This is a genomic window from Bradyrhizobium sp. USDA 4354 (assembly GCF_054060315.1).
This window is the reverse complement of sequence record NZ_JBSSDC010000001.1, coordinates 5513350-5959710: the sequence shown is the minus strand read 5'-3', so window position 1 is coordinate 5959710 and position 446361 is coordinate 5513350. Positions and strand designations below refer to the sequence as shown.

Below are 446361 nucleotides of genomic sequence, written 5' to 3'. Positions count from 1 at the left end.
CGCCGCAATGTGCCGTTTCTTGGCAAGCTGCGCGTCGTCCAGCGGCATCTCGGGCGTTTCGAAATAGGCGCAGCTATATTGCTTGTCGGCATCGAGAAAGAGCGAATAGAGCCGGCCGTCGAGATCGTAGTGATGAGCAACGTTGTGACGGGAACGGGTGCGGGGATTGAACTGCTTCAAGTGCCGCGTCAGGTAGCGCAGGTGCCACCACGGTTTAGCCCACTGCGGCAATAGGTCGGGTTGATCGAGCAGTATCGCGAGGGCATCAGCTATGGTACCGCGCTCGACCACGAACTCGCCGTCCATATAGGCCTCGCCAAGTCCCAGCTCGGGATTGATGAGGATCTTTCGCTCCGCGTCCGCGGTGACGAAGCGCACCGCGACCGGCTCGCCGGAGCCGTCGCCGACGGTGAACTTCGATCCGCTCGCGCCGGTCACCGTCATCGACCCGCGGCGGATGAATTGAGACAGGAATCTGCGCAACAAACGGTCCATCGGCACTTCCTCTCGAGCGAACCCGAAAGATGCGACTAACCCGGCCTTCAGATCTGACGCCCAGGCGCCGCAGCGGTTCCTATGCGTTTGCATCCAAATCTAGCGAGGCGGTTCCGGTTGCGCTATTGCACTGTATTCAAAGCCGATATTCGAAAACCGCTTAATCACATCCTTGCGCGTGGAGCCTGCTTCCATTCGCGGCCCAATCGGCTAAAAGGTGACCGCCGCCGCGCCGGATGCCGGCTGCATTCGCGTAAATTCAACGGAGATAATGGGAATGTCGAGCCGAGCGCTCAGCCTCGCGACGGTATTGCTTCTGATCGGCTTCGGTGCGGCCAATTCCGTTCTTGCGCAGGCGACGAACCTCGAGGCCGGCAAGACCCCGTCCCAGCTATTCGCGCAGACCTGCAATGCCTGCCACAAGAGCCCGCGCGGACTTTTGAAATCCGTGGCGCCGGGTTCGTTGCCGGGCTTCCTGCGCCAGCACTACACCACGAGCTCGGACATGGCGGGCATCCTCGCCTCCTACCTGGTCTCGAACGGAGCCATCGACACCCGCTATCAGGCCAAGGACGGCAAGAAGGACGGCGCCAAAGAGAAGGAAGCGAGCACCGCTCCGGGCCAGTCGCCTGAGCATCAGGGCCGCCGCCAGCGCTCGCAAGAGGCCGTCAGGCCTGAGGGCGAGGGCTCCGCTCCGGCCGCCGAGGGCGCGCGCCAGAAGCGTGCTGCGCGGCCGGCCGAGGACGGCGCGAAGCCGGAGGGACAGGCAGCGCCCGAGGCACGCAAAGGCAAGCGGCGCGCTAAGCCCGGGACTGAGGAAGCCCCGAAGGTCGATGCCGCCGCGCCGGCTATCGAAGACAAGAAGAGCGAGCCAAAGCTTGAGACCGCCAAGCCTGACAGCGCCAAGCCTGACAGCGCCAAGCCTGACACCGCCAAGCCTGACACCGCCAAGGCCGAGCCCGATGGCAGCAAGGCATCCGAGAAGCCCGTCGAGACCAAGCCTGATAGCGCGAAGGTCGAGCCGCACGGCGGCGATACCCCGGCATTACGATCCGACCCCGTTCCGCAGGTGACGCCGCCTGCAGCTGCCGCTGCGAAGCCCGCCGAGCCGGCGGCGCCCAAGCCGGCGGAAGAGGCTGCTTCCAAGTCGGCCGCTCCTGCGACCAGCTCCGAACCGGCGGCCAAGCCGCAGCGGGAGCCGGCACCCCCCGCGGCCGCTGCTGCAGCCCCGCCCGCGGCGCCGGCCGAGTCATCCGGTCCCCCGGCACCGCCGATCTCGCGCTAATTCCGCCACTTAGACCGACATGCGGAGGCCGCCTTCATCGCGGTCTCCGCATCGTATTGACCAAATCTAGAGTGATACTCTAGAGTAGTGCTCTAGGAGGCTATCGATGGCGACGAGCGTGCGAGACGATCTGTTGGCAGCCGGGCTGATGGTGTTCGACCGCGTCGGCTTCGAAGCCGCGACGGTAGCCGCGATCCGCACCCGGGCGCGCGCCTCCAATGGCAGCTTCTTTCACGTCTTCGGCTCGAAGAAGGAGCTCGCCGGTGCGCTGTTTCTGGAGGTCTTGCGACACTATCACGCCGCGGTGCTGGCCGCGCTCGATCCCGTCCCCGACGCGGAGCAGGGCATCGACCGCCTGGTCCGGGCGCATCTCGACTGGGTCGTCACCAGCCGGCGCGAGGCGCGCTACCTCTTCGAAATCTCGCGCAGCGAATGGGGCGATGACGTGCGCGACGCCCAGCGCGCACAGAATGCGCGGCTTGCCGAAGGCATTGAACGCTGGCGCGCACCGCTGGTCGCAAGCGGCGAACTTCTGCCGATGGCGCCGGTGATGTTCGTCAGCCAACTGATCGGTCCGGCGCAGATCTTCTGCCGCGCCTTCCTGTCGGGACGCGACCGCACCGATCCGCGAATTGAGGCCGACACGCTGATCGCCTGCGCCAATCGTGCGCTAAGGCCATGCGACCGCATCAACAAGCAATAAGGAGAGGACTGCATGCGAGCCGAAGCTGATCCGGAATTCGCGCCAATTGCCGAGCGCATCCACACCAATGTCGGCCGGCAGGGTTTTATGAACCTGGTCGGCGCCGAGCTGTCCGAATTGTCGCGCGGCACCTGCACCATCGCCGTGGAGCGCCGGCCGGAGCTCTTACAGCAGCACGGCTTCTTTCATGGCGGCGTGACCGCCTTCCTGGTCGACAATGCCACGACGATCGCAGCCGCAACCTCGCGCGGCCAGCCGGCCCTGACCGCGGAATACAAGCTCAATCTGTTGTCGCCTGCGGTCGGCGAGAAGCTGATCTGCCGTGCCAGGGTGATCAAGCCGGGCCGTCAGGTGTCCGTGGTCGCGGCCGACGTGTTCTGCGTCAGCGACGGTGTCGAGAAGCATACGGCAACCGCGCTGGCCTCGATCGCGATGCTGAGCGAGGATGTCGCCGCTAAAACGAAAAGCCCGGCCGCCTGAGGCGGCCGGGCAGATCTAGATCTCGTCATTCCGGGATGGCGCGCAAGCGCCAGACCCGGAATCTCAAGGTCCGGGCTCGATGCTTCGCATCGCCCCGGAATGACAAACAGATTTGCTTACTTCTCTTCCGCAGCCGGGGCCGGTGCGACCTCGTCGTGCTGGGCTTCCGGATCGAAGAACTCGCCGGCGGCGGCGATCGCCTCGGCGGCCGCATCGCGATCCTCGTTGCGGGTCGAGATGTCCTCGCCGCGGTTGATGCGCTCGGCCTCGTCCTGGCTGCGCGCAACCGTGACGGTGATCTCGACCTCGACCTCGGGATGAACGGCAACGGTGACCGTGTGCTTGCCGATGGTCTTGATCGGCGCGTCGAGCTGCACCTGCGGGCGATCGAGGTGGACGCCGTCGGCCTCGAACGCCATGACGATGTCGCGCACCGTGACCGAGCCGAACAGCTGGCCGGCTTCGGAGGCCTGGCGGATCACGATGATGTTCTTGCCCTCGATCTTCTCGGCAACCTTGGACGCTTCGCCCTTGGCCTGGAGATTGCGGGCTTCGAGCTCGGCCTTCATGCCGTCAAACTTGGCGCGGTTGTCGGCGGTGGCGCGCAGCGCCTTGCCGCGCTTGAGCAGGAAATTGCGGGCGTAGCCGTCGCGAACCTTCACGACTTCGCCCATCTGGCCGAGCTTGTTGACGCGTTCCAGCAAAATGACTTCCATATTCGTTCTCCTTTTGAAGTGCTCTGTAGGTTTCAGTTTCGGGTGACTTAAGGGGTTGGCAGTGGTGGCGGCTGCCGACTGCGCAGGAAGCGCTCGCGGAAGCCGAACACGGCATCCGCAAGGCCGAGGATCACCATCGCGATCACGGGCCATCCGAACACGACGACGATGGCGTAGGTCGAGCCGAGCCAGAACGTGCGGCTCTTCAGCGCGAGCGTGAGCGTATGCAGCACGGCGAAACCGGTCAGCGCATAGCCCATCATCAGCGCGGCCGTGGCGATCTGCGCGACGATGGCGAGCAGCCCGCCAGTGAAGCAGAAGGCGAGGGCGATGCAGAGCACCACCAGCGTCATCGGCGGCAGCTCCGCCGTCCTCATGTCCGGCCAGGGTCGGCGCAGCCGGCCTGACGTCGCGGTCACCTTGGCGCTGAGCCAGAGGTTGAGAGTGAGCGTCATCATCGCGACGATGGTGGCGGCGGCTGGCGCGATGCGCACCAGCGCGTCGACGAACTGACTGGCTTCGCCCGAGGTTTGCGGGTCGGTGGCGCGGAGGAGGCGCATCAGGCCGCGCCGCAGCGTGCCGGTGATGGTTTCGGCGTCGGTGCCGAGCGTGAGCAGCGCGGCGATCGTGGTCAGCACGGCAAAGCCTGCGATCCAGAGCAGGATGCGGCCGACCGGATACCACTCGATCTCGGGCTCGGCCGGCGGTTCGGCGGCGTCCGGCGCGACACTTCCCACCTGCCGGCCGAGCAGGACGAGATGGCCGAGCCACCAGGCCGGTAACGCGACGGTGACGGCGAAGGCGATGCAGTAGGGCAGGCCGAACAGGGCGCCGAGCCCGATCGCGGCGGCAATGCCGCCAAGGCTCGCGCAAAGCGGTCCCCAGCCGATCGCGGCGACCATCAGCGGCAGCGGTGCGAGATAGAACAGGACGAGCGAGATCAGCGCGCCCGAAACGATCGAGGCGAACATCAGGGCCGACGCAGCGCCGGCGATCAGGGCTATCAGTCCAAAGGCCATCATCAGCTGTCCCGCTCCCTTCGAGCGGTTAGAGGCATTTCGCCCCAACCATCGGCCACCGGACGACCCGGAAGCCTTATGAGTTCAGAAAGTGACGACCGGCGGCGCTGCGGCCGCCGGTCGAATTGGTCGTATCAGCGAATGACGTAGGGCAAGAGGCCCAGGAAGCGCGCGCGCTTGATGGCGCGGGCGAGCTCACGCTGCTTCTTCGCGGACACCGCGGTGATGCGGCTCGGCACGATCTTGCCGCGCTCGGAGACGTAACGCATCAGGAGCTTGGAGTCCTTGTAGTCGATCTTCGGAGCGTTGGCGCCCGTGAACGGGCAGCTCTTGCGACGACGGAAAAACGGGCGACGTGCACCAGCTTCAGCCATTGGTCTTACTCCCCTTCCGTGGTTTCAGCTTCATCGCGCGGACGGCGCGGACCGCGATCACCGCGGAAACCGCCCTCGCGGTCGCCGCGGAAGCCGCCTTCACGCTCGCCGCGGAAGCCACCGCCGCGGTCGTCACGTTCGCGATCACGGTCGGCCTTGCGCATCATCGCGGACGGGCCTTCCTCGAGCTCCTCGACGCGGACGCTGAGATAGCGGATCACGTCCTCGCTGATGCGCTCCTGGCGCTCGATCTCGGCGATCGCCGCGGACGGCGCGTCGATGTTGAGCAGCACGAAGTGCGCCTTGCGGTTCTTGTTCATGCGGTAGGTGAGGGAGCGCACGCCCCAATTCTCGGTCTTGGTGATCTTGCCGCCGAGACCTTCGACGATACCGGTCATCTGCGCAGTCAGCTCTTCGACCTGCTGCGGGCTCGCGTCCTGACGCGCGAGAAAAACATGCTCGTAAAGAGGCATGGACGTCCTTTCCTCATGTTGGCGCATCGCCCGGCGTCAAACCCTTAAGAGACCTTCGGAAAGGACTCTGGGATCAAGCTCAGAAGGCGGAAACACGGGACGACGGGTCGACTGGCCCTGCCACACCAAAATCACGAATGATTTGCTGAGACCGTCCGTTCAGCTCCCGGCCGGGGTCTGCGGATGCGCGCCTTATACGGATTTTGACCGGCTTTGCAAGGTTGGAGGGGCATTTTCGACCAGCATCCTCCCGTCGCGACGAGGCCTGACCCATCCTTCCCCATGCCACTTCCGGCTTGATCTATTTGTTTGTATGACATACAAATAAGCCAACGAAGAGGATTCCCATGGCGGAAACGTCGGCCGATGCGCCGCTCGAGGTGGTAGGCGACCCCAAGCACGCCGCGCGCGCGACGCGTTCGGCCGGCCGCAAGATGCGGTCGCTGCTCTTGGATGCTGCGAGCCCGCTGTTTCGGGAGCGGGGGCTGTCTGGCACGGCGATCACCGACATCGCGGCCGCCGCGGACGCGTTCCCGAGCCAGATCACCTATTACTTCCGCACCAAGGAGGCGCTGTTCGTCGAATGCGCCTGCCGCGATCTCTTGTACCTGGCACGCGCCACCGAGCAGGCGGCGCTGAAGGCGCGCACGCCCCGGGAATACACCCGCGCACTGGCCGAGACCGTGACGGCAAGCGATTCGGTCGCCTTCTTCGCCGAAGCGCTGACATTGACGCGTCGTCGCCAGGATCTCGCACCGCTGGTCGAACGTACCATCGAGCGCCTGCACGGCGAAGGCGCGCGCGCCTATGCGGCTCAGGTCGAGCGGCACGGCTGGCGCTCGCTGCGCGCGCCCGACGAAAGCTCGCGGCGCTTCTGGGCCGTCGCCATCGGCGTCATCCTCGAAGGCTATGCGATGGGCCGCTCGCCCGAGGAGCTCTGCGCCGAGATGCTGCGCGTGCTGGGCGAGCAGGCGAAATCCACTGAAGACACCGGGCGCCTGCGTCTCGTCGAGGCGCGCGACGCACCCGACAATTCGAATGAGGAAGGGTAGGCCATGACCGCGCTTCGCATGCGTGCCCGCGATTTCCTGACCGATGATCAATTGGCCGACGTGCGCCAGCGCGTGACGTGGAAAGGCGCTGCGCTGATAGCGCACGCCTGGGCGCTGATCATTGCAGCCATCGCTCTGGTCGCGTGGTGGCCCAATCCGCTCACCTATATCTTCGCCGTCGCCATCATCGGCTCACGCCAGCTCGGCCTTGCGATCCTGATGCATGACGGTGCACATGGCTGCCTGTCTGCTGACGAGAAAACCAATCTGGCGCTGAGCCAGTGGTTCTGCGCCTATCCGCTGTTTGCGGAGACGCGCAGCTACCGGCGCTACCACCTTCAGCATCATGCGCGCACCCAGCAGGAGGACGATCCCGATCTCGTGCTGTCGGCGCCGTTTCCGATCACCAAGCGGAGCTATCGCCGCAAGTTCATTCGCGACATCACCGGGCAGACCGGCTACCAGCAGCGCAAGGCGCAGTTGCTCAACGCGCTCGGGCCAAAGGACTGGTCATGGCGGCGGCGTGCGGCGCATTTCTGGGAGAAGCTTGGCCCGCAATGTGCGGTCAATGCGATTATGTTTGTGGCGCTCGCCGCGGCCGGCGTGTGGTGGGCCTATCCGCTGCTCTGGCTGGTGCCGCTGCTGACCTGGATGATGGTCATCACCCGCATCCGCAACATCGCCGAGCACGCCGTTGTCCCCGATAGCAATGACCCCTTGCGCAACACCCGCACCACCCATGCCAATTTTCTCGAGCGCCTGTTCATCGCGCCGTACTACGTGAACTATCACCTCGAGCATCATCTCTTGTTCTACGTGCCTTGCTACAATCTGCCCAAGGTGCATCGCCTGCTGAGCGCCAGCCGGTACGCCGGCCGCATGGAAGTGCAGCCGAATTACGCGGCGGTGCTGCGGCTGGCCACGGCAAAGCCGAACCGCGAGGATCGGCCGGGGCAACTTGTCAACAGTGCGCGCCGCGCGCAGGCCGGTGCGGACGTCGATGCCAACCAGACTGCCGGCGGGTTCTAACGGCGCCTTCCCCGTTGAATGCTGGTCCAAGTTCCCGTCTCGGCTTGACAGTGCGGGCCCGGACGGTGTCTACGGCCCCCTTTGGAGCATGATCCGGAACCATGGCCCAAGGCCGTGCGTAATCGGCTGCCGGTTCTCGAGAGGGATCATGCCTGACAAGCAGGGAGCGCCGATGACGGCTGCATTCACATTTCCTGGGCAGGGTTCCCAGGCGGTCGGCATGGGCAAGGCCTTGGCTGACGCCTTTCCGGTGGCGCGCGCCGTGTTCGACGAGGTCGATGCCGCGCTTTCCGAGAAGCTGACGGCCACCATCTGGGAAGGTCCGGCCGAAACCCTCCAGCTCACCGAGAACGCCCAGCCGGCGCTGATGGCGGTGTCTATCGCCACCCTGCGCGTGCTCGAGGCCGAGGCTGGCTTTTCCGTGGGGCGAGACGCGGCCTTCGTTGCCGGTCACTCGCTTGGTGAATATTCGGCTTTGGCCGCGGCCGGCAGCCTGACGGTTTCGGATACCGCCCGTCTGCTTCGCACGCGCGGTCTCGCAATGCAAAAGGCCGTGCCGGTCGGCGCCGGCGCGATGGCCGCGCTGCTCGGTCTCGACTATGAGGCTGCCATGGAGGTCGCTGGCGAGGCGGCGCAGGGGCAGGTCTGCCAGGCCGCCAACGACAATGGCGGCGGGCAGGTGGTTGTTTCAGGCGACAAGGCTGCGGTCGATCGCGCCGTCGAGATTGCCAAGGCCAAGGGCGCCAAGCGCGCGATGCTGCTGCCGGTATCCGCGCCGTTCCATTGCAAGCTGATGCAGCCGGCCGCTGATGCCATGGCGGAGGCGCTCTCGAAGGTCACGATCAAGGCGCCGACGGCGCCGCTGGTGTCGAACGTGCTGGCGAGCGCCATCACCGATCCCGACGAGATCCGCCGCCGCCTGGTCGAGCAAGTCACCGGCACGGTGCGCTGGCGCGAGTCGGTCGCCTATATGGCGGGGCAGGGCGTCACCCGCTTCTTCGAGATCGGCGCCGGCAAGGTGCTGACGGGCCTCGTCAAGCGCATTGCGGACGGTGCTGTCGGCGTTGCGGTCGGCGGTCCCGGCGATATTGCCGCCGCCAAGGATGCACTGGCCGCTGCGAAGCAGGCCTAGAGGAGTACTCAATGTTCGATCTGACTGGCAAAAAGGCGCTCGTCACAGGCGCGACCGGAGGCATCGGCGGCGCGATCGCGCAGGCGCTGCACGCGCAGGGCGCCACCGTCGCGATATCGGGGACGCGGAAGGAGGTGCTGGACGAGCTTGCGGGCAAGCTCGGAGAGCGCGCCCATGTGCTGCCGTGCAATCTTTCCAAGGCCGATGAGGTCGAGGCGCTGGTGCCGGCTGCGGAAGCGGCGATGGGCCAGGTCGACATTCTCATCGCTAATGCCGGCATCACGCGCGACAATCTCTTTGTGCAACTCCGTGACGAGGACTGGGACGAGGTCATCAACGTCAATCTGACCGCGACCTTCCGCTTGGCGCGCGCCGCGACCAAGCTGATGATGCGCAAGCGCTTCGGCCGCATCATCGCCATTACCTCTGTGGTCGGTGTCACCGGCAATCCGGGGCAGGGCAACTATACTGCGTCGAAGGCGGGCCTGATCGGCATGATCAAGACGCTTGGCGCCGAATACGCCAAGCGTGGCGTCACCGCGAACTGCATCGCGCCCGGCTTCATCAATACCCCGATGACGGATGCGCTCAACGACAAGCAGCGCGAAACGATTCTGACCAAGGTTCCGGCCGCCCGCCTGGGGACGCCCGAGGACATCGCAGCGGCCGCCGTCTACCTGAGCTCGAACGAAGCATCCTATGTCACTGGGCAAACCATCCACGTCAACGGCGGCATGGCCATGATCTGACGCCTCGTGCCGCGGCGCCCGTCAGGGCGGTCCGGCATGCGGCAAACGGCCGTTTCCGGAGCGAAATGAGGCTTGTAGTCAAGGCAGTTGAAGTATGATAACCGGACCTTCAACGGATGGGCAAAGAACGCCATTGCAGGTTTTTGAAACCCTGTATATTGGCGATGCGGAGCCTTTGGCCGTCGTTCGCCGGGGCCTGCATCGGTTAGGATGGGCCAAATCAAAGTTCGTAAGCGAAGGCAGTCAAACGACCACGACGGCTCGTATCGTCCCGGGGGGTCGGGTCTACAGGGAACAACACGAGGTTAAGCAATGAGTGACATTGGCGAGCGGGTTAAGAAGATCGTGGTCGAACACCTTGGTGTTGAACCCGAGAAGGTTGTCGACAACGCGAGCTTCATCGACGACCTCGGCGCCGACAGTCTGGACACCGTCGAGCTGGTGATGGCGTTCGAAGAGGAATTCGGTTGCGAGATTCCGGACGACGCTGCGGAAACGATTCTCACCGTCGGCGACGCCACGAAGTTTCTCGAGAAGAACGCGAAGAGCTAAGGCTCTTCATTTTCGCGGGGATAACATTGAAACCGGACGGGCCGCTTCGCAGCGGTCAGCCGGTTTCTTGTTATTGGCCGTGAGTCTTTCGATGCGGAGTTTTCGGACATGAGGCGGGTTGTCGTCACTGGTCTCGGCATGGTCTCGCCGCTCGGCTGCGGCGTCGAACCGACCTGGAAACGCATCCTCAAGGGCGAAAGCGGCGCGCGCCGGATCGAGAGCTTCGACGTCTCCGATCTTCAGACAAAATACGCCTGCACCGTCGTGCGCGGCGACGGCACCAACGACACCTTCAATCCCGACAAGTGGATGGAGCCGAAAGACCAGCGCAAGGTCGACGACTTCATCATCTTCGGCATGGCTGCAGCCGGCCAGGCGCTCGACGATGCCAACTGGCATCCCGAGACTGAAGAGGACAAGTGTGCGACCGGCACCATGATAGGCTCCGGCATCGGCGGCCTCAACGGAATCGCCGAGACCGCGATCCTCTTGAAGGAGCGCGGACCGCGCCGGGTGTCACCGTTCTTCATTCCGGGCCGCCTGATCAATCTCGCCTCCGGCTACGTCTCGATCGCGCACGGGCTGAAGGGGCCGAACCATTCAGTGGTCACGGCCTGCTCGACCGGCGCGCATGCGGTCGGCGATGCCGCCCGCCTGATCGCGCTCGGCGATGCCGACGTGATGGTCGCAGGCGGCGCCGAGTCGCCGATCAGCCGCATCGGCATTGCCGGCTTCAACGCCGCGCGTGCGCTCTCGACCGGCTTCAACGAGACGCCCGAGAAGGCCTCGCGTCCCTATGACAAGGACCGCGACGGCTTCGTGATGGGCGAGGGCGCCGGCGTCCTCGTGCTGGAAGAGCTCGAGCACGCCAGGCGTCGCGGCACCAGGATCTATGCCGAGGTGATCGGCTACGGCCTCTCCGGCGACGCCTACCACATCACCTCGCCGTCGCCCGACGGCGATGGCGGTTTCCGCAGCATGTCGGCGGCGCTGAAGCGCGCCGGCCTTACGCCGTCCGATCTCGACTACATCAACGCGCACGGCACCTCGACGCCGCTCGGCGACGAGATCGAGCTCGGTGCGGTCGAGCGTCTGCTCGGCAATGCCGCCTCCAAGGTTGCGATGTCCTCGACCAAGTCGTCGACCGGCCATCTCCTCGGCGCGGCCGGTGCGATCGAAGCGATCTTCGCCATTCTCGCGATTCGCGATAATGTCGTGCCGCCGACGATCAATCTCGACAATCCGTCGGTCGAGACCGCGATCGATCTCGTGCCGCACAAGGCGAAGCAGCGTGAGGTCAACGTCGCATTGTCGAACTCTTTTGGTTTTGGCGGTACCAATGCGTCGGTGATCGTCCGGCGCCTGGCCAGTTAGTTTGTGTTTGAGACGAATCCACCGTTTTGCCGTATTCGGCGATAGTCATGGACGTGGGCGCGTGCAGTTTGGCAGGGCGAGCGATTGTCAGGCCGCGATTGAACCGGCAGGATTCAGGTTGTTTCGATGAGTGAAAGGCCGCCCATTTCACCCCGGAGTCCGCGGGCAGCGCTTGAGCCCGAGCAGCTCCCGCCGCCGCCCAAGCGATCGGACCGCGCGCGCCACCCCTTCGTGGTCGTCGGCAACGCCATTATCACCCTTCTGCTGATCGCCATGCTCGGCGCCGGCGGCGTGTATTATTACGGCCGGCAGGTGTTGGAAGCACCCGGGCCGCTTAGGGAAGACAAGATCGTCAACATCCCGCAGCGTGCGGGCAAGCGCGACATCGCCGAGACGCTGAACCGGGAAGGCGTGACCGACGTCAATCCCTGGGTGTTCATCGCCAGCGTCGCCGCGTTGAAGGCGAGCTCGGACCTCAAGCCGGGTGAGTATTCCTTCCAGAAGAACGCGTCGCTGCGTGACGTCATCGCCACCATCGTCGAGGGCAAGGTGGTGCAGCACGCGGTCACGATTCCGGAAGGCCTGACCTCCGAGCAGATCGTGGCGCGGCTGTCCGACAACGACATCTTCACCGGCAGCGTGCGCGAGTTGCCGCGCGAAGGTACGCTGTTGCCGGAGACCTACAAATTCCCGCGCGGTACCCTGCGCGAGCAGGTGGTCCAGCGCATGCAGCAGGCGCACAAGCGCGTGCTGGCCGAGATCTGGGAACGCCGCAATCAGGACATTCCGGTCAAGACGCCGGAGCAGCTGGTGACGCTGGCGTCCATCGTCGAGAAGGAAACCGGTAAGCCCGATGAGCGCAGCCGCGTCGCCGCGGTGTTCGTCAACCGCCTGAAGCAGAGGATCAAGCTGCAGTCCGATCCCACGATCATCTACGGCCTCGTCGGCGGCAAGGGCACGTTGGGCCGGCCGATCAAGCGCAGCGAGATCACGCAGCCCTCGCCCTACAACACCTACGTGATCGAGGGCCTGCCGCCGGGCCCGATCTCCAATCCGGGCCGCGCCTCGCTCGAGGCCGCCGCCAACCCGGCCCGCACCCGCGACCTCTATTTCGTCGCGGACGGCACCGGCGGGCACGCCTTCACCGAGACCTACGACGCGCACCAGAAGAACGTCGCGAAACTGCGCGCCATGGAAAAGCAGATCCAGAACGATACGGTCGAGCCGGCCGAGGACGCGCAGCCGCCGGCCGCCGCCGCGCCCGGACCTGCCGACACGCCGACTGCGACCACGCCGGCACGGCCCAATCAGCAGAAGAAGCCGCCGGCCGCGCGCCCGGCCAATCCCGCGCCGGCCCGGCAGGGCGCGGCGCAGTCCTCGCCGCCGGTGGTCCAGCGCTAGGTCCGCGCGCAGACCTGCCTGCGGACATTGCGGATTCCACTTTCCGGCAAAATAGTCTTAAGATTCGCGTGGCTTGATAGCCTCGCGAATCCCGTGTTCCTGGAGAATCTGAACTGATGGCGCTGTCGTCCATGACCGGCTTTGCCCGAAGCCACGGCGCGAGCGGGCCGTACACGTTCGAATGGGAATTGAAGTCGGTCAACGCCAAGGGCTTTGACCTCAGGGTGCGGCTGCCGCAGGGGTTTGACGAGCTCGAGGCCCATGCCAAGAAGCGCGCCGGCGAGCTGCTCTCGCGCGGCACCGTCTACGCCAATCTCAACGTCAAGCGTACTAACGCCGCCGCCACGGTGCGCATCAACGAGGACGTGCTCAACGCGGTGCTGAAGGCCGCCGCGCTGATTTCCGGCAAGGTCGACGCGGTGGCACCGAGCATCGACGGCCTGCTCGCCATCAAGGGCGTCGTCGAGGTCGCCGAGCCCGAGGGCGACGAGGAGGAGGACAAGGCCGCGCGCGCCGCTGCGGCCGAGGCCTTCGACAAGGCGCTCGCCGACCTCGTCGCGATGCGCAAGCGCGAGGGCACCTCGCTCGGCCAGATCCTGACCCAGCGCGTCGACGAGATCGAGCAGCTGTCGAAAAAGGCGGAAGCTGCGCCCGGCCGCAAGCCGGAGGCGATCAAGGCGAGGCTCACCGAGCAGATCGCAACCCTGCTCGACACCTCCGATCGTTTCGATTCCGACCGCCTGATGCAGGAGGCGATTCTGATCGCGACCAAGGCCGACATCCGCGAGGAGCTCGACCGCATCGCCTCGCATATCGCGCAGGCGCGCGAACTGATCGGCAAGGGCGGCCCGATCGGGCGCAAGCTCGATTTTCTGGCGCAGGAGTTTCACCGCGAGGTCAACACCTGCTGCTCGAAGTCGAACGACATCGAGCTGACCAACACGGGGCTGGCCATGAAGAACGTGGTCGAGCAATTCCGCGAGCAGGTCCAGAATCTGGAGTGATCGATGACGACGGGCGGTCACGGAACGGACGGTGTCGAGCGGCGCGGATTGATGTTCGTGCTGTCCTCGCCTTCGGGCGCGGGTAAGACGACGCTCTCGCGGATGTTGCTCGAGCGGGAGCCTGGCCTGAAGATGTCGGTGTCGGCGACCACGCGTGCGATGCGGCCGGGAGAGGTCGAGGGGCGCGACTATTTCTTCGTCAGCAAACGCAGATTCGAGACGATGGTGGAGCAGGGCGAACTGCTCGAATGGGCCACCGTGTTCGACAATCTCTACGGCACGCCGCGCGCTCCGGTGGAGGCGGCGCTGTCGGCCGGGCAGGACGTGCTGTTCGACATCGACTGGCAGGGCACGCAGCAACTGCACCAGAAGGCGAGCGTCGACGTGGTTCGCGTCTTCATCCTGCCGCCCTCGGCGGCCGATCTCGAGAAGCGCCTGCACTCGCGCGCGCAGGATTCCGACGAGGTCATCCGCAAGCGCATGAGCCGCGCCAGCCACGAGATGAGCCACTGGGCCGAGTACGACTACATCGTCATCAACCACGATGTAGGCCAGGCCTTCGCCGAGGTGCAGTCGATCCTGAAGGCCGAACGCCTCAAGCGCGAGCGGCGGATTGGCCTCGTAGGCTTTGTGCGAAGTTTGCAAGGTCAGCTTCAAGGTTAGGCCGCGACAGGCGGGGCCCTTCCTTCAGCAGCTGTTCCAGCACCGTCGTGATCCGTTCGATGTCGGCGGCATCGGCGTCACGACCTGCCGGCGCGTCATCGCGATCCTCGCCGATCTCGTTGGCGGCGAGCAGGGGCGCAGCAGCGACGGTCTCGAATTTCTTCTCGACCATCTTGATCCCGACCTTGTCGCTTCTGCTCTCGACAGGTTCTGCGGCCGGCGTGGCGGCACGTCGCCTGCGCGTGTCGATCAGATCGATCTCGCGGCCGATCGCGGCAAGTTTCGTCACTTGTCTTGTCGGTTGCAGACGTGCCGCATCGAAGTCGACGGGGCGCGGCGGCCGGGCGTCAGCCGGCTTTGAATCGAGCCAGGGCGCCCGGCTTCCGACCTGATTCTGCATCTCCCGATCGCCCCAATGTGCGTGACGGTCGGTGGACTGGCGGCGGACGCGCGCGCCGGCGAAGCGGTAGATGAGGCTGGCGAGGATTCCGGCGAGCGCGAGCGCGCCGCCGATCACGAGCAGCAGCATCTGGAACGAGCCGGTCGGCTTGTCAGTCGTGCTGTTGTCTGCCGCGGCGAGCGCCACGGGCGACGGGGATTTTGACGGCTTTGCGCTCGGCTGCGCGGCTGTCGCGACAGCGGTCGGTGCCGGCGGCGGCGCGGGTGGAGCGGACGCTGTGGAGACATCGGGCCAGGGCGCGGCGCCAGCGGGTTGCTGCGCGTTGCCGTCAGCGGCCTGGTCCCCGGATTGTTGTACCGGTGTCGCGGCGGCGGCTTGCGCAGGAGCGTTCGGCGTATTGGGGGCGGCGCCGCTCCGCGGCGTCAGATATTCGGCGCGCGCGTCCTGCACCGCGTGCTGCTGCGGCGCCGGCGCATCTGCGGTCGGTGTATCGCTCGCGGTCTGCGCGGTCTTCGCGCTGTCCTTGTCGCCGGCGGCGCGCAGATACCAGCATTTCCGCTTGGTCGTGCGATCGAGGCGGTAGTACCAGTGCTGCCCCTGCGGCGCGGCATCCTTCGGCGCTGCAAGGCAGTCGGGGGCCGCGGTGGCCGTGCTCGATGCGGTTGGCGCGTTCTGCGACACCGCGGCCAATGGCACGCCGGCAATGATGCTGGCGACGAGGGTCGAAATGAACTTTGCGGCGCGGTTGCCCATCCTGGTCTCCCGGTTACGCATGACGCAACTCTTAACCGCCCCTTTGTCATCAAAGACTTGGGTGGCAATGAGCCGCAAATCCGGAGAGGATGTGGCTTGAATCGGGCCTGCGCGGCGTTCGTTCCGCCGCCGGAGGGGACTCTTCAACGCCACGATCAAAGTTCCACGCCGCGACCTCAGCTGGTTGACACGATAATTAGTTTATACTAATCATTAGTCATAACTTATTATAGGCGAACAGGCTCGCATAGTGGCCATGGCTAAAGACAGCGCACAACTGGCTGCTCTCGGCGATCCGACCCGCAGGCGGATATTCGAGCTTGTGGGTGCACGGCCACGCACCGTCGCTGAGATCACGCGACAGCTGCCCGTGTCCCAGTCGGCCGTCTCACAGCATCTCAAGGTGCTGCGCGAATCTCGCCTGGTTCGTGCAGAGCCGAAGGGCGCCAGCAACGTCTATCACATCGACCCGGCGGGGCTCGGCCAGATGCGCGCGTGGCTCGACCGCTTCTGGAGCAACACGCTGGCAGCTTACAAATTAGCCGTCGAAAAACCACCGGAGGGATCCAAATGAACACACGTGTATCGGCTGCGCCCGTCAAACATTCCATCGTCGTCGAGGCGCCGATCGAGCGCGCGTTCAAGGTCTTCACCGAAGACTTCGGCAGCTTCAAGCCGCGCGAGCACAATTTGCTCGCCGTTCCCATCGCAGAGACCGTATTCGAGCCTCGGGTGGGCGGAAGCATCTACGATCGGGGGATCGACGGCAGCGAATGCCGCTGGGCGCGCGTGTTGGCGTTCGAACCGCCCAATCGAGTCCTCTTGAGCTGGGACATCAGCCCGCGCTGGCAAATCGAAACCGATCCCGCCAAGACGAGTGAATGGGAGGTCCGGTTCATTGCGGAGACACCAGGCCGGACCCGCTTGGAGTTGGAGCACCGTCACCTCGATCGGCATGGCGAGGGTTGGGAAGCCGTCCGCAGCGGCGTCGACAGTGATCAGGGTTGGCCGCTCTATCTGCGGCAGTTCGCCGAGCTGATTGCCGGCAAGGGTTGACGCGCTCTCTTCCAATGCCGCGCTCATGATGAGCTGCAGAGGCCCTGTCGAGCCTTGCTCCGATAGGGCCTGGAAACTTCTCACCTCCACAGCCGTTATCTCGCGGCTGAGGAGACGTCATGCCGGTCAAGGATCAGATCAAGAACTTCGCCAAGAAGCTGGTGGAGGACCAGCCCGATGCGGCAACGCTGCGGGCGCTGGTGCGGGCCCGCAAGCCGACTACCATGCACTTTCGCGACGATGGGATCGTGCCGAACAATCCGCGCTTCCCGGCGCTGCTCTATCGCGGGGCGGTGAAGCTGAACGGTCGGCGCTTTCCGCCCGAGGTCGTCATCGACACGCTGTTCGACACGAATGGCTGGGGCCGATCGTGGCGCGACACCGTGTACGACTTCGTCCACTATCACTCGCAGATCCATGAAGTGATGGGTGTGGTGCGCGGTGCGGCGAGGATCGAGTGCGGCGGGATCAAGGGCCGCATCCTGAACGTGAAAGCCGGCGATGTTCTGGTCCTGCCCGCGGGCACCGGCCACCGGCTGATCGAGTCCAGCCGGGACTTTCTGGTCGTCGGAGCCTACCCGCAGGACGGCACCTATGACGAGTGCACCGACACGCGCCAGCGTCCCGACGCGGTCAAGCGCATCGCCAAGGTCCGCAAGCCCAAGACGGATCCCGTGCTGGGGAGCGACGGGCCGCTGCTCGACGCGTGGCGGACAAAACCATCAAGGGCAGGGTAGCGCATCGTGCGCCCCGGCCAGATCGCACGTTCACGGTGAACGACGATAGGGAGGTGATGGGTTTCGCAAGGGCTCAACCCACCTACGGGACATGGGTGTCAATCTCCATGACCCCACGAGCCGCGAGCTTACCAGCGGTAACGCAGCGTGCCGGTGCCGCCATAGGTCTGCGTGCGATCGGCGAATGCGCCGTCGAATTTGGCCGACAGGGTGATGCCGCGGGCGAGGTGCAGATCGGCGCCGGTGGAGACGAGCGCGGTGTCTTTCGCGGGCGCCGCGCCGTTGACGACGAAGCTCGCCGCCGGCAGCGCCTGGAACACCGCTGACAGCGCGGGATCGCTGACGCAGTCATGCGCGAAGGCGAGGCGGCCGCGCAGCGTCAACGCGGTGCCGGGTGCAACCAGCATGGCGCGGTCGAAGCGGGCGCCGACTTCGCCGCGCGTGTCGGTCGCGCTGCGGGCGTTGTAGGCGAGACCAAAGCCGCCGCCGGTGAGATCGGTCTCGCTATAGGCCGGTGTGCGGAAGCTTTGCGCCTGCAGCGCCGCGTAAGGCGTGATGGCGACGAGTGGCGTCACGACGCGATAGCCGCCTTCGATGCGTCCGCCATAGCTCTGTGCATTGAAGCTGGCGGTGAGATGGTCGCCGAAGGCGGCGAAGCGGTCGGTCGACATCCAGTGGTTGGCCGCCGCCAGCGAGCCCGCGACATAGGCCGGCCCGGAGCGCACGGCCGCATAGACGCCGCCCTGGAAGGCGTCGCTCCTGCCGCCGCCGAGGCCTTGCGCGAGATCCCACCGGGTGCCGCCGCCGGCGAGTGCAAAGCCGATCACGGCATCGCGGGCCAGGTGGTAGTCGAGCCCCGCAGCGCCACCCGCGATTCGCGCGGTGAGATCGTTGCTGCCGATAGCTGCATCGCCACCGGTCTTGCTGGTGCCGCCGAAGCCGCTGGCCCACACGCTCCAGCGCGGCTCGAACGCGGGCTGAGCTTTGTCGAGCGGCGTCTTCGTCGCCCTGGCATAGGCGAGGGCGATGTCGTCCGGCAAGGTTGCGCGCTCCGGGGCGAAGCCGAACGCCTGATCTCCGGCGCCGCCCGCGACGTCGCGCCCGCCGCCGGATGGGTCGAGCATCAAGTCCAGGAACTGGCCCACGAACTGGAATGCGCCCTGCTGCGCGCCGGTCGCGGGTTCGCCGGACAGCTGCGACAGCGCGGTGCGCAGAGTGCTGCCCGTGAGGCCGAAGATTGCGGCGAAATTCGCCGGCAGCGCGCCACCATTGTTGAAGGCGTTGTTGAGCGCATCGGCGACGTTCTGCTGGTTCACGTTCAGTCCGGTGCCGGCGCCGAGCGCGGCCGAGAGATCGAGCAGGACGTCGGTCGGCGTGTAGCTCAGGCTGGCGGCGAAGTTCGTCGCGCTGACGCTTGCAAAGGTGGTGCCGCCGAGACCGCCGGTCGCGTGCAGGATGGTGGACTGCTTTGCGACCGTGCCGCCCGGAGCAACCGTCACCTGCACGCCGGCGCCGATGAGCGTCGCCGTGCCCGAGACATTGGCGTGCGTGGCCGACGCCGAGCCGACCTGCACGAGATAGAGCGCCCCTGACTGCATGGCGAGGCTGCCGGAAATGGTCAGCGCCGAGCCGGCCACGCTAGAGCCGGGCCTGAGCATGCCGCCGCTGTTCACGGTCACCGATCCGACCGTGCCGGTGCCGGACAGCGTGCCGCCACTGTTCACTGTGGGGCTCGACACGATCGAGCCGTTCACCGCAAGCGTGCCGCCGTTGATTGTGGTCGCGCCGGTGTAGGTGCTGGCGGCGGTGAGAATGGTGGTGCCCGCCTCGACAATGACTGAGCCCGTGTTGCCGAAGGTGCTCGAAATAACCGGCGCAAAGACGTAGTTCGAGGAGGTGTGATTGAACACGATGCTGCTGCCGATGCCGGCCCTGAACCTGACCTGCGCCGTGTTCAGCGTGCCGGGCGCAACAGCGGTCTGGCCGGACGCGGCGCCGATATTCAGCGTTCCCTTGGACAGGGGCCAATAGCCAACCGTCACGTTGGAAGCCGAGACGACGGCGCCATTGGCGATCGTCAGCACGCCGGTGCCGTCTTGGCCGACATCGAGATTGAGGGAGTTGGTCCAGGATGATCCGGCGCCGGTGACCGTTACTGTGCCGGTCGTGAAGAAATCGGCGCCGATAAGCCCGATCAAGCTGCTCACCGCGCCACCGCCCGAGATCGTCAGCGTGCCGGTGCCGGTCTGGCCGACATAGAGGATGCTGGAATTGGTCCAGGACGAACCGGCGTCGCTAATCGTCACGGTGCCGGTTGCGCCGGCATTGGCGCCGATAGCTCCGATTGCGTTGCTCACGACGCCACCGCTCGCGATCGTCAGTGTGCCAGTGCCGTCCTGGCCGACGGTCAGGTTGCCGGCATTGGTCCATGACGAGCCGGCACCGGTGACGGCCACGGTGCCGGTCGCGCCGGCATTGGTGCCGATCACCGCGCTCGTATTGCTGACCATGCCGCCATTGGCGACCGTCAGCGTGCCGGTGCCGGATTTGCCGACCGCAACCGTGCCGGCATGGGTCCAGGACGAGCCTGTGCCGGTGACGGTCACCGTGCCGGTCGCGCCGGAGTTGACGCCGATATATCCGTCGACACCGTTGCTCACGGTGCCCCCGTTGCTGACCATCAGCGTGCCGATGCCGGACTGGCCGACAAAGAGATTGCCGGCATCGGCCCAGGACGAACCGGCGCCGTCGACCGTCACGCTGCCGGTGGCGCCGGAATTGACGCCGATGAATCCGTCGGCGCCGTTGCTCACGATGCCGCCGTTCTGGACGGTCAGCGTCCCCGTGCCGGAATTGCCGACCCAGAGCGCGATGTGATTGGTCCAGGACGAGCCCGCGCCATCGACCGTCACGGTGCCGCTCGAGCCGGCACCGCGGCCGATATAGCCGGACTGGTCGCTCACCGCGCCGCCGTTCTGGATCGTCAGCGTGCCGGTGCCGGAATAGCCGACCGAGAGGTCGGCGGAGTTGCTCCAGGACGAGCCCGCGCCGTCAACCGTGACAGTGCCGGTCGAGCCGAGAAAGCGGCCGAGAGCACCGCCCGCATTGGACAGCGTTCCCCCGCTCCGGATGGTCAGGGCTCCCGTCGCGGACAAGCCGATGATGGCGCTCTGCGCGTGGGCGTTGCCGGACGAGATGATGGCGGCATTGGGCGAGGTGGCGTCGATGAACGCGTTGGTGGCGTTGGTCGGGACGCCGCTGGGGGTCCAGTTGCCGGCGGTGAACCAGTCCGGTGTTGCGCCGTTCCAGCTCTGCGCCTCCACTTGTGTCGTTGCCGCCCATGTCAATGTCGCGAGGGACAGCGCGAGCGCGGCCAATGACGGGATACTGCTTCGACCGCGTTTCGCGCTCCAGCTCAGAACCCACGCTCCTTGCGACATTCCCAGTGCCCCTCTTGGCCGGGCACCGAGCGTCGCAGACGACATCTCAACCAGCCTTCCACGGACGCGAAGCAATGCGGGCGGCTAGTCAGCCCGGTTGCGTCCCCCTCTCAGCAATGGAACCACCATCACTGCGGGTTGGAACTTGTCAATGATTCCTGCGGTAGCCGCCGGGAAATTTGGCTGACCAGGTCATGGAAGACGTGGCGCGATCTTGCCGTATCGCCTGGCGCGAGATGCTACGGAGGGGAACAACTCTCTTGCGGGCACGTCATTCATGAGACGAGGGAGATGCCCATGAAAGTGCTCACGCGGCGATCGCGCTTGCAGCGATTTCCGGTCCCGTCATCGCGCAGAATACCGGACCGGCTCCGCAGTCCGGCATGGAGAGGCCGGAGAACACGAACGGTGCCACCGAGAAAGGGAAGATGGATACCACTGGCATGAATGCTCCTCAGGCCGATCGGCCCGGCAGCAAGGATGCCTCCAAAACCGAGCGCGGGACCGGCGGCAAGAAAAAATGAGTGCGGCCGGGCACGCAACGGCGTCAGTTGCGCGCGCAGCGATCGCCGAAGGCCATCATCCAGGGCTCGCTTCACGTCCGGCGGCGGCATTGCCCTTCGCCGCAGCCGCGCGGTAAGCGTCGATCGCTCTGTTGGCAAGCATCAACTGCCGGCGTTCACCGGCTCGGAGTTGGGCTTCGATCGAGTCGAGCAGGAAATTCGCGCTCTCGTCGGGCGGGCCGAGCTCGCCGCTCTTCTCCAGGCAGCTCCAGGCGATGAAGAATGCGCTTTCGACGGTGCAACGGATCGACATGCGCTGCCAACGCGGCGCGGCCGTAGGCGTTCCGTGCGGCGGGCGGGACTTGCGTCGGACCCGCCGCCGGAGTGGGTCAGTTCTTCAGCACAATGCGGCCGACGACCTTGCCGGCGCGCAATTCGTCGATCCATTTCTGCACGTCGCCCATCGGCTCCTCGCGCATCGGCGTCGGCTTGATCTTGCCGGCGCGCGCCAGCGCCATCAGCTCGTGGGCCTCAGCCAGTGTGCCGACCATGAAACCTTCGATGGTCATGCGCTTGTAGACCCATTGCACCATCGGCAGCGTGAACTGGCCGCCCATCAGGCCGGAGACCACGATCTTGCCGCCGCGCGCGGCGACCGCGACCGCGAACGCCATCGACTTCTCGTTGCCGGCGAAATCCACGATCTCGTCGAAGCCGCCCTCGGTCTCCTTGAGGATGCGCTTGATGACATCGGGCTCGGCCGGATCGTAGGCGAAGGCGGCGCCGTTCTTGAGCGCGGTCTCGCGTGCGGCCGGTGAGAGGTCGGCGACGGTGATCGGCTGCTTGAACATCGCCTGCGCGAACGACAGGCCCATCATGCCGACGCCGCCGAGGCCGATCAGCAAGAGGTTGCGCTGGCGCGGACGGTCGACCAGGCGCTTGAGCGCGCCATAGGCGGTGACGCCGGAGCACATCAGCGTCGCGGCCTGATTGACGGGAAGGGGATCGTAGTCGAGCAAATATTTCGCGTCGGGCACCAGCACGTGGGTGGCGAAGCCGCCGTCGATGGAGACGCCGAGGAAGCGCTGCTTGACGCAGAGGTTCTCGTCGCCATTGGCGCAGTCGCGGCACTGGCCGCAGCCGATCCACGGGAAGACAGCTTTTTTCGCGCCGACGAGGCTGGCTTCTACGTCGGGGCCGACTTCGTCGACGACGCCCGCGATCTCGTGGCCGAGCGTGAAGGGCAGCGTCATGCCGCGCGTCGTGTCGAGCTTCTTGCCGCCGCCGAGATCGGCATAGCCGTCCTGGATGTGCAGGTCGGAATGGCAGAGGCCGCAGCGCTCGATGCGGACGAGGACCTCACGGCCTTGCGGCTTGGGCGTGTCGACGATGGTCTCGCACAAGGGCGCATCGAACTTGACCAGGGACTGCCTGCGCATCAAGGCCATATTCCTTCCTCCGAAATTCCGATTATTCAGCTTCGCTTCGTATATCCGCCAATTCACGCGCCATGGCAACAAAGCCGGAAATGGGAATGGTCTCGGCGCGCCGCGTCGCATCGACGCCGGCGGCGCTCGCGAGCCGCGCGGGATCGACGCCCAGCGACTTCAGGCTTTGCCGCAGCATCTTACGGCGCTGGCCGAACGCGGCGGCGGCGACCTGCTCGAGCAGCCTGCGATCGCAGGGCAACGGTTCTTCGCGCGGCTTAAGGCGCACGACGGAGGAGGTGACCTTCGGCGGCGGCACGAAGGCGGACGGGGCAATGTCGAACAGGATCTTGGTCTCACAGCGCCAGTTGGCGAGCACGCCGAGACGGCCATAGGCCTCCTCGTCCTCGCGCGCCACGATGCGCTCGCCGACCTCGCGCTGGAACATCAAGACCATCATCTCGTACCAGGGCGGCCAGGGCTCGATGGTGAGCCAGTTGATCAGGAGCTGGGTCGCGATGTTGTAGGGCAGGTTGGCGACGATCTTTGCGCGTTCGCCTGAAAGCCGCGGGCGCGGATCGAAGGTCATGGCATCGCCATGCACGATCTCGAGCCTATCAGGATAGCGTGCCGAAATATCCTGCAAGGCCGGAATTGCGCGCTCGTCATGCTCGATGGCAATGACGCGCCGCGCGCCCAGCGCGAGCAGCGCCCGCGTCAGCCCGCCCGGGCCGGGGCCGATCTCGACAATGGTGGCGTCCTCGAGCGGCGCGGCCGCGCGCGCGATGCGCGCGGTGAGATTGAGATCGAGCAGGAAATTCTGGCCGAGCGATTTCCTGGCCGACAGCGCGTGCTGGCGAATGACCTCGCGCAGCGGCGGGAGGTCGTCGATCGCGCCCATCAGGTTTGGGAAGCGGCCATGCGGCTCGCAAGCTTGAGCGCCGCGATCAGGCTCGCCGGATTGGCCTTGCCCGTCCCGGCGATGTCGAAGGCGGTGCCGTGATCGGGCGAGGTGCGGATGAAGGGCAGGCCGAGCGTGACGTTGACGGCGTCGTCAAAGGCGACGGTCTTGATCGGGATCAGCGCCTGGTCGTGATACATGCAGACCGCGCAGTCATAGGTCTGTCGCGCGGCCTCGTGGAACATGGTGTCGGCGGGCAGCGGGCCCCTGGCCTCGATGCCGTCGTTGCGCAGCACTTTCAGCGCCGGGGCGATGACGGTCTGCTCCTCATGGCCGAGCGATCCCTCCTCGCCGGCATGCGGATTGAGCCCGGAGATCGCGATGCGCGGCTTTGCGATGCCGAAGCGGGACCTCAGTTCGGTGGCGACGATGCGTACGGTCGAGACGATCAGCTCGCCGGTGAGCTGGGCCAGCGCATCGCGCATCGAGACGTGGATGGTCACGGGCACCACGGCGAGCTGTGGCGACCACAGCATCATCACCGGCTGCGGCACGCGGCCGTTCTCCGCGGCAAGCTCGGCGAGGAATTCGGTATGGCCGGGATGGCGGAAGCCGGCGCGGTAGAGCACGCTCTTGGCGATCGGATTGGTGACGACGGCGCCGGCGCGACCCGCGCGCACGTCGAGGACCGCCTGACGGATCGAGGCGAGCGCGGCCGGCGCGCTCGATGCGTCGGGCTTGCCGGGCTCTGCGCTCGCGCGCTCGCCGGTCGCGACAACGGGCAGGGCATCGGTGAAGGCGGACGCGGCCTCGCCGGGGCCGACCGCAGCGATCCTGATGTCGGCGCCGAGCGCTTTGGCGCGACGCGCGATCAGCGCCTCGTCGCCGAGCAGGTAGAAAGCGGGCAGGTTCAGCTCGCGGCGCCTGAGCCAGGCTGCGATCGTGATGTCGGGGCCGATGCCGGCGGGCTCTCCCAGGGTGAGGGCGAGGGATTTTGCCGGGCGCGCTGCGGAAGGCTTGGCCATCAGCGGTTGCGATATTCGATCATCGCCGCCTTGCGGAGCTCGTCGAGATAGGCCTTCTGGGTCTTCTCGTACTTCTCCTGGTACATCTTCTCGCGGACCTCGCGCTTCTTCGGCGTGTCGATCATGGTCGGCTTGCGCGAGCACAGCACCACCATCTCGATGCCGGCCTTGGTCACCTCAGGCGCGGTCAAGTGACCGATCGGCGTGTCGTCGAGCACCTTGCGCAGCGGCTCGGGCAGCTCCGCGGTGGTCTTGGTGACGCTGTCGCGGATGGTGGCGTTCGGCGTCGAGCGGAACAGCGAGTTGGCTTCCTCGCAGCTGCCGACGCGGGCGCGATAGGTCTCGGCTTCCTTCTTCCGGGTTTCCAGGAACGCCGCCGACGAGCCGCGCGGCACGATCAGCACGATCGGCTGCATCTTGTATTCGGTGCCCTCGATCTGGAGCTTGTCGCCGGTCTGGGCCTGCACGGCCTGCGCGACGTCGCGCTCGCCGACCAGCAGCTTCTCCTTGAAGCGGCCGCGCACGAGGCTGGTCCAGACCATCTCGGCCTTCATGCGGCCCTTCAGCGTCTCGGGGCGGACGCCCTTGGATTCGAGCGACTTGGTGAGCTGATCCGGCGAGATGCGCATGCGCTGCGCCATGCCCTCGTAGGACTGGTTGACGTCGGAGACGCCGGGATCGACCCCGTACTTCTTGCCTTCCTTGAGCTTCACCTTGTCGTCGATCAGCTCGTTGATGACCTCCTGCCGGCTCGGGCTCTTCTGCGTCGTCAGCTGGTCGAGCTTGGAGCGCTGCTCGATGTCGAAATCGGTGATCGGATCGCCATTGACCATGACGACGATGTTCTGCGCGCGTGACGGCGAGGGCAGGGCGATCAGCATCAGCCCGGCACCGATGGCGAAAAGGAGGCGGAAGACAGGCAATGGGGTCGTCATGATGTCGCTCGCATGTCAGCCGCGTCGTGATGGAGCAGGCGCGGCCGGCACTTCAATCCCGTTCACTGGAGGCCGGCGGAACTGCTGCTCGTCGACGAGGTCGCCAACGTACGCAGGCCGATTTGGAACATGAACGCGTGGCTCAGCGTGGGCGGTGCGGTGCCCGCCGAATAGCTATACGAAGTTACATAGTTCGCCGCCAGCACGAAGCAATCGTCGACATAGCCGGCACCGAGCACATACTGGTTGATCTTGTTGGCCTCGAGGTCCCAGCGCGCCGAGCCCGATACCACCCAGTTGCTCGCGATCTTGATCGAGCCCGAAGTCAGGATGCCCTCGCGGCGGGTCAGATAGCCGAGCTCCGGCTGCGGCGCGTAATTGCCGTACAGCACGGCGACCGACCAGCGATTGAAGTTGGCGCGGCCCTCCGCCTCGAAGCGCTGCACGTTCCAGGTCTGCTCGTCCATGCGGGAGCGGACGCTGAACGTGTAGGTGCTGTTAGGCGAGTAGCTGGCGCTCGCGACGTAGTCGGACCGCGGCTTGTCGAGGCCGGAATCCAGGCCGGTGTTGATGGTGTCCTGGACCGCGAAGGAGTTCAGGCCGAACAGGTGGTAGGATTGGCCGAACAGCACCTTGACCGCGCCGCCCCTGTCGAACTGCGTGGTGGACTGCACGCCGACATTGGCGCGGCCGCCGCCCTCGACGCGGTCGTAGCCGGAGAACTTGTCGACGCTGAACAGGTTCGAGGCGTCGAACACCATGCTCTGGGCGTCCTCGTTCGGCAGCTTGCCGGCATAGGTCTCGTTCGGCCGGATGATGATCTGCGCGATCGGCTCGACGGTGGTCGAGCCCCAGGGCTGGACGTTGATGAACGGATAGCGGTACTCCAGGCCAACGGTCGGCATCAGGCGGAACGCCTGGGTGTCGCCGACCGGCAGGTAGTTCGACACGCCGGGCTGGTTGGAGACCGAGGAGTTGATCGCGTCGGCGCGCAGGCTCGCGAACGGCGTCCAGATCTGGCCGAACGGATCGGTGAAGGATTTCCGCCACTGCGCTTCCGCCGTGAGGCGCGTGTAGGTGCCGGGGAAGCCGCGCAGCAGGCACTGCGAGGGCATACGCGCCAGCGGATCGGCCGACGCCGTGGTGCACAGGCTGTTGGTGTTGGCGAGCGTCGTGATCGGATCGAACACCGCCTCGTCACGCGACAGGTTCACGAAGTTGGTCTTGTAGCTGAACTCGCCGCCGAAGACGGGATAGTTGAGCACGTTGGAGTAGTCGATCACCGGATAGACGATCGGCACCTGGCTCTGGTTGCCCGAATAGCTCAGCCAGTACATCGTGCGCGCATCGAAGAAGCTGCGGTTGCCGACGCCGGTCAGATAGAGCTGCGACAGCGCTTCCGTCGGCAGCAACAGGAACGAGCCGAGCGGATCGCGGTACTGATAGAGCCGGTAGTCCGAGAAGAAGTAGTAGTCGGACATCAGGACGCCGTCCCAGCCCCAGACCCATTTGTCGTTCAGAGCGAACTGACCCTTGGTGTCGACGGCGCCGCGGAACTGGCGGTCGCCGGGCTGTCCGGCAAATGCTCTGGGATCGAGCTGGTCGATGCCGTAAGCGCGGATCTGGTACGCGCCGTCGATCAGGCGCTGGCGGAATTCGCCCTGCAACAGCACGCCTTGCCGCGACAAGAAGCGCGGGGTGATGGTTGCGTCCATGTCGGGCGCGATCGCCCAGTAGTAGGGAACCTCGACGCCATAGCCCGTGTTCGTCGTGCCGGAAATATAACCCGGCATCAGGAAGCCGGATTTGCGCTTCACGGTCGGGTCGGGCGTCGAGAAATAGGGCATGTAGGCGAGCGGCACGCCGAAGAACTCGATCTGTGCCGTCTCGAAATACAGCATCTTCTCCTGCTGGTCGTGGATGATGCGGGCACCCTTGACCTGCCACAGCGGCGGCTTCTTCGGATCGTCCTTACACGGCGCGCAGGCGGTGTAGACGCCGTTCTCGAACACCGTGTAATTGCCGCTGGAGCGGTCGGCGCGGCTCGCGGCCATGCGGGTCTGGTCGGCCGTGTCCACGCGCAGCGAATCGACGAAACCGTCGCGGTAATCGTCGGAGAGATCCATGATCTCGGCATAGGTGATCTTGCCGTCGGCATCCGTCATGCGGATGTTGCCTTCGGCATGCAGCCGCTTGGTCTTCTGGTCGTAGATGACCCGGTCGGCCTCGACGCTGGTGCCGTTGTAGAACAGCTGGACGTTACCGACCGCGGAGACGCGCGAATTGTTGTAGTCGTAATCGACCTCGGTCGCCTGAACCAGCATCTGGTTGTCGTTGGCGACCTTCGGCGGCTTCGGACGCGGCGGCAGCGGATTGTAGGTGAAGCTCTGGGCCTTGGCCGGCGCCACGGCGGCAGCGTCGATCAGCCCGCCGAGCGAGGCAGCCGCGACGACAGCGATCAGGAGTCTGCGGACGGACAAGCCGCACCCGTTCGCGCGCACCAATGTGCGCCGCGTCAAACGAGACACGAGCCCTCGGTGGACGGCTATCACTATCCGTCCTCCTGATAGAGCAAGGCCAAAAAGCCGGTGAGGCCGCCCACCACAACGGGCAACCACGCCGCAGCGATCGGATGCATCAACTCAGCCTTGCTCAAATCCTCAGTTACTTTCGACAGCACGTAGAGCAGAAAGCCTGCGCCCACGCCACTCAAAACCATCCTCTGCACGCCGCCCATCCGGAAGAAGCGCAACGACACGGAGGCCGCGAGCATCACCATGGCTGCGAGCAAAAACGGCTGTGCCAGAAGCTTCTGATACTGGAGTCGGTATCCGGCTGTCGCGAAGCCCGAGCTTTCGGATGAGCGGATGTAGCTCGGTAGTTGCCAAAAGGACACAGTCTCGGGGGTGGAAAAGCTGTTGCGGACCTGCGCCTCGGTCAACGTGGTCGGAATCTCCAGGCTGGCCTGGTCGATCGGCGGCGCGTCCAGCGAGAAGCGGCGCACGCCCTTGAACAGCCAGCGGCCGGCCTCGAGCGTCGCCTCGCGCGCCTCGACCCGCTCCTTGAAATGCTGATCAGTGTCGAACCGGAACAGCGTGAGCCCGGTGAGCCGGATGCCCTGCTGCTCGCTCCGCGCTGCATTGATGATGGTCTGGCCGTCGCTGGTGACCTGATTGAGCCAGAAGCCGGAGGCGTCCTGGATGCCGCCGCCGGGCGCCGAGCCGAACAGCTCGGCTTCCATGCGCTTGGACAGCTCGCGCAAATTGGCCGACATCGGATTGTAGGCGACGGTGGCGATCACCCCGATCAAGAGCGCGCTGCCGAGCGCCGGCGAGATGAACTGCCAGGCGGAGATGCCGGCGGCGCGCGCCACCACCAGCTCGAGCCGGCGGGAGAGGGCGAGATAACAGGTCATGGCGCCGATCAGCATGCAGAACGGCGTCAGCTTCTCCAGGAGCTGCGGCACCCGGAACAGCGAGGTCTCGGCCACCATGATCGCGGAGGCGGATGCGAGCCCCGAGGTCTTGCGCACCATCTCGATGTAGTCGACCAGCACCAGCAGCAGGAAAATGCCGCCGAAGACGCCGAGCGCCGCGACCACGAAGCGGCCGGCGAAATAGCGCCCGAGTGTGTTGGTGAGCATGCTCATGCGGTGGCCGGACGTCCGAACAGCCGCGCGATCCGTGCGTTCGACCTGTTGATGGCTTCCATCAGGCCAGGAGGCGGCTCGACCACGACGCCGCCGATGATCATCCACAGCCCAGCGCCGATCGCGCCGAAAACCATCGCATATTGGACCAGCACCGGGGTCGGCGACTTCACTGCCATCACCGAGCAGGCGAAACCGGCCATGCGTAGGCCGAACACCGCGATGATCGATGAGGCGATCGAGAAGTTACGACTCTGGCGGGTGGTGCGCGGCGCTCCGAGGAAGGCAAAGGTCAGCACCGCAAAGGCGAAGGGATAGATCGGCGCGAGCAGGCTGTCATGCAAGGCCGCGCGGAACTGCCCTGGAATCTGCTTGTAGACGGGATCGTTCTCGGATGGCGAGAACAGCTCCCAGAGATAGAGCTCGCGGATGCCGAGGGTGACGTCGCGGCCCTTCGAGAATTTCGACATGTCGAAGCCGTAGCGGCCGAAGGCCACCAGCGCCGGATCGCGCTTGCCCGCCTCGAAGCGCTGGAGATTGCCGGTCTCCAGCACCAGGAACGAGCCGGTCTCGTTCTTCACGACCTCGCCGCGCTCGGCGACGATCGAGACGCGCTCGTTCCGATCCCGACGGTCGTCGATGAAGATGCCGGCAAGGATGCCGCCCGGCTGGCGTTCGCGAATCCGGATCGTGAGGTTCTCGTCGAGCCGGGCGAAGCGGCCGGGCTGCAGGATGTTGGTGAGCACATCGGCGGTGATCTCGGCATCCCACTGCTTGATGCGCCGCATGCCGTCGGGGGCGAGATAGGCCGCGATGAAGGCGACCAGCAGGGCCACCACGCAGGTGGCGTAGAAGAACGGATAAAACAGCCGGAACGGCGAGAAGCCGGCGGCATTCATCACGATGATCTCGGAATCGGTCGCGAGCTTGTTCAGCGTGTGCGAGATCGCGATCATCAGCGCGATCGGCGAGATGATCAGGACCAGGGCCGGGATCACGAGGCTGGTGATGCCGAGGAAGGTGAGGATGGTCTGACCCTGGCTCGTCATCAGGTCGATGCCGCGCAACGCCTGCGTAATCCAGATCACGCCGGTGAGGCTGACCAGGACCAGCGCAAACGACGCCAGCGTCGTGCGGAAGATATACCTATCGATCGACCCCATGCGCTACCGCACGAATTCCCACCAAGCCCCCAATGTCGACCAGAATTCCGGCGCTCCAACCAATCCCCGTCAGGGGATCCCCAAGGTCGGCCAACGGCTCTTCCAGCGGTTCATTCTCTCACTACCATCCCTTTGATCCGTCAACAAAATGGCTGCCCCGTGGCACCCTCATTATATGGTTAATATTTCGGCCGTTGTGGCCTCGCGGCCACGGCGGCGCTTGGCATCGGGCGGGCCGCTGGCCCATAGTGGGGGACGCCTCAGTGAATCGCCGTTCAGCTCCGGTTTGTGGCTGGAACTCCCGAACGACGAAAAGCCCCATGTTTTACAGGAGTTATCCATGTCCGATGCCATCAAGGTCGGCTTTGTCCCGTTGTCTGCCGCCCCCCGTGGCATCCTGGTCGTGTTCTGCGACGATGGCCTGAAGCTCGGCCCGGCGACCGCCAAGGCGCTGGGGGGCGCCGCCGACCTCGTGAAGCGCGCGGCTGCTGCCGCCGCTTTCAAGGGTAAAAGCGGGGTCGCGCTGGACATTCTGGCGCCGGAGGGCGTGAAGGCGACCCGGCTGATCGTGATCGGCGCCGGCAAGGCGACCGATCTGAAGGCGAAGGATTTCCTCAAATTCGGCGGGGTGGCCGCCAGCAAGCTGCCAGCTGGCACCGCCGCCATGACCATCATGGCGGAACTGCCCGGTGGCGCCATGACGAGCGAGCAGGCGGTTGCGACCGCCTCCGGCCTTCGCTTACGCACCTACAAGTTCGACCGCTACAAGACCAAGAAGAAGGACGGCGAGGAGGGCGGCTCGCGCGCCGATGTCTCGCTTGCGGTCGGCGATGCCAGTGCTGCGAAGAAGGCATTTGCCTCGGCCGGCCACGTCATCGACGGCGTGATCATTGCGCGCGACCTCGTCAACGAGCCGCCGAATGTGCTTTTCCCCGAGGAATTCGCGCGCCGTGCCGGTCAGCTCCGCAAGCTCGGCGTCAAGGTCGAGGTGCTCGACGTCAAGGCGATGCAGAAGCTCGGCATGGGCGCGCTGCTCGGCGTCGGCCAGGGCTCGGCGCGGCCGAGCCGCACCGTGATCATGCGCTGGGACGGGGCCAAGAAGGGCGAGGCACCGGTCGCTTTTGTCGGCAAGGGCGTCTGTTTCGACACCGGCGGCATCTCCATCAAGCCGGCCGGCAGCATGGAGGACATGAAGGGCGACATGGGAGGCGCGGCCTGCGTCGTCGGCCTGATGCATGCGCTCGCTGCGCGCAAGGCGAAGGTCAACGCGGTCGGCGCCATCGGCCTCGTCGAGAACATGCCCGATGGCAACGCGCAGCGGCCGGGCGACATCGTCACCTCGATGTCCGGCCAGACCATCGAGATCATCAATACCGACGCGGAGGGCCGCCTCGTGCTGGCCGACGTGCTCTGGTACATGGCGAAAAAGGTGAAGCCGAAATTCATGGTGGATCTGGCGACGCTGACCGGCGCGATCATGGTGGCGCTCGGCACCGAGCATGCCGGCATGTTCTCCAACAATGACGAGCTGGCCGACCGGCTGCTCACGGCCGGCATCGAGAGCGGGGAGAAGGTGTGGCGGATGCCGCTCGGCCCCGAATATGACAAGCTGATCGATTCCCAGTTTGCCGATATGAAGAACACCGGCGGCCGCCATGGCGGCTCGATCACCGCAGCGCAATTCCTGCAGCGCTTCGTCGACGGCACGCCCTGGGCGCATCTCGACATCGCAGGCACCGCCATGGGCGCGCCGAAGACCGACATCAACCAGAGCTGGGGAAGCGGCTATGGCGTTCGCCTGCTCGATCGCCTGGTCTCCGACCATTACGAGCGGAAATGACCCATCATGACTGAAGTGCTGTTCTACCATCTGCAAAACATGACGGTGGAGAACGTGTTGCCGCCGCTTCTCGAGAAATCGCTCGAGCGCGGCTGGCGCGTCGTGGTGCAGTCGACCTTGGAGGAGCGCGCCGATGCGCTCGACGCGCATTTGTGGACCTATCGCGACGATTCCTTCCTGCCGCACGCGACATGGCGCGTGAACGATGCCGCCGACCAGCCGATCGTGCTGGCGATCGAGGGCGGCAATCCCAACGGTGCCAATGTCCGCTTCCTGATCGACAATGCAGCGCTGCCGGGGGATGCACAGGGCTACGAGCGCATGGTGCTGCTGTTCAACGGCGACGATCCGGATGCGCTTGCGCTCGCCCGTACGGCCTGGACGGATTGCAAGGCGAAGGGATTTGATGTCACCTATTGGCAGGCCGACGAGCGCGGCCGGTGGCAGAAGCGCAGTTAGCCGCAATTAATGATAATTTGCACTTTTCGGGCGATGCTGGCTTCGGCCACCTTCGTGCCGCAAAGGGATGTTGGGACAATCGCTTAGGGCTGGTCCTTCACGCGGGGAATTAGTTTATCGTGCGACATCAAAAGCTTCCCGGCTCGCTCATGATTGCGTTGGCCGCCGTAGCACCGCTGGTCGCGGGCTGTTCGGGCGGCACCGATCTGTTGTCGAAGGACGCCGAATGGTTTCAGAGACCCGGCCGTCTCTTCATCAAGAACATCTCGATCGAATCGCCGCCGCTGACCCCCGACAAGCCCGTGGGGGCCGAGGACCTCGTCAGCGCCGACGGCGGCTGTCCCGGCATGGCGCCGCCACCCGGGCCGGCCGACGCCAACGCCTCGACGACGGCACCGATGGGCGGCACGGTCGCGCTCGGCCATACCGAATGCGACGTCGTGCGCGGCATCGGCGCGCCCTCGACCGTCAACCTGTCCAACGATGCCGCCGGCCGCCGCGTCGCCGTGGTGACCTGGACCACCGGTCCGCGTGCGGGCATCTACACGTTCACGGCTGGACGTCTGTCCTCGATCGAGGGCAATCCCGATCCGCAGCCGGTGCCGAGGGCGACTAAGCCGAAGAAGAAGCACGCGTAGGCGGGAATCGCCTGCGCCGGAGTGGACCGGCTTCCTTCATCATCGGAAGACCATTGTGCTGCTCCGCAGATCGCCATCTGCTTTGCCAGGCGTTCTGCGCCATTGGCGACAGCATCGAAAGCCGGGTTCACCGCCGATCCTCAGAGCATCGGCTTGAAGCGATCGGGTTGGCGAGCGCGGAAACGGCCCTTCATCCGGAAGCCGTCACGCATGTTGAGACCGAGAAGAGCAATGTTCGTCGCGCCGGCAAACAATTCGAGAATCTGCACCGCATAGAACGTAGTGTCGAACTCCGCGGCCTTCGCCTTGGAGGCGAGAAACAACGCGGCGGGAATGAGAACCAGGATGCCGTTGCCGGCGATGAACGGCATACGCTTGATCTTCGCACCGATCAGGCCGGCGCGCCGCCCCTTCGCCAGAAAGAAACCAGAGCCTCCCGTCACCGCCAGCGTCGGCAGCAGCAACAGGAAGCCCCAGGGTATGGCCGTCTTGACCATGGTTACGCTCGCGTGTGACGCAAATAGCTCCGTGAGAGCCGTGGAAAGCCAGAAGACCGCAATGGTCGTCAGTGCGAGCGCGCCCGCCACTGGGTGGATGCTCTTGGTCATCGGGTTCTGCCGTTTTCGAAGCGAGCTACGCGACGCAGATGCCGGGCACGGCGATCTTCTCGAACAGGTGCGGTGAGGCGACGGCGGATGGGGGATAGGCTGAGATCTTCGACCTGAACTCAGAGTGCGTGAATGCAGCTCGGAAGTGGGCAGTCGATTCCCAGACGGCATAGTTCAGATATGTCGGGCTATCGCCGATCGCGCGGTGAAGCTGGGTGGCAATGAAGCCCGGCTGCCGCTTCATGAACGCCGCATCGTCTTGCCAGACCTGGAGGAAGCTTTGCTCGTCGGCCTGATCGAGCGTGAACACATTCACCAGCACCACAGGGCTGGTCTCGATGCCGAGCTGACGTTCGATGGGAAAGTTAGGGTCCAGTGGGCGTAGGTGCGCCATGACGGGCTCCGATCAGGTTGGTGTTATGATGTCAATCTGGCATTATGGACAAGCTATCAATTTGACATTATGATGTCAATAAGGTTCTAAGGTGACTAATGCCGAAACTTCAACGAACGCCGGCCGGCGATGCGCTGACGGACCTCATGCTCGACTTCTTCCGGCTGAATAGCCTGCTCTTGACCGCGGGGGACCGCTTGGTGGCCAAGCTCGGGCTCACAAGCGCCCGCTGGCAGATTCTCGGCGCGATCGTGCAGGCGGAGCGCCCCCAGCCCGTGGCCTGGCTCGCCCGCGATCTAGGCGCCAATCGCCAAAACGTGCAGCGGATCGTCAATGACCTCCATGCGGAAGGCCTTGTTGCCTTCGAGGTCAATCCGCATCACCGCCGAGCGCAGCTCGTCGTACTCACTGACAAGGGGCGGCGCGCTTTCGATGCCGCCATGGCTTTGCAGGCGCCGTGGGTCAATAGCCTTTCGGAAGGGCTTACGGTCAAGGATCTGCAAACAGTTCGTCGCGTCGTCGCTGCCCTGCGGACGAAGCTTGAGAGCGAGACAGAGGTCCAGGCTTAGCGCAGGGCGAGCGGGCGAGACTTGACGGCAGCTCTTCGCGACGTGTTACCGGAACGCCTCTGCGGCCGGACGCCGTGCGGCGGAATCCGGGCCGCACGAGTTGATCGCGGTGGCGACCACACCCGGCTCCTTGCCCGCCCGGAGCAGCGGCGTCGCGATCGTGAGGCGACCGCAACACTCCTGATGAAGTCGCTTTCGTGATGGCCGCGCGGCCCAGAATGCGCTTTGATGGCGCCAACAACAATCCGGAGGAAACTATGCGGTTTTTCACTGCCCTCGTATCGGCTCTGCTCTTGCCGTTTGGCGCGGCATTCGCCCAGGACTATCCGTCGAGAACCATCACCATACTGGTGCCGTTCGCTGCGGGCGGGCCGACCGACACCATCGCGCGTTTGACTGCGGCCGGCATGGCGAAATCCCTGGGACAGCAGGTCATCGTCGAGAACGCGACCGGCGCCGGCGGTACCATCGGCACGACCCGCGCCGCGCGCGCCCAGCCGGACGGCTACACGCTGCTGGTCCATCATGTCGGCATCTCGACCGCGGCGACGCTGTACCGCAATCTCAGCTACGACACCAAGACGGCCTTTGCGCCGATCGGGCTCCTGACCAACGCGCCGATGACCATCATCGCGCGTCCGGACTTCCCGCCCAACACGCTCAAGGAGCTGGTCGCCTACGCCCAGCAGCAGGGCGACAAGCTGACCTACGCCAATGCCGGCCTCGGCGCAGCATCGCATCTGTGCGGCATGCTGTTCATGACGGCGATCCAGAAGCAGCTCACGACAGTGCCCTACAAGGGCAACGGCCCCATCATGAACGATCTGCTCGGTAAGCAAATCGATCTCACCTGCGACCAGGCGACGAACACCACCGGGCCGATCACGGCCAAGCAGGTCAAGGCCTATGCGATCACGACCAAGGAGCGGCTGAAGAGCCTGCCCGATCTGCCGACGGCGGACGAAGCCGGCCTCAAGGGTTTCGAGCTCGGCGTCTGGCACGGTCTCTATGCGCCCAAGGGCACACCGCCGGCGATCGTTCAGAAGCTGACGGCGGCGCTTCAGGCGGCACTCAAAGACCCCGCGCTGATCGCCCGGTTCAACGACATCAACACCGAGCCGGTCCCGCAGGACAAGGCAACGCCGGAGGCGCTGGGCGCGATGCTGACCAGTGAGATCGACCGCTGGGCGCCGATCATCAAGGCCGCCGGCCAGTATGCGGATTGAGTTGTTCCGGCGCGTTGGGCGACCGCAGGTGAGCGGGTAAAGAGCAGTTTGATCAATGGCTAGTATGCCGGTATTTTGATGCCGATACTGTGCATGGGGTTGTTTTGCAGGTTTTGATGAGGCGGCCTCGCTGACGAGACGTTACCCGGCCGCCTCGTCAAACTGCGTGCTCGCCTCCAGCCATTGCTCCTCTGCGCGCACCAATGCGTCGGCGGCGTTGGCGCGGGCCTTCGACAATTGCGCGGCCTGCTTGGGATCGCGCGTAAAGATGTCGGGCAGGGCGAGGGCCGTGTCGATCTTGGCGATGATCTCGCTGACGCGGGCGATCTCGGCCTCGGCTTCCGCGATGCGCTTCTTCAGCGAGCCGCGATTATCCGGCCTGGCGCGCTGCGGCTTTTCGCTCGGCGCGCTGCGCTCGCGCGGGCTTTCCGCGTTGCGCGTGGACAGCACCAGGCGGCGATATTCGTCGAGATCGCCGTCGTAATTGGTCACGGTGCGGTCGGCGACGATCCACAGCCGATCGGCGCAGGCCTCGATCAGATAGCGGTCGTGCGAGACCATGATCACCGCGCCGGGAAACTCGTTGATCGCTTCCGCAAGCGCGCCGCGGCTGTCGATATCGAGATGGTTGGTCGGCTCGTCCAGGATGATCATATTGGGGCCGAAGAAGGTCGCTAGCCCCAGCAGCAGCCGCGCCTTCTCGCCGCCCGACAATTTGCCGGCCTTGGTGTCGGCCGCCTTGCCGGAAAAGCCGATCGCGCCGGCGCGGGCGCGGACCTTGGCCTCCGGCGCATCGCCCATCAGCTTGCGGACGTGGTCGTAGGCGGAGGCGTCCTCGTTGAGCTCGTCGAGCTGATGCTGCGCGAAATAAGCGATCGACAGCTTGTCCGCGCGGGTCACTTTTCCGGAGAAGGGCGCGAGGCGGCCGGCGAGCAGTTTCACCAGTGTCGACTTGCCGTTGCCGTTGGCGCCCAGCAACGCGATGCGATCGTCGTTGTCGATGCGCAGGGTGACGCGGCTCAGCACGGGCGTTGCCGGATCGTAGCCGACCGAGGCGTTGTCGACGGCGATGATCGGCGGCGACAGGATCTTCTCCGGCGCGGGAAAGCTGATCTCGCGCACATCCTCGGTGACCAGCGCCGTGATCGGCTTCAGTCGCTCCAGCATCTTCACGCGAGACTGCGCCTGGCGCGCTTTGGAGGCCTTGGCCTTGAAGCGATCAACGAAGGACTGCAGGCGGGCGCGCTCGGCTTCTTGTCGCTTGACCGCCTTGGCATCGAGCAGTTCGCGCGCGGCGCGCTGCTCCTCGAAGGAGGAGTAGGTGCCCTTGTAGAGCGTGAGCTTGCCGCGCTCCAGATGCAGGATCTGGTCGACCGAGCTTTCCAGCAGGTCGCGGTCGTGGCTGATCACGATCACCGTGCGCGGGTAATGCGCGAGGTGATCCTCCAGCCACAGCGTGCCTTCGAGGTCGAGATAGTTGGTGGGTTCGTCGAGCAGCAGAAGGTCAGGGGCCGCGAACAGCGTCGCAGCGAGTGCGACGCGCATGCGCCAGCCGCCGGAGAACTCGGCGCAGGGGCGGAGCTGATCGGCGGCGGAAAAGCCAAGGCCGGAGAGGATCGCGGCGGCACGGCTCGGCGCCGAATGGGCATCGATGTCGACGAGGCGGGTCTGGATCTCGGCAATCCGGTGCGGATCGGTGGCGTGCTCGGCCTCAGTGAGCAGCGCATCGCGCTCGAGGTCGGCCTTGAGCACGACCGAGATCAGGCTTTCGGGTCCGTTCGGCGCTTCCTGCGCGAGGCTGCCGATGCGCCAGCGCGGCGGTAGGGTCACCGTGCCGTGCTCGGCGGCAAGCTCGCTGCGGATCACCTTGAACAGCGTCGACTTGCCGGTGCCGTTGCGCCCGACCAGGCCGACACGTGAGCCGGGCGTGATCTGCACGGAACTCTGGTCGATCAAAAGGCGTCCGGCGAGGCGGATGGAGAGGTCGGTGATGGCAAGCATGCGGCCTTGTCACCGCAAGGCGCGTCGAACGCAACCCGTTTTTCCGTCAGTGCGGCTCGCGCTCGCGCCGCCGCAGCTCGTTCAGGAGCTGCTCGAGATGTGTCGGGAGGCGAGGTTCGGGCCGGAGGCTCTGCTGGAGCCGCTCGCCCACGGCATCGCAAATCGAGCGGCTGGTGCGCCGGTCAATCTGTTCGCTGTCATCGGCAAAAGGCCCAGCCATCGCAAGGTTCCGTGTTTTCAAAGCAAGACACGGTACCAAGTCATTGCCGGCCAAATGGTTTCGCTGACCGTGGGGAATGCAAGGCATTCTCGCAAAAATTGTATGAACTGCGCCTTATCCGCTCAAGGCAAAGCCCCGGCGAGGGGAGCGCCGGGGCTTCTCTTGGAAGGCACCTGGGGGGCTTAGGTACCCTCATGAAGGTGCTGACGGGCTCAGTAGCAGCGGTTGATCAGCCGCCAGCGGGGTCCCCAGGGGGTCGGGACCAGCCGGCGCACATAGCAGCCGCCATAACCGTAGGAGACGGGGGCGGAGAAGCGCGGGCCACCCCAGCCGTAGCCGTGGTGCCAGCCGCCGCCGTGCCAGCCCCACCCGCCGCCACGCCAATGGGCGGATGCAGAGGTCGGTGCCAGCGCGGCACCCAGCGCAACCGCGGCGACAGCGGCAAGCGAAAGTTTCCTCAACATGGTGATCTCCTAAAGACTGCCGGCGCGGGGGCGATCCGCGTCGATGGAAAGGTCGCCGAAACGGTCCGCCTGATGGCCAGGCTTCGGTTTCGATGGACCCGACCTTACGCCGGCGAAGCTGAACCGAACCCTGACGGCGGTTTCAGATTGGGTTCATCTGGGTGAAATTGTTGTCATCCAAGCTGAAATCGGCAGCCGGTCCCTGCGGCGAAGCGCCTGTGAAGCCGTTTCGGCGGTCGCTTGCCGTCCGGCAAAGGCGCCGATATAAGCCCCCGCAAGTCCGAACCACCGCTTTCTCCCCAAGGACAAGATTATGGCCATCGAACGCACTTTCTCGATCATCAAGCCCGACGCGACCGAGCGCAACCTGACCGGTGCGGTCAACGCCGTGATCGAGAAGGCGGGCCTGCGCATCGTCGCGCAGAAGCGTATCCGCATGACCAAGGAGCAGGCCGAGACCTTCTATGCCGTCCACAAGGCGCGCCCGTTCTTCGGCGAGCTCGTGGACTTCATGACCTCCGGTCCGGTCGTGGTTCAGGTTCTGGAAGGCGAGGGCGCGATCGCCAGGTACCGCGAGGTGATGGGCGCGACCGATCCGGCCAAGGCGGTCGAGGGCACCGTGCGCAAGCTCTACGCCAAGTCGATCGGCGAGAACTCGGTGCACGGCTCGGATGCGCCGGAGACCGCCGCGGTCGAGATTGCGCAGTTCTTCTCGGGCAACGAGATCGTCGGCTGATCCATCAGCCTTTAGCTTAGGACGACGGGGCGAAAGGACGTATTGTGAGCTGGCTCTGGCAGATCTTCGATCCCGCTACGATCGGGGCGTTCTTCACCCAGTTTCGCAACGAGATGGCCGAACCGACCTTCTGGATAGCGGTCGGCAAGATCATCTGGATCAACATCCTGCTCTCCGGCGACAACGCGCTGGTGATCGCGCTCGCCTGTCGCGGCCTCTCGCCGCGGCATCGGCTCTGGGGCATGATCTTCGGTGCGGGCGCAGCGGTGACGCTGCGCATCATCTTCACCGGCATCGTCGCCACCCTGATGGGGTTGCCGTACCTCAAGCTCGTCGGCGGTCTCGCACTGATCGTGATCGCGGCCAAGCTCCTGGTGCCGGAGAACGAGAACGAGGACGACGTCGACGCCGCCTCGCATCTGTGGCATGCGATCCAGATCGTCGTGGTCGCCGACATCGTCATGAGTCTCGACAACGTCATCGCGGTCGCCGCCGCGGCCAATGGCAGCGTGCCGCTCCTGATCCTCGGCCTCGCCATCAGCGTGCCGTTGATCGTCGCCGGTGCGGCGCTGATCATGGCGTTGCTCACAAAGCTGCCGGTGCTGGTCTGGGCCGGTGCGGCGCTGCTCGGCTGGATCGCAGGCGAGGTGATCGCGACCGATCCCGGCGTTGCGCCGGGGCTGCACGCGCTGTTCGATGGCCCGCTCGGGACCTCGCTGGACAGCATGCTCGGCGCGCTGCGCATCCCGCCGCAGTTCGGCCATGGCGGCGGAGGCGGCGAATATCTCTGCGCCGTGCTCGGCGTGGCGGTCGTGCTGGCGGTCGGCTCCATATGGCGCCGACGCAGCCTGATCCAGGCAGCGCTGGAATCCTCCGAAAGTCACGCCAAGGTCTCGGCAGAGTGATTTCCACGGCAGCCGGTGCCTGCATCGGTTGCGAACCCGGGGGAAGTCGCGCGGGGGTAGTCAGGCCGGCGTAGCGCTTCGCATTCTCCCCATACTTAGATCTTGTCTTATTCTAAACTACTGAAAATAAAGGCACTTTGGTTGACTCGGTGACGGTTCCCGCGGCACGTCGCTCCGGTATCGATCTTATCAAGCCGGAAGCTGCTGCGAGATGCCGTCGAGAGTCATTTGCCGTCCCATTGCTATTCTGGCGTCCACCGTCAAAGCGCTTCCGAGGTTCTCCAGCCCGACCGCATTCGCGGCCTCCGTAGTCTCCATTGCCTTGTTCAGCGACGGCCTCCTGCACGGCACCAACGCGCAAGGCGCCGGGACGGGGACGGAGCAGGGAGCTACGTTGCCGGCAGTGACCGTCACCGCGGATGCACCAAAGCCGCGCGCGCGTCCACGATCCAACCCCGGCCGAAGGGCGGGCCGTCAAGCTGCGCCCGCGAATGAGCGGGCCAGGATGCAGGCCGAAGCGACCCCCGCTGCTGCGAGGCCCGGCGCACTGCCGCCGGCCTACGCCGGCGGGCAAGTGGCCCGCGGCGGGCAGATCGGCTTGCTGGGCAACAAGGATTTCATGGATACGCCGTTCAACGTCACAAGCTACACGGCGAAGAAGATTGAGGATCAACAGGCCGTCACGGTAGCGGACGTCGTCAGCAACGATCCTTCCGTCCGTTTCACCGGCCAGACCGGCGGCATCCTCGATTCTTTCTTCATCCGCGGCTTTCCGATCGGCGAGGGAAATGTCGGCGAAATTGCCTTCAACGGTGTCTATGGCGTTGCGCCGAACTACCGTGTGTTCACCGATTACGTCGAGCGCATCGAGATCATCAAGGGCCCGACGGCGCTGCTTTACGGCATGGCGCCGAACAGCAGCGTCGGCGGCACCATCAACATCGTGCCGAAGCGTGCAGGCGATGTCGACCTCACGCGGGTGACGACCGACTACGCGACGGGCTCCCAGCTCGGTACCCATGTCGACGTGAGCCGACGGTTCGGCGAGAACCGCGAATTCGGCATTCGCGTCAACGGCAGCTATCACAATGGCGATACGCCGCTGGATAACCAGACCCGGGAGGCGCATGTCGGCTCCGCGGCGTTCGACTACCGCGGCGAGAAGTTCAGAGCTTCGCTCGACTTCATTGACCAGGAAGAGAAGTTCGACGCGCCGACGAGGCCGTTCCTGGTCGCAACCGGCGTGGCCGTCCCGACCGCTCCGGTCGGGCGGCGCAACGTCACGCAGGCCTGGGAATGGGCCAAGGTTCACGACAACTCGCTGCTGGCACGCGGCGAATACGATGTGACGGATTCCATAACGGTGTTCGCCGACGCCGGCGGCGGCAGGACCCAGGTCGATCGTCTGTTCGGCACGCCGACGATCCTGAACGCGGCGGGAAACACCACGTCGACGCCCGGACACTTCAAATTCGACATCGACAGGAACGTGGCCGACGCCGGCGTGCGCGCCCGGTTCGACACCGCAGCGATCAGTCACGCCGTGACCTTCCAGGGCAGCTACTACACGGACGAGATTTCGCGCGGCTCGGTGAACGGCACGCCGGTGCTGTCCAACATCTATGCGCCGATCGCCCGACCCCAGCAACTCGTTCCGGCACCCGCGACCGTGCCGAAGCTGTCGGACACCGAATTGACCGGCCTTGCGCTGGCCGACACCATGTCGGTTTTCCAGGAGCGTCTTCAGCTGACTGTCGGCGTCAGGCAACAGGGCGTCAAGTCGAACAACTACAACACCACCACAGGAGCCGTGACCTCCGCCTACGATCAGACGGCGTACACGCCGATGGTCGGCGTGGTCGTCAAGCCCTGGAACAACGTTTCGTTGTACGCCAACTACATCGAAGGGCTCAGCAAAGGCGACACCGCACCGACGATGGCCGCCAATCAAGGCGAGGTCCTTGCGCCGTATTTCAGCAAGCAGAAGGAAGCAGGCGTCAAGGTCGATCTCGGCATGCTCGCGACCACGATCAGTCTGTTCGAGATCACCAAGCCGTCGGGACAGCGGGGGGCCGACAACGTCTTCCGGGCCGACGCCGAGCAGCGCAATCGCGGCGTGGAGTTCACTGTGTTCGGAGAAGTGCAGCCGGGCATTCGCGTTCTCGGCGGCGTGACGTTGCTCGACGCGGAGCTGACCAAGACGAGCACGCTGGCCGAACTCGGCAAGACACCGATCGGAGTGCCCCAGGTGCAGGCCAATCTGTCCGTCGAATGGGACACTCCGTTCGTACCTGGACTGACGCTGGTCGCAAACACCATCTATACCGGGCACCAATATCTGGATCGGGCAAACACGCAGGTGATTCCCGCCTGGACGAGGCTTGATCTGGGCGCGCGCTACAACACGCGCATCAATGATCGGCCCGTCACCGTTCGCGCCCTGGTTCAGAACGTGTTCGATACCAATTACTGGGCAGGCGTGGCGAGCTTCTCCGCATTGGCGCAAGGCGCGCCGCGAACCCTGCTGTTGTCGATGTCGACGGATTTTTGAGGGGGCCTCAATCGATCGTGCCGAATTCCGTCACGGGCATCGTCCAATAGGCGAGCTTGGTTCCGGCAAACGAAACCCGCAGCCGGTCGAGCAGGCTGCTGGCGTCTCTCTCCGCCAGGATCATCTGCACGGCGGTCTGATCGGCGTGGCCCTTCACGCGTTCGGCGGCCGTCTGCAATCGAACGTCTGCGCCATGACCGGCTCCGTGCGACGCCGTGAATCCCGAAACGAGGTCGCTCTGCTCGGTGAGATAGTCGAGCACCTCGTCGCGGAACTGATCCGGCACGATCAGCGTGAGACAGACCGGCTGATCGGTCATTTCGCCACCCTCGACGTTCCGCCATAGCGGCGATACAAGATTGGCAGGAGAATCAGAGTGAGCAGGGTGGAGGACAACAGCCCTCCGATCACGACGATTGCGAGTGGTCGCTGCACTTCGGATCCTGGGCCGGAGGCGAACAGCAGCGGGATCAAGCCCAGCGCCGTGATGCTCGCGGTCATCAGCACGGGCCGCAGCCTGCGCATGGCGCCTTCGACGACGATCCGATCCTCGGGAAGGCCGTGGGCGCGGAGCTGATTGAAGTAGGACACCAGCACGACGCCGTTGAGCACGGCGATGCCGAGCAGTGCGATGAATCCGACTGAGGCCGGCACCGACAGGTATTCACCCGTCAGGACCAGGGCGAAGACACCCCCGACCAGGGCGAAGGGAATGTTGACCAGCACCAGCAGGGCCTGGCGGATCGCGCCGAACGTGGTGAAGAGCAGCAGGAAGATGAGACCGATCGCGACCGGCACAACGATGGACAGGCGTGCGGCGGCGCGTTGCTGGTTCTCGAACTGCCCGCCCCATGTCAGCCGGTAGCCATTTGGGAGCGGAAGTTCGGTCGCAACCTTCTGCCGGGCCGCTTCGACGAAGCCGACCATGTCGCGGCCGCGGATGTTGGCGCGAACGACGCTCATGCGCGCGCCATCTTCGCGGTCGATCTTCACCGGACCATCCACGCGCTGAATCCGCGCGACCTGCGACAGCGCGACATGCTGCCCGGAAGCGAGCGTCAATGGCAGGCTCGCCAGCAGCGTCGGCGCCGCCCTGGTCGTCTCGCTGCCGCGGACGAGAATCGGTGTTCGGCGACCTTCCTCGAGCGCCGTCCCGATCGTTCGGCCCTCGATCTGGGCACGGAGCGAGTTTACGATGGAATCCACCGTCAGGCCGAGACGGCCGGCCTCCATACGATTGACCGCAACCGTGTAATATTGAGCGCCCTCGTTCAGCGTGGTGTAGACGTCCTCAGCCCCGTCGATCCTGGACAGGATGGCCGACAGCCTGGCCGCGGTTTCGTTCAGCCTGGCGATGTCGGGGCCGAAGATCTTCACCGCGACGTCGCCACGCACGCCGCTGATCATCTCCTGCACGCGCATGTCGATGGGTTGGGTGAAGCTGAGCGAGATGCCGGGAAAGCCGGTCAGGATCTCGCGGAGCTTCTGCAGCAGAGCCTCGCGATTGTAGGTCTGCCTCTCGGCGGCTGGCTTGAGCACGAGGAACGTGTCGGTCTGGTTGGGCCCCATGGGATCGAGGCCGAGTTCGTCCGACCCGGTCCGCGCGACGATGCCCGCGATATCCGGTACGGCCAGAAGTGCTTTCTGGAGCCTCGCATTCATCGCAAGCGACTCGTCGAGGTTGACGGAAGGCAACGTCTCTACGCTGACGATGACGTCGCCTTCGTCCATCGTCGGCATGAAGGTCTTGCCGAGCTCGGTATAGGCGAATCCCGCGGCGAGCAGGCCGATCAGTGCCGCAGCCATCACCTTGCGCTCGTTCTTCAGGGCCCAGTCCAATGCAGGCGCGTAGACCCGTTGCGCCGCACGGACCAGAATGGGATCGCGATGCGAGGCGGACTTCAGCACATAGGAGGTCATGACCGGGACCACGGTGAGCGCCAGCAGCAGTGAACCGGCGAGCGCGAAGATGATGGCCAGCGCGACCGGGATGAATAGCTTCCCCTCCAATCCCTGCAGCGTCAGCAGGGGTATGAACACGATGATGATGATGAGGACGCCTGAGGCGACCGGTTCCAGGACTTCGCAAACCGAACGGTACACCAGGTGGATCAGCGGAGCAGCTTTGCTCGGTTCGTGCTTGCCGAGGTTGCCGACGATGTTCTCGACCACGACGACCAGCGCGTCGATCAACATGCCGATCGCGATCGCAAGTCCGCCGAGGCTCATCAGGTTGGCCGACATTCCGGTCATGCGCATGACGATCAATGCGATGACGATGGCCAGCGGCAGGGTGAGAGCGATCACCAGCGAGGCCCGCCAGTTGCCGAGGAAAAGCAGCAGGAGAACGATGACAAGGGCGGTGGCCTCGCCGAGCGCTCGCACCACGGTGCCGACGGCGCGGTTGACCAGGCGGCTGCGGTCGTAAAACACGTTGATGGAGACGCTTTTCGGCAGCGAGGGTTGCAGCTCGGCGAGCCGGGCGCGCACGTCTCGGACGAGCTGCCCGGCGTTGGCGCCGCGCAAGCCCAGGACGAGCCCCTCGACGGTCTCGCCGCTGCCGTCCGACGTGACTGCGCCATAGCGGGTCAGCGTCCCGACTTTGACGCTCGCCACGTCGTTCACCAGGATCGGCACGCCTTCGCGGGTGTCGACGACGATGGCCTTGATGTCTTCGATCGATCGGATGTTGCCCTCGATCCGGACCAAGGCACTGTCCTCGCCCTGGTTCACGCGTCCGGCGCCGTCATTGCGGCTGTTGGCTTCGATGGCGCGGCGAAACAGGTCGTAGGAAATGCCGCGCGCGGCAAGCGCATCGTTGCGCGGCACGATCTCGAAGGCGCGGACGCAACCGCCGAGCGCATTGACGTCCGCAACGCCGGCGACCGTCCGCAGCGCGGGACGGATCACCCAATCAAGCAAAGTCCGGCGCTCGGCGAGCGAAAGCTCGGGACTGTCGATCGTGAACATGAACATCTCGCCGAGGGGGCTCGTGATCGGCGCAAGGCCTCCGCTCACCCCGTCGGGGAAATCACGCGCGATGTTCGACAGCCGCTCCGATACCTGGTTGCGTGCCCAGTAGATGTCAGTGCCGTCCTCGAAGTCGACGGTGATGTCGGCCAGGGCATATTTCGTGGTCGAACGAAGGACCTTCTTGTTTGGCAATCCAAGCAGTTCGAGCTCGACGGGGACCGTGATGCGCTGCTCGACCTCTTCCGGCGTCAGGCCCGGCGCCCTCATGATGATCTTGACCTGGACCGGTGAGACGTCGGGAAACGCGTCGATCGGCAGGCCGGGCAGGAGCACGGCGCCGGCACCGACCAGCAGCAACACACCCAGCAGAACGAACAGTCGCTGCGAAAGCGCGAACGCGACCAGGCGCCGGAGCATCTATTGCCCCAGTCCCGAGAGAATGCCGCGAAGCGCCGAGATGCCGCCGATCGCGATCTGGTCCTGATCTGTGATGGGACCGGCCACCACGACATGGTCCTGATCTTCCGCAACCAGCTTGACCGGGACCAGCCGGAAGCCCCCGGCTACGGCAACGAACACCGAGGTCTGCTCGCCCCGCCGCACCAGCCCGGTGTAGGGAATCTCCCACGCGCTTTCGCCGGCGGAGAGAAAGCCGATGCGGGCAGCGGCGGTCTGACCGGGATGCAGCTCTCCGTCGTTGGGGATTTCCGCGCGAACCAAGATAGTCTGGGTGGCAGGGTCGATGGTCTCGGAGACCAGCACGACCGTGCCGGGGGTGGCATAGCCCTCGATATCGATTTTCGCGCCGGTGCGGATCGCTCGAATATTGGAGGCAGGCACAGCTATTTCGGCCCATAATGGTGAGAGCCGCGCCAGCTTGACGAGCGGGGCGGATTGTTCGAGCCGTTGTCCCGGCGACACCGCGACTTCGACCACGGACGCGGTTTGCGGCGCATTGACCGTGAGCGTGCCGCTGATTGCCGCTTCCTGGGCCAGCCGGGAGATGGCATCGTCGGACATCCCGCTCAGATGCAGCATCTGACGCCGCTCGGCGACCACGAGAGCGGCCTGGCGTGCTTCGGCCTGGCTGGCCTCCAGCACCCGCTGCGGCACGGCCTTGCCCTCGAACAGATCGATGTTCCGCTTGAGCTGCTGGCTGGCGAGAAGCTCCTGTGCGATCGCTTGCAAATAGTCGCGCTGCTGGGAGACGAAGCTTGGACTCTCCAGGGTGACCAGCGGCTGGCCGACCGAGGCGCGGTCACCGCGCCCGACGTGGAGATTGGCGACCATGCCGGCCACAGGCGCGCTGACGACCCACAATTGCTGCGTGGGGATCACGATCTGGACGGAATAGGGCAGCGTCAGATCGGTCCGGATCGCGACCGGATGGGTCACGCGCACGCCGAGATTCCGCGCCTGCGCATCGCTCAACTTCAGTTCCTGTGCATTCGGCGCCGAAGGCCAAAAGCTCAACGCAAGCGCAAGGAGAACGCGGGCAGCCACGTTCCGAGAAAGGCTCGGAAGGAATTTCCAATGTTGGAATTGCATGGTGGATAAGGCCCGAAACGCCGCGTCTTGTAGCTCGCTTACGCCAGGGCGAGCCCGATGAGTTGATGTGCATCAATCGCGGCTCGCCTGCGGAGCATATTTTGAATGGCGTGTCGAAATCGATCCGACTGTGGGCCGCGCCGGATTCCGGGCGTGCGGGACGAGGCGGCGTTCTGGAGTGTACAGGAGCAAGGTCGTGAACTTGAGCAAACTCATTTGCACGCTGCTAAGCGGTGTCATTGCGTCGCTCGCTCTTGTGCAGCCAGCGCTTCTCCATAGCGGGACGGCGCAAGATCCCTGGAGCCCTGCGCACCTTGACATGCTCCCGGCCGAGATCCGTGCGGACGTGCGGAAATGGGACGCTGCCTGCGGAGGCTCGATAGCTGCCGCTCAACACTTTGCCCTCTATCTGACCGTGCCGGGCGCCGAGTTCGTGACTCTGCATTTCGACGATTTTCGTTGCCGCAACAGCGCCGTTCTCTGCAATTCCGCGGGCTGCCTGCACCAGGTGTATGTCGCGACGGCCGGCCGATACCGTCGTGTGCTCGCCGTGCGCGCATACGACGTCCGCCTATCGTCTTCCAACGATCAGGCGTTCGTCGAACTCATGGATGTGAATGGAAACCGCCGGACGTTGCGCTGGAATGGAAGCCGATTCGTCGCGAAGTAGATGTCAGGGCGGACGCGCATCGTCTGTACCCGATCGCGCAGTGCCTCACCGTCTCACGATGGAGCCGGCGCGGCCGATCAGGCGGGCGAGCTGCTTGAAGCGGCTGCCGACGCGGTCGGCGACGAGGTCGCCGAGCCGGTGCTCGAACACCAGCATCAGTTTGCGGCTCTGGCTGCGGAAATGCGTGGCTGGCAAGACGCCCGGACGCGCCGCCGAGATCAGATGCGCGACGCGAAACGCTGCGCCCAACAGGCGTGCGCGTTCGAGCTGGGCCGGCGTCAGCAGCTCCTGCATGGTGGCCGGCGGCTGGTTTTCCTCGCTGAGGCCGGCATAGCGATAGAACACCGATAGTCCGACGAAGGCGCGTTCGGTGTGGGTGATCGCGCCGAAATTGCCGTTGACGACGAGGCTGAGCGTCTGCTCGCCGCGGTGATCGGGATGCACGCGCCAGCCGATGTCGGAGAGCAGGCACGCGGTGTGGCGCAGGCGGCGGTCCTCTTCGGTCTCGCGCAGCTTCACGACGCGCACCAGGCGGTCGGTCCAGGCGATCAGCTCGCGGGCGTGTTTCGCCGAGCGTGACAGCAACTGGTTCAGTTCCTCGGCCGCGCAGATCAGCCCGTCCTTGTTGCGCTCGGTCTCCGGCAGCTTCTCGTGCAACAGGCCCTCCCGCACGCCGAAGGTCGAGAACACGATGTTCCTGGGTTTTGCAACGCGGATGATGTGCTCGAGCACCAGCGCCGCATAGGTGAGGAGCGGGCGCCGCGCATCGGCGACGATCTCGATGTCGGCGAGCATGTCGGCGGCCGCGAGGCGCCGGAGACGGCGGGAGAAGTCGAGCGCCTCGGCGGCCGAAATCGAATAGCCGTGCATCACCTGGAGCGGATAGCCGCTCTGGATGATGTGGATGCGCGCGAGCGCGCGCCAGGTGCCGCCGACGGCATAAAAGGTGCGGCCGCGGCCCGCGGTGAGCTGCGGCACCTCGTCGAGCTCCTCGCGCACGATGCGATCGGCGCGCTTGAGCGATTTGTGCGCGAGGTCCTGGAGCGCGAGCCCGCCGAGCGGCAGCGTCACGCCGCTGCGTACGGCGTTCTTGCGCACGTCGATCAGCTCGAGCGAGCCGCCGCCGAGGTCACCGACGATGCCGTCGGGAAGGTGGATGCCGGAGATCACGCCGAGTGCCGACAGCCGCGCCTCGCGCGGGCCCGACAGGATCTCGATGTTGACGGCGCAGATGCGCTCGGCCTTGGCGATGAAATCGGGGCCGTTGGAGGCGTCGCGGCAGGCCGCGGTCGCAATCGCGAACACGCGCCCGACCTGCATTACGCGGCACAGCGCGCGGAAGCGCTTGAGCGAGGTCAGCGCCTTGTCGACGGCATCGGGCGCGAGCAGGCCCGTGCTCTGCACCTCGCGTCCGAGGCCGCACAGCGTCTTCTCGTTGAAGATCGGGATGAGGCTCCGCGACAGTCTCTCGTAGACGACGAGACGGACCGAGTTGGAGCCGATGTCGATAACCGCGACGCTCGAGCCGCGCTTGCGCGGCCGCTTCACGTCGCAAATCCCCGATCAGGATGGATGGCGTTCGTTCCGGCGCGTGAGACGACGCGGCGAGGATTCCTTGAGCGACTTTCCACGGCCAGACAGACTCGGATTTGTCATGAAGTAGTTGTGGACGTTGAAAGGCTCCTCGCCCTTCGCGGCCTTCATACGCGTTGAAGACCCATCCGGCAACAACTGCCAGCTCTGCTCATTGTCCTTCAGGTTCGCGACCATGATCTGTTCGAGAACCTGCTGATGCACCGTCGGATTTTGCAACGGACACAGCACCTCGACGCGGCGGTCGAGGTTGCGCGGCATCATGTCGGCGGACGAGATATACACAGCCGCTTTTGCGCCTGGCAGGCCCTGGCCCATGCCGAAGCAGTAAATTCGGCCGTGTTCCAGGAAACGTCCGATGATCGACTTGACCCTGATATTCTCCGACAGGCCGGGAATGCCCGGCCTGAGGCAGCAGATGCCGCGCACCACGAGCTCGACCTGGACGCCGGCCTGGGAGGCCTCGTAGAGCGCATCGATGATGTCGGGGTCAACCAGCGCGTTCATCTTCATCCAGACTGCGCCGGGCCGGCCGTGCCGCGCATGCGCGGTCTCGCCTTGAATGTGCTCGATGATGCGCTTGCGCAAGGTCAGCGGCGACACCGCCATCTTTTCCAGGTCGCTCGGCGCGGCATAGCCGGTGATGAAATTGAACACGCGCGCGGCATCGCGGCCGATGGTCGGATCGGAGGTGAAGTAGGAGAGGTCGGTGTAGATGCGCGCGGTGACCGGGTGATAGTTGCCGGTGCCGGTATGGACGTAAGTCGTGAGGCTGCCGCCCTCGCGGCGTACCACCATCGAGAGTTTCGCGTGCGTCTTCAATTCGAGGAAGCCGTAGACGACCTGCACGCCGGCACGTTCGAGATCGCGCGCCCAGCGGATGTTGGCTTCTTCGTCGAATCGCGCCTTCAGCTCGATCAACGCCGTGACGGACTTGCCGGCTTCGGCCGCTTCGGCGAGCGCGCGCACGATCGGTGAGTTGTTGGAGGTGCGGTAGAGCGTCTGCTTGATCGCGACGACATCGGGATCGCGCGTGGCCTGCTGCAGAAACTGCACCACGACGTCGAAAGATTCATAGGGATGGTGGACGATCAGGTCCTTCTGCCGGATCGCGGCAAAGATGTCGCCGCCATGTTCACGCACGCGTTCGGGATGGCGTGGCACGTAAGGGGTGAATTCGAGATCGGGCCGGTCGAGACGAGTGAGCTGAGAGAGCTCGTTCATCGCCTGCACGCCGTCGACCAGGAAGACCTCATCGTCGGCGGCCGACAGCGCGTGCTGCACGAAGCTGCGCAGCTCCTCCGGCATCTTGGCGTCGATCTCGAGCCGGATCACCGATCCGCGGCGGCGGCGCTTCAGCGCGGTCTCGAACAGGCGGACGAGATCTTCCGCCTCTTCCTCGATTTCGAGCTCGGAATCGCGGATGATCCGGAAGGCGCCCTGGCCGTGCAGATTGTAGCCGGGGAACAGGCGGTTGATGAACAGGGCGGTGGCCTGTTCCAGCGAGATCAGCCGGACGGCCTTGCCGTCGGCCGGCAGGCGGATGAAGCGGTCGATCTTGCCCGGCATGCGGATCAGCGCGTTCATCTGCTTGCCGTCGGCGGCGCGCGTGAGCTGCAGCGCGATGGTGAAGCCGAGGCTCGGAATGAACGGGAACGGATGCGCCGGATCAATCGCCAGCGGCGTGAGCAGCGGGAATACGTTGTTGAGGAAGTAGTCCTCGACCCAGGTCCGTTCCGCCTTGGTGACGTCCTTGCCGTCCACCAGCACGATACCGACGTCGGCCAGCGTGCCGCGCAGGTCGCGCCAGATCGCCTGCTGGTCGGAGGCGAGCTGGGAGACGGTGCGGTTGATCAGTGCGAGCTGCTCCGACGGAGTCAGGCCGTCGGGACTGCGTTCGGCGATGCCCTCGCGCACCTGGGCCTTGATGCCGGCGACGCGGACCATGAAGAACTCGTCGAGGTTATTCGCCGAAATCGACAGGAATCGCACCCGCTCCAGCACGGGGTGGTTGGGATTGACCGATTCCTCCAGGACGCGGCGGTTGAAATGCAGCCAGGACAGTTCGCGGTTGATGAACCGCTCCGGGCTGGATGCGATCGCCGGCAGGCTCTCGGTTTCCGGGGCTTTCTCTTTAGTTTCAACAGCTTGCGCAGAGTCCATCAAAAGTCGATCCATCCAGTTCACCCCAATTGCGACTGACGCGCAAAATCGGCGGGAGCATGTGTTAGAGCGATGACGTTTCGATGACATTGATGTTCCGCCGCTCCGCCGCGTCAAGCGGGCTTCGGGGGGCCTGCGAGCCGGTTCAGGCGTCCCGGAGGAGCTCGGCGGCCAGCGCCCGGGTGACGGGCCGGCCGAGCCGCAGGGCTTCGCTGTCGAGCAGCTCCACGGCGTGCCGGGCGGCCGCCGAGGACCGCTCCAGGCGGGTGGCGAGGTAGCCGACCACGCTCTCGTCCACGGTGAGCTGGCGGTCGGCGCAGAATTTGACGATCAGGCCGCGGAAGAGCTGGTCGTCGGGGGGCAGCAGCGCGACCACCGGAACGGCCCGCAGGCGCGAGCGCAGGTCGCGAAGCTCTATCTCCAGCGAGGCCGGCGCCTCGCGTCCGGTGAAGAGGACGTAGGCGCCGTCCTCGCGGGCGAGGTTCATCAGGTGAAACAGGGCGCGCTCGTCAAAATCCTTTGCCTTGAGATCCTCGACCACCAGCGCGCCGGTGGCGAGCGCGCCTGGAACGCCAACGGCGGTCAGTGCATTGGCGGCGGTCGAGCGGGCGCCGGCTTCTTCGGCCCAGATTGCGGCGAGATGGCTCTTGCCGCTTCCTTCCGGGCCGGCCAGCCACATGATCCGGTTCGGCCATTCCGGCCAGCTGTCGATCAGGCCGAGGCCGGCCGCATTGGCGGGGCCCTCAAGGAAGTTGTCCCGGCTAAGGCTCTCCGCATGCGGAAGTGCAAACGCCAATTGTCGGGGATGAACGCGGCCTGCCACGCTTGCTTTGCTCCATGCCGGCGCGCCGGCCCGTTGGAAGAGGTTCGACTTGATCGTGCGGGACTTGATCTTGCGGGACTTGATCGTGCGGGACTTGATCTCGCGGGACTTGGCCTTTTGCAGGGCCGCATCCCTCACCTCATTTGGCCTCGATCGTGCTCATGTGCCGCAGCCACTCGACGAGATAGAGCGACACGGAGGAGAGCGTGAAGACCGTGACGAGGCCCATCAGGATTATATCATAGGGTGCCGGCTTGAAGCCGAAGGCAAGCGCCGCCAGCACCAGCGCCGCGAATGCGACTTGCGCCACCGTGTTGAGCTTGGACACCTTCGACGGCTTCATCTCGACCGGCCGGTCGAACAGCCAGGATACGATCACGGCGGCGACGATCATGATGTCGCGCGAGACCACCAGGATCACGATCCAGCGCGGGATCGCGCCCCAGATGCCGAGCGCCATGTAGATCGAGACCAGCAGCGCCTTGTCCGCGAGCGGATCGAGCAGGGCGCCGAGCTCGCTCGTCATGTTGAAGCGCTTGGCCAAAAAGCCGTCCACGGCATCACTGATGCCGGCGATCAGGAAGACGGCGAACGCCACCTCCATTTGGCTCGACACGATGGCCCAGACGATGATCGGGACCAGCATGATGCGGCCCAGTGTAATGATGTTCGGAATACTCACGAAAGCGCTTCCCGGCACCCGGTCTGACCTCGAATCCGGCCCCTCGGGAGGCTGAACCGGTTGATATCTCTACATAGTATAGGGAGGAGCGCCATGCGAGCCATTGCGCGTCCCCGGAATTCGACGTAACCAGCCGCGAACCCACTGGAAATCGGGCATGACCGACCGCAAAAACGGCCTCACTTACGCCGATTCAGGCGTCGATATCGACGCGGGCAACCGATTGGTCGACCTGATCAAGCCGATGGTGCGCGCCACCGCACGTCCGGGCGCGGATGCCGAGATCGGCGGTTTCGGCGGCCTGTTCGATCTCAAGGCGGCGGGCTTCAAGGACCCGGTCCTCGTGGCCGCGACCGACGGTGTCGGCACCAAGGTCAAGATCGCGATCGAAACCGGCCTGCATGGCGGGATCGGCATCGACCTCGTCGCCATGAGCGTCAACGATCTCGTGGTGCAGGGCGCCGAGCCGCTGTTTTTCCTGGATTATTTCGCCTGCGGCAAGCTCGACCCCGAGGCCACCGCCGCGATCGTCGCTGGCGTTGCGGAGGGCTGCCGTGAATCCGGATGCGCCCTGATCGGCGGCGAGACCGCTGAGATGCCCGGCCTCTACAAGGACGGCGATTATGATCTCGGCGGCTTTGCCGTCGGCGCCGCCGAGCGCGGTACGCTGCTGCCGCGCCAGGACATCGCGGCGGGCGATGCCGTGATCGGACTTGCCTCGTCGGGCGTGCATTCCAACGGCTTCTCGTTGGTGCGCAAGATCGTGGAACAATCCGGCCTCGGCTTCGAGGCCCAGGCGCCGTTCGCACCTGTCATGACGCTGGGCGGCGCGCTGCTGACGCCGACGAAGCTCTACGTCAAATCCTGCCTGCGGGCGATCCGCGAGACCGGCGCGGTGAAGGGGCTCGCCCACATCACCGGCGGCGGCTTTACCGACAACATTCCGCGCGTCCTGCCCAAGCACCTCGGCGTCGGCATCGACCTCGCCCGCCTGCCGGTGCTGCCGGTGTTCAAATGGCTGGCGGCCCAGGCCGGCATTGCCGAGCTCGAGATGCTGCGCACCTTCAACTGCGGCATCGGCATGATCGCGATCGTCGAGCCTGACAAGGTCGACAAGGTGATCGAGGTCTTCACCGACGCCGGCGAGACCGTGGCGCAGCTCGGCACCGTGACCCCGGCCGAGGGCGAGCACCGCGTCGTCTATAACGGCCATCTCGATCTGGCGCTGTGATGAAGCGCCGCGTCGCCATCCTGATCTCCGGGCGCGGCTCCAACATGGCCGCGCTGATCAGGGCCGCCGCCGCTCCGGATTTTCCGGCGGAGATATCGCTCGTCATTTCCAATAAGGCCGATGCGCTCGGACTCGAACGTGCCCGGGCGAGCGGCGTGAAGACCGAGGTGATCGAGAGCAAGCCATTCGGCAAGGACCGCGCCGGTTTCGAGAAGGTGCTGCAGGCAGCGCTCGACCGGCACGGCATCGAGCTGATCTGTCTCGGCGGCTTCATGCGCCTGTTCACGGCCGAGTTCACCAAGGCCTGGTACGGGCGGATGCTCAACATCCATCCCTCGCTGCTGCCGTCCTTCCCCGGCCTCGACCCGCACGGCCAAGCCCTGCGCGCCGGCGTCAAACTGTCCGGCGCGACGGTGCACTTCGTCATCCCCGAGACCGACGCCGGCCCGATCGTGATGCAGGGCGCGGTTCCCGTCGGCGACCACGACACGGCGGACACACTGTCTGAGCGCATCCTCGAGGTCGAGCACCGGATCTATCCCGAAGCGCTGCGGCTGCTCGCGACCGACAAGGTCCGCATTGAGGGCGATGTCTGCAAGACGGCGGGCAGCGCAGCGTCGGAGAATTTTTTGGTTGCGCCGGTGGTGGGCTAAAGCGCGGTCCGCGTTTGGGTGCCCAAACAAAATCCCCCGGCAGAGCCCTAGCATATTCACACATCTCGGGGCCGGCGGCGTCTTGCCAGATCGTCTGAAGTCTGAATCCATCGGAGCGTTGTGCCGATGGAGCGAGTGATGGAAGGCGGATTGGGACGGTTTGGAGACCGGCGCCTGGAAAAAGGGGGGCCCGTTTGTTGGCCCGCCTTATCAGCGTCGGTCAGTCTGGGATCAGTGTTCGGCGGGTTGGCGGGGATCGAGCTGGCGAGATCCGCATCACGCGTTTCCTTCGCAATCGGCGGGTGACCCCGGAGGAGATGGTGACCACGGCCCGGTTGCGGACCGCAGGGCTGGTCAGAGGTCGCCATGTTCTGGCGATCCAGGACACCACGACCCTGCGAGACGATGGCAAGCTCGACAGTTTGAACCTTCACGCGATGGTCGCCGTAGATGCCGATGACGGGGCATTGCTCGGGCTTGTCGATGCGACGTTCCTCAAACATGTCGGCGGCAAAAAGCGCCGGCGGGCCGTGCGGGCATTTGCGGATAAGGAGAGCCGTCGCTGGCTCGACGCCACCCTCACGGCGGCAGAGTTGGCAGCTCATGGGGCGGAATGTGTGACGGTAGTTGCCGACCGCGAGGGTGACATTTACGAGGAGTTTGCCTGCCGACCTGTCGAGACTGAACTGCTGATCAGGGCCAATTACGATCGAGCTCTGAAGGATGGTGGCACGCTCTACAACTGCCTCGATGACGTGCCAGAACTTGGCCGGGAAGTTATCGACGTATCGGCCAAGCCGGGCCAGATGGCACGTAAAGCCGTATTGGCATTGCGAACGCGGCAGATCAGCCTGCTGCGGCCAAGACGCAAATGCCCAGGTGAAGAGGCCAAACTGCCGAAGGAGGTCACGCTCACGCTGGTGGAGGCGCGTGAGGTCGATCCTCCGGCAAACGTCCCGCCGGTGCATTGGCGACTACTGACGACACACCAAGTGACAACACTGGCGTCTGCGCAGCAGATCACGCACCTGTATCGCCAGCGCTGGACTATCGAGCAACTGTTCCGTCTCATGAAGACCAAGGGCTTCAACATCGAAGCCGTATGTGTGGTCGACGGCGGCCCATTCGAGAACTTGACCGCGGCAACGCTGATCGCAGCGATCCAGGTCCTGCAAATGGTACGAGAGCGCGACGGTGCAGCAAACCGACCGCTCGACGATATGCTTGATCCTAAGGATCGTCCGGCTTTGGAGGCCGTTTGCCGAACCCTTGAAGGCAAAACCGATCGGCAAAAGAATCCGCACCCCTCGGGTTCGCTTGCCTACGCAACGTGGGTATGCGCGCGCCTCGGCGGCTGGACAGGATACTACAGCAAACCAGGCCCCATCACGATCCTCCAGGGCCTATTGGCCCTCAGGGCCATGCTCAGCGGCTGGAGAATCGCTCGCGATGTGTGAATCAACTAGGGCAGAGCCGGGGGCAACGTCATGATCTCTCGCGTCACGCTTGAGAGACTTTAGGAGACCTTGAGGTTCTCCGCGGATGACTTGCCGCGGTTCTCCACGAGGTCGAATTCAACCACCTGGTTCTCATTGAGGGTGGAGAGTCCGGCACGCTCGACGGCGGAGATGTGGACGAACACATCCTTGTCGCCGCCGTTCGGCTTGATGAACCCATAGCCCTTGGTCGGGTTGAACCATTTGACGGTGCCCTTTTGCGGCATCGCTAGTCTCCTCCACTAGATATAAAAAAGACGCGGCCGCTTTTCGCGTGCCACGCCACAAACGGGCTTCCGGAAGTCTGTTCGAGTCTTGAGGGTCAATGTCGCGAAACGCACAGCACAGCGGCCAATTCCGATTGTGTCCAATATTGCAACATGAAAATCGCCCGCTAGCAAGCTGCGCGCGGATTTCAAGACCGGACTAAGTGTCTTCAAGCGCAATTTGCGACCTGTGGCAGCGGAACCACAATCGGTGCAATAGCCTCGGCCGTCATGCGCCAACCGGTTGACCCCTAGTGGCAGTTCGGCACAAATCGCCGCAAGCGTCGCAGACCGTGTTGCTTTTTTGCGCGCCGCCACTTGGCTTCGGGATTCATCGTCATGTGCTGCGCTGCGCAGCTCTCCGGGATACGGCAGACGATCGGGCTGGACAGCGTCCGCCGGATCGCGGCTGCGATTGCGATGGCGTTTGTGCTGGTCGTGATGATGGCGGCAGCGACGCCCGGCTTCGCGCAAAGCCCGACGCCCACCCCAACCCCGACGCCTACGCCGTCACCGACCCCGATCCCGTCGCCGACGTCGACCAATTACGATCAGTCAGCCGGCAGCAGCACACTCAATCTCGGCTCGGGCTTCCTGGAGCGGCTCGGCAATCAGGCATCGAATGGTTTCAACCGGGCGTTCCGCACCAATCCGGGCGGCGGCGGCGCCTCGGCGAGCACGGAAGATCCGCGCTACCGCACCTGGTTCGAGGGCTACGGCCTGTCGGTCCGGACCGATGCCCAAGGCGATTTCGTCGGCGACAAGCGCAAGACCTTTGGCGGCGTCGCCGGGTTCGGCGCGCGGCTCGCACCCGGCGTCAACGTCGGATTCTCCGTCGACCAGAGCCACACCGACATCGACGTGCCGCTGGCGCTGCAGTCCGCAACGCTCGACCTCACTCAGCTCGGCTTCAGCGGCTCGGTCGACAAAGGCCCGTGGACCTGGGCTTTTGCCGTGGTGCACGGTTTCGGCAAGGTCCGTTCCAGCCGCGACACCGGCCTTGGCCTTGCGACCACGGGCTATCGCGCCGCCGTCGACGGCGCGCTGACCGAGATCAGCTATTACTGGACCAAGGACCAGATGCGCATCGTGCCCAAGGGTGCGCTGGAATATGTGCGCGCCACCAGCGCCGCGTTCCAGGAGGCTGGCGGGCTCGATCCGCTCAACGTCGGCTCGACGGCGCTCTCGCGCGCGCGCATCATGATCGGCGCGGAGATCGGCCGCTACTTCATCATCGAGCGGAAGATCCTGGACCTGTCCGCGTACGGCAAGTTCGTCGACAATTTCCACCAGGACCTGGGATCCATTCAGGTCAGCCTGGGCGCCCAGAGCATCATTGTCCCCGGCATCGGCGAGAGCCGTTACGGCGTGGATGCCGGTGCCTCGGCTTCGCTCAGCCTGACCAATGTGGCACGGCTCTACGTCAATTACGACGGCAAGCTCCGCAACGAGCTCACCTCGCACCAGGGCACGGTCGGCTTCGAATATAGATGGTGAGCTGAAACCAGAGCTCCGCTCCGATCGCATCGGTGCGGAGCTCTGGTTGAGTTAGTTGTCTTGACGCGTTTTCTTCACGCGAACCGGCGTCCACTTCGCTCGAAAACGCTCTCGCCTGCGTTTAGGTCGGCGTTGCCGCGACATAGCCCGCCAATCCAAACCCCTCGCGCGCGGCCGTCATCATCGACACCAGCGCGTTCGGATGGATGAACTCGTCGCGGAAGCAGGGATAGGTCCTGGCATCGAAGATCTTCTTCAGCCAGTCGACGACGATCTTGTGACGCTCGGACGTGCGGAACTCCTTGTGATACGTGAGCCAGAGATCGGCGTGGTGGCTGACGCCGAGATCGACGGCAACGAGCCGCGCACCGAGCGCGATCGACACGGTCGGCAGGAAGCCGATGCCGGCGCCGCGCTCCACCGCATAGAGCACGCCGACCGAGGAGTTGGTCTTGATCCCGACGATGCCTTCCAGCGATTGCAAGCCGAGCACGCGGGCATAGGCGCCGTCGTCGATCTGCGGCGCGCTCTGCTTGATGATGCGGTGGTTGTTCAAATCGGCGAGCGTTGCCGGCAATCCGTAGAGGCTTTCGTACTCCTTGGAGACGAAGGGATAGATGTGGAGACGGCCGAGCTTGGCGACGATCAGATCCGGATTGGTCGGCGGCTCGAGCTGGATCGCGATATCGGATTCGAGCCGCGCGACGTCGGCTTGCTCCATCGCGCAGCGAAGATCGACCGTGATCTTGCGGTAGGTCTTCTGGAAGTCGATCAGTCGCGGCAGGATCCAGAAATTGCCGGGGCCTTCCGTCACCGCGACGCGCACGGTGCCTGAGGTGTCGTTCGACGATCGCGAGGCGCGGCGGAAGACGTTGAAGGCGTGACGCTCCATATGCGTGACGTCGGCGATCATCGCGGTGCCTTCATCGCTGAGCGTGAGTCCGCTCTGGTCGCGCAGGAACAGCTTGCACCCGATGCTCTCTTCGAGCCGGTCGATGCGGCGCATCAGAGTGGTGGAGGTGAGCCCGAGCTCTTCGGCCGCATTACGAAAACTTTTATATTTTGCGCACGCTAAAAACAGCTTCAAATCGTCCCAGGACGCGCCCAGGGCTTCTTCACGGTGCTGCATGATCGCAGCACCCCGGTGCAATAACTGCTGCATACTCCTGATCCCCAACCGCTAAGCTCGTGGCCATAGCGGGGCATGAAAGCCTCGAACGATAGAGGCGCGATATGAGTATGGAAAGGGGCTCGTTTGCCGCAAGGCATGATTTCGATGCCTTGCCGCTGAGCCCGGAAATCGATGTCCGGTGCGCGCAATTTTCCGAAATTGCGGCGCTTTCGGAGATGGCGCACCAGCTGGTGCCGGGCGTGCAGATCGGCGCAGTGGAGCTTGCGAGATACTTCACTCTCGATCCTCAGAGTATTCTGACGTTCAGCCGGAAAGGCAAGCTCGTCGGCGGCATGGCCTTCCTGTTCCTCAACGACCGCGGACACGATGCGCTGCTGCTCGACGAGATCTGCCTCACCGCGCCCGAGACGCGTTATCTCGCATCGGCGAACGCAGACGTCGCTGCCATCTACATCTGGGCGATCGCGGCGACGGGCCGCGGCATCGCCGGTCTCGGCAAGGCCGCGGCTCATCTGCGCCAGATAAGGTTTCGCGGCGCTGATTGCTATGCGCAGCCGTCAACGGTGGCCGGACGCGACATCATGAAGGCGACAGGCTTTGCGCCTGTCCCGAGCTTCCAACCCGACCTTTGGTGTTACGAGCGCCCCTGGCATCGGCAGCCGATGCGCATGCCAGGCGCGATCATCCAAGCAAGGAGCTTTGCAGATGCATGGTACTAGGATTCCTCTCGCCAAGCCCTGTTCGCGCGCCATCACCATCCGTCTTGCGCGGGATCCAAGCGATCTCATGCTGGTGACCGCCATCCGCTCGGCGGTCTATCTCGCCGAGCAGGATTGTCCATTCGAGGAGGAGTTCGACGGCAACGACATGGTCGCGGCGCACTTCATCGGCTTCGTCGGCAACGAGCCTGCGGGCTGCCTGCGGGTGCGCTTCTTCGGCGATTTCGCCAAGGTGGAGCGGCTCGCGGTGCGTCACCAATATCGGCGCTCGCGCGTTTCGTTCAAGCTGGTGCAGGCCAGTGTCGACTACGTGAAGCGCAAGGGCTTTCGCAAGATCTACGGCCAGGCGCAGGACCGGCTGGTCGATTTCTGGGCCCATTTCGGCGCCAAGCCGCTTGGTCATAACCGCAAGATCACCTTCTCCGATTTCTCCTACACGGAGATGCTGCTGGAAATCGAGCCGGGCCCGGACGCCATCACGCTGGACAGCGATCCCTATGTGATCATCCGTCCTGAGGGCGATTGGGACCGGCCTGGCGTGCTCGATGCCTCGGCGGGGCGGGCGGTGACCTCGCCGCTGCGGGACCTCGCACTCGCCGACCGCTGAAACGGGTGCAGCTGCGCGCAACAAAATGCTGGCTTCCATCCACGATGATCCGCCGATCCTGGTCTGTGCGGATCTTCAGGTCGAGTATCTGACCCCCGGCCGCCGCCACGTCATCCTCGACGGTGATGCGGCGACGGCGCGCTGCCTGAAACTCCTGACGCTGTGGCGCGGCAATCTGTGGCCGGTGATGCATCTGAAGCGCATCGCGCAGGCGGCCTGGTTCAATCCGGCATCCAGGCTGACCGATTGGATCGCGGAGACCAAGCCGCGGCCGGGAGAGATGACGTTCGAGCACCCGCTGCCGTCCGCCTACAGTTCGTCGCGGTTTGTGGACTATATGTCCAGTATCCGTACCACGCGCTGCATTCTGATCGGCTTTTCCCTGGACGAGACCATCCTGGCCACCGCCATCGAAGGGTTTCACCGCAGTCATCGCTACCATGTGGTCACTGACGCGGTGGCTTGCCGGCAGCCGGGCACCGACGATGGCGCCGCCTACAGGCATGCGGTAGTGAATGTCATCGGGAACTTTGCTACAATCCACTCCAGCGCCGAACTGATCAGCGCCAGCGGCGCCGTTGCGGTGTAGGCGGCCGCGACCGGTGGATGGGGTGACAATTGTCTCGGGGAGACGAGCTCAAGGAGTTGGCGAGCGATTTGTCGCGTGCCGCCGAGCGGGCGCGCAGGCTTGATCTGCCCACGACAGTCTATCTGCTCTCGATGGCGTTGGTGGAGGTGAGGGAAGCCGTTGCGGCCACCGACGATGGGGACGACGACAGCGCAGCGTGAGGGCCGGCCCAGCGCAATCCTGTCATGTGCGGCTTTGTGCATCGCTGCTGAGCGCTTGCTGCCGACGAATTGGCGTTGCAAGTTCTGCGCTGTGGCAATAGCCAAGGTACTTGCCATCGAGTGATGACGCCGGCTGCGCCGGCGCCGTGACGCTTTCAAGGATCTCCGCAAATGTCCATGCTGCCCAATTCGCAAGAGGCCCGGGATGTGGCCTATCAGCTCCATCCCTACACCAACGCGCGCACGCATCAGCAGGCAGGTCCCCTTGTGATCGAGCGCGGCGAGGGCCCTTATGTCTTCGACGCGACGGGCAAGCGCTATTTCGAGGCGATGGCGGGCCTCTGGAGCGTCGGGCTTGGCTTCAACGAGAAGCGACTGGTCGAGGCGGCGCACAAGCAGATGCAGGCGTTGCCGTTCTACCACACGTTCTCGGCCAAATCGCACGGGCCGTCGATCGATCTCGCCGAGAAGCTGGTCGCGCTCGCGCCTGTTACGATGAGCAAGGTGTTCTTCACAAATTCCGGCTCGGAAGCGAACGACACGGTGTTGAAGCTGATCGCCTATCGCTCGAACGCGCTCGGTCAGCCCCAGCGCAAGAAGGTGATCAGCCGCCTGCGCGCATATCACGGCGTCACCATCGCCTCCGCGAGCCTCACGGGCCTGCCGAACAACCACCGCTCGTTCGACCTGCCGCTGCCGAACATCCTGCATACGGGCTCGCCGCACTTCTACAAGGACGGTGCCCCCGGCGAGAGCGAGGAAGCCTTCGCCACGCGACGCGCCGAGGAGCTCGACGCCCTGATCCAGAAGGAAGGGCCGGATACGATCGCGGCCTTCTTCGGTGAGCCCGTGATGGGAGCGGGCGGCGTCATCGTTCCGCCGGCGACCTATTGGGACAAGATCCAGAAGGTCCTGAAGAAGTACGACATCCTGCTGGTCGCCGACGAGGTGATCTGCGGCTTCGGCCGCACCGGCAAGATGTTCGGCTGCGAGACCTATGGCATCAAGCCCGACGCGATGGTGGTCTCCAAGCAGATCACCTCGAGCTATTTCCCGCTGTCGGCGATCATGATGAACGAGCGCATGTTCGAGCCGATCGCGGACGAGAGCAACAAGATCGGCGTGCTCGGCCACGGTTTTACCGCGGGCGGCCATCCGGTCGGCTCGGCGATCGCGCTCGAAAACCTCAAGATCATCGAGGAGCGCGGCCTGGTCGCGCATGCCGCCGAGCTCGGGGCCTACATGCAGGGCCGCTTACGTGAGCTCGCCAGCCATCCGCTGGTCGGCGAGGTCCGCGGCGTCGGCATGATCGCAGCGCTCGAGCTCGTGCTCGACAAGGGACGCAAGACCGCAGCGGCAACGCCGGGCGCTGTCGGCGGCATCGCCAGCCGCATGCTCCAAGAGCGCGGCGTGATCTCGCGCAACATGCTCGATGCCATCGCCATCTGCCCGCCGCTGATCACGACCCAGGCCCAGATCGACGAGCTGGTCACTGCGATCTCAGGCGTGCTGAACGACATGAAGGGCGAAGTGGCGAAGCTGACGCCGGCGTAAGGCCTCTCTCCCGTCATTGCGAGGAGCCGGCGACAAAATTGCGAAGCAATTTTGCGCTGGCGACGAAGCAATCCAGACTGCCTCTGCGAAAAGATTCTGGATTGCTTCGCTGCGCTCGCAATGACGGTGTGGAGGCAGCGAGCCCCAATCTATCACCGTAACCCTGAGGTGGCCGCTTCTTCAGCGGCCCTCGAAGGGCGACGGCCCGGCTGCGGCAGCGGGGTGTTCATCCTTCGAGGCTCCCGTGCGGTGCTTTGCACCGCACGCTTCGCGCTTCCAGCGACAACGGCTTCGCCGTTGCGCGGGGATGACGAGCTAACCGTTGGTCCGCGTGGCGGAACGTTACGCCCGCTGCACCCCGACCACGCGACCCTTCTCGATCGCCAGCGCCAGCTCGCCGCGCTTGAGCTTCAAGGCGGCCTCGCCGAACAGCTCGCGACGCCAGCCGCGCAAGGCCGGCACATCGGCCTCATCGTCCGCGGCGATCTCTTCGAGATCGTCGACGGTCGCAATCACCTTGCTCGCCACCGCGTGGCGCTCGGCGGTCATGCGCAGCAGCACCTTCAACAGCTCGATGATGGCGGCGCCGTTGGAGTTGTTGCGCGGTTTCTCCAGCTTGGGCAGCTTCGTGAAGTCCCGCGCCAGCCCGCGCTCGACCGCGGCGACGATGTCCGCGCCCCATTTGGATTTCTCGAATCCCTTCGGCACCGAGCGCAGATGCGCGAGCTTCTCCAGCGTGGTCGGCGCGTGGGTCGCGATGTCGGTGATCGCCTCGTCGCGCAGCACGCGGCCGCGCGGCACGTCGCGGCTCTGCGCCTCCTGCTCGCGCCAGGCCGCGATCTCCATCAACACCGCGAGGTCCTTGGGCTTGCGCACCCGCGTCTTCAGCCGCTCCCACGCGCGCTCGGGGTGGAAATCATAGGTGCGGGGCGAGGTCAGGACCTCCATCTCGATCGAGACCCATTCGCTGCGGCGGCGCTTCTTCAGGTCGGCGTCGAGCGCGGCGAAGACGTCGCGCAAATGGGTGACGTCGGACACCGCGTAGTGCATCTGCTCCTTGGTCAGCGGCCGGCGCGACCAGTCGGTGAAGCGGTGGGTCTTGTCCGGGCGGTGGCCGGTGACCTTCTCGACCAGCGCGTCATAGGCGATGCTGTCCCCGTAGCCGAGCACCATCGCGGCAACCTGGGTGTCGAACACCGGATGCGGGATGATGCCCGCCTGGTGCCAGATGATCTCGATGTCCTGGCGGGCGGCGTGAAACACCTTCAGCACGCCCTCATTGCCCATCAGCTCGAAGAACGGCTTGAGGTCGATGCCCTCGGCCAGGGCGTCGATGACCACGGCTTCCTCGGCGCTGGCCATCTGCACCACGCACAGCAGCGGGTAATAGGTGGTCTCACGCAGAAACTCGGTATCGACTGTTATGACGGGGTGCTTGGCCAGCCGGCTGCAGGCAGCCGCGAGGTCAGCGGTGGTGGTAATCAAATCCATGAACGGCCCTTGACACTTGATATCAGCCGTTCTGCCGAAAGTGCTGTGATGTCAAGGGGCTCTAAAGCAAATTCGAGCCTTGCATCGGGCCGGAATCGTCTCTTTCCGACCAAATTCCTATTCGTAACGGACCCGCTGCGACGGTTTTCGCGCGCAGGGCAGCGCCACCACGATCACACACATGGCGACCAGAGCCAGTCCCAGGAACTCGAAAACCAACAGATCCACGGCGAAATCTCCAGAAACATGGATAGATTTGTCGGGGGTGCGTTGACGGTCTGTTAATTCTCGTGGTTACCGGCCGTGTCGGCCGCCGCATGGTGGACGGGGAGTTAATGCGGCAAGGTCACCTCACGTCATCAGCTTCGGCAGGGCCGCGGCCAGGGTGTCCACGGCGGTGCGGACCTTTGGCGGCAGCCTGGGCGAACGGGGCCACAGCGCGTGGCAGTCGTAGAGAAATTCGGGCTGGCCGGCGAAGAGACCGACCAGCGCACCGGTGTTGAGGCGTTCGCGAACCAGCCAGTAGGGCAGCCAAGCGAGCCCCATGCCTTGCGCGGCGGCATCGGCGATCGCCTCCAGATCGTCGAGCCTCAGCCTGCCCAAGGGCATGATCTCGCGCGGAAGCTCGCCTTGCTGCGGAAACAGCCACGGCCTGACGCGCCCTGAGCGACGATAGATAATCGCCTGATGTGCGGCGAGGTCGTCGAGCGATTTCGGCTTGCCGTTGATGCGCAAATACGAGCGCGCGCCGCACACCACCATGCGCTGGCTTGCGATGCGCCGCGCGATCAGACCGGACTGGTCGTCGAGATCGCCGGTCCGGATCGCAAGATCATAGCCGGCTTCGATGATGTCAGCGATCGGATCGCCGAAGGAGAGGTCGAGCTCGAGATGCGGATATTTCCGCGCGAGCTTCATCAGCAACGGAGCGATGCAGTGCCGTCCCAGCAGGGCCGGCATCGTCACGCGCAGCCTGCCGCGCGGTTCGGAGAGCTCGTCGGACACGACGGCGTCGGCGGCTTCCGCCTCGGCGAGTACCGCGCGGCAGCGCTCGTAATAGGCCTGGCCAGCCTCGGTCAGGCTCTGGCGCCGCGTGGTGCGGTTGAGGAGGCGGACCCTGAGGCGGTCTTCGAGAAAGCGCACATGCTTTCCGACCATCGGCCCCGACATCTCCAGGGCGTCTGCCGCGGCTGCGAACGAGCCGAGATCGACAGCCCTGACGAACACGGCCATGCTGGTCAGCCGTTTATCCGCTTCCCCTGGGGCGGCATAGCTCCATTCAGTTCAACTGTTTTGGAGTGCATCCATGGCGCGCGCCGTTCGATTTCATCACCATGGTGGTCCCGACGTCCTGCGCATCGAGACCGTCGATGTCCCGCCGCCGGCAACGGGCGAGGTGCAGATCCGGGTCAGGGCACTTGGTCTCAACCGTGCCGAGGCCCTGTTGCGAAGGGGGACCTATATCGAGAGCGCGACGTTTCCGTCGGGGCTGGGCCTGGAGGCGGCAGGCGTCGTCGAAGCGGTCGGGGATGATGTGACCGGCTTTGTGCCAGGCGATATCGTGAGCATCGTCCCGCCGCTGTCGATGGTGCGATGGCCGGCCTATGCCGAGATCGCGACCTTTCCAGCCGAACTCATCGTGAAGCATCCGCCCGAGCTTGGCTTCGAGGCAGCTGCTGCGGTGTGGATGCAGTATCTGACAGCTTATGGTGCGCTGGTCGACATCGCCGGACTTGGGCCAGGGGATATCGTTGTCATCACGGCGGCATCAAGCAGCGTCGGGCTCGCGGCGATCCAGATTGCGAACCGGATCGGCGCTGTGCCGGTCGCCCTGACGCGGACCTCGATCAAGCGGCGGGCCTTGCTCGATGCCGGCGCCACCCACGTTGTCGCCTCGGACGAGGAGCTCATCGGAGCGCGACTGCTGGAGATCGCCGGTTCAAAGGGCGTCCGGGTGGTATTTGACGCCGTCGGTGGTCCCGCGTTCGAGCCGCTGACCGCGGCGATGTCGCCGGGCGGGATCCTGATCGAGTATGGCGGCCTGAGCCCCGAGCCGACGCCGTTCCCGCTCTTCAACGTACTCGGCAAGAGCCTGACGGTGCGCGGCTACCTCGTGCACGAGATCATCCGCGATCCCGCGCGCCTTGCGAAGGCAAAGGCGTTCATTCTCGACGGGCTGTCGGATGGCGCGTTGAAGCCTGTTATCGCCAGGACGTTCCGGTTCGAGGACATCGTCGAGGCGCATCGCTTTCTGGAGTCCAACACGCAGTTCGGCAAGATCGTGGTAACGATCTGAGGTCGCGGTGACGATCTAAGCGCTCCCGAAAACGCGTTCGGCGCCCCGCATGACGGAGCGCCGAAGTTTGTTTGCGCGATGAGGTGCCGGCCTTACGGCAGCTTCAGCGAGGTCTCCGCATTGTACGGCTTCAGCGTCTCGTCGGCAGCTTTCTGGGCGGCGGCGAGGGCCTCCTTCGGCTGCTTCTTGCCGTTCAGGACCAGCATCACCTCGTCCTCGAGGTTCTTGCGGACCGGCACGGTCTTGTAGGTCGCAAACCACGGCTTTGCGACGTCGAGCTGTTCGACGGCGGTCTTGGCGTCCGGGTTCTTGCCCAGGAATTCGACCATCTCAGGCGTCTTGTAGGCGGCCATGTTGGGCGCGAAATAGCCGGTGGCGCGGCTCCACCAGGCGCTCTTCTCGGGCGAGGTCATCCACTTGATCAAGGTCCAGGCGGCCTTCTGCTTGTTGGCTTCGAGACCAGCCGGAACGATCAGCGAGGCGCCGCCGATCGGCACGGCGTTGCGGACGTTGCGCGGGATGAAGGCGACCTTGTAGGCGAACTTGGCGTTGTCGCGCACGTAGGTGAGCGAGCCCGTGGACAGCATCATCATCGCGGCGTTGCCGGAGATGAAGGAGGTGCTGACGGCAGGCCCAGGCGTGGCGCCGGGCGCGTGCACCTTGTGCTTATAGATGAGGTCGTTCCACCAGGTGAGCGCGCCGAGCATCGAGGGCGTGTCGTAATAGACCTCGCCGCCGAACTCCTCGTTGTAGTAGCGCCCGCCATTGCTCATGGTGAGCGTTTCCATCATCCAGCCGCAATAGTCGTAGGCGCAGGGGATCGCGATGCCCCATTGGGTCACCTTGTCGCCGTCGCGCTTGGTCAGCTTCTTGGCCCAGTCGGTGACCTCGGCCCAGGTCTGCGGCGGCTTGCTCGGATCAAGGCCCGCTTCCTTGGCCTTGTCGGCATTGATGTAGAGCAACGGCGTCGAATTGTGGAACGGCACGCCGTAGACCGAGCGGTTGATCACGGCGTTGCCCTGCAGCGCCGGGAAGAATTGGCCCAAGAACTTCTCCTTGGTGATACCGTCCGCAGCGATCAGGCTGTCGAGATTGGTGAGCTCGTTCTCGATCTGCATGTCGAGCAGGAAATTCGCCGACATGATCACGGCCGCCGGCGGCTTGCCGGCCTTGATCGCGGCGCGCGTCTTGATCAGCGTGTCGTCGTAGGAGCCGGTGTAGACCGCGGTCGCCTTGACGTCGGGATGGGTCTCGTTGAACTCCTTGATCAAGGTGCCCATGTCGCGGGCGAGCTTGCCGTCGACGGGGACGGGGAAGAACAGGTCGACCTCGGTCGGACCTTCGCCAGCGAGGGCCGGGAGGGCGAGGGCGCCTGCCATAGTACCTGCCATGGCAAGGCCGAGCATGAGCCTGCGGAAGAGCAGCATCGGAAAATCTCCTATTTGATGCCTGAGGTGACGAAAGAGCTGATGAAGCGTTTCTGGAAGATCAGGAAGACGACGAGCAGCGGCGCGATCACCATCAGCGTGCCCGCGGCGATGGTGCCCCAGGCCTGCGTGCCTTCGGCAGTCTTGGTGAAGACGGAGAGGCCGACCGTGAGCGGCCGCTTGTCCGGCGAATTGATCACCATCAGCGGCCACAGGAAGTCGTTCCAGTGGCTGGTCACGGAGATGATGGCAAACGCCGAGAAGCTCGGCATCGACAGCGGCACGTAGATGTGGCGGATGCGCTGGAGCAGGCTGGCGCCGTCGATCAGGGCTGCGTCTTCCAGCTCGGCCGGAATGGCCTCGAACGCCTGGCGCATCAGGAAGGTGCCGAAGGCGGAGGCGAAGAACGGCATCATCACGCCGGTGAGCGTGTCATAGAGGCCGAGCTGCGCCACCAGCGACAGGTTCGGCACGATCAGCAGCACCGGCACCAGCATCAGCTGCATCAGGAACAGGTAGAAGATCAGCGTCTTGCCGGCGAAGGCGAGGCGCGCGAATGCAAAGCCCGCCAGCGTGATCGTGACGAACTGCACCAAGAGGATGCCGGTGCAGATGATCGTGGTGTTGATCGTATAGCGCGGAAAATCGCCGATCTCCCAGGCGTCCCTGACATTGTCGAGCGTCGGCTTCAGGCTCGGCATCAGCTCGGCCATGGCGTTGATGCCGTCGGAGGCCGGGCGCAGCGTCGCCACGACCATCCACAGAAAGGGGATGAGCCAGACGATCGCGAGCAGCACGGTCAGCAAAAAGCCGAGCTTGGGCGTGATCTCGCCGCGGGTGGCGAGCGGGGCGTCCTTGTAGAGCCGGTCGATCAGCTTCATGGCCCGCCCTCGCGGTTGGCCATGGTGCGGAAGGAGAGCGCGGTGAGGCCCATCAGCGCGGCGAGTGTCAGCAGCGTCGCAGCCGAGGCTTTGCCGATGTCGTAATGCTCGACCGCCTGCTGGTAGATGTAGAACAGCACGAGGTTGGTCGAGTTGGACGGCCCGCCCTGGGTCATGACGAAGACGTGATCGACCTGCGTCACCGCGTTGAGGATTGCGATGACGGTGACGAACAGGAAGGTGGGCTTGAGCTCCGGCAGGATGATGTGGCGCAGACGCATGTAAGGTCCGGCGCCGTCGAGATGCGCGGCCTCCATCACATCCTCGGGCACGGCCTGGAGGCCGGCGAGGAAGAACAGCATGTAATAGCCGGCGTTCTTCCAGATCGTGATGATCATGATCGCATAGAGCGCGATGTCGGGGTCGCCGAGCCAGTTCGGTAGCACCGGCAGCAACCGGCCGATGTAATAATCGAGCAGGCCGACATTGGGCAGGAAGATGAACAGGAACAGCGCGGAAGCTGCGACCATCGGGATCAGCACCGGCAGGAACAGCGCGGCGCGTAGCGCGCTGTTCACGGCATGGGTGCGCGACAGCGCCAGCGCGAACAACAGCGCAAGTCCGATGCTCGGCACTGCCGTGCCGACGGCGTAGATGAGGTTGTTGACGACGGCGCCGGTGAAGGCGCCATCAGTGAGCACCGCGCTGATATTGTCCAGCCCGACGAAACGCACGGGCGCCTTCGGCGTGGCACGCTGATAGAGCGCATCGACGAGCACGCGCCCCATCGCGCCATAGGTGAACAGCGCGAGGAAAATCAGCGAGGGCAAGAGCAGCAGATAGGCCGGCAGCGAGGCCCTGAAGCGGTCCATGAACCGCTTCAGGACGTGCAGACGTGGTGCCGCCGACGTCGCGACCGGGAGAGCCGCGGGTTCAGCGAGGCTCATTTCACCGCGCCGGGAAAATTGAGCGCATAGTCGCGGCCGTCCATTCCCGCGGGTGGTTCGAAGGGGAAGCGCAGGCTTTGGTCGAGGAAGTCGTGGCTGTGCACGACGAGGTTCTCGTCGTCGATCAGCACGACGCCGTAGGCCGGCGGCTCGTGGCTGGCGAGGTGCTCGGTAGCCGCAGCGTCAAGCTCGAACCAGACCTGGTGGTTGGTGCCGCGCAGCGTCGAGAACGGGATCTTGCCGTAGCTGCCGAAGATCGGCCGGTGCACATGGCCAAAGAACAGGTGGCGGATGCGGGAGCGATAGGGCGCGATCACTTCGGCGAACTCGGCGCTCTGTTTCAGCCCGATCTCGTCCATGGCGTGGACGCCGACCGGGAAGGGCGGATGGTGCATGAACACGACGAACGGCATGTCCGCCGGCGCTGCGGCGAGCGTGCTCGCCAGCCAGCCGAGGCGCCTTGCGCACATCTCGCCGGCATGGCTGGTCTCGTCCAGCGTGTCGAGGAAGACGAACAGGCCGTGCTCGGTGGTGCGCGTGCCCTGCACGAAGCCGTTGGAATCGCGCGGCGCGGCCTTCAGCGCGTCGAGGCAGGTGACGCGGCGGTCGTGATTGCCGACCATGGCGATGTAAGGCATCTTCAGTGCGGCCATCGCCTCGGCGAAGTTGGCGTAGGATTCAGCCTCGCCCCAATGGGTGAGGTCGCCGGTCACCACCGCAAACGCAGCGTCGGACTGGTGCCTGTTGATGTCGGCAATTGCCGCGTCCAGCCGGGCGCGCGGATCGAGCCCATAGAGCGTCAAGCCGGGATTTGCGAGATGCGTGTCGGTGAGGTGGATGAATTTGAAGGGCATGGCGCGCCTGAGTCGGGACGGTTGGAGGATCGGCGCCTCCGGCAAGACGGCGCTGCCAGCCCGTTAGAGCGCGTGTGTTTCAGTTTGATGACAGCGGTTCCCGAGTCCACAGGCGCCGACGTCGTAGGGTGGATTAGCCGAAGGCGTAATCCACCTCTGTGTGCCAACGTCTAGTTGTGCTATCGAGGGTTCATGCCTGACTATCGCCGCGCATTCATTCCCGGAGGATGCTGGTTCTTCACCGTGAACCTGCTTGATCGGCGGAAATCGCTTTTGACCGACGAGATCAAGATCTTGCGAGGCGCGGTCGCCGCAACGCGCCGGATCCATCCCTTCGAGATCGAGGCTTTCGTGGTTCTGCCGGATCATCTCCACGCGATCTGGAAGCTGCCGCGGGGCGACGCCAACTTTTCGGTCCGCTGGCGGCTGATCAAGACGCGATTTGCGAAAGCGCTTCCTGCGAACGAGCGGCTGAGCGCTGTCCGTGCCGCACGCAACGAACGCGGTATCTGGCAGCGCCGGTTCTGGGAGCATCTGATCCGTGACGAGGCCGACTACGCGCGCCATGTCGAGTATTGCTATTACAATCCGGTCAAGCACGGGCACGTGTCGAAGGTGTGCGACTGGCCGTACTCCTCGTTTCACCGCGACGTCCGTGCGGGATTGTTTCCGAAGGATTGGGGTGGAGACAAGAAGCACGTCGGCGAATTCGGGGAACGGGCGTGACGAGTGCGGTAGCTCGTAGTTCGTAGGGTGGATTGGGTAATCCACCTCTTTAACCGAGAGTTGAGAAGTGGTGGATTACGCCTTCGGCTAATCCACCCTACGCACCGCGTTTGTCGCTACGTCCCGCAGAACGTCTGCAGCACCCGCTGGTCCGGCAGCGGCGGATCGGCGTAGGCCGTATACTCCGGCTGATCTTCGAACGGTTTTGCCAGCACCTTCACCAGCTCCTCGAACGGCGCGTAATCGTCGTCGTTCACCGCGGCCTGGATCACGGCCTCGACGCGGTGGTTGCGCGGGATGAACATGGGATTGGCTGCGTGCATGGCGGCCTGCCGCTCGGCTGTGCTCTGCGGCTCTAGCGCAATGCGCGCGCGCCAGCGGCCGGCCCACTCGTCGAACGCTGCGGGCTCCATGAACTGCGCGCGCACGTCGGCCGCGTCATCGCCAGCGGCCTCACCGAGCTTGCGGAAGGTGAGGGTGAAGTCGGCTTGGTTCTTCGCCATGGCATCGAGCAGATCCTGGATCAGCGCATCGTCGCCGTCACGCTCCGTGAACAGGCCGACCTTCCGGCGCAGGCCGGCCTGATACGCCGCACTGAACGTTTCGGCGAAGGCGCCGAGAATGTCCTGGGCTTCGGCGACGGCCTTCTCCTGCTCGTCGGAAAACAGCGGCAGCAGGCATTCGGCGAGGCGCGTCAGATTCCACAGGCCGATGCGCGGCTGGTTGGCATAGGCGTAGCGGCCCATCTCGTCGATCGACGAAAACACCTGCGCGGGGTTGTAGGCGTCCATGAAGGCACAGGGACCGTAGTCGATCGTCTCACCTGATATCGACGTGTTATCGGTGTTCATCACGCCGTGAATGAAGCCGACCAGCAGCCAGCGCGCGATGAGCTCGGCCTGTCGCGCGACCACGGCGGCGAGCAGGTCGTGATAGGGCCGCTCCGCCTGGAGCAAGTCCGGATAGTGCCTGACGATGACGTGGTCGGCGAGCCGGCGGATCGCCTCGGTGTCGCGGCGGACGGCGAAGAACTGGAAGGTGCCGACGCGGATATGGCTGGAGGCGATACGCGTCAGCACCGCGCCGGGCAGCGCGGTCTCGCGGATGACGTGCTCGCCGGTGACGACGGCGGCGAGCGAGCGCGTGGTCGGGATGCCCAACGCGAACATCGCTTCGCTGACGATATATTCGCGCAGGACCGGCCCGAGCGCGGCGCGGCCGTCGCCATGGCGGGAGAACGGGGTGGGGCCCGAGCCCTTGAGCTGGATGTCGCGGCGGACGCCGTCCCGGTCGATGACCTCGCCGAGCAGGATGGCGCGGCCGTCGCCGAGTTGGGGCACGAATTGCCCGAACTGGTGGCCGGCATAGGCCATGGCGATGGGATCGGCTCCGGCGGGAACCGTCTTGCCGGCCAGGATCTCGGCCCCTTCCGGGGTCTCCAGCAGGTCCGGATCAAGCCCGAGTTGGAGCGCCAGCGGCCGGTTCAGCTTGATCAGCCGGGGCGCGGCCACCGGGGTCGGCGCGACGCGGGCAAAGAAGCTGTCCGGCAGCGCCGAATAGGAGTTCTGGAAGGGGAAATGGACCGTCATGGGCTCAAGATAGGGCTGGAACGCCTGATGGCAAAGCCTTGCCCTCTGATAAGCCAAAAATGGCGGTCCGGGTCCAAAACAGGCCGTTCCCTTGGTTGCCGCCTTGGGTCTCGTCGGCTAAACCCTGCCGCAACTTCGGACCGGCCGTGACAGGCCGTCCGATTCGCTTCCTTTCGACATTGATTTTGGGACGACCATGCATCGCTACCGGTCACACACATGCGGCGCGCTCCGCGAGAGCAACATCGGCGAGACCATCCGCCTCTCCGGCTGGGTCCATCGCGTCCGCGACCATGGCGGCGTGCTGTTCATCGACCTGCGCGACCATTACGGCCTGACCCAGTGCGTGGTCGACCCGGACTCGCCGGCGTTCTCGCTGGCCGAAAAGCTGCGCTCGGAATTCGTGGTCAAGATGGACGGCAAGGTCCGCCGCCGCCCCGAAGGCACCGACAATGACGATTTGCCGACCGGCAAGGTCGAGGTCTATGTCAGCGAGATCGAGGTGCTGGGCCCGGCCGGCGACCTGCCGCTGCCGGTGTTCGGCGACCAGGAATACCCCGAAGACATCAGGCTCAAGTATCGCTTCCTGGACCTGCGTCGCGAAAAACTGCACCAGAACATCATGACGCGCGTCGAGATCATCAAGTCGATGCGCCGGCGCATGGAGGGGCAGGGCTTCTTCGAATTCAACACCCCGATCCTGACCGCGTCCTCGCCGGAAGGCGCGCGCGACTTCCTGGTGCCCTCGCGCATTCATCCGGGAAAATTCTACGCGCTGCCGCAGGCGCCGCAGCAGTACAAGCAGCTTCTGATGATGTCGGGCTTCGACCGCTACTTCCAGATCGCGCCCTGCTTCCGCGACGAGGACCCGCGCGCCGACCGTCTGCCCGGCGAGTTCTACCAGCTCGACGTCGAGATGAGCTTTGTCACGCAGGAAGACGTGTTCGCGGCGATGGAGCCGGTGATCACGGGCGTCTTTGAAGAGTTCGCCAAGGGCAAGCCGGTGACGAAGGGCTGGCGCCGCATCCCGTTCGCCGAGGCGCTTCGCAAATACGGCAGCGACAAGCCCGACCTGCGCAACCCCATCGAGATGCGGGACGTCTCCGAGCACTTCCGCGGCTCCGGCTTCAAGGTGTTCGCGCGCATGCTCGAAGATCCCAAGAACCAGGTCTGGGCGATCCCGGCTGCGGGCGGCGGCAGCCGCGCGTTCTGCGACCGCATGAACTCGTGGGCGCAGGGCGAGGGCCAGCCCGGCCTCGGCTACATCATGTGGCGCGAGGGCGGCGAGGGCGCCGGTCCCCTCGCGAACAACATCGGGCCTGAGCGGACCGCCGCGATCCGCGCGCAGCTCGGTGTCAAGGAAGGCGATGCCGCCTTCTTCGTCGCCGGCGATCCCGACAAGTTCTGGAAGTTCTCTGGGCTTGCCCGCAACAAGGTCGGCGAGGAATTGAACCTCACCGACAAGGAACGGTTCGAGCTCGCCTGGATCGTCGACTTCCCGATGTACGAGTACAACGAGGACGACAAGAAGGTCGACTTCTCGCACAACCCGTTCTCGATGCCGCAGGGCGGCCTGGAGGCGCTGAAGAGCCAGGACCCGCTGACCATCAAGGCGTTCCAGTACGACATCACCTGCAACGGCTACGAGATCGCCTCGGGCGGCATCCGCAACCACGTGCCGGAAGCGATGGTGAAGGCGTTCGAGATCGCAGGTTACGGCGAGCAGGAAGTGGTCGACCGCTTCGGCGGCATGTACCGCGCCTTCCAGTATGGCGCGCCGCCGCACGGCGGCATGGCCGCGGGCGTCGACCGCATCGTGATGCTGCTGTGCGGCACCACAAATTTGCGTGAGATCTCGCTGTTCCCGATGAACCAGCAGGCCATGGACCTCCTGATGGGCGCACCGTCGGAAGCCACGGCCAAGCAGCTCCGCGAGCTGCACATCCGGGTGAACCTGCCGCAGAAGTGAGTGGCTCTTCGCCTCTCCCCGCTTGCGGGGAGAGCATAGGCCGCCTTCAGCGGCCGTTCTAAAGAGACGCCGAAGCATAGCTTCGGCTATGTCGCATCGAAGATGCGAGGCGGGTGAGGGGGAGTCTCCGCGAGTCGATCTGCTGATACTGGGTCCGCTCTCTCCGCCGTCATTGCGAGCGCAGCGAAGCAATCCAGAGTGTCTCCGCGGAGGGATTCTGGATTGCTTCGTCGCAAGAGCTCCTCGCAATGACGGGGAGGGATTTTCACCAGGTTAGCTGTCACCTCTTTCGCAGCGATAAGCCCTACAACCCCGTCGATGCCTCGATCCTGAACTGCGCCAGCGCGATGATCGGTTCGTTGTCGAGCACATCGACCAGCTGAAGCACCGGCAGATTGCCGAGCGGTGTCAGCCTGATGCTCAGCGTTTGCCCTGAAGTCTCGACGAAGCCGGCGAGTGCATCGACCGCGACCTTGGCATCGAGATTGGAGGCTGCGATCTTCTCGCCCTGCGCCCGGATCATCGCGACGATGGCGCTGCGCGCGGTGTCGCGGCTGACATTCTGCATGCGCGCGAACTGGGCCACGACCAGATCGACCACGCCGCGGTCGCGCAACGACAGCTCGATTGCGCCGGTCTCGACCTGCGCCAACTGATCCATAGCCTCGGAGGGGTCCGTCGTGGTGAAGAGGTCGCGCGGCACCTTGGCAAGGGCCACGCTCACCTGCGCCCTGGCGAGGTTGCCGAGATCGAGCGTGGCGGGCGCAAGCGCGAATGCGCCTGACGATTCCGTCCAGGCAGCGCCGAGATCGAGGTCGATCGCGAGCTTGTCGACGCCTGCCACGATCAGCGGCTGCAGCGCCGGATTGGCGGGATCGGTCGGCGTGACCATCTTCACAACCAGACTGGCCTTGCTCGGGATCGATCCCACCAGCTGGCCCCAGTTCAGGCTGATCGTGTCGACGGTGATAGGCTGCCGCGCGTTGTTATGGGGCGCCACCACGCCCTTGACCTCGGCGCCTTCGAGCACGCCGAACAGGCCCAGCATCTCCTCGGGCGAGGGGGGCTGCCCGGGATTGGTGAGGCCCGACGCCCAGCGCATCAGGTTTGGCAAGCTGAAAGACTTCAGCGCGAAGCGCTCCATCTTGAACTGGCCATGCGGCGAGGGTGCATCGACGCCCTCGATCGCGAATTCACCCAGCCGGTAGCGTATCGCGTTGATCTTCGCGCTTCCCTGCGGTGTGCCGATCGAGGTCCTGCCGATCTCGGCCTTGCCGATGCGAATGGCGCCGTAGAATCCGGCGACCTTCTCCATCAACTCGCGCGCTTGCGCCGGCGTTGGCGACGCCGACCTGTCCTGCGGCGGCATGGCAAACATCTCGAACAAGTGGAGTTTCGACGGCTGCACGTCGATATCCTCCATGGCGAAGCCGTCGATATCCATACGCACCCCCAGCGCCGACTTCAGCACACAGGGGCCGGTCGAGATTTGCCGGTAGACCCGGCGGAAGCTGTCGTCACCGCTCGTCTGCGGATCGAGCGCGGCGAGGATCGCGGTCGCATCGAAATCATTGACGAGGATGGCGGCGATCTCGCCGGTCAGCTTGTCCGCCTTGCCCGGCTGGGAAATGTTGATCGTGAAGGCGGCGCGTTCCGTTTTCATCGCATCGACCTTGCCTCGGCCGAGGTTTTGAAACGCGAGGCCGGAATAGACCACTTCACCGCTGCCGACGCTGCTGCCGGCGTCGAAATTGATGCTGAGCGACGGGGCCGTCACGGACGTTGCCGTCACGCTCGCGAGCTGGTCGAGCACCAACCGGTACGCGCCGACCAGGGAGCCCGATGCCGGCACGCTTTGAACGTGAAGAGGGCCGGCATAGTCGCGCAGAGTCATCTGCGGGATCTTGTAGGCCACTTTCAGCTTGCCGGGGCCGACCTCATCGAGCGCGACCTCGGATCCCGAGATGTCGATGCTGTCTGCCGCAAAATGCCTCTCATCGACCTGGCGGACGCCGGTGCTCTTGAAGGCAGCGATCTTGACGTGGGCCTGCGGCTGGTTGCCCGGCTCAACCGCGATGTCCTCGATCGTCAGCGTGCGGGTTTGCAGCTCGAACCCGACCTTGCCATAGCTCGCCTTGCCGCCGCTCGAACGGATCCTGTCGAACGCCGCCTCGACCTCGCTGATCGCGCGATGCTGGACGTAGAGATTGAAGCCAAACCATCCGCCCGCTCCGAGCACTGCTGCGACCATCAGGCCGATCAGGATTCGCTTCATTCCCAGCTCCAGTTGCTCGTTCTGCACTGCGCAACCTGCCATATTCGCGAAACGCCGCGCGGTCCAGGGAAAGCTATGGTTTTCAAATGTTTGACCGCGCGCCCTGTTGATAGGGACGCAATCGGATGTTGCCACCGAGGCACCCGGCGTGCTTCATCCCGTTTCCATGACCCGGAAATACCGTTCCGCTTGGGCGGCAGCTCCGGACGATGCATTTTGAGGCCGGTAACGCGAGGCGAGACACCGCATGTCGTCCTATTCTGATGATCTCCACCAGGCGGCGCTGGCCTACCATCGTCTGCCGCGCCCCGGAAAGCTCGAGATCCAGGCAAGCAAGCCGCTTGCCAACCAGCGCGACCTCGCGCTGGCCTATTCTCCGGGCGTTGCCGCGGCTTGCACCGAGATCGCCAAGAATCCGGCGGAAGCCGCCACGCTCACCACCCGCGCCAATCTGGTGGCCGTCGTCTCGAACGGTACCGCGGTGCTCGGCCTCGGCAATATCGGCCCGCTGGCCTCCAAGCCGGTGATGGAAGGCAAGGCGGTCCTGTTCAAGAAATTCGCCGGCATCGACGTGTTCGACATCGAGATCGCCGCCGACACCATCGACCGCGTGGTCGAGACCGTGGCGGCGCTCGAGCCGACCTTCGGCGGCATCAATCTGGAAGACATCCGCGGACCGGAGTGCTTCGAGATCGAGACGCGCTTGAAGGAGCGCATGAAGATCCCGGTCTTCCATGACGACCAGCACGGCACCGCGATCATCGTCGCCGCCGCCATCAGCAATGGCCTCAGGCTCAACGGCAAGAAGCTGTCCGACGTCAAGATCGTGGCCTCGGGGGCAGGGGCCGCTGCGCTCGCGACGCTGAACTTGCTCGTCTCGATGGGCGCGCAGCGCAAGAACATCTGGGTCTGCGACATCGACGGTCTCGTGCATGAGGGGCGCAACACCTCGATGGACCGCTGGAAGGCGGTCTATGCGCAGAAGACCGACAAGCGCACGCTCGCCGACGTCATCGGCGGCGCCGATATCTTCATCGGGCTCTCGGCACCCGGCGTGCTCAAGCCGGAGATGGCCAAGGCGATGGGCGACAAGCCCCTGATCATGGCGCTCGCCAATCCCGTGCCGGAGATCATGCCGGAAGAGGCGCGAAAGGCGCGCCCCGACGCCATGATCTGCACCGGCCGCTCCGACTACCCGAACCAGGTCAACAACGTCCTCTGCTTTCCCTTCATCTTCCGCGGCGCGCTCGACGTCGGCGCCACCGCGATCAACGAGGAGATGAAGCACGCCGCCGTCGAGGCCATCGCGCAGCTCGCGCGCGAGGCGCCGTCGGATGCTGTCGCGCAAGGTTTCGACACCGGCGAGACGCAGGGCTTCGGTCCCGGCTCGTTGATCCCAAGCCCGTTCGACCCGCGCCTGATCCTGCGTATCGCGCCTGCCGTGGCGAAGGCGGCGATGGAGTCCGGCGTTGCGACGCGGCCCATCACCAATTTCGACGAATACAGAGCGCTGCTCGAGCGCTTCGCCTTCCGTTCCGGCCTCGTCATGAAGCCGATGTTCGCCAAAGCAAAGACCCAGCCGGTCCGTGTGATCTACGCCGAGGGCGAGGACGAGCGCGTGCTGCGCGCGACGCAGGTGGTGCTCGAGGAGAAGCTGGCGCGGCCGATCCTGGTCGGCCGCCCCTCGGTGGTCGAGGCGCGCATCAAGCGCTTCGGCCTGTCGATCAAGGCCGGCAAGGATTTCGACCTCGTCAATCCCGAGGACGATCCTCGCTACCGCTCCTACGTGCAGTCCTATGTCGAGGTCGCCGGCCGTCGCGGCGTGACGCCGGACGCGGCGCGCACGGTGGTGCGCACCAACAACACGGTCATCGCGGCGCTTGCCGTGGTGCGGGGCGAGGCCGACGCCATGCTCTGCGGCGTCGAGGGCCGCTATATGAGCCATCTGCGCCATGTTCGCGAGATCGTCGGCTTCTTGCCGGGGATCAGCGATTACGCCGCGCTGGCGCTGCTGATCACCAGCAAGGGCGCCTTCTTCATCGCCGACACGCAAGTGCGGCCCAATCCGAGTGCGGAGGAGCTGGCCGAGATCGCGGCACTGGCGGCGCTGCATGTGCAGCGCTTCACCCTGAAGCCGAAGGTCGCTTTCATCTCGCATTCCGATTTCGGCAGCTACGATACGGACTCCTCGCGCAAGATGCGCCGGGCGACCCAACTCCTGAAAGACAAGCATCCGGAGATCGAGGCCGACGGCGAGATGCAGGGCGACACCGCGCTCTCGGCTGCGGCCCGCAAGCTCGTGCTGCCGCACTCCAAGCTCGAGGGGGAGGCCAACATCCTGATCATGCCGAACCTCGACACCGCCAACGTGGCCTATCAGATGATCAAGGCGCTGGCGGACGCACTTCCCGTCGGCCCGATTCTGATCGGCCCGGCGCGCCCGGCCCACATCCTGACGCCGGGCATCACCGCGCGCGGCATCCTCAACATGACGGCGGTTGCGGTCGTGGAAGCCCAGGAGCGCGCGGCCCGGCAGCAGCCGACGTTGTTTACGTAGTTGCTTCGCACCCCTTGAGGTATTCTAGGGGCGCGCTCGCTCCGCAAACTCGTCATGCCCGGGCTTGTCCCGGGCATCCACGTTCTTCGTTCCGCGAGGCAAGTCGTGGATGGCCGGGTCAAGCCCGGCCATGACGCCGAGAGCTTGGTGGCCCATCTCGCCGCCCACGGTTCGATTCCGCTAGGGAGCGCCAACCATCTGCGCTGCCAACTTTGAATTCCTCGCAGCTCTCCATTTCCCTGTTTGTAAACCGGCGCACGACTCTTCATAATCCCCTCAAGCGTTCCGCGCGGTTTTTGCCAAGAGGCCGATCATGCCAGCGTTCGTGACTTTCGGGCGAATCCTGTTCGCCGTGCTGTTCATCTACACGGGCGCGACCAAGCTCTTTGCCATCCAGGCGACTGCCGACATCATCGCCACCAAGCTCGTGGTGCCCGACGTCATCACGCCTTACGCCAAGCAGGTCGAGACGGCGACGGCCATGACTACGCCGCAGCTTTTGGCGATTGCGATCGGCGGGCTCGAGATCATTGCAGGCCTGATGATCGCGCTGAACTTCGGCGCGCGCTTCTTCGCGATGCTGCTGATCATCTACGTCGCGGTCGCGACCGTCCTGTTCTACGACTTCTGGAACATGACGGCCCCCGAGAATGCCAAGATGCTGGTCGACGCGCTCAAGAACCTGTCGATCATCGGCGCGCTCTGCATGATCATCGGCTACGGCCGCACCACGCGCCCGGCCGAGGCGGCCTACGGCGACGTGTAGCGATCAATCTGCTCTCGGAGGCGCGATCTCGCGCATCCAGCGGGAAATCGTCGCGCTGCTCGCTCCATCGGTGCCGCGCTGCATGCCGAGCAATGCGGCCTCGCGCGCAGCGCGGGGCGTGATGCCATAGGCCGCCTTGAATGAGCGCGTGAAATGCGCGTCGGTGCCGAGCTGCCAGCGCCGCGCGACCTCGCTGATCCGCGGCCCACGCGCGCCCGAATTTGCGAGATCGAAGAAGGCGCGGTGCAGCCGGCGGCTGCGGATGTAGTCGGGCGATACCGCCGACCGGCGCGAACAGCCGGTACAACGACGCCCGGGACAGGCCGAAATGGGTCGCGATCGATTGGCCGACAGATCCTCGCTGGCAAGGCCGGCCTCGATATGTTGACGCCGGCGGCGGGACCAATTTGGCTTGCCGATCAAGCAGGATGCGCAATGGTATCCTGTTGCCGGTACTTTGCATGGGGTTGTTTTTCCAGTTTTGATCGGAGCCTCACCCCACTGGTGAGGGCGAAAGCCATTCGGCAACGTCGTGCGGCTAACCCGGCCGCCACGGGGTTACGGTCACCTCATGCGCGGCGTCGAGCAGGTAGGGCGCGCCCGGCTTCATCCCGTGCGAAGCCAGCACCTCGCGAGGCGTCCGCTGGGGCACGCCGACAAAACAGCCTTCACCGCCGGGCAGCCGCACATGCGGGGCTTCCGATAGCCAGAACGTGTCGTAGCGGTCCATGAATAAGTCGAACACGACGGGACCGCCGATGATGGCGATCATGCCGGAGGCGACGTCCGCGCAGGCGCAGGCCGCCTCGAAGCTCGCATGCGCCGGATTCCACAGCGTCGCGTTCGGCATCTCCGGATCGACGGTGAGGTCCCTGATCTTGCGGGTCAGGATCAGCCGCTTGCGCTTCGGCGAATTCGGCTGCTGCTCGTGCGAGTTGCGGCCATGCACGATCAGCGCGGCGCGATCGAGCGCCTGCTCGAAGAACAGCTTGTCGCCTTCGAACTTCAGGCTGTCGGGCATGACGTGATCGGCGTCGGCCAGCATGCCGTCCGCTGACACGATGACGTAGCCTTCGATACGGAAAGACAATGGCCTTCTATTCGGAAACGGTCGTCACCACGGAATTGACCGGGCGCTGGCTCACCGTCGGCAGCTTGATGTCCTTGAGCAGCTCCTGGTCGTATTCCGGCAGCGTCGAGGCCGGGAACTTGGCGCGCATCGCCACCACCTTGTAGCCGCCGGCCTTCAGCCGCTTGAGCAGCTCGGGCAGGGCCTCCGCAGTGTGCTTCTGGAAGTCGTGCATCAGTATGATGCCCTTGCCCTTGGTGTCGAGCTTCTTCATCACGGTCTCGACCACTTTCTCGGGCTTGGAGGCCTTGAAGTCGAACGAGTCGATGTCGCAGGAGAAAATCCCGACATTGCGGTTGCCGAGATAGGTGACCATTTCCGGCGGATGCTGCAGCGCCGGGAAGCGGAAGAACGGCGCGGGCGAGATGCCGCCGAGCGCCCACTTCACCGCCGCAAAGCCCTTCTCGATCTCTTCCTTGCGCTGCGCTTCGTTGAGCTTCTTGTTGTTGAGGTTGGCATGCGACCAGGTGTGGGCGCCGACCGTGTGGCCGGCTGCGTAGACCTGCTTCAGGATCTCCGGCTCGTAGGTCGCGTGCTTGCCGATGATGAAGAAGATGCCAGTGGTGCATTCATCCGCGAGCGCCTTCAGCACCGCGGGCGTGTTGCGTGGCCAGGGGCCGTCGTCGAAGGTCAGCACCACCTCGTGGTCGCGCAGGAAGTCGAGCTCCTTGAAATGCTCGAAGCCGAAGCCGGGACCGCCCGTGGTGTCGATCTCGACGGTGCGGGCGACACCGAGGGCGCCTGGCGTGTTGCAGGCCGCGCGCGCCGGCTGCGGCGCCTGTTTCGGCGGGGGCGGATTGACGAAACCCGCTGGAGCCGCAGCCGCCGCTGTAGGCGCCGGAGCTGCAGCGGACGTTGCAGCCGCTGGCGCTGCCGCCGGTGCGGCTTGCGCCGCGGCTGCCGGCTTCGCGGCCGGTGTCTGCGACCATGCTGCGCCGGTCATCGCAACCGACATCGCGCTTGCCAAAATCAGTCCTGCCGCCACACGCATGGTGTTGTCCTCGAGATTGATCCCGTTGTTCCGCCGCGGCTTTTCGCCTGCGGCAGAAACCTCCTGCCCCAAACGATCCTAGCCTAGATGGTGGGCCCTCGCCATTGCAACGGCTGTTTGACGCCCCGCCACAATTGTGCCCAGCCGGTTGGGGTGCGCCTCGCGTCAACTATCGGCCAGCGCCTTGGCGATGGCCGTTTTGATCCGCGTGTCGGCCGGCTCGACGGCGGAGGGAAAGACCTCGGCGATATAGCCGTCGCGGCCGATCAGGTATTTGTGGAAGTTCCAACGCGGAACTTCCTTCGGTCGAGCCTCAGCAGCCCATTTGTAGAAGGCATGCGCTTTTGCTCCGACCACCACGGCCTTGGCCGTAACCGGAAAGGTAACACCATATTGGTGATGCGCGGTCTGCGTGATCTCGCTCGTGCCGCCGGGCTCCTGGCCACCGAAATCGTTGGAGGGCACGCCGATCACGGTAAGCCCGCGCGCGCGAAACTCGTTCCAGATCTCCTGCAAGCCGGCATATTGCGGAGTGTAGCCACAGAGCGAGGCGGTGTTCACCACCAGCAGCGGCTTGCCGGTGAACGCGGCAAGGCGGATGTCCTCGCCTGACAAAGCGGCGAAGGAGAAGGCGTAGGCCGAGATCCGGCTCATCCCGCCATCAGCGAGGGCGCGCGTTACCGGCGCGAGTGCGCCGCCAAGCGCCGCGATGAGCATGGTCCTGCGGTCCATCATGACGGCGTCCCCCCGAAATGGTCCGGGAGGCATGTTACTCCGCCACTGCGACCTCACTCGTCAACACCGCGTTATCGAACGCAGCGGGGCGCGCTAGTACAGGCGGACGATGAAATCGGTGCCTTCGCCGGTCTCGCCCTGGTTGATACCCTGGTCGGAGACGATGATCGAGCCGCCCGACGTCAACATCTCGTTGATCTTCGCCATGGTGTCGGCGGGAACCGAGATGCGGTCGAGGGCTTCAGCCGGGCTGTCCGGCGTCACCACCGGTTTTGCGGCGACGGGGATCACGGCGGCGCCGCGCTGGCGGCGCGATACGCGGCTGTCGTCCTCGCGTGCCGCGGAACGCGCGGAGACGGGCAGCGATACCACCGACCAACGCAGCGCATTGGCATCGGCCTTGTCGACTTCGGCGGTGAAGACATGCGTGCCGAGCGGCCGGTCGCTCGCGGCGATCGTAACGGGCACCTCGAACAGCGGCGCAAAATTCTGCCGCACATAGAGCTTGGAATCCTTGCGGCTGATGAAGACGGCAATCTGGCCGGCGCGCTTGGGCGTATCAGGCTTTGCCGCCGGCGCAGGATCGGCAACGCGGTTCTCGTCCTTCTTCGCGTCGGGCGAGGTCGCGAGCGACGGTGCCTGTGCATTGGGCGTCTTCGCGGAGTCCACCGCCTCCGTCTTGGCCGGCTCGGCTTTGACAGCCTCGGGCTTGTCGGCGGGCTTGTCGTCGTTCGCCGGCTTGGCGGCGTCTTCCGACTGGGGCTTGGCCGTATCAGATGCCTCGGCTGTCTTGGCCTTGTCGGCCAGTGCTGCGGCTTGCTCGCGCGCGGGCGCATTGCCGGTGGTCACATCCGACATCACGGCGTGGCCGACGGAGGTGCGCAGCTCGAGCAGGCTGTCGGCGCTGGCCGTCTTGGTCTCGACCGGCTTGGTTTCGGCTGCGCCCTTGTCGGCCTTGTCGCCGGCATTGGTCTGCGGCTCGAGGCTGGCGGCGGGCTGCGGCGGCACGCGCATGGAGGCGAGCAGGGGATGGGAGAAGCTTTGCGGCGACATCTGGCCGGGCGCCACGATCACGCGCGCGCCCATCTTGGTCCAGTTCCACATCTTCATCGCGAACGCCATCGGCATGCGGATGCAGCCATGCGAGGCGGGATAGCCCGGAAGCACGCCGGCATGCATCGCGACGCCGGACCAGGTGATCCGCTGCATGTACGGCATCGGCGCGCCGCTATAGATGTTGGAGTGGTGGAATTTGTGCTTCTGAATGACGCTGAACACGCCCATCGGCGTCGAGTGGCCCTTCATGCCCGTCGACACCGGGGATTCCGCGAACACGCCGGTGCTGTCGTAGACCGTCACCTTCTGCCGGTCGATCGAGACGACGATGACGAGCGGTCCTTGCGGCTTGGTGCCGGCTTCCTTCGCGACGACGCTTTCTTTCTTGGTTGCGGCGCCACGCTTTTGCGGCTTCTGGCGCGGTATTTCGGGAAGCCGGTCCTGCCGGGCGTAATAGGACCCGTCCGAATAATCCGTCCAATAATAAAACGCTGCGTCTGCCGGGCCGGTCGCGCCGATCGCACCCGCCGCCGTCAAAATGGCGACCTGCCACAGCCGCGCCGGCTTGGCGGAAGAACCCGACCCGTTCACGCTGTTCATCCTCGAATCCATAATCCAAATCAAACGTTAGTCTCGCGAAGGGGATACGCGTTCACCAGCAGGGCGGTTCTGCCGTCAGTTACTTTTGTTCGAGACGTAGCAAAAAAGCCTCACGGAGCGGTAAACGGCGGCCGCGCCTGACGGTCCGTCGCCTTCCTGATCGTCGCTTGCGTTCCTACATTGCGGGGACTTGTTACCGGAGAACTTCATGTCATCTCGTTTCCCTGGTCTTTCCAGCATCCGCTTGAAAGGCCTCGCTTTATTCCTCTTGGCTCTGGCCGCACCTATGGCGTCGGCATCTGCCGCCGACGAGCCCGATCTGATCTTCCGCCGCTCCACCGTGTTCAAATGGATGAGCCCGAACGACAAGCTCGCGACCTATGGTCTCGACGATCCTGAAGTCGAGGGCGTTGCCTGTCATTTCACGGTGCCGGAGAAGGGGGGCTTCAAGGGCTGGCTCGGCCTTGCCGAGGAGGTCTCGGACATCTCGCTGGCCTGTCGCCAGGTTGGTCCGATCAAGTTCAAGCACAAGATGGAGCAGGGCGACGACATGTTCCGCCAGCGCCGGTCGCTGTTCTTCAAGAAGATGCAGATCGTGCGCGGCTGCGACACCAAGCGCAACGTGCTGGTCTACATGGTCTATTCGGACAAGCTGATCGAAGGCTCGCCGAAGAACTCGACCTCGACCGTGCCGATCATGCCGTGGGGACCGGCCGATGCCAACGTCCAGAAGTGCGGCGAGTTCTTCACGCAGTGACGCGTTCGCTCGGTGACGCGCTTGGGTTTACTGAGTGACGATCACGCGGCTTCGCGAGATGCGAACCGGTCAGCCGCACGAACATCTGCGGCGCGGCCTCGAAGCCGCGGCTCGATTGCAGCGCCATTTCGCCGGCGCTGCCGCGAATGGGTGGTTGATCTCCGCGGTCCGTCCGTGGATCCGTATCGCGCGGCGTTGCGCGATTTCCCGCCATCATGGTGGCCATCCCTCACGTGAATGCGCCCGATGATCCGGGCGTCTCGGTTTCGATGGCTTGGGTCGCTGCCGAACCACCCCCGGTTCGATAGGACCCAGCCCTCGTTTGCCGCCCTCTTCAGCAGAAAAACGTAAAATGCGTGTGAAGCGCGCGAGGCGGGAGCATGACGGTGCCTGTGCAAGGCGCGTGTCCGCGCTGGCGCCGGAACTTGGCAGGTCACTTTGACCTACAGCGAGACCTGTCTGAAATAACTGGCATTTTCCGAGAATTGTTTCGTCCTCTTGAATGGGACGAAACAATTCTCACGAAGACGAAACCATTTTCAGCTTTTCGCGCATCACGCGCGAAACCGCCCATGGTTATCAGCGTCACAACGACGACGGCGCACCGCCGGCAACTGAATCGGGACACAACATCATGCGCGCGCTCAGCCTCATTCTTGCGTTCGGTTTCGTGCTCGCCGGCTCCTCATTGGCGGGTTCGCCCGACGGCAATCTCCCCGGTGTCGGCACCTTCCAGTACAGCGGCTCGCCCGTCACGGTCCCGGCAGCGCAGCCGATCATGGTCGCCGCACGCTTCTGACCGCACACAAGAAAACAGCCGGCAAAGCCATCATGTTGCTTCGTCTCTGCGCCGCAGCGTTCGTGTCCCTTTTGGCGATCAGTTCCGTTCAGGCGCAAGTGCGCGCACCCTCCAGGTTCCATGATCCCCGCGGCGAGTTCGTGCGCCAGTGCGCGCCGCGCATGCTCGGGCGCTGGGAGCATCCGGAGGAGGTCTGCGGCTGTCTGCACGATCACGCCGCCGCGGCCGTGGAGGACCGCGATCTGCGCGAAGCGCTGCTGCGCGGCATCAGCGAGACCGGCGTGCCCACCATCGAGACCGATTGGGTGCCGGCCTCCAAGCAGAGCGAGATCGGCCCGACCTTCACCAAGATCGCCAAACCGACGCTGCAGTGCATGTTCGATCCGGCGAAGTAGCTTTTCAGATCATTATTTCGATTTCGGCCCGAGCCGCGGGACGCAGGAACTCGTGCGCGAGACTCCCTTGTCGGTCATCTTCGCGCCGCGCACTTCCTTGACCTGGCCGGCGGGGCAGGTTCCGTCATCCACGAGCACACGCTGGCCGAGCTTCAGATCGACGATGTCCTGCTCGCGTCCGACGGTGGCTGCGCGTGCCGTCGAGGCAAGCGCGATGGAGATCAGCAGCGAGAGGCAGGTCGCGTGGCGCAGCAGCATGATGTGAGGTCCCGGCATCGATGCCGCAATCTAGGGAGCGGCGGGCGATTCTGGTAGTGAAGCTTCTCTGGTAGTGAAGCTTCGTCACGCTTGGGCCGGTTTTCCCCTTGCGCCCAACGCTGCGCGCGATTCCCTCGCGAGACGTTCGGCGGAGGCCACGAGCTGTGGAACCGGGTGCCCGGAAAATCCCAGCACGAAGCCGGGCAGAGGACGCCCGCGTGAATAGGTGTCGGCCAATAGCCAGCCTTCCGCGCCGGCCGCTTGCTTGGCATGCGCTGCCACCGACAGATCGACCGAAGGATCGAACCGGGCGACGAGATGCAGGCCTTGTGAGGGCACCGGCACCGAAAGCGCGCCATCGGATGCGACCTCCAGCGTTTCGGCGAGCGCATCGCGCGCCTCGCGATAGAGTCTTCGCACGCGTTTCAGGTTCGCGGCGAATGCGCCGGAATTGAGCATGTCGGCCACCGCGCCCTCCATCAGCGTGCCGGGAAAGCGGTCGAGCGCCGCGCGCGCTGCCGTCACGTCCGCGATCAGGCGCTCGGGCAGGGCGCAATAGCCGATGCGCAGGCCCGGAAACAACGTCTTGGCGAACGTGCCCAGGTAGATCACGCGCTGGAGGCGATCGATGCCGGCGAGCGACATCAGCGGTGCGCCGTCATAGCGGAACTCGCTGTCGTAATCATCCTCAAGCACGAATGCGCCGGTCTGCCTCGCCCAGTCCAGAAGCTCGAGCCGCCGCGGCAACGACATCTGCACGCCAAGCGGAAACTGATGCGAGGGTGTGACGTAGGCCGCGCGCGCGGACGGCGCCGCGACGCGGCCTTTGGCGACACGCATTCCGTGCTCGTCGACGGCCACAGGCACGGCGCGATAGCCGCAATGGGCGATGGTGTTTCGCGCGGCGGGATAGCCTGGGTCCTCGCACCAGACCTGGTCGTTGGACTTCAGGATCGCGCTCAGCACGATGCGCAGCGCGTGCAGCGTGCCCGACGTCAGCATGATCTGATCGGGGTCGCAGCGCAGTCCGCGCGCCGACAACAGATGGTCGGCGATCGCTGCACGCAGCTCGCGGCTGCCGCGAGGATCGCCATAATGCAGGTGCTCGGACCCGAACGCGCGCATGCGGCGGCCGACGAAAGCGCGAAAACGCTGCACCGCACGCTCGTCGATATGGGTGCAGCCGAGCGCGAATGCGCCTTGCCTGGGCGTTTCGACAACCACCTTCGGCTTGTTCGGCTCGGCCCCCCTCGCCGGGATACGTGCGGCGACGAACGTTCCGGAGCCGACGGTTGCGTCGGCAAAGCCGTCGGCGATCAGGCGTTCATAGGCGGCGACCACGGCGTTGCGCCGGAAGCCGGTCTGCCCTGCCAACGTCCGCGATGGCGGCAGCGGCTCGCCCGGCTTGACGAGCCCGGAGACGATCGTCTCGCACAGCGCCTGGTACAGCCGGTGCGCCGCGGAGGCGCCTGGAGTGATGTGCGCCCCGGTAAGATCGAGCGGCAGCTCGGTCTTTGACGGAGAAGGGGGCTTGGCGGGCGCCGGAGAATTGGTCGGAATTTTTTGCATGGAATTGGCACTATCGCAGACCAAATCCACGGCTACAACTGGTCTGGAATTGTTCCAATCCGAGCAGGAGCGGCCGTGAGCCAGACCGAGATCTCAAATTCCTATCCGACATCGGCGCGCAACCAGGTGAAGCGCCGGCACGACCGCGGCTTCTACGATCACGATACGGTTCATCGCATCCTGGATTCCTCGATGCTGTGCCACGTCTCCTACGTGATCGACGGCCAGCCCTATTGCACGCCGACGTTCTTCTGGCGCGAGGGCACCAAGCTCTACTGGCACGGATCGAGCGCCAGCCGCATGTTGCGCAACCAGACCAAGGGCGAGCGCGTCTGCCTCACGGTCGCCCATCTCGACAGCCTCGTGCTGGCGCGCTGCGGCTTCAACCATTCCGCCGACTATCGCGCGGTGATGGCGTTCGGCACGGCCTATCTCGTCACCGATCCCGAGGAGAAGGAGCGCGCGGTGATCGCGATGGTCGATCGCTTCTTTCCGGATCGCACCGCGAGCCTGCGGGAGAGCAGCGCGCAGGAGATCAAGGCAACCTCCTTCATCGCGATGGAAATCGAGGAAGCCTCGGCCAAGGTCCGCGCCAAGGGTGTGGCTGATGACGACGAGGACTATGCGTTGCCGATCTATGCGGAGCGCATTCCGGTCCGCACCGTGCTCGGCGCCCCGGAGCCGTGCCCGCGCCTGCTCGACGGCGTGACCCGGCCTGCAACGCTGAATGGCTATGCGGAGGGCCGGCTGCTCGAAGATGCATTGCGGGATGCCTATTTTGTGGAGTACCCGAACGGCTGAAATCGGCTAGCTTGCGCACTCCTTGGAAACCGTTGGGATGCCTGGAGTTGCCTGATGAATGCCGAAACGCAGCAGAGGATTCTTGACGCCGTCGATGCCGGCTTCGAAGCTCAGCTTGCAACCACAAGCGATTTCGTCGCGATTCCTTCGACCCGCGGGGCGGAGGGACCGTGCCAGGACATGATCGGCGACCTCCTGCGCGAACGCGGCTACGAGGTCGACGACTGGCACATCAATGTCGACGATTTGAAGGATCTGCGCGGCTTCGGCCCGATCGAGCACGACTTTTCGAAGGCGCGTTCCGTGGTGGGTACTTACCGTCCGCAAGCCAATGGCGGCAAATCGCTGATCCTGCAGGGGCACTGCGATGTGGTGCCGGCAGGTCCGCTGGACTTGTGGGATACCCCGCCGTTCTCACCCGTCATTAAGGACGGGAAGATGTTTGGCCGCGGTGCCTGCGACATGAAGTCAGGCACCATCGGCGCGCTCTACGCACTCGATGCGATCAAGGCCGCCGGCTTCAGGCCGACGGCACGGATCCACTTCCAATCCGTGATCGAGGAGGAGAGCACCGGCGTCGGCGCGCTCTCGACGCTTCAGCGCGGCTACCGTGCCGATGCCTGCTTCATTCCGGAGCCGACCGGCGGCAAGATGGTGCGCTCACAGGTCGGCGTGATCTGGTTCCGACTGCGCGTGAAGGGGCACCCGACCCATGTCGCCTTCGCAGGCTCCGGCGCGAACGCGATCATGGCGGCGTATCACCTGATCCAGGCGCTGCAAAAGCTCGAGATCGAATGGAACGAGCGCGCCAAGGCCGATCGCCACTTCAAGACGCTCAACCATCCCATCAACTTCAACCCCGGTATCATCAAGGGCGGCGACTGGGCCTCGAGCGTCCCGGCCTGGTGCGACGTCGACTGTCGGATTGCCGTATTGCCGGGCTGGTCGATCGCCGATCACCAGAAGGAGATCATGGCTTGCGTCGCTGCTGCTGCGCGCAACCACCGCTTCCTCGCCAACAATCCGCCGGAGATCGAGTGGTCGGGCTTCCTGTCGGAAGGCTATGAGCTCACCGACGCCGCCGCGCCCGAAGCTGCATTCGGCAAGGCCTTCAACAAGGTTTATGGCGGCATGCCGGAGGATCTCGTCTTCACCGCGCTGACCGACACCCGCTTCTACGGCCTCAACCACGGCATCCCGAGCCTCTGCTTCGGCGCCAGCGGAGGCGAGATGCACGGCTTCAACGAGTTCGTCGAGCTCGAGTCGCTGAAGAAGACGACCAAGGCGATGGCCCTGTTCATCGCGGAATGGTGTGGTGTGGAGAAGGCGTAGGCCTCTCCGCCGTCATTGCGAGGAGCCCTTGCGACGAAGCAATCCAGGCTGTTGCCGCGGAGACAGACTGGATTGCTTCGCTGCGCTCGCAATGACGGATGATAGTCCTGTAGGTTAGGCAAAGGCGCTCTTGCGCCGTGCCCACCATCCGTTCCTCAACCTCGAAAGAGGAGGGCACGCTTTCGCTTTGCCCATCCTACGGCGTCGCCGTCGGGGCCCGCGCTGCCCGAAACAGGGCGTATCCAAATCCTTTAAGCTTAAAATAAAGACTAGGATGCCGGCCGGGCCGGTGGCAGACTGTGCCCGGTCCGCTGAACGAGTCCTCGGGAGCAACGATGCGCGATTGGGATGACGCTTACGCCAATTCGGCCCATATCCCGGGCTCGGACAAGATGCCGGCGCTGTGGGCGGAGCGAGCGGCGGCCTACCGCGCCGGGCTGAAGGAGCTTCGCCCCGACATCGCCTATGGCGCCGGCGAGCGCCAGAAGCTCGACCTGATCCTGCCCGACGGCGACAGCAAGGGCCTCGTCGTGTTCGTCCATGGCGGCTACTGGATGCGCTTCGACAAATCGATCTGGACCGATCTCGCCAAAGGCGCGCGGCATCATGGCTGGACCGTGGCGCTGCCGAGCTACACGCTGACACCGGCCGCACGCATCTCCGATATCACCGCAGAAATCGCCGCCGTGATCGCCAAAGCGGCGGCACTCGTCTCAGGACCGATCCGGCTCGCTGGCCATTCCGCCGGCGGCCATCTCGTCACGCGCATGCTGTGCGACGACAGCCGGCTCGAGTCCGCCGTCTACAACCGCATCGCCGGCACGCTCTCGATCAGCGGCCTGCACGATCTGCGTCCGCTCCTGAAGACCAGGATGAACGAGACGCTGCGCATGACGATGGAGGAGGCGACGCTGGAAAGCGCGGCGCTGCATCTGCCGCGCGGGCGTTCGCCTGTGACCGCCTGGGTCGGCGGCAGCGAGCGGCCCGAATTCATCCGCCAGTCCGATCTGATGGCCAATATCTGGACCGGCTTCGACGTGCCGACGCACCTCGTCATCGAACCCGGCCTCAACCATTTTACCGTGATCGACGGGCTGAAGGACCCGTCCTCACCGATCACCGCCCGCCTGATCGGCCTCGACTGAGCAAGCCGGGCAAGATCGATCGAAAGGACCTGTCATGACGTCCCGCGATTACGATCCTGCAAGCGAAGGCGCCGAGACCGATTTCGCCCGGCGCATGTCCTACGGCGACTACCTTGCGCTGGACGCGATTCTCGGCGCGCAGCATCCGCTGTCGGAGGCGCATGACGAGATGCTGTTCATCATCCAGCATCAGACCACGGAGCTGTGGATGCGGCTCGCCATCCACGAGCTCAGCGCCGCGCGCCGTGCGATCTCACGGGATGAGGTGCAGCCCGCGATGAAGATGCTGGCGCGGATGTCGCGCATCTTCGAGCAGCTCAACAACGCGTGGGACGTGCTGCGCACGATGACGCCCAGCGAATATACGCGCTTCCGTTCGCAGCTCGGGCAGTCCTCAGGCTTCCAGTCGCGCCAGTACCGGCTGATCGAATTTCTGCTCGGCAACCGCAACCACGCCATGCTGAAGCCGCACGCGCACGATGCGGAGACGACGAATCTGCTTGAAGCCGAACTCGCGACGCCAAGCCTTTATGACGAGGTGCTGCGGCTTGCCGACCGCAGCGGCCTCAAGATGCCTGCGGCGGTGCTGGCGCGCGATGTTCGCGAAACGCATAGCTTCAACGAAGGCGTGCTGCAGGCCTGGCGTATCGTCTACGAGGCGCCGGAGACGCACTGGATGCTCTACGAGCTGGCCGAGAAGCTGGTCGATTTCGAGGACTATTTCCGCCGCTGGCGCTTCAACCACGTGACAACGGTCGAGCGCGTCATCGGCTTCAAGCGCGGCACCGGCGGCACTGGCGGCGTCAGCTATCTCAAGCGCATGCTGGAGGTCGAGCTGTTTCCCGAACTCTGGCGCGTGCGTACGATTCTGTAGGGATATCCATGACCAGGCTTCGCGTCTACGACGACACCAGGGCGTTATTCCATTTGCCTGACGGCGTGATCTATCTCGACGGCAACTCGCTTGGTGCGCTGCCGCTGGGCGTTGCCGAGCGTGTCAATCGCGTGATCACCGACGAGTGGGGCAACGAGCTGATCCGCGCCTGGAACACCGCAGGCTGGTATGTCCAGCCGCGCAATGTCGGCGATCGTATCGCGCGGCTGATCGGTGCTGCAGCCGGCTCGGTGATGGTCGGAGACACGCTATCCCTGAAGGTCTATCAGGCACTCGCCGCCGCGCTCGACATGACCCCGTCCCGCAAGATCGTCCTGTCGGACACCGGCAACTTTCCGACCGACCTCTACATGGCCGAGGGCCTGATCGCGACGCTCGGGCGCGGCCATCAATTGCGACTGGTATCGCCGGAGGAGATCGAGGCCGCGCTGTCGGAGGAGATTGCGGTGCTCTACATCACCGAGGTGGATTACCGCACCGGCCGCCGCCACGACATGGCGAAGCTGACAGCGAAAGCACATGCGCTCGGCATCGTCACCGTCTGGGATCTCGCCCATTCCGCCGGTGCGCTGCCGGTCGATCTCTCCGGCTGCGGCGCCGATTTCGCCGCCGGCTGCACTTACAAATACCTTAACGCCGGTCCCGGCGCGCCGGCCTTCCTCTATGTCGCGCCGCGTCATGCCGACAGCGCGCGTGCCGCTCTGTCCGGCTGGATGGGCCACGCAAAACCGTTTGCGTTCGAGCTCGCCTATGCGGCGGCCGGCGGCGTCGAGCGCATGCGCGTGGGCACGCCGCCGGTGCTGGCGATGGCGGCGCTGGAGGCCTCGCTCGACATCTGGGACAGGGTCGACGTCAAAGAGATTCGTACGCGCTCGCTGGCACTCGGCGACCTTCTGATTGCCGAGGTCGAACGGCGCTGCCCGCAGCTCAAGCTCGTCACCCCACGCGCGCATGATCACCGCGGCTCGCAGGTTTCCTTTGCCTTCGACGGCGGTTACGCCGCGATGCAGGCGCTGATCGCCCGCGGCGTCATCGGCGATTTTCGCGCGCCTGACATCATGAGGTTCGGGATTACGCCGCTCTATGTTGGCGAAGGCGAGATCGTGAGGGCGATTGAGATCATCGAGGAGGTGATCGAAGGCGGGGCGTGGCGGCAGCCGGAGTATCAGGTCGTGCATGCGGTGACGTGAGGGGAGCCGTGCCCCGGACGCAGCGCCGCGCGCCGCAGTTGCGGCGTGATGCGCTGCAGAGCCGGGGCCCATGCCGCACCGTGCTCCCTCGCGAGATGGGTCCCGGCTTTGCGCAGCAACGCCACTAGCGCGTTTACGCGCGTCTTCGACGCGCTATGGCGTTGCAGCGCGTCCGGGACACGAGAGCGTTGGCGGTGCGCCGATGTCAGCACAGCCATTACCTCCGAGGTCATTGCCTTGCCGCCTGAAGCAATTCACGCTGCGACAACAAGGAATTGGGAGGAGATCCGATGACGCCGCTCGAGAGACTTAAAGCGATGAAGATGCCGTTCGCCGAGCTCAAAGGCGTCGAGTTCGTCGAAGCCGAGAAGGACCGTGTGGTGGCGCGGATGACGGTTCGGCCCGATCTCTGCACGCTTCACCACACCATCCATGGCGGGGCGGTGATGGCGCTCGCTGATTCCGTCGGCGCGGCGGCGACCGTGATCAATCTGCCCGAGGACGCCAAGGGCACGACTACGCTGGAGAGCAAGACCAACTTCATCGGCGGGGCCAAGGAGGGAGCCACTGTCATCGCCACGGCCACCCCGGTCCATCGTGGCCGGCGGACCCAGATCTGGACCACCCGGCTGGAAACCGAGGACGGCAAGCTGGTCGCCGTGGTGACCCAGACGCAACTGGTCCTGTAAGACTACGGGACCTTGATTTCATTAACGAATTGGTCGCTTTCGCTGCCTCTAACTTGGGCAGGTCTCCGTCTTGAAAACCATGGTGCAATGCACAATATAGGAGGCCTAGGGATTCGAACGCCTCCTCGAGGGACACCAAGAGGAGTTCTGACGTGGTACTTGAAGAGACCGTCCGCACCGCCTCGGGCTATGTGCGGACATTGATCCAGCAGGAAGAATTGCCGCTTCTGCGCGATCACCTGCTGAGGCTCGATGCCGGCAGCCGGCACGACCGTTTCAATGGCTTTCTCGACGACAGCTTCATCGAGCGCTACGCCGCCCGCTGCGCCGAGGACGGCACCGTGATCGTCGCCTACATCGTCGACGGCGTGGTGCGCGGTGCGGCTGAGCTGCATCCACCGGAAGATGATTCCTTGCCCGAAGTCGCCTTCAGTGTGGAAGCGTCCGCGCGCCGCCAGGGCGTCGGCACGGTGTTGTTCCGCCGCCTGATCGCGGAGGCGCGCTGGAAGGGCTACAAGCAGTTGCGCATCACCACGGGCGCCGAGAATCACCCGATGCGGGCGCTCGCCCGGAAGTTCGGGGCGCATCTGGCTTTCCGCCACGGCGAATCGACCGGTACGATCGACCTCGCCAAGACGCCTGAGGCCGAGCTCGCCGATCTCGCGGCCTCGCCCTTCACGGCCGGGCGCGCTCTTCTCAGCTTCAACAGCACTTGCTGGAAGCTGATCTCAAGCATGTACGGCAATCGCGCCGCATAGCCTGAGACTAGAGGGCAGGAATCACAAAGCGGACCGGCAACGCCGGTCCGCTTTCGTATTCCAGGGTCGAAAGATAAGGGCTCAGGTGCCGGTGCGCTTGTCGTTGCCGAAACGGCGGACGACGCGGCGTTCGACCACGACGGAGCGCTGCGCGCCCTGTTCGCCGGCGATCACGCGCGTGGCCGTGATGCGGCTGTTGGTGCGGGCCTGCTTCTTCACCTCGGCCTGGACGACGTCGAGCGGCATCCCCATCAAGGCTGCGGCGATCTCGGCCTGCTGCGCCTGGTCGTCTGTGATGCCCACGGCAGCGAAGATCGCCTCGTCCAAGGTGGGCGGATCGTGGCGCACGCGCCGCGTGCCATATTTGGGTATTCCAGTCTGCGCTCATAACGGCCTCGTTTTGATGCCGGGATACCTAGTGCCGCGAATGTTGCATTGCAATATGTAATTGGTGTGGCAGCTCAGCTATGCACCGGTCGGGTGTCATGGCGGTGACGCAGCACCTGCGCCGACCTCCACCCGCTGCTGAGGCCAGCGTTTCAGGGCAGCGTGTCCGGCTTCGGTGAGCCGGTAGATTCCCCGCTCAGTGCGTTCAAACCAGCCATACACATTGTTGAGCAGGATCTTGCTGGCATCGGGACAGCGCTCGCGCAGCTCGCTCACCCGCCGGGGCCCGTCGGCGAGTGCCGAGGCACAGGCCAGCGCCTGCTGTCGATAGGCCGTCATGATCGGTGCGCGGGTGCTGCCGCCGAGCACCGGATCGCCCTGGCGCCGCTGATGCTCGGCGACGAGGCGCGAACGCACCTTCGGCTCGCGGCGCGGCGCCGCGGTTGGCGGCTTCACCAGCACTTCAACCTGGCCGCGATCGGTCACCCCAAGCATGCCGAAGCCGAGGCGGCGGCAAAGATTGCGATAGCGCGCGTCGCTCTCGCGTCCCTTGCCACGCGCTGACATCTTCGCCGCGATCCAGACCTCGTCGCCGGCCGGTGCGCGATCGACCGCCTGCAGGATCAGCTCGAGATTGAAGGCGAGCTTGAGCTCGCCGATCACCACGATCGGTGGATCGCCGGCGCTGAGGCCGACGAGATCGCAGCCGCCGATCTCGCCCTTGACCGTGAAGCCGAGCTCTTCGAGAAAGCGTTTGACGGGAAGATAGAGTGCGGTTTCCAAGGGAGCGTCCGATCGGAGAATCAGTCGGGAGCAGTCTAGAGCCTTCTCGGTCCGGATTGAATCGGAGCTGCCGCTCGGACGCTGCCGAGAAGCTTCGACTTACATCCGCCCGCCCACGGGGATCAGCGCGCCGGTGACGCCGCTTGCGGCGTCGCTGGCGAGAAACAGGATCACCTCGGCGAGTTCCTGTGGCGTCACCCATTTGGAAAAGTCCGCTTTCGGCATGCCGGCGCGGTTGGCCTGGGTGTCGATGATCGAGGGCAGCACGGCGTTGACCGTGACCTTACCCTTCCACTCGTTGGCGAGCGCTTCGGTGAGGCGATGAACGCCTGCCTTCGAGGCCGCATAGGGGCCCATGCCGCTGCCGGCCTGGAGCGCGCCCATCGCGCCGATATTGATGATGCGGCCAGCCTTGGACGCGACGAGGTGCGGCAGCGCCGCGCGCGAGGTGTTGAGCGCGGTGAGGACGTTTAGCGCATGCATGCGCTGCCACGTCGCGATGTCGCCGTCGCCGACGGTCTCGAATGCAAAGCCGCCGGCGATGTTGATCAGCGCATCGAGCCGGCCGAAATGTTTCGCCGCCGTCTCAACGGCCGTCTTCGCCTGCGCGGCGTCGGTCAGATCGACGTCGCCGATCTCGATGCTTTCAGGCCTTGCGGGACTCTGCGAAGGCGCGTGATCGATGCCGGCAACGCGCGCGCCGCGCGCCTGTGCGGTCTCCGCAACCACCTTGCCAAGCGCACCGAATGCGCCGGTCACGATCAGGACCTTGCCTTGCATCATCGTTCTCCCGGCGCGGTGGCCTATGATTGCAGATAGCGCGCCTTCAATGCGGTCCGCTCGGCCGCGTCGAGCTTGAGCCCGTCGCGCAGGTAGGTTTCGAGATCGCCATATTCGCTGCCGACTGCTTCGAAAGCGGCCGCCAGGTACGAGGCCTCGACGCTGCCGATCGCGTCGAGAACATCGGCCGGAAGATCGGCGGCGTTTGACGCGTCACGCTTGTAGTGCCGGTTGGTCAAGAGGTAGTCCTCGGCAATGACATCGTCGGGCACGCCCAGTGCATGCAGGATCAACGCGCTGGCAAAGCCGGTGCGGTCCTTGCCGGCGGTGCAGTGGATCACGAGCGGCGCGCGATCTTCAAGCAGATGGCCGAACAGCGCGCGAAAGCAGTGTGTGTTGTGGCGAACATAGTTGCGATAGGATTCGCGCATGAGCTCGAGCGCGACCGGTGCGGTCAGCGTGCTCCTCGCGAGCTCGGCGCGCAGTGCGGCCACGACGGTCGGTTCGATCGGCAGCGAATGCACCGTGATCTCGTTCACGACGCAGACGCCGGCCGCACGCTCCTCCACCCCACGGAAATCGAACGCGCTTCTGACGCCCAGCGCGCGGACGATCTCGACATCGGCGGCGGTGAGCTGGCCGAGATGATTGGAGCGGAAGATGTGCCGCCAGCGGGTGGTGCGGCCATCGGCGGTCGGATAACCGCCGAGATCGCGAAAGTTGCTGGCGCCTTGCAGGGCGAGATGGCGGGCAGGGGAGTCCTTTAGGGTGGAGTCTTGCATGGGATCAGCTTGGGTTATGGTTCCACTGGATGCACGTTTGGCGTCCTTGCGGTCTATTACAGGGGGCGATCATGGGCCGGCACAAGGCCATTGTTTTGGCGATCACCATGCTGGCGGTCGGCATCCTCGATGCGCGGCAGGCCGATGCGCAGACCTTCCAGACCTACCGCTGCGCCGATGGTACGCAGTTCATCGTGGGATTTTATGACGACGACAAGCGCGCCTTTCTTCAAATCGACGGCGAGCCCGCCACGCTCGCCAAGCGGCTGGCGGTCTCTGGCACGCGCTATTCGGGGGCGGGTATCACGCTGACCATCGGCAAGACCGGGGCCACCACGGTTAAGCATCTGAAGCGGCCGGTCACGGCCTGTGCGGTGATCTGAACGGTGTGGCTCGCGGAAGAATCAAAAAGGGCCGAAACAACGTTGTTTCGGCCCTTTTCGAACTGCCGCCGGGCGACTGCGAGAGCGCGGCGCCTTCAAACCGACGACGGGCATCAGCGATCCCATTTCGGCTTGGCTTCGTCGACCGCATCCTGGTGATACCAGCTGTCGCTGCAGATCGAGACGTTCGAGGGCAGCGAGGCCTGATCGGAGGGAAGGCGGGCCTCGTCATAACGGCGTCCCCCGAGAGCCGCACGGCCGCCGACGGGGAATTGGTAGATCTTCGCAGATCCGTGACTTAGACCATTGTTCATCATTGCGATTTCTCCTTGGTCGAAGCGCCTTGGCCTCCATGGTGCGCCCGACTCGTTCGATTGTGGTTACTGGAATCCCCATATCGGCCGCGCGTCCCGGATTGGAAAGTGCTGAAAAGGAAATCAGTGTCAGCCTAATTTGTAGGCAGGCGGCCTCCTGCATTCTCCAAGGCACCCCGCCGTTGACCAACGCATGGGCCATTCCGAAGGTTGCTGGGAAGGGGCCGGAGAGTTTGCGAAAATTGCCGGACGTTGATGCGCGTTTAGTCGGCAACCTCTGAGGCGGACGTCCACTGCTTTAGAATCGGGCGTTTTCCGCGGGATTTTGCGGTGCAGCTTCACGCGAAGGTGCGCGGCTTTGACGCACAGCGCCGTGGAGGGTCCGTCGGCAGCAAGGAGAGGCCGGCCGCCGTTGAAAACCGCCCATAGTGCGGCCTTTTGGCACGTTAAATGCTTGGGAAGCGCCGGCCGATGATGGCCGGGTACAAAACGTGCGGGGGCCTCCCGGGGCCCCCAACCTTTCGCATCATCTACAGAGAGGCTCAATGACCAAGTACAAGCTCGAGTACATCTGGCTCGACGGATATACGCCGACTCCGAATTTGCGCGGCAAAACTCAGATCAAGGAATTCGCGTCGTTCCCGACGCTCGAGCAGCTTCCGCTCTGGGGCTTCGACGGCTCCTCCACCCAGCAGGCCGAAGGCCACAGCTCCGATTGCGTGCTGAAGCCGGTCGCGGTGTTCCCGGATGGTGCGCGCACCAATGGGGTGCTGGTGATGTGCGAAGTCATGATGCCCGACGGCAAGACCCCGCATCCGTCCAACAAGCGCGCCACCATCCTGGACGATGCCGGCGCCTGGTTCGGTTTCGAGCAGGAATACTTCTTCTACAAGGACGGCCGTCCGCTCGGCTTCCCGACCGCCGGCTATCCGGCGCCGCAGGGTCCGTACTACACCGGCGTCGGCTTCTCGAACGTCGGCGACGTCGCGCGCAAGATCGTCGAAGAGCATCTCGACCTCTGCCTGGCTGCCGGCATCAACCATGAAGGCATCAACGCGGAAGTCGCCAAGGGCCAGTGGGAATTCCAGATCTTCGGCAAGGGCTCCAAGACCGCTGCCGACCAGATGTGGATGGCCCGCTACCTGATGCTGCGCCTGACCGAGAAGTACGGCATCGACATCGAATTCCACTGCAAGCCGCTCGGCGACACCGACTGGAACGGCTCGGGCATGCACGCCAACTTCTCGACCGCTTATATGCGCGAAGTCGGCGGCAAGGAGTATTTCGAGGCGCTGATGGCTGCCTTCGAGAAGAACCTGATGGACCACATCGCCGTCTACGGCCCGGACAACGACAAGCGTCTGACCGGCAAGCACGAGACCGCGCCGTGGAACAAGTTCAGCTATGGCGTTGCCGACCGAGGCGCCTCGATCCGCGTTCCGCACTCCTTCGTCAACAACGGCTACAAGGGCTATCTGGAGGACCGTCGTCCGAACTCGCAGGGCGACCCCTACCAGATCGCTTCGCAGATCCTGAAGACGATCTCGTCCGTGCCGACCGACAAGAAGGCCGCGGCCTAAGATCCTCCCGGCCCGGGCTGGGGGGCTGGCCCGGGTTGGTGCTCAATCCGCCGGAGCGAAGGCTCCGGCGGATTTTTGCATTTGGATGACAGTCGCTGCTGTGGTCCTGCCGACCTCGCCGCGCGAAACTTGTCCATTGCCGCCGAAAGCGGGATAGAGTGCTTACCGGATGCGCGCAGGGCCGGGGACACGGCTGGTGTTTGAAGGCTTCTACAAGGTGAGATTTCAGCTCGGCGATGCCGTCGGCCGGAGCGTGATGCATGCCGGCAATAGCAACATGCTTGGCGGCAATTCGGCCTTCGCCCATATCGGCACCTACGACAAGACCGACAGCGGCGTCGACGTCGTGATCAAGACCGTCCGTCACAACCCAGATCCGAGCTACCGCGCCATGGCCGGCACCGATGATGCGACCTTGATCGCGAAGGGCTGGGCTGACGGCGATCTCTATCGCTTCAAGGGCGAGCTCAAGGAGCTGCCTGGCGTGCCCTTTCAGTCGGTGATGACGCCGATCATGGACGACGAGGTGCCGATCGCCGGCGGCGTCGGCGAAGCAGGCATCGCCGACGGTCTCTACTCGATCCATCTGCGGATGCTCGACGGCATCGACGGCGGACTCACCGGTGTGATGCTGCTCAACCAGGGGCGCATCCTCGGCGGCGATGCATCGTTCTACTATCTCGGCAGCTACACCGCCGCGAAGGGCCGCTGGAAGGGCCAGATTCTCAACCAGGAGCACACGCCGGCCAAGGACGATCCGATCTTCGGCGGCCACGAGGTCGGCATCGGCTTCTCCGGCAGCTACGACGGCGAACAGGCGGTGCTGGAGGCAACGGCCCTTGCCGGCAGGCGCAGCCTGCGCCTGACCGCCGCGCTCAAGCTGATGCACCGCGCCTGATCGTGACAGGAACTGCTGATGGAGAATGTCCGCGTGCTCTCGACGCTCGGCCTGATGGGCGCGATGCGCAGTCTGTCCTCCTCCTTCGAGGCCACCAGCGGCATCCACGTCGATGCCGATTTCGCGCCGACCCTGGCGCTGCTCAAGCGCTTGCGCGAGGGTGAAGCCGCCGATCTCGTCATCCTCACCCGCGAAGGGCTCGACGAGATGATCGGCGAGCGGCGCGTGGTTGCCGGCAGCGCAGCCGATCTGGCGCGTTCCTTCGTCGGCATCGCCATGCGCGCAGGGCAGGTGCATCCCGACCTCGCCAACGAAGCTGCGCTGCGCCAGACCCTGCTCGCGGCGCGGTCCGTCGCCTATTCCCGGCTCGGTGCGAGCGGCGTGTACTTCGCCCAGCTGATCGTGCGGATGGGGATCGCGACCGAGATCAACGCCAAGGCCACCATCGTCGAGCAGGGGTTTTACGGCAGAGCGGCTTGTGACCGGAGAGGCGGACCTCGCCGTGCAGCAGATCAGCGAGCTGAAGCAGGTCGGCGGCATCGAGGTGGTCGGCCCGATTCCGCGCGAATTGCAGACGCCGGCCGTATTCTCCGCCGGCTGCTTGACGAACGCGAAACATGCCGCCGCCGCGGATCGGTTGCTGCGCTATCTGGCATCGCGCGAGGTCGCCCCCGTCCTGCGCCAGTCGGGACTTGAGCCTTGAATTTGCCGAGGCGGAGACGCAACGTGACGACCATGCGGACTTACCTCCTTGCCATCCTCTTTGCGCTCGCCGTGCCCCTGGCGGCGCAGGCGCAATCGGCCGATCTCGTCCTGTGCGACCGGGTCGCCGCCGATCCCAGCGATCCCGACAAGCCGGCTGACGTTAAGGGGGTCACGGAGATCGCATCCTCCGACATCGCAACCGCCATCAAGTTCTGCAAGCAGGCCGCGCCATCCTCGCGGCGCGCGATGTTCGCACTCGGCCGCTCCCATGCGGCCAACCGGCAAGCGGCAGAGGCGATCGCCGCCTGGCGCAAGGCGGCCGACAAGGGATCGAGCGCGGCGATGGTCGAGCTCGGTGTCGCCTACGCCACCGGCTCGGGCGTCGCGAAGGACGAGGCGCAAGCGCGAAAGCTGTTCGAGAAGGCGGCGCAGGCCGGCAACCCCCGTGGCGTCAGCAATCTCGCCGCGCTCGGCGGCGCAGGTGGCGCCGCGCCGGCCGACCCCGGCCAGGCGCGCACGCTGCTCGGCAAGGCTGCCGAGACCAACGCGGAAGCGCAGTACCAGCTCGGCCTGATGCTGTCCGAAGGCACGGGCGGTGCCAAGGACGACGTTGCGGCGCGCGCGCTGTTCGAGAAGGCGGCGGTACAAAATCATCCCGGCGCGCTGGAGCGGATGGGCGCCTTCGCACAGGAGGGCCGCGGCGGACCGAAGGACAAGGACGCCGCAAAGGCCTATTACGAGCGCGCCGCCGCGCTCGGCGACGAGGATGCCAAGAAGGCGCTGGAGCGCATTCGCTGCCCCTATGCCATCAAGGACAAGCAGGGCAGGCTCGTCACCACGTTGTGCTTCTGAACGCCGTCGCGATTGCGCGGCGCTTCACGAACAGAGCCACGATTTGACGGAACCTGGCTCGCGCGTACGCCGTTGACATCCAGACACGACGGAGCGCGACCATGATCCGCAAACTGGCATCGGGCGAATACCGCCTCTATTCACGCAAGGTGAATCCGAAGACCGGCAAGCGCCGTAACCTCGGGACCTTCAGGAGCCGTGCGGCCGCCGAGAAGCACGAGCGCGAGGTGCAGTATTTCAAGCGTCACTGACGGGTGGAGGGCCTTTTCCGCTAGCCGGACACAAAAAGTCGAAAAACAACCCCATGCACAGTAGCCAAGTCACTGAAATCACACGATTGCGGATTTTGCGAAACCGATTTGACCCGTCGGGCAAAACAGGGGTATGATGACATCATGGCGGCAAACGTCCTGTGAGCGGTCCTGCGCGGAAAAGCCAGTGGCTTCGGTGCGGCGACGATGCTAGGTAGCCGGCAATTCTTTTCCGATTTGGCGGGTTCAAGACGTTGCTGGACGGGCTCTACAAGGTTGAATACGGCGTCAACGATGGGTTCGGCCGCAGCATCATGTGCCTGCATGACGGCAAGATGCTGGGCGGCAATTCGGGCTTTGCGCATCTTGGCACCTATGTGGAGCGCGACGGCGAGATCAGCGCCGAGGTCATCACCGAGCGGCACAACCTCGATCCCAGCTACAAGCCGCTGATGGGGGCGGACGTCGCCTCGATCGGGGCTCGCGGCCGGCTGTACGGCAACGAGATCCGTCTTCAGGGCGGTGCGGACACGATGCCGGGCGCCCATTTCTGGGCCAATCTCACCAGGCTCGACGATAGGGCGCTGCCGCCACGCGGCACGATCGGGCCGGGCGGCATCGCCAACGGGCTCTATGGGATGAGGCTGCGCGCGCTCGATGGCATCGATGCCGGACTCTCCGGTGTGATGCTGCTGATCGACGGGCGCATACTCGGAGGCGATGCGTTCTTCTACTATCTCGGCGCCTATTCCTCGGCAGACGGCCGCTGGAAGGGCGAGATGCTGAACCAGGAGCACACGCCGGCGAAAGGGGAGAACCCCGTGTTCGGCGGCCTCGAGGTGGGCATCGGCTTCTCGGGGACCTGCACGGAAGACAGCGGCGAGCTCGAAGGCATCGCGCTCGCCGGCAAGCGCAGTCTGCGGCTGGCAGCTTCGCTCAAGCTGATGCGAAGGGCATAGGACCGTGTGCTCATCACCGTCGGATGGCGGCTTCGTGAGCTGAAGCAGGCTTCACGCGTCGTCCTCGCCAATGTCAGCAAGTGACCCCACAGCCGACTTTGGCGTTGAGCCGATTTGCTCCGGGTGCTATCTTTCGGCGACATCATTCCCGTTAGGACTGATGGGGCGGACGGGCTATCAGGCTTACGGACTGCCGCCCGCCATTTGAAAGTTGGACTACTTTGGCCATAGGCCCCGCCTCCGGACTTATTTCAAGTCGGCCGCGGAAATGTTCATTGGACTCATTTCCCTCCGTTCTTCCCATTGACTCGGAGGCGGGCTTTTCTGTCCACCGTTTTAGAAAAGCCATTTGCCATGTCTACTTTCAGAAGCCGAGCCCGGTGCGCGGCACGTAATGACCATTCAAGGCGAGTTTGCCCCTACGTTTTGGCTTCCGCAGTCTGGGCGGTCTGCGTCATTCCCTTTGCGAGCGCCGCGTCCGCTCAATGCGCAGCCCGCGATGTGTTGCAGAACCAGCTGAAGCTCAAGCCGCGTTCGGACCCAGCGTCGCAACAGCCTATCAAGTCCGGGCGCGACGTTGCGACATGGAAGACGATCACAATAGGTACCTTCGCTGACTCTCTTGCGTTGCGTAACGAGCTCGATAGCAAGGGTTGCAATGTCGGTGGTCAGGCCGCTGAAATCCTTGCTCGGCCGACGTTCATCGTTAGCTCTCGGAAGACAAATGTGGAGCTTGTCGATCTATCGCCTGCGCAGCTTGGGTTCACGTCCGATACCGTGGGTCTGGCTAGCGTTTACGCACGCGCCCAGCAGCTCGGCCTTGAACTTGCTGCGGCCGAAGTCGGCCCGCAATTGCGTATCCAATATCTCGACCAGCCTGTCGGCGAATTCCTCATCATAGCAATGGCCCCGATCAAGACGTGGAGCGGCGAGCCGATCATTCTGAATGTCGCAAATGGCGGCGCCGGATTGATACTCATCGGCCAGGATGGTCAATCCGAAGCGGAGATACCCCTGACATCTCGTTTCATTTTCGCCCGATCCTATCAACCGGCAGCTAGCGGCGAGGTCATCGGATCAGTAGCAGGAGCATTTCTGCCGCCGTGAACGGACTGACGTGCGTTTTCGTCGAATGTCCGCTTCTGGCCCGAAGGCGAGCTTCGAACGGCGTCCTCAGTTGTCGGCTCGTTGGGCTAGACCGGAAGCAACCGGCCGACCTTCCAAACGGCGCTAATGATCCCGAGCGGACATCGGGTTTGGCCAACTTCGCCCCTTCCCGCGACCTGGATTGGTCCCTACGATGCCGTTCTCGTGTTCAGGAGCGACGATGAGGCGGCGGGAGTTTCTCGGTGTTCTGGGCGGCTCGGCGGCGTGGCCACTCGTGGTGCGCGCGCAGCAGAGGTCCACACCGGTGATTGGTATCCTCGGCTTCGGCGCGACGATCCAGGCCGCACCGGGGGTTGCTGCATTCCGTCAGGGATTGCGCGAGGTTGGCTACGCCGAGGGCCGCAATGTTGTGATCGAGTATCGCTGGGCGGAGGGGAAGCCGGAGCGGTTTCCCGCTCTCGCGGCCGAACTGGTTGCGCAAAAGGTCGATGTGATTTTCTCGGCAGGCGGCACGCTGGCGACCCTTGCCGCCATGCGGGCAACATCGAGCATCCCTGTTGTTTTCGGTGTCGTCGGCAATCCGGTGGAAGAGGGCGTCGTCACCAACCTCGCGCGACCGAACGGCAACGCCACGGGGTTGTCCTACGTTTTCGATGACCTGCTTGGCAAATGGCTGGAACTGGCCAGGCAGGTTGCCCCTAGGGCTAGCCTCATCGCTGTTCTCTCGAAGACGGATGCGACGTCCAAGGACGCCTGGGAGGTCAGGCAGAAGCGGCTGACCACCCTCGGACAGACACTGGGAGTGCAGGTTCAAGTCGTCGCAGCGCAAGGTCCGGCTGAGTTCGACCGAGCCTTCTCGGAAATCTCCGCGAAGAGCGCGGGTGCACTGGTCGTGTTGCAAACGCCGACATTTGACGCTGAGCGACAGCGGATCGTTGATCTGGCGGCCGATCGGCGGCTGCCGACAGTCTACAGCGATCGAACCTACGTCGATAGCGGAGGTCTCGTGTCATACGGACCAAACCTCGCCGATTTGCATCGGCGTGCGGCAACCTATGTGGACAAGATCCTTAAAGGTGCAAAGCCGTCCGACCTGCCTGTTGAACAACCAACCAAGTTCGACCTGATCATCAATCTCAAGACCGCCAAAACGCTGGGGTTGGCCATCCCGCCGTCACTGCTCGCGACCGCGTTCGAGGTGATCGAATAACTGCGCGGATGTCTGCTCTTGGCCCATCGCGACAAATTCCGGCCGACGCCTGATGTCAGCCGTGAGGTGTAAACCGGACGCCACCTTGACCACCGGCAGTTGGCGGGCGCGTGGGCCTTCCTCAGGCAAAGTGATAAGGCAGTACCTATGCCATTCCGCTCGCCCCGGCCCTTCGTCCCGGATTGACGGTTTCGCAACGGGGAGTGCCGACCTTCTGATTCTCATCGGTCGCATCCTGCTTGCGTGGGTCTTCGTAGCGCAGTTCTAGTTCTTCTCTTCGTCTTGATGGTGACTGTGATCGCACATCGCTATTGGGAATATCCCGCCGGTCCGCAACAAATCGGACAGGGTGGCGCTTTCGTTCCAGCGGCTGCCTTGAGGGTATTCTGGCCGGGTGACATATATCGACAGCAGAGCGGCGGTCGACCTGAAGCTTTGCTGACATTTAAGGGAGGTGACAATGCGCATGCTCCGTTGGCTGATGCTGGGCAGTGCGGCGATCTTGATGGTTGGCGCGGCTACAGCTCAAACTTTCGATCCCAGGCGCCCCGTCTGCCTTCAGAAATGGGAGTGGGGTGGCAGCACGTATTTCGAGTGCGCCTATACATCGTGGGATCAGTGCCGGGCCGCGGCGATCGGACTTGCTGCGATGTGCCTGGAGAATCCCTATTGGCCGCGTGACGAACGCGCGCACGTCCGGCGAAAATGGTGATCCTCGAACGACGGACCCGAAGACTTCAAAAAAAGCTGAAGTCAAAGTTGCAGACATTTGATCTAGATCAAATGCCCATTTGAGTGGAAGCAAAGGCTCTCGTCGGGTGCCGATCCGCGAGCGGCATCGCCTCGCCAGTGCACGGCACCCCTTGCAAGTCATGGAGGAATGTCATGCTTCGATTCCTTCTCTTCGCTCTGGCCGCTCTGGTTTTCGTCACGATCAGCCTTATTCCTGACGATGCATACGCCCGCCGTGGCGGCGGTGGGTTTCATGGTGGCGGCATGCGCGCTGGAGCGGTCCATGGCGGCGCGCGGGTTGCGCATGTACGAGGCGGCGGATACCGCGTTGCAGGAGGCCGGTATGGCGTCGCTGGGCGTGGTTACGGATATCGACCGGTACAAGGCCGTCCTGTGGCGCGCGCGGCAGTGGCCCGTGGAGTGTACCGCAATACGGCTTATCGCGGGGCATATAGGGGCGCGGCCTATGGTCTAGGTGCGGCGGCGGTAGGAGCCGCGGCCGCCGGGGCCTATGGCGCCTACGGCGCTTACAGCAATTGCACGTACGACACCTACGGCAATTGGGTGTGCGGTATTGAGACGAGCGCGGGGGACGACGGCAGATCTGCCGCCGTCCCGCTACCGCTCGGCGGCCAGCTCCAGAGCAAGCGCCGCAAGGTCTCCTTGTGACTGTCATCTTCCGATCGGTCCTTGGCGTTGCAAGCCGATCGCTCTGCACCGATGTCCGCAGCGATCTGCCTGTCTGAAACTTGTCTCGAGCCAAACGACGCAAGCTCTTCTTCTCACGCAAGCTTGGGACAACACACCATCCATCGGCATCACGCATCATCGAGCGAGCAACATGAGAGTTCCGGCAGCAGGTTTCTTAGCAGGAATGCTCTTGCTCGCTGGCGCAGGTCCGGGCCATTCCGCGGTACGCATTGCGGGTGATCGCGGCGGATCGATCGCCTACTACGTGGAAATGTACGAAAAAATGCGTGCTTCGCGTCAATCGGTCGTCATTGACGGGCTTTGCGCCTCCGCCTGCACGATTGTCCTGGCAACCATCGCTCCGGACAATATTTGCGTGACCTCGAGAGCGAGACTGGCCTTTCATGCCGCGTGGGACTTCGGCAGGAACGGACGCACCTTCACGGATCGGGGCGCAACCTCGATGCTGTATTCGATGTACCCCGCGCCAGTGCGGCGGTGGCTTGACAGTCGCGGAGGTCTAACGTCTCGAACCATTTTCCTCGAAGGCAAGCAACTGCATGGCATGTATCGCGGGTGCGACCCGAATGCTCCCGCGGTCAGCAGGCCGGCTGTCCCGTGAGCCCGAAGAGAATTGTGTCCGGCTTTCGGGCAATCTCAATGAACGCGCCGACCGAAATAATGATTTGGATCAACTCGCGCGTCACGGCACGCGCGACGATTATCTTTGGGCGGGGTGCGAGGGACTCATCAAGACAGGCGATGGCGTTTGATACCAACGTGCTAAGTCACCTTTGAGGCGCAGCGGCGAGGCATCCTGCCGAGACAGCGGAGTCCGCGCGAGACGCGAATCTGTGCGACGGAGCACGACGCCAAGGTGTTCGCGCGCGCAAAGCTCGATGAAGGCCTGTCCGTCTTTGCCGGCACGATCAATCCGCATCTTCCACGGCGGCTCATTCCATCCGCATGCATTCAGGCCTGGCTTGGCGGTGAGCGGGACAGCACCTCGCCCCCGCATGAAGCGGGCCTGGATGAACGTCGGCCTTGGGCCACAGGCCAGACATCTAACAAGCTCGCCGCCAGCGGTTTACCACGTCGCAAGCAACGTTTCCCCGTTGTGTGCCGAACGAACCGCTGCCGTGAGACAAGCATCTTGTCTCTCCGGCTAAAAAGCGGCTCTCGCATAAACCTGGGGTCACTCGTCCTGCGGACCAAGGATCGGGAAAAAATGGCATCAGCCGGAACGTTCGAGAAGACTGCTGAGTTGGAAGTCATGCGCGTTGCGGCACGGCTGTTCTGACGGAAAACTACTCTGCGGCGGATTCGCAGCACTGCCGCTCGAGGATCACATGTACAAGACTGCGATATACGATGAACTGCGGCAGGTTGAGCGCGATGTCGTCGAAGGGGAGCGACGGCTCGCAGAGCAAGAGGCGCTCATTCTCGAGCTGAAGCAGCAGAATGAGGAGACGGCCAAAGCTGAAGCCGAACTTGAGCGAATGCGGGCAGAGCAACGACGCCGCGATCAGGACCGGCAACGTCTCCTCTCCCTGCTGCAACCCTGAAACAGTGCCCGCGATGAAATCCCGCCACGGTCGTGGCAGCAATATCGCGCGATGGTCCAGCGCGATTCATTGTAGCGCTCGACGCTGATGCCTGCTTGTGACGACAGGGACGACGGCCCGTCTCGGCAGTGAGGTAGCGGCCGGATTCATCGTGCTGACCGACATTGTCGCACCCGTTTTTCCGGGAACTCCGGGGAAAATCGACCGTTTCCCACGTTGATTTCGTTCGGAGACGTGAGTTTGAACCGGCGCCAATTACTTCGTGCATCGGCTGCTGTTTCAGCTGCCGCCATGCTGCCGCGTGCAACGGGTGCTCAGACGGGCGCTTCCTCGTCCTTCAGCCCATCCTACGTACGCCAGCTTGCTCGCTCCCTTGCGGCCAAGCCATTCGAACCTCCCGACGAGAAGCTGCCGGCTGCGTTGACCAATCTCAATTACGACCAATACCGATCCATTCGCTTCATACCCGACAAGGCGCTGTGGCGTGATGAGAAGCTGCCGTTCGAGGTGCAATTTTTCCACCGCGGCTTTTTCTACAAGAACAGGGTCGACATCTTTCAGGTAGCGGACAGGAGTGTCATGCCGGTCCCGTATCGGCGCGATGACTTCTCCTTCGGAGACGGTCTGGGGCACTGGCGAGATGCCGACGTCGGGTTTGCCGGACTCCGCATTCATGCACCGATCAACAGGCCGGATTACCATGATGAAGTTTGTGTGTTCCTCGGCGCCTGTTACTTCCGAGCCGTCGCGAAAGGGCAGACGTATGGTCTGTCCGCACGCGGACTCGCGATAGATACCGGCGAAGCCAAAGGCGAAGAGTTCCCGGTCTTCAAGACGTTCTGGCTGGAGAAGCCGGTGCCAAACGCCGCCTCCATCGTGGTGCACGCGCTGCTGGACAGCAAGAGCGCGGCAGCAAGCTACCGATTCACGATCCGGCCCGGCCAAACTACGGTCTTCGACGTCGAGATGGCGCTCTATCCTCGCGTAAACGTCGAACATCCCGGGCTTGCGCCAATGACCAGCATGTTCTTCTTCGGGCCGAACGACCGCAAGGATTTCGACGATTTCCGCCCTGCCGTTCACGACTCGGATGGACTTGCGATGCTCAACGGCAGAGGTGAACAACTCTGGCGGCCACTCAACAATCCGCGCGATCTGCAGATTAGCAGCTTTGCGGACGTCAATCCCGGCGGCTTCGGCCTGATGCAGCGGGAGAGGAATTTTTTTGCTTATCAGGATCTCGAATCCAGCTTCGAAAGACGCCCAAGCCTCTGGTTCGAGCCGATCGGCGATTGGGGAGAAGGAGCAGTAAAGCTATTCGAGATACCGACCAAGGAGGAGGTCCACGACAACATCGCCGCGCTCTGGCAGCCGAAGCAGCCGCTGGCAGCAAAGAGCGAGCACATCTTTACCTATCGGCTGCACTGGGGGCCGGACGCACCGAAACCCAAGGCACTGGCACGATTCACGCGCACCGGGGTTGGCAGCCGGGGCGATGACAACAAGCTGTTCGTGTTGGAGCTTATGGGGGACCAACTCAAAGAGATCGATGCCAAGACCATCAAAGGCGTGGTGACCGCCGAAAAGGCCGAGATCAGCAACATCGTCACGCAACCCAATCCCATCACAGGTGGGTGGCGTCTGAGCTTCCAATGCGTGGTCAAGAGGCAAACCGCGATCGAACTGCGAGCCTTCCTGGCTCAGAACGAAGAGCCGGTCTCGGAAGTGTGGGTCTATCGATGGACGCCCTGAAGCTGTCGCCCACGCCGCCCCACGATGCCCCTGGCAGCCCGTTTTTGCCGCCTGAAAGCCCCCTTGCAATGCCGCCGTGCCGGCTGGATCGCGCGAGTGAAGCGAGACGGTCGCCGCTGCATCCTGGTGCCGCATTGATGGTTCGCCGCCTCCTCCTTTTTTCCGGAACGGGGGTCCTGACGCTTGCAGGCGGCTACGGCATGTATGACGTCGTGAAGGTTGGTGGCGTGACGTTTCTCGAGGCGATGCTGCTCGGTCTGTTCCTCGTGCTGCTCGCCTGGATCGCATTGTCCTTCATGTCATCGCTTGCTGGATGTTTTGTATTGCTGACGCACGGGCGGCCCGGTCTTCCGATCGACACGAGGAGCCCGCTGCCTCGTGTAGCGTCGCGGACGGCCATGCTGTTGCCGACCTACAACGAGGACCCGCATCATATCATGGCGCGGCTGCGCGCGATGTATGAATCCGTCGAAGCGACGAGAGCCGGGGAGCAATTCGACTGGTTTTTGCTGAGCGATACGACCGATCCGGACATCTGGATTCATGAGGAGATGGCGTTCATTCGCCTGCGCCACGCCTGCGGCGGAGATCGGCTGTATTACCGACATCGCTCCGACAATACCGCGCGCAAGTCCGGCAATATCGCCGACTGGGTCAGGAGATTCGGCGCAAGCTATGACTTTATGATCGTTCTCGATGCGGACAGCCTGATGGAAGGAGACACGATCGTCCGCCTCGTCCACGCGATGGAAGCCCATCCCGCCGCCGCACTGATCCAGACACAGCCGGTCGTCGTCAACGCGTGCACGTTGTTTAGCAGGCTGCAGCAGTTCTCGGCACGTATGTACGGTCCCATCATCGCAGCCGGGAATGCGTGGTGGCACGGCGGCGACAGCAACTATTGGGGCCACAACGCCATCATCCGGGTCCAGGCCTTCGCCGCGGAGGCCGGGCTGCCGGAGCTGCGTGGTCGCAAACCATTCGGTGGGCACATTCTGAGCCATGATTTTGTCGAGGCCGCATTGATGCGCCGTGCAGGCTGGACGATCCATATGGCACCAGCCATTGGCGGCAGCTTTGAAGAAGTCCCGCCCTCGATTCTGGATTTTGCGGGCAGGGACCGTCGCTGGTGCCAGGGCAACCTTCAGCATCTCGCCGTCTTGCCCGCGCGCGGGCTGCACTGGGTATCAAGGCTGCATCTGCTGACGGGGATCGGCTCCTACCTGACCGCGCCGCTGTGGCTTCTGTTCCTGGTGCTCGGCCTGCTCATTTCACTGCAAGCGCACTTCATCCGACCGGAATACTTTCCGAAAGGGTTCAGTCTGTTTCCGACCTGGCCGCAACAGGACCCGGTCCTTGCGGCCTGGGTCTTCGCCGCCACAATGGGGCTTCTCGTCCTGCCGAAGTTGCTGGCTTATCTGGTGGTGATCAGCAATCGTGAAGAGCGGAGCGGCTTTGCAGGAAGCTCGCGCGCATTTGTTGGGGTCGTTTGCGAGACGCTCATCTCCGCACTGATCGCTCCCTGCATGATGATCTTCCAGAGCAAGGCCGTCGTGGAGATTCTCGTTGGCCTAGACGCCGGCTGGCAAGTGCAGCGCCGGCGCGATGGAGAGCTTGCTCTCGGCGAAATCTATAGCAAGTTCGCCGGCCCCACGCTCTGCGGGCTGGCCCTGTCGCTCAGCGCCTATGCCGTTTCCTTGCCTCTACTGGCCTGGATGTCGCCGGTGGCGCTGGGCCTTCTGCTTTCAATTCCCTTGGGCATCGCAACGTCCTTGCGGCTGAGGCGCCCCGGAATCTTTGCTACGCCGCAAACCATCACCCCGCCTGCCGTGGTGCTCCGTGCAAATGAACTCGCTGCATCCGAGCCCACCGAAATCGCCGGAGCGTTACGCCAGCTCAGCCGGGATTCGGAGCTGCTGGGCGGTCATCTGGGCTCGCTATCCCTTCCCAATCCGCGCAGGTTTGGCCCTGTCGACGTGCCTCTTGCCACCGCAACCGTCAAAGTCGGAGGATGTGAAACCTTGGAGGACGCCGCTGCCTGGCTCGACAAGTCGGAGTTGCGCGCCGTTCTTGGCCATCCCGCCCTGCTTGAGAGGGTCCTTGCATTGCCTCCGGGCAGGTAAGAGTAGACGGCCAGCTGGTGCGAAGCGTCGCTTCGGAGCGTCGATCCAAAGGACGCTGGTGTGCCTGGCGCGGAATCCGTGTCCCGCCGGGCTTCCCCTCGCGCCCCGCATGGCCTATTACGCTGCAGCGCAAAAATCCCCCCAAAAAGACCCCATGATCCGCCTCGACAACGTCAGCAAGCAAGCCGGCCACCAGATCCTGTTCATCGAAGCCTCCGCCGCCCTCAACAAGGGCGAGAAGATCGGGCTTGTCGGCCCGAACGGGGCCGGCAAGAGCACGCTGTTCCGGATGATTGCCGGCGAGGAACTGCCCGACGAGGGCCAGGTCTCGACCGATCGCGGCATCACCATCGGTTATTTCAACCAGGACGTCGGCGAGATGTCTGGCCGCAGCGCCGTGGCCGAGGTGATGAATGGTGCCGGTCCCGTCAGCGAGGTTGCGGCCGAGCTGCGCGAGCTCGAGGCTGATATGGCCGATCCTGACAAGGCCGACCAGATGGACGAGATCATCGCCCGTTACGGCGAGGTGCAGCACCGGTTCGAGGAATTGGACGGCTATGCGCTCGACGGCCGCGCGCGCGAGGCGCTGGCGGGCCTTGGCTTCAGCCAGGAGATGATGGACGGGGACGTCGGAAAACTCTCCGGCGGCTGGAAGATGCGCGTGGCGCTGGCGCGTATTCTCCTGATGCGTCCCGACGTCATGCTGCTGGACGAGCCGAGCAACCATCTCGATCTCGAAAGCCTGATCTGGCTGGAGAAATTCCTGCACGACTACGAAGGCACGTTGCTGATGACCTCGCACGACCGCGAGTTCATCAACCGCGTGATCTCCAAGGTGATCGAGATCGATTCCGGCTCGCTCACGACTTACACCGGCGACTACGAGTTCTACGAGCAGCAGCGGGCGCAGAACGAGAAGCAGCAGCAGGCCCAGTTCGAGCGGCAGCAGGCCATGCTCGCCAAGGAGATCAAGTTCATCGAGCGCTTCAAGGCGCGCGCCTCGCACGCGGCCCAGGTGCAGAGCCGGGTCAAGAAGCTCGACAAGATCGAGCGGGTCGAGCCGCCGCGCCGCCGCCAGAGCGTCGCGTTCGATTTCCAGCCGGCGCCGCGCTCGGGCGAGGACGTCGTCGCCTTGAAGAACGTGCACAAGGGCTATGGCAGCAAGTGCATCTATGACGGGCTCGATTTCATGATCCGCCGCAGGGAGCGCTGGTGCGTCATGGGCGTCAACGGCGCCGGCAAGTCGACGCTGCTCAAGCTCGTCGCCGGCGCGAGCGAGCCCGACGAGGGCACGGTGGCGTTAGGGGGCAGCGTCAAGATGGGCTATTTCGCCCAGCATGCGATGGACCTGCTCGACGGCGAGCGCACCGTGTTCCAGTCGCTGGAAGACGCGTTTCCGACGGCAGGGCAGGGCTCCTTGCGCGCACTCGCCGGCTGCTTCGGCTTCTCCGGCGACGACGTCGAGAAGCGCTGCCGCGTGCTCTCGGGCGGCGAGAAGGCGCGGCTCGTCATGGCCAAGATGCTGTTCGATCCGCCGAACTTCCTGGTGCTGGACGAGCCGACCAACCATCTCGACCTCGCCACCAAGGAGATGCTGATCACCGCGCTGTCGGATTTCGAGGGCACCATGCTGTTCGTCTCGCACGATCGGCATTTTCTCAGCGTCCTGTCCAATCGCGTGCTGGAGCTGACGCCCGAGGGCATCCAACAGTACGGCGGCGGTTACACGGAATATGTCGCGCGCACCGGGCAGGAGGCGCCGGGGTTGCGATCATAGTGGCGGGCGGTGGCTGCATTACGCGGCGCTCTAGCGAGGGCCAGATCGGTACATCTCATGTCCCGGATGCTGTGCGGCACGCAGTGACGCGCCGCTGCGCCGGGACCCACTTCTGGACGTGGAGGCATGGGCCCTGGGCCCCGGCTCTGCAGCGCATCGCTGAAGAGCGCTGCGCTGCGTCCGGGGCACGAGCTTCTTGCAACGCAGCCCCTTACGCGCTGGTCTCGCACTTCTTCATAAAGCTGTTCTTGGCGGCGCCGGCGAGGGGCTTGCCGTCGGAGCCGACGGCCTTGGGTGCGCAGGCATCCGCCTTGCACTTCTTCAGGAACGAGGTCTTGGCGGCGCCGGCCAGCGGCTTGCCGTCCTTGCCGACGGCCTTGCTCTCGCAGGTTTCTTGCGCGAAGGCCGAGCCCGCTGCAAAGGCGGCAACGATCGCTGCGAGGAAAATCCGCTTCATCATGGGTGTCTCCCTAAACCAGAAATAGCGGCCGGATTGGATCCGGGAATCGTGGCGCAATCAAGCAAGATCGGCGCCGTCGTCCGTCCGCTTGCCGATTTTTCAAGCGCGATCGGCAAATGTCCCCGTCTGTTGCACCGCTCGCTGACCCGGCCGGACAATCCTGCTAGCTTCGGCTCGGTCAAGATGAAGGGAGTATCGTGATGGACGCCACGATCCCGAAGGGCGAACAATCAGCCGGTCGGCATTCTCACCTGGTTCAGCCGCAAAACATGGACTGGCAGAAGACGCGCTTTCCAGGGTGCGAGGCCAAGACGTTGCTGTTCGATCGGAGTAGCGGTCTGATGACCGCCTTGATGCGCTTTGCGCCGGGCTCGGTGCTGCCCGATCACGAGCATGTCGGCATCGAGCAGAGCTATGTCATCGAAGGCGCGCTCGTCGACAAGGAGGGCCCGGCCAAGGGCATCGCCTGCAAGGCCGGCGAATTCATCTGGCGCGAGGCGGGCAGCCGGCACGCCGCCTGGTGTCCGGAGGGCGCCTTGATCCTGGCGATCTTCCAGGTGCCGAACAAGTTCTTCGAAGCCGATGGCCGCGTGGTCGACGCCTCGGGTCAGGATTGGGACGAAAGCTGGGGGCATACCGACGCGCAGCGGGCGCGGGGCAGCTAGGGGCTATACGCCCCGCATCAGCAACGCCTTGAAGTCGGCCCGCGCGCGCTGCGCTTCGGCGCGCGCGACGTCCGAGGCGTCGCCCATGCCGAAATAGCCATGGATCAGGCCGGGGCCCTCATGGTGCTTGACGCGCACGCCGGCGGCCTCCAGCGCCCGCGCATAGGCCGCGCCCTCGTCGCGTAGGGGATCGAACCAGGCGGTGGTCACGACCGCCGGCGCAACGCCCGCCAGTGAGGCGGCCCGCAGCGGCGACACGCGCCAGTCTGCGGCGTGGCTTGAATCGGCGAGATAGTGGCCGCAGAACCATTCCATCGTCGCGCGCGTGAGGAAGTAGCCCTCGGCATTCTCGGCGCGCGAGGGATAGCGCGCGTTCTCGCGCGCATCGGCGTAGGCGCCGAGCACGTCGGTCACGGGATAGACCAGCAATTGCGCGGCGAGCTTGATGCCGTCATCGCGGCAGGCGATCGCTGTGGTCGCCGCAAGATTGCCGCCAGCGCTGTCGCCGGCAACGCCGAGGCGTTTTGCATCGCCGCCAAATTCCGCGACGCGGTCGAAGATGTCACGCACTGCGGCGAAGGCGTCGTCGAAGGCGCCGGGGAAGCGCGTCTCGGGCGGGCGGCGATAGTCGACGGAGACGATGACCGCGCCGGTCTCGATCGCAAGGTTGCGCGCCTGCCGGTCGTGGGTTTCGAGATCGCCCGCTACCCAGCCGCCGCCGTGGAAGAACACCACGGTCGCTGCCGGCGTGGTGCCGGCCCGGTACACCCGTGCGTCGAGCGGACCGGCGCCGCCTTTCACCTTGATATCCTCGACACTATCGACAGGCGGCGGCGGAATGGCGGCGCGCGAGGCAGCCAGTGCGCGCAAGGAATCGCGGGCGCTCTGTGGCGTCATGACCGCGGGATCGCGCATCGGCATGAGCGGAATGATCTGGGCGATGACGGGATCGAGCGGTGCGGCCATGGGGTTTCCTCACGGGGTTCTTGGTCTTGCTTGGCCGTTAGCATAGGTTTTGCGCGCCGTATCGGCAACGGCGTCGTGCCGTGATGCAGCCGGATAACGGGCAGGGAGGTTCAAGAGGTGGAATTCGAAACGCTGGTCCAGTCGCGCCGCAGCGTGCGCGGCTTCAGGAACGAGCCGGTGCCGCGCGCGGTGATCGAGGCGATCATCGAGTGTGCCAAGCGCGCGCCATCGTCGATGAACACCCAGCCCTGGCATGTCCACGTGCTCACAGGTCATCCGCTGGAGGAGGTGCGCCGCCGCAACATGGAGGAGATGGCCGGCGGCGCCAGGGTCAAGCGCGACATCATCAGCCATGGCGAGTACCAGGGCGTGCACCGCACGCGGCAGGTCGACATCGCCAAGAAGCTGTTCGGCGCGATGGGAATCGCGCGTGACGACAAGCCGATGCGGCAGGACTGGGTGCTGCGCGGCTTCCGCCAGTTCGACGCGCCGGTCTCGTTGGTCTTGACCTATGACCGCGTGCTCGATCCGGGCGCGGTCTGCCATTTCGATCTCGGCGCGCTCTGCTACGGCATCGTGCTCGCGGCGTGGGATCGCGGTCTCGGCTCTGTCATCAACGGGCAAGGCATCATGCGCTCCGACATCGTGCGCGAGGTCGCCAGGATTCCGGAGGACGAAGTCATCATGACCTGCGTCGCGATGGGCTATCCCGACGACAGCTTTGCCGCGAACGCGGTTCGCTCGGACCGCGAGCACAACGACGAGTTCGTGCGTTACGTGGGTTTTGCCGATTAGCACGCGGAAGAGGAGATTATTCTCTGGCGGAAATTTTTGGTGCGGTGTCGCGTGCGGCCTCTTGCAATCTCGAAGTTGCGGGAGGAACAATATGCGGACTGAGAGGTTTGTTGCTGGCGCGAGGGAATTGACATGCGGCGGCTGGCTAGCCTGGTTCTGCGGTTGTTCGGTCCGCGACCGCGGCACAAGATCGATGATGATCCAAGTCTTCCTTTCACACCCGAAGAGTTCGGCCGGCTGATTCGCAGCGGCCGTCACGAGGACATGAAGCTGCTCGCCGAGGGGCTGGCCTGCCGGTCGATCCCGCGCCGCGCCAGCTATCGCGCGACTCATTAGGCCGCGTTCGAGACCCGTCTGCCGCGCTCACCGCGTGAGCGCGACCTGTTTGAACGAGTGGACCAGCGCCTTTTCCAGCTTCCCGTTCATCCCGCACAGAACGTTGTAGGCCTCCGCGCGCGGCATGGTGGGCTTGTAGTGCCGGTGCTCGATCAGCGCCGCAAAAATGTCCGAGATCGTTAGAATCCGTACGATGTCGCCGATGCTCTCGCCGCAGAGCGCATCGGGATAGCCGCTCCCGTCGAGGTACTCGTGATGATGGCGTACGGCATCGAGTATCTCCGGCGAGATCCCGTCATGGTCCTTGAGAAACGCGTGGCCGGCGGCGGGATGCGTTTCGATCAGCGCGCGTTCCGCGGCATCAAGACGGCCCGGCTTGTCGAGAATGGGGAGCGGAATCCGCGCCTTGCCGATGTCGTGGAACATGGCAGCCGAGTAGAGACGTTCCAGGTCGGCCCTGCCGACGCCAAGGCTCAGTCCGAAGTCGATGGTAATGCCGGTCACGAGGAGGCAATGCTGATAGGTTCCTTCGTGATGGCGCCGCACCGTCATGAGCCACTCCGTCAGGCCATGCTGGGCGATGCGGTCGGCAATCTGGCGGCCGGCTTCCTTGGCGCCGTTTACGTCAAGCGGTTGGCCCAGGGTCACAGCCGTGAACATCGATGCGGTAACGGTTGCCGCGGTCTCGACGGCGTTGTCCGGTTGCGTCATGTCGCCTGACGAAGCGGACGCCCCGTCGGCCGGATCGGTCAACGCCGCCAGCAGTTTGGTCCGGCCAACCGTGCTGGGAAGGACCAGCGTCGCCCCGAGCGCGTAGGCTTGCGAAATGCAGACGTGGGAGGTGTGCTCGAGCAGGAAGATGCGCTTCCTGGCCTTCGCCAGCTTGCCGGCCCGCTTCTTGATGGCGGCGATATTATCGACGTCGCGCAGCTCCGCGCGGATGACGATGGCGGCCGGCGTCTGCGACAGCTTGGAATCGGCGTCGAGTCGCTCGCCCGCAACGGTGAATTTTTCCTCGAGGATCGAGCAGACGCCTGAGAGCTTGTCGGACGTGTCGGCCAGCACATGCAGCAAGGGACGAACCGTCCCTGCCTCTCGGATGCCGCCGCTACAATTGACGAGGCCGGATCTGGTTGGCGCGTGCTGCACGGTCTCACTCGAAACACTGGGTGGAGCGTTCGGATCTACTTGCTCTGAACCGCGTTCTGCGCAGACGCTGTTGGGCCTGCAGGTTTCTTCTTGCCGTCAACGGTAACGAAATGGACGCCAGCCGTGGTGCCGTCGATCCAGACCAGTTCGCAGCGCCGGTAGGCGAGGCCAGTCGACGACAGCAGCATGAAGAACTCCTTGGCCTGGAGCACGTCGAGCGTGCCCTCGACCTCGATCTTGGCGCCGCTTTGCGACACGTCCAGCAGGACGCAACTGCGTCGCCAGGTGCCGTCCGAACCCATGAGGTTGACCGGCTGCCTGTGATCCATCTTCACGCGAGCGGCTTTGCGACCGTCGAATCTCATCGGCTAACCCCCATCTGTGCGCCGCGATTTCCCCGACTGCTCTCGTTGGCGTTTGCGGCAATTTCGCCCCATCGCACCGTCCACTGGCTGGTCGACAGAAGCAGCGTCTCGAAAATGTGCTGCGCGCGTTCGCGCTCGGCGAAGGAAAGCCTGGTGCCGCGGCGGTTGCTCAGGATGGCCAACGTGGTCTGCCAGTTCAGCCGCGAGGCACGGCAGGCCATGACCAGCGCCTCGCAATCGTCGTCGGTCATGACATGCTCGACGATCTCGATGGGGGCCCCCGAAAGCACCGATAGCGCCGTAACGAGGTTGGCGGTCTCGCCGCGGATGGCGAAGCGGTTCACCGTGGAATCGTTGAGCTTGCCGATGCGGCTGAGCGCGACGATCTCCGGGCGCGCGCTTGCATAGGCGGCCGCGCAGGGCAGCTTGGGAACGATTGGCGCGGCCGTTGCCGCTTGAGGCGAGACGGCGGCCTTCGGCGCTATGCCGGATTTCGCAGCTGCCGACGCCGACAGCAACTCCCGCATGACTGCGTCGGGCGTGTCCGGCCTGAGCGCGAGCGCCTTCGTGAGCTCATCATCCGTCAGGCATCTCGCAACGAGCGCAACGTAAGCGGCATCGGAGAATCGTGCCTCTGTGTTACCGATCAGCGCAATGCAAACGCTGCGGGCGCCGCCCTTGATCAGCGTCTCGATCACCGTTGGATCGATAGGCGCGCGGGCGGCGATCGCACATTGCTGCCGTTCGCCGCTCGCGGCCGCGATCGCCTTGAGATCGGCCGCCGACAGCGACCGCGACCTGAGCAAGATCGGGCACGCGACCTCCGGATCGTGGTGCGAGGCGAGACGTCGCAGGGTCTTCGGCGGAGCCACTTTGAGCTCCGCGAGCGCCGCGCTGAGATCGATCAGCGCACTGGCCTCAACCCGCTCTGTCAATCGCAGCAGAACGCCGTCGGTCACATTGGCGAGTAATTCCTGAGGCCGGTCGCGGCTATCGGTGAGCAGCTGCGAGATGCCGGAGAGGATGCGAGTGCAGCGGTCCAGCGGACACGTTGCGACCGCGTCTTCCAACTCGACCAGAATATCGGCAGGCGAATTTGCCATCATGGCAGGAGCCTGAATTGAAAAAATTTGACTGTACAACGTCCGTTATTGCGCCTTAAATCCGTTAATTTTTAATTTTGATAATTAAATGCCGGGGTATTAATGCACCGCCGAATTTCGGGAACTGTTATCGAAATTTGGCGGGACATGAACCTCCCGGCCTGTCTGCTCAATTGGACCCGTCTCCAATTGACCAGGACAGTTGATTGTTTCGCTGCAACGCAAAAACCGAAGGGGGGCGGCACGCGGCCGGACGCACGTCAAGCATGACGCCGCGTTTCTTATTGCCATGAACAGCATTGATGATGTGCCCAGGTCGGCACTCAAAACATTTCGCTTTTCAGACGTCGACGAATTTCGAAGCGCCATACGCGGGCTGAATTTCGAATTCACGCCGTTCGTACGAAAGATTTCGGCCGAGCAGACAATCCTGTCGTTGCCCGGCTGCGACGTGAATTTGACGCGCACGTTTCCGCGGGTGGTTGACGCGCAGCTCGTGGAGAATTGCACGGCGATCGGCTTCACGATGGACGACCTCAACGTACCCATTCGCTTCAACGGCTCGCAACGTGCGCGACCGGTCGTGGTCATTGGCAGCAGCGGCGCGGCCTACACCACCATTGAGGAGGTGCAGAGGCAGATCGCCTCAGTGGTTTTCAGGCCGGAGGTGGGGGATCGAGGCTGGCCGCACACGCTCTCAAGCTTCAAGATTTTTGAGATCTCCGCGGCCGGCCTGCACCGGCTGCGCAGCGTGGTTCGCCAGGTGCTGGCCGAGGCGTCCGGCGCCGTCGAGGCACCGGAGCTCCTATTGAAGGGCGCGGCGATGAAGGAGTCCCTGCTCGGAGCCGTCGACGAGGCTTTCGAAAGCGTCGTTTCGGCCCGCTGGACCCTGGGCCCCAACGACGGACGGAATTTCAGGGTATTCCAGGATATCCGCGCGCTGCTCTCTGACGACTTGTCGCAGCCGATTTACAGCGATGAGATCGCGCGCAGGCTCGGCCTGTCCGTTCGCACCATGCACGACGTCGTCCGCCGCTATCGCGGCATGAGCCTGCACCGCTATTTGCGTCTGCGCCGGCTGTGGCTGGTGCGCAGGCGACTTCTTGCCGGGGCCGATAGCGTCAAGGCGGTCGCGCTGGCGTATGGCTTCTGGCATCTCAGCGATTTCTCCAGAAGCTACCGCGACCAGTTCGGCGAGACGCCGTCACAAACACTGGGCCGCGGTCGCGGACGATAGTGCGACAAATCGAGTAGGGCCGGACGCCGGTTTCGTGCTACCGTCCAGACATGAGCAATCGCATTCTCGTCTTCTACGGTTCCTACCGTTCCGACCGCATGGGCATCCGCCTTGCGAATTTCGTCATCAATCGGCTGCAGGGTCGCGGCGAGGAGGTCGAATTCATCGACGCCAAGGCGATCGGCCTGCCGATGCTCGACCGCATGTACAAGGAATATCCCAAGGGCTCGGCGCCCACTGAGCTGGAGAAGCTGGCCGGGCAGATCCGCGACGCCGACGGATTCGTCTTCGTCACCGGCGAGTACAATTGGGGCATCCAGCCCGGCCTGAAGAACCTCACCGACCATTTCCTCGAAGAGTGGTTCTGGCGTCCGGCCGCGATCGCGAGCTATTCGGCCGGCCGTCTGTCCGGCGCGCGCGCCGCGACGGCCTGGCACGGCACGCTGTCGGAGATGGGCATGGTGGTGGTGTCGAGCACCATCGGTGTCGGTCCGATCGCGCAGACACTGTCGGCCGACGGCGAGCCGATCGGCGAGGGCGGCAAGGCGCTGGAGCGCTCGTTCCCACGCTTTGCAGACGATTTGCTGTGGTGGATCGAGGCGGCGAAAGCACAGCGGGCGCGCAAGGCGCCGCCTTATTGAGACGCGCTCCGTATCACCTCACCCCAGCGGGGAGAGGCCGGATTGCCATGGCGCGCAATTGCGCGCCTGAGCAATCCGGGTGAGGGGCCACAGCGTACAGTGACACTGTAACGCCTCACCCGGATCGCATCTTCGATGCGCTCCGACCTCTGCCTACGGGAGAGGTGCAAGGAGCCCCGCGGCGGATCGTTCATTGACGCGCGTGTTGTTCTTACGCCGCCCTGACCTCGCCGAGGAAGCGGTCGAACTGTCCGGCAAGATCTCGTGACTGCATCGAGAGCTGCTCGGCGGCGCCCAGCACCTCCCTCGCGGCGGCTCCCGTGTCGTCGGCGGCGCGCTGCACGCCGGAGATGTTGCTGTTCACCTCCTGGGTGCCGCGGGCGGCCTCCTGGACGCTGCGGGCGATCTCCTTGGTGGCCGATCCCTGTTCCTCGATCGCGGCGGCAATCGCGGTGCCGATCTGGTCGATCTCGGCGATGACATCGGCGACGTTGCGGATCGCGGCCACGGTCTCGTCGCTCGCGGTCTGGATCGCGGTGATCTGTTCGGAGATCTCGGTGGTGGCCTTGGCGGTCTGGCCGGCCAGCGATTTCACTTCGGAGGCGACCACGGCAAAGCCGCGGCCGGCGTCGCCGGCACGGGCGGCCTCAATGGTCGCGTTCAGGGCGAGCAGGTTGGTCTGCTCGGCGATGCTCTGGATCAGCGTGACGACGTCGCCGATCTTCTGGGCGCCCTCGGCGAGTGCGCGGGCGGTGTCGCCGGTGCGGCGGGCGTTGTCGACGGCGCGGGTCGCAATCTCGGTGCTTTGGGCGACTTGACGGCCGATCTCCGCGATCGAGGAGGTCAGCTCTTCCGTGGCGCTGGCGACGGTCTGTACGTTGGTCGAGGTCTGTTCGGAGGCGGTGGCGACCACCGCGGCCTGGCTGTTGGTCTGCGCCGCCGTCGAGGTCATCGACTGCGCGGTGCTTTCCATGGTGGCGGAGGCCCGGGACAGGCCGCCGACCAGCTCCGTGACCTTGGCCTCGAAGGCGCGGGTGAGATCGTCGAGCGCCTGTGCGCGGCGCATCTTGCCGTCATTCTCGGCCTGCTTCTCCGCGGCGAGCCGGTCGGCTCGGATCATGTTGTCCTTGAACACCTGAACCGCCGCGGCCATCGCCCCGATCTCGTCGGAACGCTCGGCGCCGGGAATGCTTTCCGCGACCTCGCCATCGGCGAGCCGTGACATCCGCGTCGTCAGGGTCACGATCGGCGCGCAGACGCGGCGGCGAACCATCACGATGAGGCCGACGCTCGCGATCAGCACGGCGAGAAGGCCGGCGAGCGCGACCGTGAAGCTGGAGCGTGCGGCCGAGGAAGCCCCGGCGAGGATCTGCTCGGCATTGTCGTAGAAGGCGTTGCGGACCTCGATGATGGTGCCGAGGCCGCGCTGCGTGGCGGCGTAATAGGTGTCCACGTCGTGCTCGTACTTGCCGGTGACAGCGCCGTCCTTCACCAGCTTGAGCTCGCGGCCGAACTCCTCGACATAGACCGAATTGAACTTCTCCAGCGCCGCGGCGACGTTGGCCGGCGTCGCCGGATTGCCGCGCAATTCCAGCAGCGCCATCACGAGCTGATCGTTGCGACCCTGCGAGCGGCCGATGTCGGCCTTCTCGCCGTCGGTCGCCGGTTTCTTCCCTCCGACGAGATTCTTGTGCAGGCTGGAGTTGAAGCCGCCGACGTCGCGCAATGTCATGGCGGTGTTGGCGTAGCTGGCCTGCCGGTAGGCGTCGCCGTTCAGGATCGCCATGCGGCGGACCTGCTCGTTGAGCAGCGCGGTCACGCCGCTGTTGAGCACGGCGTTGTCCGCAACGATCTTCTTGGCCGCGTCCTTGCGTGCCTCGGCCGGCCCGGCCAGCGCCTTGTCGATCGCGTCGCGCAGTGCCGTGAACTTCGCATTGAGCCCGTCGATGTTGCTGCCGATGGTGGTGCCGTCGTCGAACGAGCCGGGCAGTTCCTTGCGCAGCGCATTCATCTTGTCGCGGGCGCCGTCGGTCTGCTTGCGCAGCTTGTCCTGCTCGGCAAGCAGCGCGGGATCGATCGTCGCAGGCCCGTAGAGGATGTTGGTGGAAAAGCCGCGTTCGGGATTGAGATAACGCGGGATGTCGCTGACGGCGCGGACGATCGCAAGCCGGCCTTGCGCCTCGGTGATGCGCTCCATCGTCTGGTACTTCGTCACCGCAACGTAGACCGCGAGGCCGCCGCCCACGGTCGAGAGTGAGGCGATGGCGGTGGTCAGGAGCGTACCGATTTTCATGGGCGCAGTCCGGCAATTGGCGCGGGGAGAATTATTTTGCCCGAACAATAGGCAGCTGATGTTAATCGCGGGTTTACGCTCTGTGCCGCCGGACCCCCGCCTCAGCTGTAGGTCGCGCTTACTGTTCCCAGCGGACCAAAATCGGCGACGTAGGTTTCGCCTGCCTTCGGCCTCAGCATGCCGGTCAGCGTGCCCGTGCTGACGGTCTGACCCGCCTTGAGGCCGATGCCGGTCCGCGACAGCTCGTTGGCGAGCCAGGCGAGCGGCACCAGAGGATGGTCGATCGCTTCCGCCGCGGTGCCGCGGCGTCTCTCGGCGCCGTTGCAATTCAGAACAACGTCCTGATTCGCAATGTCGCGGCTGCGCCAGTCGGCAATGGACTCTCCAAGGACGATCGTTCCCGATCCAGAGCCGTCGGCCACGATCGCGGGCATCGGTGGAAACGCCGCATCGTGAACGAAGCGACATTCGGCGAGCTCGAGGCCGGGATGCAGCGAAGCAACGGCATCGCCGACCTCTTCCACCGTGTAGGGCTTCGCGCGCGGAAGCAGGTCGGCGCCGAGGCGAGCCTGGTATTCGACTTCTGGAATTGGGCTGCATTGCCGGGCGTGCTCGACGTTTGCAGGCGAGGCCTTGACCAGGGGCGCGAACACTCGCCCGTAGATCGGGGATGAGATGCGAAGCTGGCGCTGGAGCCCCGGCTTCATGCCCGCGATCTTCCAGCCAACGACCTCCCAGCCCAGTTCCTCCTCCACCATCTGCGCCACGCGGTACGCCGTGTCGGCGTCCGGTGGCACCAACCGCTCGTCGAGGCCGCTTTGTTGCCTGCCTTCGCGGCGCAAAGTGGCGAGCTGACGGGCGAGTTCGCGTTGTCGTGACAAATCCATCGCTGCGTATCCAATCTATTTGGTTGTTTGGGTCAGGGCGGCGGTCAGCACCATCTGCAGCTCCTCTTCGACCTGATCGAGCGCGTTCGCGCTACGGCTGGCGCGGCACATCGCAACCGTGCCTTCGATCGAGGCGACGACGAGCGTTGCAAGCCGCTCTGCGCGATGCGCGGTCAGCCCTTCGCGCAGCAAGGCGGCGCGCATGATCTGTCGCCAATCGGCGAACACGCCGTCGGCGAGATCGAGCAGATGCTGCTGCGCGGTCTCGCCGTCCTCGTCCGACGCCTCACCAACATAGCGATCGACGGCGACGGCGAGCACCGGGCAACCGGCCTCGAAGCCGGTCGCTTCCAGCTGGCGGCGCCATGATGCGACGAAAGCTTTGAGGCCGCCGATGACACCGCGGTCGTTCATGGCTTTCTCCAGGGGAATGGAAACCTGCTTGCCGGCAAACGCCACCGCCGCGGCAATCAACTGCCGCTTGCCGTCCGGAAAGTGGTGACTGATCGAGCCGCGTGGCGTTGCCGTATGGCGCACGACGTCGCGCATGCTGGTGGCGTTGACGCCGCGCCGGCTCATCAGTTCGGCGGCGCCGGCAATCATCTTGTCGCGTGTGCTGGAAGTCATCTGAAGTCCCGCATGTGGCTTCCCATCTAGACTATGACACTTGACATAGGCAAGTGGTGCTGGGATATGACGATTGTCATAATCGTGGAAAGGGGATGTCGTTTGACCATCGTCACCGTGACCGCGCCCGCCGGCCGGCTCAGCCTGGCGCAGCGCCGCCGTCTCGCGGAAAGCCTGACCGACGCCGTGCTCGAACCGGAAGTTGGCCAGCACATGCCGGCCGCGCGAATGGGCTTTCAGGTCCATTTCCACGACCTGCCGGCTGATTGCATGGCAATTGGCGGGCGGCTTCTGTCCGATCAGGACGATCCTCGCGACATCATGACGATCAACATCGCGGTGATGAACGCAGCCTGGCCAGCGGAGGTGCGGGCCGAGGTGATCCGCAACGTACTCGCCCGGCTCGCGGAGGCCTGTGGAATGCAGGCGCCGGCACCGACCTGGTGGGTCAATTTCGAGATCATCGAGGAGGGAAGCTGGGGATCGCGGGGCGGCGTGCTCTCCATTCTTCAGCTCCTGGACTCCGGCGTGTTCACGCCTCAGCGGATCAGCGCAATTCGGGCTGCGATTCTGCGGCCGGCCTGACTTGTTCCAAACACCAACCCATCCGGAGAGAAGCGCATGAGCGAGGGACACATCCGCACCGAAGTGCACGGCCAGGTGCTCAAGATCGTCATCGACAATTCCGCGAAGAAGAACGCGTTCACGCCACTGATGATGGAGCAATTGTCCGATGCTTTGACCGAGTTGCACGATAACGAGATCTACCGCGTCGGCGTGATCTGCGCCGAGGGCAGTGATTTCACCGCCGGTCTCGACATGCCGAAATTCTTCGGGCCTTCCGCCGAGAAGCGCAACATCAAGGAGGGCAATGTCGATCCGTTCAGACTTGCCAAGCGCTGCCGCAAGCCAGTCGTCACCGCGGTGCAGGGCATCGTGTTCACCATCGGCATCGAGCTGATGCTCGCCGGAGACATCGTGGTGGCGGCCGCGGATGCGCACTTCTGCCAGATGGAAGCCAAGCGCGGCATCGCGCCTCTCGGCGGCGCGCATTTCCGCTTTCTCTCGCGCGCCGGCTGGGGCGATGCGATGTATCACCTGTTTCTGTGCGACGAGTTCTCGGCCGAGCGCGCCCACGCGATCGGTCTCGTCCAGGAGGTCGTGCCGCCGGGAGAGCAGGTGGGGCGGGCAATGGCGCTCGCTGCCATCATCGCGCGCAATGCGCCGCTCGGCATCCAGGTCACCAAGGAAGCGGCAGCCAAATATGTCGAGAGCGGCGAGGCGGCGGCGATCGCCTACATCCCCCAAATTCGCGGCCGCGTGCTCGGCACCGCGGATGCGAAGGAAGGCATTCAGTCTTTCATCGAGCGGCGCGCGGCCGTCTTCCAGGGACGCTGAACCGCTACGCCCGCCGGTCGAGCTTCGACAGGAGCTCGAGCGTGGCGCCGTCGCGTTCGCCCGCGAAATATCGGGCAATCGCCTGATCGAAGGGCTCATTGGACACCGCGCCGAACAGCGTCATCGACGAGCGGAATTTCGCGTCATCCGGCGCGCCGAGGATCGCGTTGATGGTCCGGCCCTCGACTGCGAGCACGAGTCGCGTGCATTCGATCAGGCGCCCCCCGAGGGTGGGGTGGGCGAGGTAAGCTTCGGCCTCCGCGCGGGAGCCGATGGCGTAGCGCTGCGACATGGCGCTGAAGCCGAGGCCTGCGACCTGCGGGAAGATGAACCACATCCAGTGAGTCTGCTTCCGGCCCCGGGCCAGCTCGCCCTGGACGTCGCGATAGACCGGGTCCTGGGCCCGGACAAAGCGGTTGAGATCGAATGGATCGGTCATTGGATACCTTAGGAGGGCTTGCCGGCCGCGATTATGCCTAACTTTTGGCTCCCAATGTGGTAGCTGGTATAGAGTCTCCGGGTGGGGGTGGATACCCCCGGGGGTCGATTTGGGGATCTGATGGTTTCCGACGCTGCACATGCCGAGAGGCTGTTGTCGCGCCGCCGTGTCGGGCGCGCCGAGACGGTTATGCTGTCTCTGGCAGCGATCGCGCTGGCGCTGGGCGCTGCCGCGTGGGTCGCGGATATGGGCGATTCGACTCCGCTGGTCTCCGCCGCCTTGCCGCCGGCGAAGGCCCCTTCATTCGAGGACCGTTTCGCGTCGGCCTCCGGCAGCCCGCCGACCCGCGAGCTCGGCCTGCGGGCGCTGGAGCGCTCCGCCGTGAATGCGGTCCAGCTCAAGCTGAGGGACGCCAAGGCGATGCTCGCCCAGAGGCTCCAGGGCGACGACTGGCGCTCGATCCTGACCGAGGACGACGGCTCCGCGGCCGAGGAGGCGAGACCCTCGCAGCACCGCGCCGACGCCATTCCGATGCCGCGCTCGCGTCCGGTCCAGGCGGACTTCTCCGCCCAGATCGCCTCCAGCCAATCCTATGCGGAGACCAGCCCCAGGGTCGACAACCGCAATTTCTTCGAGAAATTCACGGACAAGATCAAGCTGGCCTCGCTGACGCCCGGCGACGGCCTGTTCAGCAAGGCGCCGGATCTTGCCGCCCTCGGCTACGATTCGCGCACCGCGGTCTATGACATCTCGGCCAAGGCGGTCTACCTGCCGAACGGCGTGGCGCTGGAAGCCCATTCCGGCCTGGGCGCGCTGATGGACGACCCCGATCACGTCGACCGGCGGATGGTCGGCGCGACGCCGCCGGCGACCTATGATTTGAAGCCGCGCGAAAAGCTGTTCCACGGTGTCCGGGCGCTGCGCATGACTCCGGTCGACGGCACCAGCGCGCTTGGCCGCGTCGGTCTGCTCACCCACAACTACTTGCTCGGGCCGCGCGGCGATTCCAACGGCTGCGTCTCGATCAAGGATTATGACCGCTTCCTCAAGGCCTACGACAATGGCGAGTTCAACCGCCTGGTCGTGGTGCCGAACCTGCGCGGGGCGGCGACCGCTTCGCAGCGCGCGAGCACCGATTCCTGATATTCGCCTGCGACGGCGGGGGGCTGCCGTTTCCCCTTCGTTAAACCGTCCTCGTCCAGAAGCAGCTCATGAGTGATCCATCAAGTTCCGAAACTCCGCTGCGCACGACGTTCAAGATCAAGCTGAACGGTGACACGTTGGCGATCGCGACCGTCGGTCAAGCCTATCAATTCCTCACCAATTTCAAGTCGGTCGAGTGGATGGAATTTCGCTCCCTGCACGAGGACGCCGTCGCGGCTCTGGAAGGTGCCGCCGATAACGCCATGCTGGCGGTGCAGGCGACCAACGCGGTGCGCGCGCTGTTCGTCAGCGCGAAGCTGCTTTGAAGCAGGGGCCTTGCAGCCTGGATGGAGCGCAAGCGTAATCCGGGCTACGGCCGTTCCGCGCGCATCTTGAACTCCGCTGAAGGAACGGGCAAACGGTCCGCGAAGACCGTCGCCGTAAAGCCCATACGTTTGAAACTTGCTTCAAGGGAGAGACCCATCATGAAACGCCGTACATTCCTTAGGGGCGGCGCAGTCGCCGGCGCTGCGACGCTGGTCGCTGCACCTGCGATCGCGCAGAGTGCGCCCGAGATCAAATGGCGCCTGACCTCGAGCTTCCCGAAGTCGCTCGACACCATCTACGGCACGGCGCAGACCTTTGCGAAATACGTCGCTGAGGCCACCGACAACAAATTCCAGATCCAGACCTTTGCCGCCGGCGAGCTCGTGCCCGGCCTGCAGGCGCTCGATGCCGTCAGCACCGCATCGGTGGAGATGGCGCAGACGCCGCTCTATTTCTACATCGGCAAGGAGCCGGCGCTGGCCTATGCCACCGGCGCGCCGTTCGGCATGAACCATCGCCATCAGGAATCCTGGTGGCATTTCGGCGGCGGCGCTGATCTCACCAATGAGGCGCTCAGGCCTTTCAAGGCCCATGCCATCCTCTGCGGCAATTCTGGCACCCAGATGGGCGGCTGGTTCCGCAAGGAGATCAAGACCGTCGACGACCTCAAGGGTCTCAAATTCCGCATCGCAGGCATGGGCGGCCACGTGCTGGCAAGGCTCGGCGTCGTTCCGCAGCAGATCGCCGGAGGTGACGTGTATCCGGCCCTCGAGAAAGGCACGATCGATGCGGCCGAGTTCGTCGGTCCCTATGACGACGAGAAGCTCGGCTTCCAGAAGGTCGCCAAGTACTACTACTTCCCTGGCTGGTGGGAGGGCGGCGCCATGCTGCACATGATCGTCAACGACGAGAAATGGGCTTCGCTGCCGAAGCAATATCAGGCGATCGTCAACCAGGCGGGCTCGGCGGCCGGCGCCTGGATGCTGGAAAAATACGACAGCGTGAATCCGGCGGCGCTGAAGCGGCTGATCGCCAATGGTGCGGAGCTGAAGGCATTTCCGCAACCGGTGTTGGAGGCCTGCTACAACGCGAACCAGGACCATCTGAACGAGCTCGCCGCCAAAAGCGACCTGTTCAAGCGGACCAAGGAGAGCCACGACGCCTATATGAAGGAGCTCTTGTTCTACACGCAGATCGCGGAGAATTTTTACGACAACTATCTGCTCAGCAAGATGCGCAACAAGGCCTGATTGCAAGAAGAGGGCGCGGTGTTTACGCCGCGCCCGGCTCTCGTAGGGTGGGCAAAGGCGCCCTTGCCGTGCCCACGTTCTTTGCGTCACGTGCAATGGTGGGCACGCTTGCGCTTTGCCCACCCTACGGGACTGATCGTGTGGTGAACTACGCCGCGCCCAATCCCAGCTTCGCATATATCCGCCTTGCATACGCTCCGAACGCGTCCGTCGTCTTCAGCGGCAGGTCGCGCGGGAAGGGCAGGTCGATCGCGAAATAGTCGGCCATCTTCGCAGGTCCCGCGGTCAGCACCGCGCAATGCGAGGACAGGAAGACGGCTTCCTGGATCGAATGCGTGACGAAGATGATGGTCTTGCCGCTCTCGCGCCAGATCCGCAGCATCTCCAGATTCATCTGCTCGCGCGTCAACGCATCCAGTGCGCCGAACGGCTCGTCCATCAGGATCAGCTTTGGATCGTGGATGAAGGCGCGCGCGATCGCGGTGCGCTGCTGCATGCCGCCGGAGAGCTGCTGCGGATATTTCTGCTCGTAGCCGGCAAGGCCAACCAGATTGAGCAGATCGCGCGCCCGCTCGCGCGCGGCCTTCATCGGCAGGCCGACGATCTCGGCCGGCAGCAGCACGTTGTCCAGGATGGTTCGCCACTTCAGGAGCAACGCCTGCTGGAACACCATGCCGATGTCGCGGGTCGGATCGAACGGGCTTTTGGCATTGCCGATCCTCACCGTGCCGCCATCGGCGTCGTGCAGGCCGGCCAGGATCTTCATCACCGTGGTCTTGCCGCAGCCGGACGGGCCGACCAACGAGACCAGCTCACCTTCAGCCACATCCATGGTAACGTCGGACACGGCGAGAAACTCCGCGCCGCCGCTACGGTAGAGCTTGCGGACGCCTTGCAGGCTGATGAATGGGTCTGAGCTCATGCCAGCCATTTGTTCAAGTTCGCGGCGACGAAGGCATCGTCGCTGAGGTCGGCGTGCTCGCGCGTGACGCGGTCGATCTCCTCCTTCTGGCCTGGGCTGAGGCCCTCGTTCGGATCGAGACACCACAGGCCCCGCATCAGACCCTGGCGTCGCAGCACCTCGTGACAGCCGGCGATGCAGCCGTGAAAATTGTTGGCGACATCGAAGAAGGCGCTGTTGCAATCGGTGACGCGGGCATCGAGCGCAAGCAGGTCGGCGGGTACGCTGTCCTTGTGCCGTGCCGCCTTGCAGCGCTCGAACTGCTTGATGGCGCTCGCCGTCCAGACCGACCAGTGGCCGAGCAGGCCGCCCTTGAAATAGGTGCGGGTGGTCACGCCGTTGTCGCGGAGATCGAACGGCAATATCAGGTCGAGCAGGATGTGATCGTCATTGCCGGTGTAGAGCGCGACGCGGTCGAGCGCGCCGGCGGCTGCGACACCGCGGAGCACGTCGAGCGTACGATAGCGGTTGAACGGCGCGACCTTGATCGCGATGACATTGTCGATCGCGGCGAAACGTTGCCAGAACCGGCTCGACAGGATGACGCCGCCGACGGCCGGCTGGAGGTAGAAGCCGACCAGCGGAATCTCGGCCGCCACCGACGTGCAATGCGCGATGATCTCGTCCTCGGAGGCGTTCTTCATCGCGGCGAGGCTGAGCAGGCCGGCATGATAGCCGATGTCGCGCGCGGTGCCGGCCTCGGCGGTTGCCTGGCTGGTTGGCCCAGCAAGACCCGCGACCAGCGCTAGCGGCCGCTTGGTCCAGTTGGCTGCGGTCTCGGCGGCGAGCTCGAGCACGGGCCGATAGAGGCCGACGTCGCGGATCGCGAACTGGGTCGTGTGCACGCCGACGGCAAGGCCGCCCGCGCCGGCGTCGATGTAATAGCGTGTCAGCGCGCGCTGGTGCGTCTTGTCGAGCTGGCGCTCGGCGGTGAGGGCGAGGGGATGTGCCGGCAGCACGGTGCCCTCGGCGATCAGCTTGCGGACGTCGCTGTTGATCTGGCTGTGGTGCATGATGTCCTATCCGAATTCGGGGCCGGCGACGGCGAATGGCATTTCCTCGGCAGCGATGGTGGCGGGGCCGAGCCGCATGCGCTGAAACGGCCGCTCGATGGTCCAGCCGGACGTGGTCAATCCTTCCAGGAACGCAGCTTGTGACGCGACGGCGTCGAGCAGGAGCGGGCCGTTCTCGGATCGCGCGATCGCATCAACCAGGGCCAGCGCTTCGGCGGCATCATCGGCGAATAACGGGCCGATATGGCGCGCGGTTCGGCCGTGACGGACCAGCGCGATGGATCCGTTTGCTGCGACGATGCGTGACCCGGAGCGCTGCGCGAAGGCGGTCAGCAAAGCGGTCCGGTCGAAACCTGTGGCGCGCCGGTCCCGCATAACGAGCGCATCGAGCGTTGCGGATGATGATGATGGCGGGGCTTCGACTCGCCCAGGCCTCGCCAGCTTCAGCCGTCGCAATTGCAGCGTCGGCGTGAACCCCATCGGTCCGTAGACCGCGGCGCCGTCGGGCGTCGCATCGAGCCAGCTGGTCAGGCCATTCTTGCGCGTCGTTTCCAGGCAGGCATCGAGCAGACGCGTTGCGAGGCCGCGACGGCGGTGCGTGCCTGATACCAGCACCATGCTGATCCAGGCGTTGTTGCCGGAATAGGGCAGCAGTGCCGCGGTGGCGACCAGTCGCGCGCCGTCGCGGATGCCGAACACGACACCATCGCGCAGAAAGACGCGCCAGTCCTCTTCGGTCTGGTTCCAATGCGCTTCCGTCGAGAGCGCCAGCCCGGCGATCGCGTCCTGCACGCCGAGCTTGAGGACGGGCGGCTCGTCAGTAGCGGCCATCGCGCACCTCGTATTTGGTGGGCTTACCGAGGCTCGGCATCGCACGAGAGACCCAGTCCGCGGTCCAGGCGATCAGTTGCTCGGTGTCGACGACCGGAAGGCCAAACAGCGCGATCGCTTTCGACGTATCGGTCAGCCACGCCGTCGGCTCCTCCTTGCCCGTCAGCACCGGCGCGCGGCCGAACCTTGCGCCGAATTTTTGGGCGAGATCGCGCACCGCCAAAATCTCGTGGCCGCTGACATTGATCGGCGAGGTCGGCGTCGTGCAATGGGCGAGGCAGCGCAGCGCTTGTGCCGACGCATCACCCTGCCAGATGAAATTGACATGGCCAAGGCTGACGTCGATCGGCGTACCCGAGAGCACTTTCGTCGCGATGTCGTGCAGCACGCCATAGCGCATGTCGATCGCGTAATTCAGACGAAACAGCTGGCCCGGTGTGCCGAACTTGCACGAGAAATATTCGAACATGCGCTCGCGGCCGACGCAGGACTGGGCGTATTCGCCGGGCGGGTTCGGCGCCATGTCCTCGGTCGAGCCTTTGCCGTCGACCGGCACGAACGGATAAACACATCCGGTCGAGAACGCCACGATGCGCGAGGAGGGAAAGGCCTGCGCGACCAACGCCGGCACATGAGCGTTCATCGCCCAGGTCAGTGACAAGTCGCCCTCGGCGCCGAACTTGCGACCGGCCATGAAGATGATGTTCGGCGCCTTGGGCAGCGCCGCAATCGCCTTCTCGTCCATCAGGTCGCAATTGATGGTGTCGACGCCGCGTGCGTGCAGCCAATCCTTCACGCCGGCATCGCTGAAGCGGGCGACGCCGATGATGCGGCGATCGGGCGCGGCGGCTTTCGCGAGGCCCGCCAGCGTCGGCCCCATCTTGCCGGCGACGCCGAGAATCATGATGTCGCCCTCGACCTTCTTGAGGTCGTCGATCAGGGCCAGCGTCGGCCGGCACAGCAGCTCATCGAGGGCTGCGATATCAGGAATGGTCTTCGGCAGCGTCTGGCGGGTGAGCAGCATGGATTTGGTCCTCAATTCTGCCGTTGTCAGGTCTGTCTTGCGTCGTCGACCACGAACATGCGTTCGAGGGCGAGCACCAGGCCGTAGAGAGCGACACCGAGCAGCGTCAGCAGCACGACCGCCATCACCATTGCCGGCGTGTCGAGCGAGGACTGCACCTGGATCATGAGGTAGCCGAGCCCGCGCTCGGAGGCGATGAACTCGCCGACGATGGCGCCGGCGACCGCCAGGATGGCGCCGACCTTCATGCCGGAGAACACATAAGGCAGCGATCCCGGCAGCTGGATCTTGCGGAACAGCGTCCAGCGCGAGCCGCGCAGCGATTTCACGAGGTCGAGCAGGTCAGGCTCGACCTCGCGCAGGCCCCGCGCGGTGGTGAGCAGGATCGGAAAGAAGCAGATGCTGAAGGCGATCAGGATGTTCGGCACGATGCCGTAGGAGAACCACACGATGAAGAGCGGGCCGAGCGCGACTTTTGGAATCATGTTCAGCGTCACGAACAGCGGCAGCAGCACGAGGCTAAGCAGCGGTGCCCAGCTGAAGATCACGGCGAGCGCCACGCCGACGAATGCACCCAGCGCGAAGCCGCCGAGGATCTCGATCGCCGTCACCAGCGTGTTGGCGCCCCAGGCGTAGCTCGCCGTCCCCAGCGTCTGCACTGTCGCGAGCGGCGAGGGCAGGATGAATTTCGGCACGTGGAAGGCGTCGACCGCGACCTGCCAGAGCACGAGCACGGCGAGATGCACGATCAGGATGATCGCAAAGCTGCGCGAGCTGCGTGCGCTGTCTCCTGCCACCGATTGCTCCCTGTTGGCGCGGCCACCCTGCCGCAGGTCGCAAGCCTAGCCGTCCTCGATCGAAGTTTCAACCAGTTGGTTGATTACGGCCGGAGCGACTGCAGCACGAGGTCGGCGACGTGCCGGCGCCGGGCGCGGCGCTGGGCGCGGCTCGACAGATCCTTGCCGAAGATCGCCGACAGTGTCGGCGTGTTGGAGAAGAAGAAATAGCTGAGGCCCGCAATCGAGATATAGAGCTGGACGGGATCGATCCCCTTGCGGAACACGCCCGAGCGCACCCCCTCGTTGAGGATGTGGGAGACGCTTCTAACGAGCGGCGAGTGCATCGCTTCCAGCCGGGTCGAGCCGCGGACATGGCGGGCGCCGCCGCGGTTCTCGTCGTTCAAAAGCACGATGAAATCAGGGTTTGCCGCCAGGTGATCGAACGAAGCTTCGATCAGCTTGCGGATCGCCTCGTCCGGCGGCAGGCCTTCGAGATTGAGCCTGCGCTCCTGCTCGCGGATGTCCTCATAGACCCATTCGAGCACGGCGAGGTACAGCGCGTCCTTGTCGCCGAAATAGTGGTAGACGAGCTGCTTGTTGACGCCGGCGCGCTCGGCGATCTCGTCGACGCGGGCGCCCGCAAGCCCGTGCCGGGCGAATTCCTGGCGCGCCGCGGTCAGGAGCTTCTTGCGGGTGGCGACGGGGTCGCGGCGCTGCGGCACGGTGTCGCCAGATCGTTTTGCGGGCATTTCCAACCAAACAGTTGACAAGTGAGGGGCGGGCTTGTTGCATTGGTATCCTCACAAGGGGAGAGCGACAAGCCGGGTCGCGGCAACGAGGAGAGATGCGATGAAGCGTTTGCAGGCGGTGGGCTCGGCCCTGATGTTGGCCTTGATGTTGGCCCTGGGGCTCGGTGTGTCGGCGGTGCCCGCGCATGCGGGAGAAGCCGTCAATCTGATCCTGAACTGGACGCCGACGGCCGACCACTCGCCCTATTATTACGCCAAGGCGCAGGGCTGGTACGAGAAGGCAGGCATCGATCTCACCATCGAGACCGGCAAGGGTTCCGGCGTCTCCGCTGCCAAGGTCGGCTCGGGCGGCTCGCCGTTCGGCGTCGCCGATCTCGCCACCATGCTGGTGGCCAAGAGCAAAGGCGCCGACACGGTTGCGGTGATGAGCGTCTATGCCAATACCGGCCAGACCTTCTACTGGCTGAAGAGCTACGGCGTGAACGGGGTGAAGGATTTCGCCGGCCACAAGATCGGCAATCCGCCCGGCGATGCCTCGCGCGTGATGTGGCCGGCCTTTGCCAAGGCGGCAGGGCTTGCGCCCGACTCCGTCGGCTTCGTCAATGTCGGCCCGACCGCGAAGATCGCAGCCCTGAAGAGCCACACCGTCGACATCATCAGCGACTTCTACAATGAGCACGACCTGAAGGTCATCGAGTTCGGGCCCGATCTCGGCTACGTCAACTGGAAAGACATCGGGCTCAACCCTTACGGCAATTCGCTGATCGTCAACGGCGCTTACTTGCAGAAGAACCCGAAGGTCGTCGAAGACTTCGTGCGCGTCACGCAGAAGGCCTTTGCGGCATGCGTTGCCGACGTCACGCCGTGTCTGAAGGCGCTGCTCGACCAGGTCTCCGGTCTCGACAAGGAGAACCAGGAGCGCCAGTGGGAGCGCATCAAATTCCTGATGACCGACGAGTTCACGACCACCAAGGGTCTCGGCTGGATCGACGGCGAGCGGATGAAGAAGGACTACGAGCTGGTCCAGACCTATCTCGGCATGGAGAAGCCGTTCGACGTGACGACGGCGTTCACGACCAGGATGCTCGATCCGAGCATCAAGATGGATGCGAGCAAGGTGAAGAAGTAGGGGACGGGCTCATCGTCGGTCCTCGTGATTGCGAGCAGCTCTGCGTCCCGTCACCCTGAGGCGGCCGCTTCTTCAGCGGCCCTCGAAGGGCGACGGCCCGGCTGCATGGGGGCCGTGCATCCTTCGAGGCTCCCGGCGCGATGCTTGAGCATCGCGCCAGTCGCACCTCAGGATGACGGGATCCAGAGCGCCGACCAGCCAGCTAACCACCCCACTTACCCCGCGGAGAAATTAACTCGCCGTTAACCATATCCGCCGCATCGTTAACCATTCAATAACAGGGAACGAGTCGGCCGTGATGGAGGCTGCAGCAAAAGTCCAACGTCAAATGGTGCGCCTGCGCGGGCGCTCCTATGTGGCTTTCGTGTTCACGCCGACGGTTCCGGTCCAGGACTGGCTGCATGAGATCGACGCCACCATCGCGCGCTCGCCGGGTTTCTTCGCCGGCCGGCCCGTGGTGATCGACCTGTCCTCGGTCGATCTCAGCCAGGCCGGCATCGGCCATCTGCTCACCAGCCTGCAGGACCGCAACATCCGCGTGCTCGGCATCGAAGGCGTGGAGGAGGGGCGGCTGACGCCCATGATGCCGCCGCTGCTGTCCGGCGGGCGCAGCTGCGTGGTCGAGCCGAGCGCGCCGAAGAAGGCCGACGCGAAGGCCGAGACCAAATCGACCTCGCTGCTGCTGGAAAACCCCGTGCGCTCGGGGCAGACCGTGATCTTCCCGGACGGCGACGTCACCATTCTCGGCTCGGTCGGGTCTGGTGCCGAGGTCGTCGCCGGCGGCTCCATCCATGTCTACGGCGCGCTGCGCGGCCGCGCGATGGCGGGCGTGAACGGACACACCAGCGCGCGCATCTATTGTCAGAAGATCGAAGCCGAACTGCTTGCAATCGATGGGTTTTACCAGACTGCGGACGACATCGACGCCGCCTTGCGCGGCAAGCCGGCGCAGGCCTGGCTGCAGGGGAATACCATGCGAATTACAGCACTGAACTGACCAGCAAAGGAGACATTTCAGATGAGTAAGGTACTGGTCGTGACATCAGGCAAGGGCGGGGTCGGCAAGACCACGACGACCGCCGCGCTGGGAGCTGCCCTGGCGCAGCGCGGCGACAAGGTGGTCGTCGTCGATTTCGACGTCGGCCTGCGCAACCTCGACCTCGTCATGGGCGCCGAACGCCGCGTCGTGTTCGACCTCATCAACGTGGTGCAGGGCGTCGCAAAGCTGCCGCAGGCGCTGATCCGCGACAAGCGGCTGGAGAATCTGTGGCTGCTGCCGGCCTCGCAAACACGCGACAAGGACGCGCTGACGGAAGAGGGCGTCGGCAAGGTCATCGCCGATCTGCGCGGCCGCTTCGACTGGGTGATCTGCGACAGCCCGGCTGGCATCGAGCGCGGCGCCTCCATGGCGATGCGCTTCGCCGACGAGGCCGTGATCGTCACCAATCCGGAAGTCTCCTCGGTGCGCGATTCCGACCGCATCATCGGCATGCTCGATTCCAAGACGGTGCGGGCCGAGAAGGGCGAGCGCGTCGAGAAGCACATTCTCATCACCCGCTACGATCCCTCGCGTGCCGCGCGCGGCGAGATGCTGACCATCGACGACATCCTCGAGATCCTTGCCACGCCCTTGCTCGGCATCATCCCCGAGAGCCAGGACGTGTTGAAGGCCTCCAACGTCGGTACGCCGGTGACTCTGTCGAACGCGGACGGCGCGCCGGCGCGGGCCTATATGGATGCGGCCAAGCGCCTCTGCGGCGAGAACGTGACGATGCATGTTCCTGCCGAGCGCAGAGGTCTGATGGATCGTCTGCTGCGACGGAGGGCTGCATGAGCATGGGTCTGCTTCGACTTCTCCGCGGCAAGAAGGCCTCGGCACCCGTCGCTCGCGAACGGCTGCAGATCCTGCTTGCCCATGAACGCGGAATGCGCGGCCAGCCCGATCTGCTCGGTGTGCTGCGTGAGGAAATTCTCGCCGTCGTGTCCAAGCATGTGGCGCTGGACCCGACCAAGGTCATCGTCCGGCTCGAGCGCGGCGACGAGGTCTCGACCCTGGAGGTCGACATCGAGGTGCCCAACGACTTCGAGCGCAAGAAGGTGGCGGTCGCGTAGGGGACTCGGCCGAAGACTCCCATTTTGGGGTGGGTGAGAAGGCGGTCCGCCGGGCATGGCGGACCGCCTTTGTCGTGGGGGAACATCGATGGGACGGAACGTGCTCCGGGCCTCGATCGTTGTGAACAACCGGCGGGAGCGTTGCACCGCAGTTGGTCAGACGGGAGAGCGCCCATGATGTCCGAGGTCCAGGTCCATACCGTTGCCCGGCAGATGCTCGAACAGCACGGTTTTGCTGCGATCGCGAAGGCCGCCGAGCAGGCCCAGGCCTGCGAGGGCCGCGGCGAGGCCGACGAGGCCAGGGAGTGGCGTCACATCGTGGACGCCATGAAGATCATGCGCGGCCCGCACCAGAGCTGAAATTCGTAAGCGCGAGCGTCTTCAACGCTCCCCATGATCGGCGCCTTGCGTCGATGTCCGATTCTGTGTCTGCGGCTGGCCGCGCTCACCCGTCGCTTTGCAGGGCAGTGGCTCCCACGAGCCGTCCGGCGCCTGCTGATAGGCGCTACAGGACGACGAGGTGGATTTTTCCTCGCCCTTCTGGGCGTCGGAATTCCTCGCCAGTGCGGGCGCAGTCAGCGCCGTGGCGGCCGCAATCGCGCCGGCGAAAACGAAATGGATACTCCGCATGAGGACCTCCTGTTCGAGTTCGAAGAGGCCGCATGCTTTCGAGAATTGTGACGATTCTGGGCCGCAGCACAGGTTCCGCCGCGGCGTGCTTAACGCGGTGGAGCCGGTTCGCTAACCGCCCTTGCTGCGGATCAGGCCGGCGAGGTTGGTCTTTTGGGCTTCGCACCAGCCGGACATGCCGAGGCGGCGTTGGTCCATGTCGGTCGCCTGGGTTGCAACCGCGACCTCGGCCATCAAATCATCGTCCTGCTTCTCGCCCATCTTGCCGCCGGTGTGCATCCAGGCGATCGCCTTGCGCACCTTCTCGGTAGTGCCGTCGGGCAGGTGCATTTGCTGCGCCCTCTGCACGAGGTCCTGATAGACGAGGTCGGTGTTGGGGCACTCGACCTTGGCGGCGAAGGCCTGCAAGACCATCGTCACATAGGTCGACCGCGGCGGTGCGTCGCCCGCCAGGGCCGGCGCAGCCAGCAGCAACAGGCCCGTCATCAGAAAACCGGTGCGCATCCTTGGAACCTCCTCCGTTTTTTGAGAGGCTAGCGTCCGGCGGGCCGCTCGGCAATGGGACCGGAGCGCAATTGTCGTTCGTCCGTGCGGTGGGCTAACCTGACGCTCCCCAACCTCGGAGCGCAACATGAGCCTGTTCAGCACGCCGTTCGATCCCACACGCGACACCGCGCTCGTCACCGGCGCGGGCAACGGCATCGGCCGCGCGATCGCGTTAGGCCTGGTCGGCGAGGGCGTCCGCACCATGTTCGCGGATGTGAGCGCGGAGCGGGTGCGTGCCGCGATCAGCGCGAGCGAGAAGCCCGGTCTGGCGGTGCCTTGGGTCGGCGATCTCGCCAGGCTCGAGGCTTGCGATGAGCTGCTGGCCGCCGCATATGCCGCGCTGGGCGAGGTCACGCATTTCGTCCACAGTGCCTCGCCGCCGCGGCGGGAGGCCGATCATGCGCTCGCGGTCGATCGCAGCACGTGGCGGGAGATGCACGCCGTCAATCTCGATGCCGGCTTTCACCTGGCGCGCGAGCTCGCAAAACGGCTGATCGCGGCGAAGCGGCCGGGCTCGTTCTTGTTCCTCACCTCGCTGCATGCGGGCACCCCACGCAACCTGCCGCATTATTCGACGGCGAAGGCGGGGCTGGGGATGCTGGTGAAGGAGCTGGCCAAGACACTTGGCCGCCATGATATCCGCGTCAACGCGCTAGTGCCCGGCGCAATCGCAGCCGGTGGCTTCGTTGCGGATCCCGCGCTGGCGCGGCACGTTCCGCTCGGGCGTCTCGGCGAGGCCAAGGACCTCGTGCCGATGGCGCTCACCGTGCTGTCGAACAAGCTCTCCGCTTACGTCACCGGCGCAGCCTTCGTCGTCGACGGCGGATTGTCGCTGACGAACTGGTTCGAGCCGCCGGCGCTGGACTAGCTTAGCGCTGCCAGGCCGGCACCGGATCGAGCGGCGTGCGATAGAGCTCGTTGTGATCGCGATCGGTGACACGCACGGCGCAGCCCTTCTGCTGCAGCTCCGGCTTCACCTGCGACAGCTCGCATGCCAATTGATCGGCGCGATCGGAGGCAACCTCGATGTCTTCGAGGATGATTCCACCCTGGTTCTTGAACTCTTCACCAACCACGAGATCGAAATAGTAGTAGGGCATCCGAATTCCCCGGTGTGACGATCTGAGCTTCAGTGCAAGTCTCAACACATGACGGATGGTACCACTGAGTCGATATCTACCGAATGAACAGGCCGCGTAATCTCTGGGCTTATGGCGCAGAAATGATGTGCAGCGTGCGGGCTCGTTAAGAATTTATTAAATATGTCTGCGCGATCATAAGGCATGGAATTGCAGCAGAACCGGGCTCCGGGAACCGGCAGCTGCACGAGAAGGCCGGCGGCATAGATCCCGACGGCCTTTTCTCTTGAGCGGAAGACGAGTGAGACATCGCTTCCCGTAATCGCCCGGACTCAACGCATCACACCGACTCTGACAGCGTGCGCGATGTTGCGACGTGGTGTCGTCGCCTGACGCTGCGCTAGCGCAGCGGCATCGGCGGACGCACGACAGGCCCGTCGTCATCGGCAACGGCTTGCGTCGTCGCAACGGGCGCTGCCGGCAGCGGGGCCGCAGCTGCCTGCGACGGCGGCGGCGGTGCAAGCGGCGCGGGCGAATATGCCGGCGCGTAGGTCCGCGTCACGGCCGGCTTCGGCTTGCGAACCGGCGGCGCCGCAGGCTGCGGCGGGAGCGCAGCAGCGCGCGGGCGCGGATCGACCGGCTTCGTCTCAGCCGCCACCGGCTTCGGCGCAGGCGGCTTCGCCATCTCGCGCGCCATCTGCTCCTGCCCGGCCTTCAACTCGGCGATGTTGGCCTTGAGCTGCTCGATCTGCTGCGCCATCGCGGCGAGATCGTTCGTCATTGACTGCACCGACTGCGCGGTGTCGACGGGCTGTGTTGCTGCAGGCGCGGCTGCGGCAACCTGAGCCGGGGGCGGCGTCGCAGATTGGTCGGCCGCTTGTTCGGTTGCCATCGGTGCTGCGGGCGGGGCAGCTTGCGCCGCCGCGACGGGCGTCGTCTGCGATGTCGAAGACATCAGTGACATGGAAGTCATCAGCGACGTCAATACCGGCCTCCATTCGGCGAGCATCTGCTTTGCTGTGTCGCCGTGCTTCTCCCAGGCGATGGTGGCGGCCACGCCGGCACCCGCAAACAGGAACGTGGCGAACGCTCCGCGCAGCCACTTGCCGATCGAGGATCGCTTCTGCCTGACAGGACCATCGCTTGACGTGACGCGGACAGCCGTGTCGACCGACGGTGTCGCGGCGGGCTTTCCGTAGACGACGTTGATGCTGGGCTCGGGCGCGCGCGGCGGCTCCAGAGTGAATTTCGGCTCCGGAGTAAGCTTTGTCTCCGGAGCAAACTTCGCCTCCGGAGCGAATTTGGGCTCCGGACGCCGCGCAATCTCCGGCGCCAGCGCGGGCGACACGCCGGCTGGCCGCGAGGCCAGCACGATCTCCGGAGAGATCTGAAGCGCGTCGTGCGGATCGTTGTCCTTGATCGTGTCCTTCACGATCTCATCGACGATTTGCTTGGCGTTCAGCGTCGCGAGCATCGCAGCTCCTTTGAAGCCCAGTGTGTGACGTCTAGGTCGTCCGCATTGGCGCGGCGCCGATCTGTTCAGGTGAGCCCATCCCGACTGAGCCCATCCCGACCCGATGACGCACGAGTCCAGCCGGGTTTGACCAAAGCAAGGCGAGGGGATGGAGATGATGCGACAGTCTTCCGCCGTTTGTGGTGACGGAACCCGGTTTATCGAACACGCGCAATTGTTCCGTTCTGCCTTGTTTTCAGCACGATTTGGGCAGCATGTGGCGATGCTGGGGGCGCTGCTATCCGCTATCGGGGGGCCGGCGGTGCCAAGATCTCTACTCGTTTTGTTCGTCGCGGCCATGCTGCCGCTGGGCGGCTGCATGCAGGCGACGCTTTCGCCATCGACGGATGCGAGCATGACGCCGCGCGATCGTCAGTTGCTCGCGCACACGCCTTATGCGCAGGCCAACGTGCCTGAGCAATATCTCCGCCACATCGTGGACTACCACCGCAAGGAGCAGCCGGGCACGATCCTGGTCGATACCGACGCGCGTTACCTCTATTACGTGCTGCCCGGGGGCAAGGCGATCCGCTACGGTGTTGCGGTCGGTGAAGAAGCCATGGCGTTCTCCGGCGTCGCACGGGTGGGCCGCTTGGCGGAATGGCCGGACTGGGTTCCGACGGCGGATATCCAGGCGCGGCTCGGCCCGTATCCGGCGCGCGTTCCCGGCGGTCCCGCCAATCCGCTGGGCGCGCGGGGCATCTATCTCTATGTCGGCAACAAGGACACGCTCTACCGCATCCACGGCACCAACCAGCCCGAATATATCGGGCAGGCGATCTCGTCCGGCTGCATCCGGATGCGCAATGAGGACGTCATCGATCTCTATGACCGGGTGAAGCTCAATTCGATGGTCGTGGTGCTGCCGCCAGGGCAGAACGCGCAGGCCGGGACGGGCGGGCGCTGGCGCGGATGAGGGCTGCGCGACCGGTCAGTTCGAGTTAGGTTGTTTGCGCGCTGCTACTCGGGCCGGGCGATCCGCCATTGCAGCGTCGTGGCGTTGCCGTTGGCGTCGCCCGGTGCCTTGTCCGCGGGCGAGGTGTAGAGCGGACGATACCGGTACGCCCACATCTTGCTGCCGTCGTTGCGGCTGATCACGGTGAAATCGCCGACGGCCTTGGCGTCGACGGTCGCCGCAAGCGGAACCCAGCTCTCGGTGCACTTGCCGTTGCAGTTCGACGTCTTTCCGGTGGTGTCGCGCTCGTAATAGTAGAGCGTCATGCCCTTGAGATCGACGAGCTTGGGACCTTGCTTGGTCAGGACCACCTTCGCCGGTGCGGTCGTCGCCTCGCGTTTCGGCGGGGGAGCGGCATCGCCGCCGCCATGGCTGTTGGCGAGCGCGTGACCGGTCGAGAGCGCGATGGCCGCAGCCATAACGAGGAACCTGAACATCCGAAACTCCGCCCCGCAAAGTTAATCGCGCGTTAAGCGCTCAATGCGGCCGACGTTAGCAGCCGAAGGTTAGTTCCTGGTTTCGTGCGCTGCGACAATTGCGGAGCATGGTGCGGGATCAGACCTGCGCATCGCGCAGCGGGGCGCGGCTGAGCTCATTGCCGGCGGCGATGGCCTTGCGCAGCAGCCGCATCAGCTCCTCGCCCTCCTTCACGCTGAGACCACGCAGCATTGTGCGCTGTGCGGATTCGACGGCCGGGGTGATCTTGCGCAGCGTGCGCCGGCCTTCGTCGGTGATCTCGAGCTCCCGCGCGCGGCGGTCGCGGCTGGAGGGGCGGCGCTCCGCGAGGCCCTTCTGGACGAGGCGATCGATCACGCCGGTGATCGTGGTGCGATCGTATGCGATCAACCCCGCGAGCGTCACCTGGTCCAGCCCCGGATTGGCCTTGATGGTCGCGAGCGCAGCGTACTGCACTGGCGTGAGATCGAAGCCGGCGTCTTCGATCTCGGCCAGGAACACCGCGACCGCGATCTGCTGGAAGCGGCGCGCCAGATGCCCGGGCATGTCGTTGTTGTCTTTCACCGAAGTCTCCGCGGGAAGGCAGGAGGTGCGGGGGTCGTTGACAAGTATACTGATAGTCAGCATACTGAGCAATATCCAGGCAGAAATTTGGCGGGAGCGGAGCTCATGCAATTCCATCTGAATGGATTTCGGCCCGGCGACCCTGAAATTGTCGATCCCGCCGCGCGCGTTCAGGTATCGGGCGCAACAGGCGCCTTGCCTGAGGAGGTCGATGTTCTCATTGTCGGCTGCGGGCCTGCCGGCCTGACGCTCGCCGCCCAGCTTGCGCAATTCCCCGACATCAAGACCTGCATCGTCGAGCAGAAGCCGGACCGCCTGCTGGTCGGGCAGGCCGATGGTATCGCCTGCCGCACCATGGAGATGTTTCACGCCTATGGCTTCAGCGAACGTGTGCTGAAGGAGGCGTACTGGGTCAACGAGACCACGTTCTGGAAGCCGGATGAGCTGACGCCGGAGAAGATCACCCGCAGCGGACGGGTGCAGGATGTCGAGGACGGGCTGTCGGAATTCCCGCACGTCATCCTCAACCAGGCGCGCGTCCATGACTGCTTTCTCGACGTCATGCGCAAATCGCCGGCGAAGCTCGAACCGTATTACAGCCGACGCGTGCTTGATCTCCATGTCGATCCTGCCACCGATCATGCCGTGACCGCGCGCCTCGAACGCGTCGATGCCGCGAACGAGGGCAGGGTCGAGACGATCAGGGCGCGCTACGTCGTCGGCTGCGACGGCGCGCGCAGCACGGTGCGCAAATCGATCGGGCGCGAGCTGCACGGCGATTCCGCCAACCACGCCTGGGGCGTGATGGACGTGCTGGCGGTGACGGATTTCCCTGATATCCGCTTCAAGTCGCTGATCCAGTCGGCCAAGGACGGCAGCCTGCTGATCATTCCGCGGGAAGGCGGCTATATGGTCCGCATCTATGTCGAGCTCGCCAAGCTCGATGCCGGCGAGCGCGTTGCGAGCCGCAACATCACTTCCGACGACGTGATTGCGAAAGCGCAGCGGATTCTGAAGCCGCATACGCTGGACGTGAAGGAGATTGCCTGGTGGTCGGTCTACGAGATCGGCCAGCGTCTCACCGACAAGTTCGACGACGTGCCGGAGGCCGAGATCGATGCGCGCCTGCCGCGCATCTTCATCGCCGGCGATGCCTGCCACACCCACAGCCCAAAGGCGGGGCAGGGCATGAACGTCTCGATGCAGGATGCCCTCAATCTCGGCTGGAAGCTCGCCGCCGTGCTCCGCAAGCAATGTGCGCCAAGCCTCTTGCATTCCTACTCGGCCGAGCGCCAGGCGGTTGCGAAAGAGCTGATCGATTTCGATCGTGAGTGGGCGGGAATTCTTGCCTCCGCCGCGAAGGCCGGCGGTGCCGATGCGGCGAAGACGCAGGATTATTTCGTCCGGCACGGCCGCTACACTGCGGGCACGGCGACACATTACAGGCCGTCGGTCCTCACCGGCGCGACCACGCACCAGCATCTCGCGGAAGGTCTCGTCATCGGCAAGCGCTTCCATTCCGCGCCGGTGATCCGGTTGGCGGACGCCAAGCCGGTGCATCTCGGCCATGCCGCGCAGGCCGACGGCCGCTTCCGCATCTACGCGTTCTCGCCTGCGGAGGATCCTGCCGCCGCCGGCTCGGCCATTCGCGCGCTGTGCAGCTTCCTGACCGAGGCCCGGGAATCGCCGGTGCGGCGATATACGCCTGTTGGCGCAGACATCGACAGCGTGATCGATCTGCGCGCCGTCTTCCAGCAGGAGCATCGTGAGCTTGCCGTCGCCGCGATGCCATCGCTGCTGCTCCCGCGCAAGGGCCGCTATGGTCTGATCGACTACGAGAAGATGTTTTGTCCGGATCTCAAGGGCGGCCACGACGTCTTCGCAATGCGCGGCGTCGATCGAAAAGCCGGCTGCGTGGTCGTGGTCCGGCCGGACCAGTATGTCGCGAATGTGCTGCCGCTCGATGACTATGCCGGGCTTGCGTCGTACTTCGAGCGCTTCATGCTGACGGTGGGCTGACGCCAAGCAGCGCCGCGCTTGCTGGTGCGATGAACAGCCGATGAATATTGAACCCGCCGCAGGACGTTCATCTCAATCTTTCGTTTGACGCGGCCACTGCGCTCGGAACGCCCCTTCCGCTTGCGCGTTCCGACTCGCAAGAGGAGGAACACGCCATGAAATTCAGAAGTATTCTGGTTGCCGCATTGTTGCTTGCCCCGACGGCCGCTCTGGCCGCGCCGGGCATCGTCACCGTCTCGACCGGCCTGCGCGCCGGGCCGGGCACGGGCTTTCCCCTTGTCGATCGCATCCCCGGCGGCGCTCGCGTCAACATCCATGGCTGCCTGCGCGGCAAGGCCTGGTGTGACGTCAGCTTCTCCGACGATCGCGGCTGGGTGTCGTCGCAATATCTCGAATATCTCTATCGCAATCGCTACGTCTATCTCCCCGACTATGTCGACGTGATCGATGTGCCCGTCGTCCCGTTCGTGCTGACCTCGTACTGGTCGAGCTACTATTCGGGACGTCCCTGGTACCGCCGCCACGCCTATTGGAATAATTACTGGACCTCGCATCAGCGCTTCGCAACGCGGATGACGATCGACCCGGGCGCAGCCCGTATCGGTCGTGCAGCGACGCGTGACGCTGCAATCGCGCTGGAACGCGAGGGCGTGCGTGGCAAGGGTGCCGCCGCGATCTCGGGACGTGACGCCGCGACCCCAAGGCACGATGCTGCGGTCGCAAAGCGCGACGCGGCGATCGTCAAGCGCGACGCGGCGATCGCTAGGCGCGACGCTGCGATCACGAAGCGTGACGCTGCGATCACCAAGCGCGACGCTGCGGTGACGGCTGACCGGGCGCGTGTCGGACGAAGCGAGCGCATCGTCCAAGAGCGGACAGCCGTGCAGAGCCGTGGCCCGCGCGATGCACAGGCACGCATGATGCATGAGCGAGCTGCAAGCCGCGCCGCCGACCGCATGCAGCCGATGACGCGTGCGCACGAAGCGCCGCGCGTGAGGGCCGCGCCGGCCGCCCGGCCCGCGACGCCGCATGTGGCGCAGCCGAACGTCAGCCATGGTTCGCCGATGAATGCGCGCGCGCAGACGCCGGCACCGCGCGCGGCCGCGCCTGCCATGCCGCACGGCGGTGGCGGCGGCGCTCCGCACGTCAATGCCGCGCCACGTGGCGGCGGCGCGCCGGCTGGCGGCCCCGGCGGCGGCCACCAGAAGCACTAGCGTTCCCTGGAAAGCCCGGCCTTCGTGCCGGGCTTTCTGCTTCGGGCGACCTCAGGTTCCGTGCGCGTACAATTTAAGAAAGTTCTTCGCGGGCAGATTTCATCGATCGTAATATCTCTACTCAAAGCTGTAAGCATCCACTCGGGGCAGCGGGGCACCGGAGGATGACGATGAGACAGAGCCAAGCGGAGACGCGCCGTCAGCAAAATGTCGCGAAGCGGTCGATGACCAAGGAGGCCAAGCAGCTGGCCGGCCTGATTGCCGGACTGCGCAAATCCCTCGAGGCGATCCACAAGGAACGGGCGAGCACAAAGCTCACCGGCGCCGAGATGGGTTTGCTGGACGAGCGCCGCAACAATCTGCTGCTCACCATTGCAGCCCTCGATGACCGCCTCTCGGCGGTGCAGGGCCTGATCAATCTCGGCCGCCCCCATATTATCCGCGTGCACTAGCGCCGATCCGACGCATCAGGATCGGCTCCGTTGCCGATGGCACGGGGCCGGCTATGCCGCCTGAGGATGGCACCAAATTGCCACGCTCCCGGCGAATTGCCGCCAAAGCCCGCTGCCACGAGGAAGCTGGGTGCAGGGCGACGCAAGGGGATGCGAATTGGCCTACAAGATGGTCGCAGAACGCGACAACGAGAAGTACAGTTTCGCCCGCGAGAGCCGGCTGCTCATCGTGGCGAAGGCGAAAGTGTGGGCGAGCGAGGGGTGGCGGGTCGTCATCACCGATCAGGACGGCAAGGCCTACGCGCCGCCCGAATTCGATCAGCTGTCCGCAGCTTGATCGTAAGACGGGGCGAGGGGGACGACATTTGACGTCGCTGTTTCGAGCGGGGCGCGACCTGACCGCGCCCCTGATGATTCTTGCAGCCGCAGTGCTGACGGCGACGGCCGCCGTCGCGCAAAATCTCGACGCCGGCAAATCGCCCGCGAAGCTCTTCGCTGAAGGCTGTGCGACCTGCCACCGCAGCCCACGCGGTCTTGCCAAGGGCCGCTTCAGCCTGACGTTGTCCTGGTTCCTGAAGGACCACTACGCGACCAGCTCCGACTCGGCCAAGGCACTCGCCGCCTACCTGGAGTCGGTCGACGGGCCGCCGCCCCGGGCTGCTACCAAGCCCGGTGCAAAGGCGCCGCGTCCGTCCAGGCCGGTGCAGAGCCAATAACCGCGCGCCGGGGCGTTCCGGCATCAACGCACCGTGGTCTCCGAGAACAGGTTGATGATCACGACCCCTGATACGATCAGCGCGATGCCGACGAAGGCTGCGGCGTCCAGTATCTGGCGGAACAGCACGAACGAGACGGTGGCGGTCAGGATGATCCCGACCCCGCCCCAGATCGCATAGGCGATGCTCAACGGGATGACCCGGATCGCCACCGACAGCGCATAGAACGAGGCGACGTAGAACAACACCATCGCCAGCGTCGGCCAGGGACGGGTGAACTGCGCGGACTGCTGCAGCAACGCCGACGCTGTGACCTCGAACACGATGGCGAGGGCGAGAGCTGCGTAGGCATTGAAGGCGGAGGTCATGAGCCTCTCAGCGTAAGGAAGAGACCGCGCGGGACGGCCGATATCATGTGTCAGTGACGAACCTGCGACATCACGCGGACGGGACCCGTTGACTTGGGTCGAGGCAACACGATGCCGCCGCGCGATGAATCGTGCGGCGGCGTCGAGATGCTTCGATGCGGCGCTAGCTGATTCGCACGGACAGCTCGACATCGTCGGCGAAGGCCGTGGACATGTAGCCGCTTCCGGACGAGCGAACGCGCGCCAGATAGTCGGGGCTGTCGTCGGCATTGTCGGCGACGATGATCGCGCCCGGTCCGAGATGGCCTTCCAGCAGATCAAGGATATCCGGATAGAGCGCCTTGGCACCGTCGAGCAGCACGAGATCGATCGCATCAGGCAGATCGGTGCTGAGCGTCTTCAGCGCGTCGCCTTCGCGGATGTCGACGAGATCGACCAAGCCGCCGGCCGAGAGGTTTTCTCGCGCCCGCGCCGCCTTGGACGGCTCGAACTCGCTGGTAATGAGCCGCCCGCCGCCGTTATCGCGCAAGCCTGCGGCGAGGTGCAGCGTCGAGATGCCGAACGACGTGCCGAACTCTACGATGGACCGGGCGCGGGAGCTGCGCGCCAGCATGTAGAGCAGCGCTCCGGTCTCGCGCGAGACCGCGAGCGGTGCGTCCCTCAGGCGTCCATAGAGGTCGCGGTAGTCGGTCTTGCTCCGCATCATCCGCGCCCGGTCTGCGTCGGACAAATCTGCTACGGCGGCTTGCGTTGCGCCGCTTGCTGCCTCGGCCTCGTCGAACAGGCGCTCCAGCAGCGGTGCAAGCGCTGTGATGGTCGGGGTGGTCATTCTAGGTCTCCAGAGTTGGCGACGAAGCGTGTGCTTGCGCGCCGATTGAAATACGACTAATCCGTCGCATTTCCTATTCGCATTGCCCAAGTGAGCCATGGCCGACCGCCGAAGCCGTTCAATTTCTTCACGAAAACAGCCGCAACAGGCCCGCTCGACGGAGCTGGTAGCGGCCATTCTGGATGCGGCTGTTCAGGTCCTGGCGACGGAGGGCGCGCAGCGTTTCACCACGGCGCGGGTGGCGGAGCGGGCCGGGGTGAGCGTCGGGTCGCTCTATCAATATTTTCCAAACAAGGCCGCGATCCTGTTTCGTCTCCAGAGCGACGAGTGGCGTCATACGAGCGAGCTGCTGCGCGGTATCCTCGCGGATCAGGCCAAGCCGCCACCGGCGCGTTTGCGCGCGCTGGTCCATGCCTTCATCCGCTCCGAGTGCGAGGAGGCTGCGATCCGCACGGCCCTCAGTGACGCCGCGCCGCTCTATCGTGACGCGCCCGAAGCGCACGACGCCCGAGCGGCCGGCAAGGGCATCGTCGATGGCTTCATGCGGGAGGCGTTGCCAAAAGCTTCCGATGCGACGCGCAGCCTCGCGAGTGAGCTGATCACGACGACACTAAGCGAGGTCGGCAAGCGATTTTCGGAGACGCCGCGCAGCGAGGCCGAGATCGCGCGTCACGCCGACGGGCTGGCCGACATGTTCTGCGCCTATCTCGAAGAGCTTGGACGACGCTGAAGCGCGAAGCTGCAGGCCTGTAGCCCGGATGGAGCGAAAGCGAAATCCGGGGTTCTATGTCGCGACAAGAGTCCCGGATTTCGCTGCGCTCCATCCGGGTTACCCTTGCCACGGTGTGTGTTTGACACTACGGACCTCTCTTATGCTCGTCATCTCCATTCAGAGCCAGGTGGTCCACGGCCATGTCGGCAACAGCGCGGCTGCCTATGCCATGCAGGCGGAGGGCGTGAACGTTGCGGCGGTGCCGACGACGCTGCTGTCCAACCATCCGCGCTATCCGAGCCTGCGCGGACGAGTGCTGGAAACCGAGCTCGTCGCCGATCTCCTGAAGGGCGTGGAGGAGCGCGGACTCGTCGACGAGGCGGCCGTGCTCGTGACCGGCTATCTCGGCTCGCCCGGCAATGCCGCCGTGATCGCCGATTTCGTCGAGCGGGCGCGCACGCGGAATGCGAAGCTCGTCTATCTCTGTGATCCCGTGATCGGCGATGACGGCCGCGTCTATGTCGCGGACGGCATTTTGGACGTTGTCCGGCATCGGCTGCTGCCGGCGGCAAACCTCACGACGCCGAACCAGTTCGAGCTCGAGCTGCTCTCGGGAGTCACGATTGCCGATGCCCAGGGCCTGAGCACGGCGTGCGCGGTGCTGGCAGCGGCGGGACGCACCGACGTCGTCGCCACCGGCTGCACCCTCGCTGACACGGCGGCGGGGCAGGTGGAGACGATCCTATGCACCGATGGGCGATTGTCGCGCTTTGCGACGCCGCGCCTGCCGATCCGCCCCTACGGCACCGGCGACCTCCTCACTGGACTGATCGCGGCGCATCTGGCCAAAGGCGAAGCGATGGAGTCGGCCGTACGGCTTGCGGTCGACACGATCTTCGCGGTGCTGGTGCGCACGCAGGAAGCCGGCTCCGCCGAGATGCGGCTCGTGCCGCTGCCGACGGCGGGACGCAAGCCGTAACCGGTCAGGTTGCGCGCTTGGTGGCGGATTGCGCCGACTTCTGCGGCCTGACCGAGCTCTTCTGCTCGCGCGCGGCGTGGGCCTTCGGCGGCTTGGCGCTGGCCACGGCCCGCGGCTTCTTCGGCTTGGCGCTTGCAACTTCCTTGCGATCGGAGGTGCCACGCTTCGAGATGTATTCCTGGCCGTCGATCGGGCCGACATGCGGCGGATCGCGGTCGAGATAGGGGCGGCCAATGCCGAACGCCTTGCCGTTGGCGTCGACCCACTTCCACAGGATCTCGGTCGAGACCCAGCGCTGCGCGCGGTTATTGCCCTGGGTGCTGACGATGTCGGCCGCCATGCCGTGGCCATAACCGCCGCGCGTGCTGCCGCCATGATAGGAACGGTTGGAGGCGGCCTTCAGGCCGCTCGCGATCGACTGGCGGTAGTCGTCGCGGAATGCGCTGGTGATGCCCGGCGACAGGCCGGCGGCTTCGGCCGCGAGCAGCGTGCGGAACAGCTTCTGCTTGAACCTTTTGTCCATGCCGCCGATGACGTAGTCCATCATCGACATGCCGGCGCGCTCGGCCGCCTTCGGATCCTTCCAGGTGAAGTCCTGATCGACCAGCTTGGTGAAGCTGCGCATCACAGTGACGGTCTTGCCCTTGCGCTTGATGGTGACGGCGCGCCGCTCCTGGACCTTCATCGTGTCTTCCTTGGCGGTGCGCTGATAGAGCGCCCAGAGGTAGCGGTCGATGCAGGCATCGATGACGAAGCATTCGTCGAGCACGGCGATGGTGTCGGCAGGCGGCGACGCGTTGCTGGCAGGGGCGACGGGGCCACTCGCGATCGCCGCGGGGGACAGTGCGTCCGTCGTCACGATCTCGGTGGGATCGGCGGATGCGAGCTTGACGGGCTCTGGCGCAGGGGCGGGGCCAGTCTCGCTGACGGTGGACTCCGGTTCAGGCGAAATCTGCGGCGCAGGCGTCGCCTCCGTCGGAAGGATCAGCACCGGGTCGGCCGAAGCGAGCTTGACGGTGGAGACGGGCTCCTCGGGAGTTGCCTGTGCCGTCGCTGCCGGAGCAGGCGCCGCAGCGACGGCGGCGGCGATGTCGGCGGTCAAAGCGGAGCCATCCTCGATCGTCGCAGCGCGCGGCACGTCGGCGAGGTCGAGGCGGCCGAGATCCTTGGCGCGCGAGACGGCAGCCGCATTGGCGCCGCTGTTCTCGATCAGGGCAGGCGCATGGGCGGAGAGAGATAACGCCAGCCAGCCGGCGAGAACGGCCGAGGGACACGCCACCGCCACTAGAAGAGACCGCCGATCGTTCATGATCCCTGCCTCCAAACGGTTCTGTTCGAACCATCCTGTCCGAACAGTCATGATGCAAACATTCTTGACGAAAACAGGCTTGCACGGAAAGGCACGTAGCGCGTCGATTGTTCGGGGGACGGTGTGGCGGCGCAATGGCGTAAATCGGCGGATGCGGGCTTTTCGAGGCGGGTGTTGCCGAGGTGCAACGCGGGTTCCATGACGGTTCCAGCATTGCCTCGGCGCGAAAACGTCGGCAAATGCAGCATTATCGTCAACTTGCAGCGATTGCATTTACGCAATCTTGAATTGTGGTCGTGATTTCTTTCGTGCCGCAATCTCCGGTAGAAGCGGGAAGGACATCGCCTGTGAAATTCGTCGCCGATGAATCTAGCGCCATCGCGATCGAATACGGCCTGATCGCAGCCGGAATCGCGCTCGCCATCGTCGAGATCATCTACGCCTCGGCACCAATCTCGTCGCGAAGCTGCAATCGCTGGCGACGGCGTTGAACGCGTTCTGTTGCATCGCTCTTCAATTCGACTTTCCTTGACGCGATGTTTTGCCCGACGCCCTGCCGCAACTTTGCGGCGGCTGGAGCGTTGGAGCCGCCATGACACATTCCTCGCTTCGTCCCATGAACGACTTCGATCCCACCGAGCCCGCCATCCTGCACGATCGTCTTTCGGACACGATCATCACCTGGACCGCCGATCAGGCCGATGACTACCGGCGTGCCAGTCGGCCCGGCGCGGATGGAACCGTGGCCTGGAAGACTTACCTCTTCGATGGCTGGGGCAATGTGCTCGGTGGCTGAGCACCGCCTATGCCATGTCGCGGCCGGCGTGATTCGTCCAAGGCCTTGTACGCATTAGGCATATCGTCATGCAGTGCACGCGCTGTTGCGATGCAACAATGCATGTCGCATTGCAGCAAAACGCGCCTAAATATGCTCCGACTCTCATGCTTGGAGCATTACCAATGAACAAGAAGATTTTGTCGATCGCCGCCGCCCTCCTGACCATCGCGGGCGGTACCGCGGCCGTCGCCGCCGAGCTGCCGACCTACGAGGCCAACGGTTTTCCGGTCTCCCCGCTGCAGGTGCGCGTGCTCGGTGCTGCGCATGTCGAGCAGCAGCTCGCAACGCCCACCACGGTCGCCTCGGTGCACCAGGCGAAGGTGCTCGGCCCGCGCAAGGTGAACACCGCTGATGTCACCACGGGCGCGGCCCGCTGAGCTGACATCGCGTCAAGGCAGGTGGGTTCCGCGGAGAGGCGGGGCCCACTGCCTCACTTGATTTCTTCAAGCTCGACTCACCGCTGTGAAGAAGCGGCCGTCATGAGGGGCCGCGCGGCGTTGCCGCGGCAAAGCTGGCGCAAGCTACGCCTTCCGCACGAACTCCGATTTCAGATTCATCGCGCCGATGCCCTCGATCTTGCAGGCGATGTTGTGGCCGTCGCTGGCATCCTGCAGGCGGATGTTGCGCACCTTGGTGCCGCCCTTGACGACCGAGGACGAGCCCTTGATCTTGAGATCCTTGATCACGATGACGCTGTCGCCATCGGCGAGCACATTGCCGTTGGCATCGCGCACGCCCGCATCCTGCGCCGTGTCTGCGGCCGCTTCCGCCGCGCCGCTCCATTCATGGCCGCATTCCGGGCAGACCCAGAGATCGCGGTCCTGGTAGGCGTGCTCGGAGTTGCAGGTCGGGCATTTCATCGTGTCGCTCATGACTGGTCTCGTCTCGCGGTTCGTTCGCGGCGCGACCGTAGAGGCGGGGACCGGGAAAGCAAGGAAAAGCTGCGAACGGGCAAAACAGTGGCATGATGGCATGGTGGCGCTCGTCCGATTGGCGAGGCGCTTCAAACGTCGATCCGGATGGAGCGTCAGCGAAATCCGGAACCCTCAGGTGCGGCACCATCCCGGATTACGCTTGCGCTCCATCCGGGCTACGCTCGCTCCGCAACCTGCGACGAGCCCCTCATGACCTTCCTCCTCAACATCGACGTCCCGGACGTCGGCAAAGCCACGACCTTCTACACCGAGGCCTTCGGCCTGACGGTCGGCCGCCGCTTCGGCGCCGACTTCGTCGAGCTGCTCGGCTGGCCGGCGCCGGTGTATCTCTTGACCAAGCCGGCCGGCACGGTCGGCGCCGGCAGCGACCGCCGCCGCTACGAGCGGCACTGGACGCCCGTGCATGTCGACGTCGTCGTCGACGATGTCGATGCTGCCGTCGCGCGTGCGCTCAGCGCGGGTGCGATCCTTGAGGTGCCCGCGTGCGATGCGCCCTATGGGCGGATCGCGATGCTGGCCGATCCGTTCGGGCACGGCTTCTGTCTGCTGGCCTTCAGCGCGCAGGGATATGATGCGCTGCTTGAAAGTTCGTAGTCCGGATGGAGCGCCCGCGTAATCCGTGGCCAAATACGCTTGACCACCCGGATTGCGTTTCACCCCATCCGGGCTACGCTCGCGACGGTTTTTGGCAGAGGGGTGAATCCGAATCGCGGAGCGACATGCCAAAGAAACTGAAGACCTACCAGACCTCGCTCGGCTTCTTCGATCAGGCGATCGCCGCACCCTCGATGAAGGCGGCGCTTCAGGCCTGGGGCGCGAGCTCCAATCTCTTCCATCAGGGCGCTGCGAAGGAGACTGACGACCCCGATATCGTCGCCGCGACCATGGCGAAGCCGGGCGTCGTGCTCAAGCGCCCGGTGGGCTCGGACGGCCCGTTCACCGAGAGCGCCGAGCTGCCGACCAATCTCGCCGAGGGCGAGGCCAAGCCCGGAAGTAAGCCCAAGAAGCGTCCGGCCAAGACCGCAAAGAAAACATCCCGCGAGATCGACGATCAGGCCGCCCGCAAGGCCGCCGCGGCATTCGAGAAGGAGGAGCGACGGCGCGAGGCCGAGCGCCGAAAAGAGGAGGCGGCCCGCGCCAAGGAGCGCGCGCGCCGCGACAAGGCGGTTGCCGCAGCCGAAGCGGCACTGGACAAGGCAAGGCGCGAGCACGAAGCGAAGGCGGAGGAGATCGAAGCCGAACGGGCCGCGCTCGACGAGCGCGCCGAGGCCGAGCAGGCCCGCTGGGACAAGCAGAGAAAGAAATTGGAAGAGGCTCTGAGCCGCGCGCGCGAGTGATCGAGAGTAGCTTCGCACGTGGGGAGGGATTCCTTTACCATGCTGTCCGGTCTCGGCCGTATCGCTCGAGGTTTAGGAGTTACAGGGAAATTCTGCGGTATCTTCGCCCCGATTGCGCCTGCGTCGGACACGTCGTTCGACGCTGCCGCAAGTCTACGGGAGCTATCATGAGCGATCATCGTGCTGCAGTCAGGCATCACACGCTGAGGACCGGCATGGTCGAATTCGACAACGGCAGCGGCAGCACCGTCAGCGTGCCCTGCACGATCCGCGACGTTTCCGGCACCGGCGCGCGCCTGGAGCTCAATTCGTCGCTATGGGTCGCCGAGCAGTTCACGCTGATCTTTTCGAGCGGCCTGCGCAAAGACTGCCGGGTCGCCTGGCGCAGGGGCCGGCTGATCGGCAGCGCGTTCGCGGACGGTTATGCGAGCGCGGACGAGCAGGCGGTGATGATGACCGCGGAGGAGCAGGCCCAGCACCGGCTCGGCATCGGTGCGCGCGTCAAGGCTGCGCGCGAGACTCGCGGCTACACCGAAGCCCAGCTCGCCGAGCAGATCGGCGTCGCGCCCGCTTTCCTGTCGAAGGCGGAGCAGGGCGAGGCGGAGATTCCGCTGTACCAGCTGATGCACATCGCCGATCTGTTGATGGTCGGTCTCGACGGGCTTGTTGCGGGGCCGGCGCCCGAGGAGGTGGATGCGGCGTAGGCGTTCGCCGGGCGTCGCACTCCGAAGTGCCGTCACATTCTCCGTCATTGCGAGCGCAGCGAAGCAATCCAGAATCTTTCCGCGGGGACGGTCTGGATTGCTTCGTCGCAAGGGCTCCTCGCAATGACGGTGGAGAGATGTCGCGGAGGGCCGACAACGGGCATTCGCGCAACATAGCGCGCGAATTCGCTTGCCTTGATTTGCGTCGTTTTGCACTCTCTTGGGGAAGGAGACCAACGCATGAAGAAAAAGACCATCGCGTGTGCGCTCGGAATGGCGCTGGTGCTGTGCAGCCTTGGGACGTCAGGTGCTGAAGCCCGGACGCGGAAGGCTGTCGTCGTTCGTGAACCGCAGCAGCGGCTGATCGTCACGGCGCCGGTGCTCCGGCCGACGCCGTGGGACTACAATGTTGTTCCACGCTATCGTTATCGCCCTGAAGACGACCGGGTCGATCCCTACGGTCCGCCGTTGGTGCCGTCATACGTTCGCTATGAGGGATGGCGGTGGCCGTATTGGTGGTGAGTCACAATCACATTTCCGGGCATGAGATGATCGGCCGGCGGCGGACGCAGAACTGAACCAACTCGCTGCCGGCGCAAAGCGCCGTCGATGAGAGGTGAACCTGCCACGGCAATCGATTCAACCTCAAGTCATTCCCGCTTTGGCCCGTTCAACCATCCGGACGGGCTCATTTGTCTTTGGACGGGTCGAGTTCTTGCGAAATTGACGATCTCGCCAATCGCGGCCCGGAGAAGTTGAATTCTGATGAGCCGTTATCTCCGCGTGCAAGGGTGGCGATTAGGAAAAAGTGGCAGACTTGAGGCTGTCAACAATACATCGGAGTAGAACGACACTTATCCCCGTAATAAACCCAATGCTGTTTGGGGTTATGGGCGCCTATTGGGAGGATGAGTCATGGCAAGTGTCGAACAATTGCGCAGACGGGAAGGGGTCAACTTGGTCCAACTCGAAGCGGACATCGCGTCGATCCGCTCGGGAAGCCCTATTACTTCAATTGCTCTGCCTGATTACGTCGAGCACACCGCGGGCGTGTCGCGCGTCGGCGCGCTCAGTGCAGAGGCGGTCATTCGCGACTATGAGTCCGCCGCAAAAGAGATCGAGGCCATGGGCACCGAGTTGATCGACGCCGCGCAGAAATGCGAGGCGCTGACAGCCCAGGTTCATGATGCGATCGCCTTCATGCGAGAAACGGCGGCGGGATATCGTGAAGAGGGACGGAAGATCTTCAAGCGCATCGAAGAATGCGCGCTGTTCACCGAGGACGTCCGCAAGACCTGCGAACAGGTCAAGCGCAGAATGACCGAAGTCTCGGTCGGCCCATCTTTCGATGAGGAGCTTGCGCCGCAAGAGCCCGAGCTGACCGGGATCGCCGCCACGGTGACGATGAGCGAGATACGGTGAGGCGGGCGTAGGGGGTAGTTCGCAGGATGGGTTGAGCTCTTGCTGAACCGGGCATCGCGCGCGGCATCGATGCGGATCGCTTCCGCCCGTCGAGCCAAATCGCTCCACCCATCCTGCGGCCTGCAAAACTTGTCGTCTCAGTGACATTGCGGTCGAGATCCACCGAGGTCAGTAGGGTGGGTTAGCTCGCGGCTGCGCGAAGCGCAGTCCGCCAGCGTAACCCACCATTGTTTATCACCCGAGACACGAAAGAGGTGGGTTACGCCCTGCAGGCCGCAGCTCCGTGCTCCCGAGGCCGCCCCGGGTCCTTGCTCCAGATAACCAGGGGTTGTACGCTGCACCGCGGAAGAGTGCATCACGTGAATGGATCGGCTGAAATGACCGTGGTTGAGAGCGTGGCGTCCGAGCAGCTTTCGGAGCGGAAGATGCCACCGGGGGTGCTTACCGAAGGCCCTGTAGTCGACGCCAAGTTTCGCGATTCCTACATCTCTTTCGCCATCATGGTGGGAGGGTCGATCGCGGCGCTGGTCTGGGCCTTCTGGCAAGGCATCGGGTGGGTGGAGCTTTCGGTCTTCGCCGGCACGTTCGTGCTGTCCACGATCGGGATCGGCTTCATGCATCGCTACTTCGTGCACCGGAGCTTTCGCTGCGGTCCGGTGATGCGGACGATCTTCGCCGCGCTCGCGACGATGGCGGTGCAGGGCTCGATCCTGAAATGGGTGAGCAACCACCGGCGGCACCATCTTCACTCCGACCGGCCCGGCGACGTGCACAGCCCCTATTATGACGGCGGCGGCAGCCCCTATGCCAGCTTCGCCAAGGGCATGTCGCATGCGCAAGGCGGCTGGGTGTGGGACCGCGAGACCACCGATGCCTCATACTACGCCAAGGACATCCTGGCCGACCCGATCGCGATGTTCTTCACCAGGACGCGCTGGTACTGGTACGCGCTGTCGGCGCTGATCATTCCAGGCGCGATCGGCTACGCCTTCGGTGGCGTGCACACGATGGTCGGCTGCGTGCTGTTCTCCGGCCTGTTCCGCAGCTACCTCATGACAATGGCCACCTCGCTGGTCAACTCGGTCTGCCACAGCGACGGCCGCTGGGGCTACCGCCGCTTCCAGACCGGCGACGGCACGACGAACGAACTGGTGACCACGTTCCTGACATTTGGCGAAGGGCTGCACAACAACCACCACCGGTTTCCGCGGGATGCGTATCTCTCGCATGCCTGGTACGAGATCGACATCAATGGGTTGATCATCCTCGGGCTGGGCAAGCTTGGGCTGGTGCATGATATTTTTGGGGTCGGCAAGCGTCAGCAGTCGACAGCAACCGATGTGGAGCAGGGCGGGGCCGTCGCGAGTCAGAACGCCTTCGACGGCGTCGCAGAAGACCTTCGCTCGGCTGGAAGGTAGACTTGGGCGCTTAACGCCGTCCACTAAGGGCGAGCCGAAGCCGCAGCTCGTAGGGCTTCAAATCCAATCGCGCCGTCGGGAAACAAGCCCGCGCCTTTCGGGCTCACCAATCCGGATAGCCGTAAGGGTCGGCCATATAGGGCGGAGGCATCCAGGGACCTCGCGGCGGCGGCCTTGGCCGCCGAGGCGCGGCGTCCGGTACGTGCGGCCGGGCACGCGCAGCCGTATCGTTGTTCACACTGCGCACGACAGGCTTGGCGGCTGCAGACGCGGATGATGCCGATGACGCGCTCAGTTGCGTTTGCAGCGCCTGCACTTGCGCGGCGAGGCGCGCATTGTCCGCCGCATCCTTCTCCTGCGCGGCCTTGAGCTGCTCGATGGTGGCGGCCTGGTCGCGCAGGGTCTGCTCGCTGCGGCTCTTCAGCTGCTCGAGCTTGCCGTTGATGTTCGCAAGCTCGTTCGTGATGGTCTTGAGCGATTGCGCGAGCTCGGACGATGACGGCTCGGCCGCCGTGGTGGCAGGCTTCGGGGCGCTTTCCGTGTCCTTGGGCTCCGGCGCCGCAGGCGCCGCGCTCGGCTCATCCGCGGCCGCCAGCAGCACCGTCGCCGGTTGCGTCGGGCTTTCCGCCGCGGACGCTTGCGGGGGTGCGCTCGCGGCCGGCGGAGCCCATCGCGCCATGATCGACTTGCTGATCGATTTGGCCTCGTCGCTATATTGCGATGCGACGGCGGCACCGAGCAGGCCGATCGCCATTACGAGAATGACCAAAGCGCGCGTCATGGCCCGGTCTCCCCTCAGGCCCTGATCGCGAGGCTTGGTGTTTAGAACCCTGGCATCAGGCGCCGCCGTCTTGTTTGCGGAAGTGGCGGCTGCCGTCGCGGCGGCGCTTGCGTGTGAGGTCTGCGGGGCTTCGCTGTTGCGTTCCATTCCGGAAACCAGCCGGTCCAGCCGCGCGAGGTCTTCCTCTGCGCTCTTGATCCGGTCGTAGGCCCGCGCCAGCCCACCGTCGGCGCGCGCCTCGTCCGGCTTGGCCGCATCAGGCTTGTCGGTATCAGGTTTGGGGTCGTACGTCTCAGGCATCGATGCGCTCTCCATCCGGTCGGGCGTCAATGGGAGGCAGTCCGATCACCGGGAAGGATAGGTCTCGCCGCTATCAGACACAACGCGCGTGCAAAGGAGAAATTATGGCAGGCGAGGGAGTGGGACGGGGGTGCGCGCGTGGGGTGGGGTGGCGCGGCGACTGTGCAAAGCGCAATTCTTGGGATGGTCAAGCGGAGCCAAGCCCATCAACGAATGACCATCCCAGGGGCTTCCGGCCCCGCTGCGCTGGAATACGCAGCTGCCGTTAGTGATGTATCGCGCGGATTTCGAGTGTCGTCTGGGTGAGCCTGGCCACGAACCCCTCAAGATGCATGACCCTTTGTCTGGTCAATTGCTCATGCAACTCGGCGATCTTCTGGGATTCGGCGACAAACGAATCGCACGCCTGTTTCGCGTACTCCATCTGAAGCTCAAAGGCCTCGACCGGTGAACGCGCCGTCGCGAGCTTTCCAAGGAAGCTCCAGGCTTGCTCAAGCGACGTCCTGATGTAGTCGCTATAGGCCTCGGCAATCGCCTGCGTGCTGGCCTGGAAGGGTTCGACCGGTGCGACCGGCGGGCTTGCAGCCATCTCCATCCCGGAAGCCTCGTCCGGCAAGGCTGCAGCCGAAGGTATCTTCGCACTGATCTGTCGGCTCGGCTCTTGCTCGGTCACATGTTCGGGCTCTTGCCTGTTCTCCGCCGAGGCATCCGGCAATTGATGCGCTGCCCTTGCGCGTTGCTCGCCGGCCCCGGTCCGTTGTCCCGACTTCTTCTTCCCGCCGCGCCGGCCGGATTTTCCCTTTGGCTTATTTTCCACCGCACTCAACATTGCAAATGGCTCCTGAATATCGATGAAGCCGCGAGCCTCCGTCGCGTTTGCGCTGAAATCGCGATTGTGGGCTGTCGCTCGCGTGGCGGCCATGTGGTGAGATCTTGCCGATGCAGCTTCGATGGATCCGGCGAGAAGCCGCTGATTCAGATCCCTGCAGGATGGCCGTGGCGCGCCGGCATCAAAATTCTGGCGCCGACAATCAATAGCGGCCGCCGCTGCTCTTTTGCTGCGTGATCCAGTCCGACAATGTTTTCGGTGTCGATTTCGCAGTCCGGCCCGGTAATGCCTTCGGATTGTCGCGGACGCCTTTCGTCGAACGGGTGCGCGGCGCTTCCGTTGCGCCGACGCCCTTCAAGGCAGCCATCGTTGCCTCTGCGGCTTCCTTTTCAAGGCGCAACTGCTTCAATCGCGCCATCTTGATACGCTCGGCCTCGACTTCGGGCCGTTCGGCTAGCTGCGGCTTGTGCTGGGCAAGCTCGGCCGGGACCAGGACGCCGAGAATGGTCGTCTCGCCGAGCGCCTTGCAGGCCTCTAACCGATGCAGTCCCTCGACCAGAACGAGGCGGTCTCCGTCGAGCCGAACGGAAATGGGCTCCTGTTGTCCGATCTCCAGAATACTTTCCGCAATCTCCCCGACGGTCTCGGGCTTGATGGCTTTCCTCTGCTTCGTGGAAACGAAGATCTTCTCGATCGCGAAGCTTTCCGGTTTGGGCATAACTCGACTCCGCTTCTACCGGGCCCGACGGAACCCATGCCGGTGAGGTTGGGAGTTTAGAGGCGAAGGGCGCGACCGCAAAGGCTATTCCGGCGGCGGATTGATGAGCATCGAAGCCGGAACCAAACTGCAATTGCGGTGACAGTGCTGGCCAGCGCCGTCATCGCAATTCGGAGAATTTAGAATTTCAGTGATTGAGAGCTGGACTAGCTGCGTAGGATGAAGAGCGAGCGATCCTCATCAATAGCTGCCGTTGAACGATGGGTTTAGCAAGGGCTCTACCCATCCCACGGGCTACGCTGGCTAAGGGGCACTCGGATTTTCGAGAACTCCGTGGGGTACCGTTGCGAGTTTTTTTGGAAGAGGTGGTTTATCGGGCATTTCGACCGTCTCTCTGTGCCCGTCCGAAAAGATTAGCGTGCCACGACCGATAAGCCATCGGTCGAGGTGGGATCCGAACAACCAGAAATCATGAATATCATCTGCAACCGCCCTAATTTCCTTCAATGTCATATGAGCAAAGCTCCATACGTGTAGTTGACTTCGAGACCCCTTTCCGAAGGTCAGATGAGGTTGTTCTGGGTTGTTGAGGATAGAATGGGAGTGAGCAAGAAAGTTTCTGTTCCATTCAAGAATCTCGAATCCCTTTAGGAAGTGCAATGAGGAATCCCGCACTATTTCGTGTGCTTCTCTCACTTCTACCGCATCGCGTATTAATTCAGTGATGTTGTAATTCGAAAGAAGCGTAAAGAGTTTTTGGGCGGCTTTGGGATCGGCCACTATGTATCGCTTGAAGAATAGTAGGAGCGCGAATTCGAGCTGGTTAAATGCCGATGTAATCACGCCGAGGGCATGCAGGTGCTTGGTTTGACCGATGTGCCAGTTGGGATTGGGCCATTCGGAGTTGCTAGTCATGAAAGGACCTCAAGGTGCTTTCTGGTTTCAGATGCAGCGGGCCTTGCTGGCCAAGCAAGGGATCGCAAATGGGGCTACGGAACGCCCGTTCCGAGGATTTGATTGATAATATGTAGCACTCCGGAGGACACTAGGTTTCCGGCTGAACTGGCGACGATTGCGCGCAAGTCCTGTAATAGGGAGCGCAGTACGCCCTGACGCGGCTGCTGTTCGTTCAGCGCTTCATCGAGGCGCGCGAGAACGTCCTTTAAAGCTTGGGAACTAGCTCCGACTTCGACTAGATCATTTTCGTGCTTTTTTATCTGAGCGACCAAATCACTAACTTGCTTGGAGTCGATGGCGCCGACCGCAATATCTCCACTGGAGTTGCCGACACCCAAATTTCCGACAAAGTTTCCGATGCTCCCGATATGCATCGTCACGTTCGGTTGTTGAGCACGTGCTTGTTCGTCAGAACTGAAGGAAGCTTCTGATCCCATAATTCCAGACTTCTCTAGTTCTATGGCCCAATCCAATATTTTGTTTCGGACAGCATCAACAATCCCAACGACGGTCGAACGACCTACAAGTAGCGACATTTTTGGGAGTTGGACGTTTGCTCCTCGATTAAGCTGGGCAATTATGTCTGCTGAGAAAGGAATTTGGAGTGTCGTCTCTGACTTGTCGGTTAGCAGATCTTCAAGTTCGGAAATTTTCTGACCTATCTCTCGGCTGGAAATCGCTTCCATCATTTTGGGATCTTCCATCACTATGGGTATCCAGCCGCGATATGGATTGTGTGCTCTTGGAAGGCCCTTGACGGTGCGGTAGCTGGGAATGGGTTCATCTCCATACCCGCTCAGTTCTTTTTCTACCCAATCCTCTATTTGACCCAGTTTGAGCTTCGCTGCGATGAGCTTCACGCTTCTCAGCAGATTTGAAACCGAGATTTCAGGTTTGAGCGCATCACTCTGTAGGCTTTCGACGATACTTGCCATGTGGACCTCGGGTTAGGCCAAGGGATCGGACGGCGTGTTGATAGATTGCAATCGGGGGTGGTCGGAAGCCTGAAGGCAATTTGGTGTCTATCGCTAGACTTTCAACGATGCAAAAAGGGGCGGCCTTTCGGCCGCCCTTCGTGGATGCCCGGGGGAGGGCCCCGGGCATGGCGTTCCTCGCGAAGGCAGCCTACCCCCTCACGAGCACCCCGTCGTGCTGCCGCAAGTATCGCACTTCATACAAGTCCCATTCCGCACCAGCGTGAAGTTGCCGCACTCCGAGCACATCTCGCCCTCGTAGCCCTTGGCTTTGGCTTCGGCGCGACGCTCGGCCTTTGTCGGAGCCGCGGTTGCGGCGGTGCCGGCCTTGCTCCACTGGAGCTGCTCGAGCTTCTCCGTCGGGGAGAGGTCGTGCTGGACTTCCTGCTTCAGGGCGACGGCGCCTTCGAGGGCGTCGCCGACACGGGCCGACGCACCGTGTGCGGCGAGGGCGGTGACCTTGCTGCCGCCGGCGGGGGCGCTGTCGTTGCCTTGCGAGACCGCGGTCGAGCCGCCGCGCATCACGACGAGGTTGTCCGTGCGCGAGCGGGTGAGGCCGCGCGAGACCAGCTTGGTGGCGTGGTGGCCGCCGTCCTCGTCCGGCTCCTTGCCTTCCTCGACGCCCTTGCCGAGTGCGTCGAAGCCCGTCTCGTTGGGATCGACGTGGGCGAGGTCGAAGCGGCTGAGATAGCTCACCGCGAGCTCGCGGAAGACGTAGTCGAGGATCGAGGTCGCGTACTTGATCGAGTCGTTGCCCTGCACGGGGCCCGCCGGCTCGAAGCGGGTGAAGGTGAAGGCATCGACATATTCGTCGAGCGGCACGCCGTATTGCAGGCCGAGCGACACCGCGATGGCGAAGTTGTTGATGAAGGAGCGCAGCGCAGCGCCTTCCTTATGCATGTCGATGAAGATCTCGCCGAGTCGGCCGTCGTCGTATTCGCCGGTGCGCAGGTAGACCTTGTGGCCGCCGACGACCGCCTTCTGGGTGTAGCCCTTGCGGCGGTCAGGCATCTTCTCGCGCTCGCGCATCACGATGATGCGCTCGACCAGCTTCTCGACGATCTTCTCCGAGACCTGGGTCGCGCGCGCAGCCATCGGCTTCTCGTAGAGCGTCTCGACCGCATCGTCCTCGTCCTCATCGTCGCTGATGAGCTGCGAGTTGAGCGGCTGGCTGAGCTTGGAGCCGTCGCGATAGAGCGCGTTGGCCTTCAGCGCCAGCTTCCACGACAGCATGTAGGCGGACTTGCAGTCCTCCACCGTGGCGTCGTTCGGCATGTTGATGGTCTTGGAGATCGCGCCCGAGATGAAGGGCTGCGCCGCTGCCATCATGCGGATGTGGCTCTCGACCGACAGATAGCGCTTGCCGATCTTGCCGCAGGGGTTGGCGCAGTCGAACACCGGATAGTGCTCCGCCTTGAGGTGCGGGGCACCTTCCACCGTCATCGCGCCGCAGATGTGGACGTTGGCCGCTTCGATCTCGCGCTTGGTGAAGCCGACGGCCTGGAGCAGGTCGAAGCCGGGGGCCGCGATCGCCTCGGCGCCGATGCCGAGTTGGTCGCGGATGAAGTCTTCGCCAAAGGTCCACTTGTTGAAGGCGAACTTGATGTCGAAGGCGGTCGGCAGGGCCTTCTCGACCTTGGCGATCGCCTCATCGGTGAAGCCCTTGGCCTTCAGCGTGGTGACGTTGATGCCGGGGGCATTCGCCAGCGAGCCGTGGCCGACGGCGTAGGCCTCGATCTCCGCGATCTCGCTCTCGCGATAGCCGAGCGCGCGCAGCGCGGCCGGCACGGCGCGGTTGATGATCTTGAAGTAGCCGCCGCCGGCGAGCTTCTTGAACTTGACCAGCGCGAAGTCGGGCTCGATGCCGGTGGTGTCGCAATCCATGACGAGGCCGATCGTGCCGGTCGGCGCGATCACCGTGGTCTGGGCGTTGCGATAGCCGTGCTTCTCGCCGAGCTCGAGTGCCGCATCCCAGGCCGCCTGGGCGTGGCTGACGAGGTCGGCTTGCGGGCAGGAGACGAGGTCGAGCGGCACCGGGTTGACGCTGAGCGCCTCATAGCCGTTCGACTGGCCGTGCGCGGCGCGGCGGTGGTTGCGGATCACGCGCAGCATGTGCGCGGCGTTCTTCTTGTAGCCGGGGAAGGTGCCGAGCTCGGCCGCGATCTCGGCCGAGGTCTTGTAGGTGATGCCGGTCATGACTGCGGTCAGCGCGCCGCAGAGCGCGCGGCCTTCCTTGGAGTCGTAGGGCAGGCCCATGGTCATCAAGAGGCCGCCGATATTGGCGTAGCCGAGACCGAGCGTGCGGAACTCGTAGGAGAGCTCGGCGATCGCCTTCGACGGGAACTGCGCCATCATGACCGAAATTTCCAGCACGATGGTCCAGAGCCGGCAGAGGTGCTCGTAACCCTCGACGTCGAAGCGCTTGGTCGTGGTGTTGTAGAACGTCAGCAGGTTCGCCGAGGCGAGGTTGCACGCCGTGTCGTCCAGGAACATGTATTCCGAGCACGGATTGGACGCGCGGATGTCGCCGGACGCCTTGCAGGTGTGCCAGTCGTTCATCGTGGTGTTGAAGTGCAGGCCCGGATCAGCCGAGGCCCAGGCGGCGTAGCCGATCTTCTCCCAGAGGTCGCGCGCCTTCAGCGTCTTCGTCACCTTTTTGGAGGTGCGGGCGTTCAGGTTCCAGTCATCGTCGGTCTCGACCGCGCGCAGGAAGTCGTCCCTCAGCGAGACCGAGTTGTTGGAGTTCTGGCCGGAGACGGTGAGGTAGGCTTCGCTATCCCAGTCGGTGTCGTAGGTGTCGAACTGGATGTCCTTGTAGCCCTGCTTGGCAAACTGGATGACGCGCTTGATGTAGTTGTCAGGCACGAGCGAGCGGCGCGCCAGCTTGATCTCGCGGCGGAGCGCCGGGTTCTTCTCGGGGTCGAAGCAGTCGTCGCCCGAGCCTTCGCAGTTCACGCAGGCCTTCAGCACTGCCTTCAAGTGCTTCTGGTTGATCTTGGAGCCCGTGACGAGGGCCGCGACCTTCTGCTCCTCCTTCACCTTCCAGTCGATATAGGTCTCGATATCGGGGTGATCGACATCGACAACGACCATCTTGGCCGCGCGGCGCGTGGTGCCGCCCGACTTGATAGCGCCCGCGGCGCGGTCGCCGATCTTGAGGAAGCTCATCAGGCCCGAGGAGCGGCCGCCGCCGGAGAGCTTCTCGCCTTCGCCGCGCAGGCGCGAGAAGTTCGAGCCGGTGCCGGAGCCATACTTGAACAGGCGCGCCTCGCGGACCCAGAGGTCCATGATGCCGCCCTCGTTGACGAGGTCGTCACCGACGCCCTGGATGAAGCAGGCATGCGGCTGCGGATGCTCATAGGCCGATTTGGACTTGGTCAGCTTGCCGGTGAAGGGGTCGACGTAATAGTGGCCCTGGCCGGGGCCGTCGATGCCATAGGCCCAGTGCAGGCCGGTGTTGAACCATTGCGGCGAGTTCGGCGCGACCATCTGCATGGCGAGCATGTAGCGGAGCTCGTCATAGAAGGCCTGGGCGTCGTCGTCAGTCGAGAAATACTTGCCCTTCCAGCCCCAATAGGTCCAGCAGCCGGCGAGGCGGTCGAACACCTGTTTTGCCGAGAGCTCGCTGACATAGCGCTCTTTCTCAGGCAGGAGGCTGAGGGCCTCGGTGTCGGGCACGGAGCGCCACAGGAAGGAGGGGACGGATTCCTCCTCTATCCTTTTCAGGCGCGCGGCAACGCCGGCCTTGCGGAAATACTTCTGGGCGAGCACGTCGGAGGCGACCTGCGACCACTCGGTCGGGACCTCGACATTGTCCAGCTTGAACACGACCGAGCCGTCGGGATTCCTGATCTCCGACGTGGTCAGCCGGAATTCGATTCCCGCATAAGGTGACTGTCCCGAAGTGGTGTGGCGCCGCTCAATCCGCATCGTCTTGCCCCGTCCTTAGTTTTGACCGGTCCCGCCCCTCGTTGAGGGCGTGCCGGGTCGACATTTCGTTTCGCGGCTCCTTCCGGCCGTTCGGCCTTAGGCACCGCAGTTCAGCCGGTGGATCCGGCCCTGTTTTTCCCGGCGCGACTGCGATGCGTGCATCGATCATCCCGCCGGCATGTCCACGCTCATCCGCCCCAACGGGATGTGCGCGACATGCGTTTCAACGCCCCGCAACGTCACTTCTTCAACCGATGCCATTCGAGCCTTTTGCCGGCCCGTTCTGGCGCCCGAAAGTCCGCTATCCGAGGGCAGACAAGCCCTCATCCCGCTGCCTTTGGCTGGCTGGCGGAGCGAAAGATTTGCGAGACCCTTTGGGGGAGTGCCGGCGGGACGCAAACTCACTCGCGCCGAACGGACCGAAAGCTAGGACTCTCCGTTGCGCCCGTCAAGAACTAGTGCGAGTTCCTGAATCAAATACTAAATATGGTGGATTGTGGGGGATAACAGGGGTCTTCGCCGCGCCTGTTCTGGAGCCAAGTATCAGTGAGTCCTCAGGGATTCCCAACCGAAAAAATTTGCATCCCGTGGTGATGCGGAGCCTTCATCCCGCTGTTCACAGGGCAGGTATATTTTTCAGCACCGGGATTGCGTCAGCGGGACTCACGTAGCCCTACGGAAGATGAGGGCAGACATGCCCGCCGAGGCGGTGGCGGGGCCCGCGAATCCGCGCCAAGCTGACCTTCAGATTTTGCCGGACTGCCTTCATGCTTGATTCGACCCGCCGGGATGCGCGGCCGCGCATCGCCCCGGCCGGCCTGATGTTCCTCGCGATCACCTCGATCGGCTGGGGTTTCAACTGGCCGGTGACGAAATTCCTGCTCGCCGAGCTGCCGCCGCTGACGCTGCGTGGGGTCACCGGCGTGCTCGGGGCGGTGCTGCTGGCGCTGCTCGCGGTGATGCGCCGGCAGAGCCTGCGTGTGGATGCCGCGATCTGGCCGCGCCTCCTGACCGCAGCGGTGCTCAACGTCACCGGCTGGATGGTGCTGATGGGCCTCGCGCTGCTCTGGCTGCCGGCGAGCGAGGCGGCGCTGATCGCCTACACCATGCCGGTCTGGGCCTCGATCATCGCCTGGCCGGTGCTGGGCGAGCGGCCGACGCTGTTGCGCACGCTGGGGCTGGTGCTGGCCTTTGCCGGCCTTGCCACGATCATGGGCGGCAACGGCATTGCCGCCAGCGCCGAGAAGCTGCCTGGAATCATCATGGCGCTCACCGGCGCGCTCGGCTTTGCCGTCGGCACGGTGTTCTCGAAGAAGTACCCGATCCACCTGCCGCCGATCACGGCCGCCGCCTGGCAGATCGGGATCGGCTGCCTGCCGATCTCGATCGTCGGCCTCCTGGTCGAGACCACGCGTCTGTCGCTGGTGACGCCGGTCGGCTGGTGGCTGCTGGTCTATTCGACCGTGGTGCAGTTCTGCATCGCCTATGTCAGCTGGTTCGCAGCGCTTTCGCGCCTGCCGGCCTCGGTCGCCGCGATCGGCACCATGGCGGTGCCGGTGATCGGCGTCGTAACATCGGCGGTGGCGTTGGGCGAGCCGCTCGGGGCAGGGCAGATCGCAGCGCTGCTGCTCACGCTGGCGGCTGTGGTGATGGCAACGCGCTAGCCTTCCGGACGCTGGGTTATCAGTGATCCTGAGGCTCTTTCTCTCGCCGGCGTTGTCCCGAGCCCGGCCGTTTCAAAGGCAGGTCAGCAGGTGCGACAGCAAAGATTTCGAGAGCCTGGTCGTAGCCTTTGATGGTCCGCTGTCCGAGCGATGCCAACGGAACGCTATCTCTTACCCTTCCAGCGATCGTGGGATCAGCCAGGATCTGCGCGTCCTTCGCGACATTGCAGAGCCGCGACGCCAGATTCACCACGGCTCCCATCGCCGTGTAGTCCAGCCGACCGTTATAACCAACCGTTCCTACCGTTGCCGGCCCCATGGCAACGCCCACACCAAAGCCGATCGCGTGGCCGGCGTCACACCATTTGCCGGCAAGGGACTGCACCGTCATTTGCAGGTCGATCGCGAGTCGGACCGCTTGAGTTGCCGGCTGTTCACATGCGACTGGGGCATTGACCAGGAGCATGACTCCGTCGCCATCAAAGCCGATGAGCGTTGCCTCGTGACGAGTCGTCACGGCGCCGACCGCCTCGTAGTACTCTCGCATGACGGCCATGATGACATCGGGTTCATTGCGCGTGGAGAACGCCGTGAAACCGCGCAAGTCGCCAAAAATGACTGCCACTTCACGTCGCTGTCCTTCGAGCAGTTCATGAGAATGCTCGACCAATTCGGCGACCTGTGATGGCAGGAACTGCTTCAGCCGTTCGATTCGCGCAGATTTCTGCTGCGAGATCGCCAGTTCAGAAGCCATTTCATTGAAGCGCAACGCCAGTTGCTGAAACTCGTCACCGCTGAAGATCTTGATGCGATGCTCGAATTGTCCGGTTCTGATCCGCTCCACGCCCTCTTCCAGTTGCTTGATCGGGCCGGACATTCTGTGCGCGCGCCAATAGGCGAGCGCCAGCGCGACAAGAACACCAAAGGCAATGAGAATCGACGAGCGCCACAACGCCGCGCGAATTGATGCAAAGGCTTCCGAGGCCGGCTGCATCGCGATCACCGTCCATCCCACGTCGGCGGCCTGAACGGATAGCGCCACCACCGGGTTGCCTTGGTCCCCGGTTATCACCGCCGCTCCGCTCGCCGCGCCAACGAGATGCTTGATCCGGCCGAAACTGCCCGAGCTGGCGCGGCCGCGCAGAACTAGGCTGATATCGGGATGTGCGATCAGATGACCGGAATCATCGACAACAATGGCGTAGCCGGTCTCGCCAATTCTGATGGCTGCGATGACATCCCAGATCAGCTTCAGATTGACCTCGGCGATCGCAACCCCTGCGGCAGGCAGGCTCCCGGCAACCGCGATCCTCATGTAGGGCTCTGAATCTCGCTGGTACTGAACCGGTCCGTACCAGACTTTGTTGCCGCGTGCGCCCAGAACAGCGGGATCCGTAGACATATCAATGCCGCGCCCGGTCCTGTTCAGAAGCAGCCTGGAAACAAAGACCCGTTCGGTGCCGGTCTCATCCAGAAGCGAAACCGAAACGATTGCAGGCACCTGCTGGAGGAGGCGCAAGGCATCGATCTTATGTTGCGCATCGTCTCCGGCAGACCAGGGAAACTGTACCATCCAGCCCAGCTGATCTCGGATGCCATCGGTGAACGCCTCGATCTTATCGGACGCCGCGCGAGCATCGGCCTGCAACACCGCGCTGATCTGGCCACGCTGGTCTCGGTAACCGAAAGAAGCCTCGACGGCAGCGCCGAGTATCAGAGGCACGACCGCAGCGACAAACAACGTCGCGAAGTACTTGCAGAACAGCGAGCGACGCGGGGGCATCGTACACGAAGAGGACTGCGCAGCACCGTCCGTCATAACGACTCTCAGGAGATCACCTTGCTGGCGCGAAACAGGATCGACGACACATCCAGGTCGATACCCAGAAGCCTGGCTGTCTTCAGATTGACTGCCAGTTCAAACTTCTCGGGACGCATCACCGGAAGATCTGACGGATTTTCACCGCGCAGGATGCGATCGGCATAAGTGGCGAGCCGAAAATAGGTCGTGCGCTGGTTTGCGCCGTAACTCAAGAGACCTCCAGCGTCACAATATTCAGACCAGCCAAACATCGAAGGCAGCCGGTGCGCGATTGCAAGCTCCGCAATCCTCGCACGATGCACCAGCGTCACAGCATCGGGAAACACGAGGAGAGCATCCGCGTCCAGCTTGCCGGCAGCCATCAACCCATTCTCGATTTCGCGAGCGCCACAGAACGGAACGTAGGCTGCCTCAATGCCAAGATTTCGGCACGACTCCAAAGTAGCACGCCATTCCAGTGGCTCTCCCGGATGATCCGTGTTCGAGAAGACCGCCAGTTTTCGCAGCTTTGGATAAATGTCCTTGAGCAGCTCAACGCGCTTTCCGGCCAGCTCGAGCGACAGGAATGTGCTGCCGGTGAAATTGGTGCCGGGGTGAGCAAGGCTCTTCACCACACCCAAAGCGACGGGGTCGCCGCTCAATGCAAACAGCACGGGGACGTCGGTGACCGCAGTCATGACGCGTGTTGCCGGACCGCTCGAGACCACAAGGTCGACATCCCCTCGCTGCAACTCGGAGACGATCTTGCGCAGTGCCTGCGGATTTCCAGGGGCATAGTGCGTCTCGAAGGTTACGGTCTTGCCCTCGACGAATCCCAGCGCGCGCATTCCCTCGCGAAAGCCGTCCAGGAAGGGATCCGGTTCGGACTCAGTCGAGAACCAGAAGATACGATGCAGCTTGGCTCCGCCCTGGGCCCGCGCGATCGCAGGCCAGGCCAGTCCTCCACCAATCAACAAGATGAACTCTCGTCTTTTCATGCGAGCACCTGTCGAAGCTGCGCCGTCAATTCCGGCCGCAGACCAAGATCCTAGCTGTGCGTCTGATGACTGCGCTCGGTACTGCGCTCCGCAAGCGGACTGTCGCGACACCGGCTCCGACATTTGTCGCCGGGAGCATGCTCAGAGACTGGGCTGGTGAGACGATTTGTCCTTGAGATGCGCTTGATTTTTGCTTGAGACCGACCCGATCGAGATCAGAACGGCCTTACTCGTTGCATAGCGCGGTGTCCGAACACCTCCGGCGCGGATCCGGGCGAGCTACGGCGTCTCAAGAAGACAATTGGAACTCACATCCTGAGCCAGTGCCCTCAACCTCATAGATCGTGTGACTGCAGCGCGCCTTTCGGCGTTCACGCGCTAAATTAGCTCGCCGCCATCCCGCCGCCGTTCAGCGCCTTTCGGATCATCTCGGCGAGCTGGTTGCGGCGGTAGGGCTTCGTCAGCAGCAGCACGCCGTCGTCGAGCTTGCCGTGATGGACGACGGCGTTGTCGGTGTAGCCGGAGGTGTAGAGCACTTTCACACCCGGCCGGCGCCTGGCCACCTCTTCGGCGAGATCGCGTCCGCTCATGCCGCCGGGGATGACGACGTCGGTGAACAGCAGATCGAACTTCTGGCCGGCCGCGATCAATTCCAGCGCGGCTTTGCCGTCGGATGCGGCTACCGTCTTGTAGCCGAGGCTCTGGAGCTGCGCGGTGACGAAGTTGCGCACCAAGGTGTCGTCCTCGACCACGAAAATGGTCTCGGCGCCGCCTTCGGCCTGCGGCGCGACGCCGGCTGCCACGTCCGCGGCGCCTTCGCCCGGCGGCAGATAGAGCTTGATCGTGGTGCCGTGGCCTTCCTCGCTGTAGATCTTGATGTGGCCGCCGGACTGCTTGACGAAGCCGTAGACCATGGAGAGGCCGAGGCCAGATCCCTTGCCGACCTCCTTGGTGGTGAAGAAGGGCTCGAACGCCTTTTGCTGGATGTCGGGGAGCATGCCGGTGCCGGTGTCGCTGACCGCGAGCATCACGTAAGGGCCCGGCGGCACATCCGGATTGTTCTGCGCATAGGCCTCGTCGAGCACGACGCGGTGGGTCTCCAGCAGCAGCTTGCCGCCGTTCGGCATGGCGTCGCGGGCATTGATCGCCATGTTGAGCACGGCGTTGGTGAGCCTGGACGGATCGATGTGCGTCGTCATCGGCCCCTGTTCCAGCACGGTCTCGATCTGGATCTGCTCGCCGAGGGTGGGGCGCAGAAGCTTTGCGATGTCCGATATCGCGGCGTTGATGTCGACGTTGCGCGGCTCGAGCGGCTGCTTGCGCGCAAATGCCAGCAGATGCTGGATCAGCTCGGCGCAGCGCTCGGCGGCATCGTCGATCAGCCGTGCCGTGCGCTGAAGCTCGGGTTGGCCCTTCAGGCTCTCCACCAGCGTCTCGGTATTGCCGGAGATGACGGTCAGCATGTTGTTGAAGTCGTGCGCGACGCCGCCGGTCAGCTTGCCGATCGCATCCAGCTTCTGCGACTGGTACAGCTGCCGCTCCGTCTCGCGCGAGGTCGTCGCATCGTGATAGACCAGCACCGCGCCCGAGATATTGCCTTGCGCGTCCCGCATCGGCCGGCCGCTGATCATGAGATGGCGCGGAGGATTGCCGCTGAGCGGGCGGACGATCATCTCCAGCTCTTCGAACTGCTCGCCGCGCAGCACGCGCGTCGATGGCAGTTCGTCGGCCTTGAGCGGCGTGACGCCGTCGCCGTGAAACACATCGGACAGCAGGCGCAGATTGCTCAAATTCATGCCGGTGCGATGCACCAGGATGCGCTCGGCGGCGGGATTGGACAGGAGGACATTGCCCTCGGCGTCGATCACCAGCACCGCCTCCGCCATGCTGCGAAACGTGCTCTGGAGCACGTTGACCGACAGGCGCAGCTCGTCATGTGCGGTGACCAGATGCTCGGTGCGCTCGGCCACCGCCGCCTCGAGCGCCGCCTTGGCGGCTTGAGTCTGCTCGAGCGAGCTCTGGAGCTCCCCCGTGGTGCGCCGGCTTTCGCGCATCACGAGCGCGACCAGCAGCAGGATCAGCACGGCGCCGGCGACGTCGATACCGAGCAGCACGATGCCGGTGCGGCGCGAATCCTGGGAGCGCGCGTTGAGCAGGCGTTCTTCCTCGGCGCTCAGATGGTCGAGATTGCCCATCACCGTGTCCATGAGGCCGCGGCCCTCGGCCTTGCTGTTGAGCGCGGCAATGCCGGCCTGGTCGTTCTCGGCGCGCAGGCGCATCGCGGTGGCGGCGATCTCGATCCGGCGCAGCGCCAGCGGCTCGGTGCTCTCCAGCAGCGCGACGTGATCGGGATTGTCGCGCACATCGCGCTTGAGGTCAGCAAGGGCCGGCGCGATCCTGGCGTGCACCGCCTGGAATTCATTGCTGAAGCCGGGGGTGCGATAGAGCTCGTAGCCGCGCGCGGCGCTCTCGGCACGGCGCAGCAACACGCGCAGGTCGGAGATCTTCCTCTGCACCTGGACGGTATGGTTGACCCATGCCGCGTCGGACCGCGACTTGACGTCGAGGGCGATCGAGGCCGCGGTGATGATCAGGAGGATGGCAAGTCCAGCACCGAGAATGACGCGCTGCGTTGGAATCAAGGGGCCTCTTTCTTGTCCTTCGGCTGTGCGCTCGCGCCGGCGAGGCATTCCCGGATCGTGGTCAGCAGCGCTTCCGGCGTGAACGGCTTGCGCAGGCAGCGCGTTGCGCCGAGTTCCAGTGCCATGCGGAGAAAATCGGGAGAGGGCGAGGCGGATGAGGCGAAGGCGTAGCCCGACATCGCGATCAGCGGAGTGGTCGGGGCGCGCTCGTGAAAGATGCGGATGGATTCGAAACCGCGCATATGCGGCATGAAGATGTCAACCAGCATCACGTCGAAGGTCTGCGATTCCAGCGCAGCCAGTCCTGTTTCGCCGCCGTCGGTCAGCGTGACGTCGAAGCCCTGACGTTGGAGGAGGACTTCGATGGTCGCGCCGACCATCGGATCGTCATCAACCACGAGAATACGCGGCATGACACTTCCCAGGTGATCGAAGTCTCCACTGCGATTGGTGATATCCGCGAATCGTGTGTCCGGTCAATTTTGGATTGGATCGCCAAGGATATGCACGGCGCAGTGCATAAAGATCCATTTGCGTCGACTTGTACGCATCCTCGTGCGTGCGAGCACGACGGGCCGAAACAGCTGAGGAATGCGCCTGCCGCGAAAAAGGCGCCGCATTGCTGCGACGCCTTTTGTCTCACGCCTCGGCGATCTGCCTACGGGCACGGATGCCGCTGGCCGTCGTAGCCGAGATAAGTGCCCGAAGCCGGGTCGTAGGATTTGTAGCGCTGCGCGCAATAGGCAGCGGAGTCGCCGCCGCCATCTTGCACCACCGCAACCGACGGCTCGTCATAGTAGCTGTCGTAGTAGTAAGGATCGTCGTAGTAGCCGTAGCCGCCGCCGTAATAGGCATACGAGCCGAGGCCGCCGATTGCGGCGCCAGCCGCGAATCCCGGCCAGAAGCCGCCGTGACGGTGGCGCCAGTGGCCGCCGTGCCAGTGACGGCCGCTCCAGTTGCTTCCGCCTTGCCAGTTGCCGGCGGTTGCGACGCTGCGGGTGCCGCTGAAGGACGGCGACAGGGCCGGACGGGACGCCGGGCCGGCTACGAAGCTGCCGCCGCTCGGGCGAACCGCAGTGCCGGTCGCGAAATTGCCTGCGCTCGGACGCATCGCGGGGCCGGCCGCGAAGCTGCCACCACTCGGACGCACCGCGGGGCCGGCCGCGAAGCTGCCACCGCTCGGACGCATCGCGGCGCCGGCCGCGAAACTGCCTCCGCTCGGGCGCATCGCGGCGCCACCGCCAGAGAACGCGGCGCCGCCGCCACCCATGCGCGCGCCGCCGCCGAAGTGAGCACCGCCGCCACCACCACCGATATGGGCGCCACCGCCTCCGCCCAATCCGGGACGATTCTGGGCAAAGCTCGGCGTCGCCAAGGGAAGAACCAGCGCCACCGCCGCGGCGGCACTCAAGACTGTCAGACTGTTCATGGTTGAACTCCTTTCCCGGAAGCAAACCCTATGAAAGCGCTGGGGTTCCTGGGATCACGCCGGTTTGCGCGCAAATGGAGCTTCCGTTGCTGCCGCTGTACCGGGCATGAATGAATCGCGTCAGCTTTGCGGCAGGGCTGGTTGACAAGCGGATTTGCGGAGGGCACCGGCGGCACCCCCGAACTGGACATTTCGCTGCCCGGATGGCATCAGGACCCGACGAAGCAGGGCCCTTGCCGCATGAAACAATTCTTCCTCAAGTTCTTCACCTGGTGGAATGGCCAGACTTTTGGCACCCAGCTCTGGACCAAGCGGTACGGGGAGCTCGTCGGCCAGGACGAGCAGGGCAACCTCTATTATCGCACCCGCGGCGGGGCGGTCGACCCGACGCTCGGCTTCGAGCGGCGCTGGGTGGTCTATAACGGCTATGCCGAGGCGAGCCGGATTCCGCCGTCCTGGCACGGCTGGATCCATCACGTCGTCGACGTGCCGCCGACCGAGGCCAACTACCAGCCGCGCGAGTGGGAAAAGCCGCACCAGCCGAATCTCACCGGGACGGCCAAGGCCTATCGTCCCTCCGGCTCGACGCTTGCCAGCGGCCGGCGTCCGAAGGCGACCGGCGACTACCAGCCCTGGACGCCCGGCTAGCCTTTCGGCCAACCTGCGAACCGCCATCGTCCGAAGCGGATGCACATGCATCCGCGCCGCGCCGCTGTGGACAACGGGAACAGCGGGGATGCCGACTGCGTGGGCGTTGCGCCGGCGCGGGCGATGCGGCTCAATGATCCCATCTTACGGAGATGGGAGACCATCGCGTTCGGTTCGGGCAACAGCTCGCGACTGTCCCGAGATGCAGCGGCCGCCGAGGAAGGACTCGACCGGGAGATAGGCCCCCGGTCTGGAAGCTCCGAAATCGCCCGATGTGAATGTGCAGCCGCCGTAAGACAGGAAAGGCCGCTTGGGAAACCGAGCGGCCTTTTTCGGTTGGGGACGAGCACGAAGGTCAACGTGCCCCGGACGCAGCGCAGCGCTCTCCAGGCGATGCGGAGCATCGTCCGGTTCAGCGATGCGCTGCAGAGCCGGGGCCCATGTTGCAGCGGTCTGTGCAGCTTCCTTGGTCCCGGCTCAGCGGAGCTGCGTTGCACGCTGCACCGCGTCCGGGACACGAGAGCGGTGTCCAGTCTAGTTCACCCTTTCAGCTGCGCGCTTCACCGCCTCGAGCCTCCGCGCCTGATTTTGGGCGCCGCGCTCCCTCAGCAACGCCAGCACTTCAGCGGGCGCGGTGTCGGGTGAGCCCGAATTGAACGGCGGGGCGGGATTGTATTCCATCTGAAGCTGGATCGCCTCCGCCGTGGTGCGATTGACCATGATCGAAACCAGCGTCAGGGCGAAATCGATGCCGGCGGTGACGCCGCCGCCGGTGATGCGGTTGCGATCGATGCAGACGCGCGTCTTTGTCGGTATCGCGCCGAACTGGGCGAGCATCTCCATCGCGCTCCAATGGGTGGCGGCGCGGTAGCCCTTCAAGAGGCCGGCGGCGCCGAGCGCCAGCGATCCCGTGCAGACCGAGGTGACGTATTTGGCGCCGTCGGCCTGCCGGCGCAGGAAGTCCAGCACGTCCGCATCGTCGAGCAGGTCGTTGGTGCCGCTGCCGCCGGGCACGCAGATCACGTCGAGCTGCGGACATTCGGCGAAGGTTGTGGTCGGCGTCAGCGTCAGCACGGAATCGCTCGGCACCGGCTCGATCCGCTTCCAGATCAGGTGCAGTCTTGCGCCGGGAGCCATGGCGAACACCTGCAACGGGCCGGTGAAGTCGAGCTGGGTGACGCGCGGAAACACCAAGAGACCAATCTGGAGCGGTGACGACATCGGCAGATCCTCCAATTGCGGGCTTGACGCCGGCAGGATGGCATGGTGCCCTCCTGTCATAAATGGCATAAATCCCTCCCTTTCGGACATACCATTACGGCTTGGCCCATGATCGGCATCCTGATCTTCCCGGATTTCCAGCTGCTCGATGCGGCCGGCCCGATCTCGGTGTTCGAGGTCGCGGCGCGCTGCGCCGGCAAGCCGCTGGCGTTGCGCGTGCTGGCGCTGAACGCAGGGCCGGTGCGCAGCTCGTCCGGCGTCGAGATGATGGCGCGCGACTTCAAGTCGGCGCATGCGATCACGACGCTGGTCATCGCCGGTGGCGCGGGCGTGACGAACGCCGCGCGCTGCGAGGCAACGCGCGTCTTCGTGCAGCGGCTGGCCAAGCGCGGCGTGCGGGTCGCCAGCGTCTGCTCGGGCGCTTACGTGCTGGCCGAAGCAGGGCTACTCAACGGCCGCCGCGCCACGACGCATTGGGGGCGCACGCGGGATTTTGTCGCGCGCTATCCCAAGGTGAAGTTCGAGCCGGACCAGATCTTCACTCGCGACGGCAATGTGTGGACGTCGGCGGGCATCACCGCAGGCATCGACCTCGCGCTCGCGATGGTGACCGAAGACCACGGCGAGGAGATCGCGCAGCACGCCGCGCGTCATCTCGTGCTGTATCATCGCCGCAGCGGCGGCCAGTCGCAGTTCTCCTCGCTGCTGGAATTGAAGGCGCCGAATGGCCGCTTCGGCGCGCTGCTGTCCTGGGCGCGGGAAAATCTCGACACCAGGCTGACCGTCGAAGATCTCGCCGATCGCGCCGGCATGAGCGCGCGGCACTTCGCGCGCGCCTTCGCCGCCGAGACCGGTGCGACGCCGTCCAAGGCGATCGAGCGGCTCCGGCTCGAGGTTGCGCGCGAGCGCGTGCAGTCCTCGCGCGAGGCGATCGAGCTCGTTGCCGAGACGACCGGCTTTGGCGATCCCGAGCGCATGCGGCGCGCCTTCATCCGCGCCTTCGGCCAGCCACCGCAAGCGCTGCGGCGCGCGGCGCGGGCGGGGTAGGGCTTGGGATGCGACGTCCGCGTTAGCCACAACAACGGACCTCAACGATGGATAAGCAGATGTCCGCGATGGGCCACTTCCGGACTCATGCAGCGCAGCATCATTCGATCACCTCGTCGGCGCGGGCGAGCAGAGTCATTGGAATGTCGAGACCGAGCGCCTTAGCGGTCTTGAGGTTGATATTCAGGGTCACGTCCGTCGTCTGCTGGACGGGAAGCTCCGCCGGACGCGCCCCTTTGAGAATGCGATCAACATAGCCTGCAGCGCGTTGCCATAGTTTGAAAAGGTTGGCCGAGTACGATATCAGCCCTCCTCTCTGAGCCGAATCGCGGAATGGATAGATCGCCGGTAAGCGCCGCTCTGCGGTGAGCGCGATCAGCCGGGGAACGAGGGGTATCAGCGATGGATCGTCGGTGACGACGAGGCCATCGAGGCCGCTCTCTACCAGAGCGGCGAAGCTGTTCTCGATTTCCGCGAGCCGCACCGAGAGGGCTGTCAACTCGAGACCGAGCCCGGGTGCCGCGTTTTGCATGAGTTCGACTTGGTTGGCAGTCGTCGGATTGTCAGGATTCCACAACACGGCGACGCGACGCACTTTCGGTGCCGCCTCCTTCAGCAGCTCCAGCCACTTGACACCGTAATCGCCGGAGAGCTGCGACAGTCCGGTGATGTTGCCGCCTGGCCGGGCAAGGCTGGCCACAAGACCGGCTCTGACGGGATCTCCGCTCATGCAGACGATCGGCACCGTGGATGTTGCTCGTTGCGCAGCCTGCGAAGTGGGTGTGCCTGGAGTCACGAGAACATCGATGTTGAGCGTGAGGAGTTCAGCGATCAGCGCAGGAACGCGCTCCTGTTTTCCCTCGGCGTAGCGTTCTTCGAGCAGCAGGTTGCGTCCCACTACATATCCAAGGTCTGCTGGTCCTTGACGGAATCCGGTCTGGTAGTACACGTCCGTCCCGCGAACGCCGCTCCAGACGTAGCCGACCCGCGACACCGCTGGTTGCTGCGCGTGGGCTACGAGGGGCAAGGCTACCACCGCAGCGCCGAGAAGCGTAACAAAATCGCGGCGTTTCATTGAGTCACCTCGCTGCGCGCGCTACCGCTACAATATGCGCCAGCAACTCGGAGTTTTGAATAGGTTGGGCCGGTGAAATTACCGTCAGCCCGAGATGAGTCCAAAGGCGGACCTCGGCGAGTGTCCCGCATGGAAATGACATTCACGTTGGGGCGGATTTCGTTGAACGTCAGCCTGAGTAGAGGCAGCGCAGTCGCCGATGTCCGGTTGAGTCAGAAGCGGCAGTTGGGCAATCCAGAGCCCGCGTCCGCTCTGCCTCCCCAAACCGACATCGCGAATGCTCAGCCCGGTTCGGCTAAGGGCCACTTCCAGACTCATGCACCGCAGCAAGAGTGAACCCTATTCAATCAACTGGTCGGCGCGGGCGAGCAACGTCAGCGGCACGTGAGACCGAGCGCGTTGGCAGTCTTCAGGTTAATCACCAACTCGAAGTGCGTCGGCTGCAAGACGGGCATTTCTGCCGGATTCGAGCCTTTCAGAATTTGGCCAACATAGTCCCCAGCTTGGCGGTACATCCAGCTGATGCTTGGACCATAGCTCAGGAGCCCGCCCGCCACGGCGATCTGTTGCACAAAGCCCATTGCCAGCACCTTATGCCTAAGCGCGAAAGAAGTAATTTGTTCGCGCCGATCCAGCAGGATCGGATCACTCGCGGTAATCAAAGCCTGTGCTTTGGCGCTCAGCAACCGCTCTAACGCGATTTCCATTTCGCTCGCGTTTCTAGCATTGACCGTGATCGTCTCGATACCCAGCTTCTTTGCCCCTGTTTCCGCGTCCGCTTCTTCGATTTTGACGTTCGGATTGGTGGGGTTCATCAGCAGTGCAATTCGGGAAATGTTTGGGGCCATTTCCCTAAGCAGTTCAACTCGTTTTGCGCCAAGCACATTCTGATTGAAAAGGATGCCCGTCACGTGCCCGCCGGGGCGATTAATATCGCTGATCAGCCCATGGCGAATTGGGTCACCACCAATCGTGAACACGACTGGTATCGTGTTGCTGGCTAGCTGCGCTGCCCGCGCGGAGGCAACATCTCCCGTCGCGGCAATTGCGACTACTCCCATCGCGACAAGTTCAGCCGCAAGGACAGGTAATGCGCCGTAGTCCCCGCGAGCCCACCGTTCCTCAATACGAACATTGCGGCCCTCGATGAAACCGGCCTTCGCCAGTCCTTCTCGAAAAGAGTCGGCATTGAAGCGATAGGTATCGGGCGAGGCGCTGTTCAGAAAACCAACCAACGGCGTCGCTCGCTGAGCCAGCACGGCAAGAGGCAAGGCCGCCGTACCTCCGAGAACCGCAATGAATTCCCGTCGTCTCATCAGCGCCTCCTAGGGCTGGACGAGACAATGGTACCCGCGAAGACGGTCGGCCGATAGGGTCGACCACGTCCGTCTTGGGTCATACGCGTCATTTCGGCCGCGCACTAACAACTTCCGATCTACCCCAGTAAATGGACATTCTAGTCGTCCGTCGACATAGCCTCAAAGGTCGGCCTGGGGCTGGCCGACTGCCCACGGATGTCAGCTCGATCCTACGACGTCCGACTATCGAGGCGCTGCACAAGACTGGCTTCGTGACGCCGCACTGGAAGGCGCATGGCCGCATCGTCACGGTGAGGGCTGTTGAGGTGAAGCAGAAGGGGAGGCGGCATAAGGCATCCACCAGCTACCATTGCCGGCACGTTGCGTGACGTCCGTTCTTGCTCGAACGTAGCGCATCCCAACGCAGCTAGGGCCGGGCTCCTTTGCAATGCTTACGCTGCTTCCCAACCCTTGGGATCCCCGTTATGCACAGTGCTCCTCGCATATACCTTCGTCTGCGTTGACAATCTCAAAAAAAGTTTAAGCGAGAGTCGCAAACCGAACCGACATTCCCGCTTCTCTCAGCCCAAAGTCGTATCGGGTCGGGGCTAGATCAAGGCTCATCCAAAATCTGATTGAACACAGAGCGTGAGCTCTCGTGACGCAAGCGAGCGTTGCGAGCAATGCTTTCGCTTGAGAAAGGGAATGTTGCGTGAGTGAAAGCGAAATGAAAGTGACGCCGAACGGAACGAACGTTTTCGGGATGCCATGGTTGGATTTCTCGAAGGTCGCCTTGCCCGGCGGCGGGCGCGAGCTTGCCGAGCAAGGCCTCGCCCGCGCACGGGAAGGTTGCGAGAAGATCAAGGCCGCATCGGAAGAGATGACGCAGGCGCTGCGTGAGACCTATTCGAGCAATGCGAGATGCACGACCGACTATGGGCTCAAGGTGCTCGAAATCTCAAACGCCAATGCCGCTTCTGCGCTCGATTTCTTCGTCCATCTGTTCGGCAGCAAGTCAGCGACCGATGTCTATACCTTGTCGGCGGCGCAAGCGCGCAAGGCGTTCGACACCGCCTCCGACCAGAACAAGGAATTGTGGGCGCTTGCCCAGAAGCTCGCGACGGATACGGGTGAGCCGATCAGGAAGCACTTCACCAGGGTTCTCCACCAAGGCGGCTAAAAAAAGCGCGCTCAATTCACATCCAGATTCGTTTGAGGAGAGATCCGGCTGGTTGGAGCAAGCCGAGCTGAGCGAGCACGCCCCCACGCCCCATGCTCGGCCAACAAGGTGCGCGATGCCCCCCAAGTACCCCGCACCGACAAGAGGCATTCCAACCGGCCGGTGCTTTTCTGCAAACGACAACAAAGACTAATCGCAAGGGAGGGCGACATGGGAATGGTCATGGTCAAATGTCCGCAAACCGGACACGCGATTCCCACCGGCATCCAGACTGATCGCGAGAGCTTTGGACGCCGCGCGGTGTTTTTCTCGCGCACGCGTTGTCCGATCTGCCGCACCGATCACGCGTGGTTCGCGCGGGAAGCCTGGGTCGACGAGCCGGGCATCCGGACCGCGCCGTCGTAGCGCAGGCGCCCGGAAGTACCCCAACGGCGAACGGCTTTGTTGACCTTGTCTCGGCCCCGGCGGTTTTCAGGCGCAAGCTGCATGACCGGTTCATGGATTTCGGCCGGGGCAAGATGCGAGACATTCATGAACCCTCTATCGCCGAGCGACGCATTCCTTACGGTCGCGATCATGAGCGTCACTTTCCTGGCCGAGGTCGGGCTCTTTATTTTGATTGGAATGCTTTGAAGGGGGGCGCGCGACCGTGCGAGGTCTAGGACTCCGCAAGCTTCAAGAGCGGGGGAAATGCAGGCATCACCCGAGGTCGCAGAAGGGCCCAAAAAGGCCCCACCCAAATTTTGGTCTACAGCTCGGTGACGAATTGGAGGTACTTGCTTAAATTTCCTGCTTGACAAGGCGCTCTTAGACGGCTTGCACAGCAAGAGCCCGTCGGTCGGTATCGCGGGAACCTCCTCGATTTCAAGCATGGCGTTCCAACAGCATGATGAAGGTTGAAATATGGGCTCGGCAGCTCGCATGATGGAGCGCCCTGCCAGCGTCGGTAATCGTCTCCTAGCTACATTGCCGTCGAAAGACCTCGCATTGCTCGCCCCTCATCTTCAGAAGGTGTCGCTTGAACAGGACGCCGTGGTGATACGAGCGGGAGATCGACGCGACCATGTTTGCTTTCCCCATAGCGGGGCCATCTCCTTCATGCTTGGCCTTCCGAACGGAGAAGCGATCGCAACCGCGGTAATCGGACGCGAGGGAGCTATCGGCGCATTATCGGTGCTGGGACCCTCTTTCTTGTCGTCGGTGACCGCGGTCGTGCGGGTGCGCGGCATCGCATCGCAAATCTCCGTGTCGCGGTTTCATGCAGCCTACATGGCGAGCGGCGCCATCAGACATATGGTCGAGTCGCACACGAGGTCGATACTCATGCAGTTCCAGCACGTCTCAGCATGCAACGGACTGCACTCAGTCGAGGCCCGCATGGCTCGGTGGCTGCTTCACCTGCACGATCGAACCGACGGCAACAGCATCCTATCACTAACGCAAGAGACGCTTTCGCAGCTGCTTGGGGTGCGACGAACGACCGTGACGCAGGTGATCGCCAAACTCCGCGCCTTGGGTGCCATCAAATCCGTTCGGCGGGGCTTGGTTGAAATTGACAGGGCGCGGCTCGAGGAAGCTACCTGTGAATGCTACGACATCATACGCCGTGCGACCGATCGGATCGTCCCGGACGACGCCTTTGGATTCCAGCAAGCAGCGCAAATGCGGACGTCGAGGGAGGTCTGAGTAGGGCCAATAGTGGCGACATACGAATTTGGCAAATGGAAAGAGGCCGCCAACTGAGGCGGCCGTACTGCTTCCATTTTGGCCGGTCTTCTTGTTCCAGGCCTTCGGCCAGCTTCGTCCGCGAGTTCGCCGAAGGGCCAAGAGCCGACTTCACTGCTTGGGCGGTGGGCGCAATGACGAGTGGTGATGGGCTATGACCCAATCATTACCCTCTTTGACAAGAACCATTGTGAAGCGCGCTGGCTCCGGCACGAGCTTGCCCTCGCGGTTGCGCATGAAATCGTTGAAGCCGACTGCCAGTACAGTCGTGGGATTGATCACCCTCAGCTGCTTCTCCACGAACTCGACCTTGTTGCCGGTGCCGACTACCACGGTAAAGTATTGCGTAATTGCCTCACGCCCCAATGTTAGATCTCTGCTCCTGGTGCCATGTAGGATCGCGTCGGCCGCATACAGCTTAGCGACGGCGACATTATCGTTGGCGTCGTAAGCAGCCTTCCAGCGGGCAAACAAAGCATCCGCCTCCTCCTCGGGACCTGCCAACACGTGAGTCGGGCCGATCGCCAACAGCGCCACCAACAAGACTCGTCCGAATGCGAGCATGGCTTCCTCCCGATGTCATCCAGGAACGGCTGGCTTCGAATTGTGTCACTACGCCGCGTCGCAAGCAACTCCTCGCGCCGGCGACTTCCGAGTTGGGCCAAAAGCAGACCTCCCGGATTTTATGAGTACTGCCTAGATGGTGCTGTTTGCAGCTGCCTCGCCCGACGCACCTGCACGCGCTGTCAATCGCCGCGCGATCGGCATCAGCATGTACGGCGCAAGATGAATCGGAAACTGCGTCAGCGCGAAATACAGCCAGGTCGTCGCCGGCAGCGCGCCTGCGGTGGCAGCCAGCATCAGCCCGAGATTGCGCTGTGACACCATCAGGCCGATCGCGAAGGCGCGCTCGGTGCCGACGCGGCGGAAGATCAGCGTCGTCGCGGCGAGCAGGGTAAAATAAACCGCGAAGGCGAGCAGCGCGACGGCGATCGTGAACAGCGGATCGGCGAGGAGATCGCTGGCGACGTCGCCCATCACCGCGGAGGCGAATACCAGGAGGATGATGATGTTGAGACCGTCGATCGGCTGCTTGTGGCGCTGGATCGCCTCCGTGCCGAAGACCCGGCGGATAACAGTCGCAGCAAGCAGCGATGCGGCGAGAATGCCGAGCAGCTTCAGGCCGAGCGTGGCCGGCGAGATGTTGAGCATCCCGCCGAGAAAGAGGCTGGCGAACAGCGACGCCGTGAAGGGAACGAGTGCGGTCGAGGTCACGAGCGTCACGAGCACCAGCGTGGCATCGAGGCCCATCAGCGCGGCAAGCGCCGGTGCCGCCATCATCGGCGAGGCCATGCCCTGGAGCATCAGCGCGAGAGCAAGGCCCGGGGAACTTGTGGTGAGCCCCGTCGCGTAGGCGGCGAGGGCGACGATCAGCGGCACGCCGATCGTGGTCCAGGCCGTGGCGGCGGCGACCAGCGCCGGCCGGCGCAGATGTCCGTACAGCGCCACGAGATCGACGCGCATGAAGGAGATGCAGAGCAGAAGGAAAATCGCCTCGGTCACGTAGGGACGAAGCAGCGCGCCGAGCGGCGGCACCGCGACCGCGATGAAGGCGATGGCCGCCACGGCGCGGGTGCCTTGGCCGCCGAGCCATGTCAGCCCGCGCAAGGGAAGGGCGAAGACGGATTGGAAGAGAGAGGGCATCTCAATCGACGTTTTCGGTGCGTAGACCGGATATGATGGGAGCGGTCCTGCATGTCGCTGCGCTCATGCGGGCTACGGGACTGCCGTCAGCCCAGCGCCTTCAACCAAGCGCCGATCTCACGCACGGCGACATTGGCCTGCGGCAGCAATTTTCCCATGGTGAAGAAGCCGTGGAACTGGCCGGGATAGTGCTTGCAAGTCACGGGCACGCCGGCCCGCTTCAGACGCTCGGCATATTCTGCGCCTTCGTCGCGCAGGGGATCGGCGCCGGCGGTCAGCACATAGGCCGGCGGCAGGCCGGCAAGGTCTTGCGCGCGCGCCGGCGAGGCGCGCCAGTCGTGGATGTCGGCGGCGCCGTTGAGGTAGTGGTCGCGGAACCAGCGGATCACCGAATGGGTCAGCAGCACGCTGGTCTCGGGATCGCTGTGGGAGCCGTGCGTCATGGCGAAATCGGTCGCCGGATAGATCAACACCTGGCCCGCGAGCGCGGGGCCGTTGTCCTCGCGCGCGGCGAGCGCCACAACCGCGGTGAGATTGCCGCCGGCACTGTCGCCGCCGATCGCAAGGCGCGCGGCGTCGATGCCGAGCTCGCGCGCGTTTGCGGCGACCCATCTGGTCGCGGCGATGGCGTCCTCGGTCGCGGCGGGAAATTTGTGCTCGGGCGCGAGGCGGTAATCGACGGAGATCACGATCAGCGCGCCTTCAGCTGCGAGCTGGCGGCAGACCACATCGTGAGAGTCGAGGTCGCCGATCACCCAGCCGCCGCCATGGAAGAACACCAGCGCCGGCGACAGGCCGTCGTGCCGGCGCAGTTCCTTGGGCACGTAGAGGCGGGCTGGGATCGCCCCGTGCGGCGCCGGGATCGCCAGCGATGCGATGCGGGCAAGCTCCGGCGCGTCAGGATTGGTGGCAAAGCGCGCCTGCGAATAATAGGCGCGTGCTTCCGGAGCGGTCAGCGTCTCGTAGGCGGGGCGGCCGGCCTCCTGGAAGGCCTTGTAGACGGCGGCGGCATCGGGATCGAGCACAACAGGCATAAAGGGGGGACCTTGGGGTTTCCAGTTGGTGTCATTTTTGGGGCGCTGCCCGTTTGGGGGCGACACGCGCCTTCGGCCCCGGGGAGGGGCTTCACGACTATCCCATCCGGGAGCTGGCCTGGCCAGACCGCGCCGGGAAGGGCAGGGATGCCGCCCTTCCCCCGCCGTATTCGGCGTGTTAACCGGAGGGCCTGCGAGCGGCGGTATCCCCTGTAGAATGTCCAACAAGCCCGATTCGCTGTTGAAGCCGCGCGAGATGTTCAAAACCTTTTCCCTGACCGGTCTTGCGGCGCTTTTGGCCGCCACCGCACTGACGGCTGCGACGCCGGCTCAGGCGCAGATCGGCACGATCTTCTCCGATCCGCCGCCGCTGCGGCCGCCCGGCAATATTCCGCGTGGCCAGCCCCAGCCACAGCAGATCCCCGAGGACGACGAAGAGGTGCCCGAGCTGCCGCCGCAGGGCCGGGTGTTGCCGTCGCGTCCGATGCCGCCGCCTCCGGGCCGGCAGGGCAACGTGATGCCGGGGCCGGTCGAGACCCAGCCCCTGGCGCCGCCGCCGGGCTCGACCCTCGCGCCGCCGAACCAGCCGCCCTCCGCGGCAATCGCGCCACCCAGTCCGCAAGGCGCTCCTGGCCAGCGCCAGCCCCAGCAGAAGGGCGGGCCGGGCGGCGCTGTCCCGCAGACGCCGGCCAGCCTGCAGCCGGGCGACGAGGTCGTGACCGAGCCGCCGGCCCAGAAGATCGTGAACAAGAAGGCGACCTTCTCCGGTCTCGACAAGATCACCGGACGCATCATCAATTTCGACGAGGAGATCGGCGAGACCGTCCAGTTCGGCGCGCTCCGGGTCAAGACCGACGCCTGCTACACGCGGCCGGCGACGGAGGCCGCCAACACCGACGCCTTCGTCCAGGTCGACGAGATCACCTTGCAGGGTGAGGTGAAGCGCATCTTCTCGGGCTGGATGTACGCGGCAAGCCCGGGCCTGCATGGCGTCGAGCATCCGATCTACGACATCTGGCTGACCGACTGCAAAGAGCCGCAGCAGACCATTGCGACCGCCGCGCCGGATCCGGCCGCGGCAAAGCCGCCGCCACCGCCGCCCGCGCAGAAGAAGGCCGCGCCCAAGCAGGTGCAGCAGCGCCCGCCACAGCCGCTGCCGCCGATCCAGCAGCAGCAACCGGCACCGCCGCCCCCTCCGCCGCCGGAGCAGCGGCCAGGCCTGTTCGGTATCCCGGGGTTCGGCCGCTAGAGTCCAGCTATCGGTTATTGCCGCGAGGCGATGATCTCGAGCACGCGCGCGCCGGGGATTGCCTCGCCGTCGGAGAGCCTCAGGAAATCGCCGGGCTCGCCCGCCAGCGCCTTGTCGAGCAGCGCCGTGTAGCGTCGCCGCGAAATCTCCACCGCGCCGAAGCTCTTCAGGTGCTCGGTGACATATTGGGTGTCGAGCAGCTCGAAGCCGCCATGGATCAGCCGCGCCACCAGATGCACCAGCGCGACCTTGGACGCATCGCGTGCGGTGTGAAACATGCTCTCGCCGAAGAAAGCGCGCCCGAGGCTGACGCCATACAGCCCGCCGACGAGGTCGTCGCCCTGCCAGGCTTCGACGCTGTGGCAATGGCCGAGCTCGTGCAGGCCGCCATAGAGATCGCGGATGCGCTTGTTGATCCAGGTGTCCTCGCGCCCTACTTGCGGCGCCGCGCAGCCGGCGATGGTCGCCTTGAATGCGGTGTTGACGGTGACGCGGAACGTATCCGACCGCACGGTGCGCGCGAGTCGCGAGGCGACGCGAAACCCCTCGAGCGGGATGACGCCGCGCAGCTCCGGCTCGACCCAGAACAGGGTCGGATCGTCGGCGCTTTCCGCCATTGGGAAGATGCCGCAGGCATAGGCGCGCAGCAGCACAGCCGGGGTGATTTCAGATGGGGCGGAGTCGCGCGAAGTCATGGCTTGCCATCATAGCAGGATCGCATTGCGGTTGCGATGGCTGGCGCGGCCGGGCGCGGGGTCAGCTCGCGGCGGCCGTGCTGGTCTTGCCGACGGTTGCGGGCATGCGGCCGAACTTCAGCACGATCCGGGTTCCGGAATGCGCGGGGTCGCGTTCGACCGAGGCGTCGAGCTTGGAGGCCATGGCCGCGACGATGCGCTGGCCCATCCCGGTGGAGCGCGGATCGGCCTTGACGTTGTCGCCGACGCCATCGTCGGTGATCGAGAGCAGGAGATCGTCGCCTTGCGAGATCAGCTCGACATGGATCGGGCCGGCGCCGTCGGGATAGGCGTATTTCACCGCGTTCATCACCAGCTCGTTGACGATGATGCCGACGGCGACCGCACGGTCCGGATCGATCTCGATCGGCTCGGCCTTCAGCGTCAGGCGCGACATCCGGTTGCCTTCGGCCGAGCGGCGGAGATCCTCGAGCAGCGAGTCCAGATACTGATTGAGGACCACGCTCTTCAGGTCCTGTGAGGTGTAGAGGCGCCGGTGCACCTGCGCGACCGCGGCGACGCGGCCCATCGCATTGGTCAGCGCCGCCTTGACCTCCTCCTGCGCGGCGGAGCTTGCCTGAAGGTGCAGCAGCGAGGCGATGATCTGGAGCGAGTTGCCGACACGGTGGTTGACCTCGCGCAGCAAGAGCTCGCGTTCGGCGGCGAGCGCCGCGTAGCGGTCGCGCGAGGCGTGGATCTCGGCTTCGGCTTCATCGCGCGCCCGCTGCAACTCGGCCTGGCGCAGCGCGCCTTCGGCGGCGACGTGGAGGAGCGGGATGAAGTCGCCCTGGACGTCCTTCACCAGATAGTCGGCCGCCCCCGCCTTGAGCGCGGTCACCGCGATGCTGGAATCCTGCGATGCGGTGACGAACACGACCGGCGGCGCGTCCGGGATCGCCATGATTTGCTCGAGCGTCTCCAGCCCGTCGAGGCCCGGCATGTACTGGTCGAGTGCCACGACGTCGATGCCCCCTTCGGCGCCGGCGCGGCGGATGCGCTCGAGACCTTCCTCGCCGCTCGCGGCATGGACGACCCTGTAGCCGCGCCGCGTCAGGCCGCGATCGACCAGGCGCGCCAGCGCGTCGTCATCGTCGATGTAGAGCAGTGTCGGCGTGCGCTGGTTCATGTGGCGGCGGGCGGGACCTGGATGACCGAGAAGAACAGCCCGAGCTGCCGGATGGCATTGGCGAAATTCTCGTAGTTGACGGGCTTGGTGATGTAGACGTTGCAGCCGAGCTCGTAGCAGCGCTTGATTTCCTGGGAATCGTCGGTGGTGGTCAGCACCACCACGGGCGAGGCCTTCAGATATTTGTTTTCCTTGATCTGCTTCAGAATGTCGATCCCGATCATGTCGGGAAGGTTGAGGTCGAGCAGGATCAAGAGCGCATTGCCCTTCTGCACGAGTCCGCTGCCGTCGGCGCCGAACAGGTGCCGCATGGCGTCGGTGCCGTTGGCGAACGCGACGATCTCGTTGTTGACGCCGGACCTTCTGATGTTGCGCTCGATCAGGCGGGCGTGGCCCTCGTCGTCCTCGATCATGATGATGGTGACAGGCTGCGTCATCGATCTCAGTTCCGGTTGCTCACGTTCCAGGCGATCGGCAGCGTGATCGTGAAGGTACTGCCCGCATTCAGTTCCGATGATACCGACATGGTGCCGCCGAGGCGACGCACAAGTGCACGCACATGCGCAAGACCAATGCCCTGGCCGGGCTTGTCCTGGGTTCCCGCGCGGCGGAACAGGTCGAATATCCGCTGGTGGTCCTTCGGATCGATCCCGCGGCCGTTGTCGCTGATCTCGAAGATAGCGTAACCGAGCTTGGTCCGCCCCCGGATTCTGATCTCACCGGGCGCGCCGGGCTTTAGATATTTGATCGCGTTGTCGATCAGATTGGAGAAGATCTGCTCGAGGGCAAGACGGTCGCTCACGAGGTTCGGCAGGGGCTCGAGGTGGATCTCGGCTTGCGCCTCGGCCGCCTGGTGCGCCAGTGTCGAGACGATGGCCTCGATCAGCTCGCGCGTGTCGATCTTCACCGGCTGGAATTCGCGCCGGCCCTCGCGCGTGAGGTTGAGGATGGCCGAGATCAGCCGGTCCATCTTGGCGATCGACGTCTTGATGAAGCCGAGCGCTTCGGAGAAATCCTCCGAGAGCTGTTTGTCGGCGCCTTCGAGCGCGATCTGGCCGGGAGCGCCGGGCGCCGGCGGCGACCCATCGGCGGAGACGTGGGTAAGGCCGCCGATCCGGCGGAAGATGTCGTCTCCGAGCTCCTCGAGCTCGCTGGTGAAGCCCATGATGTTGACGAGCGGCGAGCGCAGATCATGGCTGACGATATAGGCAAAGCGCTGGATCTCGTCGTTGGCTTCGCGCAGGTCCGCCGTGCGCTCGTCGACGACGCCCTCCAGATTGACATTGGCATCGCGCAGGCGGGCTTCAGCCTCGTCGCGCACGCGCGCCGAGCGCCGCACCAGCCAGATCGAGATCATCGCCAGCAGCACGACGAGGCCGGAGCCGATGCCGGTCATCGACGCGGAGAGGGTCTGGCTGCGGTTGGAATTTGCCGTTCGGAGCCGGAACAGCCGTTCCTCCTCGCGGATCATGGCGTTGGCCATGTTGCCGATCGTGGTCGTGGTGTTGCCGGCGGCGGCCTCGCGGATCAGCGCCGTGGCCCTGTCGGGTTGGCCCTGCTTCACGAAAGTCATCTCGCGCGAGAACTGGTCGAGCCGGGTCTCGATTGCCGCTCTCAGCTTCCCAAGATTGTCGCGTTGCGCCGGATCGTCGCCGATCTGGCGCGCGAGCTTGTCGAGCGCCGGAACGATCGCCGCGACGGCTTTCTCATGATCCGACAGGAAATCGGGCCCCTGCGTCATGAGAAAGCCGCGAGCGCTGCTCTCGGCGCGCCGGACCTCGAGCAGCAGGGCGTTGATCTGGTTCTCCACCTCGATGGTATGAACCACCCATTTGCTGTCTTCCCGAGCCTTGTTGACGAGGTAGACGGAGCCGGCGCTGATTACGGTCAACACCAAAAGGCCCGCCGAAAGCAGCAGGATCTGCCAAAACGCGCCCCGTCGGTGGGCTTCAGCCCTCACGACGATCCACCTGTCGACGTTCAGTGGAGTTCAAAACGCCCCCTTGGAACTGTCCCGCCGTCCAGAACGCGATCGGGGCCAAAGGGTTCCAAAAGGAGCAAGATTATCTCGGGCTGGGTTCCGTCTTGCCGGCGAGATACTGTTCCAGCCAGTGGATGTGGTAGTCGCCGTTGATGATGTCGTCTTCGCGCACCAGCGCACGGAACAGCGGCAGCGTGGTCTCGATACCTTCGACCACCATCTCGTCCAGTGCCCGGCGCAGCCGCATCAGGCATTCGGCCCGGGTCTTGCCGTGCACGATCAGCTTGCCGACGAGCGAATCGTAATAAGGCGGGATCGTGTAACCTTGGTAGACGGCGGAATCGATCCGGACGCCGAGGCCGCCGGGCGGGTGATATTGCAGGATCCGGCCGGGCGAGGGGCGGAAGGTCTGCGGATTCTCCGCGTTGATGCGGCACTCGATGGCATGGCCGATGACCTGGACCTCGTCCTGCTTGGCCGGCAGGTCGCCGCCGGCGGCGATGCGGATCTGCTCCAGCACGAGGTCGATGTCGGTGATGCTCTCGGTGACGGGATGCTCCACCTGGATGCGGGTGTTCATCTCGATGAAATAGAACTCGCCGTCCTCATACAGGAACTCGATGGTGCCGACGCCGAGATATTTCATCTCGCGCATCGCTTTCGCGCAGGTCTCGCCGATCTTGGCCCGCGCGGCGGCGGCGAGGACGGGCGAGGGGCCTTCCTCCCAGACCTTCTGGTGACGGCGCTGCAGCGAGCAGTCGCGTTCGCCGAGATGGATGGCGCCGCCGCGGCCGTCGCCGAGGATCTGGATCTCGATGTGGCGCGGCTTCTGGAGATATTTTTCCAGGTAGACGGAGGCATCGCCAAAGGCGGATTTGGCCTCGTTGGCCGCCGTCGACAGCGCCAGCTGGAGGTCGGCCTCGCTGTGCGCGACCTTCATGCCGCGGCCGCCACCGCCGGCCGCCGCCTTGACCAGCACCGGGAAGCCGATCTTCCTGGCGATCGCCATCGCGTCGTCATCGGGACCGACCGCACCATCGGAGCCGGGCACCACGGGGATGCCGAGGCGCTTGGCGGTCTTCTTGGCCTCGATCTTGTCGCCCATCAGGCGGATGTGCTCGGCCTTCGGACCGATGAAATGCAGATTGTGCTCGCTAAGGATCTCCGCAAAGCGCGCGTTCTCGGAGAGGAAGCCGTAGCCGGGATGCACGGCATCGGCGCCGGTGATCTCGCAGGCCGCGAGCAGCGCGGGCACGTTGAGATAGCTGTCCTTGGACGCCGGCGGCCCGATGCACACGCTCTCGTCCGACAGCCGCACATGCATGGCATCGGCGTCGGCAGTTGAGTGCACGGCGACGGTCGCGATCCCGAGCTCCTTGCAGGCTCTGAGGATGCGAAGGGCGATCTCGCCGCGATTGGCTATGAGGATCTTGTCGAACATGTTGTCCTGCAGCGAATGGCGAGTGGCGAATGGCGAGTAGGGAAGGCTGACGCCATTCGCTATTCGCTATTCCCCATTCGCGTCATTCAATAATCACGAGCGGCTCGCCGTATTCGACCGGTTGGCCGTCCTCGACCAGGATCTGCGTCACCGTGCCGGCGCGCGGCGAGGGGATCTGGTTCATCGTTTTCATGGCTTCGATGATCAGCAGCGTCTGGCCGACCGAGACCTTCGTGCCGACGTCGATGAACGGCTTTGCGCCCGGCTCCGGCGCCCAATAGGCGGTGCCGACCATCGGCGAGGTCACCGCGCCCGGATGCTTCGACAGATCGGCCGCGGCAGCGGCGGGTGCGCTCGCTGCCACCGCAAGGGCGGCGGGAGCGGCCGCCACCGGCATCGGCATGGTCGCGGCAACGCTGATGTTGCGGGCGACGCGCAGGCGCAGGCCGGCCCGTTCGATCTCGATCTCGGTGAGGCTGGTCTCATCGAGCAGCAACGCAAGCTCGCGAACGAGCGCGGAGTCCTCGCTGGAAAACTTTGCGGCTGCTTTGTCGTCTGGCTGGCGCGCCATGTTGTTTGATCCGAATGTTCTGTTGGAAGGGAGCGTCAGGCGTTGGGCTTGATGCCGAGCTTGGCGGCAAGGCCCTGGATGGCGAGGCGGTAGCCCTCGATGCCGAAACCGCAGAGCGAGGCGAAAGCCGCGCGCGCGGTGTAGGAATGATGACGAAAACTCTCGCGGGCATGGATGTTGGTCACATGCACCTCGACCGTGGGGATCTGCACCGCGAGCAGCGCGTCGTGCAGCGCGATCGAGGTGTGGGAATAGCCGCCGGCATTGATGACGATTCCCTTCATCTTGCGTCGATGCGCCTCGTGGATGAAGTCGATCAGCTCGCCTTCGCGGTTGGACTGCCGGCAGTCGGCCTTGAGACTAAAGGTCGCCGCCGTCTCGCGGCACAGCGCCTCGACGTCAGCCAGCGTCGCGTGGCCATACTTTTCGGGCTCGCGCGTCCCCAGCATGTTGAGGTTCGGCCCGTTCAGGACGAGGATCGTGTCGGTTGCAGGTTCGGCCATTCCAATCCCGGAAGAGGTGCTTCGGCGTGGCGGGGGTTATAGGTAACAAAGCGCGTGAGGGGAAGCCTTGAAGGACCTCCCAAGGGGCTTCAGGCACCTCATCCGGGGTGCAAAAATCTGTGCGGAAGCTACGGAAATTGCTTGTTAACCAGTCCAAGGCATGGCTGCCGGCCCGCATGCAAAGGGGCGGGCATCGCTGCCCGCCCCCGAGATTGCCGGTGTCCGGCCTTAGACGTTCAGGACCGCCACGATCTCGTAGGTGTCCGGATTGATGATGACGATCTCATCGCGAACCACGACGTACTTGTAGGTTCGCCATTCCGGATAGATGGTCACGACCCGCGACGGCAGGGCGTGAAGCGTGATGCCCTCGCGCGGCACGCGGGTGCCGACCGCAATGTTGAAGTTCACATTGGTTACGGGCGCCACCTTCTCCTCACGGATCACCGAGGTGATCTGCGTGCGCTGCTCGGTCGAGAGCTTGGCGGCCGCGCCAGCCTGGCCGGTCGTCGTCTGCGACCGATCGGTCCCGGTCTGGGTCTGGGTCTGACTCTGCGAACCCTGGTGGCCAGGCGCATTCATGCCGCTGCGGTCTTCCTGACCTTGGGCCTTCATGTCCTTGGTGCCCTTGGTCTCGGTTTCCTTGCTCATGCTACCCTTGGACTTCTCGTCGCCCCGTGGGCTCTGGCCAACCGTCGACGACTTGTCCGACTGCGTCGACTTCTCACGCGTCGCACCCGGCTGGGACTTGTCCATCTGACCCTGTGCGCGCTCGTCGGTGCGCTGGCCCTTGGTGGCGCCGGCCTTGTCTTCAGCCGCGTTCTTGTTCGTCGCGCCGCCCGAGCGCTCGTCCTTCATCGCGCCGGACTTGTCTTCGGAAGCGCGATCGGACTTCATCGTGCTGGAGCCGCCGGCCTGACCGACGGTGCCCTTGTCATGGCTCATGGAATCGTGACCCTTCGAGCCGCCGCGCTCGGCGGCGCCGCCGGAGGGTTGCGACTGCTGCATTTGTGCGCCACCGGCGCCGCCGCCGCTGTCGCGGCCCATGGTACCTTGTGCGTTCGCCAGACCGGTGCCCGCGACGAGTGCGACTGCGGCAACCGAGATCATAAAGCGGTTCAACATCGAAATTCTCCTCACGTGTTTCTTTGCGTCATTGCCCGCGCCGACAACGAAAGGAGATTTGAGTTGTTCCGGAACTTCGCCTGTTCCGCGGCATTTGTTTGTTGAATGCCAGATGAATGACTTTGCGGAGGCGCGCCACGATCTGGCGTAAGAAAAAGGCCGGCTTTTCAGCCGGCCTTTTCGCGTTTTCAGGGTCGCAATGTCGGGTCGCTCAGCAAGTCGCCTTGCCGCAGCGGGCAATGCCGATCTTTTCCTTGAGGGCTTCGGCGCCAACAGCTCCGATCACGATCTGCTTGCCGATCACGTAGCTCGGCGTGCCGTTCATGCCCATCGCTTCGGCGAGCTTGAAGTTCTCCTCGATGGTGGCGCGCACCTCGGGGCTGGCGATGTCCTTCTCGATTCTGGCGGTGTCGAGGCCGGCCTCCTTCGCCGCCTGAATCGCGCGCGCCTTGTCGGCCGCGCCGCGGCCGCCGAGCAGCTTCTGGTGGAAGTCGAGATATTTCTTGCCGGAAGGATCCTGCATGCGCACGGCGACGGCGACCTGCGCCGCTTCCACCGAGCCCTGGCTCAGCACCGGAAACTCCTTCAGCACGACCTTCAGCTTCGGATCGCCCTTCATGAGGCTGAGCATGTCGTCCATCGCGCGTTTGCAATAGCCGCAATTGTAGTCGAAGAACTCGACGAAGGTGACGTCGCCGTCCTTGTTGCCGAGCACGACCTGGCGCGGCGAGTTGAAGATCGCGTCGGCGTTCTGCGCGATGCTGGCCTCGTGCTTCTGCGTTTCGGCCGCGGCCTGGCGCTTGCTGAGCTCGGCCATGGCCTCCTCGAGCACCTCGGGATGGCTGACGAGGTAGTTCTTGATGATTGCCTCGATGTCGGTGCGCTGGCTATCGGAGAAACTGTCGGCCGAGGCGGGCACGGCTGCGCCGAACATGGCGAGCGCGAACAATGCAGGAGCGAGCAGGCGCAGCGAAGGCATAGGCAAATCCTCTTATTCAAAGCAGGTTTCGAGAAACGTCCCGGTGGACTTGAGCTCGGTGTCGTGACGTCGTGGTATCGGGCGTCGTTCGAGTTTTTCGCTAAAGTGCGATGAGATTCGATTGAAGCTTCATCGCACTTGAGGTCTACGTTTGAGCATGATCTTTTCGGAAAACCGCTTCGCGCTTTTCCGGATCATGCTCTAGTTGCGCGGCGGCTTCGCCGCCAGGATGTCGTCGGCCTTGACCCATCCGGGTGTGCCGACGGCGAAACGGGTTTTCGCGCGCGTCGCAAGCTCGCGGGCGGTCTTGTTGTCGCCGCGCAAGTAAGCGGCCTGGGCCGAGGCGAGGTCTGCCTCGGCATAGTCTCCCTTCCGGCCGTAGGCCATCGCGAGCTGGGTATAGCCGAGCGCTGCCTCGGGTTCTCGCGCCACCGCAGCGCGGAGAATCCGAACGGCTTCGTCGGTGTAGGCTTTATTATCGGTTCCAACCAGAGCCTGCCCAAGTAACATCTCGATGAGGGGCGCGTTGTTCGAGAGCTGTACCGCCTTGCGCAGGGGAGCGACCGCTTCGGCCGGCTTGCCGCTCTCCAAGAGCGCCTGGCCGCGCACCTCGTAGAAGTACGGGTTGTTCGGCTGAACCTGGATCAGCGCGTCGATCTGGGAGAGCGCGCTGCGCAAATCGCCATGCAGATAGGTGCTGATGGCGCGGGCATAGCGCGCCGGCAGGCTGTCGTTGGTCTGGGGATAGCGGCGGTACACCGTCTCCGGCCGCTCCATGAAGGCGGAGATCTTGGCGCGGACCATGTCGTGCCGGAGCTGAAGCGCGGGATCGTCCTTCTTGTTCCAGTAGGTGCTTGAGCTGGCGAATTCCTGGAGCGCGGCGACGCGCTCGGCCGGCATCGGATGCGACTGGAGATAGGGATCGGCGCCGCGCGAAGCGAACAGGCTCTCGCTGGTGAAGCGCTTGAAGGTCTCGTACATGCCCTTCGGCGACTGCTGGGTCGCAGTCAGGAATTTCACGCCGGCGCGGTCGGCGTTCTCCTCCTGCTGGCGCTGGTAGGACAACAGCGTGCGGCGGATCATCTCCTGCGGAGCGGCGATCGCGGCCGCGCCGGCATTGGCCAGCCCGTTGTTGCCGGCGCTCGAGCTGCGGGTGCTGCCGGCTGCGATCGCGCCGGCGCCAAGCAGCATCGCGATGATCATCTGGGTCTGGGCGGTGGCGAGCTGCTCGCGCAGCTTGGACAGATGGCCGCCCGCCAGATGTCCGGTCTCGTGCGCGAGCACGCCGATGATCTGGTTCGGCGTCTCCGACTGGAGGATCGCGCCCCAATTGACGAAGATGCGGCGGCCGTCCGCGACGAAGGCGTTGAACGAGCCGTCGTTGATGATCACCATCTGGATGTTATGCTTCTCCAGACCCGCGACGCGCAGGATCGGGCGGGTGTAGTCGCGCAGCAGCTGCTCGGTCTCGGTGTCGCGCAGGACCGGCGGCCCCTTGGCCTGCGCGCGCGCGGCCGAAAACGGCGTCAGCGCGATCGCCGTGGCCGTGACGAGAGCGGTGAGGGCGGAGGCCTTCTTGCGCAATGCGATCTGGAGCAACATCGAGCGGTCTGGGTCAAACGGTCTGGTCAAGCAGTTTCGTGATTGGTTTTGGCGATTGGCGGCGGACCGGATACGCGATATGCCCTTGTGAGCCGTGCCCTTTATGAGCCGTACAATGCGGCCAGTCTGGGGCGCAAGCGCCCCGTTCTTAGGGACCGGACGGATCGGTCCGCCAGCGAATAGCAGAAATCGATGCACGATGCGACATTGAGGAACCGGTTGGGGCAGTGGCTCGAGCCCTCCCGCCGCAGCGATGTTCCCCCGTTCATGGTGATGGACGTCATGGCCGCGGCGGCCCGAATCGAGGCTGCTGGGGGCCATGTCATCCACATGGAGGTCGGCCAGCCCGCGGCCGGCGCGCCCAAGTCCGCGATCGCGGCCGCCCATGCCGCGCTCGCGGCCGGGCGGATCGATTATACCTCCGCGCTCGGGATCCCCAGTCTGCGCGAGCGCATCGCGCGCCATTATCGCGACACCTATGGCTGCGACGTCAGCCCCGAGCGGATCGTCGTGACTACCGGCTCCTCCGGCGGGTTCATCCTGGCCTTCCTGTCGATGTTCGAGCCGGGCGACCGCGTCGCCGTGACGGTGCCGGGCTATCCACCATACCGTCATATCCTCATAGCGCTCGGCTGCGAGCCGGTGCTGATCGAAACCACGAACGAGACGCGCCACGCGCTCACTGGCGAGGCGCTGCTGGCCGCCCATCGCAAGGCGCCGCTGAAGGGCGTGCTGGTCGGCAGTCCCGCCAATCCGACGGGCACGATGATGTCGCGCGAAGCGCTCGCCGGCCTCATTGCGGCGGCGGAAGACGCTCGCATCCGCTTCATCTCGGATGAGATCTATCACGGGCTCGATTACGCGTTCCCAGCCGTGACGGCGGCGGCGCTATCCGAGCACGCACTCGTGATCAACTCGTTCTCGAAGTATTTCTGCATGACGGGCTGGCGCGTCGGCTGGATGGTCGTGCCCGAGATCCTGGCGCGGCCGATCGAGCGGCTCCAGCAGAACCTCTCGATCTCGGTGCCGTCGCTGTCGCAGATCGCGGCGGAGGCCGCCTTCGACGGCGCGGCCGAGATGGAGGAGATCAAGCGCGGCTATCAGGAAAACCGGCGCATCTTGATCGAGGGATTGCCGAAGGCGGGCCTCAACAAGTTTCTGCCGGCGGACGGTGCATTTTATCTCTATGCCGACGTCTCGGACTTCACCTCGGACAGCTTCGAGTTCGCCAAGCAGATGCTGGAGCAGGCGAAGGTCGCGGCAACGCCAGGCCTCGATTTCGATCCCATCCATGGCCGCTCATTCATACGGTTTTCCTATGCCCGCTCGCTCGATGAGATGCGGGAGGCAGTTGACCGGATCGCTCACTGGCTTAAATAGCCCGCCAGTTTTCGACAGCCTTCCGGAGTTCAACTTGTCAGATCGTTCCGCCCCGCCCGCCGCTGCACCACATTCTTCTCTCGCCGCGTTGATGTGGCCGACCCGGCCGGGCGAAGCCGTCGGGAGCTTGCGTGCCTTCGTGCTGATCGCGCTCGGCACGGCGCTGATGGCGCTATCAGCCAAGGTGAACTTGCCGCTGCCCTATGTGCCGATGACGCTGCAGACGCTGGTGGTGCTGATGATCGGCGCCGCCTATGGCTGGCGCCTTGGCAGCGCAACCATGATGGCCTATCTCGCCGAGGGCGCGATGGGGCTGCCGGTATTCGCCGGTCCCGTGGGTGGGATTGCTCCGCTGGTCGGCCCGACCGCGGGCTACCTGTTCGGTTTCGTTGCGGCAGCCTTCGTGACCGGTTGGCTCGCCGAGCGCGGCTGGGATCGCAGCGTCGCGCTGCTGTTTGCGGCGATGGCTGTCGGCCACATTGTCATTCTGGTGGCCGGATTCGGCTGGCTGGCGTTCGGACTTGACCTTGGCGCCGCCAAGGCCTGGCAGGTCGGCATCGTTCCGTTCATTGCGGCCTCACTGGTCAAGAATGCGCTCGGCGCGACCCTGATGCCGGCGGCCCGCCGGATTGTCGAGCGTCGCGGGTAAAACGCGCCCTCACGCGAGTTCCAATTGACAGGGCCGGCCAAGTTGATCTTGGCTGGCGAAGTGTTTTGAGGGGGAGTGAAACCGATGACGACGACAACGATGACGGGGGCGCCGGTCGCGCCGCCCGTCGCCAAGCCGTGGTACAAGGTCCTCTACGTCCAGGTGCTGATCGCCATCGTGCTCGGCGCCATCGTCGGCTGGCTGTGGCCACAGTTCGCCACCAACGAATGGATCAAGGCGCTCGGCGACGGCTTCATCAAGCTGATCAAGATGGTGATCGCTCCGATCATCTTCTGCACCGTGGTCTCGGGCATCGCCCATATCCAGGACGCCAAGAAGGTCGGACGGATCGGCGTCAAGGCGCTGGTCTATTTCGAGGTCGTCTCGACCTTCGCGCTGGTGATCGGTCTCGTCGTCGGCAATCTCGTCAGGCCGGGCGCGGGCTTCGGCAATGCGGCGGCAAACGAGGCTGCCGTTGCGAACTACGCCAAGCAGGCGGCCGGCCAGAAGTCCGTCGACTTCGTGCTGCACATCATTCCGGACACCGTGGTCGGCGCCTTCGCGCAAGGCGAAATCCTCCAGGTGCTGCTGTTCGCGGTGCTGTTCGGCTTTGCTTTGATGAGCCTCGGCGAGCGCGGCCACACCATCCGCAGCTTCATCGACGACGCCGCGCATGCCGTGTTCGGCGTCATCTCCATCGTGATGCGCGCGGCACCGATCGGCGCGTTCGGCGCGATGGCCTACACGATCGGCAAGTTCGGCACCGGCGCCATTCTCAACCTGGTCGGGCTGATCGCCACGTTCTATGTCACCGCGGCGCTGTTCGTGTTCGTCGTGCTCGGCATCATCGCGCGCATCGCGGGGTTCTCGATCTTCAAGTTCCTCGCCTACATCAAGGACGAGCTGCTCATCGTGCTCGGCACCTCGTCGTCGGAAAGCGCGCTGCCGTCCTTGATGGAGAAGCTGGAGCGGCTCGGCTGCTCGAAGTCGGTGGTCGGCCTCGTCGTGCCCACGGGCTACTCGTTCAACCTCGACGGCACCAACATCTACATGACGCTGGCTACCCTGTTCATCGCGCAGGCGCTCGGCGTCGATCTCTCCTTCGGCCAGCAGATGACCATCCTGGTCGTAGCGATGCTGACCTCGAAGGGTGCCTCCGGCATCACCGGAGCGGGCTTCATCACGCTGGCGGCGACGCTCGCCGTGGTCGATCCGCGCCTCGTGCCGGGCATGGCGATCGTGCTCGGCATCGACAAGTTCATGAGCGAGTGCCGCGCGCTGACCAATCTGTGCGGCAACGGCGTCGCCTGCGTGATCGTCGCATGGTGGGAAGGCGAGCTCGATCGCGACAAGCTCAAAGCCAACCTCGCCAAGGAAATCGATCCGACCGACATGGAGACGGCGATCACGACGGACTGATTGGCGCGAGGCGGCGTCAGACGCTTGGAAGTCAGCAGGGCTGGTCGAGATTCTCGATCAGCCCTTTGCCTCCAGGCAACAGCGCAGGCTGAGACAGCTAAAACCGTTCCGGCCGGTAGGGCGCCGGATCGATCGCCGGCGTCTCGCCGCTCATGATCTCGGCGAGCAGGCGTCCGGTAGCAGGACCCAGCGTAAAGCCCTGGTGGCCGTGGCCGAAATTCATCCAAAGGCCCGGGTGTCGCGGAGCCTGGCCGAGCACCGGGAGCATGTCGGGCGTGCAGGGCCTGGTGCCGAACCACGGATCCGGCTCGACCCGCTTGCCGAGGTCGATCAGCTCGCGTGCGGAGGCTTCGGCGCTGGCGAGCTGCACCGGCGTTGCGAGTGCATCCGCGCCAGTCAATTCCGCGCCGGTGGTGATGCGGATTCCCTTGGCCATCGGCCCCATGGCGTAGCCACGAGCCTTGTCGACCAGCGGCAGGTCGAGCGAAGCGCCGCCGCTGTAATGCATATGATAGCCGCGCTTGCGCACCAGCGGGATGCGATAGCCGAACTTGTACAACAGATCGGGCGACCACGGCCCGAGCGTCACGACGGCGTGGGGGGCATCGATGCGCCCCTGGTCGGTGTCGACCGACCAACCGGTCGCGGTCTGTCGCAGCGACTGCGCATCGCCGAGCACGATCCTGCCGCCGAGGCGCTCGAACAACTCGGCATAGGCCGTGACCAGCGCGCCGGGATCGGACACGGTCCAGGTGTCGAGCCAATGGATGGCTCCCGGGAGATCGCCGCGCAGGATCGGCTCGGCCTTGGCAAGCTCGCTCCCCGACAGCACGCGAAAGTTCACGCCGAATTCGCGCTGATCTTCCTCCGCAGCCTTGATCGAGAGATCCAACGAAGCGCGGTCACGATATAGCGCTCGGTAGCCGGCGCGGCGGACCAGATTGTCGGCATGCGCCTCACGGATCAGGATGTCGTGCTCGGCCGTCGCGGAGGTAATCAGCCGTGCCCACGCCTCGATCGCCTCGCGATGCCGCTTCGGCGCCGAATGCCACCAATAGCGGAGCAGGGGCTCGATGTGGAGATGGAGGGAGGAGAGGCTGTAGCGCACGTCGTTGGTTCGGCCGGTCGCGATCTTCAAGAGCGAAGCGAGATCGCGCGGCATCGGATAGGGCCGCACCGCTTCCGCCTGGATCATCCCGGCATTGCCGTAGCTGGTCTCGCGGCCCGGCTCCCTGCGATCGACCAGCGTGACCGACCAGCCGCGTTGCTGCAGATGCAGCGCGGCACCCACGCCCACCATGCCGCCGCCGAGAATGATCGCGCTTTGCATCGAAGCTGACCTCACCAAATCAAAACCGCCCGGCATGGCCGGGCGGTTTCAACTCCATTGTTCCTTTTACTCGCCGCCGCCGAAACGGCGTGACCACCAGCCGGCACGGCGCGGGGCGGCCGGGGTTTCGCTTGCAACCTCCGGCGCGGGCTCAGGTGCCGGCGCGGGCGCAGCAACCGGTTCGGTCGCCTGCGCCACCGGCGTTGCGGGCTCGGGCTGGCTGTTCAGCAGGAAACTCACCTTTTCCCGGACGGTGGAGCGGCGCCGCGCGGCCTTGTCCCCGGCGGGCTCTTCTTCTGGTTCTGGCGTTGTGGTCGTCGTAGCGGGAGCCGGCTCCGGCTGGGCCGGCGCCTCGGTCTGCATCTCGGCGCGCGGCTCAGGCTGAGCGATTTGCGGCTCGGTGATGTGCTCGGTCTGCGCAATCGAGGGCGCAGCCTCGCCGCCGAAGCCATCGAAATCGGCAACCGCATCGGCAGCTTCCGGCGGCGGATTGGTGCCGAGTTCGTCGTTGATGGAACCGGCGAGACCTTCCTCGGCGCCACCGCGACGGCGGCGTCCGCCGCGGCGACCACGCCGGCGCCGGCGCTCGCCGCCGCCCTGCTGCTCGCCACGGGCTGCTTGTTCCTCGCCTTCCTCGCCGTCCTGCTCGGACTCGGTCTCGTCTTCAGCTTCACCGGCCGCCACGGCCGCTTCGGGCAGCGTGGGGGCGGTATCCTCGCGCAACTCACCTTCGCGCTGGCCGCCACGGCCGCGCCGGCGCCGCCGGCGCTTGCGGCGCTGGCCGTCCAGCTCGGAGGCTGCCTCGCCGGCGGCCTGCTCGTCGGCAAGACCTTCGGTCTCGTCGGTTTCGACCTCGGATTCAGTCTCCAGGTCGAAGCCGTCCTCGTCGTCATAGGCTTCTTCGGCCAGTGGCGGCGGGCTCGCAGCGGCCTGCGCAACGAGCAGCGCCTTGGCGGCTTCGAGCGTATGCACCTGCTCGCCGCGGTCGATCACATAGGCCTGCGGACCACTGACGCTGGGATCGGCGATCACCGACAGGGTGACCTTGAAGCCGTTCTCGAGGTCGCGCAGATGGCCGCGCTTGTGGTTCAGCACATAGAGCGCGACGTCGGTGCGGGTGCGGACCACCAGGTTGTGGGTCGCGCCCTTCATCAGGATCTCTTCGAGGCCGCGCAAGAGCTGCAGCGCCACTGAAGACACCGAGCGGACGTGGCCGGTGCCGCCGCAATGCGGGCACGGATCGGTCGAGCTTTCCAGCACGCTGGCGCGGATGCGCTGGCGCGACATCTCGAGCAGGCCGAAATGCGAGATGCGGCCGACCTGGATGCGCGCGCGATCCTGCCTGAGGCAATCGGACAGCTTGCGCTCGACCGCGCGGTTGTTGCGTTTCTCGTCCATGTCGATGAAGTCGATGACGATCAGGCCCGCGAGGTCGCGCAGCCGGAGCTGGCGGGCGACCTCTTCGGCCGCTTCCAGATTTGTCTTGAGCGCGGTGTCCTCGATATGGTGCTCGCGCGTCGACCGTCCGGAGTTGACGTCGATCGAGACCAGCGCCTCGGTCTGGTTGATCACGATGTAGCCGCCGGAGCGCAGCTGCACGGTCGGCGAGAACATCGCATCGAGCTGGCTCTCGACGCCCATGCGCGAGAACAGCGGCTGGCCGTCGCGATATTGCTTCACCGCGCTGACATTGGCCGGCATCAGCATCTTCATGAAATCGCGGGCTTCGCGGTAGCCGGCTTCGCCGGCAACCTGAATCTCGTCGATCTCCTTGTTGTAGAGGTCGCGCAGCGAGCGCTTGATCAGCGAGCCTTCCTCGTAGACGAGTGTCGGGGCCTGCGACTTTAGCGTGAGGTCGCGTACCGTTTCCCACATCCGGATCAGATATTCGAAGTCGCGCTTGATCTCGGGCTTGGTGCGGGAGGCGCCTGCGGTGCGCAGGATGATGCCCATGCCCTCGGGCACGTCGAGATCCTGCACCACTTCCTTGAGGCGTGAGCGATCCTGCGCGCTGGTGATCTTGCGGCTGATGCCGCCGCCGCGCGCGGTATTCGGCATCAGGACGGCGTAGCGGCCGGCGAGCGAGAGATAGGTCGTCAGCGCCGCGCCCTTGTTGCCGCGCTCTTCCTTGACGACCTGCACCAGCATCACCTGGCGGCGCTTGATGACCTCCTGGATCTTGTACTGGCGGCGCGGGCGGAAGGTGCGCTCCGGCACTTCCTCCAAGACGTCGTCGCCGCCGACGGATTCGACGACTTCCTCTTCGGCGTCCTCGCCGTCCTCGTCCTCGTCGTCCTCGCCGGCCGCATCCACGGCCTCGGCATGCGGCGCTTCAGTGCTCTCGCCGGCGGCGTAGACGGCATCGGCCGGCTCGGCGGCCGCTGTCACGGCTTCCGCCGGAGCTTCGGCGTACGCTTCAGAGGCATGAGCTTCGGGGGCGGGAGTCTCGAAGGTTGGGGCCTGCTGCGGCTCGGCAACGGTCTCGGTCGCGACCACGGGCTCGGCGCCGACCGCCGCGACAGGCGCCGGCCTCTCATCGGCATGCTCATGGTCGTGATGATCGCGCTCGCCCTCATGACCCTGGGCGTCACGATCGTGAGCGTGATGGTGCTCGTCATCATGGTCATGATGATGATCATCATGATCATGTTCGCCATGATCGTGATCGTGGCCCTCGTGCTCGCCGTGATGCTCCGCGTCGGCGTGCAGATGCTCGCCCTCGGGCAGGGCGCCCTCGGCGTACTCCGGCAGCGCCGCGCCCTCGATCGGCTGGGCGACGGGATCGGCGCCGGCGTCGAGACCTTCGACGATGTCGCTGCGCACGCGCTCGCCATGACCGCGGCGGCGGGCGTTGCGGTGGCGCGAACGGCGGCGGCCGTGCGAGCGGTTCTCGCTCTCTTCCTCGGCCTCGCGATGGGCTTGTTCCTCGGCCTCGATCAGCGCCTGCCGGTCGGCGACCGGGATCTGATAGTAGTCGGGATGGATTTCGCTGAAGGCGAGGAAGCCGTGGCGGTTGCCGCCATATTCGACGAAGGCGGCCTGGAGCGAGGGTTCGACCCTTGTGACCTTGGCGAGATAGATGTTCCCGCGCAGTTGCTTGCGTTGCGCGGTCTCGAAATCAAACTCTTCGACGCGATTGCCGCGGACCACGACGACCCGGGTCTCTTCCGGGTGGGTGGCATCGATCAACATCTTGTTGGGCATGTCTTAACTCTTGGCGGCGGCGGACGCGATAAACCGTGGGCGCGTATCGCGCCGCCGGGTGACGCGACGGTCCACCTGATTCGGGGGTGAGGGGAAGGCCGAAACGCCGTCTCTCGCGCCTTGCCGAGCCGAAAGCTTCAGGACCATTGCGACGCGCGGGATTGTCACTCCGCAGCGTCGCGAATGATCCTTCAGATTTCGTCGGCACAGTCTGGCGCATCAAGCGTCGGCCCGTATGAAGCAGTGGGCGGCGAGACCGCCCTTCAATCAGTTGCTGCTGGCCAGGCACGGCGCGAGCGCGCTCGCCTTAGGGATCACGAACCGCTCCCTTGGGGATCAAGGGACCGGGTAATGGGTTACGTCGCTGTCAGAACCGTCCCGGAAACATGAGTGGTAACCCGAGACCGTCCACCGCCGGGGCTTGACCCGCTTCACCTCGCTGCCGCGCACCGCGCTGGTCTTAGAGGGAAGCGGAAAACGCTGGAATTCCCAAACCTTGGGAGTTCCGGCGCTGCACCGGGAGGCTGAATGCGACACAACCGGAAATATCGGCCGTCAGCATTCCGTACATACGAGGAATGAGCCATTGGTGCAAGGGAGCGTCGCACGGCGGTCACAGTCGGCGAGTTTCGCGTTTCCGTCATTAAGGAGCGATTAACCCTGTGGTTCTATTGCGTTAAGAGGGCTGCTCGGAGGCACGGAATCGGTGGCGAGCCGCACAAATCGACGGATTTTGCTGGGAAGCGTGTTGCTGTGCATCGCGGCATTGCCGTGTGCTGATTCCTCGCGCCTCATTGCTGCGGAAAGCCGGCAGCAACCCGCTGTCGTCGCAGCGAGTTTTCCAGTCGCCTCGGCCGCCCGGCTGGCCGGCGATGGCAAGCAGACCCGCTTCATCCTCGACCTCGACCAGACCGTCACCTTCCGCGCCGTCACGCTGGCCGACCCCTACCGCGTGGTGGTGGACGTGCCGCAGGTCAATTTTCAGCTGCCCGCCGGGACTGGGAGCGGGGGACGGGGACTGGTCAAGGCCTTCCGCTACGGGCTCGTCATGCCCGGCGGCTCGCGAATCGTGTTCGATTTGACCGGGCCGGCGAAGATTGCCAATTCCTACGTGCTGGAGGCGGCCAACGGCCAACCGGCCCGGCTCGTGCTCGAGCTGGAGGAGGTCGATCGCGCCGCCTTCGTGTCGTCGCTTGCCCCCGAAAAACGTCCCGAGCTGCGTCCCGCGATCGCGGAGGCGCCGCCTGCCACGGTTCCCAGCGCGGCGGCCCCGGAAGCCGCGCAGCAAAAGGCCGATAGCCGTCCGGTGGTCGTGATCGATCCCGGCCATGGCGGCATCGACAACGGCACGCAGTCGGGCGGCGAGAGCGAGAAGAACCTGGTGCTGGCTTTTGGCCTGGCGCTACGCGACAAGCTGGAAAAGGCCGGCAAGTACCGCGTGGTCATGACGCGGGACGACGACACCTTCATTCCCCTCAATGACCGGACCAAAATGGCCCGCAATCTCAAGGCGGCCTTGTTCGTATCAATTCACGCCGATGCGCTGCCCCGTGCCGAGGGCGATGCGCAGGGCGCGACCATCTATACGCTCTCCGACAAGGCGTCCGACGCGGAGGCCCAGCGGCTGGCAGATGCGGAGAACCGGGCCGATGCGATCGCCGGCTTCAACCTCGCGGAGGAGCCGACCGACGTCGCCGACATCCTGATCGACCTCACGCAGCGCGAAACCCGCACCTTTTCAAACCGTTTCGCCCGCCTCTTGATGGGTGAAATGAAGCAGACGGTGCGGATGCACAAGCATCCCCTGAAGTCTGCCGGCTTCCGGGTCCTGAAGGCGCCTGATGTGCCCTCGGTGCTGGTCGAGATCGGTTATGTCTCCAACAAGGGCGACCGCGAGCACCTGGTCTCCGAGGGGTGGCGGTCCCGCGCCGTGGGCTCGATGGCGCAGGCGATCGACGGATTTTTGACCAAGCGGATGGCCACGGCCGGGACGTCCAACTGAAACGGTTTGTTCCTCCCGACCCAAAGGCCCTAGTTTGGCCACAGCGGACGCTTTATAAAAAAACCCGCAGGGGGTTCCGGAATCGGCGAGAATCCTGTTCGGCAAGCGTCTTAAGTCCGGCATTGATGTGATTGCGTGAGCCGGCGAATTCGCGACGTGAAATTGGCGCCAGTTTGGGTGCCAAGGGACCGATACTGGGCTGATACTGGGCTGATCCAGAGTTTGAACGGATAAACAGATAATGCGCTTGCTGGTGCGGTTCATGGGCTTCCTGTTCGCCGCGGGAACGGTGGTGTTCCTTGTCGGTGTCGGGGCCGTGGCAGGCCTGATCTGGCATTTCTCCAAGGACTTGCCGGACTACTCTCAGCTTCAGGATTACGAGCCGCCGGTGATGACCCGCGTGCACGCGGTCGACGGTTCGCTGCTCGGCGAATACGCCAAGGAGCGGCGGCTGTATCTGCCGATCCAGGCGGTGCCCAAGCTCGTGATCAACGCGTTCCTGGCCGCCGAGGACAAGAATTTCTACGAGCATGGCGGCATCGACTACACCGGCATGGCCCGCGCCGGATTGCTCTACCTGCAGAACTACGGCTCCAATCGTCGTCCGCAGGGTGCTTCCACGATCACCCAGCAGGTCGCCAAGAACTTCCTGCTTACCAACGAGGTCTCCTTCGCCCGCAAGATCAAGGAAGCCTTGCTGGCGATGCGGATCGAGAAGACCTATTCGAAGGACAAGATCCTCGAGCTGTACCTGAACGAAATCTATCTCGGCCTCGGCGCGTACGGTATCGCGGCTGCCTCGCTCGTCTATTTCGACAAGTCGGTGAACGAGCTCACGGTGGCAGAAGCGTCCTATCTGGCGGCGCTGCCGAAGATGCCGGCGACGCTGCATCCGGTCCGTAATCGCGACCGCGCCATCGAGCGCCGCAATTACGTCATCGACCGTCTGATCGAGAACGGCTGGATCAAGCAGGCCGACGCCGACAAGGCCCGGAAGGAGCCGCTGGCGGTCACCAGCCGGTCCAACGGCGCTCACACCTTCGCCGGCGAATATTTCGCCGAGGAGGTCCGCCGCGACATCTTCGAGCGCTACGGCGAGAAGAAGCTCTACGAGGGCGGCCTGTCGGTTCGTACCACGCTCGATCCGAAGATCCAGGTCATGGCGCGCAAGGCCATGGTCGCCGGGCTCGTGAACTATGACGAGCAGCAGGGCTATCGCGGCGCGATGAGCAAGCTCGATATCTCGGGCGACTGGGGCGTGAAGCTCGCCGAGATCAAATCGCTCTCCGACATTTCGCCGTGGCGCATGGCGGTGGTGCTGGAGACCAGCGATCAGTCGGCCCGCATCGGCTTCCAGCCGAGCCGCGAGCTTGGCGGCGCGGTGAGCAAGCAGCGCGAGACCGGCATCGTCACTGTCGACGGCGTGCGCTGGGCGCGGGCCGTGCAGGGCGGCACGAAAGGCAAGACGCCGACGGCGGTGTCGCAGGTGCTTCAGCCCGGCGACGTGATCTATGCCGATCCGCTCTACAAGGACGGTCAGCCTGTCGAAGGCCAGTACCGGCTCCGCCAGATCCCGGAAGTCTCCGGCGCCATGGTGGTGATGGATCCCTGGACCGGCCGCGTGCTCGCGATGGTCGGCGGCTTCTCCTTCGACCAGAGCCAGTTCAATCGCGCCACGCAGGCCTATCGGCAGCCGGGCTCATCGTTCAAGCCGATCGTCTATTCGGCCGCGCTCGACAACGGCTATACGCCCTCGACCGTCGTGCTCGACGCGCCGATCGAAATCGATCAGGGCCAGGGCGCCGGTGTGTGGCGGCCTGAAAACTTCTCCTCCGGCAAATTCCAGGGACCGGTGACGCTGCGCAACGCGCTGCGGCAGTCGCTCAACACGGTGACGGTGCGCCTCGCGCAGGACATCGGCATGCCGCTGATCGGCGAATACGCCCGCCGTTTCGGTGTCTATGACGAGCTGCCGAACTATCTCTCCTACGCGCTCGGCGCCGGCGAGACGACGGCGATGCGCATGGTCACGGCTTACTCGATGCTCGCCAATGGCGGCCGCCGGGTGAAGCCGACCCTGATCGACCGCATCCAGGACCGTTACGGCCACACCATATTCAAGCACGACCAGCGCGAATGCCGCGGCTGCGACGCGCCGGGCGGCTGGAAGAACCAGCCCGAGCCGCAGCTCATCGACCGTCGCGAGCAGGTGCTGGATTCCATGACTGCCTATCAGATCACCGAGCTGATGGAAGGCGTGGTGCAGGCCGGTACGGCCACGGTCATCAAGGAAGTCGGCAAGCCCGTCGCCGGCAAGACCGGAACCACGAACGAGGCCAAGGATGCCTGGTTCGTCGGCTTCTCGCCCGACGTCGCCGTCGCCATCTATATGGGCTACGACAAGCCGCGTCCGCTGGGTAAGGGCAATGCCGCGACCGGCGGCCATCTGGCAGCTCCGATTGCGCGCGATTTCCTCAAGCTCGCGCTGGCCGACAAGCCCGCCGTGCCGTTCAAGGTGCCGGCCGGCATCAAGCTCGTGCGCGTCGTCGCCAAGACCGGCATGCGCGCCGGTCCCGGCGAGACCGGAGGAACCATCCTCGAAGCCTTCAAGCCGGGTACGGCGCCGCCGGATAATTACTCCGTCATCGGCGTGGCCGATGCCGACGGCCGCATGCCGGCCTCGCAACAGCAGCAGCCCGATGCCGGCTTCTTCATGCGGCCGGGCACCGGCGGGCTGTACTAGGGCCTAGGACAACACAGACGTTTGTCGCAGCGGCGGTTGCGCTTTGCGGCCGCCGCCGCTACATCCCATCTCGAATTGAACGCGGGCTAATTCCGCGACATCAGAGAACAACATGCGCGCCGAAATCGAACGGTTGGTAGAAGAGATCAAGCAGTCAGTCGGGCTGCTGAGGAGGCATCTTTGACGTCGAGAAATCGACGGCGCGCCTCGCTGAGCTGAACAAGCTCGCAGAAGATCCCAATCTCTGGAACGATCCCCAGAAAGCTCAGAAGCTGATGCAGGAGCGTACCTCGCTGGAGGATGCGCTCTCCGGCATCGGCAAGGTCGAGCAGGAGCTCGAAGACGACATCGGCATGATCGAGCTCGGCGAGGCCGAGGGCGATGACGGCGTCGTTGCCGAAGCCGAAGCTGCGCTGAAGAACCTCAAGAAGGAAGTGGCGCGGCGCGAGCTCGAGGCGCTGCTGTCGGGCGAAGCGGACCGCTTCGATTCCTATCTCGAAGTCCATGCCGGCGCTGGCGGCACCGAGAGCCAGGACTGGGCGCAGATGCTGCTGCGCATGTACACGCGCTGGGCCGAAACGCACGGCTTCAAGGTGGAGTACCTCGAAGAGTCCGAGGGCGAAGAAGCCGGCATCAAGTCGGCGACCATCCAGGTCTCCGGGCACAACGCCTATGGCTGGCTGAAGACGGAAGCAGGCGTGCATCGCCTGGTGCGCATTTCGCCGTTCGATTCCAACGCGCGGCGGCACACCTCGTTCTCGAGCGTGCAGGTATTTCCCGTCATCGACGACAGCATCAAGATCGACATCAAGGAATCCGACGTCCGCACCGACACCATGCGTTCGGGCGGCGCCGGAGGCCAGCACGTCAACAAGACCGAATCCGCAGTGCGCCTGACGCACATTCCGACCGGCGTCGCGGTGGTCTGCCAGGCCGGCCGCTCCCAGCACAAGAACCGGGCGCAGGCCTGGGACATGCTGCGCGCGCGGCTTTACGAGATCGAGCTGAAGAAGCGCGAGGAAAAGGCCGCCGCCGACCAGGCCGCCAAGACCGATATCGGTTGGGGCCACCAGATCCGCTCCTACGTGCTGCAGCCCTACCAAATGGTGAAGGATCTCCGCACGGGCGTGCAGACCTCCGACACATCGGGCGTGCTTGGCGGCGATCTTGACGAGTTCATGGCCGCGACGCTGGCGCAGCGCGCCTTCGGCACCACCGCGGGTGACGTCGAGGACGTGGACTGATCATGCCCCGCGTCGCCTTCATCGGGCTTGGGCGGATGGGCCACGGCATGGCCGGCCGCTATCTGGATGCCGGCTTCACGGTGACGCTGTGGAATCGCAGCAAGGCCAAGGCGGAAGACCTGATCGCGCGCGGCGCACATTGGGCGACCTCGCCGGAGGATGCCGCGATAGATGCCGACGCCGTCGTGACCATGGTCGCCGACGACGAGGCCTCGCGCGCGGTCTGGCTGGGGCCGAACGGCGCCGCCAAGACGGCGAAGGCCGGCACCATTGCGATCGAGTGCTCTACTGTCTCCTATGACCATGCCCGCGAGATGGGCCGCGAGCTCAACGCGCGGGGGCTGATCTATATCGATTGCCCCGTGACGGGATTGCCGGACGCGGCGGCCGCGGGCAAGTTGACGCTGCTGGCCGGCGCCGATGCGGCCGATCTCGAGCGTGCGCGGCCCTATCTCGAACCGATCGGCGCGACCATCCGCCATTTCGGCCCGCTCGGCACTGGCACGGTCTACAAGCTCATCAACAATCTCTTGGGCGCGATCCAGATCGCCGGTCTCGCCGAGGGCCTCGCGATCGCCGAGCAGGCCGGGCTCGACATGAACCTGGTGTTGGAGTCGATCCAGGCGGGCGTGGCCGCAAGCCCCCAGGTGCAGCGCCACTCAAAGCGCATGGTCGCCCGCGATTTCAGCGGCGCGACCTTCACGGCAGCGCTGCGGCACAAGGATGCCGCCTATGCCGTGAAGCTCGCGGAGAGCCTCTTGGCCGACAAGCCGCTGGTCGCGCGCGCCGCGGTCGACGCCTACGCGCAGGCGAAGGCGAAGATGCCGGATGACGATGAGGGGCGGATGATCGAGCTGGTGTCGCGGCCGAAGAAGCCTGCCTAGCAAAACCGCACTAACAAGCGGCCGCCTCGGTTACCCCATTCGGTCCGAGCATCGGTTTTGTAAACCGGTGCCTCGTCAGAAATCGGGTGGCGGCATTGATCGCACCGTTCTAGGCGATGGGGCCGAGGTAAGACCCCATGCCCCCAAACGACAACCGGATTGATGCGCGCGACTGGTCGCTGCTCGCGGTGCTCTCGATCCTCTGGGGCGGCTCGTTCTTCTTCAACGGCGCGGCCTTGCGGGAATTGCCGCCGCTGACACTGGTGTTCCTGCGCGTTGCGCTTGGCGCGGCCTTGCTGCTGCCGTTGCTCCGCATGCAGGGGATCGGCTTTCCCAAGAGCTGGGCGGGCTGCACGCCGTTCGTCGCGATCGGGCTGCTCAACAACATCATCCCATTCTCGCTCATCGCGATCGGCCAGACATTCATTCCGAGCGGGCTGGCATCGATCCTGAACGCGACCACGCCGATGTTCACGGTGGTGGTGATGGTAGCAGCGGGCGAGGAGGCCTTGCAGATGCGCCGCCTGGCCGGGGTGGCGTTGGGCCTTGCCGGCGTGATCCTCCTGCGCGGATGGGGCTTCGAGACAAGGCCGGGGCAGGGGCTCGGCATCCTGCTCTGCCTCGGCGGCGCACTGAGCTACGGCTTTGCAGCGCTGGCGGCGCGGCGATTGCTCAAGGACGCAGCGCCGCTGGGGACGGCCACGTTTCAACTGATGGCGTCATCCGTGATGATGGCGGCTGTCGCCGGCCTCATAGAACAGCCATGGCAGCTATCGATACCGAGCCTTTCGACCTGGCTCGCCGTGCTTGGCCTCGCCGCGCTCTCGACGGCGCTGGCCTATATCGTCTTCTTTCAGATCGTTCGGCGCTCGGGTGCGAGCAATGTGATGCTGGTGACGCTGCTTATTCCCGTCACCGCCATCCTGCTGGGGTGGCTGGTGCTGGGTGAGCCGATTTCCATGCGCGAGATCGCGGGCGCAATCGTCATCGGCAGCGCGCTGCTGGTGATTGACGGGCGTGCAGTCGGCTTGCTGCGTAAGCTCCCGGCCGCCAGTCGCTTCTCTGGCTCTCGGGAAGCCCGGCACTCCGAAAGTAAGAAGAGCGAGGCTAGCCCGCGCCGAGCCGCACGCCGGCGCGCAAGAACTTCTGCGGGTCCACGGCTTCGCCTTCAATGCGGGTCTCATAGTGCAGATGCGGGCCCGTGGAACGGCCGGTCGAGCCGACGAGCCCGACGACCTGGCCGATCTTCACGATCTCGCCGACCCTGACATTGATCTCGGAGAGATGGCCGTAGCGGGTCGAAAGCCCGTTGCCATGGTCGACCTCGACCATGCGGCCGTAGCCGCCGGACCAGCCGGCAGAGACCACCTTGCCGTTGGCGGTGACGCGAACGGGATCGCCGCTGGCGGCGCGGAAGTCGAGCCCGGTATGCATTGCAGGCCGCCCGAGGAAAGGATCGCTGCGCACGCCGAAGCCGGAGGTGAACTCGACCTCGCCGATGACGGGCTTGCGATAGGGCACCAGCGCCAGCGTGCGGTTGAGACGGTCCATCTCGGCGCGCGTGGTGTTGATGCGATAGAGCTGCTTCTCGAACGGTCCGGCATTGGCCGTCAATTTGACGAGTACGAAAGGTCCACCCATCGCGGTGCGCGGCACCGCGGCTTCGAGATGGGCAAGGTTCAACCCGAGATCGCTGACCACGCCGCGCATCCGGCGCATGCGCGAATCCATGCTTTCCTCGACGGCGTTGAGCGCCGCCATCTGGCGCCGCTCGACCTGGTCAAGCGAACTCGTGAGCCGGACCAGCACGTTGTCGAAACCCTGGTTCTTGGCGAATTGGCTGGTCGGCGGCGCGACGACAGTCGGCGCGCGCGATTCGAGGCGCGCTTCGCGATCCGGCGGCGCCACGAAGATGACGGTGTCGCTGATCGGCGACGGCTTTGGCGTGGTCTGGCTTGAATCGCCGCGCTGCGGGGCGGCGCGAGGAATCGAGCCGGTCACGTCGGGCATGGCTCCGAGCGCCGTGGCCCGGGACTCCAGCGCCGTCTGGCGCTTCATGATCTGGTCGAGCTTCTGGTCGAACTGTTCCTGGTCGAGCAACTGACGGCTGGTGGTGCGGTCGACCTTGGCGCGCAGCTCGGCGATGCGGTCCTCATAAGCGTATTGCATCTCGGCCTGACGGGCGATCAGCCGGGTCAGGACGTCGTCACGGAACGCAAAATAGGTGGCTGTTGCTGCCGACCACAGCCCGAGCAGCACCACGGTGCCGACCACGATCCAGAACACCACGGGTCCAAAGCGGACCTGCTTGCCGGCATGGACGATGGTGTAGGCGTCGTCGGTAGCGGGCAGGGGAATCGCGGTTGCCGCCGCTGCGGCGGCCGGACGGCGCTGGAAGGCCCGTCCGTGGTCGTGAGGATGATGTTGGGGGTACTGCGAGTATTGGGCAGAACTTTTCGACATCGGCACTCCCGCGCCGGTCGGATGGGTTCCTTGCGGCTCAATTGCCGCAGCAATCTGGGCCGGTCATGGTTAATTTTCCGGAAACGGGAACGTGCGAATTTAAAGAACTGGTTAAAGCCTTCTTGCCGCCTCCAGCACCTCGTCGGCATGGCCGTCGACCCGGACATTGCGCCAGACCTGAGCCACCCTGCCGTCGGCCCCGACCAGGACCGTGGTGCGAAGAATTCCCAGGAAGCTCTTGCCGTACATGGATTTTTGGCCCCAAGCGCCATAGGCCTCCAGCATATCATGTTTCTCATCCGATATGAGGGGAACGCCGAGCTTGTGCTTGTCGCGGAACTTCTCCTGGGCCTTTAACGGATCGGCGGAGATGCCGAGCACGGTGGTGCCGGCGGCAGCGAAGGCGTCGGCCAGGCGGGTGAAGTCGATCGCCTCCCTTGTGCAACCGGGCGTGTCGGCCCGGGGGTAGAAGAACAGGACGAGCTTTCGGCCGGAATAGTCTGCCAATGTGACCACGTCGCCTCCGTCGCGAGGCAGGCGGAAAGCGGGGGCCTTTTGGCCCTCGGCCAGACCGGACTTCGCCGCAGCGGGCGGGGAGACCGATTTGGATGGATTTAACTGTTTCGATGCGGCCTTATGCGATCCTGCTTTTGCTATGGTCCCGGTTGATTTGCTTGCCGGTGTCCGCTGTGTTTTCGCGGACCGTGTTTGAGGCGATGCCCGCGTTTTTGCGGTCTTCTTTTTGGCGGCCGGACTGCCGGAGGACGTTTTGGACGATTTCTTTCGGGATGTCTTGGACATACGCCTTCCTTTCGACGCTTTCGGCGGGTCAACCGAAGCGGTATTGCAGCTCTCGTCCGGCGTGCCGGAATCGCGCCCTCGGCTGGGCAAGTCTGACGACGCCGGAGTATGGTTACAAGGAATTCCACGCACCACCCCACTGCTCGTTGAACGCGCTCCCGGGGCGAAATGACGAACAGCAGGAATATTCGAGGTATGGCGGCAGTGCCGGCGCGGGGAGCTTCACCTCCCGCGAACGGCTGCGGTCCCGGCGGCGCTCAATCCTATGACGGGCGCCTGTATCGAGAGGCAATGGCAAGGAATACGTCGCCCCAGGACTACAACCGGGATTTAGATCGGCGCGGCGGCCAATATGAGCCGCAGGAATGGGACGACGCCGACTGGGATCCGGATCAGGAAGCGGCGGCGGGCTATCGCGCACGCCGGCTGCTGGCGCGTTCCGGTTCGGGCTTCCATCGCTTCGGTGACGGATTCGGCGCGTTGCGCCGCTGGGTCGGTGGTGGTCGCTGGCTGAAGCGCATGGCCGTGGTCGTCGGCACCCTGGTCGTCATTTTCGTCGGCTGCTTTGGTGCGCTGTGGTGGCGGCTCGGCGCCGGTCCCATCAATCTGGACATCGCAACGCCATGGCTGGCGGCCGCGATCGAGGACAATATCGGCCACGGCAACACGGTTGAGATCGGCGGCACCCAGATCGAGCGCGCCGGGCGCGTCCGCATCGCCGTCCGCATCCGGGACATCATCGTTCGCGACCGCGATCACGCCATCGTCGCCAGCGCGCCGAAGGCCGAGGTGAAGCTGTCGGGTGCGGCCCTCCTGATGGGGCACCTGCGTGCCGAGAGCCTCAATCTCGTCGATGCCGAGCTCGCAATCCGCATTGCGCCTGACGGCACCGTCACCGTGTCCGCCGGCGATACCGCAAAGCCGCTGGCGACCGGTGTCGCGTCCAAGAAGGACGCGGGCCTGCCGCCGACATTCCCGCGCAGCGGTGTCCCACCGCCGCCCTTCGCGACCGCGCCTGCGAGCCCGGAGGTATCGCAGGCCGCACCGCAGGCGACCGCGCAGAGCGGCATCCTACAGGGCCTCGACTGGCTCGACAGTCTGAGCATGACCGGCCTCGACGGCCAGAACCTCAACGAGATCGGCCTGAAGAACGGCAATCTGATCGTCGACGATCAGCAGCGCGGCAGCAAATGGTCGTTTGAGAACATCACGCTCAGCCTGCGCCGGCCGAGCCGCGGCGGCGTCGCGCTCAGCCTCGGCGAGGAGGGCGCACGCCCGTGGATGCTGCGCGCCACGATCGGCCCGGCTGAGAACGGCGTGCGCTCGGTCGACATCAAGGCCGACAAGGTCTCGACCTCCAACATCCTGTTGGCGCTGCGGGTGAAGGACCTCACCTATACCGCCGACCTGCCGCTGACGGGCGAGCTCAAGGGCGAGCTCGGCCGCGATGGCGTGCCGACCTTCTTCCGCGGCAAGATCGCGGTCGGCGCCGGCAACATCATCGACACGGACACGCCCGACTATCCCATGGCAATCGACTCGGCCGAGATCAATGTCGAGTGGGACGCGAACCGGCGGGTGCTGGTCGCACCATTCAAGATTCTCTCCGGCGCGAACCGCCTGACGCTGCTGGGCCATCTCGAGCCGCCCAACGGCACCACCAACGACTGGCAGCTCGGCTTCAGCGGCGGTTCGATCCTGCTCGGCGGCATCGACCACGAGCCGCCGCTCGTCTTCAACCGCATTGCGATCGGCTTTCGCTTCGACACCGATCACAAGCGCATCTTGCTGACACAGGCCGATGTCTCCAACGGCGAGATCGGCGTCGCCGGCACCGGCGCCATCGACTATTCCGGCGAGCCGCGGCTGACGCTCGGCTTTGCGGGAACGCCGATGTCGGCCTCCGCCTTGAAGCGGATGTGGCCGACCCTGATCGTCCCCGAATTGCGCGAATGGGTGATCGAACGGATCGAGCGCGGCACGCTCCAGCGCATCGAGATCGGCGTCAACTCGCCGACAAGGAACCTGCCGCGCAAGGGCCCGCCCATTCCGGACGACGGCCTGTCGGTGAACATCGTAGCGAGCGGCGTCGCTGTCCGCCCCGTGGATGGCATGCCGGTGGTGCGTGATGCCGATCTGAAGGCGCGCGTGACCGGGCGCACCGCGACCGTGAACATCGGGCAGGGCGTTGCGGATACGCCCTCGGGTCGCAAGGTCACGATCTCCGACTTCGTGTTCGAGGTGCCTGACATGGCGCCCAAGCCGTCGCCGTCGCGGAGCAGGTTCCGTGTCGAAGGCCCGGTGCCTGCAGCCGCTGAAATGCTCGCCAATGATCGGCTGAGCGATCTGTCGGCAACAGTCGTCGATCCCAACACCAGCAAGGGAACGTTCTCCGCGAACATCCAGCTCGGCATGCCGGTCAAGGGTGAGTTGACCAAGGCCGACACCACCTATGCCGTCACCGCCGACCTCAACGGCTTCGCCGCCGACAAGCTGGTGATGAACCAGAAACTGGAGGCCAACAACCTCAAGATATCAGCCAATAACCAGGGCTATCAGGTCAAGGGAGACGTCAAGATCAACGGCCAGGCGGCCTCGCTCGATTATCGCAAGCCGGCCGAGGGCGATGCGGATGTCAGGTTGCAGGCGACACTGGACGATGCCAGCCGCGCGCGGCTCGGCTTCGATCTGAGCCCCGCCGTCAGCGGATCGTTGCCGATCAAGCTGTCGGGCAAGATCGCGAGCGGCGCGGATCAGACGACGAGGCTCGGCGTCGAGGCTGACCTGACCTCGGTCAGGCTCGACAACATCCTGCCCGGCTGGGTCAAGCTGCCGGGCAAGTCCGGCAAGGCCACATTCAAGGTGGTGCCGACGGCGCAATCGACGCGTTTCGAGGACATCGTCATCGAGGGCGGCGGCGCCTCGATCAAGGGCTCGCTCGAGGTTGACGCGAACGGCGATCTCGTGAACGCGAGCTTCCCGACCTACGCGCCTTCCGACGGCGACAAGGCCTCGCTCAGAGTGGAGCGCAGCCAGGACGGCGTGGTGCGCGGCACCATGCGTGGCGACGTGTTTGACGGCCGCGGTTTCCTGAAGTCCGCGATCTCAGGCCATTCCAAGGACGACAAGAACAAGTTGAAGAACGTCGATTTCGACATCGACGTGAAGCTCGGCGCCGTCGCCGGATTCAACGGCGAGGCCATGCGCAGCCTCGATGCCAAGATGTCGAAACGCAATGGCGCCGTGAAAGCCTTGACGCTGAGCGGCAAGATCGGCCGCGACACGCCGGTGGCAGCCGATCTGCGCGGTGGCCGCGCCCAGGGCAACCGCGAGGTGATCTACCTCCAGACCAACGATGCCGGCGCGCTGCTGCGCTTCACCGACACCTACACCAAGGCGGTCGGCGGCCAGATGGTGGTGGCGATGGAGCCGCCGACGTCCGAGCCGAACACGGCGCGCGAGGGCCTCATCAACGTGCGCGACTTCACGGTGAAGGGCGAGGCGCAGCTCGAGCGCGTCGCCGCCGGCGCGCCCAACGGTACCGGAAACGGCGTCTCCTTCAGCGCGCTGCGCGCCGAGTTCACCCGGCAGAACGGCGCGCTCACGATCCGCGATGGCGTGGTCAAGGGCCCCATGATCGGCGCCACCATCGAGGGCTCGATCGATTATCCCGGCAACCAGGTCTGCATGAGCGGCACCTTTGTGCCGATGTACGGCGTCAACAACATCTTCGGCCAGATTCCGTTGTTCGGCATCTTCCTCGGCGGCGGCAACAACGAAGGGCTGATCGGCGTGACCTACGAGGTCGTCGGCACACCGGCCGCGCCGGTGATGCGCGTCAATCCGATCTCGGCGATGGCGCCGGGCCTGTTCCGCAAGATCTTCGAGTTCAACACCGGCAAGCAGAACTCGCCGTTCGATGAATTCCCGTCGCAGTCGAACGACGGCTCGACCGGATCGACGCGCCAGCTGTCGAGCGGTTGCAGCCTCGCGCGGCGACAGTAGCGGGCGGCAGTCTCTGCCGTCATGGCCGGGCTTGTCCCGGCCGTCCATGCCTCATCACACGGCACCAAGAACGTGGATGCCCGGCCCTTCGCCTCGCCGAAGCGGCTTCGGCCGCGCAGGCGGGGCAAGCCCGGGCATGACGACGATCTCGTAGAATGTCTGCCTACGCTGCGCGCACGCCGGCCAGGAACGTCCCGACTTCGCCGGAGAGTTGCTCGGCCTGCTTGGAGAGGTTCGAGGCTGCGGCGAGCACCATGCCGGCGGCGTTGCCGGTCTCGTTCGCGGCCGTGGAGACACCGCCGATATTGGTGGTGACCTCCTGGGTGGCCTCGGCTGTCTGCGAGACGCTGCGGGCGATCTCGGCGGTGGCGGCGCCTTGCTCCTCGATGGCCGCGCCGATCGAAGTGGCGATGCGGCTGACCTCCTCGATGGTGGCGGTGATGCCACCGATGGCGTCCACCGCTTCCTTGGTCGCGCCCTGGATCTGGGCGATCTTGTCGCCGATCTCGCGGGTGGCTTCCGCGGTCTGGCTCGCCAGCGACTTCACCTCGGAGGCGACCACGGCAAAGCCGCGGCCGGCTTCGCCGGCACGTGCGGCTTCGATGGTGGCGTTGAGCGCGAGCAGATTGGTCTGTGCCGCGATGCTGGAGATCAGCTCGGCGACGTGCTCGATCTGCTGGGCGCCGTCGGACAGCGCGCGCACGATGGTATCGGTGCGGCGGGCGCTGTCCACCGCACGTCCCGTGACCTCGGCGGACTGGGCGACCTGACGGCTGATCTCGGTGATGGAGGAGGAGAGCTCTTCAGCAGCAGCCGCGACGGTCTGGACGCGCTGGCTGGCCTCGGTGGCGGCGGAGCCGACCACGGCGGCGCGGCGGTTGGTGCCTTCGGCGGTCGACGACATCGACTTGGCGGTGGTCTCGAGCTCGCCGGAGCCGGAGGCCATCAGGCCGACGAGCTGGCCGACGGAGGCATCGAAGCGGTCGGCGAGGGCGATCAGGGCGTCGCGCTTCTCCTGCTCGCTGCGGGCCTTGGCGGCGACCTGCTCGGCCTCCAGATTGCGGGCCGTGAGCGCGGTCTGCCTGAGAACTTCGAGCGTCTCGGCCATGCGGCCGATCTCGTCGCCGCGATCGGTCTCCTCGACCGGCTTGTCGATGGCGCCTTCGGAAATCGCCTGCATGCGGCTCTTCTGGCGGTCGAGCGCGCCGAGCACATCGCGGGCGATCAGCCAGGACAGCGTCGCCATCAGCAGCATCAGGCCGATGCCGACCGCGCCGAGCTCCAGCGTCAGCGCGCGCACCTCGGCGTCGATATCGTCGACATAGAGCCCGTAGCTGATGGTCACGTTCCACGGCGCGAATTTGCGCGCGAACACGGTCTTGCGGACCGGCTCGGTCTGGCCGGGACGGGGATAGAGATATGAGGTCACACCGCCTTGCGCGGTGTCGCTGCCGGCCTTGATGATGGCGTCGGCGATCAGCACGCCGTTGGAATCTTTGGCACCGGTGATCTTGCCTTCGAGCTGCTGATTGGCGCCGTTCACGACCAGGGAGGAGTCCTGATTATAGACCACCGGGTAGCCCTGGCCGGCGTTGAAGCTCATGCGGCGACCGCGCTGGTGGAACAGGCTCTTGGCCTCGGCTTGCGTGAGCTTGCCGGCGGTGACTTCGTCCTGGAGCGCTTGTGCGTAGCTATAGAGGAGCTCGACGGCGGTCCGCATCTGCTGGACGCGATCCTCCATCATGCGGCTCTTGCTGAGCACGGCCGATACGCCGATGATGGCCGTGACGGTGAGCGCCGCAAGACAGACCATGCTGGCAAGCTTGGTGCGGATCTTCAGATGGCTCAGCAGCTTCATCGCAGCCCCTACGGAATGGTTGTTATTGCTCGCATCGGTAGCATGAAGTTCTTACCAATCATGAACGGACATGTGCGGCGGGCTGCCACGCACGCAGCGTTCGCAGCCGCATGCGCAAATGTGCAGGCGCAACGCGCCCTGCGCGCAGATGGGCGCAAGGTCGCGGAGAAGAATGATGCTCGATTTTTGTTGTGGCCGAGCCGGGACGGGATGGCGATGAACCGATTCGTTCACCGCATCGTCATGTCCGTCCTGCTCGTGGCGGCCCTCGTCCTGATCTGGAACGTGCTGGGCTCGCGGTAGACGACACCGGCGAACGCCGGTGTCGTCAGTCACTTGCGCGCGTCAGCGCCGCGCGAATGCGCCGCCGGTCGATTCGCGTTCATTGCCCATCGCCGCATCGACGCTGATCGGGCCGGCACCGGCCGCCGACAGATAGAGGCAGGCGAAGCAGAACAGGATCGCGGAGGTGCCGCCATTGAGGAGCGGCAGGAACACCGGAGCTTCGCCCCTGAACATGTGGCCGAGGAAATAGGCGAACGCCATCTCACCCGACAGGATGAAGGCCGCAAGCCGCGAGAACAGGCCGATCATCAACAGCCCGCCGAGCACAAGTTCCAGCGTACCCGCCGCGCCGTACAGCGACATCAGTTCGACTTTCGCGAACATCGGAACGGCCGGAAACTTGAACAGCTTGGCGACGCCATACTGGAACAGCAACAGGCCAGTGATGAAGCGAAACAGGCTCAAGAGAACCGGTTGAAAGCGAGTGAGATACGAAAAGTTCATTGGTTTGCCCTCCATCCAATGCTGCGACTTGGACCGTATTCAGTTTCGTCGCGCAAGCACACAGGATCAATTCCGCGCTGACATTTTCGTCATGTCGGACAAAACACCGCAGGCCCGGCCTTCAGCCTCGCGCGACTCGCATTTTTCGCACGTGTTCATGTCGTGGCCATCAGTAGTTCCCCGGTAACGCGAGTTCGCGCAGGTTACCTCCGAGACACCTACTCCCGCAAAGCGGGGACGACCAGGAATGGAATCATTCCGAGGAACACGCTCGCAAGTGCGAAGACAAGCAGGAGATTGTAGCCGTGAGTTGCATCGTGAATCAGGCCGCCGCTCCATGAGCCGAAGGCCGAGCCGAGGCCGCTGCCGATCGAGATGGTGCCGAAGATCGTGCCAACGCGCTTGCCGCGAAAGATCTTCATCGCGGTTGCAGTGATCAACGGCCCGCGGGAGCCCATCATGCTGCCGAAGCAGACGACGAAACCGGTGAGCAGGATGATGTTCGGATAGTACTGCAGCAGCCAGAGCAGGACGATGCCGAGGATCGAGATCGCGTAGCTGAGCAGCACAGACGGCCGGCGTCCGATCAGGCCGTCGAGCGCGGAGACGCCGAGCATGCCGAACACCAGCACGACGCCGGAGAAGCCCCAGGCGGTCGCGGCCTGGAGCGGCGGGAAGCCGGCGTCGATCAGATAGGCCACGATCTGCGCTGCGATGGAATACATGCCGACCGCGGTGAAGAAGAAGGTCGAGAACAGTGCCCAAAAGGCGTGGTGACGCACCGCGCTCACGAGCGTCCAGCCGCTGTCGACGAAATCCGGATCGCTTCTCTTGGGGACGTTCGGCGAGCCGGCCGCGAACATGCGCCAGGGCAGCAGCAGCAGCGGCACCAGCAGCCCGAGCGCTGCGAGGCCGTAGACCTGGTAGGTCTCGCGCCAGCCGAGATGATCGATCAGAAGCTGCGAGGCCGGCAGCAGTGCCAGCACGCCGCCGCCCATCGCCGAATACACCACCGCCATGGCGGTCGGCAGCTTTGGGCCGAACCAGCGGCCGAGCAGGATCGAGTTGGGCACATTGCCGATGAAGGCAACGCCGATGCCGACACAGATGCCGATCGAGAGCTGGAATTGCCACAGCGCTTGCGCGTGGCTCGCGATCAGGAAGGCGGAGCCGAGCAGGAACAAGCCGAGCGCATAGACGATGCGCGGTCCTGAATGATCGAACAGGCGCCCGACCAGCGGCGCGGTCAGCCCGCTGACGAGCCAGGTGAGGGAATAGATCGAGACGGCCTGGGCGCGATCCCAGCCAAGGTTTTCGGAGATTGGCTTGAGGAAGACCGTGAAGCTCTCGCTGAGCCCGCGGCCGAGAACAGCCAGCGTAAAGCACAGCCAGAGCACCACGAGTGCGGTGCGCACCGCGTCCCGCTGGGTGCTTCCGACTTGTTCCTTGCTCGCTTCCGCTGTCGTTTCCTTGGGCGTGTTCTGATCCATTGCCGTCAGGGAGCGCGCTTCGGCGCGCCCTGACAAGCAGTGAAAAGCTCATACGCCTATGCAGGCTTGATGAGCACGTGCTTCTTCTTGCCGAAGGACAGCTTGATCACGCCTTCCGGCGTCAGATTCGCCGCGGAGAGCGCCATCTTCTCGTCGGTGACGGACGCGTCGTTGACGCGCAGGCCGCCGCCCTTGATCTGGCGCCTCGCTTCGCCGTTGGAGGCGACCAGACCTGCCTTGACGAAGGCGTTGAGCACGCCGAGGCCGGTGTCGAGCTCGCCGCGCGGAATTTCCACCGTCGGCAGGCTTTCGGCGAGCGCGCCTTCCTCGAAGGTGCGGCGCGCGGTCTCCGCTGCTTCATTTGCGGCGTCGCGGCCGTGCAGCAGCGCGGTCGCCTCGGTCGCGAGCACCTTCTTGGCTTCGTTGATCTCCGAGCCGCCGAGCGCCTCGAGCTTCTTGATCTCAGCGATCGGCAGCGTTGTGAACAGTTTTAGGAACTTGCCGACGTCGGCGTCCTCGGTGTTGCGCCAGTACTGCCAGAAATCGTAAGGGCTGAACTGGTCGGCATTGAGCCAGACCGCGCCTTGCGCGGTCTTGCCCATCTTGGCGCCGGACGCGGTCGTCAGCAGCGGCGTCGTCAGCGCGAACAGCTGGTGCGTGCCCATGCGGCGGCCGAGATCGACGCCCATGATGATGTTGCCCCACTGATCCGAGCCGCCCATCTGGAGACGGCAGCCGGTGCGCTTGGCGAGCTCGACGAAGTCGTAGGCCTGGCAGACCATGTAGTTGAATTCGATGAAGCTCATCTCCTGCTCGCGCTCGAGACGCAGGCGCACGGAGTCCATGGTCAGCATGCGGTTGACCGAGAAGTGCCGGCCGACGTCGCGCAGCATCTCGATCCAGTTCAGCTTGGTCAGCCATTCCGCATTGTCGAGCATGATGGCGTCGCTCTTGCCCTCGCCATAGCGCAGCACTTTCGCGAACACGCCGCGGATCGATTCCTTGTTGGCCTCGATCTCGGCGATGGTGCGCATCGCGCGCGTCTCGTCCTTGCCGGAGGGATCGCCCACCATGGTGGTGCCGCCGCCCATCAGCGTGATCGGCTTGTTGCCGGACTGCTGCAGCCAGTGCAGCATCATCATGGTCAGGTAATTCCCGATGTGCAGCGAGCGGGCGGTGCAATCGTAGCCGACATAGGCGATGGCTTCGCCCTTGGCGGCAAGCGCATCCAGCCCCTCGAAATCGGAGCACTGGTGGATGAATCCACGTTCCTGCAGGATATTGAGGAAATCCGATTTAAATGCAGTCATCTGTCGGCGTGCCTGACAATTCTTGGTTTACTGTTTTGGGGGCAATTTAAGGGTCTTCCGCGGGAACCCGATGGCCGCCCGCCACTTGGCGCGTTGGCATTATAAGATGTGTCCCTCTGGCACAAGATCGGCATGCCAGGGCGGGGCTCTTGAGGACGCTGGTCCATGATGTTGACGGCACTCGGTTTGATGAGCGGCACCTCGCTTGACGGGGTGGATGTCGCGCTGATCGAAACCGATGGAAAGCAGCTGAAGGCGTTCGGGCCGTCCGGTTACCGGCCCTACAGCCCGGCCGAGCGCAACCTGCTGCGCCAGGCGCTGAGCGAGGCCGTGCATCTGCAGCAACGCGACGCCCGCCCGGGCATTCTGACCGAGGCCGAGCGTGCGGTGACGCGGGCCCATGCCGAGGCGGTCGCTGCCTTTCTCGCCCAGAACCGGATGAGGGCGGAGGACGTCGACATTGTCGGCTTCCACGGCCAGACCGTGCTGCACCGGCCCGAAAAACGGCTGACGGTGCAGATTGGCGACGCGCCGGCGCTGGTCAGGGCCATCCACATCCCCGTGATGCACGATTTCCGCGCCGCCGACGTCGAGGCCGGCGGGCAGGGCGCGCCGCTCGTGCCGGTCTACCACCGGGCACTGGCTCATTCGCTCCAGCGCGAAGGGCCGATCGTCGTGGTCAATATCGGCGGCGTCTCCAACATCACCTATATCGATGGCAACGACACGCTGATCGCCTGCGACACCGGCCCCGGCAACGCGCTGCTCGACGATTTCATGTACCGCACCATGAACCAGGCGTTCGATGCCGAGGGTAAATTCGCAGCGCTCGGAAAAGTGGACGAGGCCTGGATCGCGCGAGCGCTGGAGCTGCCGTTCTTCGCAAGCCCGCCGCCGAAATCGCTCGACCGCAACGATTTCGCCGCACTCAGGCTCGGCGATGTCCAGCCCGCCGACGGCGCCGCGACGCTGACCGCCTTCACCGCGGCCGCGATCGCCCGCGTCATCCCGCTGTTGCCGCGCCGGCCGCGGAGCTGGATCGTCTGCGGCGGGGGCGCCCGCAACCTGACCATGCTGCGCATGCTGCGGGAGCGGGTGGGCTCGGCCACCGTCGAGGCGGCCGAGACGCTCGGCTGGGCCTCGGACGCCATCGAGGCCCAGGCCTTCGGCTTCCTCGCGGCTCGCGGCCTCAAGGGGCTGCCGCTGTCCTATCCCGCTACCACGGGCGTGCCGATGCCAATGACTGGCGGGGTGATCGCCAGACCCTGAAGATGACTGCCTGAAGTCACAGGCGGTTGATGCAGATGCATTTATCTTGACAGGTGCATGCAAATGCATCTATATTGGATGCAGTTGCATCTATCGTCGGGATCGCCGCCATGACCGCTCCATTGAAACTGATCAGCCACAAGCTTTGCCCCTACGTGCAGCGTGCCGTGATCGCGCTGAAAGAGAAGGGTGTGCCGTTCGAGCGAATCGACATCGATCTCGCCAGCAAGCCCGACTGGTTTCTCAAGCTATCGCCGCTCGGCAAGGTGCCGGTATTGGTGGTGACGACGGAGAAGGGCGAGGTCGCGCTGTTCGAGAGCAACGTGATCTGCGAGTACATCGAGGAGACGCAAGCCGGTGCGAAGCTGCATCCGGCGGATGCCTTGAAACGCGCCGAGCACCGCGCCTGGATGGAGTTCGGCTCGGCGATCCTCGGCGATCTCTGGGGGCTGGAGACCACGACCGATCCTGCGACATTCGAAAGCAAGCGCCAGGCGCTTGCGGCGAAATTCGCGCGTGTCGAAGCCGCCCTCGGCGCGGGTCCATTCTTCGCGGGCGATGCGTTCAGCCTTGTCGATGCGGTGTTCGCGCCGATCTTCCGCTATTTCGACCTGTTTGACGACTTGACCGAGCACGGCGTCTTCAACGATGTGCCGAAGGTCCGGGCATGGCGCGCCGAGCTCGCGAAGCGTCCGAGCGTGCGCAGCGCAGTCGGCGCCGACTATCCGCAATTGCTGCGCGCCTTCCTCGTTCGCCACGACGCGCATCTGCTCAAGCTCGCGGCCTGAGCGCCCCGATGTCGTCGTCTGTGGCATGGTTGATGCTGGTGATCGCCGGTGCGCTCGATGTCGGCTGGGCGATCTCGATGAAATATGCGGAAGGCTACACGCGCATAGGCTGGAGCATCGCCTCGCTGGTGCTGCTCGCCGCCTTTGTCTTCCTGCTCGGGCGGGCACTGAAGGTGCTCGAGGTCGGCGTCGCCTATTCGGTGTGGACCGGCATTGGCGCGGCCGGCACCTTCGTCATGGGCGTCGTGCTGTTCGGCGAGACCCTGAGCGCGATGAAGCTTGCGGGCATCGCGCTCGTCTTGATGGGGATCGTCGCGCTCAAGCTCGCTTGAGCGAACCTCTCACCGCACGTTGGCGAGGCGCATGTCGAGATAGGCCGTGATGGTTTCCATCAGCGGCTCGAGCTTGGCGTCGAAGAAGTGGTTGGCGCCGGGGATGATCTGCTGATCGATCACGATGCCCTTCTGCGTCTTCAGCTTCTCGACCAGCGTGTTGACATCCTTGGGCGGCACCACAGCATCCTTCTCGCCATGCACGATCAGGCCCGAGGAGGGGCAGGGCGCGAGGAACGAGAAGTCGTAGAGGTTGGCCGGCGGCGCGATCGAGATGAAGCCCTCGACCTCGGGGCGGCGCATCAGGAGCTGCATGCCGATCCAGGCGCCGAAGGAGAAGCCGGCGACCCAGCAGGCGCGCGCCTCGGGATTGATGGTCTGCGCCCAGTCGAGCGCGGCGGCCGCATCCGACAATTCACCGGTGCCGTGGTCGAACGAGCCCTGGCTGCGGCCGACGCCGCGGAAATTGAAGCGCAGCACCGAGAAGCCGCGATGCGCGAAGGCGTAGTAACACTGGTACACGATCTGATGGTTCATCGTGCCGTGGAACTGCGGATGCGGATGCAGGATCATCGCGATCGGCGCGTTCTTCTGCTTGGCGGGGTGATAGCGGCCTTCAAGACGGCCAGCAGGGCCGGTGAAAATAACTTCGGGCATCGGTGATCTCTTGATTGATTTCCTGGAGATGATCCCTAGCAATCAACCGATTGTGGCCTCGTCGGCAGATGCCGACGGAAGCGCGAATGACGGGTGAGAAGGCGCGCCTTGCGGTGATGCGCCGAGAGCGCGCGGTGACTTGACGGTGCGCGTTCTAACATAGGCTGAGGGTCAAAAAGCAAGCATCTTGAACATCACCCAACGGGTTCAAGGCTTTAGCGTGTCATGAGCGCGTCACCGGGCGCCCCTCGCTCGGAATCGGGTTGCCAAGTGCGTGGCCGCGGCCCATGTCGGGACGGCGCCAAAACCCTCTGTGACGTGAGGTAATATCCTACTCAATGCGAACCCGGGTTTATCTCGATTGGAACGCGACCACGCCGCTGCGCCCGGAAGCGCGGGCTGCGATTCTGTCTGCGTACGACCTGGTCGGCAATCCATCCTCGGTCCATGCCGAGGGGCGGGAGGCGCGACGGCTGGTCGAGGAGGCCCGCGCCACGCTGGCAGCCGCGGTTGGCGTGCAGCCGCGCAACGTCGTCTTCACCTCCGCTGGGACCGAGGCCAACGCGCTGGCGCTCTCGCCGGGTTTGCGGGGGACCTCGGGCGGCCCTGCCGAGCGGCTGCTGGTCTCGGCGGTTGAGCATGCTTCGGTGCTCGCCGGCGGCCGGTTCCCGCCGGATAGGATCGGGCTGATCCAGGTCACGCGCTCCGGCGTGGTCGACCTCGATCATTTGAAGGTACAGCTGAGGGACGGCCCGCCAGCCCTGGTCTCGATCATGGCCGCCAACAACGAGACCGGCGTGCTCCAGCCCGTCACTGAGGCCGCGAGCATCGTCCACGAGGCCGGCGGCCTCCTGCATGTCGATGCGATCCAGGCGCTGGGAAAAATCCCGTTCGATATCAATTCGGTAGGTGCCGACCTTGCCACCGTTTCTGCGCACAAGATCGGCGGCCCCAAGGGGATCGGCGCGCTGGTGATGGCCGAGGGGATAAGCGGCCTGGAGCCGGCGCTGCGGGGCGGCGGGCAAGAGCTCAACCGGCGCGCAGGAACCGAGAACGTAGCGGGCATCGCCGGCTTCGGAGCGGCGGTGAAGGCCGCGCTTCAGGCTCTGCCGGAGGATGTGAAGCGAATGGTAAGCCTCAGAGATCGTTTGGAAAATGGCCTCCACGGCGTTGCCGGAGCGACCGTCTTTGCTGACGGCGTGGCGCGGTTGCCCAATACCATTCTTTTCACCGCGCCAGGCCTGAAGGCCGAAACCGCCGTGATCGGCTTCGACCTGGAGGGCATCGCGGTCTCCTCCGGCTCCGCCTGCTCTTCCGGAAAGGTCCAGCCGTCCCACGTGCTGTCGGCCATGGGGTACGATCCCGCGGTGGCCCAGGGAGCGGTGCGTCTCAGTCTGGGCTGGTCCACGGAACCAGAGGACATCAATAGGGCGTTAGAGGCTTGGCGAAAGCTTGGTAATACCCTACTTAAGGGCTAAGCGACGAAACACGGCTTGAACGGTTCTAAGCCCGTGCTTTCCGCCGAGAAATATCGTAATACTCGTCCGAGTTTGATCCACCGCGGTCCTTGAAACCGCGAGCGGAGGATGGAATGCCAGCCGTACAAGAGACGGTCGAGCGCGTGAAGCGCATCGACGTCGACCAGTATCGTTATGGGTTTGAGACCCTGATCGACTCCGAGAAGGCCCCCAAGGGGCTGTCGGAAGAGATCGTAAAGTTCATCTCGCAGAAAAAGAACGAACCCGCCTGGATGCTCCAGTGGCGGCTGGAAGCCTATCGGCGCTGGCTGACCATGACCGAGCCGACCTGGGCCCGCGTCGACTATCCCAAGATCGACTTCCAGGACATCTACTATTACGCGGCGCCGAAGCCGAAGAAGACGGTCACCTCGCTCGACGAGATCGATCCGGAGATCCTGAAGACCTACGAGAAGCTCGGCATTCCCTTGCGGGAAGTCGCCATGCTCGAGGGCGTCGAGCCCAAGGTGGGCGAGGAAGATCCGGCCCGGCGCAAGATCGCGGTCGACGCGGTCTTCGATTCGGTCTCGGTTGCGACCACGTTCAAGGCGGAGCTCAAGAAGGCCGGCGTGATCTTCATGCCGATCTCGGAGGCGATCCGCGAGCATCCTGAACTGGTGCAGAAATATCTGGGATCGGTGGTGCCGACCTCGGACAATTTTTATGCGACGCTGAACTCGGCGGTGTTCTCCGACGGCTCGTTCGTCTACGTGCCGCCGGGCGTGCGCTGCCCGATGGAGCTGTCGACCTATTTCCGCATCAACGAGCGCAACACCGGCCAGTTCGAGCGCACGCTGATCATCGCCGACAAGGGCTCCTACGTCTCCTATCTCGAAGGCTGCACCGCGCCGCAGCGCGACGAGAACCAGCTGCATGCGGCTGTGGTCGAACTCGTCGCGCTCGATGACGCCGAGATCAAATATTCGACGGTGCAGAACTGGTATCCGGGCAATTCGGAAGGCAAGGGCGGCATCTACAATTTCGTCACCAAGCGTGGCGACTGCCGCGGCAACCACTCCAAGATCTCCTGGACCCAGGTCGAGACGGGTTCGGCGATCACCTGGAAATATCCGAGCTGCATCCTGCGTGGCGACAATTCGCGCGGCGAGTTCTACTCGATCGCAATCTCGAACGGCTTCCAGCAGGTCGATTCCGGCACCAAGATGATTCATCTCGGCAAGAACACGTCGAGCCGGATCATCTCCAAGGGCATCGCCGCCGGCAAGTCGCAGAACACCTATCGCGGCCTGGTCACCGCGCACCGGAAAGCGACCGGCGCGCGCAACTTCACCGCCTGCGATTCGCTACTGATCGGCGACAAATGCGGCGCGCACACCGTGCCGTACATCGAGGCCAAAAACTCCTCGGCGACCTTCGAGCACGAGGCGACGACCTCGAAGATCTCCGAGGACGTGCTGTTCTACTGCATCCAGCGCGGGCTCAGCCAGGAAGAAGCCGTCGGCCTCGTCGTCAACGGCTTCGTCAAGGACGTGCTGCAGCAGCTGCCGATGGAGTTCGCGGTGGAAGCGCAGAAGCTGATCTCGATCTCGCTTGAAGGGTCGGTCGGCTAGCTCGGACCTCATCCTGAGGAGGCCGCGGAACGCGGCCGTCTCGAAGGATGGATACCGGAAAGATTGGTGGCCTCAATCCTTCGAGACGCGCCTCCGGCGCTCCTCAGGATGAGTGGATAGATGGAAAGACATTATGGCCCTGCTTGAAGTGAAAGACCTCAAGGTTCGTGTCGAGGAGCGTGAGATCCTCCACGGGCTGACGCTGACCGTGAACGAGGGCGAGGTGCACGCGATCATGGGGCCGAACGGCTCCGGCAAATCGACGCTCTCCCACGTCATCGCCGGCAAGCCCGGCTACGAGGTCACCGACGGGCAGATCCTGTTCAAGGGCGAGGACCTCCTGGAGATGGCGCCCGAGGAGCGCGCCGCCAAGGGCGTGTTCCTGGCGTTCCAGTATCCGGTCGAGATCCCCGGCGTCGCCACCATGAACTTCCTGCGCACCGCGCTGAACGCGCAGCGCAAGGCGCGCGGCGAGGATGAATATTCGACGCCGGACTTCCTGAAGAAGGTCCGCGAGGTCTCGAAGTCGCTGAACATTCCGCAGGACATGCTCAAGCGCGGCGTCAATGTCGGCTTCTCCGGCGGCGAGAAGAAGCGCAACGAGGTGCTGCAGATGGCGCTGTTCGAGCCGAGCCTGTGCATCCTCGACGAGATGGATTCCGGCCTCGACATCGACGCGCTGCGCATCGCGGCCGACGGCGTCAACGCGCTGCGCTCGCCGGGTCGCGCGATGGTCGTCATCACCCACTATCAGCGGCTGCTCAACTACATCGTGCCCGATTTCGTGCACGTGATGTCGAAGGGCCGCGTCGTGAAGAGCGGCGGCAAGGACCTGGCGCTGGAGCTGGAAGCGTCCGGCTACGCCCAGTTCGAGGATGCCGCGTAAGGAATTTTGCGATGAACGTTGCTGTGGCAAAGACCGGGAGCGGCCGCGTGGTGAGTGATCTCTTCGCCAGCGCTGAAGGCCGCTTGCCGGGTTCGCCGGCCGTGATCGCGGCGCGCCGTGAGGCGTTCGAGACCTATGAGCGTCTCGGCCTGCCGCACCGCCGGATCGAAGAATGGAAATACACCGACCTGCGCGCACTGGTCGGCGAGGTGCTGCCGCTGGCAGCCGCGCCCGATGCGGCTGCGCTGAAGCGCGCCGCAGAGGCCGTCAAGGCGCATGCAATCGCGGGCGCCCGCAAGCTGGTGCTGGTCGATGGCGTATTCGCGGCCGAGCTCTCCGACGTGAAGGCGCTTGCTTCCGAAGTGAGCCTTAGGACTCTGCGCGAGACGCTGGACAAGGATGCCGATCTCCTCAAGACCGCGTCCACCGATGCCGTGATCGCGCTGAATGCCGCGCTGGCGACCGAGGGCGTGGTGCTCTCGATTGCCGATGGTGCACAGCTCTCTGCGCCGGTCCAGATCATCCATGTCGCAACTGCCGCGTCTGCGTCGGCCTTCACGCGCTCGCGGATCGTCGTCGGGAAGGGCGCTCGCGCCACCATCGTCGAGGGCTTCGTCGCCGCCGGCGCCAAGGCCTACCAGGTCAATGACGCCGTCATCGTCTCGATCGGTGACGACGCCGACGTCGCCCATATCCGCCTGATGGACGATGCGCCTGATGCGGTGAACGTCACCTCACAGTTCGTCACGGTCGGCGCCAACACCAAGCTGAATTTCTTCAACATGACCAGCGGCGCCGCGGTCAGCCGTCTGCAGGGCTTCATCACCCTGGCAGGCGAGGGTAGCGAACTCTCCATCAACGGCGTGAACCTCTTGAAGAAGACCGAGCATGGCGACACCACGCTGGTGGTCGACCATGCCGTGCCGAACTGCTTCAGCCGCGAGACCTTCCGCGCCGTGATTGACGATCGCGCCCATTCGGTGTTCCAGGGCCGCATCATCGTCCGCCCCGACGCGCAGAAGACCGACGGCAAGATGATGACCCGCGCGCTCTTGCTTTCGGACGAAGCCGAGGCCGACAACAAGCCCGAGCTCGAGATTTTTGCCGACGACGTCTCCTGTGGCCACGGCGCCACCGCCGGCGCGCTGGATGACAGCTTGCTGTTCTATCTCAAGGCTCGCGGCCTGCCCGAGAAGCAGGCCCAGGCGCTGCTGATTCAGGCCTTCGTCGGCGAGGCGATCGAGCAGATCGCCGATGATACGTTGCGCGAGCACGTGATCGGCATCGCCGAGCGCTGGCTGGAGCGGCGGTCATGAGCGCGCATCCGGCAGTCAAGAACGGGGCCTATGACGTCGCGCGCGTGCGCCAGGACTTTCCGGCGCTCGCCATGCAAGTCTACGGCAAGAAGCTGGTCTATCTCGACAACGCAGCCTCCGCGCAGAAGCCGCAGTCCGTGCTCGACCGCATGACGCAGGCCTATACGAGCGAATACGCCAACGTGCATCGCGGCCTACATTACCTCGCCAATGCGGCGACGGAGGCCTACGAGGGCGCGCGGGCAAAGGTCGCGCAGTTCGTCAACGCCCGCCGGACAGAGGAAATCATCTTCACCCGCAACGTCACCGAGGCAATCAACCTCGTGGCGTCGTCCTGGGGCGAGCCGAACATCAAGCAAGGCGACGAGATCGTCCTCTCGATCATGGAGCACCATTCCAACATCGTGCCCTGGCATTTCCTCAGGGAACGCCATGGCGCAGTGATCAAATGGGCGCCCGTCGATGACGAGGGCAATTTCCTGATCGACGAGTTCGAGAAGCTGCTGACGCCGAAGACCAAGCTGGTCGCCATCACCCAGATGTCGAACGCGCTCGGAACGTTCGTTCCGATCAAGGAGGTGGTGCGGCTGGCCCATGATCGCGGCATTCCGGTGCTGGTCGACGGTGCGCAAGGTGCGGTGCATCTGCCCGTCGACGTGCAGGATCTCGACTGCGATTTCTACGCGTTCACCGGCCACAAGATCTATGGCCCGACCGGCATCGGCGCGCTCTATGCCAAGCACGAGCACCTTGTTGCGATGCGGCCCTTCAACGGCGGCGGCGAGATGATCCGCGAGGTCGCGAAGGACTGGGTCACCTATGGCGATCCGCCGCACAAGTTCGAGGCCGGCACCCCGCCCATCGTCGAAGCGATCGGCCTCGGCGCCGCTATCGACTACGTGAATTCGATCGGCAAGGAGCGCATTGCCGCCCACGAGCGCGATCTCACCACCTACGCCCAGGAGCGCCTGCGCGAGATCAACTCGCTGCGGCTGATCGGCACGGCGCGGGGCAAGGGCCCGGTGATCTCCTTCGAGCTCAAGGGCGCGCACGCCCATGACGTCGCCACCGTGATCGACCGCCAGGGCATCGCGGTGCGCGCCGGCACCCATTGCGTGATGCCGCTTTTAGAGCGGTTCAACGTGACCGCCACCTGTCGGGCCTCGTTCGGCATGTATAATACGCGGGAAGAAGTCGATCATCTGGCACAGGCGCTGCTGAAGGCGCGGGATTTGTTCGCATGAGTGACACGGCCGAAATCAAAGCTAGTCCGATGGAAACCCATTCGGCGCTGCCGCCGGAGGAGACCGAGCGACTGACCACCGAGATCATCGCCGGGCTCAAGACCGTGTTCGACCCGGAAATCCCCGCCGACATCTACGAGCTCGGCTTGATCTACAAGGTCGAGATCAAGGACGACCGCTCGGTCGACGTGCTGATGACGCTGACGACGCCGAACTGCCCGGCCGCCGGCGAGCTGCCCACCATGGTCGAGAACGCGGTCGCCAGCGTCCCCGGCGTCGGCGTTGTGGACGTCAAGGTGGTCTGGGAGCCGCCGTGGTCGCCGGAACGCATGAGCGACGAGGCGCGTCTCGTGCTCAACATGTGGTGACGGTCTCACCCCGCATTGAATTCGCTCCGCAACGGACCACATAAATAACATGACCCAGGCGACACCAGCATCCTCCACTCCGAAGCCGCGGCGGCCGCGCCCGCAGGTGATGCGGCTGACGGACGCTGCTGCCCGGCGCATCACCGAGCTGACCCAGCGCGCGGATTCGGAGATCGTGGGCCTGCGCGTCGGTGTGAAGAACGGCGGTTGCGCCGGCCAGTCCTACACGGTCGAATACGCTCACGAGATCCGTCCGACCGACGAGGTCGTCGAGGACAAGGGCGTCAAGATCCTGGTCGATCCCAAGGCTGTGCTGTTCCTGCTCGGCACCGAGATGGACTACAAGGCCGACAAGATGCAGGCCCAGTTCGTCTTCAACAATCCCAACCAGGTCTCCGCCTGCGGCTGCGGCGAATCGGTCGAGCTGCGGCCGGCCAAGATCGACGGGTAAGCGCCTTCTCAATCCTCTCGTGTCCCGGACGCGCTGCAGCGCGCTTGCGCTGCTGCGCAGAGCCGGGACCCACGCTATAGTTTTCGCTGTAGAGAGGCTGGGCCCCGGCTCTGCAGCGCACCGTTGCACGCTGCGCTGCGTCCGGGGCACGAGAGAGCGTGCCCATGGACCGCGAATTCCTGATCGACCTGTTCGCCGATTTCGGCCCGGTCACCATCCGCAGGATGTTCTCCGGCTACGGCATCTCCGCCGACGGCGTCAATTTCGCGCTGTCGCTCCGTGCCGGCCTGTTCCTTCGCGCCGACGAGACGACCATTCCGGACTTCGAGGCCGAAGGCTCAAAACCGTTCCAGTACTCGACCCGCGTCAAGACCCTGGTGGTCAACTCCTACTGGGAGCTGCCCGCGCGCCTGTTCGACGATTCCACAGAGCTTGCGCAGTGGGCGAGGGCGGCGCTCGCCGCGGCGCAGCGCGCCAAGGTGAAGAAGCGGCCGAAGGTGAAGAAGGCAGTGAAGAAGGCAAAGCCGAAGAAGCGAGTAGCCAAGAAAACGCGTCGTCGGTCAGTGTAGCGTAACCCAGTTGTCCATCCACGGGGACAGACAAGAGGTGGGTTACGCTACGCTAACCCACCAGATGTCATCGGGATGAAACGTCACGCCACCCGGCTATGGCTCTCGACGGCGAATTCCGGGTCGGCTTCGCAGATCACGCGATTGCGGCCGTTGCGCTTGGCGGCGTAGAGGCAGGCATCCGCACGCTCGATCAGCGCGTCGGTGTCGTCGCCCTCCTTGAGCATGGAGACGCCGACGGAGATGGTGACGCGGCCGAGGATCTCGCCGGTCGATTTCTTCTTCAATTCCTTCGCCATCACGGCGCGGCGGATGTGGTCGGCCACCGTGAGCGCCTGGCGCAGCGCGGTGTTGGGCAGCACGACCGCGAATTCCTCGCCGCCATAGCGTGCGGTGATGTCCTGGCCCTTGATGGTCTGCTTCAGCGAAAGGCCGACGAGCCGTAGCACCTGGTCGCCGGTGAGATGGCCGTAGGAATCGTTGAACGACTTGAAGTGATCGATGTCGAACAGCAGCAGCGACAGCGGCTCGCCCGAGGCGAGCGCGCTCTGCACGGCCATGCCGATCATGCGGTCGAAATATTTGCGGTTGCCAAGGCCCGTGAGCGGATCGGTCAGGCTCTCGGCGCGGATCGCTTCCAGGCTCTGCTGGAGATTGCTGATCTCGTTCTTCGACAGCGTCAGGCGGTCCTCGAGCGCCTTGTTGGTCTGGCGCATCTCGCTGGTCGAGCGCAGCAGCGCCTCGACGACAGCCTTGATCTGGTCGCGACTCCTGGCCGACGACAGTTTCTCGGTCGCCCCGGACAGGCTGGCATCGTAGGCGCCGGTCATGCCGAGCGCCTCGCCCAAGACCTTCATGACGTCGTCGATCTCGCCGATGACGCGCGCGCCGACCTTGTCGATGCGGTCGGTGGTCTTGATGTGGGAGAGATAGGTCTCGTAGATCTGCTCGAGATCGGCTTCGGTCAGCTTGCCGCTGCGCGCCAGCGTCTCGTTGATGATCTTGTTGAGCGGCGCGTTGTAGCCCGTGGCGTAGACGTACCAGATCTCGTAGTTGCGGGGAATTGCCGTCTGCCGAAGCGATCGGATCTGACCGAGCGCCACCTCGGCGAACGCCATCGTGCGTTCGTGTTCGTCGAGCACCTTAATCACGGAACATACCCCACAACGGTCGGCGCGCCATCGACCGCAGTAATGCTTAAATTATGTTCGTAGGCTAACGGACGATCGTGAACGCCCCGTAAATATACGTTCACGAATGCATCTAAAAAATTGTGTGGCGGGTTTGCTCAACCGAAATCCGGAGTGCGCCGCGCTTCAGGCTCCGGCGGGGGAGCGAACCGGCCGCAGCAGAAACGCCGGCAGATGCGAGTGATCACCCGGCTCGGTGTCGATCTCGCGCTGGCGGCGCGGCTCGGGACGGCCGATCGAGGGCACATGGGAGGTGTTGGCCTGCTGGCGCGCCTCGCGCCGCGGCTCCGCCCGGCGCTTGTCGTCGGACCGATGCCTTGCCTCGGCGGGCTGCCTTGCCTCGGCGGGCTGTCTTGCCTCGCGCGGCTCGTGGCTACGCTCGCGGTCGCGGCCGCGCTGCGGCTTGCCGCGTCCGCCGCGTGAACGTTCACGGCCGCGCTGCTCGCGCGGACGCTCGCTCGCATCGGAGCCCTCGGCCGGGGCTTCGTAATCGCCTTCGGCACGCGGAATGCTCTGGCCGATCAGCTTTTCGATCGCCGCCATCGACTTCTGGTCGAGTGGTGTCACAATCGAGATCGCGGTGCCGGTTCGCCCGGCGCGGCCGGTGCGGCCGATACGGTGGACGTAGTCGTCGGCGTGATGGGGAACGTCGAAATTGAAGACGTGGCTGACCTCGGGAATGTCGAGGCCGCGCGCGGCAACGTCGGAGGCGACGAGCAGCGGCAGCTCACCCTTGCGGAACTGATCGAGCGCAGCCATGCGGGCGGGCTGATCCATGTCGCCATGCAGCGCGCCGACGCTGAAGCCGTGCTTCTGAAGCGACTTGTGAACGATCGCGACCTCGCGCTTGCGATTGCAGAAGATGATCGCGTTCTTGAGGTCCTTGGCCTCGCGCAGCAGGCGGCGAAGCAGCTCGCGCTTCTCGTGCGCCTCGCGGCCGGCGGGCACCTGGGCTTGCGTGACGGTAACGGCGGTGGTGGCGGGCCTGGAGACCTCGACCTTCTGTGGATTGTGCAGGAAGGCCTCGGTGATGCGGCGGATTTCCGGCGGCATGGTCGCGGTGAAGAACAGGGTCTGCCGCGTGAACGGGACGAGCTTGCAGATGCGCTCGATATCGGGAATGAAGCCCATGTCCAGCATGCGGTCGGCCTCGTCGATGACGAGCAGCTCGACGCCGGTGAGCAAGAGGCCGCCGCGCTCGGTGTGGTCGAGCAGGCGGCCGGGGGTTGCGATCAGCACGTCGACGCCGCGCATCAGCTTGGCATCCTGGTCGCCGAAGGAGACGCCGCCGATCAGGAGGGCGACGTTGAGTTTCTGGCCGGCGCCGTAGCGGTCGAAGTTTTCCTTCACCTGGGCCGCGAGCTCGCGGGTCGGCTCGAGGATCAGCGTGCGCGGCATGCGCGCCCGGGCTCTGCCCTTTTCGAGGATGGTGAGCATCGGCAGCACGAAGGCCGCGGTCTTGCCGGTGCCGGTCTGGGCGATGCCGAGCACGTCCTTACGTGCGAGGACGTGGGGGATCGCCTGTTCCTGAATGGGGGTGGGGTTGGTGTAACCGGTGGCCGCCACTGCGGCGAGGACTTTTTCGGACAGTCCGAGATTTGAAAAGGACATTGAGCCTCTGGTCGAAACCGCCGTTCGGAATCGAGGGTAATAAGGCTGTCGCGCTCCACCCCGAAACGGCGCGCTCTCAAAGAAGCTGGGGGTGCTGACTCACGCGGACAAAGCGCAAGGCTCAGGAATCGCTCTTCGATCTGAGCCGCGTCGCCCCGGAACATAGGGCGGAATTGGCCAAAGTCAATGGAGCGGGCGCGGGAAGACCCTAAAAAACCTGAGGTTTTTGCCCAAATCACGGGCGCGGCTGGGGTTTTCCGCCCCTCCAGGCGCTCCTGCCGCAACCGCCCGGATGGCGGCTAGTGCTCCTCCGAGGCCTTGGCCCGGAAGTCGCCGGGGGCCATGCCATAGGCGGCGTTGAACACCCGGTAATAGGTCGCCAGGCTCTCGAAACCGCAGGAGGTCGCGATGTCGGCGATCAGCCGCTCCGGCGCCTCGCACATCAGGCGGCGGCTCTGTTTCAGGCGCTCGTCGGTCACGGTCTGCGAGAAGCTCTTCTCCGCCGTCTCGAACAGCATGTGCAAGTGACGCACGGACACGCCGAGCAGGTCGGCCACCAGGGTCGGCGCGAGATGAGGGTCCTGAAGGTGCCGCGCGATGAGGCGCCGGGCCTGTGAGAGGCGGGCGGTCCGCAGCGCGGCCTGTCCGCGCCGGCTGCCGGGCCGCACGATGCCGCGCTCGATCAGCGCCAGATGGGCCAAAGCTTGAACCAAGGAGGTCTGGACCACAGCGGCCGCTTCGGCGGCGGCATCGTCCGCGGCGGCCTCGCTGAGATCGGCAAAGCAGGCAGCGAGTAGCGGCGCCAGGGCCGGATCGTTGAAGGTCCGGGGCGCAAGCTCACGCATGCGCTTGTCCTGCGCCGGGATTCTGCTGATCGGAACCTTCAGGATCCGGAGGTGGAAGCCGCCGGCGCCCAGCGGCGCGGTGCGGTAGGGCAGGTCGGTATGGCTGGTGGCGAAGCTGCCATTGGCAATTGAAAAGTCGCTTGTGCGCATGCCGCCGAACCAGCCGCCGCTGCCAAGCTGCTGGTAGACGCAGATCGCGTCACCCGGGGCGTTGGCGATGTCGGACGTGCTGCGCTCGACCGCGTAGGGCGATGCCTTCAGCTCGACGAGGCCGGCGCCGCCAAGCTGACGCAGCGAGAATTCGCCGATGAAGTCCGCGCGCCGTTCGCGCTCGAGCTCGGCGGTGACACCGAACAGGCCCTTGGCCCGCACCTCGCGCCAATAGTCGAAGCGGTCATGCGGCTCGACCTCGTCCGTACACCAGCGCAACACGGCAGCCCCTCGCTTCCGGCGAAATTGTCCAAGAAGAAGCAGATTCCAACGGAATCTGCCATAGCCGGATCGTGCAATCGGAGCCCCAGGGCCCCTTGAACCGTCGTTGCGTCTGGGCCGACTATCACACAGCGGCAGGGGGCCATGGACTGCTGCTCGAAGGAATCGGCGTAGGGCCGTTCGGCAACGGGAAATTTTGCGATGACGCGTCGGCTTTTCAGAATTCTGGCGGCCCTTGGCCTCGCGGCGGGCCTGAGCGGCTTCGCAGCTCCCGCTTATGCCGAGAAGCGCGTCGCGCTGGTCGTCGGCAACAACGACTATAGGAACGTGCCGAAGCTGCTCAAGGCGGTCAACGACGCCCGCACCATGGGCGATACGCTGAAGCAGCTCGGCTTTTCGGTGATGGTCGCCGAGAACCAGAACCGGCTGCAATTCTCCGAGACGCTGCTCGCGTTCGACAAGGCGATCGAGCCCGGCGACACCGCATTCTTCTTCTACGCCGGCCACGGTTTCGAGATCGCCGGCCAGAATTACCTGTTGCCGACCGACGTGCCGGCGGCGACGGAAGGGCAGGAAGAGCTGGTGCGCGATGCCTCGATCCTGGCCGACCGCATCGTCGAGCGCCTGCAGAACAAGAAGGCGCGGACCTCCATCCTGGTGTTCGACGCCTGCCGCAACAATCCTTTCGAGCGCAAGGGCACGCGCGCAGTCGCCGGCGCCGGCGGGCTCGCGCCGATGACGCAGCTGCCCGAGGGCGTGTTCTCGGTGTTCTCGGCAGGACCTCGCCAGACTGCGCTCGATCGCCTGTCCAACGACGACGCCAATCCCAATTCGGTGTTCACGCGCACCTTCGCCAGGGAGCTGCTCAAGCCCGGCGAGAACCTCGTGCAGGTGGCGCAGCGCACCCGCCGTGCCGTCAGTGAGATGGCCGACACCGTGAAGCACAGGCAGGTGCCGGTGTATTTCGACCAGATGGTCGACGACGTCTTCCTCAGCGGCCTCGCCAAGGATGCAGCCATGCGCTCCGACGAGCCGCCGCCGCAGAAGCTCGCGGCGCTGCCGCCGGTATCCGTGCCGCAGATGCCCAAGGAGGAGACCCTCAACGCGCCGATCGCGAGCTTCTCGCGGCACAATGGCGGCTGGAGCGTGACGTTCTCCTTTGCCGACCCGACGCTCGGCATTTCCTGGCGCATGGCCGGCAATGGCGATTTCCGCGAAACCGGCTTCATCGACACGCTCGATCCGCGCACGCGCAAGCGGATGCCGAACCCGTCGATCGAACTGCCACCTGATGCGCAGGCCGGCACCATCGAGGTCCGCTATGTCGATCAGTCCGGCGACATGCAGGGGCCGTTCCCGATCCGGTTCGATCCCGAGGCCGCGCTGATCCGCGACCAGCGCAAGATCCTCGACATGACCGCGACGAGCTGGCTGTCGTTTCGCGAGTTCAACGGACTCCTGGTCTACTACACCCACCTCGTGTCCTATCGCTGCGCCATCCGCGAGGTGCGCATCGGCATCGACACCGCCGTGCCCAACCAGGTGCTGAAGATGCCGCCTTGCGACATGCGCGACCCCAGCGCAGTCAGCGCCGGCATGCCGCTCTACATGAAGCTCGCGCCAAGCACGAAGTCCGTCTCTGTGGAGCTGACCTATCGCGACGGCAGCGTCTCGGAGATCAAGAGCTTTCGCAGCGCGAACCGGAGTAACAATTGATGTCTTCGTTGTCGGCTGCGGTGTGATGAGCGGGCGACGGAACAACTCCTAGTCACCTGGATTGTCTGTCAAACCAGGGAGACGATCCATGATCCGCAAAGCCATCCTCGTGACCATCGCTTGTGCCGCACTTTCGACGGCGGCCTTTGCCCAAGGCGGCGGTGGTGCCGGAGGCGGCAGTGGTGCGGGCGCAGGTGCGGCGGCAGGCGCCGGCACGGGTACCGGTGGCGCCAGCGCGGGATCTGCGGCCAGCTCAGGTGTCGGAGTGGGCTCGTCATCCAGCAGCGCCAACTCCGGGCCGTCGGCTCCCTCCGGGATGGGAACGCATGACACCACCACGGGAGCCAACGTCAACACCAACGTCGGCCAACCTAATCGGAATGTTCAGCCCCCGACCGCGAACGCCAAGACGCCGACAGCAGCGCAAGCCGAGCGAAACATGGGCGTCGGTCACGCACCCAACGGGTTGCCGATCGGCAGTCCGGGCACCGGGACCAGCAACGAGGACCAGAAATAATCTGGGCCCCTTTCAGGCGAGGCCCGCGTTCTGCGGGCCTGTTTTGTCGGGCGCTTGCTTACCGCCGCAAACCGGCCGCGGCGGGCTCTTGCTTGCAAATTGAGACCGCCTGCGGCCTGAATCGCGCTAGTATCGTCCGGCATAGCTTGATCGATACTCACATCGCGGATCGCGGCGGCAAATGACCTCCGACCAACAATCCAACAGGTTCATGAAAGTCCGTTGCTGCATCGTCGGCGGCGGGCCGGCGGGCATGATGCTCGGCTATCTCCTGGGACGCGCCGGCATCGAGGTCGTGGTGCTGGAGAAGCATGCGGATTTCTTCCGCGACTTCCGCGGCGATACCGTGCATCCCTCGACGCTTCAGGTGATGGACGAGCTCGGCCTGATCGACGGCTTCCTAAAGCTGCCGCACCAACGCTTGCAGAAAATGGACGGCCTGTTCGGCGGCACGCCGGTGCGCATCGCCGATCTTAGCCGGCTCCACACGAAGTACCCCTTCATCGCCTTCATGCCGCAATGGGATTTCCTGAATTTCCTGCGGGAGGCCGGCCGGCGCTTTGCCTCGCTCAAGGTGATGATGAGCACGGAGGCGGTGGATCTGATCCGCCGCGGCGAGACGGTCGCCGGCGTGCGGGCGAAGACGCCTGACGGCTTCATCGATATCGAGGCTGATCTCACCATTGCCTGCGACGGCCGGCACTCGACGGTGCGCGAGCGCGCCGGCCTTGCGGTCGAGGAGATCGGCGCGCCGATGGACGTGCTCTGGTTCCGCGCCGGCCGCAAACCCGATGAGACGGAGAGCGTGTTCGCGCGGGTCGAGCCCGGCAAGATGATGATCACCTTCGATCGCGGCGACTATTGGCAATGCGCCTATGTCATCGCCAAGGGACAGCACGAGGCGGTGAAGGCGAGGGGATTATCGGTGCTGCTCGACGACGTCGTGCGCATGGCGCCGATCCTTCGATCCGGCATCGCCGAGGTGAAGAGCTTCGACGATATCAAGCTGCTCACCGTCGCGATCAACCGCCTGAGGCGCTGGACGCAGCCGGGCCTCTTGTGCATCGGCGATGCCGCGCATGCGATGTCGCCGGTCGGCGGCGTCGGCGTCAATCTCGCCGTGCAGGACGCGGTCGCGACCGCGAACCTGCTGGCGGACAAGCTGCAACATGGCTGCCCGTCCGAGCACGAGCTCGATGCAGTGCGCCGTCGCCGCGAGTTTCCGGTGAAGATGACACAAGCAATGCAGGTGATCGTGCAGAACAACATCATCAGCGGCGCCTTGCAGAGCGGCGATCGACCGCTGAAGGTGCCGCTGGTCGTACGCCTCATCACCGCGCTGCCGTGGCTGCAGGGCATTCCGGCGCGGCTGATCGCGCTCGGCGTGCGGCCCGAGCACGTGCATTCGCCGTCCGCGCCGGGATCGTAGCGTAGGACTTCGGTAGGGATAACGCCGCGCGAAATCGCGGGCGATGCGTTGCGCGCCGGCAACAGCGCCAACGGATTCACGGCGCAGTGCGTGCCCAACCGCCACGTTAACCGTGTTGATTTCAATTTTAGTAAGGGCCGTCTGTGACCGTGCGCCCATCAAAGGACACGGGGTATGCCATGCGTAATAAATTGATTGCCGCCTTCGCCTGCACGACGGCTCTGGTTTCGACCGGCGCGGCCTCCGCCGCCGATCTCGGTGCGCGCTACACCAAGGCGCCCGCCTATGTCGAGCCGCTGTTCACCTGGACCGGCTTCTATGTCGGCGGCCACATCGGCGGCGCGTGGACCAACGAGCAGTTCATCAACAACGGCACAGGTGCGGCGTTCGGCGATTTGCTCCCGGGCGAGGGCTATCGTCAGCGCAACTCGGGCGTCATGGGCGGCGCGCAGATCGGCTACAACTGGCAGGCCAACAACTACGTGTTCGGCGTGGAAGGCACGATCTCCGGCCTCGACAACAAGGGTACGGTCGTCAACACCGCGTTCCCCCCGGCGAACGATGTGTTCTCCTGGCGTGCCAATGTGCTGGCGACGGTCGTCGGCCGTGCCGGCTTTGCCGTGCAGAACAACCTGTTCTACATCAAGGGTGGCTACGCGGGGGTCAACAACCGGCTCTCGGTCACCGACCCCGTTGTGACGGGTACGGGCGGACAAACTCACTGGGCCAATGGCTGGACCGTCGGCGCCGGCTGGGAATACGGCATCACCCGCAACTGGATCGTCGGTCTCGAATACAATTACGCGGCCTTCGGCAGCCAGACCTATCAGCTTGGCGGCACGGCGGGCAATTACATCTTCGATGCCAAGCCGCGCGACATCCAGTGGGCCGTGGTGCGTGCGAGCTACAAGTTCGACGCCCCGACCATCGCCCGTTACTGAGCACGTCGACGCAACGCGACCAACGATCAAAAAAGAGCACTGCCAAAATTTCAAAAGCCCCGGTTTCCACCGGGGCTTTTTTTGCGTGCAGTGTTGTGGTGCAGGCCCGGTCTCAGGCCATTACCGAGAATCCGCCATCGACGGGGATCGCGGTGCCCGTGACGAAGTTCGACGCGGGCGAGGCGAGGAATACGGCGATGCCGGCGAAGTCGTCGATGTCGCCCCAACGGCCCGCGGGCGTGCGCGCCAGCACGCGCTCGTGCAGCCCCGAGACCTGCTGCCGCGCGCCGCGGGTGAGATCGGTGTCGATCCAGCCCGGCAGGATGGCGTTGACCTGGATGTTGTCGGGCGCCCAGGCATTGGCGCAGGCGCGGGTGTACTGCACGATGCCCCCCTTGCTCGCTGCATAGGCGGTGGCGAAGCTCGCGCCGAAGATCGACATCATCGAGCCGATATTGATCACCTTGCCGTTGCCGGACGCCTTCAGCGCCGGGTAAGCCAGCTTCGAGCACACGAAGGCGCTGGTGAGGTTGGTGTCGATCACCTTGTTCCACTCGTCGAGCTCGAGCTCGTGCGGCGGCTTGCGGATGCTCATGCCGGCATTGTTGACGAGGATGTCGATGCGGCCGAGCTCCTTGACGACGCGCTCGATCATGGCCGCGACGGCCGCCTTGTCGGTGACGTCGGTCGCGACGGCAATTGCCTTCACGCCGCGCTGCCTGAGATCGGCGACCGCTTGCGCGGACTTGGTCTCGTTGCGTCCGACCACGGCGATGTCGGCGCCGGCATCGGCAAGGCCGCGCGCCATGCCGAGCCCGATGCCGCCATTGCCTCCCGTGACGATCGCGACCTTGCCGCGGAGATCGAACCGGCTGGATGTCATGTTTGTATTCCCTGGTTTCTTCTATCGGTTGCTCTGCCAGATCAGCACCAGCCCGCCATTGCTGCGCCATAGCCGGCCCACTGGTTGACCATGAAGCTCGATCGCGGCCATGGAACGGTGCCCGTACCCTGTCCGATCCAGAGCAGCCCGAGGGCAGTTGCAAACAGGCCTGCCACAAGCAGAAATCTGCGCATGCATTCCTCCCATCGGTCCGCTTCTGTCGTGCGCGACGATGAAGGATCGCCGGCGCTGCGAAAGCTTGGGCGCACAGTAACCGCAGCTTCGGTGTCGATACAATGGCGGCACCGGCGCAAGGTGATGGCGGGGAGGGAGCGCGTCCTTTGAAAGCAATTCGCCGCTTGGCGATCAGTACCGATAGACGGCGGGCGAAACCGGGCTCGGCATACAAGGCATTGCCGGCGAGCATTGATCGCCCTGCCCAAAACGAAAAAGCCCCGGCGATGCCGGGGCTTTGACGTTTGATCGCGAGATCAGATCAGTACTTCGCGACGACCGGACCGGTCCAGTTGAAGCGGTAGACCAGCGAGGTGCTGATGGTCTGCACCAAGGGCTTGAAGCTGATCGAGTCGGTGGTCGCGACGTTGCCGACGTCGGTGCGGACGGCAATATCCTTGCGATCGTAGTAGGCAGCACGATATTCGGTCTTCATGAACCAGCCCGGCGCCGTGATGCCGAAGATGTTCAGGTTGTTCTCGACGCCACCGCCGACGAACCAGCCATTGCGGTTGAACGAGTCGGTGTGGAAGCCCGAAGCCGTCCCGGCGAGGTTGGTCAAGGTAGCGCCCGACCAGTGCGATCCGGAGTAACCGGCATTGACGTAGGAGAGAACGTTCGGAGCAACCAGATAGCCGAGGCGAACACCCGCGGCCCAAGCGTCCTGCATCTTGATGCGGCCGGTCAGCGCAGCGAATTCATCGTTGATGCTGCCGCGCAGGCTGCCGAACTGACCGTCGGCGAACACGCCGGCCACCCAGGTGCCGCTGAACTGCCAGTCGTAGCCGAGACCGACCGTTCCGAACCAGCCGTCACCGCCGACGCGCTGATCGATCGTCACGGGAACGCCAACGAAGTTGGTGTGAGTGTCCGCATCCCAAACGCCGCCGCCGGCGCCGCCGAAGATGTAGAAGCCGGTCCAGTTGGCGACGGGCGCCGGCATCGGCGCCTTCACATAAGGACGGGCCGCGAGGTCGGCCGCCGAGGCCGAACCGGTCATCGCCGCGACCGCGGTCAGAGCGAGCAAAATCTTCTTCATGTTAAAATCCCCAACCTTGGTCTGTAGGCGCGAGCGCACTGAAGTCCGTGTCATCTGATGCCCGAACTATAGACGGTTCTCGTCGAAATGCTGTTGCCGGGCAGGCACAGTCGCCGGAAAACGCCGGTGCGGTTGTATTTCGAGCGCGATCGCGCGAGTCGAAGATAACTTCGATATTTCAATACATTGAGCGAAATTCTAGGTTTTTGATTTCGGGTAACCTTTCGTTAGCAAATTCGGCTTTGTCCGAAATGGAGGCAATCCTGCCTCGGCCTCGGCATCTGTGAGTCGATGGCCGAGTCGTCATGCGACGGTTGCGGGAATCAACGAAACACCGGCGGCTCGCCCGGCAAGATTGCCGGAAGATGCGGTCGTCACCTCAAACGAAACGGCCCCGGCTTGAGGCCGGGGCTGTCTCGGAACGCGGCCAGCCTGGCTGCAGCTCAGACGTCGAGCAGCTCCTCGCTGGCAAATTCGGCCTTGTCGGAGATGAACGCGAAGCGCGCCTCGGCCTTGGTGCCCATCAGGCGCTCCACCGAATCGGCCGTGGTGTCGCGGTCGTCGGCGAGCAGCACCACCTTGAGCAGCGTCCGCTTGCTCGGATCCATGGTGGTCTCCTTGAGCTGCGCCGGCATCATCTCGCCGAGACCTTTGAAGCGGTTCACCTCGACCTTGGCGTTGACGTTGAACGCGCTCTTGAGCAGCGCCTCCTTGTGGGCGTCGTCGCGGGCGTAGACCGACTTGGAGCCGTGGGTCAGCTTGTAGAGCGGCGGCACGGCGAGGAAGAGGTGGCCTTCGTCGATCAACCGCGGCATCTGACGGTAGAAGAAGGTGATCAGCAGCGAGGCGATGTGGGCGCCGTCGACGTCGGCGTCGGTCATGATGATGATGCGCTGATAGCGCAGATCTTCTTCGCGATAATGCGCGAGCGTGCCGCAGCCGATCGCCTGTACGAGGTCGGAGAGCTGGGCGTTCGCCGTCAGCTTGTCCTTGCCGGCGGAAGCGACGTTGAGGATCTTGCCGCGCAGCGGCAGCACGGCCTGGGTCTTGCGGTCGCGCGCCTGCTTGGCGCTGCCGCCGGCCGAGTCGCCCTCGACGATGAACAGCTCTGAGCCTTCGGTGCCGGCGTCGGTGCAGTCGGCGAGCTTGCCGGGCAGGCGCAGCTTCTTGCCGGCAGTTTTCCGCGCGGTCTCCTTCTCTTGCCGCCGCCGCAGCCGTTCCTCGGCGCGGTCGATGACGAAGTCGAGCAGCCGGTTGGCCATGTTCGGATTGCCCGACAGCCAATGGTCGAACGGATCCTTCATCGCCTGCTCGACGATGCGCTGCGCTTCGGCGGTGGCGAGGCGGTCCTTGGTCTGGCCCTGGAATTCGGGCTCGCGCACGAACACCGACAGCATCACGGCCGCTCCCACCATCACGTCTTCGGAAGTGACGGAGGCGGCGCGCTTGCCCTGGCCGACGCGCTCAGCGTGATCCTTCAGGCCGCGCAGCAGCGCGCTGCGCAGGCCGGATTCGTGTGTGCCGCCGTCCGGCGTCGGCACCGTATTGGTGTAGGAGGAGAGAAAGCCGTCGGCATCCGCGGTCCAGGCCACCGCCCATTCGCAGGCGCCGTGCGCGCCGTTGCGCCCCGACTTGCCGGAGAAGATGTCGGGATGCACCAGCGCGTCGGCGTGGATTGCCGCGGCGAGATAATCCTTGAGGCCGCCGGGGAAGTGGAACGTGGCTTCGGCCGGCACGTCCTCGATGCCCTTGAGCAGCTCGGGCGCGCAGTTCCAGCGAATCTCGACGCCGCCGAACAGATACGCCTTCGAGCGCGTCATCTTGAACAGGCGCTGCGGCTTGAACGCGGCCTTAAGCCCGAAGATGTCGGTGTCGGGCTTGAAGCGCACGCGCGTGCCGCGGCGGTTGCTGATCTTGCCGAGGTCTTCGAGCTTGCCCTTCGGGTGGCCGCGCTCGAACGTCATGCGGTAGAGTTTCTGGCTGCGCGCGACTTCGACCTCGAGACGCGAGGAGAGGGCGTTCACCACGGAGATGCCGACGCCGTGCAGGCCGCCCGAGGTCTCATAGACCTTGCTGTCGAACTTGCCGCCCGAATGCAGCGTGCACATGATGACTTCGAGCGCCGACTTCTTGGGGAATTTCGGGTGCGGATCGATCGGGATGCCGCGGCCGTTGTCGGTGACGGTCAGGAACCCGTCCGCGCTCAAATCGACCTCGATGAAGGTCGCATGGCCAGCCAGCGCCTCGTCCATCGAGTTGTCGATGACTTCTGCGAACAGGTGATGCAGCGCCTTCTCGTCGGTGCCGCCGATATACATGCCGGGCCGGCGCCGTACCGGTTCAAGCCCTTCGAGCACCTCGATGTCGGCTGCCGTGTAGTCGGCTTCCCCGCCGCTTCCGCGCGGCGCCGTCTTGGCGGCGCGGGATTTCGGCTCGTCGCCGCCGAAAAAATCGTCTTTCGCTTTGGGTTTCAACTGCTTGGACATATATCTTGATGCGTTTTGAGGGCCGCATAGCGGCGAATCGGTTCGGCCGACTATGCCACTTCTGACTTGGAAAGGTTACCGTAGGGCGGGCCGGGCGCTGTGGGTTGGGAGCCAATCCCGGCGATTTTACGCCGCAGGCCCGCTAATTCCCGCCAATTTGACGTCGCGGCCTTAGCTATGTCGGGTTTTGTGACTTGATGTCACACAAGTCCTTGGCTTACCAGTCCTTTTCATCGAGCAGCACCTTGAGACGGGGCGGGAAGGCAATTTTGGATGGAGCAGTTTGCGCACGCCCTCGCTGACTTCGTGCGCGTTCACCAGGCTTGGGCGGCGCCAATCGTGTTCCTGCTCGCCTTCGGGGAGTCGCTTGCGTTCATCTCGCTCGTGGTCCCGGCCTGGGGCGCGCTGGTGGCCATCGGAGCGCTGATCGGGGCCAGCGGCATCAGCTTCTTTCCGGTCTGGATCGCCGGCGGCCTCGGCGCGGCGCTGGGCGATTGGGTCTCCTACTGGTTCGGCTACCGCTACAAGGAGCACGTCGCGCAGATGTGGCCGCTCTCGCGCTACCCGGATCTGCTGCCCAGGGGCGAGGCCTTCGTGCGCAGCTGGGGGATACCCAGCATCTTCATCGGCCGCTTCTTCGGCCCCTTGCGCGCCTCCGTGCCGCTCGCGGCCGGGATCTTCGAAATGCCCTATTGGAGCTTCCAGGCCGCCAACTTCGTCTCGGCCCTGATCTGGTCGGCCGTGCTCCTGCTGTTCGGCGACGTGCTCGCCAAGATCATGGAATGGATCTGGCGGATGTTCTGACCGGGCAGCTGGGCCGCCCGGTCAGGGCTCAAGGCGAAGCCTACAGCGAGGCGTTCCAGATCGAGGGTATCCAGCGATAGCCGGAGCCGTCCTTTTCCTTTTCGACGCGGACGAGCCGGGGAAGGCGGCGTGGAAGGCCTGGATCGGCATCTTCTCGGCAATCGCCATGTCGTAGAGCTTGCGTCGGGTCTGCTGGGCGAGCGGCTTGTCGACGTCGGAGGCGATGTTCCACTCGGGATGCTTCACGAACAGGAATGCCGCGCCTGCGGTGATATCGACCTGCACCAGCACCTTCTCCGCGCCGGAGGCGACGATGAAGGAATTGTGGCCTGGCGTGTGGCCGGGGCTCGCTACCGACGTGATGCCGGGCGCGACCTCCTTGCCGGCCTCGTATTGCGTCACCTTGCGACCGAGCGCGTCGAATACGCGGCGGATGTTCTTGAAATTGCCCTCAAGGATCGGATTGCCCATCCCCTTGCTCATCTCGCCGTCGTCCATCCAGAACTTCCATTCCACCGCCGGCACCATGATCTCGGCATTGGGGAAGGCGGGCTTGTTCTCGGCTGCCAGCAGGCCGTTGATGTGGTCGCCATGGAAGTGGGAGATGATGACGGTGTCGACCGCCCGCGCGGTCGATACTGGCGGCCGCGAGGTTGTTGTGGAACTGGCCGACCTTGCCCTTGGTCTGCGTGAACTGGTCGGGGCCAAGACCGGTGTCGATGACGACGAGCTTCGGTCCGGTGTTGATGACCACGGGGTTGAACGTGTGGGTGACCTTGTCGGTCGGCAGGTGGTGTTCGGCGAAGACCTTGTTGATGTCGTCCTTGCTGGCACCAGCGGCGTAATTGTCGGTCAAATTGACGGTGGCAACGCCGTCGCAGACCACCGTGACCTGATGGGTGCCGACATTGTAGCGGTAGAAGCTCGCATTCTGCGCGGTCGCCGGGGGAGCGGCGGCGCTCGCGGGCGAGGTCTTCACGAAAGGCAGGAGCGCCGAGGCGGCGGCGCCGGCCAGCGTTGCGCGACGGGTGATCTCGGTCATGGCGATGTCCTGAGGCTGGGTTGCGAAAGGCGCGGACCCGGCGAAGTTGTGGCCCGCCGGTCATTCTCGGGAACCCCCATGCTTAATGGAAATTCCGCTGCAACCCGATGACACCCGTGCGGCATGCTTGCCGTCACCCGTGCGGCATCGTGGCGTCGGCCCGGCATGCCGCCGACCGATTTGGACTTGACCCTGGAACCCGCTGGCCTTATAGCCGCGCGCCATGATCAACGCCGCGACCATCCTGTTCGCCCGTCGCCGCCGCCGCAGCTTAGCGGTTTGGGCGGTCGATCGCGTTTGAGATCATCGTCTTTGCCGCTGGACCCGATCCGCGGCATCCTCTCTCCTGTCAGCGCGATCTGATCCGGCGGCCCCCAAGGAGGCCCAGCAGGAGACCACGATGTACACGCCACCCTTTTTCAAGCAGGACCGCGCCGCGAGCCTGAAATTCGCCGAAGAGCGCGGCTTCGGGACCATGTGCGCCTTTGACGGCCACAAGCCCATTGCCTCGCCATTGCCGTTCTACCTGACCTATGCCGCGGACGGCACGCCGCAGGCCGCCTTTCATCTCGCCCGTCACAATCCGCTGCTAAAGCTCGCGGACGGCGCTGCGTCCTGGCTGCTCGCGGTCAACGGTCCCGATGCCTATGTATCGCCGGACTGGTACGTCTCGCCGGATCAGGTGCCGACCTGGCTCTACCAATCGGTGCATCTGAGCGGACCGGTGCGGCTGATGTCGGAGGACGAGCTGTCGGTGCAGCTCGACACGCTCAGCAACAAGTTCGAGAGCTGGCTGTTACCGAAGAAGCCGTGGACATCAGGCAAGATGACGGCGGGCCGGCTCGAGACGATGAAGAAGGCGATCGTGGGGCTGGTCATGACGGTTGAGGAGGTCGAAGGCAGCTTCAAGCTGAACCAGCACAAATCCGACGCCGACTATGTCGCGATCGCCAATGCGCTCAGCGCCGGCGATGCCGACGCCAAGCAGATCTCCCAATTGATGCGGCAGGCCAGGCCGCAAGCCTTCGCAGAACAAGCCTTCGCAGAACAGGTTTTCGCAGACGATACGAACATGCTCGAAAGGAGCGCGCCATGAGCCTTTCTGAAACCGGCCTCGCTGAGACCATGAAAGCCCCGACCGCCAGCGCGGCCAAAAAGCCCGCCACCGTCTTCGTCGATGGCGGCTCCGGCACCACCGGCCTCGGCATCAACGAGCGGCTGAAGCTTCAGAGCGACGTCTCGGTGAAGACCATTGCCGATGACAAGCGCAAGGACCCCGCGGCCAAGAAAGCGCTGATGGAAGAGGTGGACCTCGTCATCCTCTGCCTGCCGGACGATGCCGCAAAGGAAACCGTTGCGCTCGTCGACAGCATGGGCACGTCTGCGCCGAAAGTGCTGGACGCCTCGACCGCCTACCGGATCGCGCCGGACTGGGCCTACGGCTTTCCCGAGCTGACGCCGGACCAGGCCGGCAAGATCAAGGCGGCGAAGAAGGTCTCCAATCCCGGTTGTTATCCGACCGGCGCGATCGCGCTGCTGCGGCCGATCGTCGATGCCGGCCTGCTGCCGTCTGACTATCCCGTCACCGTCAACGCGGTGAGCGGCTATTCCGGCGGCGGCAAGTCGATGATCGCAAGCTTTGAAGACGGCAGCGCGCCGTCCTTCGAGCTCTATGGCCTCGGCTTCGAGCACAAGCACCTGCCGGAGATGCAGCACTATTCCAACCTGACGCGGCGGCCGATCTTCATTCCATCGGTCGGCAACTACCGGCAGGGTATGCTGGTCTCGGTGCCGCTCCAGCTTGACACGCTGCCGGGCAAGCCCGGCGGTGCCGATCTCCAGGCTGCGCTGGCAAAGCGTTACGCCGGCTCGAAATATGTCCAGGTGATGCCGCTGCAGAACGAGGCGACCAAGGGCGGCCGGCTCGAGCCGGAGGCGCTCAACGAGACCAACATGCTCGAGCTCTACGTCTTCGCCAGCGACAAATATCACCAGGCGTTGCTGGTGGCCCGGCTCGATAATCTCGGCAAGGGTGCATCCGGCGCAGCCGTGCAGAACATGCGGCTGATGCTGGGCCTGCCTGAGGAGTAGGGCAGGCACGACGACGCGCCCCGGACGCAGCGCAGCACCTCTTCGGTGATGCGCTGCAGAGCCGGGGCCCATGCTTCCTGCTTGGTTTGCGGCTTTCCGGGTCCCGGCTCGCGCTTCGCGCGTCCGGGACACGAGACCTCAGTACTTCGCGATGACCGGGCCGCCGAACCGGTATCGCCAGCGCCAGCTATGCGGCGACCCATTCCAGCAGGGCGTTTTGCGCGTGGAGCAGGAAAGCCTTCGCGGCCGTGCTCTGACATGCAGGATGGGTCATCGCGGTGGCGCTAACCTCCTTGCCTCTGGTCGCGGGCGGGCAGGGCAGGAAAATGACGTCACGACGGCATCTGTCGAGGAGGGGCGCCGATATCTGGTATGGAAGGAGTTGATCCGCCCGCCCGCCATCGGGCCAGCAATCCGTGATGATCACATCCGCATCGAGCAAGCTGTCAAGACTGGTGCTCGGGGCGAAGTTCGGACAAGCGATATCCCTGATGTGCCAGTCTTCGGGATAGATCTGGGTCACCTGGATCGGCAGCGAGATCGAAGCTTCGACCCAAGACCGCAGAATGTTGGCGTCTGGAGCGACACCGACAACCTTCAGGCCCTCCAGCGATCCGCGCTTGTCGTTGACATAGGCGAGATCGCCGAGCGTCTCGCAGGGGTGATTTGATCGCGTTCTGGCGTTAATCACTGGGACGGTGGCGTGCGCTGCAAGCTCGTGCAAGGTCGACAATTCCCGGGTGCGCACGATCAGGATGTCGAACCAGTTGTCGAGATACTTGGCGAGATCAGCCGTAGTCTCATGGACATTGAACCTGAGCGGAGGCTGTACCGAGATGCCTCCCATGGCTCTCACGCCGAGATCGAATGCGGTCGTATTCCGCCAGCCACCATCATCGACGATAACGGCCACGCGTTTGCCGGCGAGGCTCTGCGGCATGGCGCGGTCGGTCCATGCGGTCGCGAGCACCTGCGCGCGCGCAACAATAGACAGGATCGTGTCCGCATCGAGATCCTGAAAGCGGAGAAAGTCCCGGCTGGATTCGCTAGGCATGAGCCCGCATCCGGGCGCGTTCAAACCACCCCGAAGATCGCCAGCGCCAGCACGGCCTGGGCGAGGAAGCCGACGGTGAAGGCCAGCGTGCGGAACACCGGAATTCCCATCGCATAGACGATGAGATGTGCGACGCGCGACCAGAAATAAACGGCGCAGGCGAGCACGGTCCATTTCGTGGAATAGTCGATCGCGTTCAGGATCAGCACCAGCGGCGCGAAGATCACGAGATTCTCGACCGCGTTGTCATGCGCGAACATCAGCCGGTTCGCCCATTCCGCCTGCGGCTTGTCGTTGCGCGATGGGTTGGCCATGGCGCCGCTCAACCCGCGAACCTGGCATCGGTTGATGATGTAGGGAATCCAGAGAACCCCCGTCAGGATCACCGTCAGTGTCAGCCAGAACAATTCGCGTGTCATAGTGCCGGTCCCCTGTGTCGTCGCTGGATTGAGGCGAGTCTATACGAAAGCGCGGGACATTCCGCTATGCGCGAACTCTGACATAGCTGCCGGGTGCGTCCTCGATCGGTGGGAATGTTTCGCTGCCTACGCTGCGCGCCGGGACCTCCTCGGGATCGAGCGCGCCCAGCCATTGCCGCCAGTCCGGCCACCACGAGCCCTTGTACTCCACGGCGCCCTTCATCCACTGCGCGATATTGACGTCCTTGATGTTGTCGTTGGTCCAGTACTGGTACTTGTTCGAGGCGGGCGGATTGACCACGCCCGCGATGTGGCCCGAGCCGGACAGGACGTACTTCACTGGACCGCCGAAGAACTGCGAGCCGTACAGCACCGATTCGGCGGGCGCGATGTGGTCCTCGCGGGTGGCGAGATTGTAGACGGGCACCTTGACCTTGGAGAGATCGAGCAGGGTGTTGTCGAGCACCATCGTGCCGGTGGAGAGCCGGTTCTCCAGATAGCAATTGCGCAAGTAATAGGAATGGTTGGCCGCGGTCATGCGTGTGGCGTCGGAGTTCCAGTGCAACAGGTCGAACGCGCTCGGCTGCTGGCCCTTCAGATAGTTGCTGACGACATAGGACCAGATCAGATCGTTGGAGCGCAGCATGTTGAAGGCCATCGCCATCTTCGAGCCTTCGAGCACGCCGGCGGCCTTCATGTCCTGCTCGAGCGCTGCGATCTGCTCCTCGTCGACGAAGACGAGGAGATCGCCGGCATGGGTGAAGTCGACCTGGGCGGCGAAGAACGTCGCGGACGACACGCGCTGACGGCGCTTCTCGGCGAGCCAGGCCAGCGTGGTCGCGAGCATGGTGCCGCCGACGCAATAGCCGGCGGTGTGCACCTTCATCTCGCCGGTGACTTTCTCGATCACGTCCATCGCCGTGAGCGGGCCTTCCTTCATGTAGTCTTCCCAGCTCTTGTTGCCGAGCCGCTTGTCGGGATTGACCCATGAGATCACGAACACGGTGATGCCCTGGTCGACGCACCACTTGATGTAGGATTTATCCGGCTTGAGATCGAGGATGTAGAACTTGTTGATCCAGGGCGGCACGATCAGGAGCGGGGTGCGCAGCACCTTCTCCGTGGTCGGCGAATACTGGATCAGCTGCATCATCTCGTTCTGGTAGATCACCTTGCCCGGCGTCGTCGCCATGTTGACGCCGACGACGAGATTGTCCGGATTGGATTGGCGGATCTTCAGCATGCCTCTGCCGGCCGCGATGTCCTCGGCCAGCATCGTCAGGCCGCGCGCGAGGTTCTCGCCGCTGGATGCCACCGTCTCGCGCAGCACCTCGGGATTGGTCAGCACGAAGTTCGATGGCGAGAGCGCGTTGGTGACCTGCTGGACGTAGAACTCGGCCTTGCGGCGCGTCTGCGGATCGAGCCCTTCGGCGTCGCGCACCAGCTCCTGCGCCCATTTGGTCGTAAGCAGATAGAGCTGCATGACGAAATCGAAGAACTGGTTCGACTTCCATTCCGGATCGGCAAAGCGCTTGTCGCGCGGCGAGGGTGCGATTGCGGGCTGGGCGTCCTGACCGGCCATGCGCCGCACCGCCGAACCCCAGAGGTCGAGATAGTCCTTGGCGAGCTTGGTCTGGAGATCGGAGGAGCGCGACGTATCCGACAGCCAATATTCGGCGACCGACGTGAAGGTCTTGACGACCTCGGCAAGCTCAGCCGGCGGGCGATCCTGCACCTCGCCGCTCTCGCGCGGCTTGAGGTAAGCGGCGAGCGCCTTGCCGCCGCTCTCCATCGCCCGCGCGACATTCATCGCGAAGGCTTCCGCATCGAACTTCGTCTCGGGTTTCGGCGTGTCGGTCGTGGCCATACTCATGAGCAGAACAGTAACGATTCATTCCGTATTCGTCACCGCGAAGCTCGCATGTTTGACGTTAAACACTCTCGAAGATGTGTTGCACTGCGACAAATCTTCTTGGTTCCGTCACAATCGGGCCGCACCGCTCGGCTTGTTGGGCATTGGCTGTTTTTCTCGCTCACGCCATTTGGGCAGCAATGGTTTGAGCTTGGGCGTGGTCTTGGGTAAGGTTGCCCGGGGCCGTGCTTTGGGACGAGTAGGGGATTTCCCGAGTGTTGGCGTTATGGGACCTGCAAAAGACGCTGCCGATTTGCGGCGCGCTGCTGATCGCGGCGCTCGCCATTGGCGGCTGCTCGAGCCAGCTTGCGGATCTGACGCCCGCGGATGCGCAGCCGCATGCCAGGGAGCCCGGTAGCTATCTGCCGGTGCATGACCTGCCGCCGGATCGCGATCAGGCGACCATCCCGCCCGAGCAGCGCGCCAAGATTGAGGCCGAGCTCGCCGCCGTGCGCGATCGCCAGGCTGTTGCCGCCAAGGACGCGAAGTAGGCCTTGCGACGTGAGGCTGGCAAGGTAATCGCTGGCGCCTCCGCTTTGCCGTGCTAAAAGACCTCGGTTCAGCCAAGAGTCAGGGCGAACGACTTCAGTCTTCGTCGTCGACGATTGCTCTAAGTATTTGATTTTGAGTAATTTTCGCGATGAGACTGAGCGCCTTTTGGAATGGCCCCTCGTGGCCTGTCGATTCTGTCCTGACCGGTTGCCCGGAGCCCAGAGAGCCATGGAAGAATTTTACCGCATTCGCCGCCTTCCGCCTTACGTGTTCGAGCAGGTCAACCGGGCCAAGGCGGCTGCGCGGAATGCCGGCGCCGACATCATCGACCTCGGCATGGGCAATCCGGACCTGCCGGCTCCGCAGCATGTGCTGGAGAAGTTGAAGGAGACGCTCGGCAAGCCGCGCACCGACCGCTACTCGGCCTCGCGCGGCATCCCCGGGCTGCGCAGGGCCCAGGCCGCCTACTACGCCCGTCGCTTCGGCGTGAAGCTCAACCCCGACACCCAGGTGGTGGCGACGCTGGGCTCGAAGGAAGGTTTTGCCAACGTGGCGCAGGCGATCACCGCGCCCGGCGATGTCATCCTCTGCCCGAACCCGAGCTACCCGATTCACGCCTTCGGCTTTTTGATGGCGGGCGGCGTGATCCGCTCGGTGCCATCGGAGCCGACGCCGCAGTTCTTCGAGGCGGCGGAGCGGGCGATCATCCACTCGATTCCCAAGCCGCTGGCGCTCGTCGTCTGCTATCCCTCGAACCCGACCGCCTATGTCGCGAGCCTCGATTTCTACAAGGACCTCGTCGCCTTCGCGAAGAAGCACGAGATCCTGATCCTGTCCGATCTCGCTTATGCCGAGGTCTATTTCGACGAGAGCAACCCGCCGCCCTCGGTGCTGCAGGTGCCGGGCGCGATGGACGTCACGGTCGAATTCACCTCGATGTCGAAGACCTATTCGATGGCCGGCTGGCGCATGGGCTTTGCGGTCGGCAGTGAGCGCGTGATCGCGGCGCTCGCCCGCGTCAAATCCTACCTCGATTACGGTGCGTTCACGCCGGTCCAGGTCGCGGCGACCGCCGCGCTGAACGGCCCGGACGATTGCATCAAGGAGATGCGCGACACCTACCGCAAGCGCCGCGACGCGCTGGTGGAATCGTTCGGCCGTGCCGGCTGGGAGATCCCGCCGCCGGAGGCCTCGATGTTCGCCTGGGTGCCGCTGCCGGAAGCCTTCCGCAGCGTCGGCAGCATGCAATTCGCGACCCTGATGGTGGAGAAATCCGGCGTTGCGGTCTCGCCCGGCGTCGGCTTCGGCGAGCATGGTGAAGGATATGTCCGCATCGCCATGGTGGAAAACGAGCAACGGATCAGGCAGGCCGCGCGCGGCGTGCGCCGCTTCCTTGAAAGCGGCATCGAAACGTTGCACAACGTCGTTCCGCTCGCCAATCGGCGTTGAGTTCTCTTCGGCAGGTTTTCTAAGACATCATGGTTGCACCCCTGAAAGTGGGCATAGCGGGGCTCGGCACCGTGGGCGCCGAAGTTGTCCGTTTGATTGAAACGCAGGCGCGCGTGCTCGCGGGCCGCAGCGGCCGCGGCATCCGCGTTGTCGCCGTCACTGCGCGCTCGAAGGCGAAGAAGCGCGGCATCGATCTGCGCGGCGTCGAATGGGCGAAGGACCCGATGGCGCTCGCCAGCCATCCCGAGGTCGATTGCTTCGTCGAACTGATGGGCGGCGCCGGCGATCCCGCGCTGTCGGCGGTGGAAGCCGCCTTGGGCGCCGGCAAGTCGGTCGTCACCGCCAACAAGGCGCTGCTGGCCAGGCATGGCCTCAAGCTCGCCAAGGCGGCTGAAAAGCACGGCGGTGCGCTGAATTTCGAGGCAGCCGTCGGCGCAGCGATCCCCGTCATCAAGACGTTACGCGAAGGCCTTGCCGGAACCGGCATCAACCGCGTCTACGGCATCCTCAACGGCACCTGCAATTACATCCTGACCCGGATGGAGCAGGAGGGCCTATCCTTCGCCGAATGCCTCAAGGATGCGCAGCGGCTCGGCTATGCCGAGGCCAATCCCTCCTTCGACGTCGACGGCCACGACACCGCGCAGAAACTCGCCATTCTCGCCAGCCTCGCCTTCGGCACGAAAGTTGCTCAAAGCGCGGTGTATGTCGAAGGCATCTCATCCATCGCGCCGGAAGATCTGCGTGCGGCGGCCGATCTCGGTTACCGCGTCAAGCTGCTCGGCGTTGCGGTTCGCACCGCCAAGGGCATCGAGCAGCGCGTGCATCCGACCATGGTTCCCAAATCCTCCTCGATCGCGCAGGTGATGGGTGTCACCAATGCGGTCACGATCGATGGCGAGGGCATTCCGCCGATCACGCTGGTCGGCCCCGGCGCTGGTGGTGCTGCGACCGCGTCCGCGGTGGTCGCCGACATTGCCGATGTCGCGCGCGGCATCCGCGCCAATCCGTTCGGCCGGCCGATCTCGCAGCTGCGCGACACCAGCAAGGCGCCGATGGAGCGGCATGAGGGCGGGTATTATATCCGCCTGCTCGCGCGCGATTTCCCCGGCACTGCGGCGGCGATCGCGACCCGGCTTGCGGAGCAGAAGATTTCGATCGAGTCGATCGTGCAGCGTCATCCCAATGGCGGCGTTGCGCCTGATAACGGCAAGGCGGTCCCCGTGCCCGTCATCCTGATCACTTACGCCACTCACGAAGACGCCGTGCGCCGCGCACTCGCCGCCGTGCAGAAGGACAAGGTGATCAGCGGACGGCCGCAGGTCATCAGGATTGAGAAGAACTGACACGGTTCGAACGAACTGTGGGTGTTACGAGTTGATGCGGACGGAGATTTCCGTCCCAAACGTTTCGAAGGAGTAAGCCGATGTCGACCCATATTTCAGTCCCGCCGCAAGCATTGCTCGAGCGCATCCTCACGCTGGAGATCGTGCGGGTGACCGAGCGGGCGGCGGTGTCGTCGGCGCGATTGCGCGGGCACGGCAACGAGAAGCAGGCTGACCAGGCCGCCGTCGACGCCATGCGCCGCGAGCTCAACAAGCTGCCGATCGAAGGTACTATCGTGATCGGCGAAGGCGAGCGCGACGAGGCGCCGATGCTCTTCATCGGCGAGAAGGTCGGCATGAATGCCGGTCCCCAGGTCGATATCGCCGTCGATCCGCTCGAGGGCACCACGCTGTGCGCCAAGAACATGCCTGGCGCGATCGCGACCATGGCGATGGCCGACGGCGGCACGCTGCTGCACGCGCCCGACGTCTACATGCAGAAGCTCGCGATCGGCCCCGGTTACGACAAGGGCGTCGTCGATCTCGATGCCTCGCCGGCCGACAATGTCCGCCGCCTCGCCAAGGCCAAGGGCGTCAAGCCCGATGGCATCACCGTTCTCGTGCTCGATCGTCCGCGCCATGCCGACATCATCGCCAGCGTGCGCTCGACCGGCGCCGCCGTGCGCCTGATCACCGACGGCGACGTCGCCGGTGTCATCCACTGCGCCGACCCCGACAACACCGGCGTCGACATGTATCTCGGCACCGGCGGTGCGCCGGAAGGCGTGCTGGCGGCCGTGGCGCTGCGCTGCATCGGCGGCCAGATGCAGTGCCGCCTCATCCTCGATTCCGACGAGAAGCGCGAGCGCGCCGCCAAGATGGGCGTCAACGACCCCAAGATGATCTACGGCATCGAGGACATGGCCCGCGGCGACTGCCTGTTCGCCGCCACCGGCGTCACCACGGGCTCGCTGCTCTCGGGCGTCAAGTTCCGCAAGGACGGCGTGATCGAGACCGAGACGGTGGTGATGCGCTCCGTCACCGGCACCGTGCGCTACATCAAGGCCGAGCACCGCGAGCTGGCGAAGTTCCATCTGGACTGACGTCGCAGCCATCCGCGTGCGATCGTTCGGCGCCTTGGTCGCACGCCAGCTACGGCTTGATCCATCGTCTGTCTGCTATGGGCTGCGAGGCGGCGCGGGCATGAACAGGAACGCGTCGCACAAGGTTAGGCCGAGCCTGGCGGCGAGCTGAAGCTCGCTGACTTCCTCGGCCCAGGGCCGGAGAATGGACCTCGCGGATGCCATGTCTCCGCTCGCGAGCGCACGGCGCGCGTTCGTGTCGGCCTCGGCATAGATGTCGGTTGCGATCATTCCGGACAGCGCCTGCGAGAGGCCTTGATCGAAGCTCTCGAGGCGAACTTCCGATTGGTAGTGATCCGGCTTGAGCCTGATTTGGTTCTCGGCCTGTGCCGGATCGAAAAGCCCGAGCTTGCCCAGCATGACCAGCAACGGATGATTTCGGGCGATGGCGACGGGAATGATCGGATAGGTCCTGCTTCTTCCCGATCGATCATCAAGAGATGAGAATGAGATGACCGGCCCGATGTTGAAGCGCGAGTTGCGGTGGAGCACCGCAACGCGATGATCGATCTCGGAGTCGGCCTCGAACACCGAGCCGCTCTTGGGTCCGGCGTCCGGGCCGTTTCCGATGAGGTAGGCCGAAAGCTGGGCGACACGGGCGGTGACGGCGTGTTGATTGAGCCCATCCACCTCGAACTCGATCTCTCGTCCAGTGAACGCGGACAATCCGACCGTATAGGCCCCTATGGTCTTGCCCGAACGATAGGGGACGACTTCCATCCACAATGCGAACGGTTGATCTGGATAAGAGTCAAACGCGCTACGTGACTGCTCCAGCCACATCTCGGGCGAACGGCCAACGTTTCCCCGCCAGACGACGGCAACAACACCAGGCAGTGCCGCGACCACGGCACCCACAAAGGCCGTCGTGAGGTACGTATTCTCGGCAAAATCCAGCGCTTTCGTTTCCGTATTACTTTCGGCAGAGCCCATCGGCGCGACCACGAGGTGCGCACGATGGCGTCCAGCGGCGTGGAAAGCTTCCGGCCATAGCCAGGAGGCTCGCTCCCACAGTTGCTGATCGAAAGGTATCGGCGCAGGCATCAGGAGGATCGTCATGAGATGATCTCCTGCGCGGATGAACATCGGACCGTCAGCGCCGTCGCTCGGTGCGAAGGTGCTACGGCTCCAGCGCATGTCGGGATGACGAACGCGTAAGGACTGGATCAAAGCCTCCTCATCCGGGAGGCGGGCATCCTCGAGCAATATGTATGCGACAGGGACGGTTGTCATGGCCAGTGCGCTTCACCCCGACTAGTTGAGGTAGGCGACCAAACTCGTCCTTCACGTGTTTGATGCGCCGAACTAGCGCTATTGTTGCACGGAAGGGATCATGCTTTAAAGCCCCCGATATCGCACGAAAATCAGCGGAGCGAACCATGGCCACACCATCCGATCTCTCCGCCATCAAAGCCCTGGTCTTCGATGTCTTCGGCACGGTCGTCGACTGGCGCACAAGTCTCATCACTGACTTCATGTGGTGGGGGAAGCAGCGCGGCATCAGCGCGGATTGGACCGCGCTCGTCGACGGCTGGCGCGGCATGTACATGGCCTCGATGGACGACGTGCGCCAACATCCCGAGCGCGGCTACGTCATGCTCGATGATCTGCACCGCCGCTCGCTGGAACAGCTCGTCGAGAAATTCGCGATCAAGGGCCTCACCGAGGCCGATCTGGATTACCTCACCAAAGGCTGGCATCGGCTCCATCCCTGGCCCGACAGTGTCGCCGGCCTGACGCGGCTGAAATCAAAATTCGTGATCTCGCCGCTCTCGAACGGCAACGTCGCGCTGCTCACCAACATGGCGAAGTTCGCCGGCCTGCCGTGGGACCTCATCATGTCGGCCGAACTGTTCGAGCATTACAAGCCCGACCCGGAAACCTATCTCGGCGCCGCGCGCCTGCTCTGCCTCAAGCCGCACGAGGTGATGATGGTCGCCGCCCACAACGGCGATCTCGCCGCCGCCCAGAAGAACGGGTTGAAGACCGCCTTCGTGGTGCGGCCGACGGAGTATGGCCCGCTCCAGAGGGTCGATTTCGAGGCGACCGGCCAATGGGACATCGTCGCGAAGGACTTTGGCGGCATTGCCGATAAGCTCGGCTGCTGACATTCGCTTCTGAAGCGAGTGGCCTACGCACCGCACGAATGCCGACACGAGCCGCTCCAGGATCACCGATGTCGAACGCTGTCCTGCGCAAGATGGGCTACGAAGCCGCGATTGGCAGTTCGGGATTGCTCGATGAGCTGCGGGAGTTCGATCCCCGTGTGGTCGGGACGCTGCCCTTGGGGCTCTCGACGCCGACAAGCGATATCGATGTCGTCTGCCACGTCCTGGACGCGGCAGCTTTCGCCGAAGTGGTCTGGCGACGGTACCGCTCCTGTGACGGGTTTGCGCTCTACCAATGGTGCTCCAGCCGACGGCCGGTGGTCGCCCACTTCGAATGGGGCGGCTGGCCGTTCGAATTGTTCGGCGATCCGAGGCTAGTCGATCAGCAGGAAGGCTGGCTGCACTTCGAGATCGAGCGGAGATTGCTCGCGCTTGACGACGGGCGCTTGCGCAAAGCGGTGGCCGGACACAGGGCGCGCGGGATGAAGACGGAGCCTGCGTTTGCCGCCGTGCTCGGCATTGCCGGGGATCCGTATTCCGGATTGCTCGCATTGGGCCGTGAGAGCGACGCTCAGCTGCGGGCGCGCCTGGAGTGCCTGTAGGCTGGCCTCGTTTGGCCGATCCGGGCAGCGCTCGCGCCGCCCGGACCTGATCTGACGAGCTACAAGCTCATCTGCATCGGCTCCGGATAGTAGCGGAAGCCGTCACCGGCCTTGGCGACATGACCGTAGCCCGGCCAGGCGAAGTGGTAGGACATCACCGGGACCTTGTTGGTTGCAAGCATGGTCAGCAGCTTGACGCGCGACTCGGCCGCCTGCTTCGGGTCGGAGTCGTAGGAGAACTCCATCCGTGGCTTCTCCAGCAGCAGCACCGAATGGTGCGAGAGGTCGCCGAGGAACGCGAACGATTTCCCCGCCGACGATACCATGAAGATGGTGTGCCCGACGGTATGGCCGGGCGCCGCGATCGCCTGCACGCCGGGCAGGAATTCCTGGCCGTCCTTGAAGAACACGATGCGGTCCCGCACCGGCAGCAGGTTCTTGCGGGCGTGAACGACGAAGTCCTTGGCCGGGCTGCCGAGCTTGCCCTCGTCGGTCCAGAACTCGAAATCGGTCTGCGAGATGTAGACTTGCGCATTCGGGAACAGCGGCTTGCCGCCTTCGTCGACGATGCCTCCGATGTGGTCGATATGGGCGTGCGAGCAGACCACGGCGTCGATCTGCTCCGGCTTGATGCCGGCCTCGGTCATGCTCTTCTGCTGCCGGCCCGTGCTGGCGCCGAACATCTTTGAGCTGCCCATGCCGGTGTCGAACAGGATGAGCTTGTCGCCGGTGTTCACGATCGGCGAGTTCTGTTCGAGCACGACATTGTCCGGCGACAGGAAATTGTCGGCGAGCATCTTCTTGACCTCTTCCTTGGGAACGCCAAGGAACGTTCCGGAGGGGTCGCCGAGCGGCAGCGGTCCGTCGGATACGACGGTCACCTCGGCATCGCCGAGGATGAAGCGGTGCCAATAGGGCGTCTGGGTGCCGAGTTTGGGAGCCCGCGCCATCGCGCTGCTGCCGAGCACTGCGCTGGCGCCGAGACCAGCGCCGAGTGCGAGTAGGGACCGACGTGAGACATCGATTGTCATGCGTTTCCTCTGCTTTTGTCTTTTGTTTTGCGCAATTGTTCGCGCGTTGCGACCGCCTGATCGGCCCGCCGCCAGAGCGGTGCAAGGCATGCTGCGCCGGTTGCGACAAGCTAGCAAGTGGAATTACTCGGCACTGCACGCTGAGCGGGAATGAAAGTCAGAGCGCGAAGGCGACGTGCAAAGCCAGGCTGCGCCAAAGCGCGCGCGTTACGCAATTCTCAACGTGACGTCGTTGCCTTCCGTCTCGGCAAAGCCCGCCTGCAAGACCTCTTCGCGCTTGTGACGGAGATGCGCACGCAGGATGTGGGCGAGGCCAACGCCGTCGCGGCGCTGAAGCGCGTTGAGGATCGCCTCGTGCTCCTTCACGGCGAGCGCCCAGCGCTGCGGCGTCATCGGCGTGACATAGCGCGCCCGCCGGATGCGCGCGGTCACCGAGGTGTAAAGCCCCGCGAGCACGGGATTTCCGGCTGCGGTCACAATGGCTTCGTGAATGGCGCGGTTGCCGCGATAGTACTGGATCAGGTCGCCGTCGCGATAATGCTGCGCCATGGCTGCATGGGCTGTGGCGATCGCGTCGATCTCGGCGTCCGTGATGCGTTCGCAGGCGAGCTCGCCGGCGAGGGCCTCCAAGCCCTGGCAGACCTCGAACAGGTCGCGCATGTCCTTGTCGGTGAGTTTTGCCGCGCGCGAGCCACGATGCGGCAGCAGCTGCACGAGCCCTTCCGCGGCCAGCACCTTGAGCGCCTCGCGCAGCGGCGTGCGCGAAATCTCGAGCCGCTCGCACAGCTCGCGCTCGGGAATCCGCGCGCCCGGCGGGATTTCGCCGTCGAGCAGGATGGCGCGGATGCGGCTGACGACTTCCTCATGAAGCATGGGGCTGAGCTCGATTTGAATGCAAAACTGAACTTATACGCAAATATTTCCAAGTTCCAGCTTGAAAATCCCAAATTTTGCATTCAAAAATGTAAAAAAGAGCAGAAGGGTGTGAGGAAATGGACCTGCAAGTTGAGGCAGAAGACCTCGTCTTCGAGTGCGACGACGGCATCGGGCGGATCACCTTCAACCGCCCGCAGGCCCGCAATGCCTTCACCTTCGCCATGTACGAGCGGCTTGCCGCGATCTGCGAGGAGGCCAACCGCGACCATGCGATCAAGGTGCTGGTGCTGCGCGGGGCCGGCGACAAGGCCTTCGCCTCGGGCACCGACATCAACCAGTTTCGCGAATTCAAGGCGCCGCAGGACGCCATCGACTACGAGAACCGTATCGATCGGGTGCTGACCACGCTGGAGCAGTGCCGGGTGCCGACGATCGCGGCGATCAACGGGTTCTGCACCGGAGGCGGGGCGGGCGTTGCCGCGGCCTGCGACCTCCGCATCGGCACGAAAGCTGCGAAAATCGGATTCCCCATCGCCAGGACGCTCGGCAATTGCCTGTCGATGTCCAATGTCAGCCGTCTCACCGCGCTGATCGGTGCCGCGCGCGTCAAGGATCTCATCTTCACCGCGCGCCTTGTCGATGCCACGGAGGCCGCAAGCGTCGGGCTGCTCGGCGAGGTCGTCGACGATCTTGCCGCCCTCGAGCGGCGCGCTGAGGAGGTGGCCCGGCTCGTCGCGAGCCATGCGCCGCTGACGCTGAATGCGACCAAGCAGGCTGTCAGCCGCATGCAACGGCGGCTGACTCGGGACGAGGGCGAAGACCTCATCCTGATGTGCTACACGAGCCAGGATTTTCGCGAAGGGCTCGATGCTTTCCTCAACAAGCGCGCGCCGCAATGGCGCGGCCAATAGGACGAGCCGATGCAAAGCGATCGATCGCAATCCACCTCCCGCCGCTCGGGACCGCTCGCCGGCCTCAAGGTCATCGATCTCACCCACGTCATGGCGGGACCAACCTGCACCTTGATGCTCGCCGACATGGGCGCCGACGTCATCAAGATCGAGAAATGGCCGAACGGCGACGACACCCGCCATTCGGTGCCGCCGAAGATCGGCGACGAGGCGGCGTCCTTCCTGATGATGAACCGCAACAAGCGCGGCATCGTGCTGGATCTGAAGACCGACGGCGGCAAAGAGGTGCTGCGGCGGCTGATCGCGGATGCCGACGTGCTGGTCGAGAACTTTGCGCCGGGCGCGATGGAGCGCCTCGGCTTCGGCTACGAGGCGCTGCATGCGGAATTCCCGGCGCTGATCTACTGCTCGCTGTCGGGCTTCGGTCGCACCGGTCCCTACAAGCACCGCAGGGGATTTGACCTTATCGCGCAAGCCATGAGCGGCATCATGAGCTTTACCGGCGAGCGCCCGGACGGCCCGCCAGTGAAATGCGGTCCGCCGCTGTCCGACATCACCGCCGGCCTGCTCGCGAGCATGGGCATCCTTGCGGCCTACACGCATCGTCTCAAGACCGGCGAAGGGCAGTGGATCGAGACCTCGCTCTATGAAGCCGCCCTGGTGCAGACCTATTGGCAGTCGACCATTGCGCTGGCCGCGGGCACGGCGCCGCGCGCCATGGGCTCGGCGCATCCGCTCAACGCGCCGTATCAGGCGTTTGAAGCCTCGGACGGCTGGCTGGTGGTCGGCGGCGCCAACAAGAAGCACTGGCTGTTGATGCTGGAAGCGCTCGGCGCGAGCGAGCTCGCCGCCGATCCGCGCTTCGTCACCGGCGCCGATCGCATGGCCAACCTGAAAGAGCTCGAAGCGGTTCTGAGCGAGCGCTTTCGCACCAAGTCGCGGGCGTACTGGCTGGAGGCGCTGGACGAGAAGGGCGTGCCGTGCGGCCCCGTGCACGACATGCTGGAGGCCTTAGGCGATCCGCAGACGCTGGCGCGCGAGATGGTCGTCGAGGTCGAGCACTCCACGCTCGGTCCCGTCAAGACGATCGGTCTTCCCATCAAGTTTTCGGAGACCCCAGGCAAAGTGCGATCAGGCGCACCGGTCTACGGTGAGCACACGAGCGAGGTGCTGGCCGAGCACGGGTTCGACCAGTCGCGAATCGAAGCGCTCGAAAAAGAAGGCGCAATCGTGCTGGCATCAGGAAGACGCGAGGAACGCGTCGCCTGAGCAGGCGTCGATACGACAAGAACAAAAGACAAAACCAGCCGGAGGAAATCATGGGTCGGACGTCAACATTTCTGCTCTCCGCCGCCGCGGCCGTGCTCGCCGGCACGATGCCGGCGAGCGCCGCCTGGCAACCGCAAAAGCCGATCGAGTTCGTGGCCACGGCGGGGCCTGGCGGCGGCACCGACAATCTCGCGCGCGCGGTGCAGAACATCATCACCAAGCACAAGCTGACGGAGCAGCCGATCGTCGTCGTCAACAAGGGCGGCGGCAGCGGCGCCGAAGGCTACGTCTACGGCAAGGCCTCCGCCGGCGATCCCTACAAGGTGATCTTCGGCACCTCGAACGCCTGGCAGCAACCGCTCGTCTCCAAGGTCGCCTTCAACTACACCGATCTCACCCCGATCGCGGCGATGGCGCAGGACGAGTTCCTGCTCTGGGTCAAGCAGGACGCGCCGTACAAGACGGCGGGCGACTATCTGAAGGCGGCCGCATCGGGCGAATTCAAGATGGGCGGCGCGCAGTCCAAGGACACCGACGAGGTGCTGACCCGCATGATCGAGAAGGTTGGTAAGGTCAAGCTGACCTACATCCCCTTCAAGAGCGGCGCCGAGACCGCCGTGCAGCTCGCCGGCGGACATCTCGACTCCCACGTCAACAATCCCAGCGAAAGCCTCGGGCAATGGCGCGGCGGCACGCAGCGACCGCTCTGTGTTTTCAGCCCGAAGCGGCTGCCGCAGGGGCCGAAGGTCACCGCGACCGAAGGCTGGAGCGACGTTCCGACCTGCGTCGAGCAGGGCCTCGACATCAAGCAATATGAGCAGCCGCGCACCGTGTGGCTGCCCGGCAAGGTCACGCCGGAGCAGGCCGCGTTCTATGTCGACCTCATGAAGAAGGTGCAGGCAACGCCGGAGTGGAAGGAGTACATCGAGAGGACCTCGCAGGTCGATACGTTCCTGACCGGACCCGAGTTTGACAAGTTCATCAAGGCGGACCTCGAGCACGTCAAGCAGGTCGCGGGCGAGCAGGGCTGGCTCGTCAAGTGAGGCGGGGTACGCCTCAAACTCCTTTGTCGTCCCGGCGAACGCCGGGACCCATACCGCGTGATCTCTCTATGGGCGGCGATCGTCGTACCGATGTGAGTTCAACGTCAAGTCTTCGTCACACTCCTCCCTGGGGTTATGGGTCCCGGCGTTCGCCGCGACGACAGCTGATGGCGTGGAAAACGCGTGCGTCATTCACGGGCCGCTGCACGCCGCTCGAACGGAGCCCTCCATGATCTCCCGCCGCGCGCTTGAACTTGCGACCGCCGTCCTCACCGGAAGTTTCGGTGTCGCCGTCGTCGTCTCCAGCCTCGACAACGGCATCGGCTGGTCGAGCGCAGGCGTGGACGCCGGCACGTTCCCGTTCCTGACCGGCATCATCATCGTGCTCGGGAGCCTCGCCAATCTGGTGCGGGGCGTCCTGCCGGCCGCCAGACTGGCAAATGTCCCCATCGCCATCACGTCCATCGAGCTGCGCCGGCTCGCCGGCCTGTTCGTGCCGGCTGCGATCTTCGTCGCGGCGATCCCGCTCGCCGGGATGTACGTCGCCTCGGCGCTGTACGTCTTCACAGTGCTGGCGCTCCCCCGGCACCAATCCGTGCCGCGCGCGCTCGCCCTGGCGGGCGCGACGGCGCTCGCGCTCTATGTCGTGTTCGAGCGCATGTTCCAGGTCAGCCTGCCGCACGGCGCGCTCGCCGCCGCCTTCGAGTTCTGACGGAGAAGCCGATGGATAATCTTTCAGAGCTCCTGCACGGCTTCACCATCGCGGTCACGGTGCCGCATCTGGCCCTGATGGCGGTCGGCGTGCTGCTCGGCATTCTCGTCGGCGTGCTTCCGGGCCTGGGCGCGCCGAACGGCGTGTCGCTGCTCTTGCCGCTGACTTTCGGCATGCAGCCGGTCTCGGCGATCATCCTGCTCTCCAGCATGTATTGGGGCGCGCTGTTCGGGGGATCGGTGACCTCGATCCTGTTCAACATTCCGGGCGAGCCGTCGTCGGTCGCGACCACCTTCGACGGCTATCCGATGGCGCGTGATGGAAGGCCGACCACGGCGCTCGCGACCGCCTTCGGCTCGGCGGCGTTCGGCGCGCTGATCGGCGTCATCCTGATCACCTTCCTCGCATCCTGGGTGGCGCAGGCTGCGCTCGCGTTCGGGCCGGCCGAGTATTTTGCGGTCTATTTCCTCGCCTTTGCCAGCTTCGTCGGCATGGGCGGTGCGGCGCCGATCAAGACCGTCGTGGCGCTGGCGATCGGCTTTGCGATCGCCGCCATCGGCATCGACACCGTCTCCGGCAGCGTGCGCCTCACCATGGGCGTGGATGAGCTGGTCAAGGGCGTGAGCTTCGTCGTCGCGGTAATGGGCCTGTTCGGCATCGGCGAGCTGCTGGTCGCCGTCGAGGAGGAATTCCACGCCCGCGCGGTGTCCTCGAAGATCGATTGGCGCGAGGTGTTTCGCGCCGTCGGACGCCTGCCGCGGCACGGCATTGCCCTGCTGCGCAGCGCCGCGATCGGCTGCTGGATGGGCATCACGCCGGGCGGCCCGACCGCGGCCTCCTTCATGAGCTACGGCATCGCCCGCCGCTTTTCACGCCGCGGCCGGCATTTCGGCACGGGCGAGGTCGAAGGCATCATCTCGCCGGAGACGGCCGATCATGCCGCCGGGACCAGCGCGTTGCTGCCGATGCTCTCGCTCGGCATTCCCGGCTCGGCGACGGCGGCCGTGATGATGGGCGGGCTGATGATCTGGGGCCTCAATCCCGGACCGATGCTGTTCGTGGACCAAAAGGATTTCGTCTGGGGCCTGATCGCCTCGATGTATGTCGGCAACATCGTTGCCGTCGCGCTGGTGCTGCTGACCGTCCCGGTCTTCGCCGCCTTGATGCGGATTCCCTTCGTCGTGATCGCGCCGCTGATCGTGATCATCTGCGTCGTCGGCGCCTATTCGGTGTCGAACTCCTATCTCGACGTGGTCATGATGCTCGGGTTCGGCATCGTCGGCTATCTCTTCAAGAAGCTGTTCTATCCGCTGGCGCCGCTCGTGCTCGCGATCGTGATCGGCGACAAGGCCGAGGACGCGTTCCGGCAGTCGATGCTGATCTCCAAGGGATCGCTGGGCATCTTCTTCGCGAACAAGCTGGTGACGTGCCTGATCGTGGGCGGCATCGCGCTGCTGCTGCTCCCGCTCGTTTTGCAGCTGGCGCGGCTCTGGCGCAAACCCGCCTCGCCCGCGATCGACACGCCAGCCCAGGAAAAGGTGATCATATGACCGCAAAGCCGCTCATTGCATTGGCAATGGGAGATCCCGCCGGCATCAGCCCGGAGCTGACGGCGAAGCTTGTGGCGCAGGACGACATCCGCGCCCGCTGCCGGCTCGTCGTCATCGGCGACCGCCGCATCTTCGACGAAGGCGCGCGCGTCGCGGATGTCAAGCCGAGCCTGGCGATGGTGGAGCAAGGTGCCGACCTTCGCGCGGCAAAAGGCGATGCGTTGCTTGTCGATCTCCGCCACCTCGACCCCAGGGAGGTCGAGCCGAAGACCGCGACCCTTCCCGGCGGAAAATTCGCGCTGACCAATTACAGGCACGCGCTCGAGCTCGGCCGCGACGGCCATGTCGACGCGGTCGGTTTCACCCCCTTCAACAAGCAGGCGATGCGCCTTGCCCGTGCGGAGTACGACGACGAGATCGCGTTCTCGGCCGAGGTCGTCGGTCTCAAGACGCCGGCAAGCGAATTCAACGTGCTGGACCGGCTCTGGAACGCACGGGTCACCTCCCACATCCCGCTCAAGGATGTCGCTGCAAAGCTGTCGAGCGAACGTATCCATCGCGCGCTCAGGCTGACCGATTCCTGCATGCGCAATGCCGGCTTTGCGCGACCGCGCATCGCGGTGGCAGGCCTCAATCCCCATGCCGGCGACGGCGGCAATTTCGGCCGCGAGGAGATCGATGTGATTGCGCCCGTGGTCGCGGACGGTCAGCGCGAGGGCATTGCCGCGGAGGGACCGTTTCCGGCGGATACCGTGTTCCTGCGCGCCAAGGCTGGCGCCTTCGATGCCGTGCTGACGATGTATCACGACCAGGGCCAGATCGCGATGAAGCTGATGGGCTTCGATCGCGGCGTGACCTTGCTCGGCGGCTTCCCGTTCCCGATCTGCACGCCCGCGCACGGCACCGCCTACGACATCGCGGGGCAGGGCATCGCATCGATTGGCGCCGGCCGCGCCGCATTGCTGCTCGCAGCGGAGATGGCGGCGCGGCGATCCGTCTGATCTTGCACGCAGCAAGTGAACGAGCGCTGACTGCGCTCGCCTTCCGCGCAGGCTTAGACTTTCGGGAAAAGCTGGAAACATCCGCCGTCGCCACGAGTTGTGGCTCCATGAACATCTCCCACGTCGGAGCTGGAACATGGTCGACGAAGGCCCGCTACGAACTGCGGTGGACACCGCTTGGTGCGTGTACCGTTCCCGGCATCACGATGTCGATGCTGCGGATGGCCGTCGCTGCCTGCTCGAGCGTCATCTGCAAGGGAGGCGGGAAGCGCGCGAGAGTAACGGTGATGCCCAGGAACTCGCAGCATTCGGGCTTGCCTATCTCGAGCGGCTCTCTGATGACGAATGTTAGGAATCATTGAGAGCCGCATCTGCCGCCTGGCGAGCGCAAGCGCAAGGCCGGATTGGACGTTGCTCGCGATTTCGAACCTTCTATCCGCAGCTGTCGTGCTGATCCTGCGGTCAGCAGTATAGTGGGCTCCGATGCGCATCGCTCAGCTTGCTCCGTTGGCCGAAAGCGTCCCTCCGAAGCTTTACGGCGGCACCGAGCGGGTGGTGGCCTGGCTGGTGGATGAGCTTGTCGAGCTCGGCCACGACGTCACGCTGTTTGCCAGCGGCGACTCCCGAACGACAGGCAAACTCCACCCGGTGTGGCCCCGCGCGCTGCGCCTTGGCCGGAAGGGCGCCGATCCGAGTGCAGCCTGCGCGATGCTGCTGGAAGCGATCGCGAGACGAGCCAGGGACTTCGATGTGATCCACGCGCATGTCGACTGGCTGCCGCTGCCGGTGCTCAGTCGCCTTGGCGTGCCGTTCCTGACGACCATGCACGGCCGCCTCGACTTGCCTGGCTTGCCTGACGTGGTTCGGCAGTTCCCGGAAGCATGCTTCGTGTCGATTTCCGATCACCAGCGCCTACCGCTTCCGGATGCGAAATGGATTGGAACGATCCAGCACGGGTTGCCGTCGGAGCTGTTGCACCCCTCCTATGAGGAGGGCGTCTATCTGGCGTTTCTTGGTCGCCTCACGGAAGACAAGGGTCCGGAGGACGCCATCCGCATCGCGCACGCAGCCCGGATGCCTCTCCGCATCGCCGCGAAGATTCCGCGCGCCGAGACTGCCTACTTCAGGAAACACCTTGCGCCCCGGATCGACGGCGAGAAGATCCAGCTTGTCGGCGAAGTCGACGACGTGAAGAAGCAATCATTCCTTGGCGGAGCGGCCGCCCTGCTATTTCCGATCGCTTGGCCGGAGCCTTTCGGGTTGGTCATGATCGAGGCGATGGCGTGCGGAACGCCCGTGATCGCCTACCGCTCGGGCTCCGTCCCTGAGGTCATCGAGCACGGCCTGACCGGTTTCGTCGTCGAGACCGAGGAGCAGGCCGTCAAGGCGGTCGGCGAATTGGGCAAGCTGGATCGAAGGAGAGTGCGCGCCCGCTTCGAGGAACGCTTCACCGCACACCGAATGGCGCGGCAATACGAAGATCTGTACAGCAAACTGGTTGGCGCTGCAGCGCGAGAATTCCACACGCAACGGTTCGAAAGGTGAATGGAGGCGGTGACACTATCGTCGTCGTGGGCAGCAGCGAAGAAGGCAACGTGCCCGCCAAGGCCGACAGAGTGGAAATCTGCAAAGCCGCAAGACCGTCAAATTGTTCGACCAATCGAAGCGCTGATCGGATTCTATCCGGCGACCGTCGGAAGCAAAGAGAAGCCGTCGTCCTCGGGCGCCGTGCAGGTCGCGATCGCGGAGGGCTCGGGCTGACGTGAACCCTCCGGTGCAGCGACGCGGCCTGTTGATCTGGCACTACTTCGCGAGAGGCGTGGTCAACTCCTTGTCGTTCGTGTCGACCACGAACACGGCAAGCAACTTCGCAGGCTCGGTCTCGCTGGCATTGGCACTGACGGCATGGCGATCGCCGGGCTTTTCAAAGAAGTTCTCTCCCTTGTGAAAGACTTTTGCGGGGCCGTCATTGAGCTGGCTGCGGATCGCGCCTTCGAGGACCGTGGCATAGATGAAGGCGGAGGGCGCGTGGATGTGGGCCGGCGAGGAGCCTCCGGGACCATACTCGACCAGAACACCCTTCATGCTCTTGCCGGGGACGTTCGGCAGCACCTGGTCGAACACGACCGACACTTTCGCCGATGGGGCTGCCGGCTCGGCTGCATGGGCCGTCAGGACAGATGCGGCATAAACCGCCGTTGCGATCAACAATCTTCGCATTGGATTTCCTTCATTGCCGTAGCTGGAGTGTTGGCAGGACCGCCCGGAGCCTCAGAGGCTCGCGAGCCATTTTGCGAGCGGCGTCGTCCCGAGCCGCGCCTCGCCAAGCGGGTTCAGCGATGTGTCGTCGATGGGGGCGCCGTAATACAGCGCCTTCGGATCTCCGATCACGGGACGTGTGTCGCCGGACGCCTTCAGGCGGCGTGCGATGAATTCATTGAATGGGGCTTTCTCAGGGCCAGCGATATCGATCGTGGCGTTGAGCGGCCGGCCCGTTGCGACCTCTGCGAGGCGATCGACGACGTCATCGGCCGCGATCGGCTGAAACTGAGCCGTGGGAACGACGATCTTCCCGTCGATCGCGCTCGTGTCGGCGATGGCCCCGAGGAATTCGAAGAACTGGGTGGCGCGCACGATCGAGTAGGGGACCGAGGCGGATTTGATGATGGCTTCCTGCGCCAGCTTCGCCCGGAAATAGGCGTTGTCGGGCGAGCGGTCGGTGCCGACGATCGAGAGCGCCACGTGATGTTTCACGTCCGCTGCGGCCCCGGCCGCGACGAGATTCTTGCTCGAACGTTCGAAGAACTCGAGCACGGCAGCAGGCTCCCAGGACGGCGCGTTGGCAACGTCGACGACGACATCCGCGCCTGCCAGCGCCGCGGCAAGGCCTTCCCCGGTTACGGCGTTCACGCCGGATTTCGGCGAGGCGGGCACAGCCTCATGGCCCTGCTGTCTGAGCTTCGTCACGAGCCTGGATCCGATTAATCCGGTTCCGCCGATCACGACGATCTTCATGGCTGCCTCCTCGTTGTGTTCAGAGCGCGACTCTATCCGACCCACGGCGCAGGCTCTTGCCTGTAACGGGCGTACCTTGCCGGAAAATGCTGCCAGCGTTTTGCCCGACGTGTCAAACGTCTTGATGGACGCAAGGCGGCGAACAGGCCCTCGAAAAACGTCAATGAAAACAACCCTCAGGCTACTGTGCATGGGGTTGTTTTCGCGAGTTTTGGATTGGACGGGTGACCGCGTCCGATTTCGGGAAGGCGGCCGCTGCTTGCTTACGCCCCGCAGATGATCACGCCGTACCAGCCGAGCCCGCGATAGGTCTCGTAGCCCGGGGTGGCATGGAACGCGACCAGCGTGCCCGTGCGTTCCTGATAGAAGCCGGAGCGCTGGCCGTTCAGCGACAGCGAGATGCGTTCGCTGAGGATGCCTTGGCCGTCGGAGGCCGCGATCACGCGAAAATTCGAATCGACCAGCAGCACGCGCGCCTTGTCGCTGTCGCCGACGCGCACGCCCTGGACGATGGCGCGGGCCTGCGGCTCCCAGTCGAAATGGATGGCGAGGACGCCGATCGGCGCACCGTTGGCCTGGCCGCCGGCGCGGACGCTGGCGCAATAGGTCGCGACCTGCGCATTGCCGAGCAGCGGCTGGTTCTCGACGTCGCCGGCGACATAGTCGTCGCCGGAGCGCAAGGATCGCGCCTCGCGAAACCATCTGGTGTGGGCGACGTTCTGGCCGACGACGCGAAAGCGGTCGGTGCGGCCGTTGGCGATGACGTTGCCGTCGAGGTCGCAGAGCCAGAGGTCGAGATAGACGGTGTAGGCGCCCAAGATCACGCCCAGCCGCTGCGAGGCATGGGAGACGGCCGCCGCGGCCGGCGAGGCCGCGCAATCGACCACGGCAGAGTCGGTTGCCCACCAGCGCACGTCGCAGGTGCGTTCATAGAGATTGCGGTCGATCAGCTCGATCGCGTTGAGCGACAGGTCGACCATCCGCTCGCCGCGGGAGCGCTGGCTCATGCGCTCGATCGAGGCGACGAGATCGCCCGTGCGTTTCGTCAATTGGGTTTCGAGCTCGCGGGCGATGGTCTCGACCCTGCTGGCCGACGCCGCGCACCTCCTGCGCCACCACCGCAAAGCCCGCGCCTTGCGCGCCGGCGCGCGAGCTCTCGATCAGCGCGTTCAGCGCCAGCATCTTCATCTGGTTGGTGATCTGCTGGATCGACTTGGTCTTGTCGACCGCGATCTGGTTGACCTCGGCGGTGAGGCGGTTGATCAGTGCGGAGATATCGGAATCGTCGTCCGTGGGTTCGGCGGCAATCGGCTTGGCTTTCAGACCCAGCGCAGCGGACATCGGGGACTTCCCTTGGCAATGAGGTCTGATCTGCAACGAACCCGGAACAACAAATTACAGATCGAATACGATTCTTTTTCGAGGATTCCGCCTAACGCCTGCTTAATTTGCTGTTCGGCGGAATGCCTAAATGTTAGTCACTCCGGCCGGTCGGGCGGCCATCCACCGCTTTGTGCGACCGGGCCGTTGCAAATCCGGGCCGATTGCCGGCCAATCCCTTGAAGCCAGTGACCGTGCGTCCGCGTGATCGCCTGGACCTTCGAGTTTCCCAATCACCTGCCCCCTCTCATGACGCCACCCGCCACCGCCTTGCCCGTCGAAGCACCCCAGTCTTTCCTGGGCGTTGCGCGTTCGCTGACCGACAAGCTCTGGCGCGACCGTCTGGACGGGCGCGGGGCGGCCCAGGCGCTCGCCATCGTGCAGCGGCACCAGCTGCCGGAGCTGCTCGCGCGGGTGCTGGCCGGCCGCGGTATCGATATCGACGCTGTGCCCGACTTTCTCGATCCGACCATCCGAAAGCTGCTGCCGGATCCGTTCACCGTGACGGAGATGGAAGCCGCCGCCAAGCGGCTCGCCGATGCGGCGGCGAGAGGCGAGAAGGTCGCGATCTTCGGCGATTACGACGTCGACGGCGCGACCTCGGCGGCGCTGCTCGCCTGGCACCTGCGTCATTGCGGGCTCGATCCGCTGATCCACATTCCCGACCGGATATTCGAAGGCTACGGCCCGAACACGGAGGCGGTACGGGCGCTCGCCGCGAAGGGCGCCACGCTGCTCGTCACCGTCGATTGCGGCACCACCAGCATCGAGCCGCTGGCCGAGGCGAAGCGCCTCGGCATGTCCGTGGTCGTGATCGACCACCACCAATGCGGCCTCGATCTCCCCGAGGTCGATGCGCTGGTCAATCCGAACCGCCCCGACGATCTCTCCGGCCTCGGTCATCTCGCCGCCGTCGGCCTTGTGCTGGTGACGCTGGTCGCGGTCAATCGCGAGCTGCGGCAGCGTGGCTTCTGGAGTGCAGAGATGCCCGAGCCCGACCTGCTCGGCATGCTGCACCACGTCGCGCTCGGCACCGTCGCCGACGTCGCGCCGCTGATCGGCCTCAACCGCGCCTTCGTCGCCAAAGGGCTGATCGCGATGCGGCGGCGCGACCATGTCGGGCATACCGCGCTGATGGATGTGGCGCGACTCAACGGCCCGCCGGAGGCCTGGCATCTCGGCTTCATGCTGGGCCCGCGCGTCAATGCCGGCGGCCGCATCGGCCGCGCCGATCTCGGCGTGCGGCTGCTCCTGGAGGGCGATAGCGTCGAGGCGGCGCGGATCGCCGCCGAGCTTGATCGTCTCAACAGCGAACGCCGCGTCATCGAGCAGGCGGCCGAAGCGCAGGCCGAAGCCGAGGCGCTCGCATCGATCGGGCTCGAGGACAAGCTCGGCGTCATCGTCACGGCCTCGGAAGGCTGGCATCCGGGCGTGGTCGGCCTGGTTGCTTCGCGCCTGAAGGAGAAGTTTTCGCGGCCGGCCTTCGCCATCGCGCTGGAGCCAGGCGGTATCGGCACCGGCTCGGGCCGCTCGATCGCCGGCGTCGATCTCGGCAAGGCGGTGCGGCAGGCGGTCGCCGATGGTATCTTGATGAAAGGCGGCGGCCACGCGATGGCTGCGGGCGTGACGCTGCGCAAAGAGAAGCTTGCCGAATTCCGCGCCTATCTCGAACAGGCGCTGGCACGCGACGTCGCCGAAGCGCGCCACGTCAACGAGCTCTATATCGACGGCGCGGTCTCCGCACGTGCGGTGACGCCGGAGCTGGCGATGACGCTCAACCGTGCCGGGCCCTTCGGCAGCGGCAATCCGGAGCCCGTGCTGGCGCTGCCGGCGCACCAGCTCGTGTTCGCCGACGAGGTCGGCCAGGCGCATCTGCGCCTGCGCTTCAAGGCGGGCGACGGCGCCATCGTCAACGGCATTGCGTTCCGTTCGGTCGGCCAGAAGCTCGGCAATGCGCTGCTCGCCAATCGCGGTCAGCAGATGCATGTCGCGGGCTCGCTCTCGGTCGATCGCTACCAGGGCGCCGAGCGCGTGCAATTCCGCGTCGTCGACGTCGCGCTACCGGATCAGGGGCCATCCGTGATTAGATAACAACGGCCCTCGAACAACAAAAAGAAAGGGAGTGAACACATGGCAGGGCAGGTTGAGGGCAAGGTCGCGCTGGTGACGGGCGGCGCTTCCGGCATTGGCGAGGCCATCGTCGCGCTGTTCGCGCGCGAGGGTGCGACCGTTGTCATCACCGACATCGACGAGCTGCGCGGGCCCGAGCTCGCCAATCGCGTCACAAAAGCCGGCGGCAAGGCGATCTTCCTGGAGCAGGATGTCACCAGCGAGGAGCGCTGGATTGAGATCGTCACCGAGATCGGCAAGCGCTACGGCCGGCTCGACGTGCTCGTCTCCAACGCCGGCATCGGCATCGCCGTGCCATCGATCGTCGACATGACACTCGCTGACTGGCGCAAGCAGAATGCGATCAATCTCGACGGTGTGTTCCTCTCGGTGAAGCATTGCCTGCCCTTGATGCGCAAGACCGGCGGCGGCTCGATCATCATGATGTCCTCGCTGGCGGGCCTGCGCGGATCGCCCGGATTGTCGGCCTATTCGGCGACCAAGGGCGGCGTGCGGCTGTTCGCCAAGTCGATCGCGATGGAGTGCGCGGCGGCGGGCGACGGCATCCGCGTCAACTCGGTTCATCCCGGCATCATCGATACCCCGATCTGGGGCAAGATCCCGACGGGGGCGACCGGTGCCGGCCAGAACGCCCCGATCGATCCGGAGGAGCGCGCCCGTGTCGTTACCCCATTGGGCCGCGCCGGCCAGGCCGCGGAGATCGCCTCCGGCGTACTCTACCTCGCCTCTGATGCCTCGCGCTATGTCACCGGCAGCGAGCTCGTCATCGACGGCGGCATGAATGCGGGCGGCGTGCCGCGGCGGGCCTGAGCCGCGCAGGGCAGGGTGGCGGTCGCAGGGGCTGACGCGCAGGCGCAGTCCCTGTACAACACGGGGCAGCTCCCGACCGACAGAGGTGTCCTTCGCCATGGCGCACAGCCTTCATGCTTCCTCACCCGCGCCAGCGCCATTCCGTTCCAACCGGCCGGACCTCGCCAGCGACGCGATCCGCACCGCGCGCGAGGATCTCGCCGCCTGCTTCCGCATGGCCGCGCGCAATGGTTTTGAGGAAGGCATCTGCAACCACTTCTCGGCCGTGGTGCCTGGCCACGACGATCTCTTCCTCGTCAACCCTTATGGCTACGCTTTCCGCGAACTGACTGCGTCAAAGCTCCTGATCTGCGATTTCCACGGCAACGTGCTCGACGGCGAGGGCGTGCCGGAGGCGACCGCCTTCTACATCCACGCCGAGATGCACAAGCGCCTGCCGCGCGCCAAGGTCGCCTTCCACACCCACATGCCCTATGCCACCGCGCTGTCGATGACGGAGGGCGATCCCCTGATCTGGGCCGGCCAGACCGCGCTGAAATTCTACGGCCGGACCGCGGTAGATCGCGACTACAACGGCCTCGCGCTCGACAACCGCGAGGGTGCGCGCATCGCCTCCAGCGTCGGCGCTGCCGACATCGTCTTCATGAAGCATCACGGCGTCATGGTGCTGGCCCCGACCATCGCGGAAGCCTGGGACGATCTCTATTACCTCGAACGCGCCGCCGAGGTGCAGGTGCTGGCGATGTCGACGGGCCGGAAAGTGCTGCCAGTTGATCCCGCCGTTGCGGCCGAGACCTACAGGCAGATGCGTGAGGGCGACTCCGAATCCGCGCGGCTGCATCTTGCCGCGATCCGCCGCCAGCTCGATGCGGAAGAGCCGCAGTACAGGCATTGAAGCTCAGCCGTCATTCCGGGGCGCGCCCCCGGAATCCATTTTTCTGCGTCGCCTGCTGCTCGATGGATTCCGGGCTCGCGCTTCGCGCGCCCCGGAATGACGGCTCCTACGACCCCTGCCGCAGCTTCGCCAGCACCTTCAGCCCGCCGTAGCCGTCCGCCGGCGTGATGCCGGCGCGCTGCTGAAAATCCTTGACCGCCTTCATCGTGTCGTTGCCGACGCGGCCGTCGGTCCCGCCGGTGTCGAAGCCGGCCTTGGTGAGCCGCGTCTGCATCTCCTGCACCTCGGCCAGCGTCAGTGCACGCTCGGAGCCGGGGAAGGGTTGGATGAAGGGCGGTGCTCCCAGACAGCGGTCGCCGAGATGGCAGATCGCCAGCGCATAGTTCATCGAGGGGTTGTAGCTCTTCACCGAATAGAAATTCGGTCCGAGCAGGAAGGTCGGCCCACCCGCAACGGGCGTCCACAGCTGCGCCGATGCGTTCGGCTGTGGAAACGGCTGGCCGTCGGCGCGGGTGACGCCGGCCGCCTGCCACGCCGCATAGGTGCGGCTGCCGCTCATGTTGCCGGGCGCCCGCACCTCGTAGCCCCAATGCTCGCCGCGGCGCCACTTGCCGCGATTGACGAGATATTTTGCGGTCGAGCCCAACGCATCGTCGGGTTTGCCGAACGGCGAGACCTTGCCGTCACCGTCATAGTCGATGCCGACATTGAGCCAGACCTCCGGCATCCATTGCGAATGCCCCATCGCGCCGGCCCAGGATCCCCGCATCTCCTCCGGCGTGCTCCAGCCCTTGTCGACGATACGCAGCGCGTTGATCAACTCGGTCTCCCAGTAGGCCTTGCGCCGCGGCTCGTTCCAGGCGAGCGCGGCGAGCGAGGGAAACACCGGCCTCATGTGGTTCTGCTGCACCAGGGGATCGCCATATGCGGACTCGACGCCCCACAGCGCCAGCAGCGTGCCGCGCTCGACGCCGAAATCGCGCTCGATGCGGGCGAGCAAAGCCTCGTTGTTCTTCAGCGCGATCTTGCCGTTGATGATGCGCCAGTCGGAGACGCGGCGGTTGATGTATTGCCAGACCTGCTCGTGGAATTCGGGCTGATTGCGCATCTGCTTGAACACGCTCATGTCCGGCTCGACCCGGCCCATCGCGCGCTGCCATGTTGCAGCCGAGATTCCCTTGGACGTCGCGCGTGCGCGAAAGCTCTCGCGCCATTCGTCGAACCCGGCAGGCGCGGCGAGGACGCGCGTCGGGAGCGCCAGCAAAGCGGCTGCAGCTAGCGTTGACTGGAGCAGGGCGCGGCGGGTGTGTCGGGGCGAGGAATCAGAGTGCTTCATGGGCACATTCTAGCCGGAAACATGGCCCGTGTGAGTCGGTTCCTGGAACAGCAATGATGCGTGAATTCTGCCTGGTTGCGCGGGCCCGTTCCCACCGGAACAAGTGTCGCACTCCCGCATTCCCTCCACGCCAGTAAGGAGGGAAAGATTCGGCCGCGGGCCGAGGCCTGCCTTCGGTATGCAGTCTGTTCATCGAAATTTAGGGGTGGAATGAAGATACGCACGCATGCGGAAAGCCATGTCGTCGAACTCGACGACGGATCGCAATGGAAGATCTTTCCCGGCGACCTCGCGACCACGCTGAGCTGGAAGCCCGACACCGATTTGCGTCTCGAGCAGAGCGGTGAGCGGATGAGTTCGCATGTGCTGGTGAATACCGCCGACCAAAGCCGTGTGCGGGTGATCGCGGCCGACGAGACCTGGCCGGACGGCGAGGTCAAGAAGGCGTTGAAGAGCGGGTAGCATCCTTTGGGCGCGAGGACCGCCTAGCCCTCCTGCAACTCGGCCGCGATACCGGCGAGCCAGCGGCGGATCGCAGTTTCCGCCTTGACATCCAAACCCCGAGCGAGGCGCTTCTCCAATTCGAGCACGCGCTGTCGGCACGCATTCAAAAGAGTCGCGCCGCGCGGTGTCAGCGTCCACTGCTGAATGCGGCCGTGGACCGGATGGGGCGTCATCGCAATTGCGCCGTCGCGTTCGAGATTGCGGATGATGACGCCGACGGTCTGGGGGGTCAGGAAGGTAAGGCGGGCGACATCGGCCCCCGAAAGGCCCGGATAGGCGTTGAGCATGGTCAGTACCGCGAATTGCGGTGAGGTCACGCCGAGATCGGCAAGGGTGCGCTCCATCTTCAGCCGGACCGCGGCGTGGGCCTGGCGCAGAAGATAGCCGAGATAGCCTTGCTCGCCGCGTTTGCCTTCGCCGGGCGCGGGAACATGCACGGCGCCGCTTTCAACTGCCTTTCGTCTCGATTGCGATCTCGTGACGTCATTCGTCTTGCGCGCCATATAAGAGCTCTTATAAGATGTACGTATTCTTATAATAAGGCGAGGTGAACGGCAATGTCTCACGCCCGCAGCGAATATGAAGATTTCAAGCGGATCGCGCCCGATGCGTATGATCTAGTGCTAGCGCTCGGCCAGCTTGCGGCCAAGGCCGGCCTCGACAAGCAGCTGCTCGAGCTGGTCAAGCTGCGCGCCTCGCAGATCAACGGCTGTGCTTTCTGCGTGCAGCACCATGTCCTGCTGTCGGAACGGATTGGCGTCCCCGTCGACAAGCTCCATCTGGTCGCGGTCTGGCGCGAGGCGCCGATCTTTTCGCCGCGCGAGCGAGCCGCCCTGGCCTGGGCCGAGGCGCTGACCTGTCTGCCCGATGGCGTCAGCGAGGAGGTCTACGCGGAAGCGTCTGGCGAATTCTCCGAGACTGAACTGACGTACCTGACGTCAGCGGTTGCCTCGATCAACGTCTGGAACCGCTTTGGCGCGGCGTTTCGCTGGACGCCTGCAAAGCGGCCGGATGCAGCGCCTGCCGCTGCATCCTGATGGAGACAAGGGGAGATCACGATGACAGCCATGAGTCTTTCTGCTGTACAGCGCCCGGCGCCATCACGTTCGACGGTGCTCGCCGTCGTCGCAGGATTCGCCTGCGCGCTTGCGATCGGCAAAACGCTGCCGGTGATGATGGATGCCGTCTCAGGCGTGCTGACCCCGCTCTGTGCCACGGCGGCGGAGAGCTCGCCGCTCGACAAGGTCGAGCCGATCGGCTCCTACGCGCTGCCGAACGTTCCGGGCAAGCGCGTGACCATCGTGCGCGTGTCTTACGGTCCGGGCGGGTTTTCGCGGCCGCATCGTCACGCGGGCTCTGTCACCGCCTACATTACGAAAGGCGAGATCCGCTCGCAGCTCGGCGGCGGCCCGGTCGAGACGTTCGGCGTCGGCCAGTCCTTCTTCGAACCGCCGGGCTCGACGCATCTGGTCTCGGCCAATGCCAGTGCGACCGAGCCCGCAGAGTTGATCGCGGTGTTCGTTGCGGATGAGGGTGCGCAGCTGACGACGTTCCTGGAGTAGGTCGCAGTCGTCATCCGCCAAGGTCGTGTTCAGGCCGATCGCAATCGCCTCAGCCTTCTCCATGCCGGCGCGAGACCGTACTCGACGACCGGAATCGCGATTGCTCCGACAAGCAGTCCAAGTGCGCCCGAGATGGCTGCCTCGACCGACCATTCGATGATGCCGGCAACGGATGGAAGGACGTGTGCGGCAGCGTCGGTTGCGGCATGGACCATGTGGCCGACCGCGGGCGGGCCGTATTTTTCGATGCCGTGCAGGATGATGCCGCCGCCGACCCAGATCATGGCGGCGGTGCCGATGGTGCTCAGCACCGCCAGGAAGAACGGCATGCCGCGGACGAGCGCGCGTCCAAGCAAGCGGATCGCGCCGCCAATGACAGAGGCGCCGTCATAGCGCGCAAGGGCCACGCCGACATCGTCCGCCTTCACGATCAGGGCGACCACGCCATAGACCCCAACGGTGATAAAGAGGCCGACCAGCGCCAACACTAGCGCCTGAGTCCAGATGCTGCCCGCCGGGAGGGCCGCCAGCGTGATCGCCATGATTTCCGCGGACAGGATGAAATCTGTCTTGATAGCGCTCGCGACCTTCTCGTCCTCGACCGACCGGGCATTCAGCGCAATCGGCTGGAGTTGAGCTTCATGGTGGTGCGCACGATGCGGCATCAGGGCTTCGAGCACCTTTTCGGCGCCCTCGTAGCAGAGAAAGGCGCCGCCCAGCATGAGCAGCGGCGTGACCGCGGCGGGAAGGAAATAGCCGAGCAGCAGGGCAATGGGCAGCAGAATTAGCAATTTATTGCGCAGCGATCCGACCGCGATCTTACCGACGATCGGCAGTTCGCGTTTCGAGGCGAAACCGATGACGTAGTTCGGCGTGACGGCCGCGTCATCGATGACCACGCCAGCCGCCTTTGTGCCCGCCTTGGCAGCCTGGCTCGCCACATCGTCGAGCGAGGCTGCTGCCACCTTTGCAATCGCCGCGATATCGTCGAGAAGACCGATCAGTCCGACACTCATCAACCCTGTCCCTTCTTCATTCGGGCCGGTGGTGTGCGCGACAACACGCTCTTGCACCGCCCGGCATCGGAACGAGCAAGCGTCAATTGTCCTCGCCGCTCGATCCCTCGCGCAGGTCCGGCTTGAGCACGTCCTCGGGCAGCGCATGCGCCACAGGCTGCGGGGCTCCCGCAATGTCCGGTCCGACCTCGCGGCCGCGGGCGCGGATCAGGCGTTCATAGGCAGAGACTAGCGTGACGTAGGGACTGACCCAGATCCAGCCGTCGCGGGTGAACACCTGGACGTCGAAATGCAGGTGCATCGACGTGCCGGCGGGATGGTCGAGATAGTTCGAGATCACGCCGATCTTCTCGCCTTCGGTGACGATGCGGCCATTGAGCACGCCATCGGCATTCATCGCCTGCGGATTCATGTGCATGTAGCGGAAACGGATGTGCTCGGTGCGGCTGTTGACTTGAAGCGTCGCGGCCTGGTCCTTGGCAGCGCGGATCACGATCGCATCGCGCACGGCGACGACGGCGCGCTGTTTGGGATCGCAGGGCTCGCGGCCTTCGCCGGGCGGCGGGCAGTCGGCGGCACGGATGTCCTCGCCCTGATGGCCATAGCCTCCGCCACATTGCCACACCTCGAAACTGCGCGACTCGCAGAAATTGTCGCGCCAGGGATAGGTGGTCGGACCTTCGCTCTTGTCGCGCTTGCCGTAGGATTGCGAGCGCACGAAGGCGGGCGCTTTCTCCAGCGGAAAGCGGATCTGGGCATAGGCCATTGTGTCGGGATGGCCGCCCTGCTTGCGGTAGCCGGTGTTCGGGATGATGTCACCGCTTGGCCGGTAGCTGAAATCCGGCGAACGCGCCGCGGGGCGATCGATGATGTTGGAGGCAATGTCAGTCAGTGGCCTCATGCGCTGGCCGCCTGCGACGCGCAACGCCTTCAGGAAGCGCTCGGCAACCGGATAGGCCTCCTTGCAGGCGAGTCGCCGCGGCCTGGCGACACTGTCGAGGCACTGGATCGACACCACATAGGCGACGCCGAAACGGGCGAAGGCGTAGCGAACATAGCCTTCCCGGATGAACCTGCGCAGGTCCGGGTAGGTTGCCGCGAGCGGCTTCACTGGCTCGCCCTTGCCGCCGGCGGGATCGGCGATGTCGTAGACGAGCGCCGAGCCCGTGATCTGCACCTCGACGGGCCTTGCGAACACCCGGCTCGGCATGCCCTCGCCGGCGCCGGGCTCGAACGAGAAGGTCGCGCTGTAGCCGGCAGGACCGGCATCGAACATGTCGACGGGATTGAAGTCAGCCTGGTAGCGCGACAGCGCGAGCGTCGCCGGCGCGCCGCTGCGCTGCGTCTCGAGGTACGCGGCGGCGTCGAACGGCAGCAGCACGGGCACGCGACTTCGGGTAATGCCGGTGAAGAAGCGCGAGGAGATCGCATTGAGCTGCACCAGTGCGGGCATCGCGCGCGGATCGTAGCGCGGCACCGAACGGCGGGGTGCGAAGATGAAGTCGCCCGCAATCAGGGGGCGGCTGTTGATCTCGATACGGAGCTGGTCTAGCGCTGCGCGCCAGTCGACGCGCAGGGCCGTGAGCGAGGGGCTGCGGAATTCATCCGCGGCCAGCGGTGCGGCAATGAGGAGCGACAGCGACGCCAGCAGAAGCGAGACGAAGCGGAAACTCTTCCTGCCCAATGCCTCGCCCCCCGGCGGTACCTGTTCCGATCCTCGATTGCTCGCTCAGTCCTTGGCGCGCTCGGCGTAGGAGCCGTCTTCGGTCATCACCACGACGCGGGTGCCGACCGTGATGTGCGGCGGTACGGTGGTGCGCACGCCGTTGGAGAGAACCGCGGGCTTGTAGGAGGAGGAGGCGGTCTGGCCCTTGGTCACGGGCTCGGTGTCCACCACTTCGAGCGTCACGCGCTGCGGCAGCGCGATCGACACCGGGTTGGTGTCGTGCATGGACAGCTTGACGGTCATGCTCTCCTGGAGATACGCGGCGGCGTCGCCGACGACGTCCTTGGAGACCTGGACCTGATCGTAGGTCTCCGGGTTCATGAAGTGGTAGCCATCGCCGTCTTCATAGAGGTAGGTGTAGTTGCGCTCTTCGATCGTGGCCTTTTCGACCTGGTCGGTGGTCTTGTAGCGTTCGGAGATCTTTACCCCGTCCGAGATTCGGCGCATTTCGATCTGGCTGACCGGGGTGCCCTTGCCGGGATGGATGTTCTCGGCGCTCACGACGACATAAAGCTTGCCGTCTTGCTCGATCACGTTGCCCTTGCGAATAGAACTGGCGATGACTCTCAAAGCTGTATTTCCTGCTTGCTTGGCCCGGCACCGGCCAGGACATGATCAAATCGATGGGGGACTTGGGGCCTCAAATCGGACCTCGGCGCCCGTTTCGGGCCGCAACATACTGATTTTGCCGTTGGATGCCAGCACTTTGCTGCTGGCTGGGGCAGTCGGTTGATGGCTGGGGACAAGCCGATCTCGCCGTTCTGGTCGCCCTCGCGGTACCTCGATCGGCGGCCGTACCTCCAGGCCAGGGGCGCCGTGACCGGAGCTTTGCGGGGCTTTTTCGCCGAACAGGGCTTCATGGAGGTCGAAACTTCGGTCCTGCAGGTCTCCCCCGGCAATGAGACTCATCTGCACGCGCCCCGGACCGAGATCATGCGGCCCGACGGCAGCCGGGCCAGCCGATATCTGCGGACCTCGCCGGAATTTGCCTGCAAGAAGCTGCTGGCGGCAGGCGAGACGCGGATTTTCGAGTTCGCCCGGGTGTTCCGGGACCGGGAGCGCGGCGACCTGCATCTGCCCGAATTCACCATGCTGGAATGGTACCGGGCGGGCGCCGCCTATGATGCCATCATGGCCGATTGCGTCGTCGTGATCGCCCGTGCGGCGCAGGCGACCGGGATCGGGACCTTCTCCTTCCGCGGCCGGACCGCCGATCCCTTCGCCGAGCCGGAACTCCTGACGGTGGCGGGGGCTTTCGAACGCTTCGCCGGCATCGACCTGCTGTCGACAATTTCGGACGGCGAGGGTAACCGTGCGGCGCTCGCCGAGGCCGCGCGCGGCAAGGTGCGCGTGGCCGACGACGACACCTGGTCCGACATCTTCAGCAAGGTCCTGGTTGAGCATGTCGAGCCGCGTCTGGGGCAGGGGCGTTTGACCATCCTGTTTGAATACCCATCTCCAGAGGCGGCGCTGGCGCGGGTGAAGGCTGACGATCTCAGGGTCGCCGAACGGTTCGAGGTCTATGCGTGCGGCGTCGAGCTCGCCAACGGCTTCGGAGAACTGACCGATGCCGAAGAGCAGCGAAAGCGCTTCACGGAATCGATGACGGAGAAACAGCGCCGCTACGGCGAAGCCTATCCGCTCGACGAGGATTTTCTGGCCGCAGTTGCCGCAATGCCGGAGGCGAGCGGTGTGGCGCTCGGCTTCGACCGGCTGGTCATGCTGGCGAGCGGCGCAACACGAATTGATCAGGTGGTGTGGACACCGCCTGCGGATGAGAGATGACGAAGACCAATCTTGCACGCACTCTGCGCGAGCCTGCCGAGCTGGTGGCCGAAGGCCTGGCCCCCGCAGCGGCGCTACCGGCGCTCGAGCGCGTCGCCGCGCGCTATGCCGTGGCGATCACGCCCGATCTGGTCGAGTTGATGGACACGACGGATGCCGACGATCCCATCGCGCGGCAGTTCATTCCGACCGCGGCCGAGTTGGAGGTGCAGCCGGGCGAGAACGCCGATCCGATCGGCGACCATCCGCATTCGCCGGTTCCCGGGATCGTGCACCGCTATCCCGACCGCGTGTTGTTCAAGCTCGTTCACGTCTGCGCGGTCTATTGCCGGTTCTGCTTCCGCCGCGAGATGGTGGGGCCCGGCAAGGAGAATGCGCTGTCGGACAGCGCCTATCGCGCGGCGATCGACTACATCCGCTCGCATGGCGATATCTGGGAGGTGATCCTGACCGGCGGCGACCCCTTGATGCTGTCGCCGCGGCGTATGAGCGAGATCATGACCGACCTCGCGGCAATCGATCACGTCAAGATCATCCGTCTTCATACCCGCGTGCCCGTGGCCGAACCCGCGCGCGTCAGCGAGGAGATGGTTGCGGCACTGAAGGTCGAGGGAGCCACCACCTGGGTCGCGCTGCATTCCAACCATGCGCGGGAGCTGACCGGAACGGCGCGCGCGGCCTGCGCGCGTCTCGTCGACGCCGGCATTCCCATGGTGAGCCAGTCCGTGCTTTTGCGCGGCGTCAATGACAACATCGCCGCTCTGTCGGATTTGATGCGAGCTTTTGTCGAATGCCGGATCAAGCCCTATTACCTGCACCACGGTGATCTCGCGCCCGGCACCGTGCATTTGCGAACGACGCTGGCCGAGGGACAGGATTTGATGCGGCAGTTGCGCGGGCGGGTGTCGGGGCTGTGTCAGCCTGACTATGTCATCGATATTCCCGGCGGCGCCGGCAAATCGCCGGTCGGACCGAGTTATGTGTCAGTGGCACAAAATATCGCAGACGATGCGCGTGAAGCGGGAGCCGAAACGCGCTATCGTATCGTGGATTATTGCGGCGACGTTCATCTCTATCCGCCCGAAACATGAGCGGGCTGAAATGCGAGCCGGTTTGAGAATGGAGAAGCGGACATGAAAAAGATCATGCTGGCAGCATCGCTCGTGATCTTGCTCGGCGGCGCTGCGGTTGCACAGACCGGCGGCTCCAAGGGATCGACATCCGGCGGCGCGATCCCTGGAACAGTGTTGCCGGCGCCTGTCGGCCACCGCCAGCCGCGCGCGGCCGATGTGCCGAGCGAAAAGAATCTGAGCAACCCGAACACCCCCGCGAACAAGGAAGACGCGGAGCTCGATCGTAAGATCAAGAGCATCTGCCGCGGCTGCTGAGGCTTTCACCTCTCCCCGCCGGGGAGAGGTGAGGAACGGGGAGCTAGCGACCGACACTTCGCCTGGTCACGGGCTAAGCCGACCGCTCGTGCAGCCCAGCGCGCCGGGTGTTGCGGCGGATCTCGACCGCGTCGGCGAGCTGCTCGAGCACGGTTGCCGTGGTCGGCCAGTCGATGCAGCCGTCGGTGACGCTCTGGCCGTAGGTGAGCGGCTTGTCCGGCATCACGTCCTGACGACCGGCAACGAGGTTGCTCTCGATCATCACGCCCATGATGCGGTTCTCGCCGCCGGAGATCTGGCGGGCGATGTCGGCCATCACCAGCGGCTGGTTCTCCGGCTTCTTGCTCGAATTGGCATGGCTCGCATCGACCATCACGAGCGGCGCGACGCCGGATTTGGTCAATTCATTGCAGGCGGCCGCAACGCTTGCCGCGTCGTAATTCGGCTTGCTGCCGCCGCGCAGGATGATGTGGCAATCCTCGTTGCCGGCGGTCGAGGCGATCGCCGAACGGCCGAGCTTCGTCACCGCCATGAAGTGATGCGGATGCGAGGCCGATTTCACAGCGTCCGCCGCGATCCGCACATTGCCGTCGGTGCCGTTCTTGAAGCCGACCGGGCAGGACAGCCCCGAGGCCAGCTCGCGGTGGATCTGGCTCTCGGTCGTGCGCGCGCCGATCGCGGCCCAGGACACGAGGTCTGCGATGTATTGCGGCGTCGTCATATCAAGGAATTCTGTGCCCGCGGGCAGGCCGAGATTGTTCACCGCCGACAGCACGTTGCGCGCCAGCCGCAGGCCCTTGTTGATGTCGAAGCTGCCGTCGAGATCGGGGTCGTTGATCAGGCCCTTCCAGCCGACGGTTGTGCGCGGTTTCTCGAAATAGACCCGCATCACGATCTCGAGCTGGTCGGCGAGGTCCTCGCGCAGCTTCGTCAGGCGCTCGGCGTAGTCGAGCGCGGCCTTGGGATCGTGCACCGAGCAGGGGCCGACCACGACCAGCAGGCGGTCGTCCTGGCCGGTGAGGATGGCGTGGACGGCGTTGCGGGCGGCCATCACCACGCGTGTTGCGGTGAGCGTACGCGGGACCTCCCGCATCACCTCGTCCGGCGTGCTCAGCTCTTTCAGTTCACGGATGCGAAGATCGTCGGTCGTGCTCAGCACGGCGGGCTCCTGTCTGTTTTGGAAACCTGCCGGCCAATAAAAAAGCCGCCAGGTCTGGCGGCTTGTTCGGACGTTTGCTGCAATGTGTCAGATTGAGCGCGATCCTCCCGCCGCCAGCGAGCTGTCGTAGCTAAAGTACCAAAAATAGCTGGTGGCGACGGTGATCATGGCAGGCGATATAGCGTGCCGCCGCCGGGTTGTCACCCCCCCAAACGATGCAGGGCGCGATGAGGCGTCTCAGGTGTTGCTCTTGCGCGCCGCCAGCGCCATGCCGATCAGGGTGGCGCCGCCGAACAGCAGGTTGATACCGACGAGGATGCCGATCGCCCATTCCGCCGAGCTCGGCAGGCCCGTGATCACCAGGAACGAGATCGCGATGTCGACGAGGCCCGAGATCAGGAGCCACGACCAGCGGCTGCTCAACTCGCGGCGGTGCTCCAGTGCATACATGATGGTGGCGACGCCCTCGGCGAGGAAATAGGCGCCGAGCACGATGGTCAGCGTCAGCACGGCCTGCATCGGCCGGGCCAGCAGCAGGATGCCGGTGAGCACGGCCAGCGCGGCAGAGATCAGCGACCACCAGAAGCCTGGCGTGCTACGCGCCCAATAGGTCGCGATCAGTCCGCCGATACCGCCGATCAGGAACATCCAGCCGAGGAAGATCGCGGTCGCCAGACTCGCGAGCGGAGGGAGGATCAATGCGGCAACGCCGAGAACCACAAGCAGGATGCCTTCGAACAGGAAGGCCTTCCAATGCGTCTTGACCGCCTGGCTCATCGCGGATTGCAGGCGTGAAAACTCCTCAGGCGATGTCATGATGGCCTCGATCTCGTACGCCGTCCATGCGGCTCAGTCTAATAGGTGCGCACCGCGCTTGCCATCCCGCGCCTCAGCCACCGCCGGGCGCCGAGGAAAAACCTTCCGCGCTGGTGCGGATGCGGTTGCGGCCGAGAATGTAGATCGCCGTTGTGACAATCAGAAGCGCGAGGCCGAGCAGGATCGAGACGAAACCAATCGGGATCAGGGCCAGCGTCAGGTTGCGCTCGGGATTGATCAGCCAGTGATGGATCGAGGTCAGCACGAAGGCGAGCCCGAGAAAGCCGATGCCGCCGCCGGCAAGCAGCAACGCCCACATTCGCCGCAACTGGCTGAGCCGCTCGCGCGCCACGTCGGTCCGCGGCGCATGGTGGCGCGCGACGCGCCGGACCAGGCGGATGGCGAAGGCAATCGAGCTGAAGCCGATCAAGAGGCTCGCGGCACCCAGCCACATCCGGAGCGTTGGATCGAGATCGGGCATGCGCTGGAGCGTCAGCAGCGGGAAGTCGAAGGCCGAATGCAGTGCGAGCGGGCCGGCGAAGATCAATAGCCGGCTGGAAAGACGGGCCCAATCGCGATGGTGACGGTTCGCGCCGAGTGCCGTGCCGGCGCGCGCGATCGTCAGGTAAGCGCCGGCAATGATGCCGAGCGCGCCGTGGAATGGCACGGTGAGCACGCTGCGCAGGGCGGCCAGCGAGCGCCACATCTCCGCATGCTGGACCAGATAGGCGAGGTTCTCGTAGGCGGCGAAGCCGAGGCCGACCGCGGCGCCATAGACCACGGTGTCCATCGGATTGGCAAAGGTCCGCCGCTTGGTCGAGGAGACCAGCACGATGGCGATCACCTTGACGGCCTCCTCAGGCAGCGCGACGCCGAAGATCGAATGCATGGCCAGCGCCGCCCAGGGGTCGTCGGGGGCGGCAACCATCCTGGCGAAGGGGGCGCGGGCGAGACCCAGCAGCGAAACGCTGGCCGCGCCGAGCAGGAAGGCAGTCCAGACCTGGGCCGGCGGGCCTGGGCGCTCTTCGGCGGCAATGACAAGCCACAGCATCAGCAGCGCCGGGGCGATGGCGGCAGTTCCAATGACGGTGGGTAGCGCTTCAATCAGGTACATCGGCGCCGAAAATAGGTTCCCTTGATCCGCTTATCTACGTTCACCGATGCGACCATGTGTCATGCGCCTGCTGTCGGCTCGCTTAACGCGCGGGACAGCTTCCGTTCATCCACGCCGCGGATCAAGAAGTAGAATACAAGCGCAATCAATCGGATGACAAAAAATGCTCGTCATCCATGGCAACGACCGCGCGCCGGATATGGGATCGAGATTGGCAAGCCAGATCAAGGAAGTGCGCAGGGTTCTTCGATTCACGGCGCACCTGTCCCGGTGGCGGATCCGCGAGCGGGCGCGGCCTTAGCCCCGCTTCGTTGTGCGCCGGCGGAGCGGGGCGGCGATCCGGCGTGCCCGCGACGGCCCGCGCTTTTCCGGCTCAGTGCGTGGTGATCGGAGTCGGCGCGTCGGGTGCGACGTCGAAGGCGCCCAGATGGAATTCCTCGCCGACGGACTCGTCTGACTCGGAATGCTGCGCCAGCAGCGTGAACGCGGCCTTCGGGTATCGCTTCCAGATCTCGAGATCGCCGGCGGTGATGGTGAGCCAGCCGAACGTGTACATGTAGCGTCCGGGCTCGGTGACCCGGCCGACCCTGTCCCAGGTGATCTTGCCAACTTTGATCTTATCAACGGTGATCTTGTCGACTGCCATTCGGTCCCCCGATCGCAAGTCTGCAAAATGACGTCCGGCCCGAGGCGCGGACCTCGAAAGCTGATCCGGCATTGAGGCCGCTATAGGGCGGGCGAGGCGGAGGGTTAGGCCGACTTCAGCAACGGCGTGCGCACGACCAGGCGGACGAGGTCGTCCCGGTTCTGCTTTTCGGTGAATTTGACCGCAAAGCCATGGTCGAATTTGCGGATCACCCGGCCGACGCAGGCGCCGACCGCGAGCGGGGTTCCGATCGGCGGATCGTACTCCGAGGAGATCGCGACGCCGGCCGTCGAGACGTCGATGATGAAGCACGGATGGGTGCTGCCATCGGCAAGCGTCAGGAACGTGTGCGAGACCTGCGGAACGAAACGCGCGTCACGCCGCAACTCCTGAACGGTAGCGTCCTTCTGCTTCTTCTCCAGCCAGGTCAGCTTTTCCGACATCCAGGCGCGCCGCGCCCGCGTCATCTCGAGCTCCATCAGGAAGCCCGCCTTCAGCGTCGCGCTGATGGTGCACTGGAATTCACCGAAATCCTGGAAGTAGGAGGTCACGCGCTCGCCGACCTTGCCGACCACAGGCACGTCCACGATCATGCGGAAGGGCGAGACGCGCTTGGTCCGGCAGGCGAAGCTGCGGAGCTTGCCCTCGCAATCATACCAGCGCGGCAGCGAGTAGCTGCCGTTCACCGTGACTTCCACTGCACGCTGCCTGAGGAACTCTGCAACAGACATGAACGCCGACCGGGGTTTTGGGTGATTTCCGTAGTTCCACGGTAGCGATCAAACTCTAAGCAAATGATACCGGCACACATGAGCAAGGGGTAAATTTCCGGTAAATGCGCGGGCGAGAGTCGCGCGACAGCTCGCGGCGTAAGGTCACAACGTCGTCATCGCGGAAATCCGGGCGGTTGCGTTCAGGCCAGGCCGAGGCCGATCGGAAGTTGGTCGGAAGCGGAGAGGTTCATGCCGCGGCGGTCAGTGTCTCGCCTTTGGCGCTCCCTAGCGGAATCGAACCGCTCTCTCCACCGTGAAAGGGTGGCGTCCTAACCGATAGACGAAGGGAGCAAACGCAGGGCCCCGCCGCTTTGCCGCGGCACGGCCGCTGGCCGACCGAACAATGCCCGGCGGCTTGCAGCGGGCGAACGTATAGTGGCCTTTGCGCTCCCGGGCAAGCCGTTCGGGAACGGACTTTTGGCTCCGGTGGACAGCGCCGGCCCCGGGATCATCCGGAGGCGATTTCAACGGATTCTTAGGGTTCCCTGCGTAGCGCTGGACGGGGAGACTTTTCGCCAATGCCACCGCCGAAGAAGCGCGCAGAGCGCAAGCTGCTGTCCCGGCACGCCTGGATCACGCTCGACGGCGGCTTCGCCGCGCGGCATTGCCTGGTCCAGGATATTTCGGATACGGGCGCCAAGATCACGCTGGACGAGGACGCGAGCCAGCTTCCGGGCGTGATCCGGATGGCCTTCGCCCGCGACGCGCGCACCGGGCGGAGCTGCCAGGTGATCTGGCGCCGCGGCAAGTCGGCCGGCGTCAAGTTCATCTGATCGCGGACGCGGACAGCCCCGATGGCGCGCGGCACCGGTCCGCGCTACAAGGCGGCGATGCGCACGCCGCTCCTCATGCTGATCTCGTTGCTGGCCACGTCCGCGACCGCGGCTGAGAGCCTGCGCCTGCCGCCTGCCGAGCGGTCGCAGGCGGGCAAGGAGAGTGGCAAGGCGCTGCCGCTGAATGGCACGGCCGGGAAGGCGAAGGCAGGCTCCTGCGCTTCCTACGGCCCGCGCTTCGTCATGGTCGAGGGCACCGGGACCTGCGTCAAGCTCGGCGGCTCGATCAGCGTCGACACCACCATCCGGCGCTGAAGGCCCATGCCGGCGGATCTGGTGCGGCTCGATATCATCGTCCCCGTGGTGATGTATTGCGCGCTCTTGTGGTGGGTCGGCCGCGGCCTCGGCTGGCCCGCGCGGCTCGCCACCGCCGCGGTGACGCTGCTGCTGATCATCTGCGTGCTGCTGGTCGAGCGCGGCTGGCGCTAGGGGCCTAAAACAAAAACTGCGAAAACAACCCCATGCACAGTAGCCGTCAAGCGCTGCCGTGACGCCGGAGCAGCGCGTTAGAACGACGATTCCTCGCGCGATCGTCGCAGCTTACGCCGCGCCGGCGCTCACGACATCGGCGGTGCGACGAATTGCGCAAATCCGGGCCGCTTGCCGAGCTCGGCGAGCCAGCGGGTGAGGTGCGGCTGCGCCGGCCGGCTGATGCCTTCGACGCCGAGCCAGCGCCGCGCATAGGACCCGATCGCGATATCTGCGAGGGTGAACGCATCGCCTTCGATGAAGCGGCGCGTGGCGAGCAGGCGGTCGGCGATGGCCCAGACCTCGGCGGCGGCATCGGCATCGCGCTGCACCTGGATCATGTCGCGCTCGGCGGGCGCCGTGCGCACGATGCCCCAGAACACCGGGCGGTCGACCGGCTGCACCGTCGACAGCGTCCAGTCGAGCCAGCGATCGACCGAGGCGCGCTGCTTCGGCGCCTCCGGATAGATCGGCGTGCCGCGTCCATGCGCGAGGCAAAGATAGCGCATGATCGAATTGGACTCCCACAGCACGAAGTCGCCCTCGGCCAGCGTCGGGATCCGCGCATTGGGGTTCATCGCAAGATAATCTGCCTCGCGGGTCTTGCCGTATTGCATGCCGGCGTCGATGCGCTCGTAAGCGAGGCCGAGCTCGGTGAGGCACCACAGCACCTTCTGCACGTTGACCGAATTGGCGCGGCCCCAGATCGTCAGCTTGGTGTCAGGCATGAAAGCATCTCCCGCCATTGTCGCTTGCTGCGGGTGATAGCGGAATTCGGTGATCGGAGCGATGCGCGATTGCCGCGCGCCCCTCATGCAAAAAGCTCCGCACGCGGCGGAGCTCTCATTGCAAAGTTCAAGCCTTTCGCTCAGCGGCCGAAGAACAGCCACAACAGAATGATCACCGGGATCGGCACGCCAAGCATCCACAGCAACAGCCCTCTCGCCATCGCATCCTCCTCCAATCGCATCTATTGGAGGGTGAACGCGGGCCGCGAGCGCTTGTTCCGGCGTGCAAAACCTACCAGTGACCGGTGTTGGGCATCGATAGCCACGGCTCCTGCGGCGGCTTTGGCTCGCCCTTCTGCAACAGCTCGATCGAGTGCAGGTCCGGCGAGCGGACGAAGGCCATGTTGCCGTCGCGCGGCGGACGGTTGATGGTGACGCCGGCCTTCATCAGCTTCTCGCAGGTCGCGTAGATGTCGTCGACCTCATAAGCGAGATGGCCAAAGAAGCGATCCTCGCCATACGTTTCCTCGTCCCAATTGTAAGTGAGCTCGACCAGCGGCGCCCCGCGCGTCTGCGGCTGCTTCTTTAAGCCTTCGAGATCGTCCGCCGAGCACAGGAACACCAGCGTGAACCGCCCCTTGTCATTCTCGATCCGCCGCACCTCCTTCAAGCCCAGCGCATCCTGGTAAAACTTCAGCGCGACATCGAGATTGCGCACGCGCAGCATGGTGTGGAGGTATCGCATGGTTGTTGCTCCCTGGAACGGACGGAGGGTTTTGTCTTGGGCCGGGACGGCGGGGTAGGAAATAGCAGGAAAAGGAGAGGAGGGGCAGGGGGCGGGGGTAAATGTGCGTGAAGGGTGCCGGTTCGGACTGCATCACGTTCGAAGCAGTGCCGCCATCTCTTTCCAATGATAGATTCGCACCTTCTCCGTTTGATGCCGCGCGGCTTTAGCGATGGCGTGCGCGATGTCGTTCCCGGCGAGTCCGCGATACCGGTCGGCCGGGCCAACGAGCAGCGGATTGAGCACGCCCCATATCGCTATGATGAGGCGTTCACGCGGGCGGTCCTCGTCGCGCGCGCCGAGGATCATCGACGGGCGGAAAATATGCGTGTGCTCGAAATCGAGCGAGAGAATGTCCCGCTCCACCTCGCCCTTGGTCCTGAGATAGAACACGCCGGAGCCGGCGTTGGCGCCAACGGCCGTGACCAGCTCGTAGGTAGAGCACTTGCGAAACCCATCATGTTTCGTCACGCAGCAAGGCCCTCGATGGGTTTCGCTTCGCTCTACCCTACGCACTGAAATGGTCATCCTCTCGGCACTTGAACCCCGCCAGCGGCGGTGCCGACCAAACCCCATGGCCGCATTCTTTGCAGAGCTCCTGTTCGATCTCGTCAGAACCCTCGTGGGTAGCTGGCTGAGACAGGCTGCGGTGGCCATCTGTGCGTGGCTCGATACCAAGATTCATGGCCGCGCTGCACGCTTTGTCGTGGGCGGGCTCCTCGGGATCGCCGCCTTCTTCCTCATTCCTGTTATCGCCGGCCTGCTGGGTCTGTGATGCTCTCCGTGAGGACATACCTCGTCATCGTATTGGCCATCGGGGCGCTCATCTCGGCGGTGTTCCTTGTCCTGGAGCCGCTGACCGACTTCGCGTTTCTTTGGCTGGAGTGGCCGGGCATCACCGCAGCATATTTTCTCTGGGGAGCGGTCGGAGGACCCACCTTCCTCGGCATCGCCATTTGCTGGGTCGTGAATGCGCTGACCTACGGCCTGGCTGCTTTCGTCATTCTCAGCGCCTTCAAGGTGTTGAGGGAAGCATGAAGCCCTGCTTCAAATGATCGGGAAGGTTGCGGGTTGCTGCGCTTTTGCGGCACCGCGGGGCAGATTGGCTGGGCCTTGATAACAGCTGAGGCCGGAGCGCGGGTCATGCACGACAACCCGGCCTACATCCGCTACTCCCTCACGCCGTCTCCTCGTCACCCTTTGCAACGACCTCGACTTCGAAATAGCCCATGTCGCGGAGCTCGGCGGCTTTCTTCTCGGCCGCTTCCCGGGTGTCTCTCTTCAAGATGATCTGGCCCGCTCCGTCGCGGGCACAAACGAAATAAGGCATTCTCGATTCCCAATTTCGTTTGCATAGGCACGGAGCCGGGTTCCCGCAATCGGACGGCTCACGGCTCCAGCCCGGCCTTTTGACGCATCTTGTCGATCAGCTCGGAGGCCTCGGCCTTGGTCAGCTCCTCCGCGGGCGGGCTCTCGTGTGCCTGCTCGGCAAGGGTCTTGAGATAAGATTCCTGGGCTCCCGTCATCGGGTCGTCTCGGGAAACCCAGTCCTTCGGTTCCTTCCGGGTGTTGTCCGCCATCGCAAATCTCCTTGTCCGTAGAACGTCGGACTCGACTCTTCGTTCCTTTTTTGTTCTCTTTGAGCCATATTCAAATCGCGAGGCTGAACATGCCGGACCTGGACCTTGTCAGGCAGGAGATCGAACGGATGCGCATCCAAATCGGCAAGCAGAGGAAGGAGATCCTCGCGCTGCAGCGGGCGGGCATCGGGACGGCTTCGGCCGAAGCGCTGCTGTCCCGGATGGAGGCGAAGGTCGAAAGTCTCTGCGCCCAGCGGGACGCGCTGAAGGGTGCGGAGCCGCATCACAACAAGGGCAGGGTGCTCGGCGGGAGGACATGGTGAGCAGGCGATGGTTCGACGATGAGAGGGAGCTGTCGCCCTTCCTGACTGCGCTCGAGGATGTTCGCCGCAAGGCGACGCGGGAAGGGTGGTGCTATGCCCACGTCCAGGCCATCATTGTGGCCATCGACCAGTACGCGGAAGCGGCGACAGGCAACCGCGACTATTTCCTGAACAAGCCGGTTTCGATCGGCGATGGCCGGAAGGCCGCGGACATTCCGTGAGGGGCAACGCGCTCGTATCGTTGCTCGTGCGTCGCATCGAGGCTTGTCGCAGGTTCAACGCTCTTGCTCGACACCGACGTGCCGTCGATTTGCACCGCTCGAAATTGCGGTGACGGCGTGCGCGGCTGCAGTTTCAACGGGCGTTCACGCTGATTAGCCTTATCCCGAGGAGGCGCGTAGGCGCCGTCTCGAAGGACGATGCGTGCGCGCAGGCCGCCGCAACGAGTCATATGCGATAGCCCTGCCCGTCGGGGCGAGGCAAACCACGTGCTGCTCTGCTGCGGAGCGCCGTGGCCGACAAGCAAGCCTTGCAGGAGACTAGGCCGCAATCCGTTGATCGACAGGGACCGTCAGAAGCTTGAGCGCTTCTGCATGTGCAAGATCGGGAACCGCGATCGCGGTGTGGCTGTACATCGCATGCGTCCGCGATCGTGCAATCCTGTCCAGTATCTCGCTGCCTTTGATGACGTGGAGGCCCATACCCTCTTCAGTAGGGAAGATCGCCAGCACCACGTCGTAAGCCGCGATAACGGCTCTGAGCGCTTCGGCCTTGTCTTCGGCGACGTCGACAAAAATACGAACATCAGCTGCGAGTTCACGCAGCTCGTTAAAATCCAGCACTGTGAGGATACTCCAACGCAACGAACCTGATTGGAGCTTGGCGGCGTTAGGTTACTGAAGTGTCAACAACGCCCTTAGGAGCCACAGGTTTCACGCGGAGGTGACACGGCGGGTGGGATCAACTGGAGTCTCGATCAGCGAAAATCCCGCCCGGGGACAGCGAGGCTCTCTGATGGGGTGAAGCTTAGGGACTTCACTCATAGGACGCGTCAGCCCCTGAATGTTCAAACGAAGGTGGGCCGCTTCGTTCACAGGAGGCCGGTCATCCCTGAGAACCCGCGCTTGCGTTTTCGGCCTCAATGGGTTCTAAGCCCGATCACTTCATGACTTCTGGCATGAATCAGCAGCGTGCCCCCCGCGGTCCGGCCGCGTCCCCAGCAGGAATTGCGCGCGCCCCCATTCAGAGGAATTCAGACATGGCGAAGATGACGAAGACCCAATTGATCGATGCAATTGCCGAGGGCACGCAGCTTTCGAAGAACGACGTGAAGTCGGTGATCGAGTACATGGCGACGGTCGGCTACAAGGAGCTCAACGAGTCCGGCGAGTTCGTCATTCCCGGCTTCGTGAAGATGTCGGTGGTGAACAAGCCGGCGACGGAGGCCCGCATGGGCATCAATCCCTTCACCAAGGAGCCGATGCAGTTTGCGGCGAAGCCCGCGAGCAAATCGGTCAAGGCCTCGCCGTTGAAGGTGGCGAAGGACGCCGTCTGAGCCGCCGGCGATGTCGTTGCGGCGGGCTCTTTCGTGACGGCGCAACGATCAATGGCTGAAGATGAGGTGGTGCTCGGCGACGGCCGAACACCGCCACGACGATCAGGACAAACCATAGCGCGCGGCGCTCGCCCTGTCCGGGCGCGCCTTATCAAATCACCGGCTTCGCAAGAAAAAACCCCGCGCTTTCGCGCGAGGCTCTTCCCACTGACGGCTTTGGGATTTCAGCGCCTGGCCGTCAGCCATAGCCGTAACTTAAGGTTGAAATTCCAAAAAGCAACAGCGCTGCGATGACGGAGTATGTTCGTCAGGCGGCGCTGCCGTGTGACTGGGCGCTGAAATCCCCAGCCTCCATGGGTCCTTGTCGCGCCGAAAAGGTTCAGCGCGAAAATCTCTCCCGAGGGCTGGACTTTCTGTTCTCATTTTGTTCTAGTGTGAGCCGTCCTGGTGGACCCATTGGGAGGTGCTCATGACCGTCGAAAAACAGCGTGAAGTGATCAGGCTGTGGAACGAGCTCAGGAAGCTCGAAGGCCCTGCCGCAGAAGAGCTCCGCATCCAGATCCTCGAATGCTTCTCGAGGGACAAGCCAAAGCGGGCGGCTTGATCTATCGTCGACGACACGCGGCAACGCACAAGCGCGGCCTCGTTCTGACGGCTCGCGCTTGTTTGTCGCCGCAGAGTTGTCGGCGAGGAGTGCTGCCGCCGACGGTGTGAGGGCGCGCGCTTTCATCGATCGTTAGGAATCGGTCCGCATTCATTTTCGCGACTCCGATTCGTTCTTCGAGAACGAAATGGAGTCGGACGCAGAACAAGTGCGCCTGCCGGCGTTGCGCAAAAGGTAGACCGTCGGAATCGCAAGTGCCCGCGGCCGGAATCGACCTCGACCGATGAGACGTGATCGGATCGTGGCGCACCATTTGTTAAGAACTGCTCCGCGCCGATTTCTGCGATTCCGATTCGTTCCTCTAGAACGAAAGGGAGTCGAAGCTGGAACGAAGCCGCTCGGTCTTTTCGCCGCTCATTGCGACAAAGCTGCAGTCTCCGGTCTGCCTAACGACAGCTTGCACGGATGCCGATAACCCTATTCGGTTAGGTTAAAAGCCCAATCGCGTTGCGCTTGCTGCGGGTTGGGGTAGGTGTCCGGCAAAGACAAGATCAAGAAACGACTTTGCCAAGAAGCAATTTTGCCATGACGCCTTTTTCAGAGCCATCTTTTTACCAAGGTGACCGGCACACCTACCGGCGCGTCGCCATCGTCGGCACGCTGTTCTGTCTCGCTTTCGTGGTGATCAGCTTCTCGCTGCGGCCGCAGGCCGAGGACACGCGCGTTGCGGTGAAGGCCGACCGGCTGGTGCGCACGGCAGGCCAAGCGGCTCGCGCCAATTAGACCGCGATGAGATTTGGACCCATCGCCATCGCGCTTTGGGTTGTTGTCTACGCATGATTCTTCCGGAAAACCGCTTCGCACTTTTCCGGATCATGCTTTAGCGCTCGTCGCCGTAGCTGCGATCGTCGGCCGGCACGTGCGGGCAGACGCCGCCGCGCGAGGCGAGCGCCACGAAGCCGGCATAGCCGGCCAGGTTGAGCAAAACTTCGAGCCAGACGGGCATGTCGGGCCTCCGCTCAGCGTGGGAAAGAACTCAACGTCCGCGCGCAATCCTGGTTCCTTGCTCCCGCAAAGAAAGTCAAACGGGAGAGGAGGGATCGAGCCGGCGGCCGAGGGTCGCGACGGATTCGCTCGACGGCTGCTCCTTCAGGAACTCGGCGATGGCCTGCGCCAGCTCGCGGTCGCTCATCGGCGTCGGCGGCGGGCGCAGCGTGCCGACACCGAAGCTGCGGACGATCTCGTCGTAATGCTGATCGTCGGATCTGGGAACCAATTTGCGAATACGGGCCAGCAAAGCGGATAACGGCAAATCTTCCTCCTCGATCGTCCGCCCCGCTGGCAGCAATTGTGGTCTGCTGCCATTTGCTCCCGTGAAACGGAAAACCCCGCCAGCATCGCGGAGATACTGACGGGGTCTTCGTGCTGTTGCCTCTACCGGATGGCGGAGGCTCCCGCACTCGATAAATCAATCCGCATCCGGCGATTTCGTTCCCGTCGCATCGACTTTTTGACCGCGTCGGTTCCTGCCGGTTGCGCAACCATCGCAGGCCCTCGCGGTTGTCTTCCGCAAGACGCGAAGGAGGACATCATGAAGAAGACACTGCCAGTTCTGGCCACCATCGCGGCCGTCGGCGTGACCGCAGTCGCGGCGCCTGCGCCGGCTGAGGCGCGCGGCCGCGGCATCGGCCCGGGCCTCGCGTTCGGCCTTGCCGCCGGCGCGATCACCGCGGGCGCGGTCGCCGCCTCCCACCCCTATGGCTATTACGGTCCCGGCTACGGCTATTCTTACGGCCCGAGCTATTATTACGGACCGGGTCCCTACGCCTATTATGGCGGACCGTACTACCGCCGCCACTACTATCGCCATTGGTAGTCGCCACCAATAGCGAAAAAGCCCGGAGCGAGGCTCCGGGCTTTTTTCATTCGCATGCTTCGCGCTTGCTTGCGCGACGATGCTACGGCCAGAGCGATGGCCGCTCGACCTTGCGGGCGTTCTCCAGCGTCGAGACGAAATATTCTTCGCGCTCGCGCTTGAACTTTTCCTGCGTGGCACGGAAGGCGGCGACACGGGCGGCGATCTCATCGCGCTCACGCCTCTTGCGTTCTTCGTCTTCGGTCATGTCAAATCCCCTCTGAACCTGAGTATGTGCACCTCCGAACTCAAGCGCTGCCGCCGCAATCACGTTGAGTCGCGTCAACACATCCATTGGTGCTCCTGAATGGGGCGTCAATGGGGAGGCGGCATTGCAGGATTGTGATAAGGGAAGGCCGGAAAAAATTGCCCAGCGCGTTGCGTTCGCGGTTGATGAGAGCGTCAACGATCTTGCCGCTTGCGCATGTTGCTGTCAGGCAAAACGAGTCGGGAGGCGCGATTGATCGCATCGGATCTTCAGAGCGGCGTCGAGCGCCTCGGCGACATGATCGCCGAGGCCAGGGTCATCGTACCGTTCACCGGCGCCGGCATCTCGACCGAGTGCGGCATTCCGGACTTCCGCTCGCCGGGTGGAATTTGGACGCGTAACCGTCCGATCCCGTTCGACGAGTTCGTTGCAAGCCAGGAGGCGCGGGACGAATCCTGGCGCCGGCGTTTCGCGATGGAGGAGGTCTTCGCGGCAGCGAAGCCCGGTCGCGGCCATCGCGCCCTGGCCTCGCTCTACCGCGCCGGCAAGGTTCCCGCCGTCATCACCCAGAACATCGACAATCTGCACCAGGCCTCCGGCTTTGCGCCCGAGCACGTGATTGAACTTCACGGAAATACCACTTATGCGCGTTGCGTCGGATGTGGGCAGTCCTATCGGCTCGACTGGGTGAAGCGCCGTTTCGACGATGATGGCGCTGCGCCCAACTGCACTGCGTGCAACGAGCCGGTGAAGACCGCCACGATCTCCTTCGGCCAGATGATGCCGGACGACGAGATGCAGCGCGCGACCGCGCTGTCGCAAGCCTGCGATCTCTTCATCGCGATCGGTTCCTCGCTCGTGGTCTGGCCGGCCGCGGGCTTTCCGATGATGGCCAAGCGAGCCGGTGCACGTTTGGTGATCATCAATCGCGAACCGACGGATCAGGACGACATTGCCGATCTCGTCATCCACCACGACATCGGCGAGACTCTCGGGCCCTTTGTCGGCAATTGAGGCATCAATTTGATTCGCGGCTGTGCAAGCTGTTCATAGGTTCCGGCGAATCTCTTTTTTGTCTATGCGCCGCAACCGGGAGTGTTATCTTTTGAGTCGAAAGATTCGCGTCGCGTCGAATTGAGAACATTCTCTTGAGACGCGTGATTCGAGCGCCGCCGATGTGGCGGGTTGCATGGCAGTGTGGGGTCCGGGGTTATGGGGTCGTCGGACGGATTTGAGTCCAAGAAGCTTGGAGTTCCCGGACAGGGTCCTTCGCCCGGGCGAATGACACCGGGCGAACACGGCAGTGCCGACCGCGAGGGCGCGCTCAGTCCATTCAGCGGGCTTGGTGAGACCGGTGCCAATCTCGTCGAGGTCCATGGCGTCATCAAATGGTTCGACGCCTCCAAAGGCTACGGCTTCATCGTTCCCGACAATGGCTGGCCGGACGTCCTGCTGCACGTTACCGTGCTTAGGCGTGACGGCTTCCAGACGGCTTATGAAGGCGCTCGCGTCGTCGTCGAATGCATCCAGCGCGCCAAGGGTTACCAGGCCTTCCGCGTCGTCTCGATGGACGAGTCGACAGCGATCCATCCGGCGCAGATGCTGCCGCCGCGCACCCATGTCACGGTCACCCCGACCAGCGGGCTGGAACGGGCCCAGGTCAAATGGTTCAACCGGCTGCGCGGCTTCGGCTTCCTGACCTGCGGTGAGGGCACGCCCGACATTTTCGTGCACATGGAGACGCTGCGCCGCTTCGGCATGACCGAACTCAGGCCTGGCCAGTATGTCCTGGTCCGCTTCGGGCCCGGCTCCAAGGGCATGATGGCGGCCGAGATCCATCCCGAGACCGGATCGCCGGGATTGCAGTCGCACTAGAGCTTCTTGTTTTGACGCGTTTTCTTCACGCGAACCGGTATCCACTTCGCTGGAAAACGCTGTGAGGGCACCAATTCCCGCAATCGTGAGCAGAGGCGTGCCGGCCGGCCGGCGCGCCTCTTTCTTTTCCGGCGGCCGCCGCGTAAGGACTGGCCCAGTCCCACGCCTTGAGAGCCCCCATGAATTTTGATCGAAAGGCCGTCTGGTCCGCTCTGAAGGGGTGGCTTGCCGCCATCCTCGTCATCGCCGGCTTGGCCGTCGCGAGCGCGCCTGTCGGCGCCGCCAGCTTCCAGCCGCTCGAGATCGTCACCAAGAACGGCGTGCAGGTGTTCTCGGTGGAAATGGCAACGACCGAGGAGGAGAAGCAGACCGGCCTGATGTACCGCAAGGAACTGGCCGACGGCAAAGGCATGCTGTTCGACTTCAATCCCGAGCAGGAAGTGTCGATGTGGATGAAGAACACTTACGTTTCGCTCGATATGATCTTCATCCGCGCCGACGGCCGCATTTTGCGCATCGCCGAGAACACCGAGCCGTTGTCGACGAAGATCATCTCGTCCCGGGGGCCCGCCCGGGCCGTGCTCGAGGTGGTGGCGGGAACGGCGCAGAAGTACGGCATCCGCCCTGGTGACCGAGTCGGCCACCCCCTGTTCGGCAGCAAATAGGGCGGGCAGGGCGATCGTCGGCCTTGCTGGCGGCTTTGGAAGCTTGCTGGCGCTTTGGGAAGCTTGCTGGCGCCTCGGGAAGCGTGTATCGACGGGGCTCGCCGGACATTCGGGGTATAGCGCAGCCTGGTAGCGCGGCAGTTTTGGGTACTGCAGGTCGTTGGTTCGAATCCAGCTGCCCCGACCAACTAACCCGCTGAAACTGCGGCGTCATTTATTCTCCTTTCACATGCTGATTGCGCCCGCGCTACCCCCAGGGAAGCACCGGGGAAGCACGAGCGCTGATTTTAAGTCAGTCGGGCCGGTTTTGTGTAGCCCGCCGCCGTCGATCTTAATGCAGCGTGTTCTCCATTGCTGCTTTGGCTTTCATCATCCGTATCGCCATCGGCAAGGTCACCGCGGCGTCGATCTCAACTAGGTTGCCGGGCAGGGCGCGGAATTGGCCGGCGGCCCCGCCTTTGAGCGGCGCCAGCATAGCGGCGGCGATCGCCGAACTCACTCGACACCGGACAAGGGCGTTTCCGTCTTCGATTGCCAGGATCAGGTCAGTCCCGTGACGGGCGAGTAAGGCGCCAAGGTCGGTCGAGCGAGGCGAAGTGCGGAGGGCGGTTGAGTTGCGCATAGTGTTTTGCCTTTCGAGCAAGATGCGAGTCCAGGGGCGAAATGACCGACACTAGGCGGCCCCGCGCACCTTTGGGCGTGCGCCTTGGACATACGCGCGCGGCCCCTGGACAAGATTTGTGATTGCCGCTCACCGGATTGGCTCTCGGCTAGTGTTTCGGGCTTTCGACCCGCGATCAGCATGCGGCATATCGAAAAATTGCCAACGAAAATTTTGTCTGGAAAAGTCTAATACGTGAAACCAGACAGCTCGAGCCTTGATGCCTTAGCGCTTTTCGCGATTTGAGCGCTTTTGTCGGGTTTTGAAATCGCGCATGACCATACACGAACTGCACGCGCTGCGAGTGCATCCGCGCGCTAAGTTTCAAGTCACCCCAATAACTTAGCGGCAACGGTCATTGGCGGAGGGGCTGATTAAGCGCTTTTAAGCGCATGCCGCGGCGCCTCGCGTTGGTTCTCGAGACTGGCCATACCAATCGCATGTTGATTGGAAACTGGGGCGGGATGGGCCGAGCCCCGGCTATGCCGGCACCCACCCCTCGGGGGGAGGCGCGCGCGATCAGTCCAGACGCCGCAATGCCGCTCCGCTAAATTTCAGATTCGCCAAAAGTCAGGGGCGACGCTCACCGAGCGTCATACGAGGGGGTCTTCGAAGATGTCGCTCATCTCGATCGGCTCAATGATCTGCTTCTGCAATACTTCTACCGCGCAAAGCTTCAGAACCTTCTTAATGAGCTTGTATTTCTCAGCATAGAACTTGAGGCTATGAACGGGCCTCGTATTCTTCGGATCTCGTTGTCGCACCACGTCTTCGGTTGCCGCGGCGATATCCTGCTTGAGACTCTTGAGGCCGCTTGCAAACGATTCATCTCGGCACGTCTTGGCATAGTCGTCTGGATCAAGTTCGGTGATCGTACGCGCCGGAGCTCGGGGCTCATCGGCCGCAACTGGTGCTGACGTCGTTTCGGAAGGAGAGGCCTTCGCTTCCGTTCTGGTTGGCGCGGGTTCGCTTGGGTGAGTGGCAGGCTCTTTCAAACGAGACGGATCGATCTTCGCGTGCTCTAACCTGAGTGCTGCGTTGTCGAGCGCCTTCTTGAATTCGGGTGAGATCTCCGCGATTGCTTCCAAAGCGCCCTTCGACCCGGCAACCGCGCCGGAGCTCGGTTGTTTTGCTTGCGGAGGCGTTGGCGCCGGTGCGGCCGCAGCGGCCGTCGGCGGTGCGTCGTCGCATTTCATCGGCTTGAGCTCGACACCGTTGATCTTGCCGCTGACGCCGCTGCAATCTTTCCCCGGTTTAGCTGGCTTTGCGCTCTGGTTGCTGGCAAGTCCGGCTTCATTCGGCCCTGTAGGAGTAGGCTTCGCTGGCACGGGCGCTCTACCGATGCGCACGGCTCGCGCAATGCCACCGTTTGCCGTAATCGAGCCGTCGGATTGCAGCGTGTACACCCACGATCCCATGCTCGTTGTGTAAGTCATGTTGTTCCCAGAGCACGTCCAGGTACCAACCGCCTGACAGGCAGCATGCTCACTGCAGATGGCTCTCCCGTCAGCAGTAAGCGTGCCCTTGTTTCCTCCAGAGTGCCGCCATTCGCCAATAAACTTAGAAGCGCAACTCGCTGGCGGAGCGGCGAACGCGGGCGTCATCAAAACGGCTGCCGCGAACGGCAGCGAAATGAAAAAGCGCACTGAAATTCCCCAGAATAAAATGCGATCAGACTTTAGCGGCGGACAGCAGTCCCTTCAAGACATGTCTAGGACTGTCGGGCCTAGAGCCTTAGCGATGCATAGTCTCTTAGCCTGCTCGGAAGTGGCTGCGAAGATACTGTTATCGGACGATCGAAAACAGCCGGTGCCAGCGCATGGAAGTGGGCCAGCGCCAGAACATCCAGGCATGCTCGCCTTCACCGATGGAGAAGAAGATCATCTGGGCGCGCCCGATCAAATTGTCCCGAGGTACGTAGCCTACCGCCGACAGTACACGGCTGTCCGTGGAATTGTCACGATTGTCGCCCATCATGAAGAAGTGCCCGGCGGGTACCGTATAGACGTTTGTGTTGTCATAGTAACCGCTATCGACGCAGTCCAATGTCTCGTGAGACACACCGTTCGGTAGCGTTTCCTTCCACCGTTTGGTCCGAGAAACGGAACCATCGAAGGAGCCGCAGGGATCTTCGCCGACCAAGTCGCTCAATCGCTCGCGTTTTACCGGCACATCATTGATGTGGAGTAGTCCATCCTTCATCTGAATGCGGTCGCCGGGCAAGCCAATTACACGCTTGATATAATCGACGTCGTCGTCCTTCGGAAGGCGGAACACAACGACGTCACCGCGGTTTGGGTCCGAGCCGAAAATTCGGCCCGAAAATAGCTCCTGTGAGAGCGGAAATGAGTAGCGGCTGTAACCGTACGAATACTTTGAGACGAAGAGGTAATCTCCGACGAGTACCGTCGGCTTCATCGAGCCAGAGGGAATATTAAAGGGCTGAAACAGAAAGGTGCGAATGAACACAGCGATAAACAGGGCTATGAAAACAGTAAAAACGGAATCGTACTTGTAGCGTATGAGTTCAACCTTGCTAGAGAGCCGCTTTAGCGCCGCATGATATTCGCGTGGATGCGCAGCCGGTTTCTCGGCAACGAATTCGACTAGCGATCGCAAGTAGCGAGCATTGCAGTCTTGCAGCGGAGCGATGTGACATTCTCGAGTATCGGGATCGATGAAAACGAACCCTCCCTGGCGAGAATAGGGCGGCAATTCTACGTCTTCGGCTTCCAACTTGTCGCGAGCCTGTGTCCACAGCTTCCCAATCGGCAGTCGCCAAAAGCGCCAAAAACTCCACAAAAGGGACAAGTGGATTAGGGTAGGCGGCATAACGAATATGGTTTTGGCCAACAGATGGGAATTGGCCAGAATATGTTTGGCTTCCAAGATCGTCGCTGGACGATTGAGCGGTACGATGACAATGACCGTTGCGGTTTCGGCCAACTGCCGAAATCGTGCAAACCAATCGCTGTCGTGGGTTAGAAGTTTGGCCGCTCCGTAACCTCCGCTCACGTGGCCTAGTCCAATCGTTCTCATGCGGCCGAGCGAGAAGGACAACGACAATTCAAAATCCCAGAAGGCCCCGATAATTAGCCGGTCGACGCGTTTCGGCAGATTATTGCGTACGAGCAATTTAGCTGAGGTGGCGAAGGGACGCAGATAGAGGCAATACTTCTCTTGTAGAATCCCAGGCAGCGACAAGTTGGTATTCAACTTGATCTGGGCCGCTTTCCGCTCCCACCTATAAGCAAAAAAGCTAATGACCATCACCGCGGTAGCGGCATAGCTGATTAGGGCAATTGCGATAGGCACGCGCGAAGGCAAGAAGTTCATTGCTATCAGGATCACTAGCGCGGCGCCGACCCAAGCTCTAATGCCGCTACTTGGCTCCAAGATATTTGCCTCGTCTGGCTTGCTAATACTCGTTCCCTGTACCTCTCCACTTGTCATTGAGACGTCCCCGCCGAACAAACATATGGTCGATGCCTACCTTGCTCTACCACATTTGATTTCATGCGGCGGCGCACATTCGTAACATTTCCCTTACTCCTCCAGAGTCATAATTCATCCCACGGACGCAACGCCGCTTCGCCGACGGCACCCACCCGCGCAATCCTGCGCATTTCCTTTTTCCCCGTCGGCGATACATGTCCTACCCCACCAAATACACGCGCCAATATGACTACGTCAGCTACCAGAACGCGAACCCGTCGCGGCCGCTGCCTGCGACATCGGTTCACGCAGACCTTAACCAGGTGGCGCTATCGACGTCTGAGATCGTCGAATTCTTGAAGACGTCGCTGCGCGCTGACGGCGCGATTGCGAACGGCGCCGTCGGGATCGATCAGCTTTCGACCGCGGTGGCGGCTCAGCTCGGTGACGCATCGGCCGTTCAAACCGTCTTGGACGAAGCTCAAGCGGCTGTAGATGCGGCCGAAGCGGCTGTGATCACGGCGGCTTCGAGCGCCAGCGCTGCCTCGACATCGGCAACGAGCGCCTCCAACAGCGTGACCGCAGCGACAACCTCAGCCACCAATGCGGCATCGAGCGCGACAGCGGCAGCGGCGTCGGCGAGTGATGCCGCGTCGTCCGCGGCGTCGATCCCCGTTTACTCGTCGCGCACGACGTTGGCTGCGGCTACGGTGTCGCCGACAACCCTGGCCGTGGCGTGCCTCGGGTATACGACCTCGGGGGATTGCTCGCCTTTCATGGTGAAGCGCGTGGCGTTGCAGCCTCGTTTCGGCGGCGTGCGGTCCACGGATCGCTACCTGCCGAACGGGAGCACCGATGCCACCAACGGCGGCTGGTGGGTCTACGTGCCGGGTCCGGCTGGGGTTGACGCGTGTGCGTTCGGCCTCCTGGCTGATTGGAACGGCGTCGATGCGAGCGCCACGGACAACACGACCGCGCTCCAGAACGCGATCAGTTTCGCAAGTCAATCTTTCGGCACCGGTTACGACACCGCTGGCGGCGGTGGCAGCGACGTGCTGTTGCCCAGCGGCACGGTCATGATTTCTTCGCTGATCACGTTGCACGACGGCGTTCGTCTGCTCGGCAAAGGCACGTACGGCACGGTCCTGAAGATGAAGGACACGTTTTCGACAACGTCTCACTTCATTCGGCTTGGCACGGCCGGCGATGTTTCCGCTGTTTGTGCCTCGCAAACGAAGGGGTCGGCCGGTGATCTTACGATCAACGGCACGCTCGCGGCTAGCGGTGTCGCTTATTTCCTCCAGAAGCGTCAGCCGGCGATTTATTCGGCCGGCAACGACAGTGCCCGCACCTTCACGGTCTACGGCACTGATGAAACGGGGGCGAGCATCAACGCTTCGGTGGCTGGCGCCAATGTTGGCCGCGCCGACGTGCCGGATTTGTTTTTGACGATCACGCGGGTCGCCGTGGACGGCGCAACGGCTGCGGCCGTGACGGTCGGCTTCCAGACCGCGGCGTCGTTCGGGTGTCGTCTCGAGCAGATGCAGTTGTACGCCGGCGTGATCAACGCGTCGTCCGGAATGTCGATGGTCTACACCGACAATGCGCAGCACACGGGTGGTCTGAAGGCCGTCAAGATATTTGGCGGGAATCGGCATTGCGCCAGGTTCGAAACAGGTGTCGGCGGCGCTTCTATCTTCACATTCGAAGAAGTCGAGACGTTCAATCAGGGCAACAAGGCCGGCGTTGCATCGAACAACTCGCAGATCAAGCTCAATTACGATGGGCTCAGCACAATCTGCAAGAACCTGGTCGTGCAGGGGCCAGGAGCGTCCGGCGGCGCGGCTGCCCTGGGTATTGAGATTACTGGCGGTTTTGTCTCTGGCAGTGACATCCACGTCGAGGGTGTCGCGACCGGCGTCCGCGTCAACACTTTGACGGCGAACAACGGGTACACTTCGTTGCGAAACGTTGTGGGCGGCGCAGGTGTCACCAATCTCGTCTACATTGACGCGGCGGTCGACAACAACACGGTGATGCTGCAAGAAATCTATTCGAACGGCTCAACAAATACCGTGAACGACGTGCCCGGTGGTGGCGCGAGCGGCAGCATCAACATCCTGGCCCAGACGGTCTACTGATGAGCGGCGAGATACATCCAGTCTCGGAGAAGCTCGGCGCCTCTTCCACAATCCTTTGCATTTCCTCTCACTCAGTCGGCTATCGATGCCCCAACTCATAGAGTTCGAAGGCCGGCGCCACGAATTCCCGGATGATTTTACTCAAGCGGATATTCAGCGCGCGTTGAACTCGACACTCCGCATGCCGCGCTCAGACCAACCAATTCAGGTGCAGGGGCCTGACGGTTCGATCGTCGAATTTCCGGCCGGGACCTCCAACGAGGAAATGACCACAGCGCTACAGAAGCATTACGGCGGTCCGGGTCAGACACTTCCTCCGCTGCCGCCTGGCTACAAACTCGATCCGCCGGCTACGATCCCGCCACTACCGCCGGGTTACAAGCTGGATCGACCGGTCACGGATCGAGCGCTTATCGCACAGCTTGAAGGGGTACCATCCGCCGCGAAGCCTGGAATGTTCGACGACCTCATTCCGAAAGGTCGCACGTTCGACTTCACGTCGCCGGAAGGGAAGTCCTATCGGGTGACAGGACCGAAAGACGCAACAGTCGAACAGGCCTGGCACATCCTGCAACAGCAGTTGAGCGCGCAGCCACCCGCGCAGACTGCACCCAAGGTTTCGTTCGACGATCTCATTCCGGGGCAGGGAGCCAGCCGGCAGCCCACGCTGGTACCCGTCGATCATGATCCGTGGGCGGCTTTTCCGGACGCGAAGCCGCCGTTCGATCCTTCACAGCCGTATCAGGTGATTGACAATCCCGCGAAACCATTTCGGGCGGGCTCCGTCCCTCCGAAGCTCGTGCCGGTTGACCACGATCCGTTTGCGACGCAGTCGCCAAGCGCGCGGCCGAACCCTTTCGATAAATTCGACGCGGTCCCGGTCGCTCCCGGCGTCGGCGTCGGCGCGCAAAACGCGGCAGCCAACGGTCGCCTCTACGTCACTCCCGAGCAGCCCAAGCCGATCGAGCGCCCGGCGTCGATCTTGCCGAGCAGCGTCGGCGGCGCCGTGCGCGACTTCCAGGTCGGTGCCCAAGGCGTCGGCAAGGGCCTCACCGACATCGTGACCGGTCCGTTCGATCTCGTCGCCGGCGCGCAGAACGCCGCTGTCAGTGGCATCAACAAGCTGCTTGGCACGAACATCCCGATGGCCACGTCGGCGTCCAAGCTGGTCGAGCGCGCCGTTGATGCCACCGGCATCCCGGTCATCGACCCGGCCACGATGTCGCGCAGCGAGAAGCTCGCCTACGACGCCAACCGCTTCGGCACTCAAGCCGTCGGCACCGGCGCCATGCTGGCGCAGCGGGCTCCGCAGGTGGCGGCCGCGACCACGCGATCCGAGACCGTTCCCGGGCGGGTGCTGGACCACATGGCGCGTCCATATACGGAAGCGCCGGCGCGAACGTTGGTGGGCGATACAATTGGCGGTGTGGGCGCAGGCATCGCGGTCAATGCTTCAGACAACTACGTTCCAAACGACGCCAGCGTCTTCGGCCACTATGTCGGGCATAGCCTCAAGGACGTCACCAACCTGCTTGCGCCTTTGGCCGGAGCTTCCGGCGCGAACACTTTGCAGGCTAGCGTCGAAGGCCTTGGCGGCCTGATCCGCAACATCGCGTCCAAGACTTTATCGACAGCACCGGCGCCGATCCCGCTCAACCCGGCCACCAAGGCACCGTATAGCCAGTCCGACGTCGACCGGGCTGCGGCAAAGCTCCAATCCTCAACGACCGGCTCGCCTCGAGCTCTGGCTCAAGACATCCGTGAGAACGCGGCCGCGCTTGCGAAGCCCGAAGACGGTGCAGTGCCGCTCCAAGCTTCGGCCATGCCGACGTCTGCACTGCTCTCGCGAGATCCCGGCTTGATCGCGGCCGAGCAGGGCGCGCGCCTCAGGTACTCTCCCGACTTCGTCAAGCGCGATCAGAACGTCAAGGCTGCCGCCGCCGAGCGCGTCAAAGCGATGCGCGATCCGGAGGCCGACCTAGGGTCTGTCATGCGCCGAGCAGCCGAAGCGCGCGCGGAGCGCATGAACGCCGCCGAAAGCGACGTTCTGCATCGAGAGGACGCCGTCAACTCCTTGGATCGGATCCGGCGCGACCAGGGGCAACCTCTCACTGGTATTGCCAATAGCGAAGCCAAAGCCAATGCCTCGCGCCGGCTTGATCGGGCATTGGTCGAGGAGACCTATCTTCCGGCGCGAGCGGAAAAGAATCGTCTCTTCGAGACCGCGCCAGGACGCAACGAGGAGCTTCCGGCAGACGACGTGTTCGGGGCGATCGACCGCATCCGCGCCGGCGCGAATAACCAGGCCCCGGGAACTCTGCCCGAAGACTTCATGCGCCGGCTGAACGCTTTGCGGCCGCAGATGATCGAACACCCGCCGGAGAGCGGCCAGATAGTCAACGTTGGCGGGCCCGGGACAGCATCGGGTGCCGATTTGGCCGACCTTCGAAAGTTCATTGGGCCCGCGCAGCAGCAGGCGCAAGCTCGTGGCAACTTCGACCTAGCCGACAACCTCGGTCGGCTTCGTGCAGCCATCAATCGCACGATCGAGGAGGCTCCGGGCTACGCCGAAGCAAACGCCAATTATCAGCAATTCGCCGAGCGCTTCCGCCCCGAGCCGAATGACGCAATGGCAAAGTTCACCCGTGCAATCGATGGCGGAGGCCAGAATATCCACGGTGAGCTCAACCGGGGTGCAACGCCGCCGAGTGAGACCGCCGGCCGGTTTCTGAATAGCGCCGAGAATGCTGCGACTTTGCCGCGCGCACTGCAGGGCTCGCCCGCGATGACTGCGGCCGAAACAGCGCTGCGCGATCATTACCGATCGAGCTTGGCAATGTCCGCGCTAAACCCGGATGGCACGATTAATCCGACCCGGGCGTCGGCGTGGGCAAATAATCACGCTGAGATACTCGCGCAGTTCCCGGCCATCCGACGGGAGTTCGATGATATCATCGCTCAGGCGCGCCGCGGCGAGCAGTTGTCAACGCAGGCCCGTGCTGATCTGGAAGCAGCCCGGACGGCACGAAAGGCCACCGAGGCCGAAGTCGACCGTTCGGTGATCGGCACTTTGCTCCGGCAAGACCCGCGGGAGGCGGCGTCAAGCGTTCTCAACGACAAATACGGTGGGCTGAAGAAGCTGGACGAAATCAGCGCCCTGGTCCGCAACGACGCGGAAGCCCAGCGCGGCTGGAAGGCAGCGATGTCGGAAGTTCTGGCAGACAAGGTCCAGGGTACCCGTCAAGTGGGCGAAACGCTCGAGGTCCAGTTCGCGCGCCTCGCAAAAGAGTTCAAGGACAACGAAGCGGTGCTCGCCAAGACCTTCTCGCCCGAGGAGATGAACAACCTCCGGCAAGCGCACAAGATTCTGTCGTACTTCAAGGAGGCTGAAAAGCGAGCGACTGTGGGCAGCGACACCGCTGAGAAAATCAACATTCCCGGTTGGGCGCAGCTGGCTGTTCGACACTTTAAGGGTGATCTCGCTGGTGGCGGCTTGATCAAGCGATTCAAGCTGCTCCTGGAGATGCTGCCTTCGAACAAGCAAAATGCGGACGAGATCATTCATATGGCTTGGTTCGATCCGAACGTGGCGGCGTACCTTCTCGAGCGGCCGGTGAAGAATCCGAACGTGCCGCAATACAACATCGACTTGCGCCGTCTCATCGCGGCAGCGAACGCCTCGCGCGAGAACTGAAAGATTTGGATGCCTTCAATCGCCGCCTACGACCTCACTGAACAGCAACGGACGCTGGTGCGCCTCATCGTGAACGAAGGGAGGCGACCTGAGGAGGCCGCCGAACTCGCCGGCTATCGCCCAAAATCGGTCTACAAAACGATGCGACTGCCGGCCGTTGCAGCGGCGATATCCGAGTCTATCCAGCTGGACCTGGCGGTTGTTGGGGCGCCGTTGGCCTATCGGGTGGCGAAGTCGCTGCTACAAGATGCAAGCGTCAGCGCCCGCGTCCGAGCGGACCTCTCTATCAAGGTGTTGGATCGGGCAGGGCACATTGCACCTACTCGCAAGGAGATGGCCTCTCAGCAGAAGTCGCTCTCCGAAATGTCTCGCGACGAATTGGCTGCCTTCATCGCGGGCAATCAGGCTGAGATCGACAAGATCGAGGCCGAGCTGGCCTCGCGCGCAAAGGACGTGTCGTATCTGGGCTAGGCGCAAAGAGACGTGCTCCGAGGTAATTCTCTTTCGGTAAAAATGGGTACATTCCCGGAGAGGAGCGACCATGAAGGACATGCAAGCGCACCTAGAGCTACTTCGCCGGCAAATTGCAGAATGCGAGCGCATGCAGCAGGCCGCAACGAGTGAACTCAAGCGCAATGCGCTCGCGAGGCTGCTTGCGCGCTACAGAGCTATCGCAGTCGAGCTGGAAGAGGCGATAGCAAAAATGCCGCCTCGAGACATTTTGCTAGATCGTACCAAGGAAGCTCGGCAGGTCGCCAAAGGGGCCGCCGACGACCTGCGGGCACATGCCAAGAAGCTCCGTCCCAAGTGAACTAAGGCCGCCTCAGTTCGTAGCTTTTTCATGTTCCTCGTTCTCAAAGCCACACGACCCGAGCTTCCCGGGGCTGGCTTGCGGACGCAGCGAGGCCGCCCGACGCACCACTCGCGCAGCGCGCCAGCTGATTTGGTCTCTTCAAAATCGTAGGGGCAGCGTCTCAAATGATATGCATCTAGGTTAACCTCGACGGTGGGAGTTCTCTGTCTGATCCCAGTCAGTGGAGTTCATAACTCCCTTCCTATCGCTGGATGGCTCCGGTTCTTCGCCTTGATCCAGTACTTCTGCCGACCTCCGCGATACGGCCGATCGCGATGCTTGGAAACCAGGCCCTCAAGTCCCATCCGGCAACGCTGATGCCGTCCGGCCGGCGCGCCAATAGCTGCTGCAGATTCGCTTTGCGCAAGTGGAGGGGCAGAGACCGCAAATCATCGCCGCCCATGACGAGGATATCGAAGGCATATAGCTGCACCTCGTGGTCGAGTTGTCGGCTGTGCAGCGCGTTGAAGTCGCTGATGCCGTCCACCCCAAGGATTACGGCCTCGCCATCGATGACAAAGCGCTTCTGCCGGTTCTTTAGCGCCGCCTCGACAATCCAGGTATACCGCTTTGTCCAGTCTGTGCCGTTGCGCGAGAGGAGGCGCACGCGTTCGTTCTCCCGGATGACCAGCATCCGGTAGGGTAGCCAGACAGAGCTCGTACGCCATACGCATGGTCCTGAAGATAGGACTTTCAGCTGGCTTTGCGAGTCAGGAACAAGTGGCAATCTGGCGGATTGCCTCTCTGCTCCGGCGCCCCCAAGAGCCCCCCTGAAGCCGGAGCAGACCCCAACGGCCTCAGCTGCTGCCCAGCTGGGGCCGTCCTGTCGTAAGCTACATGTCAGCGGGCGTTCTCGGTCCAGAACAATTTGTGATTTCAATCAGTCCCCCTTTGTTCTGTGAGCGTGTATTTACAAGCGGAACACCCCACAAGTTGGTAGGGTCCGTATTTAAGCCCTAGTGTCCTAAGTTGATTTGGGGAGTGTCCTAATTCGGCGTAGGGTCCAATCATGGACCTGCGACTGATCAGGAAGCACTTAGCTGAAGCTGAGCGCCACGTTGCTCTCAGCGACAAACATATTGCCCGTCAGATCGAGATTATCGACGAACTGGAGCGCGCGGGCCGTTCGACCGACCTAGCCCTAGACATTCTCGCCACGTATCGGATGGTCCGGGCCTCTCATGTCGAACACCGCGACACGATCCGCAGGGAGTTAGAATAGTAAGGCCGCCTCACTTGGCGGCCTCTTTCGGGATATCGAGGCTTGGCCCAGCGGTCTTCAGCCGTACATATGTCCCGCTCTCGTGCAGCTCGAGCCAGCCTTGCTGGACAGCGTACTTTATGCCGGCGCCGAACTCGGAGGCGCTGCCCTTCAGGCTGTAGAGGAGTGGCGCGTTAATCTTCTTGATGTGAATGCGTCCGTCCTGAACCGGCTCGATACTGGCGGCAAGCTGGACGAGCTGCCGAGCGGCGGCTTCCGGATCTGCATAGGGTCGTTGGGTCGCAAATTTCGTCACTGTCTACTCGCTCTTCGGTCCGTGGCCCGTGATTGCCATCTTCGGATTGCCCCGCTCAAAATCGGGCCGAACGTCAGCGCCGCGGGCGCCGCAGCCCTGACATATGAAGCGGGGCTCAATGTCCGAAAGCCGCACCTCGTCCGGCCACGGAGCGCCGTCCAGGGCGACGTGGTGGCCGCAGTGGCAATAGACCAAGATGCCGCTCAGGCCCATCGCCCGCATCTGGCCGAAGGTGATCTTCATTGGCCGGCCGTCGGGGTGGGTGGGGGTATGGCGCCGGGTGGGGCGGGGCATAGTCGATGTTTTTCGACGAACTACGTACTACTACCCATGCTGCTTTAGAAGATCGTTACAATTACAGCTTGTATGTTGGAACAAAACTGGTAACGCTGCAGTATTTTGAAGCGGCGGCGGCCTCAGTGCAAGAATTACCATCACAAGTCTATGGGAAGATTGTAGATTTTCTAGGCCCACATGGTCCGGATGGCTTGTTGGCGTTCGTCATTTTCGTCGGCGTTCTGGCCGCGATCAAAATTGGCATCGACCCCTATCTGGCCACTATATTTGGAGTTACTATCTATGGGTTGTACATCGCGCGAAGGTGGGGCGCTGAGCGCCATGCCGAGCGGATGGCTGAAACCGAGATCGCTAAAACCGAGTTGGAACTTCAAAGATACCGGGAGAGTCAATTACTCAAAATTGAGCGCGCAAAGGTGAAGGCATTAAGTCCCCCCAAGGCTGGCAAGGGCGACAAGACATGACGCAGATTACGGAACTCGACATCGTCGTTTTAATCGCGTTGGCGGCGGTTCTATGTGCGCTGGCGGCACACCTGAGCATTAGGCTCGCGCGTTTGAACAGGCGGACTGTTCAACTTTGCACCGCCAACGAGCTTTTGAAAGAGCATCTTGCTGCCATGAAAAAGGTCGTTGAACATCCAAATGCTCCTGAAAAATTCAAGGAGCGGTTGTTGATATTCAGTGAGGTCATTACTGACCAGAAGGCCTTTGCAGACTTGGTGCACCAAGTTGTTCAAAACGACCTTGGTCGGGATAGCGAAGCCAATGGGTATACGAAAGGGCTCGCTCAGATGCGAGCACAGGACGTTGATTTGGCCGATGCTTTTGCGTCCGCTGTTCGGTCTGGCGTTGGCGCCATGATGCTTAGAAACCCGGACGTCGCCGAGATTGTTGAGGCTACAATGGCGAAGGTTTACTCTGCTCCTCGGAGAGAAGGCGCGGTCTTTGCCGGCGCCATGAGAAAGAACCGAGCTGAGCACCGGGCTCATGATATGGCCGCGGCGCCAGCTTGAACTTTCGCTAACGTAGCCAAGATGGCGTATCCGCGACCGCCGGGGGCAGATCCTGCCCCCGCTCGTACACCAGGTCCCAAAGCTCCCGCGCGACAGCATAGTTGACGTCAGCGATCTTGGCGGAGACCGCTCGCGTAAACGAGCCATCGAACGGCGGCACGCTGCGGATGATCCGATAGCCGCTCAGGTGAGGGTTCGTCGGTGTAGCCATCGACGCAGTGAGTCGGGTGCAGATCTGCGCCGCAAGTTCATTCGCCTTAGCCGGCGGGAGCTTCGCGTCGTCCCGCAAGGTCTGCGAAATGATGCGCTCAATGCGAGCAGCGTCTAAACGGATTTCAGCCATCAAGTTTCTCCAGCTTTGCATTCCGAACGCGCGAAATTCCACAGCGGCGTCAATGGGGGAACGGAGCGCGAAAGTTCGGACCCACTGTTGATTTCATTTGAGTATCCAACGCATTTCGATTCCGAGGGTCGGAGGTTCGAATCCTTCCGAGCGCGCCAGTCCTCCGTTGTTCCAGATTTGTTCCGAATCGCGTTGACGTCGGGGCGCGGTCGCGAGGGCCTGTGGTGTCAATCAGCCTGCCCGGACGCCGCTTTGCCGGCCACGTGCCAGCGTGTCGGACGGCGCTTCGTGGAAGGTCGCGCGGTAGGCTGCGGCAAATTCACCGAGATGATGGAAGCCCTGGGCACGTGCGCAGGTGGCAACGGTGACGCCGCCGCCCTTGAGGCGGGCACGGGTCGCCGTAACCCTCCATGCGGACGGACCAGGCTACGGCCTCCGCCCGGTCGGCCTCGCGAACGGCCTGCTCGGCGCGCTGGCGGGCGCACCTTCATCGTTGATCTTCGCGCCATAGGCGAGCCAAACGACTTCGCGTGACTTGCCCATGCGAATAGATTTCGACGAACGGAGCGAGAGACAAGCCGCTACTGCTAGCGAGGTCTCGCACACGCGTGTCAAAAGGTTCGGTCAAGGCTGAAGCCGGCGCCCAACATGCATTTTTGAAATCCCGAAATTTCGCTTGCTCCGTCGGGCAAAACAGTGGTTCATAAGACGCTGGCTCAATAACGAGGATCAGCGCAAATGGCCGACGAAATCGAGGCATCTTCCGAGCTGTCAAAGATTGCAAGGCTCAATGGAGACTTCAGAAGGAACTACGGCAAGCTGCTGGGCGCGTTCCTGTATTTGCGCTCGATCAGTGCGGCGCGCGGTCGTTCATGGATTCTGGCAGCCGTTTTCTCGCTTCTCTGCTCGTCGGCGTTGGCTTGGCTCGGGAAGGCACTTTCTTGGCTAGCCGCCTTATGATCGCTCTGACAAGGGCATCAGCTGTTTCAAAACAAGCGATATCGCGGCGCTTGCGAGCCGAATCCGTGAACCTTATGGTTCTCTTCACTCTACCATCGGTAGGCAACAACACGTAATCGAGAACGCCTTTGTTGTGTTCCGTAAGTCGTATGGCGGCGATCCACCCCGCGGGCACATGAGAGTCGCATTGAATGGTCCAATGTGGAGCATGCGTTTCCTCCTGCGGAGGAGTCCAACGTGCCGCCCTAACTGAAACGCATGTGGTACCGTTTACGCGCAAGGAGTCGGTCCATCCGCCGGTGTTCGTGCGGTAGCCAGCGCGCTTGGCGGCGCTTCTAATACGAGACGCGAGCATCGTCTTTTGCTCGGCCCAAAGCGGACGTGATTCCAGAAATTCGTAGTTTCGTTTCGGGGTATAGCCGAGCAGCCGGTAAAGGTTGCGAATACTGCCGAAGTGGGTTTGACAGGTTGCGACACAGGGTAAGCCCGGCGTTCGGTCTATGATGCTTATGCTTAGGCGACCCTTTTCAAGCAAAGTCCGGCGCAAGCGAACGATCATCTCTTCTTCAGACAAATCAACACGCCGTTCGCGAATGAATTTGTTGGCTTGAAAAAAGAGGTCGCGATCAACTATCGGCTCGAGGCAATCCTCCGCCCGGATCCACTCCTCAGGAGGATTATCCGTGCGGGTCTGACGCAGCTTCCATGAACGCCGGTTAAAGACCAGGTTGCCTATGTAAGTTTCGTCCCTGAGAACGGCTCCGACCATGACGCGCGTCCACGGTTTCCCTGTTCTGGTCGGCACCGCATTCTTGTTGAGCTCCCAAGCCACCACGGTTTCGCATTTCACCTCCAGGAAGCGAGTGAATATCCATCTTACAATTGCTGCCTCTCGCGGGTCGCCTGGGCGCACTCGAATGTGGTCGGTCGTTAGATACTTCCGGTCTCCGTTCTTCATTATGCCCTTCGATTGGTCCTTTTCGTCAACAAGCTCTCGGACCAGGCCGTATCCAACCTTGCCGCAAGGTTTGTAGCCGAGGCGTGCGTACCGACACTGTCCGGCGTAGACTTTTGCGGAAAGCTCTCGGCTGTACTCGGCAGCCATGACTCTTTTGATATTTTTGACGATACTCGCCAGCATGCTGCCGTCGTTGTCAAACTGTTCGGCACAGTAAGCGATCTTGATGCCGCGGCGTTTGCATACAAATTCATAGTGCGCGCTTTCATCCACGTCCTGAAAGCGGCCCCAGCGGCTCACATCGTAAACCAGGACGAAACCAAAGTCGGTATCGCCTGCTTGGACGTCTTCGAGAAGCTGGATGAGGCCAGCTCGGTTCTTGATGAGGAGGCCACTTTCCCCTTCGTCCCGATAGGTGCGGACGATCGTCAGATCATGCGCATGGGCGTAGGCGGCAATGACCGCAGCTTGGTTCTGAATTGAGTATTGCTGCCGCTCGGTTGACATCCGTACGTATTGAGCAGCCCGACGCATCTTTTGTGCTGTCGGAAACGTCGATTTTCGAACGACGAGTTCGTTGCCCATGGATGCCTCTAAACGTTGCATCCCCAAGGTCAGACCCCGACCAAGCTTCTCAGCGGCACCCAGCTAGCGCGCCCAATGAGGGGCGGCGGCTCCCTTCTTCACGATGCCAATGTAATAGAAAATGCTCTCGTTCGTCAGCTCTTTGTGATCGCCGTAAGTGAACACAATTTCGAGGCCAGCCGCGTCGATCATCTCGCGGAAAGTTTCCACGGTTGAACCGCGATTGTTCTCCTGGAGAACGATTACGCCATCGTCGGCGAGATGGGGATGTATCGTGTTAAAGAACTCGCGATGGATCGACCAATCAGGGTCGTGCGCGCGGATATCGCCTTCATACTGGTCAATGAAGTGAGGCGGATTGCTCACCACCAAATTCCACCTCTCGCTTTTGGGTATGTTCCTGAGATTGTTGGACTCGTAAACCGCGACCCGAGCTTCAAGGTGATTCAGCCTGACGGTGTTTTTACAGCGATTCACCGCGGCGGGATTGATGTCGGCCAGGCACAGCGTTTCGCACAAGTCGTGGCCCAACATCGAAAAGCCAATAAATGCCGGCCCAGCGCACCACTCGAAGAGGCGAGGCTGTTTAGGCATTCCACGGGAGCGCAGAAACGGAATGAAGTCTTGGCCAAACTCGATGCCGCCTCCATCGAGCTCGCTCTTATAATCGACCGTGATCCCACCCAGGACGACGCGCTTCGCTGGCCTTATTCGACGTAGTGCCGGCCTCACAAGGCGATGCTCGATCGTATGCAGAACGCCCATAGCTAACACCCTAAGTGAAGAGGGACCCGCAACATGCGGCTCGGTCCTTCGTGGGGGTGCCGCGCGAGTTGATTAGAAAAACTCTTCGCTTTCTAGCTGTACATTTCTGAATGTTTCTGATTGTGTCAATCGGAAATCCTATGAAGTACCGGGACGACCATGAGTTTCACCCAGAGGCTTCGAAGGCGGCTCTTTCCACCGCGCGACGCAATCGAAGGCTACGAAAACGAGGAGTTGGTTGACACCATCTATCGTAAGACAGTCGCTTATCACGGACAGGCGAACTGGCCGTTGGTCGACGGTCTGAAAGCGGTGCTCGATTTCGGAGGGGGCGCGGGCGTGCACTACAAGACCGCCCGCCGGCAATCGCCAGACATCCGCTGGGCAGTAGTTGAGACGCCCGCTATGGTGAGGCGTGCGAAGGTGCTTGCGACCGACAAGTTGGGGTTTTTCGACCAAATCGAACAGGCCGCCGACTGGCTCGGGAGTGTTGATCTCGTCCACTCAAATGGTGCCATCCAGTATGTCCCGAACCCCACCGAGACTATCCAAACGCTCTGTGCGGTCCGAGCGACGAGAATGGCATGGTATCGCGTTCCGATCGGCGATGGACCAAGACGCGAAGTTCAGACTTCCTACCTAAGCGACAACGGTCCGGGAGTCTTGCCTGCCTCTGAAGAAAAGCTTGTTAGGTACGAGCGCAATTGGATATCAGAGGGAGCGTTTGTCGAAGCACATGAGGGTTACAGGTTGGTGATGCGCAGCCCCGACCCTGGCGAGCACCAGACGCAGCAATTCCTGTTCGAGCGCCGGTAGCCTCGGCGCTGTTCAGTTGCACATGATCGTACCGCCATATCCGCCGGTGTTGACGCAATTGCGTGGTCGGCGCGCTCGCCGATCGGCGTACAAAAACCGCATCCTCCGCGGCGTCAGCCTGTCTCCGGGCTCCTTCACCTGGGGTCCAACGGCTGACATAGGTGTCCGTGCCCCTTTTTTGGCACGGTAAGACGAGCACTGCTGGTTGTCAGCCGCCATCCGTTCCTCGCGTCGGCCTGAGGGGCTCTCGGACCCACGTCGAGCGACCTGACGAGTGCGGAAGCTAGGAACGCACGACGCAACCGCACGTTCAGGCTCCAGGTAGTCGCGATCCGAGATCCGAAACTCACAGTGGAGGAGTCAAAATGAGGTCCATCGCGAGCGCTCTCGTGTTCGCCCTGGCGATGACGGCTTCGGCTGCATTTGCCCAGACGAGCAAACCGGATGTCTCATCCGCGCCGAGCGCGCAGTACTCGGGCACTGGCATCGCCGGTTACCCTGGCAACAAGAATGGCCCGGCGGCAAAACCGGGAGAGACGGTCGGCTCCAGCTCCACGCTCAACCAGCGGAATCCGACCGTCCAGCAGCAGGACACGTCCAACATCAAGGGGCTGAACGGAAACAAGAGCGCTCCGCCGGCCAAGAAGCCGGATCAGCAGTGACGTTGTAGTTGGCGATCGATAGCCATGATGATCGAAGCCGAGACCCCGCTCGTCGGGTCTTCATGACTCCTGGAAGGAGACGCGATGCAATGGGTGGTGTCGGCGCTCGTTCTCGGACTTGCCGCCTCGAGCTCCATGGTCTCGGCTCAACGGGTGAGATGGACGACCTATTCCATCCCGCAGACGGGTACATCGGTGGATTTCCCGGCCTCGATCTTTACCGAAGAAGCCGGCCGGCCGGATGGCTACGGACAGCGATTTCGGACGGCTGACGGCCGAGCCGACCTTACGATACAGGCCGCACCCAACGTCTCGAACGATTCACCCGCTGCATTTCTCGCAAAGAAGCATCCGCCCGCGCGCATTCAGTACAAGCGAACGACGCCTCGGTTCTTTGCGGTGTCCAGCTACAAGGGCGACAAGGTCTGGTACAACCGGTGCAACTTCTCGAGCGGATTGATTCACTGCGTCCTGACCAACTACCCGGCGAGCGAAGAGCGCGAGTGGGACGACATCGTAACGCGCATCAGTCTCTCGCTGAGGGGCAGATAAGGCGGGTGTGGGGTGGCCCTCGAGGCCGGGCGGGCGCCTAGGCGCGTGGCTTCGAGAACACGGAAGTCCGGAGAGGCCGCCGCCTTTGGCTATCCTCGCGAGCGCTAGTTCTGAATAGCGGGTCGTGAGACCTTTGGCTATCCGCGACAGGCGCCGTAGTTCAACGGCGGGCGACGGTCCCTGCAGTTCAATGGGGTGGCAAGGTTATCGTTCCGCCGATCTGCCCGCGGCTCGCCGATCTGTGGTTCACGCGGTAGCCGCCGCTCGCCCGGCGTTGGTGATGCGATACTCGGTATCTCCGGATGGAAGCGGTTCGGTTTCCACGAGACCCAGCTCCACGAGCCGCGCCACGATTTCATGGTCGAACGTCGGCGGGCTGACCCAGGATTCGCCGAGGAGCTTCCTCAGAAAATCGCGCTCCAGATCGGTCAACTCCATGCTCTAACTCCGCTCGCCGACTTCGTCCGGCACATTGCGGCGCGTCATCCGATCCGGCCGCTTCATCCTTGGGAAATCGACATTCCGCCGCGGATTGTGCCAGGAACGGAGGCATCGTCGCGCCGTTGATTTCCGAAGACAACATCCAGGAGGTCAACATGGCCATGGAAGATCGCGAGACGTTCAATCTGATCGGCAGCGACAAGGTGGAGGGTACGAACGTGTACGGGGCCGACGGGGAAAAGGTCGGCTATATCGAGCGCGTCATGATCGACAAGGTCAGCGGCAAGGTGTCGTATGCCGTGCTCAGCTTCGGCGGCCTGCTCGGCATCGGCGACGAGCATTATCCGCTGCCCTGGCAGGCGCTGAAATACGACACGGACCTCGGTGGCTACGTCACCGGCATCACCCAGGACCAGCTCAGTGGCGCCCCAAAATACGCCGACGAGAGCAGTTGGAATTGGAGCGACCCCGCGACCACGCGCTCGGTGAATGCCTATTACGGCGTGCCGGTCGCTTGAGGCTTGAAAGTGGATAATACCGTTCGTGATCTGGTCGTCGAGGATGAAGCGCTGATCTGCAGCTTCATCGAGGACGCCCTGCTCAACGGCGGTTTCGAGGCCTGCTCGGTCCATTCGGGAGAGGCGGCTATATCTACGTTTCGCGACGGCCGCGAGGGGTGTCGGGCGCTGCTCACGGACGTCAACCTGGGTGACGGCATGAGCGGATGGGAGCTGGCGCGTCAGATCAGGGAAATCACGCCTGACTTTCCCGTGGTCTACATGACTAGCGCCAGCGCGCCGGACTGGAAATCGCAGGGCGTCGACGGCAGCGTCCTGATCAGGAAGCCCTTTGCGCCGGCGCAATTGGCCGCCGCCGTCTCGCAGCTGCTCGGTGGCGGGGCCGTGCCAGGTTGAACCGTGGTTGTTGTGAGCTTCCCATCGTTCGGCCGAGCCCGCTACGGTGGCTATGCCTTGGCCGTGGATGCGGCCGCGGCGCGAGCCGCTGCTACCGCCATCCAGTCCCGCAACAGTCCCTTGTCCTCTTTGGAAAACGACGCCCGCCGCTTGAGGTCCTCGAACGTGTCATCGGGATGGCATCGCTCGAAATCCTCCTTGATCAGCGACTCGAGGTAGGTTCGATCCTCGGTGCTGCCTGGATCCAAATGCTGGCGCGAAGCGGTCCTCATGGTTGTCCCCTCCGCGCACGCAGTCGAAAGCGGCGCGGATGCGGCACAACGGCAAGAGCGATCGTTAGTTCACGAACAGACTGGTTCGGATCGACCTGACAGCGTCAAGGCCGCCGATAGGCCCGGGTGCTGCTCGGCGACGTTGCGACCGCGGCCGTCGTGACGCCGGTCGGCCGCTGAATTCCGGTAGGGATCACTCCGGCTTCGGTATCCGCCCCTTGCCGCCGCGCCTCTACAGCGGCCCGGAAGATCACCGCAGGCGTTGCATTTGACCTCTGCGGGCCCGCCCTTCCTCATGCTTCGCCGGGGCCGGAGAAGAGCGTGGAGGGCGGACTTGTGCGTGGTGGCGGGAGGGGCCGGGCGCTTCCGGAAGGTTTGCTCTTGGCGTCGTACCTCTTTGCCAAATCGAGCAGCCGTCTGCGTGTGAACGGGTCTGCCTTCTCGGCGAGGTATCGAGCGCGTTGCGCGAACCCGCTGTAGAACTCTTCCATGACGCCACCCCACAAACATCACCGAACCACGATCTTCAGTGGTCGGCAAGGCTCACGTCAAGACATCGCTTGTGCCAGCCTGGCAGACGGCACTACGCTGACCTGGGCGGGGGAAAGTCAAATGTCGCTGCTGCATCCTATCCGGAAGCCGTGCCCGCACTGTGGGCGGCCGATGAAACTTGTTCGTGACGAGGCCACCAGAGGCGGTGAGCGCTACGTCTGCCCCGATTGCGACGGCGATCCGCTGCACGATCCCGCCGCCCGGAAGTGGGTGGACGGGCCGCTGCGGCCGCCGGCGAAATAGTGGCCCAGAAGAAATCGGCCCGGGCAGCGTCCGGACCTCGCTGAGCCAGGACTGGCAAGTTCGTCGCGGGCGCACCAACTCGTTTGTAGATGCCAAACATGGGAGGCGCGATGTCGACGGTCGCAAAGCTGCTCGCGCGAAAGCAGGCGCTCCTGGAGCGACTGGAGAGCGATCCTGGGCCGAACGAGCGGGAGAATATCCAGACATTGCTCGCCCAGATCGAGACCGCGCTGAACTTGCCGCCGGTCCAAGCGAAGAGTGAAGCGGAGTCGCCGCCCGTTAGAGCGCACTCAGATCGTCCGGCACCTCGCCGAATTTCCGGATGACTTTGGCGTCGCCGAATTCACCGCTGGACGGATCCGGTCCGCGAAAAGGCGACCGCGCCAGCTTAGCCTGGTTTCCGCGAGAGCGCTTCTGCGCGCACGACGGCGGCGTTGGCGCTGAGGCACTCCACCGCGTCGCCGGGCGCGATCCCGTCGTCCGCCATGAGGAACGGCAGCGCCACGTAGTAGGTAACGTCCATCTCAGTCACTCCTTGCGATCGGCCCCCGATAAGAATCGACGTTGCAAACTCATGTCGTCTCCTCGCGATCAGTCGCTCTCTTGCGGTCGCGCCGATCGACGTGCCGCCCGCGTGAATATCCTTTCGAGACCGCCACACTCAGCACGTTGGCCTCGGCCTGGAGAAAATCGATGGCGACCAACAACGCCTTGACCGGCTCCCGGGGGGCTCCGCCGCAGGCTGCGATGGACTGGTCGGCGGCAAGCTCAAGATCGCCCTCGGCGGGCGCAGCAGTTTCGCAAGCGGCAGACATTTGTTCTTCATTTGTTCAAACCGGTCAATGGGCCTTCCGCTGGATTCCGCTGGCGGCGAGGGGGCGCGCGGATGAATCTTCGCTCGGAAAGGCTGGCCTGTCGGAACTGGCATCTGCCGTTCGTCTTGAATCCGAGCCGCGTCGTTTCGGAGTACCGCGTAAATGGCACGGCGCGCCAATTGGAAAGGCTTTCTGCGTCTCTCCCTCGTCACCTGTCCGGTGGCGCTCTACCCGGCGACCTCGGAGAGCGAGAAGATCTCGTTCAACCAGCTCAACCGGGCGACGGGTCACCGGATCAAGTACCTGAAGGTCGATGCCGATACCGGCGACGAGGTGCCCAACGAGGACATCGTCAAGGGCTATCAACTCGAGAAGGATCAGTTCATCGAGGTCACGAAAGAGGAGCTCGATGAGATCGCGCTGGAGTCCACCCGCACTATCGAGATCGATGAGTTCGTCGACAGGTCCGACATCGACCCGCGCTACCTGATCCGGCCTTACTACCTGCGCCCGGACGGCAAGGTCGGGCACGATGCCTTCGCCGTGATCCGTGAGACCATCCGGGAAATGGACAAGGTCGCGATCGGACGGGTGGTGCTGACCAACCGCGAGCACATCATCGCGCTCGAGCCGATGGACAAGGGCCTGGTCGGCACGCTGCTACGCTACCCCTACGAAGTCCGGAGCGAGCAGGAGTATTTCGACGAGATTCAGGACGTCAAAGTCACGAAGGACATGCTCGATCTCGCCAAGCACATCGTAAACCAGAAGGCGGGCCGGTTCGATCCCGAAAAGTTCGAGGATCACTACGAGACCGCGCTGATCGAGCTCATCAACCAGAAGCGCGCCGGCAAACCGATCACGCCGAAGGAGCGGCCAGCATCGACCAACGTCGTCGACCTGATGGAGGCGCTGCGCCGATCCGTCGGCAAGGAGGCCGCGCCGGCGAGGGCCGCCAAGCCCGCCAAGAAGCCCAAGAAGGCGTCCGGCGGGCAGAAGGAGATGCTGATGCCGATCGCCGGCAAGAAGCCAGCGAAGGAGGCCGCCGCGAAGAAGCCGGCGGCTGGCGCGCGCCGGAAATCGGCGTAGTTCGGGACCGATCGGAGCGGAGGAACCTGGGGGGAGGCGACCTGTTCTTCGTCATCGACGATAGGAGGACGCGTATGGACATGAGGGATGCTTCGGCAATGACGGAAGCCTCTGGGCTGACGGACGAGCAGGGTAGGATCGAGCAGACTTCCGGCCGAGCGCAACACTCGGTGTCGGAAAGAGGTATCCGTGAGCCCTTTCTTCACCTTGATCGAATGCAATGGATCGATCAGTTGCGCGAGGTGACAGTGAAAGCGCCTTTGCGGTCGCTCTTTGTTGCGTTTCTACTTGGAGCCTGGTTCGCACGCCGGCGATAGGAATTGCGAGCCAGTTCTAGCCCTGCTGGCGACGGACGGAGGAAAAGGACGAAGCTTCTAGCGATCGCGGTGACAATTCTGCTGGGCACAACGTCGTTCTCAATGGCGCAAAGCTCAGGAAGCGGCTCGGTAGGTTCTTCATCTGCAGGAGGTACGAGCTCAGCTGGCGCGAGTGGCCCAGGTGGCTCAACGCTATCGAACGGGACCGCACTCAGCGGACCAGGCGGTTCACCTGGCCCCAACGCGTCCAATGCAAGAAGGCATGGAAGCGCTGGGGAGAAATTGGGCGCAATTGGTCCAGATCAGAACGGGAGCCAGCGTACAACACGCCAGCTGCAGATGTAGCCGTGCGGCAGCTTGGAAACACCGATACGGGCATCCTAAAGAGGTGATCCTAAAGGCAGCGTGCGCACCTTGGAACGCTCGGCGGATTTGGGACCCAGCCCTTAGAGAGCGGCGGATTCGACGCGCTCCGCGCGCGAACGCCGATCGTAAGGCTAGATCAGCCGCAGCGGCCACCTTGGTGACGTTCGCACCAAGGTATTGCCATCCTTCCTTCGGTTGCAAAGAGACGATATTCGCGTAGATTACCTGTTTTTCTATCTTGAGATGATTATCTTGCCTCCAGCGAAGAAGCGAACGGATCAACGGCATGGAAGCGCGGCAAAGCCGCGGGTATTCTTGTCGCACTCCTCAAAAGACAAGTCCGCTGCACGCAAGTTGGCCGGTCGGCTTAGCGAACTTGATTTTGAGGTATGGTTCGACGAATGGCAGATCGCGGTTGGTGACTCCATCGTGGAGAAGGTGTTTTCTGCACTTTCTGCGAGTGACACACTCGTCGTCCTTCTGAGTCGCGCCTCGGTAAGATCGCGTTGGGTTACTGAAGAACTAAACTCCAGCGTTATGAGGCAACTCTCCGATGGCGGGATCCGAGTCTTGCCTGTCCTTTGCGAGACATGCGCAGTTCCGGCTAGTTTGAAGCACATAAAATACGCTGATTTCCGTAAGCGCAAAGGCTATTTCGATCTCGTGGAGGCATTACAGCCCGCCGCTGGATTGTGGAGAGATCTAGAAGGTATCTTTGATCAATTCTGCCTCGAAATCGAGAAATTGCGCAGAAGAAAAATCGCTAACAGCGCTGATGTCGAGAGACTGTATGGTTTTCTGGACGACGCAAGCATTCTTCGGACAAGGATCGAGCTCAGGGATTCTCCGCAAGCTCTTGAGGTCGCGAATTTCTTTGCAAGACTGTCGTTCCTGGAATCGCGCGGAATAAATACAACGAGCCCGGCTTTTGCGACCCTCGCAAATCGCGCTTTCTTGGGGCGACATGAACTGTCCAAAAGAACTCGTCAAATCGGCTATCTGTTCAGCGAATACCGATCACGCACTCAAAAGTCGCCAACCCGAACGGGTCTCTCTTCTTTCCTGTCCGACTTGCAATTGCTTATGGAAGACTTCTGTTCTCGAAATTGCCAACGGCAGTCCAGGTCGCGACGACGTTAAAGATGCGAGAGTATACTCTGCCTCCGATTTCGAATGACTGCGGACCTGAAGAGAGAGAGGGGTCTTCGACAAAAAGCTGCTCCGCTCAAATCTTCGCAGATACCGATGATTACGCACCAGTACCGGGCCTTCCGCTTGTGGCCGAAAAACCGCCGTGCGCACCTGCGGTCTTTCGCGTCGGCTCTTGAAGACAAAGCGGAAATAGCTACGTCTCGCCCGCGGAATTAGCAGCTGGAAACCACCAAATCGCCGCGTCAGAGTTCGCTGGCAGGCTGACATTCGGGGCAGGTATCACCGATCCCGTTCAGGACCTCGGCAACGGCCAAGGTAGCCGACTCTGGCGACACCCCGGCCGGAGGATATTGCCGGGCAATGTCGTAAGCGCGGTCGCGGGCATGAGGATCGGCACAATCTTTCATCCAACCATGCTCCTCGCACTGGCGGATGGCGCCAGCTTCCAACAATACCGACCGCGCCCAGCCTTCAATCGTCCGGTAAGCGGGGCCTCGTTCTCGGACCACCAACATCTCGCGAACCCCATGGACGCGGAAGGAATCGCCGTCCAAACCTGTCGTTCCGGCGCTTAGCACATAGCAGGGATTCGCAAATCTGCAGGGTAGAGCTTGTCCACCTGTTCCGGGGGAGCTCTGTGGACAGCTATCGTGCGGATTTCATGAGTTGCCGCTGAAGCACGAGCACTACATTAATCTCGCGATCGAGGATCTTGGAGGCGATAATCGAAATGTGCAGGGCGAACTCGTCTTCCATCTCTGCGGCCGTGTCCTCGTCTCGTGCGTAAACGTAGAGAATGTCGCCGTCCACTTCGTCGAACCGCGCGGCTCGGAAGAATCGATCGAACCGGTCTGCGCCTACGATCAGCGCCATTCGCGCGGCTATCGCCTGGTCTTGGACTTCAGTCACAATCATCGCTTGGCGAGCCTAACTTCCTCTGCCGTAGTCGACTGCGAAGACTTGATAGTATTGGCCCGGCGTAGTCTGAGTGAACACGATCTCTAATACGACTACCTCTCCATAGCCATTGGCTTCGTCGCCGACATTGATGAGGTCCACCACTGTCCGCCCTTTGCCTGTGTCGAAGTTGGAAGCTGGCGCGCCGGGAATTCGGATGAGGCCTTGCATGCTCGGGCCCCGGGTTCGGATAGCAATCTTGATCCGCGGAGCCGTTCGAAGGCGAGCCGCTCAGATCGAAAATCGATCCTTTTCCACCGATATCGATCCTTTGCCACTGACAAGCATCGGAAGCCAGAGACCGATCTGATTGAAAGCATCGTATTCCTTGATGCTATCATCGGTTGACATAACGTAACACTCCTGAGGTATCGCTCGCTGCGCACGTAGTCCGTTACCCTTCGACCAATCCTTCGCGTTCCATAACGCGCCGGACCTCTTCGAAGGCCGTGCTGATCTTGCCCTTAGGAAAGCGGATCTGCCCCAAGCCTTGGACATTGCTAAACTCGGCGCAACCATCCTCAAGCAGCAAGATGGCTTTCGTGAAGCCGAGACGGCCCTGAAACAAGCCAGCTTCATGCACGACATTCATGCGCGCTTGGATGCCGCCATCTGCCATCTCGTCTTCGGCCGTCATCACCAGCAAAGCGACGGCGGCCGCATCTAGCATTTCCGAGAGGCGACCAATGTTTGTTACACCAGCCACCGGAACTCGGTTGAACTCGTCCCAAGGCAAACCAAGCCTGTCCTGAATGAAATCTTTGAGCTCTCTCCAAGCACTTGAACGACCATGCCCTATGAAAACGTTCGTCCCGATGCGGTCAGACGTCATTTTGCGTTTTGCCTTCCGCTCAAGGTGCGAGGCTGCTTTCCGCGCGAGATCTGACATTTCATTGCAAAGTGCGAAGGCTGTCTGGATCGCTGCCACGTCAGCCCTGACGTCAATGTGAGGCGGGACTTGGCTGCCCTGTCCGATCGCAGTGGTGTCGCGGGTCATTATCTGACCCTTCGGTTTCCAGTGCTCCACTACGTCCATCTTCGAGGCCGTTTCCAGCCTTCCGAGCTCATCCTTGAGCTTTGATAGAAACGGGTCGGATTGGGCGGACAATTCATCTTCGATGATGGACTCAATGGTGGATTTGGAGGTTTTGGCGATTGCGTTCGCCTCGTGAGCGGCCTGCCTCGCCGGGTCCAGGTCGGGATTGCCTGCCTTTGTCTCGATAAGATTGACCACGTCGTCGAATCGCTGTTCCTGCCAATCTCCTCGCGAGCCGAGGCTAGTGAACGAGAGATATTTCAAGCCCCATTCTTGGCTGAAATGTGCGCCTGCAGGTGGTGGCTCGAAATCTGTATAATAGACCCGCGAGTGATAGCCCAACCACGACCCAGAGAATGACTCGCCTACATCACGCGCGGCGGAGTCTAAGTCTCTCAGGGAGTCCGCAATATTTTTCGTGTTGGCGGCTTCGGCTGCATTCTGCAGAGTTTTTGCGATCTCGAACAGTTCTTCAAACGGTTTCATGCTTTGCCTGCAAGGTGCTTTCAAAGGCTGCTCTAAGCGCGCTTCGATATTACGATTGAGCTAGAGTCCACTAATGGCTCCTATCGGGCTCCAGGCCTGTTGGGGCATCATGAGTTACCGATCGTTCCTCCAGGAGGATGCGGCGCCTCTTGTGGGGGTGCGAGAGGTGCGACTGGGGTATCAGCCTCAGCCATGGAAGCGTGCCATCGTTCCAACCGCCTCATGCCAAACGTGAACACGTACCCAAACATTCGCTGAGACCTGCTCAATGGCACAAGATGGCTGTCCGGGACGCCTCTCGCTCGAGCTTCCTCGTTTTGCGCCTGCAGATCGATCAGCCTCCGAACGGGCCTCTCTGTGGCTTCGATCTTCAGGCGATCGGTCTTAGCCTTCTTAAGATTTGTTGGTGTTGCTTCCCAAGTCGCAATTCTCTGCGCAAGCTCAGTAAACTTCCTCGTTAGTTTTTCGTGACGTCTGGCCTTTTTTTGGTAGCGGAAAATGCTGTCCATTGTTGCTGCGATCGCAACGATCGCGGTGAGATACTTGGCTGTCCGTACACCACCTACGTCTGTCGCTAGCAGAACGAAGAAGCTCGCTGTGCCAGTCAATGCTGTAGCGACGCGAGCGAGATTGTGCGCCCAGTCGTAGAACTCGAACATCTTGGCGTGATAACGCCGTGACTTTGAGACTGCAAAGCTGACGTCGTAGTATTCGTCCTCGTTCCAGTCACTCACTCGTGCTTGTCCTTCGGCGGCTTAGGTGGCCGCGGGGGCTTAGCCCAATCGGTCGTTCGAATTTCATTCGAATCCTTGCGTCCCGTATGGCTGTTGCCTGATCTTCCATTATTGCCCGATCGATCTTGAGTTTGAGGTCGTTGCTTGTCCGGGTCTCTGTCGCTGCTCATTTCTTTTTCTTCGCCTTTCGACGTGGTGGTTTCATCCAATCGGTGACCCGGCCAAGCCGGCCTGTTACCCGGTAGACTACCGAACTTTTCGCTTTTTTTGCCTTGCGGGCCTTCTTCGCCATCGAGACTTATCCCAGTTGAGCGCTAATTTTGATGCACAGGTTTTCGGCAAGCAAGGGCGTCCCAATTGTTTGAGCGGGTCCTCCCCAAACAAACCGCAAAACCGGTGGCCAGGCGCCAAGTTTTCGCTAGCTGCGGGGGCAAATCTGATGCAATGGCCGCCTGGTGCAACGCCTATGGAGCTGATTTCGATCAGCGAGGCGGGCCGGATCGTCTGGATCAGCAAGTCCACTTTGAACCGCTAGGTGGAGAGCCGAGTCCCGCTGATCCCGCGATGCGCCGCGGCCTCGTAGCTCCTTCGCTACGCTCCAGCGGGGCCCTGCGCGACGTCAATGACATGGCGGTCAGGCCCAACGGTGATCACTATTGTATAGCTCTTTTGAGCTCCGCCTTGATCGGTCGGCGGCGCAAGGTGTAGTTGGCCTCCGTACCATTCGCCGGGTAGAAGCGTATTGTCCTTGATCACCGCTTGCTCGAGCACAGCCATATTGCGCTGGCCCGTTTCTATTGTGGCGGAGATCATCGCTTCGTTCTGCGCAGCCGCGTTGCCTTGAGCGATTGCCGCCGCGGTCGGGCTGTAGAACGTGCCCGTTCGTCCGCTCGGCGTGGTGTAGCTGCCGTATCCGGCGCGGGAGGCGCTATATGCGTTGGCGCCGGCCGCCACTCCAGTGAGGAGAGCAGCCGCAACCTGGCGATTCTTCTCCTCCTGGACCAGCATCTCGTAGGTGACGATCTTCATTTCGAAGTCGGAGCCCGCGGCGTGCTGTATCGCCTCGACTTGTCCCACCCGAAACTCGACAGGCTGCCGGCTTAGATTGTTGATGCCTACAACGAACACGGGTCGGCCGTTCGCTTGTAGCTGACGGGCTGCCGGTCGAACGAGGACCACGGAGCTTTTCTGTCGAGAGACGAGGGCAGGCTGCCCGTCCCGCATAAGAGCTTGTTGCTGCGGGTTGGAGGCCTTGAATGAAACCGTCTCGCCGGCCGTCATGCATCCAGCCAGCGTGGCGCAGGCCGCCGCCACCATGAAAATGCGCATGCTGAAATCCCCCCGTCGAAAGGGAATATGAAGCGCAACTTACGCGCGAGGGCAAGAGCAGTTGGAAGGGGGCGCTGGCTGTCCTCCGACAAAAGGTCTAGGTCGCAACACCGCAGCCTGGAGTTCGCTTTACGCGCACCGCAGCGAAGGGGACCGAAAGGGGCAGGAGATCGGCCGTTTGTCCGATTTCCGGGGAGCCCGGCAGGGTTGCATCGCCGGCGTCTAGCCGTGGAAAGCGACAACGGGGTTGGATTGCCGGCCCTCGATCGCGCTTGTCGAGGAGGACATCGCGACAGAGGCGGGTCTGGAGAGCGTGACGGGGATGGTTGGGCTAGCGGATTCTATCTCGCTAGTGGTATTATAGTAGAGATGACTTGGGCTGGCGGCTTGACGTTGGCGGAGCGCAGTGGACGGCATGAGGCGCGTCCGAAATGAAAATTCTCTTAGTCCGGCCAATACTTTGCCGGGAATTCAGGTCGCACGGATTTCTCAAGTGTGAGATCGAGGAAACTTCTATCGTTAGGGCCCGTTACAGGGCTTGTTTGCAACGCTTCAGCCCAAATTTACTGCTTGGTCGGCATCGTTTCGGGAATATGGTGCTTGTCGTGTGTTCAAACTGCCGAGTCGTACTTTGAGCTGGAATCCCCTTCATCATGCCCACTCCATTGAGGGGGCCTCCGCCGCGATAAACTTTGCGGAGCCGCTGACCGAGGTGCTGTGGCGCCGTGTTGTCCGTGAGGCTGAGTCGCGCGCGAGCGCTTGCGGATTAACCGCCCGGTCTCAGCTCAAGACGGGGTTGCATTTGAGGTTTAGTCCCGGCGCATTCGGAGTAGCTCCGCCGGCCCCACAGTTGGAGCCAGATGCGGTCCGATTCTATAGGAACACAACCGAGGAAGAGGCCGACCCGCAGTTTGTTGCCGAGACTCTCACGGTCGCGAAGGCGTACTTGCTTTATCACACGGCGACCTACACCCGTTGGGCGGCGTTCTCGTCTCAACTCCGATCGATGTTATCTGAACCGTTGGGAATCGCGCTACAAGCTGTTCAGGTGGGAAGTTTGCGTCTGGAGTACAGGGACGTTTTCAGGCGACCCTTCGACGGGGAAATTGCCCCTGCAGCATTGGATCTTTTGCGAGCTGGTTCCGACTTGTTGGCGCCCCATATTTACAACCGTGCGGAGATGTTTCACTCGCATACCGGTTTTTTCGAGGTTTCTGACGTCGCCGATCAGCGGCTCATTCAAGTAAATGTCGATGCAACAGACGCGGCAGATTCGGATAATCAAGTACGCTCAGTCTCGATAATGACGGCAGTTCAGGATAATTTTTTTGCGCAGTCAGAGGTTGAGCAGCCGAGAAGTGCATTAGACTTGATTTCGAACTTCGAATCTATGCACCAGCGATCAACTAGCCTGTTCAAAAGCATCATAAGCGACGAAGTCGCGCAGCGGGTGGGAATCAGCCAATGACGTCGACGACGGCTGTTCAATTCTACGATGAAACGGCACCGGCTACAGAGGGACGGCGGCGGCCTTTTGCCATGGGCGTCGGCCTCGCCGGATTGGCTCTATTGATGAGCACGGCCGCGCCGACCATTGATGATCCGAGGACGCCAACTACTCGGGCGGGAATATATTCGGACCAAGACCTGGTTCGACAGAGACGGCGTAGATATAGGGCGTCAATTGAGCATGGAATGGCGCGTCTCAAGACCTTCGGCAAATACAAAGCCGACTGGGATAGCAGGGGCGCCGCAGCACCAATGCCAAAGGCGATTGACGCCGCCTTGCGGTATCTAACTTTCCTCGAACGTTGGCATCCGGATCCGCTCGCAACGATCAGCCGAGAGGGCGAGGCAATTCTTGAGTTCGACGACCCCGAGGCGTTCTACTCGATTAGGTTCCGCGATGATGACGGGTTGGTCGTGGAGCTTTACCGCCGACCTAAAGACGATGGGGGATCAGCGTATCAAGAGGGTGCCGCGCGAGACATTGGCGTTAACCAATTTATTCGTGATCAGCTGAAGTTGCCTACCTTGCCCCATGACTTCGTGTGACTGCCACTCTCTTCTAAGGGATCACGCCCTCAGGAATGCCGCTGCCAAAGTCGAAGAGCAGTGTCCCGACTGCCACTGCGAGCAATTTAGTGTTGGCGTTGGTTCTCCGGGACGCATTGATGATGGCGAGATACTGTATCGGATGTTCACGGATCCGACTGACGTCGACCAGGGCACGGGTCGGATCGCTCGGGACGCCTTCGGCCAAGCGTATAAGGATGGATTGAGCGTTATACGGGAGCGGGCAACTAACGAAGAGATCGAAGCGATCGTAAAAGACATCTTGTCTGTGAAACCCGACAGACAATTCAAAAAGATACTAGCGATTTTTGCATTCCGTTGCTCGGAGATCCGGGCCGATCGCTGCACGCACAAAGGCAGTCCACAAAAAGCATTCTGTGTCTACGATCAAACGGTCCCGCGGATGCTCGAACCTGACGAACCGCAGGTTCCTACTCACGGCACTATCATGAGCCGGCGTCTGTACGAGCTGCCGGTTACTCGCAGACAGTTTGAGAATGACTGCAATGATACCTTACACCGGGTCATCACCATGCAGGCGCTCGACGTGGGGACGTTTCGAGGCGGTTTGGTGGCAAACTTAAATGCGAGGTCACTTGCGGGGGAGTTCGTCAGAGCGGCCTGAGTCCTTAGATCGGTCAAATCTGCAACTCACTAGCGCTCGTCTCCGGCCCCTGCGTCGCCATCCATAGCGTGATGGCGAACGAGAGCACCAAGTCATCATGAGCGCCGACACGCGCTGCGTAAGTCGTGCGGTCGGCCTCCGAAATCTCTCCGCATTGGCCCAGTTAACATCCCCGTCGTCCGTGCCACCCGTGCGACTTCCGGAACCTGCACCCAACCCGAGCGGCCGTCCCACTCGGTCTGGCTCTACCGGCCGCGCAAATGGCTCTGAAGCCCTAAAAGGCGGCGCCGACCGCGCCACCTGAGACGGCTGAGCCCGCTCGGACGGTCGAGGTCCTGACTGCCGCAGCGATCGCGGCGTTGCTCATTGAGGAGAGCAGGAGGGCCCACCACGCCCAAGGTCGCCCTTGTGCGTGCCCGGACGATCGGATGCGCAATGGTCGAGCCTGCGTCGGACGGAGTGCCTACAGCCGGCCTGGAGGGGCCGCGTCGCTTTGTTATCCGGCCGACGTCTCTGACGCGATGATCAAGGGCTATCGAGAGCGGCGGTTGGCCGCCAGATAGTTGCGGGACCCAGATGTTCGAGATTAGGGCTGTGACGGATGCACCGCGGCGCAGAGGGAAGCCGGACAGCTTAAGGGGCATGCCCGGTCGCTCTGGTCGAGGAGGTCGGCAGATGAAGCGCCGGCGCTAGATCCACCGGAGCACGGTCGCAATGATTGATGACGCACCGGAAACTACTGCGATGACGACGAAGAGGGGCCGCCGGTCCACTGCGGGCCTTTCCAAAGGCGTTTGTGGATAGTTATTGTCTTGCCAGAGAGGTCCGCATGACGCGCTGGGAAGCTTTAGTCAGATTTGACGATGAAATCCGCCAAGCTGCGGCCAAGCTCATCCCTTATGGCTCCGTCTGGGTCGACAAGATGGGGGAAGCATTCTTCGCGCTGGACGAAGATCGCAAATACCTTCCCAACATCGTCGCGGGCTTGATGGAAGAGGCGGCGTTTGTAGCACGGTATGAAGCTTTGGAGGCCGAACGAGCCGAGGCCGCGCAATGGGCGAAGGTAATTTCTCAGTTCTCCAACGGCGAAGCGCTGAGCAAGGACGCGCTGGCTGTTCTCATTGAGCTGCGCGCGCGGGGGTTCGAGGTAATCAAGGACAATGACGGCGCCGTGCGCCTCACCAAAGAGGGGCGCGGCACCTCATTCGTGCGCTCCAACGCGGAGGTTGTTCGGCTCGGTCAAATACTGCTTGGCGCAACTGGGTAGCGGGCCTCAGAACGCGCGCGAGCTACTGCCGGTCGTATGAAGGCGCCGAGTATCTGATCGGCAGCGGCGGGCAGCCGCGATTTTGCCTTGGCAGAGATCATCTCGTTATCCATACTAAAGGTTGTGGCGCGGGAAATTATCAATGCAACTCATTTTCGCTTTGGCGTGGCTTGCGCTATTGCCCAGATATCCGCAGGAATGGAGGGCATCCAACTCTATCTCGGCGTTGGAGGTTTTGTGAGCTTCCTGCTCTTCGGAGTGTCCTACGCCGTTCCTGTGGTCGGATCGCTGCTCGCAGCAGCGGCCGTCTATTACGGTGCCCGCGTCGGTTGGCATTGGGATTGGTGGCAGGCATTTGCACTCGCCGCTCCGGGCATCGTGCTTTGGTTAGTCGTCATGGCCTTGGGGGGCCTCGGATCGGTCATTGAGGGCCGACGCTGATGTCGAGAATCCCCAAAGTCCTTTGGGTGCTGGCTGCGGCGTTGTTGCTGATTGCGACGGCGAGGCTGTCCTATGGCTACTATACCTTTCTGAGAGTGGCCATTTGCGGGTTCTCTGCCGTCGTGGCGTTTTTCGCCTTTGCGGAGAGGGCCAGCGGATGGGGAGCAGGCTTCGCCATATTGGCAATCCTCTTCAACCCGATCTTTCCCGTTTATCTCAGTCGTGGGACGTGGTTCTGGCTGGACATCGGAGCCGCCGTTATCATCACCACACATCTTGGCTCCCTAATCGCCGGCGAACGGAGGCGGCAGCCGCTTAGCTAATGTCATACTTCGGCTCTTCGTTTTGTTGTTTCCTTGATCGCTCATTTGATCGATATGCCGGTTCACCCCTTCCGCTTCATCGGCGCTCGAATCATAGCTCCGGCGCTTTGCATGTGAGCGCCGGCTTCGGCGGCCGCTTTTTCGGATCATTCCAGTTGAAGTGCCCGCGCGTTGGCATCGGGATCATGTAACGTTCGCATAGATCGCGCAGCGCAGTCTCCTTGATCCCGAGATCGGCCGCCGCACGGATCATGGTCTTGCTCCAGACCAGGTCGCGCAGCTTCGCGCGACTGATTTTGATGTGCGTGCCCCGTATCCGGACATCGATATCGCGGCTCTGCCGTGGTCGCTTGATGCCATGCTTCCGTTCGAAGGCCTTCGTGGCCTTGTCTTCCATCCTCGAGCGATAGCGTGCCAGCCGCTCGGGGTAGGGATATGGAAATGGCGCGCACGCTTTCTTGAGTCTGTAGTACCGCCGGGCCCAAGACTGCTGGTCCTCATCGTCGAAAGGATAGAAAGGCAGGTCGACGGAGCGGGCCCAGGGGGCGCCAGCTGGCATGTAGGCCGGCTGTTGGAGGTCGAAGTCCCACCAGAGGGCATCAGAGAGCCTGGTACGTTGCTGCCGACCGGCCAGGCGGTCGATCGTATCAGCGCAGTAGCGCGGTTCGCCTGTCGGCCCGCCGGCGACTGGCGCGATGATGCCGATGTTGAGGAGCTCCTCTAGTTCGTGCCCACTCAACCGGAGCCGCTGGAGGAGCTCCTCCTCATCGTAGAGACGAGGGGCGCTCGTCATGGCGTTCGAGCTCCACCTGCAATCCGGGTCCATCGGATCGAGCGGTGTGCAAATCCCGTGTTGAAGTACCCTTTCGGTGGGATCGGCACTTCGAAGAGCGTGCACACGCGCCTGAGCACATGCTTCTTCAGCCCGAGGCGACCCGCCACCTCTGCCAATGGTGCGTTCCAAACCCGCAGGCCGAGCTCACTTCGAGAAATGCCGGTGTACTTGACGACCTCTTCGTTCTGAAGAGCGGCCAGACGATCGATCATTTGTTCGGCATAGGCCGCGGCGAGCATGGCCTTCTTGATTTCGGGAGGTGGTTCGTGAGGTACGTCCGGCCGCGCTGACGCCGGCGGATCCTGAGGCTGGTGGTGGGCGGCAGGGGGATGCGACGCGAATTGATCATCGTTGGCGAACAGCGTTGCGGTGTCGACGTCTTGCTGCTCATTGCGCATGCTTTGCTCTCCATGAGCCCCAGCTGCGTTTGGGATCACTGAAACCGAGCTTGGTCAACGGTGAGAGTTTGTTGGCTTTGTCGATATTGCGCGGTTAGCCTGCAAATGGAAGACTTCGCAGGCGGGGTGTCGCCGTTTGTCTGGTCGGCTCTTATCGCAAAACTCGGCAGGCGAGGGTGCGGCACTCCGAATCAAGTGGTCACGATTCTCGATTTTGTTCGTTTTGGCGGTTTGAGAGGGGCGACTTTGACGCCTCAGGCTGAATGACGCGCGCCATCTTCAGTCATCCGGGGTACCTTGCTTGCGGTTCTTCTATTCGGACGACTTTTCGCGGCAACGTCCGCTGCAGTCTGCGGGCCCTACGATCAGCGAAGGAAGACCGAACTCCGCTTGCTCAGGCGGGCGGTTGAGCTCGGATACCGTGCGCAGCTAGGCTAAGCAGCATCTCGTCACGGCCGAAAAAGCTGAAGTGCCGAGCCTCGTCGCCGGCCATCGCGAGCACCTTCCGCTTGATGAACTCGTCGGCGTATTCGGTGCCTTCAGCCTGGGCGACCGCGCGATATTCCCTGTTGAGCTTCGCAAGGAGGCGATCGCCAGACCAGCGAACGATTGCCTGTTGAATTCGGACGATCCAGTAAGCCGTAAAGACTGCCGCGCCGGCGACAAATAGTGCGATGTAGCCAGGTTCGAGCCAACCCTGCGGCACCTGATGGGCGTTAAGGACGATAAGGGCCCAAGCGCCAGCCTCTTTGGACCAGAACAACAGCGTCCCGGCTGCGATACCGAGCAGCCCGACCGCAGTCGCAAATCCCAAGGTGAAGACCGTGTAAAACTGGCCGCGGGGCATCGATGACCTCCGTTCTGGGGCTCAACGCCAGATTGCCGTAGCTGGAAGGCCTCTGCAAGCCCGCCAGAAGGCTGCTCAGTCGAGATAGGAGGGCCGCTGGACGCGTTGCATGGCCACGAGGGCCCGTTGGACCGCACGATCTCGACGAGCCGCCAGGCTGGCGGCCGCCGTCGGCTTCTTCAACCGGATCTTGGATCGCTTCTTACGGACCTTCTTGACCTTCTTTGCCTTCGTGACCGGGATCGGAACGCCCGGGGCATGGTGGAGCTCGCAACGTTTATTCAGCTGCCCTCTGCGAATGCGGGTTTTGGTCGTGAGCGCCATAAACGTCCGCTTGCAGCCAGGCTCAGCGCAGACGGACTGATAGCGGATCATCTCGACGTAGCGGCCGTCCTGGCACCAGTGATCCTTCGGCCCGACGATCCGATACGGCCGCCCTCGAGACTTGAACGTGCGGCCTGGGGCGAAGCGGTTCATTGATGCCTCCCTGAATTGCGGACGCCGGCCGGCGATGTTGATGGACGCAAAAGCCAGAGCGGGCACCTCAACTTCAGAGAAGCGGCCAGCAGTGGGGGTGTCAGCGGTGTCAGCGGATTCCGCCTAAACGGGTTCAGAGGAAAATAGAGGGAGGAGGGGGTAAAAAGCCTTGGTGTATCCGCGCGCGCAAGTGACACCGCTGACACCCCCACTGCTGGCGAGGGCTTTGAAGCGTGTTTGCCGTCAGCGCTGTCAGCGCTCTTGTCAGCGTGTCGACGCCTCCGCCCCTCGCGTTATGGATCCTGAAATCGGCAATCAAGAACGCTGACAGCGTTGACACCCGCTGACAGCACTGCCGGGGCCGTAACATCATGCCTCGCCTCCCACTGACGCCCGCCGACTTGCGGCGGCAACTGCGATTTCGCCGCGGACAGCCTCGCGGCGTTCATTTTCCTCGCGCCGGATGTCCTCAAAGCGCCCGTCGTGAACGGCAGGATTGATCCGCCAGCTGGCGGGATCTGAAGTGACCAGACGCACCCAACCGTCCACCTCAAGCTGGCCCATCACGGCCATCAGTTGCTTGGGGTTCTTGCCGAGACTGCGCGGCCGAGCCCGTTTGACCTCCCTGGCCGTAAGCCGCTCGACGTTCCGGGTGAGGATGTAGCCCGCGATCCACCGCGCCTCGTGGTCGTGGCCGGCTCCATCGAGCACTGTGGTATGGATGAACAACGCATGTGCGTAGAGAAACTCCTCGACGTAGCGCCGAGCCCTCTTGGCCGTTGCGGCCGAGATCAGATCGTCCGGCGGTACTTCGAGCGCTTCAGCGACGATGGCCCATTCGATTAGGTGGAAGGCGAGGGCGTAGCGACCGAACTCCGCGTCTGTTTTCGCCAGCCACGTCTTCAGACCCGAAGGGATATCGGCACGGGCCATCTCCCGCGCCTTGAACGCCTTGATGGCCCACAGCTCCTCTGCGGCATCGGGGGCAAAGCGATAAGTTGCCTCGCCAAGGCCGGCGAGTGCCAGGGCAACACGTGGGATTGCGGCCTCGATGGCCGGATCCTCGGCGTTGTCCTCCCCCAGACCAAGCTGACGGATAGCGATGAGGGCGAAGCGCTGCAACAGTCCGTCGGTCTCAAGATCGGGAGCTAGCCGTGCGATCAGATCGTCTTGGATGCCGCCGATAATCGAAACGGCCAGGTTGGGTGCTTCGATCGACCCGCGACCTTGGCGGTCGACGCGGTAGGCGGCTCCTTCCTTGGCCTCGAGCCAAAGCGCCCGATCTTTGGAGCCCTTCGCCCGATAGGCATCCATGCCCCCCAACCACCCAGAGAGCTCATCGGAATATTGGATCAGGGGAGCTATTTCGGGCGTTTCGGCCAGGCGCGTTACGATTGCCTCAGTGGTGCTGTCGTTCGAGATTTTTGAGCGCGACTTAGGCGGTGTCGGCTTCACAATGACGTCTGCCGGATGCTCATTGGGCTCAGCCGGCTCTTCTCGCTTCTTTTTCGAAGTCCGAGCGGAAAAGGCGAGCTCCGCCCGATCGTAGTCAGCCATCGCCTTAGCGAATGAGGCTGACCAGGATTTGTTGACGGGATTGGCAAAGGCAAGAGCTGCCTTCACCGCGGCCGATTTGGCAGACCCGGGATCTCCAACCAGTGCGGTCCAAAGCACGCACAGCACGGACCAAGAGCTTCGGTTTTGAAACATCTGCAGTCGGTTGCTGGCCGGGATCAAAGAACCGACGACGGCCACCGCCGCAGCCGTGACCGCGTCCGAATTTACGCCCAGCGATCGCGCCCGATCTTTCCCGAAAGCGACCAGGAAAGGCGGGACAATCCCGTCGAGCATGTCTGCTGGCGGCTTCTCCTGCTTCCAAAGGTCGGCAGGTTCGTCCCAGGCGCCGGGGAGAGATTTGGACGTGTTTTTCCGAAGGTCTTTGGATTCAACCGGCCCGAGTTCGTGCTCAGGTGCCTTCACGCCCACCGAATTCTTCCGCGATTTCGAGGCGCTCCTCACCTTCTTGGCGAGATCGGCGTGGTCCCACGGCGGAATCGCCTTTGTGCGGTTCCAAAACTCGTCGACGAGCTCTAAGGTGGTCTCTTCGCTCAAGTTGAAGTCGCGAACACGATTGATGACCTTGATAGTCGTATTGTCGCCCCCTTGCCCTTCGACCGCCTCGGGAGCGTGACGGAGGAGGTAGTCGATCGCGCGCGCCTTTTCGCTCTCACTGTCTTGGCCTTCGACCGGAGGCTCCAACTGTAGAGCCTTGCTCGGATCGTCTTTCGGCAGGATGGCGAGGAGCTCAAAGCTCGCGTCCGCAATCGGAGCGTCGTCCTCAATGATGTAGGCGCCAGCCTCTGTCGTGGACCCCGCGCCCAGAATGTATCCCTTGCGATCGGCACGAATGTCAGTCCCGGGATACCCAGGAATAGTCCCAACCGCATTCTTGAGGATTTTCGCGACCGCCGGCGCGCATCGGTAAGTTTCGTGGAAGCCCCCCGAAGGCGTTCGTTGCGTGTAGGTGCGGGTGAGAAGGCCTGCCTCTTTCATGCGCTGGCGAGACTCTAAGCCGCCGCTTTTCGGATCGAAGTCGAGCGAGAAACCCGCGTCGATCACGCAACCGATGTTGAGCCGCGGTTCGAGCTCCCAAATCGCACTGAGCTGCTCAGGATCGCGGGTCGCATGAGTTTGCCATCCTTCGATGAACGGCGGCTTCTTTTCGTTGATCACCACCGGAAAAGCTCGAAAGCCCTTCGCAGCGAGGTGCAAAACGCTTTCCAACCTCGCGCTTTTGAGCGCACTTCGTTGTTTCGTAACGGTATTTGTGGTATCCATCTCTTACGTTTTCAGTTTTTCTGGCCCCGTTCGACCTGGCAGTCGGCGGGGCCATTCTTTTGGCGCCCGACGGGACGTGGGTGTTCTGGCCCTCATTGTCTGGTGTTTGGGAATGCATGGCCGGCGGGATGCGCGCGTGCGCGCGAAGTATTAGGCGGCCGCGGCTTCCGACGTTGATTTACGCCGACGGCTCCACATCCAGGCGTCCAAATCGACGACGTCGTACAGCACCCGTCCGGGGACAGGATTGAGAAATTCTGGTCCGCCGCCCTTGACCCGCAGACGCTCAAGCGTCGCTTTGGACAAGCGAACGTGGCGAGCGGCTTCAACTGTGGTGAGAAACTGAGACATGACATGCTCCTTGGATGAGGGCGGTTGCCTCGGTTCAAGCCGTCTATCCAAGGAACGAGAGAAACAACGCGCTGCCCGAAGCGCGACACCTTGGCTTGAACACTAAAATGCTATCCCAGATTGTCAGGAAGTCAACGGCAGCACGCAATTGCCCGCTGCCGTCGTTACTCGCGTCACCCCGTTTGCTGTACCCCGCTGTATTTAGCCGGCTACGCGATTTTCTGCCCCTCCATTGGGACAATGTTGTCGCGATCGAAGACGATTTCAGGCCGGCAAAAATTCGGTTTGACCCCGATGATATTGCGCAGCTCGGCTTCAAGAATAGTCGCAACCCGCCGCTTCTCTGGCAGCATGTCGTACTTGTCGTAAGTCGCGGTGACATCGCCCTCGAGATGATCAAGCAGGGCTTTGACATCCTCGCGCTTGGCGCCACCGCGGCGCGCGATCGTCGCGGCTGTGCGCCTGAGGTCGTGCGGGGTGAAGTGCGCCATTCCAAGATGCTCTCGAATACCTTTCCGCTCCGGCCGCTGACCTTTGGCCGGCCGGCCGTTCAGCGCGGCGGACAAGGCGTCGCGGGTGATTGGCAGCAACTGGCGCCTCGCCTCCACCTGAGACTCGTTTTCAGTTGAGTCGGCTGTTTTGGCCGCTGCGGCCCATGAGCAGAAAACGGGTCCTTGATCGTCCCGAATGATTGCCTCCCTCACTGTGGCAACTGCCGATGCATTCAACGGGACAATCACTTCGCGGCGTTTCTTCACCCGATGTTTTGGGATGTGGTATTGCGGATCCTCACCGGTGAAGCCGACCAATTCCGGAGTAAGCAGTCCGGCAGACTGGCCAGGTCGGACCATGGTGGCCAAGATGAAGCGAAGGGCGAGGGCGATCGGGCGTCCGGCGGGCAGCTCCGGGTCATCTAAGCCCCACCAAAACGTCCGGATCTCCTCATCATTGAGAACGCGTTCCCGAGCCGTTTCTTGGTAGCGACGGCGCATGTCTGCCACCGGATTGATTGGCACATGCTTCCGCCCGGGTTCCTTGGCCCAAGAGAACACAGTGTGGAGAATCGATTGCGTCCGGTTAGCGCCGACCGGCGCAGTGGCGCCGATCTCCTCGAGCAGCTCCGCGACGTCGTCGTCGGTGATTTCGGAAGCGATTCGTCGCTTCCACTTGGCCCGAGGCTTCTTTAGATAGCCCTCATCATTCTTCCAGCTTGATTTCCTCACTTTCGCGTATTGGTCGAGGTAGAGCTGGGCGAGTTCGTCGAATGTCAGCCGATCTCGCTTGGGCCGATTCGCGCGCTTCTCCGCGGCGGGGTCCGCGCCGTTGGCTATGTTCCCCAGCAGGATCTTGGCTTGGGTTCGGGCGGCTTCGGGGGCCAGCTTGCCGACGGCGGCCACGGTGTAGCGCCGTACGGGGGCGGTGCGGCCGGTTCCCGCCCGGTAGACGATGATGTACGACATGGCCCCCGTGGGCCGGACCCGCACCCCGAATCCAGGAAGCTTCGCGTCCCATACCGTGTATTCGGACGCTTGCTTGTCCAGGCCGTCGACCAAGCTCTTCGTGATGGTTTGACCGCTCATTTGCCCTCCGGGAAGCACGGGGGAAGCACCGCGGTGCCAATCACAGCGGACGGGGGCTGACACCAGGTGAGCACCGCCGCGACTTTCCGTCGGCGGCTACGGCGCTTGAGGGCGGGTGAGGCTAGGTGAGGGAATAGCCGGTATGTTTTGGGTACTGCAGGTCGTTGGTTCGAATCCAGCTGCCCCGACCAGTCCCGAGGTTGAGCGCCACTTCCGATGCTCGGAGGCGCTCGTCACGGGAGGCGCTGGTCCTCAAGGCAGCATCCAACCGACAATGCGCCAGGCGATCCAGGCGAGCGCGCAGATCCACCCCAGCATCACCAGTCCGGCAACGCCGATCCCGCAGATTGCGAACAGGGAGCTTCCAGCCTCCGGTGCGTCGGAAACATTCTCTTGCGTCTCGATCTGGCCGACCGACTCGAGCTGCCGTGCGGTCTGCTGTTCATGCGTCTCTGCTGGTTCGCGAAGATTCACGGCCGCGCTCCGGCTCAAGCGGACTTGGGCATTGCGGGAAAAAGCGGCAACTCATATCTCGGGGATAGGTTGCGAGATGAGGGGCAGAAAGGCGCCCGCCGCCCGGGATTCTTCACGTCCCGCCGCCCGCTTCGCGCGGCATCGGCAAGGCCTCATCGAACCTTTGGGGCGTCGCCAGAGACATATCTGTGTTGGGGATTTCAGCGCCCAATGTCTAAACGGACGCCGCCAAGCGATAATACTCCGCTTGCGCGGCGTCGCGCTTTTTCCGGCCGCGCTGGTCAGTTCGACGCGTGCCAGCCGGGCGGAAACGGGACGAACGACCAGACCGCCTGGTTGTCATTGGCGGCTCGCGGCGGCTCTTGTGACGGCGTTCTTACGGTCGACGCGGGCGGCGCCATTCGGAGCGCGAGGCGCAGACGTGCACATTGCAGTCTCATTATTGTTGTCCCCCGCAAACCAATTTTTCCAAACGTCCGATCGCTTGCAAAGTTCAGTCTAGAAATCACCGTGCGCCGAAACAGCGCGCTCGTTCTCAAATCGCGTGCATTCTAGAAAAGCCGGCGCTGACTTTCAACCGATCGCGCCGACCCAACAGGTAAGGTTGATCGGTTAGGTTAAAGGCGAGCGGCTGTTGCGGCGGTTTGGGTGGCTGTTATCAGGTGGGTCCCGGCTCGCGATGAGCTGCCCTTCATCTGTGCGACCACAGATCACGGTTCGTCGCGGCGCGCGTATCAGTTGAGTTCTGCGCCAGCGAGTTCTGCCCATGTCTTTTGATCGCAACCTCAAGACCGTCGGCCCGCAGTCGAGCTGGACCGAGATCTGGCACCTCTGGACAGTGATCGTGCCGCGCCGTTCCATCAATGGGCAGTTCGTGGTCGGCAAGGTCTGGCGCCGCCACGACGGCCGCGACTGGATCTACAAGAAATTCACCGAGTTCGACGGCGAAGAAGCGGCCTAGCTGCCGCCTCTCTCAGGCCGCCTTCGCCTCTGCAGCCGGCTTTGCCGGTGGCGGCTTCAGCGGCTTGTCCTGCTTCTTCGACCATGAGATGTAATAGGCCACCGTCGTCATGATCGCGATGCCGGCGACGCTGACGAAAATCTGCGCGAGCAGCGAGCCCGAGCTCATCGACAGCTCGAAATGGCCGACAAAGGACAGGAACACGCCGACGCAGAACACGGCGAGCGACTGCTGGCCGCACACGATCAAGGGATCGAACACCCTCCACTCCAGCCCCGGCCACTCCTTCGGCACGAAACGGATCACCATGATCACGATCACCACGAAATGGAGGAAACGGTACGGCGCAAGGTTGGTCTTGTCATTGGGGTTGAAGGCCGAGAACAGCCATTCCGGGAACATGCCGCCGAAGGCGGGGAAGCGGCCGGCCATGGTCATGACCAGCGCAAACAAGAGATAGCCGAGGCAGACCCAGAGGGTGACCGGCGAATTGATCAGCGCTATCGAGCGCCGAGCCCCGCCCATCGCGCACCAGGCGCCGAACACGAACAGCACCTGCCAGCAATAGGGATTGAAGTACCACTGGCCGGCCGGATAGGCGTTCAGATTCCAGCCGAAGTGGCGCGCCGCCAGCCACAGCACGATCGACAGCGCCATCGTCAGGTCGGGCTTGCGCAGCATGAACCACAGCACCGGCGGAAACAGGCCCATCAGCACGATGTACAGCGGCAGCACGTCGAGATTGAGCGGCTTGAAGCGCAGGAACAGGCCCTGGCGCAGCGTCTCGGTGGCGTTGTCGACGAGGCCGGCGACGTTGAACTCGTTGATCATCTCGGAATCGCCGAAGCGCAGCGCCAGATAGCTGATCGAGGCGATGTAGATCACGAACAGGATGATGTGCGCGACATACAGCTGCCAGACCCGCTTGGTCAGCCGCGTGGCGCCGACGATGAAGCCGCGCTCCAGCATCATCCGCGCATAGACGAAGGAGGCGGTATAGCCGGAGATGAAGACGAACAGATCGGCCGCGTCGGAAAAGCCGTAGTTGCGGGTGGTGATCCAGTTCACGACGTTGTCCGGGATATGGTCGAGAAAGATCGCCCAGTTCGCGACACCGCGAAACAGGTCGAGCCTGAGGTCACGGCCCTTTTCAGGGAGCGTGGCGTTGATGTTCAGGAAGGCCATGCGACGGGAGCTCTCGAAGAGGACGGATACGCTGGCGCCCGCGAGGGAGTGCCGCCGGGCGGGATGCCGGCGCAGGACGCGGGTACGCAATTGTCACGGTGCAGCATAATGACTATACCGTTGGTGAGGGTGCCGGGGAGCCGGAATCACCGATCAGTTCCCAATCGGTGTCTCTATACTATCCCCGAGATTTCCACCAACTGCCACCGTGACGCATCGAAATCGAACGAAAAGACGAAGAGGCCCGGACCAGCCATGACCGCCCGCATTTTCAAGCCTGCCAAGAACGCGATGCAATCCGGCCGGTCCAAGACGAAGGAATGGCAGCTTGACTACGAGCCGGAGCAGCCGCGCTCGGTCGAGCCGCTGATGGGCTGGACCTCGTCGAGCGACATGAAGCAGCAGATCACGCTGCGCTTCCATTCCAAGGAAGAGGCGGTCGCCTATTGCGAGCGCAAGGGCATCGCCTACCAGGTGATCGAGCCGCAGGAATCGATCCGCCGGCCGCTTGCCTATGCCGACAATTTCTCGTTCCGCCGCGGCGAGCCCTGGACGCATTAAGGGGCCATTCTTACCCGAAGTGCCGTCATGCCCGGGCTTGTCCGGGCATCCACGTTTTTGGCGGTAGATGAAGAACGTGGATGGCCGGGACGAGCCCGGCCATGACGAAGGGAGCGGCTGGTCGCCCGAGCCCAAGAACCCTTGGCAGCCATTTTCCACCGTGCTTCGCTGCCTCGCATGACACGACCATGGGGAGGCGGGGTATGGCGGGGCGTGACCAGCTCGACGGCGTCGATCTGAAGATACTATCCGAGCTGCAGCAGGACGGGCGGGTGCGCAACAACGAGCTGGCGCTGCGTGTCGGGGTGTCCGCGCCAAACTGCCTGCGGCGGCTGAAGTCGCTGTTCAGCCGCGGCGTGATCCGGGCGGTGCGCGCCGTCATCGACGAGCGGCTGCTCGGCTATGAGGTGGTGTCGTTCGTCTCGATCCAGCTCGGCAGCCAGGCCCAGCCCGTGCTGGAGGGGTTCGAGAGCTCGATCGCCGCGATCCCGCGCATCCAGCAGTGCTGGCGGATCTCGGGCGACACCGACTATCTGCTCAAATGCGTGGCGCCGAGTGTCGAGAGCATGCGCCAGCAGCTCCTGCATTTCGCCGCGATGACTGATGTGAAGAACGTCCGCAGCTTTCCAGTGCTGGGCGTCGCAAAGGATGTGCCGCTGCCCTTGCAGGAGGTCGCCGCGGCGGCGCCGGCAGGATAGGAGCCGAATACTCGGGTTGCGGACAAACCGGCATTTCACGCAATCCGAACTATAATACATGAGTCAATCACCTAACTGTGACATGTGATTTGCGAAGTCCTGCAATGCGCTGAGGCGTGATTGTCGGTTTTCCGGGCCCGCCTAGATGCCAGGTGTGACCCTCAGCGTGCCTGGGCATGCCGAGGATTCTTTTGTGGGACACTGAAGCAGGACAAGACACCATGACATCGATTTCGAAGACGTTCGTCGCATCCGCTGCGACGCTGTTTGCATCTGCGTTTCTCATGATGACCGCGCCGGCTGCCAAGGCCGACGACTTCTGCATCACCAACGGCGCGCAGGCCGCTCACGGCTGCGGCTATCCGACGATGGAAGCCTGCCGCCAGGCCGCCGGCGGCATTGGCGGCACCTGCTCGCAGGCCGGTGGCGCGAAGACCAATACCGACGCATTCGCCTTCCAGCCGAAGCAGACCCAGTCGCGCGGCAAGCTTCGCTCGGGCGGCCAGACCAACTCCAACTGAGGCCTGAATTCGAGAGCGGTTTTGAGGTTTTGCGGCCTCCGAGGTTTATCTCGGGGGCCGTAAATTCATGAGAGGCGCGCGACATCGCGTGCCGCATGTCTCATCGCAAGCCTCAGCCCCTGGCGACGCCGAAGGGGAAGACGTCGACCCCAAAATTAGACGCGGCCGTGTGAACTGCCTCACAGAGTGGCGATCCGCGCAGGTCCATGCTTTCCAGAGGTCGCCCGAATTGTAAACGGGCCGGATTGAAACCTGGGGAAGCGCGTCATGGCTCCCAACCCGATTTTCATCAGCCACCGGTCTGAATACGGCCGGATAGCCCGTGCGATGAAGAAGGTCATTGAAACCGCTTCGCATGGACAAATCGATGTCTTCATTTCGGAGGACATCCCGCGCGGCAATGAATGGCGGCCCTCTATCGAGCAACATCTTCGCACAGCGCAAAGCCTGTTTCTGCTTTACGGCGCGCCCTATGAGGACTGGTCCTGGTGCTTTTATGAAGCCGGATATTTTGCCGCCGCAAAACCGGCAGCCACCGATCGCCGGATCTTCTGCTTGATCCGCCCGAATGTGAACCCGCCGGGTCCGCTCAGCCACCTGCAGATGCTGACGAGCAAGGATCAACTCATCAAGGAGTTGATCGGCATTTTCGAGAGGAACGCCATCGACGTCGATGCCAGCGAGTTGCGGGGGCTGGTCGGCAAGCTGGATAGCGGTCTGTTCAGCGAGATTCGCGAATTCGACGGCTATCCGCGCGTGCATTTCGTGGCGTCCGACGCCGAGCTCGCCCATGGGGAGATTCCGCCTGCGGCCCAGTTCACGGGCGACGACAATGTGCTCGGCGATCTCTTCACCATCCAGGCGCAGTCCGTACCCTGGTGCAGGGTCCAGAAGCTGGCAAATACGGAAACTGGAAGGCAGAACTTCGTCTACAAATGGCTCGAGGAAACCGCGCAGATAGTGCTTGCGGCGCGCGAGAACGAGTTCGTTGCGCCGCAGGCCGTGCTGATCGGGCGCGGCGGCGGGCGCTACCGGACCTTGCTGCACCGAGCTCGTATCCAGGGTGATGGCGATTACCGCTGCGAATTCCTGGCGATCGAGGAGGTCGGCGGGCCGCTGACCGGATTGTCGAGCAAGCAGCTCTCGCTATTGACCGCCATCCGCATGGGCTATCGGTTCAGATCCGAGATCATCCAGAAATTCCCTGCCGATTTTGACGCGCAATCGTCGGACGAGCGCGAGCGCCGGATCCAACAGATCCCGCGCGTGATCGAGGATCTGACGGTTGAATCGCGCACACGCGGCAATATCAGTACGGAGGACTTTCTGGCGGCATTCGACGAGGTCGAAACCGAGAAGATGTCGCGTCTGCTGGACTACTGGCCGATCCTGGCCCGCGAGATGTACAAATCGCTGGGGCTGTCGAGCGATGGAAAAACCGTCATTCGGCCGGGCCTTGTCGGTTCGGACGTCGAACGTTACCGCACTGTCCTCAAGGCCATGCGGCTGCTCAACATCGAGTTCTTGTCGCGGAGCTGCGCGCGCGTCGCACAGATGATGAAGCGATCCGAGCAGGAATTGACCGACAACGCCAAGGCGCTCGAAGACGCCGTCAAGGCGCTGACCGGTCCGGATATCAAGACGGCGGCGTGACGGCTGCGCGGCTCACCGATACCGGCCGCGAAAATCGCGCGGGCTTGTGCCGGTCCAGCTGCGGAAGGCGCGCGAAAAGCTCTTCTCGTTGCGGAAGCCGGCGATCTCCGCGATGCGCTTGATCGGGGTACGGCCGCGCATCAGCTCCTGCTTTGCCAGTTCGAATTTTGCTTCTTCCTTGAGATCGCGCAGCGAGGTGGACTCCTCGCGCAGGCGGCGATGCATGGTGCGGGTGGACAGCGCGAGCTCGCTCGCGACGTCCTCGGCGCCGAGCAGGAGCCCACGCGCATTGCGCAGCACACGGCGGACGCGCTCGACCAATAGGCGGTCGCGCCGATAGGGCAGCACGGTCAGCCGGAGCGCGCCCTTGAGCATGTTGTCGAGGTCGGCGGCGCTCCGGGTCAGCGGCAGCGAAAGATAGTGCTGGTCGAAGACGATGCGGGCATGGGCCGCGTCGAAGCGGACGTTTCTGCAAAAGATGGTCGGATAGACCGAGACGTGACCGGGCTCGGGGTAAGGGAATTCGGCCGCGCGGAGCGCGATCTGGGAGTCGACAGCCCAACACGAGAAGCCGAGCACGTAGCGGAACAGAGTGACCAGGCAGAACTCGCGGAACGGCCCGAGGTCGCGCAGCTCACGGATCGACACGATTGCGGTCTCTTCGCCGACCTCGAGATCGAGCAGCACGTCTTCGGTGACCAGGCGGTGATGCCGGCACCACCGCTTCAGCGCGACCTCCAGTGTCGGTGCCGTGATCGAGGCGCGGCACAGCATGCCATAGGTGCCCCATGGCAGCCGGCGCGAGAACCAGCCGAGCGCCTCATCGTCGAGCTCGCGCATGGCATGGCCCGCCAGCGCCTCGAACTGGGCCGCGGTGACCCGCCCGTCCGGAGAATTGACAAGGTCCGCCGCAACCTGGCCCCGGCTCAAAGCCTCCGCGGGATCGCGGCCGTATCGCTCATACGCGGCGACCACGCCGCGGACGAAGGCGGCGGGGGTCAAGGCGCGGCGCGGGATTGCAGTGGCGGCTTGAAAAGGCATCGTAAGTCCCTCGGAAAATCCTCGCCAAGTTTGGCAGAAAATGCAACCTTTTCGACCGCAACAGGGCCGGGACGGGGCTAGGTTCGGACCCCAAAACATGGAGGAATCGCCTTGAACATCCCGAGCATCGATTTCGATCTGGGCGAAGACATCAGCCTGCTGCGCGACACGCTGCGCGCTTTCGTGGAGGCTGAGATCACCCCGCGCGCCGCCGAGATCGAGAAAGCCAATGTGTTCCCCGCAGACCTCTGGAAGCGCTTTGGCGACCTTGGCCTGCTTGGTATGACCGCGCCGGAGCAATACGGCGGCTCCAGCATGGGCTATCTCGCCCATATCGTCGCCATGGAGGAGATTTCGCGTGGCTCGGCTGCCGTGGGGCTGTCCTACGGCGCCCACTCCAATCTCTGCGTCAACCAGATCCGCCGCAACGGCAACGACGCGCAGCGGCAGCGATATCTGCCGAAGCTGATTTCCGGCGAGCATGTCGGCGCGCTCGCGATGTCCGAGCCCGGCGCCGGATCCGACGTGGTCTCGATGAAGCTGCGCGCCGACAAGCGCGGCGACCGGTACGTGCTCAACGGCTCGAAGATGTGGATCACCAATGGCGGCGACGCCGACGTCCTGGTCGTCTACGCCAAGACCGATCCGGAGGCCGGCCCGCGCGGCATGACCGCGTTCCTGATCGAGAAGGGTTTCAAGGGCTTCACCCATGGCCAGCATCTCGACAAGCTCGGCATGCGCGGCTCCAACACCTATCCTTTGTTCTTCGACGAATGCGAAGTGCCGGAGGAGAACGTGCTCGGCAAGGTGGGCGAGGGCGTCAAGGTGCTGATGTCCGGCCTCGACTATGAGCGCGCGGTGCTCTCGGGCGGCCCGCTCGGGATCATGGCAGCCTGCATGGACGCTGTCGTGCCCTACATGCACGAGCGCAAGCAGTTTGGCCAGCCGATCGGCGATTTCCAGCTGATGCAGGGCAAGCTCGCCGACATGTATTCGACTTGGCAGGCCACGCGGGCCTATGTCTATGCGGTGGGGCGCGCCTGCGACCGCGCCGACCATGCGCGCAGCTTACGCAAGGACGCCGCCGCCGCGATCCTCTATTCCGCGGAGAAGGCGACGTGGATGGCGGGCGAAGCAATCCAGGCGCTTGGCGGCGTCGGCTACACCAGCGAATTCCCGGTCGGACGCCTCTGGCGCGACGCCAAGCTTTACGAGATCGGCGCCGGTACATCCGAGGTCCGTCGCATGCTGATCGGCCGCGAGCTGATGGCGGAGACCGCTTAAGACCACGCCCCAGTTGGAATTGCCGTGAGACTGGTTCAACCTGTCCGCGGCCTCTCACCACATCACCAGCCTCGCGGGACTTGCATGCCGCTCCATTCCAGCATCGATCCGTCATCCCAGGATTTCGCGCGCAACGACGAGGCCATGCGCGGCCTCGTCGCGGACTTGCGCGAAAAGCTCAGCCAGGTCGCCGGCGGCGGAGGCGAGGCCTCGCGCAACCGCCACACCGCGCGCGGCAAGATGCTGGCACGCCAGCGCGTTGACCTGCTGGTCGATCCCGGAACGTCGTTCCTGGAGCTGTCGCCGCTCGCGGCCTACGGCCTCTATGGCGGCGACGTGCACTCGGCGAGCGTCATTACGGGGATCGGGCGCATTTCAGGGCGCGAATGCGTGATCGTCGCGAACGATGCCACCATCAAGGGCGGCACCTATTATCCGATGACGGTGAAGAAGCATTTGCGCGCGCAGGACATCGCGCGGCAGAACAATCTGCCTTGCGTCTACATGGTCGATTCCGGCGGCGCCTTCCTGCCGCTGCAGGACGAGATCTTCCCGGACGAGCGCCATTTCGGCCGCATCTTCTACAACCAGGCGCAGATGTCGTCGCAGGGCATTCCGCAGATCGCGATCGTGATGGGCTCCTGCACCGCCGGCGGCGCCTATGTGCCTGCGATGTCCGACGAGAGCATCATCGTGCGCAACCAGGGCACCATCTTCCTTGGCGGCCCGCCGCTGGTGAAGGCCGCGACCGGCGAGGTGGTCAGCGCGGAGGAGCTCGGCGGCGCCGACGTGCATTCGCGGCAATCGGGCGTGACCGATCATTATGCCCAGAACGATGCGCATGCGATCGGCATTGCCCGGCGCATCGTCGGCACGCTCAAGCCTTCGACGCGGCCGAACCTCAATATGCATCCGCCGCGCGAGCCGCTGTTTGCGGCGGAGGAGATTTACGGCGTGGTGCCCGTGGACGGCAGAAAGCCGTTCGACGTGCACGACATCATCGCGCGTGTGGTGGACGGCTCGGAATTCGACGAGTTCAAGAAGCTCTACGGCACGACGCTGGTGTGCGGCTTCGCCCATATCTGGGGCTATCCCGTCGGCATCATCGCCAACAACGGCATCCTCTTCAGCGAGAGCTCGCTGAAGGGCGCGCATTTCATCGAGCTGTGCTGCCAGCGCGGCATTCCCTTGGTGTTCCTGCAGAACATCACCGGCTTCATGGTCGGCAAGAAGTACGAGGCCGGCGGCATCGCGCGCGACGGCGCCAAGCTGGTGACGGCGGTCGCGACCGCCTCGGTGCCGAAATTCACGGTCGTGATCGGCGGCTCCTACGGCGCCGGCAATTACGGTATGTGCGGCCGCGCCTACGCGCCGCGCTTCCTCTGGATGTGGCCGAACGCGCGTATCTCGGTGATGGGCGGCGAACAGGCCTCGATGGTGCTGAGCCAGGTTCGCCGCGACAATATCGAGGCCAAGGGCGATAGCTGGTCACGGGAAGAGGAAGATAAATTCCGCGAGCCCATCCGCGCGCAATATGAGAGCCAGGGGCATCCGTACTACGCGACCGCGCGCCTGTGGGACGACGGCGTAATCGATCCGGCCGACACCCGTCTCGTGCTCGGGCTCGGCCTCTCGGCGGCGTCGAATGCGCCGATCGAGCCGACCAAATTCGGCCTGTTCAGGATGTGATGCGATGGACCGCTCGAAGCTCTACCGCCGTTTTCGCACGCTCCTGATCGCCAATCGCGGCGAGATCGCCTGCCGCGTCATCCGCACCGCCCGTGCCATGGGCCTGCGTACCGTCGCCGTCTATTCCGAGGCCGATCGCGACGCGATGCATGTCGCGCTCGCGGATGAGGCCGTGCTGCTCGGGCCGGCACGGGCGCGCGACAGTTACCTTAATGTCGAGCGGCTGATCGAGGCCGCTCGGAAGACGGGGGCTGAGGCCGTGCATCCCGGCTACGGCTTCCTGTCGGAAAATGCCGAGTTTGCGCGAGCCTGCTTCGACGCCGGGTTGGTGTTCGTCGGCCCGACCGCCGGGATGATGACGGCGATGGGTTCGAAGTCCGGCTCAAAAGAGCTGATGGAGAGGGCCGGCGTGCCGCTGGTGCCCGGCTATCACGGCGATGCGCAGGACGATGCGACGCTGGCGAAGGCGGCCGAAAAGGTTGGTTTCCCCGTCCTGGTGAAGGCCTCGGCCGGCGGCGGCGGACGGGGCATGCGGATCGTGCGCTCGGCCGCCGAGCTTGGTCCTGCGATCGTCAGCGCCCAGCGCGAGGCCAAGGCCGCGTTCAGCGACGACCGCATGCTGATCGAAAAATATGTCGACAATCCCAGGCATATCGAGGTGCAGGTGATCGGCGACAGCCACGGCAATCTCTTGTCGCTGTTCGAGCGCGAATGCACGCTGCAGCGCCGGCACCAGAAGGTGATCGAGGAGGCGCCGTCGCCGACGCTCAATGCCGCGCAGCGCGAAACCGTCTGCGCCGCGGCACGGAAGGCGGCGGGCGCGGTCAACTATGTCGGGGCCGGCACCATCGAGTTCGTCTCCGACGGCAAGGACGTGTTCTTCATCGAGATGAACACGCGTCTCCAGGTCGAGCATCCCGTGACCGAGCTGATCACCGGGATTGATCTCGTCGAGTGGCAGCTGCGCGTCGCCTTCGGCGAGGCGCTGCCCTTGAAGCAGGACGAGATCCGCCTCAACGGTCACGCGATCGAAGCGCGCGTGTACGCAGAGAACCCGACCAAGAACTTCATGCCGTCGGTCGGAAGGATCTCGACCTGGCGACTGCCGGCGGAGACCGGAGGCTTGCGCATCGACGCCGGCTATCGCGAAGGCGATGCGGTCTCGCCCTACTACGATGCGATGCTGGCAAAGACGATTGCGTGGGCCCCGACGCGCGACGCGGCGATTGACCGCCTCAACCGCGGGCTGGAAGAGTCCGATGTCCGCGGCATCGTCACCAACATCCCGTTCCTCTCGGCGCTGATCACGCATCCCAAGGTGCGGACCAATGCGATCGACACCGGTTTTATCGAGCGCGAGCTGGCCGTCCTGACCTCGGCGGCAGCACCGCCAGGAGAGCTCGAGCTCTGTGCTGCCGTAGCCGCGATCATCAACGAGGAGCGGCAGGCCGCGCAGGTCCAGGCGAATTCGCCGTGGCAGACCTTCGGCTGGCAGCCGGTCGGCCGCCGCCAGCGCAGCTTTGCCTTCCGCGTCGGGCATGGGCCGGAGCAGAAGATCACGCTGAACTACGGCAGCGGGCCGTCCACGCTGATGATCGGCGAGCGCGAGCTGGCCTTCACGATCGCGGCGAAGGACGGCGGCTTCGATCTGACGCTCGACGGCGTCAAATCGTCAGTCGCGGCGGTGATCGACGGCCATGAGCTGTATCTGCGCACCCGCAACGGCCGCTTCGACCTGCACTGGGTCGATCCGTTCGGCGGCGAGAGCGAGGAGCATGTCGGCGAGGACAAGATCGCAGCGCCGCTGCCCGGCACGGTGGTTGCCGTGCTGGCCGAGGAGGGGGCGACGCTGGAGAAGGGCGCGCCGATCCTCACCCTCGAAGTGATGAAGATGGAGCAGACGCTGCGTGCGCCCTATGCCGGCGTGCTGAAGTCCATCAAATGCAAGGTCGGCGACATCGTGCAGGAGGGCGTCGAGCTCGCCGTGGTCGAGGCTTCCGGAGAGTGACATGAGCGATCAGGTCCGCATCATCGAGATGGGGCCGCGCGACGGCCTCCAGAACGAGAAAACGCCCGTCAGCGTCGAGGCTCGCATTGCCTTTATCGAGGCGCTGGTCGGGGCCGGGTTGCATACGGTCGAGGTCGGCGCCTTCGTCTCGCCGAAGGCGATCCCGCAAATGGCGAGCTCGGATGCCGTGCTGCGCGGCGTTGCGCATGTGAAGGGCGCCGAATTCCACGTGCTGGTGCCGAACGAGAAGGGCTATGAAGCGGCCCGCGCCGCGGGCGCCAAAGTGGTCTCCGTGTTCGCGGCAGCCTCCGAAGGATTTTCGCGGGCCAACATCAATTGCACGATTGCGGAGTCCATCGAGCGGTTCAAGCCTGTGCTGGCGCGCGCCAAGGCCGACGGCGTGAAGGTGCGCGGCTATATCTCCTGCGTGCTGGGCTGTCCGTTCGACGGCGAGATCAAGCCGAAGGCTGTCGCCGATCTCGCCAATACGCTGTTCGAGCTCGGCTGCTACGAAATCTCGCTCGGCGACACCATCGGCGTCGGCACGCCTGTCAAGGCGAAGGAGATGCTGCGTGCGGTTGCCGCCAGCATCCCGCCTGCCAAGCTCGCGATGCATTTCCACGACACCTACGGCCAGGCGCTGGCCAACCTCTACGCGGGGATGGAGGAGGGCGTCCGCGTCATCGACGCCGCCGCCGGCGGCCTCGGCGGCTGCCCCTATGCGCCGGGCGCGACCGGCAATGTCGCGACTGAGGATGTCGTCTACATGCTGGAAGGCATGGGCATCGGGACGGGTGTCGATATGGACCGGCTGTTGGAAGCGACGAACGAGATGAGCGGCGTGCTGGGCAAGCCGCCGGTCAGTCGCGTGGCCTCCGCGCTGAACGCTAAGAGGAAGCGCGCGGCGTCGTAATCCGTCATTGCGAGCGCAGCGAAGCAATCCAGAATCCCTCCGCGGAGAAACCCTATTGCTTCGTCGCAAGAACTCCTCGCAATGACGACGGAGAGAGCTTTCACCGGTGCCGTAGGGTGGGCAAAGGCGCGTAGCGCCGTGCCCACCATCTCTCGCGATCACGGACAGAAGGTGGGCACGCTTCGCTTTGCCCACCCTACGAGACCTGCTTTCAGGCGGCCTTCAGCCCGACATCCGGCAGGCGCGGCCGGTTCTTGAGCGCCTTGGCCATCATGGACTCGACCTCGGCCTTCTCCTGCGGCAGCAGCGCCAGGCGGGGCGGGCGGGTCAGCGCAGTGCCGCGGCCCATGATGTGCTCGCACAGCTTGATGCACTGGACGAGGTCCGGGCGGGCGTCGAGATGCAACAGCGGCATGAACCATTCGTAGACCGGCATGGCCTCGGTATAGCGCCCAGCCTTGGCAAGGCGGAACAGCGTCTCGCCTTCGCGCGGGAAGGCGTTCGACATGCCGGAGACCCAGCCCACGGCGCCCATTGCGACGCTCTCGACGATGACATCGTCGAGGCCGGCGAACAGCACGAAGCGGTCGCCGACCATGTTCCTGGTGTCGATGAAACGCCGCGTGTCGCCGGAGGAATCCTTGAAGCAGACCACGGTCTCGACGTCGGCGAGCGAGACCAGGATGTCCGGCGTGACGTCGTTCTTGTAGATCGGCGGGTTGTTGTAGAGCATCACCGGCAGGTCGGTGGCACTGGCAACGGCGCGGAAATGCGCGGCGGTCTCGTGCGGCTTGGAGGAATAGACCAGCGCCGGCATCACCATCACGCCGTCGATGCCGACGCGTGCGGCTTCCTTCGCCGTCTCGACCGCAAAGGCCGTGGTGAACTCGGCGATGCCGCACAGCACCGGCACGCGGCCGGCGGCGACAGACTTGGCCGCCTCCATGATCGCGATCTTCTCCTTGCGCTCGAGCGAGGTGTTCTCGCCGACCGAGCCGCAGACGATCAGGCCGGAGACGCCGTCGCGGATCAAGCCGTCCATGACCTTGGCGGTCGCATCGATATTAAGCGACAGGTCGTCGTTGAATTGTGTGGTGACGGCCGGGAAGACGCCTTCCCAGGAGATGCGTGGGCTCATTGTTTGGCTCCGATTGGAATTGTGCCGGCGGATCGTTCGATCCGCCGGGCATTGACGTGAAGTTGGTGGATGATCTCAGAGCGCCGCGCCGACCTTGCGCAGCTCGGCGAGGACGGGGGCTTTCGGCAGCCAGATCTTGTCGAACTCGGCAATGACGGCCTCAGTGTCCTTGGCGTCGACCTGGCGGATCGGGATTGGCGCCTTCTTGAAGTTCTCGATCAACGTGGGCTCGTTGCCGGCGAGCTCGTCGATCTGCGAGTCCAGCGTCGACTTGATCGTCTTGGTGATCAGCTCGCGGTCGGCGGCCGGAAGCGATTGCCAGACCCGGCCGGAGACGACCGCCGCCATCGGCATGAAGACAGCGTTCATCTGGAGGATCACCTTCGACACCTTGTCGAAGCGCTGATTCCAGGAGAATTCGAGATCGGCCTCAAGGCCATCGACCTGGCCGTTGGCCATGGCATCGAACACCTGCGGCGTCGGGATCGGCGTCGGCGCGGCGCCCAGCGAGGAATAGAAATCGCGGTAGACCGGCGTTGGGTTGATGCGCAGCTTCATGCCCTTGATGTCGGCGAGCGAATTCAGGTCCTTGGAGGAGAACACCGCGCGCATGCCGGTGATGCCCCAGCCGAGCCCGATGGTGCCGGTCTCCTGCGGCAGCACGTCGAACAGCTTCACCGCCGCGGGATGGCGCACGAATTTCGCGACCGCCGGCGTCGAGCGGACGATGTAGGGCGCATTGATCGCGGCGATGTGCGGCACGCGCGAGCCGAGCTCGGCGGCCTGGATGAAGCCCATGTCGAGCGCGCCGGACTGCAATTGCTGCATCATCGCGGTCTCGTTGCCGAGCTGGCCGGAGTGGAACACGGTCAATGTCAGGCGGCCGTTGGTCGCGGCCTTGAGGTCCTCGCCGAACCTGAGCGCGGCCTTGTTCCAGGAGTGGCCGTTCGGCGTGATCAGGCCGAGGCGGAATTCCTTGGCCTGGGCGAGCGCCAGCGATGGCGCGAACACCGAAGCGGCGGCACTGGCGGCGAGAAAGCGGCGGCGTGATAGCGGCATGGTCGGACTTCCTTTTGAACGAGCCTATTTGACGAGGATCAGCGAGAGCGACGGGTAGAGCGAGAGCAGCACCAACAGGATGCAGGAGATGACGAAGAAGGGCAGCGTCACCATGAACATCTTGCCGGGCTTGGCGCCGGTGACGGCGGCCGCGACGAAGAAGCAGAGCCCGACAGGCGGCGAAAGCAGCCCGAGCACGAGGTTGATCACCACCACGACGCCGAACTGCCGGGGGTCGATGTGATAGATCTCGGTCGCGACCGGCAGCAGGATCGGCACCGTCATGATCAGGCCGGGAATGCCATCGATGACAGTGCCGATCACCAGCAGGATGACGTTGCAGATCAGCATGAAGCTGACCGGATCCTTGGCGACCGTCTGAATCCAGGCGGCGGTCTCCTGCGGCACCTTGCCGAAGATCAGCACCCAGGAGAACACGGCGGCGGCTGCGACCAGGAACAGCACGATCGCCGAATAGATGGCGCTGCGCAGCATCATCTGCGGCAGCTGCGAGAACTCGAATTCCCTGGTCCAATATTTTCCGATCAATGCCGCAGCGACCGCGCCGACCGCCGCCGATTCCGTCGCGTTGGCGAGGCCGCCGAGGATGGTGCCGACGATGACGATGGGGATCAGCAGCGTCGGAGACGTCCGCAGGATCGTCATGACGCGCTGGCGCGGCGTCTGGTAGTCCGCGCGGGGATAGTTGTAGATGTATCCCATCAGCGCGATGACGAGACAGAACATCACCGTGAGGATGACGCCCGGCACGATGCCGGCGATCAGCATGTCGCTGACCGAGACCTGCGCCAGCACGCTGTAGACCACGAACATCACCGAGGGCGGGATGATCGGGCCGAGCATGCCGCCATAGGCGGTCAGCCCCGCGGCGAAGGTCTTGTCGTAGCCCTTCTTCTCCATCTCCGGCACCATGATCTGGGCCATGATCGCGACTTGCGCCGTCGCAGATCCCAGGATGGAGGAGATGAACATGTTGGCGAGGACGTTGACGTAGGCGAGCCCGCCCTTGAGCGAGCCGACGAAGGCCATCGCCATGTCGACGATGCGCCGCGTGATGCCGCCGCCATTCATGATCTCGCCGATCAGGATGAAGAGCGGGATGGCAATCAGGCCGTAGCTGTCGACGCCGCCGAACAGCTGCAGCGGATAGGACTGGAACAGCACGGGATTGCCGGATGCGGCGATATAGACGAGGCCGGCGAGGCACAGGCAGAGGCCGATCGGCACGCCGACCAGCATGAACGCCATGAAAGCCGCTGACGTGATCATCAGTTGACCCCGTCCAGTTCGGAGAGCTGAAAACCTTTCGGCGCGGTACGCGGGACCAGCTCGAGATCTTCCAGCAGATTGGCGAGGCCGTGAATGGTCATGGACACCGCGAAGATCGGCAGCGTCAGATAGAGCACCCAGGTCGGCCAGTTCAGCGTCTGGGTGTGCTCGGTATAGAGGAAATTGAAGGTCTCGGCCGCGAGCTTGCGTCCGTCGAAGCCCACGCGAGCCAATCCGACCGGATCCATCCAGAGCACGCAGGTGACGATGAGGGCGATGCCGAACACGACGACGAGGCCGGTCGAGATCACCTTGGCGATCTTCTGGTGCCGCAACGACAACCGCTCCGTCAGCATGGTCACCGCGAAATCGAGCCGCAGCCGCGTCATGGCGGAAGCGCCGATGAAGGTCAGCCAGACCACGCAATAAACAGCGGATTCATCGATCCAGTAGATCGGGAAATGCGAGTAGCGGGTGACGACGTTCACCAGGATCAGTCCGGTGAGCAGGTACATCAGGCCCATCAGCGCAAGACGCTCGAAGGCGAGCAGGGCGCTCGACATCCGGACGATCGTATGTCGGAGGCTGAGCGCGCGCGTGGCCGGCATGGTCTGCTCGATCATGAAAGAGGCCCAACCCCCGAAAGATTTGTCGTGCGATTGCCAAATGTATAATTTATACATTTTGGGAGTCAAACGGAGTTTGCGATCATTTCGGCGGCAGGGCGCGCTTATGCTGGGCACTTAGCTTGTGCATCGGGCTTGGCCTTTGAGAGTGTTTGGCGTTTGCCGGAGACCTCAACATGCAAGACAGGGACCGCGTCGGCCGAACGAGTCGGGAAGGACAACAGACGATCAGATGAGACAGCCTCTGAAGCATCGCACCCTGTCGGCTGCGATCGTCGACCAGCTCCGCCAGGCGATCCTCGACGGCACCTATCCGGCCGGATCGCAGCTGCGCCAGGACGCGCTTGGCGATGCCTATGGCGTCAGCCGCATTCCTGTCCGCGAGGCGCTATTCCAGCTCGAGGCGGAAGGCCTGGTGCGGATCGTTCCGCAGAAGGGCGCCATCGTTTCCGAGCTGTCACTGGACGAGATCAACGACGTGTTCGACCTGCGCCGCATCCTGGAGCCGCGATTGCTGGCGCAATCAGCGCCGCGTTTCTCCGTGGAGGATTTCGAGGGGCTAGACGACATCCACCGGAGCTTCGAGAAGGCGATCAAGGCGCGCAATGTCAGTGAGTGGGGCCAGCTCAACGCCGACTTCCACATGGCGCTCTATGTGCATGCGCCGCAACCGCGCACGCGCGCGATCGTGCTGTCGCTGCTTCAGACCAGCGACCGCTACACCCGCCTCCAGCTCTCCAACACCAAGGCGATGGGCACTGCCGAGAAGGAGCACGCCCAGTTGATCGCGCTCTGCCGCGCGGGGAAGGTCGAGGAAGCCTGCCGCTTCCTGGAGCGGCACATCGAAGCCGTGCGCAAGGATCTGTTGCAGGTCGTGGCGACCGCGCCGAAGTCGCGGCGGGAGGAGAATTCGTAGGGTGGGCAAAGGCGCACTCGCGCCGTGCCCACCACACACTTCAAAGTCCGCGATAGATGGTGGGCACGCTTCGCTTTGCCCACCCTACGGCAGTTGTGATTGCCGTCACCTGCTCCCGTCCGGCCCCATAACGAGGTCCGGCAGCCAGGTCGAGATCCCCGGCACGAAGCACAGCAGCAGCACCGCGAGCATCATCAAGAGCACGAATGGCAGTGTGCCCCAGATCACCTCGCGCAGGGGAATGTCCGGCGCGACGTTGCGGATGACGAAGATGTTGAGGCCGACGGGGGGGTGGATCAGGCCCATCTCCATCACGATGGTCATGACGACGCCGAACCAGATGATGTCGAAGTTTGCTGCGCGTAAGGGCGGCAGGATGATCGGTGCCGTCATCAGGATGATCGAGACCGGCGGCAGGAAAAAGCCCAGCACGACGACCATGACGAGAATCGCGAACAGCAGCTCCCAGCGCGGCAGGTGCATCGCAACGATGGATTCGGCGACCGATTGCGAGATGTGCAGATAGCTCATCACGTAGGAATAGAGCAGCGACATGCCGATGATCATCATCAGCATGGTGGATTCCCGGATCGTCGACTTCATGATGGGGGCGAGATCGCTCGGCCGCCACACGCTGTAGATCGCCGCGATCAGCGCCAGCGCCAGGAGGCCGCCGAGGCCGGCGGTCTCCGACGGCGTGGCGTAGCCGCCATAGAGGGCGATCATGACGCCGGTCAGCAGCAGCACGAACGGGATCACCCGCGGCAGCACGCTGAAGCGTTCGGCCAGCGTGTACTCGTCGCGGGTCAGGATCGCAGCCTCGGGGCCGCCGTTCTTGTACGCCGCTTCAGCCGCCCTGTACTCCTGTCGAAAACGGATCACGGCATAGGCGCCGAACAGGGTGACCAGCAGCAGGCCGGGACCGATGCCGGCGAGGAATAGCCGTCCGAGCGACTTTTCGGCGGCGACCGCGAACAGGATCATGGTGATGGACGGCGGCAGCAGGATGCCGAGCGTGCCGCCGGCGGCGATGATCCCTGCGGCAAAACCGCCGGAATAACCGCGCTTGCGCATCTCGGGGATGCCGGCCGAGCCGATCGCCGAGCAGGTCGCTGGGCTCGAGCCTGCCATTGCCGCGAACAGTGCGCAGGCGAAGACGTTGGCGACGCCGAGGCCGCCGGGGACGCGATGCAGCCAGGCGTGCAGGGCCGAATAGAGATCCTGGCCGGCGCGCGACTTGCCGATCGCCGCGCCCTTCAGGATGAAGAGCGGGATCGACAGGAGCGTGATCGAGGCCATTTCCTCGTAGACGTTCTGCGTCACCGTATCGAGCGAGGCCGAGGGCATGTAGATGCCCATGAACACGACGGCGACCGCGCCGAGGGCAAAAGCTATGGGCATGCCTGAGAACATCACGAGCAGCGTCGCTACCCCGTAGGCGAGGCCGATACCGAAAACGCTCATGGCCGCCTGGCTCCGGCGAATGGCAGCGCAAGCTGCACGAGGATCTGGATGCAGAGCAGGCTCATGCCGAGCGCCATCAGCGAATAGGGAATGGCGAGCGGCGGCGACCACATCGAATTCGAGACCTGGCCGTCGACATAGGCCTCATGGGCCAGTGTCCAGGACTTCCAGGTGAAGAAGGCGCAGAACAGGAACGTCGCGGCGTCGACCAGCCAGAGACGGACCTTGTTGGCGAGCGGCGAGAGCAGGCCGACGAAGGCCTCGATGCCGATATGGCCGCGGCTCTGCTGCACGTAGGCCGCCGTCATGAAGGTGGCGCCGACCAGCAGGAACACGGCGGCTTCGTCCTGCCAGTAATTGGCGGCCTTGAACAAGGCACGGCTGAGCACGCTGTAGCTCAGGATGGTGCAGGCCGCGACCAGCGCGATCGCGGCGAACACGATGATGATGCTGTTGAGGACGGCGAGACCGCGATCGATCGCAGCCGCAGGGCCGGTCCCTGCGGTAGCGCTCGGCGGGTCGTCACGATCCGGAAGCGGACCGTGACTCATGCCGCGACGTCGGTTGCGAGCTTGAGCAGGTTTGCCGCGGTCGCAGTCTTGGCGGTGTAATCCTTCCAGGCAGTGTCGCGGGCGATATCCCGCCACTTGCCGACCGTCGCGGCGTCGAGCACGGAGACCTTGGCGCCGGCCTTCTCGTAGACCTTGCCGACCTCGATATCGTCGTCCTGCGCGCCCTTGCGGCCGAAGGCTTCGAGCTCGGTGCCGACCGCGAGCAAAATGTCCTGATGGTTCTTCGGCAGCTTGTCGAAGATCGCCTTCGACATCATCAAGGGCTCCAGCATGAACCAGTAGGAGGTGCCCGCGCCTGATGTCAGCGACTTCGCGACCTCTTCGAGACGGAACGAGATCAGGCTGGTGGAGGAGGTGATGCCGGCATCGCACGCGCCGGTCTGCATCGCCGCGTAGATCTCGTTCGACGGCACCGACAGCACCGAGGCGCCGGCGGTCTGGAGCACCATGTCCATCTCGCGCGAGCCGCCGCGCACCTTCATGCCCTTGGCATCCTCGGGCGCCACGATCGGCTTGGAGCGGCTCGCGACGCCGCCGGCCTGCCAGACCCAGGTGAGCAGGATGATGCCCTTGTCGGCGAGGAAATCGGTCAGTGCCTTGCCGATGGGCTCCTTCTTCCAGCGCAGGCCCTGGTCGTAGGTGGTGACGAGGCCCGGCATCAGGCCGATATTGGTCTCGGGCAGCTCGCCGCCGGCGTAGGGCATCGGATAGAGCGAGATGTCGAGCGCACCCTTGCGCATCGCGGAGAACTGCGCGTTGGTCTTGATCAGCGAGGAGTTCGGATAGATCTCGGCGGCAATGTCGCCGTTGCTGCGCTTGGCAACTTCCGCGGCGAACATGCGGCAGAGCCGGTCGCGAAAATCGCCCTTGTCGATGGTGCCGCCCGGGAATTGATGTGAGATCTTCAGTGTGGTCGCGGCCTGCGCGGTGCCGGTGCCGAAGCGCAGGATGGCGGGTGCCGCGACGGCGGTCGCGATCAGATGGCGGCGCGTAATCATGGTGTGATCCCCTTGGACGATTCTTGTTTGCTGTGATTTGGGCTTGGGTCTTCGAGACCGGCGCGTAGGCCCATCCTAGCCGGTCTTTCACCCAGTATTCTCTCATCTGATAGTTCGAGACCGAATGCCGGGGCAAGTGCCGGCCGTGCTGCGCTGCACACTTGCCGCCCCGCTCCGTATGGGGGTCCGATGCCGCGGACGTGATTGCGGCGAATGCGCGGCGTGGAGAAATTTGTCGGCGAGGCCGTAACAAGTCCTGCCGTCGATCCGTCGAGATCAACTAGCGGCGTCCGTCGCTGACAAACACCATCTCGAAGGGAAGATGATCCATGACCATTCGTACCCGTATCGCGCTCGGCGTATCGGCTGCCGCTCTCTCGCTTGGCCTCGCGTTGGCCCCGGCCGCCTTTGCTCAGGACAAGATGAGCAAGGATGACGGCATGATGAAAAAGGACACGATGGCCAAGAACGGCATGATGAAGAAGGACGCCATGTCCAAGGACGACGGCATGAAGAAGGACCACATGTCCAAGGACGGCATGAAGAAAGACGACGGGATGATGAAGAAGAATTGATCCTTTGGCGTCGTCGCAGCGCCCGCCTCGGGCGAGCTGCGCATTCTCGATTTCCGGCGGCGGCCTTTGAGACCGCCTCCGGAATGGTGCATTCGTTCAGATTCAATTGAACGTGACTAGTGAACTTACTTGCGCTTGGCCTTGCGGGCGGCGTAGCGCGCGTCGCGCTTGGCCTTTTGCTCGGCTTCGAGCGCAGCCTGTGCCTCGGCGGCTTCTTCGGCCTCGCGCGCGATCCGCGCAGCTTCGGCGGCCTTGGCCTCTTCCTCGAGGCGCTTCTGCTCGGCCCTTTCCGCCTCGCGCGCAGCTTTCGCCTCGGCGCGCTTGGCCGCGAGTGCCTCGCGTTCAGCGCGGCGCGCGGCCACCGCCGGATCGTCGGGGCCCGGCTGCGACTTGAATTTGTTCAAAAGATTTTTGCGGGCTTCCTGTGCCGCCTTTTGCCGGTCTGCGAAGCCGGGTTCCCTGAATCCACTCATTACGAGCCTTGTCTTCCTCGCTTTCGATCCTACATCGGTGCCTGTTGGTACGTCGGCTGGGCATAGCAGGCGCCACGCGACGCAGAAGCGTGTACATCGGCGCGCGTCGCGAAGCCACCCATAATCGCAGCCGATCAGGTCAACGAAAAATCGCCCCCCGACGATCTCTCGTAGCCCGGAAAAACTGCTGAATTGTGATGTCCCTCATAAAGGGACACGCGGGCGGCGCCTAGCGTCCGCCCGATACGAGACGGAGCACGGGCATGACGATCTCAAGACCAAGCCTGAAGGCGCTCGCAATTGCCTTTGTCCTGGCGAGCGCGGCCGGCAGCGCGCTGCTGCTCGCTCGGCCGCAGCCCATCGAGAGTGCGGTGCTGGGGGCGGATTGGGAATGCACCCGGACCGCATTCGTGCTCACGAGCTGCGCACCACGGGTCCAGGAGGCAATTCCGGCGGTCGAAACCTTGCGCAGGGATGCGATCCGGCAGACCCGGGGTTGAATTTGGGCCGGCCGATCGGGATGTGACGCGACGCCGCAGAGGTGATAAAGCCGGCTCGCCAGCGCGATCAGACGGCCATGTCGAAGCCAGAATCCAGATCCGAATCCGGCGGGGAGCCCAATCCTCGACCGAAAAGTCAGCCCAAGCGCCAGTCTGGCGGTGACCGCCGCGGTGCGATCGCCGGATTGATCATCGCGGTCGTGATCCTCGGCGTCGGCTGGTGGCTTGCCCGGGATCTCACCGCAGCCAGCAAGATGCAGGATTGCCTGATGTCCGGGCGAAGCAACTGCAATGTGATCGAGCCGGCTCGCTAGGCGCGCTTCAGCGCGGCCAGTAGGGCCGAAAAAATGCCCTGATCTTAATCATTTGTAACGGGACTTAGCCGATCAAGCAGGGCAGTTATTTCGGCCGGCATCAGCCCGGCGCGCGGCGATTCGTCGATCGCGCCAGCGACCGAAGCCATCGAAAGAGCAAGGGGGGCAAGCACGCATGAGTGCGTCCAAACGCATGAAGATCATCATTCCCATGGTTTCGGCTATGTCGTTGCTCGCGCTGGCGGCGCAGGCGCAAGAGGCCAGACCACCGAGAGAGGCCGGCCCGGCGCCGGCCGCGCCGGGTGCAGGCGCGCCGCCTCAGGCCAATCAGAACGTGCGCAGGGGCCCTCCGCCCCAGCAGGCGACCCGGCCCGCGCAGCCCGGCGGTCAGCCCCACGCGCGTCCCAACGCCGGCGGCCCGCCGCCGGGACGTCACGTCGCGCGCGGTCCTGCCCCGGAGCGGGACTGGGGTGGACACACCTATCGCGGCAATCTCGCCTGGGATGGTGGACGCTGGCGCCACGAAGTCCGCCACGGCCGCTCCGGCTGGTGGTGGGACGTTGGCGGCGTCTGGTATTATTATCCGCAGCGGATGGCAGGCCCGCCCGCCTACATCTCCGAGGACTACATCGACGACGTGCCGGTGGCCTATGCCCCGCCTCCGGTCGCCTATGCACCTCCACCTCCGCCGCCGGCTGATCCCGGCGCCAGTGCGCTTGGCGGCGCGCTCGTCGGCGGCCTGCTGGGCGGCCTGATCTCGGGCAATGCAACAGGCGCTGCCGCGGGCGCGGTTCTCGGCGGCGCGACGGGCGCGATCGCCGGAGCCACCGCTGCATCCCAGCCCGGCTACTACTGGGCGCAAGGCACCTGCTATTACCGCTATCCGAACGGCCAATATGTGCAGGCCGATCCCCGCGCATGCTACTGAGTTTTCCAAGCCGGATTGAAGCACGGAGGCGGGCTTAGGCCCGCTTCTTTTTTGCGCGCGGACGATTGCTTCAAATTAGCGCTGGCGCTCGTTACCGCCTCACGCAAGTCTCAAAGAAAAATGTCGGGATGATTCGCGGGGATGTGAGACATGCTGGATGCCATCCAGATCAGCATGGCGTTGTGGGCCATGATCGTTTGCGGCGGGATCAAGCTCTCGCAGGTGCTGACTTACCTGTTCTAGAGGTGATCCGGAAGAGTGCGCGGCGTTGCGCGCATCTTCTCGCGCGTCAGGACACGAGCCAGCTGAAGAACGCGATCGTGGCCCAGACCAGGCCGCCGATCCAGGCCAGCATCACGATGGCGATGGTCCCGAGATAGACGATGCCGAGCAGATCGGACTTACGTCGTTGCGTCGGGACGACGATCTCGGCTGCTGCTTTGTGTCTCATGACCTGAACTCCACGTGGAGCGTTGAAGCTGTTTAGCGGAGATGCCGGGTGAAGGCTGTGACGCAGTTCACAGATCGCTTGAACGAAGCCTGTGCGACGAGGAAGTCACCCCGCAATCATACGGGCGAAATTGCCATGCGCTTGTCCAGATCGGCCGTCTAAAATCGGTCTCATGTGCACCAAGTACGACCCACAGCACGAAGCCGAGGCCGCAATGAAGCTGGCTGCGGCGTCTGAAGGCGCCGATCGGCAACGACTGATCCAGCTGGCCCTGGCATGGCACCAGCTCGCCCGCGATCCGCGCGAGGAGCTAGGGCACCCGCCGGATGCCGCCGGGCGCATCTGCACCAGCTGGTAGGCTCGCCCCATGAGAAAAACCCCGTGCTCGGGGGACAAGCACGGGGTTCTTCAAAGCCGACCGGGGCTGGCGAGTCGGCACCACTCAAGTCGGCTATCCAACGCGCTGATCGCCCGTTCGTTCCGTATCGATCCGCGGCCCGTCCTCGTGAGTGCATGATCGATCAGATTGAACCGGTCATTAACGAATGCTCGGCCTCTCGATTTGCGATCGCGATTCGTGCTTTGCGAACGAAGCGGAGTCGGACCGTGAACAAACAAAAAGCCCCCGAAGGGGCTTCGTGTTTCAGGCGGCTTCCGTCTTCGGTACGGCGTCGGCATTCACCGACAGCTTGACGATATCGCCTTCGACGGCACCGACATATTTCGTGTCGATGTAGTGATGATGGTCCTTGTGACCTTCCGGGCTGTCCTTGCGCGTCAGCTTGATGCGGTTGCCCTCGACGCGATCGACGGTGCCGACATGCGCGCCGTCCTTGCCGATGATCTTCATATGCTCTCTGATATCAGCCATGCTGTCCTCCTTGCATGGAATCAACTGCGAAGACGCCTTTTCGTTGCAGCAGGCGCGTTGGACCCACGGAGCTTTCCAGGCGTTGACGGCCCATCGAATCTGTCAAGACGCGCATGGAGACCATTCGAGCCTATCTGGAACGGAAGTATGAGGAACTCAGGCTGTTGAACGACTGCCTGAGAAACCGGATCGATCTAACGCGTCTGCGTTCCGTCGACGACGTCGTCAGGTCCAAATTCCAGATCACGGCGGCGCTGAGGGCGGAGCACGAATTGCACGAGTGGAAGGCGACTGAGACAGCCTGGTCGCATACGGCCGTTCCCGCCAGCGGGCCGTTCGAGTTCAGTTACGACTACCAGAGGGCCGATCTTACGGTACGCGGTCCTTCGTTCTATGAGCTCGACTGTGGCTGCACGAGCACGGCGATCTACACCGCCTCAGGCATGGCCGCGATCTCCGCCGTGCTGCTCGCCTCCGCGCAAATCGTCGAGAAGGCTGATATCCTGGTGCTTCCAGGTTCCTACGGCGAGACGCTGGAGCTGATCCGGGGCTTCGTCCCTCATTTGCGGCTCGAGGCCGTGAAGCTCCCGCTGGACGATGCGTTTGCACCAGTGAGTTCGCCGCGCATACTTCTGTTGGATTCCTGCTCCTTGGCCGGCGCTTTCGAGGCGGCGCTGCGCTGTGACGGCTCAGGCCTCGATCTCCTCGTATTCGACACGACATGCTTCGCCGGCAGGTCAGGCCGTATCAGGCGTGTCCTGAGGTGGGCCCGACGATACGGAATTCCGCTGGTGTTGGTGCGAAGCCACAACAAGCTCGATTCGCTCGGAGCGGAATATGGCCGGCTCGGCTCGGCCGTTTTTGTGCACGGGCATGAGCAGCCGCCGCGGGCAGGGCGCCTTGAATGGACACGTCTTGCATCCGAAACCCGAAACGCGGTGCGGCTGCTCGGCGGCGCGGCATTGCCGGCCCACTTCCCGCCGTTCGCGGGCAGCGAGGCGTACTGGGCACTGACGAAGAGGCGCGTGGCGGCGATCTTGCGTAACGGCCGAAGCACCGCCCGACATTTTGCCGCGAAGCTCCCGGCGCTCTCGGCCGGGCTTCATTTCACCCACGGTCTGTATGTGACCCTCCGCGGACAGCGCGTGCTCGACGAGGCGGCAGCGCGGCAGGCTGCCGAGGACATGAGCAGCGAATTGCGCCGGCAGGGCTTTCCCATCCGCCACGCCGGCAGCTTTGGCTTCGATTTCGCGGCGACCGAGTGGTTTCACGACGCGACCACGGGCCAGTACAGCGTCCGGGTGGCGGTCCCGGATCTTCCGACGGAGGTGTGGGGCGATCTCACCGCGGCCATCGCGCGGTGGTGGCTGGCGCATCAGGCGGTGAAGGATGAATTCTGTCGATAGCCCGGAAGGAGGGCGCGTCAATCAGTCGACCGCCAGGCAATGCTCCAGTTGCGGCTTCTCGTGGCCGCGGCGCGCCCAATCCTGAACGGCGAAGGCAAGGTGATGCTGACCCATTGCGGCGCCAATGATCGAGGCCTGGGCCACCTTGACGGGCCTCGTGACCACATTGGTGTTCACCAGGCCTGCGTCGACTGCCAAATACGACATCGCAACGATCGCGACCGCAGATGCGATCGCCATTCTCGTCAACTCGGATTGCTGCATTAAGAAACCTATCGGGCACGTCTCGCCCGGCGCTTACATAGGGCTGATCGGCGCCGTGCAAAGGTCGGCGTATGGTTACCCACGCGTTCGTGAAGGGCGGCTGACTGTCAATGGACTGGCGATCCCGGCAGGACTCGAACCTGCAACCCGCGGAGTAGAAATCCGCTACTCTATCCAGTTGAGCTACGGGACCGTCTTGAGCCGGCCGGTTTGGGCGGCTGGCCGTTCATCTAGCATGCCAATATGAAAAATCTGGCGTTTCGCCAAGCCTGAACCGAACCGTTTTCCTCAATGCCGCGACAAAGCGGAACGGTGGGGTGTCAGGGTGCCGGGTTGAGCGGCAGCGGACTGGACGATGGTTCAACATCGCCGGGGCCGCTGAAGAGCTTCCGGGACACGGCCGCCGGTCGACTGGTCTGGTAGTGCTGCGCCATCAGGACGGCGTGCGCGGCGGTATCTTGATCGGTCTCCTCTGGGTTTGCCTTGTCATGGCGAATGCGACGATTTGCACCTCTGGTTCCATCGCCTTGAGTCCGTCACCTTTCCGCGCATTTCATTCGCCGCCGCGGCGTTCGTCCGCGATTTCCGGGAGTCCATCCATGATCGGTCTTGTTCGCGCCGTCACAATCTGCGCCGCGCTGGCGCTCGGCCTTGTCGCTGCGCAGGCCGCTGACAAAGCCTTCAAGCGCGACGATCTCGCCGATTCCGCGATCAAGCTGGAGGCCCAGATCAAGAGCGAGGCGGGCCCGGTCGCCAAGACCAGCGCGACGCTGAAGACGGACGCCGACGCCGCTTTCCGGCGCAATGATTATCGCGCCGGCCTCTCGGTGCTCGGCCAGATCGCCGCGACGACGCCCGAGGATACCGGCAACTGGCTGCGGCTCGCCAAGGTCATCTTCCAGATCTCGCCGAAGAGCTCCAGCGAGCAGACCTTCCTGCTCGAGCGGGCCTCGACCGCCGCCTACATCGCTTACATGCGCGCCGGCAATGCCGGCGAGGAGGCTGACGCGCTCGCCGTGCTCGGCAAGTCGCTCGCGGAGCGGAAGCTGTGGCGGCCGGCGCTGGACGCGCTGCGGCTGTCGCTCGACATGCGCGAGGTCGCCGAGGTCCGCGGCCGATATGAGAAGATGCGCGACGAGCACGGCTTCCGCCTGCTCGACTACACCGTGGACTCGGACTCGGCGAGCCCGCGAACCTGCTTCCAGTTCTCGGAAGAGCTTGCCAAGCGCACCGATTTCGCGCCCTTCCTGGCCCTCGCAGGGCAGGACAAGCCGGCGCTGTCGGCCGAAGGCAAGCAGCTCTGCGTCGACGGGCTGAAACATGGCGAGCGCTACAACATCAATCTGCGGGCCGGCCTGCCGTCCACGGTGAAGGAGGGCCTGCCGAAATCGGCCGAGTTCAACATGTATGTGCGCGACCGCAAACCCTTCGTGCGCTTCACCAGCCGCGCCTATGTGCTGCCGCGGACCGGCCAGCGCGGCATTCCCGTGGTCAGCGTCAATACGCCGGCGGTGAACATCAACGTCTTCCGGATCGGCGACCGCAACCTGATCAACACGGTGGTCGACAGCGACTTCCAGAGGACGTTGTCGAAATACCAGCTCAGCGATCTCGGCGATGAGCGCGGCGTCAAGGTCTGGAGCGGCGAGCTCGCGACGGCGATGACGCTGAACCAGGACGTCACCACGGCATTCCCGATCGACCAGGCGCTCGGCGAGCTCCAGCCCGGCGTCTACGTCATGACCGCAGCGGCCAAGGGCCCGGGCTCGGACGACGACTACCAGCTCGCGACGCAATGGTTCATCGTCTCCGACCTCGGCGTCTCCGCTTACTCCGGCAATGACGGCATCCACGTCTTCGTCAACTCGCTGGCTTCGACCGATCCGGTCGGCAAGGCCGAGGTGCGGCTGGTTGCCCGCAATAACGAGATCCTGGCGACGCGCAAGACCGACGAGTCCGGCCACGTGCTGTTCGAGCCCGGCCTTGCGCGCGGCGAGGGCGGCCTGTCGCCGGCGATGCTGACGGTCACGGGCGAGAAGGCCGATTATGCCTTCCTCAGCCTGAAGTCCTCCGCCTTCGATCTGTCCGATCGTGGCGTCTCCGGCCGCGCGGTGTCTGCAGGCGCCGATGCGTTCGTCTATGCCGAGCGCGGCGTCTACCGCTCCAGCGAGACCGTCTATCTGACCGCGCTGTTGCGCGACGGGCAGGGCAATGCCGTCACCGGTGGACCGCTAACGCTGGTGGTCGAGCGCCCCGACGGCGTCGAATATCGTCGCGCCGTGCTGGCGGATCAGGGCGCCGGCGGCCGCACGCTGTCCGTGCCGCTCAATTCGGCTGTTCCCACCGGAACTTGGCGGGCGCGCGCATTCACCGATCCGAAGGGGGCTTCGGTCGGCGAAACCACCTTCATGGTCGAGGACTACGTGCCCGATCGGATCGAATTCGACTTGTCCGCCAAAGACAAGCTGATCAAAGCTAATGCTCCAGTGGAGCTGAAGGCGGACGGTCATTTCCTCTATGGCGCGCCGGCCTCGGGCCTCCAGCTCGAAGGTGACATGCTGGTGGCGCCCGCGAGCGAACGTCCCGGCTTTGCCGGCTACCAGTTCGGCGTCGACGACGAGGAGACCACCTCGAACGAGCGCACGCCGCTGGAGAATTTGCCTGAAGCCGACGCCAACGGCGTTGCGACTTTCCCGGTGACGCTGGACAAGCAGCCGGCCTCGACCCGGCCGCAGGAGGCACAGATCTTCGTCCGCATGGTCGAGACCGGCGGCCGTGCCGTCGAGCGCAAGCTCGTGCTGCCGATCGCGCCCGCGACCGCCATGATCGGCATCAAGCCGCTGTTCGGCGACAAGAATGTCGCCGAGGGTGACAAGGCCGAGTTCGACGTCGTGTTCGTCTCGTCCGAGGGCAAGACGCTGCCCCGCGACGGCCTGCGCTATGAGCTCCTGAAGATGGAGTCGCGGTACCAGTGGTATCGCCAGAACAATTACTGGGAGTACGAGCCGGTCAAGTCGACCTCGCGCGTCGCCGACGGTGACGTCACGATCGCGGCCGATAAGCCGTCGCGTATCTCGCTCAGCCCGCAGCCCGGCCGCTACAGGCTCGATGTGAAATCGAACGATGCGGACGGCCCGGTGACCTCGGTGCAGTTCGACGTCGGCTGGTATTCCGACGGCAGCGCCGATACGCCGGACCTCCTGGAGACCTCGATCGACAAGCCGCAATACGCCTCCGCCGATACCATGACGGTGTCGGTCAATGTCCGCAGCGCCGGCAAGCTGACCATCAACGTGCTCGGCGACCGCCTGCTGACGACGCAGACCATCGATGTCAAGGAAGGCACCGCGCAGGTGAAGCTCCCGGTCGGCAAGGACTGGGGCACCGGCGCCTATGTGGTGGCGACGCTGCGCCGTCCGCTCGATGCGGCCGCCCAGCGCATGCCGGGCCGGGCGATCGGCCTGAAATGGTTCGGCATCGACAAGCAGACCCGCACGTTGCAGGTGAAGCTGGCCCCGCCTTCGCTGATCCGGCCGAACTCCACGCTGAAGATCCCGGTCAAGATCGACGGGCTCAATCCGGGCGAGGACGCCAAGGTGGTCATCGCCGCGGTCGATGTCGGCATCCTCAACCTCACCAATTACAAGCCGCCGGCGCCGGACGATTACTATCTCGGCCAGCGCCGCCTGAGTGCCGAGATCCGCGATCTCTATGGGCAGCTGATCGACGGCATGTCGGGCACGCGCGGCCAGATCAAGTCCGGCGGCGACGCCGGCGCAGGCGAGCTCCAGGGCTCGCCGCCCACGCAGAAGCCGCTCGCGCTCTATTCCGGCATCGTCACCGTCGCCGCCGACGGTACCGCGGAAGTGAGCTTCGACATTCCGGAGTTCGCCGGCACCGCACGCGTGATGGCGGTGGCGTGGACTGCGACGAAGCTCGGCCGCGCCAACACCGATGTCGTGATCCGCGATCCCGTGGTGCTCACGACGACGCTGCCGCGCTTCCTGCTCAATGGCGACCACGGCACGGTCAACCTGGAGATCGACAATGTCGAGGGCCAGGCCGGCGACTACGTCATCAACGTGAAGACGGGCGGCCCGGTGAAGATGACCGGCAATCCCGCCACCACGGTCAAGCTCGCCGCCAAGCAGCGCAATTCGTTCTCGCTCGCGCTCGATGCGACCGCGGCGGGGCAGGCGACGCTCGACGTCGACATCAAGGGGCCGAATGGCCTCGCGCTGGCGCGCCACTATGCGTTCGACGTCAAGGCGGCGACGCAGGTGCTGGCGCGGCGTTCGATCCGCACCCTGGCCAAGGGCGAGAGCCTGACGCTGACCTCGGATATGTTCTCCGACCTCGTGCCGGGCACCGGCAGCGTCTCGGTCTCGGCCAGCCTGTCGACCGCGCTCGACGCCGCGACGATCCTCAAGGCACTCGACCGCTATCCCTACGGCTGCTCGGAGCAGATCACGAGCCGCGCCATGCCGCTGCTCTATGTCAATGACCTCGCGGCCGGCGCGCACCTCGCCATGGACACCGAGGTCGACCAGCGCATCCGCGACGCGATCGAGCGGCTGCTCGCGCGTCAGGGCTCGAACGGCTCGTTCGGCCTGTGGTCGGCGGGCGGCGACGATGCCTGGCTCGATGCTTACGTGACGGACTTCCTCACCCGTGCCCGCGAAAAGGGCTTTGCGGTGCCGGACGTCCTGTTCAAGAACGCGCTCGATCGTATCCGCAACTCGGTCGTCAATGCCAACGAGCCGGAGAAGGACGGCGGGCGCGAGCTCGCCTATGGTCTCTACGTGCTCGCACGCAACGGCGCAGCACCGATCGGCGATCTCCGCTATCTCGCCGATACCAAGCTTGCCAACCTGGCAACGCCGATCGCGAAGTCGCAGCTTGCGGCGGCGCTGGCGCTGGTCGGCGACCGCAACCGCGCCGAGCGGGTGTATAGTGCTGCGCTCGACAGCTTGGCGCCGAAGCCGGCGCTGGAATTCGGCCGCACCGACTACGGCTCGCAGCTTCGCGATGCCGCGGCTTTGGTGTCGCTCGCCAGCGAAGGCAATGCGCCGAAGGCGACGCTGACGCAGGCGGTGTCCCGAGTCGAGACCGCGCGCGGGCTGACGCCCTACACCTCCACGCAGGAGAATGCGTGGCTGGTGCTGGCCGCGCGGGCGCTGGCCAAGGAGAACCTGTCCATGGAAGTGGATGGCCAACCCGTCAAGACCGCGCTCTATCGCAGCTACAAGTCCGTGACGCTGGAGGGCAAGCCGCTGAAGATCACCAACACCGGCGACGCACCGGTGCAGGCGGTGGTCTCGGTGTCGGGTTCGCCGGTGACACCGGAGCCGGCGGCGTCGAACGGCTTCAAGATCGAGCGCAATTATTTCACGCTCGACGGCAAGCCGGCCGACATCAGCAAGGTCAAGCAGAATCAGCGCTTTGCGGTGGTGCTGAAGATCACCGAGGCCAAGCCGGAGTACGGCCACATCATGGTGTCCGACTATCTGCCGGCGGGCCTCGAGATCGACAATCCGAAGCTGGTGTCCTCCGGCGACAGCGGCACGCTCGATTGGATCGAGGACGGCGAGGAGCCTGAAGATACCGAGTTCCGCGACGATCGCTTCACCGCGGCGGTCGATCGCGCCTCGGATTCCAAATCGGTCTTCACCGTCGCCTACGTCGTGCGCGCGGTCTCGCCAGGCAAATACGTGCTGCCGCAGGCCTATGTCGAGGACATGTACAATCCCTCGCGTTATGGCCGGACCGGCACGGGTTCCGTCGAGGTGCGGGCGGCGAAGTGAGTAATGGGATGAGCGAGGCTGAGCCACATACACAGTCGTCATGCCCGGGCTTGACCCGGGCATCCACGGCCGCACGGGCGGTGGGTGACGGCGTAGATGGCCGGGTCAAGCCCGGCCATGACGGGCGGAGAGGGCGGATTGCGATTCGCTTTCTCTCGACGGCCGCGCTCTCCTTCATCCTCGCCCTCATCGGTTTCGTCGCCTGGGTCTACTCGCTCGGTCCTCTCCCGCTCGACGAAGCGCGCCAGGTCTCCACCACCATCGTCGACCGCAACGGCAAGCTGCTGCGCGCCTATGCCATGGCAGATGGCCGCTGGCGGCTGCCGGTCGATGCCAGGACCAACGTCGATCCTACCTACCTGAAACTGCTGTTCGCCTATGAGGACCAGCGCTTCTACGCCCATAACGGTATCGATCCGCTGGCGCTGGGGCGTGCGGCGTTGCAGCTTGGAACGCGCGGCCACATCGTCTCGGGCGGATCGACCATCACCATGCAGCTGGCGCGGCTGATGGAGCCGCGCCGGCAGCGTTCGCTCTACGCAAAGCTGCGGCAGATCGTGCGCGCCATCGAGATCGAGCGCAGCATGAGCAAGGAGCAGATCCTCGATCTCTATCTGGCGCTCGCACCGTATGGCGGCAATCTCGAAGGCATCCGCGCGGCGTCCATTGCCTATCTCGGCAAAGAGCCGAAGCGCGTGTCGCTGGCGGAGGCCGCGATGCTGGTCGCGTTGCCGCAATCGCCGGAGACGCGCCGGCTCGATCGCTATCCCGAGGCGGCGCGCAAGGCGCGCGACCGCGTGCTCGACCGCATGGTCGAGGAGCACGTGGTCAGTGCCGACGATGCCAGGCAGGCCAAGGCCGTGCCCGTGCCAAGACTGCGCAAGCCGATGCCGATCCTGGCGCCACATGCCTCCGACACCGCGCTGTCGACAGTCAAGGACAAGCCGGTCATCAAGCTGACGCTCGATGCAAACCTGCAGAAGGTGCTGGAGCCGCTGGCGCGCGACCGTGCCATCGCGCTCGGGCCGAACATCTCGGTCGGCATCATCGTGGTCGACAATGAGAGCGGCGACGTGCTCGCCCGCGTCGGCTCGGCCGATTATTTCGACGAGAGCCTGGCAGGGCAGGTCGACATGACCCGCGCCATCCGCTCGCCCGGCTCGACACTGAAGCCTTTCATCTATGGGCTCGCCTTCGAGGACGGCTTTGTCCATCCCGACAGCCTGATCGACGACCGGCCGGTTCGCTTCGGCTCCTACGCGCCGGAAAATTTTGACATGACGTTCCAGGGCACGGTGCCGGTGCGGAAGGCGCTGCAATTGTCGCTGAACGTGCCCGCCATCGTGCTGCTCGACCGCGTTGGGTCGAGCCGCCTGGCCTCGCGGCTGCGCCAGGCAGGAGGCAATCTGGTCTTGCCCAAGGACGAGACGCCAGGGCTCGCCATGGGTCTCGGTGGCGTTGGCGTGACGCTTCAGGATCTTGCTCAGCTCTATGCGGGCTTCGCCCGTCTCGGCACCACCAAGCCACTGCGCGAGGTCGTGGCTGACAAGGACGACCGCGAGCCGCTCCGGCTGCTGGATCAGGTCGCGGCCTGGCAGGTCGGCAACGTGCTGCTGGGAACGCCGCCGCCGGAGAACGCCGCCCACAACCGGATCGCGTTCAAGACCGGGACCTCCTACGGCTATCGCGACGCCTGGTCGGTCGGCTTCGACGGCCGCATGACCATCGGCGTCTGGGTCGGCCGGCCCGACGGCGCCCCGGTTCCCGGCCTGATCGGACGAGTCGCCGCCGCGCCGATCCTGTTCGACGCCTTCGCCAGGACCGGCAAGACGCTCGCGCCATTGCCGAAGGCGCCCAGGGGAACCCTGGTGGCTGGCAACGCCAGGCTGCCGCTGCCCCTGAAGCGGTTCCGTCCCGTCGGGGAACTGGTGCGCGCCGGGAGCGAGCAGGCGCTGCACATTCAATTTCCGCTCAACGGCTCGCGGATCGACGTCGATCGATCGGGTGGCCGGGAGAGCGCAGCCATGCCGGTCAAGGTCGCCGGCGGCGTGCTGCCCATGACGGTCATGGTTAACGGCACCGCGCTCGGCGAGATCGATGGCCGCCGCCAGCGGCTGATCGATCCGCCCGGTCCGGGCTTTGCCCGGCTCACCGTGATCGACGCCACGGGCGCCGCGGACACAGTCGTCATTCGAATTCAATGACCCTGCCTTAAGCGGTTGTGGCGATGGCGGTTTCAGCGTAAGCGGAACCAATGGCCGAGACCTACCCAAGCCCCCGTTTTGGAGCCCCCCGCGAGTCGAAATCGCCCGCAAATCCGGGCAGTGGGCTCGTGCGAATGCTCGACATCGTCACGGCCAGCCATACGCGCGCGGTCGGTTTCCTGGTGGTGTGCGCGCTGCTGCTGTTCCTGCCGGGCTTCTTCACTATCCCACCGATCGATCGCGACGAGGCGCGGTTCGCCCAGGCCACCAAGCAGATGGTCGAGAGCGGCGACTATGTCGACATCCGCTTTCAGGAGGACGTCCGCTACAAGAAGCCGGTCGGCATCTACTGGTTGCAATCGGCGACCGTCGAAGCCGCGTCGATGCTCAAGCTGCCGAAGGCCGAATTGCGCATCTGGGTCTACCGGCTGCCGTCGCTGATGGGCGCAATCGGCGCCGTGCTCATGACCTATTGGGCTGCGCTCGGCTTCGTCACGCGGCGCGCTGCAGTGCTGGCGGCGCTGATGATGTGCGCGTCCGTGCTGCTCGGCGTCGAGGCGCGACTGGCGAAGACCGACGCCATGCTGCTGTTCTGCGTCGTCGCCGCGATGGGGGCGATGGCGCGGGCCTATTTGTCCTGGCAGCGCGCCGAGGACGAGACGCATCCGCCCTGGAGCTGGCCCGCGATCTTCTGGACCGCGCTTGCTCTGGGCATCCTGATCAAGGGCCCGCTGATCCTGATGTTCGCAGGCCTGACCATCGTCGCGCTTGCGATCCAGGACCGCGATGCCTCATGGCTGTGGAAGCTGCGCCCGCTCTGGGGCCTGATGTGGATGCTGGTGCTGGTGCTGCCCTGGTTCGTCGCGATCTTCTGGCGCGCCGGCGAGACCTTCTTCGCCGATTCCGTCGGCGGCGACATGCTGAGCAAGTTAGGGGCCCAGGAATCCCACGGCGCACCGCCCGGACTGTACCTGGCGCTGTTCTGGATCACATTCTGGCCGGGCGCGCCGCTGGCAGCGATGGCGGCGCCCGCGGTGTGGCGGGCCCGCCGCGAGCCCGGCGCGCAGTTCCTGCTGGCCTGGCTGATCCCGTCCTGGATCGTGTTCGAGGCGGTGCTGACCAAGCTGCCGCATTACGTGCTGCCGCTCTATCCCGCGATCGCGATCCTCACTGCCGGCGCGGTGGAGCGGCGCGTTCTGTCGCGCTCCTGGCTGATGCGCGGTTCGGCCTGGTGGTTCGCGATCCCTGCGGCCACCTCGATCATCGCGGTCGTCGGCGCGGTGATCCTGACGCGGCAGCCGGCCTTCGTGGCCTGGCCGTTCATCGCGGCCTCGCTGATCTTCGGCCTGTTCGCCTGGTGGCTCTACGACAACAATCGGGCCGAGCGTTCGCTTCTCAACGCGCTGGTCGCAGCCCTGATGCTGGCGGTGACGGTATACGGCATCGTGCTGCCGTCGCTGACGCCGCTGTTTCCGAGCATCGAGATCGCGCGCGCGCTTCGCAACGTCACCTGCGTCGGACCGAAGGCGGCTGCGGCCGGTTATCACGAGCCGAGCCTCGTCTTCCTGGTGGGCACCCAGACCTTGCTCACCGACGGCTCCGGCGCGGCGGATTTCCTGCGGCAAGGGAGCTGCCGCTTCGCGCTGATCGAGCAGCGCTCCGAGCGCAGCTTCGTGCAGCGCGCCGAGGCGATCGGGCTGCGCTACAAGGTGGGCGCGCGCATCGACGGCTATAACTTCTCGCAAGGGCGCGCGATCTCGATCTCGATCTTCCGCTCGGAAGGCACCGAATAGGATGGGTGCCCCGACCGATATTGCGCCGCGTGGCGGCTATCCCGCGCAATTGCTTGCCGTGTCCCGGCAGGCGCTGGTCCAGCTCGTGCGCTCGCCCTCGCATTCGCGCCGCGCCGAGGCCGCCCGAAAGCTGGCGCGGCATTCGCTCTGGCTCAGCGCAGCGGGCGCGGCGCTGGTCATCGTGCTGATGGTCGGGTTCGATCAGACCGAGATCCAGCTGATGCCGACGCGCGGCACGCCAAGCCTGTGGCCGATCCGCATCCTCACCGATTTCGGCAAGGACGAGTATATCCTCTCGGTCCTGGGGGCTGCGCTGGTCGCGCTGGCGCTTGTCGCGGCCGGGCTGCACGGGAGTCGCCGCGCGCTGCTGCTCGGCTTCGGCACACGGCTGCAGTTCATGTTTCTGTCGGTTGCCGTGTCAGCGTTCGTCACCGAGATCCTGAAATATCTCATTGGCCGCGGACGACCGTTCGTCGGCGGCAAGCCCAATCCATTCAACTTCGTACCGTTCGAAGGGACGGGCGCTTATGCCAGCCTGCCGTCCGGGCATGCCGTGGCAGCGTTCGCCCTGGCGTTCGCCGTGTCTGCATTGTGGCCGCGCCTGCGCCTGTTCATGTTCACTTACGCAATCGTGATCCTGCTGACGCGCCTGGTGCTGGTCGCGCATCACCCGAGCGACGTCGTGGCCGGCGCTCTCGTCGGAACGGTCGGCGCCATGGCGGTTCGCTACTGGTTCGCGGCCCGAAGGCTCGGCTTTGCCATCCGCGCCGACGGCACCATCGTGCCGCTTCCCGGGCCGGATTCGGACCGCCTCAAAAGGGTTGCCCGCGGGGCGTCCGCCCCATAAAAGCGGCTGCCTGCCGGGAGGTCGGTTCCCCCCAAGGCAGGTCAATTCCAACCACGAGCCTCGATTTGTCGACGTCCCCGCCTTCGGTTTCCATCGTCGTTCCCGTGCGCAACGAAGCCGACAACATCGCGCCCTTGATCGAGGAGATCACGGCGGCGCTTGATGGCCGCTGGGCCTATGAGATCATCTACGTCAACGACGGTTCGACCGATGCGACCGGCGAGCGGCTCGGCGCCATCATGAAACAGCGGAGCAATCTGCGTCAGCTCCGCCATGCGCGGTCGGGCGGTCAATCCGCGGCCGTGCGCAGCGGCGTGCGCGCGGCGCGCGGGGCGATCGTGGCGACGCTCGACGGCGACGGCCAGAACAATCCGGCCTTCCTGCCCGACCTGATCGCGGCGGTCGAGAAGGGGGCGGGGCGCGTCGGGCTCGCCGCCGGCCAGCGGGTCGGGCGCAAGGACACCGGCTTCAAGAAATTGCAGTCGCGCGTGGCGAATGGCGTTCGCAATGCGATCCTGAAAGACGGCACGCGCGACACCGGCTGCGGACTGAAGGCGTTCCGGCGCGACGTCTTCCTGATGCTGCCTTACTTCGACGGGCTGCATCGCTTCCTGCCCGCGCTGGTCCGCCGCGAAGGCTACGACATTGCCTATGTCGACGTGATCGACCGGCCGCGCCATTCCGGCGTGTCGAACTATGGCTTCTTCGACCGGCTATGGATCGGCATCATGGATCTCGCCGGCGTGTGGTGGCTGATCCGCCGCAAGAAGCCGACGCCTGAAGTGACCGAGGTGAATGCATGATCATCCAATACGGTCAGGCGCTGAGCAATTATCTCTACGACGTCTTCGTCGCCAAGTTCGACTTCTGGCTCGCGTTCGGCCTCGTCGCGCAGCTGTTCTTCACCGCGCGCTTCCTGGTGCAATGGATCGCGAGCGAACGCGCCGGCAACAGCGTGGTGCCCATGGCGTTCTGGTTCTGCTCGATGGGCGGCGGGCTGATGACCCTGGTCTACGGCGTGGTGAAGCGCGAGCCCGTGATTATCCTTGGACAGTCGCTTGCAACCATCATCTATGTCAGAAACATCATGCTGATCTGGAAGAACCGCGGCACCGCCTCGAAGACGCTGGACCGCTGATCCAAGGTATTATCGCGGCAGCGCCGACGCCGCACCTGATGCGGGCAGGGTGGCTGTATCCGCCTCGGTTCTGCGGTAGGGCTCGCCGGCCGCATCGAGCACGGGATAGGCAACCGAGCAGATGTGCGAGTGGATGCGGCGCAGATCGCGCAGCACGTCGAGATGCAGCGAGGTGGTCTCGATGGTCTCGGGGCGGCCCTCGCGCAGGCGGTCGAGATGGCGCTCGACCGCGGCAAGCTCGGTGTTGCGCAGCGCCGTTTTCTCCACCAGCAGCTTGCGCGCCTCGTTGGCGTCACCCGACATGAAAACGCCAAAAGCGATGCGCAGCGAATCCATCGTGCGCTTGTGGAAGGCGGCGAGCTCCTCGGCGCCTTCCGCCGAGAACTGGAAGCGCCGCTTGATCTTCTTGGTGGCGAGCTCGCTCAGGCTCTTGTCGATGATATCGCCGATATGCTCGAGGTTGATGGCGAAGGAGATGATCTCCATCGCGCGCCGTCCTTCGCTCTCGTCGAGGCTGCCCCGCATCAGTTTCGTCACGTAGAGCTTGATGGCCTCGTCAAGACCGTCGACGAGATTGTCCGTTTTCGAGACCTGGTCGACCAGCGCGCGGTCGCCGTTCATCATCGCGGCCATCACCTTGCGCAGCATGACCTCGACGAGATCGCCCATGCGCAAGGTCTCGCGGGCGGCGTCGGCGAGCGCCAGTGACGGCGTCTCCAGCGCGGTCTCGTCGAGATAGCGCGGCCGGGCCGGATCGGCCTCCTTGACGCGATCGGGCAGCAGCCGGGTCAGCAGGCGCGACATGGTGTCGAGCAGGCCGATGAAGAGCGCGGCCGTGCCGACGTTGAAAGCGATGTGGAAAGCCGCCGTCATCTTGGCGAGATCGGGCTGCCAAGCGTGCATGTGTTCGGCGATCGTGCCCAGGAAAGGCAGGACGAGGGCAATCCCGACCACGCGGTTGACGAGATTGCCGACCGGCAGGCGATAGCTCGCGGGATCCTCACGCTTGGCGCCCTCGAACACGGGATTGATGGCGCTGCCGAGATTGGCCCCGAGCACCAGCGCGAGCGCCGCGTACGGCGTGACGAACTGCGCATAGGCCAGCGACATGATCAGCAGCACGCTGGCAACGCTCGAATGCACCGCCCAGGTGACGAGGGCGGCGATGACGATGCACAAGACCGGGTCGCCTGTTATGGCCGACATCACGACGCGGACTCCGGGCGCGTTCTCTGCCGGCGCCAGCGTGTCGAGCAGGATGTGCAGCGAGAGCAGCATCAGGCCGAGGCCGATGCAGACGCGGCCGATGTCCTTGATCCGGGATCGCGGTCCGGAGCGGAAGGCGACTAATCCCAGCACGAACAGCACGGGGGCCACGGCGGCGATGTTGAACGACAGCACCTGCACGATCAGCGTCGTGCCGACATTGGCTCCGAGCATGATGGCGAGCGCGGCGGCGAGGCTGACGAGACCCTCGGCCGCGAACGAAGAGGTGATCAGGGCCGTCGCCGTGCTGCTCTGGAGCAGTGCGGTGAGCCCGAGGCCGGCGGCGAACGCGCTGGCGCGGTTGCTCAGCGCCTTGCCGAGCAGGCGTCGCAGGTCCGGACCGAAGGCGCGCAAGATCCCGCTGTGGACCATGTGCAGGCCCCACAGCAACAGCGCCACGCCGCCCATGAGATCGAGCAGAACCAACGTTCCCATGCTCCGAGTCCGGATTGGAGTCGATTGGTGAGGCTAGCGCCAAACGGCAGCGGATCAAATCCTTTGTTGGCGCGCCGGCGTTAACGTCTCAGGCAGTTGCGCGTTCCTCAGGCGCGATGCCGCGTCCATGTGCTCACATTGCCGCTTTCAGGGCAGCGAAGCCGCGATCGAGATCGGCCTTGAGGTCATCGACGCCTTCAAGCCCGATGTGGAGACGCAGCGTCGGGCCGCCGGGCGTCCACTTCGTCGCGGTGCGATAGGCGTCGCAATCGAAGGGAATCGCAAGGCTTTCGAAGCCGCCCCAGGAAAAGCCCATGCCGAACAGCTTGAGCGTGTTCAGCATGGTGTCGACGGCCTTCTGCGGAGCGGGTTTCAGCACGATGCTGAACAGGCCCGAGGCGCCGGTGAAGTCGCGCTTCCAGATCGCATGGCCCGGATCGGTCTCAAGCGCGGGATGCAGCACGCGAGCGACCTCGGGTCTTGCTGCAAGCCAGCGCGCCATCTCGAGCCCGGAGCGATGATGCTGCGCCAGCCGCACCGACAGCGTGCGCAAACCGCGCAGCGCGAGGAAGACGTCGTCGGGGCCGGCGCAGACGCCGAGCAGGCGGATGCCCTCAGCAACCATCGGCCAAGCCTTGGCGTTGGCCGAGATGGTGCCGAACATGATGTCGGAATGGCCGCCGATATATTTGGTGGCGGCCTGCATGCTGATGTCGACGCCCTGTTCCAGCGAGCGGTGATAGAGCGGCGTCGCCCAGGTGTTGTCGTCGATGACGAGCGCGCCGCGCGCATGCGCGACCTCGGCGATGGCGCGGATGTCGGGCATTTCGAACGACTGCGAACCCGGCGCTTCCACGAGCACGGCGCGGGTGTTGGGATTGAACAGCTTGTCGATGCCGGCGCCGATCAGCGGATCGAAATAGGTGGTCTCGACGCCATAGCGGGTCAGCATGCCGTTGCAGAAATTGCGCGTGGGCCGATAGATGTTGTCGACAACCAGGATATGGTCGCCGGCCTTCAGTACCGAGAGCAGGGTGGTGGAGATCGCCGACAGGCCCGACGGCACGATACCGACGCCGGCGCATTGCGGCCCCTCCAGCGCCATCAGCGTATCCTGGAAAGCCCTGGTCGTCGGGGTGCCGTGGCGGCCATAGGTGAACTCGCCGCGATGGGCGTGCAGGTCCTCGGCGGTCGGATAGAGCACGGTCGAGCCGTGGAACACCGGCGGATTGACGAACCCCTTCTGCGCCTTGGTGTCGCGGCCGGAGGTGACCAGCAGGGTCTCGGCGTGCTGCTCTTGGGGGTGCGAGGAATCCATGCGTCTGCTTTCAAAACCGCGTTTCCACCGGGCGCGTCGCGCCCGCGGGACGGCCGAAAGGCCGCTGTCGTTAATAACAGAACACAGAAGAGTCCCGTCAACCCCTTGACCCGGCTCGCCAGTCGTTCTGTGATGCGCAGGTGCTATTCAGTCGCCGCATGTTGAGGGGCCTGCCGCGACCTTCGATCCATCGTCTGACCGGACCTTGCGCCACAGCCAAAATTGGCGGGCGCCAGCGGCGGGGATGAAGGTATGGCCTCCCGAGATCGGCGAGTGTTCGGCAAGGTTTTCCAGCATGACTCTTGCAAGGCCTAGCCTGGCAGAGACGATCCTGAGACAACATTCCTGACCTTGAGACGACCTTGAAAGGCCCAAAGCCCATGAAACGCGTAACCCTGGCTCTCACCCTTGCTCTAGCCGCCGGCCTCTCTGCCCAAGCCGCCGATGCGCAAACGCTCAAGACTGTCAAGGATCGGGGCATGCTGTCCTGCGGCGTCAGCCAGGGCCTGCCGGGCTTCTCATCGCCCGACGACAAGGGCAATTGGACCGGCATCGACGTCGACGTCTGCCGCGCCATTGCCGGCGCGATCTTCAACGATCCGACCAAGGTCAAGTTCGTGCCGTTGTCCGCCAAGGACCGCTTCACGGCGCTGCAATCCGGCGAGATCGACGTGCTCTCGCGCAACACCACCTGGACCATCTCGCGCGACACCTCGCTCGGCGCCAATTTCACCGGCGTGACCTATTACGACGGGCAGGGCTTCATGGTGAAGAAGTCGCTCAAGGTGAATTCGGCGCTCGAGCTCAACAGCGCATCGGTCTGCGTGCAGACCGGCACCACCACCGAGCAGAATCTCGCCGACTACTTCAAGGCCAACAACATGAAGTACGAGGTGATCGCGTTCGCCACCAACGACGAGACCGTCAAGGCCTACGAAGCCGGGCGCTGCGACGTCTTCACCACCGACCAGTCGGGCCTGTACGCCAATCGCCTCAAGCTCGCCAATCCCAACGACCATATGGTGCTCCCCGAGATCATATCGAAGGAGCCGCTCGGGCCGATGGTGCGCCACGGTGACGACCAGTGGTTCGACATCGTGAAATGGACGCTGTTTGCGATGGTCACCGCCGAAGAGCTCGGCGTGACCTCGAAGAACGTCGACGAGAAGGCGAAACTGGAAAACCCGGAGCTGAAGCGCGTGCTCGGCAGCGACGGCAATTTCGGCGAACAGCTCGGCCTGACCAAGGATTGGGTGGTGCGGATCGTGAAGGCGGTCGGCAATTACGGCGAGGTGTTCGATCGCAACGTCGGCGCGGGCTCACCGCTCGCCATCAATCGCGGAATCAACAATCTCTGGAACAAGGGCGGTCTTCAGTACGCGCCGCCGATTCGCTGATCACCCCTGATCGGCCGGCAGCGGCATGAGCACCGAGGCCCGAAAACCGCCGCCCCAGATCGCGCTGAAGATCCGGCGCGTGCTGGGCGGCAAGGCAGGCTGGAACGGCGTTGCCGTCCAGTTTGCCTTCGCGGCGATCCTGGGCTGGATCGGCTATGAGATCGTCTCCAATGCGCGCGCCAACCTCGAAAACCAGCACATCGCCGCCGGCTTCGGCTTTCTCAGGAACAATGCCGGCTTCGACGTCAACCAGACCCTGATCTCCTATACCGGCTCGGACACGTTCCTGCGCGTGTTCGTGGTCGGGCTCTTGAACACGCTCGTGGTCTCTGTGGTGGGCATCGTCTTCGCCACGTTGATCGGCTTCATCGTCGCGCTGTGTCGGCTATCGCCCAATTGGCTGTTGTCGCGCGTCGGCGAGATCTACGTCGAGGTGATCCGCAACCTGCCGCTGCTGTTCCAGATCCTGTTCTGGTACCTCGCGGTGCTCGCTGCCTTGCCCAATCCGCGGCAGAGCATTTCGCTGCTGGGCATTACCTTTCTCAGCAATCGCGGCCTCGTCGTTCCCAGTCCGATCGGCCAGAGCGGCCTCGAGCCGTTCCTGACGATGCTGGCGCTTGGCGCCGTCGCCTCACTGGCGCTGCGTTTCTATGCGCGGCGCGCGCTGTTTCAGGAAGGACGGGTGATCCGGATCTGGCCCTATGTGCTAGGGCTTCTGTTCGGGTTGCCGCTCGCCACCGTGCTGGTGTTTGGCCTGCCCTTCACCTTCGAGCTGCCGCAGCTCAGGGGGTTCAATTTCGCCGGCGGCTCGCGCATCATTCCAGAATTCGTGGCGCTGACGGTGGCGCTGTCGACCTATACCGCCGCCTTCATTGCCGAGATCGTGCGCGCCGGCATCCTGTCGGTGCACAAGGGGCAGATGGAGGCGGGGTCCTCGCTCGGCCTCAGCCGCGGCGCCACCCTCCGTTTGATCGTCGTGCCGCAGGCCATGCGCGTCATCGTGCCGCCGCTGACCAACCAGTACCTCAATCTCACCAAGAACTCGTCGCTGGCGGTTGCGATCGGCTATCCTGACCTGGTGTCGGTGTTCGCCGGCACATCGCTGAGCCAGACCGGGCAGGCGATCGAGATCATCGCCATGACGATGGGCATCTATCTCCTGATCTCGCTCCTGACCAGCGCCGTCATGAGCGTTTACGGTTGGCGCGTCAGCCGGAGTCTGGGCGCATGAGCGATGTCATATCGTCCAACTTCGTCCGCCGGGACCTGCTCGCCGAGCGTCCCGCGCCGGTGAAGACCACGGGCTTCATCGGCCTGATGCGCACGCGCCTGTTCAACTCGCCGACCAACATCCTGCTGACGATCCTGGGCGCCTTGCTGCTCTGGTTCACGATCGTTCCCTCCGTCAAGTTCCTGATGGTCGATGCGGTCTGGAGCGGAAAGGACCGCACCGCGTGCCTCGCCGAGAACGCCGGCTTTGCGGTCGGCGCCTGCTGGCCCTACATCCAGGCCAAACTCCCGCAATTGATCTACGGCTTCTATCCCGAGGCCGAGCGCTGGCGGGTAAATCTGACGCTGTTGCTCGCAGCCGTCCTGCTGTTGCCGCTGCTCGTTCCGCGGCTGCCGGCGAAGAGCCTGAATGCCGGCCTGTTCTTCGTCGCCTTCCCGGTGGTTGCATTCTTCCTGCTGCACGGCGGCGGCATCAAGGGCTTCGGCCTGAGCTGGACGGCCGGCCTGCTGCAACTGTTCGACGAAAGCATCATAGGTGCTGGGCAGGCGCTGCTCAGCCTGAGCAAGGCCTCTGCCGTCGCACCGCTGCTGTGGGCCGTCGGAAGCCTCATCGTGCTGCTCGGCACGACGATCTCCTGGCTGATCTTTCCGCTCACCTGGCTGCGCGATTACATTCAGGGCGCGGGGCAGCCGGTCTGGGCCGATTTCGTCATCACGGCCGCGATTGTCTGCCTGGTCGCCTTCGTTCTTGGCGGCGGCGTTCGCACCGGCGGCCGGGCTCTGGCATCGAGCATCGCCACCTTCATTGGCATCGCCATCGTCATCAAGCTGATGGGGCTCGACCGTAGCGGATTGCCGGTCGTGGCGACGAATCTGTGGGGCGGCCTTCTTGTGACGCTGGTGGTCTCCGTCACCGGCATCGTCACCTCGCTGCCGATCGGCATCGCGCTTGCGCTCGGCCGCCGCTCCACCATTCCCTTGATCCGGATCTTCTCGATCGCCTTCATCGAGTTCTGGCGCGGCGTGCCGCTGATCACCGTGCTGTTTTTCGCGACCTACATGCTGCCCCTGTTCCTGCCAGGCAATTTCACCGTCGATGGTCTGGTCCGCGCGCTGATCGGCATCGCGCTGTTCACCGGCGCCTATCAGGCCGAGAACGTCCGCGGCGGGCTCGCTGCGATCCCGCGCGGGCAAAGCGAGGCGGCGGCCGCCCTCGGACTGTCCTGGTGGAAGACGACCTCGCTGATCGTGCTGCCGCAGGCGCTGCGTCACGTCATTCCGAACCTCGTCAACAGCTTCATCTCGCTGTTCAAGGACACCTCGCTGGTCTCGATCGTGGCACTGTTCGACCTCTTGGGCTCGCTGCGCGCCTCGTTCTCGGATCCGAAATGGTCGACGCCGTCGACGGCGTTCACCGGCTTTGCCTTCGCCGGGATCATCTATTTCATCTTCTGCTTTGGAATGTCGCGCTACTCGCTGTTCGTCGAGCACCGCCTCAACGCCCACCGCCGCAACTGATGGAGCTCACGATGTCCGACCCCATCGTCAAGATTTCCGGCCTGAACAAATGGTACGGGGAATTCCACGTCCTGCGCGATATCGACCTCGAGGTCCGGAGGGGCGAGCGCATCGTGATCTGCGGGCCCTCGGGCTCCGGCAAGTCCACGCTGATCCGCTGCATCAATGCGCTGGAGGAATTCCAGGAGGGCGAGATCGTCGTCGACGGCATCGAGCTCGGTCCCAACCTCAAGCACGTCGATGCCGTGCGCCGCGAAGTCGGCATGGTGTTCCAGAGCTTCAATCTGTTCCCGCATCTGACCGTGCTCGACAATTGCACGCTGGCGCCTATCTGGGTCCGCAACATTCCCAAGAAGGATGCCGAGACGACCGCGATGAAGTTCCTGGAGCGGGTCAAGATTCCGCACCAGGCCAACAAGTTTCCGGGGCAAATGTCCGGCGGCCAGCAACAACGCGTCGCGATTGCGCGGGCCTTGACCATGAACCCTAAGGTGATGCTGTTCGACGAGCCGACCTCGGCGCTCGACCCCGAGATGGTCAAGGAGGTGCTCGACACCATGGTCGACCTTGCCGAGGAGGGCATGACCATGCTGGTCGTCACCCACGAGATGGGTTTTGCCCGCGAGGTCGCCAACCGCGTCGTGTTCATGGACGCCGGCCAGATCATCGAGGCCAACACGCCGAACGAATTCTTCGCCGCCCCGCAGCACGCCCGCACAAAGCTGTTCCTGAGCCAGATTCTGCGGTGAGCCCCTGCAATCAGGCGGTCTCGCCGGTTAACTGACCGCAAGCTTGGCACCATCCGAATCAGTTCGTCTCTTTTCGGATCATCCTCCGGAGAGAGACCTTGCAGAGCAGTGCCGGCGTGCGCGCATACCAGAATGCGCGACTGGAAAAGAAGCTAAAGAAGCAGGCGGACGCCGTCATGGCCTTCGCGATCGAGGCACTCGGGCAGGGCAGGTTGGCCGAGGCCGAGACGCTCTGCCGCGAGATCTTGAAAGAAGTCCCGGATCATTTCCACGCCACGCACCTGCTCGGCCTGCGCGCGTTTGACGGCGGGCGGCTCGATGAGGCGGAATTCCTGCTCGAGCGTGCGACCGCGCTCGATCCGCGTTCGCCCGATGCACATGGCAATCTCGGGGCCGTATACTTCGCGCTGGAGAAATTTAACGATGCACGCGCATGCCAGGAGAAGGCCATTGCGCTGAAGCCGAATTGTCCGATCACCCTGACCAATCTCGGAAATACGTTGCTGCACATCGGCCTCGGCAAAGAGGCGATCGGGCTGCACGAGCGCGCGATCAGGCTGAAGCCGGACTATGCCGATGCATTTTGCAACCGCGGCATGGCAGAACTGATGACAGGCCAGTTCGAGCGCGCCAAAGCGAGCTTCGACCGCGCCCTGTCATTTCAGCCATCTCACGCGGAAGCGATCGCCGGCAAGGGCATGGTCAGCCTCGAGCTCCGGCACTTCGAGGCGGCGGCTGCCGCCCTCGACGCAGCGCTCGCGATCAAGCCGGGTTCACCCAGGATTCTGCTGCAGCGCGGACGGCTCAATCTAAGTTTGTCGCGGCTGGAGCAGGCTGCCGCAGACCTCGATGCGGCGCTGGCGCAATCGCCGCGGCTCGAGCTCGCACTGTGCTGGAGGGCGCAGATCGACATTCTGGCGGGAAACACGGCGCGGGCGATGGCGGGCGTCAAGACGCTGCTCGAGGTCAATCCGCGATCCGAGATGGGATTGGCGCTTCTGGCGGCTTGCCATGTGAACCAGGGAGACATCGCGACGGCCCTCGAGCATCTCGACTCGGCGCTCAAGATCGCGCCGGATTTTCCGGAGGCTATCGGATACAAGATTTTCGTGCTGGATTATCTGCCGGAGGCCGATTTCGCAGCCCAGCAGGCGGCGCGAAGATACTGGTGGGATGCGATCGGCGCCAAGCTCCCGCAAAGGACGCTGTTGCCGCGCAAGCTCGATCCGGAGCGGCGGATCGTGATCGGATACGTCGCCTCCGAATTCAGGAACCACTCGGCTGGTTACTCTCTGCTGCCGGTGCTGCGTCATCATGATCACGCCAGGTTCAAGGTCGTCTGCTATTCCTGCTGGCCGTTGCAGGATGAGATGACGGAGAGATTCAAGCCGCTCGCGGACGTCTGGGTCGATGCCGCGCAGCTTTCGGACGACGAGCTGGCCGATCGTATCCAGGCCGATGGGATCGATATTCTGATCGATGTGTCCGGGCATACCACCGGCAGCAGGCTTCATGTCTTCGCCCGCAAGCCGGCCCCCATCCAGGTCACGGGTTTCGGGCACGCCACGGGGACGGGTCTTCAGACCATGGACCATGTGCTCGCCGACCCGATCTTCATTCCGCAATCGGCGCGGCATCTGCTGGCCGAAAAGGTCTATGATCTGCCCTGCCTGATCACGATCGATCCTATCCTGGACGTGCCGCCTTCGGAGCCTCCCATGCTCCGCAACGGCTATGTGACTTTCGGCGTGTTCAACCGCATCTTCAAGATATCGGACGAGGCCATCAGAGTGTGGTCGAACGTGATGCGCGCCGTGAGCGGATCGAAGATCATCATCAAGAACGGGCTGCTTGACGATTCCTTGCTGCGTGACCGCCTGGTCGCGCGATTCGTGGAACAAGATATCGCCGAAGAAAACGTGATCTGCATGGGCTCGACCCCGCGCGCCGAGCATCTGCGGGCCTTTGCCAATGTCGACATCTCGCTCGATACGTTCCCGCAAAATGGCGGCATCAGCACCTGGGAATCCCTTTATGCGGGCGTTCCAGTCGTGGCCAAGCTCGGCAACGGCGCCTCATCGCGCGCCGGCGGCTCGATCGTCGCGGCCGTCGGTCTTGGCGACTGGGTCGCCGAGGACGATGAGGGCTATGCCGCGATCGCGTGCAAATATGCCGCGCAGCCGGCTCATCTAGCGAAGCTGCGCGCAGAATTGCCGGCCCAGATCGGAGCCTCGTCCGCCGGCAATGTCGAGATCTACACGCGCGAGGTCGAGGCGGGTTATCGTCAATTCTGGCGGGACTATTGTGCCGCAGGCCTGGAAGCGGCGACGTAGCGTAGACCTGATCCGGATCTGAGCACCGGGAAATCCCGGGGGCCTTGCCGCTCCAGCCGACCGGGCAGCCTCGACGGCGAATCAGCTAGACTCTTCGCACGGCCATCCTCCGGAGAGACACCTTGCAGAGCAGCGGCGCCGGCGCGCGCGCATTCCAGAGCGCGCGATTGCAGAAGAAATTGATGAAGCAGGCGGACGCGATCATCTCCGCCGCGGCGAGCGCCTATGGCCAGGGCAGATATGCGGAGACCGAGGCGCTTTGCCGCGAGATCCTGAAAGTGCTGCCGGACAATTTGGATGCCACGCATTTGCTCGGCCTGTGCGCGCATGACGGCAGGCGCCTGGAGGAGGCGCAACAGCTGCTCGAGCGGGCGATTGCGCTCGATCCGCGTTCGCACGAAGCCTACACCAACCTCGCGACCGTGTACTTCGACTTGAAGAAATTCGAGGATGCGCGCCGGTGCCAGGAGAAGGCCATCGCGCTGAAGCCGAACTTTCCGCTGGCTCTCACCAACCTCGGCAATACGTTGCTGCACATGAGTCTGCCCGAACAGGCGATCGAGCTGCACGATCGCGCCATCCGCCTGAAGCCGGACTATGCCGATGCCTTCTGCAATCGCGGCATGGCCGAACTGATGATCGGGCAGTTCGAGCGTGCCAACGAAAGTTTCGATCGCGCCCTGTTGTTTCAGCCGCGTCACGCGGAGGCGATCGCCGGCAAGGGCATGGTGAGCATCGAGCGCCGGCACTTTGACGAGGCCGAAGCCGCGCTCGCGGCGGGGCTCGCGATCAAGCCTAATTCGCCGAGGCTGCTGGCGCAGCGCGGACGGCTCAACTTCGATCTGTCACGGCTGCCGCAGGCCGCCGCGGATTTCGATGCAGCGCTGGCGCAATCGCCGACGCTCGAGCTGGCGCTGCGCGGGAAGGCGCAAGTCAACATTCTCCTTGGCAACACGGCGCAGGCGATTGCGGCGGTCAAGACGCTGCTTGACGAGAATCCGCGATCCGAAATTGGTATGGCGCTGCTGGCATCATGTTATGCGAGCCAGGGCGATATCACGACGGCACTCACGCATCTCGACGCGGCTCTGGAGCTCAGGCCGGACTATGCGGACGCCATCGAGCGCAAGATTTTCTTGCTGGATTACCTGTCCGAAGCTGGCTTCGCAGTCCAGCAAGCGGCGCGGAAATCCTGGTGGGATGCGGTCGGCGCCACATTGGCGCGAAGGACGTTGGCGCCGCGCCAGCTCGATCCGGACAAGCGGATCGTGATCGGATACGTTGCGTCCGAATTCAGGAACCACTCGGCCGCGCTCACTCTGTTGCCAGTGCTGCGCCATCATGATCACGCCAGGTTCGAGATCATCTGCTATTCCTGCTGGCCGTTGCCGGATGAGATGACCGAACGCTTCAAGCCCTTGGCGGACGTCTGGGTCGACGCCGGCCAGCTTTCGGACGACGAGCTGGCCGACCGCATCCAGGCCGACAAGGTCGATGTCCTGATCGATGTCTCCGGGCATACGACCGGCAACAGGCTCCATGTTTTCGCCCGCAAGCCCGCACCGATCCAGGTCACGGGTTTCGGACACGCCACGGGGACCGGCCTTCAGACCATGGACTACGTGCTCGCGGATCCGGTCTTCATTCCGCAATCGGCCCGGCACCTGCTGGCCGAAAGGGTCCATGATCTGCCATGCCTGATCACGATTGAACCCATCCTGGACGTGCCGCCGTCGGAGCTGCCCATGCTTCGCAACGGCTACGTGACCTTCGGCGTGTTCAACCGCATCTACAAGATCTCGGACGAGGCCATCCGGGTGTGGTCGAAGGTGATGCGCGAGGTGCCCGGATCGAAGATGATCATCAAGCACGGACTGCTTGACGATCCGTTGCTGCGCGACAGCCTGGTCGCGCGGTTCGTGGCGCACGGCATCGCCGCAGAGAATATCACCTGCATGGGCTCGACCTCGCGCCACGAGCATTTGCTGGCCTTTGCGAGGGTCGACATTTCGCTCGATACGTTCCCGCAGAACGGCGGCGTCAGCACCTGGGAATCGCTCTATGCCGGCGTTCCGGTCGTCGCCAAGCTCGGCAACGGAGCATCGTCGCGCGCCGGCGGCTCGATCGTGGCCGCCGTCGGCCTCAACGATTGGGTCGCCGAAGATGACGAGGGCTACGCCGCAATCGCGAGCAAATATGCGGCGCAGCCCGCTTCTCTGGCGAAGTTGCGGGCGGAGTTGCCGGCCCAGATCGCGGCTTCGCCCGCCGGCAATGTCGAGATCTACACGCGGAAGGTCGAGGCGGGATATCGCCAGTTCTGGCGGGATTATTGTGCCGCGGCCCCGGAGCGCGGCGAAATCACGTAATTGGGCCCGCGGGCGCCGCGTGGGCACGCGTCCCCGGCGTGAGCCTTCCCGCGCCGATCACACGAAGGGCGGCTTGATGTTGCTGCGCTTCTCCAGCCACTCCGGCACGGGCAGGTTCTTGGCCCGCATGAAGTCCGCATTGAACAGCTTCGACAGATAGCGGCTGCCGGAATCGCACAGCACGGTGACGATCGTCTTGCCGGGCCCGAGCTGCTTCGCAAGCCTCATCGCGCCGACGACATTGATGCCGGTCGAGCCGCCGAGGCACAGGCCTTCGTGCTGGAGCAGCTCGTAGATCGCGGTGACGGCCTCAGTGTCGGGAATGAGATAGGCGTCATCGACCTTGGCGGTCTCGACAATTGCAGTCGCGCGGTTGAGGCCGATGCCCTCGGTGATTGAGCCGCCGGGCGTCGCCTTGGGATCGCCGGTCCTGAAATATTCGTACATGCCGGCGCCGTGCGGATCGGCGCAGGCGATGCGAATGTTCTTGCTCTTCTCGTTCAGGTAGCGGCTGACGCCGGCCAGCGTGCCGCCGCTGCCGACCGAGCAGACGAAGCCGTCGACCTTGCCGCCGGTCTGCTCCCAGATCTCAGGGCCTGTCGATTCGTAGTGGGCCTTGGCGTTGTCGAGGTTATTCCACTGATCGGCGAATAGCACGCCATTCGGCTCGGTCTTGCGCAGCTCGTCGGCGAGCCGCCGGCCGACATGCTGGTAGCTGTTGGGGTTGGCATAGGGCAGGGCCGGCACCTCGATCAGCTCGGCACCGCACAGCTTCAAGAAATCCTTCTTCTCCTGGCTCTGCGTCTCCGGGATCACGATCAGCGTGCGGTAGCCGCGCGCGCTCGCCACGACCGCGAGCCCGATGCCGGTATTGCCGGCGGTCGCTTCCACCACGAGGCCGCCAGGCTTGAGCTCGCCACGCTTCTCCGCCTCCAGGATCATCCATTTGCCGGCGCGGTCCTTGACCGACTGGCCCGGATTCATGAACTCGGCCTTGCCGAGAATGGTGCATCCGGTCAGTTCCGAGGCGCGCTTCAGCTTGATCAGCGGGGTGTTGCCGATGGCTTCGACAACGTCATTGCGAATGGTCATGTCGGGGGAAATCACTACCAAGGGGTTGATCAGGTTTGGCCAGAACCTAGTGCTTGGGAGGCCAAAGGGGAAGGCTTTTGCGCTGCGGCGAACCCAACCGAAACGCCCGTCCAAACAGTGATATGCTTGAGAGGCGAGACCGGCGATGATGCGCTCGGCCGTGAGGCGGGATATCGGTAGGAGGAAATGACCGAGCCCCGTCAGGGCACGAAACGATAACGCTCGTCACGAGCGGTCTTGCGACCAATTTTTGCCACGGGCGAGACGGGTCACGATCGAGGCGCATGGACGGTGTGGGGAAGGCCGAAGAGATATCGGCACCATAGATGGGTTCGTTTTCGGCAATTGACGGTCTTGCGGGGTGGCCCAGAGGGCGCGACTGAGCTGAAGCCGCGTGGTGCGGTCGGGTTGAAGGGGCTCAGCGGCCGGTGTGGCAGCGATATCACATGAAATCTTGGTAAGCTTGATCACGCTTCCCGATGTTTCGCAATGAGAGAAGTCGCTGCAAGACAGGCACATCTTACACTTTTGTCAGTTCGCTCCCGGCTCGTTGGCACGGGCATCTCGCAACTGCGGCACTGTCCCGCCGTTCCGTGCCCGGCTAGTATGGATCTTAGGTTCCGCAGAAAGCATTGCCGCTGTGAACGCGTCATCCAAAGCCTCCCGACTGTCCCACCGCGAATCGGTTAATCCGGCTGCACGGCGGCGGCTCGATCTGCCCGGCGGGGGGTGGATGTGACACAACAAGTTCCAGCGATCGCCTCGCGGCGGTCTCTCGGTACTGCATTCGGAACGCTGCGCGCGGCGCGATGGATTGCGGTGCTTTGCCTTGCCGCCGGCTCGGGGGCTTGCGTGCTGACCCAGGATCTCCCCGATCCCGCGCTCGACGTACCCACGCAATACAAATATGCCGGCAAAGGCGATGCGCCGCCGTCGCTGGATTGGTGGCGCGGCTTCCGCTCTGCGGAGCTGACCCAGCTGATGGAGGAGGCGCAGACCGTCAACCTCGACATCGCCGCTGCCGTTGCGCGCATCGTCCAGGCCGATGCCCAGGCGCGGCAGGCCGGCGCGGCGTTGCTGCCGAGCGTATCGACAGGCGGATCGGAAACCTATTCGCGCACCTCGGGCTCGAGCGCCTCGGGGCTGTCCATCGGCGGACGCGAGGTCGTCAACTATTCGGCTTCGCTGAGCGCGAGCTATCAGCTCGATTTCTGGGGCCAGAACCGCGATGCGCTGCAAACGGCGGAGGAGACGGCGAACGCCAACCGTTTCGATCGCGACACGGTCGCGCTGACCACGCTCGCAGCCGTCGCCAACGCCTATTTCCAGGTGCTGGCCTCGCAGGACCGTATCAGGACCTCTCAGCGCAACATCGCGAGTGCGCAGCGCATCCTCGATGCGGTGAGGGAGCGCCGCAGGGCCGGCACCGGCACCGATCTCGACGTCGCCCAGCAGGAGAGCGTGCTTGCCAACCAGAAGGCCCTGGTGCCGCCGCTGCGCCAGACGCTGGACCAGAATGTCAATGCGCTCGCCGTCCTGGTATCGCGGCCGCCCGAGAGCGTGCGCGTGCTCGGCGGCTCCCTCGACCGGGTCGCGATCCCGCGCGTGACGCCCGGCCTGCCGTCGGAACTGCTGACGCAGCGGCCGGACATCCGCCGCCAGGAAGCCCAGCTCGCCTCGGCGACCGCCAACATCGGCAATGCCCGCGCGCAGTTCTTTCCGACCATCCAGCTCACCGGCAATGGCGGCTATCAGAGCGCGGCGCTGGTCTCGCTGTTCCAGCCGCACGCGGCCTTCTTTCAGCTCGTCGGCAGCGCGACGCAGCCGATCTTCGACGGCGGCAGGATCCTCGGCAATTTCGAATTCGCCAAGGCGCGGCAGGACGAGTTGCTCCAGACCTACCGCAAGACCATCATCCAGGCCTTTGCCGACGTCGACAATGCGCTGTTCTCGATCAAGCAGACCACGATCAAGCTGCAATTGCAGCGCGACGTCGTTGCCGCCTCGCGCCGCGCCTTCGATCTCTCCGAGCAGCAATTGCGCGCCGGCACTGCCGACATCGTGACTGTGCTCAACACCCAACTGACCCTGTTCCAGGCGGAAGACGCGCTGTCGCAGGCCCAACTCGCACGGCTCCTCGCCATCGTGAGCCTGTACCAGGCGCTTGGCGGCGGTTGGGAGCCGCGAATGGAGAAACCGGTCAATGCTCTTTAAGCCGGAGACGAAGCAAGACGCGAAGGAGGGGGCGGCGAAAAGACCGCGCGGCCGCGGCTTCGTCATGACCCTGATCACGCTCGCGATCCTCGGCGGGCTTGGTTACGTTGGCTGGATTGCGATGAACCAGCAGCAGGCGAACAACCGCAACCAGCGCCCTGATCTGCCGGTGCCGGTGCTGGCGGCGAGCCCGCGCATCCAGGACGTGCCGGTCTATCTCGACGGCGTCGGTGCGATCCGCGCGCTCAATACCGTGACCGTGCGCTCGCAGGTCGACGGCAAGCTGATCGCGGTCAACTTCACGGAAGGCCAGGACGTCAAGAAGGGCGACGTGCTCGGCGAGATCGATCCGGCGATCTATCAGGCGCAGTACGACCAGGCGGTGGCCAAGAAGGCGCAGGATCAGGCCCAGCTCGCCAACCAGCGCATCGATCTTGCGCGCTACGAGCAGTTGGCTGCGTCCAATGCCGGCTCCAAGCAGCAGGCCGACACCCAGCGTGCGCTGGTGGCGCAGACCGAGGCGCTGGTGAAGGCCGATCAGGCCGCGATCGACAATGCCGCGGCAACGCTGAGCTACACCAAGATCGTCGCGCCGCTCTCGGGCCGTGCCGGCCTGCGCCAGGTCGATCAGGGCAACATCATCCATGCCTCCGACACCACGGGTCTCGTGGTGATCACGCAATTGCAGCCGATCGCGGTGTGGTTCAGCCTGCCGCAGCAGCAGATCATGCGTGTCAACGCGGCCGCAGCAAAGGGCACGCTCGCCGTCGACGTGTTCGGCAATGACGGCATCACGGTGATCGATACCGGCAAGCTCACCGGCATCGACAACCAGGTCGACCAGACCACCGGCACGCTCAAGCTCAAGGCCGAATTCCCCAACGCCAATTACCAGCTCTGGCCGGGCCAGTTCGTCAATGTCCGCCTCAAGGTCGAGACCTTGACGCAGGCGCTGGTGGTGCCGACCTCTGCGGTGCAGCGCGGTCCGATCGGGACCTTCAGCTACGTCATCGGCAACGACAATGTGGTCTCGGCCAAGCCCGTGACTGTGACCCAGCAGAACGAGCATGACGCGGTGATCGCCAGCGGCCTCTCGGCGAACGACCGGGTCGTCACCACGGGCTTTGCCAATCTGTCCGACGGCTCCAAGGTGATCGTGGGCCGCGACGACCAGACCCCGTCGGCCGATCTTGCCCCACGCAAGCGCACGCGCGCGCCGGACGCTCAGAAGAAGGATGCTGCCAAAGAAGGCCAGAAGGACGGGCAGGGCAAGGACGGCGAGTTCCGTGCCAAGCGCAAGAGCAGCGAAGGCGATCAGAAGGGACAGACCGGGCCGGCACCGGGGCCGGGAGCATCGGAAAGTGGAGCCAAGCAGCCATGATCCCGACAACGGCCGCCTGAAGGCAGGCTTAATCCATGGGTGTCTCCGAACCCTTCATCCGCCGGCCCATCGCGACCTCGCTGCTCGGTATCGCCCTGCTGATCGGCGGTCTGCTCGGCTATTTCGCGCTGCCGGTCTCGGCGCTGCCACAGGTCGATTTCCCGACCGTGCAGGTGACGACGCGGCTGCCGGGCGCCAGCCCCGACGTGATCGCCTCCCTGATCACCGCGCCGCTGGAGCGCCAGCTCGGCCAGATCCCGTCGCTGACGTCGATGAACTCGACGAGCTCGTTCGGTGTCAGTCAGATCTCGCTCCAGTTCGATCTCAACCGCGATATCGACGGCGCCACCCAGGACGTGCAGGCCGCCATCAATGCCGCGGCCGGCGTGCTGCCCAAGACGCTGCCTTATCCGCCGACTTACGCCAAGGTGAACCCGGCGGACGCGCCGGTGATGACGCTGGCGCTGCGCTCGGACACGATCTCGCTGCGGGTGATGAGCGACATCGCCGACACCATTCTGGCGCAACGTTTGAGCCAGATCTCCGGCGTCGGGCGCGTCTCCGTGCTTGGTGGACTGAAGCCGGCCGTGCGCATCCAGGCCGATCTGGCGCGGCTCGCCGCCTACGGCATCGCCATGGAGGATCTGCGCACCGCGATCGCCAATGCCAACGTATCAGGACCGAAGGGCTCGCTCGACGGCGCGCAGCAATCCTACATCATTGCCGCCAACGACCAGATCGCCGCCGCCGACGCCTACAAGCCTGTCATCATCGCCTATCGCAACGGCTCGCCCGTCACCATCGGCGACGTCGCCCAGATCGTCGACGGTCTCGAGAATGACCGCACCGGCGGCTGGTACCAGGGCACGCCGGCCGTCATCATCGACATCCAGCGCCAGCCCGGCGCCAACGTCATCGACGTCGTCAGCCAGATCCGCGCAGAGATCCCGAAACTGCAGCGCGCGATTCCAGCCGGCGTGAACCTCACCATCGTCTCTGACCGCACCGTCACCATCCGCGCCTCGGTGCGCGACGTGCAGTTCACGCTGGTCCTTGCCGTCGTGCTGGTGACGCTGGTCGTGCTGCTGTTCCTCCGCTCGCTGCGTGCCACGCTGATTGCCGGCGTCGCGCTGCCGTTGTCGCTGATCACGAGCTTCGGCATCATGTATTTTGCCGGCTTCAGTCTCGATAATCTCTCGCTGATGGCGCTTACGATCGGCACCGGCTTTGTCGTCGACGACGCCATCGTCATGATCGAGAACATCGTGCGCCACATGGAGAACGGCGATGGCGCAATGGAAGCCTCGCTGAAAGGCGCCAGCGAGATCGGCTTCACCGTGATCTCGCTGACGGTGTCGCTGATCGCGGTCTTCATCCCGCTGTTGTTCATGTCGGGCCTCGTCGGGCGCATGTTCCGGGAATTTGCGCTGACCTTGACGATCGCGGTCGTGACCTCGGCGGTGGTCTCGCTGACGCTGACGCCGATGATGTGCTCGCGGCTGCTCAAGCACGCGCACGAGGAGCTGGCCGTGCCGGGACTGGCCGCGATCAGCCGCTTCATCGACCGCACGGTCGATGCCTATCACAGATCGCTTTTGTGGGTGCTGGAACGCCAGCGCGCCACGCTGATCGTGACCTTCGCCACGTTGATCGCGACCCTGGTGCTCTATGTCGTCGCGCCCAAGGGTTTCCTGCCGCTGCAGGACACCGCCTCGATCACGGCGGTGACGGAGGCTGGGCCCGACGTGTCGTTTGCGGAGATGCAGACGCGGCAGGCCGAGGCGGCCGACGCCATCAGGGCCGACCCTGATGTGGTCGGCGTTGTCTCGGTGATCGGTGCGGGCTCGGTCAACCCGACCACCAATGTCGGCCGGCTCGTCATGAGCTTGAGGCCGCGGGGCGAGCGGCGCGACGATGTCGGCGTGGTCGTGGCCCGGTTGAAGGAACGTGTGTCAGGCATCCCCGGCATGACCGTCTATTTCCAGCCGGTGCAGGACGTGCAGATCTCGACCCAGTCGAGCCGCTCGCAGTACCAGTACACGCTGACCGGCACCGATGCGACGCTGGTCTCGGAATGGGCGCGCAAGCTGGTTGCGGAGATGCGGCGCGATCCCTTGTTCCGGGACGTCTCCTCCGAGGCGCAGGAGGGCGGCCTGCGGGCACAGCTCGATGTCGACCGCACCCGCGCCGGCCAGCTCGGCGTCAGCCTCCAGGCCATCACCGACACGCTGAACGACGCCTTCGCCCAGCGTCAGATCTCGACCATCTACGGCCAGGCCAACCAGTACCGCGTGGTGCTGGAGGCGCTGCCGATGTACCAGCGCGATCCCACGATCCTGTCGAAGCTCTATCTGCCGGGCGCCGCCAGCACCACCGTCGGCGCGCCCAGTGCCCAGGTGCCGCTCTCGGCCGTGGCGACGCTGAAGCGGACCACGGCGCCGCTCGCGATCTCGCACCAGGCGCAATTCCCGTCCGTCTCGCTCAGCTTCAACCTGGCGCCCGGCGCAGCGCTCGGAGATGCCGTCCAGGCCGTGAAGACGATCGAGACCCGGATCGGCATGCCCAACAGCATCGTCGGCGTCTATGCCGGCGATGCTGCCGAATTCGCCAAGGCGCTGGCCGGTCAGCCCTGGCTGCTGCTCGCCGCCGTCATCACGATCTACATCGTGCTGGGCGTGCTCTATGAGAGCTACATCCACCCGATCACGATCCTGTCGACGCTGCCCTCGGCCGGCGTCGGCGCGATTCTGGCGCTGATCTTGTGCGGTCAGGATCTCTCGGTGATCGGCTTGATCGGCATCATCCTCCTGATGGGCATCGTCAAGAAGAACGCGATCATGATGATCGACTTCGCGCTGGAAGCCGAGCGCGGGCGGGGGATGTCGCCGAACGAGGCGATCGTGCAGGCGTGTCTGTTGCGCTTCCGTCCCATCATGATGACGACGCTGGCCGCGCTGTTCGGTGCGCTGCCGCTCGCGATCGAGAGCGGCACCGGCGCCGAGCTGCGCTTCCCGCTCGGCATCTCCATCATCGGCGGATTGCTGCTGAGCCAGCTCCTGACGCTGTACACCACGCCCGTGATCTATCTCGCGCTCGACCGCATCAACCGCCGCCTCGAGCAGGCGCTGCCGCCGGCCGAATCCGGCGGCCCGCCGGTCGCTGGCGCGACCGAGGGGATGCAGTGATGGCATCGATCTCGGAGCCCTTCATCCGCCGCCCGGTCGCGACCACGCTGCTGTCGATCGGGTTGTTCCTGCTGGGTGTCGTCGCCTACCAGTTTCTGCCCGTCGCCTCGGTCCCCAACGTCGATTTCCCCGCCATCTTCGTCTCGGCCAGCCGGCCCGGCGCGGATCCGTCCGTGATGGCGGCCACGGTGGCCTCGCCGCTGGAGCGGCGGCTGGGTGAGATAGCCGGCATAAACCAGATCACCTCGACCTCGACCCTCGGCACCACCAGCATCCAGCTTCAGTTCGACATCGGCCGCAACATCGACAAGGCCGCACGCGACGTGCAGGCGGCGATCAACGCCTCGATGGTCGACCTGCCGAGCGACCTGCCGACGCTGCCGCGCTTTCGTAAAGCAAATACGGCCGGCGCGCCTGTCTTCGTGCTGGCGCTGACCTCGAAGACGCTGTCGGCAAGCGCGATCTACGACGTTGCCGACACCGTGCTGGCGCAGCGTATCTCGCAGGTGCCCGGTGTCGGTGACGTCACCGTGTCCGGCGCCGACCAGCCGGCCGTGCGGGTGCAGCTCAACCCTGTCGCGCTGTCGAACGCCGGGATTGCCACCGACGACGTTCGGACTGCGATCGTCAACGCCAACCCGCTCGGTCCCGTCGGCATCTTCGAAGGCGAGCGTCAGAGCGAGACGCTGGCGCTCAATCGGCAGATGCGCACCGCGAAGGAATTCCGCGACATCGTCGTCAAGAGCTCCAACGGCAATTTCGTGCGGCTCTCCGACATCGCCGATATCGAGGATTCCGTCCGCAACGCCCGCTCCATCGCCTGGTTCAACAAGCAGCCGGCGGTGCTGATCCAGATCACCAAGCAGGGCGATGCCAACGTCATCGATACCGTCGACAGGGTGAAGGCGCTGATCCCCGCGCTGAAGCAGTGGATCCCGGCCGGCGTCGAGATCTCCACTTTGGTCGACCGCACCGGCACGATCCGCGCCAGCGTGCTGGACATGCAATGGACGTTGCTGGCGACCGCGTTCCTGGTGATGGCCGTGGTGTTCGTGTTCCTGCGCCGTCTGACCCCGACGATCGCGGCCGGCATCTCGGTGCCGCTGGCGCTCGCCGGCACCTGCGCGGGCATGTGGGTCGCGGGCTTCTCGATCGACAATCTGTCGCTGATGGCGCTGGCGATCTCCGTCGGCTTCGTGGTCGACGACGCCATCGTCATGATCGAGAACATGTATCGCAATCTCGAGCAAGGCATGCGGCCGTTCCGCGCGGCGCAGGAGGGCGCCAAGCAGATCGGCTTCACCGTGGTCTCGATCAGCCTGTCGCTGATCGCCGCGTTCACGCCGCTGATCTTCATGGACGGCATCGTCGGCCGTCTCCTGCGCGAATTCTCGCTGACGTTGACCTTCGCCATTCTGGTCTCGACACTGGTGTCGCTCACGGTCACGCCGATGATCTGCGCCCATTACATCCGGCAGACCACCTCCGCCACCGCGACCCTGTTCGATCGGCTGATCGAAGGCTCGCTGTCGCGCATCGTCGCCTTCTACGCCCGGACCTTGCGCACCGTCCTGGAATTTCCGCTGCTGACGCTATTGGTGTTCTTCGCCACCATCGCGCTCACGGTGACACTCTACATCAAGGTGCCCAAAGGCTATTTTCCGACTGATGATTCCGGCTTCGTCATCGGGGCGACGCGCGCCTCGGCCGACATCTCATTCCAGTCGATGCTCGGTCTGCAACAGCGGCTCGCCGACATCGTGATGCAGGATCCGGCCGTGGCCGGCATCGGCTCGACCGTCGGCAGCGGAGGCGGGCCGGGCGGGGCGACCTCGAATCGCGGCGTCATGTATATCAGCCTGAAGCCGCCGGAGGAGCGCGACCACGTCTCGACGCAGGTCGTGATCGACCGCCTCAGGCGCGCGCTATATCCCGTGCCCGGCATCCGCCTCTTCATGTTCGCCGCCCAGGACGTGCGGGCCGGCGGGCGGCAGAGCGATTCCGATTACCAGTACACTCTATCCAGCACCGATCTCGGCCTGTTGCAGAAATGGGCTCCGATCGTGGCCAAACGCATGGAGAGCGTGGAGGGCATCACTGACATTTCCAGCGATCGCGACCCTGGTGGGCTTCAGCTCACGCTGTCCATCGACCGCCAGAAGGCCTCGGCGCTCGGCGTCAGGGTTCAGGACATCGACAATGCGCTCAACAATGCCTTCGCGCAGCGGCAGATCTCGATCATCTATACCCAGCGCAACCAGTACATGATCGTGCTGGAGATCGACCCGAAATTCCAGGTCGATCCCTCCAACCTCGAACGCATCTATGTCGCCGGCGCGGGTGATGCCCAGGTGCCGCTCTCCGCGGTGGTGCATGCGACGCGCGGGCTCGCCGCGCTGGCGGTCTATCACTCGCAATCGTTCCCCTCGACCACGGTGTCGTTCAACCTGCTGCCGGACGTGCCGCTGCAGACGGCAACGCAGAACATCCAGCGCGCGGTCGAGGAATTGCACATGCCCGAAGGCATTCGCGGCAGCTTCGACGGCAATGCCGGCGATTTCGCTAGGACCAGCGGCCGCCAGCCGCTGCTGATCCTCGGCGCGCTGGTCGCGATGTATATCGTGCTGGGGGTGCTCTACGAGAGCCTTGCCCATCCGCTCACGATCATCTCGACGCTGCCCTCGGCCGGGCTCGGCGCACTGCTTGCGCTGCAACTGACCAATACGCCGCTGACGGTGATCGCCTTCGTCGGCATCATCCTCTTGATCGGCATCGTCAAGAAGAACGGCATCATGATGGTGGACTTCGCGCTCGACGCCGAGCGCCGGCGCGGGCTGTCCTCGGCCGAGGCAATCTTCGAGGCCTGCCAGGCACGCTTCCGCCCGATCCTGATGACGACCATGGCGGCGCTGTTCGCCGGCGTTCCGCTGGTGGTCGCGACCGGTCCCGGCACGGAGCTGCGCCGCCCGCTCGGCATCACCATCATCGGCGGCCTGTTCGTCTCGCAGATCCTGACGCTCTACACGACGCCGGTGATCTACCTCCTGATCGACCGCCTGCGGCGCCGATCCGAGCCGCGTCCGCTGGCTGCACCGGCGGAATAGGTTGTTGCAGCGCCGCGCGAAGCGTATAGCGGCGACCATGTCGAACCCATCCGAGACGACGGCCGCCGCGCCCGAGACGATTCCCGAATGCCCGCACTGCCAGAAGCCGATGCCGCTGTGCATCTGCGACAGTGTCACGCCGATTGAGAACCGGCTCTCGCTGCTGATCCTGCAGCATCCGCAGGAGCAGGACAGGGCGCTCGGCACCGCGCGGTTGCTTGCAAGGCATTTCGCCGATGCCACGGTACGGGTCGGCCTGTCCTGGCCGAGCCTGTCGAAGGCGCTGGGGCGGCCGGTCGAGAATGCCTCGCACTGGGCCGTGCTCTATCTCGGCTCGGCCCGCGCGGCCGATCTTGACGCCGAAGGCGAGATCGTGGCGCTAACCCGCAAGGGCGAGGTCGCCGAGAACCAGCGCGCGATTCTCGGCAAGCTCGAAGGTATCGTGCTGCTCGACGGCACCTGGAGCCAGGCCAAAGCGCTGTGGTGGCGCAATCCCTGGATGCTCAAGTGCCAGCGCGTGATCCTCAACCCGCAGAAGCCCTCGCGCTACGGACGCTTGCGCAAGGAGCCGCGCCGCGACGGTCTCTCGACCATCGAAGCGGCCGCGACGATCCTCGCCGGCCTCGAGCGGCGCCCTGATATCGCCGAGACATTGCTTGCCAGTTTCGAACGGATGCTGGCGCGCTACCGCGAGGTCCAGGCCGAGACGCCGGAACTCGCGCCCAAGCCCGCGCCGAAGGGCCGCCGGCGCGACTTCCGGCGCGGCAAGCGCGCCTGACTTTGGTCCACATCGGAAAAGGCTATCGCCGTCAAAGTCGGACGAAGGCGGTTGCCTAAGCCATTGATCCCCTATATTGGTCCGCCCTTACGGGGCCACGTGGCGGAGTGGTTACGCAACGGTCTGCAAAACCGTGTACACCAGTTCAATTCTGGTCGTGGCCTCCATCACAAGCCTCTGATTCTCCACAAAATTTGGGCTTATGCGCGGTTCTGCCGAGCAGCACGCGCCCGCCAGCCACCGGGTTTGCCCGGGGCTTGGCGGAAAGGTGCGATTCAGGTCCTCTGGCATAGACTTCGCATCTGCGAAGAGACGCATCCGAACCCTGGAGCTGGAGAGCACGTGGGCGACGTCGTTCGATTTGTCCCGAAATCCGAGCTGGAGAGGGCCCGCCTCATTGCCGAGGCGCGCGCGATCTATGACAGCATCTTCCCGCCGGCTGCACCCGACCGGGCGCCGCAGCAGGGCGAGGAGCGCGTCAAGACTTGATCGGGGCTGCACCGGTCCCCGGCGCTCGATAATGCCGAACCGCCCGCAAGGCGGACGCATCGGTTCACTTCAAGGCGGGCCTCAGCAGGCCGCGTACCAGCCGTCGGGAAAGGGCAGGAGGGGCCAGGCGCCTTCGTTGTCATTGGCTGCTTTGGGCGTCGCGTCGAAGCTCCAAGAGCGGGGCACGAATTTCTCCTCCGGCACGGGCGCGAAATCTTCAAAGACCATGGCGTCCCGGACAGCATCCAGCAGCAAGTTGAATTCGGCTTCGCTCATCACACCCTCGCAGAATGCGGATGGCGCAATGTCGCAAAGCCGGTTTGTTTCCGGATTGACCCGATCGTTCGCATTTTAACGATGCGGCGATCGGGATCCGATTGGTTAGCGATTCCTGAAAAATCCCCGGCGAACCCTACGTGCCGCCACGGCGCAGCCGGTGTGAAAGAGATCACATTCCCAGCGGTTTATTTCTCCTACCTCTTCGCACCATGCCGGCCAATGCAGGCCGGGGCGGGCAGGGCAGAGCGGGAGACTGGTCATGAAGGCGAGGTTCTTGCGGTTTGCGGGCGCGAAAAGCCGGGCGCGTGGCGCCTCGACGGTAGGGCTGTTCCTGACGCTGTTTGCCTCCGCCGCTCATGCACAGGGAACGCCGGAGCAGCGGCGGGCCTGCACCCCCGACGTCTACCGGCTCTGCGCCGGCGAGATCCCCAACGTCCGCGCCATCACCGCCTGCCTGCGCCGTAACCGCGCCAGCCTCAGTGAGGCTTGCCGTTCCGTGTTCGACCAGGCTGGTGGTTGAGCTGCCCTCTTTGTGGGTTTGTGCGCAGCAAGTGCCTCGTACGGGCTCGCGAATCCGCCATGGTCAGCTTGTGGATATGCTGCGGACAGGCTGTGGAGGACCGGTGGATTTGCTGCGGGTGCCGGACGTGGATGCTTCTTTCCGGCGTCGCATCTCGATCGGCAAGCGTCATATCTCTGTCAAATGAGTTCACCGAATGATTCGTTGATCGGGCAGATCGCTGCATCGGCCGAGATCATGTGGTTATCCCGAATTCGGAATCCCGCGCCGCTTCGTGGTGGGCGAACAGTTTTTGTGCAGCCGTTTGCCCAAATGCCGGGCGCGCTCCATCCAATTTTTTGTACGCCCGCGGACAAGCTTTTCGCGGCGCACTCCCGCACGCTTCCTCCCCGATCACTGGACCATGGCAGGCGCCATGACATTTCGGAGGAACTGGCGAGATGCAGAAATCGGTTTGGCCCCAGGCGCGGCGGGGAATGGCGCGCGCATCGTTGGCGCGGCGCAAGCTCATGCTCGGTGCCGCCATCGCATTCGGCCTCGTCGTCGCCGCGCCGCTGAGCGCGCAGGCCGCGGCGCCCGCCGCCTGCGCCGCGCTCCAGGAGAAATATCCGGACTGGAAGGGCAAGACGCTCGTCAACGCCATCAACCCGCACACGCCGGGCTATGAGACGATCGATCCCAAGGACCCCAGCAAATACATCGGCTTCGACATCGATCTCGGCGAAGCCATCGGCGAATGTCTCGGCTTCAAGCTGACCTACAAGCCCGTAGTGTTCGCAGCACTCCTCACCACGCTTGCCGCCGGCCAAGCCGACATCGTGATCTCCGACATCTACGCCACCAAGGAGCGGGCCAAGGCAGCCGACTTCATCACCTATTCGAAGGTGTTCGACGGCGTGCTGGTCGCCAAGGGCAATCCGAAGGGCATCAACGGCATCAACATGTCGATGTGCGGCGCGGCTGCCGCCGAAAACACCGGCTATGTCGAGGTGCCCCTGATCCAGGCGCTGATCCCGGAGTGCAAGAAGGCCGGCAAGCCCGAGCCGACCATCCAGCTCTACGACAACAACGCCAACTGCATCCAGGCCATCCTCGCCGGCCGCGCCGACACCTACGTCAACGACGTCAACACCGTCGACAGCGCGGTAAAGGCTTATCCGGACAAGCTGGAGAAGGCGATCGCGGTGACCATCCCGTACTCCGTCGGCATCGCCGTTCCCAAGGACAAGCCGAAATTCCGCGACGCCGTGCTCGCCGCGCTGATCGAAGTGCAGAAGGCCGGCACGCATATGGAGCTTCTGAAGAAGCATGGGCTCGATGTGAACAACTTCAAGGAGCCCGACATCCTGACTGCTGACTGAGTGCGGTTTACCTCTCCCCGACGGGGAGAGGTGACCTGTGTCCGACACACCGCCTTCGACCAAATCTGATCCCGCTCCGATGTCGGCTGACTGATGTCGCTATTCCTCCATTACCTGAGCATGCCGTATTTGCTCGAGGGCATCGAGCTCACCCTCGAGGTGACCGCCCTCGGGCTCGGCGGCGGATTGATGCTCGGACTGATCCTCGCCGGCATGCAGCTCTCCCGCTTCTGGCCGCTGGCGGCATTCGCCAGGGCCTATACCGTGATCTTCCGCGGCACGCCGCTGATTCTGCAGATGGTGTTCGCCTACGACGCGCTTCCGCATATCGGCATCAAGCTGCCGGCTGTGCTGGCGGCCGGCCTCGCGCTCGCCTGCAACGAAGCGCCGTTCATCGCCGAGATGCTGCGCGCCGGCGTGCTCGGCGTCGACCGCGGGCAGCTGACGGCCGGCCAGGCACTCGGCATGACGCCGTCCATCCTGATGCGCAGGGTGATCGCGCCGCAGGCGATCCGCACCATGATCCCGGCCTTCGGCAACGAGGCGGTCAGCGCGCTCAAGAACTCCTCGCTCGCCTCCGTCGTCGCGGTTCAGGAGCTGACCCTGCGCTCGACGCAGCTGGCGTCCTCGACCTTCGACTTCTTCTCGATCTTCTTCGCTTCGGGCCTGCTCTATCTCGTGCTGACCGCGACCATCAGCGCGATCCAGCTCTTTGTCGAATGGTTGCTCGATCTCGACCGCACCACGCGCCGCGAGCGCAAGCTCGCCGATTATCTGCCCTGGCGCCGCGTCGATCTCGTTGCCAAGCTCGAACTCGCCGATGCGGCCGTCGCCGATCCGGAGCCCGCGCCAGCAGAGCCGGCCGACACGCCGCCGCCGGCCTTGACCCGCGAGGAGCGCGCCCGCCGTGCCGCGACCATCGCGCGCAACAATATAGCGGTCGAAGCAAAAGACCTGACCAAGAGCTACGGCCCGCAGAAGGTGCTCGACGGCCTCGGCCTCACGGTGCGGGTCGGCGAGGTTGTCGCACTGCTCGGGCCGAGCGGCTCCGGCAAGAGCACACTGCTCCGCTGCATCAACCATCTCGAAAACTGGGACGCCGGCACCGTGCGCGTCGGCGGCCGGCGCCTCGGCTTTGGCGAAGACGGCAAGCCATTGTCGCCGCGCGCCATCGCCAACGAGCGGGCGAGCGTCGGCGTCGGCATGGTGTTCCAGCAGTTCAATTTGTTCGCTCATCTGTCGGCGAAGGAGAACATCGCGGGTCCATTGCGCTGGGTCCATGGCATGACCCGGATCGATGCCGATCGCCGCGCCGCCGAGCTGCTCGACCGCGTTGGCCTGTCGCATCGCGCCGATGCGCTGCCGCGGCATCTCTCCGGCGGCCAGCAGCAGCGCGTTGCCATCGCCCGCGCGCTCGCACCCAATCCAAGCGTGCTGCTGCTGGACGAGCCGACCTCCGCACTCGATCCCGAACTCGTCAACGAGGTGCTGGAGGTGATCCGCCGCCTCGCCATCGACGACGGCCTCACCATGATCATCTCGACACACCAGATCCGCTTCGCCGACGAGGTCGCCGACCGCGTCGCTTTCTTGAGCGGTGGTGCCATCATCGAGGAGGGGCCCGCGCACGAGGTGCTCTCCAATCCCCGCAATCCGCTGACGGCGCGATTCCTCAGTGTGATGGAAGCCGACAAGACTCTGGAGGCGGTGCGATGAGCGGCGCCTCCACAAGGTTCAGGACTCCCGAAGAGGCCACGTCATGACGCATTTCACGCTGCCGGTTTCGCCGAAGACCGTCCACTGGGGCTATTTCTCCAAGACAGTCGCGCCGGCCCTGACGCTGCGGTCGGGAGATCGCGCCACCATCGAGACGCTGACGCACCATGCCAATGACGATTACGAGCGCATGATCCAGGGCGATCCCGGCGCCGAGAGCGTGTTCCAGTGGACGCGCGAGCACAAGGCGGTCGCCCGCCGCGGTTCAGGCCCGACAGAAGGCCCGTTCGTCCGCGGCGCAGGCGAGGGGATCGGCGTGCATTTGCTCACCGGCCCCGTCGCGATCGAAGGCGCCGAGCCCGGCGACATTCTGGAGGTGCGCATCCTCGATATCAGGCCGCGGCCGAGCTGCAGCGCCTGCCATGCCGGTCGCTGCTTCGGCTCCAACGTCGCGGCAAACTGGGGCTTTCACTATCACGACCTGATCGAGGAGCCGAAGCCGCGCGAGGTCGTCACCATCTTCGAGCTGGACACCTCCGGCGAGCCCTACGCGAAGGCCGTCTACAATTACGTCTGGACGCCGCAGACCGACCCTGACGGCATCGTGCATCCAACCATCGACTATCCCGGCGTGCGCGTGGATCACGCCACCATCAGGAAGCGCGAGAACATCCTCTCCAGCGTCAAGGTGCCGGCGCGGCTGCATTTCGGCACCATGGGCCTTGCGCCATCGGAAGCCGATTTCGTCAGCTCGATTCCGCCGAGCTATACCGGCGGCAATATCGATGACTGGCGCATCGGCAAGGGCGCGCGGATGTTCTATCCGGTTGCCGTCCCCGGCGCCTATTTCTCGGTCGGCGATCCCCATGCCGCGCAAGGCGACAGCGAACTCGGCGGCACCGCGATCGAGACCTCGCTGACCGGCGATTTCGAATTCATCCTGCACAAGAAAGCCGATCTTGCCGGCACCAGCCTCGAAGGCCTCGACCATCCCATGCTCGAGACCGACCATGCCTGGTCGTTCTACGGCTTCACCTATCCGAACTACCTCGCGACGCTCGGCGCCGATGCACAAACCGAGATTGCCAATCACAGTAGTCTCGACCGTGCGATGCGTGATGCGTTCAGAAAACTCCGCCGGTTCCTGATGACCGTGCATTGCCTCAGCGAGGATGAGGCGATCTCGCTGATGTCAGTCGGCGCCGATTTCGGCGTGACCCAGGTGGTCGATGCCAATTGGGGCGTCCACGGCACGATCCGAAAGAACATGTTTCGATGCGACTAATGCGTTGAGGCGCAGTCTGTTTTCGGGACGAGCAGGTGACAAGCGGAGACCATTTGCGGTCCGTCGCTGCGACGGACGACCGCGTTCGTCTGGCACAGAGGTTGCTTCGATCGACTGCAATCTGGGTCGATCCGATGAGCTTCCGCCCGTTCACGAGCGAGTCCTACGCGCAAGACGACCGCCCCGAAGCTTGGCGGGACGTGCTGGCTGCGGTCGGCCTGCAGCCGGCGGGTGGTCACAGCATATTCGACGGACACGCGACCGCATCGCATCGTCACGCCCACGGCGTCGCAATGACGCGCATGGCTGCGGGCGCGCAGAGCGTCGGCCCGCTCTCACGAGCGAATGAAGATTTGCCCATCGCGCTGATGCCGGTCGAGGACGGCATGGTGCTCAGAAGCGCCGGCGGTCACCGCATTGTTCCCGTCGGCCATCTCGTGCTGCTGCCGCGCAGCGGCGACTGGAGCATCGTGTTCCAGCGCGACATGCGCGTCATCGTGCTGTCGGTCACGTCGGAGGCGCTGCAGGGACGCCTCTCGGGCAAGCCGCGGCTTGGCGAGCCCCGTATCGTTCCACCGGGCGGCTTTGCCAATGTGTTCGCACGCCTGCTGGACGCGACTGCGCGCACGCTGGATAGCTTGAGCGATGCCGAATGGAATTCGCTCGCGCACTCGCTGGTCGATCTGCTGTTGACGCTCGCGCATCAGCTGGCGGCCTCGAGCTCCGATGCCGGATCGAGTGCGACGCAGGCTGCGCTGCTGCATCGGATCTGCCAGACGATCGAACGCCGGCTCGACGATCCCGACCTTGTGCCGGCACGTGTCGCGCAAGCCGAGGGCATATCCGAGCGTTACTTGCAAAAGCTGTTCGAGACGGTCGGCGACAATTTCACCCATTACGTTCGCGAGCGGCGGCTCCAGCGCGCCTGGGCCGACCTCTCCAACCCGACCGAGGCGCATCGTTCGATTTCGGAAATCGCCTACGCCTATGGCTTTGGCGACTCCGCGCATTTCAGCCGCGCCTTCCGCCATCGCTTCGGCCTGCCGCCGCGCGAATTCCGCCAGCAGGAGGCGGAGCGGGCGACGTTGCAGCACGGCGTCACCGGCCAGCGTGGCTGGCCGCAGGAGGCGCTGGCGCAGCTTCGCGCGCATCAGAGCGTTGAAGCTCGCAGCAATATCGCGTGTGCCGACACCGAGGAGCGAACGACCGCCGAACGCCGTCATCACCATCTCCCGGTCGAGGCCAGCCGCGTTCATTGGGGGTATTTCAGCCGCTCGCTGCCGCCGCAGATCGAGATCGCGTCAGGCGACACCATTACAATCGAGACACTGACGCAGCACGCCTCTGACGCCCCTGACATGATGATCGCCGGCGATGCCGCCGCCGAGAGCGTGTTCGGCTGGACGCGGAACAAGAAGAACGTCGACCGCCGCGGCGCAGGGCCCATGGATGCCAGCGTGTTCGGCCGTGGCGCCGGCGAGGGGTTTGGCGTGCACATCTGCACCGGCCCCGTCGCGGTGAAGGACGCCCAGCCCGGCGATGTGCTGGAGGTGCGCATCCTCGACATCGTGCCGCGCGCGAGCCGCAATCCGAACCATACCGGCCGCGTGTTCGGCTCCTCAGTTGCGGCGTGGTGGGGCTATCACTACAACGAGTTTCTCGGCGGTCCCAAGCCGCGCGAAGCCGTCACCATCTATGAGATCTTCGACGCCGCCGAGGTGCCGCACGCCCGCGCCCTCTATTCCTACCGTTGGGAGCCGCAGACCGATCCCTTCGGCGTCGTGCACACCACCTACGACTATCCCGGCGTTCCCGTCGCACCCGCCACGATCAAGCGCCGGCACGCCGTGCTCGACGGCATCAAGATTCCCCTGCGTCCGCATTTCGGCGTCATCGCGCTGGCGCCGCGCGAGGTCGATTTCGTCGACTCCGTGCCGCCATCCTATTTCGGCGGCAATCTCGACAATTGGCGGTTGGGGAAGGGGGCAACGGTGTATCTTCCGGTCTCGGTTCCCGGCGCGCTGCTGTCGGTCGGCGATCCCCATGCAGCGCAGGGCGACGGCGAGCTCAGCGGCACCGCGATCGAATGCTCGATGACCGGCACCTTCGAGGTGATCCTGCACAAGAAGGCCGATCTCGCCGGCCGTCCCTTCGCCGATCTCTCTTATCCCCTGATCGAGACCGAGAGCGACTGGGTGCTGACCGGCTTCAGCCACCCGAATTACCTCGCCGAATTCGGCGCGCAAGGCCAGAGCGAGGTCTACGCCAAGTCCTCGCTCGACCTCGCCATGAAAGACGCCTTCCGCAAGATGCGGCGCTTCCTAATGAACGTCAAAGGTCTCAGCGAGGACGAGGCGATCGCGCTGATGTCGGCGGCGGTCGATTTCGGCGTCACGCAAGTGGTCGACGGCAATTGGGGCGTGCACGCCATCCTCAGCAAGCGCCTGTTTCAGGACGCACCTTAACAAGGACACCCAAGTGAAATTCCACATGATCAGCGGCGGACCGAAGCCGGTCGCGCCGTTCAGCCACGCAGTGGAGACCGACGGCTTCGTCTTCGTGACCGGCCAGATGCCCGACACGCCGCAAGCGCCGGGAGTCTTGCCCGAGGGCATCGTCGCGCAGACCCGCGCGGTGATGGAGAATTTGAAGGTGGTACTCGCTGGCCTCGATCTCGGCCTCGAGCACGTCGTGATGACGCGGGTTTATCTGACGCGCTTCAAGGAAGACTATGCGGCTATGAACGAGACCTACCGCACGTTCTTCGCACCGGATCGCCTGCCGGCCCGCACCTGCGTCGGCGTCACTGGCCTGGCGTATGATGCGCTGATCGAGATCGACCTGGTGTGCCGGAGGCGTGACGACCAGCTTTCGTAGCCCGGATGAGCGAAGCGATATCCGGGACCGCCGCTCGCACGAATCCCGGACGTCGCTGCGCTCATCCGGGCCACAATTCCTTGTGTTGCCCGACGGGCGAAACACACGAGCGCCGGGTCAATCGTCGCACGCAAAAATATTCCACTTTACCGAAATTCGGCTTTGGCGTATTCGTGCATCACCTCATCCCGGTCAGAGGGGCGTATCGCGATCGTCACGAACGTGGGGTGAGCGGCGGTGGACGCCAGTCACATCGGCGCGAGAAGGCAGCGCAGGGCGGGCAACCGTGAGCGATAAGCCATCGCGCACACGACCGGTGTGACTTGCGTACGGCAAAACCGTGTCGTCCTGGCGCCCGGGGTCTGTGCGCCAAGTCTTGCGGTGATGCGTATGGCCCGACCGGGCAGGCGCATCAGTCATCTGCAAGGCGACGGGGGCAATAGTGCATCGCTCCCCGGGGAGAACTCGGCATAAGCCGTCAAACCACTGCGCAGGGAAGGCCGTGTGTTTGGCTTCACCTGTATGCCGCTGTGCAGCTTCTCGTAGCGCAATCTTCGCACAGTGGACCGTGGGTGCCCGGCCGGCACCCGGTCTTCCCTGCGCCTTCTGACATCGGAGGTGCCGCAACGGAGCAAAGCTCGGGCGAGACAAGCCGCGAGGATGCGAAGGCGTGTCTGCTCGCTCCGTCATTGCGAGCGCAGCGAAGCAATCCAGAGTGTCTCTGCGGAAAGACTCTGGATTGCTTCGTCGCAAGAGCTCCTCGCAATGACGAGGAGAGAGGTGTGCGCATCAAACTCAGTCTCGTGCCCGGACGCAGCGCAGCGCTTCCCTGGCGATGCGAAGCATCGTCCAGCGAGCGGTGCGCTGCAGAGCCGGGGCCCATGCCACTGCGTTCAGCGCGGCTTTTTGGGTCCCGGCTCTACGCCGCAACGCCTTTGGCGTTGCAGCTTGTCTGGGACATGAGAGCGGTGGGGCCCGGTCACGGATTGCCAAACGCTCCCGCCATTTCATCTCAAATTGCAACCACCGCGTGCAGGAAGTTTTGATCTGCCGTGATCTAGGAATGATCCGCCGCCTTTGAACGGGCCTCCTGCTGGCTGCGACTAACCGACAGAGTGCAGAAGGATCAGTGGAACGTGATCGAGCTTCCCCTTCCTAAAGCACCAAAATGGTGCTTTAGTGCTTTTCATGAGCCCGTCGCCCAAGAACGCTCCGTCCGCGCTGCGTTACAGGCTTGCGCCTGACCCGGCCGCCAAAGCCGCCATCGAGGCGACGTTTAAGGCCTATGACCTCATGATGGAGATTCTCGACGAGGTGGCGCGGGCCCACAATGTGGGTTCCAACGTCGTCCTGCTCCACGCCCACGCCTATGAACCGATCCGGAAAGAGACCGCGCTGCCCTCGCGGTTGGTGACGCTGGGCCTGCGCGACCGCGCCGAATATCGCGCCGCGCAAGGCCGCCGCCTGCCGCTCGACGATAAGCTCGCCAAGATCAAGGGGCCCGCCACCATTTCAATTGCGACCGTGCAAGGGCGCTTCAGCGTGCCCTTCGACTACGCCGGCTATGCCGAGGGCTGGGGGCAGAGCGTGCCCGCGCACCTCATCCGTACCGACGACGGTTTTGAAGTTCACTACGGCGTCACGCCGAACAGCCTGCCAGAGGAGGAGAATGCCATGGATACCATCGCTGCCGCTCCCGACAATTTCCTGTCCCGGGTCGGACGCCTGATCGCCGGGATCGCTTACGATGCGATCGAGCAGGCGGAAGGCAAGAACAAGCTGAAGGTGGTCGGACAAGCCATCCGCGAGATCGAGCGCGCCGAGACGGAAGCGCGCGACGCGCTCGCCGCCGCACGTGCCGAGGAATATCGCCTCAATGCGCGCCGCACCGAAATCGAACGCGAAATGGCCGATCTCGCACCCAAGATCGAGGGCGCGATCACGGATAAGCGCGATGATCTCGCGCGCGCGGGCATCGCGCGGCAAATGGATCTGGAGGCGCAGTTCGAGGTGCTCTCCCGCGCCATCGACGAGAACAACGAGAAGATCGAGCAATGCGTGACATCGCTGCGCGCCGTGTTGTCGGCGCTCCAGGATGCCGAGAAGCGCCGCGCCGATCTGGAAAAGAGCGAGGCCATTGCAAGCCAGCAGTCCTCGGCATCGCCCCGGAAACAGGGCGGCGCGTCTGCGGCGGCGAAGGCGCTGCGGGCGGGCAGGGCAGTGGCACGCGCTACCGGCGTGCCCCCTGGCATCCCCTATTCGAGCGACATCGACGAGCTCAGCACGCTCCATCGTGACAAGGAAATTGCGGCGAGGCTCGCGCGGTTGAAGTCGCGCTCCTGAGTGCCGTGTCATGAGCGCACTGCTCGAACACGTCATGGCGCCGGAGGTCAGGCCGTTCGCGATCGCGGCGGCCATGATCGTCATCGTCGGCTCGGTCGAGGTGATCTCGATGCTGGTCGGGGCCTCCCTGAGCGAGATGCTCGGCACCAACATCGATTTCGCGCATCCCAGCGACAATGGCGTGATCAACGCCATCTCCTGGATCAATGTCGGCGGCGTGCCGCTCTTGATCTTCCTGCTGCTGGTGCTCGGCGCCTTCTCCATCACCGGCTTCCTGATCCAGGACGTCGCGCGAATGGTTGCGGGTCCCTTGCCGGCGATGGTCGCCTCGGTCGGGGCCGTCGTGGCGTCGGTTCCGCTGGTCCGCGCCGCAAGCCGGACCATCGCGCGGGTCATTCCCAAGGATGAAAGCTACGTCGTCGGCCTCGGCGATCTGGTCGGCCGCATCGGTGAAGTCGTTATCGGTCCGCTCGACCACGGGCCGCCCGGCCGCGTCAGCGTCGCCGACATTCATGGCAACCGTCATTTCGTGTCGGCGGTCGCGGCGCCGTCATCGGGACCTTTGCCGCAGGGAACCATGGTCCTCCTGGTCGACCGCGATGGCACGCGATTCGTGGCGGTGAAGGCCGACGATGAACTCAAGCCGTCCAAGCCCACTCTAAGCAGTTAGCAAGTCCCACCAGCGGAGAAAGTCATGTTCGACATCGCAGTCCCGGCCATGATCGGCGTCGCGCTGATCGTCGTTCTGGGGATCGTCTTCACCATTCTCTACAAGCGCGCCACCCGCGACGAGGCCTTCGTGCGCACCGGGCTTGGCGGCAAGAAGATCGTGCTCGACGGCGGCGCCATGATCCTGCCGATCTTCCACTCCTATGCCAGCGTCAACCTGAAGACGCTGCGGCTGACCGTCGAGCGCAAGGAGCGGGAATCGCTCATCACCAAGGACCGCCTCCGCGTCGACATCGTTGCCGAGTTCTATGTGCGTGTGCGCCCCGACGAGGAGAGCATTGCGCTCGCGAGCCAGACGCTGGGCGCATTGACCAACGATGCCGAGGCGTTGCGCAACCAGGTCGAGGCGAAATTCGTCGACGGCCTGCGCTCGGTCGCGGCGACCATGACCATCCTGGAGCTCCAGGAGAAGCGATCGGATTTCGTCAAGCATGTGCAGTCGACGGTCGAATCCGACGTCAAGTCGAACGGCCTCGAGCTGGAATCGGTGTCGCTGACGAAGCTCGACCAGACCGACGTCAAGTTCTTCAACCCGGAAAATTTCTTCGACGCCGAAGGCCTGACCCAGCTCAAGACCGTCACCGAGACCCGCCGCCGCGACCGCAACGCCATCGTGCGCGACAACGAGGTGGCGATCGCACAGAAGGACCTCGAGGCGCGCCAGCAGACCCTCGGAATCGAGCGGACCAAGAAGGAAGCCGAGCTGTCGCAGGAGCGCGACATCGCCAACAAGACCGCAAGCACCCGCGCCGAGGTCGCGACCGCGACCCAGACCGCACGCCTGACCGAGGAGAATGCCCGCATCGACACCGACAGGGCGGTTGCCGAGAAGGAGGCCGGCGCCAAGCAGGTCAAGGAAACCGCGGTGATCGAGTCGGATCTGGCGATCAACAAGCGCAAGACCGACGCCCAGCGCGAGATCCAGATCGCGACGCAGGAAAACGAGATCCAGATCGCGGCGAAGAGCAAGGAGACCTCGGAAGCCGTTGCGGAAGCCAAGACCGCCGAAGCGCTCGCCGTCTCAGCGGAGGAAAAGGTCGTCACCGCACGCGCGGTCGAGGTCGCCGATCGCGCCCGTCTCACCCAGGTGCTCGCCGCGCGGACCGAGGCCGAACGCAAATCGACCGAGCTGATCGTCGCCGCCGAGGCCGAGAAGAAAGCCTCGCTCGATCGCGCCGAGGCCGTGAAGACGCTGGCCACGGCCGAAGCCGAGTCCAACAAGATCAAGGCCGTCGGCGTCCGCAACATCGGTGAGGCCGAGGCCGCCGTCATCACCATGAAGAACGAGGCGCAGAACAAGCTCGGCAGCAACGTCATCGATTTCGAGATCGCCAAGAAGCGGATCGAGACCATGCCCTCGGCACTGGCCGAGATGGTGAAGCCGATCGCCAACCTCAAGGACGTCCGCATCCTGCACACCGGCGGCGCGTTCGGCGGCAACGGCGCCGGCGGAGGCAATGTCGGCTTCGGCGAAGGCCTCGCCGGCGAGCTCCTCAAGGTGCACGCGCTGCGTCCGATGATCGACGAGATCCTGCGCCAGAGCGGCTTTGCGCCGGGCGACGATCCCGTCAAGGCGCTGGTCGGCGCCGTGACGGGCAAGAGCAACGGCGCGGCCGTGCCGGCGCCAGTGCCGGAGAAAACAAACGCCGCCGATCTATGAATGCCCGTTCATTGCTGCGGAGAATTCGTATCGATAAACAGGCTCGGCGCGTCTCGCGTCGCGCAAACGTTCCGGAGCGCAGATCGATCGTGACTTGAATCGTTCGATCTCGCTCCGGACGAGTCTTGAGGCAGCGCTATGTTTGCCGCGGCGCCTGCGTCGATCGACGTCAGGCGCTGAGACCTGTTTCGATCGGAGAATTTCACATGAAGCATTTTCTGTCTGGACTGATCGCCATCGGCCTTTCGATCGCTGCCGCGCCGTCGCTTGCGGCCGATGCCCGCAACGTCACGGTCGTCAACGAGACCGGCTATGCCATCAAATTCCTGGGCTTCAACGCGCCGGATGATGGCCTGGACGAATGGGACAACGAGCTCGACAAGGTGTTGCAGAACCAGGCCAGCACCTATGTCGAGTTCGACGATGACGACGAAGGCTGCGTCTGGAACATCCGCGTCGACTGGCAGAACTATGACGAGGCGGTGCTGTGGAAAAACGTCAACCTCTGCAAGTTCACCGCGCTCCGCTTGCGCTACGATTCCGGTACCAAGACCACCTCGTTTCTCTCAGAATAATGTTTGGCCGACCTGGCCGGAGGAGGGGCCATTCCCAGGCCCTTCCTTGCGGCGCGTTGCGGATGATGACGAATTCGTCCTTTGCAAGCGCAAGCGGCTTTGTTATACGCAGCCGCGCGCGAACGAACGGTTCGCCTTTTCCTCGGTAGCTCAGCGGTAGAGCATCCGACTGTTAATCGGATGGTCGCTGGTTCGAATCCAGCCCGGGGAGCCAAATTTTGCCGATAATTCAATGATTTGTGCCCGCATCCTCGTGCGGCGTGCGATCTGCTTGCCCTGATCTTTGAACACTGCATCCACGATCCAGCGCGGAATCGCCCTCAAACAGATCTGTGGGCAGCGTGTTCGCGCCATGCGGGCGGCGCCAAATCGACTCAATTCAAATCGAGCATGGATGCGCCGGACATTTACGGAGCTGATTCCCATGCCAGAGATCCAGGTCGACCATCCTGTTGTGGCCCCCTCGATTCTGCCGGCCGGCATTCCAGAGCTCAGCGACGATGAATGCCTGGCTTGTCTCGCGCGCGCGGTCGAGACGCCGGATTCGGCGCGGCTGGACGAGGTCGCCGCTCTGATCGGCCGCCTCGCGGTGACGATCGAATAAGGCTGATCGGCTCCTCGATTGGGGGAGTTGCGGCCTCGCTCATGGCCAACGGCCATGTTGCGTTTTGACCGAGCATGCTTCAAAGATGCCGCGAATTTTCTCCGCGGCATCGTCCGCATTGCAGGGTCCGCAAATGTCCGGTTTTTCGACCGCGCGCCTTAAAATGGTCGATGGCCAGGTGCGCACCAATGACGTCACCGACCGCCGTATTCTCGACGCCATGCTCACGGTTCCGCGCGAGGCTTTCGTGCCGGCCGGCCGGCAGGCACTGGCCTATCTCGACCTCGACCTCGACGTCAGCGAAGGCGCCGTCAAGCGGTTCCTGATCAAGCCGCAGCTGACCGGCAAGCTGCTTCAGGCCGCTGAAATCCGCGAGGGCGACAACGTACTGGTCGTCGGCTGCGCCACGGGCTACCTCGCCGCGCTGACCGCCAAGCTCGCGCGGCAGGTCACCGCGATCGAATGCGATTCGGCTTTGGCCGCGAAGGCCAGGGACGCCTTCACCGCCCTGGGGCTTGCCAATGTCACCTGCAAGGCGGCGGCCTGCACCGACGGGGAACCGTCTGCCGCTCCGTATGATGTGATCGTCCTCAACGGCGCAGCCGAGGTGATGCCGGAAGCTCTGCTCGGGCAGCTGAAGGAGGGCGGGCGTATGGTGGGGGTGTCGGCCGAATCCAGGCCGCCGCGCGCTACGATCGTGACCCGTACCCACGGTGAATTCGGCCATCGGGCGCTGTTCGATGCCGCAGCCCCGGTCCTTCCGGGGTTGGAACGGGCAGCCGCCTTTGTCTTCTGACGGCCCAAAAGCCGCCCAAATCCCGTTCTGAATCAGAAGTGTGGCCGGGATGCTGCACGTGAAGAGTTTCCACTGAGAACTACCGTTGGGTGGTTCCGTCGCGCCCATCTGCGTCCTATGTTGCGGCGGGGCAACGACTCCACTCGTAGACGGTAACCCAGCTCGCGGGCACGAGCCGGGCGTTAGAATGAACGGAATTTCAGGGATGCATGGGGTGAAGCTCTTCACCGGAGCTGCGGTTTCGGTCCTGCTGCTGGCGCTCGCCGGGCCGACGCCTGCCTTGGCGGATACGATCGACGCCGCGCTGGTGCGCGCCTATCAGAACAATCCGCAGCTCAACGCACAGCGTGCCCAGGTGCGCTCGACTGACGAAAACGTGCCTCAGGCCTTGTCGGGCTATCGCCCGAGGGTTTCGCTGACCGCGAGCGCTGGTTACCAGTACTCGGACTTCAAGAGCAGCTCGACCAGCGACCCCGTTAACGGTACGGGCATCCCCCGTAGCGTCGGATTGACCGCTTCGCAGACATTGTACAACGGCAATCAGACTGCCAACCGGACGCGCGCCGCCGAGAGCCAGGTCTCCGGAGCCCGCGAGGGGTTGCGCGTGCTTGATCAGAGCGTGCTGCTCCAGGCCGCGACGACATACATGGACTATCTGCGCGACGCCGCCACGCTGGAGGTCCAGCGTAGCAACGTACGCGTGCTCGAGCAGACGCTGAAGCAGACTCGTGACCGCTTCAACGTCGGCGAAGTAACCCGCACTGACGTCGCGCAATCGGAGGCGCAACTGGCGGCCGGCAAGACGCAGGCGCTCACTGCCGAAGCGAATTTGACCACGACGCGGGCGAACTTCCGGCGGATCATCGGTAACGAGCCGACGAACCTCGCGCCGGGCTCCCCTGTCGATCGGTTTCTGCCTCCGACGCTTGCAGCTGCCATCGAGCTTGCCCTCATCGAGAACCCTAACGTCACGGCGAGCATGTATGGTATCGACGTCAATTATCTTCAGGTGAAGGTCAACGAAGGCGCGCTGCTGCCGACGGTCACCCTGCAAGCATCCGTCACCCAAGCCTATGAGCAGTCCCTGATCCAATACCGCTCGTTCGGAGCCTCCGCGGTCGCGCAGCTCTCGGCTCCGATCTATCAGGGCGGCGCCGAATACGCGCTGATTCGTCAGTCCAAGGAGAACCTTGCGCAGCAGCGCCTCAATCTGGAGACGACCCGCGATCAGGCTCGTGCCACGGTCGTGCAGGCATGGGGCCAGTTGCAGGCCAGCAAGGCGCAGGTGCAGTCCGCGCAGGCACAGGTCACGGCCTCAGAGATCGCACTGAACGGTGTCCGTGAAGAGGCCAAGGCTGGTCAGCGCACCACGCTCGACGTGCTCAACGCGCAGCAGGCGCTGGTGAACGCGCGTGTCGCACTCGTCACCGCACAACACGATCGCGTGGTTGCATCCTATTCAGTGCTGAGTGCCGTAGGCCGTCTATCGCCGCAGGTCCTTGGCTTGCCGACCACAACCTACGACCCCAGCGTTCACTATCATCAGGTCCGCGACAGCTGGGCCGGGGTGCGCACGCCCGACGGGCGCTGATTCCCGTGATCATCCGGTCGACCTCGCGAACAGACGAGGTCGACCGGCGCTTCGCTTGCAATCGTCAAATTCCCTGACATAGCCTTGCCATGAAGGTGCGGGTCGATTCGCGCCGCATCGATCTCGTGTGCGTAACGCTTGAGTGCGGGGGCAGGGGCGCGCCGCTGCACATCGAGCCCGTGATCTGGGGACAAGTCGGGCTGCCGCGACGAAAATCACGGGCCTCCCGTCCGGAACCGGCCAATCCTGTCGTGCTTGGTGTAAAACAACGCATGCGAGGGCGTTGATGATGTGGAGTCGGAGATGACGCAGCCTGCAAAGGTCACAGAACCCTCGATGGAGGAGATTCTGGCCTCGATCCGGCGCATCATTGCCGACGATGAGGCAAAGCCCCCGCCGGCCGAGGCCGCCAAGCCCGAGAAGGCTGCGGCGCCGAAGCCGCAGGCCATGAACGACATTCCGCCATCCAAGGTCGCTTCCGCAAAACCTGCCGCCGAGAAGCCTGCGCCGCCAGCTGCGAAGCCGGCTCCGGCGCCGCCGCCACCCGCGCCTGCGGCGGACGCATCCAACAGCCAGGACGATATCGACGCCCTGCTGGCGGGGCTCGACGCGGCCACGCCTGCGCCGGAGGCCCGCGCTCCCGAGCCCGAGCCCGAGCCCGACGTCCTCGAACTGACGGACGAGATGGCGGTGGATCCGACACCGCCTCCGCCGCCGCCAAGCTTCCGCAAGGTCGAGCCGCGCGACGATCTGGAATTCGCCGAATCGCCGCCACCGCGCACCGCACCGCCATCGTCCTACGCGCCGGTGGACTTTGACGCCCCGCCGTTGCCGCCGCAGCAGCCGATCCTCGCGCAATCGACGGTCTCCGCGGTCGAATCCGCCTTCAACTCCCTGGCCCACACGGTGCTCAGCAGCAATGCACGGACGCTGGAGGACCTGGTCAAGGAGATGCTGCGTCCAATGCTGAAGTCCTGGCTCGATGACAACCTGCCGGGCCTCGTTGAACGCATCGTGAAGGCCGAAATCGAGCGGGTCTCGCGCGGCGGCCGTTAAGAAGGGCCGTACGGCCCCGATAAAGCCCTGCTCCTGCGTGATATTCGGCCTTGCGCCCTAGGCCGGAGTGCCTGCCGTTGAGCTTCCCGTTGACTTGAACCGCGCGCGCGGCTTTCTAGCCCCATGATCGAGAAAAATTACCAACCCGCCGATATCGAAACCCGCATGTCCGTCGTGTGGGAGGACAGCCTTGCCTTTAAGGCCGGCCGCCCTGACCGTCGCGACGCGGTGCCGTTCACCATCGTGATCCCGCCGCCGAACGTGACGGGCTCGCTGCACATGGGCCACGCCCTCAACAACACGCTGCAGGACATTCTGTGCCGGTTCGAGCGCATGCGCGGCCGCGACGTGTTGTGGCAGCCCGGCACCGACCATGCCGGCATCGCCACCCAGATGGTGGTCGAGCGGCAGCTGATGGAGCGCCAGCAGCCCGGCCGCCGCGAGATGGGCCGCGAGAAGTTTCTTGAGCGGGTCTGGCAGTGGAAGGCCGAGAGCGGCGACACCATCATCAACCAGCTCAAGCGGCTCGGTGCCTCCTGCGACTGGTCGCGCGAGCGCTTTACCATGGACGAGGGCCTGTCGAAGGCCGTCGTCAAGGTGTTCGTCGAGCTGCACCGCGAGGGCCTGATCTACAAGGACAAGCGGCTGGTGAACTGGGACACCAAGCTCCTGACCGCGATCTCCGATCTCGAAGTGCAGCAGACCGAGGTCAAGGGCCACCTCTGGTATCTGCGCTACCCGATCGAGGGCAAGACGTTCAGCCCCGAGGATCCCTCGAGCTTCATCGTCGTCGCCACCACGCGCCCCGAGACCATGCTCGGCGATACCGGCGTGGCCGTGCATCCCGAGGACGAGCGCTACCTGAGGCTGGTCGGCAAGAACGTCATCCTGCCGCTGGTCGGCCGCAAGATCCAGATCGTCGCCGACGACTATTCCGATCCGGAGAAAGGCTCGGGCGCGGTGAAGGTGACGCCGGCGCACGACTTCAACGACTTCGAAGTCGGCAATCGCCACGGCCTGCGCCGGATCAGCGTGATCGACAGGGAAGGCTGCCTCGATCTCCTCGACAACGAGGATTATCTGCGCGACCTGCCCGAGGGCGCATCGCAGTTCGCGGAGGAGTTCCACAAGGTCGATCGCTTCGCCGCGCGCAAGCGCATCGTCGAGCGGCTGGAGAGCTTCGGCTTCGTCGAACGGATCGAGCCGCACACCCACATGGTGCCGCATGGCGATCGCTCGAACAGCGTGATCGAGCCGTATCTGACCGACCAGTGGTATGTCGACGCCAAGACGCTGGCCAAGCCTGCGATCGCGGCGGTGCGCTCGGGCGAGATGACTTTCGTGCCGAAGAACTGGGAAAAGACCTATTTCGACTGGATGGAGAACATCCAGCCCTGGTGCATCTCGCGCCAGCTCTGGTGGGGTCACCAGATCCCGGCCTGGTACGGTCCGGATGGCAAGGTGTTCGTCGCCGAGACCGAGGAGGAGGCCGTCAGCCACGCGCTCGGCTATTACGTCGAGCAGGAGGTCATCACGCCCGAGCAGGGGCGCGAGATGGCGCTCGACCGCAACAAGCGCGAAGGCTTCATCACCCGTGACGAGGACGTTCTCGACACCTGGTTCTCCTCGGCGCTGTGGCCGTTCTCGACGCTCGGCTGGCCCGACGACACGCCCGAGGTGCAGCGCTATTATCCGACCAATGCGTTGGTGACCGGCTTCGACATCATCTTCTTCTGGGTCGCCCGCATGATGATGATGGGCCTGCACTTCATGAAGGAGGTGCCGTTCTCGACCGTCTACATCCACGCCCTGGTCCGCGACGAGAAGGGCGCCAAGATGTCGAAGTCGAAGGGCAACGTCATCGATCCCCTCAACCTGATCGACGAATACGGAGCGGACGCGCTGCGCTTCACGCTGGCTGCGATGGCGGCGCAGGGGCGCGACATCAAGCTCGCCACCAGCCGCGTCGAGGGCTATCGCAACTTCGCGACAAAGCTCTGGAACGCGTGTCGCTTCGCCGAGATGAACCACTGCGCCGTGCCAGACGGTTTCGAGCCGGCGAAGGCGAAGGAGACACTGAACCGCTGGATCGCGCATGAAAGTGCGCACACCACGCGTGAGGTGACCGAGGCAATCGAAGCCTATCGCTTCAACGATGCTGCAGGCAGCATCTATCGCTTCGTCTGGAACGTCTATTGCGACTGGTATGTCGAGCTCGCAAAGCCCGTGCTGCTCGGCCCAGACTGCCCCGCCAAGGACGAGACCCGCGCCATGGTCGCCTGGGCGCGTGACGAGATCCTCAAGCTGCTGCACCCCTTCATGCCCTTCATCACCGAAGAGCTGTGGGAGGTGACAGCCAAGCGCGACGGCCTGCTCGCATTGGCGCCGTGGCCGCTGAAGCCGGCTCAGCCTTCGCCGGAGCAACTCGCGATGCTCGCCGCAGCCGCCGGGCCGATCGATCCGCTGATCTCGCCGGCGCTGGTCATGCCGATCTTCGACCATGCCGATTTCACCGATCCCAAGGCGGAAGCCGAGATCGGCTGGGTGATCGACCTCATCACCCAGATCCGCTCGGTGCGTGCCGAGATGAACATCCCGCCGGCGACGCTGACGGCGCTGGTGCTCGCCGGCGCCTCGGCCGAGACCAGGGAGCGCGCGCCGCGCTGGACCGATGTCATCAAGCGCATGGCGCGGCTGTCGGAGATTTCCTTCGCCGACCGTGCGCCTGACGGTGCGGTTCAGCTGCTGGTGCGTGGTGAGGTGGCCGCGCTGCCGCTCAAGGGCGTGATCGACGTCGCCGCCGAGCGCACGCGCCTCGACAAGGAGATCGGCAAGGCCGACGCCGACATCAAGCGCGCCGAATCCAAGCTGGCGAACGAGAAGTTCGTCGCCAACGCGGCCGAGGAGGTCGTCGAGGAGGAGCGCGAAAAGCGCGAGGCGGCGCTGGCCCGCAAGGCCAAGCTGCTCGAGGCGCTGGAGCGGCTGAAGCAGGCGTCGTGAGCTTGCTGTCATTCCGGAGCGATGCACAGCATCGAATCCGGAATCTCGAGATTCTCAGGTGCGCAAGTGCGCACCATAGTTCGGCTCTTCGAGCCGTCCCGGAATGACGATCACTTCGGAAACGGCTTGCTCAAAAACTTCGAGCCCCGGATGCCATAGCGCCAGGGCAGCTCGACCGCCTTGGTGATGCCGATGCGGATTCCGGTTGCGACCTCCACATCTTTGGTCCGCGCATGCAGCGCGATCGGCGGGTGGTCAAGCGGCAGCGCGTTGTGCGCGATGGTGATGCCGAGCGCTTCGGTTAGCTTGCCCGGACCCGAGCACAGCGCATGCACGTCCTGCAGATGCCGGCGTCGGCGCATCGCAGCCAAGCCATGCGTCGGCTCCAGCGCGCGGATCAGCACGGCGCTGGCCGAGCCTTCCTCCTCGCAGACGAAGTTCACGCACCAGTGGATGCCGTAGGAGCGATAGACATAGGCAAAGCCGGGCGGGCCGAACATCACCTGGTTCCGCGACGTCGGCCCGCGATAGGAGTGCGCGGCCGGGTCGGTATGATGATAGGCCTCGACCTCGACAATGATCCCGCCGACGCCGCCGACCAGCAGGGTGGCGCCGATCAGATCGGGCGCGACCTCGTGGACGCTGCGTCCGAAAAAGGCACGCTTCAGGGCCTTGCCGAGCCGCAGTGGTGAAGTCTTCGGGATTGGAGCCATTCGAGGTGAGAATCGCCTGAGAACAGAGCAGGATATTGCCCATATCTGCCATGTTCCCTGAAGCGGTGCGAGCCGGGTTGCGATGCCTGCCCAGACCGACTAGGTAGGACCTGAACAGACCGGACACCCCATGGTCGTTATTGTCGATACCATCTCGAACCCGTTGCGCCCGCGCCACCCCGAAAAGGTGAACCGGCCCGATTCCGCTTCGCCGCCGAAGCCGGACTGGATCCGCGTGCGCGCGCCGAATACCCGCGGCTATGCCGACACCCGCAACATCGTGCGGTCCAACGGTCTGCATACTGTGTGCGAGGAGGCGGGCTGTCCGAACATCGGCGAGTGCTGGGACAAGAAGCACGCGACCTTCATGATCATGGGTGACACCTGCACCCGGGCCTGCGCCTTCTGCAACGTCAAGACCGGCCTGCCGAATGCACTGGATGCGGCTGAGCCGCAGAACGTCGCCGAGGCGACCGCCAAGCTGGGCCTTGCCCATGTCGTCATCACCTCCGTCGACCGCGACGACCTCACTGACGGCGGCGCAGAGCATTTCGCAGAGACGATTCGCGCGATCCGGGCCGCGTGCCCCTCGACCACGATCGAGATCCTGACGCCCGATTTCCTGCGCAAGGAAGGGGCGCTGGAAGTCGTCGTCGCGGCGAAGCCGGACGTCTTCAACCACAATCTCGAGACCGTGCCGTCGCGCTATCTCACGGTGCGGCCGGGCGCGCGCTACTTCCACTCGATCCGGCTGTTGCAGCGGGTCAAGGAGCTCGATCCCACCATCTTCACCAAGTCCGGCATCATGGTCGGCCTCGGCGAGGAGCGCCACGAGGTGCAGCAGGTGATGGACGATCTGCGCTCGGCCGACGTCGACTTCCTGACCATCGGACAATATCTGCAACCGACCCGCAAGCATCACGCGGTGATGCGCTACGTGCCGCCGGACGAGTTCTCGTCCTACGAAAAGATCGCCTACACCAAGGGCTTCCTGATGGTGTCGGCGAGCCCGCTCACCCGTTCGTCGCATCACGCCGGCGAGGATTTTGCGAGATTGAAGGCAGCGCGGGCCGCGATCGCGCGCTGAGTTCCTATGCATCGAGTTTCAAGCAAGCATCGCGTCAATCACAGCGCGTCCGAGATGTTCGATCTGGTCGCCGACGTCGAGCGCTATCCGGAGTTCGTGCCGCTGTGCAGCGCGCTGAAGGTGCGCCAGCGGATGACCAAGCCCGACGGCACCGAGGTGCTGGTCGCCGACATGACGGTGTCGTTCAAGCTGGTCAAGGAATCCTTCACCAGCCGCGTGACGCTCGACCGCCCCAATCTGAAAATCCTGGTCGAATATCTGCAAGGTCCGTTCAGGAATCTGGAAAACCGTTGGACGTTCGAGCCCAAGGGTGAGGGCGTCTGCGACGTCGGCTTCTTCCTCGCCTACGAATTCAAGAGCCGCATGCTGGCGATGCTGATGGGCTCGATGTTCGACGCTGCATTCGCACGATTCTCCACTGCGTTCGAAAAGCGGGCGGACGCGATCTACGGCCGGTCGAAGCTGGCGTCGTCGTAGTGGCCACGGGCGCCCCTCTCTCCACCGTCATTGCGAGGAGCTCTTGCGACGAAGCAATCCAGAATCCCTCCGCGGAAAGATTCTGGATTGCTTCGCTGCGCTCGCAATGACGATGGAGAGACCAGTCCCTCAATCCACCGCCTTCACCACGTCCGGCGGCTGCGAGGCGTAATACGCGGCTGCCTGCTCGATCTCCTGCGGGGTCATTGCGCGCGCGATGTTGCGCATCTGCTGGCTGATATCGTTACGGCGTTCGCCGGAGGCGAAGGCCTGGAGCTGCGCCTTCATGTAAGCATCGGACTGACCCTCCAGCCACGGGCTGCCGGTCTTGTTGTCGAGGCTGCCATGGCAGGAGCCGCAGGGCGCGATACCGCGCATCGGCGCGCCGTAGATGACGATGTTCGGTTTCGGCAGCTGCGGCGTTGGATGATAAGCCGGAAGCCGCGGCAGATAGGCGTAGTACATCGAGAGATCGGCGATCTCCTGGTCGGTCAGGTTGATCGCAAACGGCGACATCACGGCATTAGTGCGCGCGCCCGAGCGGAAATCGTGCAGCTGCTTGTAAATCACGGCCGCATACTGGCCGGCGAGATTGGGCGAATCTGCGCGGCTGATGCCAGTGGGGCCATGGCAGATCGCGCAACGCTGTGCCAGCGTCGCGCCGCGGCCAATCGCCTCCTGGCTCGATCGTGACAGCGTGCTAGACGTGAGCACGACCTCGGATAGGCGCCTGGTCTGCTCCGGCGCCACCACGGTCGCCGCGCGCTGTGGCAGGCCGGCGGCGCTGCAGATGGCATCCCAGACATTGGCGAACTGAACCCAGGGCTGCGCGAAGGGCAGCACGATGAAGCCGCCGATCGCGGTCACGATCAGGATCGCGGCGGTGACGCCGACACCTGTCGTGAAATGCCTGTTGCGGAAGGTGAAGAGGTCGCGCGCGCTCATCACTGCGCTCCCACATAGACGGCTGGCACCGAGGTGCCTTCGTTCAACGCCAGCGTCAGGATCGGGTAGCCGTAATTCGTGAGGGTGAGCGCGATCATCAGTCCCACCCACAGCGCGTACGTATTGAGCGCGACCGGCACGGTCGCCGGCTGGTGCACGGCCAGCGCGAAACGGTAGGGGCCGGCGTCAGCCTGGGGTGCGCGCATGCCGCGCGCGAGAATGATCAGGAACAGAACGCCCGAGGTCAACAGGACGAAGCCGCCGATCACCGAGAAGGTGACCGAGAGCGCCTGCGGCGCGATGGCGGGATCGCCGAAGTCGAAATAGGCCATGCGGCGCGGCATGCCCAAAATGCCGACCCAGTGCCACGGGAAGGTGGTGACGATCATGCCGACGAACCACAGCCAGAGCTGGGTGCGGATCAGGCGGAGATCGATCAGCTCGCGGCCGGTCAGATGCGGCCACAGATCATAGGCGATTGCAAAATACATGATCACGATGGCGCCGCCGAAGATCAGGTGGAAATGGCCCGTGATCCACTGCGTGTTGTGGATGGAGGCATCGAGCTGGTAGCTCATGTTGATGAGGCCGCCGGCACCACCGAAGCCGAGCATGATGAAGGAGAAGGCCAGTGCCAGCATCATCGGATTGTCCCAGGGCAGGGCCCTGATCCAGCCGAATAGGCCGCGCCCGCCGCGCAGGCGTGCGGCGATCTCGACGGAGGCGCAGATCGTGAACACCGTCAGCAATGTCGGCAGCGCCACCAGCGCGGTGAAGGCCGAATGGATGAACTTGAAGCCGGCGCCGACTTGCGGGTCTCCAAAGGTGTGGTGCATGCCGATCGGCATCGCCACGACCAGGAACAGGATGAAGGAGATCCGTGCCATGGTGTCGGAGTAGACGCGGCCGCCGATCGCGCGCGGCACGATGGTGTAATAGGCGATGTAGGTCGGCATCAGCCAGAAATAGACGATGGCGTGCAACGTCCAGGAAAAGAACACGCGGGCGAGGCCGGCATCGATGGTGGACTTCAGCCCCGCGGCGACGGGAATGATCTGCAACAGCAGCTCGAGCGCGGCGCCGACCGCGGTCCAGGCCCAGAGATACGAGCCCGCGACATTGGCAAACATGGCGAGCGGCACCGGCGCGTCGGGATTAGCCTTGCGCCAGACGCGCAGATTGACCGACATCAGCGCGACCCAGATCCAGGAGCCGACCACGACCAGCACGACGCCGAGATAGTAGAAGACGTTGCCGATCAGCGGCGGATAGAAGGTGTAGAGCACCGAGGCGCGGCCGAGCGCGATCGGGATCACCGCCATGATGCTGCCGGCAACGATCAGCCAGAATCCCGCCCAGGCCCACCGCACGCCAACCAGACGCTGCTGCAGCGCGGCCTCGCTGATCGCGTAGCCGAATCCCATCGCGACAAGGGTCGGGAAGACATAGCCCATCACCGTGCCGTGCGCGGTCAGCGAACGGTAATAGAGCTCGGGATTGGTCAGCCACGTGCCGATCGGACTGCGGATGAACATCTGCCAGGTGCCGAGCGCGAGGGCAGCGCCGAACACGGCAAAGGCCAGCCAGAAATGGGCGAGGATGAGCTTCCTATTGACCAACACAGCTCAGCCTCCCGCCACCCTTCGCACGACCCGCGAAGTCCGCCTTGTCGATCACCTTGACCTTGCCCCACATGCCCTCATGGCCAAAGCTGCAAAATTCCTGGCAGGGCATCAGATAGTCGCCGGTCTTCGCAAAGCGCATGAGTTGCTCGGAGATGTAACCCGGCACCAGCATGGTGTTGACATTGGTGCCCTGGATCAGGATGCCGTGCACGACATCGGCGCTGGTGGCGCGCAGCGTGATCGGCGTGTCCGCGGGCACCAGGATGCAGGCCGGCGTGAAGGAATATTGCTGGCCGATCGCGCGCACGGTCACATTGCCATTGGCTTCCAGCACGCTGCCGAGATTGCTCTCGACGAATTCGCCGGAGAGATGCAGCCGCGATGGATCGGTGGTCTCGACCCGCGGCTGCGGCATGGTTGCGCGATGGATGCCGGCGAATGCCGCGAACAGCGCCATCATCACGATGATGATCACGGCAACACTCGCCCAGCGCCGCTCGACGCGGGCCGCGACGTCAGCGCTGTCATGGGTTTCCTCTACGCTCATTGCAGCGGCCCGCGCGGCAGGAAGACGAAGAGGTAGAAGGCAAACCACATCGCGACCACGCAGGCCGTGGCGATGCCGGCAAGCACGAGCGCACCGGACGGGCCTTGCGCGACGACCTCCTCGACCGCCTGGTCGGCGGCGGCTGGACTGGTCGGCGGATCGGAATTGATCATGACGGGATCTCTGGCATCTCTCAGTTCAGCGGTGCGGAGCGCAGCTCGTTGGCCTCGCGCGCTGAGACCGGCGTGCCGCGATTACCCCAGGCGGTACGGATGTAGGAGACGACGGCGGCGACCTCGTTGTCGGACAGAAGCCCAGCGAACGGCGGCATGCCGTAGGGCATCGGATTGCCCTTGGTGCCCGGCGGATAGCCGCCATTGAGCACCATGCGGATCGGATTGACCGCCGACTGCATTTCGATCGACTGGTTGTTGGCGAGCGGCGGCCAGTGCGGCGGCTTGCCTTCGCCCTGCGCGCCGTGACAGTTCGCGCAGTGCTTGTCATAGACGGTCTTGCCGAGGCTGATCAGCAGGCTGCTCTCGGTGGTCGGCAGCGTCGAGCTTGGCGGCGTCGGAGGCGAGGGCTCCGCAATGCTCTTGAGATATACCGCCATCGCCCTGGTGTCCTCGTCCGTGAGATATTGTAGGCTGTTGTGCACGACCTCGGCCATCGGCCCGTAGACGACGCCGCGCATGGAGACGCCCGTCTGGAGCAGATCGGTGATGTCCTTGATGCTCCAGTCGCCGAGCCCCGCCTCGCGGTTGGACGTGAGCGAGGGCGCATACCAGTTCTGCATTGGAATCAGGCCGCCCTTGAAAGCTTCCGATTGCGAGGTGCCGCCGAGCGCGTTGATCGGCGAATGGCACATGCCGCAATGGCCGAGGCCCTCGACAAGGTAGGCGCCGCGATTCCATTCCGGGGATTTGGTCGGGTCCGGTTTGAACTCGCCCTCTGAAAAGTACAACGTCCGCCAGCCGAGGATCAGCTGGCGGTTGGAATAGGGGAAGCGGAGATCGTGCTCGCGATTCCGCTGGCTCACGGGCGGGATCGACCTCAGATAGGCGAAGATCGCGTCAGTATCAGCTCGTGTGACCTTGGTGTAGGAGGCGAACGGCATCGCCGGATACATCAATCCGCCGTCAGGAAAGCGGCCATAGTGCATGGCCTTGTAGAAGTCTTCGGCAGTCCATTTGCCGATCCCGGTGTCGCGATCCGGCGTGATGTTGGAGGAATACAGAGTGCCGAAAGGCGTCGGCATGGCGCGTCCGCCGGCGAAGGTGCGCCCCTCGGGCGCCGTGTGGCAGGCGATGCAGTCGCCGGCGCGGGCCAGATATTCGCCGCGCGCGACGAGGCTGTCGCGGTCGGAGCCAGGCTTCGGCTGCGCCTCGGCGGACGGACCGGTGAAGAGCAACAGCCATACGGCAAGCAGTCGTGAACCCGAGCGCAATTCTGTCTCCTCAGTCCGGTTGACTGCCGCAGGCGAACGGCAGCACGTACGTACCCTTCGGCGCCGGCGCGATGTTGACAGGCGCGGGGCGGCTCGCGAGCCATGCCGCAACCGCCGTCACGTCTTCCTCGGTGAGCCGGGCCGCAACCTGCTGCATGCAGTCCGGTGCCTTCGCGGTGCGCGTGCCATAACGCCACCCGCCCAACTGCGCGCTGATGTAGTTCGGGCGCAGTCCGAGCAGGCCCGGAATTCCCGGCTCCATGCCGGTCAGGACCGGGCCATGGCAGCTTCCGCACGCCGGAATCTGGCGCTGTGGATCGCCTCGCGACACCAGGGACTGGCCGTGCTGCAGCACGTCCTTGCTTGCATCGCTTGCTGTCACAGGCGGCAGAGGCGGGTGCTGATCCGCAAAATACTCCGCCATCCGCTGCAGGTACGGATCGGGCAGGAACTCCAGCAGATAATTCATCGGCGGATATTTTCGCCGGCCGTTCTTGAAGGCAAGGAGTTGGTTGTAGAGATAGCCGGCCGGCTTGCCGGCAAGGCGCGGGAAGTAGACGTCGTTGGTGCCTTCGCCTTGATTGCCGTGACAGGGCGTACAGGCCTCGACCCGCGCCGCCATCGTGTCCGGCGGCTGGTTGGCTGTTTGTGCGGCCGCACCATCAAACGCGGCCAAGGTGGCAATGGCGATAGCCAGAGCAATGGTGCGAGCGAACACTCTCGTCACCCTCCAAAGAACGGGACCAGTTGATTCCGGATCACAACGTAGCGGAGCATTATTGCGCCAATATGGTTCCGCGCAAGATCGGGCGAGCGTGATGACGTTTGGTCGCGGCCTTCGCATGTGCGATCCCGATCGAATTCGACAAGACTTGCGTGCTTTTTGAAAAGTGGACATAACGCTGCGCTCTCGCGACAGTTTCCGTCCGAGTCTTGCTTCGCTCCATCGACCCTCTTGAAGTCAGAGGGCACAGGGAAGGCCGGGTGCCGGCCGGGCACCCACGGTCCACTGTGCGAAGGCTTGCGCTACAAGAGTCTGCACAGCGGCATACAGGTGAAGCCAAACACACGGCCTTCCCTGCGCGATGGTTTGACGGCTTATGCCGAGCTCTCCCCGGGGAGCGTGCACTATTGCCCCCGTCGCCTTGCAGATGACTGACATGCGCACCCGGTTAGGCAACACACATCACCACAAGACTTGACGCACAGACCCCGGGCGTCAGGACGACACGGTTTTACCGTACGCTGATAGCATCGGTCGTGTGCGCGGTTTCCCGCCCTGCGATGCCCCTCGCGCCGGTGCTCCCAGCGTCCACCACAACCGATCCCGCGTTCGTGACGATCGCGATACGCCCCTCTGACAGGGATGAGGTGACGCGAGGATGCGATAGATCCGAAATTGGGTAAATACGAAAATTGTCGCCTGACCCGATTTACCTGCAACTTATGTGTTTTGCCCGACGGGCAACACAAGAACTCGTAGCCTGGATGGAGCGCAAGCGAAATCCAGGGCCTGCGAGCCTGCGGGGAGTGATTCCTGGATTGCGCTACGCTTCATCCAGGCTACCGGACCTGTGTTCCCCATCAACATCCACCGGGGATCATTTCGCAGGGCGGTGCGTTCTCAACCGACTGTCCGGGTTGGAGCCGCCATGACCATCAATCTCGACACGCTGAAAGCATCGCTCGTCCTGTATGGACTGAACGCGGTTTATGCGATCCTGCTGCTGGCGGTCGGCTGGTATCTGTCCGGCGCGATGCAGCGTTTCGTCACGCGCGTCTTGACCGTCACGCACCGCGTCGATCCGCTGGTGACGTTGTTCGTGAGTAGTCTCGCTCGCTACGGCGTCCTGGCCGTGGTCGGGATCGCCGTGCTTCAGCTCTTCGGCATCCAGACTGCGAGCCTCGTCGCCGTATTGGGCGCGACGTCGCTCGCGATTGGCCTCGCGCTTCAAGGCACGCTGTCCAATCTTGCCGCCGGCGTGATGCTGCTGTTGTTCCGGCCCTTTCGCATCGGCGACGACGTCGAGGTCGCCGGCAAGGCAGGCAAGGTGAGTTCGCTGTCGCTGTTCATGACCGAGCTGGTCGCGCCCGACAACACGCAGATCCTCTTGCCCAACGGACAGGTGTGGGGCGCGGCCATCATCAACCACAGCGCCTATCCCGGCACAGGCGAGGTCAAGGTGACGGTTCCGGTCAGGGCCGGCTCGGCCAATGCGCTCGCTGACAAGATTCTGAAGGAGCTGCGCGAGGACCCGCGCGTCGACGAGCGAGTCGCGCCGTCGGTCAACGTATCGAAGGTGATCGCCGCTGATCTCGCCGCGCCCGTCGTGGAATTGACTGTGAGTGCGAAGGTCAATCCATCGGATGCCGATGCGGTCAAGCAGCGCGTGCTCGATCATGCGAGCGCGCTGCTGGCGGCGGCCTGAGGCTGCCCATCAGGATGCCGCGCTGTCGCCCGCATGAGCGTAGCGATATGCGGGGATTTGCTGCGGATGTCCCGGGTATCGCTTCGCTCACCCGGGACCGTTCAGCCCCGCGGCGAGCGCGGCGGCCTGCGCTTCACCGCATGCCGGCGCGGCGAGCGGGTCACGCGCGGGCGCAGGCGGCTTGCGGCGGTGCGTTGCGGCTTGGCAGCCACTTGCGGGCCGCGGGCGAGATCCATCAGCATGCGCAAGGCTTCGACCACCGAGCGGGCGCGCACGGCGCTGCGGCCGATCGCGCCGAAGCGGTGCTCGCGGTGGATGATACGGCCATCGCGCGCGGCGGCGGCGAAGTGCACGAGACCGACCGGCTTGCCGGGCGTGGCGCCGCCGGGGCCGGCAATGCCGGTGATGGCGACGGCGAGATCGACATCCGCGCGCTCCAGCGCGCCGATCGCCATTGCGGTCGCGGTCTCCTTGCTGACCGCGCCGAAATTCGTCAGCGTGCTCGCTTCGACGCCAAGCATCGCGCGCTTGGCGTCGTTGGAATAGGTGACGAAGCCGCGATCGATGACGTCAGAGGAGCCGGGGATGTCGGTCAGTGCGCCCGCGACGAGGCCGCCGGTGCAGGATTCAGCGGTCGCGATCGTCAGCTTGCGCATCCGGCACAAATCGAGCAGCGAGCGGGAGAGGGCGCGTGCGTCGCTGCCGCCCATGGTCTAGACGCTCCAAGTCTTTTCGTTAAACGGAAGGCGGATGGTGGCGCTCGCGGTGGCCGCGATGCCTTCCTCACGACCGGTGAAGCCGAGTCGCTCGCTGGTGGTCGCCTTCACCGCCACGCGCGAGATGTCGACGCCGGAAATCTCCGCGATGCGCGCGCGCATCGTGTCGCGCAAGGGACCGATCTTCGGCCGCTCGCAGATCAGCGTCACCTCGAGATTGGCGACGCGGCCGCCACGCGCCGTGACGCGCTCGATGGCGTATTTGAGGAACTGGTCGGAGGAGGCGCCCTTCCACTTCGCATCGCTCGGCGGGAAGTGCGAGCCGATGTCGCCGTCGGCAAGCGCGCCGAGGATGGCGTCGACCAGTGCATGCAGGCCGACATCGCCGTCAGAATGGGCCAGGAAACCTTTGGTGTGCGGCACGCGCACGCCGCAGATCATGACATGGTCGCCCTCGCCGAAGGCGTGCACGTCATAGCCGGTGCCGGTCCTGATGTCGCCGAGCTGGGCAGCCAGGCGCGCTTCCTCGCGCACGAAGTCTTCGGGGGTGGTGAGCTTCATATTGGCAACATCGCCTTCAAAGGTTGCGACCGTCAATCCCGCCCATTCGGCAATCGCGGCATCGTCGGTGAAATCCGAGCGCCCATCCCGCGCCGCGCGACGATGCGCCTCGAGGATGACGTCGAAACGAAAGGATTGCGGCGTCTGCGCGATCCGCAGGCGGGCGCGGTCCGGCGTATCCTCGACGTTGCCGCTTTCGCCGGTGACCTTGATGGTGTCGGTGACGGGAAGGGTGGGGATCGCAGCGCCGGTGCGGCTCGCCGCCTCGATCGCGCGCGAGATCACGCCTTCAGAGACGAAGGGGCGCGCAGCGTCGTGGATCAGCACGATGTCCGGCTTGTGCTTCGCGAGCGCCTCGAGACCGGCGAGCACCGATGCTTGCCGGGTGGCGCCGCCATTGGTCGGCGCCTCGTGTTTCAATCCCGCGACCGCTGCCGTGAACATGGCGCCATCGTCGGGGTTCACCACCGGCTGCACCGCAAACACATCAGGATGGCGGCTGAAGGCTTCCATGGCGCGATAGATCACAGGCACACCGCCGATCTCGCGATATTGCTTCGGCCCGCCGGCGCCGGCGCGCAGGCCGCGTCCGGCCGCCACGAGGACGACAGCGGTGCGTTGTGATTTCGCCATAGGAGTCAAATACTCAATTGCTAATGAAAGAGCGGGGGTGATTTGCCGGCATGCCTCTAGCACGGCAG

At 64.1% G+C, this 446361-nt stretch carries 437 protein-coding genes, 5 tRNA genes and 8 pseudogenes (1 of these 450 only partly in view); 244 read left to right on the top strand and 206 right to left on the bottom strand.

Going from position 1 to position 446361, the window contains the following annotated elements:
- On the bottom strand, nucleotides 1–495 hold the beginning of the coding sequence (locus tag ACVIIV_RS27810; protein ID WP_456746994.1) for a class I SAM-dependent methyltransferase. Its footprint begins 756 nt before the window's first position; 495 of the gene's 1251 nt are visible here — the first part of the coding sequence; it begins with the start codon at nucleotides 493–495; its stop codon lies beyond the left edge, outside the window.
- A 277-nt stretch (nucleotides 496–772) separates the two neighbouring features.
- Between ACVIIV_RS27810 and ACVIIV_RS27805 the strand changes: the two genes are divergently transcribed.
- From ACVIIV_RS27805 to ACVIIV_RS27795, 3 genes are all read left to right on the top strand, one after another.
- Nucleotides 773–1780, top strand: a complete 1008-nt coding sequence (locus tag ACVIIV_RS27805; protein ID WP_456746993.1) for a hypothetical protein — start codon at nucleotides 773–775, stop codon at nucleotides 1778–1780.
- A gap of 106 nt (nucleotides 1781–1886) precedes the next feature.
- Nucleotides 1887–2483: a TetR/AcrR family transcriptional regulator gene (locus ACVIIV_RS27800; RefSeq protein ID WP_456746992.1), complete on the top strand. Its 597-nt coding sequence runs from the start codon at nucleotides 1887–1889 to the stop codon at nucleotides 2481–2483.
- A gap of 12 nt (nucleotides 2484–2495) precedes the next feature.
- Nucleotides 2496–2963 carry a PaaI family thioesterase gene (locus ACVIIV_RS27795; protein ID WP_456746991.1) on the top strand — a complete coding sequence of 156 codons (468 nt, stop codon included), beginning with the start codon at nucleotides 2496–2498 and terminating at the stop codon, nucleotides 2961–2963.
- Nucleotides 2964–3079: 116 nt separating this feature from the next.
- Here ACVIIV_RS27795 and rplI read toward each other — a convergent pair whose 3' ends face one another.
- The 4 genes from rplI to rpsF form a co-directional block, all read right to left on the bottom strand.
- A complete protein-coding gene (gene rplI, locus ACVIIV_RS27790) occupies nucleotides 3080–3679 on the bottom strand; it encodes a 50S ribosomal protein L9 (protein WP_456746990.1) in 600 nt (199 codons plus the stop codon).
- Nucleotides 3680–3726: 47 nt separating this feature from the next.
- Nucleotides 3727–4701, bottom strand: coding sequence for a DUF2232 domain-containing protein (locus tag ACVIIV_RS27785; RefSeq protein WP_456746989.1), 975 nt, complete (start codon nucleotides 4699–4701; stop codon nucleotides 3727–3729).
- A 131-nt stretch (nucleotides 4702–4832) separates the two neighbouring features.
- Nucleotides 4833–5072, bottom strand: a complete 240-nt coding sequence (rpsR, locus tag ACVIIV_RS27780) for a 30S ribosomal protein S18 (protein ID WP_007592020.1) — start codon at nucleotides 5070–5072, stop codon at nucleotides 4833–4835.
- Nucleotides 5073–5077: 5 nt separating this feature from the next.
- On the bottom strand, nucleotides 5078–5545 hold the full coding sequence (gene rpsF, locus ACVIIV_RS27775) for a 30S ribosomal protein S6 (RefSeq protein WP_456746988.1): 468 nt from the start codon (nucleotides 5543–5545) through the stop codon (nucleotides 5078–5080).
- A 347-nt stretch (nucleotides 5546–5892) separates the two neighbouring features.
- Here rpsF and ACVIIV_RS27770 point away from each other — a divergent pair, with 347 nt between their 5' ends.
- The 9 genes from ACVIIV_RS27770 to gmk all read left to right on the top strand — a co-directional run bounded on the left by ACVIIV_RS27770 (nucleotide 5893) and on the right by gmk (nucleotide 14501).
- On the top strand, nucleotides 5893–6597 hold the full coding sequence (locus ACVIIV_RS27770) for a TetR/AcrR family transcriptional regulator C-terminal domain-containing protein (protein WP_456746987.1): 705 nt from the start codon (nucleotides 5893–5895) through the stop codon (nucleotides 6595–6597).
- A gap of 3 nt (nucleotides 6598–6600) precedes the next feature.
- The gene (locus ACVIIV_RS27765; protein ID WP_456746986.1) at nucleotides 6601–7626 is read left to right on the top strand and encodes a fatty acid desaturase family protein; all 1026 of its coding nucleotides are present in this window, start codon (nucleotides 6601–6603) and stop codon (nucleotides 7624–7626) included.
- Between the two features lie 172 nt (nucleotides 7627–7798).
- The gene (fabD, locus tag ACVIIV_RS27760) at nucleotides 7799–8758 is read left to right on the top strand and encodes an ACP S-malonyltransferase (protein WP_456748846.1); all 960 of its coding nucleotides are present in this window, start codon (nucleotides 7799–7801) and stop codon (nucleotides 8756–8758) included.
- Nucleotides 8759–8769: 11 nt separating this feature from the next.
- Nucleotides 8770–9507, top strand: coding sequence for a 3-oxoacyl-[acyl-carrier-protein] reductase (gene fabG / locus ACVIIV_RS27755; protein ID WP_456746985.1), 738 nt, complete (start codon nucleotides 8770–8772; stop codon nucleotides 9505–9507).
- A 312-nt stretch (nucleotides 9508–9819) separates the two neighbouring features.
- Nucleotides 9820–10059, top strand: a complete 240-nt coding sequence (locus tag ACVIIV_RS27750; protein ID WP_008551805.1) for an acyl carrier protein — start codon at nucleotides 9820–9822, stop codon at nucleotides 10057–10059.
- 108 nt (nucleotides 10060–10167) lie between these two features.
- Entirely contained in the window at nucleotides 10168–11433 is a 1266-nt protein-coding gene (gene fabF, locus ACVIIV_RS27745; protein ID WP_456746984.1) for a beta-ketoacyl-ACP synthase II, read from the top strand.
- 126 nt (nucleotides 11434–11559) lie between these two features.
- Entirely contained in the window at nucleotides 11560–12834 is a 1275-nt protein-coding gene (mltG, locus tag ACVIIV_RS27740) for an endolytic transglycosylase MltG (RefSeq protein ID WP_456746983.1), read from the top strand.
- A gap of 116 nt (nucleotides 12835–12950) precedes the next feature.
- Nucleotides 12951–13838, top strand: a complete 888-nt coding sequence (locus ACVIIV_RS27735; RefSeq protein WP_456746982.1) for a YicC/YloC family endoribonuclease — start codon at nucleotides 12951–12953, stop codon at nucleotides 13836–13838.
- Nucleotides 13839–13841: 3 nt separating this feature from the next.
- The gene (gene gmk, locus ACVIIV_RS27730) at nucleotides 13842–14501 is read left to right on the top strand and encodes a guanylate kinase (protein ID WP_456746981.1); all 660 of its coding nucleotides are present in this window, start codon (nucleotides 13842–13844) and stop codon (nucleotides 14499–14501) included.
- Here gmk and ACVIIV_RS27725 read toward each other — a convergent pair.
- Entirely contained in the window at nucleotides 14434–15675 is a 1242-nt protein-coding gene (locus ACVIIV_RS27725; RefSeq protein WP_456746980.1) for a hypothetical protein, read from the bottom strand. The genes gmk and ACVIIV_RS27725 overlap by 68 nt on opposite strands.
- Nucleotides 15676–15910: 235 nt before the next feature.
- Between ACVIIV_RS27725 and ACVIIV_RS27720 the strand changes: the two genes are divergently transcribed.
- From ACVIIV_RS27720 to ACVIIV_RS27710, 3 genes are all read left to right on the top strand, one after another.
- On the top strand, nucleotides 15911–16228 hold the full coding sequence (locus ACVIIV_RS27720) for an ArsR/SmtB family transcription factor (RefSeq protein ID WP_456746979.1): 318 nt from the start codon (nucleotides 15911–15913) through the stop codon (nucleotides 16226–16228).
- Nucleotides 16225–16710 (top strand): SRPBCC family protein, encoded by a 486-nt coding sequence (locus ACVIIV_RS27715; protein WP_456746978.1) that lies wholly within the window; start codon nucleotides 16225–16227, stop codon nucleotides 16708–16710. The genes ACVIIV_RS27720 and ACVIIV_RS27715 overlap by 4 nt, the downstream gene beginning before the upstream one ends.
- A 119-nt stretch (nucleotides 16711–16829) precedes the next feature.
- Nucleotides 16830–17447, top strand: coding sequence for a cupin (locus tag ACVIIV_RS27710; RefSeq protein WP_456746977.1), 618 nt, complete (start codon nucleotides 16830–16832; stop codon nucleotides 17445–17447).
- 128 nt (nucleotides 17448–17575) lie between these two features.
- Here ACVIIV_RS27710 and ACVIIV_RS27705 read toward each other — a convergent pair whose 3' ends face one another.
- The 10 genes from ACVIIV_RS27705 to lptF form a co-directional block, all read right to left on the bottom strand.
- A complete protein-coding gene (locus ACVIIV_RS27705) occupies nucleotides 17576–20887 on the bottom strand; it encodes an autotransporter domain-containing protein (RefSeq protein WP_456746976.1) in 3312 nt (1103 codons plus the stop codon).
- Nucleotides 20888–21194: 307 nt separating this feature from the next.
- Nucleotides 21195–21332 carry a hypothetical protein gene (locus ACVIIV_RS27700; RefSeq protein WP_456746975.1) on the bottom strand — a complete coding sequence of 46 codons (138 nt, stop codon included), beginning with the start codon at nucleotides 21330–21332 and terminating at the stop codon, nucleotides 21195–21197.
- Nucleotides 21333–21466: 134 nt separating this feature from the next.
- Complete coding sequence (locus ACVIIV_RS27695; protein WP_456746974.1) at nucleotides 21467–21703, bottom strand: hypothetical protein; 237 nt, start codon at nucleotides 21701–21703, stop codon at nucleotides 21467–21469.
- A 76-nt stretch (nucleotides 21704–21779) separates the two neighbouring features.
- Nucleotides 21780–22838, bottom strand: a complete 1059-nt coding sequence (locus ACVIIV_RS27690) for an alcohol dehydrogenase (protein ID WP_456746973.1) — start codon at nucleotides 22836–22838, stop codon at nucleotides 21780–21782.
- Between the two features lie 22 nt (nucleotides 22839–22860).
- Nucleotides 22861–23718: a 16S rRNA (adenine(1518)-N(6)/adenine(1519)-N(6))-dimethyltransferase RsmA gene (gene rsmA / locus ACVIIV_RS27685; protein WP_456746972.1), complete on the bottom strand. Its 858-nt coding sequence runs from the start codon at nucleotides 23716–23718 to the stop codon at nucleotides 22861–22863.
- A complete protein-coding gene (gene pdxA, locus ACVIIV_RS27680; protein ID WP_456746971.1) occupies nucleotides 23718–24743 on the bottom strand; it encodes a 4-hydroxythreonine-4-phosphate dehydrogenase PdxA in 1026 nt (341 codons plus the stop codon). The genes rsmA and pdxA overlap by 1 nt, the downstream gene beginning before the upstream one ends.
- Nucleotides 24743–25678 carry a peptidylprolyl isomerase gene (locus tag ACVIIV_RS27675; RefSeq protein WP_456746970.1) on the bottom strand — a complete coding sequence of 312 codons (936 nt, stop codon included), beginning with the start codon at nucleotides 25676–25678 and terminating at the stop codon, nucleotides 24743–24745. Before ACVIIV_RS27675 ends, pdxA begins: the two co-directional genes overlap by 1 nt.
- A gap of 62 nt (nucleotides 25679–25740) precedes the next feature.
- Complete coding sequence (locus tag ACVIIV_RS27670) at nucleotides 25741–28230, bottom strand: LPS-assembly protein LptD (RefSeq protein ID WP_456746969.1); 2490 nt, start codon at nucleotides 28228–28230, stop codon at nucleotides 25741–25743.
- Nucleotides 28230–29327 (bottom strand): LPS export ABC transporter permease LptG, encoded by a 1098-nt coding sequence (gene lptG / locus ACVIIV_RS27665; RefSeq protein ID WP_456746968.1) that lies wholly within the window; start codon nucleotides 29325–29327, stop codon nucleotides 28230–28232. Before lptG ends, ACVIIV_RS27670 begins: the two co-directional genes overlap by 1 nt.
- Nucleotides 29324–30490, bottom strand: coding sequence for an LPS export ABC transporter permease LptF (lptF, locus tag ACVIIV_RS27660; protein ID WP_456746967.1), 1167 nt, complete (start codon nucleotides 30488–30490; stop codon nucleotides 29324–29326). Before lptF ends, lptG begins: the two co-directional genes overlap by 4 nt.
- Nucleotides 30491–30830: 340 nt before the next feature.
- On the opposite strand from lptF, the gene ACVIIV_RS27655 reads away from it, so the two are divergent.
- From ACVIIV_RS27655 to ACVIIV_RS27645, 3 genes are all read left to right on the top strand, one after another.
- Complete coding sequence (locus ACVIIV_RS27655; RefSeq protein ID WP_456746966.1) at nucleotides 30831–32330, top strand: leucyl aminopeptidase; 1500 nt, start codon at nucleotides 30831–30833, stop codon at nucleotides 32328–32330.
- A 6-nt stretch (nucleotides 32331–32336) separates the two neighbouring features.
- Nucleotides 32337–32789 (top strand): DNA polymerase III subunit chi, encoded by a 453-nt coding sequence (locus ACVIIV_RS27650; RefSeq protein WP_456746965.1) that lies wholly within the window; start codon nucleotides 32337–32339, stop codon nucleotides 32787–32789.
- A 158-nt stretch (nucleotides 32790–32947) separates the two neighbouring features.
- Complete coding sequence (locus ACVIIV_RS27645) at nucleotides 32948–33427, top strand: hypothetical protein (RefSeq protein ID WP_456748845.1); 480 nt, start codon at nucleotides 32948–32950, stop codon at nucleotides 33425–33427.
- 140 nt (nucleotides 33428–33567) lie between these two features.
- Here the strand turns inward: ACVIIV_RS27645 and ACVIIV_RS27640 are convergent, their stop codons facing one another.
- Both ACVIIV_RS27640 and ACVIIV_RS27635 read right to left on the bottom strand, forming a co-directional pair.
- Nucleotides 33568–34035 carry a hypothetical protein gene (locus tag ACVIIV_RS27640; RefSeq protein WP_456746964.1) on the bottom strand — a complete coding sequence of 156 codons (468 nt, stop codon included), beginning with the start codon at nucleotides 34033–34035 and terminating at the stop codon, nucleotides 33568–33570.
- Between the two features lie 25 nt (nucleotides 34036–34060).
- Nucleotides 34061–34429, bottom strand: a complete 369-nt coding sequence (locus ACVIIV_RS27635) for an antibiotic biosynthesis monooxygenase family protein (RefSeq protein ID WP_456746963.1) — start codon at nucleotides 34427–34429, stop codon at nucleotides 34061–34063.
- 98 nt (nucleotides 34430–34527) lie between these two features.
- On the opposite strand from ACVIIV_RS27635, the gene ACVIIV_RS27630 reads away from it, so the two are divergent.
- Both ACVIIV_RS27630 and ACVIIV_RS27625 read left to right on the top strand, forming a co-directional pair.
- Nucleotides 34528–34998 carry a MarR family winged helix-turn-helix transcriptional regulator gene (locus ACVIIV_RS27630; protein WP_456746962.1) on the top strand — a complete coding sequence of 157 codons (471 nt, stop codon included), beginning with the start codon at nucleotides 34528–34530 and terminating at the stop codon, nucleotides 34996–34998.
- 257 nt (nucleotides 34999–35255) lie between these two features.
- The gene (locus ACVIIV_RS27625) at nucleotides 35256–36224 is read left to right on the top strand and encodes a tripartite tricarboxylate transporter substrate-binding protein (protein WP_456746961.1); all 969 of its coding nucleotides are present in this window, start codon (nucleotides 35256–35258) and stop codon (nucleotides 36222–36224) included.
- A gap of 141 nt (nucleotides 36225–36365) precedes the next feature.
- On the opposite strand, the gene ACVIIV_RS27620 is transcribed toward ACVIIV_RS27625, so the two are convergent.
- Both ACVIIV_RS27620 and ACVIIV_RS27615 read right to left on the bottom strand, forming a co-directional pair.
- Complete coding sequence (locus ACVIIV_RS27620; protein WP_456746960.1) at nucleotides 36366–38225, bottom strand: ABC-F family ATP-binding cassette domain-containing protein; 1860 nt, start codon at nucleotides 38223–38225, stop codon at nucleotides 36366–36368.
- Nucleotides 38226–38657: 432 nt separating this feature from the next.
- The gene (locus ACVIIV_RS27615; RefSeq protein WP_456746959.1) at nucleotides 38658–38909 is read right to left on the bottom strand and encodes a sulfur globule protein precursor; all 252 of its coding nucleotides are present in this window, start codon (nucleotides 38907–38909) and stop codon (nucleotides 38658–38660) included.
- Nucleotides 38910–39222: 313 nt separating this feature from the next.
- Here ACVIIV_RS27615 and ndk point away from each other — a divergent pair, with 313 nt between their 5' ends.
- The 3 genes from ndk (at nucleotide 39223) to ACVIIV_RS27600 (ending at nucleotide 43101) form a co-directional block, all read left to right on the top strand.
- The gene (ndk, locus tag ACVIIV_RS27610; protein WP_456746958.1) at nucleotides 39223–39645 is read left to right on the top strand and encodes a nucleoside-diphosphate kinase; all 423 of its coding nucleotides are present in this window, start codon (nucleotides 39223–39225) and stop codon (nucleotides 39643–39645) included.
- 44 nt (nucleotides 39646–39689) lie between these two features.
- Nucleotides 39690–40550: a TerC family protein gene (locus tag ACVIIV_RS27605; RefSeq protein ID WP_456746957.1), complete on the top strand. Its 861-nt coding sequence runs from the start codon at nucleotides 39690–39692 to the stop codon at nucleotides 40548–40550.
- 505 nt (nucleotides 40551–41055) lie between these two features.
- Entirely contained in the window at nucleotides 41056–43101 is a 2046-nt protein-coding gene (locus tag ACVIIV_RS27600) for a TonB-dependent receptor (protein WP_456746956.1), read from the top strand.
- A gap of 7 nt (nucleotides 43102–43108) precedes the next feature.
- Here ACVIIV_RS27600 and ACVIIV_RS27595 read toward each other — a convergent pair whose 3' ends face one another.
- From ACVIIV_RS27595 to ACVIIV_RS27585, 3 genes are read right to left on the bottom strand one after another with little or no spacing between them, the layout of a single operon-like run.
- Complete coding sequence (locus tag ACVIIV_RS27595; protein ID WP_456746955.1) at nucleotides 43109–43420, bottom strand: DUF3240 family protein; 312 nt, start codon at nucleotides 43418–43420, stop codon at nucleotides 43109–43111.
- On the bottom strand, nucleotides 43417–46491 hold the full coding sequence (locus ACVIIV_RS27590) for an efflux RND transporter permease subunit (RefSeq protein WP_456746954.1): 3075 nt from the start codon (nucleotides 46489–46491) through the stop codon (nucleotides 43417–43419). The genes ACVIIV_RS27595 and ACVIIV_RS27590 overlap by 4 nt, the downstream gene beginning before the upstream one ends.
- Nucleotides 46492–47622, bottom strand: coding sequence for an efflux RND transporter periplasmic adaptor subunit (locus ACVIIV_RS27585; protein ID WP_456746953.1), 1131 nt, complete (start codon nucleotides 47620–47622; stop codon nucleotides 46492–46494).
- 202 nt (nucleotides 47623–47824) lie between these two features.
- Here ACVIIV_RS27585 and ACVIIV_RS27580 point away from each other — a divergent pair, with 202 nt between their 5' ends.
- Nucleotides 47825–48292, top strand: coding sequence for a hypothetical protein (locus ACVIIV_RS27580; RefSeq protein ID WP_456746952.1), 468 nt, complete (start codon nucleotides 47825–47827; stop codon nucleotides 48290–48292).
- 45 nt (nucleotides 48293–48337) lie between these two features.
- Here the strand turns inward: ACVIIV_RS27580 and ppx are convergent, their stop codons facing one another.
- The 4 genes from ppx to ACVIIV_RS27560 form a co-directional block, all read right to left on the bottom strand.
- Nucleotides 48338–49840: an exopolyphosphatase gene (ppx, locus tag ACVIIV_RS27575; protein WP_456746951.1), complete on the bottom strand. Its 1503-nt coding sequence runs from the start codon at nucleotides 49838–49840 to the stop codon at nucleotides 48338–48340.
- A gap of 15 nt (nucleotides 49841–49855) precedes the next feature.
- Nucleotides 49856–52048, bottom strand: coding sequence for an RNA degradosome polyphosphate kinase (locus ACVIIV_RS27570; protein WP_456746950.1), 2193 nt, complete (start codon nucleotides 52046–52048; stop codon nucleotides 49856–49858).
- 145 nt (nucleotides 52049–52193) lie between these two features.
- Entirely contained in the window at nucleotides 52194–52871 is a 678-nt protein-coding gene (locus ACVIIV_RS27565) for a chromosomal replication initiator DnaA (RefSeq protein ID WP_456748844.1), read from the bottom strand.
- Nucleotides 52872–53010: 139 nt separating this feature from the next.
- A complete protein-coding gene (locus ACVIIV_RS27560; protein WP_025035876.1) occupies nucleotides 53011–53553 on the bottom strand; it encodes a CDP-alcohol phosphatidyltransferase family protein in 543 nt (180 codons plus the stop codon).
- Nucleotides 53554–53710: 157 nt separating this feature from the next.
- On the opposite strand from ACVIIV_RS27560, the gene purM reads away from it, so the two are divergent.
- The 3 genes from purM (at nucleotide 53711) to ACVIIV_RS27545 (ending at nucleotide 56894) form a co-directional block, all read left to right on the top strand.
- Nucleotides 53711–54784, top strand: a complete 1074-nt coding sequence (gene purM / locus ACVIIV_RS27555) for a phosphoribosylformylglycinamidine cyclo-ligase (protein ID WP_456746949.1) — start codon at nucleotides 53711–53713, stop codon at nucleotides 54782–54784.
- The gene (purN, locus tag ACVIIV_RS27550; RefSeq protein ID WP_456746948.1) at nucleotides 54784–55437 is read left to right on the top strand and encodes a phosphoribosylglycinamide formyltransferase; all 654 of its coding nucleotides are present in this window, start codon (nucleotides 54784–54786) and stop codon (nucleotides 55435–55437) included. The genes purM and purN overlap by 1 nt, the downstream gene beginning before the upstream one ends.
- Before the next feature lie 197 nt (nucleotides 55438–55634).
- Nucleotides 55635–56894 (top strand): IS4 family transposase, encoded by a 1260-nt coding sequence (locus ACVIIV_RS27545; protein ID WP_456746947.1) that lies wholly within the window; start codon nucleotides 55635–55637, stop codon nucleotides 56892–56894.
- Between the two features lie 59 nt (nucleotides 56895–56953).
- Here ACVIIV_RS27545 and ACVIIV_RS27540 read toward each other — a convergent pair whose 3' ends face one another.
- A complete protein-coding gene (locus tag ACVIIV_RS27540; RefSeq protein WP_024338088.1) occupies nucleotides 56954–57160 on the bottom strand; it encodes a cold-shock protein in 207 nt (68 codons plus the stop codon).
- Between the two features lie 378 nt (nucleotides 57161–57538).
- On the opposite strand from ACVIIV_RS27540, the gene ACVIIV_RS27535 reads away from it, so the two are divergent.
- The gene (locus ACVIIV_RS27535) at nucleotides 57539–58696 is read left to right on the top strand and encodes an autotransporter outer membrane beta-barrel domain-containing protein (RefSeq protein ID WP_456748843.1); all 1158 of its coding nucleotides are present in this window, start codon (nucleotides 57539–57541) and stop codon (nucleotides 58694–58696) included.
- A gap of 121 nt (nucleotides 58697–58817) precedes the next feature.
- Here ACVIIV_RS27535 and ACVIIV_RS27530 read toward each other — a convergent pair whose 3' ends face one another.
- Nucleotides 58818–59858, bottom strand: coding sequence for a LysR family transcriptional regulator (locus tag ACVIIV_RS27530; RefSeq protein WP_456746946.1), 1041 nt, complete (start codon nucleotides 59856–59858; stop codon nucleotides 58818–58820).
- Between the two features lie 71 nt (nucleotides 59859–59929).
- Between ACVIIV_RS27530 and ACVIIV_RS27525 the strand changes: the two genes are divergently transcribed.
- The 5 genes from ACVIIV_RS27525 (at nucleotide 59930) to ACVIIV_RS27505 (ending at nucleotide 63497) form a co-directional block, all read left to right on the top strand.
- Entirely contained in the window at nucleotides 59930–60547 is a 618-nt protein-coding gene (locus ACVIIV_RS27525; protein WP_456746945.1) for a hypothetical protein, read from the top strand.
- Nucleotides 60534–61154 (top strand): GNAT family N-acetyltransferase, encoded by a 621-nt coding sequence (locus ACVIIV_RS27520; protein WP_456746944.1) that lies wholly within the window; start codon nucleotides 60534–60536, stop codon nucleotides 61152–61154. Before ACVIIV_RS27525 ends, ACVIIV_RS27520 begins: the two co-directional genes overlap by 14 nt.
- Nucleotides 61155–61179: 25 nt before the next feature.
- Nucleotides 61180–61743 (top strand): isochorismatase family protein, encoded by a 564-nt coding sequence (locus ACVIIV_RS27515; protein WP_456746943.1) that lies wholly within the window; start codon nucleotides 61180–61182, stop codon nucleotides 61741–61743.
- 29 nt (nucleotides 61744–61772) lie between these two features.
- A complete protein-coding gene (locus tag ACVIIV_RS27510; protein WP_456746942.1) occupies nucleotides 61773–61943 on the top strand; it encodes a hypothetical protein in 171 nt (56 codons plus the stop codon).
- Nucleotides 61944–62114: 171 nt separating this feature from the next.
- Nucleotides 62115–63497, top strand: coding sequence for an aspartate aminotransferase family protein (locus ACVIIV_RS27505; protein WP_456746941.1), 1383 nt, complete (start codon nucleotides 62115–62117; stop codon nucleotides 63495–63497).
- Nucleotides 63498–63839: 342 nt separating this feature from the next.
- On the opposite strand, the gene rnd is transcribed toward ACVIIV_RS27505, so the two are convergent.
- Together rnd and ACVIIV_RS27495 are read right to left on the bottom strand one after the other, a co-directional pair.
- Entirely contained in the window at nucleotides 63840–64988 is a 1149-nt protein-coding gene (gene rnd, locus ACVIIV_RS27500) for a ribonuclease D (RefSeq protein ID WP_456746940.1), read from the bottom strand.
- A gap of 351 nt (nucleotides 64989–65339) precedes the next feature.
- Complete coding sequence (locus ACVIIV_RS27495) at nucleotides 65340–66221, bottom strand: LysR family transcriptional regulator (protein ID WP_456746939.1); 882 nt, start codon at nucleotides 66219–66221, stop codon at nucleotides 65340–65342.
- Nucleotides 66222–66294: 73 nt separating this feature from the next.
- Here ACVIIV_RS27495 and ACVIIV_RS27490 point away from each other — a divergent pair, with 73 nt between their 5' ends.
- Entirely contained in the window at nucleotides 66295–67284 is a 990-nt protein-coding gene (locus ACVIIV_RS27490; protein ID WP_456746938.1) for a zinc-dependent alcohol dehydrogenase family protein, read from the top strand.
- 92 nt (nucleotides 67285–67376) lie between these two features.
- Here the strand turns inward: ACVIIV_RS27490 and ACVIIV_RS27485 are convergent, their stop codons facing one another.
- Genes ACVIIV_RS27485 through ACVIIV_RS27470 form a run of 4 tightly spaced genes read right to left on the bottom strand, consistent with a single transcriptional unit; the run spans nucleotide 67377 to nucleotide 71393 of the window.
- Entirely contained in the window at nucleotides 67377–68711 is a 1335-nt protein-coding gene (locus ACVIIV_RS27485) for an ABC transporter substrate-binding protein (protein ID WP_456746937.1), read from the bottom strand.
- Nucleotides 68712–68722: 11 nt separating this feature from the next.
- On the bottom strand, nucleotides 68723–69592 hold the full coding sequence (locus ACVIIV_RS27480; RefSeq protein ID WP_456746936.1) for a carbohydrate ABC transporter permease: 870 nt from the start codon (nucleotides 69590–69592) through the stop codon (nucleotides 68723–68725).
- Nucleotides 69589–70539, bottom strand: a complete 951-nt coding sequence (locus tag ACVIIV_RS27475) for a carbohydrate ABC transporter permease (protein ID WP_456746935.1) — start codon at nucleotides 70537–70539, stop codon at nucleotides 69589–69591. The genes ACVIIV_RS27480 and ACVIIV_RS27475 overlap by 4 nt, the downstream gene beginning before the upstream one ends.
- A complete protein-coding gene (locus ACVIIV_RS27470) occupies nucleotides 70536–71393 on the bottom strand; it encodes a phosphodiesterase (RefSeq protein WP_456746934.1) in 858 nt (285 codons plus the stop codon). The genes ACVIIV_RS27475 and ACVIIV_RS27470 overlap by 4 nt, the downstream gene beginning before the upstream one ends.
- Before the next feature lie 192 nt (nucleotides 71394–71585).
- Between ACVIIV_RS27470 and ACVIIV_RS27465 the strand changes: the two genes are divergently transcribed.
- Nucleotides 71586–72119 carry an REP-associated tyrosine transposase gene (locus ACVIIV_RS27465; RefSeq protein WP_456746933.1) on the top strand — a complete coding sequence of 178 codons (534 nt, stop codon included), beginning with the start codon at nucleotides 71586–71588 and terminating at the stop codon, nucleotides 72117–72119.
- A gap of 116 nt (nucleotides 72120–72235) precedes the next feature.
- On the opposite strand, the gene ACVIIV_RS27460 is transcribed toward ACVIIV_RS27465, so the two are convergent.
- Nucleotides 72236–73708: a protein adenylyltransferase SelO gene (locus tag ACVIIV_RS27460; RefSeq protein WP_456746932.1), complete on the bottom strand. Its 1473-nt coding sequence runs from the start codon at nucleotides 73706–73708 to the stop codon at nucleotides 72236–72238.
- 196 nt (nucleotides 73709–73904) lie between these two features.
- Between ACVIIV_RS27460 and aspS the strand changes: the two genes are divergently transcribed.
- Nucleotides 73905–75677, top strand: coding sequence for an aspartate--tRNA ligase (gene aspS / locus ACVIIV_RS27455; RefSeq protein ID WP_456746931.1), 1773 nt, complete (start codon nucleotides 73905–73907; stop codon nucleotides 75675–75677).
- A gap of 304 nt (nucleotides 75678–75981) precedes the next feature.
- Here aspS and ACVIIV_RS27450 read toward each other — a convergent pair whose 3' ends face one another.
- Complete coding sequence (locus tag ACVIIV_RS27450; RefSeq protein ID WP_456746930.1) at nucleotides 75982–77952, bottom strand: hypothetical protein; 1971 nt, start codon at nucleotides 77950–77952, stop codon at nucleotides 75982–75984.
- 247 nt (nucleotides 77953–78199) lie between these two features.
- Between ACVIIV_RS27450 and ACVIIV_RS27445 the strand changes: the two genes are divergently transcribed.
- Complete coding sequence (locus tag ACVIIV_RS27445; RefSeq protein WP_456746929.1) at nucleotides 78200–80509, top strand: NADP-dependent malic enzyme; 2310 nt, start codon at nucleotides 78200–78202, stop codon at nucleotides 80507–80509.
- Between the two features lie 313 nt (nucleotides 80510–80822).
- Nucleotides 80823–81275, top strand: coding sequence for a DoxX family membrane protein (locus ACVIIV_RS27440; RefSeq protein ID WP_456746928.1), 453 nt, complete (start codon nucleotides 80823–80825; stop codon nucleotides 81273–81275).
- A gap of 3 nt (nucleotides 81276–81278) precedes the next feature.
- Here ACVIIV_RS27440 and ACVIIV_RS27435 read toward each other — a convergent pair.
- From ACVIIV_RS27435 to ACVIIV_RS27415, 5 genes and pseudogenes are all read right to left on the bottom strand, one after another.
- Nucleotides 81279–81671: pseudogene (locus tag ACVIIV_RS27435) on the bottom strand (helix-turn-helix domain-containing protein); the annotation flags it as partial.
- Nucleotides 81672–81813: 142 nt separating this feature from the next.
- Nucleotides 81814–82365: a dihydrofolate reductase gene (locus ACVIIV_RS27430; protein ID WP_456746927.1), complete on the bottom strand. Its 552-nt coding sequence runs from the start codon at nucleotides 82363–82365 to the stop codon at nucleotides 81814–81816.
- A gap of 7 nt (nucleotides 82366–82372) precedes the next feature.
- Nucleotides 82373–83395: a polysaccharide deacetylase family protein gene (locus ACVIIV_RS27425; protein ID WP_456746926.1), complete on the bottom strand. Its 1023-nt coding sequence runs from the start codon at nucleotides 83393–83395 to the stop codon at nucleotides 82373–82375.
- Between the two features lie 165 nt (nucleotides 83396–83560).
- Nucleotides 83561–84130, bottom strand: a complete 570-nt coding sequence (locus tag ACVIIV_RS27420; protein WP_456746925.1) for a glutathione peroxidase — start codon at nucleotides 84128–84130, stop codon at nucleotides 83561–83563.
- A gap of 93 nt (nucleotides 84131–84223) precedes the next feature.
- On the bottom strand, nucleotides 84224–85786 hold the full coding sequence (locus tag ACVIIV_RS27415; protein WP_456746924.1) for a L,D-transpeptidase family protein: 1563 nt from the start codon (nucleotides 85784–85786) through the stop codon (nucleotides 84224–84226).
- Nucleotides 85787–85994: 208 nt separating this feature from the next.
- Between ACVIIV_RS27415 and ACVIIV_RS27410 the strand changes: the two genes are divergently transcribed.
- Nucleotides 85995–86543: a CreA family protein gene (locus ACVIIV_RS27410; protein ID WP_456746923.1), complete on the top strand. Its 549-nt coding sequence runs from the start codon at nucleotides 85995–85997 to the stop codon at nucleotides 86541–86543.
- Here the strand turns inward: ACVIIV_RS27410 and ACVIIV_RS27405 are convergent.
- A complete protein-coding gene (locus ACVIIV_RS27405; protein WP_456748842.1) occupies nucleotides 86533–86760 on the bottom strand; it encodes a hypothetical protein in 228 nt (75 codons plus the stop codon). The two genes, ACVIIV_RS27410 and ACVIIV_RS27405, sit on opposite strands and share 11 nt — an antisense overlap.
- Nucleotides 86761–87177: 417 nt before the next feature.
- Between ACVIIV_RS27405 and ACVIIV_RS27400 the strand changes: the two genes are divergently transcribed.
- Nucleotides 87178–87342, top strand: a complete 165-nt coding sequence (locus ACVIIV_RS27400) for a hypothetical protein (RefSeq protein WP_212371181.1) — start codon at nucleotides 87178–87180, stop codon at nucleotides 87340–87342.
- 32 nt (nucleotides 87343–87374) lie between these two features.
- A complete protein-coding gene (locus ACVIIV_RS27395; protein ID WP_456746922.1) occupies nucleotides 87375–87737 on the top strand; it encodes a hypothetical protein in 363 nt (120 codons plus the stop codon).
- Between the two features lie 12 nt (nucleotides 87738–87749).
- On the opposite strand, the gene ACVIIV_RS27390 is transcribed toward ACVIIV_RS27395, so the two are convergent.
- Nucleotides 87750–87995 carry a DUF6719 family protein gene (locus ACVIIV_RS27390; protein WP_456746921.1) on the bottom strand — a complete coding sequence of 82 codons (246 nt, stop codon included), beginning with the start codon at nucleotides 87993–87995 and terminating at the stop codon, nucleotides 87750–87752.
- Nucleotides 87996–88079: 84 nt separating this feature from the next.
- Nucleotides 88080–89564 (bottom strand): MocR-like pyridoxine biosynthesis transcription factor PdxR, encoded by a 1485-nt coding sequence (gene pdxR, locus ACVIIV_RS27385; RefSeq protein ID WP_456746920.1) that lies wholly within the window; start codon nucleotides 89562–89564, stop codon nucleotides 88080–88082.
- A gap of 75 nt (nucleotides 89565–89639) precedes the next feature.
- Here pdxR and ACVIIV_RS27380 point away from each other — a divergent pair, with 75 nt between their 5' ends.
- The 7 genes from ACVIIV_RS27380 (at nucleotide 89640) to ACVIIV_RS27350 (ending at nucleotide 96374) form a co-directional block, all read left to right on the top strand.
- A complete protein-coding gene (locus ACVIIV_RS27380; RefSeq protein WP_456746919.1) occupies nucleotides 89640–90365 on the top strand; it encodes a pyridoxamine 5'-phosphate oxidase family protein in 726 nt (241 codons plus the stop codon).
- Between the two features lie 54 nt (nucleotides 90366–90419).
- Complete coding sequence (locus ACVIIV_RS27375; RefSeq protein ID WP_456746918.1) at nucleotides 90420–91697, top strand: ArgE/DapE family deacylase; 1278 nt, start codon at nucleotides 90420–90422, stop codon at nucleotides 91695–91697.
- A gap of 335 nt (nucleotides 91698–92032) precedes the next feature.
- Nucleotides 92033–92842 (top strand): alpha/beta hydrolase, encoded by an 810-nt coding sequence (locus ACVIIV_RS27370; RefSeq protein ID WP_456746917.1) that lies wholly within the window; start codon nucleotides 92033–92035, stop codon nucleotides 92840–92842.
- Between the two features lie 34 nt (nucleotides 92843–92876).
- Nucleotides 92877–93716, top strand: coding sequence for a tryptophan 2,3-dioxygenase (kynA, locus tag ACVIIV_RS27365; RefSeq protein ID WP_456746916.1), 840 nt, complete (start codon nucleotides 92877–92879; stop codon nucleotides 93714–93716).
- Between the two features lie 8 nt (nucleotides 93717–93724).
- Complete coding sequence (gene kynU / locus ACVIIV_RS27360; RefSeq protein ID WP_456746915.1) at nucleotides 93725–94927, top strand: kynureninase; 1203 nt, start codon at nucleotides 93725–93727, stop codon at nucleotides 94925–94927.
- Nucleotides 94928–95217: 290 nt separating this feature from the next.
- Nucleotides 95218–95616, top strand: a complete 399-nt coding sequence (locus ACVIIV_RS27355) for a PaaI family thioesterase (RefSeq protein WP_456746914.1) — start codon at nucleotides 95218–95220, stop codon at nucleotides 95614–95616.
- Nucleotides 95617–95768: 152 nt separating this feature from the next.
- Nucleotides 95769–96374, top strand: a complete 606-nt coding sequence (locus ACVIIV_RS27350; RefSeq protein ID WP_456746913.1) for an N-acetyltransferase family protein — start codon at nucleotides 95769–95771, stop codon at nucleotides 96372–96374.
- An 81-nt stretch (nucleotides 96375–96455) separates the two neighbouring features.
- On the opposite strand, the pseudogene ACVIIV_RS27345 reads toward ACVIIV_RS27350, so the two are convergent.
- The 4 genes and pseudogenes from ACVIIV_RS27345 to ACVIIV_RS27330 form a co-directional block, all read right to left on the bottom strand.
- Nucleotides 96456–96762: pseudogene (locus ACVIIV_RS27345) on the bottom strand (hypothetical protein).
- 95 nt (nucleotides 96763–96857) lie between these two features.
- Nucleotides 96858–97544 (bottom strand): DUF2161 domain-containing phosphodiesterase, encoded by a 687-nt coding sequence (locus ACVIIV_RS27340; RefSeq protein WP_456746912.1) that lies wholly within the window; start codon nucleotides 97542–97544, stop codon nucleotides 96858–96860.
- Between the two features lie 99 nt (nucleotides 97545–97643).
- A complete protein-coding gene (locus tag ACVIIV_RS27335; protein WP_456746911.1) occupies nucleotides 97644–98324 on the bottom strand; it encodes an SDR family oxidoreductase in 681 nt (226 codons plus the stop codon).
- A gap of 23 nt (nucleotides 98325–98347) precedes the next feature.
- Entirely contained in the window at nucleotides 98348–99106 is a 759-nt protein-coding gene (locus tag ACVIIV_RS27330; protein ID WP_456746910.1) for a tyrosine-protein phosphatase, read from the bottom strand.
- 71 nt (nucleotides 99107–99177) lie between these two features.
- Here ACVIIV_RS27330 and ACVIIV_RS27325 point away from each other — a divergent pair, with 71 nt between their 5' ends.
- Nucleotides 99178–99489 carry an MliC family protein gene (locus tag ACVIIV_RS27325; protein ID WP_456746909.1) on the top strand — a complete coding sequence of 104 codons (312 nt, stop codon included), beginning with the start codon at nucleotides 99178–99180 and terminating at the stop codon, nucleotides 99487–99489.
- Nucleotides 99490–99602: 113 nt separating this feature from the next.
- Here ACVIIV_RS27325 and ACVIIV_RS27320 read toward each other — a convergent pair whose 3' ends face one another.
- Nucleotides 99603–99806: a DUF2735 domain-containing protein gene (locus ACVIIV_RS27320; protein WP_456746908.1), complete on the bottom strand. Its 204-nt coding sequence runs from the start codon at nucleotides 99804–99806 to the stop codon at nucleotides 99603–99605.
- 542 nt (nucleotides 99807–100348) lie between these two features.
- Between ACVIIV_RS27320 and ACVIIV_RS27315 the strand changes: the two genes are divergently transcribed.
- The 9 genes and pseudogenes from ACVIIV_RS27315 (at nucleotide 100349) to ACVIIV_RS27275 (ending at nucleotide 108077) form a co-directional block, all read left to right on the top strand.
- Nucleotides 100349–101383 carry a glutamine synthetase beta-grasp domain-containing protein gene (locus ACVIIV_RS27315; RefSeq protein WP_027576323.1) on the top strand — a complete coding sequence of 345 codons (1035 nt, stop codon included), beginning with the start codon at nucleotides 100349–100351 and terminating at the stop codon, nucleotides 101381–101383.
- Between the two features lie 196 nt (nucleotides 101384–101579).
- A complete protein-coding gene (locus ACVIIV_RS27310; RefSeq protein WP_456746907.1) occupies nucleotides 101580–102281 on the top strand; it encodes a GrlR family regulatory protein in 702 nt (233 codons plus the stop codon).
- 18 nt (nucleotides 102282–102299) lie between these two features.
- Nucleotides 102300–102984: pseudogene (locus ACVIIV_RS27305) on the top strand (substrate-binding domain-containing protein).
- A 32-nt stretch (nucleotides 102985–103016) separates the two neighbouring features.
- Entirely contained in the window at nucleotides 103017–103838 is an 822-nt protein-coding gene (locus ACVIIV_RS27300; protein WP_456748841.1) for a tetratricopeptide repeat protein, read from the top strand.
- A 101-nt stretch (nucleotides 103839–103939) separates the two neighbouring features.
- Complete coding sequence (locus ACVIIV_RS27295) at nucleotides 103940–104089, top strand: hypothetical protein (RefSeq protein ID WP_007591825.1); 150 nt, start codon at nucleotides 103940–103942, stop codon at nucleotides 104087–104089.
- Nucleotides 104090–104343: 254 nt separating this feature from the next.
- Nucleotides 104344–105048 (top strand): GrlR family regulatory protein, encoded by a 705-nt coding sequence (locus ACVIIV_RS27290; protein ID WP_456746906.1) that lies wholly within the window; start codon nucleotides 104344–104346, stop codon nucleotides 105046–105048.
- 501 nt (nucleotides 105049–105549) lie between these two features.
- Nucleotides 105550–106155 (top strand): hypothetical protein, encoded by a 606-nt coding sequence (locus tag ACVIIV_RS27285; RefSeq protein ID WP_456746905.1) that lies wholly within the window; start codon nucleotides 105550–105552, stop codon nucleotides 106153–106155.
- A gap of 220 nt (nucleotides 106156–106375) precedes the next feature.
- A complete protein-coding gene (locus ACVIIV_RS27280) occupies nucleotides 106376–107365 on the top strand; it encodes an ABC transporter substrate-binding protein (RefSeq protein ID WP_456746904.1) in 990 nt (329 codons plus the stop codon).
- A gap of 460 nt (nucleotides 107366–107825) precedes the next feature.
- Nucleotides 107826–108077, top strand: coding sequence for a DUF3551 domain-containing protein (locus ACVIIV_RS27275; RefSeq protein WP_456746903.1), 252 nt, complete (start codon nucleotides 107826–107828; stop codon nucleotides 108075–108077).
- Nucleotides 108078–108235: 158 nt separating this feature from the next.
- Here the strand turns inward: ACVIIV_RS27275 and ACVIIV_RS27270 are convergent, their stop codons facing one another.
- Complete coding sequence (locus ACVIIV_RS27270) at nucleotides 108236–108481, bottom strand: hypothetical protein (protein WP_456746902.1); 246 nt, start codon at nucleotides 108479–108481, stop codon at nucleotides 108236–108238.
- A 1183-nt stretch (nucleotides 108482–109664) separates the two neighbouring features.
- Here ACVIIV_RS27270 and ACVIIV_RS27265 point away from each other — a divergent pair.
- The 5 genes from ACVIIV_RS27265 (at nucleotide 109665) to ACVIIV_RS27245 (ending at nucleotide 116004) form a co-directional block, all read left to right on the top strand.
- Nucleotides 109665–110087, top strand: coding sequence for a hypothetical protein (locus ACVIIV_RS27265; RefSeq protein WP_456746901.1), 423 nt, complete (start codon nucleotides 109665–109667; stop codon nucleotides 110085–110087).
- Nucleotides 110088–110136: 49 nt separating this feature from the next.
- Nucleotides 110137–110352, top strand: a complete 216-nt coding sequence (locus ACVIIV_RS27260) for a hypothetical protein (RefSeq protein ID WP_456746900.1) — start codon at nucleotides 110137–110139, stop codon at nucleotides 110350–110352.
- 240 nt (nucleotides 110353–110592) lie between these two features.
- Complete coding sequence (locus ACVIIV_RS27255; RefSeq protein ID WP_456746899.1) at nucleotides 110593–112104, top strand: glucan biosynthesis protein G; 1512 nt, start codon at nucleotides 110593–110595, stop codon at nucleotides 112102–112104.
- Nucleotides 112092–114227, top strand: a complete 2136-nt coding sequence (mdoH, locus tag ACVIIV_RS27250) for a glucans biosynthesis glucosyltransferase MdoH (protein WP_456746898.1) — start codon at nucleotides 112092–112094, stop codon at nucleotides 114225–114227. The genes ACVIIV_RS27255 and mdoH overlap by 13 nt, the downstream gene beginning before the upstream one ends.
- Before the next feature lie 154 nt (nucleotides 114228–114381).
- Complete coding sequence (locus tag ACVIIV_RS27245) at nucleotides 114382–116004, top strand: ABC-F family ATP-binding cassette domain-containing protein (RefSeq protein WP_456746897.1); 1623 nt, start codon at nucleotides 114382–114384, stop codon at nucleotides 116002–116004.
- Nucleotides 116005–116215: 211 nt separating this feature from the next.
- On the opposite strand, the gene ACVIIV_RS27240 is transcribed toward ACVIIV_RS27245, so the two are convergent.
- On the bottom strand, nucleotides 116216–116464 hold the full coding sequence (locus ACVIIV_RS27240) for a hypothetical protein (protein WP_456746896.1): 249 nt from the start codon (nucleotides 116462–116464) through the stop codon (nucleotides 116216–116218).
- A gap of 200 nt (nucleotides 116465–116664) precedes the next feature.
- On the opposite strand from ACVIIV_RS27240, the gene ACVIIV_RS27235 reads away from it, so the two are divergent.
- Nucleotides 116665–117129: a cupin domain-containing protein gene (locus tag ACVIIV_RS27235; RefSeq protein ID WP_456746895.1), complete on the top strand. Its 465-nt coding sequence runs from the start codon at nucleotides 116665–116667 to the stop codon at nucleotides 117127–117129.
- A 3-nt stretch (nucleotides 117130–117132) separates the two neighbouring features.
- Here the strand turns inward: ACVIIV_RS27235 and ACVIIV_RS27230 are convergent, their stop codons facing one another.
- Nucleotides 117133–118095, bottom strand: coding sequence for an alpha/beta hydrolase (locus ACVIIV_RS27230; protein ID WP_456746894.1), 963 nt, complete (start codon nucleotides 118093–118095; stop codon nucleotides 117133–117135).
- A 117-nt stretch (nucleotides 118096–118212) separates the two neighbouring features.
- Between ACVIIV_RS27230 and ACVIIV_RS27225 the strand changes: the two genes are divergently transcribed.
- Entirely contained in the window at nucleotides 118213–118890 is a 678-nt protein-coding gene (locus tag ACVIIV_RS27225; RefSeq protein WP_456746893.1) for a nitroreductase, read from the top strand.
- 132 nt (nucleotides 118891–119022) lie between these two features.
- Nucleotides 119023–119226: a hypothetical protein gene (locus ACVIIV_RS27220; protein WP_456746892.1), complete on the top strand. Its 204-nt coding sequence runs from the start codon at nucleotides 119023–119025 to the stop codon at nucleotides 119224–119226.
- A 27-nt stretch (nucleotides 119227–119253) separates the two neighbouring features.
- Here ACVIIV_RS27220 and ACVIIV_RS27215 read toward each other — a convergent pair whose 3' ends face one another.
- The 3 genes from ACVIIV_RS27215 to ACVIIV_RS27205 form a co-directional block, all read right to left on the bottom strand.
- A complete protein-coding gene (locus ACVIIV_RS27215; protein WP_456748840.1) occupies nucleotides 119254–120297 on the bottom strand; it encodes an HD-GYP domain-containing protein in 1044 nt (347 codons plus the stop codon).
- 113 nt (nucleotides 120298–120410) lie between these two features.
- Nucleotides 120411–120740: a PilZ domain-containing protein gene (locus ACVIIV_RS27210; RefSeq protein WP_456746891.1), complete on the bottom strand. Its 330-nt coding sequence runs from the start codon at nucleotides 120738–120740 to the stop codon at nucleotides 120411–120413.
- A complete protein-coding gene (locus ACVIIV_RS27205; RefSeq protein ID WP_456746890.1) occupies nucleotides 120737–121846 on the bottom strand; it encodes a DUF2336 domain-containing protein in 1110 nt (369 codons plus the stop codon). The genes ACVIIV_RS27210 and ACVIIV_RS27205 overlap by 4 nt, the downstream gene beginning before the upstream one ends.
- Before the next feature lie 286 nt (nucleotides 121847–122132).
- Between ACVIIV_RS27205 and ACVIIV_RS27200 the strand changes: the two genes are divergently transcribed.
- Together ACVIIV_RS27200 and ACVIIV_RS27195 are read left to right on the top strand one after the other, a co-directional pair.
- The gene (locus tag ACVIIV_RS27200; RefSeq protein WP_456748839.1) at nucleotides 122133–123080 is read left to right on the top strand and encodes a helix-turn-helix domain-containing protein; all 948 of its coding nucleotides are present in this window, start codon (nucleotides 122133–122135) and stop codon (nucleotides 123078–123080) included.
- 50 nt (nucleotides 123081–123130) lie between these two features.
- Nucleotides 123131–123721: an NADPH-dependent FMN reductase gene (locus ACVIIV_RS27195; RefSeq protein ID WP_456746889.1), complete on the top strand. Its 591-nt coding sequence runs from the start codon at nucleotides 123131–123133 to the stop codon at nucleotides 123719–123721.
- Nucleotides 123722–123932: 211 nt separating this feature from the next.
- Here ACVIIV_RS27195 and ACVIIV_RS27190 read toward each other — a convergent pair whose 3' ends face one another.
- The 3 genes from ACVIIV_RS27190 to ACVIIV_RS27180 form a co-directional block, all read right to left on the bottom strand.
- Entirely contained in the window at nucleotides 123933–126014 is a 2082-nt protein-coding gene (locus ACVIIV_RS27190) for a methyl-accepting chemotaxis protein (protein ID WP_456746888.1), read from the bottom strand.
- 101 nt (nucleotides 126015–126115) lie between these two features.
- Nucleotides 126116–126901: a 2-keto-4-pentenoate hydratase gene (locus ACVIIV_RS27185; protein WP_456746887.1), complete on the bottom strand. Its 786-nt coding sequence runs from the start codon at nucleotides 126899–126901 to the stop codon at nucleotides 126116–126118.
- A 15-nt stretch (nucleotides 126902–126916) separates the two neighbouring features.
- Complete coding sequence (locus ACVIIV_RS27180) at nucleotides 126917–127504, bottom strand: helix-turn-helix domain-containing protein (protein WP_456746886.1); 588 nt, start codon at nucleotides 127502–127504, stop codon at nucleotides 126917–126919.
- A 126-nt stretch (nucleotides 127505–127630) separates the two neighbouring features.
- On the opposite strand from ACVIIV_RS27180, the gene ACVIIV_RS27175 reads away from it, so the two are divergent.
- Both ACVIIV_RS27175 and ACVIIV_RS27170 read left to right on the top strand, forming a co-directional pair.
- Nucleotides 127631–128113: a tautomerase family protein gene (locus ACVIIV_RS27175; RefSeq protein WP_456746885.1), complete on the top strand. Its 483-nt coding sequence runs from the start codon at nucleotides 127631–127633 to the stop codon at nucleotides 128111–128113.
- A 36-nt stretch (nucleotides 128114–128149) separates the two neighbouring features.
- Nucleotides 128150–128926: a crotonase/enoyl-CoA hydratase family protein gene (locus tag ACVIIV_RS27170; protein WP_456746884.1), complete on the top strand. Its 777-nt coding sequence runs from the start codon at nucleotides 128150–128152 to the stop codon at nucleotides 128924–128926.
- 4 nt (nucleotides 128927–128930) lie between these two features.
- Here the strand turns inward: ACVIIV_RS27170 and ACVIIV_RS27165 are convergent, their stop codons facing one another.
- Nucleotides 128931–129365 carry a DUF1810 domain-containing protein gene (locus ACVIIV_RS27165; protein ID WP_456746883.1) on the bottom strand — a complete coding sequence of 145 codons (435 nt, stop codon included), beginning with the start codon at nucleotides 129363–129365 and terminating at the stop codon, nucleotides 128931–128933.
- Nucleotides 129366–129554: 189 nt separating this feature from the next.
- Between ACVIIV_RS27165 and ACVIIV_RS27160 the strand changes: the two genes are divergently transcribed.
- From ACVIIV_RS27160 to ACVIIV_RS27150, 3 genes are all read left to right on the top strand, one after another.
- Entirely contained in the window at nucleotides 129555–130508 is a 954-nt protein-coding gene (locus ACVIIV_RS27160; RefSeq protein WP_456746882.1) for a DUF2778 domain-containing protein, read from the top strand.
- Nucleotides 130509–130576: 68 nt separating this feature from the next.
- Nucleotides 130577–130834 carry a hypothetical protein gene (locus ACVIIV_RS27155; protein WP_061021784.1) on the top strand — a complete coding sequence of 86 codons (258 nt, stop codon included), beginning with the start codon at nucleotides 130577–130579 and terminating at the stop codon, nucleotides 130832–130834.
- A 159-nt stretch (nucleotides 130835–130993) separates the two neighbouring features.
- Nucleotides 130994–132085: a TRAP transporter substrate-binding protein gene (locus ACVIIV_RS27150; protein ID WP_456746881.1), complete on the top strand. Its 1092-nt coding sequence runs from the start codon at nucleotides 130994–130996 to the stop codon at nucleotides 132083–132085.
- Between the two features lie 148 nt (nucleotides 132086–132233).
- Here the strand turns inward: ACVIIV_RS27150 and ACVIIV_RS27145 are convergent, their stop codons facing one another.
- The 6 genes from ACVIIV_RS27145 to ACVIIV_RS27120 form a co-directional block, all read right to left on the bottom strand.
- The gene (locus tag ACVIIV_RS27145; protein ID WP_456746880.1) at nucleotides 132234–133016 is read right to left on the bottom strand and encodes an ABC transporter ATP-binding protein; all 783 of its coding nucleotides are present in this window, start codon (nucleotides 133014–133016) and stop codon (nucleotides 132234–132236) included.
- Complete coding sequence (locus tag ACVIIV_RS27140; RefSeq protein WP_456746879.1) at nucleotides 133004–134059, bottom strand: dihydrodipicolinate synthase family protein; 1056 nt, start codon at nucleotides 134057–134059, stop codon at nucleotides 133004–133006. The genes ACVIIV_RS27145 and ACVIIV_RS27140 overlap by 13 nt, the downstream gene beginning before the upstream one ends.
- Before the next feature lie 6 nt (nucleotides 134060–134065).
- Nucleotides 134066–134890, bottom strand: coding sequence for a GNAT family N-acetyltransferase (locus ACVIIV_RS27135; protein WP_456746878.1), 825 nt, complete (start codon nucleotides 134888–134890; stop codon nucleotides 134066–134068).
- A complete protein-coding gene (locus ACVIIV_RS27130; RefSeq protein WP_456746877.1) occupies nucleotides 134877–135914 on the bottom strand; it encodes an NAD-dependent epimerase/dehydratase family protein in 1038 nt (345 codons plus the stop codon). The genes ACVIIV_RS27135 and ACVIIV_RS27130 overlap by 14 nt, the downstream gene beginning before the upstream one ends.
- A gap of 26 nt (nucleotides 135915–135940) precedes the next feature.
- Complete coding sequence (locus tag ACVIIV_RS27125) at nucleotides 135941–136711, bottom strand: ABC transporter permease (protein WP_456746876.1); 771 nt, start codon at nucleotides 136709–136711, stop codon at nucleotides 135941–135943.
- Nucleotides 136712–136794: 83 nt separating this feature from the next.
- Nucleotides 136795–137442, bottom strand: a complete 648-nt coding sequence (locus ACVIIV_RS27120; RefSeq protein ID WP_456746875.1) for a TetR/AcrR family transcriptional regulator — start codon at nucleotides 137440–137442, stop codon at nucleotides 136795–136797.
- 100 nt (nucleotides 137443–137542) lie between these two features.
- Between ACVIIV_RS27120 and ACVIIV_RS27115 the strand changes: the two genes are divergently transcribed.
- From ACVIIV_RS27115 to ACVIIV_RS27095, 5 genes are all read left to right on the top strand, one after another.
- Nucleotides 137543–138571, top strand: coding sequence for an ABC transporter substrate-binding protein (locus tag ACVIIV_RS27115; RefSeq protein ID WP_456746874.1), 1029 nt, complete (start codon nucleotides 137543–137545; stop codon nucleotides 138569–138571).
- A 298-nt stretch (nucleotides 138572–138869) separates the two neighbouring features.
- Nucleotides 138870–139568, top strand: a complete 699-nt coding sequence (gene minC / locus ACVIIV_RS27110) for a septum site-determining protein MinC (RefSeq protein WP_456748838.1) — start codon at nucleotides 138870–138872, stop codon at nucleotides 139566–139568.
- A gap of 21 nt (nucleotides 139569–139589) precedes the next feature.
- Nucleotides 139590–140405 carry a septum site-determining protein MinD gene (gene minD / locus ACVIIV_RS27105; protein ID WP_456746873.1) on the top strand — a complete coding sequence of 272 codons (816 nt, stop codon included), beginning with the start codon at nucleotides 139590–139592 and terminating at the stop codon, nucleotides 140403–140405.
- Entirely contained in the window at nucleotides 140402–140683 is a 282-nt protein-coding gene (gene minE / locus ACVIIV_RS27100) for a cell division topological specificity factor MinE (RefSeq protein WP_407112476.1), read from the top strand. Before minD ends, minE begins: the two co-directional genes overlap by 4 nt.
- 174 nt (nucleotides 140684–140857) lie before the next feature.
- Entirely contained in the window at nucleotides 140858–141043 is a 186-nt protein-coding gene (locus tag ACVIIV_RS27095) for a hypothetical protein (protein WP_197954794.1), read from the top strand.
- Between the two features lie 21 nt (nucleotides 141044–141064).
- Here the strand turns inward: ACVIIV_RS27095 and ACVIIV_RS27090 are convergent, their stop codons facing one another.
- Nucleotides 141065–141313 carry a hypothetical protein gene (locus tag ACVIIV_RS27090; protein ID WP_456746872.1) on the bottom strand — a complete coding sequence of 83 codons (249 nt, stop codon included), beginning with the start codon at nucleotides 141311–141313 and terminating at the stop codon, nucleotides 141065–141067.
- 111 nt (nucleotides 141314–141424) lie between these two features.
- Nucleotides 141425–141817 carry a hypothetical protein gene (locus tag ACVIIV_RS27085; protein ID WP_456746871.1) on the bottom strand — a complete coding sequence of 131 codons (393 nt, stop codon included), beginning with the start codon at nucleotides 141815–141817 and terminating at the stop codon, nucleotides 141425–141427.
- Nucleotides 141818–141944: 127 nt separating this feature from the next.
- On the opposite strand from ACVIIV_RS27085, the gene ACVIIV_RS27080 reads away from it, so the two are divergent.
- A complete protein-coding gene (locus tag ACVIIV_RS27080) occupies nucleotides 141945–142727 on the top strand; it encodes an SDR family NAD(P)-dependent oxidoreductase (protein ID WP_456746870.1) in 783 nt (260 codons plus the stop codon).
- Nucleotide 142728: 1 nt separating this feature from the next.
- Here ACVIIV_RS27080 and ACVIIV_RS27075 read toward each other — a convergent pair whose 3' ends face one another.
- Together ACVIIV_RS27075 and ACVIIV_RS27070 are read right to left on the bottom strand one after the other, a co-directional pair.
- Complete coding sequence (locus ACVIIV_RS27075; RefSeq protein WP_025035960.1) at nucleotides 142729–142959, bottom strand: DUF6894 family protein; 231 nt, start codon at nucleotides 142957–142959, stop codon at nucleotides 142729–142731.
- 379 nt (nucleotides 142960–143338) lie between these two features.
- Nucleotides 143339–144412 carry a hypothetical protein gene (locus tag ACVIIV_RS27070; protein ID WP_456746869.1) on the bottom strand — a complete coding sequence of 358 codons (1074 nt, stop codon included), beginning with the start codon at nucleotides 144410–144412 and terminating at the stop codon, nucleotides 143339–143341.
- A 337-nt stretch (nucleotides 144413–144749) separates the two neighbouring features.
- Here ACVIIV_RS27070 and ACVIIV_RS27065 point away from each other — a divergent pair, with 337 nt between their 5' ends.
- Nucleotides 144750–145367: a L,D-transpeptidase gene (locus ACVIIV_RS27065; protein ID WP_456748837.1), complete on the top strand. Its 618-nt coding sequence runs from the start codon at nucleotides 144750–144752 to the stop codon at nucleotides 145365–145367.
- 44 nt (nucleotides 145368–145411) lie between these two features.
- On the opposite strand, the gene ACVIIV_RS27060 is transcribed toward ACVIIV_RS27065, so the two are convergent.
- On the bottom strand, nucleotides 145412–145843 hold the full coding sequence (locus ACVIIV_RS27060; protein ID WP_456746868.1) for a COG4315 family predicted lipoprotein: 432 nt from the start codon (nucleotides 145841–145843) through the stop codon (nucleotides 145412–145414).
- Nucleotides 145844–145961: 118 nt separating this feature from the next.
- Nucleotides 145962–146426 (bottom strand): MarR family winged helix-turn-helix transcriptional regulator, encoded by a 465-nt coding sequence (locus tag ACVIIV_RS27055; RefSeq protein ID WP_456746867.1) that lies wholly within the window; start codon nucleotides 146424–146426, stop codon nucleotides 145962–145964.
- Between the two features lie 105 nt (nucleotides 146427–146531).
- Between ACVIIV_RS27055 and ACVIIV_RS27050 the strand changes: the two genes are divergently transcribed.
- From ACVIIV_RS27050 to ACVIIV_RS27030, 5 genes are all read left to right on the top strand, one after another.
- On the top strand, nucleotides 146532–148445 hold the full coding sequence (locus ACVIIV_RS27050) for an FAD-binding monooxygenase (protein WP_456746866.1): 1914 nt from the start codon (nucleotides 146532–146534) through the stop codon (nucleotides 148443–148445).
- A gap of 155 nt (nucleotides 148446–148600) precedes the next feature.
- Nucleotides 148601–149659, top strand: a complete 1059-nt coding sequence (locus ACVIIV_RS27045; protein WP_456746865.1) for an SH3 domain-containing protein — start codon at nucleotides 148601–148603, stop codon at nucleotides 149657–149659.
- Nucleotides 149660–149829: 170 nt separating this feature from the next.
- Nucleotides 149830–150111, top strand: a complete 282-nt coding sequence (locus ACVIIV_RS27040) for a hypothetical protein (protein WP_167407050.1) — start codon at nucleotides 149830–149832, stop codon at nucleotides 150109–150111.
- A gap of 130 nt (nucleotides 150112–150241) precedes the next feature.
- The gene (locus tag ACVIIV_RS27035; protein ID WP_018322958.1) at nucleotides 150242–150448 is read left to right on the top strand and encodes a hypothetical protein; all 207 of its coding nucleotides are present in this window, start codon (nucleotides 150242–150244) and stop codon (nucleotides 150446–150448) included.
- Between the two features lie 73 nt (nucleotides 150449–150521).
- On the top strand, nucleotides 150522–150827 hold the full coding sequence (locus ACVIIV_RS27030) for a hypothetical protein (RefSeq protein ID WP_456748836.1): 306 nt from the start codon (nucleotides 150522–150524) through the stop codon (nucleotides 150825–150827).
- 23 nt (nucleotides 150828–150850) lie between these two features.
- On the opposite strand, the gene ACVIIV_RS27025 is transcribed toward ACVIIV_RS27030, so the two are convergent.
- The gene (locus tag ACVIIV_RS27025; RefSeq protein WP_027572205.1) at nucleotides 150851–151195 is read right to left on the bottom strand and encodes a DMT family transporter; all 345 of its coding nucleotides are present in this window, start codon (nucleotides 151193–151195) and stop codon (nucleotides 150851–150853) included.
- A gap of 163 nt (nucleotides 151196–151358) precedes the next feature.
- A complete protein-coding gene (locus ACVIIV_RS27020) occupies nucleotides 151359–152024 on the bottom strand; it encodes an O-methyltransferase (protein WP_456746864.1) in 666 nt (221 codons plus the stop codon).
- A gap of 97 nt (nucleotides 152025–152121) precedes the next feature.
- Between ACVIIV_RS27020 and ACVIIV_RS27015 the strand changes: the two genes are divergently transcribed.
- Together ACVIIV_RS27015 and pdxY are read left to right on the top strand one after the other, a co-directional pair.
- Complete coding sequence (locus ACVIIV_RS27015; protein ID WP_456746863.1) at nucleotides 152122–152754, top strand: TetR family transcriptional regulator; 633 nt, start codon at nucleotides 152122–152124, stop codon at nucleotides 152752–152754.
- Nucleotides 152755–152896: 142 nt separating this feature from the next.
- Nucleotides 152897–153715: a pyridoxal kinase gene (pdxY, locus tag ACVIIV_RS27010; RefSeq protein ID WP_456746862.1), complete on the top strand. Its 819-nt coding sequence runs from the start codon at nucleotides 152897–152899 to the stop codon at nucleotides 153713–153715.
- 4 nt (nucleotides 153716–153719) lie between these two features.
- On the opposite strand, the gene ACVIIV_RS27005 is transcribed toward pdxY, so the two are convergent.
- Complete coding sequence (locus ACVIIV_RS27005; RefSeq protein WP_456746861.1) at nucleotides 153720–155024, bottom strand: hypothetical protein; 1305 nt, start codon at nucleotides 155022–155024, stop codon at nucleotides 153720–153722.
- A gap of 347 nt (nucleotides 155025–155371) precedes the next feature.
- Between ACVIIV_RS27005 and ACVIIV_RS27000 the strand changes: the two are divergent.
- The 3 genes and pseudogenes from ACVIIV_RS27000 (at nucleotide 155372) to ACVIIV_RS26990 (ending at nucleotide 156239) form a co-directional block, all read left to right on the top strand.
- A pseudogene (locus tag ACVIIV_RS27000) lies at nucleotides 155372–155556 on the top strand (Flp family type IVb pilin).
- Between the two features lie 60 nt (nucleotides 155557–155616).
- Nucleotides 155617–155820 (top strand): hypothetical protein, encoded by a 204-nt coding sequence (locus tag ACVIIV_RS26995; RefSeq protein WP_456746860.1) that lies wholly within the window; start codon nucleotides 155617–155619, stop codon nucleotides 155818–155820.
- Between the two features lie 164 nt (nucleotides 155821–155984).
- The gene (locus ACVIIV_RS26990) at nucleotides 155985–156239 is read left to right on the top strand and encodes a hypothetical protein (protein ID WP_456746859.1); all 255 of its coding nucleotides are present in this window, start codon (nucleotides 155985–155987) and stop codon (nucleotides 156237–156239) included.
- Nucleotides 156240–156383: 144 nt separating this feature from the next.
- Here ACVIIV_RS26990 and ACVIIV_RS26985 read toward each other — a convergent pair whose 3' ends face one another.
- The gene (locus tag ACVIIV_RS26985; protein WP_456746858.1) at nucleotides 156384–156734 is read right to left on the bottom strand and encodes a zinc ribbon domain-containing protein YjdM; all 351 of its coding nucleotides are present in this window, start codon (nucleotides 156732–156734) and stop codon (nucleotides 156384–156386) included.
- Between the two features lie 252 nt (nucleotides 156735–156986).
- On the opposite strand from ACVIIV_RS26985, the gene ACVIIV_RS26980 reads away from it, so the two are divergent.
- From ACVIIV_RS26980 to ACVIIV_RS26955, 6 genes are all read left to right on the top strand, one after another.
- Nucleotides 156987–157391, top strand: a complete 405-nt coding sequence (locus ACVIIV_RS26980; RefSeq protein WP_456746857.1) for a VOC family protein — start codon at nucleotides 156987–156989, stop codon at nucleotides 157389–157391.
- A gap of 125 nt (nucleotides 157392–157516) precedes the next feature.
- Nucleotides 157517–158134, top strand: coding sequence for a cell envelope biogenesis protein TolA (locus tag ACVIIV_RS26975; RefSeq protein WP_456746856.1), 618 nt, complete (start codon nucleotides 157517–157519; stop codon nucleotides 158132–158134).
- Nucleotides 158135–158301: 167 nt separating this feature from the next.
- A complete protein-coding gene (locus ACVIIV_RS26970) occupies nucleotides 158302–158838 on the top strand; it encodes a helix-turn-helix domain-containing protein (protein WP_456746855.1) in 537 nt (178 codons plus the stop codon).
- A 240-nt stretch (nucleotides 158839–159078) separates the two neighbouring features.
- Entirely contained in the window at nucleotides 159079–159360 is a 282-nt protein-coding gene (locus tag ACVIIV_RS26965; RefSeq protein WP_456746854.1) for a hypothetical protein, read from the top strand.
- A gap of 393 nt (nucleotides 159361–159753) precedes the next feature.
- Nucleotides 159754–160260 carry a hypothetical protein gene (locus tag ACVIIV_RS26960; protein ID WP_456746853.1) on the top strand — a complete coding sequence of 169 codons (507 nt, stop codon included), beginning with the start codon at nucleotides 159754–159756 and terminating at the stop codon, nucleotides 160258–160260.
- Between the two features lie 377 nt (nucleotides 160261–160637).
- The gene (locus ACVIIV_RS26955) at nucleotides 160638–161678 is read left to right on the top strand and encodes an acyl-CoA desaturase (RefSeq protein WP_456746852.1); all 1041 of its coding nucleotides are present in this window, start codon (nucleotides 160638–160640) and stop codon (nucleotides 161676–161678) included.
- A 103-nt stretch (nucleotides 161679–161781) separates the two neighbouring features.
- Here ACVIIV_RS26955 and ACVIIV_RS26950 read toward each other — a convergent pair whose 3' ends face one another.
- The 6 genes from ACVIIV_RS26950 to ACVIIV_RS26925 form a co-directional block, all read right to left on the bottom strand.
- Nucleotides 161782–162759 carry a hypothetical protein gene (locus ACVIIV_RS26950; RefSeq protein ID WP_456746851.1) on the bottom strand — a complete coding sequence of 326 codons (978 nt, stop codon included), beginning with the start codon at nucleotides 162757–162759 and terminating at the stop codon, nucleotides 161782–161784.
- A 265-nt stretch (nucleotides 162760–163024) separates the two neighbouring features.
- Nucleotides 163025–163681, bottom strand: a complete 657-nt coding sequence (locus tag ACVIIV_RS26945) for a phasin family protein (RefSeq protein WP_456746850.1) — start codon at nucleotides 163679–163681, stop codon at nucleotides 163025–163027.
- A gap of 109 nt (nucleotides 163682–163790) precedes the next feature.
- On the bottom strand, nucleotides 163791–164306 hold the full coding sequence (locus tag ACVIIV_RS26940) for a chromosome partitioning protein ParB (protein ID WP_456746849.1): 516 nt from the start codon (nucleotides 164304–164306) through the stop codon (nucleotides 163791–163793).
- A 303-nt stretch (nucleotides 164307–164609) separates the two neighbouring features.
- Nucleotides 164610–165221, bottom strand: a complete 612-nt coding sequence (locus ACVIIV_RS26935) for a hypothetical protein (RefSeq protein ID WP_456746848.1) — start codon at nucleotides 165219–165221, stop codon at nucleotides 164610–164612.
- Nucleotides 165222–165295: 74 nt separating this feature from the next.
- Entirely contained in the window at nucleotides 165296–166198 is a 903-nt protein-coding gene (locus tag ACVIIV_RS26930; protein ID WP_456746847.1) for an AbiTii domain-containing protein, read from the bottom strand.
- A 198-nt stretch (nucleotides 166199–166396) separates the two neighbouring features.
- A complete protein-coding gene (locus ACVIIV_RS26925; RefSeq protein ID WP_456746846.1) occupies nucleotides 166397–170167 on the bottom strand; it encodes a vitamin B12-dependent ribonucleotide reductase in 3771 nt (1256 codons plus the stop codon).
- 767 nt (nucleotides 170168–170934) lie between these two features.
- On the opposite strand from ACVIIV_RS26925, the gene ACVIIV_RS26920 reads away from it, so the two are divergent.
- Nucleotides 170935–171831: a DMT family transporter gene (locus ACVIIV_RS26920; RefSeq protein WP_456746845.1), complete on the top strand. Its 897-nt coding sequence runs from the start codon at nucleotides 170935–170937 to the stop codon at nucleotides 171829–171831.
- A 19-nt stretch (nucleotides 171832–171850) separates the two neighbouring features.
- Here ACVIIV_RS26920 and ACVIIV_RS26915 read toward each other — a convergent pair whose 3' ends face one another.
- From ACVIIV_RS26915 to ACVIIV_RS26895, 5 genes are all read right to left on the bottom strand, one after another.
- On the bottom strand, nucleotides 171851–173650 hold the full coding sequence (locus ACVIIV_RS26915; protein ID WP_456746844.1) for an adenylate/guanylate cyclase domain-containing protein: 1800 nt from the start codon (nucleotides 173648–173650) through the stop codon (nucleotides 171851–171853).
- Nucleotides 173651–173658: 8 nt separating this feature from the next.
- Nucleotides 173659–174630 carry an ABC transporter substrate-binding protein gene (locus ACVIIV_RS26910; protein WP_456746843.1) on the bottom strand — a complete coding sequence of 324 codons (972 nt, stop codon included), beginning with the start codon at nucleotides 174628–174630 and terminating at the stop codon, nucleotides 173659–173661.
- Nucleotides 174631–175013: 383 nt separating this feature from the next.
- Nucleotides 175014–177272, bottom strand: a complete 2259-nt coding sequence (locus tag ACVIIV_RS26905) for a CHASE3 domain-containing protein (RefSeq protein WP_456746842.1) — start codon at nucleotides 177270–177272, stop codon at nucleotides 175014–175016.
- On the bottom strand, nucleotides 177269–177685 hold the full coding sequence (locus ACVIIV_RS26900) for a response regulator (protein WP_456746841.1): 417 nt from the start codon (nucleotides 177683–177685) through the stop codon (nucleotides 177269–177271). The genes ACVIIV_RS26905 and ACVIIV_RS26900 overlap by 4 nt, the downstream gene beginning before the upstream one ends.
- A gap of 245 nt (nucleotides 177686–177930) precedes the next feature.
- Nucleotides 177931–178701, bottom strand: coding sequence for a BA14K family protein (locus ACVIIV_RS26895; protein ID WP_456746840.1), 771 nt, complete (start codon nucleotides 178699–178701; stop codon nucleotides 177931–177933).
- Nucleotides 178702–178941: 240 nt separating this feature from the next.
- On the opposite strand from ACVIIV_RS26895, the gene ACVIIV_RS26890 reads away from it, so the two are divergent.
- Nucleotides 178942–179349 (top strand): NADH:ubiquinone oxidoreductase subunit NDUFA12, encoded by a 408-nt coding sequence (locus tag ACVIIV_RS26890; protein ID WP_018322992.1) that lies wholly within the window; start codon nucleotides 178942–178944, stop codon nucleotides 179347–179349.
- 534 nt (nucleotides 179350–179883) lie between these two features.
- On the opposite strand, the gene ACVIIV_RS26885 is transcribed toward ACVIIV_RS26890, so the two are convergent.
- Nucleotides 179884–180570 (bottom strand): DJ-1/PfpI family protein, encoded by a 687-nt coding sequence (locus tag ACVIIV_RS26885; RefSeq protein WP_456746839.1) that lies wholly within the window; start codon nucleotides 180568–180570, stop codon nucleotides 179884–179886.
- Nucleotides 180571–180678: 108 nt separating this feature from the next.
- Between ACVIIV_RS26885 and ACVIIV_RS26880 the strand changes: the two genes are divergently transcribed.
- Complete coding sequence (locus tag ACVIIV_RS26880; RefSeq protein ID WP_456746838.1) at nucleotides 180679–181617, top strand: GlxA family transcriptional regulator; 939 nt, start codon at nucleotides 180679–180681, stop codon at nucleotides 181615–181617.
- A 100-nt stretch (nucleotides 181618–181717) separates the two neighbouring features.
- Here ACVIIV_RS26880 and ACVIIV_RS26875 read toward each other — a convergent pair whose 3' ends face one another.
- Nucleotides 181718–182692 carry an ABC transporter substrate-binding protein gene (locus tag ACVIIV_RS26875; RefSeq protein WP_456746837.1) on the bottom strand — a complete coding sequence of 325 codons (975 nt, stop codon included), beginning with the start codon at nucleotides 182690–182692 and terminating at the stop codon, nucleotides 181718–181720.
- Nucleotides 182693–183066: 374 nt separating this feature from the next.
- Nucleotides 183067–184008, bottom strand: coding sequence for an ABC transporter substrate-binding protein (locus ACVIIV_RS26870; protein ID WP_456746836.1), 942 nt, complete (start codon nucleotides 184006–184008; stop codon nucleotides 183067–183069).
- A 754-nt stretch (nucleotides 184009–184762) separates the two neighbouring features.
- Here ACVIIV_RS26870 and ACVIIV_RS26865 point away from each other — a divergent pair.
- Nucleotides 184763–185170, top strand: a complete 408-nt coding sequence (locus ACVIIV_RS26865; protein WP_456746835.1) for a phasin family protein — start codon at nucleotides 184763–184765, stop codon at nucleotides 185168–185170.
- A 341-nt stretch (nucleotides 185171–185511) separates the two neighbouring features.
- On the opposite strand, the gene ACVIIV_RS26860 is transcribed toward ACVIIV_RS26865, so the two are convergent.
- Nucleotides 185512–185748: a hypothetical protein gene (locus tag ACVIIV_RS26860; protein WP_456746834.1), complete on the bottom strand. Its 237-nt coding sequence runs from the start codon at nucleotides 185746–185748 to the stop codon at nucleotides 185512–185514.
- A gap of 343 nt (nucleotides 185749–186091) precedes the next feature.
- Between ACVIIV_RS26860 and ACVIIV_RS26855 the strand changes: the two genes are divergently transcribed.
- Complete coding sequence (locus ACVIIV_RS26855; RefSeq protein ID WP_456746833.1) at nucleotides 186092–186856, top strand: Crp/Fnr family transcriptional regulator; 765 nt, start codon at nucleotides 186092–186094, stop codon at nucleotides 186854–186856.
- Between the two features lie 150 nt (nucleotides 186857–187006).
- Here the strand turns inward: ACVIIV_RS26855 and ACVIIV_RS26850 are convergent, their stop codons facing one another.
- The 3 genes from ACVIIV_RS26850 to ACVIIV_RS26840 form a co-directional block, all read right to left on the bottom strand.
- Nucleotides 187007–187459 carry an SgcJ/EcaC family oxidoreductase gene (locus ACVIIV_RS26850; RefSeq protein ID WP_456746832.1) on the bottom strand — a complete coding sequence of 151 codons (453 nt, stop codon included), beginning with the start codon at nucleotides 187457–187459 and terminating at the stop codon, nucleotides 187007–187009.
- Between the two features lie 132 nt (nucleotides 187460–187591).
- Nucleotides 187592–188599, bottom strand: coding sequence for a Na+-dependent transporter (locus ACVIIV_RS26845; protein ID WP_456746831.1), 1008 nt, complete (start codon nucleotides 188597–188599; stop codon nucleotides 187592–187594).
- Nucleotides 188600–188685: 86 nt separating this feature from the next.
- Nucleotides 188686–189633, bottom strand: coding sequence for an alpha/beta hydrolase (locus ACVIIV_RS26840; RefSeq protein ID WP_456746830.1), 948 nt, complete (start codon nucleotides 189631–189633; stop codon nucleotides 188686–188688).
- 217 nt (nucleotides 189634–189850) lie between these two features.
- Between ACVIIV_RS26840 and ACVIIV_RS26835 the strand changes: the two genes are divergently transcribed.
- Nucleotides 189851–190882 (top strand): DUF2155 domain-containing protein, encoded by a 1032-nt coding sequence (locus ACVIIV_RS26835; protein WP_456746829.1) that lies wholly within the window; start codon nucleotides 189851–189853, stop codon nucleotides 190880–190882.
- A gap of 14 nt (nucleotides 190883–190896) precedes the next feature.
- On the opposite strand, the gene aat is transcribed toward ACVIIV_RS26835, so the two are convergent.
- From aat to ACVIIV_RS26785, 10 genes are all read right to left on the bottom strand, one after another.
- Nucleotides 190897–191577: a leucyl/phenylalanyl-tRNA--protein transferase gene (aat, locus tag ACVIIV_RS26830; protein ID WP_456746828.1), complete on the bottom strand. Its 681-nt coding sequence runs from the start codon at nucleotides 191575–191577 to the stop codon at nucleotides 190897–190899.
- A 61-nt stretch (nucleotides 191578–191638) separates the two neighbouring features.
- Nucleotides 191639–192742 carry a sensor histidine kinase gene (locus ACVIIV_RS26825; RefSeq protein WP_456746827.1) on the bottom strand — a complete coding sequence of 368 codons (1104 nt, stop codon included), beginning with the start codon at nucleotides 192740–192742 and terminating at the stop codon, nucleotides 191639–191641.
- Nucleotides 192739–193179: a response regulator gene (locus ACVIIV_RS26820; protein ID WP_456746826.1), complete on the bottom strand. Its 441-nt coding sequence runs from the start codon at nucleotides 193177–193179 to the stop codon at nucleotides 192739–192741. The genes ACVIIV_RS26825 and ACVIIV_RS26820 overlap by 4 nt, the downstream gene beginning before the upstream one ends.
- A gap of 5 nt (nucleotides 193180–193184) precedes the next feature.
- A complete protein-coding gene (locus ACVIIV_RS26815; RefSeq protein WP_456746825.1) occupies nucleotides 193185–194702 on the bottom strand; it encodes a sensor histidine kinase in 1518 nt (505 codons plus the stop codon).
- Between the two features lie 103 nt (nucleotides 194703–194805).
- Nucleotides 194806–196164, bottom strand: coding sequence for an acetyl-CoA carboxylase biotin carboxylase subunit (accC, locus tag ACVIIV_RS26810; protein WP_456746824.1), 1359 nt, complete (start codon nucleotides 196162–196164; stop codon nucleotides 194806–194808).
- 82 nt (nucleotides 196165–196246) lie between these two features.
- Nucleotides 196247–196735, bottom strand: a complete 489-nt coding sequence (gene accB / locus ACVIIV_RS26805) for an acetyl-CoA carboxylase biotin carboxyl carrier protein (RefSeq protein ID WP_456746823.1) — start codon at nucleotides 196733–196735, stop codon at nucleotides 196247–196249.
- A 35-nt stretch (nucleotides 196736–196770) separates the two neighbouring features.
- Nucleotides 196771–197238: a type II 3-dehydroquinate dehydratase gene (gene aroQ, locus ACVIIV_RS26800; RefSeq protein WP_456746822.1), complete on the bottom strand. Its 468-nt coding sequence runs from the start codon at nucleotides 197236–197238 to the stop codon at nucleotides 196771–196773.
- 228 nt (nucleotides 197239–197466) lie between these two features.
- Complete coding sequence (locus tag ACVIIV_RS26795; RefSeq protein ID WP_456746821.1) at nucleotides 197467–198363, bottom strand: DUF1236 domain-containing protein; 897 nt, start codon at nucleotides 198361–198363, stop codon at nucleotides 197467–197469.
- 211 nt (nucleotides 198364–198574) lie between these two features.
- A complete protein-coding gene (locus ACVIIV_RS26790) occupies nucleotides 198575–199342 on the bottom strand; it encodes a DsbA family protein (protein ID WP_456746820.1) in 768 nt (255 codons plus the stop codon).
- A 201-nt stretch (nucleotides 199343–199543) separates the two neighbouring features.
- Nucleotides 199544–200944, bottom strand: coding sequence for a M48 family metalloprotease (locus tag ACVIIV_RS26785; RefSeq protein ID WP_456748835.1), 1401 nt, complete (start codon nucleotides 200942–200944; stop codon nucleotides 199544–199546).
- Nucleotides 200945–201136: 192 nt separating this feature from the next.
- On the opposite strand from ACVIIV_RS26785, the gene ACVIIV_RS26780 reads away from it, so the two are divergent.
- The 3 genes from ACVIIV_RS26780 (at nucleotide 201137) to ACVIIV_RS26770 (ending at nucleotide 204392) form a co-directional block, all read left to right on the top strand.
- Nucleotides 201137–202324, top strand: a complete 1188-nt coding sequence (locus ACVIIV_RS26780; RefSeq protein WP_456746819.1) for a pyridoxal phosphate-dependent aminotransferase — start codon at nucleotides 201137–201139, stop codon at nucleotides 202322–202324.
- A 91-nt stretch (nucleotides 202325–202415) separates the two neighbouring features.
- Nucleotides 202416–202973, top strand: a complete 558-nt coding sequence (locus tag ACVIIV_RS26775; RefSeq protein ID WP_456748834.1) for a biotin transporter BioY — start codon at nucleotides 202416–202418, stop codon at nucleotides 202971–202973.
- An 84-nt stretch (nucleotides 202974–203057) separates the two neighbouring features.
- Entirely contained in the window at nucleotides 203058–204392 is a 1335-nt protein-coding gene (locus ACVIIV_RS26770) for a dicarboxylate/amino acid:cation symporter (protein WP_456746818.1), read from the top strand.
- Between the two features lie 97 nt (nucleotides 204393–204489).
- On the opposite strand, the gene ACVIIV_RS26765 is transcribed toward ACVIIV_RS26770, so the two are convergent.
- Nucleotides 204490–205722, bottom strand: coding sequence for an NAD(P)/FAD-dependent oxidoreductase (locus ACVIIV_RS26765; RefSeq protein WP_456746817.1), 1233 nt, complete (start codon nucleotides 205720–205722; stop codon nucleotides 204490–204492).
- A gap of 66 nt (nucleotides 205723–205788) precedes the next feature.
- Nucleotides 205789–208926: an Rne/Rng family ribonuclease gene (locus tag ACVIIV_RS26760; RefSeq protein ID WP_456746816.1), complete on the bottom strand. Its 3138-nt coding sequence runs from the start codon at nucleotides 208924–208926 to the stop codon at nucleotides 205789–205791.
- Nucleotides 208927–209632: 706 nt separating this feature from the next.
- On the opposite strand from ACVIIV_RS26760, the gene ACVIIV_RS26755 reads away from it, so the two are divergent.
- The 5 genes and pseudogenes from ACVIIV_RS26755 to ACVIIV_RS26735 form a co-directional block, all read left to right on the top strand.
- Nucleotides 209633–210928 carry an N-acetylmuramoyl-L-alanine amidase gene (locus ACVIIV_RS26755; RefSeq protein ID WP_456746815.1) on the top strand — a complete coding sequence of 432 codons (1296 nt, stop codon included), beginning with the start codon at nucleotides 209633–209635 and terminating at the stop codon, nucleotides 210926–210928.
- 241 nt (nucleotides 210929–211169) lie between these two features.
- Complete coding sequence (locus ACVIIV_RS26750) at nucleotides 211170–213671, top strand: penicillin-binding protein 1A (protein ID WP_456746814.1); 2502 nt, start codon at nucleotides 211170–211172, stop codon at nucleotides 213669–213671.
- Between the two features lie 112 nt (nucleotides 213672–213783).
- Nucleotides 213784–214915 (top strand): peptide chain release factor 2 gene (gene prfB / locus ACVIIV_RS26745; RefSeq protein WP_407112378.1). Its coding sequence is split into 2 segments (ribosomal slippage): nucleotides 213784–213852 and nucleotides 213854–214915, totalling 1131 coding nucleotides; the frame shifts between segments, so codons are not numbered across the junction.
- 2 nt (nucleotides 214916–214917) lie between these two features.
- On the top strand, nucleotides 214918–215799 hold the full coding sequence (locus ACVIIV_RS26740) for an NAD(P)-dependent oxidoreductase (RefSeq protein ID WP_456746813.1): 882 nt from the start codon (nucleotides 214918–214920) through the stop codon (nucleotides 215797–215799).
- A gap of 137 nt (nucleotides 215800–215936) precedes the next feature.
- Nucleotides 215937–216839 (top strand): annotated as a pseudogene (locus tag ACVIIV_RS26735) (DMT family transporter); the annotation flags it as partial.
- Nucleotides 216840–216906: 67 nt separating this feature from the next.
- Here the strand turns inward: ACVIIV_RS26735 and ACVIIV_RS26730 are convergent.
- The gene (locus ACVIIV_RS26730; protein WP_456746812.1) at nucleotides 216907–218262 is read right to left on the bottom strand and encodes a peptidoglycan DD-metalloendopeptidase family protein; all 1356 of its coding nucleotides are present in this window, start codon (nucleotides 218260–218262) and stop codon (nucleotides 216907–216909) included.
- Nucleotides 218263–218373: 111 nt separating this feature from the next.
- Complete coding sequence (locus ACVIIV_RS26725) at nucleotides 218374–219063, bottom strand: peroxiredoxin (protein WP_456746811.1); 690 nt, start codon at nucleotides 219061–219063, stop codon at nucleotides 218374–218376.
- 195 nt (nucleotides 219064–219258) lie between these two features.
- Here ACVIIV_RS26725 and ACVIIV_RS26720 point away from each other — a divergent pair, with 195 nt between their 5' ends.
- Nucleotides 219259–223068 (top strand): YhdP family protein, encoded by a 3810-nt coding sequence (locus tag ACVIIV_RS26720; protein WP_456746810.1) that lies wholly within the window; start codon nucleotides 219259–219261, stop codon nucleotides 223066–223068.
- Between the two features lie 163 nt (nucleotides 223069–223231).
- On the opposite strand, the gene ACVIIV_RS26715 is transcribed toward ACVIIV_RS26720, so the two are convergent.
- A complete protein-coding gene (locus tag ACVIIV_RS26715) occupies nucleotides 223232–224926 on the bottom strand; it encodes a methyl-accepting chemotaxis protein (RefSeq protein ID WP_456746809.1) in 1695 nt (564 codons plus the stop codon).
- On the opposite strand from ACVIIV_RS26715, the gene ACVIIV_RS26710 reads away from it, so the two are divergent.
- Nucleotides 224909–225229 (top strand): hypothetical protein, encoded by a 321-nt coding sequence (locus ACVIIV_RS26710; RefSeq protein ID WP_456746808.1) that lies wholly within the window; start codon nucleotides 224909–224911, stop codon nucleotides 225227–225229. The genes ACVIIV_RS26715 and ACVIIV_RS26710 overlap by 18 nt on opposite strands.
- Nucleotides 225230–225271: 42 nt before the next feature.
- Here the strand turns inward: ACVIIV_RS26710 and ACVIIV_RS26705 are convergent, their stop codons facing one another.
- From ACVIIV_RS26705 to tyrS, 3 genes are all read right to left on the bottom strand, one after another.
- Nucleotides 225272–225715, bottom strand: a complete 444-nt coding sequence (locus tag ACVIIV_RS26705; RefSeq protein WP_456746807.1) for a DoxX family protein — start codon at nucleotides 225713–225715, stop codon at nucleotides 225272–225274.
- A 218-nt stretch (nucleotides 225716–225933) separates the two neighbouring features.
- Nucleotides 225934–227205 carry an MFS transporter gene (locus tag ACVIIV_RS26700; RefSeq protein WP_456746806.1) on the bottom strand — a complete coding sequence of 424 codons (1272 nt, stop codon included), beginning with the start codon at nucleotides 227203–227205 and terminating at the stop codon, nucleotides 225934–225936.
- Between the two features lie 56 nt (nucleotides 227206–227261).
- Complete coding sequence (gene tyrS / locus ACVIIV_RS26695) at nucleotides 227262–228515, bottom strand: tyrosine--tRNA ligase (protein WP_456746805.1); 1254 nt, start codon at nucleotides 228513–228515, stop codon at nucleotides 227262–227264.
- Between the two features lie 165 nt (nucleotides 228516–228680).
- Here tyrS and ACVIIV_RS26690 point away from each other — a divergent pair, with 165 nt between their 5' ends.
- The 3 genes from ACVIIV_RS26690 (at nucleotide 228681) to ACVIIV_RS26680 (ending at nucleotide 230904) form a co-directional block, all read left to right on the top strand.
- Nucleotides 228681–229784 (top strand): anhydro-N-acetylmuramic acid kinase, encoded by a 1104-nt coding sequence (locus ACVIIV_RS26690; RefSeq protein ID WP_456746804.1) that lies wholly within the window; start codon nucleotides 228681–228683, stop codon nucleotides 229782–229784.
- A 110-nt stretch (nucleotides 229785–229894) separates the two neighbouring features.
- Nucleotides 229895–230572, top strand: a complete 678-nt coding sequence (locus ACVIIV_RS26685; protein ID WP_456746803.1) for a glutathione S-transferase family protein — start codon at nucleotides 229895–229897, stop codon at nucleotides 230570–230572.
- Nucleotides 230573–230580: 8 nt separating this feature from the next.
- Nucleotides 230581–230904 (top strand): DMT family transporter, encoded by a 324-nt coding sequence (locus ACVIIV_RS26680; protein WP_456746802.1) that lies wholly within the window; start codon nucleotides 230581–230583, stop codon nucleotides 230902–230904.
- Between the two features lie 9 nt (nucleotides 230905–230913).
- On the opposite strand, the gene ACVIIV_RS26675 is transcribed toward ACVIIV_RS26680, so the two are convergent.
- Nucleotides 230914–231561 (bottom strand): alpha/beta hydrolase, encoded by a 648-nt coding sequence (locus tag ACVIIV_RS26675; RefSeq protein WP_024337874.1) that lies wholly within the window; start codon nucleotides 231559–231561, stop codon nucleotides 230914–230916.
- 338 nt (nucleotides 231562–231899) lie between these two features.
- On the opposite strand from ACVIIV_RS26675, the gene ACVIIV_RS26670 reads away from it, so the two are divergent.
- The 8 genes from ACVIIV_RS26670 (at nucleotide 231900) to ACVIIV_RS26635 (ending at nucleotide 239483) form a co-directional block, all read left to right on the top strand.
- Nucleotides 231900–233039 carry a cysteine desulfurase family protein gene (locus ACVIIV_RS26670; RefSeq protein WP_456746801.1) on the top strand — a complete coding sequence of 380 codons (1140 nt, stop codon included), beginning with the start codon at nucleotides 231900–231902 and terminating at the stop codon, nucleotides 233037–233039.
- Nucleotides 233040–233152: 113 nt separating this feature from the next.
- Nucleotides 233153–234649, top strand: a complete 1497-nt coding sequence (sufB, locus tag ACVIIV_RS26665; RefSeq protein WP_456746800.1) for a Fe-S cluster assembly protein SufB — start codon at nucleotides 233153–233155, stop codon at nucleotides 234647–234649.
- Between the two features lie 133 nt (nucleotides 234650–234782).
- Complete coding sequence (gene sufC, locus ACVIIV_RS26660; protein ID WP_456746799.1) at nucleotides 234783–235535, top strand: Fe-S cluster assembly ATPase SufC; 753 nt, start codon at nucleotides 234783–234785, stop codon at nucleotides 235533–235535.
- 11 nt (nucleotides 235536–235546) lie between these two features.
- Entirely contained in the window at nucleotides 235547–236851 is a 1305-nt protein-coding gene (gene sufD / locus ACVIIV_RS26655; protein WP_456746798.1) for a Fe-S cluster assembly protein SufD, read from the top strand.
- Nucleotides 236848–238095 carry a cysteine desulfurase gene (locus ACVIIV_RS26650; protein ID WP_456746797.1) on the top strand — a complete coding sequence of 416 codons (1248 nt, stop codon included), beginning with the start codon at nucleotides 236848–236850 and terminating at the stop codon, nucleotides 238093–238095. Before sufD ends, ACVIIV_RS26650 begins: the two co-directional genes overlap by 4 nt.
- Nucleotides 238092–238463, top strand: a complete 372-nt coding sequence (locus tag ACVIIV_RS26645) for an SUF system Fe-S cluster assembly protein (RefSeq protein WP_319336586.1) — start codon at nucleotides 238092–238094, stop codon at nucleotides 238461–238463. The genes ACVIIV_RS26650 and ACVIIV_RS26645 overlap by 4 nt, the downstream gene beginning before the upstream one ends.
- A gap of 49 nt (nucleotides 238464–238512) precedes the next feature.
- Nucleotides 238513–238914, top strand: a complete 402-nt coding sequence (locus ACVIIV_RS26640; protein WP_122403408.1) for a HesB/IscA family protein — start codon at nucleotides 238513–238515, stop codon at nucleotides 238912–238914.
- A gap of 164 nt (nucleotides 238915–239078) precedes the next feature.
- Nucleotides 239079–239483, top strand: coding sequence for a TfoX/Sxy family protein (locus tag ACVIIV_RS26635; protein WP_456746796.1), 405 nt, complete (start codon nucleotides 239079–239081; stop codon nucleotides 239481–239483).
- 83 nt (nucleotides 239484–239566) lie between these two features.
- On the opposite strand, the gene ACVIIV_RS26630 is transcribed toward ACVIIV_RS26635, so the two are convergent.
- The 3 genes from ACVIIV_RS26630 to ACVIIV_RS26620 all read right to left on the bottom strand — a co-directional run bounded on the left by ACVIIV_RS26630 (nucleotide 239567) and on the right by ACVIIV_RS26620 (nucleotide 243561).
- Nucleotides 239567–240634 (bottom strand): GGDEF domain-containing protein, encoded by a 1068-nt coding sequence (locus tag ACVIIV_RS26630; protein ID WP_456746795.1) that lies wholly within the window; start codon nucleotides 240632–240634, stop codon nucleotides 239567–239569.
- A 165-nt stretch (nucleotides 240635–240799) separates the two neighbouring features.
- On the bottom strand, nucleotides 240800–242284 hold the full coding sequence (locus ACVIIV_RS26625; protein WP_456746794.1) for a DEAD/DEAH box helicase: 1485 nt from the start codon (nucleotides 242282–242284) through the stop codon (nucleotides 240800–240802).
- Nucleotides 242285–242583: 299 nt separating this feature from the next.
- Nucleotides 242584–243561 (bottom strand): helix-turn-helix transcriptional regulator, encoded by a 978-nt coding sequence (locus ACVIIV_RS26620; protein WP_456746793.1) that lies wholly within the window; start codon nucleotides 243559–243561, stop codon nucleotides 242584–242586.
- Nucleotides 243562–243762: 201 nt separating this feature from the next.
- Between ACVIIV_RS26620 and ACVIIV_RS26615 the strand changes: the two genes are divergently transcribed.
- From ACVIIV_RS26615 to ACVIIV_RS26600, 4 genes are all read left to right on the top strand, one after another.
- Nucleotides 243763–245277: a caspase family protein gene (locus ACVIIV_RS26615; RefSeq protein WP_456746792.1), complete on the top strand. Its 1515-nt coding sequence runs from the start codon at nucleotides 243763–243765 to the stop codon at nucleotides 245275–245277.
- 88 nt (nucleotides 245278–245365) lie between these two features.
- Complete coding sequence (locus ACVIIV_RS26610; RefSeq protein WP_456746791.1) at nucleotides 245366–245794, top strand: hypothetical protein; 429 nt, start codon at nucleotides 245366–245368, stop codon at nucleotides 245792–245794.
- Nucleotides 245795–245975: 181 nt separating this feature from the next.
- Nucleotides 245976–247223 carry an FAD-dependent oxidoreductase gene (locus tag ACVIIV_RS26605; protein WP_456746790.1) on the top strand — a complete coding sequence of 416 codons (1248 nt, stop codon included), beginning with the start codon at nucleotides 245976–245978 and terminating at the stop codon, nucleotides 247221–247223.
- 179 nt (nucleotides 247224–247402) lie between these two features.
- Nucleotides 247403–248164 (top strand): outer membrane protein, encoded by a 762-nt coding sequence (locus ACVIIV_RS26600; protein WP_456746789.1) that lies wholly within the window; start codon nucleotides 247403–247405, stop codon nucleotides 248162–248164.
- Nucleotides 248165–248276: 112 nt separating this feature from the next.
- Here the strand turns inward: ACVIIV_RS26600 and ACVIIV_RS26595 are convergent, their stop codons facing one another.
- The 4 genes from ACVIIV_RS26595 to parE all read right to left on the bottom strand — a co-directional run bounded on the left by ACVIIV_RS26595 (nucleotide 248277) and on the right by parE (nucleotide 252806).
- Nucleotides 248277–249047 (bottom strand): SDR family NAD(P)-dependent oxidoreductase, encoded by a 771-nt coding sequence (locus tag ACVIIV_RS26595; RefSeq protein WP_456746788.1) that lies wholly within the window; start codon nucleotides 249045–249047, stop codon nucleotides 248277–248279.
- A 41-nt stretch (nucleotides 249048–249088) separates the two neighbouring features.
- Nucleotides 249089–249241, bottom strand: coding sequence for a hypothetical protein (locus ACVIIV_RS26590; RefSeq protein WP_456748935.1), 153 nt, complete (start codon nucleotides 249239–249241; stop codon nucleotides 249089–249091).
- Between the two features lie 302 nt (nucleotides 249242–249543).
- A complete protein-coding gene (locus ACVIIV_RS26585) occupies nucleotides 249544–250320 on the bottom strand; it encodes an outer membrane protein (protein ID WP_456746787.1) in 777 nt (258 codons plus the stop codon).
- 443 nt (nucleotides 250321–250763) lie between these two features.
- Complete coding sequence (parE, locus tag ACVIIV_RS26580) at nucleotides 250764–252806, bottom strand: DNA topoisomerase IV subunit B (protein ID WP_456746786.1); 2043 nt, start codon at nucleotides 252804–252806, stop codon at nucleotides 250764–250766.
- 273 nt (nucleotides 252807–253079) lie between these two features.
- On the opposite strand from parE, the gene ACVIIV_RS26575 reads away from it, so the two are divergent.
- Nucleotides 253080–253610, top strand: a complete 531-nt coding sequence (locus ACVIIV_RS26575; protein WP_456746785.1) for a DedA family protein — start codon at nucleotides 253080–253082, stop codon at nucleotides 253608–253610.
- A gap of 21 nt (nucleotides 253611–253631) precedes the next feature.
- Here the strand turns inward: ACVIIV_RS26575 and ACVIIV_RS26570 are convergent, their stop codons facing one another.
- Together ACVIIV_RS26570 and ACVIIV_RS26565 are read right to left on the bottom strand one after the other, a co-directional pair.
- The gene (locus ACVIIV_RS26570) at nucleotides 253632–254180 is read right to left on the bottom strand and encodes a hypothetical protein (protein ID WP_456748833.1); all 549 of its coding nucleotides are present in this window, start codon (nucleotides 254178–254180) and stop codon (nucleotides 253632–253634) included.
- The gene (locus ACVIIV_RS26565; protein WP_456746784.1) at nucleotides 254062–254652 is read right to left on the bottom strand and encodes a hypothetical protein; all 591 of its coding nucleotides are present in this window, start codon (nucleotides 254650–254652) and stop codon (nucleotides 254062–254064) included. The genes ACVIIV_RS26570 and ACVIIV_RS26565 overlap by 119 nt, the downstream gene beginning before the upstream one ends.
- A gap of 400 nt (nucleotides 254653–255052) precedes the next feature.
- Here ACVIIV_RS26565 and ACVIIV_RS26560 point away from each other — a divergent pair, with 400 nt between their 5' ends.
- On the top strand, nucleotides 255053–255748 hold the full coding sequence (locus ACVIIV_RS26560; RefSeq protein WP_456746783.1) for an FMN-binding negative transcriptional regulator: 696 nt from the start codon (nucleotides 255053–255055) through the stop codon (nucleotides 255746–255748).
- A complete protein-coding gene (gene argC, locus ACVIIV_RS26555; RefSeq protein WP_456746782.1) occupies nucleotides 255745–256743 on the top strand; it encodes an N-acetyl-gamma-glutamyl-phosphate reductase in 999 nt (332 codons plus the stop codon). The genes ACVIIV_RS26560 and argC overlap by 4 nt, the downstream gene beginning before the upstream one ends.
- A gap of 187 nt (nucleotides 256744–256930) precedes the next feature.
- Here argC and ACVIIV_RS26550 read toward each other — a convergent pair whose 3' ends face one another.
- The 3 genes from ACVIIV_RS26550 to ACVIIV_RS26540 all read right to left on the bottom strand — a co-directional run bounded on the left by ACVIIV_RS26550 (nucleotide 256931) and on the right by ACVIIV_RS26540 (nucleotide 260089).
- The gene (locus tag ACVIIV_RS26550) at nucleotides 256931–257797 is read right to left on the bottom strand and encodes an ornithine carbamoyltransferase (RefSeq protein ID WP_456748832.1); all 867 of its coding nucleotides are present in this window, start codon (nucleotides 257795–257797) and stop codon (nucleotides 256931–256933) included.
- Between the two features lie 20 nt (nucleotides 257798–257817).
- Nucleotides 257818–258216: an MAPEG family protein gene (locus tag ACVIIV_RS26545; protein WP_456746781.1), complete on the bottom strand. Its 399-nt coding sequence runs from the start codon at nucleotides 258214–258216 to the stop codon at nucleotides 257818–257820.
- Nucleotides 258217–258280: 64 nt separating this feature from the next.
- Nucleotides 258281–260089, bottom strand: a complete 1809-nt coding sequence (locus ACVIIV_RS26540; RefSeq protein ID WP_456746780.1) for a PHA/PHB synthase family protein — start codon at nucleotides 260087–260089, stop codon at nucleotides 258281–258283.
- A gap of 254 nt (nucleotides 260090–260343) precedes the next feature.
- On the opposite strand from ACVIIV_RS26540, the gene ACVIIV_RS26535 reads away from it, so the two are divergent.
- The 4 genes from ACVIIV_RS26535 to glpX all read left to right on the top strand — a co-directional run bounded on the left by ACVIIV_RS26535 (nucleotide 260344) and on the right by glpX (nucleotide 264497).
- Nucleotides 260344–260619 (top strand): hypothetical protein, encoded by a 276-nt coding sequence (locus ACVIIV_RS26535; RefSeq protein WP_456746779.1) that lies wholly within the window; start codon nucleotides 260344–260346, stop codon nucleotides 260617–260619.
- Between the two features lie 229 nt (nucleotides 260620–260848).
- Nucleotides 260849–262069 carry an LL-diaminopimelate aminotransferase gene (locus tag ACVIIV_RS26530; RefSeq protein ID WP_456746778.1) on the top strand — a complete coding sequence of 407 codons (1221 nt, stop codon included), beginning with the start codon at nucleotides 260849–260851 and terminating at the stop codon, nucleotides 262067–262069.
- 29 nt (nucleotides 262070–262098) lie between these two features.
- Nucleotides 262099–263415, top strand: coding sequence for a homoserine dehydrogenase (locus tag ACVIIV_RS26525; RefSeq protein WP_456746777.1), 1317 nt, complete (start codon nucleotides 262099–262101; stop codon nucleotides 263413–263415).
- Nucleotides 263416–263495: 80 nt separating this feature from the next.
- The gene (gene glpX / locus ACVIIV_RS26520; protein WP_456746776.1) at nucleotides 263496–264497 is read left to right on the top strand and encodes a class II fructose-bisphosphatase; all 1002 of its coding nucleotides are present in this window, start codon (nucleotides 263496–263498) and stop codon (nucleotides 264495–264497) included.
- A gap of 75 nt (nucleotides 264498–264572) precedes the next feature.
- Here the strand turns inward: glpX and ACVIIV_RS26515 are convergent, their stop codons facing one another.
- Entirely contained in the window at nucleotides 264573–265595 is a 1023-nt protein-coding gene (locus tag ACVIIV_RS26515; protein ID WP_456746775.1) for a hypothetical protein, read from the bottom strand.
- Between the two features lie 320 nt (nucleotides 265596–265915).
- On the opposite strand from ACVIIV_RS26515, the gene ACVIIV_RS26510 reads away from it, so the two are divergent.
- Complete coding sequence (locus ACVIIV_RS26510) at nucleotides 265916–266644, top strand: haloacid dehalogenase type II (RefSeq protein WP_456746774.1); 729 nt, start codon at nucleotides 265916–265918, stop codon at nucleotides 266642–266644.
- Nucleotides 266645–266712: 68 nt separating this feature from the next.
- Nucleotides 266713–267246 (top strand): DUF4269 domain-containing protein, encoded by a 534-nt coding sequence (locus ACVIIV_RS26505; RefSeq protein ID WP_456746773.1) that lies wholly within the window; start codon nucleotides 266713–266715, stop codon nucleotides 267244–267246.
- Between the two features lie 59 nt (nucleotides 267247–267305).
- Here the strand turns inward: ACVIIV_RS26505 and ACVIIV_RS26500 are convergent, their stop codons facing one another.
- Nucleotides 267306–268277, bottom strand: coding sequence for an MBL fold metallo-hydrolase (locus ACVIIV_RS26500; protein WP_456746772.1), 972 nt, complete (start codon nucleotides 268275–268277; stop codon nucleotides 267306–267308).
- Nucleotides 268278–268484: 207 nt separating this feature from the next.
- Nucleotides 268485–269150, bottom strand: coding sequence for a GntR family transcriptional regulator (locus ACVIIV_RS26495; protein ID WP_456746771.1), 666 nt, complete (start codon nucleotides 269148–269150; stop codon nucleotides 268485–268487).
- 119 nt (nucleotides 269151–269269) lie between these two features.
- Here ACVIIV_RS26495 and ACVIIV_RS26490 point away from each other — a divergent pair, with 119 nt between their 5' ends.
- The 8 genes from ACVIIV_RS26490 (at nucleotide 269270) to ACVIIV_RS26455 (ending at nucleotide 277184) form a co-directional block, all read left to right on the top strand.
- Nucleotides 269270–270064, top strand: coding sequence for an enoyl-CoA hydratase/isomerase family protein (locus ACVIIV_RS26490; RefSeq protein ID WP_456746770.1), 795 nt, complete (start codon nucleotides 269270–269272; stop codon nucleotides 270062–270064).
- 9 nt (nucleotides 270065–270073) lie between these two features.
- On the top strand, nucleotides 270074–271333 hold the full coding sequence (locus tag ACVIIV_RS26485; protein ID WP_456746769.1) for a CaiB/BaiF CoA transferase family protein: 1260 nt from the start codon (nucleotides 270074–270076) through the stop codon (nucleotides 271331–271333).
- A 50-nt stretch (nucleotides 271334–271383) separates the two neighbouring features.
- Entirely contained in the window at nucleotides 271384–272376 is a 993-nt protein-coding gene (locus tag ACVIIV_RS26480) for a Bug family tripartite tricarboxylate transporter substrate binding protein (RefSeq protein ID WP_456746768.1), read from the top strand.
- Between the two features lie 229 nt (nucleotides 272377–272605).
- Nucleotides 272606–273088: a tripartite tricarboxylate transporter TctB family protein gene (locus ACVIIV_RS26475; RefSeq protein ID WP_456746767.1), complete on the top strand. Its 483-nt coding sequence runs from the start codon at nucleotides 272606–272608 to the stop codon at nucleotides 273086–273088.
- 11 nt (nucleotides 273089–273099) lie between these two features.
- On the top strand, nucleotides 273100–274638 hold the full coding sequence (locus ACVIIV_RS26470; RefSeq protein WP_456746766.1) for a tripartite tricarboxylate transporter permease: 1539 nt from the start codon (nucleotides 273100–273102) through the stop codon (nucleotides 274636–274638).
- Nucleotides 274635–275639 carry a 4-hydroxythreonine-4-phosphate dehydrogenase PdxA gene (locus ACVIIV_RS26465; RefSeq protein ID WP_456746765.1) on the top strand — a complete coding sequence of 335 codons (1005 nt, stop codon included), beginning with the start codon at nucleotides 274635–274637 and terminating at the stop codon, nucleotides 275637–275639. The genes ACVIIV_RS26470 and ACVIIV_RS26465 overlap by 4 nt, the downstream gene beginning before the upstream one ends.
- A 136-nt stretch (nucleotides 275640–275775) precedes the next feature.
- The gene (locus tag ACVIIV_RS26460) at nucleotides 275776–275991 is read left to right on the top strand and encodes a hypothetical protein (protein WP_456746764.1); all 216 of its coding nucleotides are present in this window, start codon (nucleotides 275776–275778) and stop codon (nucleotides 275989–275991) included.
- A 131-nt stretch (nucleotides 275992–276122) separates the two neighbouring features.
- Entirely contained in the window at nucleotides 276123–277184 is a 1062-nt protein-coding gene (locus ACVIIV_RS26455) for a glycosyltransferase family 4 protein (RefSeq protein WP_456746763.1), read from the top strand.
- Between the two features lie 258 nt (nucleotides 277185–277442).
- On the opposite strand, the gene ACVIIV_RS26450 is transcribed toward ACVIIV_RS26455, so the two are convergent.
- From ACVIIV_RS26450 to ACVIIV_RS26440, 3 genes and pseudogenes are all read right to left on the bottom strand, one after another.
- The gene (locus ACVIIV_RS26450) at nucleotides 277443–277859 is read right to left on the bottom strand and encodes a cupin domain-containing protein (protein ID WP_456746762.1); all 417 of its coding nucleotides are present in this window, start codon (nucleotides 277857–277859) and stop codon (nucleotides 277443–277445) included.
- A 51-nt stretch (nucleotides 277860–277910) separates the two neighbouring features.
- Nucleotides 277911–278654 (bottom strand): SDR family oxidoreductase, encoded by a 744-nt coding sequence (locus ACVIIV_RS26445; RefSeq protein WP_456746761.1) that lies wholly within the window; start codon nucleotides 278652–278654, stop codon nucleotides 277911–277913.
- 263 nt (nucleotides 278655–278917) lie between these two features.
- Nucleotides 278918–279995, bottom strand: a pseudogene (locus ACVIIV_RS26440) (methyl-accepting chemotaxis protein).
- 288 nt (nucleotides 279996–280283) lie between these two features.
- On the opposite strand from ACVIIV_RS26440, the gene recJ reads away from it, so the two are divergent.
- From recJ to ACVIIV_RS26425, 3 genes are all read left to right on the top strand, one after another.
- Nucleotides 280284–282125, top strand: coding sequence for a single-stranded-DNA-specific exonuclease RecJ (recJ, locus tag ACVIIV_RS26435; RefSeq protein WP_456748831.1), 1842 nt, complete (start codon nucleotides 280284–280286; stop codon nucleotides 282123–282125).
- Nucleotides 282126–282164: 39 nt separating this feature from the next.
- On the top strand, nucleotides 282165–282974 hold the full coding sequence (locus ACVIIV_RS26430) for an SDR family NAD(P)-dependent oxidoreductase (RefSeq protein WP_456746760.1): 810 nt from the start codon (nucleotides 282165–282167) through the stop codon (nucleotides 282972–282974).
- A gap of 97 nt (nucleotides 282975–283071) precedes the next feature.
- Nucleotides 283072–283869: an aldolase gene (locus ACVIIV_RS26425; protein ID WP_456746759.1), complete on the top strand. Its 798-nt coding sequence runs from the start codon at nucleotides 283072–283074 to the stop codon at nucleotides 283867–283869.
- 106 nt (nucleotides 283870–283975) lie between these two features.
- On the opposite strand, the gene ACVIIV_RS26420 is transcribed toward ACVIIV_RS26425, so the two are convergent.
- Nucleotides 283976–285205 (bottom strand): lytic murein transglycosylase, encoded by a 1230-nt coding sequence (locus tag ACVIIV_RS26420; protein ID WP_456746758.1) that lies wholly within the window; start codon nucleotides 285203–285205, stop codon nucleotides 283976–283978.
- A gap of 210 nt (nucleotides 285206–285415) precedes the next feature.
- Between ACVIIV_RS26420 and ACVIIV_RS26415 the strand changes: the two genes are divergently transcribed.
- On the top strand, nucleotides 285416–285667 hold the full coding sequence (locus ACVIIV_RS26415; RefSeq protein ID WP_456746757.1) for a hypothetical protein: 252 nt from the start codon (nucleotides 285416–285418) through the stop codon (nucleotides 285665–285667).
- Nucleotides 285668–285690: 23 nt separating this feature from the next.
- On the opposite strand, the gene ACVIIV_RS26410 is transcribed toward ACVIIV_RS26415, so the two are convergent.
- Nucleotides 285691–286212, bottom strand: coding sequence for a MarR family winged helix-turn-helix transcriptional regulator (locus ACVIIV_RS26410; RefSeq protein ID WP_456746756.1), 522 nt, complete (start codon nucleotides 286210–286212; stop codon nucleotides 285691–285693).
- 54 nt (nucleotides 286213–286266) lie between these two features.
- Here ACVIIV_RS26410 and ACVIIV_RS26405 point away from each other — a divergent pair, with 54 nt between their 5' ends.
- Nucleotides 286267–286746 carry a carboxymuconolactone decarboxylase family protein gene (locus ACVIIV_RS26405; RefSeq protein WP_456746755.1) on the top strand — a complete coding sequence of 160 codons (480 nt, stop codon included), beginning with the start codon at nucleotides 286267–286269 and terminating at the stop codon, nucleotides 286744–286746.
- 21 nt (nucleotides 286747–286767) lie between these two features.
- Nucleotides 286768–287271 carry a cupin domain-containing protein gene (locus ACVIIV_RS26400; protein ID WP_456746754.1) on the top strand — a complete coding sequence of 168 codons (504 nt, stop codon included), beginning with the start codon at nucleotides 286768–286770 and terminating at the stop codon, nucleotides 287269–287271.
- A 29-nt stretch (nucleotides 287272–287300) separates the two neighbouring features.
- Here the strand turns inward: ACVIIV_RS26400 and ACVIIV_RS26395 are convergent, their stop codons facing one another.
- The 3 genes from ACVIIV_RS26395 to efp all read right to left on the bottom strand — a co-directional run bounded on the left by ACVIIV_RS26395 (nucleotide 287301) and on the right by efp (nucleotide 290583).
- Nucleotides 287301–288287: a DUF808 domain-containing protein gene (locus ACVIIV_RS26395; protein ID WP_456748830.1), complete on the bottom strand. Its 987-nt coding sequence runs from the start codon at nucleotides 288285–288287 to the stop codon at nucleotides 287301–287303.
- Between the two features lie 82 nt (nucleotides 288288–288369).
- Entirely contained in the window at nucleotides 288370–289971 is a 1602-nt protein-coding gene (locus ACVIIV_RS26390) for a M23 family peptidase (RefSeq protein ID WP_456746753.1), read from the bottom strand.
- A 45-nt stretch (nucleotides 289972–290016) separates the two neighbouring features.
- Nucleotides 290017–290583: an elongation factor P gene (gene efp, locus ACVIIV_RS26385; RefSeq protein WP_028177546.1), complete on the bottom strand. Its 567-nt coding sequence runs from the start codon at nucleotides 290581–290583 to the stop codon at nucleotides 290017–290019.
- 162 nt (nucleotides 290584–290745) lie between these two features.
- On the opposite strand from efp, the gene epmA reads away from it, so the two are divergent.
- Genes epmA through ACVIIV_RS26370 form a run of 3 tightly spaced genes read left to right on the top strand, consistent with a single transcriptional unit; the run spans nucleotide 290746 to nucleotide 293186 of the window.
- Nucleotides 290746–291798 carry an EF-P lysine aminoacylase EpmA gene (gene epmA / locus ACVIIV_RS26380; protein ID WP_456746752.1) on the top strand — a complete coding sequence of 351 codons (1053 nt, stop codon included), beginning with the start codon at nucleotides 290746–290748 and terminating at the stop codon, nucleotides 291796–291798.
- Nucleotides 291795–292889, top strand: a complete 1095-nt coding sequence (locus ACVIIV_RS26375; RefSeq protein ID WP_456746751.1) for a lysine-2,3-aminomutase-like protein — start codon at nucleotides 291795–291797, stop codon at nucleotides 292887–292889. The genes epmA and ACVIIV_RS26375 overlap by 4 nt, the downstream gene beginning before the upstream one ends.
- A 42-nt stretch (nucleotides 292890–292931) precedes the next feature.
- Entirely contained in the window at nucleotides 292932–293186 is a 255-nt protein-coding gene (locus ACVIIV_RS26370) for a hypothetical protein (RefSeq protein ID WP_456746750.1), read from the top strand.
- 73 nt (nucleotides 293187–293259) lie between these two features.
- On the opposite strand, the gene ACVIIV_RS26365 is transcribed toward ACVIIV_RS26370, so the two are convergent.
- The 6 genes from ACVIIV_RS26365 to ACVIIV_RS26340 all read right to left on the bottom strand — a co-directional run bounded on the left by ACVIIV_RS26365 (nucleotide 293260) and on the right by ACVIIV_RS26340 (nucleotide 297985).
- Nucleotides 293260–294345, bottom strand: a complete 1086-nt coding sequence (locus tag ACVIIV_RS26365; RefSeq protein WP_456746749.1) for a 3-deoxy-7-phosphoheptulonate synthase — start codon at nucleotides 294343–294345, stop codon at nucleotides 293260–293262.
- A gap of 237 nt (nucleotides 294346–294582) precedes the next feature.
- Nucleotides 294583–295161, bottom strand: coding sequence for an HdeD family acid-resistance protein (locus tag ACVIIV_RS26360; RefSeq protein ID WP_456746748.1), 579 nt, complete (start codon nucleotides 295159–295161; stop codon nucleotides 294583–294585).
- Between the two features lie 73 nt (nucleotides 295162–295234).
- Nucleotides 295235–296275, bottom strand: coding sequence for a PrsW family glutamic-type intramembrane protease (locus ACVIIV_RS26355; RefSeq protein ID WP_456746747.1), 1041 nt, complete (start codon nucleotides 296273–296275; stop codon nucleotides 295235–295237).
- Nucleotides 296276–296648: 373 nt separating this feature from the next.
- Complete coding sequence (locus tag ACVIIV_RS26350) at nucleotides 296649–296921, bottom strand: hypothetical protein (protein WP_456746746.1); 273 nt, start codon at nucleotides 296919–296921, stop codon at nucleotides 296649–296651.
- Between the two features lie 104 nt (nucleotides 296922–297025).
- Nucleotides 297026–297652, bottom strand: coding sequence for a PilZ domain-containing protein (locus ACVIIV_RS26345; RefSeq protein WP_456746745.1), 627 nt, complete (start codon nucleotides 297650–297652; stop codon nucleotides 297026–297028).
- Between the two features lie 258 nt (nucleotides 297653–297910).
- Nucleotides 297911–297985 (bottom strand) — tRNA-Glu (locus ACVIIV_RS26340).
- Nucleotides 297986–298212: 227 nt separating this feature from the next.
- Between ACVIIV_RS26340 and ACVIIV_RS26335 the strand changes: the two genes are divergently transcribed.
- From ACVIIV_RS26335 to ACVIIV_RS26325, 3 genes are read left to right on the top strand one after another with little or no spacing between them, the layout of a single operon-like run.
- Nucleotides 298213–298467 (top strand): PilZ domain-containing protein, encoded by a 255-nt coding sequence (locus tag ACVIIV_RS26335; RefSeq protein WP_456746744.1) that lies wholly within the window; start codon nucleotides 298213–298215, stop codon nucleotides 298465–298467.
- Nucleotides 298468–298524: 57 nt separating this feature from the next.
- Nucleotides 298525–298782, top strand: a complete 258-nt coding sequence (locus tag ACVIIV_RS26330) for a hypothetical protein (RefSeq protein ID WP_456748829.1) — start codon at nucleotides 298525–298527, stop codon at nucleotides 298780–298782.
- Nucleotides 298783–298788: 6 nt separating this feature from the next.
- Complete coding sequence (locus ACVIIV_RS26325; protein ID WP_456746743.1) at nucleotides 298789–298956, top strand: hypothetical protein; 168 nt, start codon at nucleotides 298789–298791, stop codon at nucleotides 298954–298956.
- Nucleotides 298957–299084: 128 nt separating this feature from the next.
- On the opposite strand, the gene ACVIIV_RS26320 is transcribed toward ACVIIV_RS26325, so the two are convergent.
- The 3 genes from ACVIIV_RS26320 to ACVIIV_RS26310 form a co-directional block, all read right to left on the bottom strand.
- The gene (locus tag ACVIIV_RS26320) at nucleotides 299085–299723 is read right to left on the bottom strand and encodes a glutathione S-transferase family protein (protein WP_456746742.1); all 639 of its coding nucleotides are present in this window, start codon (nucleotides 299721–299723) and stop codon (nucleotides 299085–299087) included.
- A 292-nt stretch (nucleotides 299724–300015) separates the two neighbouring features.
- Nucleotides 300016–300468: a VOC family protein gene (locus tag ACVIIV_RS26315; RefSeq protein ID WP_456746741.1), complete on the bottom strand. Its 453-nt coding sequence runs from the start codon at nucleotides 300466–300468 to the stop codon at nucleotides 300016–300018.
- A 132-nt stretch (nucleotides 300469–300600) separates the two neighbouring features.
- Nucleotides 300601–301035 (bottom strand): hypothetical protein, encoded by a 435-nt coding sequence (locus ACVIIV_RS26310; RefSeq protein WP_456746740.1) that lies wholly within the window; start codon nucleotides 301033–301035, stop codon nucleotides 300601–300603.
- A 46-nt stretch (nucleotides 301036–301081) separates the two neighbouring features.
- On the opposite strand from ACVIIV_RS26310, the gene ACVIIV_RS26305 reads away from it, so the two are divergent.
- A complete protein-coding gene (locus ACVIIV_RS26305; RefSeq protein ID WP_456746739.1) occupies nucleotides 301082–301282 on the top strand; it encodes a hypothetical protein in 201 nt (66 codons plus the stop codon).
- Complete coding sequence (locus ACVIIV_RS26300; protein WP_456746738.1) at nucleotides 301282–301545, top strand: hypothetical protein; 264 nt, start codon at nucleotides 301282–301284, stop codon at nucleotides 301543–301545. The genes ACVIIV_RS26305 and ACVIIV_RS26300 overlap by 1 nt, the downstream gene beginning before the upstream one ends.
- A gap of 139 nt (nucleotides 301546–301684) precedes the next feature.
- On the opposite strand, the gene ACVIIV_RS26295 is transcribed toward ACVIIV_RS26300, so the two are convergent.
- Nucleotides 301685–301837 carry a hypothetical protein gene (locus ACVIIV_RS26295; RefSeq protein ID WP_456746737.1) on the bottom strand — a complete coding sequence of 51 codons (153 nt, stop codon included), beginning with the start codon at nucleotides 301835–301837 and terminating at the stop codon, nucleotides 301685–301687.
- Nucleotides 301838–301895: 58 nt separating this feature from the next.
- Complete coding sequence (locus ACVIIV_RS26290) at nucleotides 301896–302087, bottom strand: DUF3072 domain-containing protein (protein WP_456746736.1); 192 nt, start codon at nucleotides 302085–302087, stop codon at nucleotides 301896–301898.
- Nucleotides 302088–302176: 89 nt separating this feature from the next.
- Between ACVIIV_RS26290 and ACVIIV_RS26285 the strand changes: the two genes are divergently transcribed.
- Nucleotides 302177–302410: a hypothetical protein gene (locus tag ACVIIV_RS26285; RefSeq protein ID WP_456746735.1), complete on the top strand. Its 234-nt coding sequence runs from the start codon at nucleotides 302177–302179 to the stop codon at nucleotides 302408–302410.
- Complete coding sequence (locus tag ACVIIV_RS26280) at nucleotides 302407–302631, top strand: hypothetical protein (protein WP_456746734.1); 225 nt, start codon at nucleotides 302407–302409, stop codon at nucleotides 302629–302631. Before ACVIIV_RS26285 ends, ACVIIV_RS26280 begins: the two co-directional genes overlap by 4 nt.
- 318 nt (nucleotides 302632–302949) lie before the next feature.
- Here the strand turns inward: ACVIIV_RS26280 and ACVIIV_RS26275 are convergent, their stop codons facing one another.
- A complete protein-coding gene (locus tag ACVIIV_RS26275; protein ID WP_456746733.1) occupies nucleotides 302950–303252 on the bottom strand; it encodes a hypothetical protein in 303 nt (100 codons plus the stop codon).
- Nucleotides 303253–303668: 416 nt separating this feature from the next.
- Here ACVIIV_RS26275 and ACVIIV_RS26270 point away from each other — a divergent pair, with 416 nt between their 5' ends.
- From ACVIIV_RS26270 to ACVIIV_RS26260, 3 genes are all read left to right on the top strand, one after another.
- Entirely contained in the window at nucleotides 303669–303965 is a 297-nt protein-coding gene (locus tag ACVIIV_RS26270) for an HU family DNA-binding protein (protein ID WP_008558895.1), read from the top strand.
- A 469-nt stretch (nucleotides 303966–304434) separates the two neighbouring features.
- The gene (locus ACVIIV_RS26265) at nucleotides 304435–304569 is read left to right on the top strand and encodes a hypothetical protein (RefSeq protein ID WP_456746732.1); all 135 of its coding nucleotides are present in this window, start codon (nucleotides 304435–304437) and stop codon (nucleotides 304567–304569) included.
- A gap of 585 nt (nucleotides 304570–305154) precedes the next feature.
- The gene (locus ACVIIV_RS26260; protein WP_456746731.1) at nucleotides 305155–305352 is read left to right on the top strand and encodes a hypothetical protein; all 198 of its coding nucleotides are present in this window, start codon (nucleotides 305155–305157) and stop codon (nucleotides 305350–305352) included.
- 97 nt (nucleotides 305353–305449) lie between these two features.
- On the opposite strand, the gene ACVIIV_RS26255 is transcribed toward ACVIIV_RS26260, so the two are convergent.
- Nucleotides 305450–305575 (bottom strand): hypothetical protein, encoded by a 126-nt coding sequence (locus tag ACVIIV_RS26255; protein WP_456746730.1) that lies wholly within the window; start codon nucleotides 305573–305575, stop codon nucleotides 305450–305452.
- 75 nt (nucleotides 305576–305650) lie between these two features.
- Nucleotides 305651–305917 (bottom strand): hypothetical protein, encoded by a 267-nt coding sequence (locus ACVIIV_RS26250; protein ID WP_456746729.1) that lies wholly within the window; start codon nucleotides 305915–305917, stop codon nucleotides 305651–305653.
- Nucleotides 305918–306160: 243 nt separating this feature from the next.
- Between ACVIIV_RS26250 and ACVIIV_RS26245 the strand changes: the two genes are divergently transcribed.
- Entirely contained in the window at nucleotides 306161–306445 is a 285-nt protein-coding gene (locus tag ACVIIV_RS26245; protein WP_456746728.1) for a hypothetical protein, read from the top strand.
- A gap of 82 nt (nucleotides 306446–306527) precedes the next feature.
- Here the strand turns inward: ACVIIV_RS26245 and ACVIIV_RS26240 are convergent, their stop codons facing one another.
- Nucleotides 306528–306692 (bottom strand): hypothetical protein, encoded by a 165-nt coding sequence (locus ACVIIV_RS26240; RefSeq protein ID WP_456746727.1) that lies wholly within the window; start codon nucleotides 306690–306692, stop codon nucleotides 306528–306530.
- Between the two features lie 252 nt (nucleotides 306693–306944).
- On the opposite strand from ACVIIV_RS26240, the gene ACVIIV_RS26235 reads away from it, so the two are divergent.
- From ACVIIV_RS26235 to ACVIIV_RS26220, 4 genes are all read left to right on the top strand, one after another.
- Nucleotides 306945–307706 carry an SIR2 family NAD-dependent protein deacylase gene (locus ACVIIV_RS26235; protein WP_456746726.1) on the top strand — a complete coding sequence of 254 codons (762 nt, stop codon included), beginning with the start codon at nucleotides 306945–306947 and terminating at the stop codon, nucleotides 307704–307706.
- A gap of 198 nt (nucleotides 307707–307904) precedes the next feature.
- A complete protein-coding gene (locus ACVIIV_RS26230; protein ID WP_456746725.1) occupies nucleotides 307905–308567 on the top strand; it encodes a cold-shock protein in 663 nt (220 codons plus the stop codon).
- A 179-nt stretch (nucleotides 308568–308746) separates the two neighbouring features.
- Nucleotides 308747–309232 carry a DUF192 domain-containing protein gene (locus ACVIIV_RS26225; RefSeq protein ID WP_456746724.1) on the top strand — a complete coding sequence of 162 codons (486 nt, stop codon included), beginning with the start codon at nucleotides 308747–308749 and terminating at the stop codon, nucleotides 309230–309232.
- Nucleotides 309233–309342: 110 nt separating this feature from the next.
- Nucleotides 309343–309419: transfer RNA gene (locus tag ACVIIV_RS26220), tRNA-Pro, on the top strand.
- 144 nt (nucleotides 309420–309563) lie between these two features.
- Here the strand turns inward: ACVIIV_RS26220 and ACVIIV_RS26215 are convergent.
- The 3 genes from ACVIIV_RS26215 to lepB all read right to left on the bottom strand — a co-directional run bounded on the left by ACVIIV_RS26215 (nucleotide 309564) and on the right by lepB (nucleotide 312416).
- Nucleotides 309564–309854, bottom strand: coding sequence for a hypothetical protein (locus tag ACVIIV_RS26215; RefSeq protein WP_456746723.1), 291 nt, complete (start codon nucleotides 309852–309854; stop codon nucleotides 309564–309566).
- A 632-nt stretch (nucleotides 309855–310486) separates the two neighbouring features.
- Nucleotides 310487–311329 (bottom strand): hypothetical protein, encoded by an 843-nt coding sequence (locus ACVIIV_RS26210; protein ID WP_456746722.1) that lies wholly within the window; start codon nucleotides 311327–311329, stop codon nucleotides 310487–310489.
- Between the two features lie 349 nt (nucleotides 311330–311678).
- Nucleotides 311679–312416 (bottom strand): signal peptidase I, encoded by a 738-nt coding sequence (gene lepB / locus ACVIIV_RS26205; protein WP_456748828.1) that lies wholly within the window; start codon nucleotides 312414–312416, stop codon nucleotides 311679–311681.
- A gap of 1127 nt (nucleotides 312417–313543) precedes the next feature.
- On the opposite strand from lepB, the gene ACVIIV_RS26200 reads away from it, so the two are divergent.
- The 4 genes from ACVIIV_RS26200 (at nucleotide 313544) to ACVIIV_RS26185 (ending at nucleotide 319974) form a co-directional block, all read left to right on the top strand.
- Complete coding sequence (locus ACVIIV_RS26200; protein WP_456746721.1) at nucleotides 313544–315469, top strand: glycosyl hydrolase family 28-related protein; 1926 nt, start codon at nucleotides 313544–313546, stop codon at nucleotides 315467–315469.
- Nucleotides 315470–315554: 85 nt separating this feature from the next.
- The gene (locus ACVIIV_RS26195) at nucleotides 315555–319163 is read left to right on the top strand and encodes a hypothetical protein (protein WP_456746720.1); all 3609 of its coding nucleotides are present in this window, start codon (nucleotides 315555–315557) and stop codon (nucleotides 319161–319163) included.
- Between the two features lie 9 nt (nucleotides 319164–319172).
- Nucleotides 319173–319634, top strand: a complete 462-nt coding sequence (locus ACVIIV_RS26190) for a hypothetical protein (RefSeq protein WP_456746719.1) — start codon at nucleotides 319173–319175, stop codon at nucleotides 319632–319634.
- A gap of 70 nt (nucleotides 319635–319704) precedes the next feature.
- On the top strand, nucleotides 319705–319974 hold the full coding sequence (locus tag ACVIIV_RS26185; RefSeq protein WP_456746718.1) for a hypothetical protein: 270 nt from the start codon (nucleotides 319705–319707) through the stop codon (nucleotides 319972–319974).
- 244 nt (nucleotides 319975–320218) lie between these two features.
- On the opposite strand, the gene ACVIIV_RS26180 is transcribed toward ACVIIV_RS26185, so the two are convergent.
- The gene (locus ACVIIV_RS26180) at nucleotides 320219–320650 is read right to left on the bottom strand and encodes an ATP-dependent DNA ligase (RefSeq protein WP_456746717.1); all 432 of its coding nucleotides are present in this window, start codon (nucleotides 320648–320650) and stop codon (nucleotides 320219–320221) included.
- Between the two features lie 375 nt (nucleotides 320651–321025).
- Here ACVIIV_RS26180 and ACVIIV_RS26175 point away from each other — a divergent pair, with 375 nt between their 5' ends.
- Nucleotides 321026–321238 carry a hypothetical protein gene (locus ACVIIV_RS26175; protein WP_456746716.1) on the top strand — a complete coding sequence of 71 codons (213 nt, stop codon included), beginning with the start codon at nucleotides 321026–321028 and terminating at the stop codon, nucleotides 321236–321238.
- Nucleotides 321239–321248: 10 nt separating this feature from the next.
- Here ACVIIV_RS26175 and ACVIIV_RS26170 read toward each other — a convergent pair whose 3' ends face one another.
- Both ACVIIV_RS26170 and ACVIIV_RS26165 read right to left on the bottom strand, forming a co-directional pair.
- The gene (locus ACVIIV_RS26170; RefSeq protein WP_456746715.1) at nucleotides 321249–321533 is read right to left on the bottom strand and encodes a hypothetical protein; all 285 of its coding nucleotides are present in this window, start codon (nucleotides 321531–321533) and stop codon (nucleotides 321249–321251) included.
- Nucleotides 321534–321536: 3 nt separating this feature from the next.
- Nucleotides 321537–321827, bottom strand: coding sequence for a hypothetical protein (locus ACVIIV_RS26165; RefSeq protein ID WP_456746714.1), 291 nt, complete (start codon nucleotides 321825–321827; stop codon nucleotides 321537–321539).
- Nucleotides 321828–321832: 5 nt separating this feature from the next.
- Here ACVIIV_RS26165 and ACVIIV_RS26160 point away from each other — a divergent pair, with 5 nt between their 5' ends.
- Both ACVIIV_RS26160 and ACVIIV_RS26155 read left to right on the top strand, forming a co-directional pair.
- Nucleotides 321833–322294: a hypothetical protein gene (locus tag ACVIIV_RS26160; protein ID WP_456746713.1), complete on the top strand. Its 462-nt coding sequence runs from the start codon at nucleotides 321833–321835 to the stop codon at nucleotides 322292–322294.
- Nucleotides 322291–322845 carry a hypothetical protein gene (locus ACVIIV_RS26155; protein ID WP_456746712.1) on the top strand — a complete coding sequence of 185 codons (555 nt, stop codon included), beginning with the start codon at nucleotides 322291–322293 and terminating at the stop codon, nucleotides 322843–322845. Before ACVIIV_RS26160 ends, ACVIIV_RS26155 begins: the two co-directional genes overlap by 4 nt.
- 7 nt (nucleotides 322846–322852) lie before the next feature.
- Here the strand turns inward: ACVIIV_RS26155 and ACVIIV_RS26150 are convergent, their stop codons facing one another.
- The 4 genes and pseudogenes from ACVIIV_RS26150 to ACVIIV_RS26135 form a co-directional block, all read right to left on the bottom strand.
- Nucleotides 322853–323188, bottom strand: coding sequence for a hypothetical protein (locus ACVIIV_RS26150; RefSeq protein ID WP_456746711.1), 336 nt, complete (start codon nucleotides 323186–323188; stop codon nucleotides 322853–322855).
- Nucleotides 323189–323419: 231 nt separating this feature from the next.
- Nucleotides 323420–323596, bottom strand: a pseudogene (locus ACVIIV_RS26145) (AraC family transcriptional regulator); the annotation flags it as partial.
- A gap of 442 nt (nucleotides 323597–324038) precedes the next feature.
- The gene (locus tag ACVIIV_RS26140) at nucleotides 324039–325691 is read right to left on the bottom strand and encodes a recombinase family protein (RefSeq protein WP_456746710.1); all 1653 of its coding nucleotides are present in this window, start codon (nucleotides 325689–325691) and stop codon (nucleotides 324039–324041) included.
- Nucleotides 325692–325754: 63 nt separating this feature from the next.
- Nucleotides 325755–326456 carry a methyltransferase gene (locus ACVIIV_RS26135; protein ID WP_456746709.1) on the bottom strand — a complete coding sequence of 234 codons (702 nt, stop codon included), beginning with the start codon at nucleotides 326454–326456 and terminating at the stop codon, nucleotides 325755–325757.
- 159 nt (nucleotides 326457–326615) lie between these two features.
- Between ACVIIV_RS26135 and ACVIIV_RS26130 the strand changes: the two genes are divergently transcribed.
- The 3 genes from ACVIIV_RS26130 to ACVIIV_RS26120 all read left to right on the top strand — a co-directional run bounded on the left by ACVIIV_RS26130 (nucleotide 326616) and on the right by ACVIIV_RS26120 (nucleotide 328486).
- Nucleotides 326616–327272 (top strand): hypothetical protein, encoded by a 657-nt coding sequence (locus tag ACVIIV_RS26130; protein WP_456746708.1) that lies wholly within the window; start codon nucleotides 326616–326618, stop codon nucleotides 327270–327272.
- Between the two features lie 365 nt (nucleotides 327273–327637).
- Entirely contained in the window at nucleotides 327638–327934 is a 297-nt protein-coding gene (locus tag ACVIIV_RS26125) for a hypothetical protein (RefSeq protein ID WP_456746707.1), read from the top strand.
- 84 nt (nucleotides 327935–328018) lie between these two features.
- Nucleotides 328019–328486: a hypothetical protein gene (locus tag ACVIIV_RS26120; protein ID WP_456746706.1), complete on the top strand. Its 468-nt coding sequence runs from the start codon at nucleotides 328019–328021 to the stop codon at nucleotides 328484–328486.
- 246 nt (nucleotides 328487–328732) lie between these two features.
- Here the strand turns inward: ACVIIV_RS26120 and ACVIIV_RS26115 are convergent, their stop codons facing one another.
- Entirely contained in the window at nucleotides 328733–328924 is a 192-nt protein-coding gene (locus ACVIIV_RS26115; RefSeq protein WP_456746705.1) for a hypothetical protein, read from the bottom strand.
- A 158-nt stretch (nucleotides 328925–329082) separates the two neighbouring features.
- On the opposite strand from ACVIIV_RS26115, the gene ACVIIV_RS26110 reads away from it, so the two are divergent.
- The gene (locus tag ACVIIV_RS26110) at nucleotides 329083–329445 is read left to right on the top strand and encodes a PRC-barrel domain-containing protein (protein WP_456746704.1); all 363 of its coding nucleotides are present in this window, start codon (nucleotides 329083–329085) and stop codon (nucleotides 329443–329445) included.
- 9 nt (nucleotides 329446–329454) lie between these two features.
- Nucleotides 329455–329841: a response regulator gene (locus tag ACVIIV_RS26105; RefSeq protein ID WP_456746703.1), complete on the top strand. Its 387-nt coding sequence runs from the start codon at nucleotides 329455–329457 to the stop codon at nucleotides 329839–329841.
- A 50-nt stretch (nucleotides 329842–329891) separates the two neighbouring features.
- Here the strand turns inward: ACVIIV_RS26105 and ACVIIV_RS26100 are convergent, their stop codons facing one another.
- Both ACVIIV_RS26100 and ACVIIV_RS26095 read right to left on the bottom strand, forming a co-directional pair.
- Nucleotides 329892–330113, bottom strand: a complete 222-nt coding sequence (locus ACVIIV_RS26100; protein WP_456746702.1) for a hypothetical protein — start codon at nucleotides 330111–330113, stop codon at nucleotides 329892–329894.
- A gap of 293 nt (nucleotides 330114–330406) precedes the next feature.
- Nucleotides 330407–330604: a hypothetical protein gene (locus ACVIIV_RS26095; RefSeq protein ID WP_456746701.1), complete on the bottom strand. Its 198-nt coding sequence runs from the start codon at nucleotides 330602–330604 to the stop codon at nucleotides 330407–330409.
- Between the two features lie 172 nt (nucleotides 330605–330776).
- Between ACVIIV_RS26095 and ACVIIV_RS26090 the strand changes: the two genes are divergently transcribed.
- Nucleotides 330777–330908 carry a hypothetical protein gene (locus ACVIIV_RS26090; protein ID WP_456746700.1) on the top strand — a complete coding sequence of 44 codons (132 nt, stop codon included), beginning with the start codon at nucleotides 330777–330779 and terminating at the stop codon, nucleotides 330906–330908.
- Nucleotides 330909–331018: 110 nt separating this feature from the next.
- Entirely contained in the window at nucleotides 331019–331234 is a 216-nt protein-coding gene (locus ACVIIV_RS26085; protein WP_456748934.1) for a hypothetical protein, read from the top strand.
- Here ACVIIV_RS26085 and ACVIIV_RS26080 read toward each other — a convergent pair.
- Nucleotides 331188–331431 (bottom strand): annotated as a pseudogene (locus ACVIIV_RS26080) (hypothetical protein). The gene ACVIIV_RS26085 and the pseudogene ACVIIV_RS26080 overlap by 47 nt on opposite strands.
- A gap of 49 nt (nucleotides 331432–331480) precedes the next feature.
- Nucleotides 331481–331723, bottom strand: coding sequence for a hypothetical protein (locus tag ACVIIV_RS26075; protein WP_456746699.1), 243 nt, complete (start codon nucleotides 331721–331723; stop codon nucleotides 331481–331483).
- Between the two features lie 162 nt (nucleotides 331724–331885).
- Between ACVIIV_RS26075 and ku the strand changes: the two genes are divergently transcribed.
- On the top strand, nucleotides 331886–332812 hold the full coding sequence (ku, locus tag ACVIIV_RS26070) for a non-homologous end joining protein Ku (protein WP_456746698.1): 927 nt from the start codon (nucleotides 331886–331888) through the stop codon (nucleotides 332810–332812).
- 926 nt (nucleotides 332813–333738) lie between these two features.
- The gene (locus ACVIIV_RS26065; RefSeq protein ID WP_456748827.1) at nucleotides 333739–334635 is read left to right on the top strand and encodes a toll/interleukin-1 receptor domain-containing protein; all 897 of its coding nucleotides are present in this window, start codon (nucleotides 333739–333741) and stop codon (nucleotides 334633–334635) included.
- A 657-nt stretch (nucleotides 334636–335292) separates the two neighbouring features.
- On the opposite strand, the gene ACVIIV_RS26060 is transcribed toward ACVIIV_RS26065, so the two are convergent.
- From ACVIIV_RS26060 to ACVIIV_RS26040, 5 genes are all read right to left on the bottom strand, one after another.
- Entirely contained in the window at nucleotides 335293–335520 is a 228-nt protein-coding gene (locus tag ACVIIV_RS26060; protein ID WP_456746697.1) for a hypothetical protein, read from the bottom strand.
- 478 nt (nucleotides 335521–335998) lie between these two features.
- Nucleotides 335999–337126: a TIR domain-containing protein gene (locus ACVIIV_RS26055; protein WP_456746696.1), complete on the bottom strand. Its 1128-nt coding sequence runs from the start codon at nucleotides 337124–337126 to the stop codon at nucleotides 335999–336001.
- A 107-nt stretch (nucleotides 337127–337233) separates the two neighbouring features.
- Entirely contained in the window at nucleotides 337234–337860 is a 627-nt protein-coding gene (locus ACVIIV_RS26050; RefSeq protein ID WP_456746695.1) for a hypothetical protein, read from the bottom strand.
- Nucleotides 337861–338026: 166 nt separating this feature from the next.
- On the bottom strand, nucleotides 338027–338152 hold the full coding sequence (locus ACVIIV_RS26045) for a hypothetical protein (RefSeq protein ID WP_456746694.1): 126 nt from the start codon (nucleotides 338150–338152) through the stop codon (nucleotides 338027–338029).
- A gap of 299 nt (nucleotides 338153–338451) precedes the next feature.
- Complete coding sequence (locus ACVIIV_RS26040; protein ID WP_456746693.1) at nucleotides 338452–339189, bottom strand: hypothetical protein; 738 nt, start codon at nucleotides 339187–339189, stop codon at nucleotides 338452–338454.
- 631 nt (nucleotides 339190–339820) lie between these two features.
- Between ACVIIV_RS26040 and ACVIIV_RS26035 the strand changes: the two genes are divergently transcribed.
- The 6 genes from ACVIIV_RS26035 (at nucleotide 339821) to ACVIIV_RS26010 (ending at nucleotide 343921) form a co-directional block, all read left to right on the top strand.
- Complete coding sequence (locus ACVIIV_RS26035) at nucleotides 339821–340657, top strand: TIGR04255 family protein (protein ID WP_456746692.1); 837 nt, start codon at nucleotides 339821–339823, stop codon at nucleotides 340655–340657.
- Between the two features lie 227 nt (nucleotides 340658–340884).
- Nucleotides 340885–341244: a hypothetical protein gene (locus ACVIIV_RS26030; RefSeq protein WP_456746691.1), complete on the top strand. Its 360-nt coding sequence runs from the start codon at nucleotides 340885–340887 to the stop codon at nucleotides 341242–341244.
- A gap of 142 nt (nucleotides 341245–341386) precedes the next feature.
- The gene (locus tag ACVIIV_RS26025) at nucleotides 341387–341890 is read left to right on the top strand and encodes a hypothetical protein (RefSeq protein WP_456746690.1); all 504 of its coding nucleotides are present in this window, start codon (nucleotides 341387–341389) and stop codon (nucleotides 341888–341890) included.
- Nucleotides 341891–342719: 829 nt separating this feature from the next.
- Nucleotides 342720–343157 (top strand): hypothetical protein, encoded by a 438-nt coding sequence (locus ACVIIV_RS26020; protein ID WP_456746689.1) that lies wholly within the window; start codon nucleotides 342720–342722, stop codon nucleotides 343155–343157.
- An 87-nt stretch (nucleotides 343158–343244) separates the two neighbouring features.
- Nucleotides 343245–343598 (top strand): hypothetical protein, encoded by a 354-nt coding sequence (locus tag ACVIIV_RS26015; protein ID WP_456746688.1) that lies wholly within the window; start codon nucleotides 343245–343247, stop codon nucleotides 343596–343598.
- The gene (locus ACVIIV_RS26010) at nucleotides 343598–343921 is read left to right on the top strand and encodes a DUF6804 family protein (RefSeq protein ID WP_456746687.1); all 324 of its coding nucleotides are present in this window, start codon (nucleotides 343598–343600) and stop codon (nucleotides 343919–343921) included. Before ACVIIV_RS26015 ends, ACVIIV_RS26010 begins: the two co-directional genes overlap by 1 nt.
- A 91-nt stretch (nucleotides 343922–344012) precedes the next feature.
- Here ACVIIV_RS26010 and ACVIIV_RS26005 read toward each other — a convergent pair whose 3' ends face one another.
- From ACVIIV_RS26005 to ACVIIV_RS25970, 8 genes are all read right to left on the bottom strand, one after another.
- The gene (locus ACVIIV_RS26005) at nucleotides 344013–344714 is read right to left on the bottom strand and encodes a hypothetical protein (RefSeq protein ID WP_456746686.1); all 702 of its coding nucleotides are present in this window, start codon (nucleotides 344712–344714) and stop codon (nucleotides 344013–344015) included.
- Entirely contained in the window at nucleotides 344711–345154 is a 444-nt protein-coding gene (locus ACVIIV_RS26000; RefSeq protein WP_456746685.1) for a hypothetical protein, read from the bottom strand. The genes ACVIIV_RS26005 and ACVIIV_RS26000 overlap by 4 nt, the downstream gene beginning before the upstream one ends.
- Nucleotides 345155–345548: 394 nt before the next feature.
- A complete protein-coding gene (locus ACVIIV_RS25995; protein WP_456746684.1) occupies nucleotides 345549–346001 on the bottom strand; it encodes a hypothetical protein in 453 nt (150 codons plus the stop codon).
- Between the two features lie 75 nt (nucleotides 346002–346076).
- A complete protein-coding gene (locus ACVIIV_RS25990) occupies nucleotides 346077–346478 on the bottom strand; it encodes a hypothetical protein (RefSeq protein WP_456746683.1) in 402 nt (133 codons plus the stop codon).
- 369 nt (nucleotides 346479–346847) lie between these two features.
- Entirely contained in the window at nucleotides 346848–349316 is a 2469-nt protein-coding gene (locus ACVIIV_RS25985; RefSeq protein WP_456746682.1) for a DUF3987 domain-containing protein, read from the bottom strand.
- Nucleotides 349317–349466: 150 nt separating this feature from the next.
- A complete protein-coding gene (locus ACVIIV_RS25980) occupies nucleotides 349467–349667 on the bottom strand; it encodes a helix-turn-helix transcriptional regulator (protein WP_126257766.1) in 201 nt (66 codons plus the stop codon).
- Between the two features lie 209 nt (nucleotides 349668–349876).
- Nucleotides 349877–351247 carry a tyrosine-type recombinase/integrase gene (locus ACVIIV_RS25975; RefSeq protein WP_456746681.1) on the bottom strand — a complete coding sequence of 457 codons (1371 nt, stop codon included), beginning with the start codon at nucleotides 351245–351247 and terminating at the stop codon, nucleotides 349877–349879.
- 252 nt (nucleotides 351248–351499) lie between these two features.
- Nucleotides 351500–351721 carry an RNA-binding protein gene (locus ACVIIV_RS25970; RefSeq protein ID WP_456746680.1) on the bottom strand — a complete coding sequence of 74 codons (222 nt, stop codon included), beginning with the start codon at nucleotides 351719–351721 and terminating at the stop codon, nucleotides 351500–351502.
- A gap of 766 nt (nucleotides 351722–352487) precedes the next feature.
- Between ACVIIV_RS25970 and ACVIIV_RS25965 the strand changes: the two genes are divergently transcribed.
- Nucleotides 352488–352682, top strand: coding sequence for a hypothetical protein (locus ACVIIV_RS25965; RefSeq protein WP_319332582.1), 195 nt, complete (start codon nucleotides 352488–352490; stop codon nucleotides 352680–352682).
- Nucleotides 352683–352694: 12 nt separating this feature from the next.
- Here ACVIIV_RS25965 and ACVIIV_RS25960 read toward each other — a convergent pair whose 3' ends face one another.
- On the bottom strand, nucleotides 352695–353867 hold the full coding sequence (locus ACVIIV_RS25960) for an OpgC domain-containing protein (protein ID WP_456746679.1): 1173 nt from the start codon (nucleotides 353865–353867) through the stop codon (nucleotides 352695–352697).
- A 255-nt stretch (nucleotides 353868–354122) separates the two neighbouring features.
- Between ACVIIV_RS25960 and ACVIIV_RS25955 the strand changes: the two genes are divergently transcribed.
- The 4 genes from ACVIIV_RS25955 to ACVIIV_RS25940 all read left to right on the top strand — a co-directional run bounded on the left by ACVIIV_RS25955 (nucleotide 354123) and on the right by ACVIIV_RS25940 (nucleotide 357300).
- Entirely contained in the window at nucleotides 354123–354428 is a 306-nt protein-coding gene (locus ACVIIV_RS25955) for an ETC complex I subunit (RefSeq protein ID WP_456746678.1), read from the top strand.
- Between the two features lie 203 nt (nucleotides 354429–354631).
- Entirely contained in the window at nucleotides 354632–355126 is a 495-nt protein-coding gene (locus ACVIIV_RS25950) for an Lrp/AsnC family transcriptional regulator (protein ID WP_456746677.1), read from the top strand.
- Between the two features lie 221 nt (nucleotides 355127–355347).
- Nucleotides 355348–355647, top strand: coding sequence for a DUF3551 domain-containing protein (locus ACVIIV_RS25945; RefSeq protein WP_456746676.1), 300 nt, complete (start codon nucleotides 355348–355350; stop codon nucleotides 355645–355647).
- A gap of 267 nt (nucleotides 355648–355914) precedes the next feature.
- The gene (locus ACVIIV_RS25940; protein ID WP_456746675.1) at nucleotides 355915–357300 is read left to right on the top strand and encodes a TIR domain-containing protein; all 1386 of its coding nucleotides are present in this window, start codon (nucleotides 355915–355917) and stop codon (nucleotides 357298–357300) included.
- 12 nt (nucleotides 357301–357312) lie between these two features.
- Here the strand turns inward: ACVIIV_RS25940 and ACVIIV_RS25935 are convergent, their stop codons facing one another.
- On the bottom strand, nucleotides 357313–358341 hold the full coding sequence (locus ACVIIV_RS25935; protein ID WP_456746674.1) for an AraC family transcriptional regulator: 1029 nt from the start codon (nucleotides 358339–358341) through the stop codon (nucleotides 357313–357315).
- Between the two features lie 111 nt (nucleotides 358342–358452).
- Between ACVIIV_RS25935 and ACVIIV_RS25930 the strand changes: the two genes are divergently transcribed.
- The 4 genes from ACVIIV_RS25930 (at nucleotide 358453) to ACVIIV_RS25915 (ending at nucleotide 364235) form a co-directional block, all read left to right on the top strand.
- Nucleotides 358453–359625: an isovaleryl-CoA dehydrogenase gene (locus ACVIIV_RS25930; protein WP_456746673.1), complete on the top strand. Its 1173-nt coding sequence runs from the start codon at nucleotides 358453–358455 to the stop codon at nucleotides 359623–359625.
- A gap of 84 nt (nucleotides 359626–359709) precedes the next feature.
- Nucleotides 359710–361314 (top strand): carboxyl transferase domain-containing protein, encoded by a 1605-nt coding sequence (locus ACVIIV_RS25925; RefSeq protein WP_456746672.1) that lies wholly within the window; start codon nucleotides 359710–359712, stop codon nucleotides 361312–361314.
- A gap of 4 nt (nucleotides 361315–361318) precedes the next feature.
- Entirely contained in the window at nucleotides 361319–363322 is a 2004-nt protein-coding gene (locus ACVIIV_RS25920) for an acetyl/propionyl/methylcrotonyl-CoA carboxylase subunit alpha (protein WP_456746671.1), read from the top strand.
- A gap of 1 nt (nucleotide 363323) precedes the next feature.
- Nucleotides 363324–364235 (top strand): hydroxymethylglutaryl-CoA lyase, encoded by a 912-nt coding sequence (locus ACVIIV_RS25915; protein WP_456746670.1) that lies wholly within the window; start codon nucleotides 363324–363326, stop codon nucleotides 364233–364235.
- 211 nt (nucleotides 364236–364446) lie between these two features.
- Here the strand turns inward: ACVIIV_RS25915 and ACVIIV_RS25910 are convergent, their stop codons facing one another.
- The 4 genes from ACVIIV_RS25910 to ACVIIV_RS25895 all read right to left on the bottom strand — a co-directional run bounded on the left by ACVIIV_RS25910 (nucleotide 364447) and on the right by ACVIIV_RS25895 (nucleotide 368330).
- Complete coding sequence (locus ACVIIV_RS25910) at nucleotides 364447–365373, bottom strand: dihydrodipicolinate synthase family protein (RefSeq protein WP_456746669.1); 927 nt, start codon at nucleotides 365371–365373, stop codon at nucleotides 364447–364449.
- 75 nt (nucleotides 365374–365448) lie between these two features.
- Nucleotides 365449–366432, bottom strand: a complete 984-nt coding sequence (locus tag ACVIIV_RS25905) for a TRAP transporter substrate-binding protein (RefSeq protein ID WP_456746668.1) — start codon at nucleotides 366430–366432, stop codon at nucleotides 365449–365451.
- 24 nt (nucleotides 366433–366456) lie between these two features.
- On the bottom strand, nucleotides 366457–367722 hold the full coding sequence (locus tag ACVIIV_RS25900; RefSeq protein WP_456746667.1) for a TRAP transporter large permease: 1266 nt from the start codon (nucleotides 367720–367722) through the stop codon (nucleotides 366457–366459).
- Nucleotides 367722–368330 (bottom strand): TRAP transporter small permease, encoded by a 609-nt coding sequence (locus ACVIIV_RS25895; RefSeq protein WP_456748826.1) that lies wholly within the window; start codon nucleotides 368328–368330, stop codon nucleotides 367722–367724. The genes ACVIIV_RS25900 and ACVIIV_RS25895 overlap by 1 nt, the downstream gene beginning before the upstream one ends.
- A 250-nt stretch (nucleotides 368331–368580) precedes the next feature.
- Here ACVIIV_RS25895 and ACVIIV_RS25890 point away from each other — a divergent pair, with 250 nt between their 5' ends.
- Nucleotides 368581–369264, top strand: a complete 684-nt coding sequence (locus ACVIIV_RS25890; protein ID WP_456746666.1) for a GntR family transcriptional regulator — start codon at nucleotides 368581–368583, stop codon at nucleotides 369262–369264.
- A 105-nt stretch (nucleotides 369265–369369) separates the two neighbouring features.
- Here ACVIIV_RS25890 and ACVIIV_RS25885 read toward each other — a convergent pair whose 3' ends face one another.
- From ACVIIV_RS25885 to ACVIIV_RS25875, 3 genes are read right to left on the bottom strand one after another with little or no spacing between them, the layout of a single operon-like run.
- The gene (locus ACVIIV_RS25885; protein ID WP_456746665.1) at nucleotides 369370–370728 is read right to left on the bottom strand and encodes a TRAP transporter large permease; all 1359 of its coding nucleotides are present in this window, start codon (nucleotides 370726–370728) and stop codon (nucleotides 369370–369372) included.
- Entirely contained in the window at nucleotides 370725–371279 is a 555-nt protein-coding gene (locus tag ACVIIV_RS25880; RefSeq protein ID WP_456746664.1) for a TRAP transporter small permease, read from the bottom strand. Before ACVIIV_RS25880 ends, ACVIIV_RS25885 begins: the two co-directional genes overlap by 4 nt.
- A complete protein-coding gene (locus tag ACVIIV_RS25875) occupies nucleotides 371276–372298 on the bottom strand; it encodes a TRAP transporter substrate-binding protein (protein ID WP_456746663.1) in 1023 nt (340 codons plus the stop codon). Before ACVIIV_RS25875 ends, ACVIIV_RS25880 begins: the two co-directional genes overlap by 4 nt.
- A gap of 329 nt (nucleotides 372299–372627) precedes the next feature.
- On the opposite strand from ACVIIV_RS25875, the gene ACVIIV_RS25870 reads away from it, so the two are divergent.
- Nucleotides 372628–372873, top strand: a complete 246-nt coding sequence (locus tag ACVIIV_RS25870) for a pentapeptide MXKDX repeat protein (protein WP_456746662.1) — start codon at nucleotides 372628–372630, stop codon at nucleotides 372871–372873.
- A 125-nt stretch (nucleotides 372874–372998) separates the two neighbouring features.
- Here the strand turns inward: ACVIIV_RS25870 and ACVIIV_RS25865 are convergent, their stop codons facing one another.
- Nucleotides 372999–373346 carry a DUF6481 family protein gene (locus ACVIIV_RS25865; RefSeq protein ID WP_456746661.1) on the bottom strand — a complete coding sequence of 116 codons (348 nt, stop codon included), beginning with the start codon at nucleotides 373344–373346 and terminating at the stop codon, nucleotides 372999–373001.
- 263 nt (nucleotides 373347–373609) lie between these two features.
- Between ACVIIV_RS25865 and ACVIIV_RS25860 the strand changes: the two genes are divergently transcribed.
- From ACVIIV_RS25860 to ACVIIV_RS25850, 3 genes are all read left to right on the top strand, one after another.
- On the top strand, nucleotides 373610–373846 hold the full coding sequence (locus ACVIIV_RS25860) for a hypothetical protein (protein WP_456746660.1): 237 nt from the start codon (nucleotides 373610–373612) through the stop codon (nucleotides 373844–373846).
- Between the two features lie 77 nt (nucleotides 373847–373923).
- Entirely contained in the window at nucleotides 373924–374160 is a 237-nt protein-coding gene (locus ACVIIV_RS25855; protein WP_456746659.1) for a membrane protein, read from the top strand.
- A 175-nt stretch (nucleotides 374161–374335) separates the two neighbouring features.
- Entirely contained in the window at nucleotides 374336–375088 is a 753-nt protein-coding gene (locus ACVIIV_RS25850) for a hypothetical protein (RefSeq protein ID WP_456746658.1), read from the top strand.
- Nucleotides 375089–375377: 289 nt separating this feature from the next.
- On the opposite strand, the gene ACVIIV_RS25845 is transcribed toward ACVIIV_RS25850, so the two are convergent.
- Entirely contained in the window at nucleotides 375378–375539 is a 162-nt protein-coding gene (locus tag ACVIIV_RS25845; protein WP_456746657.1) for a hypothetical protein, read from the bottom strand.
- Nucleotides 375540–375753: 214 nt separating this feature from the next.
- Between ACVIIV_RS25845 and ACVIIV_RS25840 the strand changes: the two genes are divergently transcribed.
- Nucleotides 375754–375897 carry a hypothetical protein gene (locus ACVIIV_RS25840; RefSeq protein WP_456746656.1) on the top strand — a complete coding sequence of 48 codons (144 nt, stop codon included), beginning with the start codon at nucleotides 375754–375756 and terminating at the stop codon, nucleotides 375895–375897.
- Between the two features lie 285 nt (nucleotides 375898–376182).
- Here ACVIIV_RS25840 and ACVIIV_RS25835 read toward each other — a convergent pair whose 3' ends face one another.
- Entirely contained in the window at nucleotides 376183–376410 is a 228-nt protein-coding gene (locus tag ACVIIV_RS25835) for a DUF2171 domain-containing protein (RefSeq protein ID WP_028176428.1), read from the bottom strand.
- A 113-nt stretch (nucleotides 376411–376523) separates the two neighbouring features.
- On the opposite strand from ACVIIV_RS25835, the gene ACVIIV_RS25830 reads away from it, so the two are divergent.
- Nucleotides 376524–377816: a hypothetical protein gene (locus ACVIIV_RS25830; RefSeq protein WP_456746655.1), complete on the top strand. Its 1293-nt coding sequence runs from the start codon at nucleotides 376524–376526 to the stop codon at nucleotides 377814–377816.
- A gap of 21 nt (nucleotides 377817–377837) precedes the next feature.
- Here ACVIIV_RS25830 and ACVIIV_RS25825 read toward each other — a convergent pair whose 3' ends face one another.
- Both ACVIIV_RS25825 and ACVIIV_RS25820 read right to left on the bottom strand, forming a co-directional pair.
- Nucleotides 377838–378056, bottom strand: coding sequence for a hypothetical protein (locus ACVIIV_RS25825; RefSeq protein ID WP_456746654.1), 219 nt, complete (start codon nucleotides 378054–378056; stop codon nucleotides 377838–377840).
- Nucleotides 378057–378196: 140 nt separating this feature from the next.
- Nucleotides 378197–378273, bottom strand: a tRNA-Arg gene (locus ACVIIV_RS25820).
- Between the two features lie 406 nt (nucleotides 378274–378679).
- Here ACVIIV_RS25820 and ACVIIV_RS25815 point away from each other — a divergent pair.
- The 6 genes from ACVIIV_RS25815 (at nucleotide 378680) to ACVIIV_RS25790 (ending at nucleotide 389866) form a co-directional block, all read left to right on the top strand.
- Nucleotides 378680–383884 (top strand): alpha-2-macroglobulin family protein, encoded by a 5205-nt coding sequence (locus tag ACVIIV_RS25815; RefSeq protein ID WP_456746653.1) that lies wholly within the window; start codon nucleotides 378680–378682, stop codon nucleotides 383882–383884.
- 8 nt (nucleotides 383885–383892) lie between these two features.
- Nucleotides 383893–386088, top strand: coding sequence for a penicillin-binding protein 1C (gene pbpC / locus ACVIIV_RS25810; protein ID WP_456746652.1), 2196 nt, complete (start codon nucleotides 383893–383895; stop codon nucleotides 386086–386088).
- Between the two features lie 50 nt (nucleotides 386089–386138).
- Nucleotides 386139–387881, top strand: coding sequence for an ArnT family glycosyltransferase (locus ACVIIV_RS25805; RefSeq protein WP_456746651.1), 1743 nt, complete (start codon nucleotides 386139–386141; stop codon nucleotides 387879–387881).
- Nucleotide 387882: 1 nt separating this feature from the next.
- Nucleotides 387883–388728 carry a phosphatase PAP2 family protein gene (locus ACVIIV_RS25800; protein ID WP_456746650.1) on the top strand — a complete coding sequence of 282 codons (846 nt, stop codon included), beginning with the start codon at nucleotides 387883–387885 and terminating at the stop codon, nucleotides 388726–388728.
- A gap of 65 nt (nucleotides 388729–388793) precedes the next feature.
- Nucleotides 388794–389531: a glycosyltransferase family 2 protein gene (locus ACVIIV_RS25795; RefSeq protein WP_456746649.1), complete on the top strand. Its 738-nt coding sequence runs from the start codon at nucleotides 388794–388796 to the stop codon at nucleotides 389529–389531.
- The gene (locus ACVIIV_RS25790; RefSeq protein ID WP_027574511.1) at nucleotides 389528–389866 is read left to right on the top strand and encodes a lipid-A-disaccharide synthase N-terminal domain-containing protein; all 339 of its coding nucleotides are present in this window, start codon (nucleotides 389528–389530) and stop codon (nucleotides 389864–389866) included. Before ACVIIV_RS25795 ends, ACVIIV_RS25790 begins: the two co-directional genes overlap by 4 nt.
- A gap of 9 nt (nucleotides 389867–389875) precedes the next feature.
- Here the strand turns inward: ACVIIV_RS25790 and ACVIIV_RS25785 are convergent, their stop codons facing one another.
- The gene (locus ACVIIV_RS25785) at nucleotides 389876–391567 is read right to left on the bottom strand and encodes a Na/Pi cotransporter family protein (RefSeq protein WP_456746648.1); all 1692 of its coding nucleotides are present in this window, start codon (nucleotides 391565–391567) and stop codon (nucleotides 389876–389878) included.
- Nucleotides 391568–391700: 133 nt separating this feature from the next.
- Entirely contained in the window at nucleotides 391701–392885 is a 1185-nt protein-coding gene (gene metC, locus ACVIIV_RS25780; protein WP_456746647.1) for a cystathionine beta-lyase, read from the bottom strand.
- A gap of 380 nt (nucleotides 392886–393265) precedes the next feature.
- On the opposite strand from metC, the gene ACVIIV_RS25775 reads away from it, so the two are divergent.
- From ACVIIV_RS25775 to ACVIIV_RS25750, 6 genes are all read left to right on the top strand, one after another.
- Nucleotides 393266–394282: an amino acid ABC transporter substrate-binding protein gene (locus ACVIIV_RS25775; RefSeq protein ID WP_456746646.1), complete on the top strand. Its 1017-nt coding sequence runs from the start codon at nucleotides 393266–393268 to the stop codon at nucleotides 394280–394282.
- Between the two features lie 25 nt (nucleotides 394283–394307).
- Nucleotides 394308–395513, top strand: coding sequence for an amino acid ABC transporter permease (locus ACVIIV_RS25770; RefSeq protein WP_456746645.1), 1206 nt, complete (start codon nucleotides 394308–394310; stop codon nucleotides 395511–395513).
- Nucleotides 395510–397030 (top strand): amino acid ABC transporter permease, encoded by a 1521-nt coding sequence (locus ACVIIV_RS25765; RefSeq protein WP_456746644.1) that lies wholly within the window; start codon nucleotides 395510–395512, stop codon nucleotides 397028–397030. Before ACVIIV_RS25770 ends, ACVIIV_RS25765 begins: the two co-directional genes overlap by 4 nt.
- Before the next feature lie 11 nt (nucleotides 397031–397041).
- On the top strand, nucleotides 397042–397779 hold the full coding sequence (locus ACVIIV_RS25760) for an amino acid ABC transporter ATP-binding protein (protein WP_456746643.1): 738 nt from the start codon (nucleotides 397042–397044) through the stop codon (nucleotides 397777–397779).
- A 98-nt stretch (nucleotides 397780–397877) separates the two neighbouring features.
- Nucleotides 397878–400112, top strand: a complete 2235-nt coding sequence (locus ACVIIV_RS25755) for an O-linked N-acetylglucosamine transferase family protein (protein ID WP_456746642.1) — start codon at nucleotides 397878–397880, stop codon at nucleotides 400110–400112.
- A gap of 122 nt (nucleotides 400113–400234) precedes the next feature.
- Complete coding sequence (locus ACVIIV_RS25750) at nucleotides 400235–402478, top strand: tetratricopeptide repeat protein (protein WP_456746641.1); 2244 nt, start codon at nucleotides 400235–400237, stop codon at nucleotides 402476–402478.
- 57 nt (nucleotides 402479–402535) lie between these two features.
- Here the strand turns inward: ACVIIV_RS25750 and ACVIIV_RS25745 are convergent, their stop codons facing one another.
- Nucleotides 402536–403570, bottom strand: coding sequence for a cysteine synthase A (locus tag ACVIIV_RS25745; RefSeq protein WP_456746640.1), 1035 nt, complete (start codon nucleotides 403568–403570; stop codon nucleotides 402536–402538).
- Between the two features lie 729 nt (nucleotides 403571–404299).
- On the opposite strand from ACVIIV_RS25745, the gene ACVIIV_RS25740 reads away from it, so the two are divergent.
- The 7 genes from ACVIIV_RS25740 (at nucleotide 404300) to ACVIIV_RS25710 (ending at nucleotide 414721) form a co-directional block, all read left to right on the top strand.
- Entirely contained in the window at nucleotides 404300–405784 is a 1485-nt protein-coding gene (locus tag ACVIIV_RS25740; protein ID WP_456746639.1) for an efflux transporter outer membrane subunit, read from the top strand.
- A complete protein-coding gene (locus tag ACVIIV_RS25735) occupies nucleotides 405774–407165 on the top strand; it encodes an efflux RND transporter periplasmic adaptor subunit (RefSeq protein WP_456746638.1) in 1392 nt (463 codons plus the stop codon). The genes ACVIIV_RS25740 and ACVIIV_RS25735 overlap by 11 nt, the downstream gene beginning before the upstream one ends.
- A gap of 35 nt (nucleotides 407166–407200) precedes the next feature.
- Nucleotides 407201–410350, top strand: a complete 3150-nt coding sequence (locus ACVIIV_RS25730) for an efflux RND transporter permease subunit (protein WP_456746637.1) — start codon at nucleotides 407201–407203, stop codon at nucleotides 410348–410350.
- Nucleotides 410350–413454, top strand: coding sequence for an efflux RND transporter permease subunit (locus ACVIIV_RS25725; RefSeq protein ID WP_456746636.1), 3105 nt, complete (start codon nucleotides 410350–410352; stop codon nucleotides 413452–413454). Before ACVIIV_RS25730 ends, ACVIIV_RS25725 begins: the two co-directional genes overlap by 1 nt.
- Nucleotides 413455–413491: 37 nt before the next feature.
- A complete protein-coding gene (locus tag ACVIIV_RS25720) occupies nucleotides 413492–414232 on the top strand; it encodes a tRNA-uridine aminocarboxypropyltransferase (protein WP_456746635.1) in 741 nt (246 codons plus the stop codon).
- Nucleotides 414233–414325: 93 nt separating this feature from the next.
- Nucleotides 414326–414399, top strand: a tRNA-Cys gene (locus ACVIIV_RS25715).
- Nucleotides 414400–414574: 175 nt separating this feature from the next.
- A complete protein-coding gene (locus tag ACVIIV_RS25710; protein ID WP_167361661.1) occupies nucleotides 414575–414721 on the top strand; it encodes a hypothetical protein in 147 nt (48 codons plus the stop codon).
- Nucleotides 414722–414802: 81 nt separating this feature from the next.
- Here the strand turns inward: ACVIIV_RS25710 and ACVIIV_RS25705 are convergent, their stop codons facing one another.
- Nucleotides 414803–414997, bottom strand: coding sequence for a hypothetical protein (locus ACVIIV_RS25705; protein ID WP_456746634.1), 195 nt, complete (start codon nucleotides 414995–414997; stop codon nucleotides 414803–414805).
- A 262-nt stretch (nucleotides 414998–415259) separates the two neighbouring features.
- Here ACVIIV_RS25705 and ACVIIV_RS25700 point away from each other — a divergent pair, with 262 nt between their 5' ends.
- From ACVIIV_RS25700 to ACVIIV_RS25625, 16 genes are all read left to right on the top strand, one after another.
- The gene (locus ACVIIV_RS25700) at nucleotides 415260–415520 is read left to right on the top strand and encodes a hypothetical protein (RefSeq protein WP_456746633.1); all 261 of its coding nucleotides are present in this window, start codon (nucleotides 415260–415262) and stop codon (nucleotides 415518–415520) included.
- 440 nt (nucleotides 415521–415960) lie between these two features.
- Nucleotides 415961–416881: an ABC transporter substrate-binding protein gene (locus tag ACVIIV_RS25695; protein ID WP_456746632.1), complete on the top strand. Its 921-nt coding sequence runs from the start codon at nucleotides 415961–415963 to the stop codon at nucleotides 416879–416881.
- A gap of 93 nt (nucleotides 416882–416974) precedes the next feature.
- Nucleotides 416975–418597: an amino acid ABC transporter permease/ATP-binding protein gene (locus tag ACVIIV_RS25690; RefSeq protein ID WP_456746631.1), complete on the top strand. Its 1623-nt coding sequence runs from the start codon at nucleotides 416975–416977 to the stop codon at nucleotides 418595–418597.
- A 43-nt stretch (nucleotides 418598–418640) separates the two neighbouring features.
- Nucleotides 418641–419882, top strand: a complete 1242-nt coding sequence (locus ACVIIV_RS25685) for an acetamidase/formamidase family protein (protein WP_456746630.1) — start codon at nucleotides 418641–418643, stop codon at nucleotides 419880–419882.
- A gap of 134 nt (nucleotides 419883–420016) precedes the next feature.
- Nucleotides 420017–422347, top strand: a complete 2331-nt coding sequence (locus ACVIIV_RS25680) for an acetamidase/formamidase family protein (protein ID WP_456746629.1) — start codon at nucleotides 420017–420019, stop codon at nucleotides 422345–422347.
- 13 nt (nucleotides 422348–422360) lie between these two features.
- Nucleotides 422361–422759 (top strand): RidA family protein, encoded by a 399-nt coding sequence (locus tag ACVIIV_RS25675; RefSeq protein WP_456746628.1) that lies wholly within the window; start codon nucleotides 422361–422363, stop codon nucleotides 422757–422759.
- A 1179-nt stretch (nucleotides 422760–423938) separates the two neighbouring features.
- Nucleotides 423939–425102 (top strand): PspA/IM30 family protein, encoded by a 1164-nt coding sequence (locus ACVIIV_RS25670; protein ID WP_456746627.1) that lies wholly within the window; start codon nucleotides 423939–423941, stop codon nucleotides 425100–425102.
- A 10-nt stretch (nucleotides 425103–425112) separates the two neighbouring features.
- Entirely contained in the window at nucleotides 425113–425772 is a 660-nt protein-coding gene (locus tag ACVIIV_RS25665) for an OB-fold-containig protein (protein WP_456746626.1), read from the top strand.
- A 24-nt stretch (nucleotides 425773–425796) separates the two neighbouring features.
- Entirely contained in the window at nucleotides 425797–427491 is a 1695-nt protein-coding gene (locus tag ACVIIV_RS25660; protein ID WP_456746625.1) for a flotillin family protein, read from the top strand.
- Nucleotides 427492–427697: 206 nt separating this feature from the next.
- Nucleotides 427698–428066: a hypothetical protein gene (locus tag ACVIIV_RS25655; RefSeq protein ID WP_456746624.1), complete on the top strand. Its 369-nt coding sequence runs from the start codon at nucleotides 427698–427700 to the stop codon at nucleotides 428064–428066.
- 139 nt (nucleotides 428067–428205) lie between these two features.
- Nucleotides 428206–428280, top strand: a tRNA-Asn gene (locus ACVIIV_RS25650).
- A 210-nt stretch (nucleotides 428281–428490) separates the two neighbouring features.
- Nucleotides 428491–428670 carry a hypothetical protein gene (locus tag ACVIIV_RS25645; RefSeq protein WP_456746623.1) on the top strand — a complete coding sequence of 60 codons (180 nt, stop codon included), beginning with the start codon at nucleotides 428491–428493 and terminating at the stop codon, nucleotides 428668–428670.
- Nucleotides 428671–428803: 133 nt separating this feature from the next.
- Complete coding sequence (locus tag ACVIIV_RS25640) at nucleotides 428804–429466, top strand: protein-L-isoaspartate O-methyltransferase family protein (RefSeq protein ID WP_456746622.1); 663 nt, start codon at nucleotides 428804–428806, stop codon at nucleotides 429464–429466.
- Nucleotides 429467–429671: 205 nt separating this feature from the next.
- Nucleotides 429672–431057, top strand: a complete 1386-nt coding sequence (locus ACVIIV_RS25635; protein WP_456748825.1) for a TolC family outer membrane protein — start codon at nucleotides 429672–429674, stop codon at nucleotides 431055–431057.
- Nucleotides 431058–431360: 303 nt separating this feature from the next.
- Nucleotides 431361–432113, top strand: coding sequence for a PopZ family protein (locus ACVIIV_RS25630; RefSeq protein WP_456746621.1), 753 nt, complete (start codon nucleotides 431361–431363; stop codon nucleotides 432111–432113).
- A 123-nt stretch (nucleotides 432114–432236) separates the two neighbouring features.
- Nucleotides 432237–435113 carry a valine--tRNA ligase gene (locus ACVIIV_RS25625; protein ID WP_456746620.1) on the top strand — a complete coding sequence of 959 codons (2877 nt, stop codon included), beginning with the start codon at nucleotides 432237–432239 and terminating at the stop codon, nucleotides 435111–435113.
- A 110-nt stretch (nucleotides 435114–435223) separates the two neighbouring features.
- Here ACVIIV_RS25625 and ACVIIV_RS25620 read toward each other — a convergent pair whose 3' ends face one another.
- Complete coding sequence (locus tag ACVIIV_RS25620; protein ID WP_456746619.1) at nucleotides 435224–435826, bottom strand: DNA-3-methyladenine glycosylase; 603 nt, start codon at nucleotides 435824–435826, stop codon at nucleotides 435224–435226.
- Nucleotides 435827–435956: 130 nt separating this feature from the next.
- Between ACVIIV_RS25620 and lipA the strand changes: the two genes are divergently transcribed.
- Entirely contained in the window at nucleotides 435957–436913 is a 957-nt protein-coding gene (gene lipA / locus ACVIIV_RS25615; protein WP_456746618.1) for a lipoyl synthase, read from the top strand.
- A gap of 6 nt (nucleotides 436914–436919) precedes the next feature.
- On the top strand, nucleotides 436920–437390 hold the full coding sequence (locus ACVIIV_RS25610) for a type II toxin-antitoxin system RatA family toxin (RefSeq protein ID WP_456746617.1): 471 nt from the start codon (nucleotides 436920–436922) through the stop codon (nucleotides 437388–437390).
- 129 nt (nucleotides 437391–437519) lie between these two features.
- Here the strand turns inward: ACVIIV_RS25610 and ACVIIV_RS25605 are convergent, their stop codons facing one another.
- Genes ACVIIV_RS25605 through ACVIIV_RS25580 form a run of 6 tightly spaced genes read right to left on the bottom strand, consistent with a single transcriptional unit; the run spans nucleotide 437520 to nucleotide 442672 of the window.
- Nucleotides 437520–438335, bottom strand: coding sequence for a c-type cytochrome (locus ACVIIV_RS25605; protein ID WP_456746616.1), 816 nt, complete (start codon nucleotides 438333–438335; stop codon nucleotides 437520–437522).
- Nucleotides 438335–439957, bottom strand: coding sequence for a b(o/a)3-type cytochrome-c oxidase subunit 1 (locus ACVIIV_RS25600; protein ID WP_456746615.1), 1623 nt, complete (start codon nucleotides 439955–439957; stop codon nucleotides 438335–438337). Before ACVIIV_RS25600 ends, ACVIIV_RS25605 begins: the two co-directional genes overlap by 1 nt.
- Nucleotides 439944–440507, bottom strand: a complete 564-nt coding sequence (locus tag ACVIIV_RS25595) for a cytochrome C oxidase subunit II (protein ID WP_456746614.1) — start codon at nucleotides 440505–440507, stop codon at nucleotides 439944–439946. Before ACVIIV_RS25595 ends, ACVIIV_RS25600 begins: the two co-directional genes overlap by 14 nt.
- Complete coding sequence (locus ACVIIV_RS25590; RefSeq protein ID WP_456746613.1) at nucleotides 440504–440680, bottom strand: hypothetical protein; 177 nt, start codon at nucleotides 440678–440680, stop codon at nucleotides 440504–440506. Before ACVIIV_RS25590 ends, ACVIIV_RS25595 begins: the two co-directional genes overlap by 4 nt.
- A 20-nt stretch (nucleotides 440681–440700) precedes the next feature.
- Nucleotides 440701–441954, bottom strand: a complete 1254-nt coding sequence (locus ACVIIV_RS25585) for a cytochrome c (protein ID WP_456746612.1) — start codon at nucleotides 441952–441954, stop codon at nucleotides 440701–440703.
- 10 nt (nucleotides 441955–441964) lie between these two features.
- A complete protein-coding gene (locus tag ACVIIV_RS25580; RefSeq protein WP_456746611.1) occupies nucleotides 441965–442672 on the bottom strand; it encodes a c-type cytochrome in 708 nt (235 codons plus the stop codon).
- A 934-nt stretch (nucleotides 442673–443606) separates the two neighbouring features.
- Between ACVIIV_RS25580 and ACVIIV_RS25575 the strand changes: the two genes are divergently transcribed.
- Nucleotides 443607–444383 (top strand): mechanosensitive ion channel family protein, encoded by a 777-nt coding sequence (locus ACVIIV_RS25575; protein WP_456746610.1) that lies wholly within the window; start codon nucleotides 443607–443609, stop codon nucleotides 444381–444383.
- Nucleotides 444384–444484: 101 nt separating this feature from the next.
- Here the strand turns inward: ACVIIV_RS25575 and ACVIIV_RS25570 are convergent, their stop codons facing one another.
- Nucleotides 444485–445093 carry a CinA family protein gene (locus ACVIIV_RS25570; protein ID WP_456746609.1) on the bottom strand — a complete coding sequence of 203 codons (609 nt, stop codon included), beginning with the start codon at nucleotides 445091–445093 and terminating at the stop codon, nucleotides 444485–444487.
- A 3-nt stretch (nucleotides 445094–445096) separates the two neighbouring features.
- Nucleotides 445097–446293 carry a bifunctional 2-C-methyl-D-erythritol 4-phosphate cytidylyltransferase/2-C-methyl-D-erythritol 2,4-cyclodiphosphate synthase gene (locus tag ACVIIV_RS25565; protein WP_456746608.1) on the bottom strand — a complete coding sequence of 399 codons (1197 nt, stop codon included), beginning with the start codon at nucleotides 446291–446293 and terminating at the stop codon, nucleotides 445097–445099.
- Nucleotides 446294–446361: the final 68 nt, after the last annotated feature.

Coding starts and splice junctions, on each gene's coding strand:
- ACVIIV_RS26505 (WP_456746773.1), top strand. CDS start 266,713: ATGTCGAACGCTGTCCTGCGCAAGATGGGCTACGAAGCCGCGATTGGC.
- ACVIIV_RS26095 (WP_456746701.1), bottom strand. CDS start 330,604: ATGGAAGAGTTCTACAGCGGGTTCGCGCAACGCGCTCGATACCTCGCC.
- ACVIIV_RS27275 (WP_456746903.1), top strand. CDS start 107,826: ATGCGCATGCTCCGTTGGCTGATGCTGGGCAGTGCGGCGATCTTGATG.
- ACVIIV_RS25875 (WP_456746663.1), bottom strand. CDS start 372,298: ATGATTACGCGCCGCCATCTGATCGCGACCGCCGTCGCGGCACCCGCC.
- ndk (WP_456746958.1), top strand. CDS start 39,223: ATGGCCATCGAACGCACTTTCTCGATCATCAAGCCCGACGCGACCGAG.
- ACVIIV_RS26185 (WP_456746718.1), top strand. CDS start 319,705: ATGAAGGACATGCAAGCGCACCTAGAGCTACTTCGCCGGCAAATTGCA.
- ACVIIV_RS26370 (WP_456746750.1), top strand. CDS start 292,932: ATGAAAAAGATCATGCTGGCAGCATCGCTCGTGATCTTGCTCGGCGGC.
- ACVIIV_RS25565 (WP_456746608.1), bottom strand. CDS start 446,293: ATGGCGAAATCACAACGCACCGCTGTCGTCCTCGTGGCGGCCGGACGC.
- ACVIIV_RS26215 (WP_456746723.1), bottom strand. CDS start 309,854: ATGCGCAACTCAACCGCCCTCCGCACTTCGCCTCGCTCGACCGACCTT.
- ACVIIV_RS27420 (WP_456746925.1), bottom strand. CDS start 84,130: ATGATGGACCGCAGGACCATGCTCATCGCGGCGCTTGGCGGCGCACTC.
- ACVIIV_RS26670 (WP_456746801.1), top strand. CDS start 231,900: ATGCGAACCCGGGTTTATCTCGATTGGAACGCGACCACGCCGCTGCGC.
- ACVIIV_RS25880 (WP_456746664.1), bottom strand. CDS start 371,279: ATGAGTCACGGTCCGCTTCCGGATCGTGACGACCCGCCGAGCGCTACC.
- ACVIIV_RS25620 (WP_456746619.1), bottom strand. CDS start 435,826: ATGGCTCCAATCCCGAAGACTTCACCACTGCGGCTCGGCAAGGCCCTG.
- ACVIIV_RS27525 (WP_456746945.1), top strand. CDS start 59,930: ATGAGTATGGAAAGGGGCTCGTTTGCCGCAAGGCATGATTTCGATGCC.
- ACVIIV_RS26500 (WP_456746772.1), bottom strand. CDS start 268,277: ATGACAATCGATGTCTCACGTCGGTCCCTACTCGCACTCGGCGCTGGT.
- ACVIIV_RS26990 (WP_456746859.1), top strand. CDS start 155,985: ATGAACAAGAAGATTTTGTCGATCGCCGCCGCCCTCCTGACCATCGCG.
- ACVIIV_RS26730 (WP_456746812.1), bottom strand. CDS start 218,262: ATGTCGAAAAGTTCTGCCCAATACTCGCAGTACCCCCAACATCATCCT.
- rpsR (WP_007592020.1), bottom strand. CDS start 5,072: ATGGCTGAAGCTGGTGCACGTCGCCCGTTTTTCCGTCGTCGCAAGAGC.
- ACVIIV_RS27280 (WP_456746904.1), top strand. CDS start 106,376: ATGAGGCGGCGGGAGTTTCTCGGTGTTCTGGGCGGCTCGGCGGCGTGG.
- ACVIIV_RS27140 (WP_456746879.1), bottom strand. CDS start 134,059: ATGCACCACAGCCAGATCAACAGCGACGTCCGCAAGCTGATCGCCGAG.
- ACVIIV_RS25965 (WP_319332582.1), top strand. CDS start 352,488: ATGTCTTTTGATCGCAACCTCAAGACCGTCGGCCCGCAGTCGAGCTGG.
- ACVIIV_RS26130 (WP_456746708.1), top strand. CDS start 326,616: ATGAGTTTCACCCAGAGGCTTCGAAGGCGGCTCTTTCCACCGCGCGAC.
- ACVIIV_RS26840 (WP_456746830.1), bottom strand. CDS start 189,633: ATGCCTGTTGTGCTCGATCCCGATGCCGCCGCCGTCTACAAGGCCTTC.
- ACVIIV_RS26725 (WP_456746811.1), bottom strand. CDS start 219,063: ATGTCCAAGACATCCCGAAAGAAATCGTCCAAAACGTCCTCCGGCAGT.
- ACVIIV_RS25950 (WP_456746677.1), top strand. CDS start 354,632: ATGGCGGGGCGTGACCAGCTCGACGGCGTCGATCTGAAGATACTATCC.
- ACVIIV_RS27725 (WP_456746980.1), bottom strand. CDS start 15,675: ATGCGTAACCGGGAGACCAGGATGGGCAACCGCGCCGCAAAGTTCATT.
- rpsF (WP_456746988.1), bottom strand. CDS start 5,545: ATGCCTCTTTACGAGCATGTTTTTCTCGCGCGTCAGGACGCGAGCCCG.
- minE (WP_407112476.1), top strand. CDS start 140,402: ATGAGCATGGGTCTGCTTCGACTTCTCCGCGGCAAGAAGGCCTCGGCA.
- ACVIIV_RS26595 (WP_456746788.1), bottom strand. CDS start 249,047: ATGACATCCAGCCGGTTCGATCTCCGCGGCAAGGTCGCGATCGTCACG.
- ACVIIV_RS26085 (WP_456748934.1), top strand. CDS start 331,019: ATGTCGACGGTCGCAAAGCTGCTCGCGCGAAAGCAGGCGCTCCTGGAG.
- ACVIIV_RS25890 (WP_456746666.1), top strand. CDS start 368,581: ATGAGACAGCCTCTGAAGCATCGCACCCTGTCGGCTGCGATCGTCGAC.
- ACVIIV_RS26465 (WP_456746765.1), top strand. CDS start 274,635: ATGACCGCAAAGCCGCTCATTGCATTGGCAATGGGAGATCCCGCCGGC.
- ACVIIV_RS27590 (WP_456746954.1), bottom strand. CDS start 46,491: ATGCTCCGGCGCCTGGTCGCGTTCGCGCTTTCGCAGCGACTGTTCGTT.
- ACVIIV_RS26155 (WP_456746712.1), top strand. CDS start 322,291: ATGACGCAGATTACGGAACTCGACATCGTCGTTTTAATCGCGTTGGCG.
- ACVIIV_RS26980 (WP_456746857.1), top strand. CDS start 156,987: ATGACCTTCCTCCTCAACATCGACGTCCCGGACGTCGGCAAAGCCACG.
- ACVIIV_RS25960 (WP_456746679.1), bottom strand. CDS start 353,867: ATGGCCTTCCTGAACATCAACGCCACGCTCCCTGAAAAGGGCCGTGAC.
- ACVIIV_RS26900 (WP_456746841.1), bottom strand. CDS start 177,685: ATGCCGCGTATTCTCGTGGTTGATGACGATCCGATGGTCGGCGCGACC.
- ACVIIV_RS25775 (WP_456746646.1), top strand. CDS start 393,266: ATGAAACGCGTAACCCTGGCTCTCACCCTTGCTCTAGCCGCCGGCCTC.
- ACVIIV_RS26740 (WP_456746813.1), top strand. CDS start 214,918: ATGCCCCGCGTCGCCTTCATCGGGCTTGGGCGGATGGGCCACGGCATG.
- ACVIIV_RS25625 (WP_456746620.1), top strand. CDS start 432,237: ATGATCGAGAAAAATTACCAACCCGCCGATATCGAAACCCGCATGTCC.
- ACVIIV_RS26700 (WP_456746806.1), bottom strand. CDS start 227,205: ATGGATCAGAACACGCCCAAGGAAACGACAGCGGAAGCGAGCAAGGAA.
- ACVIIV_RS25590 (WP_456746613.1), bottom strand. CDS start 440,680: ATGATCAATTCCGATCCGCCGACCAGTCCAGCCGCCGCCGACCAGGCG.
- ACVIIV_RS26065 (WP_456748827.1), top strand. CDS start 333,739: ATGATTATCTTGCCTCCAGCGAAGAAGCGAACGGATCAACGGCATGGA.
- ACVIIV_RS25800 (WP_456746650.1), top strand. CDS start 387,883: ATGGGTGCCCCGACCGATATTGCGCCGCGTGGCGGCTATCCCGCGCAA.
- ACVIIV_RS27400 (WP_212371181.1), top strand. CDS start 87,178: ATGCGCGCGCTCAGCCTCATTCTTGCGTTCGGTTTCGTGCTCGCCGGC.
- ACVIIV_RS27050 (WP_456746866.1), top strand. CDS start 146,532: ATGCAATTCCATCTGAATGGATTTCGGCCCGGCGACCCTGAAATTGTC.
- ACVIIV_RS25945 (WP_456746676.1), top strand. CDS start 355,348: ATGACATCGATTTCGAAGACGTTCGTCGCATCCGCTGCGACGCTGTTT.
- ACVIIV_RS26915 (WP_456746844.1), bottom strand. CDS start 173,650: ATGACGGACGGTGCTGCGCAGTCCTCTTCGTGTACGATGCCCCCGCGT.
- ACVIIV_RS26515 (WP_456746775.1), bottom strand. CDS start 265,595: ATGACGATCCTCCTGATGCCTGCGCCGATACCTTTCGATCAGCAACTG.
- ACVIIV_RS26010 (WP_456746687.1), top strand. CDS start 343,598: ATGTCGAGAATCCCCAAAGTCCTTTGGGTGCTGGCTGCGGCGTTGTTG.
- ACVIIV_RS25575 (WP_456746610.1), top strand. CDS start 443,607: ATGACCATCAATCTCGACACGCTGAAAGCATCGCTCGTCCTGTATGGA.
- ACVIIV_RS26985 (WP_456746858.1), bottom strand. CDS start 156,734: ATGAGCGACACGATGAAATGCCCGACCTGCAACTCCGAGCACGCCTAC.
- ACVIIV_RS26885 (WP_456746839.1), bottom strand. CDS start 180,570: ATGTCGTCACCGCTCCAGATTGGTCTCTTGGTGTTTCCGCGCGTCACC.
- ACVIIV_RS26180 (WP_456746717.1), bottom strand. CDS start 320,650: ATGCTGGTCATCCGGGAGAACGAACGCGTGCGCCTCCTCTCGCGCAAC.
- ACVIIV_RS26870 (WP_456746836.1), bottom strand. CDS start 184,008: ATGAGACGACGGGAATTCATTGCGGTTCTCGGAGGTACGGCGGCCTTG.
- ACVIIV_RS26475 (WP_456746767.1), top strand. CDS start 272,606: ATGATCTCCCGCCGCGCGCTTGAACTTGCGACCGCCGTCCTCACCGGA.
- aroQ (WP_456746822.1), bottom strand. CDS start 197,238: ATGGCCGAACCTGCAACCGACACGATCCTCGTCCTGAACGGGCCGAAC.
- accC (WP_456746824.1), bottom strand. CDS start 196,164: ATGTTCGACAAGATCCTCATAGCCAATCGCGGCGAGATCGCCCTTCGC.
- ACVIIV_RS26030 (WP_456746691.1), top strand. CDS start 340,885: ATGGCGCGTCTCAAGACCTTCGGCAAATACAAAGCCGACTGGGATAGC.
- ACVIIV_RS27375 (WP_456746918.1), top strand. CDS start 90,420: ATGAATGCCGAAACGCAGCAGAGGATTCTTGACGCCGTCGATGCCGGC.
- ACVIIV_RS26710 (WP_456746808.1), top strand. CDS start 224,909: ATGGCTCAGCAGCTTCATCGCAGCCCCTACGGAATGGTTGTTATTGCT.
- pdxR (WP_456746920.1), bottom strand. CDS start 89,564: ATGCAAAAAATTCCGACCAATTCTCCGGCGCCCGCCAAGCCCCCTTCT.
- ACVIIV_RS26425 (WP_456746759.1), top strand. CDS start 283,072: ATGGCGCACAGCCTTCATGCTTCCTCACCCGCGCCAGCGCCATTCCGT.
- ACVIIV_RS27595 (WP_456746955.1), bottom strand. CDS start 43,420: ATGACCGATCAGCCGGTCTGTCTCACGCTGATCGTGCCGGATCAGTTC.
- ACVIIV_RS25605 (WP_456746616.1), bottom strand. CDS start 438,335: ATGAGCGCGCGCGACCTCTTCACCTTCCGCAACAGGCATTTCACGACA.
- ACVIIV_RS27720 (WP_456746979.1), top strand. CDS start 15,911: ATGGCTAAAGACAGCGCACAACTGGCTGCTCTCGGCGATCCGACCCGC.
- ACVIIV_RS26025 (WP_456746690.1), top strand. CDS start 341,387: ATGTTCACGGATCCGACTGACGTCGACCAGGGCACGGGTCGGATCGCT.
- ACVIIV_RS27520 (WP_456746944.1), top strand. CDS start 60,534: ATGCATGGTACTAGGATTCCTCTCGCCAAGCCCTGTTCGCGCGCCATC.
- ACVIIV_RS26845 (WP_456746831.1), bottom strand. CDS start 188,599: ATGCCCTCTCTCTTCCAATCCGTCTTCGCCCTTCCCTTGCGCGGGCTG.
- ACVIIV_RS26415 (WP_456746757.1), top strand. CDS start 285,416: ATGAAGATACGCACGCATGCGGAAAGCCATGTCGTCGAACTCGACGAC.
- ACVIIV_RS26330 (WP_456748829.1), top strand. CDS start 298,525: ATGCGCACGCCGCTCCTCATGCTGATCTCGTTGCTGGCCACGTCCGCG.
- ACVIIV_RS26945 (WP_456746850.1), bottom strand. CDS start 163,681: ATGGCCGCCACGCGAGCGACAGCCCACAATCGCGATTTCAGCGCAAAC.
- ACVIIV_RS27540 (WP_024338088.1), bottom strand. CDS start 57,160: ATGCCGCAAAAGGGCACCGTCAAATGGTTCAACCCGACCAAGGGCTAT.
- ACVIIV_RS27705 (WP_456746976.1), bottom strand. CDS start 20,887: ATGTCGCAAGGAGCGTGGGTTCTGAGCTGGAGCGCGAAACGCGGTCGA.
- fabF (WP_456746984.1), top strand. CDS start 10,168: ATGAGGCGGGTTGTCGTCACTGGTCTCGGCATGGTCTCGCCGCTCGGC.
- ACVIIV_RS26575 (WP_456746785.1), top strand. CDS start 253,080: ATGGAGCAGTTTGCGCACGCCCTCGCTGACTTCGTGCGCGTTCACCAG.
- ACVIIV_RS26820 (WP_456746826.1), bottom strand. CDS start 193,179: ATGACGCAGCCTGTCACCATCATCATGATCGAGGACGACGAGGGCCAC.
- recJ (WP_456748831.1), top strand. CDS start 280,284: ATGACGCCACCCGCCACCGCCTTGCCCGTCGAAGCACCCCAGTCTTTC.
- lptG (WP_456746968.1), bottom strand. CDS start 29,327: ATGAGCATGCTCACCAACACACTCGGGCGCTATTTCGCCGGCCGCTTC.
- ACVIIV_RS26430 (WP_456746760.1), top strand. CDS start 282,165: ATGGCAGGGCAGGTTGAGGGCAAGGTCGCGCTGGTGACGGGCGGCGCT.
- ACVIIV_RS25640 (WP_456746622.1), top strand. CDS start 428,804: ATGTCCGGTTTTTCGACCGCGCGCCTTAAAATGGTCGATGGCCAGGTG.
- ACVIIV_RS26290 (WP_456746736.1), bottom strand. CDS start 302,087: ATGGCGGACAACACCCGGAAGGAACCGAAGGACTGGGTTTCCCGAGAC.
- ACVIIV_RS27085 (WP_456746871.1), bottom strand. CDS start 141,817: ATGCGCACCGGTTTTCTGATGACGGGCCTGTTGCTGCTGGCTGCGCCG.
- lptF (WP_456746967.1), bottom strand. CDS start 30,490: ATGGGGTCGATCGATAGGTATATCTTCCGCACGACGCTGGCGTCGTTT.
- ACVIIV_RS27295 (WP_007591825.1), top strand. CDS start 103,940: ATGATCCGCAAACTGGCATCGGGCGAATACCGCCTCTATTCACGCAAG.
- ACVIIV_RS27750 (WP_008551805.1), top strand. CDS start 9,820: ATGAGTGACATTGGCGAGCGGGTTAAGAAGATCGTGGTCGAACACCTT.
- ACVIIV_RS26020 (WP_456746689.1), top strand. CDS start 342,720: ATGACGCGCTGGGAAGCTTTAGTCAGATTTGACGATGAAATCCGCCAA.
- ACVIIV_RS25920 (WP_456746671.1), top strand. CDS start 361,319: ATGGACCGCTCGAAGCTCTACCGCCGTTTTCGCACGCTCCTGATCGCC.
- ACVIIV_RS26995 (WP_456746860.1), top strand. CDS start 155,617: ATGACACATTCCTCGCTTCGTCCCATGAACGACTTCGATCCCACCGAG.
- ACVIIV_RS25925 (WP_456746672.1), top strand. CDS start 359,710: ATGCCGCTCCATTCCAGCATCGATCCGTCATCCCAGGATTTCGCGCGC.
- ACVIIV_RS26790 (WP_456746820.1), bottom strand. CDS start 199,342: ATGCCTTCGCTGCGCCTGCTCGCTCCTGCATTGTTCGCGCTCGCCATG.
- ACVIIV_RS26090 (WP_456746700.1), top strand. CDS start 330,777: ATGAAACTTGTTCGTGACGAGGCCACCAGAGGCGGTGAGCGCTACGTC.
- mdoH (WP_456746898.1), top strand. CDS start 112,092: ATGGACGCCCTGAAGCTGTCGCCCACGCCGCCCCACGATGCCCCTGGC.
- ACVIIV_RS25695 (WP_456746632.1), top strand. CDS start 415,961: ATGCAGAAATCGGTTTGGCCCCAGGCGCGGCGGGGAATGGCGCGCGCA.
- ACVIIV_RS26210 (WP_456746722.1), bottom strand. CDS start 311,329: ATGACTTACACAACGAGCATGGGATCGTGGGTGTACACGCTGCAATCC.
- ACVIIV_RS26045 (WP_456746694.1), bottom strand. CDS start 338,152: ATGGCGAAGAAGGCCCGCAAGGCAAAAAAAGCGAAAAGTTCGGTAGTC.
- ACVIIV_RS27045 (WP_456746865.1), top strand. CDS start 148,601: ATGAAATTCAGAAGTATTCTGGTTGCCGCATTGTTGCTTGCCCCGACG.
- ACVIIV_RS26160 (WP_456746713.1), top strand. CDS start 321,833: ATGTTTTTCGACGAACTACGTACTACTACCCATGCTGCTTTAGAAGAT.
- ACVIIV_RS26305 (WP_456746739.1), top strand. CDS start 301,082: ATGGCCGCATTCTTTGCAGAGCTCCTGTTCGATCTCGTCAGAACCCTC.
- ACVIIV_RS26040 (WP_456746693.1), bottom strand. CDS start 339,189: ATGCGCATTTTCATGGTGGCGGCGGCCTGCGCCACGCTGGCTGGATGC.
- ACVIIV_RS25865 (WP_456746661.1), bottom strand. CDS start 373,346: ATGAGTGGATTCAGGGAACCCGGCTTCGCAGACCGGCAAAAGGCGGCA.
- ACVIIV_RS26590 (WP_456748935.1), bottom strand. CDS start 249,241: ATGCGCAGATTTCTGCTTGTGGCAGGCCTGTTTGCAACTGCCCTCGGG.
- ACVIIV_RS26690 (WP_456746804.1), top strand. CDS start 228,681: ATGATGTTGACGGCACTCGGTTTGATGAGCGGCACCTCGCTTGACGGG.
- ACVIIV_RS26455 (WP_456746763.1), top strand. CDS start 276,123: ATGCGCATCGCTCAGCTTGCTCCGTTGGCCGAAAGCGTCCCTCCGAAG.
- ACVIIV_RS26825 (WP_456746827.1), bottom strand. CDS start 192,742: ATGAACCAGCGCACGCCGACACTGCTCTACATCGACGATGACGACGCG.
- ACVIIV_RS27495 (WP_456746939.1), bottom strand. CDS start 66,221: ATGGCCGTGTTCGTCAGGGCTGTCGATCTCGGCTCGTTCGCAGCCGCG.
- ACVIIV_RS25745 (WP_456746640.1), bottom strand. CDS start 403,570: ATGACCATTCGCAATGACGTTGTCGAAGCCATCGGCAACACCCCGCTG.
- ACVIIV_RS27395 (WP_456746922.1), top strand. CDS start 87,375: ATGTTGCTTCGTCTCTGCGCCGCAGCGTTCGTGTCCCTTTTGGCGATC.
- ACVIIV_RS27130 (WP_456746877.1), bottom strand. CDS start 135,914: ATGCTGCTCACCCGCCAGACGCTGCCGAAGACCATTCCTGATATCGCA.
- ACVIIV_RS26925 (WP_456746846.1), bottom strand. CDS start 170,167: ATGCGGATTGAGCGGCGCCACACCACTTCGGGACAGTCACCTTATGCG.
- ACVIIV_RS27120 (WP_456746875.1), bottom strand. CDS start 137,442: ATGCCCGCAAAACGATCTGGCGACACCGTGCCGCAGCGCCGCGACCCC.
- pdxA (WP_456746971.1), bottom strand. CDS start 24,743: ATGGCCAAGCCTTCCGCAGCGCGCCCGGCAAAATCCCTCGCCCTCACC.
- aspS (WP_456746931.1), top strand. CDS start 73,905: ATGCATCGCTACCGGTCACACACATGCGGCGCGCTCCGCGAGAGCAAC.
- minD (WP_456746873.1), top strand. CDS start 139,590: ATGAGTAAGGTACTGGTCGTGACATCAGGCAAGGGCGGGGTCGGCAAG.
- ACVIIV_RS26265 (WP_456746732.1), top strand. CDS start 304,435: ATGACCGTCGAAAAACAGCGTGAAGTGATCAGGCTGTGGAACGAGCTC.
- epmA (WP_456746752.1), top strand. CDS start 290,746: ATGGCTGGGGACAAGCCGATCTCGCCGTTCTGGTCGCCCTCGCGGTAC.
- ACVIIV_RS26940 (WP_456746849.1), bottom strand. CDS start 164,306: ATGCCCAAACCGGAAAGCTTCGCGATCGAGAAGATCTTCGTTTCCACG.
- ACVIIV_RS27300 (WP_456748841.1), top strand. CDS start 103,017: ATGCGGACTTACCTCCTTGCCATCCTCTTTGCGCTCGCCGTGCCCCTG.
- ACVIIV_RS27030 (WP_456748836.1), top strand. CDS start 150,522: ATGATTCTTGCAGCCGCAGTGCTGACGGCGACGGCCGCCGTCGCGCAA.
- ACVIIV_RS26950 (WP_456746851.1), bottom strand. CDS start 162,759: ATGCCTGAGACGTACGACCCCAAACCTGATACCGACAAGCCTGATGCG.
- rsmA (WP_456746972.1), bottom strand. CDS start 23,718: ATGGGCGCGATCGACGACCTCCCGCCGCTGCGCGAGGTCATTCGCCAG.
- ACVIIV_RS25840 (WP_456746656.1), top strand. CDS start 375,754: ATGAAGCTGGCTGCGGCGTCTGAAGGCGCCGATCGGCAACGACTGATC.
- ACVIIV_RS26785 (WP_456748835.1), bottom strand. CDS start 200,944: ATGTTGCTCCAGATCGCATTGCGCAAGAAGGCCTCCGCCCTCACCGCT.
- ACVIIV_RS27425 (WP_456746926.1), bottom strand. CDS start 83,395: ATGCGTGTGGCGGCAGGACTGATTTTGGCAAGCGCGATGTCGGTTGCG.
- ACVIIV_RS27585 (WP_456746953.1), bottom strand. CDS start 47,622: ATGCAATTCCAACATTGGAAATTCCTTCCGAGCCTTTCTCGGAACGTG.
- ACVIIV_RS26640 (WP_122403408.1), top strand. CDS start 238,513: ATGACCCAGGCGACACCAGCATCCTCCACTCCGAAGCCGCGGCGGCCG.
- ACVIIV_RS26965 (WP_456746854.1), top strand. CDS start 159,079: ATGAAGAAAAAGACCATCGCGTGTGCGCTCGGAATGGCGCTGGTGCTG.
- ACVIIV_RS26005 (WP_456746686.1), bottom strand. CDS start 344,714: ATGACGAGCGCCCCTCGTCTCTACGATGAGGAGGAGCTCCTCCAGCGG.
- ACVIIV_RS25645 (WP_456746623.1), top strand. CDS start 428,491: ATGCCAGAGATCCAGGTCGACCATCCTGTTGTGGCCCCCTCGATTCTG.
- sufB (WP_456746800.1), top strand. CDS start 233,153: ATGCCAGCCGTACAAGAGACGGTCGAGCGCGTGAAGCGCATCGACGTC.
- minC (WP_456748838.1), top strand. CDS start 138,870: ATGGAGGCTGCAGCAAAAGTCCAACGTCAAATGGTGCGCCTGCGCGGG.
- ACVIIV_RS27210 (WP_456746891.1), bottom strand. CDS start 120,740: ATGAGATTCGACGGTCGCAAAGCCGCTCGCGTGAAGATGGATCACAGG.
- ACVIIV_RS26895 (WP_456746840.1), bottom strand. CDS start 178,701: ATGAACAGTCTGACAGTCTTGAGTGCCGCCGCGGCGGTGGCGCTGGTT.
- ACVIIV_RS26605 (WP_456746790.1), top strand. CDS start 245,976: ATGACCTCCGACCAACAATCCAACAGGTTCATGAAAGTCCGTTGCTGC.
- ACVIIV_RS26485 (WP_456746769.1), top strand. CDS start 270,074: ATGCAAAGCGATCGATCGCAATCCACCTCCCGCCGCTCGGGACCGCTC.
- rplI (WP_456746990.1), bottom strand. CDS start 3,679: ATGGAAGTCATTTTGCTGGAACGCGTCAACAAGCTCGGCCAGATGGGC.
- ACVIIV_RS26770 (WP_456746818.1), top strand. CDS start 203,058: ATGACGACGACAACGATGACGGGGGCGCCGGTCGCGCCGCCCGTCGCC.
- ACVIIV_RS26200 (WP_456746721.1), top strand. CDS start 313,544: ATGTCCTACCCCACCAAATACACGCGCCAATATGACTACGTCAGCTAC.
- ACVIIV_RS25770 (WP_456746645.1), top strand. CDS start 394,308: ATGAGCACCGAGGCCCGAAAACCGCCGCCCCAGATCGCGCTGAAGATC.
- ACVIIV_RS26260 (WP_456746731.1), top strand. CDS start 305,155: ATGACGCCTTTTTCAGAGCCATCTTTTTACCAAGGTGACCGGCACACC.
- ACVIIV_RS26540 (WP_456746780.1), bottom strand. CDS start 260,089: ATGAGTATGGCCACGACCGACACGCCGAAACCCGAGACGAAGTTCGAT.
- ACVIIV_RS27785 (WP_456746989.1), bottom strand. CDS start 4,701: ATGATGGCCTTTGGACTGATAGCCCTGATCGCCGGCGCTGCGTCGGCC.
- ACVIIV_RS25955 (WP_456746678.1), top strand. CDS start 354,123: ATGACCGCCCGCATTTTCAAGCCTGCCAAGAACGCGATGCAATCCGGC.
- ACVIIV_RS26650 (WP_456746797.1), top strand. CDS start 236,848: ATGAGCGCGCATCCGGCAGTCAAGAACGGGGCCTATGACGTCGCGCGC.
- ACVIIV_RS27465 (WP_456746933.1), top strand. CDS start 71,586: ATGCCTGACTATCGCCGCGCATTCATTCCCGGAGGATGCTGGTTCTTC.
- ACVIIV_RS27715 (WP_456746978.1), top strand. CDS start 16,225: ATGAACACACGTGTATCGGCTGCGCCCGTCAAACATTCCATCGTCGTC.
- ACVIIV_RS26685 (WP_456746803.1), top strand. CDS start 229,895: ATGACCGCTCCATTGAAACTGATCAGCCACAAGCTTTGCCCCTACGTG.
- ACVIIV_RS25730 (WP_456746637.1), top strand. CDS start 407,201: ATGGGTGTCTCCGAACCCTTCATCCGCCGGCCCATCGCGACCTCGCTG.
- ACVIIV_RS25815 (WP_456746653.1), top strand. CDS start 378,680: ATGATCGGTCTTGTTCGCGCCGTCACAATCTGCGCCGCGCTGGCGCTC.
- ACVIIV_RS26490 (WP_456746770.1), top strand. CDS start 269,270: ATGGACCTGCAAGTTGAGGCAGAAGACCTCGTCTTCGAGTGCGACGAC.
- ACVIIV_RS25895 (WP_456748826.1), bottom strand. CDS start 368,330: ATGCCGGCCACGCGCGCGCTCAGCCTCCGACATACGATCGTCCGGATG.
- ACVIIV_RS27515 (WP_456746943.1), top strand. CDS start 61,180: ATGCTGGCTTCCATCCACGATGATCCGCCGATCCTGGTCTGTGCGGAT.
- ACVIIV_RS26680 (WP_456746802.1), top strand. CDS start 230,581: ATGTCGTCGTCTGTGGCATGGTTGATGCTGGTGATCGCCGGTGCGCTC.
- ACVIIV_RS26600 (WP_456746789.1), top strand. CDS start 247,403: ATGCGTAATAAATTGATTGCCGCCTTCGCCTGCACGACGGCTCTGGTT.
- ACVIIV_RS26720 (WP_456746810.1), top strand. CDS start 219,259: ATGGCGGCAGTGCCGGCGCGGGGAGCTTCACCTCCCGCGAACGGCTGC.
- ACVIIV_RS27005 (WP_456746861.1), bottom strand. CDS start 155,024: ATGAACGATCGGCGGTCTCTTCTAGTGGCGGTGGCGTGTCCCTCGGCC.
- ACVIIV_RS26225 (WP_456746724.1), top strand. CDS start 308,747: ATGAATTTTGATCGAAAGGCCGTCTGGTCCGCTCTGAAGGGGTGGCTT.
- ACVIIV_RS25870 (WP_456746662.1), top strand. CDS start 372,628: ATGACCATTCGTACCCGTATCGCGCTCGGCGTATCGGCTGCCGCTCTC.
- ACVIIV_RS26550 (WP_456748832.1), bottom strand. CDS start 257,797: ATGCCTAGCGAATCCAGCCGGGACTTTCTCCGCTTTCAGGATCTCGAT.
- ACVIIV_RS27675 (WP_456746970.1), bottom strand. CDS start 25,678: ATGACGACCCCATTGCCTGTCTTCCGCCTCCTTTTCGCCATCGGTGCC.
- kynU (WP_456746915.1), top strand. CDS start 93,725: ATGACCAGGCTTCGCGTCTACGACGACACCAGGGCGTTATTCCATTTG.
- ACVIIV_RS26625 (WP_456746794.1), bottom strand. CDS start 242,284: ATGTCCTTTTCAAATCTCGGACTGTCCGAAAAAGTCCTCGCCGCAGTG.
- aat (WP_456746828.1), bottom strand. CDS start 191,577: ATGACTTCGCGCGACTCCGCCCCATCTGAAATCACCCCGGCTGTGCTG.
- rnd (WP_456746940.1), bottom strand. CDS start 64,988: ATGGATTTGATTACCACCACCGCTGACCTCGCGGCTGCCTGCAGCCGG.
- sufC (WP_456746799.1), top strand. CDS start 234,783: ATGGCCCTGCTTGAAGTGAAAGACCTCAAGGTTCGTGTCGAGGAGCGT.
- accB (WP_456746823.1), bottom strand. CDS start 196,735: ATGGCGCGCCAGCCAGACGACAAAGCAGCCGCAAAGTTTTCCAGCGAG.
- ACVIIV_RS26565 (WP_456746784.1), bottom strand. CDS start 254,652: ATGACCGAGATCACCCGTCGCGCAACGCTGGCCGGCGCCGCCGCCTCG.
- ACVIIV_RS26405 (WP_456746755.1), top strand. CDS start 286,267: ATGTCTCACGCCCGCAGCGAATATGAAGATTTCAAGCGGATCGCGCCC.
- ACVIIV_RS25935 (WP_456746674.1), bottom strand. CDS start 358,341: ATGCCTTTTCAAGCCGCCACTGCAATCCCGCGCCGCGCCTTGACCCCC.
- ACVIIV_RS25845 (WP_456746657.1), bottom strand. CDS start 375,539: ATGAGACACAAAGCAGCAGCCGAGATCGTCGTCCCGACGCAACGACGT.
- ACVIIV_RS26270 (WP_008558895.1), top strand. CDS start 303,669: ATGGCGAAGATGACGAAGACCCAATTGATCGATGCAATTGCCGAGGGC.
- ACVIIV_RS26075 (WP_456746699.1), bottom strand. CDS start 331,723: ATGTCTGCCGCTTGCGAAACTGCTGCGCCCGCCGAGGGCGATCTTGAG.
- pbpC (WP_456746652.1), top strand. CDS start 383,893: ATGAGCGAGGCTGAGCCACATACACAGTCGTCATGCCCGGGCTTGACC.
- ACVIIV_RS25610 (WP_456746617.1), top strand. CDS start 436,920: ATGCATCGAGTTTCAAGCAAGCATCGCGTCAATCACAGCGCGTCCGAG.
- ACVIIV_RS26445 (WP_456746761.1), bottom strand. CDS start 278,654: ATGAAGATCGTCGTGATCGGCGGAACCGGATTAATCGGATCCAGGCTC.
- ACVIIV_RS27230 (WP_456746894.1), bottom strand. CDS start 118,095: ATGGCCGCACCGCTCGATCCCGTCATCGCCCAGATCATTCCGCTCATG.
- ACVIIV_RS26055 (WP_456746696.1), bottom strand. CDS start 337,126: ATGAAACCGTTTGAAGAACTGTTCGAGATCGCAAAAACTCTGCAGAAT.
- ACVIIV_RS25825 (WP_456746654.1), bottom strand. CDS start 378,056: ATGGCGATCGCATCTGCGGTCGCGATCGTTGCGATGTCGTATTTGGCA.
- sufD (WP_456746798.1), top strand. CDS start 235,547: ATGAACGTTGCTGTGGCAAAGACCGGGAGCGGCCGCGTGGTGAGTGAT.
- ACVIIV_RS25630 (WP_456746621.1), top strand. CDS start 431,361: ATGACGCAGCCTGCAAAGGTCACAGAACCCTCGATGGAGGAGATTCTG.
- ACVIIV_RS26835 (WP_456746829.1), top strand. CDS start 189,851: ATGTCCAACAAGCCCGATTCGCTGTTGAAGCCGCGCGAGATGTTCAAA.
- ACVIIV_RS27185 (WP_456746887.1), bottom strand. CDS start 126,901: ATGGATTTGTCACGACAACGCGAACTCGCCCGTCAGCTCGCCACTTTG.
- ACVIIV_RS27805 (WP_456746993.1), top strand. CDS start 773: ATGTCGAGCCGAGCGCTCAGCCTCGCGACGGTATTGCTTCTGATCGGC.
- ACVIIV_RS26320 (WP_456746742.1), bottom strand. CDS start 299,723: ATGCCTGACACCAAGCTGACGATCTGGGGCCGCGCCAATTCGGTCAAC.
- ACVIIV_RS27620 (WP_456746960.1), bottom strand. CDS start 38,225: ATGCTTGCCATCACCGACCTCTCCATCCGCCTCGCCGGACGCCTTTTG.
- ACVIIV_RS26325 (WP_456746743.1), top strand. CDS start 298,789: ATGCCGGCGGATCTGGTGCGGCTCGATATCATCGTCCCCGTGGTGATG.
- ACVIIV_RS27335 (WP_456746911.1), bottom strand. CDS start 98,324: ATGCAAGGCAAGGTCCTGATCGTGACCGGCGCATTCGGTGCGCTTGGC.
- fabG (WP_456746985.1), top strand. CDS start 8,770: ATGTTCGATCTGACTGGCAAAAAGGCGCTCGTCACAGGCGCGACCGGA.
- ACVIIV_RS27150 (WP_456746881.1), top strand. CDS start 130,994: ATGAAACGCCGTACATTCCTTAGGGGCGGCGCAGTCGCCGGCGCTGCG.
- ACVIIV_RS26375 (WP_456746751.1), top strand. CDS start 291,795: ATGACGAAGACCAATCTTGCACGCACTCTGCGCGAGCCTGCCGAGCTG.
- ACVIIV_RS25595 (WP_456746614.1), bottom strand. CDS start 440,507: ATGAGCGTAGAGGAAACCCATGACAGCGCTGACGTCGCGGCCCGCGTC.
- ACVIIV_RS27220 (WP_456746892.1), top strand. CDS start 119,023: ATGCGGCGGCTGGCTAGCCTGGTTCTGCGGTTGTTCGGTCCGCGACCG.
- ACVIIV_RS27190 (WP_456746888.1), bottom strand. CDS start 126,014: ATGAAAATCGGTACGCTCCTGACCACCGCCATCGCCTCACTCTCGACC.
- ACVIIV_RS26355 (WP_456746747.1), bottom strand. CDS start 296,275: ATGTACCTGATTGAAGCGCTACCCACCGTCATTGGAACTGCCGCCATC.
- ACVIIV_RS25835 (WP_028176428.1), bottom strand. CDS start 376,410: ATGGCTGATATCAGAGAGCATATGAAGATCATCGGCAAGGACGGCGCG.
- ACVIIV_RS25860 (WP_456746660.1), top strand. CDS start 373,610: ATGACGATCTCAAGACCAAGCCTGAAGGCGCTCGCAATTGCCTTTGTC.
- ACVIIV_RS27570 (WP_456746950.1), bottom strand. CDS start 52,048: ATGGACTCTGCGCAAGCTGTTGAAACTAAAGAGAAAGCCCCGGAAACC.
- ACVIIV_RS25720 (WP_456746635.1), top strand. CDS start 413,492: ATGTCGAACCCATCCGAGACGACGGCCGCCGCGCCCGAGACGATTCCC.
- ACVIIV_RS25655 (WP_456746624.1), top strand. CDS start 427,698: ATGAAGCATTTTCTGTCTGGACTGATCGCCATCGGCCTTTCGATCGCT.
- ACVIIV_RS27070 (WP_456746869.1), bottom strand. CDS start 144,412: ATGCTCGCGACGCTGAACGCCAAGCAAATCGTCGATGAGATCGTGAAG.
- ACVIIV_RS25975 (WP_456746681.1), bottom strand. CDS start 351,247: ATGAGCGGTCAAACCATCACGAAGAGCTTGGTCGACGGCCTGGACAAG.
- ACVIIV_RS27700 (WP_456746975.1), bottom strand. CDS start 21,332: ATGCCAGTGGTATCCATCTTCCCTTTCTCGGTGGCACCGTTCGTGTTC.
- ACVIIV_RS26970 (WP_456746855.1), top strand. CDS start 158,302: ATGAGCGATCATCGTGCTGCAGTCAGGCATCACACGCTGAGGACCGGC.
- ACVIIV_RS27180 (WP_456746886.1), bottom strand. CDS start 127,504: ATGATTGCCGGCGCCGCCGAACTGATGAGCCGGCGCGGCGTCAACGCC.
- parE (WP_456746786.1), bottom strand. CDS start 252,806: ATGTCCAAGCAGTTGAAACCCAAAGCGAAAGACGATTTTTTCGGCGGC.
- ACVIIV_RS27235 (WP_456746895.1), top strand. CDS start 116,665: ATGGACGCCACGATCCCGAAGGGCGAACAATCAGCCGGTCGGCATTCT.
- ACVIIV_RS27490 (WP_456746938.1), top strand. CDS start 66,295: ATGGCGCGCGCCGTTCGATTTCATCACCATGGTGGTCCCGACGTCCTG.
- ACVIIV_RS27655 (WP_456746966.1), top strand. CDS start 30,831: ATGTCCGATGCCATCAAGGTCGGCTTTGTCCCGTTGTCTGCCGCCCCC.
- ACVIIV_RS27600 (WP_456746956.1), top strand. CDS start 41,056: ATGCAGGCCGAAGCGACCCCCGCTGCTGCGAGGCCCGGCGCACTGCCG.
- ACVIIV_RS25805 (WP_456746651.1), top strand. CDS start 386,139: ATGGCCGAGACCTACCCAAGCCCCCGTTTTGGAGCCCCCCGCGAGTCG.
- ACVIIV_RS26335 (WP_456746744.1), top strand. CDS start 298,213: ATGCCACCGCCGAAGAAGCGCGCAGAGCGCAAGCTGCTGTCCCGGCAC.
- ACVIIV_RS27115 (WP_456746874.1), top strand. CDS start 137,543: ATGAAGCGTTTGCAGGCGGTGGGCTCGGCCCTGATGTTGGCCTTGATG.
- ACVIIV_RS27075 (WP_025035960.1), bottom strand. CDS start 142,959: ATGCCCTACTACTATTTCGATCTCGTGGTTGGTGAAGAGTTCAAGAAC.
- ACVIIV_RS27770 (WP_456746987.1), top strand. CDS start 5,893: ATGGCGGAAACGTCGGCCGATGCGCCGCTCGAGGTGGTAGGCGACCCC.
- ACVIIV_RS25990 (WP_456746683.1), bottom strand. CDS start 346,478: ATGAACCGCTTCGCCCCAGGCCGCACGTTCAAGTCTCGAGGGCGGCCG.
- ACVIIV_RS26400 (WP_456746754.1), top strand. CDS start 286,768: ATGACAGCCATGAGTCTTTCTGCTGTACAGCGCCCGGCGCCATCACGT.
- ACVIIV_RS27025 (WP_027572205.1), bottom strand. CDS start 151,195: ATGACCTCCGCCTTCAATGCCTACGCAGCTCTCGCCCTCGCCATCGTG.
- ACVIIV_RS26150 (WP_456746711.1), bottom strand. CDS start 323,188: ATGGCTGAAATCCGTTTAGACGCTGCTCGCATTGAGCGCATCATTTCG.
- ACVIIV_RS27170 (WP_456746884.1), top strand. CDS start 128,150: ATGAGCGAGGGACACATCCGCACCGAAGTGCACGGCCAGGTGCTCAAG.
- ACVIIV_RS25910 (WP_456746669.1), bottom strand. CDS start 365,373: ATGAGCCCACGCATCTCCTGGGAAGGCGTCTTCCCGGCCGTCACCACA.
- ACVIIV_RS26920 (WP_456746845.1), top strand. CDS start 170,935: ATGCTTGATTCGACCCGCCGGGATGCGCGGCCGCGCATCGCCCCGGCC.
- ACVIIV_RS26195 (WP_456746720.1), top strand. CDS start 315,555: ATGCCCCAACTCATAGAGTTCGAAGGCCGGCGCCACGAATTCCCGGAT.
- ACVIIV_RS26285 (WP_456746735.1), top strand. CDS start 302,177: ATGCCGGACCTGGACCTTGTCAGGCAGGAGATCGAACGGATGCGCATC.
- ACVIIV_RS26930 (WP_456746847.1), bottom strand. CDS start 166,198: ATGGCAAGTATCGTCGAAAGCCTACAGAGTGATGCGCTCAAACCTGAA.
- ACVIIV_RS26750 (WP_456746814.1), top strand. CDS start 211,170: ATGCGCTTGCTGGTGCGGTTCATGGGCTTCCTGTTCGCCGCGGGAACG.
- ACVIIV_RS26115 (WP_456746705.1), bottom strand. CDS start 328,924: ATGGAGTTGACCGATCTGGAGCGCGATTTTCTGAGGAAGCTCCTCGGC.
- ACVIIV_RS26480 (WP_456746768.1), top strand. CDS start 271,384: ATGGGTCGGACGTCAACATTTCTGCTCTCCGCCGCCGCGGCCGTGCTC.
- ACVIIV_RS25940 (WP_456746675.1), top strand. CDS start 355,915: ATGGCTCCCAACCCGATTTTCATCAGCCACCGGTCTGAATACGGCCGG.
- ACVIIV_RS26675 (WP_024337874.1), bottom strand. CDS start 231,561: ATGCCCGAAGTTATTTTCACCGGCCCTGCTGGCCGTCTTGAAGGCCGC.
- mltG (WP_456746983.1), top strand. CDS start 11,560: ATGAGTGAAAGGCCGCCCATTTCACCCCGGAGTCCGCGGGCAGCGCTT.
- ACVIIV_RS26635 (WP_456746796.1), top strand. CDS start 239,079: ATGGACCGCGAATTCCTGATCGACCTGTTCGCCGATTTCGGCCCGGTC.
- ACVIIV_RS25915 (WP_456746670.1), top strand. CDS start 363,324: ATGAGCGATCAGGTCCGCATCATCGAGATGGGGCCGCGCGACGGCCTC.
- ACVIIV_RS27355 (WP_456746914.1), top strand. CDS start 95,218: ATGACGCCGCTCGAGAGACTTAAAGCGATGAAGATGCCGTTCGCCGAG.
- ACVIIV_RS26775 (WP_456748834.1), top strand. CDS start 202,416: ATGTGGCCGACCCGGCCGGGCGAAGCCGTCGGGAGCTTGCGTGCCTTC.
- ACVIIV_RS26975 (WP_456746856.1), top strand. CDS start 157,517: ATGCCAAAGAAACTGAAGACCTACCAGACCTCGCTCGGCTTCTTCGAT.
- ACVIIV_RS27095 (WP_197954794.1), top strand. CDS start 140,858: ATGATGTCCGAGGTCCAGGTCCATACCGTTGCCCGGCAGATGCTCGAA.
- ACVIIV_RS25700 (WP_456746633.1), top strand. CDS start 415,260: ATGAAGGCGAGGTTCTTGCGGTTTGCGGGCGCGAAAAGCCGGGCGCGT.
- ACVIIV_RS27405 (WP_456748842.1), bottom strand. CDS start 86,760: ATGATGGCGGGAAATCGCGCAACGCCGCGCGATACGGATCCACGGACG.
- ACVIIV_RS27635 (WP_456746963.1), bottom strand. CDS start 34,429: ATGGCGCACCTACGCCCACTGGACCCTAACTTTCCCATCGAACGTCAG.
- ACVIIV_RS26100 (WP_456746702.1), bottom strand. CDS start 330,113: ATGAGGACCGCTTCGCGCCAGCATTTGGATCCAGGCAGCACCGAGGAT.
- ACVIIV_RS27690 (WP_456746973.1), bottom strand. CDS start 22,838: ATGGCCTTGATGCGCAGGCAGTCCCTGGTCAAGTTCGATGCGCCCTTG.
- ACVIIV_RS27625 (WP_456746961.1), top strand. CDS start 35,256: ATGCGGTTTTTCACTGCCCTCGTATCGGCTCTGCTCTTGCCGTTTGGC.
- ACVIIV_RS26495 (WP_456746771.1), bottom strand. CDS start 269,150: ATGCTTCATGAGGAAGTCGTCAGCCGCATCCGCGCCATCCTGCTCGAC.
- ACVIIV_RS25735 (WP_456746638.1), top strand. CDS start 405,774: ATGCTCTTTAAGCCGGAGACGAAGCAAGACGCGAAGGAGGGGGCGGCG.
- ACVIIV_RS27370 (WP_456746917.1), top strand. CDS start 92,033: ATGCGCGATTGGGATGACGCTTACGCCAATTCGGCCCATATCCCGGGC.
- ACVIIV_RS26715 (WP_456746809.1), bottom strand. CDS start 224,926: ATGAAGCTGCTGAGCCATCTGAAGATCCGCACCAAGCTTGCCAGCATG.
- ACVIIV_RS27470 (WP_456746934.1), bottom strand. CDS start 71,393: ATGCCCTTCAAATTCATCCACCTCACCGACACGCATCTCGCAAATCCC.
- ACVIIV_RS26530 (WP_456746778.1), top strand. CDS start 260,849: ATGGAAGAATTTTACCGCATTCGCCGCCTTCCGCCTTACGTGTTCGAG.
- ACVIIV_RS25985 (WP_456746682.1), bottom strand. CDS start 349,316: ATGGATACCACAAATACCGTTACGAAACAACGAAGTGCGCTCAAAAGC.
- ACVIIV_RS27415 (WP_456746924.1), bottom strand. CDS start 85,786: ATGAACAGCGTGAACGGGTCGGGTTCTTCCGCCAAGCCGGCGCGGCTG.
- ACVIIV_RS27080 (WP_456746870.1), top strand. CDS start 141,945: ATGAGCCTGTTCAGCACGCCGTTCGATCCCACACGCGACACCGCGCTC.
- ACVIIV_RS27325 (WP_456746909.1), top strand. CDS start 99,178: ATGGGCCGGCACAAGGCCATTGTTTTGGCGATCACCATGCTGGCGGTC.
- ACVIIV_RS27260 (WP_456746900.1), top strand. CDS start 110,137: ATGTACAAGACTGCGATATACGATGAACTGCGGCAGGTTGAGCGCGAT.
- ACVIIV_RS26240 (WP_456746727.1), bottom strand. CDS start 306,692: ATGACCGAAGACGAAGAACGCAAGAGGCGTGAGCGCGATGAGATCGCC.
- ACVIIV_RS27460 (WP_456746932.1), bottom strand. CDS start 73,708: ATGACGGTCCATTTCCCCTTCCAGAACTCCTATTCGGCGCTGCCGGAC.
- ACVIIV_RS25900 (WP_456746667.1), bottom strand. CDS start 367,722: ATGATCACGTCAGCGGCTTTCATGGCGTTCATGCTGGTCGGCGTGCCG.
- ACVIIV_RS27165 (WP_456746883.1), bottom strand. CDS start 129,365: ATGACCGATCCATTCGATCTCAACCGCTTTGTCCGGGCCCAGGACCCG.
- ACVIIV_RS26230 (WP_456746725.1), top strand. CDS start 307,905: ATGGGGTCGTCGGACGGATTTGAGTCCAAGAAGCTTGGAGTTCCCGGA.
- ACVIIV_RS27390 (WP_456746921.1), bottom strand. CDS start 87,995: ATGCTGCTGCGCCACGCGACCTGCCTCTCGCTGCTGATCTCCATCGCG.
- ACVIIV_RS26460 (WP_456746764.1), top strand. CDS start 275,776: ATGGTCGACGAAGGCCCGCTACGAACTGCGGTGGACACCGCTTGGTGC.
- ACVIIV_RS27765 (WP_456746986.1), top strand. CDS start 6,601: ATGACCGCGCTTCGCATGCGTGCCCGCGATTTCCTGACCGATGATCAA.
- ACVIIV_RS27065 (WP_456748837.1), top strand. CDS start 144,750: ATGCTGCCGCTGGGCGGCTGCATGCAGGCGACGCTTTCGCCATCGACG.
- ACVIIV_RS26190 (WP_456746719.1), top strand. CDS start 319,173: ATGCCTTCAATCGCCGCCTACGACCTCACTGAACAGCAACGGACGCTG.
- ACVIIV_RS26140 (WP_456746710.1), bottom strand. CDS start 325,691: ATGGGCAACGAACTCGTCGTTCGAAAATCGACGTTTCCGACAGCACAA.
- ACVIIV_RS27200 (WP_456748839.1), top strand. CDS start 122,133: ATGAACAGCATTGATGATGTGCCCAGGTCGGCACTCAAAACATTTCGC.
- ACVIIV_RS25705 (WP_456746634.1), bottom strand. CDS start 414,997: ATGAGCGAAGCCGAATTCAACTTGCTGCTGGATGCTGTCCGGGACGCC.
- ACVIIV_RS27020 (WP_456746864.1), bottom strand. CDS start 152,024: ATGACCACCCCGACCATCACAGCGCTTGCACCGCTGCTGGAGCGCCTG.
- ACVIIV_RS26060 (WP_456746697.1), bottom strand. CDS start 335,520: ATGGCGCTGATCGTAGGCGCAGACCGGTTCGATCGATTCTTCCGAGCC.
- ACVIIV_RS26850 (WP_456746832.1), bottom strand. CDS start 187,459: ATGCTCGCATTCGGACGAGTCTTGTTGGTGGCGCTGTTGGCGATCGGC.
- ACVIIV_RS27535 (WP_456748843.1), top strand. CDS start 57,539: ATGTGCTGCGCTGCGCAGCTCTCCGGGATACGGCAGACGATCGGGCTG.
- ACVIIV_RS27485 (WP_456746937.1), bottom strand. CDS start 68,711: ATGCTGCTCTTCCGCAGGCTCATGCTCGGCCTTGCCATGGCAGGTACT.
- ACVIIV_RS25765 (WP_456746644.1), top strand. CDS start 395,510: ATGAGCGATGTCATATCGTCCAACTTCGTCCGCCGGGACCTGCTCGCC.
- ACVIIV_RS27630 (WP_456746962.1), top strand. CDS start 34,528: ATGCCGAAACTTCAACGAACGCCGGCCGGCGATGCGCTGACGGACCTC.
- metC (WP_456746647.1), bottom strand. CDS start 392,885: ATGGATTCCTCGCACCCCCAAGAGCAGCACGCCGAGACCCTGCTGGTC.
- ACVIIV_RS26860 (WP_456746834.1), bottom strand. CDS start 185,748: ATGATCGCGACCGTAAGGAATGCGTCGCTCGGCGATAGAGGGTTCATG.
- ACVIIV_RS26315 (WP_456746741.1), bottom strand. CDS start 300,468: ATGCGATACCTCCACACCATGCTGCGCGTGCGCAATCTCGATGTCGCG.
- ACVIIV_RS27195 (WP_456746889.1), top strand. CDS start 123,131: ATGAGCAATCGCATTCTCGTCTTCTACGGTTCCTACCGTTCCGACCGC.
- ACVIIV_RS27060 (WP_456746868.1), bottom strand. CDS start 145,843: ATGTTCAGGTTCCTCGTTATGGCTGCGGCCATCGCGCTCTCGACCGGT.
- ACVIIV_RS27475 (WP_456746935.1), bottom strand. CDS start 70,539: ATGAGCCTCGCTGAACCCGCGGCTCTCCCGGTCGCGACGTCGGCGGCA.
- ACVIIV_RS26765 (WP_456746817.1), bottom strand. CDS start 205,722: ATGCAAAGCGCGATCATTCTCGGCGGCGGCATGGTGGGCGTGGGTGCC.
- ACVIIV_RS26165 (WP_456746714.1), bottom strand. CDS start 321,827: ATGCCCCGCCCCACCCGGCGCCATACCCCCACCCACCCCGACGGCCGG.
- ACVIIV_RS27440 (WP_456746928.1), top strand. CDS start 80,823: ATGCCAGCGTTCGTGACTTTCGGGCGAATCCTGTTCGCCGTGCTGTTC.
- ACVIIV_RS26395 (WP_456748830.1), bottom strand. CDS start 288,287: ATGAGTGTCGGACTGATCGGTCTTCTCGACGATATCGCGGCGATTGCA.
- ACVIIV_RS27330 (WP_456746910.1), bottom strand. CDS start 99,106: ATGCAAGACTCCACCCTAAAGGACTCCCCTGCCCGCCATCTCGCCCTG.
- ACVIIV_RS26135 (WP_456746709.1), bottom strand. CDS start 326,456: ATGGGCGTTCTGCATACGATCGAGCATCGCCTTGTGAGGCCGGCACTA.
- ACVIIV_RS26300 (WP_456746738.1), top strand. CDS start 301,282: ATGCTCTCCGTGAGGACATACCTCGTCATCGTATTGGCCATCGGGGCG.
- ACVIIV_RS27245 (WP_456746897.1), top strand. CDS start 114,382: ATGATCCGCCTCGACAACGTCAGCAAGCAAGCCGGCCACCAGATCCTG.
- ACVIIV_RS26780 (WP_456746819.1), top strand. CDS start 201,137: ATGCACGATGCGACATTGAGGAACCGGTTGGGGCAGTGGCTCGAGCCC.
- ACVIIV_RS27135 (WP_456746878.1), bottom strand. CDS start 134,890: ATGGCCGCTACTGACGAGCCGCCCGTCCTCAAGCTCGGCGTGCAGGAC.
- ACVIIV_RS26610 (WP_456746791.1), top strand. CDS start 245,366: ATGATCCGCAAAGCCATCCTCGTGACCATCGCTTGTGCCGCACTTTCG.
- ACVIIV_RS27450 (WP_456746930.1), bottom strand. CDS start 77,952: ATGAAGCGAATCCTGATCGGCCTGATGGTCGCAGCAGTGCTCGGAGCG.
- ACVIIV_RS26615 (WP_456746792.1), top strand. CDS start 243,763: ATGACGCGTCGGCTTTTCAGAATTCTGGCGGCCCTTGGCCTCGCGGCG.
- ACVIIV_RS25760 (WP_456746643.1), top strand. CDS start 397,042: ATGTCCGACCCCATCGTCAAGATTTCCGGCCTGAACAAATGGTACGGG.
- ACVIIV_RS26560 (WP_456746783.1), top strand. CDS start 255,053: ATGTACACGCCACCCTTTTTCAAGCAGGACCGCGCCGCGAGCCTGAAA.
- ACVIIV_RS26255 (WP_456746730.1), bottom strand. CDS start 305,575: ATGCCCGTCTGGCTCGAAGTTTTGCTCAACCTGGCCGGCTATGCCGGC.
- purN (WP_456746948.1), top strand. CDS start 54,784: ATGAAGCGCCGCGTCGCCATCCTGATCTCCGGGCGCGGCTCCAACATG.
- ACVIIV_RS25665 (WP_456746626.1), top strand. CDS start 425,113: ATGAGCGCACTGCTCGAACACGTCATGGCGCCGGAGGTCAGGCCGTTC.
- glpX (WP_456746776.1), top strand. CDS start 263,496: ATGTCGACCCATATTTCAGTCCCGCCGCAAGCATTGCTCGAGCGCATC.
- ACVIIV_RS27090 (WP_456746872.1), bottom strand. CDS start 141,313: ATGCGGAGTATCCATTTCGTTTTCGCCGGCGCGATTGCGGCCGCCACG.
- ACVIIV_RS26420 (WP_456746758.1), bottom strand. CDS start 285,205: ATGAAGCACTCTGATTCCTCGCCCCGACACACCCGCCGCGCCCTGCTC.
- ACVIIV_RS27240 (WP_456746896.1), bottom strand. CDS start 116,464: ATGATGAAGCGGATTTTCCTCGCAGCGATCGTTGCCGCCTTTGCAGCG.
- ACVIIV_RS26470 (WP_456746766.1), top strand. CDS start 273,100: ATGGATAATCTTTCAGAGCTCCTGCACGGCTTCACCATCGCGGTCACG.
- ACVIIV_RS25980 (WP_126257766.1), bottom strand. CDS start 349,667: ATGTCTCAGTTTCTCACCACAGTTGAAGCCGCTCGCCACGTTCGCTTG.
- ACVIIV_RS26910 (WP_456746843.1), bottom strand. CDS start 174,630: ATGAAAAGACGAGAGTTCATCTTGTTGATTGGTGGAGGACTGGCCTGG.
- argC (WP_456746782.1), top strand. CDS start 255,745: ATGAGCCTTTCTGAAACCGGCCTCGCTGAGACCATGAAAGCCCCGACC.
- ACVIIV_RS26510 (WP_456746774.1), top strand. CDS start 265,916: ATGGCCACACCATCCGATCTCTCCGCCATCAAAGCCCTGGTCTTCGAT.
- ACVIIV_RS25685 (WP_456746630.1), top strand. CDS start 418,641: ATGACGCATTTCACGCTGCCGGTTTCGCCGAAGACCGTCCACTGGGGC.
- ACVIIV_RS25885 (WP_456746665.1), bottom strand. CDS start 370,728: ATGAGCGTTTTCGGTATCGGCCTCGCCTACGGGGTAGCGACGCTGCTC.
- ACVIIV_RS26880 (WP_456746838.1), top strand. CDS start 180,679: ATGATCGGCATCCTGATCTTCCCGGATTTCCAGCTGCTCGATGCGGCC.
- ACVIIV_RS27145 (WP_456746880.1), bottom strand. CDS start 133,016: ATGGCTGGCATGAGCTCAGACCCATTCATCAGCCTGCAAGGCGTCCGC.
- ACVIIV_RS27160 (WP_456746882.1), top strand. CDS start 129,555: ATGCTGTCTCTGGCAGCGATCGCGCTGGCGCTGGGCGCTGCCGCGTGG.
- ACVIIV_RS25680 (WP_456746629.1), top strand. CDS start 420,017: ATGAGCTTCCGCCCGTTCACGAGCGAGTCCTACGCGCAAGACGACCGC.
- ACVIIV_RS27735 (WP_456746982.1), top strand. CDS start 12,951: ATGGCGCTGTCGTCCATGACCGGCTTTGCCCGAAGCCACGGCGCGAGC.
- ACVIIV_RS25785 (WP_456746648.1), bottom strand. CDS start 391,567: ATGGGAACGTTGGTTCTGCTCGATCTCATGGGCGGCGTGGCGCTGTTG.
- ACVIIV_RS26175 (WP_456746716.1), top strand. CDS start 321,026: ATGGACCTGCGACTGATCAGGAAGCACTTAGCTGAAGCTGAGCGCCAC.
- ACVIIV_RS25635 (WP_456748825.1), top strand. CDS start 429,672: ATGCATGGGGTGAAGCTCTTCACCGGAGCTGCGGTTTCGGTCCTGCTG.
- pdxY (WP_456746862.1), top strand. CDS start 152,897: ATGCTCGTCATCTCCATTCAGAGCCAGGTGGTCCACGGCCATGTCGGC.
- fabD (WP_456748846.1), top strand. CDS start 7,799: ATGACGGCTGCATTCACATTTCCTGGGCAGGGTTCCCAGGCGGTCGGC.
- ACVIIV_RS27315 (WP_027576323.1), top strand. CDS start 100,349: ATGACCAAGTACAAGCTCGAGTACATCTGGCTCGACGGATATACGCCG.
- ACVIIV_RS26120 (WP_456746706.1), top strand. CDS start 328,019: ATGCAATGGGTGGTGTCGGCGCTCGTTCTCGGACTTGCCGCCTCGAGC.
- ACVIIV_RS27205 (WP_456746890.1), bottom strand. CDS start 121,846: ATGATGGCAAATTCGCCTGCCGATATTCTGGTCGAGTTGGAAGACGCG.
- ACVIIV_RS26345 (WP_456746745.1), bottom strand. CDS start 297,652: ATGTCTGTTGCAGAGTTCCTCAGGCAGCGTGCAGTGGAAGTCACGGTG.
- ACVIIV_RS26875 (WP_456746837.1), bottom strand. CDS start 182,692: ATGAAACGCCGCGATTTTGTTACGCTTCTCGGCGCTGCGGTGGTAGCC.
- ACVIIV_RS26245 (WP_456746728.1), top strand. CDS start 306,161: ATGAAGAAGACACTGCCAGTTCTGGCCACCATCGCGGCCGTCGGCGTG.
- ACVIIV_RS26585 (WP_456746787.1), bottom strand. CDS start 250,320: ATGAAGAAGATTTTGCTCGCTCTGACCGCGGTCGCGGCGATGACCGGT.
- ACVIIV_RS26795 (WP_456746821.1), bottom strand. CDS start 198,363: ATGTTGAACCGCTTTATGATCTCGGTTGCCGCAGTCGCACTCGTCGCG.
- ACVIIV_RS27795 (WP_456746991.1), top strand. CDS start 2,496: ATGCGAGCCGAAGCTGATCCGGAATTCGCGCCAATTGCCGAGCGCATC.
- ACVIIV_RS26360 (WP_456746748.1), bottom strand. CDS start 295,161: ATGACATCGCCTGAGGAGTTTTCACGCCTGCAATCCGCGATGAGCCAG.
- ACVIIV_RS27480 (WP_456746936.1), bottom strand. CDS start 69,592: ATGAAGCTGATCGACCGGCTCTACAAGGACGCCCCGCTCGCCACCCGC.
- ACVIIV_RS26410 (WP_456746756.1), bottom strand. CDS start 286,212: ATGGCGCGCAAGACGAATGACGTCACGAGATCGCAATCGAGACGAAAG.
- ACVIIV_RS26955 (WP_456746852.1), top strand. CDS start 160,638: ATGACCGTGGTTGAGAGCGTGGCGTCCGAGCAGCTTTCGGAGCGGAAG.
- ACVIIV_RS27445 (WP_456746929.1), top strand. CDS start 78,200: ATGTCGTCCTATTCTGATGATCTCCACCAGGCGGCGCTGGCCTACCAT.
- ACVIIV_RS26705 (WP_456746807.1), bottom strand. CDS start 225,715: ATGAACTTTTCGTATCTCACTCGCTTTCAACCGGTTCTCTTGAGCCTG.
- ACVIIV_RS25690 (WP_456746631.1), top strand. CDS start 416,975: ATGTCGCTATTCCTCCATTACCTGAGCATGCCGTATTTGCTCGAGGGC.
- ACVIIV_RS27320 (WP_456746908.1), bottom strand. CDS start 99,806: ATGATGAACAATGGTCTAAGTCACGGATCTGCGAAGATCTACCAATTC.
- ACVIIV_RS26350 (WP_456746746.1), bottom strand. CDS start 296,921: ATGGCAGTCGACAAGATCACCGTTGATAAGATCAAAGTTGGCAAGATC.
- ACVIIV_RS27710 (WP_456746977.1), top strand. CDS start 16,830: ATGCCGGTCAAGGATCAGATCAAGAACTTCGCCAAGAAGCTGGTGGAG.
- ACVIIV_RS27015 (WP_456746863.1), top strand. CDS start 152,122: ATGGCCGACCGCCGAAGCCGTTCAATTTCTTCACGAAAACAGCCGCAA.
- ACVIIV_RS27640 (WP_456746964.1), bottom strand. CDS start 34,035: ATGACCAAGAGCATCCACCCAGTGGCGGGCGCGCTCGCACTGACGACC.
- ACVIIV_RS27650 (WP_456746965.1), top strand. CDS start 32,337: ATGACTGAAGTGCTGTTCTACCATCTGCAAAACATGACGGTGGAGAAC.
- ACVIIV_RS27410 (WP_456746923.1), top strand. CDS start 85,995: ATGTCATCTCGTTTCCCTGGTCTTTCCAGCATCCGCTTGAAAGGCCTC.
- ACVIIV_RS25905 (WP_456746668.1), bottom strand. CDS start 366,432: ATGCCGCTATCACGCCGCCGCTTTCTCGCCGCCAGTGCCGCCGCTTCG.
- ACVIIV_RS26855 (WP_456746833.1), top strand. CDS start 186,092: ATGATGGAGCGCCCTGCCAGCGTCGGTAATCGTCTCCTAGCTACATTG.
- ACVIIV_RS26645 (WP_319336586.1), top strand. CDS start 238,092: ATGAGTGACACGGCCGAAATCAAAGCTAGTCCGATGGAAACCCATTCG.
- ACVIIV_RS27615 (WP_456746959.1), bottom strand. CDS start 38,909: ATGTTGAGGAAACTTTCGCTTGCCGCTGTCGCCGCGGTTGCGCTGGGT.
- gmk (WP_456746981.1), top strand. CDS start 13,842: ATGACGACGGGCGGTCACGGAACGGACGGTGTCGAGCGGCGCGGATTG.
- ACVIIV_RS26125 (WP_456746707.1), top strand. CDS start 327,638: ATGAGGTCCATCGCGAGCGCTCTCGTGTTCGCCCTGGCGATGACGGCT.
- ACVIIV_RS26450 (WP_456746762.1), bottom strand. CDS start 277,859: ATGCGAAGATTGTTGATCGCAACGGCGGTTTATGCCGCATCTGTCCTG.
- ACVIIV_RS27155 (WP_061021784.1), top strand. CDS start 130,577: ATGAGTGATCCATCAAGTTCCGAAACTCCGCTGCGCACGACGTTCAAG.
- tyrS (WP_456746805.1), bottom strand. CDS start 228,515: ATGACTGCATTTAAATCGGATTTCCTCAATATCCTGCAGGAACGTGGA.
- ACVIIV_RS25855 (WP_456746659.1), top strand. CDS start 373,924: ATGTCGAAGCCAGAATCCAGATCCGAATCCGGCGGGGAGCCCAATCCT.
- ACVIIV_RS26890 (WP_018322992.1), top strand. CDS start 178,942: ATGAAACAATTCTTCCTCAAGTTCTTCACCTGGTGGAATGGCCAGACT.
- ACVIIV_RS25850 (WP_456746658.1), top strand. CDS start 374,336: ATGAGTGCGTCCAAACGCATGAAGATCATCATTCCCATGGTTTCGGCT.
- ACVIIV_RS26000 (WP_456746685.1), bottom strand. CDS start 345,154: ATGCGCAATGAGCAGCAAGACGTCGACACCGCAACGCTGTTCGCCAAC.
- ACVIIV_RS27530 (WP_456746946.1), bottom strand. CDS start 59,858: ATGCAGCAGTTATTGCACCGGGGTGCTGCGATCATGCAGCACCGTGAA.
- ACVIIV_RS27040 (WP_167407050.1), top strand. CDS start 149,830: ATGAGACAGAGCCAAGCGGAGACGCGCCGTCAGCAAAATGTCGCGAAG.
- ACVIIV_RS25790 (WP_027574511.1), top strand. CDS start 389,528: ATGATCATCCAATACGGTCAGGCGCTGAGCAATTATCTCTACGACGTC.
- ACVIIV_RS27800 (WP_456746992.1), top strand. CDS start 1,887: ATGGCGACGAGCGTGCGAGACGATCTGTTGGCAGCCGGGCTGATGGTG.
- ACVIIV_RS27505 (WP_456746941.1), top strand. CDS start 62,115: ATGTCCATGCTGCCCAATTCGCAAGAGGCCCGGGATGTGGCCTATCAG.
- ACVIIV_RS25830 (WP_456746655.1), top strand. CDS start 376,524: ATGGAGACCATTCGAGCCTATCTGGAACGGAAGTATGAGGAACTCAGG.
- ACVIIV_RS26935 (WP_456746848.1), bottom strand. CDS start 165,221: ATGACTAGCAACTCCGAATGGCCCAATCCCAACTGGCACATCGGTCAA.
- ACVIIV_RS25995 (WP_456746684.1), bottom strand. CDS start 346,001: ATGCCCCGCGGCCAGTTTTACACGGTCTTCACCTTGGGATTTGCGACT.
- ku (WP_456746698.1), top strand. CDS start 331,886: ATGGCACGGCGCGCCAATTGGAAAGGCTTTCTGCGTCTCTCCCTCGTC.
- ACVIIV_RS26295 (WP_456746737.1), bottom strand. CDS start 301,837: ATGCCTTATTTCGTTTGTGCCCGCGACGGAGCGGGCCAGATCATCTTG.
- ACVIIV_RS26760 (WP_456746816.1), bottom strand. CDS start 208,926: ATGCCCAACAAGATGTTGATCGATGCCACCCACCCGGAAGAGACCCGG.
- kynA (WP_456746916.1), top strand. CDS start 92,877: ATGACGTCCCGCGATTACGATCCTGCAAGCGAAGGCGCCGAGACCGAT.
- ACVIIV_RS25660 (WP_456746625.1), top strand. CDS start 425,797: ATGTTCGACATCGCAGTCCCGGCCATGATCGGCGTCGCGCTGATCGTC.
- ACVIIV_RS25725 (WP_456746636.1), top strand. CDS start 410,350: ATGGCATCGATCTCGGAGCCCTTCATCCGCCGCCCGGTCGCGACCACG.
- ACVIIV_RS26960 (WP_456746853.1), top strand. CDS start 159,754: ATGGCAAGTGTCGAACAATTGCGCAGACGGGAAGGGGTCAACTTGGTC.
- ACVIIV_RS26110 (WP_456746704.1), top strand. CDS start 329,083: ATGGCCATGGAAGATCGCGAGACGTTCAATCTGATCGGCAGCGACAAG.
- purM (WP_456746949.1), top strand. CDS start 53,711: ATGACCGACCGCAAAAACGGCCTCACTTACGCCGATTCAGGCGTCGAT.
- ACVIIV_RS26525 (WP_456746777.1), top strand. CDS start 262,099: ATGGTTGCACCCCTGAAAGTGGGCATAGCGGGGCTCGGCACCGTGGGC.
- lipA (WP_456746618.1), top strand. CDS start 435,957: ATGGTCGTTATTGTCGATACCATCTCGAACCCGTTGCGCCCGCGCCAC.
- ACVIIV_RS26310 (WP_456746740.1), bottom strand. CDS start 301,035: ATGACCATTTCAGTGCGTAGGGTAGAGCGAAGCGAAACCCATCGAGGG.
- ACVIIV_RS27695 (WP_456746974.1), bottom strand. CDS start 21,703: ATGTCGATCCGTTGCACCGTCGAAAGCGCATTCTTCATCGCCTGGAGC.
- ACVIIV_RS26545 (WP_456746781.1), bottom strand. CDS start 258,216: ATGACACGCGAATTGTTCTGGCTGACACTGACGGTGATCCTGACGGGG.
- ACVIIV_RS25570 (WP_456746609.1), bottom strand. CDS start 445,093: ATGGGCGGCAGCGACGCACGCGCCCTCTCCCGCTCGCTGCTCGATTTG.